The following is a 461,373-nucleotide window of genomic DNA, read 5'->3' on the forward strand; positions in this document are numbered from 1 at the left end:
TTGAAGGAAATTGGTCAGCACAATGCTTTGATTGTCAATGTGGTTGATATTTTTGACTTTAATGGCTCTTTGATTCCTAACCTTCATAAATTGACTGGTGGAAATGATTTGCTCATGGTTGCCAATAAACGTGATGTTTTACCAAAATCACTAAAAGTTGGGAAATTAACTGCTTGGTTGAGAGAACAAGCAGGCGCGCGGGGGCTTAAACCTAAAGATATTTTAGTGACCTCAGCTCAAAATAAAGATGATGTGGCCGAGTTGATGGAAGCTATTGAACATTATCGACATGGGCGAGATGTCTATGTGGTTGGGGTCACGAATGTTGGGAAATCAACTTTGATTAATGCGATTATTAAATTAGCCTCAGGTTCTGAGGATGTGATTACAACTTCACGTTTCCCTGGGACAACCCTTGATAAGATTGAAATTCCGCTTGATGAAGATTCGGCATTGATTGACACACCGGGGATTATCCACCGTGGGCAAATGGCTCATTATTTGGAACCAGAAGATTTGAAATATGTGTCACCGCGTAAAGAAATTAAGCCGAAAACTTATCAGCTCAATCCTGAACAAACCTTGTTCTTTGGTGGTTTGGCACGTTTTGATTTTATAAGTGGCGAACGTCAAGGAATGACGGCTTATTTTGACAATGAAATCAATGTTCATCGGACGAAACTTGAAGGTGCGACTGAATTTTATGAGAAGCATAAAGGAGAACTCTTGGCTCCTGCTTTAGTTGGTACTAAATTGGTTCGTCGTGAGTTTAAAATTACTGACAAATCGGATATTGTCTTTTCTGGTCTCGGCTGGGTTCGTGTGCCACAAAAAGCAGTTGTGGCAGCTTGGGTGCCAGAAGGTGTGGATATAGTTGTTCGTAAGGCTTTGATTGGGTAAAAAGGTTATCTGGCTAAGAAGAAAAGGGTGGAAGTTTGGTGAAAATTGCAGTAATTCAAGCCAGTACTCAAATTGGTCGAAATGAAGTTTTGTTTGAAGAAACAAAGCGTGCAACGGCACATCTGAATGCAGAAGTTCTTAATTTTGGTGTAAGTGAAAATGAAGAAAAATTTTCTTATGTTCAAATTGCACTTTGTGTTGGGCTTTTGCTTAACTCTGGTGCGGTTGATTTCGTTGTAACGGGCTGTTCGTCGGGAAATGGGATGAACATTGCAGCCAACGCTTTGCCTAATGTGATTTCTGGCTATTTACCAACGCCTACAGATGCTTACCTTTTCGGACGAATTAATCAGGGGAATTGTGCTTCTTTGCCACTTGGTTTGAATTTTGGTTGGGCGGGCGAAGTGAATCTGAGATTTACTTTAGAGAAATTGTTTGAAGAACCTATGAATGTTGGTTATCCAAAAGAATCGGCAGAACGCAAACAAGCGGATGCTCTGAAACTAAAAGAAATCAAAGAATTAGCTCAAACAGATATGATAAGCGTGTTGACAGGCTTGTCATTAGAATTTATTCAACCGATTTTAGAAAAAAGTGATTTGCTAGACTATATTTTCAAATATGGAACCAACCCTGAATTGATAGCACTTCTAAAAGCTTTTAAAAATTACTGACAGCTCTGTCAGTAAATTCTCAAATCAAAAGAATTGTGACAGCTGAATAAATAAATGAGCAGAGTTTGACTCCATAACAATTTTAGTCTAAACTCAGCTGACAAAAATAAAAAAGGAAAATTTTACTAAAAATTTGATAGATTTAGAAGAAAAACAAGAAAGAGTTCTCCTTGCTGGAGTGGAAACAGCTGAAAATTTTCAGGCTTTTGAGTCATCAATGATTGAACTTGCTGAACTGACAAAAACAGCTGGCGGCTTGGTTATTGACCAATTCACTCAAAAAAGAGAACGTCCAGATAGTCGGACAATGATTGGTTCTGGAAAATTAGAACAAATGCGTTGGGCGATTGAAGTGGGTGAAATTGATACGGTTATTTTCAATGATCGCTTATCACCAAGGCAAAATGTCAATTTAGAAGAAGCTTTGGGTGTCAAAGTCATTGATAGAATGCAATTGATTTTGGATATTTTTGCGATGCGTGCGCGCTCGCATGAAGGAATGCTTCAAGTTGAAGAAGCCCAGCTCAATTATCTTTTGCCTCGTTTGGTGGGACAAGGGATTATGCTCAGCCGTCAAGGTGGGGGAATTGGTTCTAAAGGGCCAGGTGAAACCAAGCTTGAAACAGATCGACGTTATATTCGCACTCGAATTGAAAACATTGATAAAGCCCTCAAAAAAGTTGAAAAAACAAGGGAAAATATCCGCCAAAAACGCTCGAAATCAGGAATTTTTCGGATTGGTCTAATTGGTTACACCAATGCCGGAAAATCCAGCATTATGAATGCTTTAGTTGGGCTTGATAAAGAACAATATGAGCAAAATGAACTTTTTGCGACTTTGGATGCCACAACAAAAGCAGTTAAATTGGTTGAAGACTTTACGGTGTCACTGACCGATACGGTCGGTTTTATCCAAAACCTGCCAACAGAGCTGATTAAAGCATTCAAATCAACACTAGAAGAATCAGCTAATGTTGATTTACTGATTCATGTTGTGGATGCTAGCAACCCTCACCATGAAATTCATGAACAAACAGTTTTAAAAATCATGGAAGATTTGAAATTGACAAATATTCCTGTGCTGAATGTTTATAATAAGATGGATTTGGTTAAGGAGGATTTTGTGCCTACCTTAGCCCCTGCTGTCCAACTTTCTATCAAATCTGAGGGTGGCGTGCAATGGCTGAAAACAGCTATTTTGGAAAAAATTCATGACCTTTTTGAACCCTTTGAAATAGAAATGGCTTATGAGAAAGCCTATCAATTACCTGAACTAAGAAAAATTGCCTTGGTCCAATCCGTAGTTGAAGGGGAAGAAGGGTATCAGATTAAAGGCTTGATTGCACCAGAATTGAGTTGGAAATTGAATGAGTATTAAAATTAAAATATAGAACGGAAAACACAAATGGAATTAAATGGAAAACAAAAACGTTACCTTCGTAGCTTAGCAGTTAATATCAAACCAATTGTCCAAATTGGTAAAGGGGGCTTGTCCAATGAGATTTTGACGAGCATTCGCTCTGCTTGCGATGCACGTGAGTTAATCAAAGTTAATATTTTACAAAACTCTGATGAAACAGCAGCAGATGTTGCAGAAGCAATTGAAGAAATGGGACTTGATGTGGTGCAGATTATCGGACGTAACGTCATTGTCTTTAAAGTGTCTGAACGCAAAGAAAATCGCAAAATCTCAATGGATGTAAAAAACTTGATCAAATAACATAAAAGATAAAATAATCATAAATGGTGTAGGTGAATGAATGGCAATAGATCTTTTGACGCCTTTTACGAAGGTTAAATTAAAAACAGAAGAAGCGAAAAAACGACGCGCAATCGGTCTTTTTTGGGGGAACTTTAACCCCGTCCATATTGGACACTTGACCATAGCAGACCAGGTTCGTCAAGCGCTCCACCTTGAAAAAGTCGTTTTTTTGCCAGAGCATAATACAGACGGTCATGTAGCAGCCATGTTAACGGCAGCTCTTGAAGGTCACCCAGGACTTGAAGTAGATGCTTGTCGCCTCAAAGCAAAAAATAGCGAAGGGATTTATCAGACTGTCCGTGAGCTTCATGAGGAAAACCCTGATTGTGATTTTTATTTCATTATTGGGGGGGACATGATTTCAGGCTTGGCGCATTGGGCGCATATAGATGAACTCTTGGAGTTGGTTCAGCTGGTTGGGGTACGTCGCCCTCGCTATCGTGCGGGGACATCTTATCCTATTCTCTGGGTGGATGTGCCGATAATGGATATTTCGGGTAATTTAATTCGGGAGCAATTGCATCAGGGTTATGTCCCCAATTTTTTACTGGCACCAAAAGTTTTAGATTATATTTTGAAAGAAGGCTTGTATGTTTGAGTTTTATCCGGAAGTGAATTTGTCACGTGAAGAGTTGTTAAAGCAAATAGCTACTGCTGTGAAACCTTCGCGTTTTCAGCACATGCTTGGTGTGGAAAAGGCTGCGATTGCTTTAGCTAAAAAATACGGGGTTGATCCACATAAGGCAAGTTTGGCTGGGCTTTTACATGATTACTGCAAAGAGGTGGACGATGAAACATTTCTTGCTTTGATTGATAAGTACGACTTAGATACAGATCTGAAAAACTGGGATAATAATATCTGGCATGGAAAAGTTGGCATTTACAAAATGATGGAAGACTTTGGTCTAAAAGATCCTGAAATTTTGCGAGCAATCGAGATTCACACGGTCGGAGATCGTGTCATGTCGCCACTTGCTAAAGTCTTATATGTGGCTGATTACATTGAAGAAGGTCGTGTTTTTCCAGGGGTGATCGAAGCTCGGGCTGTTGCTAAGCAAGATTTGAATCAAGCGGTGGCTTTTGAAACGATGCGGCTTGTTAACTATCTGGCGGAGCAACGTTTGACAATCTATCCGCAAACGTTGGAAGCTTACAATACTTTTATTGGTTATTTGCGGTAATTTTTGCTGATCGCTTGGTCAGTAAGAAGGAGATATCAGGATGATTAGACGAGCAAAGCAATCTGATAGTGCGGCAATTACCGCTTTGTCAGCCGTATTAGGTTATGTTATCAGTGAAGCAGATGTGATCAAAAATCTTACCCGACTGTTGCCAGATCGCTCCCATGAATTTTTCGTGTATGAAAAGGAAAATCAAGTTTTAGGATTTATCGAAGCGGAAACCTATGAGGCGGTGTACTCACCGGAAGTGATGTTAAATGTTTTAGGACTTGTGGTGAGCGAAGCCGTGCAAGGACAAGGGATTGGCGGGCATTTGTTGCAAGCACTTGAAGAACGGGCGCGCGAGCGAAACATTCAGGCAATCCGCTTAAACTCAGGTGTACAACGCCATGCGGCCCACCATTTTTACGAGCAGCACGGTTACACCAGCAATCATTCACAAAAGCGTTTCATAAAGATGCTCTAAAAAAGTGCAGGCTATTTTTGGTTGCTTGGTTTTTTTATGTTAAAATAAGAGGTCTAGGTCTGACACACCCTTGCGAGGTGGGTGGATTTAGTGGAAAAGAAAAGCAAGTCGCTTCGGGCGACAGTGTAGAAATAAAATGAGGCTCGTAAAGGGCTTGGAGGAAAATTTGGATTCAAAAAAATTATTAGAAGTGGTTGTTAAAGCAGCCGATGACAAAAAAGCTTTAGATATTGTGGCACTTGATATGAATGAAGTTTCAGGTATCGCGGATTATTTTGTAATCATGGAAGCAATGAATAGCCGTCAACTCGATGCTATCGCAGATAACATTGCAGAACAAGTTGAATTAGCTGGCGTGCAAGTTGCTGGACATATTGAAGGTGATGCTCGAACAGGTTGGGTCTTACTCGATCTTGGTGACATTGTGGTCAGTGTCTTTGGTCATGATGAACGTGCTCATTATAACTTAGAAAAACTCTGGTCAGATGCGCCATTGGTAGATGTTTCACAATATATCGCAGACTAATTGTCCTGATGACCTTGTCAGTGTGTTTAAAACTAATTTTTTTACTGACAGGTTCGTCAGTAATTTTTTAAAAGGGGAAATGAGGAGAAATGGCCTTTTACGAAGATTTTTCACGGGTCTATGATCAGGTCATGGATCAGGAATTGTATGATGACTGGTTAGCTTTTACAAAACGGCATTTGCCAGCTTCAACTCAATCGATTTTTGAGTTAGCTTGTGGCTCAGGAGCTCTATCGGTCCGTCTGGCTCAAGAGGGTTATCAGGTGACAGGACTTGATATTTCACAAGAGATGCTCACTTTAGCTAGTCAGAAAGCTCGCCAAGCGGGAGTTAAGATTGCCTTTAAAGCGGGAGATATGCGTGAATTGTCAGGGCTTGGTAAATTTGATGCCGTAACTTGTTATTCTGACTCGCTTTGTTACCTTGAAAACCTCGAAGAATTGCAAGCTACTTTTGATGGTGTCTCCGATTTGCTAGCTGATGGGGGAACTTTTATCTTTGATGTGCATTCACTGCATCAAATCGATGAAGTTTTCCCCAATTATTCTTATCATGAAAATGCGGAAGACTTTGCTTTTTTATGGGACTCTTTTGAGGGGGATGTGCCCCATTCAATCGTGCATGAGTTGAGCTTTTTCATTCAAGGTGAGGACGGTCGTTTCACACGCAAAGACGAGGTGCATGAGGAGCGGACTTATCCGTTAGAAGACTATTTAAGTCGCTTGGCGGCAGCTGGTTTTACTCAGGCTGTAGTTTGTGCTGATTTTACGGACGAAGCGCCCCAAGAAGATGCGAAGCGTTGGTTTTTTGTCTGTAAAAAATAACAAAATTACTGACAAGTGCATCAGTCGGACCACGGGTGCTGTCCTTAATAAAAATATTTCTGTCAGCTCTGACAGATTTTTTTAGAGGTAAAAAATGACTAAAATCACGGGAATTATCGCAGAATTTAACCCTTTTCACAAAGGGCATGAATACTTACTAAAGCAAACAACAGGTCTTAAAATTGTGGCCATGTCAGGTAATTGGATGCAGCGTGGTGAACCCGCTATTTTTGACAAATGGACACGTGCAGAAATGGCCCTGCAATGTGGAGCAGATTTGGTGGTGGAACTGCCCGTTACCGTTTCCGTACAGGCAGCCGATTTTTTTGCCGCCGGTGCGGTGGAAATCCTTTCCCAATTGGGGATTAATCGGCTTAGCTTTGGCTCAGAGACTTTAGTAGATTACAATGAAATTGCGCAAAGTTATGCTCACCATCAAAAAGAGATGGAGGCTTATCTACAGTCCTTACCAGAGGAGCTCTCCTACCCTGAAAAAACTCAGCAAATGTGGGGAAAGTTTACCTCCTTAAGTTTCAGTGGGCAAACGCCTAATCATGTGCTGGCACTCGCTTATGCGAAAGCTGTGGCAGGAAGAGGAATAGAACTAGTGGCCGTTCAAAGAGAAGGAAATTTCCATTCTTTAGATTTAGATGAAGGATTTGCTAGCGCCACTGCATTACGTCAGCAAATTTTGGGACTGACGGAGCTGTCAGCTCTCAAAAAATACGTGCCGGCTCAAATTCTTCACAACTATAACAAGCCCGCGACTTCATGGGAACATTATTTTGCTTTTTTGCAATATAAAATCATTTCCAATCCAGCTTATCTTGAGGAGATTTTCCAACTTAACCAAGAACTTGCGGTCCGCCTTCAAAGAGCTGTCAAAAAAGCGCATAACTTTACAGAATTGGTTGAGCTTGTCCACACTAAACGTTATACTAAAGCGCGTGTGCGTCGTCTTCTTACCTACATTTTGTTGGATATTCCACGCGATTTTGAAACACCACAAGGCATTCATGTCTTGGGATTCAGTGCGGCTGGTCAAAAACTCTTAGGACAACATAAAGCGCAGATGATTAGTAAGATTGGTCAAAAACCTTGGGATCCTCTTACTCAAAAAGCAGATGAAATTTATCAGCTGGGAAATCCAGAAGCCGGCGAACAAAATTATGGACGCAGACCCATCATTTTTCCTTCGCCAGTGAAATAAAACCAGTTTAAAAGACTTGGTCTCTTTAGTCAGATCCCGTAACTTGATAGACTTTCGGCGGGAAAACTTTACCGAAGTTAGGCTTTTTGTGTTATAATATTATAGAAAAAATCACGACAGGAAACTCCTGCCTTACTCATAAAAAAATTTTCGAAAGGAACACCACATCATATCGTGGTGGGTCATGTTAGTCATGACTAAAGGTATCATCCAATGGGACGTAAATGGGCCAATATTGTTGCCAAAAAAACAGCTAAAGATGGCGCTACATCTAAAGTTTATGCAAAGTTTGGGGTAGAAATCTATGCAGCTGCCAAACAAGGCGAACCAGATCCAGAGTCAAACTCTGCTTTAAAATTCGTTATTGAACGTGCAAAACAAGCGCAAGTGCCAAAACACGTTATTGATAAAGCAATCGATAAAGCTAAAGGTGGCGGTGACGAAACATTCGTTCAAGGACGCTATGAAGGATTTGGGCCAAATGGTTCAATGATTATTGCGGAAACATTGACTTCAAACGTTAACCGGACGATTGCCAATGTGCGCACAACTTTCCACAAAAATGGGGGAAATATTGGTGCTGCTGGTTCTGTCAGCTACATGTTTGACAATACAGGAGTAATCGTTTTTGCTGGTACGGATCCTGATGCAATTTTTGAAATTTTACTTGATGCCGAAGTTGATGTTCGTGATGTCACAGAAGAAGAAGGAAACATTGTTGTCTATACAGAACCAACAGACCTTCACAAAGGGATTGAAGCACTCAAAGCTGCAGGAATTACAGAATTTTCAACGACTGAATTAGAATTAATCCCTCAATCAGAAGTTGAACTTTCTGACGAAGATCTTGAAGTTTTCGAAGGGCTCGTTGATGCGCTCGAAGACGATGATGATGTGCAAAAAGTTTACCACAATGTGGCTAATCTCTGATTTTAAAGAACTGCCCTTTTTAAGGCAGTTTTTTTGTTAGAAATACTTAGCAAACATTTTAAACAAAAAAGACTTTTGCTATAATAAAAGCATGATAATGAAGAAACTGGATTTAAAAAAATTAGAAAAATCATATTATTATCCAAAAGACTTTGAAGTGATTAAGTTTTCAAGTAGGAACTACATCCTAGTAGCCGGGAAAGGAGCACCTAGTGAGCCAGCTTTTCAACAAGCGATAGGCGCGCTCTATTGCGTTGCTTATATGATTTCGATGTCCTACCGAAATCCTGAGTTTACTATTTCACATTTTGAACCATTTGTTGTGCCCCGCTTGAAGGCTTATGGACTAGTCAGAATGCACCAATAGAAGGTCGGGTGAAAAAAGAGGAGCTGATTTGGCAACTGATGATACGTATGCCAGATTTTGTGACAGCAGAAGTTGTCCAAACTGCTAAAAAGCTTGTTTTTGAAAAGAAAAAGCAGGAGGTTTCTGGCGTTCGATTTGTGGCAATGGCAGATGGTTTGTGCCTCCAAACCATACATCAGGGGACTTATGATAATGAAGGCAAGACTTTTGCTAAAATGGAAGCATTCGCCAAACAAAATGGCTTGACCCCTGTTCATAAAGCCTTTCACCATCGCGAGATTTACTTGAGTGATTTTAGAAAAACAGCACCAGAGCGATTAAAAACAGTTCTGCGTTTATTTGTGAATGAAGAGAGAGAAGATGAAAAAAACTGATTGGTCGAAACCTTTACGTGAGCGATTACCTGAAGATTATTTTCCTAAGATGCTCCAATTTATTAATGAAACTTATCAACAGGGAAAAATCTATCCCGCTGAGGATCAGATTTTTCGCGCCATTGAGCTGACAGCTCTGTCAGACACAAAGGTAATCATTGTGGGACAAGATCCTTATCCACAGCCAGGCAAAGCGCAAGGTTTGGCTTTTTCTTATCCTACTTCTTTTAAGGTTAATCGACCAGACTCGATTGTCAATATCCAAAAAGAGTTGTTAAGTGAAGGCTTTGAGAAAAAAGAGAGTGATTTGACTGCTTGGGCTCAACAAGGCGTCCTGCTGTTAAACGCCGTATTGACGGTTCCCGAGTTTGCTTCGAATGCTCATGCAGGTAAAATATGGGAACCATTGACAGACGAAATTATCAAGATTGCCTCCGATGATGAGCGACCAAAAGTTTTCATTCTTTGGGGCGGTTTTGCTAGAAAGAAAGCCAAACTCATTGACGGAAGCAAGCATCTTATCCTAGAAGCTGCTCATCCCTCACCGCTTTCAGCTAATCGAGGATTCTTTGGCTCGCAGCCTTTTTCAAAGGCAAATGAATTTTTGATTAAAAGTGGGCAAACTCCAATTGATTGGAGTAAGTAAAAGCACTTATCAGCTGATCAGCAGGCACCACGAGTTGACAAAAGTGGTCTAAATTTGCTATACTTGGAAAGTCGTGTGAAAGACCACGAAATCAGAAACGGAAATGGGGTGAAATCTATGTCTAAAACTGTTGTACGTAAAAATGAATCGCTTGACGACGCACTCCGCCGCTTCAAACGTTCAGTAACAAAAGCCGGAACACTTCAAGAACTCCGCAAACGCGAACACTACGAAAAACCTTCTGTAAAACGCAAACGCAAATCAGAAGCTGCTCGTAAACGTAAAAAATACTAATAAGCATTTTAATCACTGACCCAACCGTCAGTGATTTTTTTATTGTCATCAGAGACAAAGTAGCCGAGGCTTTTGCTTTTATTCGCTATTATTTTTGTTAAAATAAAGAAAAGGGGGTTAAGATGGAGAGCATTGAACATGTATTTACAGATTTAGATGGGACGTTACTGAATGATGCAGGAGAAATCACAGCCTATACACAAGCAGTACTCAAAAACTGTCCTCTTCCTATTAGTTTGGTTTCGGCTCGTAGTCCCCAGGCCATGCAACCACTTATCGCTCAGCTATATTTAAAAGCAGAGCAAGTGGCTTTTAATGGTGCCTTGATTTTTGATGAGAAGGGCCTTTTAAAAAAATTTTCCCTCCCTCTCCCTCTTACTGACCGTCTGGTCAGAGAAATTAAAAATCGCTACCCACAGGTTAATCTCAGCTATTTTACGGCGCAAGACTGGTATATTGAGCAGATGGATGAGCGCATTGTACAAGAAATGCAATTTACGCCTCAGATTCCTAAGAAGGTAGACCTCTTAGCGCATTTACAAGACTTGACTAAAAATGAGACTGAAGAAATTTTTAAGCTCTTGCTTATTCTCCCCGATGACTCTCATTTAGAGAAAGTAAAACAAGACCTTGAAGCGTTGAATCTCACAGAAATAGTCATTCAAAAAACTTGGACTTCTTATCTGGAGATCACGCTTAAATCCGCCCAAAAATCTAAGGCAATAGCTTGGATTGCACAGCAAAAGGGATTAAAAAATACAGCCTTAGCCGCTTTTGGCGATAATGAAAATGATTTGTCCATGTTAAGAAGCGTTGGACTGCCTATTGCTGTCGCGAATGCCAGCCTTGCCGTGAAAAAAGTGAGCCATTATATGACGAGCAGTAATAATGAGGAGGGGGTCGCAAAAGGCCTTCAAAAATATATTTTGCGTGAAACTTAACCTAAAAAAGTTACTGATGGGTCTGTCAGTAACTTTTCCTTTGCTCTAGTGGATCATCAACATGCCTGTTATAAGTAACCCTTTACAAAAAGAAAGTAAAATTCTTAAAACCAAAATGCCTGAATTTGTGATATAATTAACCTATCAATTTGAAGTGGAGAAAGGTGATGCTTTCTTCATCTCATCAAAAATATCTTAAAGGAGAATTTTTCCAAATGGCAAAATTGACTGTAAAAGACGTTGAACTTAAAGGTAAAAAAGTCCTCGTACGTGTGGACTTCAATGTCCCTCTTAAAGACGGCGTGATTACTAATGATAACCGGATCACTGCTGCGCTTCCAACAATTAAATACATCCTTGAACAAGGTGGACGTGCTGTCCTCTTCTCTCACTTGGGACGTGTTAAAGAAGAAGCTGACAAAGCTGGTAAATCACTTGCACCAGTAGCTAAAGCTCTTTCTGAAAAATTGGGTCAAGATGTTGTTTTCCCAGGAACTACTCGTGGAGCAGAACTTGAAGCAGCAATCAACGAACTTAAAGATGGAGAAATCTTGCTCGTTGAAAACACTCGTTTTGAAGACGTTGATGGTAAGAAAGAATCTAAAAACGATCCAGAACTTGGTAAATACTGGGCTTCACTTGGTGACGGCATCTTCGTTAATGATGCATTTGGTACAGCTCACCGTGCTCACGCATCAAACGTTGGTATCTCAGCAAACGTTGATAAAGCCGTTGCAGGTTTCCTTCTTGAAAACGAAATTGCTTATATCCAAGAAGCAGTTGAAGCTCCAGAACGTCCATTCGTAGCCATCCTTGGTGGTTCAAAAGTTTCAGATAAAATCGGTGTTATCGAAAACCTTCTTTCAAAAGCTGATAAAGTTATCATCGGTGGGGGAATGGCTTACACATTCTTGAAAGCTCAAGGTTACGAAATCGGAACTTCACTTGTTGAAGATGACAAACTTGATCTTGCTAAAGAATTGCTTGAAAAAGCAGCAGGCAAACTCATCTTGCCAGTAGACCACAAAGTGGCTAACGCCTTTGCTGGTTACACAGAAGTTAAAGAAACTGCTGACCAAAATATTCCTGCAGGCTTCATGGGACTTGACGTAGCAAGCAAAACAATTGCAGACTACAACACACAACTTGAAGGTGCTAAAACAGTTGTTTGGAATGGTCCAGTGGGTGTATTTGAAAACCCAGACTTCCAAGCAGGTACTGTTGGATTGATGGAAGCTATCGTTAAACAACCAGGTGTTAAATCAATCATCGGTGGTGGTGACTCAGCAGCAGCAGCAATCAACCTTGGCTATGCAGATAAATTCTCATGGATTTCAACTGGTGGTGGAGCTTCAATGGAACTCCTCGAAGGTAAAGTTCTTCCAGGGCTTGCAGCTTTGACTGAAAAATAAGAAATTTGGAAAAAAGTCCTTTAAGGGCTTTTTTTTAATTATTTTTTGCAACTCATTTTACTCGAGCTATTAAATCAACAACATAGAGGATGGGCAATGTAAAAAATATGAAAATTTAGTGAGTGAAACTCAAGGGAAACATCTTATTGTTAAATGTAAATATGCATAAAAAGTCATGAGTTGAACGACCCATTCAGCAATGGATTGGTCCGATATTTTTTGAATAAATTCATCTGATTTCCTATCTGGAATTTTCTCTCTCAAGTAATTAACTAGAAATATGATAGCCACCCAACGGATGAAAAGGAAATGCTCTTCGAGCATTTATAAAAAGACCCAGAAGGGTCTTTTTATGTTACCTAAAAATATTTCTACTTAAACCGTACAATTCAATCACTATCAGAAAATATGCTATTGTCCATATCCACAACAGTTTCGGACCTTTTTCAATTAATATTCTCAAAGGGATCATCGTTATGAATACAGGGATAAGGATTCTGAGTAATTCTTTTTTCATGAGTTTACTTTTTCTCTTTCTTAAAAACATAAGCAATCATAATAACAGTTACTAAAAGATATAAAATCCCCCACACCCAAAACAGTTCTGGAATTCCCTCTCTCAAGTAATTAAATACGAACATGATAGCCACCCAAAGGATGAAAAGGAACAGATATTTTTTTTGCATTAGAAGCACCTCCTCTATACCGTCTTCCATTGAGCTGGCGCTAAACAAACAATGGTCAGAAAAATATAGCTAGCATACCCTGTCTTAGGCGGAATTTCGTTATTCATGACTTCCCTCCTTTTTTTACAAAATCCGATACTAACCCCCAAACTGCAGTAACAAAGACTATGACTAACAGTACCTTTATAAGTAAGACGCCCAACTTTGAATAATCTGTAAATAAAGTTAGGATGACTGCCAACATTAAGCCAACTGTCATTAACAATCTATAAACCTCTATTGTCATTTTCTATCCCGAACTGAATTGCTCGCTATACCAACGCCTATTATGATTACAAGAATTCCCATAACAGAACTAAAATAAATATTCCTCATAAAATCCTGAATAATCATAATCATTCCAAAAAGAGCAACAAGACTGCCACTAATCAGATAGCCATATTTTTTTTGATCCATTTTCAATTTTTCACCTAATTTCTACGGTGTAGCAACTGTATATGAAAGAGCTACAAATGGGATATTCACTCCAACATCAATACGCTTAATCCCATGAGTAATAGCATATTTAACAGATGCACCAACCCCGGCTGAAATTAAAGCTACTGCTCCAGCTGTTGCTGGCGTTGTTGCAAATACTTTTAAGTACCATCCAACATACCCTGTAACATAAGCTGCGGCAGCCCAACTACTCATATTACGAGTCTTTGTGCCCAAATTAATATGCAATCCAACAAAGCCACGAGTACGAATAGGACTTGTTACAGCTGATGATGCATTATCAAGAATTGCTTGTGCATCAGCCTGTGATAACCCCAAATTCATTAAGTCACTAAGAGAAGCAGTAAAAGTTACATTTCCAGAACTATCTTTAGCATAGTAGTTTGCAATAGCATTAGCAACATCTTGTTGCTCTGAGGTTAATGTTGTAGTCGTTCCATCATCTGAGATTAATGTAGATAAAGAATCGTTTGATACAACAAAGTCTAATGGGAGAGATTCAACTGTCAAATTTGTTGGCGAATTAGTGTCAGTAATGTCATCCGCATTTGTAATAACTGGTGCAACTGTTGTAAGTAAAGTTGCTGAAGCCATAAGGCCTGCGATAATTAGTTTGGTTTTCATAAGAGATTTCCTCCTTTTTTATTTTGTTTTTATTTGATAAGCCTATTATAATTTATTTGTCAGGGCAATCATCAAAAAAGTCGTTGCGATAGCGCAACGACTTTGTAACATAAGACTATTTCAAAAAATGTTCATTTCTAATCCTATAAAATTTTTTTAAGCGCTCCTGTCCTAAAAATTCAAAGACATTTAAACCTTTTTGTATCAGCGCTAATCCGTATTTCTTATCTCCAAAATAATAATCATAGAATCCTAGAGCCATCTGCCGAACATTATCAAGATAGAGGTCAATTCCAGCTCGATTACGCTTTTCTGTCAAATCCAAAATATCCTTAGCTAAGTCTTGCTCGCCTCTTGAACAAAGCAAGACTATGGCTCGATAAGCAATTTGTAAGATTCGACGGCGATACCGAAAAATTCCATAATAATTTTTATTCTTTTGCTCAAAATCGACCATCAAATCTCGAATCGTTTCTGTATCAAGATTATCCAGAACAAAAAAAGCAACGGACAATTCAAAATAGCCCCATACTTTAACCTTTTTCAAAAACTGCACAACTACCATAATCTCCGTTTGACTCAACTGCTCAAATCTGGCTTTAGCAGCTAAAGATAAATAACCGTAACCTGATTCTTTAGCCTCCTGATATAAACTTCGAAGCTTCTTTTCATCTTGTGAAAAATCAGCTTCATCAATTTCAAATAAAAATTCTTCTTGAAAATCTGGAACAAAATTATTAATAACGAGTTCATACTCTGCTAAACTTACGTTCATTGTCTGAAGCATTACATCTACTTTTTCAAAACTCATCATTGACTGGCCACGCTCAAAACGACTTAAATCAGCTTTATCTACGTTACACTTTGCAAAGAAAGAAAGTGGGAGTCCCTTTTGCTCTCTAATTAACCTAAATTTTTCACCATATCCTCTAAAATTCATATTGTCATCCTCGAAATATTATTAACATTATTATACATTAAAATATCGCAAGAAAAACTATTTTAACTTTACGGAAATACTTATTGACTTTTTTAATCATTAAAATCAAAGCGAAGTTTCATGTGATTGGAACCAGAAATAACCATTTTACCAAGAAGTTCAGTTTGAGCAGTCAGAGCAATCTGTGCAAGTTTTTCGTTCACTGCTTCAAGTGATTGGTCACTTCCTTTGTCGGTTTCGTTTTGTAAGGCTCTTAATTTTGCCATTGTGTTGAGGTCAAAATTGTCTCTTTTATCGACATAGCCTTGGAAATTACTGTCTCCTAGAACAGCGGTCATCGTAGTCAACCAATACATTTTGGTTGGCTCAAAGTCGGCTTTTGTATCGCGATAACAAGGAGGGGTGTCTGCCACATGAGCATAAAATGGAACAAGGCTATTGAAACTGTTAGGTCCAAAAGCAAGCCAATGAATGCCAGCAAGCTCTTTGTCTACATTATCTCGAATTTGTAAAACATGGAGTTCCAAATTACGATTGAGTCCAATTGGTCGAATCAATTTTTGTTCTGCGGCGCTTGATGTTGTGCTGTATGGGTCATAAGCTGTATTTTCATAATGACTTGACATGACAAACTTAATTTCTTCAATGGAAATTTTGCGATTGGCATGGCAGATGAAAGGTAAATCCTGGTTAAATGGATCGTCATTTCCTGTGGTTTCGGGAGAAAAATAGTTTTGCACATACCAAGCGCGTGGATTATTGTAGCGCGTGTCTTTAATGGTACTTGAACCAAAAATATGACGAAGGTTATAACCATCAAAGTCTGGATTAAGCTTATTCTTATCAATGAAGGCTTTCAAACCGCTAGAACAAAGAGTTTCTGAACTTTCAAAATCATACCAATCGATATTAAGACGATTAGGGGCAATGACATAAGCGTCGTCGGGGATACGCATAGCTGCCCATTGATGTCCACCCAGAGTTTCTAGCCACCAAATTTCATCTTTGTCAGAAAAAGCCATTCCGTTTGATTCATAGGTTCCATATTTTTCTAAGAGTTGTCCCATCCGTTCAACGCCTTCACGCGCACTCTGGATATAAGGGAGAGTAATTGTTGTGAAATCTTCTTCACCTAGTCCAGTTTCAACATACGGGTCCAATCCCAAGATACGACTATTTGTCGTTGAAGTTTCTGTCGCAGTCATGGCAACATTTGCACTATTGATGCCAGCCGCTGCCCAAATCCCATAGGTTGAATCCGCATCAGGTGTAGAAGTATAGGATAGGGGATTTTCTGGTAAGTCAAATTCACAAGCTGTGGTGATAGAGCGATAGTGCTTGGGTTGATTTTCAGGATTGATGACAACGAAGCGTTGGGGATTAGGTTTATCTCCACCATCTTCGTTTCGTGCAATTAGAGTGGTGCCATCTAATGAGGCTTTTTTACCGACGAGAAGTGTTGTACAGGCCATGATCTAGTTCCTCCGAATGTTGTTTTTCTCATTATACTATACCTAAAGTTATTTTCAAGCTGGAAAGTCTAAGCATTAGGGGGAGAGGTGACTCCTTGACGATATCGGAAACAACTTGCTATAATAAGACCATGAAAAAAATTACCGTGCGCCAGAAAGCGGCGAAAAAAATGAGAGCGGGCTATCCACTTTTAGTAACTGAAGATTTACTGACAGCTCCATCAGATGATGCCTTCGTCCAGTTTTTTGATGAAAAAGGGCAAGCGCTTGGAACAGGTTATCTTTCAAAACAAAATAAAGGAGTGGGTTGGCTTTTAGCTACTTCATCGGTAAAAATTGACCATCATTTTTATGTGGAAAAATTTGTCAATGCACGCGCTTTACGGGCGAACTTCTATCAGGATGAATTGACGAACGCCTTTCGTCTTTTTAATGGTGAAGGAGATGGGTTAGGTGGCTTAACCATTGATTTTTATAATGGTTTTGCTGTCTTTTCTTGGTATAATCCATTTATATATAGTCAAAAAAAAGCGATTGTTAAGGCTTTTCAAGTCGTCTTCCCAGATATTAAAGGGGCTTATGAAAAACTTCGTTTTTCTGAGGCTACTTTAGAAAGTCAGCATATTTTTGGTGAGGAAGCATCTGAACCTTTGTTAGTCAGGGAAAATGGCGTGACTTATGCGACTTATCTCAATGAAGGATTAATGACAGGAATTTTCCTTGACCAAAAAAATGTTCGCGGGGCACTTGTGAATGGTTTAGCGATGGGGAAAACGTTACTCAATATGTTTAGTTATACAGGGGCTTTCTCAGTCGCAGCAGCTTTTGGAGGGAGCAGTCAAACCACATCTGTTGATTTGGCGAAACGCTCACTTGATAAAACGAGAGAACAATTTTTGGTCAATGGCATTGAACCGGAAAGTCAAAAAATCTATGTGATGGATGTTTTTGGTTATTTTAATTATGCCAAGAAAAAGAAATTGGCTTATGACATGATTGTCCTTGACCCTCCTTCATTTGCCAGAAATGGTAAAAAAACATTCTCAGTAGCTAAAAATTATGGCGAGCTTGTTAAAGAAGCTGTTGAAATTTTAGAAAATAATGGGACATTAATTGCATCAACCAATGCAGCGAATGTTTCGGATAAAAAGTTCCGTCAAATGATTGAAGAAGCGCTCAAAAATAAAGGCGTAAAATTTACCGTTTTCCAAGAAGAAAAATTACCGGCTGATTTTCATATTGCTGACAGCTTTCCAGAAGGAAATTATCTTAAAGTATTATTTATTAAAATCAAAAAATAATCTGTCAGTTACTGACAGATTTTTTATTACGCCAGTAAGTTACTGACCGCGCTGTCAGTAATTTTTTACGGATGATAGCGCTTTACTATCGCTTCGGACTATGATAAAATAGCAAAGATAGTCTAATAATTCTCATTTTTTTAGATGGAAAGTAGAGGGTAAGCTAGGTTAATAACTTATTTTACGGTATTTATGGATAAAAAATATTATCAATTACTGAAAGCACAATTTACTTCAAAAGAAGCTGTTTTAACTGAAATCATTAATTTAAGTGCGATTTGTGAATTACCAAAAGCAACAGAGCACTTTATGAGTGATGTGCATGGTGAATATGATGCTTTTAATCATGTTTTGAGAAATGGTTCTGGCAGTATTAAAGAAAAACTTCGAGAATGCTTTCCAGAAATTTCTGCGACAGAGCTTTCCTCTCTCGCAACCTTGATTTATTATCCACAAGAAAAACTAGATTTAGAATTCAACCGCCAAACTAAAGCGACATTTGAAAACGATTGTCGACAAAAGCTTATTCAGCTCTTAGCAACGGTTCAATTTGTTGGACGAAAATATACACGTTCAAAAGTACGCAAAGCTTTTCCTGAAAAATTTCGTTATATTTTAGAAGAATTAATCAATGAAGCTCAAGCTACCAAAGACAAACAGGATTATTTTGACGCAATTCTTCAAAAACTTCAAGACCTAGGCGAGCTTCCTAGCTTAATCATTGCCTTAGCTGATACTATTCGTAGATTGACAGTTGATCATCTTCATATTGTTGGTGATATTTATGACCGTGGCCCTCATCCGGATAAGATTATTGACCGACTGATGAAAATGCCTTCGGTTGATGTACAATGGGGCAATCATGACATTGTATGGATGGCTGCTTTTAGTGGCTCTTCTGTAGCTATGATGAATGTCATTAGAATTTGTTCCCGCTATGGCAATTTGGATATTCTCGAAGAAACTTATGGGATTAATCTGAGGAGCCTGTTAGCTTATGCAGCAGAATACTATCAACCTAGTCCCGCATTTGAGCCACGTCTCACAGAAGAGGGCTCCCTTTCTCTATCAGAAAAGGAATTGCTTAATCAACTCCAACAAGCTGCAGCGATTTTACAATTTAAATTGGAAAGTCAACTTATCATACGACGCCCAGATTTTCAATTAGCTCATCGTGATGTGTTACATAAGATTAATTTTGATAAGCAGACCATTGAGGTGGAGGGAAAAACTTACCCTTTAGAAAATTTTTCTGCGCCGACGATTGATCCAAAGCAACCTGAGCGACTCACTACAGAAGAGGAAACTATCGTTCATCATCTACTAAAAAACTTTAGATGCTCAAATAAATTACGAGATCATGTACAGTTTTTACAAGAAAAAGGAGCCATGTACCTGCGTTACAATGGAAATTTATTAATTCATGGTTGCTTGCCTTTGCATGAAAATGGTGATTTTAAATCTTTTAGACTGGCTGATAAGGCATACTCTGGAAGAGTCCTTCTCGACTTCTTTGACCAAGAGGTGCGAACATGTCTGGCCCATCCAGAAGAATCTACAGATTTGGCTACAGATATAATGTGGTATTTGTGGGTAGGGGAATGTTCTTCTCTTTTTGGAAAGACGGCGATGACCACATTTGAGCGCTATTATATTAAGGATAAAACAACTCATATAGAGAAGAAAAATCCTTATTATCAGCTTCGTGAACATCCAGAGGTTATCGTTCGTATTTTGGAAAATTTTGATTTACCGCAAGATGGACATTTAGTTAACGGCCATACTCCAATTAAAGAAAAAAATGGAGAAAACCCAATAAAAGCTGAAGGTAAGCTGATTGTGATTGACGGGGGTTTTTCAAAAGCTTATCAAAAAGAAACAGGTATAGCGGGCTATACCTTACTTTATAATAGTTATGGAATTCAACTTGTTGCCCATCAACCCTTCTCTACAGTAAAAGAAGCAGTTGAAAAAGGGAGCGACATCATTAGCGTAAAACGTCTTGTTCAAGAAGTTAAAGAACGTAAACGAGTGAAAAATACCAATATCGGTCAAAAACTCATAGAAAATATTCAAGATTTAGAATACCTTTTTGAACATTATGAAAGTTATTAAAAAAGTACCTAGACGGTACTTTTTATTATTTTACAAATTGAATCACAAGATTTAAGAGGATAGCACCAAGGGCTCCGCCAATAAGGGGTCCAATCACAGGAATCCAAGCATAACTCCAATCGGAGTCACCTTTTCCTTTAATTGGAAGGAGGGCATGCATTAGACGAGGTCCTAAATCACGTGCGGGGTTAAGCGAGTAACCTGTCGTAGCTCCGAGAGAAAGACCAATAGCGGTAATGATAGCACCCACGAGCAAGGCTGAAGTTCCGGATGATTTCATGATATCATATTGTCCGAAAGCTAAAATCCCTGCTGTTAAAATCATGGTCCCAACAATTTCACTGATTAAATTGGAAGGGGTGTGACGGATAGCTGGACCTGTAGAGAAAGTTCCAAGGATATCAGCTGGATTTTTAGTTTCTTCATAGTGGGGGTAATACATCAGGTAGAGGATAATACTTGCAACCATTGCACCAAGAAACTGGGCAATGATATAAGGAATAACAAGACTCCAGCTGAAGTTGCCAATCAAGGCCATCGCCAGTGTAACTGCGGGGTTGAGGTGTGCTGGAGACATGAAACCAGCGATAAATACACCCATCATGACTGCAAAGCCCCAGCCGAGCGTAATAGCTACCCATCCTGCTCCTGTAGCTTTAGTTTTATGAAGCACGACGCCGGATACGACCCCATTCCCTAATAAAATTAGAACGAAGGTTCCGAGAAATTCTCCTAACAATTGAACGATTTCTGAGTGCATTTTATCTCCTTTGAATTATAAATTTAGTGGGCGTTTGTTCCATGTTAACTCTTATAAGCCTTTCAGTTCTGACAAAGCAGACTCGCGCAATGCCTTCTCTAACAGTTCTTGTTGGCGAATTTTTTCGGCTGGGGACCAACCTAAGAAATGGTTCATTACATTGATAACAGGGCCTTTGATTTTATCCACCCCTTCAATCATGAAGAGGATATGGTTGGTCCGTCGGAGTAAATAATCCACTGGAGTTAGAACCATCTCGTCTTCTAAGGCATAACGCAACTTCGCTGATTCAGCAAGTGTTAATCCTTCGTAAGGTTCCATTTCTTTAGCATATTCAAAGATTTTTAAGGAGTTCATGCCATAGAAATCAGCAATATAAGTCGCTTCCGCTTCGCTTAATCCAGCTTGGACTCCAATTTTCATATTTTGAGTAACCGTTTCTGCTACTTTTGTAGGATCGAATTCTCCGCCGGAAATTTGACATTTTTTGGAGTCTATAGGTGTAAATTTTAAACCGTAATCTTCATCTAGCAATTGACAGATTAATTCCATTGCACCTGCTGCCATCTTCCGGTAGTCTGTTATTTTGCCCCCTGCAAGTGTAATTAAACCATCAGTTTCACGCTCTAAGGAACTCCCTCGAGAGACAGAAGAAGGGGCATCCCCTTTTTCAGACAGACTGGCTTCTAAGTGATTAAGGATATGTTCCACTTCAGCCTTTGTCGCTGTCTTATTTTGATAACGCATAACAGCATCAACGACCAAATCAAAACTTTTTTCAGAAACGGCTCCATTATCACCCCCATTGTAATCCGAGCCAGCATTCCCTCCAAGTAAGGGTCTTAAGCCAGCCCAAGAGGCCTCAATATCATCCAGTGTCAGCTTAGCATCCGGATAACGGAAATTGATTACATCAAGTAAGTAGTCAACATCTTCTTGAGTCACCTTAGGGTCAGTGAAGTCGCCATGATAGTCGGTATCTGTTGTCCCAAAATAAGTTTTATTTTCACGAGGAATCGCAAATACCATACGTTTGTCATGTTTTCCTGTATCGAAATATGTCGGTTGTGGGATTGGCAGTTTTTTGGAGTCGACAACAAGATGAACGCCTTTAGTGGGACGCATTTTAGGAACAATAGCGCGCGTAAAGTTCAAATATCGAATCTTATCTACCCATGGGCCACTTGTATTGATAACGAGGCGAGCCTTTACTTCCACGACCTGGTTAGTTAGAAGATCGCGCGCACGCACACCAGCTATCTGACCATCTTCATAGAGGAAATCGATCACTTTCATCTTACTGATGGCATAGGCACCAAGTTCTACGGCTTTTTTGACATTATCAATAACCAGCCGTGCATCGTTGTTACGATAATCCAAATAAATACCGGCACCTTGAAGGCCTTCTTTTTTTATCATCGGTTCTCGGCGTAACACTTCCTCAGGTGAGATGGTGTAATTGGCATAGGTAGAATGCTCAATACCAGCTAGCCTGTCATACAAATCCATAGCAATCTTTACTGAGAACATATCAAAGGTCGTAGGACCTTCGTCGTTATAAATTGGTAGTAGCATAGGATCTGGTTTAGGAATATGTGGAGCAATCCCTTGCACAATTGCACGTTCTGATACGGTGTCGGAGACCACCTCAACGTCGAAATTTTTTAAATACCGAATCCCTCCGTGGACTAATTTGGTAGAGCGTGATGAAGTACCTTCAGCAAAGTCTTGCATCTCAAGCATTGCAACTTTCATACCTGATCCTGCTGCTTGCAATGTTAAGCCGGCACCCGTAATACCCCCACCAATAACCAATAGATCAAGCTCATCATCTTGAATTGCTCGAATTGCTTCTTGTCTTGTTTTCTTTGAAAATGCCATTTTATTTCTCCTCCATATATCATTTCATATTATTTAAAAGCTTGTGTCGCGTTAACTGCTTTTTTCCAGCCTTCATAAAGTTTTTCGCGACGGTTGGAAGACATTTGTACTTGGAAGATTTTACCAGCTTCATAAGACTCACGAAGTTCATCCATGTCTTTCCAAAAGCCAACGGCGAGTCCTGCGAGGAATGCAGCCCCAAGTGCAGTGGTTTCTAAATCGCTGGCACGTTGAATAGGGATGTCTAAAATGTCGGCTTGGAACTGCATTAAATATTCATTGTTAGCAGCACCGCCATCTACTTTGAGTACTGGAATCTCGATACCAGTATCTTCTTTCATCGTACTGATGACATCTCTGACTTGATAAGCGATGCCTTGAAGAGTTGCTTTAATAATGTCTTCTTTTGTGGTTCCGCGGCTTAAACCGAAAATAGCGCCCCGAGCTTCTTGATCCCAGTAAGGTGCGCCCAACCCAACAAAAGCGGGGACAACATAGACTTCATCTTGATTGGAAGATTGCCTTGCTGCCGCTTCTGAATCACTTGCGCGTTGGAGCATTTTTAAACCATCCCGCAGCCACTGAATTGATGAGCCAGCTACAAAGATACTCCCTTCAAGCGCGTAGTACACTTTACCATTGATCCCATATCCAATAGTGGTCAAGAGATTATTTTTAGAAATTTGTGGCTTTTCGCCGGTGTTCATAACAATAAAGGAACCCGTTCCATAGGTGTTTTTGACCATACCAGGTTCAAATGCCATTTGACCAAACAGAGCGGCTTGTTGGTCACCAGCCATTCCGGAGATAGGAACTTCTGCACCAAAGAAGTGGAACCCTTTGGTCACCCCATAAATTTCAGAGTTAGACACAACTTTAGGTAGGAGTGCTTGAGGAATATCTAAGAGGTTTAGTATTTCTTGATCCCACTCTAAGTCGTGAATATTATAGAGCATTGTTCGACTTGCATTGGAGTAGTCAGTGGCATGAACTTCTCCATCAGTTAATTTCCAAAGTAGCCAAGTGTCAATGGTGCCAAAGAGGAGTTCTCCTTTTTCTGCACGCTCTTGAGCACCTTCCACATGGTCTAAAATCCAACGAATTTTAGTTGCGGAGAAGTAAGAATCGATAATAAGACCCGTCTTCTCATGGAAAATTGTCTCGTGGCCAGCTTCTTTTAAACCATTGGCAATACTTGAAGATTGTCGGGATTGCCAAACGATGGCGTGATAGATCGGTCTACCTGTCGCCTTTTCCCAAACGATGGTGGTTTCTCGTTGATTGGTGATTCCGATTCCCGCTACTTGACTCGGTTTAATTCCAGATTCAATGAATGCACCAGCAATAACCGATTGGACTGAATTCCATATTTCATTGGCATCATGTTCTACCCAACCGTCTTCGGGAAAATATTGGGTGAATTCTTTTTGAGAACTTCCGATGTGCTTTCCCTGTTTGTCAAAGATAATTGCACGTGAGCTTGTCGTTCCTTGGTCGATTGCCATGATGTAGTTTTCTTGCATAGATTGTTTCCTCCATTTTTTGAAATCGCTTTCTATATTTATATTGTAGCATGAGTATTCTAAAAAAAACTTTCAAAAACTAACTTTTTTTAAAAGTTTTTGAAAGCGGTAATAAAAAAGAAAAATCCTTTCTAAAGCGAAAGAATTTAATGAGAAAGTCTGTTTTGTTTGAGGAGTTCAATTTTTTGAGTCAATAAGTGGAGGTTTTGTTCAAGGTTAAAATCATCTAGAAGATAGACATTTTCACGTGGCTCATCTCGTTGATTTGAAACTAACAAGTCATAACTTTTGTCAGGATTGAAAGGTTCGATGCTGATATTTTCAATACTCCGAAGCTGTGATTTGAGGAGTTGTTCTAAAGGGATGTGGAAAGAAGGGTCTTCGGAGAGGTCATAAGCAATCGTGACTTGACGTGTAAAAAGTACCTCTAAGAGGAGTAACATATTCGTGTAACCGAATTCGAGGTCATTAAAGCCATTCTGTTGCGGAAAATAAGACTGCGCTATTTCCAATAGCTTTTTGAGGAGGTGCTGTAGGCTCTGATCCATCATGTTTTTTTCATAGTCCATGAGTTGAACTTTTTGGTATCTAGAAAGTGTTCCCTTAAAAAAGTAGAAGCGATTGTTCACTTGAGAAAGTTGATAGCTGAAACTTTTTTCTTCTTCTATAGCGAGACGATGTGTTTGATAATGTTTGAGGGCGCGTTCCCGTATAGCAATATCCAGCAAGACGACCGGAATCTTTTGACTTTGGCTGACGTAAAAACGATAGTAATCTTCTCGAGACAAAATATAAAAAGAAATTAAAAACTCAAAGAAAATAATGGTTTCATAATTTTCTTTGCTGACTTTATCTTCATAAATAGACTGATAAAAAACAGAGTCTAGAAGTTGATAGAGATGATTATCCTGATAAAAACTTTTCTGTTTTTGGGCCAGCTGATTTTTTCGGCTTTCAACCATTTTTCGTTTATCAGCGATACGTAGCCAACAGTTTATTTTGGCCTGACTACTTGGTGAAAAACGAACACGAAGAGTCTCTTCTAATAAGTTCACAACTTGTTGACTTTGCTTGCTCGGAGATAGAAAGGAAGGACGGAAATTGGGATGGAGGGTTTGCCAAAGAAGGTAGTAGAAGTAACGTATTTGACTTTCTTCGCCGTTCATCTGATTATTTTTTATTACTAAATCAAAGGGTTTTAAGAGGATGTTTAGTTCTTTGATTTTGCGAAAAAGGGTGGATTCACTAATCATGAGATGTGCTGACAGGCTGGTAATTGTAAGAGCCTGTTTTTCAAGCAAAGCGCAAAGTAAGTTGTATTTGATGCTTTCTTTAACAAAAGCGCCCAATATTTTATCAAAAGTTTTGCCAGTTGAGAGGCGGGCGTAAATATGGTTCGCATTTCTAATCATTTGAAAACATTGATGCACTTTGCCCCAATCCTGTAAATCTTCTAAATAGAGCTCGAGAGAAGGACGTGAGAGTCTGATTTGCTCACCTAGCTGAGAAAGTGTAGGCGGATTTTTTTCTGAAATTAGTTGTTTGAGCAGTTCAAGTTGAAGTTGCTCTTTTTTTTCTAGTAATATTTCGAGATTCACTAGAATCCTCACTTTTTAAATAACTTTTTATTTTGTAAACGCTCTTATATTTTAACATATTTCTTTTTTGGGAGAAGAAAAAGCGTTCAAAAAAAAGACGAAGCAGGTTATGCTTCGTCTTTCTTTGAATGATGCGGTGGGAGGGACTTGAACCCTCACGACCTAAAGCGGTCACAGGATCCTTAATCCTGCGCGTCTGCCAATTCCGCCACCACCGCAAAACAGTACTTTAATATAGTACCATTTCTTATAAAATTGTGCAAGTATGAACTGATTTTTAGACGGAGAGTCCTCTTAGTTCACTAATTTGATCTGTTGCATGAAGGCCTGCAACATAACCTGTTACAAAAGCACAAGTAATATTGTAGCCTCCTGTATAGCCGTTAATATCTAAAAGTTCCCCTGTCATAAATAAGCCCGCCGTTTTTTTACTTTCAAGTGTTTTAGGGTTAATCTCCTTGAGAGTAACACCTCCACCCGTTACGAAGGATTTTTCTATCGGAAAAGTATGTTGGATATTAATTGGAAAGGCTTTGAAGCTTTCTGCTAAATGTTGAAGTTGCTGAGGTGAAAGACTTTTGGCAGGGAGGTTGCTCTCAATTTTATTGAATGCTAAGAGAAAAAGGAGGATCCGTTCCTGAGTGAGAGGGGCTAGAGCATTTTTGACAGACTTGTCAGTAGCTGATAGCTTGGTCAGCTTATCCGTTAATTGGGCAAGGGATTGGTCAGGGAACTGATCGAGATGCACGGTGACAGAGGCTTGGCCTTTAGAGAGTAATTGATTGATAAAACTAGAACAACGCAAAGCAGCTGGTCCAGAAAGTCCAAAATGTGTAAAGAGCAAATCGTGTTGATGAGCAATGACCGTCTTTCCCTTGCCGTTCAGAACAGAGAGCTGGACTTCGCGCAGAGAGATTCCCTGTAAACTTTTATTTTGGATAAAAGAATCATCAGACAGAAGGGCTGACTCCGTTGCATAGAGGGGGCTGATTGTGTGACCCGCTGTGCGTGCGAGACGATAACCATCCCCTGTGGATCCTGTCGAGGGATAGGCGCGTCCCCCTGTTGAGAGCACCACTGACGGTGCGTGAAATGTTTCTTGATCAGTTACAACACCCTGGACTTTTCCGTCTTCAAGAAGGAGATCGGTGACAGCTTGATTGGGGAAGTAGCTGACATGGAGACTTAATAATTTGTTAAATAATGCATCAACAATTGTTTTTGATTTATTAGTCACAGGGAACATGCGCCCATGATCTTCCTCTTTCAAGGGGACACCATTGCGTTCAAAAAAATCGATAATATCAAGATTAGAAAATTGAGAGAATGCGGAATAAAGAAAGCGCCCGTTGCCAGGAACATTGGACAATATTTCGTCAACAGAACGTGCATTGGTGACATTACAGCGACCACCACCGGTCATCAGTAATTTTTTACCTACTTTTTTATTTTTATCAATTAAAGCCACTCGTGCGCCTTGTTGTGCAGCTGAAATAGCTGCCATCATGCCGGATGGTCCTCCACCTACGACAAGGACATCGAAATTTTTTTCTGTTTTAGTCATGGTTTAATTTTACCATGAAATGCGGTAAAATAGCAGTATGATTGAACTGACAGATGATATTTTATTTAAAACAATAACAAAAAGACCAGCGCATTCTCATAAGGGAACATTCGGCCGTTTGCTCATCATTGGAGGCAATGAAACCTATGGGGGCGCAGCTATTTTAGCAGCTTCAAGTGCTGTTTATTCTGGTGCAGGATTAGTGAGTGTGGCGACCGCGCCTTGCAATCATGCTGCTTTGCATGCCCGGTTACCAGAAGCCATGGTGGCAGACTATGGGGATAGAACACAAGTAAAATCACTTCTTGCAAGTGCTGATGTGATTGTTATTGGTCCAGGTCTTGGTTTAAACAGGGGGGATTTGGTTGAGTTAGTAATGGAGGAGGTGCGTGAGGAGCAGTGGGTAGTTGCTGATGGTTCTGCCCTTACGCTTATTGCGCAGAAACAGCTTGCTTTACCTTTTCCACATAAGACAGTCCTCACTCCGCATGAGAAGGAACTGGAGCGTCTTTCTGGACTAAAAATTGGGGGGCAAACTGTGCCGAAAGTTCAGGAATTTGTGGAGGAGTTGGGCGCTGTTGTCGTAGCTAAATCTTCGGAAACAAAAATTTTTGCACCCGGACAAGAAGTTTATGGTTTAACGATAGGTACTCCTGCACAAGCAACAGGTGGCATGGGTGATACGCTTGCAGGCATCATTGGAAGTTTTCTTGGGCAGTTTACTACAGAAAATTTACAAGCCATCACGGCGGCGACTTATCTTCATAGTAAGATTGCAAAGGAGCTTGCAAAGACAGCTTACGTTGTCTTACCTACTCATTTGATTGAAGAGTTGCCCCGAATGATGAAGAAATATGAAGTATAAAAGTTACTGACAGAGCTGTCAGTAACTTTTTCTGCTATTTTTATTCAAAAATGCTATAATATGAGTCATGAAACTAATGGCATTAAATATAAACTACAAATAATAGTTTGAAATTTTTGATGGGGAAGAAAAAGGAGATGCGATGTTAAACATAGGCCGCCGCTATTTAAATTTTTGGCCCGTCTTTTGGGCGCTTTTTTTATTAATCATCCAAGTTGTGACCAACCTCTGGTTACCAACGATTACCGCAGATATCATCAATAAAGGGATTGCCCAATCCGATATGACCTATATTTGGACGATGGGTGCTGTAATGCTCGCTGTTGCCCTTATCAGCTGGCTTTCTGCAATAGGAAATGTTTATTTTGCGTCGAAGCAATCCCAAGGGTTGGGGAAAAAATTGCGAGGGGATTTATTTAAGAAAATCCTTTTTATGGATGAGCGAAATTTTCAGGATTTTGGTGACGCTACACTGATCACACGCACAACGAATGATGTGACACAGTTGCAAAATGTGTTTCAGACCATGTTGCGCATGATGTTGATGGCGCCTATGATGTTGATTGGTTCTATCTTTATGGCATGGCATTTGTCGCATGACTTGATGTTGGTTTTTGTGGTTGCTCTGCCTGTATTGGCCTTAGCAGTCGTGATTAACATTGCGATTGCCATGCCTCGTTTTCGTAGCATGCAAACGAAGATCGATAAGATTAACCTTATTTTTCAGCAGGGTTTAACAGGGGTACGAGTGATTCGGGCCTTTAACCGGGATGATTATGAGATAGAAAAGTTTGATGAAGCTAACCGGGATTTGACCCATACAAGCCGAGTTGTTCTGACGACGATTGCCTTATTAATGCCAATCATGACTGTGATTCTAAGTTTCACAAATATTGGAATCGTCTGGTTTGGCGCACGTTTAATTAGTCAAAAAATGATGGAGGTGGGAGCGCTTGTCGCCTTTTTGACTTATGCGACTCAGATACTGATGAGCTTTATGCAGCTTTCGGCAGTTGCGGTGATGGTCCCACGTGCTCAGGTTTCAGCTCAGCGTGTTCGTGAGGTTTTGGAAAAGGAAGATAAAATCAAAGATCCAAACCCTACTGTTGCGAAGGAACGATTGTCAGAGCTATCACGGCATGCTTTGCAATTGGAGCAGGTCAGCTTTAAATTTGATGCAGCGGCACGAGAGGTGCTGACGGATCTGTCAGTGACTGTTGAGCAAGGCGAAACACTTGCCATTATTGGTGGAACAGGGGCTGGCAAGACGACACTTTTGCATTTAATTGCCCGCCTGATGGATCCAACTTCGGGAAACATCAAGCTGGGTGGCGATGACATTCGTCTACTTTCTCAACATGTGCTCCGTGAAAAGGTGGCATTGACACAACAAAAGGCGGTCCTGTTTTCAGGAACAGTACGCTCTAATTTATTGTTGGGAAAAGCAGATGCTACTGATGAGGAGATGTGGGAAGCGCTTTCTCTTGCACAAGCGGCGAATTTTGTTAAAGAACAGGGCGGATTAGATTTGGTTGTCGAGCAAAATGGGGCCAATTTTAGTGGGGGTCAACGACAACGCCTGGCGATTGCACGGACACTCATTAAACCCGCTGAGCTCTATTTATTTGATGATTCTTTTTCTGCATTAGATTTTGCGACAGACCGTAAGCTTCGCCAAGCTATTGCGCATTCTCAAAAGCACCAAGATAAGATAAAACTCATTGTTGCACAACGTATCGCAACGGTGATGACTGCTGATCAAATCATGGTATTGGAGAATGGCCATATTGCAGGGTTGGGGACACATGAAAAGCTGGCCCAGACTTGTCCAGCTTATCAGGAAATTATGCGCTCACAACTTTCGGACCAAGATTTACAAAAGTTGGGTGTCAATTGGAGGCAGTGGGAAAATGAAACTTCAACTGCTCTCTTGAAAGGAGGACAACACTTATGATGCGAGGCAGTCAATTGAATCGTGGAGGCAAGGGAGCGGGGCGTTTTAGTAAAGCTGCGCGCCCACAAAATTTTTGGCCAACACTGATACGCTTATTTAAGTACATGAGAAGAGATTTTTGGGGTGTCCTTTTTTCTCTTTTGATTGCTGCTGTATCAGTCCTCCTCTCTGTACAAGCTCCAAAGATTCTGGGAGAGGCGACCACGGTTATCTTTAATGGGATTACCCAAGGGTTTCAGAAAAATACGGCGCCCGACATAAATATGACCAAAGTGACCATGATTTTAAGTGAAGTTGCTGTGATATATCTAATCAGTTTTGTGTCCGGTGTCGTACAGCAAAGCATTATGACTCGAATTTCTCAGCGGACGGTTTATGCTTTGCGCCGTGCTTTTAAAGCTAAAATGCAAAAGTTACCTGTGGCTTACTATGACACGCACAATAACGGTGATATCATGAGTCGGATGATTAACGATATGGATAATATTTCAGGAACACTCAATCAAACCCTCATACAATTGGTAACCTCCGTTTTACAGTTTGTTGGAACAATCTACTTTATGCTTACAATTTCTTGGCAGTTAGCACTTGTAGCTTTTGTTACAGTACCGCTTGCGATGCTGACAGTGAGGATTGTAGCGCCTTTATCCCAAAAATTTTTTTCAGAGCAACAAAAAAATCTTGGCTTACTCAATAATCAAATCGAAGAAAACTATGCTGGACATACCGTAATTAAGAGCTTCAATCATGAAAAAAAAGCTCAGGAAGCCTTTGATCAGCAAAATGAAGCCTTTTATCAAGTCGCGTGGAAAGCTCAGGTTGTCTCTACTTTGATTTATCCTACCATGCGTTTTATTAATAATTTAGACTATTTAGCGATGGCTGTGATCGGTGGACTTAAGGTCATCTCAGGGACGGTCAATCTGGGCGATGTACAAGCGATGCTGCAATATACCAATCAATTTGCTCAACCTATTACCAATATTTCAAACATGATGAACACCATCCAAGCTACAGTTGCTTCAGCTGAACGGATATTTGAAGTTTTAGATGAAGAAGAACTTGTCGAGCTACCTCTTGCATCGGTAAAAGTTACTGACAGCATGGTCAGTGCTCCACCTTTTATCCGTTTTGATCAAGTGGGCTTTAGCTATAATGATGAGCAACCTTTGATGACGCAGGTAAATTTTGAGGTTGAAAAAGGGGAAATGATCGCGATTGTAGGTCCTACTGGTGCTGGGAAAACAACATTGATTAATTTATTGGAGCGATTTTATGAGGTCACTTCGGGCAAAATCTCACGCAATGGAGTAGACATTCGGGCAATCAATCGTCAAGTGCTTCGTCAAAGCATGGCCATGGTCCTTCAAGAAACCTGGCTCTTTAGCGGCACCATCTGGGATAATCTACGCTACGGTCGGCTTGAAGCTACAGATGAAGAAGTACTCGCTGCAGCTAAAATGGCGCATGCTGATGAATTTATTACCACACTTCCTCAGGGCTATCAGACTGTTCTCAATGAAGAAGCAACAAATATTTCACAGGGACAACGCCAGCTTTTAACGATTGCCCGTGCTTTTTTGGCCAATCCCGAAATCTTGATTTTAGATGAGGCGACTTCAAGTGTAGACACGCGCACAGAGCGGTTAATTCAAAGTGCCATGAACCGTCTGCTTGTGGGGCGTACCAGCTTTGTCGTTGCACACCGCCTTTCAACCATTCGTGAAGCGGATCAGATCTTGGTAATGAATAAAGGAAATATCGTAGAAACGGGGACCCATGAGGAACTCCTCGCCCAAGAAGGGATGTATGCCGACCTCTATAATTCACAATTTGCTGGCTGACCAGCTCGTCAGTAAACTTTTTAACATAAATAATAAAAAAATAAGAATTTGCAGCAGGCAAATTCTTTTTTGCATCTTGCTTTATTTAATTTTTTAAAAATAGTATAATAAAATTATAAGAAAAAGATGAAAAACGTAACTCGCAGAAAGGAGTCTCATATGTTTGCAGGATCGTATAAAACAAAAGCTCATCGTCTCTATCTCTCTCGGCTTGGAATGGTCGGTTCCGTCATCAGCTTTTTGATGCTAACACTGATGATTCAATGGCCGCTGCTTCAATCAGAACGTGAATTTTCTAATTTTAGTTTAGTAATGCTTTGGGTAGCGCCCGTTCTCATCTCGTTTGGCTTTGCGGGTATTTACTACGGTATCGCTCGTTGGCGTGCTACCAAAAATAACCTCAGCTATAGTTTTGGGGTGACCCACCACTGGACATTAGCTAGCCTGCTGCCCGTTGCGGCGTTGGTTTCGCTCGCAGAGTATTTTATGTTACAACCTGTCCCGACCGCTTTCATTCACTCGGCTGGTTTAATTACTGCTTTGGGTGTGTATCTGATGCTTCTAGTGAGCCATCGGACTATTGAGCGGCACAACCAAATCCTTCTCTTCTCCTATGGCTTTTATGCTCTTGCAGCGACACTCCAAGTTGTCTTGATGCTGCTCTAACTCACGTATTCTCGTCTACTTGAAACGACCAATCCTGTTTAGTGGGATTGGTTGTTTTTTGCGTCGTTTTTTTACTTCAAGCTGAGAGTTTTTGTTATAATGAAGACAAGATTAGCTGAAAGGAGTCTCATGTTTAATAAAGGAAAAGATAAAAGTAATTATTCAGAAAAAGATGCAAACAGGTCTCAGGAAAAATCAGAAGGTTTTGATGAATTTTTCAATCAAGTATTGCTTAAAATGCCAGCCAAATCCGCAACACTTATCCGGAACTCACTTGGACAAACTAAAGTGAAAGCCGAAGCCTTTTTAGCCAAAAATGGAGAAAAGTTGGATCATCTTTTTGATGAATATTTAAAAAATGTTGATGAAGTTACACGTCGTAAGTGTCATGAGACCATTCATTTTGCGACATTAGCAGCTGCTATCGTCGGCTTTTCTCCCATTCCTTTTTCTGATGCCTTTTTGCTGGTACCTATCCAATTGACAATGATGATGCGCCTTCATAAATTATTTGGTGCCTCTTGGTCTGAAGGGCTTGCCAAAGGCTTTACAAAAGAACTTGTCGTGGTTGGTTTGGGACGAAGTGTCGTAGGAAACGTTATTAAGTTTGTGCCTGCAGTAGGAACGGTTACAGGCGGCATAATCAATGCCACTGTTGCTACGACGATCACAGAAACATTGGGTTGGGTAACCGTCAAAATGCTTAATGATGGTGAAGATATTTTTAATGATGTCTTAACGTTTCAAGGGCAATTTAAAGGATTGCTCAAAAAAATTCAAAAATCAAGAAACACCAAATAAAAAAAGAAGGCTTAGCCTTCTTTTTTATTTTTTAAAACCATTTTCCAAAATTTCAATGACTGTCAGCATTTGTTCATCACTGACCAGCTTGTCAGCACCATTGATAATTGAAGCATAAGCAGCATCATAAACGCGTGCATAATCACCAGCGACTGTTGGAATTGTTTTAACAATACGATCTCCGTTTTGGTTGTAGTAGGTCAGATTTCCAAAGTCTGCTGGACTATCTTGGCCAAAGCCTGTAGAACCTGGCATCATACCTAATTTCAGATCATTTTCTTGTTGATCAACATCCTGTTTAATGAAAGTGCCCCGTGTTCCGTAGACTACCCATTTTGGATGAGGAAGGGCAGCAACTTCAGTCGCTGCTACAGTCGCACGTAAGTTAGGATAGAGCAGGTTGACCGAAAAATAATCATCTACGCTGTCTTTATCGCGTGTAGAACGAATATCATATTGCACTTGCTGTGGTTGACCAAAGAGCGAAACCATTTGATCGACCATGTGAACCCCGTGACCATACCAAGCCCCATCAAAATTTTTACCTGGTTGTGCATCATTAGGGCGAAAATGATCCATATTGACAGTGATATCAATAAGTTCACCTAAATAGCCTTTTTCAATGACAGATTGAACAGTTAAGAAATCACTGTCAAAACGGCGATTTTGGAAAGGCATAAAGAATAAGTCCTTAGAGCGAGCAATTTCAACTAACTCCTTAGCCTGTGCTAAAGTCTCAACCAAAGGCTTATCACACAACACGTTTTTACCGCCTAAAAGTAACTGTTTCGCGAAATCATAATGAGCGAAGGCTGGAGTTACGATGACTGCTAAATCAATGCTGTCATCGTTGATGATATCATTGATATCTGTTGAAAAAAGCGTTCCTTCAGCCTCAAGCAGAGCTTGCTCGGGACGCTTTCCTAAAGTACGGTTAACCACCCGCTTGATGACGATGTTTTCACGAGTTTTAACAAAGGGAATATGATAGCGATTGGTGGATTTACCAAAGCCTACATAGGCGATATTAAGCTTTTTTGTCATTCTTTTTGTTCTCCATTTTTTCGCGTAGGGCAGCGATTTTAGCTTGCGTCGCATTTTTAGTATTGATACCTTTTCCGCCTACCGTTGAGTTTTTTTCATGAAATTTTCCGACAGCTTGCTGTCCTTTGTGATCGAGTTGATATTTTCCCATTAGAAAATGTTTCCTATCGTTTTTTCTAGCAGATGCTGACAGGTCTGTCAGCGTTTTTTTAATAAAAAATTTACTGACAGGTCGGTCAGTAAATTCCAGAGTGCTCCAGCAGTCCCCAACGTAAAAATTTTAAATAACTTTACGTTCGTAAGGGTCAGTGGAGATTCCTTCAGCAAGAATTTTTTTAGCCCATTCTTTTGCTCCAAAAAGGGAGTGATTACGGTAATTTCCGCATTCTTTTTCAGCAACACCAGGGACATTATCCCAGCCAAAAGTATCGCCAGCCAATTCTTCAAGAGAAGACTTGATTACTTTAGCGATTTCTTCTGAACTATGTTCACCCCACATAATCATGTGGAAACCAGTTTGACATCCAAAAGGTGAAAAGTCAATCATGCCGTCAATTCGGTCACGAATCAAACTTGCCATAGAGTGTTCAATAGTATGTAAAGCTGCCATTCCGATTGCATTAGCGTTAGGCTGTACAAAACGAACATCAAAATTTGTTATTACATCGCCGCTTGGTCCTGATTCAGCACCGATTAAACGCACATAAGGTGCGAGAACTTTTGTGTGATCCAGTTGGAAAGATTCTACTTCTGCCATAATTATATCTCCTTTAATGCTTTCTCTAAGCTTCATTCTAGCAATTTAAAGTTTAAAAATCAAATGGGGAGGATGTAGTAACAGATTAAAGGGGAGTGCTTACATTCATTTTTAAGCGAAATCTTTTTTTATTTTTATTATAAAGTGGTAAAATAACGTTATAACGTTTACAAAAGTAGTTGGAAAACAACCTGTGCGACGCATGCACAGCAGTTTATCCTCATTCTACTTGGCGCTTGGCTTACTATAAAAGGAGAATACATATGACTTTAACAGATACTTATACCTTAAATAACGGCGTAAAAATTCCTAAAGTTGGTTTTGGAACATGGCAATCTAAAAGTGGGGAAGAAGCCTACAATGCTGTGAAAGTGGCCCTCGAGTCAGGTTACCGTCATATTGATACTGCGGCAGTCTATGGCAATGAGGAATCCGTCGGAAAAGCAATTGCTGACTCTGGTATTGCGCGCGATGAACTTTTTGTGACCACAAAACTTTGGGGCGTAGGAACAACAGAGGACGCTGCGAAAGCTTTGGATGAATCCTTGAAAAAATTGGGACTGGATTATGTTGATTTGTACCTCATTCATTGGCCAAATCCTAAAGCATTCCGCCCTGATTTTGAAACACGTAATCTTGCAGTTTGGAAAGCCATGGAAGCAGGCGTAAAAGCTGGTAAAATCCGTGCAATTGGTGTTTCAAACTTCCACCCACGTCACCTAAAACCATTGTTGAAATTTGCTGAAATTAAACCAGCAGTTAACCAAATTATGGTCAACCCAAGTGATCAACAAGAAGAAATTGTAAGTTTTAATGTGGACAACAATATCTTGACTGAGGCTTACAGCCCACTTGGAACAGGTAAAATCTTTGAAGTTCCCGAACTTGCAGACTTGGCAAGTAAATACAACAAGAGTATTGCTCAAGTGGTATTGCGTTGGTCTCTTCACAAAGGATATTTACCACTTCCTAAATCAGTAACCCCTGCAAGAATTAAAGAAAATGCAGAAATCTTTGATTTTGATTTAAGTATTGAAGATATTGCTTTTATTGACAGCCTTCATGGAAAAGCTGGTTTGGCTAAAAACCCTGATGAAGTTGATTTCTAAGTTAATACTTCTCAAAATGACAAAAGAACTGTGTGTTAGCGCAGTTCTTTTGTCTTAGAAAAATAAATGATATAATAAATAAAAATCACAGCGCATAAAGGAGAAAACCAATGAAAAAAGCCTTGATATTAGTGGATTTTCAGAATGATTTTATTGATGGAAGTTTAGGAACACCCGAAGCACAAAAAATCGTCCCTACTGTTTTAGAAAAACTAAAAACCTATCCTGAAGCTTGTCGTTTTGCAACAAAGGACACACATTTTGAAGATTACCTCTCTACGCAAGAAGGGAAAAACTTACCTGTTTTGCATTGCCAAAAAGGAACACTGGGATGGGAAATACGCAAGGAAGCACAAGTTGGTTACGCTAAAGTCTTTGAAAAGACAACATTTGGCTCGCTTGAACTGGCCCAATATATCAAGGAGGAGGCATTTGATGCAGTAGAACTCATCGGGATTTGTACAGATATTTGCGTGGTATCTAATGCCTTACTGATTAAAGCCTATGCGCCCGAAGTCAAAGTAAGTGTTGATGCTTCTTGTTGTGCAGGAGTCTCTCCTGAAAAACATCAAGCAGCACTAGAAACACTACGATCTTGCCAAGTAGAGGTTACCAATGCTTAAACGAGGATGTAGGGGGGAGTTGTGGATTCTTATTCACTTCATTGATCAGCTTTCTTGATGAAATAGGAAGAATGGCAATACAAACATTCTAAAAAGCCCTTTTGGGGCTTTTTAATTCGTTATTTTTTCAAAAGAGGAAATAAAAAAACTACGCTAAGCGTAGCTTTTTGTGGTTTATTTAATTCGTAAGTATTGTCCAATCAGGATGGTATCACTAGAAAGGTGATTCCATGCCTTGATAGAAGCAACTGGCACACCTGTCTTTTGCGATAAGGCCCAAAGCGTGTCACCTTTGACTACTTTATGAATGGTAGAATTCGTAGCAGTGCTGGATGGCTTAGAAGTATTTGAAGGCTTTGAAGAAGCCGATGAAGAAGTTGTGCTTCCTCCGCTTTGTGAGACAATCAAACTTTGTCCAATATAAATTGTATCGCTAGTGAGGTGATTCCAACTTTTCAATTGGGTTACGCTCGTTTTATAGCGAACAGCGAGTGCCCAGAGGGTATCGCCCGATTTGACGGAAACTTTCGTTTGGCTTGCTGGTTTTGCTGGTGTGACAGAAGTTGTGGGTGTGGTAGTACTGGACGAAGAGGATGAACTATTTGTAGCACTACGGATTGTCAGCTTTTGCCCAATATAGATTGTCGTACTCTTAAGTTTATTGAGACTTTGGATTTGAGCAACACTGACGCCATATTTTTGTGAAATGCCCCAAAGGGTGTCGCCCGATTTTACAGTGTAGCTAGTGGTTGTTGCGTTGCCAGTGGAGGAGTTCCCGCTAGTTGTATGCGTTGGCGTGGTTGTGTTAGTTCCTGAAGTGGTGGAACCATCAAAACGGGTAAGATTATATTGGGAGATAATTCGATTGAGTGAGGCACCATAGTTTGGATCTGTAGCATATTTACCAGTAAGGGCTGCTGTAGCTTGTTGATAAGTTGCTGCATTAGCACGCCAGGCTTTTGCGTAATAAGGACCATTCCCAAAATTAGTGGTTTTTAGGACATGGGCATTATCTTGAAAACTCTCATTGAAAGAAGGGTAAACACGAAACGGCATGTCTTTAGTTACCCATTTACCATTCAAGTATTCTTGGGTCTTGAAAACGACACTTTTTCCTTGATAAGTTCCTTGAATTCCAAATAAGTTATAGTAAGGTGCACGGGAAAGCTGGCTTGTTCCCCAGTTACTTTCTAAAATAGCCTGCGCTATCATGACGGATGGATAAAGTCCATTGGCATCAGCGACGGGTTTAGCAGAGGCTGCAATACTCTCGATAAATGCTTCCGTCGAATTGGTAGCTGCTTGAACGATAGGCTGGGCCTGTTGCACTAAAAGATCGTGTGTTGTAGTCAGCGTACCAGCAATTAGGACCGCCCCAGCGAATTTAGAGGCAGGTTTATGAAAAGTTAAAGGCTTTTTCGCCTTCTTTTTTAGATGTCTATTTTTTACTTTAACACGTGAAGCGGGCATAAATCGTTTCCTTTCCGTAGAGAAATTTTAAAATTACAAAATGAATACTTCTATTCTACCATGTAAGAAGCAATTTGTTATAACAAAATGACAAAAACATTAAAATAAAAGATTTCAATTGTATGGCGAATTGTAAACGATTTTTTTTGAAAGGTAACTATGATGTTTTTTAAAGTTGAAAAAATTTTCTTTAGCAATTGCCTGCAGTGGTCAACTTATCAGGCTGTCAGTAACTTCCTTTACTTTCTGCCAATTTTAAGCTTTAGAAATTCAGTTTTTAAACAAAACTATTACATTTTTTAAACAAAACGCAGACATTTTTTCTGAGAGAGCTTGCAAAGTGCCGTAAGCCTTAAGCCACAAGATGTTGTATTCTTTTACATAATTACCCACTATATATTGTGTTAAGTGTGAGAATTTGATAAAATAGTGAGGAAAGAATTTAGAGTGCACGAGGATAAAAAATGAGAACAGAAGTATTAAATCAGGAAATTGAAGTTAAAGAAATAAATGTGATTAAGCGTGATGGGCGCTCTGTAAAATTTAACAGCCAAAAGATTTTTGATGCACTGACGAAAGCGGCTGAAAAAGTAGAAATGACCGATCAAACGATGCTGTCAGAACTTACTGACAGAGTGGTCAGTGAAATTTTCGCGCGCTTTTCTGAGAATGTCAAAATTTATGAGATTCAAAGTATTGTCGAACAAGAGTTACTGGAATCGGGTGAAGCAGCGCTCGCTGAAGAATACATCAGCTATCGTGCCAAACGAGATATTGAACGCTCTAAAGCTACTGATATTAATTTTACCATTGAAAAACTTATCAATCGCGATCAAACGGTGGTGAATGAGAATGCGAATAAAGACAGCAATGTTTTTAACACCCAACGTGATTTGACAGCTGGCGCTGTTTCCAAGGCCATCGGCCTTAAAATGCTTCCACCTCACGTCGCCAATGCTCACCAAAAAGGTGATATTCATTATCATGATTTAGATTATAGCCCATTTACAACCATGTCTAACTGTTGTTTGATTGACTTTAAAAATATGTTTGAAAATGGCTTTAAACTTGGCAATGCGCAAGTCGATTCGCCAAAATCAATTCAAACAGCAACTGCTCAAGCCAGTCAAATCATCGCTAACGTGGCTAGTTCACAATATGGTGGTTGTTCATTTGACCGTGCCGATGAAGTATTGGCGCCTTACGCGAAATTAAATTATAAAAAACATTTAAAAGATGCACAAAAATGGATTGATGGTGCTGAAAAACAAGAAGCTTATGCTCGTGAAAAAACAGCCAAAGATATCTATGATGCAATGCAATCTTTAGAATATGAGATTAATACTTTGTTTACCTCAAATGGTCAAACGCCATTTGTAACAGTTGGTTTTGGTCTTGGGGAGGATTGGTATGCGCGTGAAATACAAAAAGCAATTCTTCAAGTCCGGATTGGTGGACTTGGCGCAGAACACCGCACCGCGATTTTCCCAAAATTAATTTTCACACTCAAACGTGGGCTTAACCTTGAAGTAGGGACACCCAACTATGACATCAAAGAACTTGCGCTTGAATGTTCAACAAAACGGATGTACCCTGATATTTTGAGCTATGATAAAATTGTTGAATTAACAGGTTCATTTAAAGCTTCAATGGGGTGTCGTTCATTCTTACAAGGCTGGAAAGATGCCCAAGGTAATGACGTGACAGCAGGACGGAATAATCTTGGAGTTGTCACAGTCAACCTTCCACGTATTGCTCTTGAAGCCGCTGGAAATAAAGAAAAATTTTGGGAAATCTTCAATGAAAGAATTGAAATTGCTCATGATGCGCTTGCCTTTCGTGTGGAACGTGCTAAAGAAGCACAACCTAAAAATGCACCTATTCTCTTTATGAATGGCGCCTTGGGCCGCCTTGACGCCGATGGAGCTGTTGATGATCTCTACAATAATGAACGCGCAACTGTAAGTTTAGGATATATTGGGCTTTATGAAGTGGCAACAACCTTCTACGGGCCAACTTGGGAAAATAACCCCGAAGCTAAAGCTTTTACCATTGAAATTGTGAAACGGATGCATGAAGATTGTGAAGCATGGTCTAAAGCATCTGGATATCATTATTCAGTCTACTCAACACCATCAGAAAGCCTAACTGACCGGTTCTGCCGGATGGACAAAGAAAAATTTGGCTCAGTTGCAGATATTACTGACAAAGATTACTATACTAATTCTTTCCATTATGATGTGCGTAAAAATCCAACTCCATTTGAAAAATTAGAGTTTGAAAAAGACTATCCTGTTTATGCCAATGGTGGATTCATTCATTACTGTGAATATCCTGTCCTTCAACAAAATCCGAAAGCTCTTGAAGCAGTCTGGGACTTTGCCTACGATCGTATTGGCTATCTTGGAACAAATGCACCAATTGACCACTGCTATGCTTGTGGCTTTGAAGGTGATTTTGCGGCAACGGAACGTGGATTTAAATGTCCACAATGTGGCAATGATGATCCTAAAACCTGTGACGTTGTCAAAAGAACTTGTGGATATCTTGGAAATCCGCAAGCACGTCCGATGGTTCACGGACGCCATAAAGAAATTTCATCACGTGTAAAACATATGAATGGTTCTGTCGGAGCCTTGAACGATGGAAATTTGATTGATTCAGTCGAAGTTGACGAAGCAAAATCAAAATATTTTGCGGAGAAATAAGTATAATGTTAAATTTAATTAGATAGGCATAGCTATGGATGTAATAGTGACTGTACTTGTTTCTCTTCTTAGTTCTTCTGTTATAGCTGGACTAATAACAAGTTTTTTTCAAGGGAGGCAAGACACACAGAGTTTTTCTAGAGATATTTCCAAGAAGTTATTAGAGAATGTGTTTTCTAAATTTCATTTTGAATTTTTTGCTAAAATTGATGATAGTGAAAAAATGGAAAACATTAAAGTAAAATTAAAAGAATTTATAAAGTATATTGATAAAAATGGATATTCTGGATATATAATTGAATTATATAATGATGCTTTCTATGCTGAAAAAGCAGTTACTTTATTGGATTTCTCTAAACAGTACAATCAGTTCAGAAGAAGATATTATAACGCTAATTTGGATTACAGAAAGCGTTCAGGAATTAGAAGTGTTTCAAAAGTCGATGATATGAGGATAGCTATTTTTCCAATTGTTACGGGAACGGTATTAGTAAGTATATTTTATCCTATGCTACTAGCATCTCTGCTAAATAAGCTAGTATGGTTAGAAAAAATTTCAATAATAATGTCTATTACTGGAACAGCAGTGATGTTTCTTGGATTACTTATCATGATATTCGTTTTAATTTCAGAAATAATGAGCTTAGTAAGAATTGGCAAAGAAAAAAAGAAATATAATAATATAAATTAATAAAGATATAAAGAATACCAAAAGCAGAAGAACTTTGCTTTTTGTATAAAGAAAAGGCAAGTTTTTAATGAACAATCCAAAACCAGGCGAATGGAGAGCTGAAGAGCTCTCACAAAATTATATTGCCGATTATAAACCCTTCAATTTCGTGGATGGTGAAGGGGTGCGCTGCTCACTTTATGTGAGTGGCTGTATGTTTCATTGCGCAGGCTGCTATAATCAAGCGACCTGGTCATTTCGCTATGGCACGCCCTACACTCAAGAGTTGGAAGAGCGCATCATGGAAGATTTGGCTCAACCCTATGTACAAGGGTTAACGCTACTTGGTGGCGAACCATTTCTTAATACAACTTTTCTCCTCCCATTACTTAAGCGAATACGTAAAGAACTACCGGATAAAGACATTTGGTCATGGACGGGTTATACCTGGGAAGAAATGATGCTGGAAACGGAAGATAAACTAGAAATGCTTGATTTACTTGACATTTTAGTGGATGGACGATTTGAACTGTCAAAGAAAAATCTTATGCTTCAATTTCGTGGCTCTTCCAATCAACGAATTATTGATGTTCCAAAGTCTCGAGCGACAGGTAAAGTCGTCATTTGGGAGAAACTGAATGATGGAGATCAGAACTTTGAGCAAATTCATAAAGAAAAATTAATATAAAATAAAAAGCACTGTTTGGTCAGTGCTTTTTTTTAAACATTTTTTCAAAATCAGGTTCATCACTTATTTGGACATCTTTTAATATGTTTTTTAAAGGAAGATGCTTATGCTTTTGACTAAGAGATTTAGTGATTAGCTGTGCTTCAGCTTTATCTTTCGTAGTTTTTGAATGGATGGTTTTGCGTGGCGGCTTAGTGTTTTTAGCTTGACTGGTTTTACGAGCTAAATGAACACTTTCTTCCGGGAAAGTTTCATTAAAGTGGTTGATAATTGATTCTACACCAAAATTATGACTAATCCAGAAAGGAGTATTTGTTGCTTTACAAGCTTCTTTAGCAAAGCGCACAGAGTGGTGAGCGACATTCACATTTCTCATGACCACAAAATCAGCCTTAGCAACCAGCTGTTCAATTTCAAAACGATTGGGTTTTTTCTTGTCAAAACCTAGAAAAGATATGCCAACTTGATTTAAACCAGAGCGCAAATCATGCCAGTAGCCAGATTCACATAAAACGAGTATCGTTTTCATAGTTATCCCCTTCCCTATAATATCAGTATGATTATATCATACCATATCATATCGTTTAGGACTTGGAGGTGAGAGCCTATTATTTTGGGGGAAGTTTCGGAGTAAGAGGGAGCGCCTTTACATTTAAAAGATCGAGGGCGAAGTTGAACAGAGGAATACCGGTTAGTAACCCCCATACTCCAAAGAAATGTTCTCCTAAAAAGAGAATAATAAAGGTATAGAAGATAGGAACTTTGGTTTTTTGAGACATTAGCCGTGGATTGAGAACATAAGATTCCAAGGCATGAATCAAGAGAATCATGCTCAAAATGATCAGCACATCTTTTAATCCTCCAACAGAGTAGGCAATGACAGTGAGGGGGATACAAGAAATTAACACGCCCGCTACCGGTATGAGACTTAAAACGAAAATCATTACTCCCAAACTAAACAGTTCGGGAAATTTAAGAGCGCTCAAGACGAGGACAGTTAAGCCCGTATTAACCAGAGCAATAATAAACTGTGTTTCAATGACTACACCGAAACTTCTTACGAATTTTTTGGCAAGATAATGGATATCTTCAAAGAACCAAGCAAGGTCACTTTCTAAAAAGAGGTTAGAAAACCGATTAGTTTCCTTACGATCAATTGTAAAAAAGAAACTCATCAAAAAAGCAAAGGCGAAAATCATCAACCCCTTCCCAAAGCTCGTCACATAACTCATAATTGTTAGCATGCCTGTTTGGAGTTTCCCCATAAGATTATATTCTTTTAAAAATTGATAGATCATGGACATAAACTCGCTGTCAGTCTGATTATTAACCTGATAAAACTTGGCAACAGCATTTACGAGATGGGTGATCTCTTTAATCAGAACAGGGAGATACTGTGTGATTCCTAGATAAATTAGAACGAGAATGGAGCCATAAAGTAATGGCGCAATAAGTTTTTCAGAGAGTTTTGTTTTCACTTTAACAAAATTGACAAAACGATAGGCAAGGTAGCTGAAAATGAAGGTAAGCAAAACTAAAGGTAGAATACTTCTTAAGAAATAAATCAAGGCAATCATTAAGAGAAGAACGATCCATCGCCTTAATTTTTCATTTTCAATAAATTTTTGATAGAATTTCATGATTTCCAATCTAGAGCTAAATTATAAAGAAAACAAATAATTTAAAACGAATGATGTTGTTTCATTTCCGCGTTAATTCATCTGTTATCTATTGATTATATTTCATTATAACAAAACATTAGCCCTTTATCATAAGTTGCTGGATTTATTTTAAAAAGGAGAAAAAAACCGAAGTTTAAAAGAACTTCGGCTATATTTCTAGCGTTTTCTGATAAACTCTGAACGAGTTGCAAGTTGCTTTATTTCTTTGGAAATAGCCAGTTCAAAAGCGGAACGACCAACGTCAAGATAATGATTATCCACGGTAGGTAAGTTTAGCAAATGCCCCGAAAGGAGGCAATCTTGTCCAACGATAAGAGGTTTGGGTAATTTTTGCTCATCAAACCAGCGCCATACATTTGCAGCTATATCATCAGAATTGGCAAAAATACTATCAAACTCTGTTAATTGAGGTGCAAGTTGATAGCCATCATCTGGAACGACTGAACCTGTTTTTACTTGTCGAGCTTTGATTTTCATCCCATAAACTTCTTCATAGGCTTGTAGGGTAACTGAAGTTGTAGGGCTAACATCCCTTGATAACAGAAAACCAACTTTTGAGCATTGTTGCTCCTTGAGCCACTGAAAAACCTTGTGATATCCAGGTTTGCGCTCGACATAACTTGCAGGAATAAGCTCGCTGTGTGGTTTGTGACATAGAATGATAGGTCCATACTTTTGGTAGTCCAAAATTGTCGCTTCAGAGACTTGAAGCGAAGTAAAAATCAAGGCTTCGAAAGCTTTTTTTCTAAATTGTTCCAGATAATGAATTTCTAATTTTGGATTATAGTTTGAGGGGAGGATGACGATTTTATAGCCTGTTTCAAAGTTCTTTTCCAAAATCCCTTCAAGCACCTGTCTAAAAAAAGGAGCTTTGACATAAGGAAGGACAACACCAATATTTCTGGAACGACCGCTAGCTAAATCTTGTGCGATGGCATTTGTTGCATAGTCTAAATCTTGAGCGACTTTTAAGATAAGCGCGCGAGCTTCTTTTGAAACGTACCCATTACCTGAGATGGCTCGTGATACTGTTGCTTTAGAGTAACCTGTAAGTTGAGAGAGATCAGAGAGTGAAGTCATGAAGTCACCTATTCATTAAAATCATGGATGGCAGAGAGTGCCTCAGCGACACCATGTTCTGTATTTTTTGCTACTACCATTTTAACATGCGCTTTGATGGAAGGGCTAGCATTTTCTACGGCAATTCCGAATCCCACCGCTTGCAAAAGAGAAAGGTCATTGATGCTATCGCCGATAGCCGCACTTTCTTCAAAAGTAAGCTTTTCGTTTAGCAGGATTTGTTGTGCGGCAACCACCTTAGATCCTACATTTGACGTGATTTCGAGAGTATATGCATCGGCTCTACGAATGGTGACATTCTCTAAATTTAACTGGTCAAGTGCTTCCTGCAGCTTTTCTAAATCTGCAGGATTAAAGGACATCATCATAATCTTATATATTTCAGATTGCCCCTCAAAATGCTTGAGCTTTGGTTCCATCCCTGTCAAAGCTTTCTTATAAAATACGGCCTTATCTTGTTTTTTGATATACCAGTGAGTCATGCTATACCAGCTCAAGCTTATTTGAGGGTATTCTTTTTCAATAAAGTCTAAAAGTTGTGTCACTAAAGTCGGTGAGAGGATATGTTTATCTAAAATTTCTATCCCAAAACGATTTTTGATAAATGTGAGATTTCCGTTAAATGCAACCTGTGGTGCAGAGAGCTGCAGTTGTTCAATCACAGGCTGCATCTCGATCGGGCTTCGAGATGAAACAAGGGTAATGGGGAGGTTGCTATAATAAATCGCCCAGCGATCAGTTTCGGCCAACGCGCCACGAGCATTCAGCAAAGTACCATCCATGTCGGTAAAAATGTGTTTGATTTCCATAGTTAAAATCTCCTTACTTTTGTTGTTAAATCTATTGTAAGGTGTGGAACGCGTTCCATGTCAAGAGAAATGTTTTATGTTGTTAATTAGAGAGTCAGGGAGAAAATAATCTCTTCTTTTAGTCCAAATAGTTTAGCTTGGAAAGAAGTTACAGTGAAGAAACTAAAAAGAAGTTTTAATATGATGAGAAAGCTCAGAATTTATCTCTAAATCAAGATTAAATCTTGTACTGAGTTAGTTACGAAATTGAAATAATAGACACGGTGTAGTTTTTCGAATTGGAAGTTTATATGTTACGGTTTCTCATTTATTCAAATAGTTTAGAGGAGCAAAGTAGATATTACAAGTTTTATCCTTGTATTAAATGTTCAGATAATTCGATGTGTAACACATGAGCGAGATGGAAAGCGCTTACTAGAAATAATCGGCAGAATTTTCAGACTAAACAACTTGGTTGAAAAGACGATAGTGCTACTATAAAATAAAGCACTGTAAAAGCTTTTGCGTCACTTAACCTCCACCTCTCGCTTAAACTCAACAGCAAGTTATTAATTAACTGAAACTATTAATGGGTTCCAACGCATATGCTTAAAAACTAAAAAAGGAGATTACACGACGAGTTCATATATAACGGAAAATTACTTTTTTATTAACCACAATTCGCCACGTAACAAAACATTTTATAAAATAGGAGACATATAAATTGAGAAAAATTAATAAACAGCATATCGCCGGAGCATTGATAATACCAGGTTTACTCGGATCTCTGGTATATGGAGCTACATTTGTGTCAAGTGATGAGGATACTACTGCGAGTTCTTCCCAAGCCTTAAAGAAAAAAGCTATCGCAAAAGGTAATAATGTTAGTCTCAAGACGCTCAGTTTGGATGCAGCTAATTCAACTGCTAAAGGGGTAGCTGTTACTGCCCCTGTATGGAATGCTCCAACTTTTAAAACTGCGATTATACCGACGAGTAATACGTCTGTGTCAATGTTAAGTAATGAAACTTCTAATGACACTAGCGAGGACGGCTATTCTGGTATTGCTCCCGCAATCGGTTTGACTACTTTCAAAGATAGTTATAGTGAACTAGAGGCAGATGAAGATGTTCTTCATATTCACACTAAAGCTCACGGAAACGGTACAGCTGCTTTACAGGCTTACCGCCAAGAAATTACTATTGATCCAGATATTGCAGGTGAATTTTTCAGTACAAATAATTACCAAAAATATATCCGTGGGACTGTGTATCGTTCAAAAGATTCTGCTTTAGGGGGGACTACCAGTTATGATATTGCTTCGAAGCTTTGGGGTAATAGCAGCTGGCTAGGTAATCCTGATACAATGAATTACGATAGCAAAACAGGTAGCATCTATTATAAGACATCTCAATATACACTTCAATTATTATCAGGTATAGACATTGAAGTTGATATGTATATTGACTTGGGACAATGGTCTAAGGATACTGGTAAACTTATCGAACGCAAGGATAACTACAGTGTACAAACCAAGACAGATGCAAACTCGGCTTCCTTAGGATTAACAAACAAAATTGTCGGGAGTATCGCGAGTGATGGAATCGAAAATTCTTGGATTGAAAATCCCGTTGAACCTACCACACTCTATTATTTAACAGAAAAAAACTCTTATTACTACGGGAATGGTCTCCAGGATGAAGTCAATGAACATGAAACAGACTATGATATTGAGCTCTCTGTTAATGGTACTCCGTTTAAATATATTCAAATGGCTACCGAAGATGGGGGAACAAATTCTCGTGGAGAAACAATCAAAAAAGGTGATTGGGATTTTGATTTTGGAAGCTATCTGAATAAAGGGGATGTTGTAACTGCTCGTGTCAGAGGGAAAGAAAAATACGATAATCTCAACGGTGAAAAACCAATTAAATATTCTACTGTTGCGCATGCAAGTGATGCTACAAATATTGTAGCTTGGGAGGACTGGAAAGTTGAAGATCCATCAGTGCCTATTTTGTATGATGGTGACTTGATTATCCCATTCCATGCTCCAGTTCAAAATCAACAGCTCAACCGCACATATAAGTTAATCGTTACGGTTAACGGGGAAGAAATTTATAATAAAGCTGTCAAAGATGAAACAGATACAAATGTCCCATATTTAAGCGGCTTAGAGAAAGGAGACATAGTAAAAGCTAAAATTGTTGGTTCCCAACCAGGTGAAACAGATAAAGAGAGTTCTGAAATTACGGCTGAAGTCATTACGCAGGACGATGAAGGATATGATGATTGGGAAGTTCAAGATCCAATCATTAACGGGCCGCTATATGAAGGTGGGACAGTCATTACGGGTCAAGTTCCAATTCAAAACCGTGCCGCTGGTAGAACGTATGATTTGAAAGTGTATCTTGGCGACGAGCTTATAATTGATGAAGAAAACATAGATGTTGCCTTAAAATCTTATCCATTCAGCTATGCGTTAACAGATTTGGATGAGGAAGAACAACGTGCTTTGGCTTACGGTGATGAAATAAAGGCAGTTGTAACAGGACATCAACCTGATGCTACTGATGATAGTGGTAAAGTTACAGCAACTTATCCTGATAAGACAAGCCAAACAACATTGAAGGTGAGCGATAATACTGGTTATGAAGCGTGGGAGGTCAATCAACCAACTTTAGATTCAATGCTGGATACGGATACCACAATAACTGGGAATATTGGAGAACAAAATACAGAAGCTGGTAGAACTTATAAAGTAGCTATCTGGACGGATGATGAAGATCCGATCTATGTAACCCCAGCAGAAGATGGGACATTTAAGCTAGAAGATGTCGTATTACAAGAGGGCGAAAAAATTTCGGCAACAGTTATTGGCTCTCAAGAAAAGCGTGAAGATAAATCAAGTCAAACTACTACAGTCACAGTCACAGATGCAACTGATTACTCAGGCTGGAAAATTGAAAAACCAGTAGTCGATGAGTTGAAAGATACAGATACTAAAATATCAGGGCATATAGGTAATCAAAATGAAGAGTTTGACCGTTCTTACACAGTAGAAATTTTTGTTAATGGAGTTTCTAAAGGTCAGGCACAAGTTGCTGAAGATGGTACCTTTGCAGCTGATAAAATTATCTTGTCTGAAGGCGACAAAGTTAAAGCAGTTGTTACTGGACATCAGGAAGGAAAAGCAGATAAGACGGCTACCTCAGATGAAGTCATTGTCAGCGATGCATCAAACTATGAGGGTTGGACAGTAGCCAAACCGAAGGTATCTGATCTTTCAGATGGGACAGTAGCCATTAGTGGTAATATTGGTGATCAAAATAAAGATTTTGGGCGTACATATACAGTAGATATCTTTGTTAATAACGAAACCGTGGGGGAAGCCTCTGTATCAGACGATGGAAACTTTACAACGAAAGAAATGACATTGAAAGAAGGCGATAAAGTCAAGGCGGTCGTCACTGGTCATCAGGAAGGAAAAGCAGATAAGTCGGCTGCTTCAGATGAAGTCATTGTTAGCGATGGATCAAACTATGCAAATTGGACAGTAGCACCTGCGACTTTGGATGATGTGTATGCTCATGCTGATGGGTTAACGGGTAAAATACCTGCTCAAGATAATATGAATGGTCGTACTTATCAAATCTTAGTCACAGTGGACGGCAGTGAGGTGACTCGTGAGGATATTGAAGCAGATCAAGGAAGCTACAATATTACCTTACCTGATTCAGTAGACTTACAAGAAGGACAAATTGTCGCTGTTCAAATCATTGGACATCAAGAAGGTAAGGAAGACAAGCTAAGTACAGAGACCAAAGTTCAAGTGAAGGAAAAAGTTTATACTACTACGTCAAGCTTTAAAAATGGCTACTGGCAGTACTATGGCTTAGTATATGAAGGACAAGTGGACAATGAAGGCTGGGATTTATCCACAGCTTCCCGTATTACTAAAACGGCCAAACTGGTAAACCATACAACTGGTGAAGTAGTTACAGAAGGCATTAAGGCTGCGAACACTAATTGGTATGATTCGTCACGTTATAATGGTTACCAAATCATTATTAGTAACGAAGTCTTAGGAGGTTTGTCAGAAGGAGATTATACGATTCAATTGTCTGTAGCAATTGATGGCGTGGAAAAAGATACGATTGATTTAAACCTAGAACAAGTCGTATCGTATATGGGTCCTATGCACGACAACTATGCTGATATGGAACAAGTTGTGATTAAACAAAATACGGTTAAGCCACAAGTTATTGATAATAAGCCAGGGATTGTAATAACAAGAGATGCTGAAGCATCAGTTCAAGTATTTAATAAATATTGGAACAACTCCAATGAATTAGTCTTCGAAGGCTATGTTAATACAACAGCAGATTTTAGTGGAGCAACGAAAAAGCTTGTTATTAAAGATGCCTCTGGAGAAGTTGTTGCGACTCGTAATAATATCTACACTTTCTCTAGTTCATGGGGGATTCCAGTAGACGTTGATCCAACAAAATCTTTCCAAGCGATTGTACCAGCAGCTTACACTAACCAAGCAAACTATACTTATGAGCTAGTCATCACAGATGCTCAAGGAACAACATTCACTGAAGTACTTAATTAAGCACTTCTTGAGTGCAGTAGGTGTATCATATCACACATGATACACCATTTTTTGTGAAATTTAAGGAGTAGTAATGTTTACATTACCAGAATATGTATTTTTACCACTAAAATGGGTGAGTCTCATTTTAGTTGCAATTGTTTTTTTGAATTTAATTTATTTTACTTGCCTTTCCTTGTTTGGTCTCAGAAGACCAAAAAGGGATTATGATTTGAAACCTGATGAAAAAAAGTTTGTGTTTGTTGTGCCCGCACACAATGAAGAAAATGTTATCGCAGAAACCCTTGAAAGCTTACTTCATCAAAACTATGACAACATGTTGTTTGATATTGTTGTTATCGCAGATAACTGCACTGATGAGACAGTGAATATAGTGAAGGGTTATAGTGAGGTCATTTTACTAGAAAATATCTCTAAACCAGAAGAGCCAAGGGGTAAGCCTCACGCAATTGACAAGTATGTGGAGACGAAGCACTGGGAACAGTATGATTTTGTAGCTTTCATTGATGCGGACAACATTGTAGACACCAATTATTTAAGAGAAATGAACTCACAGGTTATTGCTCATCCTGAGTTTACAGCTGTACAAGGGTATCTGGGTATGAAAAATGTTGTTTCTTCTATGACCGCTTCAGGTTATGCTGCTGTTTACTTTATTACGAACCGTGCTTTGCAATATGCTAACTATCGTTTAGGGTGGAATGCCGCTATTGGAGGAACGGGTTTCATTCTTGATACAGGCTATCTGGCGGAGTACGGGTGGAACCCTCGAAGTTACACAGAAGATTTTGAACTGCAAGTAGAATTATCTATGGCTGGAAAACATAGTGGATGGAATCACTTTGCAATAGTGCATGATGAAAAACCTAATTCATTGGTGGCAAGTCATAATCAGAGAAAACGGTGGGCTCAAGGGCATTGGTTAGTGGCCTTTACTACAACGGTTAAGCAAGTAAAAACTCTATTTAAATCAGAGACATTAAGTGATTTTTTGAATAAAATAGAAACGCTATTTTATTCCTACTCGATGGTTCGGCCAATTGCGTTCTTATTTATATTATTATTTATGTGCATAGATGCGCGATTAGGGGCCTATTTACCAGATCTCTTTTCGTTATTAAGATTCTGGGTGGCAGTAGAATTTCTTAATTTTTTAATTATTCCTACAGTATACTTTGTACAAGAGGCCAGACCTTACTTTCATAAGCAAACAAATTTTTTAGCAAAAATCTTACTTTTTTTGCGTTTGATCGTGGCATTTATATGGAATTCTTTAACCTATATGGTAGCTCAAATAGTTGGGTTTTTCACATGGTTCAAACCACAAAATAAATGGATAAAAACGGTGCATAATGCATCTTACGAAGAATAAGGAGAGAAAAATGGAGACACAAAAAAAACAACAAAATAATTTAAACTTAGTATTTACTGCTGTTATCATCGTGATTTTAGTTCTTTTCTTTTTGAGTGTTTAGACAAAAAGAAAACTAGAGAGTGTTGGATAGTATTATTAAAAAATTTAGAGAATAGAGTGTGATAAAATTTTGGATAAAATCAAGGTTATAATTGCTTTTGGTACGCGACCTGAAGCGATTAAAATGCTACCAATTGTAAAAAAAATGGATGAGAGTGAGGCTTTTCATCCTATTACAGTAGTAACTGCACAACATAGAGAAATGTTAGATCAAGTGTTGGATTACTTTAAAGTGAAACCCGACTATGATTTAAATATTATGCGTAAGCAACAAACACTGACACAAATTACCTCACGAATTTTAGAGGAAATGGAGGAGGTTCTAATTAGTGAGCGTCCAGATGTGATACTTGTCCATGGAGATACTACGACGACCGCAGCAGTAAGTCTCGCTGCCTTTTATCAACAAATTACTATTGGGCATGTGGAAGCAGGACTACGAACTTGGAATAAGTATAGTCCTTTTCCTGAAGAGATGAATCGTCAATTGACAGATGTGCTTTCTGATTTATATTTTGTTCCGACAAGGAGTGGGAAAAAAAATCTTTTATTAGAAAATCATAAAGAAAATAAAATTTTTATCACGGGTAATACTGTAATTGACGCTTTGCAATATACTTTAAAAGAAAATTATCACCATCCTATACTTGATGAAGTAAATCCAAAGCATAAAAAAATGATCCTTTTAACAATGCACCGAAGAGAAAATCAGGGACAACCAATGTTGGAGGTTTTTGAAGCGGTTAGAAATATTGCTATAGAATATAAAGATGAAGTTGAAATTATTTTTCCAGTACACCTGAATCCACTCGTACAACGTGCGGCTATGGAGAAATTTGCACAGGTAACTAATGTCCATTTGATTACTCCGCTGGAGGTGGCTGATTTTCACAATATCGCCTCAAAAAGTTACTTGATTTTAACTGATTCAGGAGGGATTCAAGAGGAAGCGCCTTCTCTGGGAGTCCCGGTTCTAGTCTTGCGTAATGAGACGGAACGTCCTGAAGGAGTGACAGCAGGGACATTAAAGCTTGTAGGAACAAAAAAAGAAGTTATAGAGAAGGCTATGAAGAAACTTCTTGATAATGAGGAGGCTTACAAAGCGATGTCACAAGCTAGCAACCCTTATGGAGATGGGAAATCCTCAGAAAGAATTATGAAGATTTTGATTCAGCAATTTGCTGAGGGTAAGTTGAGAGCAACTGATAATTTGTTCAGAACAACTGAGTAGAAAAGAGAAGGAAAGAATTTTGTTTTTAGTTTTAGTTATCTTGGCGATGGTGTTAGAGATTTTCTATTTGTTAGGATTTTATAAGAAGTACCATTTGCCTCGCCTTCGTTATATAAACGAAGGAATTATGATATTTGTTTTTTCAATCTGTTACGTGCAATTTGCTTTTGAGCATACTTTTAGACTGAGTAGCGCAATATTCATTTTGGTAACGATTTTACTTTTGACCAGTCTATCTTTTGCACTGATTGGGATATTTGAGTATCAATTTGGGATGCTTATTTTTACACTGGTTAATGCGTTAACGTATATAGGGTCATCGATAAAGATGAATACCACAGGGGTTCCTGTTATGTGGATGGACTTTCATAGTGGTTTATTCTGGGATGTTGTTTGGAATATGTATCTGAAGCAGGACTATCCTTACGTTATCATGGTTGTTATCGTGTTAGCTGGAATATTATATCTTTTGTATAAAAGAAGTGCTTTTGTATTGAATTTTCAAGTCCGGCTTCGACGGACTTTGTTAGGCGTTATCGGTTTTTCTGTCATCCTTTTATTGCTTGGTAAAGTATTCATTAATAAGGTTCATTCAACAACCTTTAATGAGCAAGGAAGCTTGGTATATTTTATCAGTAGTAAGAAAGTGGATGCTATGTCTTCATCTGGTATCTCGGGACAGTACTCTAAGACCAAAATGGAAGAAATTATCCAGAAATATCAAAAGGAATTTGCGGTTAAGAAAACGAGCGATAATGATAATGAGACTGTGATTACGATATTGAGTGAGTCTTTAGCTGATCCCGAGAGTTTCTCAGGAGTGAAGTGGAAAGAAGACCCAATGCCTAATTTTAGAAAACTTCAAACTGAGTCGGGTGGGCACATGCAGTCCACGATGTTTGGAGGCGGGACTACGAACGTAGAGTTCAGTGTACTAACTGGTTTTAGCTATACTTTCTTTAATCAGCAAATTAATGCCTTTGATTATTTATCACAAAACCCAAGCCGTACTCAGAGTATTGCCCAATACAAAGAAGAGAGTATAGCTGTTCATACCCATTTGAAGTCGGGATACCACCGCTCTACTGTTCTTCCTAATCTTGGTTTTTCTAAGTTTATAGGACGGGAAGATATTATAAAATCAGAAAACAGTAATAAAAATGTTTATTATACAGAAGGTTATTTGAGTGATTATACATTATTCAGTCAAATTCTTGATGAGATTGAGGGGACTTCACAAACGAATTTACTAGTGCATGGGTTAAGCATGCAAAACCATTATCCGTACACTGTGGAAGCAAAGGGGAGTTTAGCAAGTAAGGATATCCTTATTGAAGGTGCTCATTTGAATGATGAGCAAAAGCAATTGGCCCTTTATGCGAGAGGAGTGAAGAAAACAGATGAAGCGTTGGGGATGTTGATCGAAAACTTAGAGAAAATGGATAGAAACGTAACGGTTATTATGTATGGGGATCATTACCCTGCCTTAAATGGTTCAGTTTATGAAAAATATCCAATCAAAGATGCAAATAATAAGTTAATCAATGACCATTCTACCCCTTATTTTGTTTGGAAGAATCATAATCGTAAAAGTGAGAATGTAACAGATTCAGTTACACCAGAAGGCTTATCCGTTTTGGCTATGGAAGAAGGTAATTCTGAGCTCCCTATCTTTTATCAATTTGTTAAAAAGGTGGAAAATAGCGTGGATATTAAAAATTATGCTGATACGAAAAAATTAACCAAACAACAACAGGAGATGGTTAAGGACTATGAGCTTATTCAGTACGATATGCTCGTAGGCAACCAATACAGTAAAGTCTTGTTTAAAAAATAGAATAATTAAAAAAGACCTTCTGTTGCCAAACAACAGAAGGTCTTTTGAGTTTAGATAAAGGAGAGGAGGGGATTCGAACCCCCGATACGCTTTTGACGTATACACACTTTCCAGGCGTGCTCCTTCGGCCTCTCGGACACCTCTCCAAGCTTGTTCTATTATATCAAATTTTTGGTTATTTGGGAAAATAAAAGAATAAAGGAATTTTATTAATTTTTCATTAAATTTACCTAGAAATATCAAACAAAGCGATGAAAAGTGGTTAAATTTTGATATAATAGGGGCTATGAATAAAATTCTCGAAGTGGAAAATTTAGTTTTTAAATATGAAAAAGAAAGTGAAGTTAATCAGCTTAATGGTGTTTCATTTTCTGTGACGCGTGGTGAATGGGTTTCGATTATTGGTCAAAACGGATCAGGAAAATCAACAACTGCCCGTCTGATTGATGGGCTTTTCGAGGAATTTAAAGGGACAGTGAAAATTGACGGTGAAGTGCTGACTGCTGATAACGTCTGGCAACTACGCCAAAAAATTGGAATGGTTTTTCAAAATCCAGATAACCAATTTGTTGGTGCTACTGTGGAAGATGATGTCGCTTTTGGGATGGAGAATCAGGGGATTCCACGCGAAGAGATGATTCAACGGGTGGACGAGGCACTCGCAGCAGTCAATATGCTTGATTTTAAAACGCGAGAACCAGCACGGCTTTCTGGTGGACAAAAGCAACGTGTAGCTGTGGCGGGAATCATTGCTTTACGTCCTGAAATCATTATCCTAGATGAATCGACCTCAATGCTAGATCCAACGGGACGTGCGGAAATTATGCGCGTGATTCATGAAATCAAAGATAGATATCACTTGACCGTCTTATCAATTACTCATGATTTGGATGAAGCGGCAGGTTCTGATCGGATACTGGTCATGCGTGCCGGTGAGATTATTAAGGAAGCTGCTCCAAGTGACCTTTTTGCTACTCGGGAAAATATGGTTGAAATGGGACTAGACATGCCTTTCACATCAAATTTGATGAATGATTTACGTGCGTCAGGATTTGTCTTACCGGAGCGTTACCTGACAGAAGATGAATTAGTCGATTTCCTAGCTAAAAACTTGAATAAATAATACTGATGGAGCTGTCAGTAAAGGAACATATGGTCAAACAGTATCAAAAAATTCATTGGATTTGAGAAGAAATTAGAAACATGATTACATTTGAAAAAGTAAATTACACTTATCAACCAAATACACCCTTTGCGAGCCGGGCTTTGTTTGACATTGATTTGGAAGTCAAGACAGGAAGCTATACTGCGATTATTGGACATACGGGTTCTGGAAAATCTACCCTTTTGCAACATCTCAATGGACTTTTACAGCCGACAGATGGTGTTGTGGTGGTGGGTGATATCACCATTAAAAATGGCAGTAAAACAAAAGAAATTAAGCCTGTACGAAAAAAAGTGGGCGTCGTTTTTCAATTTCCAGAAAGTCAGCTTTTTGAAGAAACGGTGCTAAAAGATGTCGCTTTTGGTCCCCAAAACTTTGGAATATCTAAAGAAGAAGCTGAAAAAATTGCTGCTCAAAAGTTGGCTATGGTAGGTCTCCCTGAAAAATTTTGGGAAAAATCTCCTTTTGAACTTTCGGGTGGACAAATGCGACGTGTCGCAATTGCTGGGATTCTTGCGATGGAACCAGAGGTTCTGGTGCTTGATGAACCGACAGCGGGGCTTGATCCTAAGGCGCGTATAGAGATGATGCAGCTTTTTGAAAGTATTCATAAAGCAGGTCAGACCGTTGTTTTAGTGACCCATTTGATGGACGATGTGGCGGACTATGCTGATGCGGTTTATCTTCTTGAAAAAGGACGAATCATTAGCTGTGGTGCCCCCTCTGAGGTTTTCCAACAAGTAGAATTTCTCAAAGCACATGAGCTGGGGGTTCCAAAAGCTACAGAATTTGCCAATGATTTGCAAAAAAGAAGTCATTTAAAATTTGAGCGTTTACCGATTACGCGTGCTGAGTTGGTCAGCGCATTGACGGAGCTAAAAAATCAACTGACCGCTCCATCAGCTGATGCAGGAGGGACAAACTGATGCAAAATATGCTTATGGGACGCTACATCCCAGGAAATTCGCTCATTCATCGCATGGATCCACGTTCAAAGCTTTTGGTAATGATTGCTTTTGTAGTCGTGATTTTTCTAGCGCATGATTGGCTAGGCTATCTCCTCTTATTGCTCTATACGTTATCTGGGGTCTTACTTTCGAAAATTTCGATTCGTTATTTTCTAAAAGGACTTCGTCCAATGCTAGGCTTGATTTTGTTTACCGTCATTTTTCAAATGCTGTTTACTTCTGGACCCCACGTGATTTTTAGTTTTTGGTTCATTAAAATTTCAACAGAGTCTTTGATAAATGCCGTCTATATTTTCTTCCGGTTTGTGTTAATCATTTTTATGTCCACGATTTTAACGCTGACAACACCACCTTTGACTTTAGCAGATGGGATTGAAACCGGACTAGCGCCACTCAAAAAAATAAAGGTACCTGTCCATGAGCTGGGCCTGATGTTGTCCATTTCCCTGCGCTTTATACCGACATTGATGGATGATACAACCATGATCATGAATGCACAAAAAGCCCGAGGGATGGACTTTGGAGAAGGAAATCTCTTGCAAAAAGTAAAATCTGTGATTCCCATTTTGATTCCTCTTTTTGTCAGCTCTTTTCGACGAGCTGATGATTTGGCAATCGCCATGGAGAGTCGGGGTTACCAAGGAGGCGATGGTCGGACTAAGTATCGTCAACTTAAATGGCGAAATCGAGATAATTTATTAGTTTTAAGTATTATCGTGGTGGCAGCCTTACTCATTTTGTGGACGAAGTTTTCATAAGAGCACAAATGGGCTAAAAGCCTGAAGGAGAGAAAATGATTACATTAAATGTCAATAGCCTAGTTAATGCCGAAATTTTTTGGAAGACGTTAGGACTTGAAGATGAAATTGCCCTCAATGAGGCGCCTGAATCTGTTCCACAGAATTTGGCAGTAGAAGTAAAGCACCTAAAGGAAATCTATGATAAAGTTGTCGATCTTGGGCTTGCTTTGAGTCCTATTACGGCCACGGCAGATCATCGCCAGCTTTTTAGCTTTGTGGGGCCAGAGGGCAATTTATTTATCTTGATCGAACAGGAACAAAAATAAGTGAAAATTTACTGACCGAGCGGTCAGTAATATTTTTAGGTATAATTATCAGAAAAAGGAGAAAATTCAAAATGGATGCACAAAAATTAACAGCTCAAGAAATTATTCAATTTATCGGCTCTGCTCCGAAACAAACCAAAGTAAAGGTCACACTCGCCCAGCCCTTGAGTGAGCTTCCCTCAGAAGTTTTACAATTGGGTAATATACTTTTCGGAGACTGGCAAAACATTAAGCCATTACTGACAGGACTGTCAGAGCATAAAGACTATGTCGTGGAATTTGACGGACGTAATTCTGCTGTTCCACTACTGGATACGCGAGCTATTAATGCCCGTATTGAGCCAGGAGCTATTATTCGAGACCAAGTAAGTATTGGGGATAATGCGGTTATTATGATGGGAGCGATTATTAACATTGGGGCTGAAATTGGGACAGGGACGATGATTGATATGGGAGCAGTTTTGGGTGGACGTGCGATTGTCGGAAACCATGCTCATATTGGTGCAGGTGCAGTGCTTGCTGGTGTTATTGAACCGGCCAGTGCCCAACCCGTTCGAATTGGAGACAATGTGCTTGTTGGAGCAAATGCGGTCGTCATTGAGGGTGTACAAGTCGGTAAAGGTGCGGTAGTTGCAGCTGGCGCGATTGTGACTGAGGATGTTCCAGAAAATGTGGTCGTAGCAGGTGTACCTGCTCGAATTATTAAAAAAATTGATGCAAAAACACAGCAAAAGACAGCACTGGAAGATGCGCTAAGAAATTTGTAATATCAAAAAGAATTATCAGCTAGTAAAAGGAGAAGCCATGCTTGATCTCATTTCAATTCGTCGTCACCTCCATCAAATTCCTGAAATTGGACTTCAAGAGTTTGAGACACAAAAGTATTTGCTTGAAATAATTAAGGAGCTCAGTCAAAATAAGTCCTTTTTTCATGTGAAAACTTGGCAGACGGGAATTCTCGTATTCCTGAAAGGAAGCGCACCGACAAAAACGGTGGGCTGGCGTACTGATATAGATGGGCTTCCTATTGAAGAGCACACGGGGCTTTCTTTTGCTAGTAAAAATGGCTGTATGCATGCCTGTGGGCACGACATCCATATGACAGTCGCATTGGGGCTGTTAGAACAATTGAGTAGTAAGCAACCCAAAGAAAACCTCCTCTTTCTTTTTCAACCTGCTGAGGAAAATGAGGCAGGTGGAAAGCTCATGTATGATGCTCAAGCCTTTGGGGAATGGACACCCGATGAGTTTTATGGCCTCCACGTACGCCCGGATTTAAATGTTGGAGACATTGCAACGAACGCCCAAACCCTTTTTGCGGGAACTTGTGAGGTCGAACTCACTTTTTGGGGGACAGGAGGACATGCAGCTTTTCCACATGAAGCAAACGATGCGCTCGTTGCTGCAAGTTACTTTATTACGCAAGTCCAGACGATTGTGAGTCGTAATATTGATCCGCTCGCCTCAGCTGTTGTAACCTTTGGAAAATTGGAGGCAGGCACCACGAATAATGTCATTGCCGAAAGTGCCTTTTTGCACGGTACAATTCGAAGTTTGACCCAAGAAGTTAATCAAATTACACAACGTCGTCTCCGTGAATTAGCCGAAGGAATTGCTAAATCTTTTAATTTAAAACTGGACCTTCACTTGAAACAAGGAGGCTATCTTCCGGTTCAAAATAATCCCAAATTGGCTCAACAAGCCATGCGATTTTTTGAGGAACAATCTGAAGTCAAGCTCATTGACATTGCTCCTGCGATGACAGGGGAAGATTTTGGCTACCTCCTCAATAAGATCCCTGGTGTAATGTTTTGGTTAGGAATTGATAGCCCAGCAGCCTTACACTCACAAAAGATGATGCCCAACGAAGCAGCAATTCCATTTGCTGTTAAGGAAATAGGGAAATTTTTAGAACAAAAGGTTGGCAATATTAAAAAGTAAGAAAGAGAACGTACGTGCGCTCTTTTTTTAACGGGTTAGATTACTAGAAAAATTACGAAAATGTAAGTTGATTTAATGATGTAAAATGTTATGATAGAGGAAGAAAAAGAGTGAAAGCAGTCTCCATTAGTGAGACTTTTAAACTTTTTAAATGTTTAGGAGGAGTAGGAAAAGAAAAGGAGATGGCTAGGAAACTTAGCAGAAGATTAAAACACACTCAACATTTAATATGGGGGATTCCTGTAGGACTTGTAATTATTTTAGCACTTGCCATGAGTGTTGGGCATTATGTTCATACTCAAAAAATAAAAGAACGTGAACGCCTTACGTATCATAGACAAGTACAAACAGCTGAGCAAGCTAAAAATCTTGCCTATCATTCACACAAAAAAGAGGATATTCAATCTGCCAAAAAACTGATTAACAAGTTACAACCCAAGGAAAGACATGCGCTTAATCGCGGGATGGCTCAGCTAGTAACTTGCATTGCAGATATTGACAAAGCCAAAGCGCTGATCAATCAAGAACAACAAACTGTGACAGAAGAAGGAATAAAGCAAGCTGAGCGCCAACTTAAATTTTTAGATAAGCCTGAAGAACGAGATGAACGATTGGCTTTAAGTCATCAAATCAAGATTGCCCAAAAACGACTTGCTCTTCAAAAAAAATTAAAAGATAAAAAATTGATTGCGTTGACCTTTGATGACGGCCCAAGCCCTCTTACGACACCGCAACTTTTGAAAACTTTACGTCAAGAAGCTGTTCCAGCGACATTTTTTGCTTTGGGAAGCCAAGCCCAGTGTTATCCGAAGTTAATCAAAGAGGAAAATGATTTGGGAAATGAAGTAGCCTCTCACACGTGGGATCATAAAAATTTAGTAACCTTATCACCACAGGATGAAAAGCAAGAAATCGAGAGTGCCAATCGTTTAATTAACAAACTCACAGGGAAACAAGTCTCCTTATTTAGACCGCCTTATGGCAGTTACAATGATACAGTACTAGCGCAAACGAATTTAAGCGCTGTGAATTGGACAGTGGACACGAACGATTGGCGTTATCGTACCAGTGAGCCTGTGGTAGCAAACGCTCTAACCTATGCACATGATGGTGCGATTATTTTGATGCATGATATCCACCAGTGGTCAGTAGAGGCGGTGCCACAAATTATTCAAAAGTTGAAAGCTCAAGGCTATACTTTTGTTACAGTTAGTACGTTATTGGACGTACAAGACGGTGGAGCAAAAGCTCACCAAGTATATTTTGGAAGATAGAATTAAAAAAGGATGTGAAAGAGCCATCCTTTTTGTGATGAGTCTTATTTTCGAAAAAGAAAAAGGGAAATGAGTTTATTCTTGACAAGATTTAATAAACTTGATATACTAATATAGTCGTTTGAGAGAAACGCAGGCGTGGCTCAACTGGATAGAGTACCTGACTACGAATCAGGCGGTTGTAGGTTCGAATCCTACCGCTTGCATAAACAGAATATGGCGGAAGTCATTTTTTTGTTGGAATAGCTTATTAAATATTTGCTACGGGAAGTAGCTCAGCTTGGTAGAGTACTTGGTTTGGGACCAAGGTGTCGCAGGTTCGAATCCTGTCTTCCCGATTACCGACTAACCCTAACACCTCTTTTGTGGAGGTGTTTTTTGATAGGGAATACTTTGTCCTCCTCTCTAATTCTTGAAAGTGGTACTGAGATATGATAGAATTCAAATGAATAGAGTGTGTAGAGAAATTTTAAAGGAACACACCTGGAGAAAGGAGCCCACATGGCATATAAATCACATAAATTTGGTAAACGTAACGGCAAAAAACATTTTAACGCTGTAGGCGTAAGAACTGTAGCAAAACCAGAAACTAAAGAAGCTAAAAAAGAAGAAAAATAATTTTTTAGACTGAACTTAGTAGATCCTATTGGATAATCTGCCCAACTCATCTCTTAGAGGTGAGTTTTTTTTGAAAGTCAATTTACTTAATCCCAGTAAAGAGAGCTCTAAGTTGTTGACAAATAAAGGATTTTTGATATAATTATAAAGTTGAATATAGCAGTCAGCTAGAAAGCTCGTCAACATTTTGCTAAGTTCCATCTGGAATTTCCTAAAGTAACTGAAGCTATAAGCGAAAGTAAAATGAACGAATTCGAGGCTGTCGATATTCTTCAAATAAAATATTTGGAGGACATAAAATATGTCACGTTATACTGGTCCATCATGGAAACAATCACGCCGTTACGGTATCTCACTTACTGGTTCTGGTAAAGAAATCGCTCGTCGTAACTACGTACCTGGACAACACGGCCCAAACAACCGTTCAAAACTTTCAGAATACGGTTTGCAACTTGCTGAAAAACAAAAACTTCGTTTTTCTTACGGTGTTTCTGAACGTCAATTCCGTAACTTGTATGTTGCTGCAACTAAAATCAAAGAAGGAACTGTCGGTTTCAACTTCATGACTCTTTTGGAACAACGTCTTGATAACGTTGTTTACCGTCTTGGTCTTGCAACGACTCGTCGTCAAGCACGTCAATTCGTAAATCACGGTCACATTCTTGTTGACGGAAAACGCGTTGATATCCCTTCATACCGCGTACAACCTGGTCAAGTCATCTCAGTTCGCGAAAAATCTATGAAAGTTCCTGCAATCCTTGAAGCTGTTGAAGCTACTAAAGGTCGCGCTAACTTCGTATCATTCGATGCTGACAAACTTGAAGGAACGCTTGTTCGTCTTCCAGAACGTGATGAAATCAACCCAGAAATCAATGAAGCATTGATCGTTGAATTCTACAACAAAATGTTGTAATACCAGAATTTATCTCATTAAAAAACTTCTCGAACGAGAAGTTTTTTTGTTTATCTTTTTTGACGTCGTGCTAGTTCGGTAAAACTAAATTTATCAACTTGATGTCGACTCTCTGTGTACTGGAAAAGGGTATTATCCGATAAGAAAACATGACTTTTGACAGAAACGATGTGTCGGTCTCCCGTTGCAAGCTCAAGCCATTGACGATCATGTTCGTTAATGAAATCAATCGTAATTTCCTTTTGAGCGTAAGCAATTTCAAGGTGACGCTCGTTTTCTAAATAGTCATAGATAGAATCTGCAGCTTGGCTTTTTGATAAGCCTTCTGCATACGCGTAGAGGAGGTAGTCACGGTCAAGCACTATAAACTCACCATCTATTTTGCGACGCCGTAAAATATGAAGAACAGGTACACCTTGAGGAAAGTGTGTAAGCTCGGCTAAGGAGGAATCAACGATGCGTTTTTCAAAGGTGACAACCTCAGTCAAACTATCAAATCCAAGGTAATGTTGCAGTTCTTTGTAACTGGTTAAGCCCGTAATAGGAAAATTAAGACGGTCTCTGGCAATAACGATACTTCCTAAGCCATGTTTGCGCTGTATCCAACCATTTTCCTCTAGTGTTTTTAGAGCTTGTCTCACAGTTGAACGACTGACCTTATAGCGTGTAACCAATTCGTTCTCACTAGGTAAAAGTTCATCCTCTTGGTAAACCCCATCCATAATCATTTTTTCTAAATCTTGAGCGATCATCTCGTATTTATTCATAATCCCATTATATCAAAAGTCGAAGGTTTGAACGTTGGAAAAAACGTAATATTATTGAAACAAAAAAACGCTTGCAGAAAACGGTTTTATAAGCTATAATGAACTTGTACGAACAAGTTGCAGATAAAATAAATATAAGGAGTCCTTATGTTCGGATTTAAAAAAAATAAAGCGACACTAGCAGATGAAGCTCTCTATGCACCAGTTTCTGGGCAGTTAATCCCACTTGAGGAGGTCAGTGATCCTGTTTTTTCAGGAAAAATTATGGGGGATGGCTTTGCAGTAGAACCGTCCTCTGACCAAGTGGTAAGCCCAGCCACGGGAAGAATTTCCATGGGACAAGGTCATGCGATTGGAATCACGCGAGAAGATGGTCTTGAAATATTACTTCATTTAGGGATTGATACAGTCAGTCTTAATGGAGTCCCTTTTGAACTTGATGTTAAAGTGGGCACAACTGTTAAAGGAGGAGACCGCTTGGGGAAAGTGGATTGGCATCAAGTTCAAGCTGCGGGTCTTGAAAAAACGACAATGGTTTTAATCACAAATACGGCAGATAGACTCGAAAAAATTGAGATCAACTATGGAGACGTAGCACTTGGCGAACGTGTGGGTCAAGCTTTATCAAAATAAAATGAGAGAGCGCTAGGTAAAACTAGCTTCAGGAGAAAATTATGTCAAAATATACACAGTTGGCGTCAGACATTATTAAAAATGTAGGGGGGCCAGAAAATATCACAAAGGTTATCCACTGCATCACACGCCTGCGTTTTACCTTGAAGGATAAGGATAAAGCAAATCAAGCAGAATTACAGAAGTTAAAAGCTCCAGGCGTTCCAGCCGTAACGGCACTTTATAATGCTAATCTTGATCAATATCAAGTGGTAATTGGACAGGCTATCGAAGATGTTTACGATGAAGTAGTGGCGCAATTGGGAAATAGCGTGGCTACAGCTAAGGAAACTTCAGAAATGACTGCTGAAAAGAAGGGATCAAAAAATCCAATTATACGAGCCTTTCAAGTTGTCATAGGAACGATTACTGGCTCGATGATTCCAATCATTGGTCTCTTAGCAGCAGGAGGGATGATTAATGGGCTTCTTGCGATTTTTGTTAAGGGAAATCGCTTGATTGAGGTCATTGACCCAGCAAGTTCAACATATATCATTGTTTCCACGCTTGCAATGACTCCCTTTTATTTTCTTCCAGTTCTTGTAGGGTTTTCTGCAGCAAAACAGTTAGCTCCAAAAGATGGCTCTCTTCAGTTTATAGGAGCGGCTGTTGGTGGCTTTATGATTAATCCAGGATTGATGAATCTCGTCAATCCTACAATTTCGGGTGATAAGGTCGTTCCTGCACCAGAAGCTGTTGCACATTTCCTAGGTGTGACTTTCAATACTTCTTATTTTGGAATCCCCGTTGCTTTGCCGAACTATGCCTATACGATTTTCCCAATCATTGTGGCCGTAGCGATTGCTAAGCCTTTGAATGCTTGGTTGAAACAGGCTCTCCCTCTAGCTCTACGACCAATATTTCAGCCAATGATTACTTTCTTTATCACGGCTTCAATCGTTTTACTCTTGGTAGGTCCTGTCATTTCAACGATTTCTTCTGGCCTATCCTTTGTGATTGATCACATCTTGTCGCTTAATCTAGGAATTGCTAGTATCATCGTGGGCGGCCTCTATCAATGCTTGGTAATTTTTGGTTTGCATTGGTTAGTTGTTCCCCTTATTTCCCAAGAATTGGCAGCTACTGGAGCGAGTTCGTTGAATATGATTGTTTCTTTCACGATGCTTGCTCAAGGTGTAGGGGCATTGACTGTCTTTTTCAAAACTAAAAAAGCAGATCTTAAAGGATTAGCTGCACCAGCAGCAATCTCAGCTTTCTGTGGTGTTACTGAGCCTGCTATGTACGGAATTAATTTAAAATATATTCGAGTTTTCATTATGAGCTCGATTGGAGCGGCAATTGGGGCTGGGGTCGCTGGATTTGGCAATCTAAAAATGTTTGGTTTTTCAGGCTCTTTGATTGGCTTTCCAAATTTTATCTCTAATCCGCTGACGCATCAAGCGCCGGCTGGTAATTTGATGCTCTTTTGGATTGCAACGGTTGTCTGTATGGTGGCAACTTTCCTCCTTGTCTGGTTCTTTGGCTACAAGGATACTGATGTGATGGGCACTGGAGTTGAAAAGAAAAATGCTTTTAAAGATGCGGTTAATAAATAAAGAGAGTTAGTCAGACTACGGTTACTAATTTGAATTTGAAATGAAGGGAAACGTAATGTCTTTTCACAATAAAGTGATTTATCAAATCTATCCAAAATCGTTTTTGGATACAACAGGGACTGGGATTGGTGATTTGCGAGGAGTGAGTCAAAAATTGCCCTATTTGGCAGACCTTGGTGTCGATATGGTTTGGCTCAATCCATTTTATCCAAGTCCTCAAAAGGACAGTGGGTATGATATTTCGGATTATAAAGGGATAGATCCCCGATTTGGCACGTGGGCAGATTTTGATGAGATGGTGTCCAAAGGGAAAAGTCATGGTATTGAATTTATGTTAGACATGGTTTTAAACCATGTGTCTATCGAGCATGAGTGGTTTCAAAAAGCTCTTGCTGGTGATAAGTACTATCAAGACTATTTCATTATTCGGGATGAGCCAACGGATTGGCAATCTAAGTTTGGTGGAAATGCGTGGGCACCTTTTGGCAATACGGGCAAATATTATCTTCATCTTTATGATGTGAGTCAAGCTGACCTTAATTGGCGAAATGAAAATGTGCAGCGTGAATTAATTGATGTTGTGAATTTCTGGCGAAATAAAGGCATTTCTGGATTCCGTTTTGATGTCATTAATGTCATCGGAAAAGATGAAGAGTTAAAAAATAATTCACAAAATGAAGGAAAACCTGAGTACACAGATAAGCCAATTGTTCATGATTATTTGCAAATGTTAAATGCAGCAAGTTTTGGAAAAGATGGGGAAAACTCGGTTACAGTAGGAGAGATGAGCTCTACTACGATTGAAAATAGCGTGCTTTATACCCAACCAGAACGGCATGAACTTTCGATGGTCTTTAATTTTCATCATTTGAAGGTGGATTATGAAGAGGGACAAAAGTGGACAAAAGTACCTTTTGATTTTGAAAAATTGAAAAATCTTTTTCATGAATGGGGAGAGAAGATGTCAGAAGCTGACGGCTGGAATGCTCTTTTCTGGAACAATCATGATCAACCAAGAGCGCTTAATCGCTTTGTCGATGTGGAAAATTACAGAGTTAAAGGGGCGACGATGTTGGCAGCAAGTATTCACTTGAGTCGTGGTACGCCTTTTATCTACATGGGAGAAGAAATTGGGATGGTGGATCCAGATTTCGTTTCTATTGAAGATTATGTGGATGTGGAGGCAACAAATGCGTATGAACGCCTCTTACAAAGTGGCAAAACAAAAGCAGAAGCGTTTGATATTGTAAAAGCTAAGGCGCGAGATAATTCGCGTACGCCTATGCAGTGGGATGATTCAGCACAGGCTGGTTTTACGAGTGGAGTCCCTTGGTTGAAGCTTGGCTCACATCGAGCTATCAATGTTAAAGCAGAAAAAAATGGAGAAATTTTCAACTTTTATAAGAAGTTAATCCGCTTAAGAAAAACAGAGAAAATTATTTCTGAGGGAACTTATCATGCAGCCTTAATAGATTCTCCTGAAATTTATGCCTTTGAAAGATCTTATGGCGAGCAGCGTCTTTTGGTCTTGAATAATTTTACTGACAAGGCTGTAAGTTTGGAGCTATCCTCTGATTATGCGAATGGGAAAGTTCTTATTAGTAATTATAAGGACTTTGATGGGACAAAATTGCAAGCTTATCAAACGGTTGCGATTTTACGATAAAAAGGAAGGCTCAAAGGAGCCTTTTTTTGATTTTTACAGGAGGTTCTGCTTATAAAAATGTTAAAATAGAGAGATGGATAATGTTAAAAAAATTGCTGAAATGTTGAAAATCAAACATTCGCAAGTTGAAAAAGTATTAGAATTAACTGCAGAGGGAAACACTGTCCCTTTCATTGCACGCTACCGTAAGGAAGCAACGGGATCGCTAGATGAGGTGGAAATCAAACGCATCATCGATGAAAATAGCCAGCTGACCAAGCTGTCAGAACGTAAAACGGCGGTCCTGTCTAAAATCGAGGCTTCTGGTAAACTGACAGAGGCGCTCAAAAGTCAAATCTTAGCTGCTGAAAAGTTAGCAGAGGTGGAAGATTTGTACTTACCTTATAAGGAAAAACGGCGTACAAAAGCTACAATTGCCAAGGAAAATGGTCTTTTCCCCTTGGCTCAATTGATTGTTAAAAATACAGCCCATCTTGAAAAAGAGGCAGAAGCATTTGTTACTGACCAGGTGGTCAGCGTGGACAAAGCTATTGAAGGGGCTATTGATATTTTAGCGGAAGCAATCTCTGAGGATGCACGTTTACGCAGTTGGTTGACAGGTGAGATTAAACAAAATAGTTTACTGACGAGTCACCTGAAAAAAGAGGCGGTGGATGAGAAACAAGTTTTCCAAATGTACTATGATTTTTCTGAAAAAGTTTCAGAACTTCCTAACTATCGGGTGCTTGCGCTTAATCGGGGAGAAAAGCTAGGAATTCTTACGGTAAAATTTGAACATAATGAAGACAAAATCTTGCGTTATTTTGCGGCTCGTTTTGCCGCTCAAAACAACCAAGCGATGCAACAAGCTATAAAAGAAGCAGTCAAGAAAAAACTGATTCCTGCCATGGAGCGGACGGTGCGTAACGAATTGTCTGAAAAGGCGGAGCTTGCGGCCATCGAAGTTTTTGGCGAAAATTTGAAAAATCTGTTGTTGGTGGCTCCACTTAAAGGCCGTGTAGTCATGGGATTTGACCCTGCTTACCGTACTGGAGCGAAACTTGCTATTGTTGATGAAACGGGTAAATTATTGATGACAACGGTCATTTATCCTGTGAAGCCAGCAAATGCAGGTCAAATTGCTCAAGCGAAAAAAGATTTAGCAAAATTCATTCGAGAATATGGTGTGAATATGATTGCGATTGGGAATGGAACGGCCAGTCGCGAATCTGAAAGTTTTGTTGCAGAAGTGCTCAAGGAAAATAATTTTTCTGATGTTTATTATGTGATTGTCAGTGAATCGGGAGCCTCTGTTTATTCAGCGAGTGAGTTGGCACGTGAAGAATTTCCAGAATTGACTGTTGAAAAACGTTCAGCAATTTCGATTGCGCGCCGTTTGCAAGATCCACTGGCTGAACTTGTAAAAATCGAACCAAAAGCTATTGGTGTTGGTCAATATCAACATGACGTTTCTGAGAAAAAATTAACAGAAAATCTCGATTTTGTCGTGGAAACCGTCGTTAACCAAGTTGGTGTGAATGTCAATACAGCCAGTCCTAGTTTGCTTTCACATGTAGCCGGCCTTAATAAGACTTTGGCACAGAATGTAGTCAAATATCGTGAAGAAAATGGCGCACTCAAAACAAGAGCGGAACTAAAAAAAGTCCCACGTTTGGGAGCCAAAGCATTTGAACAAGCGGCAGGTTTCTTAAGAATTCCAGAAGGTAAAAATTTCCTTGACAACACTGGGGTTCACCCAGAATCTTACGCTGTTGCCAAACAGCTTTTAGTCGAGATCGGAGCTGATAAAACAGATGAAGATTTACTGACGGCGCTGTCAGCTGTCAATGTGTCTGAAATGGCCCCTAAACTTGGTGTCGGAAAGGAAACGCTCCAAGATATCATCAGTGATTTACAAAAGCCTGGTCGCGATTTGCGGGATAGTTTTGATGCACCGATTTTGCGTCAAGATGTCTTGTCTGCAGGTGACTTACGCATTGGTCAGCAACTAGAAGGTGTGGTCCGTAATGTGGTTGATTTTGGTGCTTTTATTGATATCGGTATCAAAAATGATGGTTTAGCTCATGTTTCTGATTTAAGCAAACAATTCGTAAAAAATCCGAGTGATGTAGTAGCAGTTGGGCAAATCGTAACGGTTTGGGTTAAATCGCTTGATTTACAACGTGGTAAAATTAATTTGACTTTAGTCAATCCTCGGGAAAAGGAAGCATAAAAATTTCGACCAGAGCATCAGCCGGTCATGGAAAAGGAGAGAAATGCTTAGCAATCAGGAATTAACAGAAAAAGTACGGCAACTTTCGCTTCTTTATTTTAAGCAGCCTTTCATCCATGAAGCATTTTGGAATCAACGTCTACGAACGACAGGAGGACGTTTTTTCCCAAAAGATTTACATCTTGATTTTAATCCAAAAATGGCAGCACTAACCGAATTCGATGGAGTAATTTTGCATGAGCTTACCCACTATCATCTTTATCGAGCAAAAAAAGGTTATCAACACCGGGATGCCGATTTTAAGAAACTTTTGGCAGAAGTAGGCGGTTTGCGTTATGCTCCCTCTGTTGCTAAAAGGTCAACCCGTTATATTTATTGCTGTCAGAGTTGTCAGCAACTCTATCAGCGTCAAAGGAAAATTGATATTAAAAAATATCGCTGTGGAAAATGCCGAGGAATTTTATGCTTGAAAAAGTCTATTTCATAAAAAAATAGTCTTTTTTATTACGACTTAGACGTATCTTATCCACATTTACCTCTACTTTTCCCCAAAACCTGTGTATAAAGCACACTATTTTGGGGATAATTGAGAAAAAAAGGCTCAACTCAGCAAAAGATTTTGTTATCCACAAGGGAATAAAAAAATATCGCAGAATCGTTGCATTTTAGATAAAAAAGTCGTAGAATAGTAAAAATACATTTTGAAGGAAATTCGAGTCTCTGGCTCGAAATCTTTTATAATGTGAAGAAATACTGGGAAAACATAGAAAAGGGGAAAATCGTGCTCAATTCAAAAATTATTGCTCAAATGCCAAAGGTTGAACTTCATTGCCATTTAGACGGCTCATTAAGTCTTGCTTGTATTAAGGACTTGGCGAAAAATGCTGGGATAAACCTAGAACTGACTGATGAGGAAATTTTGAAAAAAGCACAGGCACCAGAAAATACTCGAAATTTATTAGAATATCTCGCTCGCTTTGACTTTGTCCTGCCACTGTTACAAACCTATAAGAACCTAGAGCTAGCAGCTTACGATGTCGTTCAAGAGGCAGCTAAAGATAATGTAAAGTATATTGAAATACGTTTTGCGCCAAGTCAACACCTCCAAGAGAACCTGACGCTAGAAGAAGCTGTCGAAGCCGTGATTGCGGGTTTGGCACGGGCAGAAAATGATTTTGATATTAGGGCAAATGCACTGGTCTGCGGGCTCAAACAAGAACCTATTGAGAAACTTTCCAAACTTCCCCTCTTATTTGATAAAATTACTGATGAACATTTAGTTGGTTTTGATATGGCTGGTGATGAGCTTAATTATCCACAAGAAAAGTTTGCTACTCTACTTGGTGAAATCACCATGAGAGGAGTTCATGTCACTTTGCATGCAGGTGAATGCCCGAACTGTGAGCAAAATGTACTGGATGCTGTGGAGATGGGAGCCACACGGATTGGTCATGGAATCATGACGAAGAATCTATCGCAGAATCAACAAACCATGATGGTTGAACGCCGTATTGTGCTAGAAATGGCTCCGACCAGCAATTTTCAAACCAAGGCAGTAGAAACTGTTGCTGCATATCCTTTTAAAGATTTTTATGATAAAGGACTACATGTCACGCTCAACACCGACAATCGGACGGTTTCAGCCACAACATTGCAAAAGGAATATGAAAAGATTTCTAAATGGTACCCTGACTTTGGACTTGCTGATTTTGAAAAAATCAATCATTATGCGATTGATGGGGCCTTCATTGGTCAAGCAGAAAAGGAAAACCTGCACAAACAGTTTTCCAAAGCTTACCAAGCGCTTTCTGAATAATTGATGAAATTGAAAACACCAGCTCAAAGCTGGTGTTTTTTAGTCTTGTAGAAGAGGGTAAGGATAGGCTTTCCACGCGACACCTTCGTAGTGCCAGCCCAGCTTAACTAAGTTATCACGCTCAAAAGCGCTCATGGTGTAATGATGGCTACCCACTGTCGCATTGGGATTGTAGAGCCGATAAACGGGTGATCCGCCTTTAGTAACGGTTGGGAACCAAAAGAAATCTCCATCATCAAGCCAACCAGAATGTTTTAACACAGAATTTTTTTCATAGAGGGAGGAGGTGTAGAAATGCTCGCCAGCGATAGAGTTGTAGATACGGTAAACAGTACGATATTTTTCGGGATTTGGATACCAATCAGCACTTGGAGGTTTTGGGACTTCCCAAGCAGAACCCTCGTACCTCCAACCAATATGACATAATACTTCGACTTCAGCTCCGCGCATTGTGAAGAGATGTTCGCCTGAATTCGGATTGTAGAGACGCAAAATTGGTACTCTTGTTGTTGAGGGACTAGTTTGGGCTACTGTTGTCTGGATATTAAATGAAAGTGTCACACAAAAGATAACTAGAAAAACTAGTATAACTGATTTTTTCATTGTTAAACCTCCTAAAAAGTTCTAACCGCATACCAACCAATATTTTCATAGTTCCATCCTACTTTTACCAAGTTGTTTTTTTCGGCAGCACTCGTTGTGTAGTGATGTTCGCCAGAGTTTGGATTGTAAAGTCGATAGTCTGCTACGCTTCCGCCAGACATCCATGCTGTTCCTTCGTTTTTCCAGCCAGCTTTGACTAAGCTATCTCGTTCATAGGTACTTGTGGTATAGTGGTGTAAACCATTGTTTGGATTGTAGAGGCGATAGACAGCTGTTCCTGTTGTTGGAGCAACCCAACCAACTCGCTCATAGGTCCATCCTGCAATTTTCAGTTGAGTCGCTTCATATACTGAGGAAGTGTAGTGATGAAGTCCAGAGTTTGGATTATACAGTCTAAAGATGTACCTTTCGTTACTAGCTTGACCTACAGTTGAAGGTGGTTCCTCGTCCTTGAGATCCGCAGCACTGAGTACGCGACGAGCAAATTGCGGGTTGTACATTGTTCTTGAGCCAATAACTACTTTTCCATAACCAGATGAGGCGTGGATATATTGTCCGTTACCAATATAGATACCAACGTGTTGGCTATTGCCCTTTGTGCCCCAAAACAATAAATCTCCAACTTTTAAACTACCTAATGATACTTCCGTTCCTTGTTTTTCTTGTTCTGTTGTTGTTCGAGGTAAGCTCATGTTAATTGCATTTTTATAGACATATTGAACTAAACTAGAACAATCAAATCTATCGCTTCCAGTTGCCCCATAATAATAGGGCTTTCCTAGTTGTGCGTATGCCAATGTGACAAGCGCCGTTTGCTTAGCTGAAGCTTTGGTGTCAGTAGCATTAGTTGAAGATTCAGAGCCTTTTGTTGAGCCGTAGATAATATTTGCATTACTAAGAGGTTCGGACTCTAAATTTGGGGTTACAAAACCACGAGTATCTTCTTCAGTGACAGGCAACTCTTTTTCGTCATCTGTTGCAGCAGAAACAGGTGGTGGTGAAAAAGGTTTTTTTAAGTTGAAATTTTTAGGACTGAAGATTAGTGTGACGCTTAAAAGTGAGAGGATTCCGACAATAAATTTGAATTTTTTCTTCATAATGGTTCCTCCGAATTAAATATTTTAGTTTTACTGTTTGCTATTTGTTTCAATTATAGCGTAAAATTAATAAAATAATCAGAAAAATGCAAAAATACTCAAAATGGTGGTATAAAAAACTCCTAGCTTTGGCTAGGAGTATCGACTATTAGTTCTTTTTCAGCGTTGGTGGGTTTTCGAACAGCAGCTTTCCGCCGACAGCAATGTTAGAAAAACCTAGATTGTGGCTTCTGGCAGTCCTGTGATTCCAACGGCATATTCTGTAGTTTTTTGAGCAAAGGGGCTTTTTGACTGGTCGTCATTGCATCGCTTTCGTATATGATAGCTAGTATACGCTTTTATTACTTCTTATCAGGTGTCATAATCATTGGGACAACCAATGGTGAGCGTTCTGTTTGTTTGTAAAGGAATGGTGACAAGGCTTCGCGCATGGCACGAGCTACGGAGGCTTCGTTGGCATTTTCCTCTAACATGGCTTCACGAATCGCATTGAAGAGGACACGTTGGCCAGAGCGTATTAAATCACCAGACTCACGCATGTAGATGAATCCACGTGAAAGCATATCAGGACCAGCAAGAACAGTTTTATTTTCAAAATCGACTGTGGCTACGGCCAGAACGATACCATCTTCGGAAAGTTCATGACGATCGTGCAAGACCGCGTTACCGACGTCACCAATTCCTGAACCGTCAACGTAAGTATCAGCCGCTGGGAAATGATCAGCATATCTAGCACTGTCGGCGGTCAAAGCAAGGACGTCACCATTTTCTTGAATGAAACAATTTTCTTTAGGAACACCAGTATCTTGAGCAAGTCCAGCGTGAATTTTGAGCATTCGATATTCACCGTGAACAGGCATAAAGTATTTTGGTTTAATCAAGCGGAGCATAAGTTTTTGTTCTTGTTGTCCACCGTGACCAGAGGTGTGGATATTGTTCATCTTACCATAGATAACTTCTACGCCAGCTTCAGCAATTTTGTTAATCAATTGGTTAACACCATGGGTATTACCTGGAATAGCATTTGATGAGAAGACCACTGTATCGCCCATTTGCAGGGTAATGTGGCGGTGCATCCCGTTGGCAATTCTTGAAAGTGCAGCCATTGGTTCACCTTGCGAACCGGTACACATGATCAAAAGTTCATGTGAAGCGTATTGATTGACTTCGTTTGGCTCGATAAAGGTTCCTTTAGGAGCTTTAATATAACCGAGCTCTAAACCATTCACGATTGCTTTTTCCATTGAACGACCGAACACGACGATTTTACGTCCTGTTTTTACGGCACCATCAACGGCTTGTTGGAGACGGAAAATATTTGAGGCGAAAGAAGCGAAAATAATTCGACCTTCAATGCGTTCAAAGATTTTCATGATGCTTGCGCCGACGACTTTTTCAGAATGTGAAAAAGTTGGGATTTCAGCGTTAGTAGAGTCAGACAGCAATAGCAGAACCCCTTCTGAGCCAAGTTGTGCCATGCGGTGCAAGTCTGCTGGAACCCCAACTGGTGTGAAGTCAAATTTAAAGTCACCTGTTGCCACAATTTTCCCCTGTGGAGTGTCGACAACAACAGCGATAGGTTCTGGAATCGAGTGTGTTGTGCTAAAGAAACTGAGGCTTAAATGGTTAAATTTAATTTCGCTATCGGGATGAATTTCAAAAAGTTTAGCATCTCGTAAAAGCCCATGTTCTTCGAGTTTTCCGCGAATCAATGCTAAGGAAAGTGGACCCGCATAGATAGGAATATTGGCTTGTTTTAAAAGGAAAGGAATCCCACCGATGTGGTCTTCGTGTCCGTGCGTGATGAAAAGTCCCTTGATGCGGTCAATGTTTTCAACGATATAAGAGTAATCGGGTATAACATAATCGACACCAAGTAAGTCATCTTCTGGGAATTTGATTCCGGCATCGATGATGACAATTTCATCTTTGTATTCTACACCATAGGTGTTTTTACCGATCTCGCCGAGCCCGCCAATAGCGTACACGGCAACTTCATCGGCCTTTATTTTAAGTTGTTTAGGCATGTTTCTCCTGTTCTAAGCGATGAAGAAAAACTGAAAGTTCAGAGTTTTTCAGGCTTCTTCAACATATATTTTAGTATTTATAATTTTTTTGTTAAGTTAAAGTCACTGACAGCTCTGTCAGTTATATTAGGGTACAACAAAATCACTTTAGACCTTTATCAGTTCTGACAAAAATCTAAAGTGCTTCTCTTTGTGATTAAATCAGTATTAGAAGCTTGTAATTTCAAATACGCCAGTTTCTTTTTCATATTCGACGGCTTCATCCGAGAGGGAATCGATAAATTCCACGTGATAAGGGGTTTTGGTTGCAAGGAGTTCGCGCGCAGCGATGATTCCTTCTTCCTTAGTAGCGACATCAAGGTCAAGGTAGAGTGTCTCAGTTGTTTCACGGCGTGGTGAACGGCTTTTATCTTTTTGATAGAAAACTTTAAAAATCATTTCTGTATTGACGAGCCAAGGCTCGTTCCTTTCATAGTAGTTCGTGTTTGCTTTGCAATTAGTATTATTTTAGCATAAATGGCTGAAAATAGGAAGTTGTGTCTTTATTTTTGGTGGGTAACGCTTACATGTGACATGTGGGTGGAAGTTGCTGCTCAAGCGTGGTAAAATAAAAGGAAAGACTCTAGAGAAAATAAATAGGTAAAGTATGAATATATTAGCATTGGACAGTTCATCAAAAGCATTGTCAGTCGCTTTAGTAGCTGATGGAAATGTCCTCGGTGAGCTCACATTAAATTCAAAGAAAAATCATAGCACGACTTTAATGACTTCTATTGATTTTTTACTCGCTCAAGCTGGTATTGAACCGACCGCTTTAGATCGTATTGTCGTAGCAAAAGGTCCAGGTTCTTACACAGGTTTGCGACTTGCGGCAACCGTAGGGAAAACCTTGGCTTTTAGTTTAGACAAAGAGTTGGTAGGAGTATCAAGCTTATTGGCGATTGCTAAACGGAGGCAAGATCCTCAGGCGTTTGTGGTACCCCTTTTGGATGCCCGCAGAGGTAATGCCTATGCAGCTGTCTACAAAAACGGTGAGCAAATAGTGGCAGATCAACATTGTGTCTTTAGTGAGTTTTTGGTAGACTTAGCAGCGAAGGTCAATGATTTTAGTCGCGTCATTTTTACGGGTGAAACTGAGAATTTTATTAAAGATATTGAACGAGCAGGATTTGATCAGTCGCAAATTGTGACAGATAGCCTGACCAAGTTACCATCAGCTTACCAAATCGCCCGCATTGGCGAAAGGTTAGAAGCCGAGAACGTACACAGTTTTGTACCGAATTACCTCAAAAAAGTAGAGGCAGAAGAGAAATGGTTGGAAACGCATGAAAAAGATGAAAACGCTCCTGACGACTACGTTCAGAGGGTTTAGTGGAAAAAAATTTAACCCACGTCGCTATTTAGAAATGACCGATGTGGAGTTGGAATTGGATAAGAATGGTGTTCATTATCGTTTGGCAGAACGCTCAGACATTGTGGCTTTACTTGCGATAGAGCGAGATGTTTATAATGGGGATATTCCTTGGACTTTTTCACATTTTGAGCATGAAATTGTCAAAAATGAAGAAGCATTCTTTATCGTGGCTGAGATTGCTGGAAGTGTGGTAGGTTTTATCGGGACACGTATTAATCATCACGGACAAGATGCGCACATTACTAATTTGGCGGTATTTAAAGCCTTTCAAGGACAACAAATTGCTTCAAATTTGATTGGTCAACTGGTCCAACTGATGCAAGCTCTAGGCAAAAATGAGATGACACTAGAAGTGCGGCGAGATAACACAAAAGCACAAGGCCTCTATCGCCGTCAAGGTTTTTCGACAGATAAGTTACTTCCTGCCTATTATGAAGATGGAAGTGATGCCATCTGGATGGTTAAAAAGCTAAAAAATGGAAATTAAATCGGCAGAATGCTCCAAGTATTCACTGACAGAGCTGTCAGACCTACTTTTTGAGCTTCTTGAAGCGACATATGTGCAGTCACCCTGGTCAGAGAAATACCTTATGACCGATTTAGAGGCCACAACTTCCCATTATTTATTAGCCTTCGAGCGCGGACGGCTTATTGGGATGCTGGCCTTTAGTCGTTTGATGGATGAGCTAGAAATTACCAATCTGGCCGTACATCCAGAATTTCAAGGTCAAGGCATTGCCACAAAGTTACTGACAGAGCTGTCAGCATTTCCAGGGCAGTTATTTTTAGAAGTGAGAGCCTCTAACCATGCAGCTCGCCACTGTTATGAAAAATTTGGTTTTAAGATTTATCATACAAGAAAAAATTATTATGACAAACCTCTTGAAGATGCTTTGTTAATGAGAAAAGAGCAATTTTAAAAATGAAAGATAATTATATATTAGCCTTTGAAACTTCATGTGATGAGACTTCAGTGGCAATTTTAAAGAATGGAAATGAATTATTATGTAATATCATTGCCAGTCAAATCAATAGTCATAAACGTTTTGGTGGAGTTGTGCCAGAAATTGCCAGCCGTCATCACGTCGAACAAATTACTGTATGTATTGAAGCAGCTCTTGAAGAAGCGGAAATTTCGGCTGATCAACTGACGGCCGTTGCGGTGACTGAAGGTCCAGGCTTAAACGGCGCCTTGTTAGTTGGAATTATGGCCGCGAAAGCGTTTGCATGGGCAAATCATCTGCCTTTGATTCCAGTCAATCACATGGCCGGTCATTTGATGGCTGCAAGTTTAGTGGATACCATTGAGTATCCAGCTATGGCCCTTTTGGTTTCAGGGGGACATTCTGAACTTGTTTACGTCGAAAAAGAAGGAAGCTATAAAAAAGTTGGTGAAACGCGTGACGATGCTGCCGGAGAAGCTTATGACAAAGTGGGTCGAGTGATGGGCTTGACTTATCCGAGTGGAAAAGTCATTGATGAATTAGCACATAAAGGAGCTGATACTTACAATTTCCCACGCGCAATGATGAACACCCACGAAGTAGAATTTAGCTTTTCTGGCTTAAAATCAGCCTTTATCAATCTTGTGCATAACGAAAATCAAAAAGGTAATGATGTTGTAGCCAATGATTTAGAAAATTTAGCGGCTTCCTTTCAAGCTGCGGTCGTTGATGTCTTGATGGCCAAAACCAAATTAGCCATGGAAAAATATCCAGTAAAAACGCTCATAATTGGCGGTGGAGTATCAGCAAATCAAGGCTTACGCGAACGTTTGTCAGCAGAAATTACTGACGAAAAGTTAATTATTCCTCCTTTAAGACTTTGTGGTGACAACGCTGGAATGATTGCAGCAGCGGCATATATTGAATGGAAAAAGGGTTTGGAAAATGTTCAAGCAGGATTAGATTTAAATGCAAAACCGAGTCTCGTTTTTGAAGAGCTTTAAACCAAGGAGAGAACAAATGATGAAATTAACCGGGAAATTACTCAACGGTATGACCTTTACTGAAACGTTTGATGGTGTTAATGATTTTCTAGCGCTTCAGCAGAGCGATTTTAATGCGATGGCAGATGAAATCGAAGTTGCGGAAGTTTGGATTGGTGAGGAGCAGTTAGACTTCACTGGTAATCTCGGACAACTCTACGACGAATTAATGAAATAAGTAAAAAAAGTTACTGACCAGTTGGTCAGTAACTTTTTTTGAATGAAGAGAGAAGATGTAACTTCTCTTTTTTACACAGCAGCCCATTCGTGGAGAGTTCGCCCTTTATTATCGATGAGCTCCAGCCAACTATTCGTTCCAGCAAAGTAAAGAAAATGCCCGACTTCATTGACTGAGCGCAGGATGATATCTTCTGTAGTGATAAAAAGGTTGGGGTCCCAGCTTGCTTGTTGTTCTTCGCGCAAGGTTTGGGTGAAACGATAGGCAAGCCCTGGTGTTCCATCTGCTTTAAGTCCGCCGGTGGGGGCCAGTTTTGCCCCAGCTTTGATCACAAGCTGATTAGATTTCTGCCAAACAACCGTTGCTTGGCTATCGGTGCGCTTGACGAAAAATTCTATATTAGCTAAGGACTTATTCCAACGGTGTTGTGCTTTTGCTGAGCTGAATTTTTTCTTTTCCAGCTTAATCCCAAATGTATTTAAGACTTCTAAAAGCTCATCAGTGGCTTTGTTACAGCTGCTCACGAGATTTTTAGGAATTTTGACTGGTTCTGGTTTAGCGCGTAAGCTAAGCCCAGCCTCTTCAGCAAGATTAACCAAGTGCTGCGTGAGCACGGCAAGGGGTAAATCATAGGCCGTGGTATTCCATCTGACCACTCGGTCAAATTCTAATTGAGGAAGAAGGGTCAAGTCAGCTGCAATGACTCTGATCTGACCCATTTTAACGAGTAAAAACAGCTCATTATCCTCTAAATCAAAGCGCGTGTGTTTTTGATCAAGAAGACTTAGAGTAGCGCCGCTTGGCAGTTCAATTTTTATACTGTGCTCCATCAAAGTCACAGTAAACGTAAAATTTTTCATAGGTTCATTATAGCAAAATAAGCCAAAGTAAATGTACTGACCGCTCCGTCAGTGGATGGCTGATGAACATTTTAGGAGGTACTTGTTAAGCTTAAGTTGAGTATCTGCTAAGTTTTTGTAAAGCTTTCCTTGTTATACTTTTTTTAGAAAAAAGAAACGAGGTACGTTCGATGAAAAATACAATTAAAATTAAAAATATAGAATATCGTTTTGTTAAAACAGGTAAAATTCCCGCACTCTCTTCTCGTGCTTCTTATGGTTTTCAAGAAAATAAAGCATGAAGTAAGGCCAGCTGTCTGTGACTGTGTTAAAATTAAATTATCTCAATAACTAAGGAGCTAAAGAATGGATTTTGAAATTTTTGTACATGGTGAAAAGGCAGCAGAATTAAAGCCAGTGACGAGCGGAGCTGCTCCTGATTTTACACTTCTTGACCTCAAAGGAAATGAAATTCGCCTGTCTGAGCTGAAAAAAACAGTCCTGATAAGTGTTTTCCCTAACATTAACACAAGAGTATGTTCCTTACAAACAAAACATTTTAATCAAGAAGCAGCCCACCACCCAGAATTTGATTTTTTGAGTATTTCAAATAATAGTGCGCAAGAGCAACGTCAATGGTGTGCCGCTGAAGGTGTAGATATGACGATTTTATCCGATGATGGGTCGTTCGGCCGAGCTTACGGTCTACTGATGGAAACAGGTCCCCTCAAAGGACGCCTAGCTCGAGCTGTCTTTGTGATTAAAGCGGGTGAGATTGTTTATCATGAAATCTTGAAAGAAACCTCAGAGGAGCCTAATTATCAAGCTGCGCTCGATGCGGCCCAATAAGTTAATGACAGAGCTGTCAGAAGACAGTTCTTTTTGTGTTTTCATAAAAAATCTATAATATTTGCTAGTACTCGAAATTTTCTAATCAATTTGCTATAATTATATTAATAATGAAAAATTAGGACCACTGTTCAGGATAAAAAGTGAAAAATCATGATTGGCCTTGCCTGACATCATTTTTGCAATTTTGAAAAGGACAGTGGTATAGGAGAAGATATGGCTGTAAAACGTTTAATAGAAGCTTTTGTACCAGAAAATTATAAAATTTTCCTCGATATTGACCGTAAAACCAAGAAAATAAAGGGTCAAGTGGCAATTACTGGGGAAGCAAAAGATAGTGTTATTGCCTTTCATGCCAAAGGGTTACACTTTAATAAAGTTCGTGCTTTTAGTGTCGATACAAACTTCATTGAAAATGAAGAAGATGAAGAAATCGTTGTTAAAATTGGTGAAACAGGGCGCGTGACGGTTTCATTTGAATATGAAGCTGAATTGACTGACAACATGATGGGAATTTACCCTTCATACTATGAAGTCAATGGTGAAAAGAAAATGCTCATTGGTACACAATTTGAAAGCCACTTTGCTCGTCAAGCCTTTCCTTCTATTGATGAACCAGAAGCAAAAGCAACCTTTGATTTGTCAGTAAAATTTGATGAAGAAGAAGGCGACATCATTGTTTCAAACATGCCAGAACTCTTGAATATTAATGGAATTCACGTTTTTGAACGTACTGTCAAAATGAGTTCTTACCTTTTGGCTTTTGTATTTGGTGAACTTCAATTTAAAAAAGGAAAAACAAAATCTGGTGTTGAAGTAGGTGCTTTTGCAACGAAAGCTCATAGTGAAGCTGCGCTTGATTTCCCGCTTGATATTGCTATTCGTTCCATTGAATTTTATGAAGATTACTATAAAACGCCGTATCCACTCCCACACAGTTGGCACATTGCCTTACCTGACTTTTCGGCAGGAGCAATGGAAAACTGGGGCTGTATCACTTATCGTGAAGTTTGTATGTTGGTTGACCCTGAAAATGCAACCATTCAAAGCAAACAATATGTCGCAACCGTTATTGCACACGAATTGGCACACCAATGGTTCGGTGACTTAGTCACGATGCAATGGTGGGATGACCTCTGGCTTAATGAATCATTTGCTAACAACATGGAATATGTCTGTATAGATGCTTTGGAACCAAGTTGGAACGTTTGGGAATCCTTCTCAATCTCAGAAGCCAATATGGCACTGAATCGTGATGCAACTGATGGCGTCCAATCTGTCCACGTTGAAGTGACTCACCCAGATGAAATTGGAACACTCTTTGACCCAGCAATCGTTTATGCCAAAGGTTCACGTTTGATGGTGATGCTTCGTAAATGGCTTGGCGATGAAGATTTTGCTGCTGGTTTGGCCCTTTACTTCAAACGCCACCAATACGGCAATACAGTCGGAGATAATCTTTGGGATGCCTTGGCTGAAGTCTCTGGAAAAGATGTGGCAGCATTTATGCATTCATGGGTTAACCAACCAGGCTACCCTGTCGTTACTGCCGAAGTCATTGATGATACTTTAGTTTTGAGTCAAAAACAATTCTTCGTTGGTGAGGGTGCTGATAAAGGACGTTTGTGGAATGTTCCTTTGAATACAAATTGGTCAGGATTGCCAGACTTACTTTCTTCTGAAAAAGTTGAAATTCCAGGTTTTGCTGCTTTGAAAGCAAAAAATAATGGTAAAGCCCTCTTTTTGAATGATGCAAATATGGCTCATTACATTATTGATTACAAAGGACAATTGTTGACAGACCTCCTCTCAGAAGTTGAGACTTTGGAGAATGTCACTAAATTCCAACTCTTGCAAGATCGTAAATTATTGGCTAAAGCAGGTGTCATTTCTTATGCGGACGTCGTAAATATCTTGCCAGCATTTACCAATGAAGAATCTTACCTTGTCAATACTGGTTTGAGTCAACTCATTAGCGAATTGGAACTTTTTGTTGATGAAGATTCAGAAACTGAAAAAGCTTTCCAAAGCTTGGTAGGAAAACTTTTCGCTAAAAACTATGCTCGCTTAGGCTGGGATAAAGTTGCTGGTGAATCTGCTGGTGATGAGAGTCTTCGTGGAATTGTTTTGAGTAAAACTTTGTATGCTGAGAATGCAGATGCCAAAGCAAAAGCCAGTCAAATCTTTGCAGCACATAAAGAAAATCTGGCAGGAATTCCGGCTGACATTCGTCCAATTGTTTTAAATAATGAAATTAAGACGACAAATTCTGCTGAATTGGTTAAGACTTATCGTGAAACTTATGTTAAAACGAGCTTGCAAGAATTTAAACGTGAGCTTGAAGGGGCTGTCGCATTAATCAAAGACGAAAAAGTCATTGCTGAATTGCTTGAAAGCTTCAAAGATGCGGATATTGTGAAGCCACAAGATATTGCTTTCTCTTGGTTCTACCTTTTGCGCAATGATTTTTCACAAGATGCTGCTTGGGCTTGGGAAAAAGCAAACTGGGCTTTCCTTGAAGAAAAATTGGGTGGAGATATGAGTTATGATAAATTTGTTATCTATCCAGGAAATACTTTTAAAACTGCTGATAAATTAGCAGAATATAAAGCCTTCTTTGAGCCTAAATTAGAAAATCAAGGCTTGAAACGTTCAATCGAAATGGCAATCAAGCAAATCACAGCACGTGTTGCTTTGATTGATAGCCAAAAGACTGATGTCGAACAAGCTATTGCCAAAATTTCTGAAGAATTATAATGAATAAAAAATCACCTTTTAAAGGTGATTTTTTTATTCATTTTTAATCTGACTTTGGTTTTGATAGCACAAGTAGAGCGATCATTAGAAAGATAAATCCCATGAGTGCTGGAGCAAAATGACCAAGGCTGATGTAGATTTGTCCACCAATTAAAGGGCCTATCACGCGAGTAAGTGCTTGAAGTGCTTGACTTCCACCTTGAAGTTTACCTTGTTCGGAAGAAGTCGCTGATTTTGAAAGTTTACCGTTAAAGGCAGTTCCAAAAATACTATCTCCAAAAGCAAAGATAAACATTGCCAGAATGAAGAAGGGCCACATTTTAGAAAAAGCAGAAAGCGCGAAAAGGAAGTAACCAATTATTTCGCAGACTAGTGCCAAACGGATGAGTTTATCTTCATTAGCTAATTTTAGAAGTCTTGGCATGATAAAGATTTGAGTCAAGATATCCATTAAACCCATAATGGAGATGGCTAGGCCAATTAATACAGGCGTCCAAGCAAAAGAATCTAATGAAAATTGACTAATAATTGCTTGGAGTGCACCATTTGGCAGCCAAAGTAAGAGTCCGGCAAAGAGCAGACGGTTGAGATTTTTCATGCGTAAGAGCTGAAAAAGTTGTGTGAAAGGATTGAGTTGTTTAAGTGAAAAATTACGTGTACGATGAGTTTCAGGCAAGCTCTCGTTCATTACGAATGCACCGTAAAGAAGATTGGCGATTGAGATGAGGGCACCGAAGTAAAAGGGCACTGAATTGCCAAAATGAGCCAAAAGTCCTCCAACTGTTGGGCCAGAAATTGTTCCAACACCAACGGCGGCGGCTGTCCAACCAAAAACTTTCGTGCGATTTTCTTCATCAGTAATATCAGCGAAGTAAGCAAAGAGAGTCACGATATTTCCACCAGTTAAACCATCAATGATTCGTCCGAGAAAAAGCATCCAGAGACTACCCGCTAAGCCAAAGATAAGATAACCAAGAGCAGAGCCAGCTAAGGAAAAGAGTAAGACTTGTTTACGACCAAAGCGGTCTGATAAAGAACCAAGAGCAGGAGCGGCAAAGAAAGTACAGAGAGCATAGATTGCCATTAAACTAGTAACAATGAGAGCTTGGTCATGAGCATTAGCAAAAGGTGCGACCATAAAAGGAACGACTGGTGAGATGATTGTAAAACCAAGTCCTGTCAGGAAAGTGGTGATAAGCCCAAAAGTGAGGGCGTGTTTATTAATTTTCATAGGCAAAACCTCCATAAGATATGAGCCCGACTGTGTTGAAGTGATGAAATTTAGAAAAATTGGTGGTTCTGCCCAACAGGCAGGTTCAAAATTTTGTCTTTTTCATAAACTTCTAGCGGTCTGAACTCAATTACAATGATTGATGATGATTTCTTAGGAAGTTTTTTGCGCAGACTTGCGTCTGCTAAAGTGAAATCTATAGACTTTGTGATTTCACTTTTGTACACAGTTTCCTCGGAAACAAAAATAGTATATCATAACATTGTTTCCGTGTCAACAAAAAATAAATAAAAAAAAGCAGTCAGTAAAAATTAATTTACTGACCGGCTTATTTTTCGATGTTTTTTCGGATAGAAGAATCAAGATGCTTATTATATTTATTGAGAAATTCTAAAATGTTACTGACCGCTTCGTCAGTAAGTTCGTCAAAGATCACTTGATCATTTTCTGCAAATTTTTGGTGGAGTGCCTCGTGACGAGCGTTAATGCTTTTACCTTTTGACGTCAGTTGAAAATAAATTTCTTTTTTATTATCTGGAAGTTGGTAACGCGCGATGTAGCCTTTATCCAATAATTTTTTGGTAATTTTGCTGGCCGCGCCCCGTGTCATATAAAGATGGTCGGCAAGACGGGTCACATTCGGCTGCGCATTATTAGCAATATATTCTATTGCTTCAATTTCTGAAAGAGAAATGTCAGTAAATTCAGCCTCCATTTGCGGGCGATAATGGGCTTCGATTTTATTGAAGAGGTTGGTTAAGCTACTCATGATGCGTTCTTGCTTAGTCATCGGCTCCCCCCGTAACTTTTTTTGTAGTCTGACGATAGAGGCAGCGCCAATAGTCATTACGACGCCAAATACTTGTGACCACAAAGTCTTGCTCATTTTGCCAATAATCGTAAGTTAATATGAAGGTTTTTTTACTGACTTGATAACTTTTATAGTTACTGATGGATAAAGGGGTTACTGACCGCTCTGTCAGTAAGTCCTGCGGATTTTTTTCGGATTGAAGCACTTGCTCAGCGGATAAGTCCAGACCGTTTAACTTTTCCAAAGCTTCCAAGTGTTGACCATCAGCTAGTATTTCTTGAAAATTCTTGGCCGTTAATCGGTCAAGATTGCGATGATTAAGCAGCTGTTCTTCTTTTGCCAGTAATTCTAAAGCGCGGCTGGCGTAATGCTCTTCTTCGGGTAAGGCAGCTGGTTCGACGTGGACATCAACGTCATAGACTCCAAAACCATCAATTAACATATTTTCAATGAATTCGGTGGCTTCATGGCTTTCATATACGCTCAAGTCTGGTGACATTTCAACCACAACATCAAGAAAAACATTGCTGCCATAAGTACGTCCGCGGACCATTTTTACGCCCTTGACTTTCGGGACGAGATTAATGGCTTCTTTATATTCTTCTACGAGGGTTTCGTCAAAGCCATCAGACAAACTAAACACAGACTCATGAAAAATGTCATAGGCAGTCTTGAGAATAAAACCGCAAATGATAACGGCCATCAGTGTATCCAACCATTCCCAGCCGATGCTGCTTGCCACGATTGCAATCGCCGTTCCAATCGAAGTGACTGCATCCGATAGATTATCCTTGCTTGCCGCAGAAAGAGCTTGTGAATTTGTTTTTTTAGCAAGCTCACGATTGTAGAGGTAAACCGCAAGCATAATCACTGCTGAAATAAGTCCCACAATCGCGCCAAGCGGATCGATGGGGTGATTTTCACCAGAGAGAATAGTCATTACCGTCTCGCGCAACACTTCAAAGCCTACAAAGAACATGATAAAACTAGAGATTAAGCTAGCGATAGATTCAATTTTCCAGTGGCCATATACATGATCACTATCTGCTGGAATACGAGCGATACGTAAACCAATCAGAATAGCGATATTGCCGAGAATATCGGTCAAATTATTGAAACCGTTGGCTTGTAAAGCACTTGAATGAACAATTGTTGCAAAGGCAATCTGCCCAACAGAGAGGATAATATAAGCAATAATAGAGACCCAAACTCCCTTCTCAGCGAGTTTTAGGTTCTGTGTACTTGAAGCAGTCATCGTATTCCTCCAGAATTTTTCATCCCTATATTATAACATTTTTAAAAGCTAAAAAATTATAAAAAAAAAGAATATACATAAATAAAACCAGTACCTTGACTTACACAGTAATATGAAGTAAAATGTAAACTGTGAAAAAAGAAGAAAGGAGAGCGGATGGCAGAAATACCGAAAGAAATGTTACGGGCTCAAACCAATGTCATTTTGCTAAATGTTTTAAAGCAAGGTGATAATTATGTATATGGCATTATTAAACAAGTGCGCGAAGCTTCAAACGGTGAGTTAGAACTTAATGAAGCTACTTTGTATACGATTTTTAAACGTCTTGAAAAAGAGGGGATTATCAGTTCCTATTGGGGAGATGAAAGTCAAGGCGGTCGGAGAAAGTATTATCGCTTGACGGAAATAGGTCATGAAAATATGCAACGTGCTTTCGAATCTTGGGCAAGAGTAGATCAAATTATTGAAAACATTGAGAAATCTAATAAGCTCAAATAAAGAATAAAGGATTGCCCACGCCTAGGCATTAAATCGGATAAAAATAACGCTAATAATCGTTGACAATCGGTTCAAAAAGCGCTAAACTAACCTTTGTTAGTTTGAACTTTGAAAAACTAATCATATTAATTAACAGGGTTAACATCTAGCGCTTGTTTACTAAAAAAAATAATGTTATAATGATTTGCTTTAAAAATTTCCACGGTCTACTTCAGGACCTGAAATTTAAATCATTTCAAGTAAATGTATTGTTGCATTTCCAAAAGAAAGGAATTTTATGATCTTCAAATCAATCATGAAGCATAAGTGGGTTGCACTTTTTTCAATTCTTTCAACCTTCATTTATGCTGGAGTACAGCTGTATCAGCCCCAAATCATGAAACATATCATGACCGTAATGTCCTCTACCACTTCGACACGCCACCAAATGGCAGATAAAGTCCAAGGGTACGGCATTGAACTTCTTATCGTCGCTGGAATCGGAATTATTTTTGCGATTGCAAGTACTTTGAGTGCCGCACGTATCGCTCAAGAAATTGGTGCCGATGTCCGGGAAGCGACCTACAAAAAAATTAATACTTTTTCATACGAAAATATCGAACAATTCAATGCCGGGAATCTTGTTGTTCGGATGACCAACGACGTGACACAAGTTCAAAACTTGATGATGATGGTTTTCCAAATCTTGATGCGTATCCCTGTTTTACTTATTGGGGCAGTGGTACTTTCTATTACGACGATGCCGAAATTATGGTGGATTACTGTTCTTTTAATTGTATTGATTGTTTTGGTTACAGCCGTTTTGATGGGACGCATGGGCCCTCACTTTATGGCTTTCCAAAAGTTGATGGACCGTATCAATGCCATTGCTAAACAAAACTTGCGCGGTGCTCGTGTGGTTAAATCTTTCGTGCAAGAGAAAAATCAAATGGAAGATTTTGATAAGACCTCAGATGAGCTTTATGGTCATAACTGGGCCGTTGGGAAACTTTTCTCAGCGATGATTCCTCTTTTTACCGTTATCGCACAAGGTGCTATTTGGTTAGCCATCTATTTCGTTTCTACCTATGTAACAGATTCTCCAACAGTTGCGCAAGATAGTATTGGTGGGATTGCGACATTCATGACTTACATGGGAATGATCATGTTTGCTATTATCATGGGTGGTATGATTTCAATGTTTGCTTCACGTGGTATGGTCTCTATTGGACGTATTAATGAAGTATTAAATACTGACCCTGCTATGAAATTTGACGAAAACGCCAAAGATGAAGTACTCACAGGCTCTGTCAAGTTTGAACATGTATCGTTTGCTTACCCACATGATGAAGAAGCTACTTTGAAAGACATTAGCTTTGAAATTGAACCAGGTCAAATGGTTGGGATTGTTGGAGCGACTGGTGCTGGTAAATCTACATTGGCACAATTGATTCCAAGACTCTTTGACCCCACAGAAGGTACTGTTTCAGTTGGTGGAAAAGATCTTAAAACAGTTAGTCGTGGCACATTGAAGAAAAATATTTCTATCGTTCTTCAAAAAGCCATCCTTTTCTCAGGAACAATTGCTGGAAATATCAAACAAGGGAAAGCCGATGCTACTGATGAAGAAATGAATCGCGCTGCACGCATCGCCCAAGCCGCAGAATTTATTACAACTAAAGATGGTCAATATGATTCTGAAGTTGAAGAACGCGGAAATAACTTCTCAGGTGGTCAAAAGCAAAGACTTTCAATCACACGTGGAGTTGTTAAAAATCCAAATGTCTTAATTTTAGATGACTCAACATCAGCTTTGGATGCCAAATCTGAAAAATTGGTCCAAGAGGCTTTGGATAAAGAACTTAAAGATACAACAACAATTATTATTGCTCAAAAGATTTCATCAGTTGTCCATGCGGATAACATCCTCGTGCTTGACCAAGGAAAATTGGTAGGGCAAGGAACTCACCAAGAATTGGTTGAAAATAACACGGTCTACCAAGAAATCTACGCCACACAGAAAGCACAGGAGGACTAAGACATGGAGAATACTAAAACCACAAAGAAAATGTCTGACACCACACGTGCCATTCGCTTTTTCTACCTCTATCTCAGAAAATACAAACTCCAATTCCTTGTCATTATGATTTTTATCATTTTGGCAACTTGGTTACAAGTTGTAGCCCCTTCCCTTTTGGGAGATGCCATCACTAATTTGACTAAATATGTGACTGATTTCTTTACACATCAGCATGCTGGTCAATCCCAAGATGCACTACAACAAATTGCTCAACAACTAAGCCAACAAATGCACCAAACAGTAGATTGGCACAATGTTCCTGAAGTTGTGAAATCTTTGCCACAAGCAGCACAAGATCAAATCACAGCGAACCTTCCTAAAGGAACAACTTTAGAAACACTCAAAACAGTGGCAACTTCACATGCAGCCAGCACTTCTACATTCATGAAAGGAATGTGGCAATTGCTTGCAGTCTATGTAGCAACAGGTGTATCAATGTTGATTTATACCTTGCTCTTTAGCCGTATCGTTGCTCATTCAACAAATCGCATGCGTAAAGGTTTGTTTGGTAAACTTGAACGTTTGACAATTTCATATTTTGACCGTCATCAAGATGGTGATATCCTTGCTCGTTTCACATCTGACTTGGATAACATTCAAAATACTTTAAACCAAGCACTCGTTTCAGTTATTTCAAATGCTGCGGTCTTTGTGGGTGTCATTATCCAAATCTTCAATAAAGATGTGACATTCGCTTGGTTGACAGTTGCCGCTTCTCCAGTTGCCATTTTATCTGCTGTTATTATCATTCGTCAATCGAAAAAAGCAACAGACAAACAACAAGAAGAAGTTTCACAACTTAACGCCTATATGGATGAAAAAATATCTGGGCAAAAAGCGATTATCGTCGAAGGATTGCAAGAAGATTCTATCAACGGCTTCTTGAGTCATAACGAAAATGTTAAAAAACGTACCTTTGCTGCCCAAGCATGGTCTGGTATGATTTTCCCATTGATGAATGGTTTCCAACTTTTGTCAATCGCGATTGTTATTTTTGGTGGTACAGCTTATGTCCTTAATGATGACAAAATGTCTATTGCAACAGGTTTAGGACTTTTGGTTGCCTTTGTTCAATATGTTCAAAGTTATTATAACCCAATCATGCAAGTTTCTTCAAACTTTGGTCAACTTCAGTTGGCCATCACAGGGGCTACTCGCTTGAATGTCATGTTTGATGAGCCCGAAGAAGTGCGCCCTGAAAATGGTGTGAAATTTGAAGCCATTAAAGAAGGGGTTCAAATTGAAAATCTAGACTTTGAATATTTACCAGGCAAACCTGTCTTGCGCAATGTTAATATTGATGTTAAACAAGGACAAATGGTGGCACTTGTAGGTCCAACCGGATCAGGTAAGACAACCGTGATGAACTTAATGAACCGCTTCTACGATGTTAATGGCGGAGCAATCAAGTTTGATGGAACTGATATTCGCGCGTTCGATTTGGATAGCCTTCGCTCAAACGTCGGGATTGTTTTGCAAGAATCTGTTCTCTTTGATGGAACGATTGCGGATAATATCAAGTTTGGTAAGCCAGATGCTACCCAAGAAGAGATTGAAACAGTAGCGAAGACCACACACATTCATGAATTCATCGAAAGCTTGCCAGACGGCTATAATACGCATGTCTCAGATGATGAATCAGTCTTCTCAGTTGGTCAAAAGCAACAAATTTCTATCGCACGGACGATTTTGACAAATCCAGAACTTTTGATTTTGGATGAAGCAACTTCAAATGTTGATACGGTTACTGAGCAACAAATTCAGTGGGCGATGGAAGCTGCTATCGCAGGCCGGACTTCATTTGTTATTGCTCACCGCTTGAAAACAATTCTTAATGCCGATAAGATTGTTGTCCTTAAAGATGGTGAAGTGATTGAAGAAGGAAATCACCATGAACTTGTCGCACAAGGTGGCTTCTACTCTGAGCTCTATCATAATCAATTTGTTTTTGAATAAATAGGATCATCTATATAATAAAGATTTAATAACCCGCAACTAAAATTTTTGGTTGTGGGTTTTCTTTGGGTAAAAAAGTCTAGGAAAAACACATATAAAATGTTAAAATAGATGTCGGTTCTTAAAATGTAACTTTTTTAAGATTAAGAAAAGATGAAAAGCGATTTAATATACGATGAAAAAAATAGTCATAAATGGTGGCAAGCGGATTTCGGGGACTATCTCAATCTCCGGGGCAAAAAATTCAGTGGTTGCATTAATTCCTGCGACCATCTTAGCTAATGATATTGTGACACTAGAGGGTGTACCAGACATTTCTGATGTTGCAAGTTTAGTTGAAATTATGGAAATCATGGGAGCCAAAATTGAACGTAATTTTGAAGAAGGACGACTTGTGATTGACACACGTAGCGTGGTATCTCGTCCACTTCCTTACGGGAAAATTAACTCTTTACGTGCTTCTTATTATTTCAATGGGGCTCTTTTAGGACGCTTTGGACAAGCAACGGTTGGTCTTCCAGGCGGCTGTGACTTAGGACCACGTCCTACAGACTTACATGATAAAGCCTTTAAAGCTTTGGGGGCTAGGAAGATTCAAGAAGAAGAAGCAGAGCATTTGGAAGTAATCGGAGACTCACTGATTGGGACGACAATCTACATGGATGTCGTATCAGTAGGGGCGACAATTAATACCATGCTTGCTGCGAGTCGTGCTAAAGGAGTGACTATCATTGAGAATGCTGCTCGTGAACCTGAAATTATTGATGTTGCGACTTTGCTCAATAATATGGGTGCTCAAGTCCGTGGAGCGGGTACAGATATTATCCGAATTACAGGGACAGAGGAAATGCATGGTGCTCGGCATACAGTCATTCCAGATCGGATTGAAGCGGGGACTTATTTGGCTTTAGCGGCTGCAATAGGTGATGGTGTAGTTATTGAAAATGTGATTTACGAACATTTGGAATCTTTTATTGCAAAACTTGAAGAAATGGGTGTTCGCTTGACTATTCGTCAAGATAGTATTGAAGTGCACAAATCTGAAAACTTAAAAGCTGTAAATATCACGTCGGTTCCTTATCCTGGTTTTGCAACTGACTTGCAACAACCAATCACCCCTCTTTTATTGCAAACAAAAGGCCGGGGCTGGATTGTTGATACAATATATGAAAAACGAGTAAATCATGTCCCTGAACTTGCACGAATGGGTGCAGATATTTCCGTGCTAGATGATCGAATTCTCTATGAAGCACCTAATGAGTTAACTGGTGCGTGCGTTAAAGCAACTGATTTACGTGCCGGGGCTGCTTTGGTTACAGCAGGCGCAATTGCTAAAGGAACGACACAAATTTCTAACATTGAATTTATCTTGCGGGGTTATGATCATATCATCGAAAAATTGACTGCTGTTGGGGTAGATATTCAATTGATTGAAGCGTGACAAAAGCGAATAAAAATCGTATAACTTAAAGAGAGAGGAAAGTAGATGGCCGATAAGTTAAAATTTGAAATCATTGAAGAACTGATTGTTCTTTCTGAAAATGCAAAAGGTTGGCGTAAAGAATTAAATCGAGTTTCTTGGAATGATGCCGAACCAAAATACGATATTCGAACTTGGTCACCTGATCATGAGAAAATGGGTAAAGGAATTACTTTATCTGAAGAAGAATTTGCTGTTCTCTTAAAAGAATTAGGAAATAAATAAAGAAAAAAACCCTGAGATTTCAGGGCTTTTTTCTTTATTAATGCTCAGACTCAAGAGTGTTGAAAAGTTTAAAGACCTCGGCATAAGAATTTAAAAGAGAAGAAGCCTCATGATTTTCAGGGTTTATTTTTAAATCATATAATGCTTTCAAATAGACCATAGTTACTTTCTCATAAAAAAATAAATCACTCTTAGTATGTGACTCAAGATATGTAAAAAGCAGAGGGAGAGAATCTAAAAAATTATTTTCTATAAATATGGGGATAAGGCGAAGAATTATCTTAAGAATTTTAGGATTTAGATAGTATCCATTTTCGCTAGATATAATTTTTCGAATTAATTGATCTAATGTTTTATTATCAAGTAGATGAAGACAAGAGTTATAAAGACTAAGTTCATAGGCACAGAATTTATTAATTGAAAGCAGATATTCTTTTAGATAGAGAATGTCTTTTTTATTTACTTGCATATTAGGGTCAATCAGATGAAGTTGGGATTTGATTTGGATAATATTGAGTTTGTAACGTTTTATACTAGGGTGAAGCGTAAGCAAGTCAGCCTCTATTTTTAGGAGTTGTTGAAGTTTTTCTTTATCTTTAATCTCAAATTTTTGACAAAAGTCATAATTAAAAAGAGAACCTTTAGGTAAGTTAGAAAAATAGGCTTCATGATAAAATTCCTCAAGGGTGACATTGATTGCCTCAAGACTACTAAGAAACTTTGTAAGCGTCATGTCTGTCTGGCCTCTTTCAAATTTGGAAATTTGGGCATAAGAAATATCTTCCCTAGCCACTTCTTTAATTTCCATATTTTTTAACTTTCTCAGCCTTCTAAATGTTCTTCCTAAGTTAGTATCCATAATCTTCTCCATATGTTCATATATGATTATTTTTTTTTGGTTAAAGCATTGACTTTAATATTAATAATATTATATAATAATTTCATAATTTTCAGTAAATTAAAGTTTTTTAGTTTTATATATTGAAAGAAGGTGAGTCCAATGCAGGTAAGAATAAATAGTTTTTAATATTAAAGGAAAGGAGAAGAAAGATGGAAGAAAAAATTATTGAAGATATTATGTCAGATATTATTATCGTCAACGCAGAAGGAACAGAAGTTAATATTTGTGTTATTGCAAAATAGATTTCCAATATAAATGAGGAGAATAAGTAGCCATAAGATTAAACCTTTTGGCTATTTTTAAAATAATGATAGTAATAAATCGGTCAAAATTCATTGAAATCTCAGATGAGGGGCTTTCATTTTATGATGGAAATCATAAAAAGATTGTTCGATATAATAAGCAGATATGGTTAAAAATAATAGAATGGTATCAGATACCACGGGAACTGGAAGAAATACCACAAGATATTTTGCCTATGAACGAAATGATAGCATTAAAAAAAGTTCTTTTAAAATTAAATGTTCTCAAAGAGGATAAAGCAATTTTAAAATCTTTTGAGAGGCTTAATAACTTTTATGATTGTTATGGGGGAAAAAGTTTAGAAGAGATTAGCAAAATAAAGGTAATGATATGGGGATGTGGTACAGTTGGAACGGCAATTGTCGATAACTTGGCAAAAATGGGAGTTAAAAATTTTTTGCTTATTGATTCGGATATTGTAGAGGAGAAGAATATCATTGCACAATCGATTTATCAGAAAGAAGATATCGGGTTAAAAAAGGTTAGGGTAGTAAAAAACTATTTAGAAATGCTTAATATTGGAGAATTTAATATTGAAATTAGTGATAATTTTATAAAAAATGAAAAAGAATTTAAAGATAATTATCAATATTATCGCTCTGATTTTATGGTTGATTGTGCAGATGTCAAAAATGAAGAATTAGATATTCAATTTATTAAATTTGCTCGACAATATGATGGAGTTTATCTTTCTACAGGATATGCGGATGATAACGATTATATTTTTAAAGTATCGAATGACTTTGGTAAATTTGAAAATTTTATGAGAAGTAATTGGGGAAGTTCCAAAAAGAAATATCAGTTATCAAGTAACAGAGGAGTCATTATAGATTCTCAACTTTTGGGTAGTTTAAGTGCTCGTAGTATTATTAATCATATACTTGGTCTAGACAAAGAAGACCGGTTGCTTGAAATAAATTTATTTAATCTAACAATGAGAAATATTCCTCTTGAATAAAATTAATTGAGTCAAATGAAAACTAGGAAAAATTATGAAAACTTTTTTTGTAAAAAATAAACTGCCAACTATTTTTTTGATGTTCCTTTTTGGAAATTTAGCGAGTGGAACTTTAACTTTTATGATCTCGTGGACAGTTTTAAGACAAACACATCAGGCTGCACAATTTGCTTTGCTATCTACAACATCTTCTTTGGTGATGCTTATTAGCATGCCTTTAATTGGAATAATTGTTGATAAGTATAATCACAAATACTTACTTTTGGTTGCTCAGGGATTTAGTATCTTCGTTTTGTTAATTTTCATTTTGCAACCTTTTCATAGTTTAATTGTTTACATTATTTTTTCTATTGGTCTTGATTTGGGAGATTTATTGTTTTCAATTACGATGTACGCTTCTGTAAAAGCAATATCTACTGATAAGACTGAAATGTCAAAGATAAATGGAATTGAGCAAGGGATTGGCGCTTTGTTTGCCATTATATCTCCAGCAGTTGCTGGATTTATTCTTACTTTTATTTCGGTTAAAAAATTTTCTTGGGTCGAATTAATTTGTGAAGGTATTGTCATTTTTTTGGTCGTTCAACTCAGCTTCAAAAATGCTCATACTAAGAACGAAGAAAACTCTGGAGGAAAAGAATCTAAAGCTGTAGGCCCTTCTTATAAAAAAGTTTTACAAGTTTTGAGAAATAAGTATCTGGTATTGATAATTGTTTCTATTATGATTGTTCTCAATTTTTTATTGGGAGCTATCAATGTTGGAATTCCTTTTGTTTTAAATAAAAATTATCAAGGAAATACAATGATTCTTGGTATAGTTCAGCTTTGTTTCCCTTTGGGAATTATTTTGAGCAGTTTTTTAGTACAAAAATTACCCCAAATTAAACTTTTTAAATTATTGAAAATTTCCTATTTTTCCTGTGCTTGTGTTTTGTTTTCTTTTGGGATTGTGTTGAGTTTTTTGATGAAACAGATGATTTTTGCGGTTGGTGCTCTTGCTCTTCTCATGTTATTGATAGGCTTGGGACTGGGTTTTTCAAGGATACCAATGATGACCTTCGCACAAAATAATATTCCAGAAAATATTCAAGGGAGAGCATTTTCAATTATTGATACTTCGGCACAAATTCTTTCCCCGCTTGGTTTAATGTTTTATGGTTTTTTGTTTGACAGACTTTCTGGTAATTGGATTTATTTATGCTCTGCTTTTTTGATGTTTATTGTATTATTGGTTGGATTTTATTTTGTGGATAGAGCGGATAAGGGAAATTACATTTATTAAATTTTTAGATGAAACTGGAGATGATATGAGAAAATTTAAATCGTATTTTTTGTTGCTTTTTGAGGGATTGAAAACTTTTTCTAATGCGAGTAGGTGGGGGACTTTTGTGCTTGTTATTTTGGTTCCGATTGAAGCACTTGTTCCGACAGGGATTATTTTTTCTATTCAAAAAGTAACAACCGAACTGGCTAAAGGTTCGGTTTTTTCGATGAGTTGGGGAATTTTTTGGGCAGTTTTGCTTTTGATCTCAAATATTATTCCGCCAGCGACAACGGCTATTTCAGGTTATTTGACGGACGTCTTGATTGCAAACATTAATCAAAAATTAATAGATAAAGCAAGTGAAATCAAGTCATTGGAAGTTTTTGAAAATGATGAATTCTATAATGATGTGGAAACAGTTAGGAGTGAACTTTCTTGGCGACCAGTAAATTTAATTGTTTTCACGCTTTCCAATGTTCGTTATATTATTTCTTTACTTTCTTTGCTTGTTTTACTTTTTAACTATACTTGGTGGTTACCTTTAGCAATCGTGATTGTTTTAGTACCTCAAAGTTTAATTCATTATCGAATTCAACAGGAGGCTTTTGAAACTTTGGTAACAAGGCGACCAGAAGCACGTAAGATGAATTATCTACTAGAAATTGCCTTAAATCGTGATTATGCTAAAGAGAGTCGTCTTTTCAATGTTTTTTATTTTTTGAAGAAACGGTATTGGAAACTCTTTTACACGGTACATAAGGAAGAAAATCGGATACGTATGCGACAATTTGGAATTGCTTTGATTTTTATTATTATAAGTTCACTTGTATCAATGTTCGCTTTTATTTATCTTGTATTTCAAGTTCGTTCAGGTAAATTATCTCTTGGAATTGTCGTTGGTTTTGCTTCAAGTTTGGTTGCAGCAATTTCGGCCTCGAATGGCCTAGTAGAGGAATCTGACCTGCTTTATGATACTTTGATGTGGTTGGAGAAATATCTTAAATTGATGAGAAAGTCATTCACTGAATCCGGCTATAAAAGTATTACTGAAATCAATCAAATTAGTTTAGATAATGTATCCTTTGCCTATCCAAAAGAAAATCAAAAAGTTCTTAAAAGTATTTCTCTTGGGATTAAAAAGGGGGAAAAAATCGCTATTGTAGGTCAGAATGGTTCCGGGAAATCAACCTTATTGAAATTATTAGCTGATTTATTTACTCCGACAAGTGGTCAGATTTTAATTAATAATGAAGATTTAAGAGAAATAAAGCATGAAGACTACTGGGCAAAAATTTCTCCTGTATTTCAGGATTTTTCAAGATTTAAATTTTCTGTCGGAGATTCTATTAGTTTTGAAGAGAAAACAGGAGTTGATGAAGCTTTACAATTTTCAGGATTGCCTGATTTGAATTCAGAACTTCAATTGGGCAAGGAGTTTGGTGGAACTGATTTGTCAGGAGGACAATGGCAGAAGTTAGCAATTGCTAGAGCTTTTTATAAAAATAATGTGGAACTGTATCTTTTTGATGAGGCTAATAGTGCACTTGATGTGCACAGTGAAAAACAACTCTATCAAAAATTGATGGAGCTGTCTGCTGGAGCAACAGTAATTTGGATTACTCATCGAATGACTTCAGTCAAATTATCTGATAAAGTTATCTACTTAGATAAAGGCAAGGTTTTAGGGTTTGATTCTCATGAAAATCTGTTAAAAAATGAAAACTATGCGTCTTTGTATCGAGAACAATTTGAATAAAAAAACTGCTCATTACAATCGGGCAGTTTTTTAATGGGTAAATGTTATCACAATAAGGATAAGATAAATAATCAAAGTAATAAAGAAGGTCAAGCGCCACCAGAGTTTTAAAAAGCGACGATAACTGAAACGTTTATAATAGAATAAATCAAGTAGTAGAAGGACTAAAGCTAAGCCAGATATAATGAGGAGGTAATAGGGAAGGATGCTAATACTTGTGATATTTTTGGAAAAAATTTGCATACCAAAAATCAAAAAAAGGGTGAAGACATCGGGGATTTTTAGTTTGCGATTGGTCAGATGACGAAGTCTAAAAAATTTAAAAATAAAGACTAAAGCGATGAAAACAAGAAGGGGGTAAAGCGCAATCAGGACTTTTATAAACATAGCTTAATTGTAGCGGTTTTGCCTTAGTTTGTAAAGTATTTGTTTGTGTGAGAGAGGGCGTTAACAAGGGCTAAACCAAAGCTCGTCACTAGAATGGCTTTGAGGATTTCTACAGGTAAAAAGGCGATGAAACCAGTTTGAAAAGCGACAGGCCAAGAGAGTTGCGCAGCTACCTTTAACCAAATTGCTCCAAGGATGAGCATAAGGCTATGGCCGAGAATATTTATCGTAAACGAGAGTAAAGGTCGATAGTTCACTTTGTGAAGCGCCCAAGAAATAAGGGTGCCAACTAAGAGGAAGGCAACCAAGAAACCTCCTGTAGGGCCAAAGAGCACACCGATACCAGAGCTTCCTCCGGTAAAAACAGGAATACCAATGCAACCCATAATAAGATAAAGTAAAACGGCGAGGAAAGTTTCGCGAGCTTTAAGAACAGTAGCCACTAGTCCAATTGCAAGGGTTTGAAGAGTGACGGGCACGATTCCGATAGGAATGGAGAGAGGAGAGAGTGCAGCAATGATAGCAGCCCCAATTGCGATCATTGTGAGTGATGAGAGATTAGAATTTTTCATTTCAGTATCCTTTGTTTTATAGATAAAATAAAATATACTAAAAAAGTGAGTATTTTGCAAATTGAAAGGCGTAAAAAAAAGCCTAGGGCTTTTTTATTAGAATTATTCACGGAGTTCAGCAAACTGGGCATGGACAAAATCTGCGAGGACTTGAGGCGCTATCTTGATGCTACGTCCAAGTTCTCCAGCAGAACAGATAATATAGTCCTGCTCCAAGGCGATCGTGTCAAGATAGATGGGGAATTTTTTATTTTGCCAAATTCCAACGGGATTGTTGGCACCATGAATGTAACCCGTTGTTTTTTGTAAATCTTTTTGGGGAATCATGCTTACTTTTTTATTTCCAGAAATTTTGGCTAATTTTTTTTCTGAAAGATGTTCAGTTAAGGGTAAAACCCCGATGATTGGGCCTGTCTTGTCTCCTATGAGCGCTAATGTTTTGTAAATGTCGCTCCGTGTCACACCCTCTGGTAGAGTTTTTGACTCTAAAGCATTAATCGCTAGTCCTGTGTGTTCGATTTTTGCTTTATCCAGTATTTGTTCAACTAAAGTTTTTTTTAATTTTTGCTTTTTTGCCATAACTGTATTATAGCGCATGTCTAAAAAAACAACAATTTTTAGTGTGGCAGCTGATAAGGAAAAAAGTAAGTGAAAGGTTACTGACCCGTCTGTCAGTAATTATCTGATGGACAATAATTGGGGGAATTTTTTGACGAAAAGAGTGAGAATAATGCAGGCTGCTATTGCTGTCAAAATGCCACTGATTCCATTAACTGCAAGCGAATAGGCGATAGCACCCCAACCTTTCCACGCGTATTGACTCCAAAAGATAATTCCAGCAAGAAAATGAAAGAAGTATTTGGCAAGAACGGCTATAAATACCCCACTAAGAAGAGGAAAAAGCTGAAGGGATTGCGCTTTTGGCCGAAAAAGTCCAGCTAAGCCTAGGGAAAGAGGCGCTACAAGGTATTCTAGACCAGCTTGACTGAGAGTGAGGATGTAAGCATGACCGGTAATCATTGCTAAAATCCCCCAGACTAGCCCGCCGATAACCCCAGCGAGAAAACCACGACGTAAGCTCAAGATGAGTATAGGGATACAGGCAATCTCGATAATGATCCAGCCGTAAACGGTATTTGGAATAAGGCTGATGATGAAGGCGAGTGCCGCCATGAAGGCAATTTCCGTTAATAAACGGACATTGAACTTAGAATTAGACATAAAAAAAGCTCCTTTTTGATGCGCACAAAAGGAGGGTTAGAAATTAGACGTTTGTCTTAACACATTCCTACGCTGGCATTACCCAGATCAGGTCAGATGGTATTTCTCGCTACTGACAGCTCTGTCAGTAGACCCATTGTGCAAATATTTATTTTTTACAATTACTAGTTTAGCATAAATACTTAGGAAAAGCAGTCAATTAATTTGTAAGAAAAAATTGAACCTTAAAAAATATTTAAGGAGACATAAAAAAATGGTAATTCGAATGCGGTCAACTTTTTGTTAAAATTACTTCATAGACAAATTCAGACAGCAAAACGCGGTCAAGTAAGTAATGGTGGAAGTTAGCACAGAGAGCTTGTGGAGGTGGGAGCAAGCCTAACGGAAACCAGGAAAATGGCTTGATAGACGCAGTGAAAGTAAGGTTATACTGAGCTTTCAACGGAGTGGTTCACGTTATTGAACTTGAAAGTAGCCTTTGGTTGAGGCGCTTCTTTTTGAACAATTGTCAAGAAGCAGACTTTGCCAAAGCGCTTGAATCAAGAATGGTACCACGATTTAGCTCGTTTCTTATTAAAGAACGGGCTATTTTTGTTTTACTGAGTTGTCGAGTCCAGCCTGAGTGTGCACGCTTAGGCTGGATGAGTTATTATTGTTATCAAATAAAAGGGAAAAGAAGAATAAGGGAGAACCAAATGAATCCAAGAAATCGAAATATTTTAATCGCTGTCGTTGTCGTTGTTATCGTTGCTGTTGCTGCATTCTTTGGACTGACACACAAATCAGGACAAACAGCCGCAGCTGATAAAACGGTCAATATCGGGATTATGACAGGAACTAAAGAAGATGATACCATCTGGAATACGGTGGCTAAAACGGCGAAAGATAAGTACAATATTACTCTCAAATTTACGCATTTCACTGACTACACACAGCCTAACACTGCTCTAAAAAATGGTGATGTAGACTTAAATGCTTTCCAACATTACGCTTTCTTAAATGCTTGGAATAAAGCAAATAAAGGGAATTTACAAGCCATCGGAAATACCGTTATCTCTCCAATTCGCATTTATTCTAAAAAAATAACTTCTTTAAATGAGATTAAGGATGGCGACACTATTGCGGTACCCAATGATGCTTCTAATGAAAGTCGTGCGCTGTACGTTTTAAAAAATGCAGGATTGATTGGGCTTGATGTTTCAGGAGACAGTTTAGCAACTGTAAAAGACATTAATTCTAATCCTAAAAATCTTGCGATTAAAGAATTGGATGCTGCGCAAACACCACGTGCGCTTGATTCAGTAGCAGCAGCAGTCATTAATGATGATTTTGCTACGACAGGGAAATTGACGTCAAAACAAGCCATTTTCACTGAGCCTGTGAATAAAGATAGTAAGCAATGGATTAATATCATTGTGGCAAATAAAAAAGATGTGGATAACAAACTTTACAAGGATGTAGTGAAAGCTTATCAAACTGAAGCAACTAAAAAAGCGATTGAAAAAGCTTACCCAGATAAAAGTAAAATTGCAGCTTGGGGTCTCGATCTCGACTAAACACAAGCGCTCCTCACTGACAAGAGTCCCTTTGAAAAAGGGGCTCTTGCTCCTAATGAAAGGCTGACGGACGCTAAGAAAGTTACTGACAGAGCTGTCAGTTCAAAAAAATCCATATCAGGAGAAAAATATGAATCCAAAAAAACGTAATCTTATTATCGGTCTGGTTGCCTTAGTGATTATTGTGGTCGTGGCTGGTGTGACACTTTGGCATCCCGCAAAAAAATCTGCTGCTTCCGGTCAAACGGTTAAAGTTGGCATTATGAGTGGGGACAAACAAGATCAAGCGGTCTGGAAATCCGTTGCTAAAACAGCACAGGATACTTACGGCTTGACCCTTAAATTTGTATATTTTACTGACTACAATCAACCCAATGAAGCGCTGCTCTCTGGCGATATAGATGTTAATGCTTTCCAATCTTACAACTATGTGAAAACATGGAATAAAGCACATAAAAGTGACATTGTTGCTGTTGGAAATACCTACATTACTCCGATGCACATTTACTCTAAGCAGGTCAAAAAACTTGCTGAGGTTGAAAATGGAGCGACAGTAGCCATTCCTAATGATCCTTCTAATGAAAGTCGAGCGCTCTTTGTATTACAAAGTGCGGGGTTGATTAAGTTGAACACCACAGACTCTAGTAAATTAGTCAGTTTGCCCGACATTACAGAAAATGAGCACAACTTGAAACTTAAAGAAGTAGATGCGAGCCAGACACCACGTGCTTTAGATTCTGTAGCCCTGTCCGTAGTAAATTATAACTATGCTTCAGCAGCGAGTCTTCCGAAGTCTGAGTCAGTTTACATGGAGCCTCTTAATAAAACCTCAGCCCAATACATCAATTTTATTGCGGCGACGAGCAAAGAAAAAAATAATAAAATTTACAAAGAAGTTGCCAAAGCTTATGCTTCAAAGGCGACAGAAAAAGCAATCAAAGAACAATATCCAGATGGCGGAGAATTGCCTGCCTGGAATTTGAAACTCTAAAGAGCTGACGGAGCGGTCAGTAATTGATGAAGGGGAAAAATGAACCGTCCAAGAAATCGTAAACTAGTTCTTAGCTTTGCCATTGTAGTTGTACTCATCCTGCTGATCAGCTTTTTCGCTTTGAGGCAAAGAATAAGGACAAACCAAGCTACGGATAAAGTTGTAAAAATTGGCTTGATGCCAGGCGGCAAGCAAGAAGATATTATTTGGAAACAAGTGCAAAAAAATGCCAAAGAACAGGAAGGCATTACACTAAAGTTTGTTAATTTTACGGATGGTGACCAACCCAATAAAGCGTTGGCGAGTCATGAAGTAGATCTGAACGCTTTTCAACATTATGCTTACTTGAAATCCTGGAATAAAGCTAACAATGGAAATATCGTATCAATTGGTGATACAATTGTAACGCCGATTCATTTGTATTCGACAAAGTATAAAAATGTAGCTGAGCTTCCTGATCAAAGTACAATCGCTATTCCAAACGATGTGACAAATGAGAGTCGTGCGCTCTATGTCTTGAAAAATGCGGGGCTTATCGGCTTAGATACCTCAAAGGGAGCCTTAGCCACTGTCAAATCCATTCAATCTAATCCAAAACATCTTATCATCAAAGAGATTGATGCTGCGCAAACAGCGAGAGCATTAGATTCGGTAGCGGCTTCGGTCATCAACTATAATTTTGCTATTTCCGCAAAGATTTCTGAGAAATATTCTATTTTTACTGAACCTCTCAATGCGGACTCTGCTCAGTGGATTAACTTTATTGCAGCTAATAAGGCGGATAAAAATAATAAAGTTTACAAGGCAGTTGTTAAAGCTTATCAACAAGAAAATATCGCCAAGTTGATTAAAAAAGAATATCCCGATGGCGGTGAAGTCCCTGCTTGGAATTTGAACTTGTAGTTAGGAAAATTCTCGTTAAAACAACGAGATTTTCTGTCAGTACTGACACAGCATTACTGATGCTTTTGTCAGTAGGGCCAGAGAATAAAAAATAAAGGAATGAAGAAATGACAGCAATAATTGAACTTAACAAGCTTTCTGTGCAATTTCATCAGAAAGGCCGGTTGATTACAGCGGTTAAAGATGCCACTTTGCATGTGGAAAAAGGAGATATTTATGGTGTGATTGGTTATTCTGGTGCGGGTAAATCGACCTTGGTTCGTACCATTAACCTCTTGCAAAAGCCGACCACTGGACAAATTGTCGTGAATGGAGAAACTATTTTTGATAGTGAACATCCCGTTAAATTTACAGGGCAGCGCCTCCGCGAATTTCGGCAAAAAATTGGGATGATTTTCCAACATTTTAATCTATTGAGTGAAAAAACAGTCTTTGATAATGTTGGCTTCGCGCTCCAACATACGCAAATCGAAGATAAAAATGGAAAAAAACGTTATCTGACCAAAGCAGAAAAGAAGGAAAAAGTAGCTCATTTGCTAGAACTTGTTGATTTAGCAGAGCTCTCGGACAAATATCCTGCTCAACTTTCAGGTGGTCAAAAACAGCGTGTGGCTATTGCGCGTGCGCTTGCTAATGATCCTGAAATTCTGATTTCAGATGAAGGGACCTCAGCGCTTGACCCCAAAACAACAAATCAAATTCTCGATTTACTCAAATCATTGCATGAAAAATTAGGTATTACGATTATTTTAATCACCCATGAAATGCAGGTAGTCAAAGAGATTGCAAACAAAGTTGCAGTGATGCAAAATGGGGTAATCATTGAACAAAATTCACTAATTGATATTTTTGCTCAACCTCAAGAAGCCTTGACAAAACAATTTATAGAAACGACAAGTTCGGTCAATCGCTTCATCGCCGGGCTCTCAAAAACAGAGTTGTTGGCGCAACTTGCTGAGGATGAAGAACTCATTCATTTGGACTATTCGGGTTCAGAACTAGCCGACCCTGTGATTTCTGACATCACCAAAAAATTTGATGTCACGACAAATATTTTTTATGGGAATGTTGAGTTATTACAAGGCCAACCTTTTGGTTCATTAGTTTTAACAATCAAAGGGACCGTGACACAGCGCAATGAAGCCAAAGCCTATTTGGCTGAACGTCAATTGAAATTTACAGTTTTAGGACCTATCGGAAAGGCGGTACAATAATGGCAGCATGGTTTGCACATACATTTCCTAATGTCGTTTATCTTGGATGGACGGGAGAAACGGGCTGGTGGACAGCGATTGTTCAAACGCTCTATATGACATTTATCTCGGCAATTATTGGTGGTTTGTTAGGATTGATTTTTGGGATTGGCGTAGTGGTCACTGCTGAAGATGGAATAACGCCTAATCGTCCCATATTTTGGATTTTGGATAAGATTGTGTCAATTGGACGCGCCTTTCCTTTCATTATCTTGCTTGCGGCAATTGCCCCCCTCACAAAACTATTAATTGGCACACAAATTGGGGCTACGGCGGCTTTAGTCCCTTTGGCACTGGGTGTTGCTCCCTTTTATGCCCGTCAAGTTCAAGCCTCACTAGAATCAGTAGATCATGGAAAAGTTGAAGCAGCTCAAACTGTTGGTGCTGATTTTCTTGATATTGTCTTTACGGTTTATCTTCGTGAAGAGTTGGCTAGTTTGATTCGTGTTTCAACTGTTACACTAATCTCTTTGATAGGATTGACCGCGATGGCTGGGGCAATCGGTGCTGGGGGTCTTGGTAATACAGCTATTGCCTACGGGTATAATCGTTTTGCCAATGATGTGACATGGGTAGCCACAATTTTAATCTTAGTGTTTGTGTTGATCGTTCAGTTGATTGGTGATTTGCTGGCGAAGAAGGCTTCACACCGCTAAAGTAAAGATAGATTTCACTCTTAAATGAAGAGTAAAAGGAGAAACAATGAAAAATAACTCTGTAAAAATTGTTGTTGCCACTGGGATTGGGGCTGCTTTGTTTGTGATTATTGGTTGGCTGATTAATATTCCTACACCCATTCCCAATACAAGTATTCAATTGCAATATGGGGTCCTTGCCCTATTTTCAGCCTTATTTGGCCCTTTAGCTGGTTTCTTGATTGGATTTATTGGTCATGCCCTTAAAGATTCATTTCTCTATGGTGCGCCTTGGTGGACTTGGGTTTTAGGCTCAGGTTTAATGGGCTTATTTCTAGCTTTTGGAGTTAAAAGAGAAACTTTGACTCAAGGAATTTTTGGAAATAAAGAAATCATTCGTTTTAATATTGTTCAATTTTTAGCCAATGTCGTAGTTTGGGGAATTATTGCGCCAATTGGAGATGTTTTAGTTTATAGTGAACCGGCAAATAAGGTCTTCACACAAGGAATTGTTGCTGGTTTAGTAAATGCATTGACTATTGCCGTAGCAGGGACTTTACTACTCAAACTCTATGCTGCTACCAGAACCAAATCTGGCTCACTCGATAAAGAATAAAAAGCACCGCCTATGCTAAAATAAAAGCAGCAAATATTTGCTGCTTTTGCGCTTGTATGAGTGCGAGGTGCATGGATAAAGAAAAGGATAAAAATGGAACCCTTAATTTCCTTCAAAGATTTTACATTTAAATATGATTTACAAAAAAATCCAACTTTAAAAAAGATAAATTTGGAAATATTTCCTGGGGAAAAAGTCCTGATTGTCGGTCCTTCTGGTTCAGGTAAATCAACGATTGGATCTTGTCTTAATGGGATTTTGCCTCATTTACATAAAGGAGAAACAAGTGGGGAACTCTCCATTGCTGGTTTACCTTTTGGGACTTCAATTGCTGAATTATCTGAAAAGGTGTCGACGATTTTACAAGATACTGATGGCCAGTTTATTGGGTTGAGCGTTGCTGAGGACATTGCTTTTGCTTTGGAAAATGATGGTCTGAATCATGATGAACTGGTCAGTAAAGTGGTCTATTGGTCAGACAAAACAGAAACAAATAAACTCTTGAATCATCGCCCCCAAGATTTGTCGGGCGGACAAAAGCAGCGGGTTTCTTTAGCTGGTGTTTTGATTGATGAATCGCCAATTTTACTTTTTGATGAACCTTTAGCCAATTTGGACCCGCAAACTTGCTTAGAAACAATGGCTTTGATTAAGGATATTCATGAAAATAATGAAGTCACGACGCTTATCATCGAACACCGAATCGAAGAAGTTTTACCGCTTGGCATTGATAAAATTGTCGTGGTCAACGACGGCGAAATTGTTGCAACTGGAAGTCCTGCTGAATTATTAAAAACAGAAATTTTTAATGAAAATTCATTACGCGAGCCCCTCTATCTCTCAGCATTAAAAGCTGCAAATGCTACAAAATTACTGACAGATTTTTCTGACCTAAAAAGTTTGGAAGTTCGGTCAGCAAAAAATTTACTGACAGATTTTTTAGACACTTATAAATTTACTGACAAGGCTGTCAGCAAAAATAATATTCTGTCAGTAAAAAATTTATCAGTAAATTTTGCTCAACATGAAGTTCTAAAAGGTATTAATTTAGAAGTTCAAGAAGGAGAAAAAATTTCAATTGTCGGGAAAAATGGAGTTGGTAAGTCGACCTTTGCCAATGCACTCTGTCATTTTGTTGAAGCGAGTGGCGAAATTTTATACCGAGGGCAATCGATTATGGCTGATTCTATTTCTGAACGCGCAGCAAAAATTGGTTATATTATGCAAAATCCAAATCTGATGATTTCGCAAAATATTGTCAGTGATGAGGTGGCAGCTGGTTTACGACTCCGTCATGTTGATGAAAAAATGATTCAAGATAAAGTTGAAGAAATTTTGAAAGTTTGTGGGCTTTATCCTTTTAGAAATTGGCCAATTTCTTCCTTGAGTTATGGTCAGAAAAAAAGAGTAACGATTGCTAGTATTTTAATACTAGAACCTGAAATTTTAGTCCTTGACGAGCCAACAGCTGCTCAGGATTTACAATCTTATCGGGAAATCATGGATTTTCTTGACGAACTTAACCGCCGTCTTCATTTAACAATGATTATGATTACACACGATATGTATTTAATTACAGAATATAGTGACCGGACCCTTGTTTTTGCTGACGGGAAAATTATTGCTGACAGCAGTCCTTATCAAATTTTAGAAAATGAAGCTTTTGTAAAAATGGGCAATTTAAGTCAACCCAGCCTTTATCAACTTGCCAGACAAACGGATACCAATCCCGTTTTACTGACAAAAGCGTTCATCAATTTTCAGAATCAGGAGCGATTAAAGCATGAATAATCAACTTAGTGTTCTAGGCTATCAAGCTGGAAATTCTTTTATTTACCAACTGAATGCAACAGCAAAACTCCTTTTCTTTCTATTAATTTCTATCAGTAGTATGGTGACTTATGATACGAGATATCTGGCTTTTGTTGCTTTATTTTCGGTAGTTTTATTTTATTTTTCTAAAATTCCTTTTTCATCAGTAAAAAGGGTTGCCCAATTTGCGGCAATTTTTGCGCTTTTAAATCTGGTTTTTGTATTTATTTTTGACCCTGGATATGGCGCGCGACTTTATGATTCAAAAACATTCCTTTGGGGACCTCTTAGTTTAGAAGAACTTTTTTACCTTTTTAATCTCGTCTTGAAGTATTTTTCAACCATTCCGCTCGCTTTACTCTTTATCTTAACTACTAATCCGAGCCAATTTGCCAGTAGTTTAAATAAAATTGGTCTGCCTTATCGTTCCTCCTATTCGGTTTCTTTAGCGCTGCGCTATATTCCTGATATGCAAGAAAAATTTTTAGCCATCCGTAATGCTGGACAGGCCAGAGGGATGGATTTATCAAAAAAAGTAGGCCTTTTTTCGCGAATAAAATTAAATGTTCAATTGTTACTCCCTTTAATTTTTTCCAGCTTAGAACAAATTGATACCATTTCTACAGCTATGGAGTTGAGACGATTTGGTAAAAAGAAGAAAAGAAGTTGGTATTCTTATCAACCTTTAAATGTTAGAGATTACTTGGTTCTCTTGCTTGCGCTTTTAGGAGTGGCGATGATTATTCTTCTCTTCTTTGTCAATCAGGGCCGATTTTTTAATCCATTTCATTAAGAAAAGCAGGTTTTCTGCTTTTTTTGATTACCTTGCAAAAATGAGTGGAAAATGGCATAATAGTCTTGTAAAAAACTTTTGACAAGCCAATTATTTGCAAAAGTAAATGAAATTTGAAACTGCTTTATAACGACTGAAAATAAAAAACTTAGATGAGAAGGGATAACATGGAAAATAAAATCCGCGAATTACGCCGTCAACTTCATCTTTCACAAGAGGATGTCGCTCATATCGCTCACGTCTCGCGGCAGACGATTAATGCGATTGAAAATGATAAATACGACCCCGAATTAACCCTAGCTTTTAAGCTAGCGCATACTTTGGGGACTACGGTGGATCAGCTCTTTAGCTATAAACCAACCGTTGTGAAGAGGAAAGAAAACGATGTATTTTGGTGCGAAAAATATCAATGTGTGCTATGGAAAAGAGCAGGTATTGAAAAACGTAACGCTGTCGATTGAAAAAGGTAAAACGACAGCTATACTGGGCATCAATGGCTCAGGGAAGTCTACACTATTAAAGGTGTTGGGGCGACTGATTAAAGGAGCAGGTGAGGTGGTTTTTAACGATCAACCTCTGACAAAACTCTCGCATCGCGAGATTGCGCGTGTTTTAGCCCTCCTACCACAGTCCGTAACAGCCCCAGCAGATATTACCGTCCAAGAACTTGTAAGCTTAGGACGCTTTCCCCATCAAAAGTTAATGCAACAACACTTATCAAAAGAAGATGAAGCTTTTGTTGAACTTTTGATGCGTGAAACGAATATCTGGGAAGTACGAGATCAAAAAGTAGCAACTCTATCAGGTGGTCAGCGTCAGCGCGTGTTTATCACGATGATTTTAGCACAAGATAGTGAGATTATTTTGTTGGATGAGCCAACGACTTATCTGGATCTAGTTCACCAACTTGATATTTTATGTCTACTCAAAGAGCTGGCAACCAAGCATCATAAGACTGTGGTGTATGTGATACATGATCTGAATCATGCTGCGCGGTTTGCGGACAACTTAATTCTTCTTAAAGCGGGGCGCGTTGTCGCTCAAGGGACCGTTGAGGCACTCTTTACAGAACAGACCCTCAAGGAATGCTTTGGCTTGGATGTGACTTTAGGATGTGATACGTTTACAAAAAGTTTGATGATTACTGGGGTGAGAGATGCCTAGAAAACGTTTTATGCTCATCTTTTTAGCCCTAGTTTTTTCTTTACTTTTTTTATCAGTCCTCTATTTGATGCTAGGAAATAAAAACGTTCCACTGACCGAGCTGTCAGCCAATGAAATGGTTTTACAGCTACGTGTCCCTAGGTTACTTAGCCTGTATTTGACAGGGTTTTTGCTGGCTATCAGTGGTTTTCTCGTTCAGATTATGACACGTAATCCTATTGCTGAGATGGCGACACTAGGGATTTCGGGTGGCTCAAGTCTTGCGCTATCGGTCTTGTTAACCTTTGGCTTATCAACAAATGATAGTGTTTCCACTCTTGTCTCCGCTCTAGGTGCTTTTTTAGCGCTATGCATCGTTATGCTCTTAACTGCACGGACGCACTTTCAGCCACTCAAAGTTGTCTTAGTCGGAACCTCAGTAGGTCTTTTTGCTACTAGTTTAGCTAGTTCACTTACGTTTGCCACGCATCATACCCAGTCTTATTTTTTGTGGATTGTGGGCTCGTTTTCAGGAGTGACACAAATGAAGGTAGAACTGATGGCGGTTGTCAGTGTGATTTTTTTGCTGTTACTTTTTCTATTTTCAAATCAAATCAAATTGCTCACATTTGGAGATGAAATGGCGACTTCACTTGGTGTTTCCGTCAATCGTGTCCGTTTGATTATTATGCTTTTGGTCGCTCTTGCATCAGGGGTGACTGTGGCAGCGGTAGGTGTCATCAGTTTTGTCGGGCTAATCGCTCCGCATATTGCTAAGCGCTTTGTACGAAATAACTTTTGGCAAACCATTGTTTTATCTGTTTTGGCAGGATGTTTACTCCTTGTAATGGCAGACCTTGCAGCGCGAAATTTGTTTAAACCTTACGAATTTCCTGCAGGAAGCCTGACAATGCTTCTGGGCGCTCCTTTCTTTTTGTGGATCATCACGAAGGAGGCCAAATGAAAAAACGATTTTTAGCCCTTATTGGTGTGTTGGTGCTGCTTATAGTCATCAATCTCACCCAGTTTTCAACAAATGGTCAAATTTTAGCGCTTTTAATTCCAAATTTTCGCTTACCACGTTTACTGACAGTGCTGTCAGCTGGGATTGCCTTATCTATCGCGGGTTTTATCATTCAATCCATCACGGAAAATCCCTTAGCGGATAGTGGAACAATTGGGATTACTTCCGGTGCTTCAGCAGGTAGTGTGGCATTTTTGCTCATTGCGGATCATTTTAAACTCACCGGGACATGGAATTTTTCTTATCCGATATTTGCCCTCCTTGGGGCCCTCCTTGCTTTTGCCTTAATCTACTTTTTTGCGCTTCGTAAAAATGTCAGCTCTGTGCGAGTTTTATTGACGGGGATTGCCATTACGGCTTTTTTCCAAGCATTGATAACCCTAGGACAATTATCAGTCAATGCCTTTGATTTTCAAAAGGTGGCGGTATGGTTATCGGGTGATATATGGCAAACAGGCAGTACTTATTTGCTAATTTGCTTCATTTTATTGCTGATAGGCCTGTCAGTACTCCCCTTTTATTTCAAAAAAATGGAAATTCTTGCGCTTGGCGAAGAAATGGCAGTTGTTTTGGGAATAGAAGTAAAGAAGACAAAGATTCAGCTTTATTTTCTGGCCCTCCTTTTTGCTTCTGTAGGGGTACTTTTAGTGGGTGGTCTTGCTTTTGTAGGTCTAATTGCACCTCATATTGCACGCGAAATTGTAGGCTTTCGGCCGCGACGTAGATTGGTGGCTACCGCTTTATCAGGTATGATTATTCTTTGTTTTGCCGATGTGGTCTCACAGATGATCATTGCGCCTTCAAGCCTTCCTTTAGGCTTTGTTGTTGCCTTTATAGGTGCCCCGTACTATATTTATCTCATCCAAAAAGTTTAAGAAATCAATTTGTTAAGGACAAATTGTTTATAAAAATAAAAAGCTTGCTTTCATCAAGCTCATTATATATAGAGGAGAAACTCTTGAAGAAAATACTTACAACACTTATCGCTGCTGGAGCTCTAGTTACCTTAGCTGCTTGTTCCACAAATTCTTCATCAGAAAAATCAGCTTCATCGGAGAAAACCGTCACCTTCCATGCGTTAAATGGAGATGTTAAGGTTCCTGCTCATCCTAAGCGAATTGCAGTGCAAAATTATCCTGATGAAGTAGCTTCTTTGGGAGCAAATGTTGTCGGAACCGACTCATGGGCTTACCCAAATACCTTTCTCTCTTCGAGCCAGAAGAAAAATATGGTGGATCTCGGTGCTCCAAAGTTCAATTTGGAGAAATTAATTGCGCAAGATCCTGACCTTATCATTACCGTAGATAAAGATCAAGTTGCTGATTACGAAAAGATTGCTCCTACTGTCCTTGTCAATTATCAAAAACTTTCTGGTATGAATGCCTCCCTTGATTATTTTGCTAAATTGTTAAATCGTGAAGACGAAAAAGCTAGTTTTTTAGCTGATTTCAAGAAAGAAGCCAAGATGCAGAAAGAAAAATTGGCCAAGCAGGCTATTGTGCCTTCGAAAAACACCATTTCGCTTCTGGAGCTACAAGGCGATAAAATTTATGCCTTTGGCGATAATTTTGCTCGGGGTGGACAGGCGCTGACAACAGGTCTCGGCTTCAAGCAATCTACTAAAATGGCAGAACTCTCAAAAGGGGTTGGCTATGCTGAAGTCAATGCAGAAAGTTTAGCAGCCTTTGATGCGGACTACCTTTTTGTGGATTTTGCAGATAAAGATAAAGCTCAATATACGGCGCTTGAAAATAATCCTGCTTGGAAAAACTTAAAAGCCGTAAAAGAGGGGCATGTCGTTACAATGGACTATGATAAAGTCTATTTCTTTGGAGGGCCAACAGCGGCTAAAAAGGAAATGGCACTCTATACAGACGCTATCATCAAAGCTACAAAATAAGTTGAAAAAGTGTATAATCATCCTATACACTTTTTTTGTAAAAAACTAAGGATTTATGATATGAATATTAAACAACTTCGTTACGTCGTGGCGATTGCTAACAGTGGGACTTTTCGTGAAGCTTCTGAACAACTTTTTGTCAGTCAGCCTTCTATGTCAATTGCTGTAAAGGATTTGGAACAAGAATTAGGCTTTCAAATTTTCGAACGGACTAATACTGGTGCAACCTTGACCATCGAGGGAGAACGGTTTTATGAACAAGCACAAACCGTTTTGCGAAACTTTGAATCATTTGAATCAAAGTATTCCAAACCTAAAGAATCTGACAAAACATTCTCTGTAGCTAGTCAGCACTATGATTTTTTGGCACCTGTAGCAGTAGAATTCGCAAAGAAAAATCCTGAAATTAAAAACTTTCGTATTTTTGAATCTACCACCTACAATATTTTACAAGAAGTTGCCCAAGGGCATAGTGAGTTGGGCGTGGTTTACCTTAATAAGCAAAATCGCTCGGGGATTTTACGGATGTTAAATAAGCTGGAGCTTGACTATGAGGAGATTTTTCTCTCCCAAACGCATATTTATATCCGCAAGGATCACCCTTTGGCCAATCGGACAGCTATTTCAGCCCAAGATTTAAAACCACTAGACCGTGTGCGTTTTACTCAAGAAAATGAACAATTCTTGTATTATTCGGAAGACTTGGTCGAGACCTTTGAAAATACTTTAATTTACAATGTGACGGACCGCGCGAGTCTAAATGGGATTTTGGAACGGACAGATGCCTATGCGACAGGTTTGGGATTTATTGATAAAGCCAGTGTACACAATGTTACCGTGGTGCCAATGGCAGGAGATAACGGCAATAGCCTAATTCTTGTGAAACATCGGGGTCATCTTTTATCAAACGCTGCTGTTTCTTATAAGCGCAGTCTTGAAGTCTATTTTGAAAATTATAAGTTTTAAATAGGAAAAAATTTACTGACAGCTTCGTCAGTAAATTTTTTAAACAAAAACCTAGTAATAAAAAGGCTTACATAAAATTAGAGCTAGAAAAAAAGCAAATTTTATAGTAAAATTAACTTTGTAAATGAACGAACTTGTTTTCGTTCAAGTAAATAAAACAAACGGAGATACATATAATGCCAAAATTAGTATTTGCACGTCATGGTGAATCTGAATGGAATCTTGCTAACCTTTTCACAGGTTGGGCTGACGTAGATCTTTCAGAAAACGGAACAAAACAAGCGATTGAAGCTGGTAAATTGATTAAAGAAGCAGGCATCGAATTTGATATTGCTTACACATCTGTTTTGAAACGTGCGATCAAAACAACAAACCTTGCGCTTGAATACTCAGACCAACTTTGGGTACCAGTTGTTAAATCATGGCGCTTGAACGAACGTCACTACGGTGGTTTGACAGGTTTGAATAAAGCGGATGCTGCAGCGAAACATGGCGATGAACAAGTTCATATCTGGCGTCGTTCATATGATGTATTGCCACCTGCAATGGATCATGACGACCAATATTCAGCACATGGCGATCGTCGTTATGCTGGACTTGAAGATTCATTGATTCCTGATGCTGAAAACCTTAAAGTTACCTTGGAACGCGCTCTTCCTTTCTGGGAAGACCAAATCGCTCCAGCATTGAAAGAAGGCAAAAACGTCTTCGTTGGTGCGCATGGTAATTCAATCCGTGCCCTTGTTAAACAAATCAAAAAATTGTCTGATGACGAAATTATGGATGTTGAAATCCCTAACTTCCCACCACTTGTGTTTGAATTTGATGATAATTTGAATGTTACTGACGAATACTACTTGGCACCAAAACAAGCTTAATAAATAAGTATTAAACCTGCTCAAAAAGCAGGTTTTTTTATTTTAATTCCCTTCTTGTTAGTCATTTTGCTTGCGAAAACATCAAGACTTGATTAAACTGGAAGTAATCAGAAATTATAAGGAAAAGTTTTCATAAATGTGGTAAAATGTTTAAGTATAAAATTTGTGGGTGAATTACTCGCAAAAAATCATCCATGGAGTTGAAATGGCAAATATAAAAAGAAACACTGAGAAGAAAACACCAAGTAAAAAGGCCACACCTAAAGAAAAAAAAGTCATGAGACATCCTGCAAAATCTATTCCAGCACGAGTAAATATCCTATTTTTCGTCATTTTTGTCTTGTTCATGGTTTTGATTGGGAAACTTTTTCATATGCAAGTCTTAAATGCAGATTACTATGCAGAGAAATCTGTGAGTTCAGGTGGAAATGTCCAGATTGTTCAAGGAGCACCTCGCGGAAATATTTATGATGCGAATGGTAAACCACTAGCAACGACGACGCCTGTTCAGGCTGTAGAATTTACCCGTAGCCAAAATGCCACTGCGAGTGAAATGCGTCAAGTTGCAGACAAGCTTGCTACAATTTTACCAAACACAATTGATGTCGGTACTTTGACAACAAGAGATAAAAAAGACTATTACTTAGCGGATGCTAAAAATCTTGAAAAAATTTCAGAGAGTCTGACTAAAAAAGAAAAGACTGATGATCAAGGTAATGATCTATCTGGGACAGATATTTATAATGTTGAGTTAAGTAAAGTCAAAGAAAGTGATTTAAACTTCACAGAAGAACAAACCTTTGCAGCTAAGTTGTTTAAGGAAATGAATAGTACAACGACCTTTAATACCACGATGATTGCAACAGGAAGTATTACTGCGGAACAACAGGCGACGATTGCTGAGCATGAGAGTGATCTCCCTGGCATTACCATTGGAACATCGTGGGATCGTAGCTATGCGGAAAACTCATTGACACCGATCATGGGGACGATAACTTCTCAAAAAGCGGGGGTGCCAGCCGAAGAATTGGATGCCTATCTCAAAAAAGGCTACCAACGTAATGACCGCGTAGGTACTGGCTTTATCGAAAAAGGCTACGAAAGTGAACTTCAAGGGACACACAGTATCAGTAAAGTACAGTTTGATAAGAACGGTGACGTTTCTGGAACTAAAACTATTCAAGAAGGAAAACGTGGCAACGACCTCAAGTTAACGGTTGATCTGGATTTCCAAAACGATGTTAATAATCTTGTAAAATCTCAATTGGATGAACTCATCGCGGGTGGGTATGGAGCCTATAATAGAGGTGCTTATGCTGTTGTATTAGATGTGAAAACGGGAGGAATCTTAGCACTGTCTGGCTACAGTCGAGATCCGGATACTGGTGCAATCAGCGAGTACACTAACGGGACCTTCCAGAGTGTCTTTACGCCAGGTTCTGTCGTTAAAATGGGGACATTGACTGCAGCTTGGGATGCGGGTGTGATTTCAGGAAACGACACACTTAACGCTCAATCCATCAAATTTAAAGGGACACCAGCGATTAACGACTGGTGGGGAGATGCTGGTGCTATGCCACTGACAGCTGTGCAAGCATTGCAGTACTCATCAAATACTTACATGATGCAGTTGGCAATGCGTATGATGGGTGCACCTTATACGCAAGCTGGTCAAGCTTTAGATGATAGTAATCGAGTTAAAGCTTACGAAGAATTGCGTAAGGCATATGCTTCTTATGGTCTAGGAGCAGCGACAGGGCTTGATATTCCAGGAGAATCAACAGGTTACCTGCCTTCAGCCACTTCGGATGCAGCTGCTGGGGTAAATGTCTTGTTTGAATCTTTTGGTCAGTATGATAACTATACTCCTCTTCAATTAGCAGTTTATGCGGCTACAATAGCGAATAATGGAACTCGGATTTCTCCTCATATTGTGGAAGGTGTTTATGATAGTAATTCTGACGGTACAATGGGTAAATTGGTAAAAAATATTACACCTAAAATCATGGATAAAGTCAATATCACCCCAGATAATATGGATGTTCTTCACCAAGGGATGTATCAAGTTGTCCATGGTACAGATGGTTACACCACAGGTCGCTCCATGAATAACGGTGTTGATGTTGAAGTCTCTGGGAAGACGGGTACATCAGAACGTGAAGTGACCTTAGCTGATGGTTCAACAGCAATCCTAACAGCAAATAATGCTGTGGCTTATGCGCCATCAAGCAACCCGCAAATTGCAATAAGTGTGGTCATCCCTGACAATACTGAAGCCAACGCTTCTAGCGGAACTAAAGCAAATCAAAATATCGTAGCTGGTATCACGAAGTTATACCAAGATCGCTACCACTTTAAATAAGTGTAAATAATAAGATCATCCGAACAATTTTGTATTGTTCGGATATCGTTTCCTTTGCGAGTAATCACGAGGGGAGGTTCCCCATTTGTGAAGCTCATAACTTAATCCATAAAAGGAGAAGCATGTATTATCCAGAACCTATAGCGAAGTTGATCGAATCTTTTTCAAAATTACCAGGTATTGGGCAGAAAACAGCCACTCGGTTGGCTTTTTATACAATTGGCATGGAAGATCAAGAGGTCAATGAATTTGCTAAAAATCTTCTGTCAGCAAAACGTGATCTGCGCTTTTGTTCGATATGTGGAAATTTGACTGAAAAAGATCCCTGTGCAATCTGTACTGATCCGATGCGGGATAAAACGACCATTTTAGTTGTGGAAGAATCCAAAGATGTTTTGGCTATGGAAAAAATCCGTGAATACCGTGGCCTGTATCACGTTTTACACGGAACGATTAGTCCAATGAATGGAATCTCACCAGATGAAATTAATGTCAAAAGCTTGATAACACGACTAATGGATTCGGAGGTTTCTGAAATTATCATCGCCACAAATGCCACCTCAGATGGTGAGGCAACCGCGATGTATCTAGCACGGATGATTAAACCCGCAGGCATAAAAGTGACACGATTAGCGCGAGGTCTAGCGGTAGGCTCTGATATCGAATACGCTGATGAAATCACTCTATCCAAAGCTGTAGAAAATAGAATGGAAATTTAATATTTACTGTGGTAAAATGGAAAAATAAGTAAGGGTCTTTTAAAAGTGATGATTGGCCAAGCAAATGGTTCATCAACCCTTGAGAAAGGCTTCAGATTTACTGACAGAGCTGTCAGTTATATAAAAAGGAAAAATTATGTCAAAAGAAACGTTGATTTTGTTGTATGGTGGTCGTTCAGCTGAACGCGAAGTGTCAGTCTTATCTGCCGAATCTGTAATGCGTGCGGTAAATTATGAGCGCTTTGTAGTTAAGACTTACTTTATTACTCAAGCAGGTGACTTCGTTAAAACGCAAGAATTTACTGAAACGCCAGCCGCCGATGAAAAATTAATGACCAATGACAGCCTTAAAGATGAAGCAGTCATTTCGCCTGCGGCAATCTATGAAAAAGGGGCCATCGTCTTTCCTGTTTTACATGGACCAATGGGTGAGGACGGCTCAATTCAAGGCTTCTTGGAAATTTTGCGTTTGGCATATGTTGGACCGAATATTTTATCTGCAGCTAGTACAATGGATAAACTCTTGGCTAAGCATGTGTTCGAAGCTGTTGGTGTGCCTCAGGTCCCTTATGTGGCAGCTTTTGCTGACGAAAATCAAGCAATGATTTGTGAAGAAGTAGTAAAAAAATTACAATTTCCTGTTTTTGTAAAACCAGCCAACATGGGGTCAAGTGTGGGCATTTCAAAAGTTGACGACCTCGTAAGTTTACAACCCGCTTTGATGGAAGCCTACAAATATGACAACCGAGTAGTGATTGAACAAGGTGTAGAAGCACGTGAAATCGAGTGTGCCGTATTGGGAAATGGTGGAGAAGTTTCTGCGACGCAACCAGGTGAAGTAGTCAAAGATGTTGCGTTTTATGACTATAATTCTAAGTATATTGATAATAAAATTCAAATGGACATCCCAGCAAAAATCTCTGCCGAATTGTCAGAAAAAATGCAAGCTTATGCTGTAAAGGCATATAAAGCTGTCAATGGTACAGGCTTATCACGCTGTGATTTCTTTGTCACCAAAGAAGAAAATATTTATCTCAATGAAATTAATGCTATCCCTGGATTCACCCAGTGGTCAATGTATCCGTTACTTTGGGAAAATATGGGGCTGACTTATTCTGAGCTGATTGAAAAATTAGTGGATTTGGCCAAATCAGCCTTTGAGATTCGTGAGCAACACTTAGTTTAATAAAAAGGTTTAAAAGGCTGCTGACCGAGCGGTCAGTAATGATTGATGTAAGTTTGTCAACGAGTGTTGGCGGGCTTTTTTTGTCTCAAACGTGTTATAATGGAGACACTATGAAACTGACTACTCACGAAATTGCCCAAGTAATTAACGCGCAAAATGACTACACCCAACTGCCAGATGTGCCTCTTCACAAAATAGAGTTTGATAGCCGTCTTATTGAGGCGGGTGATCTCTTTTTGCCTCTACAAGGTGCCAGAGATGGCCATGATTTTATCTCCACTGCTTTTGAAAAGGGGGCGCAGCTGACTTTTTCAGAAAAAACGGTGCCTGAGCCTCATCTTTTGGTTGAGGATAATTTGAAAGCTTTTCAAAAATTAGCCAAATATTATCTGGAAAAAACAAAAGTTCCAGTTATTGCAGTGACCGGTTCAAATGGAAAAACAACAACAAAAGATATGATTGCCTCTGTTTTAGCTCAAGACTTCATGACCTACAAAACTCAAGGAAATCACAATAATGAGATAGGTTTGCCCTACACTATTTTGCACATGCCTGAAGCAACTGAAAAGCTTGTTTTAGAGATGGGGATGGATCATCCAGGTGACATTGATTTTCTGTCTCAACTTGCCCAACCAGAACTTGCAGTGATTACCTTAATTGGTGAAGCTCACCTCGAATTTATGGGAAGTAGAGAAAACATTGCAAAAGGGAAGATGGGAATCACGGCTGGTTTGCATGGTGAATTAATTGCGCCAGCAGATCCAATCATTAACGCTTATATCCCGGAAAACCAAAAAATTACACGTTTTGGTGTTTCAGGGGAGGAGCTTTATCTTACGAAATTAATTGAACATAAAGATCGTCTGACCTTTGAAACAAATTTCCTCAACACCGAAATCACTATCCCAGTGCCTGGAAAATACAATGCTACCAATGCGATGCTAGCTGCTTACGTTGGTCAGCATTATGGGATTAGTGAGGCAAAGATTAAAAGTGCACTGGAGAACGTTAATCTCACAAGAAATCGTACCGAATGGAAGAAAGCGAAAAATGGCGCTGACTTACTTAGTGACGTCTATAACGCTAACCCTACAGCCATGCGACTTATTCTAGAAACCTTTCAAAGTATTCCTAAAAATGAAAAAGGGCGTAAAATTGCAGTTTTAGCAGATATGTTAGAGCTTGGACCAACTGCTCCAGAGCTTCATAAAGGCCTTCTGGACACTTTAGATTTTACAAAACTGGATCGGGTTTATTTGTATGGTCCGCTGATGAAAAATCTTGCAGACAGCGCTACTGACCAACCTGTCAGCTACTTCTCGTCGTTGCCAGACTTAGAAAAAGCCTTACTTGAGGAAATTGAACCTCAGGATCAAGTCCTTTTTAAAGGGTCTAATAGCATGAAGCTGTCAGCGATTGTTGATAAACTTGTTTAAAAGTATAAAAAACTACTGACCGACCTGTCAGTAGTTTTTTTTACGCGAAATTATCAGAAAATACAGTATAATTATTGACAATTGAAAAAGAAGAGGGTATAATATTCCCACAGTTAAATTTTCAGAAAAATGAGAAAACTACTGTGAGAAATTTGAGGAGAAACGATATGAAAAAAGGACAAACTATTGGATTAACCACGGTTGCTTTGCTCACCACACTTGTGCTTGTGGCTTGCGGAAGTTCAAAAGAGAGCCAAGATAAAACGATTAAATTCTCGATTCCAACCGATGTGGCTTCACTTGATTCAACGATCCTGACAGATCAATATTCTTACACCATTGCTGGAAATGTAGAAGAAGGTTTGACCCGCGTAGATGCTAAAGGAGATGCTGCATTAGCACTGGCTAAAGCTATTGATGTCTCTAAAGACGGCTTGACCTATAAGATTACATTGCGTGATCATCTGAAGTGGTCAAACGGTGATAAGCTAACTGCTAAAGATTTTGTTTACGCTTGGCAGCGTGCTGTTAATCCAAAAACAGGTTCAGAATATGCCTACCTGCTAGGTGCTCTTTCAAATGCAAATGAGATTATCGCAGGAAAAGCCACAGTAGATAAACTTGGTGTAAAAGCAGATAGTGAAACAAGCCTTACGGTCACGTTAGCCCAACCCACCCCATATTTTAAATTCTTGCTCTCACAAGCAGTTTATTATCCTTTAGATGAAAAAGTTGTCGAAAAATATGGCAAACAATACGGAACTTCTTCGGATAAAACGGTTTACAATGGTCCCTATATGTTTAAATCTGACAAAGGATGGACGGGGACAAACAAAACTTTTTCAATTTATGCCAATCCCAATTATTATGACAAAGGTTCCGTAAAGTCTAAACAAATTGACTTCCAAGTTATCAGTAATGCTAATACGGGAGCACAACTTTACAAACAAGGTAAATTGGACTTCACTTTCCTTCCTACCACGGATTTGATTGATGCGAATGAAAAGACCAAGGGCTATACTGTCTTTAAACAAGCCCGTACCGATTATATTGAATACAATCAATCAGGAAAAAATGCATCAAGTCCCGAAGCTCAAAAAGCGCTTGCTAATCAAAATATTCGAGAAGCGCTTAATTTAGCCACAAATCGCGAAGGGGTAATCAAAACAGCACTGCCTGGCTCTACTGTTGCCAAAAGCTTTACACCGGCAGGAATGAGTAAGACTTCAACAGGTGAAGATTTTGCGACTTACGCAAAGCAAGCGTATACCTATGATCCAGCCAAAGCAAAAACCTTATGGGAAAAAGGTCTCAAAGCAGTTGGTTTAACCAAGCTCACACTGAACTTTGAAGCGGCTGGGGATTTAGCACCTTCACAAGCTACTGCCAATTATCTGCAAACTGCCTACGAGCAAACCCTACCAGGACTAAAAGTGAATTTGAAGTTAGTGCCTTTTAAACAACGTTTAAATGATGCGCAAAATGGTAACTTTGATTTAGTTCTATCGGGTTGGGGAGGAGATTATGCTGAACCCTCGACTTTCTTGCAACTCTTTACGACAGGGCAATCTTACAATGATGGTAAATTCTCAAGTAAAGATTATGATGCTGCATTTAAGGCAGCTACAACGACACCAGATGTTTTAAGTCCAGCTAAAGTTGATGAGCATTATAAAGCAGCAGAAGCGGCACTTTATCAAGGCTCATATGTTAACCCAGTAGATTTTCAGGCTAATCCTGCACTGATGAATCCCAAGATTAAAGGTTTAGAATTCCACTCCACAGGATTATCTTACGATCTAAAAACGGCCTATCTCAAATAGAAACTCAAAAAGATAAGTTTTCAGAAAATTTATCTTTTTTATTGACAATTAAGTTAAGAATAAGTATAATACTTTTATAAAGAATTTTCAGAAAATAATGTTCAGCGATGAAAATTCAATATACATTTCAAAAAGTAAACGGTTGATATTTAAGTTTGTGAAATATTTCCGCTATAAAATATTTAAATGTTAAATTTTTGGAATATATATTCATTATACTTTACATTTTAGTTTGAATTAAGTATAATACCAATATAATAAATTTTCTGACAATAATAAAAATTACAAACGTCAGAGATCATTCATGAAAGAGGGAAATGACATGAAGACTTGGAAAAAGGTTACCTTAGGTACAGTAGCATTCGGCTCTGCCGCAGTGCTTGCAGCTTGTGGCAGTAATAACGCTAGTTCATCATCATCTTCTAAAGATATTCAATGGAACTTGACATCACCAATCCAAACACTGGATTCATCGTTGGCTACCGATACATATTCAAATATTATCATCGGTAATACAAATGCCGGTTTGACACGTACAGATAAAGATGGTAAGGCGCAACCAGAACTTGCAAAATCAGTTGATGTATCTGACGATGGCCTCACCTATACTTTCCATCTTCGTGACGGTTTGAAATGGTCAAATGGGGATGCACTTACTGCAAAAGATTTTGTTTACTCATGGCAACGTGCAGTTGATCCTGCAACAGCATCTGAGTATGGTTATCTTCTTGGAGCAGTGAAAAATGCTAATGAGATTAACACAGGTAAAGCTGATAAATCAACTTTGGGTGTTAAAGCAACTGATGACAAAACACTTGTTGTTACATTGGCACAACCAACCCCTTACTTTGAATACCTGACAGCCAATTCTGTTTATTACCCACTCAACCAAAAAGTTGTTGAAAAATATGGTAAACAATATGGAACATCTTCAGAAAAGATGGTTTACTCAGGTCCTTACAAGTTTGAAAAATCAAAAGGTTGGAACGGTTCAAACCAAACTTTCTCAATTGTGAAAAATGATGATTATTGGGACAAGAGTGCTGTGAAGACGAAAGAAATTGACTTCCAAGTGGTTCAAGATCCTAAAACCTCTTATAATTTATATAAACAAGGCAAAATTGCTCAAACGGGTATTGGTGATCCAGACCTCTACAAAGCAAATAAAGATAACAAAGATGTTGTTTCTTTGAAAGAAGCGACGACAGCTTACGTACAATACAACCAATCGGGTAAAAATAAAGCACTTGCAAATAAAAATATCCGTGAAGCCTTCAATTTAGCGACAGACCGTCAACAATATGTCGATACTGTAACGCCAGCTTCGAACCCAGCAACAGGTTTGACTCCAGCTGGAATGGCTCAAACAAATACAGGTGAAGACTTCGCAGAATATGCCGCACAACCATATAAATATGATGCAGCAGCAGCTAAAGAAGCATGGGAAAAAGGTCTAAAAGAAATCGGTGCAACTAAAGTAACATTGACATTGACAACTGATGATACTTCAGCATCTAAAGATTCAGCAACTTTCCTTAAACAAGCGTGGGAAAAACAACTTCCTGGTTTGACACTCAATATCAAGTCAGTACCGTTCAAACAACGTTTGAATGATTCTACGACAGGAAACTTTGACATGGTTATCTCACTTTGGGGTGGCGACTATGCTGAACCTTCAACATTCCTTGATTTGTTTGTTAAAGATGGGCCAAATAATAATGGTAAGATTAATAATGTAACATATGATAATGCCATTAAAGCAGCTGAAACTACAGATGCCCTTGACCCTGCAAAACACTATGCAGACTACAAAGCGGCTGAAGAAGCGCTCTACAATGAATCAAATCTCAATCCACTTTACTTCCGTACAACACCAGTTCTGCGTGATGCTAATCTTAAAGGACTCGTATACGGATCAACTGGTTTGAACTATGATTTCAAAGCAGCTTATCTCAAATAATAGCAAAGATTTAGAGCAAGAAAGTTAGGATTGGCAGATTGCCAACCCTATCTTTTCGCTTAGATTAGGAAATTTTTTTATGGTTAAATATATTCTTAAACGTTTGGGACTCTTGCTTCTCACATTGTTCTTGATTGTGACGTTAACGTTCTTTATGATGCAGGTCATGCCGGGTACTCCGTTCTCCAATCCAAAGCTGACTCCGGATCAGTTAGAAATTTTGAAACATGCTTATGGCTTAGATAAGCCATTATGGCAACAATACTTCATTTATATTGGTCATATGTTTACTGGAAATTTTGGTACTTCATTTGTGTATACCAATCAACCAGTTCTTACTATGATTGCTCAACGCCTCCCTGTTTCTATGCAGCTTGGTGTCCAGGCTTTAATTGTTGGTACAATCTTGGGAGCTTTCATGGGGAAAGCTTCTGCCCGTCGTAAAAATGGTGTTTTAGATGGTATCTTCGGGTTCGTTTCTGTGCTTGGTATCTCTGTTCCTTCTTTTGTAATTGGTACATTAATTTTGCTTTACTTTGGCTTTAATATGAATTTATTTCCAATTTCAGGATGGGGAAGTTTTTCACAGACGATCATGCCTACTTTGGCACTTTCCTTTGCCCCAATGGCCGTTGTAACGCGTTTTGTACGCTCAGAAATGATTGAATCACTCTCCTCAGATTACATTTTGTTGGCGCGTGCCAAAGGACTATCTGAGAAAGAGGTAGTTAACAAACACGCTTTACGTAATTCTTTAATCCCTATGTTGACTTTGATTGGCCCTATGGCAGCGAACCTATTGACAGGTTCAGTTTTGATTGAAAAAATCTTTTCAATCCCTGGAATTGGTTCTCAGTTTGTAGATTCAATCCCAGCCAAAGATTTCCCAGTCATCATGGCAACTACTATTGTTTATGCGGTTATCTTAATGGTGTTTATCTTAGTTACGGATATTCTCACAGCCATTGTAGATCCACGAGTACGTCTCTAGAAAGGGTTTGAAGAAAATGGAAAATGTAAATAAAGACTTCACCCTTGTTGGTTCAAAGGGTTCAGATTCAACAGAAAAAATTGCAAAACCAGCTCTGAGTTTCTTTCAAGATGCTTGGCGTCGTTTTAAGAAAAATAAAGTTGCTTTAGTGGCAATGTGGATTATTGCTATCACTCTTGTATTTTCGGTCATTTCAGCTGTGGTTGTGCCTCAATCTAAAGCGAACTATTTTGATCCAAATAAATCGCAAGTTTATGGAAATCTACCACCCAAACTTTCTGGCGATTTGCCTTTTTGGAATGGTGAATTTAAAGCTCCAGGTTCAACCACCCGTTCTGATGTTTATCAAGAACAAGGGGTAGAAAAAGGTAAGAGTTATGTCTTTGGGACTGACAAATATGGGCGTTCCTTAGCTAAACGGACAATTGTTGGTTTGCGCATATCGTTGATTATTGCTCTTGCTGCAGCACTGATTGACCTAGTAATTGGGGTGACCTATGGGATTATTTCCGGCTGGATGGGCGGAAAAGTCGATATGGTCATGCAACGGATCATTGAAATCATCCAATCTGTACCTAACTTAGTTGTGGTAACAATGCTTGCCCTACTCTTAGGACAAGGGATTTCATCAATTATTATTGCGATTGGTCTATTTGCATGGACCGGGATGGCCAGGCAGGTACGGAACATGGTTCTCTCCTATAAGGAGCGTGACTTCGTCTTGGCCTCAAAAACTTTAGGACAATCTACTTGGAAAATCGCTACAAAACATTTGTTGCCAAATGTTTCTGGAGTCATTGTGGTTCAAATCATGTTTGATATTCCAAGTATGATCATGTATGAAGCAGTTTTATCTGCAATTAATCTAGGGGTTAAACCTCCGACATCTTCTCTTGGTACATTGATTAATGATGGGATTGCAAGTTTACAATTTTATCCCTTCCAGCTGATTATCCCAGCCATAGTATTGTCTGTATTATCGTTAACTTTCATTTTCTTCGGTGACGGTTTACGTGATGCCTTTGACCCTAGAGCAAGTGAGGACTAAAAATGACAGAAGAAAAAGTATTAGAAGTAAAAAATTTGCATGTCAATTTCCACACTTACGCTGGAGATGTAAAAGCAATTCGAAATGTTTCTTTTGATTTAGAAAAAGGGCAGACGCTAGCAATTGTTGGCGAATCAGGCTCTGGAAAATCAGTAACGACAAAAACATTGATGGGGCTAAATGCAAAGAATGCAGAAATTCCAGAGGGAGAGTTGCTCTTCAAGGGGCGGAACTTGCTGGATTTAAAAGAAGAAGAATGGCAAAAAATTCGTGGAAATGAAATTTCAATGATTTTTCAGGATCCGATGACTTCATTGGACCCTACCATGCGTATTGGCAAACAAATTGCTGAGCCAATGTTAAAACATAATAAAGGCATGAGTAAAGCTGCAGCAATGAAGCGTGCCTTAGAATTGATGCAACAAGTAGGTATCCCTGATGCTGAGCAACATATTAATGATTACCCTCACCAATGGTCAGGGGGGATGCGCCAGCGTGCGGTAATTGCAATCGCTCTTGCGGCTGACCCTGAAGTTTTAATTGCAGATGAACCAACAACAGCCTTAGATGTAACCATTCAAGCGCAAATTATGCATATGATGGCCGAATTGCAAGAAAGAATTAATTCATCAATTGTCTTCATTACCCACGACCTTGGTGTAGTTGCTGGATTTGCACACAAAGTAGCCGTGATGTACGCAGGAGAAATTGTAGAATATGGGACAGTTGAAGAAATTTTCTATAATCCCCAACATCCATATACTTGGGGACTTCTGGATTCTATGCCGACGGTTGATTCTTCGGTAGATCGCTTGGTTTCTATTCCAGGTACTCCACCAGATTTGTTAAATCCGCCCAAAGGCGATGCTTTTGCAGCACGCAATAAATTTGCCTTAGCGGTAGACTTTGAGGAAGAACCTCCTTATTTTGAAGTTTCTCCCACTCATTTTGCCAAAACTTGGCTTTTAGACCCACGAGCACCGAAGGTGACGCCTTCTGATAATATCTTAGCACGCTGGAAACGCTGGGAAGAATTGAAAGGGGAAAGTGATGCCTGAACGTAAAAAAGTAATTGAATTGAAGAACCTTGATTTGACTTTTAATAAAGGCAAAAAAGGTGCAAACAAGGCCATTAACAACGTTTCTCTGGATATTTATGAGGGAGAAACTTTTGGATTGGTTGGTGAATCGGGTTCGGGTAAGACAACAATTGGTCGAGCAATTCTTAAACTTTATGATAATTTCATTACTGGTGGAGAAATTCTCTTTGAAGGTAAAGATGTTCGTAATTTAAAAGGATCAGATTTGCGTGATTACCGTTCAGAAGCACAAATGATTTTCCAAGATCCTCAGGCTTCGCTTAATGGACGAATGCGCGTCAAAGATATCGTCGCTGAAGGACTTGATGCCAATGGTTTGGTAAAAACTAAGGCTGAACGTGATGCTCGTGTATTGGAACTCTTACGTTTAGTTGGGTTGAATGATGACCATTTGACGCGTTATCCTCATGAGTTTTCTGGCGGACAACGTCAACGGATTGGGATTGCGCGTGCACTTGCCGTAAAACCTAAATTTGTCGTAGCTGATGAACCTATTTCTGCGCTTGATGTTTCAATTCAAGCTCAGGTTGTTAATTTGATGAGAGATATTCAAGCAAAAGAAAATTTGACTTACTTGTTTATTGCTCATGATTTATCGATGGTTAAATATATTTCTGACCGAATTGGAGTCATGCACTGGGGTAAAATTTTGGAAGTTGGAACTTCTGAGCAAGTTTACAATCATCCAATTCATCCTTATACTAAGAGTTTGTTGAGTTCAATTCCGTCACCAGATCCCATTTCTGAGCGGGAACGTACTCCAATTGTTTATGACCCAACGGCTGAATTGGATGGACAAGAACGGGAAATGCGGGAAATTACCCCAGGACATTTTGTCTTTTCAACAGAGGCAGAGGCAGAAATTTACAAGAAAAACGCTACTGTATAAATAAAAAATTTAATGATAAAACAATTAGGTTTGCTGATTGTTTTTTCTTTTGTTTAATTACCCATCGGATGAATTTTTTAACGCTTTAGTTTGTTGCTAAAATTTATAAAAATCAACTATAAAATCAGAGCAAATTTTGATATAATTAAAAGAACTATTTTTTTGAGGCTTAACCAATGTAAAATAAATTAAAAATATAAATGAATAATTAAAGAAAAAGAGAGTATAAATGACTTTACAAGAAGAAATAAAAAAACGTCGGACTTTTGCTATCATCAGTCACCCGGATGCTGGTAAGACGACGATTACAGAACAATTATTGAAATTTGGGGGAGCCATTCGGGAAGCGGGGACTGTAAAAGCTCGGAAAACGGGTAATTTTGCTAAGTCAGACTGGATGGATATTGAAAAAGAACGTGGAATTTCTGTAACAAGTTCTGTCATGCAATTTGATTATGCAGGCAAACGTGTTAATATTTTGGACACGCCCGGGCACGAAGATTTCTCAGAAGATACTTATCGGACATTGATGGCGGTTGATGCTGCGGTCATGGTTATCGATAGTGCTAAAGGGATTGAAGCACAAACGAAAAAACTTTTCCAAGTTGTAAAACGCAGAGGGATTCCAGTTTTCACATTCATTAATAAACTTGACCGTGATGGGCGTGAACCGCTTGATTTGCTTTCTGAATTGGAAGAAATTCTTGGCATTGCTAGTGTACCAATGAATTGGCCAATCGGAATGGGGAAAAATTTCCAAGGGCTTTATGATTTTACGCATGGTCGTGTGGAAGTTTATCAACCTGAGGATGGCAAACGTTTTGTTGAATTTGATGAAAATGGGGAAGTGCCGACTAGTCATCCTTTGACAAAAAATCCATTCTTTACTCAAGCTTTAGAAGATGCTGAATTACTTTTGGATGCTGGAAATCAATTTTCTGAGGAAGAAGTTGTTGCAGGGCAATTGACTCCTGTTTTCTTCGGTTCGGCTTTAACGAGTTTTGGGGTAGAAACTTTCCTTGAAACCTTTTTAGAATACGCACCAGAACCTCATTCACATAAAACGGTAGATGAGGAAGAAATTGAACCGTTAAATCCTGATTTTTCTGGTTTCATTTTCAAAATCCAAGCCAATATGGACCCACGTCACCGTGACCGAATTGCGTTTGTTCGGATTGTATCTGGTGAATTTGAACGAGGAATGGATGTTAATCTTGTTCGGATGGGTAAGAAAGTGAAACTCTCAAATGTCACACAATTTATGGCTGAATCGCGAGAAAATGTTGAGAATGCTGTAGCTGGTGATATTATTGGGGTTTATGATACTGGAACTTATCAGGTTGGGGATACCTTAACCACAGGTAAATTGAAAAAAGCTTTTGAGCCATTGCCAACATTTACTCCTGAATTGTTCATGCGTGTTCAAGCCAAAAATGTGATGAAACAAAAATCTTTTCAAAAAGGCATTGACCAATTGGTACAAGAAGGAGCCATTCAGCTTTACAAATCTTATACAACTGGTGATATCATGCTTGGCGCGGTTGGGCAACTTCAATTTGAAGTCTTTAAAGACCGAATGGAACGCGAATATAATTCTGAAACTATCATGACACCAATGGGGTCAAAAACAGTACGTTGGATTAAAGAAGAAGATTTGGACGAAAAGATGTCTAGTTCACGTAATATTTTGGCACGAGATCGTTTTGACCACCCTTTATTCTTGTTTGAAAATGAGTTTGCCATGCGCTGGTTCCAAGATAAATATCCTGATGTGGAATTGCTAGAACAGTTTTCGGTGTAAGATTTAAAGAGCGTTTAAGACTGCTTTTAACTTTTAAAATACATGTTAAGAAGTTACTGACAGAGCTGTCAGTAACTTTTTAATGAAAAATAATTTAAAAAAATAAATGGCGTAAGCATTTTCAGCGAAAAAAGTGTGCTATAATAGGTAAGTTACGTCAGGCGAGTCACATAAATTTCGCCTGTAGCAAGGGTTTCGTACCCTGTAATAAAAATTTTGGCGTGGGAACACGCAGTAGAAATATAGGTAAAAAATGAAATTTAGTGAACTCGGCCTGTCAGAAGGAATCGTAAATACACTTACAGAGATTGGTTATGAGCAACCAACACCAATCCAAGAACAAACAATAAAACTTGCACTTGAAGGGCGTGACGTTCTAGGTCAAGCGCAAACAGGAACTGGTAAAACAGCGGCATTTGGTCTTCCAACAATTGAAAAAATTGATGCTTCTAATCCAGCGATTCAAGCACTTGTTATTGCGCCAACCCGTGAACTTGCGGTTCAAGGACAAGAAGAACTTTTCCGTTTTGGTAAATCAAAAGGACTTAAAGTTCGTACTGTCTTTGGTGGTTCAAGTATTGAAAAACAAATTAAAGGCCTTAAAGCTGGTGCACATATTGTTGTGGGAACACCAGGACGTTTGGTTGACTTGATTAAACGTAAAGCAATTAAATTGGATCAACTTGAAACTTTAATTCTTGATGAAGCAGATGAAATGTTGAACATGGGATTTTTGGAAGACATCCATTTCATCATTGAAAAAACACCAGAAAATCGTCAAACATTGCTCTTTTCTGCAACAATGCCTGCCGACATCAAAAAAATTGGTGTGAAATTCATGAAAAATCCTGAACACATCAAAATTGCAGCCAAAGAAATGACGGCTGACCGTATTGATCAATATTATGTGAAAACAAAAGAATTTGAAAAATTTGATGTTTTGACTCGTTTGCTTGATGTGGAACGTCCAGAACTTGCAATTGTTTTCGGTCGTACAAAACGCCGTGTTGACGAATTGATTCGTGGGCTTAAATTGCGCGGTTACCGTGCTGAAGGAATGCACGGTGATTTAGACCAAAATAAACGTTTGGCCGTATTGCGTGATTTCAAAGCAGGACACATTGACGTTTTGGTGGCAACTGACGTTGCCGCTCGTGGACTCGACGTGTCAGGAGTGACTCACGTTTATAACTACGACATTACTCAAGACCAAGAAAGCTATGTTCACCGGATTGGTCGTACCGGTCGTGCTGGTAAATCAGGACGTTCAGTAACATTTGTTTCATACAACGAAATGGGTTACCTTCGTGCCATTGAAAAGTTGACAAACAAACCAATGAAAGGCTTGAAACCACCTACAAAAGAAGAAGCTTATGAAGCTTCACTCTCAGTAGCTATGGATGATGTGCTTCGTGATTTGTCTGATGACTCAGCTAAAGCAAAATTGGCTAAATTTGACAAACAAGCAGCGAGCCTACTTGAAAAATTTGATGCTAAAGAATTGGTTGCTTTACTTCTTCAAGGTCGCGTAAAAGACCCTGATAATCAAGAAGAAGTTAAGATTACAGCTGAACGTCCATTGCCATTTAATGGTGAAGGAAAAGGCTTCAAGAAAAAAGGTAAAGGTGGCGGCGGACGCTATAAAGGTCGTGGAAATGGTGACCGTGATGGAAACCGTGGCGGCTACCGTGGCAATCGTGATGGTAAAGATGGCGAACGCGGTGGAGATCGTAAACGCAACTGGAAAGACCGTGATGATAACCGTGGCGGTTACCGTGGAAAACGTGATGACCGTCGTTTTGACGATCGTAAACAAGGAGAAAAAACTCCTCGTAAACGTACCACTGGTACAGAAAAATCAGCTGGCTTCGTAATGCGTAGCCGTGGCGATAAATAAGACTAATAAAAATTCACTGACCGAGCTGTCAGTGAATTTTTTAACTTCAGATTGCTGACCGGTCCATCAGTAAACCTTCCTCGCTCTTCTTTGAGAATGTTGCTTTAAAATAACTGATTTTATGCTATAATAGCGCTATGACAAATAACAAATTTAAATCAGGATTTGTGGCGATTTTAGGTCGTCCAAATGTTGGAAAATCAACATTTATGAACCACGTGATGGGACAAAAAATTGCCATCATGTCAGATAAACCTCAAACAACAAGAAATAAAATTCAAGGCATTTATACTACAGAAAATGAACAAATTGTTTTCATTGATACGCCAGGTATTCACAAACCACACAATGCTTTAGGCGATTTCATGGTTCAATCTGCTTATTCGACTTTACGTGAATGTGATGTCGTTTTGTTCATGGTTGCGGCTGATGAACCACGTTCAACCGGTGAAAATATGATTATTGAGCGCTTGAAAAAGGCAGAAGTTCCTGTCATTTTGGTCGTCAATAAAATTGATAAAATTCATCCTGACCGTCTTTTTGAAATTGTAGCCGATTATACTTCACAAATGGAGTTTTCTGAAGTGGTCCCCATCTCAGCTAAACAAGGGAATAATACAGAAAGATTAATTGATACGCTCTCTGAAAAATTGGACGAGGGTCCTCAATATTTCCCAGAAGATCAAATCACTGACCATCCTGAGCGTTTTCTTGTTTCAGAAATGATTCGTGAAAAAATCTTATTATTAACTCGGGAAGAAGTTCCACATTCAATCGCGGTCACTACTGATCAAATGACGCGTGATGAAGAAACGGGTAAGATTCATATCATGGCAACAATTATTGTTGAACGCAAGAGCCAAAAAGGAATCATTCTTGGTAAAGGCGGCGATATGATTCGTAAAATCGGGAAAATGGCGCGTCGAGATATTGAAATTATGCTTGGGGATAAAGTTTATCTTGAAACTTGGGTTAAAATCAAAAATGATTGGCGCGACCGAAAAATGGATTTAGCGGACTTTGGCTACAATCGTGATGATTATATGTAATGAAAATAGCGAAGCTTCGCTATTTTTTTATTTTATTATGAAATTTACAGATAATTGTGATATAATGTTGAAAATTATAATTATTTGGGGGATATTATGTGCGGATTTTTATTTATGGAGTTGTCTGATTTAACAGAGGAAGACTTTAAAAGGAATTTGGAATTGATTGAGCATCGAGGACCGGATGACCAACAGCATGTTCGTGATACTTTGGGAAATGATTTTGGGTTTTGCCGGCTTTCAATCATGGATTTATCAGACTTGGGACGTCAGCCTTTTGGTTTAAATGGCAAAAGAGTGATGTGTAATGGTGAAATCTATAACTTTTTAAGTCTCCGTAAGTTCTTGGAAACAAAAGGTTATAAATTTATTGGTGATTCTGACTGTGAGGTTCTTTTACCACTTTTTGAAACTGCTGGAATCGAAACAATGGTAAAAATGCTCGATGCTGAATTTGCTTTTGTCTTGGTTGATGAAAACACTGCTGAAATTTTTGCTGCTCGTGACCCCTTTGGAATTCGTCCACTTTTTTATGGTTATAATAAAGTAACTGGAAAAATTTGTTTTTCTTCTGAAGCCAAAGCACTAATTTCAACATGTAATGATGTGACACCATTTCCTCCAGGTTACTACTATGCCAATGGTGAATTTCATGTTTTTAATGACATTGCTGAGGTTTCAACAATTGTTGAAGAACCTTTGGCTGAAATTTCAGGACATATTCGTCGCAAATTGGAACGTGCAGTCAAAAAACGTCTTCATGCAGATGCTCCAATGGGCTATCTCTTGTCAGGGGGGTTAGATTCATCATTGGTTTGTGCGATTGCAGCTAAGGAATTAGAAAGTCCAATCAAAACCTTTGCTATTGGAATGGAAACCGATCCGATTGATTTGAAATATGCTCGTGAAGTGGCAGATTTCTTACGAACTGACCATACCGAAATTCTGATGACAAAAGAAGATGTCCTTTCATCAGTCCGTGAAGTGATTTGGCACTTAGAAACATGGGATATCACAACGATTCGGGCTTCTATTGGCATGTATTTAATCTGTAAATATATTCACGAGAATACAGAACTGAAAGTTTTGATGACTGGTGAAGTTTCTGATGAAATGTTTGGTTATAAATATACTGACTTTGCTCCATCAGCTGGTGCCTTTCAAAAAGAAGCTCAAAAACGAGTGCATGAACTTTATATGTATGACGTCCTGCGGGCTGACCGCTGTTTAGCGGCTCATTCTCTTGAAGCGCGTGTTCCTTTTGCTGATTTGGATTTTGCGGCCTATGTCATGTCTATTAATCCCAGCAGAAAATTGAATACTTATGGCAAAGGGAAATATCTCTTGCGTCATGCTTTTGAAGGGACTGAACTATTACCAGATGAGATTTTATTCAGAGAAAAAGCTGCTTTTTCTGACGCTGTTGGTCATTCAATGGTTGACTATTTAAAAGAATTTGCTGACGAAAAATATTCTGATGATGACTTGGCAAAGGCCAGTGAAAAGTATCCAAAACATACACCATTTACCAAAGAATCATTGATGTATCGTGAGATTTTTGAAGAATTTTATCCAGGATATGAAGATTGGATTCTTGATTTTTGGATGCCTAATCGCGATTGGGTTGGGGCAGAAGTTACTGACCCATCAGCTCGCGTTTTATCAAATTATGGTGATTCTGGAAAGTAATTTTCAAAAGTCAAAAGACAAAAAATTGTATAAGAAATGGTAAAATAGTCACTGGCCCCTAAAAAAGGGGACCTTTAAAATAGAGGTATTATCGTTCTCAATTCATAGAGAGAAAAAGAAGGATAAGAGATGTTTTAAAGGAGGAGCGGTGCTGGTTTTGCCGTTTTTTTACTGACAGACTAGTCAGTAGTTTTCGAGGAGGGAGGTGACTATGCCAGAATTACCAGAAGTTGAAACAGTCAGACGAGGACTGGAGAAAGAAGTAGTTGGTCTACCTATTCGAGGGATTGAGGCGACGTATCCCCGGATGGTTTTAACGGGATTTGAACAACTTCAAAAAACCTTGCAAGGGCAAACAATTACAGGAATTTCACGACGTGGCAAGTATTTAATCTTTGAAATCGGAGAGCACTGGCGCTTAATTTCACATCTGAGAATGGAGGGGAAATATCGTCTTGCGGTGCTTGATGAGCCCTTGAGAAAACATGACCATTTGTCAATTAAATTTGATGATAAGCAGTTGATCTACTCTGACGTTCGTAAGTTTGGAACTTGGGAGCTTATACTTACTGACCAATTGGTCAGCTACTTTCTTCAAAAGAAAATTGGTCCAGAGCCTACTTATGAAGCATTCGATGAAGAGATATTCAGAGAAAAATTAAAAAAATCGACGAAAAAGATAAAACCTTATCTATTGGAACAAAGCCTTGTCACAGGTTTGGGAAATATTTATGTTGATGAGGCCCTTTGGTATTCTAAAATCCATCCCGAAACACGAGCAAATCTACTTGATGACAGATCCGTGCATGAGTTACACGACGCAATCATAGAGCTATTACAAAAAGCTGTTCGCTTAGGTGGATCGAGCATTCGAACTTATAGTGCCCTAGGCACAACTGGGAAAATGCAAGATGAATTGCAAGTCTACGGAAAAGCAGAAACTCCTTGTTCTCGGTGCGGAACAAAAATTCAAAAAATTAAAGTTGGAGGTCGGGGTACCCATTTTTGCCCAACTTGTCAAATAAAAATTGGCTGACAGCTTGATCAGTTCGTCTAACTTTTGAACGCGAATTACCCTTGAATCAAGAATTTTAAAAATTAAATTAAAAGTGACAAATGTAAGATAAAAACGTATAGATAAAGTATAGAGGGCTTATAAAAAGTCTCGAAAAATGCTATAATTAAACCATAATAAAGAATAACGGAGATAAAATTTGGCAACAAAGAAAAAAACAAATTTTGATGATATTACCAAAAAATATGGCGCTGAGCGTGACAAAGCTTTGGCAGATGCACTTGCTCTGATTGAAAAAGACTTTGGGAAAGGTTCACTTATGCGTCTTGGCGAAGCAGCCAACCAAAAAGTGTCAGTAGTAAGTTCAGGCTCACTTGCACTTGATATTGCGCTTGGTGCAGGTGGTTATCCTAAAGGACGTATCGTTGAAATCTATGGACCAGAATCTTCTGGTAAAACAACAGTTGCGCTTCATGCCGTTGCAGCGGTTCAAAAAGAAGGTGGCATTGCAGCCTTTATCGATGCTGAAAATGCGCTTGACCCAGAATATGCAAAAGCGCTCGGTGTCAATATCGATGAACTTTTACTTTCACAACCAGACTATGGTGAACAAGGGCTTCAGATTGCTGAAAAATTGATTACATCTGGTGCAGTTGACTTGGTTGTTATTGACTCAGTTGCAGCTTTGGTACCTAAAGCCGAAATTGACGGTGAAATTGGTGACAGTTCAGTTGGGCTTCAAGCTCGTATGATGTCACAAGCCATGCGTAAACTTGCAGGACATATTAATAAAACAAAAACAACAGCAATTTTCATCAACCAATTGCGTGAAAAAGTTGGGGTTATGTTTGGTTCGCCAGAAACAACACCTGGTGGTCGTGCGTTGAAATTCTATGCATCTGTACGTCTTGATGTTCGTGGATCAACAAAGATTGAAGAAGGGTCTGGCGATAATAAGACTCAAGTGGGTAAAGAAACAAAAATCAAAGTTGTAAAAAATAAAGTCGCTCCACCATTCAAAGTCGCATTAGTTGATATTATGTTTGGTGAAGGAATCTCAAAAACAGGTGAATTACTAAAAATTGCTGTCGATGAGGGGATTATCAAGAAATCAGGGGCTTGGTTTGCTTACAACGATGAGAAAATTGGTCAAGGAGCTGAAAAAGCTAAAGCATTCCTCAAGGAACATCAAGAAATTTTTGATGAAATCGACCACAAAATTCGTTCTACACATGGTCTCTTAGGCGACACAGAGGGTGTAGAGGAGACGAACGATGGGACAACTGCTAAAACGAAAACCTCTAAAGCTAAAAAGACTGATTCAGCAGAATCAGAAGAAATTGAACTAGAACTTGAAGACTAAAAAAACAGCTGTTTATTCAGCTGTTTTTGTTTTTCTAAAGAAGGTTATTAAGCCAAAAATTACAATCCAAATAACTGAACCAATTGCTGGAACAACAGTATCTTTGAAGAAAAAGAGAGAGATGAAAATTAAAATAAAACCTCCTATTGCTATAGGTACAAAGAAAGATGCACCCGGAAGAACGAATCCTTCTGGATCGAAATCATTCGATTTCCGATATTTCAAATAAGCAAGTAGGGTCATTAAATAAACAACTAAGAAGAGATTTGTGGCTACACTTGTGATAAAAACAAAAGCATTAGAAATTGCAGGTATCATCGAAATGAACGGCGTTAATAAAATCAATATAGCGGTGCAAAGCAGTGCATTGAGAGGAATGCCAGATTTTGAAAACTTAGTAAAAGGCTTTAAAATTTTATCGCCATTTATTTTAGATAAAGAATATAAATTTCGTGTTGTAGAAAAGAGAGCTGAATTTAAAGCTGATGCTGCGGAGGTGAGCACCACAAAATTAATTAGAGCTGCTGCCCATTTAATCCCTATTAATTGGAAAATCATAACAAAGGGTGACTGGTCCGCTGGGATTTCTTGCCACCGATAGATACTCATAATTGCTAACAAAGCCCCTATATAAAATAAAACAATCCGAATTGGGATTTGATTAATCGCCTTCTTTAAAGTAGTTCTAGGATTTTCAGTTTCTGCAGCAGTCATTCCGATAAATTCCATTGCTACGAAAGCAAACATGACCATTTGAAAGCTTTCAAAAAATTTAGATAGACCATTCGGAAAAAACTGGAAGCCATCTGAAATATTTCGCAAACTTACAGTGTCTGCTCCAGAGTGGTAATGGCTGAACATTAAAATGATGGCGGTTAATATCAAACCAATAATCGCTACGATTTTGATCATCCCAAACCAAAATTCTGCCTCCCCAAAAAATCTTGAGTTGAGGGTGTTCAAACCAGTCAATAAGGCTAATACTACCACTTCGGTAATCCAGACGGGGATACCGGGGAGCCAAAAATGCATATAAGTACCGATCGCAGTAAGTTCAGCCATTGCTACAAAGACAACAACGAGGAGGTACGACCATTGGATAAAGTAACCAGGTTTGGTCCCTAAATAACGGGAAACGAAATTTAAAAAAGAATGTTGATTCGGGTCTTGATATAACATCTCACCAATAGCACGTAGAAGCACAAACATCAATGCGCCGATGACTAGATAAACAAAAATAATAGAAGGTCCAGTAAGATGGATGGATTTTCCCGCTCCAAGGAACAGACCTGTTCCTATTGTTCCCGCAATTGCAATGAGTTGTATATGACGATTTTTAAGCCCACGTGTGGGTGTTTTGTTTTCTTTTGTAGTCATTTATAAGATACTCCTTAAGAAATATTATACTCCACTTTAAGGAGATTTTCATGCACGATCTTGTAAGTCAGCTGGAAGAGTTTTATATTCTTTTAAAGTAGGAGAAGAGTCCGAAGAAAATCGTCCATACTACGGCGCCAACAGCAGGGTAGAGCGTATCCTTGCTAAAGAAAAGCGAGATGAAGATGAGCATGAAAATAAGAAAAACTAAGGGAACAAAATATTTAGCTTTGGGAGTCAGAAAACCTTGCGGATCAAAATCTTGTGATTTACGATACTTATAAAAAGTATAAAGTTGTATGAAATAAACGACTAAAAATAAGTTTGTTGTACATGATGCTGCAAAATCAAAGGCATTTTGTATTTGAGGGATTAAAGTTAGTACGGGCCCAAAAAGAGCGAGAGCAGTGACTAAATAGAGGGAATTGAGTGGAATACCATTTTTGGAGAGTGTCGTGAAAATACCCAGTCTTCCTTTGTTATGTTGCTGTGCGAGGGAATACATATTACGAGTAGCTGAAAAAAGGGAACTGTTTAGAGCAGAGGCAGCAGAAGTAAGGACAACAAAATTCACTAGAGCAGCTGCCCACTTAATACCAATAAGTTGGAAAACCATGACAAAAGGAGAGCGATCAGCGGGAAGAACATGCCAGTCAAAAATTGCCATGATTGAAAGGAGCGCTCCCACATAAAAAATCAGAATTCTAATAGGAATTTGATTAATCGCTTTAGGAAGAGTCTGTTGTGGGTTTGAGGTCTCAGCAGCAGTCATACCAATGAATTCCATAGAAGTAAAAGCGAACATAACCATTTGCAGTGCACCAATAAAATTCCATACCCCTTTAGGAAAAAACTGGAAGTGATAAGTGATATTGGAGAGAGAAACAGAACCATTGAAGTGCTGTCCATGTAGGACAGTTGTATAACTAAAATGATTGAGCAGTAAGATAAGAGCTGTTAAAATCATTCCTAAAATAGCAGCTACTTTGATAATCGCAAACCAAAATTCAGTTTCACCGAAAAATCGAGCATTCAGAGTATTTAAGCTAAATAAAAGAAGTAATGCAACAATTTCAATGAGCCAGAGAGGAACGTGTGGTAACCAAAACTGAATATAGGTGCCAATTGCAGTCAGTTCGGAGATGCAAACAAAAACGAGGACCAGCCAGTAGGACCATTGGGAAAAGTAACCTAATCGAGGACCAGAATATTTGGTAACAAAGTTGAGAAAGCTATGTTGTGTTGGATCTTGATAGAGCATTTCTCCAATAGTTCTCAGGAAGATGAACATGGCTACCCCAATAACCAGATACGCAAAGAGTATGGAAGGACCGGTCATACTTATGGTTTTTCCCGCTCCAAGAAATAATCCAGTACCAATCGTTCCCGCAATTGCAATAAGTTGTATATGACGATTTTGCAGACCTCTTTGTGGAGCTTTATTTTTTTCCATGATAATTCCTTTTAATTTTTCTGATAATTTTTGAATAATATGAATAATATTATATCAAAATTGGTTCTCTTGTTTCAAGTCTGATTTTATTTGTTAGGAATTGGGTATGGCCAATGTTCGCTTTTCACATTTATGTTATAATAAAAGTATGTTAATCATTGATGAAGATCTCATAGAAATAGATGATTTAGTTGAAAATATCGTCCAAGCTTTTAGCTGCTTTCCCGAAGTTGAGGCTTATCGTCATGCTAAAACTAAGTTTACTGAAGATGAAATCTTACAAAAAAAAATCACTCAGCTCAATGAAAATCAGAAATATATCGCTTTTCGCCCAGAATTGAGAGCCTTACAAAAGGAAATCAATACTAACGATAAAGTTTATGCTTTACGCCTTGCTGAAAACGACGTTCAAGCTATTTTATCAGATTTAACCAAGGCAATCACTCAAAGTATTTCTGACAATATTTATGTAGACGAAAATTTACCACTGAAAGGAGGACGGCATGAGCGACATCATGGACATCATGGATAAGAAAACAACACGTCCCTTAATCGTGCCGGAGCGGGTAGCAGTATATGTTTACTGCTATTCATATAAAGGAACACGCCAGTTAGCTAAATATGGTGATGTAGTTTATACGAGCCAAAAATCTAATTATAGTCTATTATATACTGACAAAGAGGATTTACCTGATCTTTTAAAAAAACTTAAGACTTTAAAATTTGTAAAACGTGTGCGTGTGGGTCACTTGAAAGAATTGGACAAAAATTTTTCGGAGGCATTTGCCCAAACGAATCTTGAAGTTAAAGAAGCATTAGAGAGTTTGTAAGAATAGATAAAAAGGCATTTTGTATATTATTTGAGTGACTGTCTTTTTTTTGTTAAGATGGTTTGAGGGGAAGAACTTCAATGGGAAGTATCCTTAGATTTAATCTTGAAAGATAGGTAAAAGTGAGCGCGAGATGTATTCTTTAGAATTATAGTAAATTCGCACTTAAATAAATTAGTTTAGTCAAGGAAATAATTATATGTTGGAGATTCATTATTACTTTACACCAATATTGGATCGGATGGAGACTTTCGATCAAAATGATTGGTATCTTAATCCTATTGTTACTTTAGCAACGGCCAAAGCTCTCAGAGATGCTCAAGATTTGCCAAAGGACGTACGCTCACTGAATGCTTGTTATGATCGGCTAGAAAAGATTTCACTGGACTTTTTAACCGTTAATCTCTACGGCAGAAAGCAAGGACGACTTTACTTACTGCTACTCCAGGAATTATTGGAAGAATCAACAATTTTAGATTATACTGGACAACTGCGTCAGAAAATATTGAGTAAGATTGGAGTTTCCACTGCTGACTTCTTAGAATATCGTTCTTTTGCAAAAAAACATCTGTCTTTGATGCTCCAACAGTTTCGTAAATACGAATTTGAAGGCGCACCAGCGGCTCTGATAATGACGGAAGAAGAGTGCTTACAGGTAGAAAATTGTTCACATAACGTTTTGCAAAATTATTTACATCACATTGAAAAAACCGCCTGATACAGTGCGGTTTTTTGTGTAGAAGTTGTCAATTTGAAGATTTGATATTGATTTTGAGGGTTATTTTTTTAAGTGACGCAAGCAATCCAAAAAGCGGACTACTTTTGACTTAGAAAAGCGATATTCCACACGATTTTTTTCCAAGAATTCGAAGAAATCTTTTTTTCCTTGTTTATTATCATCTACTTCCAATTCTAGCTCATAATCAGTATGTCCTAAATAGTCATTTTTATCTAAAGCGGCAAGACCTATTGGTAAATGTTGCTCATAACGAATGGTTGTGAGACTTCCGATAAGTGTAATTTCATCAAGATTGATATCTCGTGCAGTTAAAATTTCACAAATTTCGCTTAAATCAGTATGACCACAGACAATGTTGCGTTCTCCAAGGAGCTGTTGTGCTTCCTCAAGGGTAAGATCAATGTTATATTCGATATTCCCAACTTCTTGAGGCACTTTTAAGGTCATTTCAGCAGATTTGTCGAAAGTTCGGATCCGTAAAGCAAGTTTTTTCTTACGTAATTTAAAGTCTTTAGAATCTAAGTAGTGGTTTGTCTGTCTGACGGGGGTGACATGAGTGAAAAGTTTTTTTAACTGGTCATACTCTGCGAGGGATAGTAGCGACTTATACTCAATCTCCAAATTCGTGCTCATTTTTTAATAATATTAGGATTATTTCGGTTCGAAATAATCATTCCTTTCAGATTTGATAAACAATATATTAATTAAAAGTATAGCAGAACCCACGATAGAAGTAAAGATAATAAAAAATAACGGCTTAAAGAATAGATCTGATGAGCTTTTCTATAAGATAGTAACAGATGTCAAGAATCGTAAGTTGTGTTAAAATATTATAAGTGGCATTATAGAAGTACTGATGAATTTAGAATCTAGATTCTCAGAAAGGAGAATGTAAAGTAATAGCTTTGCAGCGTGAAATAGATGTTTAACTGGGAAGAATTTCTTGATCCTTATATCCAAACTGTTGGTGAATTAAAAATAAAATTACGAGGAGTACGGAAACAATATTTAAAAAAGGGACTTTATTCTCCAATTGAATTTGTAACTGGTCGAGTGAAACGACGTGATTCAATTATAAAAAAAGCGAAGTTACGTGGCTATACACGGGATAATCTCTATGAGATGGAAGATTTAGCCGGGATACGAGTAATGGTTCAATTCGTTGACGACGTGTGGGATGTTCTAGAACTTTTACGTAAGCGCAAAGACTTCAAAATTATTGAGGAACGCGATTACATTAACAATCAAAAAGCCTCTGGTTACCGTTCTTATCATGTAATCATCGAGTATCCGATTGATACTATTGATGGCTTCCAGATTGTGAATGCTGAGATACAGATACGTACCTTAGCAATGAATTTTTGGGCGACTATTGAGCACTCTCTAAATTACAAATACGGTGGTTTGATTCCTGAAGATGTTAAAGAGCGACTGACTAATGCAGCAAGAGAAGCAGCACAGCTTGATGCAGAAATGGGTGAAATACGTGAAGATATTCAAGAAGCTCAACTGCTCTTTGATCGTCCACAACAGAAACAAGATATAAAGAAAGAAAACGGAGAAGAAGATGAACTTTGGTAAAAAAATCTGGCTCATCGGTAATACGAGTGAAAAATCGAAGAAAACGATGGAAAAATTGAGTAAGATTTTAAAAGCCGAGCACTTCCTTTTCGATGATATTAATCCAGATATTGTCATATCTGTGGGCGGCGATGGGACACTTTTGCGTGCCATGCATATGTATGAATATCAGCTTAATCGTGTGAGATTTTTGGGTGTACATACGGGGCATTTGGGGTTCTATACAGATTTTACTGATGAGGATCTTTTTGAAGTAGTAGATGCGCTATATGAAGAAAATCCAGCTAAAGCTATCCATTATCCCTTGATAAAAGTTCAAGTTAATTTTGCAGATGGTTACCAAATTGTTCGTCATGTTCTTAACGAATCAACTATTCGTCGAGCTAGCAAAACAATGGTGGGCGACGTACGGATTTCTGATTATCTTTTTGAACGTTTTCGGGGAGATGGTCTTTCTATTTCGACTCCCACGGGATCAACTGCCTATAATAAGTCGATTGGTGGTGCTGTCGTTCACCCTCGTGTGAAGGCGATGCAAGTAGCCGAGATTGCGAGTCTTAACAATGTGGTTTACCGTACACTGGGCTCGCCTATGATTGTCGCTGAGAAGGATATTATCACGGTCTGCCCCGCCCCAGAAGATGACTACAGTTTAACTTTTGATCAATTAACTTTTGAGTACAAAAACATTAAATCTATCGAATACAGTTTAGATGGCACGACAATTTCTTTTGCCAACTGTGCACATACTTCATTTTGGGAACGTGTAAGTAAGGCTTTTATTGGGGAGGTCGAATAAATGGAATTCTCCTTTACAAACGATATTGACGGGAATATGGTTAAGTCAATGCTCGGACGTCATGGAATTTCCAAACGCTTGCTCGCAAAGGTAAAGTTTGATGGAGGTAGAATTTCAGTAAATGGTATAGAAAGAAATGCGATTTATCGTCTTAGAAAAGATGATGTCGTGACCCTTACCGTACCAGATGAACCTAACAATGAGAAATTACTCCCTGAGGAGGTGCCCTTAAACATCCTTTTTGAAGATGAACATTATCTGGTTGTAGAAAAGCCAGCGGGAAAACCTTCTATCACAGGATCTCTTCACCCGGTAGGGGCCATGTCCAACGCGATAAAAGGATACATTACTCAGAAAAATTATCCAAATCAAACGGTCCATATCATTACGCGGTTAGATCGTGATACGAGTGGCTTAATGTTTTTTGCTAAACATCGTTATGCTCATGCTTTGATGGTTCAGCATCGTTACCGAGATACATTGGAAAAACGTTATTTTGCGCTCGTTTCCTCTGAAGGTTTGCCTGATAAAGGAAAGATGGATTGGCCGATTGGTCGACGCGATGATTCAATTATTCAGCGGCAAGTTCGATTTGATGGTCAAGCAAAATCTGCACTGACGACTTTTGAAGTTGCTGATAGAAAAAACGGTTTAGCTTTAGTTGATGTGACGCTCCATACAGGGCGCACCCATCAAATCCGGGTACATTTTTCGCATCTTGGTTACCCCTTAATAGGAGATGATCTTTATGGGGGCAATCATGAGCTGATAAAGCGGCAAGCACTGCATTGCCATCATTTACAATTTCTGCATCCCTTTACCGAGCAAATGGTTCAGGTTGAATTAGAGCTTCCTGATGACATAAAAAATTTACTGAGCGTATGAAAAAAGTTACTGACGAAGCTGTCAGTAACTTTTTATGTTAAAATTTCCAATCTTTGATTACTTTAATTCCTGTAATTTTTTCAGGTTTTACTGGGGAAGAACTTTCTCCAGATGAATTGGTTTCAACTTCAGCAGAAGCGATCTTGTCAACAACATCCATGCCCGAAATAACTTGTCCAAACACGGTATAACTGCCATCAAGGCTAGGGTATCCCCCTTTTTTATAAGCATCCTCAATCTTTGAAGGACGTAAAAAATTAGAAAGTTGACTGCTCATATCTTCAGCATTTTGAACGATGAAGAATTGGGAGCTACTTGAATTGGCTTGACCAGTGTTCGCCAATGATAAAGCGCCACGGATGTTGTAAAGTTGGTTTGAAATCTCTGTTGCAAAAGGCTGATTGTCATTCACGACCGATTTACTACCAGTTCCTTGATTTGAAGGATCACCTGTCTGAATCATGAAATTTTTAATAACGCGGAAGAACTCATTATTTTTATAATAGTCTTCTTTAGCTAAAGTGAGAAAATTTTCAACTGCGAGTGGGGCAAGTTTAGGAAAGAGTTTAATCTTGATATTTCCAGCACTTGTTTGAATTTCGACTTCAGCTTCATCTTTACCGACAGTATCATTCAATTGAGGAAGCTTGAGTTTATCAAGACTTGTCTGACTAGTCTTTTTTCCATCGATTCCGGTAGGTTCACTGGATTGTGTACTTGTCTGTGTAGTTTGCTGAGTAGAGGTTTCATCATTTTTGGGTTGATTGGCTAGAAAAATTAATAAGCCAACAACTACAATGAGAACGACCCCTAATCCCACATAAAGGAGAGGTGATTGTTTCTTATTCATAGCAATATTTTAACATAAAAATGGACAATTATAAATTTCTATCACAAACTTCTTGCAATTTTTATGAAAAAGGTATAGAATAGAAAAAAATCAAGAAAGGAGAATCACAAATGTATAACTATAATTTATCTTCACTCCATCATCATGTGCATAGATAAAAGTTGTGTCATACAGTAGGTATAGATACAGCTTTAGAGTACGCTCAAGTATCTATGCCGGTGATTCTCAAGAAGACCGGTTGTAAAAGACAGCCGGTCTTTTTATTTGTTCGTACTTGCCTTTGTAAATTTTATTTTCAAAAAAATAAATATAGACAAAGGTTATTTGTTTACTTATATCAGTCTGAAAATTCTGATAATTAAAGATTTAGAAAGGAAAAAAATGTCTTATCTTTTTGAGATTTTCCCACAACTCGCTCAGGGATTTATTGTTACCCTTCAAGTTTTTATCATTACACTCATTCTAGCTATTCCACTAGGGGGCTTATGCGCTTTCCTTATGCGTTTACCAGTAATTAAGTGGTTGTTAAATTTTTATGTGTGGATCATGCGAGGGACCCCCCTACTTTTGCAAATTATCACGGTCTACTATGGCTTACCTCTTGTAGGTCTAAATATTCAAAGTCGGTTGTTTGCTTGTCTTATCGCCTTCGTTCTAAATTATGCTGCTTATTTTGCCGAGATTTTCCGAGGGGGAATTGCTGCTATTCCACAGGGACAATATGAAGCAGCAAAAGTCCTTAAATTTACTCCTTGGCAAACAGCACGACTGATTATCCTTCCCCAAGTTGCTAAGATTGTTTTACCTAGTGCAATGAATGAAGTGATTAATCTTGTTAAAGATAGCTCTTTGGTTTATATTGTTGGTTTATTTGATATTGTGTTGGCTGCTCAAACCGCGATGAATCGCGATGTGACTCTTGTACCAATGTTTATGGCTGGCTTGTTTTACTTAGTGTTTATTGGTATTTTGACTCTTTTAGCCAAACAACTTGAAAAAAAATTCAATTTTTATAAGTGAGGAAAATATGTTAGAAATAAAAAATTTAAGTAAGAAGTTTCAAGAGAAAATTATTTTTGAAAAGTTTAATTTACTAGTGAGTAAAAATGAAATTCTTGCAATTGTGGGTCCTTCTGGCGGAGGAAAAACAACACTTTTACGAATGCTTGCAGGTTTGGAACCTATTGATCAAGCCACTATTAGTTTAAACGAAGAAGTTTACCAACTTGAAAATCAGTTATTTGATCAGGCACGTTTTGGTTTTGTTTTTCAAGATTTTCAACTATTTCCGCACTTGAGTGTATTAGAAAATTTAATTCTTAGTCCAATCAAGACACAAAAAACTACTAAAAAAGCAGCGATAGAAAAAGCCAAGCAAATTTTAGAAGGGCTAGAATTACAGGAACTAGCCTCACTTTATCCCTATGCGCTCTCGGGAGGGCAAAAACAAAGGGTTGCGTTGGCTCGGGCAATGATGATTGATCCAGAAATTATTTGTTACGATGAACCAACGAGTGCGCTAGATCCAGCGCTTAGAGATCAAGTTGCAGAGCTACTCCTTGCTAATAAAAAGCGAGGGGCGACACAGATTGTTGTGACCCATGATCTTTCTTTTGCTGAAAAAGTAGCAGATAAGATTTTACAAGTTAATCCGCGAATTTCTGCTGACTGACCGTTCTGTCAGTTGAAAATAAAACAGTAACCAATAATTGAAGAGATAAAAATGGAGAAAATAAAATGAATATGATGAAAAAAATAGCACTCACAAGTTTGACGGTCGGCGCAGGTTTCCTTTTGGTTGCTTGTTCAAGCTCCACAGCGAGCCAAAAGAAAAATGATACATGGAAAACAGCCGAAAAAACTAAAACAATTACCATTGGTTTTGATAATACTTTTGTACCGATGGGCTTTAAAGCTAAAGATAATACAAACCAAGGATTTGATATAGATTTAGCAAATGCTGTATTTAAAGAATATGACATTAAAGTAAAATGGCAACCAATTAATTGGTCAATGAAAGAAGCCGAACTTAAAAAGGGTGACATAGATCTTATCTGGAATGGCTATACAGTAACTAAAGCACGTGAAAAACAAGTTCTCTTTTCTAAACCGTATATGGCGGGTCAACAAGAACTAATTACCAAAGCTGAAGCTAAAATTACCAAAACTGCTGATATGAAAGGTAAGACAGTTGGTGTGCAATCAGGTTCATCAGGTTATTCAGATTTCAATGCCCAACCTGAGGTCTTAAAAAATGTCGTATCTGGTAAGACAATCACTCAGTATAGTAATTTTGATCAAGGGTTCCTTGATCTTCAAAACGGTCGAATAGATGGCTTACTTGTTGACCAAGTTTATGGTGATTATTATTTAAAACAAAATAAACTAGGAAGTGATTATAATACGCTCTTGATGAATTATACTAGTGAACCTACCGCAGTTGGTGCGCGTAAAACCGATAAAGAATTGATCACGAAAATTAACCAAGGAATTGATCGACTTGTCAAAAATGGACAATTTGCTAAGATTTCACAAAAATGGTTTGGTAGAGATGTCTATCCTGGTAAATAAAATGGATTACTCTTATAAAATTTATTATCCTGGGGGTAATAAGACAGCCCTCGTTCTGGGTTTAGTTGAAGAAAATACGATCCGAAAAGAAATTAATGACGACATCTTAACGCGACACCCTGATGTTGAACAAGTGGGATTTATTTCAACAACTGGCTCCCCACAATTGCTAATGGCAGGAGGCGAATTCTGTGGAAACGCTAGTCGTTGCGCAGCTTACGAATATCTACATGGAGAAGAAGGAGTACTTTCTCTGAAAGTTTACGATGGATCTTGGACAATTCGTGTTGGGATCGAAAACAATAGAACTTGGGCAGAAATACCTCGTTTTTCAAAGTTAGTGGATAATGTGACGCTACTAGCCCAAGGGATCTACAAAGTACGCTTGCCAGGAATTACCCATCTGGTTTGTGTGGGTTTGAAAAAGGCGCCTCAACAAGAGGCACAAAAAATTATGGATTGTTATCAGGAACAAGCCGAGTGCCTAGGTGTCATTTTTACTGATTTTATAAGGATTCAGCCTATTGTTTCAGTTAAAAGTCTTCAAACGCTTTATTATGAAACGGCTTGTGGATCAGGATCTGTGGCAGTCGCACTGGTCAAAGCGCACCAATCATCAGATTTCAAGAATCTTCCGCTTTTACAACCTTCCGGTGAGCAACTTATAGTAGAACTTGATGGAGAGCGACCAGTTATCAGCGGAAGGATAAGCGAACTGTCGTATTTTTCAGCGAAAATTGATTTGTAAGAGCACTTTAGCTCACAAAGTGATAAAATAGAAAGGTCGTAGTTTTCATTTAAAAAAAGTAAATATAATAGGTAAAAATTTTGGAAAAGCAAAATCAGGTAAAGCGCAACCTTAAACAGCGCCATATAACAATGATTGCTCTTGGGGGTACGATTGGGACGGGTTTATTTTTAACTTCAGGTGCCACCATTAGTCAAGCAGGACCTTGGGGTTCTGTGTTGGCCTACTGTTTTATCGGAATTATGGTTTATTTCGTAATGACCTCACTTGGCGAGATGGCAACTTACTTACCAACATCGGGTTCGTTTTCAGACTATGGTGGACGTTACGTTGACCCTGCCTTTGGTTTTGCCCTTGGGTGGAATTATTGGATTAATGGCGCCATTACAATAGCAGTAGACCTAACAACAGCTGGTCTTATTACGCAATTCTGGTTTCCGCATGTCCCTTCTTGGATATTTTCGGGAATAGCTACAATCTTAATTTTCATAATTAATGTATTAGCAGTTGGTGCTTTTGGTGAAACAGAGTATTGGCTTTCTACAATCAAAGTTATTACTATTGTACTTTTTTTGATCATAGGCATTTTAACGATCGTTGGTGTGTTAGGACAAGGCAATGTGGATGTGATGGCTAATCTATCAGCAGGGAACCACGGTTTTGTTGGAGGAATCTCGGGCTTTGTAGGCGTACTTTTAATTGCTGGCTTTTCATTTCAAGGAACAGAGTTACTAGGTGTCACTGCAGGTGAGTCTGAAAATCCGGGGAAATCTATTCCTAAAGCTATGAATTCAATCTTTTGGCGTATTTTGCTCTTTTACATTTTTTCTATTGTAATCATTGCTGCGATCATTAATTCCAATGATCCACGCCTACTCAATCCAAATTCTACTGCTGTGATGAGTCCCTTCACAATTGTTTTCAAAAATATTGGTTTTGCTGTCGCAGCTTCAGTAATGAACGCGGTCATTTTAACGTCAGTTATTTCCTCTGCAAACTCTGTTATGTATGCCTCTACGCGGATTCTTTATTCACTAGGACAGGAAAAAGGTGCACCAAGATTTTTCGGACGTACTGCTAAAAACGGAATTCCTTTTTACGCTTTGTTGGCGACTACAATCATTTGTCTTATTGCTTTTTTGACGGGAATATTTGGGACACAAATTTACCTGTTTCTAGTTGATTTATCCTCACTGACGGGATTTCTGGCTTGGCTTGGGATATCTGTAAGTCATATTCGCTTTCGGCGAGCATATATTACTCAAGGTAAAAATCTTGATGATCTACCTTACAAGGCAAAATGGTTTCCTTTCGGTCCTATTGTGGCCTTATTAATGACTGCAGCGATTGCGATTAACCTTGATCCATCTTTACTTTTCAGTGACCATTGGGGAGAAGGGTTAGCTATGTATGCAGCAATTCCGATTTTCATTGTGCTCTATTTTGGTTATAAGTGGAAATATAATACTAAAATTATTCCACTTGAAGAAGTCGATTTAAGCCGAGAAAAATAAAAAAGCGATGTCTTAAAAGGCGTCGCTTTTTAGCGTGTAAAATGCGGTCATGTGATAGAATAGAAGTTAAAAGGATTTTAATAGACTGATGTCATGGTAAGCTACTTATCATTTGATAAGTAAAGAAAAGTAATACAATCAGACATCAGATACTTTCAAAAAAGAGAGAGATAATGAAATATATAGCAATTGTAGGAACAAACGCAAGTTTTTCTTATAACCGAAAACTGCTGTGGTATATGAAAAAACACTTTAGTGATCAAGCAAACATTGAAGTTATGGAACTAGCAGGTTTGCCACTTTTTTGTGAAGATGAAGCGACAGTGCCTAAGGATGTAAAAAGAATTGCGGACGCAATCGAAACTGCCGACGGTATCATTTTTTCTACCCCAGAATATGATCACGCAATCACTGCTGCCCTTAAATCAATCATCGAATGGCTTTCCTGGGGGCCAGTTAAAGTACTTGCTCAGAAGCCAGTGATGATTGTTGGAACTTCTCTCGGAAGTTTGGGAACTGTATTTGCTCAAGAAAATTTACGGCAAGTTTTAAGTTCTCCAGGAGTGGAGGCTTTTGTTCTTCCCACACACCAATTCTTGTTAGGACATGCGAAGGCAGCTTTCAATGAGCAAGATGATTTGAGAGAGGCTCAAACGATAGAGTGGTTAGAGCAGTGTTTTAAAGCATTTGTCTCTTATTGTCGAATTTTAAAACCGTTGCATCAAAGTGAGGAAACAAAAGAATCAGATGATCATCTCTTACACGAGCTAGAATTATCAAATGGTTTAGATCCAAACATGGATGGACAGTGGCAAGAAGAGGTTCAATTTGAATTTTCTGCAGTATCAGATGCTGATACGGGTGCTTCAGAATATGAAATTCCCGATCAAAGTGAACCCTCCGTCTATCAACAGTTGCTTGATGATTCAGACGACTGGCTTGCTCCTCTAAAGGACTCCAAATAGTATGAGTTGAGAAAGCTATTCAGTCATTAACAGGCCACATAGGAAAAAATCATGAAAAAAAAAGAGCCGTTCGCACTTCATAAGATTTCAAAAAAATACCGTGCCCTTGGGACAGTTATAGAACTGACCCTTTTTGGCACTCAGTCAAAAGAGTTATTAGATGAAGCGTTTGCGTTAATTCAGTACTATGAGGAACTTTTAACAGTTAATAGAGAAACGTCTGAACTTATGGCTATTAACCTTTCAGCGGGGCTAGAGGCAGTTCAAGTTTCAGCTCCAGTCTATCAGTTAACCAAACTTGCCATACAAAAAAGCCAGGAACATTTTGGTTTTAATGCGGCAATTGGGCCTTTAGTAAAACTTTGGCATATTGGTTTTTTAGACGCTAAACTTCCAGCTGAAAAGGAAATTCAAAAACAACTTGTGTTAAGTAACCCTGATCATATTTTACTGAAAGATGAGACTTTTTCTGTTTTTCTTCCCCAGAAAGGCATGGAATTAGATTTAGGAGGGATTGCTAAGGGTTATATCGCTGATCGGATACAGGATTTATGGCATGCCAAAGGTTACGAGAGAGGCATTATTAATCTGGGAGGTAATCTCATCTTGATGGGTGATTCTCCGCACCATTCAGATGGGCAATGGCGAGTAGGCATTAGAAACCCACTCGATAACAGTAGGCAATCCATTGTACAAATTATTACGTGCGAAGGCTCCGTTGTGACTTCAGGTATTTCTGAGCGCTACCTCGACATAGGTGGAAAAAAATATCACCATATAATTGATCCTGAAACAGGATATCCCCATGATAACCGGATTGCGAGCGTCACCGTCTTTTCTAAAAAATCAATTGATGGTGAGATTGAAACGACACGTCTCTTCTTTGCTGACAAACCTCAAGAAAAAAGGTTACTAGAGGGTCGTGGGGTTTATGGTGCTCTTTATGTCACTCGTGATAGAAAGATTATCGCTGTTGGAATACCTAGAAATCAGATTAAAATTCTAGATGAGCGGTTCACTTTAATTTGATAGAAAAAAACCTTTACTCTAAAGTAAAGGTCTTTTATTTATTTCATGGTTGGGAAAAGTAAAACGTCACGGATTGAAGTTGTGCCAGTAAAGAGCATTACTAAACGGTCAATCCCGATACCAAGTCCACCTGTTGGTGGCATACCGTGTTCGAGCGCCTCGATATAATCATAATCGACACCAGTTGCTTCATCATCCCCAAGTTCTTTGGCTTTAGCCTGCGCTTCGAAACGTTCCAATTGATCAATTGGGTCATTCAATTCGCTGAAAGCATTGGCGTATTCTTTACCGTTGATGAACAATTCAAAGCGATCAGTAAAACGTGGGTCTTTCTCGTTCATTTTAGCAAGTGGGGAAATTTCTTTTGGATGACCAAAAACGAAAGTAGGTTGAATCAAAGTTTCTTCAACATATTTTTCAAAGAATTCGTTAATGATATGACCAACAGAAGTGAAATGTTTTTCAACATGAATATCATGTTCTTTTGCAAGAGCTGTTGCTTCTTCAAAAGTCATTTCAGGCCAGAAATCAACTCCAGCAACTTCCTTGATGGCATCAACCATGTGAACACGTTTGAATTTTCCACCAACATTGATTTCTTTACCATCGTATTCAAGAACATCTTGACCGACCACTGTTTTAGCAACGTGTTGGAAGATTCCTTCTGTCAAATCCATGATGTCTTCAAAATCAGCATAAGCTTCATAAGATTCCATTGTTGTGAATTCTGGATTATGAGTCATATCCATTCCTTCGTTACGGAAGACACGGCCAAGTTCATAAACTTTTTCCATTCCACCAACAATCAAACGTTTCAAATGCAATTCCGTCGCAATCCGAAGCGCCATATCAATATCAAGTGTATTGTGATGAGTATAGAATGGACGAGCAGCAGCACCACCGGCTTCATTGTTAAGCACTGGTGTTTCAACTTCAAGATATCCACGACCATCCATATAACGACGGATTTCACTGATAATTTTAGAACGCATCACAAAACGATTGAAGCTTTCTTTATTTGAAATCAAATCCAAATAACGTTTACGATAACGTGTTTCAGTATCAGTCAAACCATGGAATTTTTCAGGCAAAGGACGAAGCGCTTTTGAGAGAAAAGTCAATTTTTTGGCTTTAATTGACAATTCACCCATATCAGTTTTCATGATTTCGCCTTCAACGCCAAGGAAATCTCCGAGGTCAGATTTTTTGAAAATTTGATAATTTTCTTCGCCGACTTCATCCTTGCGGACATAGAGTTGAATTTGACCTTCACGGTCTTGAATATGTGCAAAGCCGACTTTTCCTTTACCACGCTTTGTCATTAAACGACCAGCTACGATACCTTGAAGTGCAAGTTCATGCAACTCTTCTTTTGATTTTTCATCATAGGCTTCGTGCAACTGTTGAGAGTTGTGTGTGCGGGTAAATTTATGTCCAAATGGGTCAATTCCTGCCTCACGCAGATTTTCCATTTTTTCACGGCGGACTTTCATTTGGTCATTAAGTTCTTCAATTTCAGCCAAAATAGTACTCCTTGTAAATTTTATTCTCTCTATTTTAACATATTTTTAAAAAATTGACAGTTATTTTTTTGATGGTAACCGCTTTAAGTCGCGCTTTTTCGGTTATTTTATTTATCCATTTATTTATTTGTCTTCTCATAAGTAATAATTAAAAAAAGTAATTAAAGCAATAAGAATAATTTATTTTACAAAAATAGTTTGAGTGTGTAAACTAGAGAAAGTAGTTTTTAAAAAGAGTAGGAGAAGAGAGATGGATTTATTGAAAAGAAAAACACAGGACTTATCTAAAATTGGACCTGGTTTTTCAATGGCTTTGATAATAGCTATAGTAAGCTATTTACTCAATCGTTTTGTCTTGCAGGGTTTAGGCGCAGCCACCATTGCAATATTACTAGGAATTATTTTAGGGAACGTATATTTTAAGCAGCCAATACTCTTTTTGGGGACGGCCTGGTCAGAGAAAAAGTTGTTAGAATTCTCAGTGATGTTTTTAGGAGCTACGGTTACTTTTCAAACGATTGGAAAGCTGGGTTGGTCAGGGGTAGGCTTTATTATTTTGCAGATGATTGCCACAATCATATTTGTTTTATTTATAGGTAAAAAAATAGGCTTCTCGCATAATATCACGGTACTTATGGCCTCCGGTAATGCAGTTTGTGGATCTTCAGCGATTGCTGCAGTCGAGCCAGTTATAGGAGCAGATACAGGCGAGAAGCGCACCTCAATTGCAATGGTTAATCTGATGGGGACTATTTTGATGCTCACTCTTCCTCTTATTGGGACGTGGCTATTTGGTTCTAATGATTTATTGAGAGGAGCTCTGATTGGTGGAACAGAGCAGTCTGTCGGACAGGTAGTAGCCTCAGCGACAATGGTCAATTCGGAAACGACAACCCTAGCAACTCTGTTTAAAATCATGCGCATCATTCTCCTTGTCTTTGTTGTCCTTTATTTTGGGACTAGACACCAAAAAGAACGGAAAATTGAGACTTCTCCTTCGGACATTAAGCTGAAACGGCAATCTTTTCTTCCTTGGTATGTGATGGGTTTTCTCCTGCTTTGTACCCTCGATACTTTTGTGCATTTTGCCCCTGAGCTTTCGGCTACTGCTAAATTCATTTCAGGTTGGTGCGAAACTATTGCACTTGCGGCAATTGGGTTGCGTCTTAATCTTGTAGAATTTGTTAAAGCAGGAAAAAAATTACTCATTTATGGGATTTCTACCCTCTTATTCCAAGTGATTTTGGCCTTTATTTTGATTAGTTTACTTCTTAAATAAAGAAAAAAGATATATTTTTCTTTATTTTTCTAATGAGCCAGAACTTTTTTAGAAATTTTGTTATAATAATTGAGCAAAGTCTGGTGTAAATCAAGGAATCAGGCAAAATTTATAGAAATAAATGGGTTAATATGGTAGTTTACGATGAAATTATGGTTCGCTATGGCGAACTTTCTACGAAAGGTAAGAACCGAGGTTTTTTCATTAATCGTCTAGCAAAAAATCTTCATGAGGTCTTATCTGATCTTACAGAATTAAAGATTACAGCAGTACGTGATCGAGCACATATTTTACTAAATGGCGCAGATTATCAAGAAGTCTCTCGTCGCCTGTCAAAGGTGTTTGGTATCCAAAATTTTTCACCTTCAATTAAAGTTGAAAAATCAGTACCGATACTTAAAGAGGCAGTTATTACTTTATTTAAGGAAATTTATAGGGAAGGGATGACCTTCAAAATTGCAGCACGTAGGGCAGATCACCAATTTGAGTTAGATTCTACGGAATTAAATATGACTTTAGGGGATGTAGTTTTTGATAATTTTGACTATGCGAAGGTACAAATGAAACAACCTGATATTACCTTGCGTGTCGAAATACGACCAGATGCAGCTTATTTAAGTTATGAAACTCTAAAAGGAGCTGGCGGGATGCCCGTCGGAACTGCTGGGCGTGGGCATTTAATGCTCTCAGGAGGAATTGATTCACCTGTTGCAGGTTATTTAGCTTTGAAACGGGGGGTCGAAATCGAGGCCGTTCATTTTGCGAGTCCTCCTTATACGTCACCTGGCGCGTTAAAGAAAGCGAAAGATCTTGCTGCAAAATTGACAGCTTTTGGGGGTTCTATTACATTTATCGAAGTGCCTTTTACTGAAATTCAAGAAGAAATAAAAGCAAAAGCCCCCCAAGCCTATTTGATGACCTTAACTCGGCGTTTCATGATGCGCGTGGTTGACCGTATCCGTGAAGCTCGTGGTGGAAAAGTTATTATTAATGGTGAGTCTTTAGGTCAAGTAGCTAGTCAAACTTTGGGTTCTATGTCTGTTATTAATGAAGTAACCACAACGCCAGTGATTCGTCCTGTTGTGACAATGGATAAAATAGAAATTATTGAAATTGCTGAAAAAATAGATACTTTTGATCTATCCATCTTACCTTTTGAAGATTGTTGCACTGTGTTTGCTCCTCCTGCACCCAAAACAAATCCGAAATTAGAGAATTGTTTACAATATGAGAAACGTCTCGATGTTGAGGGGATGGTGGAACGGGCAGTTAATGGCATTATGCTCACGACAATCAGCGGTGAAAATTGGGATCAGGAAGAAAAAGTGGAAGAAGCAACTTTTGCGGATCTCTTATAGAAAAAGCTACTTCTTTGGAAGTAGCTTTTTGACAGACTATGATTCGTAGTTTACTCTTGACAAAGAAAAGAAACAAGACTATAATAACTAATGGTATTTATTAACTAGAAAAGTTAATTAAAAGGAGCGCTTATCATGCATAAGCGCTCCTCTTATCTCTAAAAATTTGTTAGGTTTAAGTATAGAAAAACAGGAAAGTAAGATATTTTATTTTTGCTCTAAAGTACGAACATACTTAACTTTGACTGTGTCATAGAAAGGAAAAAAATGTCTGATCGGATTAAAGCGCTAATTGCGCTTGGTATTTTTACGTTTATGTCGACATTGGATGGCTCAATTGTAAATATTGCTTTGCCAACAATGTCGAGAGAGCTTCATGTTTCTACGGCTCAAATTACATGGGTAGTGACGATTTATTTAATTGTGATTTCAGCTATCGTGCTGATTTTTGGTCGCTTGGGCGACTTAATTGGTAAATCAAAAATTGCTCGCATTGGTTGGGGAATTTTTATTTTAGGTTCATTTCTTGCTGGGGTAAATTTCGGCGGTGGCCTTGGTTTTCTGCTCTTTGCAAGGATTGTTCAGGCTATAGGGGCCGCAATGTTCATGGCTACTGGTTTTGGTATCATTTCAGAAATTTTCCCACCTGAGCGCCGGGCGCGTGCCTTGGCAATCTCTGCCATGTTTGTTTCGGTAGGATCAATAGCTGGTCCTGCTCTTGGGGGATTAATTTTACAAGTAGCAAGTTGGAATTACATTTTTTGGATTAATGTGCCGATAGGTATCATTGCTTGGATTTTTGGGAGTCGTGCACTTCCTAAAGAGAGCCCCGAAGGAAAATGGTCAGATATGGACGTCACTGGGGGAACATTGATGACCTTGGTTATTGTGTTACTCTTTTTGGCTTTGAACTTTGGTCAAACTTTGGGATGGACAAATCCTATGATCATTATTGCGGTGATAGTTGGTTTGATATTATTGGTTGCTTTCATTGCAACGGAGAAAAAAGTAGCAAAACCTCTATTGGATTTAGGAATTTTTAAATCTAAATTGTTCACCATGAGTATCATTATGGCACTTTTTAACTTTACAGTAGCAATGTTTTCAAGCATTTTACTGCCGTTTTACCTGCAAGACTTTAGAGCTTATGCACCAGGTTTGGCTGGTCTATTTATGATGGCTTATCCTGTTGCAATGCTCATTGCTAGCCCTTTAGCAGGCTCAATTGCTGATAAGATGGATAAGGAAATTGTAACTTTTGTAGGTATCTCAGGAATTGTTTTATCTCAACTGGGTTACTTACTAATTAACCCACATTCAGCACCATGGTTTGTGGTAGTTATTATTGCTTTTCAAGGAATGTCAATGGGAATCTTCCAGAGTCCAAATAATGCTTTAATCATGGAAAGTGTTGAGCGGCAATATCTTGGGATTGCAGGATCCGTTAATTCATTAGCGCGGAATATGGCATTTGTTTTGGGAACGTCGTTGGCTACGCTTATCCTATTTACTGCAATGTCAAGTACGCTGGGTTATCGGGTTAATACTTATCTTCCTAACCAACCCACTGCATTTTTACATGGTTTTCATGTGGCCTTTTATTTCTCTACTTTTTTAGTACTGATTACCTGGATTTTAGGGCTGATTCGCTTATTAGGTCGTAAAAAAAGCGCATAAGACAACCTGAAAAGGTTGTTTTTTTACTGATGAGGCTGTCAGAGCTTTCGATGAGTTTACATGTGTAAATGTTCACGTACTTTTTTGTTCAGGTTTACGAAAAAGTTTGATATAATGATTCTCATATCATTATAAAAAAGGAAATGAATTATGACTAAACTTCTCGTTGTTAAAGGACATCCCCTGACTGCTGACTACTCTATGTCACTTAAGGGACTTGACGCATTTGTTGCTGCTTACAAAGCTGCTCATCCTACAGATGAAATCGAAGTCCTCGATGTTTTTGATGGTACAATCCCTTCACTCAATACGGAGCTAGTAAGTGCGATGTTTGCTGGCGAAGGTGCCCAATTGACAGCTTCACAGCAAGAAAAGTTGGCCCGTTTCGGTGAACTCACAGAACAGTTTTTGGCAGCAGATAAAGTGGTTATCGCCAATCCAATGTATAATCTGATGATTCCTGCAGAATTGAAATCTTGGGTTGATACTGTGAATGTGGCTGGTAAAACCTTTAAGTATACGGCTGAAGGTCCTGTTGGACTTGCAGGTGGAAAAAAAGTATTGCATCTTCAAGCTAACGGGGGAGTTTATGGCGCACAAGATCCAGCGACCGTTTATATGTCTGCGATCTTTAACTTCATCGGAGCTGATTTCAAACAAATTGCTGTTGAAGGGCATGCTTATGATCCTGATAAAGCAGACGCCTTGCTTGCTGAATTTATCGCTAAAGTTGAAGCAGCAGCTCAAACTTTCTAATAAAAAAAGCTCTTCTAAGAGAGCTTTTTTATTTTTATCTAAAAAAAGTTACTGACGGATTGGTCAGCAACTTTTGATGTGCATACCAATGAAAATAAGGTTAAGAAAAAGAACTGATCAGACGGTCAGTTCTTATTTGCTTTTTTACGACGTTCAAGAAACTCAAAAAGTAAAGTATGATGATTGCTAGCCAATGAATAATCTTCCAGTACGTTTACATTGATACGCATTTCCCTAGCTTCACGTGCCGTAATATCACCTGCCGCTTCGTATTCAAAAATTACTTTGCGCTCGAGGTAATAAGCGCGCATCATCTCAGTCAGATTGTTAGGCTGAGCTTTGTTCATGACACGAGAAATGTGTCCACCAGCTGCAACAATCTCAGATGTTCTCAGACGTTCTGCTTGCAGAAAGTTGAGCAATTGTTCATCAAAAACGCCATTCAAATTATCCAAAGCTTGCAAAATAAGTTCAGTGTTATTAAAGTAAAGCTCAGTAATTTCATCACGCGTCGTTAACATCACAGCCTTTGTTTTTTTGAAATAAAAGTCCACATGTAGAAGCTTAGACATAAGCAGATGGAAAGTTCGCATCATAATGACATAAGCGAATTGGAAACTCGAAACAAGAGAATGGACAATACTTGTTTCTAATGAACGAATATAACGTTGGTAGGTTCGATACGTGTACAGTGAAATTTTATTTTCGCGTAGTGCAGCCTCTAAACCTTCTGATTCAATCCGAATAATAAGCAGTTGCAGATCATTGTAATCCACGGCCATATCTGTTGACTCTTGTTCAATAATAAGTTGTTGAATCCGCTCTTGATAGGCATCAATAGCGATATTATAACCTTGCTTATTTTTAGCTTTTTTCATGTCATTGCGCAATTCGTCAACAACATCTGACAAGATTGAAATCTTGGCAAGATTATCCACCTTGACCACTTTTTTAACGGCAAAGAAGGGCAAAATGAACATCCCGACTAAAAAGCTTAGTCCAGTCACAGCCGCAGCTAAGAAGACCAGAACAGGTTGCACATCACTTACATCACGTGGAATCAAGAGGATGGTCGCAATACTTACTGTGCCTTTAGAGCCTGCAAATGTTAAAAGTAAAATATCATTCCAGTAAGCAGAAAAAAGTTGTTTACGCCGAAGCGATTGGATCCAATAATAAAAACTGATAACCAAAAAACGTAAGACGAAAAGTCCAAGGGTTAAAATAACTGTGAGGAGGAGAAGGTGAGTCGATGAGTAGACCGGATTCACCAAAAGTGGGACCACCAGTTGATAAAGTTCAATTCCAAGGAAGAAGAAGACGATTGAGTTCAGAATAAAAGTCAGAGTATCCCAGATTGTACTCTTTAACTTGGCAACTTGTGCATCAAATAAAGTGGTTCTCTTTAAACCATTGGCGGACATAACCCCAGCTACTACAGCAGCAATAATACCCGAAACACCTAATTCTTCAGCGATCAAAAAGGCAGATAAAGGCACGGCTAATTCTAAGAGTAAATATCCTGAGACATCCCGTGCATCAACATCTTCAAGTAACCGTAAGACCAGGCCCTTAAAATAAATGAGGACAAAACCAATAGCTGCACCACCAATGGCAGCGATAACTAGCTTCATCGTTGCATCAGGCAAAGAGAAATAACCAGTTACCAAAGCCACTAGGGCAATCTGAAAGGCGATGATTCCGGAAGCATCATTGAGCAGACCTTCCCCTTGTAGAATACTCATGACCCGTTTTGGAAAACTAAAGTTTTTGGACAACGCACCGACAGCCACAGCATCGGTGGGAGCTAAGCTGGCGCCTAAAGCAAAGCAAGCCGCTAGAGGAATTCCAACGTATACCCAGTGTGATAACAATCCAAGCCCCAGTGTAGTGATAAAAACCAGTGGAAATATCAGTACAAGAATAATCTTACTGTGTTTTAAAATATGCTTAACATCGGCCTCTTCGCTTTCACGAAAAAGCAAGGGAGCAATAATAAAACCAAGGAAAAATTCAGGAGCAACATGAAGAATATCATCTGCACCAAAAAAACCCAAAATCAACCCAAAAACCACTTGAATGAGGGGGAGGGCAAGTTTTGGGAAGACTTTATTAAGAACATTGGAAAGAACAAGGGTTAGAAGGAAAACGATGACATAGAAAATAGTATGGAGCATAGATTCCTTTCATTCAATTAATAATCAAGCACAAAAGCTTTATAAGTTAGGCTCATCTAAAATCCTCAGTTAATCTGAGGAGTATAAAAGTGTGAATGATTTATTTATTTTAAACGTTTCATTGCTTCTTTTTTAAGAGCAATTTTTTCATCAATCTTTGAGCAATCTTTTTTGCTCAATAAGGCACGGCAACGTTTTAATTCAAGGTCGGTCAGTTGACGTTTAACCTTTTCACGACGTGCCGCATCAAATTCGCCGCCTTCAATGAGCTCAAGTTTTTGCTCGAGTATCATCTTTTTATTTTTGACAGCATCAATATAGTATTTAAGTTCGGAAATATCAGCCTTGCTGGCTTTTTCTGCGCGAAGTTCGCCTAACTTTTCATCAAGTTTAACAAGTTTCTCAGAAAGCATCTCGAGTTGATGACGAAGTTTAGTAGCCTTTTCTTCGTCTGTCAGCTTTGTGTATGCTTCTAGTGCTTGGGCTTGTTCTTCAGCAGATTTTTCTGGCCGTTTATCAAGGTATAATTCGCGAAGGTTTTTTAACTTTTCTTCAAATTTTTTATCTATCATTTCCATCACCTAAAAACATAATCAGTATTGACATTATAACACAAAGAAATAAAAATGAAAGAGGAAGCTTTACTTTTTTTTGCACTTATTAAGTCCCATTTGTAGCATCTTTAGGATTAAAAAAACTGACCATCCGGTCAGCTCAGTTAGTAAGAAAGAACAAAATTTCTCTTTTTACCACGACGGATAACCGTCAGTTGGTTTTCGATTTTATCAGCATCAGATAAGATGTAGTCTAAATCTTGAATCCGTTCGCCATTGATATAAATCGCACCATTTGTAATATCCTCACGGGCTTGACGTTTAGAATTAACAATACCAGCAGAAATCAAAAGTTCCAGCAAGGCCAAGTTTTCATCCGCCTCGACATGATGATGAGGTGCACCTTTAAGCCCAGCCAAGATTGATTTGGCATCCAGTTGGCGTAAATCACCACCACCAAACAAAATTTCAGTAGTTTTCACAGCTTGCTCATAAGCTTCTTTACCATGGACTAAAGTCACTACTTCGCGCGCCAGCACTTTTTGTGCTAAGCGTTCATGACGAGCTGCATCAAATTCTTTTTCGATTTCAGCAATCTCTTCTAATGAAAGAAAAGTGAAAATTTTGAGCATTTTTACAGCATCAGCATCATCAACATTCAGCCAAAATTGGTACATTTCATACGGTGAAGTTTTGTCAGCATCGAGCCAAATAGCATTTCCTTCAGATTTACCAAATTTCTTCCCAGTAGAATCTGTAATCAAAGGAATTGTGATGACGTGCCCTTGTTTATCAGCCTTTCGGCGTAAAAGTTCAGTACCAGCAGTCATGTTACCCCATTGGTCAGAACCACCAAGTTGTAAAGTCACATTGTGCAGTTGATTGAGTTCGTAAAAATCATAGCCTTGCATAATTTGGTAAGCGAACTCTGTATAAGAAATTCCTGTTTCCATACGAGACTTGACAGAATCCTTCGAAATCATGTAATTGACAGTAAAATGTTTACCAACATCACGTAAGAAGTCGATAAATGTCAGATTTTCGAACCAATTGTAGTTGTTTGTCATCTCAGCCTTGTTTTCACCATTGTCAAAATCAAGAAAACGTTCAAGTTGGGCACGGATTTTTTCAGACCAAGCGGTAACTGTGTCTTTTGTTTGAAGCGAGCGCTCAGAATCTTTAAATGAAGGGTCACCAATCAAGCCAGTTGCACCACCAACAAGAGCATATGGTTTATGTCCCGCCAACTGTAAGCGACGCATTGTCAAGATTTGTACTAAATTTCCAAGATGAAGAGAATCAGCTGTGGGATCATAGCCTACATAATAGGAAACCATTCCCTCCGTGAGCGCCTTACGTAGCGCATCTTCGTCGGTTGTTTGGAAAATTAAACCACGTGCTTTAAGTTCGTCAAAAATGTTCATAAAAAAATCCTTTCTATATGATTGAGTCGTTCTGCTCCAACAAAAATGTAAAAACAACAACGTTGCTTTATATTATATCAAATTCCAAAAATTATTTCCGAAAATGGCGAAAAATCGCTTTAAATTTGATATAATAAGGGCATGAAAAAAGAGCCAATCGATTCGCAAAAAGAAGTGCGTAGTCGTCTTAATGAAAAGATGGAAAATAAAAGACGAAAAACAAAGAAAAATGCGAAGAAAAATTTTCAACCTAAAAATAAAAAGAATCAATCAAATCAACCTAAGCAAGATGAAAAAACGGTCTGGTCGACTACCTTTACTGTGGTACGCGGAATTAGTATTATTTTCGGTATTATATTTGTGGTAATTGGCGTTTTTGCTGCATCTGCAGGTGTTGGCTATTTTGCACGCTTGGTGGAGAAAACAAAGTTACCAGACAAACAAGAGATGCTTGCTAAAATCAATGATATCCACGGTGTATCAGTTATTAATTACAGTAATGGACAGTCTATTTCTGATATTTCAAGCGATCTCGTGCGTGTCACTGTATCGAGCGACCAGATTTCTGAGAATGTCAAAAACGCTCTAATCGCAACGGAAGACGATAGTTTTAGGACAAACAAAGGGGTTGTTCCAAAGGCAGTTGTCCGTGGGATACTTGGTTCTGTGGGGGGCGGTACAAGCTCCGGTGGTTCCACGCTTACCCAACAGCTTATTAAGCAACAAGTTTTGGGAGATAGTGTGACTTTCCAACGTAAAGCCAGTGAAATTGTCTATGCCCTCAATCTAAATAATTATTTGAGCAAGGATCAAATTTTGACCGATTATCTTAATGTCTCACCTTTTGGTCGGAATAACAAGGGACAAAATATTGCTGGGGTTCAAGAAGCGGCCAAAGGAATTTTTGGCAAGTCTGCGAAAGATTTAACGGTTCCCGAAGCAGCTTTCATCGCAGGTCTTCCGCAAAGCCCAATCGTTTATTCGCCTTATGCTTCTGATGGTTCTCTGAAATCTAAAGAAAATATGGCGTACGGGATTGCTCGACAAAAAGAGGTTTTATTTAACCTTTATCGTGGAGGGTATATTAATAAAGCTGATTATGAGAAATATAAAGCTGAAGACATTTCTAAAGAGTTCTTGCAACCAGCGCAAGTGCAATCCCAAGAACATGGTTACCTTTATAATGTAGTGTACAATGAGGCAGTTACAGAGGTTTATAACTATCTCATCAAGCGTGACAAAGTTTCAGCTACGGAGCTCGGTAATGATAGTACAAAACAGCACTATAAAGATTTAGCTGAACAATCCTTACAAAATAAAGGCTATACAGTTACTACTACGATTAATCAGTCAGTCTATAATGCGATGCAAAATGCTGTTGCGACCTACGGTAGCCTCATGCAAGATGGAACAGGGCTTATTCAGACAGGGAATGTACTTATGGATAATAAGACTGGAGCAGTTTATGGTTTCATTGGTGGGCTCGATTATTCTCAAAGTCAAGTCAATCATGCCTTTGATACTGAACGTTCCCCAGGTTCTTCGATTAAACCGATTTTAGCTTATGGTCCAGCTATCGATATGGGGCTAATGGGTTCAGCGAGTGTTTTATCTAACTATCCTGCCAAGTATTCCAGTGGTCAAGATATAGAACACGTGGGTTCCAAAGGGACTGCGATGATGCCATTTTCTGAAGCTCTAAATGTCTCTTACAATATTCCAGCCTATTGGACTTACAAAATGATTCAAGATAAGGGAAAATCTGTTGAACCTTATATGACTAAAATGGGTTACCAAGTTTCGGATTACTCTGTTGAATCTTTACCTTTAGGAGGGGGAATTGACCCGACTGTTGTTCAGCATACAAACGGTTATCAAACCTTAGCAAATGGTGGAAAGTACGAGCCGTGGTACGTTGTCGAAAGTATCAAAGATGATGCGGGAAATGTGATTTACCAACATAAAGATACTGGAGGAACTCAGGTTTATTCTGAGGCTACCTCTACAATCATGGAGTACATGTTGCAAGATGTTGTGAAATCTCAAAAAACAAGTAAGTTTTATGAGAATTTGCAAACGATCAACCCTACCCTGGCAACAGATGTTGCTTGGGCGGGTAAAACTGGGACAACCGATAATTATACGGACGTCTGGATGATGCTTTCAACTCCAACGGTAACCTTAGGGGGTTGGGCTGGTCACGATGATAACTCAGGGATGTCAAAAAATTCTGGGTATATCAATAATGCGGCTTTCACTGCTCAGTTGGTTAACGCAATCAATGCTGCTGATCCCAATATTTTTGGACCAGGTAAGAAGTTTACAGATCCCAACAAAGATTCTAATGTAACCAAGAGTAAGGTCTTAGTCTCCACTGGACAAAAACCGGGTAAAGTTTCTGTGAAACTTGCAAGTGGTAAGACCCAAACGGTTAATCTGGGTGGGGCTACGACGACAAGCTTTTGGGCAACCAAATCTGGTGCACCTACTACAACGTACGACTACGCTATAGGCGGTACAGCGGCTGATAGAGCAGCAGGTTGGAAAACGATATTACCTAATTTTAACTTTAACTAGCCTTCTGCAAGTTCAAAAACGATAAAAAAATACATCAGAAAAGTTTCTGATGTATTTTTTTATATCCTCTCATAGAATAAGGTCACTGACAAAGCTGTCAGTAACCTTTTTCAGCGAAATTATTAGTAATTTTTGATTTGGGCTACTTGATCAGCGTTTAGATGTGTGACAATGGCGCGTAAAAAGTTTTGAGCCTGACTAAAGTCGTCTAAGTTAAAAATAGTTTGATGACTATGGATATAACGAGCCACTACACCGATGGTAGTTGAAGGAATGCCTTCGTTTGCTAAGTGGGCTGCTCCAGCATCTGTCCCGCCTTTGGCCATATAAACTTGTGTTTTGACCTTTGCGGTTTCAGCTGTGTTGAGGAGGAAATTCTTTAAGCCGGGGAGCATGATGTGACCTGGATCAAAGAAGCGTAAAGTCGTTCCTTGACCTAGTTGACCGTTATCATCACCGAAGGTATCGCTAGCTGGTGAACAATCGACTGCAAAGAAAAGCTCAGGTTTGAACTTCGTGGTGGAAACTTTTGCACCACGTAAGCCAACTTCTTCTTGGACGTTCGCACCTACAATCAGTGTCACGGGAAGTTCTTTATCAGCTAAAAATTCGAGGAGTTCAAGAATCATCAAACAACCGTAGCGATTATCCCAAGCTTTTGACATGACGTTTTTACCATTTGCTGTCAAGATAGTTTCTGTTTCAGGGATGATGACGTCGCCTTGAGCCACGCCGTATTGTACAGCTTCAGCAGCGTCTTCAAAAGCCGCATCAAAAACGATATCCGAGAGCGCTGGCATTTGTGGAGTTGCACCAGTCCCTCTTAAAAGGTGAGGAGGAAGTCCACCTGTGACGACAGGGATTTTTTGGCCCGTGCGCGTAAAGAGTGTAAAGCGTTGACCTGAGACCACTAATGGATTCCAGCCACCAAGTGGCACAACACGGAGTGTTCCATCCGATTTGATGGCACTAACCATAAAGCCTACTTCGTCCATGTGAGCGGCAACCATAATTCGTGGGGCATTTTCCACTTTTGAGGTTTTCGTTACAAAAATACCACCCAAACCGTCAAATTCGGGGGTGTAGCCCAACTCCACCATACGTTTTTTTAAATAATCACGGACAGGTCCTTCGAAACCAGATGTGGCTTGGATTTCCGTCAGAGCTTTTACTTTGTCAAAGAGTTCCATTTTTTCCTCCAAAAATTGTTAAAGTTGGCTGATGGCGCGGTCAGTCAATGTAAAATTAAGGCTGGGTACCAGCTCCTCTACAAAGGAGCGTCACATTTTCTGATGATTCGGTCAACTTTTGATGATTTACACTATAATTATAACAGGAAATATGTTAAAATTTCCATATGAAAAAAATACTAAAGTTTGGTTTGGGCGTTGTAGCGAGTGCAGCAGCTGCTCATGTAGTTTATCATGGCTATAAAACCATGGAAGAAAATCTACTACGAGAGCTTACTGACACAGCACGTCAGCACTTTTCAGCTCGTCAAATTGATGCCGTTTGGATTTTTGAAGAACCCAAGCAAGGCGCTTACTTTGAGGGAGGTGTTGTTAGTGGGGATCACGCCGTTATGTTTCAAATAAACGCTCAAACTTTAGAACTTTTAGAAATAAAAGAAGTAGCTTTATGATTAATAAAGTTTTATACTTCTTGTAGAAGTTAATTAAGAAAGGAAAGAAAATGATTATTCCAGAAAATATGGAAAGCTTAGCGGAACTTGTGAAGGCTCCAGGTAGAAGAGTCTTCTTCTTCACTGCTGGTTGGTGTGGAGATTGTAACTTTATTAAACCTAAGATGCCTGAAATCGAAGCTGAAAATCCAGAATTTGAATTTGTAGAAGTTGATCGAGATCAGTTTATGGATGTGGCTATCGAATGGGGAATCATGGGGATTCCTAGTTTTGTTGTATTAGAGAATGGTAAAGAAAAAGCCCGTCTTGTCAATAAACTACGTAAGACTAAAGAAGAAGTTAACACCTTCTTGGCGAGCGCTAAATAATTTACTGACAGACCTGTCAGCAGGGTTAACCAAGGGAACACAAAATACACAGAAAAGCGTAAGCCTGACTTACGCTTCTCTTATTGAATAATGGGAAATTTAAAGGAAATTTAAGAAAATGATTGCAACTTACAATACACATGTTGGCGATGTTTTAATGTTGATCGTAGCAAATGATAAGGGTCAAAAAGTGAACTTTGAACGCAAGGGAAAAGTGGCACGTGTCTTTTTGCAAGAGACAGGAGAAACCGTAGCATGGAATATTTTTGGGGCTAAAAAATTACTGACCAATCTGTCAGCCAATGGTCAAATCAAGCTTTCAGCAAGTGATGTTCAAGTTTTGAATAAAGAACTTAAAAAAGCTGGTTTTAGCGATGTACTGGTCCATGACGCTCAACCTAAATTTGTAGTTGCCGAAATTGTTGAAATGAAAGACCATGCAGATTCTGATCATCTGCACATTTGTAAAGTTAATATTGGATGTGCGGACCCAGTACAAATCGTATGTGGCGCACCTAATGCAGCGGTTGGACTCAAAACAGTCGCCGCTCTACCAGGTGCGATGATGCCAAATGGGGCACTGATTTTTCCTGGTGCTTTGAGAGGTGTTCCTTCTTATGGAATGCTCTGCTCGGCGCGTGAATTGGAATTACCCAATGCCCCTGAAGTAAGAGGGATTATTGAACTTTCAGAACAATTACCTGTAGGAGCAGCTTTTGATGGTAAAACCATGTGGCAAGCCTAACTAAAAGGATAACAAGATGAGAAGGTCCCTAATCAGGGGCTTTTTTAATGCTCAAAATTTTAGGATAATTTACTAAAAATTTACAAAGTATAAAATTCACAAAGTTCACAAGCGCTTACACGAAGGAAATAAGTCAGTTGTGTTAAACTATTAAATGTAAAAACATTTTAACAAAGGAGATTTTCCTCATGAAAATCGTTGTAATAGGAACAAATCACGCGGGGATTGCCGCTGCAAATACATTACTTGATCATTATCCAGGCCACGAAATCGTGATGATCGATCGAAATAGTAACATGAGTTATCTTGGTTGTGGAACAGCTATCTGGGTGGGACGCCAAATTGAAAAGCCCGATGAATTATTTTATGCGAAACCAGAAGATTTTGAAGCAAAAGGCGCCAAAATCTTGACAGAAACTGAAGTGACTGAAATTGACTTTAAACAAAAAGTCATTCATGCAAAAACGAAATCTGGCGAAACATTCGTTGAAACCTACGACAAACTAATTTTAGCTACAGGATCTCGCCCAATCATTCCCAAATTACCAGGTCATGACCTTGAAGGAATTCATTTCTTGAAACTTTTTCAAGAGGGACAGGCAGTAGATGCTGAATTTGCAAAACCAGAAGTGCAACGTATTGCTGTAATTGGAGCAGGTTATATAGGTACAGAAATTGCTGAAGCAGCCAAACGACGTGGCAAAGAAGTTCTATTGTTTGATGCTGAGTCTACTTCACTTGCTTCCTATTATGATGAGACTTTTGCTAAAGAGATGGATCAAAATTTAGCGCACCATGGTATCGAATTACACTTTGGGGAGTTGGCCACAGAATTTAAAGGAAGCGATGGTCGTGTCACTCAAATTGTAACCAACAAAGGGGCTTATGATGTTGATCTGGTGATTAACTGTATTGGCTTCACCGCAAATAGTGCTCTAGCCAAAGATAACCTAGCTACTTTTAAAAATGGAGCGATTAAAGTTGATAAACATCAACAAACGAGCAATCCCGACGTTTATGCTGTCGGTGATGTAGCTACTATTTATTCGAATGCATTGCAAGATTTTACTTATATTGCTTTGGCATCGAATGCTGTACGCTCAGGTATTGTAGCCGGTCATAATATTGGGGGAACACCTCTAGAAGCACCAGGGGTACAAGGATCCAACGGCATCTCTATTTTTGGTTTTCACATGACTTCGACTGGTTTTTCTGTCAAAGCTGCTCAAAAGGCTGGCCTAGAAGTTGCTTATTCTGATTTTGAAGATAAACAAAAAGCTTGGTTTTTACATGAAGACAATGATACGGTCAAAATCCGAATTGTCTATGAAAAAGAAAGTCGTCGTGTGGTTGGAGCTCAATTAGCTAGCTATAGCGAAATCATTGCTGGTAACATTAACATGTTTAGTTTAGCGATACAGGACCAAAAAACAATTGATGAACTGGCCCTGCTTGATCTTTTCTTTTTACCTCACTTTAACAGCCCGTATAACTATATGACTGTTGCGGCACTTAATGCAAAATAATCATACACAACCTGTCAGTAAATGCTGAGAGGTTTTTTATTATCGAAGGTGACAAGTATTCATTTTTTCCGTATAGAGGGTTAGGAGGAAAATAAATGAATAAAACAATGTTAATTGGTCGCCTTACTCAAAATCCAGAAGTTACCAAAACAACTAATGATAAAACTTATGTGAGAACCACACTTGCAGTGAACCGACGCTTTAAAAATGAAGACGGGGGACGTGATGCTGATTTTATCGGGATCATTTTATGGGGGAAGACGGCAGAAACGCTGGCTTCGTACGCTAAAAAAGGGGCTCTCATTTCAGTTGAAGGGGAGATTCGTACACATAGCTACATGGACAAGCAAAATCAAAAACGTTATATGACAGAGGTGCTCGCTTTAAATTATGATTTGCTAGAAAGTCGAGCAACAATCGCCTTGCGGGAAAAGTCAGCACATACTGAAAAGTTGATGCTAGAAGGAGAAGAACTTCCTTTTTAAGCAGACGATAATTTTAGAGGAAGGAGTTATGCGTATTCGTTAGTGATTGGAGGTCTTCATGACCCAATTATTGAAAACGGCTTCATTTAATTAGAATAAAAATAAAAAAATCTGGTGTTTTTTCTTGACTAAATCTGACCATTGAGATAAAATAAGAATTGGGTTAGCACTTAACCTAATAGAGTGCTAAAAAAATAAAATGGAGGAAAAACAAAAATGTTGAAACCTTTAGAGAATCGCGTGGTTTTGCGCGTTAAAGAAGAAGAGGAAAAATCAGTTGGTGGTATCGTTTTAACGAGTGCCTCACAAGAAAAACCTCAAACAGCGGAAGTTGTTGCTGTCGGCGAAGGGAAAACTACCAATCATGGAACGCTGATTTCTCCAGTTGTAAAAGTTGGAGATACTGTAATTTTTGAAAAATTTGCAGGGACGACGGTAAAAATGGACGGTGAAGAATTCTTGATTCTCAAAGATTCAGACCTTCTTGCCATTGTAGAATAATAAGTAGGGAGCGATCTTTTTTGATTGCTGTCATGACAGTTTAAAATAATAACACGATAATTCTTATTTAAAAGGAGCAGATATGTCAAAAGAAATTAAATTTTCAAGTGATGCAAGAACTTCAATGATGCGAGGAATTGATATCCTTGCCGATACTGTAAAGACAACACTTGGACCAAAAGGACGTAATGTTGTTCTTGAAAAATCTTATGGGTCACCTTTGATTACAAATGATGGGGTTACAATTGCCAAAGAAATTGAACTGGAAGATCATTTCGAAAATATGGGAGCTAAACTTGTCTCAGAAGTAGCTTCCAAAACAAATGATATTGCAGGAGATGGAACAACAACAGCTACTGTTTTGACACAAGCTATTGTACGTGAAGGATTGAAAAATGTGACAGCTGGAGCTAATCCAGTGGGTATCCGTCGTGGGATTGAATTAGCTGCCCAAACTGCAGTTGATGCGATTAAAGAAATGGCTATTCCTGTCCATGATAAATCAGCAATTGCTCAGGTTGCTACCGTTTCTTCTCGTAGCGAAAAAGTGGGAGAATATATCTCAGATGCGATGGAGCGTGTAGGTTCTGATGGTGTCATTACTATAGAAGAATCTAAAGGAATGCAAACAGAACTTGATGTGGTTGAAGGGATGCAATTTGACCGTGGTTATTTGAGCCAGTATATGGTTTCAGATACCGAAAAAATGGTTGCAGAGCTTGATAATCCTTATCTTTTAATTACTGATAAGAAAATTTCAAATATTCAAGAAATTTTACCTCTTCTTGAACAAGTCTTGAAGACAAACCGCCCATTGCTTATCGTTGCAGATGATGTGGATGGTGAAGCTTTACCAACGCTCGTTCTAAACAAAATCAAAGGGGTATTCAATGTCGTAGCTGTGAAGGCGCCAGGTTTTGGTGATCGTCGTAAAGCCCAATTGGAAGATTTGGCTATTTTAACTGGTGGTACGGTTATTACGGAAGAACTTGGACTTGATCTTAAAGATGCAACAATTGAAGCACTTGGTCAAGCAGCGAAGGTAACTGTAGACAAGGATCATACCACTATTGTGGAAGGTGCTGGCGCTGCGGATGCTATCGCTGATCGAGTTGCTATTATCAAAGCCCAAATTGAAAAAACAACTTCTGATTTTGATCGCGAAAAATTACAAGAACGCTTGGCGAAATTGGCAGGCGGAGTGGCGGTGATTAAAGTTGGTGCTGCTACGGAAACAGAGCTTAAAGCAATGAAACTTCTTATCGAAGATGCTCTCAATGCGACACGTGCTGCTGTAGAAGAAGGTATTGTTTCAGGTGGGGGGACAGCTCTCGTCAATGCGATGAGTGCACTTGATCAACTCTCAGAAGAAGGGGATGTTCAAACAGGAATTAATATTGTTCGTCGTGCTTTGGAAGAACCTGTTCGCCAAATCGCAGCGAATGCAGGCTATGAAGGATCTGTTATTATAGATAAACTTCGCTCTGAAAAAGTAGGCACAGGATTTAATGCTGCTACGGGACAATGGGTAAACATGATTGAAACAGGAATCGTTGACCCAGCGAAAGTTACTCGTTCAGCCCTGCAAAATGCAGCTTCAGTAGCTGGTTTAATTTTAACAACTGAAGCAGTAGTTGCGGATAAACCAGAACCAGCTGCACCAGCTATGCCTCCAATGGATCCAGGCATGGGAATGGGCGGCATGATGTAAAGTAAAAATGAATTAAAAATAAAAAGTTACTGACAGTTCTGTCAGTAACTTTTTATTTATTTTTTAAATATCATAAAGCTGACTCGCATGCTCATGGCTAGTATCAATAATATGGAGTTCTTTTTTGGTATCCACATCATGCTGTTGTAAATAGCCATCCATTGTCAGATGTGCTAATTCTTTGATATTATTATTGAGGCTTAAGTGACCCAGAAAAATCTTTTTTGTTTTGTTTCCTAAAACATTAAAAGCAGCTTCTGCCCCGTCTTCATTTGACAAATGCCCTTGATCACTTAGAATACGTTGCTTAGTTCTCCAAGGATAAGCACCCATGCGTAGTATCTCAATATCATGATTAGATTCCATCAGATAACCATCTGCATTTTCAATAGTACCACGCATGCGGTCAGAAACGTATCCTGTATCAGTCAGCATGACAAAACTTTTATTATCTTTCATGAAGCGATAAAATTGAGGGGCAACAGCATCGTGGCTTACGCCAAACGACTCAATATCAATGTCGCCAAAAGTCATTGTTTTTCCCATCTCAAACAAATGTTTTTGTTCTGTTGGGATTTTCCCTAAGGCATTCTTCCCATCAAGTTCGGTCCAAGTGTCCTCGTTGGCATAAAGATCTATTCCATATTTACGTGCCAGCACGCCGATTCCCTTGATATGATCACTATGCTCATGCGTAATCAACAGCGCATCAATATCGTGAATATCGCGATCAATCTCTGAGAGTAAACTTTCTATTTTTTTTCCCGAAAGACCAGCATCAACAAGGATTTTCTTTTTTTGTGTTTCTAGATAAAAAGAATTTCCAGTAGAACCAGATGCCAGAATTGAATATTTAAAACCATTTTGTTCAGTCATAAGAACCATTGTAGCAAAAAAGCGTGGGGATTGCCATGTGGGCTGATGACTTTAAAAATAAAAAGAACGAGAATCCGTTCTTTTTATTTTTACTGACAGACTGATCAGTAAAAAAATCAGAAGCTATCATCAAAATCATCCCACTCCTCCGTGTTCTCGGAAGAATAAGGAAGTGTAAAACTAAAGGTCGTCCCTTTTCCTTCTCCCTCAGAGTTTGCAAAGATGTTTCCACCATGCATTTTGACAATATCATGGACGATTGAAAGTCCAAGTCCTGTCCCTCCAACTTTGGAATTGCGTGAAGCATTATCTACACGGTAAAATCGGTCAAAGATTTTGACGAGATCAGCACGCGGGATACCCATCCCTTGGTCGCTGATTGAGATAAGGACATCTTTCTCACGGGTTTCTACCGAGATGGTAATTACCCCACCTTTAGGAGAATATTTAAAAGCATTGCTGATAATGTTATCCACTACTTGGGCAATCTTGTCCGTGTCAATTTCAACCCAGATGGGGCGATTACTATAATTTCGTACTAAAGTAAAATCAGAGGTGAGTAAGCCGCTAGAGTCAGTTTCCAAAATTTGATCTAGTCGATTAAGTTGGTGGTCTAAAAAAGCAGTGAGATTAATAATTTCTTTATCTAAAACGATTCGGTCTTGGTCCATCCTTGAGAGGGTTAAAAGGTCCGAAATCATACGAATCATGCGGTTAGTTTCTGTTAAAGAAACATTGATGAACGAAGCAGCAGTTTCTTTGTCATCAAGAGCCCCATCCTCTAAAGCTTCAAGATAAGCTTTCACTGACGTCAGAGGAGTCCGTAATTCATGTGATACGTTGGATACAAAAAGACGACGTTCCCGTTCAGATTTATCTTGCTCTGTCATATCATGAAGTACGGCAATAATACCTGAAATAAAACCAGATTCACGACGAAAAAGTGCAAATTTAATATGAAGTGAGACGGCTTCATTGTCAGCATCATGAGTTTCAATCACCACTTCGGGTTCCTTCTCGAGCAGATCATAGAAGTTGTATTGCTCACTGATCTGAAGGGTTTCCACGATGTTTTTTTGCATCAACTCAGCTTCAGTTGTGTTGAGGTAATGGAGGGCAGACTTATTTGCCATAATAATTTTTCCGCGGCGATCAGTAGCGATAACTCCATCAATCATATAAGCTAGAATGCTATCAAGTTGATTTCGTTGATTTTCTAAGTTGTTTTGGGTTCTGACAATATCTTCGCCAAGTTTTAAGATTTCGCCATATAACTCGTTAATTTCACTGGTGCCTTTAGGAAGTTTATCTTTAGTTAAATAACCATTTTTGATCTGATTCATTTGGCGTGAAACATTTACAATCATCCGGTGTTGATGAATTAAAAAAACGAGTACAAAGAGTAGTGAAAAAAAGTAATTGGCTAAAACAGAATTAAAATGGGCGACATTATAGTCAAAACTACTCATAAAAAGGATGACAAAAAGAAGTAGATGGGCCACTACTCCTTTAAAAATCATTGAATTAAAAAATTTAATCATGAGGGTTACTCATATAGTAGCCCACTCCACGACGTGTTGAAACATATTGCGGGCGACTTGGTGTATCTTCAACTTTTTCGCGCAAGCGACGTACAGTCACGTCCACAGTGCGGACATCACCAAAATAATCATAGCCCCAAACTGTTTCGAGGAGGTTTTCGCGGGTAATGACTTCACCTAAGTGTTGTGCCAAGTAATAAAGCAATTCAAACTCACGATGCGTCAAATCAAGCTGTTTATCATTTTTATAAGCGGCATAGTGTGTTGGATTGATGCGGAGATTTCCAATAACCAATTCTTTTTTGACATTATCATTAGTTTCTGCTGGAGTAGCATTTACACGACGTAAATTGGCTTTGATACGAGCCAACAATTCGCGGTTGGAAAAGGGTTTAGTGACGTAGTCGTCAGCACCCAACTCAAGACCAATGACTTTGTCAAATTCACTATCTTTAGCTGACACCATTATAATAGGTGTTTCAGAAGTTTTACGAATTTCACGAGCAACATCAAGACCATCAAGTTTAGGCAACATTAAGTCAAGTAAAATAAGATCGGGTTGCACTTCTTTAAAAGATTCAAGTGCTTCTTCGCCATCAAAAGCGGTAAAAACCTCGAAGCCTTCTTTGGTCAAATTAAATTTTACAATATCTGAGATTGGTTTTTCATCGTCAACAACGAGAATCTTTTTCATATGTTGTCCTTTCAGGTGGTGAGTTTTAAATATTTAAAATTTCTTACATTTATGAGTTTTGACAAATAAAGTAAGCTGTTTCAGATATATTATACAATTTTTAGTAAAATTACGCAAAAAGTGATGTTATTATTTTAAGAAAAAAGCTAAAAAGTTTGTTTTTTGGTATAATAGAGGCTATGAATGGAATTTTAATTTCCCTTGAGGGACCTGATGGCGCAGGAAAAACGACAGTTTTAAAAGAAATTTTGCCGGAAATCAAAAAAATGAAACGCGACATTATTTCGACACGTGAACCCGGTGGGGTCCGTTTGGCCGAAGAAATTCGTCAATTAATTTTGGACCCTAAGAACACGGAGATTGATTCTAAGACAGAAATGCTCCTTTTTGCTGCAGCACGCCGCTTGCATATGCAAGAGAAGATGCTTCCAGCTCTGAAAGCTGGTAAAGTTGTAATTGTCGATCGTTTTATAGATTCATCAGTGGCTTATCAAGGTTATGGGCGTGAATTGGGTGTTGAAGTTGTAGACTGGCTCAACAATTTTGCGACGGATGGTTTGGAGCCTGATTTGACACTTTATTTTGATATTGATACAGATGTTGCCCTTGATCGCATCATGAGTAATCGGGCAGATGAAGTAAATCGTTTGGATTTGGAACGTGCCGAAATGCATCGAAAAGTTCGACAAGGTTATCTTAAAATGGTAGAGAAAGAACCGCAACGCTATGTTACAATTGATGCGAGCCAATCAGTCGAAAAAGTGGTGTCCGATACAATTGAAGCAATCAAGGAGCGATTTGCGAGTATATTTTAATTACTGACGGCGGGGTCAGTGATTTTGAGAGAGGTTTTGTGTGAAAGTATCAGAAATTCAGCCCCAGCTTTATCAGCAATTTTCAAATATTTTGCAACGTAAGCACTTGAGTCATGCTTACTTATTTTCAGGTGGCTTTGGATCATTTGAGTTCGCGATTTGGTTAAGTCAGGCTTTGTTTTGTGAAAACTTGCAAGAAGGTCTTCCTTGTGGTATCTGTCGAGCTTGTCGCTTAGTTGCTACAGAAGATTTTGCTGATTTACATGTGGTTTCGCCAGAGGGACAAACGATTAAAACCGCACAAATACGCACGCTCACTCAAGTCTTTAGTGAGTCAGGGTACGAAGGAAAACAGCAAGCAGTTATTATAGAAGCTGCTGAAAAGATGCACCCAAATGCCGCAAATGCGCTTTTGAAATCTATTGAAGAACCTGAGAGTGAAGTAGTTATCTTTTTGTTAACTACTAATGAAAATATGATTTTACCTACCATAAAATCACGTACACAAGTCGTCCATTTCACAAAGAATAGCCATCATTTTCAACATCTCCTAGAAAAAAGCGGACTTTTGAAAACACAAGCAGAGTGGCTCGCACAAATTTGTGATTCGCCCGAAAAAGCGATGGACTTAAGCCAACAGGTATGGTTTAGCGATGGCGTACAACGGCTTCAACAGTTTGTTAAATTATGCGCCACTAGCCCATCGGAAGCTTTTTTGTACCTCAAGGAACTTGTTGAAATTTTTGATGATAAAGAGAAGCAGAATATGGCCTTTGAACTTTTATTACAAATGTTTCGTCAGGAAAAGATGCGCGATGAGTTGCTCAAAACATTTCGTGCCATCGAGATGTGGAAAAGTAATGTTAGATTTGAGTCCTGTTTAACTTTTATGGTACTCTAGCGTGACACAACCTTAAGAAGAAGGGTGAAGGAAAGATGATTTATGAAGTAAAATTTGGCCATGGTGAAACAAATGCTTTTGCCGATTCGGAAACTGCTTTGGAGCTCCAAGAAGGTGTCATTGTTCGTTCTGATAAAGGAATGAATTATGGACGAATTATTCGAGAAATTCCAACAGATACGGCGCTTGAGGTGAAACATACGGTTCTTCGCAAAGCCAACGAAGAAGATGAGTTACGAGTTAAAACACTTAATGACTTAGCTTTGGAAGCTAAAACGCGTGTCCGTCAGTTGGTCTTAGATCAAAAACTCGAAATGAAAATTATCGAGGTGGCATATAACTATGATCAAACTCAACTTTTTATCTCCTTTACAGCAGAAAACCGAGTTGATTTCCGAGTGCTTTTGCGAGAGTTAGCTGCTTATTTTCGCATTCGGATTGAATTACGGCAGATTGGACCACGTGATGCTGCAAAAATCTATGGGGGATTAGGACCGTGTGGACGTCCACTGTGTTGTTCTGAATTTGTCTATGAATTTCCTAATGTATCAATCAAAATGGCTAAAAATCAAAATCTTTCTTTGAAGCAAAGTAAATTGAACGGTTTATGCGGACGTTTGATGTGTTGTCTGACTTATGAAGAGGATTTTTACAAAGAAGCGCAAGAAATTTTCCCAGATTTTGGTGAAAAAGTTGTGACTGCTGAAGGAACAGGAAAAGTTATCGGATTAAACGTTTTAAAAAATAGTGTGAAAATTAGGTTTGGAGAATATAGCAAGGAATTTGAACTTGCAGAAGTTGAGGTGAATCGTGGCTGACAAATATGAAGTTTTTGAACAATTAGGTGATTTAGAGAAGACACTGACAATGACTTTGGCGCAAGTGGCTCACATTCGGCAAGTTCTTGAAACTTCCATTACGGAAAATGCGACTTTACGGATGGAACTCGAAAAGCTCCGTGAGCGCTTAGCAGAATTTGAAAAGAAAGAAGTAAAAAAAGAAACACCCAAAGATCAACCTAATCCGAATCTGATTCAGATTTTTAATGAAGGTTTCCATGTCTGCCACTTACATTATGCAGAACGCTTGGCTGAAGGTGAGTCTTGCTTAGATTGTTTGGAGCTATTGTATCGCTAATGGATAAAACATTTACTATTCAACAGTCCTTTAAAGGCGCAAAGACGATGGGAACCTTATATCTTGTCCCCACTCCGATTGGCAATATGCAGGATATGACATTACGTGCTTTAGAAACCTTAAAGCGTGTTGACCTAATATGCTCAGAAGATACGCGAAATACCTTGCGACTTTTGAATCACTTTGAGATTAAGGTTCCACAAGAATCTTTTCATGAGCATAACTCGCAAGAGAAAATACCCAAGCTCCTTGACTTCTTAAAAGCAGGACAATCCATTGCTCAAGTCTCAGATGCAGGCATGCCCTCTATTTCTGATCCTGGTCATGATTTAGTTCGAGCGTGCATTGAACGGGAGATTGAAGTAGTGGCTCTTCCTGGTCCTTCTGCCGGCATCACAGCCTTGATTGCCTCAGGATTGGCTCCACAACCACATGTTTTTTATGGCTTTTTGCCCCGTAAGCGAGGGGAACAACAGAAATTTCTTAGCAGTAAGGTCAATTATCCTGAAACACAGATTTTTTATGAGAGCCCTTTTCGTGTTGCTGATACGCTTGAGAATATACTTAAAGTTTACGGTGATCGTCCAGTTGTTTTAGTACGTGAGTTGACAAAGATTTACGAGGAATATCGACGCGGGACTATTTCTGAGGTGTTAGATTCTCTGACCCAACATCCGCTCAAAGGGGAGTGTTTAATTATTGTGTCAGGAGCAAAAGAGCAAGTCCTTGAAACCATTGCGCCAGAGCTGTCCCCGATAGAAGCTGTCAAGATGCTGATTGAAGAAGGCTCAAAGCCAAACGCGGCGATTAAGCAAGTTGCTAAAGAACGTTCGCTCAACCGACAAGCCTTATATGCAGAATTTCATGACTTATGAACAAAAAAGTTACTGACCAGTTGGTCAGTAACTTTTTAGCAATGCCCATCTACATTTTCATTGATCCAATGATGTTGGAGATCATCAAAAATTCTTAGCTTTTCATGAGCTTTAACAAAGTTAATAATTTCTTCTCTGGAAAGTTGTGTTTCTTGTATTGCCGCACTCACGGTAACAAGTTTCATTTTTTCTAGGCCTTCTTGAAGTGCTTTGTATTGTTTCTCCATGCGTTTATTATACTTCAAATTGAGTAAAAAGTTGAGCAATAACGGTAAAAGCTTGATTTTCAGAGAGAATTTTTATAAAATTGTCAGGTACGTTTTGATAACGAATCTTGTTATCTAAAAATAACTACCGTACGACGGTGCTTCGCACCAGCTCTTGGATAGAACATCTAGGAGATGCTAATGATGGGTTCAGAGCAAGCTGAAATGCAGATGCTCAAAGAACTTATGTAGCGGGAGAACTGTTAAAAAATGACTATAAACAAAATGGGTGTCGGAATCGCCCATTCCAAGTTAATTTTGATTGGAGAGCATTCCGTCGTATACGGTCAACCAGCAATTGCCTTACCTGTCACTATTCTCAAGACAACTGCGACATTGACCTCGTCAAAATACGGGCAATATATTGAAAATAATGAGTTCCGTAGAAGAATTGATTTGATGGGAGATGAGTTTGAAGGGATTCGCCAGTTAATTATGCGTTTGCTTAGTAAATTTCATTCTTCAAAGATGCCTTTCTCATTAGAAATTGATTCAAATATTCCACAAGGGCGTGGTTTAGGCGCATCAGCTTCTTTGGCTACGGCAATCACGCGAGCTTTTTATGACTTTTTCGAAACTGAGTTACCCCAAAGTGATCTGATGTTTTATGCCAATTTTTCTGAGAATATTACACATGGTAAATCCTCGGGGATAGATGTAGCGACCGTAAACTCAGAACAGCCGCTCTGGTTTATCAAGGATACCGCTATTGAGCCTTTTGAGCTGAATTTGCATGGCTTTATTGTTATCGGAGATACAGGTGTTCATGGCTTTACAAGCCAAGCGATCAATATTGTACGTGAAAAGTTAGTCGAAGAAAAGAAAAAAACGCAGGCACATATTAACCAATTAGGGGAATTAGCGACAGCCTCAAAAAATTTCTTGATGACTAACCAACTAAGTGCCTTTGGTAAAGTGATGAATAAAGCCCATGGCATTCTTTCTGAGCTTGGCGTTTCACACCCTCGTCTTGAGACGTTGGTGGATACAGCTCTTAAAAACGGGGCACTCGGAGCTAAATTAACGGGTTCTGGTTTAGGGGGGGTCATGGTAGCATTGGCTGAGAATGAAAAAGATGCGATTCGTATCAGTCAGCGTTTGCTAAAAAATGGCGCGAAGAACACGTGGATTTATTCATTCTGAGGTCTGTTTTAATCCTAAAAGATAGAAATTAAACTATTAAAAGACAACCTAGGTTGTCTTTTTTTGCTGCTAGTTTACAAGTAGCTCTATTGGCTTTTATGATATAATAGTTTCATGAAAAATATTGTCACAGCGCGGGCGCACACAAACATCGCCTTGATCAAATACTGGGGGAAAGCAGACTCAACCCTAAATATTCCTACGACAAGTTCTTTGTCTATGACACTGGATCAATTTTATACCACCACGGCAGTCGAATTTACGGAATCGCCAGCAGACCGATTGATTCTAAATCAGCAAGAAACAGATGCGACACGCGTGAGCCAATTTTTGATGATGATGCGCGCAAAATACGGACAATTTCCAAATGTAAAGATTACTTCCGAAAACCATGTGCCAACAGCAGCGGGACTTGCATCAAGTGCTTCGAGCTTTGCAGCATTGACGGCCGCCATGTTTGGATTGCTCGAGTTAGAAAAAGATGATGCGGAACTTTCTAGGATTGCACGACGCGGATCAGGATCGGCTTCGCGTTCTCTTTTTGGTAATTTTGCAATCTGGAATAAAGGGTCAGACGATCGTTCATCTTTTGCAGAGTCTTTTTATAATCAAGACATTGGACTTTCAATGATTGTGGCGGAAATCTCCTCAGAAAAGAAAAAAATGTCCTCTACTAAAGGAATGCAACTAGCTCAAACCGCCCCGACCTATGGGGCCTGGGTGGAAAAGTCTGCTTATCAATTGGAAGAGATGAAGTCCGCTATTCTCAAAAAAGACATTGAAAAAATTGGCTTAATCGCTCAAGACAATGCTTTGGGGATGCATGAGCAAAATCGTCGGTGTGAAGCGCCCTTTGATTATTTTACAAAAGAGACGCAGCGCGTGGTGGATTTTACTGCGCAGTGCTACCGAGCAGGTCTACTTGCTTTTGTCACAATTGATGCAGGGCCAAATGTAAAAATTATTACTGATCATGCGACTGAGAAAAAACTGCTTGCTAAATTTCGAGCAGAATTTCCCGAACTAACTTTTGATGTCGCACATGCAGGAGGGGCTTATGAGTACCTTTGATCAAGCAGTCATTGTCAATGTACCGGGAAAGTTGTTTTTTGCAGGGGAATATGCAGTAACACGACCAGAAGGCTTAGCATTGGTGACAACCATTGCGACGGATTTTACAGTCAAAATCTCAGCAGGAGACAGATCATCACATCTCCAAACCAATGTTGCAATGGCAGATTATGATTTTTCAATAAATAAAATTAGTGTAACATCAGATAACCCTTGGAATTTTGCTCTGACCGCTTTGAAAAAAACCTTGGAATTTACTGACGGTTCTATCAGTAAGGTCAAAAATATCTGGCCTGAGGTGACTATTGAAATTACAAGTGATATGGGCTTTGGCGATCGAAAAAAAGGTTACGGATCTAGCGCCTCTGTGGTCTGTGGTGTGGTAAATGCTACTAATACCTACTTTAAGCTAGGACTGACTTTAGCAGAGCGCTTTGTGATTGCCGCAGAAGCCCATTACGAAGTGCAAGGCTCAGGTTCTATGGGGGATATTGCAGCCATAATGTATGGGGGAAGTGTATTCTATAAAAACCGTACTCAAGTGCTCCCCCTTGATATGCCTTGGGCAACTTATGTGGTGCAAACGCAAAAAGCTGCAAAAACATCAGAAAAATTAAAAATTGAACTGTCTGATGATTTTTATCAGACTTCTGATCACTTGGTCAGAGCGCTGACAGCAGCGATTGCTCAACAAGATTTTCCATGTTTTAAAGAAAAACTTTTAGAAAATCAAAAGCTTCTTTTACATCACATTCCTGAAGGCTACATGACGGATAAGTTGTCACTGGCTTTAAAAATGATTAATGCCTACCCTGAGTTTGCAGGTAAAATTTCCGGAGCAGGTTTCGGAGAAAATGTGATTTTATTTGCAGAAAATGAGGCACCTATCAAAGTACTGCAAAAAAAATTAGAGGATCATGGTATACACTTGTTTAAAGCAGAAATTTCGGAAAAGAACACATGATAAAAAACGAAAAAGCAATTCATCAACATCGCAAAGACGAGCACCTCTCATTAGCGATTAAATACTGGCGTGAACAACGAAACAAGACAGCAGGCTTAACGTTTTCTGATTTACGCCTTATCCCCAACACGCTCCCAGAGATTGCTCTTGAGGACATTAAGCTGTCCAGCAATTTTTTGGGGACGTCCTTTGAATTTCCTTTTTACATTGAGGCGATGACGGGAGGGACACCACGCGCTGACAAGCTTAATGCACAACTGGCCCAAATTGCAAAAAGTCAAGGTCTGGCTATGGCTGTTGGTTCACAATCAATTGCCCTAAAATACCCTGAACTGGCTGCAGGCTTTAAAAATGTCCGAGCACTCCATCCCTCTGGCTTTCTTTTTGCCAATCTAGGGGCTGGGCATTCTTTGGAAAATGCTAAGCGTGCTGTAGAGATGATTGAGGCTAATGCCTTAGAAATACATGTTAATACAGCGCAAGAGTTACCTATGGATGAAGGGGATCGGGCCTTTCGCTGGTTAGACAATATTAATGAAATTTCAGAAAAGCTAGAAGTACCAGTCATTGTAAAAGAAGTTGGCTTTGGCATGTCTCAGCAAACCTTTAAACAACTCTCAGAAACTGCGGTGTCGGCTATTAACATCGGTGGAAACGGGGGAACAAATTTTGCGTGGATTGAGCGCAAACGCAGTCAAAATGGTTTTGATATTGATGATTTTGGACTTTCCACAGTAGAGAGTTTGTTGGAAGCCCAACTCTCCCCACCTACCAAGCCCCTCATAGCTACAGGTGGGATTACTTCGGCGCAAGATATAGTCAAAAGTTTAATCTTGGGAGCAGATCTTGCTAGTTCTGCAGGCTTTTTACTCTCCACTTTGAATGAGTCCGGCGTAGAAGCAGTGGAAGCTCTACTTGAACAATGGAAAGCGGATTTAGCAAAATGGATGACACTCTTGGGTGTCGTAAATATAATAGACTTAAAACAAGTTGACACACTCCTTTCACCACGTGCTTTAAGCTTTATTGAGCAACGTTCTGGGAAGATTTGGTAAACAAATTATTTGGCAATGTAATCGAAATCATCTATAATGAGAATAGAATTAAAATGAAAACAAAGGAGAAATAACGATGGCATTTACATTACCAGAACTTCCCTACGCTTATGATGCGCTTGAACCTTTCTTTGATGAAGCAACGATGCATTTGCACCATGAAAAACATCATCAAACTTACGTTAACAACCTCAATGCAGCGATTAAAAAACATAATGAGTTGGATGATAAAAGTCTTGAAGAATTACTGACAGACTTGTCAGCAATCCCAGAAGACATTCGTACAGCTGTCCGCAATAATGGTGGTGGACATTTGAACCACAGCCAATTTTGGCTTTGGCTCCGTCCTAACACAGAAGGCTCTGAAAACCATCCCGATGGTGAAATTGGTGATGCAATCGCCAAAGAATTCGGTAGCTTTGAAACATTCAAAGCAGAGTTTAAAGCAGCCGCAACTGGACGTTTTGGCTCAGGCTGGGCTTGGCTTGTCGTTGATGGGGATGGCAAATTGAAAGTCACTTCTACAGCTAACCAAGATAACCCAATCTCTGAAGGATTAGTTCCTGTTTTGGGACTTGATGTTTGGGAACATGCTTATTACCTCAAATACCATAATGTACGTCCAGACTACATTGAAGCTTTCTTCAATCTTGTCAACTGGGATAAAGTGAACGAACTTTATGCAAAAACAAAATAAACGTATAAAATATTAATGAAAAGTTACTGACCGTCTCGTCAGTAACTTTTTTTGTAAGTAAGCCACACCTGTTGACAAAAAGGGAGAAGCCTACTTCTCCAACCATTAAATAATCAGCGTTACAAAAAAAGACAGGTTTCTTAAATGTTCATTTTCTGATATAATAGAAAAAAGTCCCTTCCATGGATAAATCAACATTTAAAAGGAACAAACGCATTACGAAAATGCATCTGTTTCAAGCTTGACAATGAAAGAAAAACATGAAATTTACAGATTTTAACTTTAAAGACTATATTAATACAACACTAGAAAATATCAAATTTGAAAACCCAACTGAAGTACAGGAAAAATTAATTCCTATCGTTCTTTCTGGACGAGACTTAGTGGGTGAATCTAAGACTGGCTCCGGAAAAACACACACTTTTTTGCTTCCTATTTTCCAAAATTTGGACACAGATTTGGACGAAGTGCAAGCCGTCATCACTGCCCCTTCACGGGAGCTCGCAACCCAAATCTACAAAGCTGCTCAAGAGTTTGTCAAAGTCAATGATAAAATCCGTCTGTCTAATTTTGTGGGTGGAACGGACAAAGCGCGCCAAATTAAAAAATTGGAAAGTGCTCAGCCTCATATCGTTATTGGGACACCTGGTCGGATTCATGATTTAGTAAAATCTAACGCACTCATTGTCCACACAGCCAAAACTTTTGTCGTGGATGAAGCGGACATGACCCTCGATATGGGCTTTTTGGCAGATGTTGACCAAATTGCTAGTTCATTTGGTAAACGTGTGCAAATGTTGGTCTTTTCAGCAACGATTCCGCAAAAGTTGCAACCCTTCTTAAAAAAATACCTTCATAATCCAGTCATGCAAAAAATTGCTAACAAAACGGTCATCTCAGATACGATCGAAAACTGGTTGGTTTCGACAAAAGGGAGTTCACATAATCAGCTCTTGCTGCAGTTAACAAAAGCGCTCAACCCTTATATGGCGATGATTTTCGCCAATACGAAAGGGCGCGTGGATGATATTCACCATTTCTTAACAAGTAATGGACTTAAAGTGGCTAAAATTCATGGAGATGTCCCTCCGCGTGAACGCAAACGCATCATGAACGCCATCAAAAATCTGGATTATCAATATGTGGTTGCAACAGATATTGCAGCTCGTGGGATTGATATCGAAGGAGTTTCGCATATTATCAATGATGAAATTCCAAAAGATTTGACATTCTTTGTGCACCGCGTAGGACGTTCTGGTCGCAATGGCTTGCGGGGAACAGCTATCACCTTATATAGCCCTTCCGATGACTCAAGCATCCGTGAAATCGAAAAAATGGGTGTCACTTTCCAGCCTAAAGCAGTAAAAAATGGCGAGATTGTTGACTCGTACGACCGTGATCGTCGTGAAAAACGGACCAAAAAACAAGAAGAATTATCTACCAAAACTATTGGTGCCCTCAAAAAAGGGAAAAAACACGTTAAGCCAGGCTACAAACGTGCCATTAAATGGCAAATTGAAGAAGATAATAAGAAAAAACGTCGTGCTGAACGTAACAAAAATGCGCGCAAACAGCGTGAATCACGTAAACAAAGTTTTTAAGTTTAAAGTAGCAAAACATGCGCAAACTGCTTAAATTTTCAGGAGGGATTTTAGCAAGTTTTCTCTTACTTTGCTTGATTTGTCTTGGCTTAATACTGAGTAAAGTGAATACTTCGGTAGCTAAAGACCACAAGATTGATACAATTCTTGTCCTAGGAGCAAAGGTTAAAGCTAATAAAAAACCTTCGCATATCATGCAAGAAAGCCTGGAAGCTGCACGGCTACTGACCCAAAAAAATCCTCAAGTGTCAATTATTGTCTCGGGAGCAAAAAGGACTGACGAACCAATCAGTGAGGCGGCTAGCATGAAAAATTACCTAGTCAGTCACGGGATAGCTAGGGAGCGGATTATCGCTGAAACAAAAGCCCAAAATACTGCAGAAAATATTTATTATTCTAAAAAATATTTTTGCGGTAAAACGGTAGTGGTCACCAGTGATTTTCATCTCTACCGAGCGCTTTATTTGGCAAAGCGTCAAGGATTAAAGCTGATGGGTCAAGCAGCAGTAACCTCAGTAGACGTTCCGCTGGCTTACGTAAGTTATTATAGCCATGAAGTCTTTGGGTTGATGGATGCTTTTGTCTTTGGCTCTATTTCCTAGGCGAAGTACTGATAGCTTTGTCAGTAATAAAGTTGTACTAATCAATTTATTTTAAATTGAAGCGAGGAATTATGTTTTTACCAGAACAAATCAGTAAGCTCAATGAGCTTGAAAGTTTAGTTTTTGATTTTATCGTCAAATCACCCGAACAAGTTCAGCAAATGACGATTCGAGATTTGGCCAGCAAAGTGCATGTTTCAACCTCAACTATTGTCCGACTTTGCACAAAACTTGGTTTTGAGGGATGGGCTGATCTCAAGTTTTATTTGAAAAGTCAAGAGCGAGAAAAAACTCCTGAAGAACAGCATTATGATAATATGTTGGAGTTCAATATGTTTTTGCGTCGAATGAATACAGAAGCTTATCAAGCCCGGCTCAATCAAGCCGCCAAGATGATTGCTCAAGCCGATTACACTGTCTTTCTTGGTTTGGGAACCTCTGGTTCTCTCAGTGAGTATGCCACGAAATATTTTGTCAATACGGGCCTACGGAGCTTTGTTATTTCAGACCCCTTTCAAGCTGTTCAAGTTCGAGGAATGGGAACAGTTGTCGCAGTAATTTTATCTGTCTCTGGGGAAACAGAGCAAGTAGTAAAAAAAGAATTAGAGTTTAAAGCAGGTGGGGCCAAAATTATCTCTATCACAAACCATGAAGACTGTACCGTAGCTAAACTCTCAGACCTGAATCTTTCGTATCACTTGATTAATGAGTGGTCTAAACAGTATCCTCTTGGAAATTTGACCACTCAACTTCCTGTTCTTGCTATTCTGGAGATTTTGTCTCATAAATCAATTGATTTACTGACTGAGAAAAGTTGAACTTGTTTCAAAATAAGAAACAAATTATTAAAACGCTTGGCGATGGCTAAGCGTTTTTACTGTTGTTTGCTAAAAACTACGATTAATCCTATAGTTACAAGGGATTAGAGAGAAATTCGTCTAAAAAATGAAGCCTTTTCAAAAAATAGATAACGCTTGCATTCTTGAAATGAAAACGTTATAATTATCCATATAGAAACGTTGAAAATTAAAAAACGTTAAGAAAAAGGAGAAAATAATTATGGCAGATAAAGTAATCGCACTTGCATGTGCAGCAGGAATGTCAACATCACTTTTGGTTTCAAAAATGCAAAAAGCAGCAGCAGACAATGGTAAAGATTATGAGATTTTTGCAAAATCAACAGCTGATATTGATAACATGCTTGCAGGATCAGGATCTCCAAAACCAGATGTTTTACTTTTAGGCCCTCAAGTTGCCTTTATGAAAGGTGAAGTATCGAAAAAAGCTGAAGCTGCAGGTGTTCCAATGGACGTTATTAAAATGCAAGACTATGGAATGATGCGTGGGGATAAAGTACTTGCTGCTGCAGAAAATTTGATGAACTAATAACCAATCAAGATATTGAGGTTACTAGAGCTCGGAGGTTTTCCTCCAGGATGTTGTATTTCTAAAAAGGGAGAGATAAATTGAACGAAGAACGTATGGAAATTGTAATGGGCATTATTATGCATGGTGGAAATGCTAAAGGGCTTGCTTTTCAAGCAATCCAACAAGCAAAATCAGGAGACTTTGAAGAAGCAGAAAAATCTTTGCAAGAATCAAATAGTGAACTCCGTGAAGCACATGATGTCCAAACCGATATGCTTACTAAAGAAGCACAAGGTATCCACACTGAAATCGATCTCTATATGGTACATGCCCAAGACCATTTGATGAATGCAATCACTTTTAAAGATCTTGCTGTCGAAATTGTTAATCAAGAAAAACGCATTCAGGCTTTAGAAAATAAATAAGCTTTATAAGATTGACGGAAAAGTTGCGGATACCGCAACTTTTTTCTAGCAAAAATTTAGAAGAAAAGGAGTAAAAGATGAGTTTTTTTGGTAAAGTTGATTTTCAAAAACTGACCTATACGGAGCGGACAATTTATACTTATCTTAAAGATAATGTAGAGAAAATTCCCTATTTGCATGTTCGTGATATTGCTTTACAAGCACATGTGGGCTCTTCAAGCGTTATGCGGCTGATTCATAAAATTGGCTATGACTCTTACACAGATTTCAAAGCTGATGTTACGAGAAAAGTAAAACTTGAAAAAGAAAAACCCACTAGTCCGACCTCTTTTTCTCTCGACATCTTTCCGGCTGATGTTAACCAGCAGCTTGAAGAACTCGCCCGCTTGATCCTTGAAAGCGATAATGTCATCTTTACAGGTGTAGGCTCTAGTGGGCTCATTTGTGATTATGCAGCACGACGTTTAGCTGGTGTAGGAATCAATACTTTTTCTTTTAGTGATGTGACCTACCCCATATCTTCTAAATTACGTAATACCACCAATAATCTTGTGATAGCCCTATCCATATCTGGCGAAACCAATGAGATTGTGGAAGTCCTTAGTAGCCTTCGTACAAATAAAGATGTACAAATCATGAGTATTACACCCAAACGCCATTCAACGATTGCAGAATTGAGCGACTCGGTAATTTCATATCGGATTATAGAACGGCGTGTTGCGACTCACTTTGATTTGACGAGTCAACTTCCTACAGTATATTTGACGGAGCAACTTGCGGACTTAGTGTATGAGATGTCACATTAATTATTAAAAGCCCTAAGGCTTTTTTTATTTATTTTAATACAACAATAACGCTTGATGTATGCCGAATACTTTTAAAGTACAAACGAAAAAAGATGTCAAAAAGATTTCAATATTAATATAAAAAAGAAAAAGCCTGTAAAATCAGGCTTTTTAAATGACAATAATGGTACATTCTGTACCAAAAGAGGTACTGTACCTATTTTAAAGAACAGCTCTAAATATAAAAGATAGCGCTTTCTTATTTGGGGGTGAGGTGCTATAATGAGAGTGTAAAAATAAGGGGGCGCCTTAAGTAACAAGTGTTTGATGTCGAGGAGCGCCTAAATAGAAAAGGAGACTGTTCAGATATGAACAATTTTATTCAAAACAAAATCATGCCTCCAATGATGAAATTTTTGAATACCCGTGCAGTTACGGCAATCAAAAATGGTATGATTTATCCCATCCCATTCATTATTATTGGATCAGTGTTCTTGATTCTTGGCCAGCTGCCATTCCAAGCAGGGCAAGATTTCATGAACAAAATCAAATTGGGACCACTCTTCTTACAAATTAACAATGCGTCATTTGGGATCATGGCTTTGCTTGCTGTTTTCGGTATTGCTTATGCGTGGGTTCGTGATGCAGGTTATGAAGGTGTTCCTGCAGGTTTAACTGGTATTATTGTCCATATTTTGTTACAACCTGACACTGTTCATCAAGTAACTAGTGTTACTGACCCCACAAAAGTTTCTACAGCCTATCAAGTTGGTGGGGTCATCGACCGTGCATGGCTCGGTGGTAAAGGGATGGTGCTCTCCATCATCGTTGGGCTTCTAGTCGGTTGGATTTACACAGGCTTTATGCGTCGTAATATTACCATCAAGATGCCTGAACAAGTGCCAGCAAACGTTGCCGCATCATTCACAGCCCTTGTTCCTGCAGGTGTCATCATCACATTAGCTGGTGTGGTGCACGGGATTACAACCATTGGTTTCAACACCACTTTCGTCGAACTCGTTTATAAATGGATTCAAACCCCATTGCAACACGTTACAGACGGCCCTGTCGGTGTCTTCGTTATTGCCTTTATGCCCGTATTCATCTGGTGGTTCGGTGTACACGGTGCAACAATCATCGGTGGTATCATGGGACCTTTGCTTCAAGCCAATGCAGCTGACAATGCCGCTTTGAACAAAGCTGGACATCTTGACCTGGCTCATGGAGCTCACATCGTTACACAATCCTTCATGGACCAATACTTGACAGTTACTGGTTCTGGTTTGACTATTGGTTTGGTTATCTTCCTCTTGATCGGTGCTAAATCCGTTCAAGGTAAAACTTTGGGTCGTATGGAAATTGGTCCTGCAATCTTTAACATCAATGAACCTATCCTCTTTGGTTTACCTATTGTATTGAACCCAGTGCTTGGTATTCCATTCATTCTTGCACCATTGATTTCTGGTATCTTGACTTACTTAGTCATTTGGCTCGGTATCATTCCACCGTTTAACGGTGCGGTTATTCCGTGGACAACGCCAGCAATTCTATCCGGTCTCTTGGTCGGTGGCTGGCAAGGGATGGTTTGGCAAATTCTCATGTTGTTAATGACGGTCGTTCTCTACTGGCCATTCGCTCGTGCCTACGATAAAATCTTGCTTAAAGAAGAAGCTGAAACAGAAGCCGAAATCGAAGCTACTAAATAAGAAAATACTAAATTTAAGCGTGATAAGCTCAAGGATGACTTGAGCTTATCTTATTAAAATGTTGAAAATTAAAAATTCTAAAAATTACAAGGAGATTATATGACTTTACGAAAAGACTTTCTATGGGGTGGCGCTGTAGCTGCACATCAACTTGAAGGAGGATGGAATGCTGGAGGAAAAGGGCCCTCAGTTGCAGATGTAATGACTGCCGGCCGTAACGGTGTAGAGCGCCGAATTACAGACGGCGTACTACCAGGAGAAAACTATCCTAACCATGAAGCTATCGATTTTTATCACCGCTACAAAGAAGATGTCGCGTTATTTGCCGAACTGGGCTTGAATTGCTTTCGTACTTCGATTGCTTGGACACGGATTTTCCCCAATGGAGATGAAGCAGAACCTAATGAAGAAGGGTTGCAATTTTATGATGATTTATTTGATGAATGTTTAAAACATGGGATTGAACCTGTAATTACCCTTTCTCACTTTGAGCTTCCCTATCACTTAGTGACTGAATATGGGGGCTTTCGAAATCGTAAGTTGATTGATTTTTTTGTTCATTTCGCCGAAGTAGTCATGGAACGTTATAAAAATAAGGTCAAATACTGGATGACTTTCAATGAAATTAATAACCAAGCAAACTTTATGCGCGATTTTGCGCCCTTTACCAACTCAGGATTGAAATTTCCAGAAGGAGCTAGTGATGAAGAACGGGAAGTCATCATGTATCAAGCGGCTCACTATGAGTTGGTTGCCTCAGCTAAAGTCGTCGAAATTGGGCATAAAATTAATCCAGATTTCCAAATTGGTTGTATGATTGCCATGTGTCCGATTTATCCAGCTACTTGTAAACCAGAAGATATGATGGCATCTACTGTGGCAATGCAACGTCGCTATTGGTTTGCGGATGTGCATGTTCGTGGTCACTATCCAAGCTATCTGACAGCCTACTTTGAGCGTAAAGGCTTTGACCTTGATATCACGAAAGAAGATAAGGAGCTGTTGTCGAAAGGTAAAGTGGATTATATTGGATTTTCTTACTACATGAGTTTTGCCATTAAAGACCATGGAAAAGTACCTACCTTTGATTATGATGAAGATAAAGACCTCGTGAAAAATGAGTTTGTCAAGGCTTCTGAATGGGGTTGGCAGATTGATCCCTTGGGGTTACGGTATGCTTTAAACTGGTTTAATGAACGTTATGAAAAACCACTCTTTATCGTGGAAAATGGTTTTGGAGCAGTCGATAAAGTAGAGGAAGACGGGCGTATTCACGATCCCTACCGTGTGGACTATCTTAAGGCGCATATCCAAGCGATGAAGGAAGCTGTCGAATACGATGGGGTGGATCTTATGGGCTACACGCCTTGGGGTTTCATTGATTTAGTGTCAGCAGGGACTGGCGAGATGAAAAAACGTTATGGCTTTATTTATGTGGATAAAGATAATGAGGGAAAAGGGAGCTTAGACCGTTCGAAAAAAGACTCCTTTGAATGGTATCAAAAAGTGATTAATTCTAATGGAGAAGAGCTCTAAACAAAGACACGAAAGTGTCTTTTTATTTTTGCTGAAGTGTAATATATTGAGAGTGTTTACAGTGAGTGTATTTTATTAGCTTTTTAATTGTATTATAAAGATATAAAGAGGCTTTTGAGATAAGTTATAGACTACAAAATACTTGATTTTTCGATATTTATTTGTAACTAAAGTTACAGATATGATAATTTTATTTGATGCGAGGTAACAAAGATTTTGAAAAAACATTTCAATTTGCTAAAATAAGTTTACTGAAGATGCTATGTGTGAGAAAGGGGCTCTATGCTGGCAAAATACAAAGGGCAGATTGTTGAGGTTTGGGAAATTACGCACCGCCCTGTGCAGGAAGTGTGGGTAAAAGAAGCATTTCAATCCAATGTTATTTCGTGGAACGAATGGAATAAAAATGTTTTAGATTTTGGAGGAGAAAGTGGAGATCTGGCGCTAGTGGGAGATTTTTTAATCCTTGATGCACGCCAAGAAATGGGGTACAGTATCTTAAGTAAAGAAAAAGCTCAAAGTGCTTTAGAGTTAATAAAGGAAGGTTCTCCTACTGACTCAGAAAAAACTCTTGCAGAACAAAAGCAGATCAGTAGTGTCTTGAAACGAAGAAGAAAGTCTAATGGGCAATAAATTGCCTCAAAAGTGAGATAGGCGTAAGTTCTGAGAGGATGAGTTTGTGCTTGCTATAAATTTATTTTTCCGCTATAATAGTTAATGTTGTGGCGGCGTAGTGAAGTGGTAACACATGGCTCTGCAAAAGCTTAATCGTCGGTTCAAATCCGATCGCCGCCTTAATATTTTTCGAATAGAACGTTCCTAGGAGCGTTTTTTATTTTGTTTTTAAGTAGTATAACTTTCAAAAAAGTTTTAAAACTAACTTCTATAAAGGATAAATTTACTATTTTGGATAGCTCCGTAGACCCTTGGGGTCTTCTTTTTATGTTAAAATAGTACTATGAATATCGAGTCAAAAATTAATGAGCTAACTGAGTTACTGAACCAATATGCTTATGAATATTATACGCTAGATACACCTTCCGTTGAGGACAGCGAGTATGATCGGCTCTATCAGGAGCTTGTGAAGTTAGAGGAGGAGAATCCTCAGTTTGTAAGAACAGATTCTCCAACCCACCGAACTGGTGGAGTAGTCCTATCAGGTTTTGAGAAATTTCGTCATCCTTACAACTTATACAGTTTAGGAGATGTTTTTTCGCGGGAAGAGTTGGCGGTTTGGGAAGCACGAGTGCGTAAGGAACTTGACCATCCTGAATACATCTGTGAGCTCAAAATAGATGGTTTATCTCTTTCTTTATATTATGAGAATGGTATTTTAGTTACAGCGGCGACACGAGGTGACGGAACGATTGGCGAAAATATCACAGAAAACGTCAAACGAATCAAAGATGTTCCTTTAAAGTTGACTGAACCTATTGATATCGTGGTGCGTGGTGAAGCGTATTTACCGCGCCAAAATTTTGCCAAACTTAATGCAGAGCGTGAACTTGAAGGGGCAGCTCCTTTTGCTAATCCACGAAATGCGGCTGCTGGAACTCTGCGTCAGCTTGATACAAAAGTTGTAGCCAAGCGTGGTTTAGCTACCTTTCTTTATCAAGAAGCAAGCCCTGCAACTAATGATACTCAAGAAGAAGTCTTAGAGTATTTTGAAGCACTCGGTTTTCAGGTTAATCCAGAGCGCCAATTTGCTCGAAATATGGAAGAGATTTGGCAGTTTATTGAAGAGGCAACACGCTTGCGTGAAACCTTGCCTTATGACATTGATGGGGTAGTCATTAAAGTTAATGATCTTGCGGCTCAAGAAGAACTTGGTTTTACTGTGAAAGCTCCGCGGTGGGCGATTGCTTATAAATTTCCAGCCGAAGAGGCAGAGACAGAACTCTTATCGGTAGATTGGACTGTTGGCCGGACGGGGGTCGTTACTCCAACGGCGAATATGACACCTGTTTTATTAGCTCAAACTACGGTATCGCGTGCGACTTTACACAATGTGGATTACATTCGAGAAAAAGACATACGGATTGGGGATCACGTGTTGATTTATAAAGCAGGTGACATTATACCAAAGGTCGGCAAAGTCCTCTTGGATCAGCGACCAAAGGGGCTAAAACCCTTAGAAATCCCAACGAATTGTCCTGAATGTGGCTCAGATTTATTGCATTTTGAAGATGAGGTTGCCCTCCGCTGTGTCAACCCACTATGCCCTGCACAAATGCGTGAAAAATTGATACATTTTGCTAGTCGTGAAGCCATGAATATACTAGGCTTAGGACCATCAGTTATTGCACAACTTTTTGATAAAAAATTAGTAGCGGATGTGGCGGATTTGTACCATCTTACAGTAGAGGATTTACTTACACTGGATAAAGTGAAGGAAACCTTAGCGCAAAAAATTGTATCTGCAATTTCTGATAGTCGTCAAAACTCTGCTGAAAAGCTATTGTTTGGTTTGGGTATTCGACATGTGGGTAGCAAAGCAGCCAAACTCTTACTAGAACGTTTTGGTGATTTGCGAACATTATCCCACGCTTCACAGGAAGAAATTTCTGAGATTCCATCTCTTGGTGGCGTCATTGCAATGGCGCTGGTAACTTATTTTGAGACAGATGGAGCAAAGATTTTACTGGATGAACTGGAAGAAGCGGGGGTCAATTTTGCTTATTTGGGTACAGTTAATACTGACGGCATCTTATCTGGGAAAACCGTTGTCCTTACCGGAAAATTGACAAGTCTGAAACGAACTGAAGCAAAAGAAAAATTGGAACGCCTTGGTGCTAATGTATCGGGTTCTGTTTCTAAAAAAACAGATCTTGTTGTAGCTGGTGAAGAAGCAGGCAGTAAATTAACGAAGGCTCAAGAATTGGGTATCGAAATCTGGTCAGAGCAGGATTTGCTTGACTTATAGAAGTTGTAAGTTGCTGACAGACTGAATAAAAGGCTTAAAATTACTGACAATGCTGTCAGTAATTTATTTGATGGAATTTTTGGAGGAAATGATGAAAGCTAGATTGATTTATAATCCAACTTCAGGTCAAGAAATTATTAAAAAGCACATTGCGGATATTTTGGATAAACTAGAAGAATATGGGTATGAAGCAAGTGCTTATCGTACGACGCCAGAGGAAAACTCGGCTGAAAAAGAAGCTGCGCGTGCAACACGAGCAGGATTTGATTTAATTATCGCAGCAGGCGGTGACGGGACAATAAACGAAGTGGTGGCAGGAATTTCACCTTATAAAAAACGCCCACGTCTTGCCATCGTTCCAACAGGAACAACTAATGATTTTGCACGTGCTTTAAAAATTCCACGAGGCAAACCACTTGAAGCTATTGAAATTATTGGTAAAAACCAAATTTTAAATATTGATGTAGGCCATGCCGTGACTGAAGAAGACGGACATGAAAAATATTTCATCAATATCGCAGCAGGTGGAGGATTAACTGAACTCACTTATAGTGTACCTAGCAAATTAAAAACAGCTTTTGGTTATTTGGCCTATTTAGCCAAAGGTGCTGAACTTCTCCCACGTGTTCGTAAGGCACCTGTTCGGGTGACTTATGATGACGGGGTGTTCGAGGGGGATATTTCAATGTTTTTTGCAGCACTCACTAATTCAGTAGGGGGCTTTGAAAAAATTGCACCAGATGCTAAGCTAGATGATGGGCTATTTACTCTGATTCTAGTGAAAACGGACAATTTATTTGAGTTAATGGCATTACTCGCCATTGTTGCCAACGGCAAACACCTTGACGATATTAATCTGGAGTATATCAAGACAAATAAAATTGAAATCGAACCACTCGGTGGTCAAAATATTTTACTCAACCTTGATGGGGAATATGGCGGAGTTGCTCCTGTAAAATTTGATAACCTCAAGGGTCACTTAGATATGTATGTCAATCTTGATGAAATCAATGACGAGCATTACATTGGAGATGCAGAAGATTTGGCTTTAGAAGCAGTGGCACAAAAATTTGCGGAAGCGACAAAAAAACTAAATGAAGAATAATATAAAGTTACTGACGATGCTCTCTAAAAGAGACAGTGTTGGTAACTTTTTTTGTGCAGGTTGTACAAAAAAACTAGGCAGCTTGGTCATTGCGAAAAGAAAACGTTTGCAATACAATGGATTTAACGATAAAGAACAAGGAGCTAGTAATGACAACACTAAGTTTAGAGAAAATTTATAAAAAATATCCCAATGCGACTCAATACGCTGTGGAGGATTTTAATATTGACATCAAGGATAAAGAATTTATCGTTTTTGTCGGTCCATCTGGTTGCGGAAAATCAACGACTTTACGCATGGTTGCAGGGCTCGAAGATATTACCGACGGTGAACTCAAAATTGACGATAAGGTAATGAATGATGTAGCACCAAAAGATCGTGATATTGCAATGGTATTTCAAAACTATGCCCTTTATCCCCATATGACGGTTTTTGATAATATGGCTTTTGGCCTCAAACTACGTAAGTTTAAAAAAGATGATATCAAGCGTCGTGTCAATGAGGCAGCAGCAATTCTGGGACTGACCGATATGCTCGACCGTAAACCTGCGGATCTTTCTGGGGGACAACGCCAACGTGTTGCAATGGGACGGGCGATTGTACGTGACGCAAAGGTTTTCTTGATGGATGAACCTTTGTCAAACTTGGATGCTAAATTACGGGTTTCAATGCGTACAGAAATTGCCAAGATTCACCGTCGTATTGGGGCAACTACAATTTATGTGACACATGACCAAACTGAAGCAATGACGCTTGCGGATCGTATTGTTATTATGTCTTCTACACCCAATGCTGACAAGACAGGAACTGTGGGACGTGTCGAACAAATCGGGACACCACAAGAACTTTACAATGAACCAGTGAATAAATTTGTGGCGGGCTTCATCGGTAGCCCTGCGATGAACTTCTTTGATGTCAAAATGACAAATGGCAAATTGACAAGTAAAGATGGGCTTAATATTGATCTTCCAGAAGGAAAAGTTAAGTTACTGAAAGATCAAGGTTATGAAGGAAAGGAAGTGATCTTAGGAATTCGCCCTGAGGACATCCAATCAAGTAATTTGGCTCAACAAGCTTATCCTAATCAAAATGTGGAAGCCGAAGTGGTGGTTTCAGAAATGTTAGGTTCTGAAACGATGCTTTATTTGAAAATTGGTCGTACTGAATTCGTTTCACGCGTTGAAGCGCGTGATTTCCGAGCGCCTGGAGAAAAAATCACCGTGGCATTGAATTTAAATAAGGCACATTTCTTTGATGCAGTAACTGAGCAAAGAATCACTGAATAATTGTATGATTTTCCTCTTATTAAATCCTGTCATTTTGACAGGATTTTTTGAATTAAAAAAATTTCTTGAAAAAAGAGAAGGCTAAGGGCTGATAGATAAGTATAACACCTAGCATGTCAAAGATAATTGACACTGAAACTGTGCAACATTTTAGAGTGAAAATGCTAAAATGAAAGAAGTCAAAATATATATGATAGGAAAGCTCTCACTTTTTTTGACCCTAAAAGGTCACGGAAAAGAACACCGACACCGCTCTTTACTGATAAAAAAAGGGAATAAATGCTCTCCTGAAAAAGGTTTTAAAAATGAAAAAAACAATGGATGGAAACATGGCGGCAGCACATATTGCTTACGCTTTTTCGGAAATTGCCGCAATTTATCCCATTACTCCAAGTTCACCGATGGCTGATTATACAGATGCTTGGTCGGTGGCGGGGCGTAAAAATATCTGGGGACAGCCTGTCAAAATAACAGAGCTGCAATCAGAAGCCGGTGCAGCGGGTGCCATGCACGGTATTCTTAAAACGGGAAGTCTCGCTACGACTTATACAGCCTCACAAGGGCTTCTTTTAATGCTCCCTAACATGTATAAGATGGCGGGAGAGTTACTTCCTGCAGTAATTCACGTTGCTGCTCGAGCAGTTGCTACAGGTGCGCTCAACATTTTTGGAGATCAATCTGATGTGATGTCAGCACGCTCAACTGGTTTTGCGATGCTTGCTGAGTCATCTGTCCAAGAAGTGATGGATTTATCAGCAGTGGCTCATTTAGCAACAATAGAAGGTTCCGTGCCATTTTTGAATTTCTTTGATGGTTTTCGCACGTCACATGAAATTCAAAAAATTGACGTGATTGATTATCAAGATTTAGCACCCTTGGTTAATGAAGAAAAATTAGCTGAATTTCGTTTAAGAGGTATGAATCCTGATCACCCTACGGTATCAGGAACTAACCAAAATGCGGACCTCTACTTCCAACAACGTGAGACTGTCAATGCTTATTACGAAAAATTGCCAGCTATCGTCCAAAGCTATATGCGTAAGATTAATGAGCTACGAGGGACAGCTTATGATTTGGTCAATTATTACGGTGCAGCTGACGCAACAGAGGTTATTGTTGCAATGGGGTCAGTTGCTGGTACAGCTGAGCAAACTGTGGATTATCTCAACGCTCAAGGACGTAAAGTTGGGTTTTTGAATATCCATCTCTACCGTCCTTTTCCAGTTGAAAATTTTCTTGAAAAATTACCAAAAACGGTCCAATCCATAGCCGTTTTAGATCGGACAAAAGAGGCCGGTTCAAATGGAGAACCGCTGTTTTTGGATGTCCAATCGGCACTATTAAGTGATTCACGTTCCCAAATCAAAGTCATCGGTGGCCGTTATGGAATTGGTGGAAAAGATACACGACCAGAACATCTTATTGCGGTCTACAATGAATTGCGTCAGGCAGAACCCAAAAGAATTTTCACTCTTGGAATTACGGATGACGTGACCCAATTATCACTGACGGCATCGTCAGTGATTGATTTGACCCCAGCGGATACTTTTCAAGCAAAATTTTGGGGCTTTGGTTCTGATGGGACTGTTGGTGCTAATAAATCAGCGATAAAGATCATTGGAGATCATACGGATAAATATGTTCAGGCTGCTTTTGAATATGACTCAAAAAAATCAGGGGGGTTGACAATCTCCCATTTAAGATTTGGCGATAGTCCAATCAAATCCGAGTACATGACTGCCACCCTTGATTTTGTAGCTTGCCATAATCCAACTTATGTTCGTAAGTATAATCTGACAAAGGGGTTAAAACCTGGGGGTACCTTTTTACTCAATACCTCTTGGGATGATGAACGGCTTGCTAAAAACCTACCAAGTGAGCTCAAAAGATTTATTGCTGAAAATCAAATTAAATTTTACACAATTGATGCTGTTAAGATTGCCCGTAATACTGGAATGGGACAACGGATTAACACAATCATGCAGGTCGCTTTTTTCAAACTTGCGGCAGTGATGCCTTTTGATGAAGCTTATGAGATTTTGAAAAAAGATGCGCAAAAATATGCTAAGAAATCTCCGACAATCGTAGAAAAAAATCTGATGGCAATGCAAGAAGCTTTGACAGGTTTACATGAAGTGGTCATCCCTGATGACTGGTCCCAAAGTCAATCAGTAGCTCCAAAAAATATTGGGACTGAAACCGCACGTAAAAAATATGTATTTGAGATCGTCAATAAAACAAATGCCTTTGAGGGAGACGAACTTACTGTTCAGGATCTGGTAGCCAATGGAATGACTTTTGGTGATAGCCCACTTGGAACCTCTGCAGTAGAAAAACGAGGAGTTGCTCTTGAAGTACCACTCTGGAATGCTTCAGCTTGTATCCAGTGTAATGAATGTTCCTTTGTTTGCCCACATGCAGCTATTCGTCCTTTTCTTGCAGATGAAGACGAATGGAATGTAGCTCCAGAGGGCTTCCATGTCATGGATTATAAAGGAAAAGATGGACTCAAATATAGAATTCAAGTTTCCGTAGAAGATTGTACAGGTTGTGGGCTTTGCGTAGAAGCTTGTCCTAAAAAGGGTGAAGCACTTAAGATGGTCCCTTACGAAACACAACAAGAGCAGTCTGTCAATTGGGCTTTTGCACAAACGCTTAAAACTAAAGAAAATCCTGCGCGAAAAGGGACAATAGCTGCGACTCAATTTGAAAAGCCACTATTTGAATTTTCTGGGGCATGTTCAGGTTGTGGTGAAACACCCTACATTAAATTGTTGACCCAAATGTTTGGGGATCGGATGATGATTGCTAACGCAACAGGATGTTCGGCTATTTATGGGGGAACCCAAGCAACTCCTTATACTACAAATGAGTTAGAACAAGGGCCAGCATGGTCGAACTCACTTTTTGAAGACAATGCCGAGTATGGTTATGGAATGTGGCTTGCTTCGCAAACACGTCGTCAAAAATTAGCGCGTGAGGTGATAAATGCCTATTCAGAGATGTCACCAGCCTTGCAAGAATTAGCCAAGGATTGGGTCGCACATTTAGACGACTCAGAAGGAACACGGGCACGTGCTGAAAAAATGAAGGCAATGTTAGCTTCTGAACACTTCAATTCACCAAAATTAGCAGCAATTTACCAACAAAAAGACCAATTTGTTAAGCCAACTCAATGGATTTTTGGTGGTGATGGTTGGGCTTATGATATTGGCTTTGGTGGTTTGGATCATGTGGTTGCTTCTGGAGCGGACATCAATATCCTAGTGATGGACAATGAAGTTTATGCTAACACAGGTGGTCAAGTTTCCAAAGCAACTCCAGCTTCTGCTATTGCTCAATTTGCCGCTGGTGGTAAAGGCGGGGCGAAGAAGGATCTTGGAGCGATGCTCATGACTTATGGAAATGTCTATGTGGCTCAAATCGCTTCTGGAGCAAATATGATGCAAACCATCCGAGCCTTCGATGAAGCGGAAAAACACCAAGGCCCTTCAGTCATTATTGCATATACACCATGTATTTCACATGGTTTATATGGCGGGATGCAGCTCGCACTCGAAGAAGCAAAAGCAGCAGTCAACTCAGGCTACTGGCAACTTTACCGCTATAACCCCGCATTGGAAGAGGCTGGAAAAAATCCGATGACGCTTGATTTTAAAAAACCAGATTTTGATGAAGTTCGTCCCTTCTTATTAGGCCAAGCGCGCTTTGCCAATTTATTGAAAGTTGATGCAGCACATGCAGAAAGTTTGTATGCTAAAGCGGCCGCAGATGCCCGCAAACGCTTTATGCGCTATGCGCGGTGGTCAGGAGATTTGGAAAAATTCTTAGCTCGTGAAGCGAAAGCTCAGGCCAAAAAGAGCGGTACAGTAGAAATCGCTTCTGAACCAAAAGTTCGTGAACGTAAAGCACGTGCGATAGACCCTGAGCGCGAAGCACGTCGGGCTGCACGTAAAGCTGAGCGAGAAAGCAAGAAAAATGCTGGAAAAGACTGACAAACGCCTTATCTTTACTGACCATGCCGTCAGTAGGGATAATAAGGTTGTCATAGAAAAACCTCATCTTTTTAGGTGAGGTTTTTTAGGCCATAAAGCTACTGACAGTCCTGTCAGTAAAGTGAATTTGCGGGAACAAAGCAGTTCACTTAAAATTTTGGTATAATTAATGTAATCATACGAAAAGGAGGGGGAATTTTTTGAACGATTTCAATCAATTTTTTAACCCCGAATTTTGGCAAAAGATTTTTGAATTGAATGAATCTCCTTTACGAATTGTCATTGCAATATTGGATATTTTGATTGTCAGCTATTTCCTTTATCATGCGATTCGGTTTGTGCAAGGGACAAAGTTAGTGACGCTCGTTCGTGGTGTAATTATCTTCATTTTTATTCGGATCATTGCTGGACTTATCGGGCTTACTACCGTCGAATGGCTCCTTAATCAAGTGATTACTTATGGGGTAATCGCTGGAGTCATTATTTTCCAACCCGAAATTAGGCGTGCGTTGGAAGGTTTAGGACGAACAACTACTTTATTTACACCAACGAAAAAGGGAAGTATTGACGGACACATTGCTGCCTATGAAAAATCTTTTGCATACATGTCCGAGCGAAAGATCGGGGCTTTGATTGCCATTGAACAGGCACAAAACCTTAATGAATTTGTCAGTACAGGTATTCCCTTGGATGCAGATATCTCAAGTGAACTGATTATCAATATTTTCATTCCCAACACGCCATTGCATGATGGCGCAGTCATCGTACAAGGGAATAAAATTGCGGTAACTAGTGCTTATCTGCCCCTTACTGAAAAATCGGGAATCTCCAAACAATTTGGGACAAGGCACCGTGCCGCGATTGGATTATCGGAAGTTTCTGATGCGTTAATATTAGTCGTCTCTGAAGAAACAGGCGGCATTTCGATTGCACACAATGGAGAGTTTTTCGCGGACATCTCGAAAGATAAATTCCATGACATTTTGACAGCACTTTTGACACCAAAAGTGCAAAAAGTTACAAAACCTTCGAAATGGCACAAGCGGAAAAAAGCAGAGGAGGAGAAAAATGGCAAATAAATTTTTTAACTCAAAAGTATTTTATATTTTAGCGTCTGTCTTTTTTGCCATTGTCCTGTTTTTCAATGCCAATGCTACTTCCATTCGTAACCAAGGGACGAATCAATCAGGCGAGGTCTATACTGCAACGATTAATAATGCTCCCATTGAAATTAAATATAACTCTGACAAGTACTTTGTAAGTGGTTATAGCAGTACTGCTACGGTGCATTTGTCGGGTTACAATCGTTTAACAATCAATAATGAAGAAAATACGGACACCCGTAATTTCTTCTTAACGATCGATTTGACCAAATATAAAACAGGGAAGTTCGATGTTCCTGTGCGGATTGAACAACTCCCTGGTGGTGTTAGTGCTACGATTTCCCCCAAAACAATGAATATTACGGTGGAAAAAAGAGTTTCGGATGAATTCGAAGTAAAACCTAAGGTTGAAGCCACACAACTTCCTACTGGATTTAGCATTGACAACCTTGAAGTGACAGATACGAAAGTGAAAGTGATCGCTGGCGAAGAAAGCATCAAAAATATTGCCGCTATCGAAGCTGCTCTTCCTAGTGATGTCAACTTGACAGAAAATTATGCGGGTACAGTAACATTGCATGCTGTGGATAGTGAAGGTAAGATTGTTCCTGCGCAGATTGAACCAGCCACAACCCACCTCAAAGCAACAGTAAAAAAACCAAGTAAAAAAGTTCCTGTTAAACTCACAACAACAGGAACGCTTGATAGCTCGCTTTCTGAAATGAAGACAAAACTTGCTGATAAAGAAGTCACTATCTATGGCGAGCAAAGTAGTCTTGAAGCAATTGATAGTGTAACTGCTAGTGTTAGCCTGACAGGAATTACAAAACAAACAAAAATTAAGGTTCCTTTGACTGCCTCAGGGGTAAGCATTGATCCTGACGAAGTTCAAGTTACACTGACACCAGTAAAAAAATCGGACAGTAAATAACACTGCACTGACAGCTCTGTCAGTAAGTACTAAATAAAACAAAACAAAATTGGAGATAATAATGGGTAAATATTTTGGAACAGATGGTGTTCGCGGTGAAGCAAACGTTGAATTAACGCCAGAGATGGCCTTTAAATTGGGACGTTTTGGTGGATATGTTTTAAGCCAGCATGAAGCAGAAACGCCTAAAGTTTATGTTGGACGCGACACTCGGATTTCAGGACAGATGCTAGCAACAAGCCTGATCTCAGGTCTTCTTTCTGTAGGGATTGAAGTGTATGATTTGGGGGTAATTGCAACTCCAGGTGTAGCTTATTTGGTGAAAAAAGATGGAGCCTCAGCTGGGGTTATGATTTCAGCAAGTCATAATCCTGCATTAGATAACGGTATTAAGTTCTTTGGTGGTGATGGTTATAAATTAGAAGATGAAAAAGAGCTTGAAATTGAAGCTTTGATTGATGCTAAAGAAGATACTTTGCCTCGCCCTTCAGCTGCAGGATTAGGAATGCTGCATGATTATATTGAAGGAGTTCGTAAATATCAGGCCTTCCTTAAAACTACTGCTGATGGTGATTTTCAAGGTTATAAGGTGGTACTAGATACAGCCAATGGAGCAGCTTGTACCTCTGCACGAGCAGTTTTTGCAGATCTCAATGCAGAATTAACGGTGATTGGTGAAATGCCTGATGGTTTGAATATCAACGTTAAAGTTGGTTCAACTCATCCAGAACAAATGGCTCAAACGGTAGTGGAAACTGGAAGTGATTTGGGGCTTGCCTTTGATGGCGATGCTGACCGTTTGATAGCAGTAGATGAAAAGGGAGAGATTGTTGACGGCGATAAGATTATGTACATTGTCGGAAAATATCTTCTGTCTCAAGGAAAATTGGCTCAAGATACACTAGTAACAACTGTCATGTCTAATCTTGGTTTCCATTTAGCGCTTGAAGAAGCAGGAATTAATTCAGTGATTACAGCGGTTGGTGACCGTTATGTTGTTGAAGAAATGAAGAAAAATGATTACAACTTCGGTGGTGAACAATCGGGTCATATGATTTTCCTTGATTACAATACAACAGGAGATGGGCAACTCTCAGCCATTCAATTGTTGAAAGTAATGCGTGAAACGGGCAAGACGTTATCTGAATTAGCAAGCGAAGTTACGATTTATCCACAAAAATTAGTTAATGTTCGAGTAAAAGATAATGCAGCTAAAAAATCAGCAATGGATGTGCCAGCGATTCAAAAAGTCATTTCAGAAATGGAAACTTCGATGAACGGGAAAGGTCGTATTTTAGTTCGTCCTTCAGGAACTGAACCACTCTTGCGTGTCATGGCTGAAGCACCTACTCATGAAGAGGTAGATCATGTAGTAGATACAATCGTCGCCGTCGTCGAAGAAGAGATTGGTATATAAAAAAAAGACCGCAAGGTCTTTTTTTTTTATTGTTTTGTTTGTTCGGTAAGTGCTTCTAAAGAATCAAGCGCGACGAGAATTTTTTCTCCTGTTACATGGGGATCAATGAGATTATAAGTTTCAGAAGATGAAGCAGCAAAATCAGCCACGGGTTTCAGGAGGTGATGCGAAACATGAGATAGGCCAAGCTCTGACAAATGAATAGGGAGATCACAAGCTTTATAAAAAGGCAAAAGATGGGTTATTTCATCATAATCTTTAGTATAAGCGAGTTGAACTAACACCCCATAAGCAACTTTTGCACCGTGTAAGATGCAGTGTGTCTCAGTGAGCAGAGAAAGACCATTGTGTAAAGCATGTGCTCCGGCCATACGCCCATACGCCCCTGCAAATCCACCAACTGTACCCGAAAGTTCAATGATGGTATCGGCAATGCGCTCAAAAGCGGGAGTAACTTTCTTTTGTGACAGGGCTTCTAGCGCGTTCGGTGCATCGTCAAACAAAATCTTGTAAATCTCCTTAGCGGCAACATAACCAAGACGGGCAGAAGCAGGTAAACTACTCCAATCTAAACGACGGACAATACCTTCTATTTCATACCATTTGGCAAGCGTATCGCCAATACCCGCCACAAGATATGGTCTAGGTGTGGAGAGTAAGAATTCAAAGTCGACTAATGTCAAAAGGCTGGCCTTAGGGAAGTAAGCGACTTTATCAAAGGTAAGATCCTTATAATAGAGCGCGCCAACTGGAGTATAAGGGGCGCAATTAGAAATGAGTGTTGGCACTAAGATGAGATCTGCTGATAGTGCTTGAGCGGTGACTTTAGAAGTATCCATTACGCGTCCCCCACCAATAGCAAGGACAGCTTGCGCTTTCTGTATATTTTGCGCAATATTTAGTCCATTTTCAGTTGAAGCAGAACCATCATAGAAGTGCACAGGAAAGGGGAGTTCACTCCCATAGTAATCACAAAAAACCTGATAAGCGGTTTTCCCTGTAACAATAACAACTTCTTCATAGTTAGATCAATATTGTAATATTTCTTTTAAGATTCCCTTCCCTGAGACATAACGATTTGCTCCAGGGCGTACTTCAGTAGTTAAATCCATAAATCACCTCACAATTTTCTGAATAATTAGATTATAAAAAACATTGTACGCTTATTGAAATGAAAAAGCAACAAAAAAGTGAAATAGTGTAAAAAAATTAGGAAAAAGATAAAATAGCGCAAACGCTTGCATTAGTGGATAAGGTTTGCTAAAATGATTAAAACGAAGGCGTTTTCAAAAAAAGAATCAAGCGCCTACTGAGAGGTGAAAAGATGTTTAAAGCTGTTTTATTTGATTTGGATGGGGTAATTACCGATACTGCCGAATACCACTATCGTGCGTGGCGGGCACTAGCCGAAGAAATCGGGATTAAAGGGGTCAATCGAGCTTTCAATGAGAAGCTAAAAGGGGTATCGCGTGAAGATTCCCTTAAAAAAATCTTGGCTCTAGGAAATAAAGATGTTTCTGCGACAGAGTTTAAAGCATTAGCTGCTCGAAAAAATGAGAACTATGTGCAAATGATTCAAGAAGTGACGCCAGATGATATTTACCCTGGGATAAGCAATTTGTTGACTGATCTGAGAGAAGAGGGTATAAAAATTGCTCTGGCATCTGCTTCTAAGAATGGGCCTTTTCTCCTAGAAAAAATGGGATTGACCTCAGCTTTTGATGCAATTGCAGATCCAGCTGCAGTAGCTGCTTCAAAGCCAGCGCCTGATATTTTTATAGCGGCTGCTGAAGCGGTCGGAGTTAATCCCGTTGATACAATTGGACTTGAAGATTCGCTAGCAGGCATCCAGGCAATTAAGGCGGCAGGAGCTCTACCTATTGGGGTGGGGCGAGTGGAAGACCTAGGAGATGATATTGTAGTTGTTCCTGATACATCTGCGTATACTTTGGATTTTTTAAAGACAGTTTGGGAAAAGACACGTGCTTGAAAGCTATAAAAAACACCATGGGTTGATGGTGTTTTTTATTTTTTTAAACGACGTTCTAGCCAGTTAAGTGCCCAAGGAAACCACCGTTGCACATCAGGAACGAAGTGACGTTCAGTTGGAGCCGTTGCGCGATTGGCAAGCCCCAATCCATGAGGACCTTTTTCAAAGAAATGTGCTTCAAATGGAACTTGAACTTTAGCTAAATGTTCACAGAAAACTAAACTATTAGCAATAGGGACGGTTAAATCACTACCCGTGTGCCAGATAAAGGTAGGAGGCGTGTGTGCGCTGATTGCTAGGTTGCTATCATAGATTGAGCAATCCTCTAGGGAAAAATTGAAATGTGCATGTTCTTTGGGCCAGCCCAAGGAAAATGATGTCACAGGATAGCAAAGTAAGAGGCCCTTGGCTTGATAAAAAGGGTGACTCGTACAGTATGAGGCGGCTAAATGTCCACCTGCAGAGCAGCCAAGTAAAAAAACCTTTTGTGGATCAATGTTCCATGTACGATGATGTTTGTTGATGAGTTCAAAAACAGCACGCACTTCTTGTAAATTTTGGTTGAGGAAGTTATGATGAGTTCCTTTATTCATCACGGTATAGTTGAGAATAAATACTTGGTAGCCTTGAGCAAGGAAGGCAAAAGCTAAAGGCTCTGATTCGCGCTCAGAAATGTGTTCATAACTTCCACCAGGACAGATGATTAGAGCGGGGAGAGGATTATCTTGAGAAAGAGCGGGGGAGTTTTGATGATAGAGTTCCACCCAGGCAGTCTCATTGATGACGTGTTTTTGGATTTCCATGATTTCATTGTACCAAAAATTAATATTGGAAGCAGGCTTAGCTTTCTTTCAGGAAAGTTTTAAGTTAGGTTAAGGAAACTATCATAAAATTTTAGACATGAAGAAAATTATTTATAGTGTTGGAGCAGTTTTATTGCTTGGCTTTAGTGGACCTGCTTATGCCGAGACAGCGACAGGAACTTCAGCAGCAGTAGCAGATACGACAGCTCAAAGTTCGTCGCAGACTGCTGCATCAAGTTCTTCGTCAGCCGAGTCTAGCTCATCAAATACAAGTGAGAGTAGTGCAACGCAAACCTCAGAGTCATCACAAGATACAGCTGCTACCAATCAAACGGATAGTCAAACTGAAACAAAAAGTAGCACGACCACACAAAACGATACGAATAATGTTGAACAAAATCAAACCCAGACTGCCCCTGCTGTAGGAAATACTGAAACTTCACATACGAAAGCTTCTTCAAGCGAAAGTGGCACAAAAAATTCAACAACAATCATTAATGAAACAGTCAATAACAACTCTAAAGGAACCAATGCTCTTTTAATGACACTGACAGGGACGTCAGCAACCTTTACTATCATTGGAGGGGTTACTGCCTTTGTGCGCCACCTTAGAAAAAAGGGTAAAGGTAAAGGGGCAACAAAAGGAAAACAAAAAAACCGTTCAAATCCAGCAAAAGCTTCTACAGCGGTCAAAAACCGTTCGGAGGATTCGCTGACGGCGTCGTCAGTAACTTCCGGTCAATCAGAGCCATCTACTACAGGGGCCACACAGCCGCTTTCTGAAACTTCTCAGCTTAACATGCAAGCGGATGCAGTGCTTAAGAAGTATAAAAAAGAAAAAAGTTTCAGTCGTAGAAGAAGATAAAACCGTGATTTTACGGTTTTTTTCATTATGGTTTTTCTCTTTAGAGTAAAATGCTTGGAGCAGTAAATGAAGCTGTAGGCAAGAAAGAACTTGTGCTATAATAAAAGCATGAAATATAACGAAGAAGAAATGTTACAGTTTGCAGAAAAATTGGGGCGTTTGTTGCAAGCTCAGGATGTCATTGTACTGACAGGAGAGCTCGGTGCGGGAAAAACGACTTTTACAAAAGGATTGGCATTGGGCTTAGATATTCACCAAATGGTAAAAAGTCCTACTTACACGATTGTCAGAAGTCTAGAAGGGCGACTGACTTTACATCATATGGATGTCTACAGAGTAGGTGATGATCCAGATAGTTTTGATTTGGATGATTATCTTTTTGGAGATGGCGTGTCAGTGATTGAATGGGGAGAGCTTTTAGGAGCTGACTTGCCAGAGCATTATTTAGAGGTCGTTTTTGATAAGTATGCGCCTGAGCTGGTTAATGAGGAAACGCGAGCTATACGGTTGATCCCGCATGGCAAAAGGTATGAGGAGTTGATCAGTCAATTATGAGCAAGATAGAGGTTGGCATTGCACGTCCTTTAGATAGTCGTGCTTTAATCACGTTTTTAAATCAGGTCGGAAAAGAGAGTCATTTTTTGACGATGGATGAAGCAGGAATTTTGATGACAGAGTCAGAAATGGCTCACTTTTTGGTGCAGCAAGCTCAAACATTAAATACAGTTTATTTTATAGCTCGAATTAATGATGAGATTGCTGGAGTGATTCAGGTTAGTGCTGATTTTCATTACCGCATTCGACATATTGGAGAGCTTTTTGTGGCAGTTGGGGGAAACTTTCAAGGGCAAGGTGTGGCTTCGGTGCTCTTTGAACATGTACTGGCCTGGCTCAAGAAAAATGGAATCATTAAACGTTTAGAATTGACTGTGCAGGCACGCAATGCGGGCGCAAGGCACCTTTATGAAAAATTTGGTTTTCAATTAGAAAGCATCCGCAAATGGGGTGCTCGTGATGAACAGGGCGAATTGATAGATGTCTGTGAATACGTGCTTTTTATTTAATAATGCTGTTTTGAGCTCGAAATAACTGACCGCTCTGTCAGTTATTTTTTGATAAAAAAGGAAGCACTTTTTTGTTTTTTTGTTGAGAAAAATCAGAATTTTGATATAATGCTAATATGAAGCTATGGATAAAAACACTCCTTATGTTAGGGAGTATCATTTTGGTAACGGCGATTGCTGCGGGAGGTTATACAATGACTGTCCTTAACAGCACGACGAAGGCCTTCAAAACAACCTATACTCAAGTTGGTGATAAGAACACCCAGCAAGCCATACAGGCAACAGAACCGCTGACTATCCTCTTGATGGGTGTAGATACCGGGGGTGCTGGACGAGGCACCTCAGACTCATGGAACGGAAATTCAGATTCTCAAATTTTGATGACGCTGAACCCTAAAACTCATACGACCACGATGGTCTCGCTTGAGCGAGATACCATGACCAATATTTTAGATAGCAATGGAAAAGTTGTCTCGACCGAAAAAATGAATGCGGCCTATCCGCTTGGCTATAACTCAGGATCTGACAGCGATGGCCTAAAGAATGCAGTAAGTTATGCGATGACCACGATTGGGGAGCAGACTGGGATTAAAATTGATAATTTTGCGACAGTCAATTTTGATGGATTGGTCAATATGGTGGATAATGTTGGTGGGATTGATATCAATAACACGACAGGACAAACCCTCTACATCTCTGATACGGAGCCAGAATACACCGCTACTGTGGAACCAGGTAAGCAACATATCAATGGAGACCAAGCGCTAGTTTATACCCGGGATCGTCATCATCTTCCGAACGGCGACTATGGACGGGCGGCTCATCAACGTGAAGTCATTGCTGCTCTGATGAAAAAAATTCTTGCGCTTGACAACATTACGCGTTATGAACAGTTTTTGAATGAAGTTTCGAAAGACTTTCGGACAAATATACCTATCAATACAGCAACCATTACTTCATTGCTAGGTTATAAGAGCTGTTTTGATAAGATTGTCTCTATCCAATACGAGGGTGTTGGAGAGATGGTCAATGGTGGTTCCTACCAATTTATGCCAACAAATATCTATCTGGCGATGCAAAATGCAATGAAAAAATCGCTTGGTGAAGATACGGTTACCTCTCTACCAAGTAATTTGATTACTTACGAGACCATGTTTGGCTCTAGTTCAACACCTTTTTATTACATGCCTTCTGCTACCGTGACTGAAAAAGGAAAAGATGCAGTGGTTTATGGGATTGATACCAAAGGAGCTTTGGTGAAACTTGATTCTAGCAACTCTGGGAAGTATGTTTCAACAAGTGGGGGTTCTGTCCAATCTTCAAATGACACATCAGAGAGCTCAGAAACTTCTAACACAGCTAATGATACGACCCAAAGTGATTCTACCACCCAGAGCACTTCGGATACGACGACCAATCAACAAGGAACCTATAATGAAGGGTCAACTGATTATTCGACTTATCAGGACCAAAGTCAAAATGGTGGTGCAACGTCAACTTATGGCAACACAAGTGATAATGGTGCATCTACGTATAATAATGGTTACAGTACTTACACCGGTCAATAATTGAAAAAAAAGTAAGAATATGATAAACTTGTTTCTGTCGGTGCTGACCATTTGGTCAGTAACTTACGGATACAAGATTTGGTCCGATAGCTCAGCTGGATAGAGCATTCGCCTTCTAAGCGAACGGTCGAGGGTTCGAATCCCCCTCGGATCATGGTGCCAAACCTCGCCCCACCTTCGTAGTGGGGTATTTTTTTATCCTCTTATCTTGTATTAAATAAATTATAACTTTCTTATCAAAAAGGAACAGCCGACTTAAAAAAACAACATAAAGTCCTAATAAAAATTGTGCTATAATAGAAAAATGACAAGATACAAAGCCACAATAGCCTATGATGGCACAGATTTTGCAGGTTTTCAAAGCCAAACAAATCAAAGAACCGTTCAGGAAGAAATTGAAAAAGTACTGACGAAGTTAAATTCTTTTGAGCCAGTTATTTTACAAGGCTCAGGCCGAACGGATTCTGGAGTTCATGCTTTTGGCCAAGTCATTCATTTTGATTTAAAGGGTAAAGTTCGTGATTTGGAACGTTTGCGATTTGGTTTAGACACGCAAACCCCAGCAGATATTGCAGTAAAAAAAGTGGAACTTGTCCCAGATGATTGGCATGCAAGGTATCAAAAGCATGAAAAAACCTATGAGTATTATCTCGAAAATTCAATTACACGAAGTCCATTTCAAAGGCATTCTAAAGCCTATTTTCGCTATCCACTTAATTTTGAGCGGATGCAAGAAGCCATATCAAAGTTGGTTGGAGAACATGATTTTACAGGTTTTACAGCATCGGGTTCATCAGTTGATGACAAAGTAAGAACGATTTATCAGGCAGAAATTATCCGTCTTGACGAAGAAAATTTCAAATTTATTTTTCGTGGCAATGGCTTTTTGTATAAACAAGTGCGAAACATGGTTGGAACACTCATTAAAATTGGTAATGACCGAATGCCTGTCAGCCAAATAGATAAAATATTGACCTCTAAAAATAGAGTTTTTGCAGGACCAACAGCAGCACCTGAAGGTTTATATTTGAAAGAAGTCAAATATGCGGAAAATACTGACATCTAAAAGTTACTGTCAGTAAAATTAATGGAGAGAAGATGCCAAAGAATTTAAATGAAAGCAAAAAAATTCTAACAATTGCAGGTTCAGATATCCTATCCGGAGGCGGAATGCAAGCTGATTTAGCGACTTTTGCAGCCAATGGACTTTATGGCTTTTGCGCCTTAACGAGCATTGTAACTGTCAAAGAAGATAAATTTTTTGTTCATCCAGTAGAAAAAGAACTCTTTCAAGAAGAGTTGGAAAGCTTAAGCGATGTGGACTTTTCAGCCATAAAAATAGGTCTATTACCCAATAAAGAACTACTTGAACTGACAAAAAACTGGCTGACAGCTCTGTCAGTGAAAGCTGATATTCCAATTATATTAGACCCCGTCATTGTTTTTAAAGAAAATGCTGACTATTCGGTCAATGAAATGCGTGACCTTTTCATCAGCCAACTTTTTCCTTTGGCGACTGTAATTACCCCGAATCTCAAAGAAGCAGAAATACTGACAGGGCTGTCAGTAAAAAGTAAATCAGAGCTGAAAGAAGCAGCCAAACTTTTGCATGATTTTGGAGCAAAAAATGTCGTCATCAAAGGAGGAAATCGCTTTGACCAAAAACAAGCCATTGACCTTGCTTATGATGGAAAAGCTTTTTATGAATTATCAAGCCCGATTATAGAAAATAATAACAACGGAGCAGGTTGTACCTTTGCCTCATCAATTGCGGCTAATATGGCTGATAATCACCCCTTTAAAGATTCAGTCAAGAATGCAAAAGACTTCGTTTATCAAGCCATTCAAAATGCAAATGAATATGGTGTTTTTCAAAATAAAAATTAAATTTCCAAAAGTAAACCAAACTTCTAGGAAAAGTAGGAGATGAAACTCATGGACAACAGCAATATCAAAAAATTAACTTTACTTGCGATTTGGACAGCAGTCACTTTTGTTCTAGGTCGCCTATTTACCTTCCCTATTCCAGGTTCAGCCGGTAATATCTTAACCCTTTTGGATGTCGGTATTTATACAGCAGTCTTTCTGTTTGGTAAACGAGAGGCGGCAATAATTGGGGGCTTTGCAGCCTTTCTACTTGATTTGACTGCAGGCTACAGTAACTACATGTTTTTCAGCTTAATTATTCATGGCGGGCAAGGTTATCTCGCAGGATTGACAAGATACAAATGGCTTAACTTTTTGGTCAGTCTCGTCTTTATGGTTGGAGGATATTTTATTGTTGGTGGATTAATGTATGGCTGGGGTTCAGCCATTGCGGGACTTTGGGTAAATATTATTCAAGTTGTGGTTGGCTTTGCTTTAGCAAAAGTCTTAAGCCCGCTCATTGAAAGGACAGGTATTTTAAATGGATTTAGAAAAGCTTAAAAAAGACACACAAGTCATTATCGATGATGTCATCAAACAAACAGAAATTAAAGCTGGTCAAGTCTTTGTTCTTGGTTTATCTTCATCAGAAGTAAATGGTGGTTTAATTGGCCATGCCAGTTCTAGCGAAATCGGACAGGTCATTGTTTCTGTCATACACAAGACCTTGTCAGACAAAGGAATTTATCTGGCGGTCCAAGCCTGTGAACATCTTAATCGTGCCTTACTCATTGAAGAAGAATTAGCCGAAAAAAAAGACTGGGAAATCGTTTCTGTGATTCCGCAACTCCACGCTGGTGGAAGTGGTCAAGTTGCCGCCTACCAACTCTTTAAATCTCCAGTTGAGGTAGAACATATTGTTGCCCAAGCCGGTTTAGATATTGGTGATACTAGTATTGGAATGCACGTAAAACACGTCCAAATTCCCGTTCGTCCAATTTTAAGAGAACTTGGTGGCGCTCATGTAACAGCTCTTAAATCACGTCCTAAACTCATTGGTGGAGAACGTGCGAGGTACAAATAAATGAAAGAGATGTTAATCATGACCCCAGGTCCGACTGAGGTGGCTGAAAATGTTCGATTAGCAAGAGCAAAGGCAACAACGAATCCAGATATTGATTTAGACTTTTATGACTTTTACAAAAAAACTTGTAGTAAACTTGCCCAATTTTTAAAAACTAAAAACGATGTCAGAGTCTTAGCTGGTGAGGGAATTTTAGGATTAGAAGCGGCTTGTGCTTCGTTAACCGAAAAAGGTGACCGCGTACTTGTGCTTGATAATGGTATTTTTGGTCATGGCTTTAGTGATTTCATTGAGCTTTACGGAGGTGAAGCAATTCTACTGGAGAGTTCAGAAAAAGAAGCATTTTCCTTAGAAATTCTAGAAAAATTTTTAGAAAAAGATCATGACTTTAAATATGCAACAGTCGTTCATTGTGATACACCCTCAGGCGTCTTAAATGACCTCTCAAGGATTTGTCCGCTATTAAAAAAATATGGCATTCTAACCGTTGTTGATTCGGTTGCGGCAATGGGTGGTGAAGAGTTACAAGTTGATAAGTGGCAAATTGACATCGCTCTTGGTGGCTCTCAAAAAGTGATTTCAGCTCCACCAGGCTTAACAATTGCATCGATTTCAACAGCGGCTTACCAAGCGATGACAGAGAGAAAAAGCCCCATCGCAAGTTTTTATTGTAATCTCCTTACTTTTAAAGATTATTATGAAAAAAAGTGGTTTCCTTATACCATGCCAATTTCTGATCTCTATGGATTAGATCAAGCGATCGATAATCTTCTTGCCGACCAAGAAATTTTGAAACGTCATGCGATGATTGGTCATGCGACAAGACAAGCCATTGAAAATTCTCCTTTGGAACTTTATTTGCAGAATGGCTATTCAAACACCGTTTCTGTTATTAAAGTGCCAGAAGGTCTGAATGACCAAGAAATCTTAAGAAAAATGCGTGAGAATTACCGCGTGATGATCACAGGATCATTTGATTATTTGGCAGGTAAAGTTTTAAGAATTGGGCACATGGGAGAAAATGCGAGACCCAATAAAGTAGCTTACAGTCTATATGCGCTTCAAAAAGTTTTAGAAGATTTTGGTATTGCATTTAAAAATAACTTACAAGAAACATTTTTAGAGGCCTATCATGCCCAAGGGTGAAGTAAGGAGTGACTTGTTGGCCTCTAAAAGGCAGGTTTCCAAAAAAGATAAAAACTGCCTTTTGACAAAAAACAAAAATTCAGATATAATTATTTTCGGGCACTGGTTTTTTATTATAAAAAATCAGTAACGGTAGGCTCCCCTCTGGGGAGCTGTTTTTGTTTTTCCCAGTTATTTCTGTTGTGTATAAAGATAAGAGGAGATTTAGATGTCAACAAAGTATATTTTCGTCACTGGTGGTGGGACTTCGTCAATGGGTAAAGGTATTGTCGCTGCTTCACTTGGTCGCTTACTCAAAAATCGTGGACTTAAAATTGCAGTCCAAAAATTTGACCCTTACCTTAATATTGACCCAGGGACTATGAGCCCTTACCAACATGGAGAAGTTTTTGTTACAAATGACGGAGCTGAAACAGACCTTGATTTAGGACATTATGAACGCTTTATCGATATTAATTTGAACAAGTATTCTTCTGTATCTTCTGGTAAAGTTTATAATGAAATCCTTCAAAAAGAACGCCGCGGTGAATATCTTGGTGCAACAGTTCAAATGGTTCCACACGTTACCGATATGATTAAAGATAAAATCATGCGCGCTGCAACCACGAGTGATGCAGACGTAATTATCACAGAAGTAGGCGGGACTGTTGGAGATATGGAAGGAATGCCAATGATTGAGGCGATTCGCCAGATGAAAAATGATATGGGTGCTGATAATGTGATGTACATTCATACCGTTCCTATCCTCAATTTGCGCGCAGCAGGAGAGTTGAAGACTAAAGTCGCTCAAAATGCTACTAAAACTTTACGAGAAATGGGAATTCAAGCTAACATGCTTGTTTTGCGTACCGAAGTTCCAATAACAACTGAGATGAAAAATAAAGTTGCCATGTTCTGTGATGTTGCACCTGAAGCGATTATTGAATCATTAGATGTGGAACATCTTTACCAAATCCCACTTAATCTACAAGAGCAAAATATGGATCAAGTCGTTTGTGATCACTTAAACCTTACTGCACCAGCTGCCGATATGACAGAATGGTCAGCAATGGTCGATAAAGTTATGAACTTGAAGAAAAAAGTTAATATTGCGATGGTTGGTAAATACATTGAGGTGCCAGATGCGTATATCTCTGTGGTTGAAGCCTTAAAACACAGTGGCTTTCCACTTGACACAGAAGTGCATGTAGACTGGGTTAACGCGAATGAGTTGACCGATGAAAACGTGGCAATGCGGTTGAAAGATGCCTCAGGTGTGATTGTGCCAGGAGGTTTTGGTCATCGCGGTACGGAAGGTAAGATTGCGGCTATCAAATTTGCTCGTGAAAATGATGTGCCATTTTTGGGGGTTTGTCTTGGTATGCAAATGGCCTGCGTGGAGTTTGGGCGTCACGTGCTCGGGCTAGAAAAGGCTAATTCTTTTGAGTTAGACCCTGAAACACCATACCCTGTTATTGATATTATGCGTGATCAAGTGGATGTGGAAGAGATGGGTGGAACCCTTCGTTTAGGTCTGTATCCTGCAAAACTCAAAAAAGGTTCTAAAGCACAAGAAGCATACAATGGTGCGGAAGTAATTCAACGCCGCCATCGTCATCGCTATGAATTTAACAATAAATATCGTGAACAATACGAAGCAGCCGGTTTTGTATTCTCAGGAGTTTCGCCTGATAACCGTTTGGTTGAAATCGTCGAAATCCCAGAAAATAAATTCTTTGTGGCTGCTCAGTATCATCCAGAGCTTCAATCTCGTCCTAATCATGCAGAAGAACTGTATGCAGCATTTGTAAAAGCTGCTGTTGAGAATTAGAAGAAATTAAAACCTGACGGTAAGTCAGGTTTTTTTATTAGAGAGTAATAAAAAATACTGCCTTTGCAGTATTTTTAATTCGTATTGAGGTTTTCTTCTTCCTCATCATCAGTGTTTTCCTCAATGTTGTCAAGCGTTTCTTCAAAATCATCAAGTTGATCTTCGACGTCATCTAGACGCTCACGAATATCTTGATTTTGTTGATAAACTTCATTAAGCAAAATCTGGATATCCCCAAGCATTTCAGTTTGGATTTTTTGGATTTGCATATTAGAGGCTTGGTCATCCATCATTAAGTGATCTAGCTTTTCATGAAGTGCTGCGACTCCTTTTTCAGATTTGACATTGACTTGGAAGTCATTCTTAGCTGAAAGACGGTCGTGGTGAGCAGCACGATTTTGACTCATCATAATGAGTGGGGCTTGCATGGCTGCAGTGATTGATAGGAAAAGATTGAGTAAGATAAAAGGGTATTTATCCCATTCTACTCCAAAAAGTCCTGTAACATTCACGAACATCCATACAACGAGGATGGCGAGATAAGTGATAATGAAAGCCCAAGAGCCAACGAATTCAGTAACTTTATCAGCGACACGTTCACCGATGGTTTCTTGGGTCTGAAGTTGTTCTTCAACGTCATGAATCTCAAAATTAGCCTTCATGAGTTCTTCATTAAGTTGATCGTTTACCGTGAAATTCTTTTGAAGATCAAGGTGAAATAGGGTGTCTAAGACCTCCAGACGAAATTTAACCTGGTGTTCATTACAGATAAAATCATGAGGTGTTGCTTCGGGATAATCCCGCATGATAACTGTTTGTAGACTTGGATCGAGGTTCTCGAGAAAGTCACCACCTGATACACGGTGAATCCGTCCGTTAACGAGACAAACAACTTTGTTTTTATTTATTGGAGTTGGAGCCATTTAATAGCATGGTTCAAGCTTCAGTTGAACGATAAAATCTTGTTTTGTAAAATAGATCAAGTGTTTAACTGTTTTTAGAGAAAGTTGGCGCAAGAAGAGCGCCAGACTTGGTCAATTTGACAAAATAAGCAATTATTAATGCGGGTTTGGGTCGACCTTTCAAAGCTTGAGCGCTCTCCTTTCGTTAAGTTTATTTTAAGCGGAATTTTGTTCCACATTAAATTATAAAGCTTTTTCTCAGATTTGCAAGCCATAATGTAAAAAAAGAAAGTTCCTTCTATGGGAAGAAACTTTCTTTTCTGTTTTTAATACGTATGAATGTCGTATTTTTAGTTGGCTTTAGCTTCTTTTTCGATAGCTACTGCTTGGAAAAGGTAGACAAAAAGACCGAAGACAAGTGAAACGATGGTTGTCCAAAGTTCAGGGTCTGGAACGCCAGCAAGGGCAGTTGCCACATAACCAACGACTTGCCCCAGTGCAAGAGACCAGAAAAGTGTCACAATAAGTTTCATATTTACGCTTCTTTCCATTATTTTTATATCCGAGTCCAGTATAATACAAATTAACTTAAATTTCAAATTTAAGACGATTTAATAAAGGGAATAAAGACTTGGGTGAAACCGGTCTATAAAAAATAAATGGTTATTGATATTTTCCGTCATAAGGGATAGATGGAGAAGTGAGAAAATCATAACGTTCGACTTGCTCGGGATGGGTGAAGAAAGCTGTATTGCGTTCGGTAAGCATGATGTTGGTAGGAAGATCCTCAATATAGCGGAGCAAATAAGTTGGTTTACCTGTACCAATCGCATAGCCGAGTTCCCAAGCTGTTCCTGAATCTGTATCTTGACCATCAAAATCTGTGATAGCGACAATAACATCTGCTTTATCGACTTCTTTGACATCATTTTCCATGGTTGCTTTTGCCCATGCAGGAGTATATTGTGCAACATCAGGAGCTAAGCCTTCTGGATGTTGGCACCGCATGGGGCTAAAAAAGCTTTCAACGGTTTGGTTTTTTTCTAATGCTTGTTCTAGTTGCTCTACTTTTTGGATTTGTTGAGCACTGAAAAAGGGAGCGGCAAGGTAAACTTTGACAGGTTGGCTAAATTGCTTGTTCAAGATGATTTTCTCCTAATAGATTTATAGTTTCTTCAATATTATCTACGAAGTGCATGGCTGAGGCTACCTCTGAAGAAAGCATCCCCTCCTTAAGTTGAAGTTGAATAAAATGAGAGAGGGAAGAATAAAAAGTTTTTCCGACGAAGATGACAGGGCGTATGCGTGTTTGGTTGATAGCCATTTCGGTAAGAAGTTGAAAAGCTTCTTCCATTGTTCCAAAACCGCCGGGCATTACTACGAACGCATCGCCAAGATCGATCAACTTGCGTTTGCGCTCATCCATACTTTTAGTCAGATAAAGCTGACTAGCATTTTGACGGGGCGGTTCAAGAGGGAGAAAGCCATCAGGGTAAACGGCAATCACGCGTCCATGATGTAAGAGGGCTGCATCAGAAATAGCGCCCATACAACCTTCTTTAGATCCTCCATACACTAAAGTATGCCCGCTTTGGGCAAGGCGTGCACCTAAGTGGGTGCTTGCTTTTTTGTAGAGGGGATTTTTTCCATCGCGGGACGATAAAAATACTGTGACATTCATTAAGCTCTTTCTCCTTCTATTTCTTTTAATTTTTCCTTGATTTGGCGTAAAACTTCTGTTCGGGCGGTAGGATCTTCAACAAAATCATACCGATCGCCATCTATCTGGATTTTGGGACAAATATTAAATGTTTCAAACCATTTGTCGTATCTGTTGTTGAGTTCTTTATAATAGTCATAGAGACTGGGGTCATAGTCCAGTTGTTCGTAGACACGGCCACGTTTTTGTATGCGCTCAAGCATTTTATCAAAGGAAACTTTGACGTGGATTAAGAGATCAGGTCTTTTTTTGAAAGAAAGACTATCGATTTCTTCGAGCATGTTTTGGAGGAGATCATCGTAAACTTCAACCTCAGTTTCATCGGCTCGACCTAAGTCCGCATTCAGATGAAAAAGAAGGCTGTCTTCGTAGATGGAACGATCCAAGACATTGTTATTATGGGATAACGCTTTTTTGATAGAATCAAAGCGTTTGTTAAGAAAATATATTTGTAATAAGAAGGCATATTTTTGAGGATTCTCGTAGAATAAGGGCAAGACTTTATTGTCATCGACACTTTCATAAAAAGCTTGCGTGTTTAATTCTTCCGCCAACATTTCCGTAAGCGAGCTTTTGCCCGCTCCAATTGTTCCAGCTAAAACTAGCACTGTCATTATACCTTTCCTGTTCTATAAATTTTTTTATTGCTGTATTGGTCTAAAAAAAGACATTCGGAAACAACAGCTCGTCAATTATAATGTAAAAAACTTTTGACGTCAAATGGGTTTTTGGTTTCAAATTTTTGAAAAAATTAAGGGGAAAAAGCAAGGTTTTTACTGGCACGAAGTCGTTTTACTGGCTTAAAAATTAGAAATATGTTACACCTATAATTCTTCCTCAGAAAGTGTTTTAAAATAGAGTAGAAAAAACCTATTTTTTAGAGCTATTTGGCGAAAATTTTTTTAAAATGTCTGGCGTTTTCATTTTGAAAAAATTATTTTTAATTATCATTAAGTTTTTTTAGCGTAACAAAATGACAGAAAAACATATTCAACTTTTTCTTTCTAAAAAGAAAGGTCATGAAAGCTTGTTACATGGTTTTTTGCTGACATAAGTAAAAAACTTAACACTAAGTTAAGTAAAGGATTAGAGCGCTATCAAAAAAGATGTTATGAAAATGTAATGTTTCTCACTCGAAATAAGGCAATCAGCTTTTTTTATTTAATGATAAAATAAGCGGAATTTTACTAGAAATCAAGTATAATAGAAGTAAAGGACTTAGTAATGTGTTCAAAAGCTTACTGACAGCTTGGTCAGTAGCAAATTAGACCCATCAACGAAAGGAGAAGCATGTTCACACCACTTAATACAAAAACAGAATACAGCTTTTTAGATAGTATGGTCAAAATTGATGATTATCTGGAAACTGCTGTGCGTTTAGGTTATGAAAGCATTGGTATCTGCGATGTTGGGAATCTCCATGCTGCTTTTCGTTTTGTGAAAAAATCAGAAGCGCTAGGTTTGCAGCCTGTGATAGGTTCAGAGTTAACGTTTGAATGGCAAGGCATCCCTATTGCTTTTTCTTTTATCGCTAAGGACACACAAGGTTACAAAAATTTATTACGGATTTCCACTCTTTATAATTATGGGAGGAGGCAGTTTACAGAGATAGAAGCTTTCTTGGCGGGAGTGGCTGTGGTTATTCCTGAAGCTTACGGTCAGCTCAATGAACTGACCAGACTGTCAGTAATAGCTGAGGGTGCTTACGTGGGTATAGATCAAACGACGCCTATCGGGACCTCTTTTGTTCTTCCCGTCCTTGCTTTTCCAACCGTCCGCTATCTCAATTTTTCGGATCATGAGCTCTTGTCTATACTTCATGCGGTGAGAGATGGGGTACGCTTTGATGAAACACTAACCACAAGCCATCGGGAACTTTTACAAAGACCCGAGGGATATGAGCAGTATTTTCGACAACATTTTCCTGAAGCACTGACAAATCTGTCAGCCCTGACAAGGGGAATTAACTATGATTTTACAGAACAATTAGAATTACCACGTTTTGATAAAAAGCGAGCAGCTGATGAATTACTCCGTGAAACGGCCCTGACAGGTCTGTCAGCTAGAGTAGCATCAGGGGTTGATGAAGCAGCCCTTCCGAACTACCAAAAACGGTTAGAATCAGAACTAACAGTGATTCATCAGATGGGGTTTGATGATTACTTTTTGATTGTAGCTGATTTATTGCGCTACGCAAAAAAACAAGGGATTTATTGCGGAATGGGGCGAGGCTCTGCGGCTGGCTCACTTGTAGCCTATGTTTTGGGAATCACGCAAGTAGATCCAGTAAAAAATAATCTGTTCTTTGAGCGTTTTCTCAATCCAGAACGGGTTGCGATGCCAGATATTGATATAGACATGCCAGATGACCGCCGCGCGGATCTTTTGGCTTATATGAAAAATCGTTATGGCTCCGAACACGTGGCACAGATTGTTACTTTTTCAACCTTAGGAAAACGTCAGGCACTACGTGACGTAGGGAAGGCGTTTGGGATGAGTGAGGCAGAGTTGAGTAACATTACTCGTATGCTTATGCGACGTTATGATCATCTTGCTGATGAATATGCGAATAATCAAAGATTTAAGGCAGAAGTGTTAAAAAATGCAAAACTCAAACGTATTTATGAGGTAGCGCAGCGCATTGAAGGAATGCCACGTCAGACTTCTACTCATGCTTCGGGTGTCGTCTTATCAGAAGAACCTCTAGTCAACTACGTGGCTTTGAAACCTTCGGAAGATCTCGCCCTAACTCAATACGAAGCACCCGATGTTGAAGCAATTGGGCTTTTGAAAATTGACTTTCTTGGTTTAAGAAATCTCACTTTGATTACTCGGATAAGAGAGTTAGTAAAGTCACGCCAAAAGTTAGATATTGATCCGCTCGAAATAGATCTGGAAGATGAAAAAACGTTGGCTCTATTTCGTGCAGGAAACACCTTGGGAATTTTTCAGTTTGAAAACCCACAAATGCGTCGCTTTTTACGCCAGTTAGCCCCTAGCAAGTTTGATGACATTGTGGATGCCACGTCTATTTTTAGGCCAGGACCTTCACAGTTCATTCCCCAATTTGTAGCACGTCGGCATGGAAAAGAGAGAGTACCAGTGGTCGATGATGCCCTTTCTGATATCTTGGCTCCTACCTATGGTATCATGATTTATCAAGAGCAAATCATGCAGGTAGCGCAATCTTTTGCGGGATTTTCTTTAGGAAAAGCTGATTTGTTACGCCGGGCCATTTCCAAAAAAAAGGGAAATGAGTTAGAGGAACTACGTGTAGAATTCTTGAACTCTGCCATAAGCAACGGACATAGTCAAGAACAGGCAGAAACCATTTATGACTTGATTGAACGTTTTGCCAATTACGGTTTTAATCGATCACATGCTTATGCCTATGCTGCTCTGGCTTTTCAGATTGCTTATTTCAAGGCTAATTTTCCTGATGAATTTTATGAAATACAGCTTCGAGACCGTAAACGAGAGCTACTTTTAGGGGATGCGCTAGAACAAAACTACCGTATTGTTCCCGTTTCAATTAATACGATGAAAATGGGTGATTTTGTTAAACAGGGGAAGATTCGTTTAGGTTTTGCACATCTTCAAGGATTTTCTCGTGAGTTCTCACGTTGGATAGTTGAACATCAGCCGTTCGAGGATTTGAGCGCTTTAATCAAGCAGGCGCCACAAAATTTCCAAAAAGTTGAAATGATTTTACCCTTGGTACGCATCGGCGCTTTCGATGAGACTGATGGCCCTAATCGTGGCCAGCTTGCAGCGAATTTAGAAGCTTTGATTAACTATCATCAAACATTTCAGATGGATTTATTTGAAAACAGTCTTTTAAAATTTAGTTATCAAGCTGCACCCGACTATACGCAAGCTGAAAAATACGAATATGAAAAAAGTCTCCTAGGGATAGGAATTACTCCTCATCCTTTGCAAAGCTTGGCAGCAAAACTGGAGGGGAATTTTACCCCCCTTACTAGTTTAGAGAAAAATAGGCGAGCGACGCTCTTAGTCGAAGTAAGCACAATTCGGACCCATCGTACAAAAAATGGTCAAACAATGGCTTTTTTGACAGTAACAGATAGTCGTGAGAAATTAGATGTAACCCTATTCCCTGAAAACTATCGTCAAGTTATGGCTGTGCTTGAAACGGGGAACTTTTACTTTATTATTGGAAAAATTACTGAACGCAATGATGCACTACAAATGGTAGCTGAGCGTTTAGTACCTGTTTTTGAAACAGACCGAAAACTTTGGTTGAATGTGTCCAATGGACAGCATAATCAGAAAATTTCGCAGCTTTTAAAAGAATATCCAGGACCCCATCAAGTTATCCTTCATTTTGCAGATACCAAAACCACTCGACAAACGACATTGTACGTCGAGGAGTCTCAGCAACTCCTTAAACGCCTTGAGGGGTATGTTTTAGCGTCTGTCTACAAATAAAAAAAGCCTTCACTAAGAGGGCTTTTTTATTTAAGATGAACTATCCCACGTAGCCATACACCGAGATAAACATAAGTGCAGCTGCCAATAAGACAAACAAATGCCAGACCACATGAGCAAAGGGAAATCGAAAATGATAGATAGCAGCACCAACAGAATAAACCACTCCACCAAGAACCAGAAGCCAAAAACCAATAGGATCAATTGCCTGCCAAAGGGGATAAATCACAATCAAAATCATCCAACCAAGTACAACGTATAAAATAGTTGATAATTTAGGAGTTCTTCCCCACTTCGGTAAGTAAATTGAAGTCAACACAATTCCCAAAATGGCGCAAATCCAAATAATAGCTAATACAATCCAACCGAGCCAATTGTTGAGAGCAACTAAGCAATAGGGAGTATAAGTTCCTGCGATTAGAAGGTAAATACCATTATGATCAAAAACACGAAAAACTTTTACGGCGCGAGTGAAGTGAAGACTGTGAGCTAAGGTAGAGAAGAGAAAAAGCATGACCAGTGAAGCACCATAAATGGCAAAAGCTGTTACAGCAAGGGCAGAACCAGAAGCCACTCCTTTTAAGATGAGTAAGACTAACGCAGCAATAGATAAGCCTACACCAATGCCATGCGTAATTGCATTAAATATTTCATTAAGAATCTGATAAGTTCTTGAACTTTGTGTTTCCATCTTTTTTCTCCGATTATTGTCGTTTATCCCTTGGTCAAGCAAATTTAAGTGAAGTTATGAAGTCAAAAAAATATGTTTTTCAACCTTTTTTGCTCTTTCCAACTGAAAATTTGTTATAATATATGATAGCACAAATTGTATAGAAAAGGAATTGAACCTGCGAGTTTCTATTCAGGAAATAAGTGAGTTCAAATAGTAAATATGCCAGTAAAAATTGTGACAGATTCATCCATTACGATTGAACCAGAGCTTGTTCGTGAACTTGACATTACTATCGTTCCGTTATCCGTAACCATTGATGGGGTCATGTATTCAGATGAAGATTTGAAGTTTGAAGATTTCATGGTCAAGATGGCTGAAACGAAAAATCTTCCAAAAACAAGTCAACCTCCGGTAGGTGTCTTTGCAGAAGTTTATGAAAATATTGCAGCGCAAGGAGATGAGGTTATCTCGATTCATATGACGGAGACCTTGTCAGGAACAGTTGAAGCCGCACGGCAGGGAGCGATGCTTTCTGGACATGATGTGACGGTCCTTGATAGTGATTTTACCGACCAAGCGCAAAAATTTCAGGTGGTTGAAGCTGCTCGTATGGCAAAAGCGGGCGCAACTAAGGCTGAAATTTTGAAAAAGGTCGACCATATTCGTCAATCTACCGAGCTTTATATTGGTTTTTCAACCTTAGAAAATCTCGTAAAAGGTGGTCGTGTCAGCCGAATGACGGGACTTTTTGGTAGCCTTTTAAATGTACGGGTAATTGGCGATTTGAAAAATCGCGAGCTCAACACTCTTTTGCGTGGACGGGGTAATAAGACCTTTTATAAATGGTTAGATGAATTGGCAAATCATATCAGCTCTTCAGGACGTAAAATTCGAGAAATTGGCATCTCTCATGCTCAAGGGCTTGAATTTTCTCAAAAAGCAAGAGACGTTCTGCAAAAATTTGTAGAGAAACCAATCGCTATAATGGATACGAATACAACCATTGCAACACATACTGGTCCTGGCGCTTGGGCGATTATGATTGATTATGAATGAGAGGAATAAATTGTAATTTTCATTCTGACTGAAAGGAAGATTACAAGAAAAAATAATGAAAAACTTCTTACGTACATTTGCCGGCTTTTTGCTGGCAATTTTGCTCATTTTTTGTGTATTTTGGCTAGTGTTTCCAAAGGCGGGAAATCGCTTTTCAGGTGAAAAACGAACGGTCATTACACAGAAGAAAATTAAATATGCTGCTCTTGGGGATTCTTTGACCGAAGGGGTAGGCGATGCTACAACGCAAGGTGGATTTGTCCCTTTATTTGCTAAGGCGATTGAAAACGGCACAGGAAGTTCGGTCACTAGCCAGAATTTTGGCAAGGCGGGAGATACAAGCACGCAGATTTATAACCGTATGTTAAAGCAAAAGAAGATAACTAAAGGTTTAAAGAAGGCGGATGTGATCACTTTGACGGTTGGTGGCAACGATTTGATGAAGGTTTTACGTGATAATGTGACAAAATTATCAACAATGAGTGAAAAAGATTTCGTCAAACCCGAAGCGGCTTACCAAAAGCGGGTTAAAAAATTATTAGATACAATAAGACAAGACAATCCGAAAGCACAGATCTATGTGTTAGGAATCTATAATCCCTTTTATATTAACTTTCCAGAGATGACAGTGATGCAAAATGTGGTGGATAGTTGGAACAAATCGACTGAAAGTACGGTCAGTAAAGAAAAAAATACTTATTTTGTCCCAATTAATGATCTGCTTTATAAGGGAACAGGAACACAAGCTGTTGAGTCGGATAGTACATCCTCAGAATCTGTGGCAAATAATCTTTTATATACTGGGGATCATTTCCATCCAAATAATACGGGTTATCAAATTATGGCAGATGCAGTGTATGCCAGTTATAAGGAGGTCAATCGTTAAATGAAAAAAAGGCCAAGAAAACAAATAAATAAGCTTGGTCTCTTTGGATTAGGTTTTGCATTGATCATTGTTGCACTTGCTGCTGTAGGGCTTAACTTAAAGACGAAGTCTCACCCCGAACAGGTGAAAAAAACCAGTTCGTCTAGCATCAAAAATGCTGACTCATCTGTCAAAAGAGAAAAGGTACCCTCAGAAAAACTCTCACTGGCCCAAGAAGTGGGTCAGCTCTTTATGGTGGGAATGCCTGCTGCTGATTACAATGAAGCCACAGCATATGCGCTAAGAGATTTACAGGTGGGAAACGTCATCCTGACAGGACGTTCAACACTTGGCGTACAAATGACAAAAAAATTGACCACTCGCCTACAAGATTTGGCGCCTGAGCACCGCAAACTTCTGATTGCCTGTGATCAAGAAGGGGGCGCTGTTCAAGTACTACAAGGAGAAGGATTTACGGCAATTCCTGATGGCATCACACAAGGAACTTGGCAACCGCAAACCTTGAAAAGTAAAGCGAGCGAATGGGGCAGTGCATTAGCAGCGGCTGGTGTGAACTTTAATTTAGCGCCTGTAGCGGATCTTGTGGCTTCTGCTGAGTTTGCGCCATCCAATGCTCCAATTGGTTATTGGGGACGTCAGTACGCTTATACTCCTGATGAAGTTGTGAGCCACGCCAAAGCTTTTTCGGATGGAATGAAAGAAGCACAGGTTTTAACTACGGCGAAGCATTTTCCAGGTTTGGGAGCTGTCAGGGGCAATACCGATACTACGGCAAACGTGCAGGATACTAAGACATCACTGACCAGCCCGTCAGTAAAAGTCTTTGAGCAGCTGATTGAGAAAAATATTTCCTCAATCATGACCGCTACTGCTATCTATACGCAACTTGATGACAAGATGCCTGCAGCTTTTTCAAGTCAAGTTGTTCAGGGCCTTTTACGTGAAAAATTAAAGTTTAAAGGCTTGGTTATTACAGACGACTTGTCGAATGCTGCACAGGTTCAAGCATGGACACCTGCTCAACGCGCCAGCCTTGCTATAGAGGCGGGGAATGATATGGTTTTGGCCAATGATCCCGCTCAGCTTCCAGAGATGGTCACTCATGTCATAGCTAAAGCGGAGTCGGAGCCCGAATTTGCTACTAAAATTCATCAGGCTGCAACTAGAGTTTTAAAAATTAAACAACAAATGAATCTTCTAGAATAGGGAAAAAATGGAAAATCAAGAAACACAAGCACGAAAAACAAGAAAAATGAATCCCAAACCAAGCAAAGAGAAAAAAGAGCCAACTTCTAAATCCAAAAACCCTATTTGGAAATGGTTATTTCTCATCTTGCTTGCAATCAATCTGGCAGGGGTGTTATTTGTAGCTGTTAGGGTAATGATGCCACGTGACCAAGCAGTGCTTACTCAGAAACAAACGAGTACGTCAGATCAAAAAGTAGCCCAGATCACGAGTACAACAGAACAGTTGAATGAGCTAATCAATAGTTATTTAGAACCTTATCAGACTGATGAAATGTCCTATAAGTTTTATATCTCTGAACAAGAAGCAGTGCTTGAAGCTTCCTATCAGCTCTTTGGTACTAAAATCCCGCTTTATATCTATTTTGAACCCTTAGCTTTGGCTGATGGCTCTGTCAGTTTGTCAGTGAAGAGTATCTCCGCTGGAAACTTGAGTTTACCAACCTCAGATATCCTTGCGATGCTTAAATCTTACAACTTACCTAACTTTGTACAAGTAGATAGTAAGAACAGTCAGCTCATTATTAATCTGCCAAAAGTCAAATTAGCATCGGATCTTTATTTGAAGGCAAATCAAATTGATTTGGTCAAAGGAAATTTCGTCTTTGATTTCATGAAAAAAGCCTGAAAAACGGCTTAAAACGGCATTTTGACTTGCAATGTGGGGCAAGATTTGCTAAAATGAAAACTGCCTAAGGTTTAAGGTAAAAAACAAATGGAGGACATTTTTATAATGGCTAACAAACAAGATCTTATCGCTGAAGTTGCAGCAAAAACAGGATTGACTAAAAAAGACTCAGAAAAAGCAGTAAACGCTTTTGGTGAAGTTGTCACTGAATTCCTTGCAAAAGGTGAAAAAGTTCAATTGATCGGTTTCGGTACTTTCGAAACTCGTGAACGTGCAGCTCGCGAAGGTCGTAACCCACAAACTGGTGAAGCAATTAAAATCGCTGCAACAGTTGTCCCTGCATTCAAAGCTGGTAAAGCATTGAAAGACGCTGTTAAATAATTAACGCAATAAAACATCAAGAACCATGAATTTTCATGGTTCTTTTTGTTTGAAAAATGAAAGGAGTGCTTTTCAATTCCAAACCAAAAGAACCATCTCACTGGATTTTATTGTGGTGTTAGTGCAAGCTGCACTGATACTTGCAATGATTTTTTTATTTCTCTCGTTCATTTGCCTTGTTTTGTGATAAAATAGTACTTGATTTTGAAAATGAGGAATGAAAAAATGATTTATTTTGATAATAGTGCGACGACAGCAATTGATCCACAAGTGTTACGGACATTTACTGAAGTCTCAACTAAAATTATGGGGAATCCGTCTAGTTTGCATAGTTTAGGCACTACGGCAACCCGCTTATTAGAAGCATCTCGGCGACAAATTGCTGAATTGCTGGGCATAAAAGCAGAAGAGGTATATTTTACGAGTGGTGGAACAGAAGGGGATAATTGGGTTTTAAAAGGAGTGGCCTTTGAAAAGCGGCCTTATGGAAATCATATTATTGTTTCGAGTGTAGAGCATCCTGCCGTCAAGAATACTGCTGAATGGCTCAAAACTCAAGGGTTTGAGGTAGATTATGCTCCCGTAGATGCACAAGGTGCAGTGGATCTAGAAGCTCTAAAAAAATTGATTCGAGCAGAAACGATTTTAATTTCTGTAATGGCAGTAAACAATGAAGTGGGGACAATTCAACCTATTGCAGCTTTGTCAGAATTACTGAAAGATAAACCAACGATTTCTTTTCATGTCGATGCTGTACAAGCCATTGGGAAAATCCCCGTTGCAGATTGGCTTACGTCACGGGTTGACTTTGCTACCTTATCCGCGCATAAATTTCATGGTCCGCGCGGCGTGGGGATAGTCATTGCTAAGTCAGGTAAGCGTTTAGTTCCTCTTCTTCATGGCGGAGGACAAGAGCACAATCGGCGTTCAACCACAGAAAATTTAGCGGGAATTGCTGCGACGGCTAAAGCGTTGCGCTTAGCGCTGACAGATGAAGCTTTCAAGCGTGAGAAAGTTGCTGCGATGAAAGAAGTGATTCAAAATGAGCTAAAAAAACACGATAAAGTTGTTCTCTTTAGCCAAAAAGAAGGATTTGCCCCTAATATTTTAACTTTTGGTATTCGCGGGGTCAGAGGTGAGGTTGTGGTGCATGCATTTGAGCAACATGATATTTTTATCTCAACTACCTCAGCATGCTCTTCAAAGAAGAATGCAGCAGCTGGAACGCTTGTGGCGATGAATGTTGCCAATAAACTCGCGACGAGCGCAGTACGTCTCTCCTTAGATAGCACAAACAATATGGCTGAAGTTGAGCAATTTCTTACTGTTTTTAGACAAATTTATCAAGAATTAGAAAAAGTGAGCGGCTGACCAGCCTGTCAGTAAAAAAAAAGACATCTCAAGGGTGGCTTTTTTGTTTCTTCGCTTATTAAGCTGTCATTAAACAAGAGATGGTATAAAGTAAAGATGAGAAAACGAAGAAATGCACACCAAAAAAATTCATTGCAAAAAAATGGGATAAAGAAAAAAGCAGGCTTGTTGGTCACAATTGCCTGCTTACTCGTTATACTCGTGTTTTGGGGAAAAACGACCCTGAGTAAGTCCACATCAAAAACGAGTTCAAGTGATTCGGTTACCCTTGTAAAAAATGAAGGGCAGACCTATGCTTATTTGAAGCAGACCAAGCTAACGGGTTTGCAAAAAATAAAAGGAAGCACCTACTATTTTGACCCCTCTACAGGTAAAATGAAGACAGGACTGCTCACGCTTGATAAGGGGACTGTTTATTTTAGTCCTGAGACTGGGAAAATGCAGTATGGTTTAAAGAAAATTGATGGCTATTATTACTACTTTACAAAGAAAGACGGGACTGACGATGTGGTCAAAGCTTATCAAGCTGTTGCTAGTAAGTTGAAAACAAAGAATCAGGTTATTGAAGGAACCATTGCGGCCGGTCTTAAATTAGTCGGAAAAAGTCCTTATGTTTACGGTGGGGGACGGACGGATGACTCGGTAGCTAATAATGAATTTGACTGCTCAAGTTTTATTGCGCAAATGTATCGCTTGGGTGGTCAATCACTTGTTTATCAATTTGCTGCATCCACCACACTGCTCGCACAAACAGGAACGTCACAAAGTTGGACAGATAAAACGCGTGGTGATTTACTCATCACTCCTGATGATGCAACAGAAGAAGAACAGCATGCAGCAATTTACCTTGGGGGAGGCTTTATTTTACATGACTCGACCAGTACAAATGGCGTTAACATTAGCCGACTTAATCAGGTGATTAATAGCGATGTCTTAGGAACGATGACGTGGGGACAATTATTTGAACAAGGTCATGTCCGTCGGGAAGTATAAAAAAAGTTACTGACAGCTTGGTCAGTAACTTTTTAAAGACGCGCAACTTAGTTTTCATCTTCGAAATCATACAGTGTGGTAGAAAGGTAGCGTTCTCCATTATCCGGAGCAAGCGCTAATACTTTTTTACCTTGTCCCAATTCTTTAGCAACTTTCAACGCAGCATAGATAGCAGCCCCGGAAGAGATTCCGACTAAGAAGCCTTCCTTAGCACCTAAGTTTCGGGCGGTTAAAATCGCATCGTCACCTTTGACACGAATGATTTCATCATAAGCATGTGTATCCAAATTTCCTGGGATGAACCCAGCCGAAATACCCTGGATTTTATGTGGACCTGCAGTCTCTCCTGAGAGAATGGCTGATTCATCAGCTTCAACCACGTATGTCTTTACGTCAGGATTCGCTTTTTTGAGTGCATGAGAGACTCCGGTAATGGTTCCTCCTGTCCCTGCACCAGCGACAAAGGCGTCAAGACCGGTGGGACCAAAAGCATCAATGATTTCTGCTCCTGTCGTTTTCTCGTGAATCTCAGGATTGGCGGGGTTCTCAAATTGCATTGCAAGAAAGTAGCCCTCGTTTTTTGCTAATTCTTCGGCTTTAGCAATCGCGCCCTTCATCCCACCAGACGCAGGGGTTAAAACAAGTTGGGCACCATAGGCTTGAATGAGTTTGCGACGTTCAAGTGAAAAACTTTCTGGCATGACAATGACGACCTTGTAACTGAGCGCTGAACCCACAAATGCAAGACCAATTCCTGTATTACCAGAAGTAGGCTCAACAATAGTTCCACCAGGTTTCAAACGACCATCAGCTTCCGCTGCTCGTATCATAGCTAGTGCAATCCGGTCTTTGACTGAACCACCAGGATTGAAAGCTTCCAGTTTCACATAGACGTCTGCACTCTCTTTTGGAACATTGTGCAGTTTTACAATAGGCGTTTGTCCGATTAATTCGGTAATGTTTTTATAAATGTGTGTCATTTTTTTCACCTCATTTTTTATCTCTTTCTATTATAAAACGAATTGTAAAAATTTGCTCACGTTATCCTTTATCACGACCTTAATAAAAATTTATGAGAGAAACACTTTACAAATGGCTAGAAAATTTTTATACTAGAAGTAAGTATATTTATAAACGGTGCAGAGGCACCACATTTATTTTGTAATTATTATGAGGAAAACAAATGAAACGAAAACATAAACTCGCTTTAGGTGCATCAATAGTCGCACTTGCAGGTCTCGGAGGAGTTAAGGCCCAAGCCTCATCTGTCCAAGAAATTATCAATGCTGCTGTCCCTGTCGCTAATGACTACGGGCTTTACCCATCAGTAATGATTGCACAAGGTATTTTAGAGTCCAGTAGTGGTCAAAGTGGCTTAGCTAGCAATTATAATAATATTTTTGGGGTCAAATATACTTCTGGAAATCCTGTATACCTTCCTACCCAAGAATACGTAGACGGTGCTATGGTCAATGTGGTTGAACCTTTCCAAGCTTATGCTTCGCTATATGACGCCTGTGTGGCCCAAGCACAACTCTTAAGAAGTTCTTCTTATTATTCAGGGGCTTGGCGTGAAAATACCAGCTCTTATTTGGATGCAACAGCTTGGCTCGAAGGACGTTATGCTACTGATCCTACTTACGCTTCTAAGCTTAACAGCATCATTGCAGAGCTTGGTCTAAGTGCTTATGACGAGGGAGGACAAATCTCTGCTGGTGTGACTTCAGTCACAACCACATCAGTTACAACGACTTCTTCAGCATCAACAAACGCAGCAGGTACCTACAAAGTTCAAGAAGGAGATTCGCTTTCAGCTATTGCTGCTCAATATGGCACCACAGTAAAAGCGTTAGTATCAGCTAATAGTTTAGAAAATGCTAATGACATCCATGTGGGAGAAGTTTTACAGGTGAGTGGAACAGCCAGTACAGCGAGTGCCACTCGTGTGACATCCACTTCAACATCAAGTGCTCAAGCAGGAAGTTATACTGTCCAATCTGGCGATAGTCTTTACTCAATCGCCGAACAAAATGGCCTTTCTGTTTCGGCACTGATGGCAATAAATGGAATCAGCGATGTGAATTCAATGTTACAAGTCGGACAAAGTTTACAAATTTCAAGCACAAGCAGCACGACTTCCACAAGTACTGTAAGTACCTCTTCATATACTATCCAAAACGGCGATAGCCTTTACTCGATAGCTACGGCGCATGGAATGACTGCAGACCAGTTGGCAGCCATTAATGGTTTTAGTCTTAACCAAATGATTCACCCTGGCCAAACCATTCAAGTCTAAGCCCTTCTCTTTTGACCAAAGGCACGATAAATGAAAAAAGTTACTGACTATGCGGTCAGTAACTTTTTTATTTGAAAAAGGGATTAAAAGTTTTTTCTGTACCAATCGTGGTCTGAGGGCCATGTCCAGGTAAGACGATATAATGCTCTGGCAAGGTGAAAAGCTGTTTTTCTATTGCATCAATCAGTTGATTGTGATTGCCAGTTGGTAAGTCCCAGCGTCCGATTGCATTTTTAAGTAAAGCATCCCCAGTAAAAACAAGCCCCTCCTCATCAAAAACTAAACTTACTCCTCCTATTGAATGTCCCGGTGTTTCTAAAATGCGGAACTTAAAGCCCGATAGCTCATAGGAAGTATTAAATTTATAAAAATGATCAGCTTTGGGAGCTGTCACCTCGCGTCCAAGGAGGAGTGCTGAAGCGTTAAAATAAGGATCTTTAGGCCAATCTTTTTCGGCCTCATGAAGAAAGATAGGAGCCGCTGGAAAAGCATTTTTGAGTGCTTCTAAGCCCATGATGTGATCAAAATGGGCATGGGTCAGTAAAATTCCACTGACCGGGCTGTCAGTAAGGTTAATGTGCTCCATCAGTGCCGAAAGGTCACTTCCTGGATCGATAATGAGTTTAAAAGAAGAATTGCTCAGGAGGTAAGTATTTTCCTGAGCAATTGGATTAATTATTTTTTCAATTTTCATGTGCTGAATTTTTAGTTAGAGCTTGAAGCACTCTCACTTGTTCCTGAAGCATCTGTCTTGACTAAGGCAGTGCCTTGTTGAGCGACATCATCTGGCATTGTCCAAGGTGTAACACTAGAAGGATCAGGATAGAATTTTGACATCATAGCCGAGAATACTTTAGTGGCGATCTGTGTGCTGGTGCCATAGATTGGAGTCATCCGATTCGAATAACCCGTCCACACAGACATTGAATATTGTGGCGTGTAGCCAACAAAGTTTTCATCAGGAGAGATCATTCCAGAGAGTGCGCCATATTTTTCTTTGATTTGAGCCAATTCATCATCTGTATAATTAGAGGTTCCTGTTTTACCAGCGGCAGGAAGTCCTGGTACAGCTGCATAAGAACCAACAGATTGTGAGAGTGGAAGTGTAAGGACACTTTGAAGAATATCCGTCATGATGTAAGCAGTGGAGGCTTCCATTGCACGTGAACGTTCGGGTTTGTATTCTACTGTCCGTCCATCAGGGAAGACTACTTTAGTCACGTAATAGGGTTTGGTGTAAATTCCACCACTAGAAAATGCAGCATAAGCAGCAGCCATTTTTTCAGCGCTGGCACCATATTTATTCCCTGTGTCTTTTTCGTCTGTAGGTACAGTCGCATAGCTTGAAATCGCATTGGAATATTGCATATTACCAAGATTAATTCCTAAACCATTGACGAATTTACTGGATTTATCTAAACCAACATTAATCAAAGTTTTTACTGCTGGAATATTCCGGGAGAGGGCGAGCGCATTTTTTACGGTCATCGCTCCCATGTAATTACTGTCCCAGTTCTTTAGCGCCGTACCATCAGGATAAGTCGTTGCGGCGTCGGTGACAATATCATTTGTTGAAGTATAGACGTTGTTTTCAAAGGCTGGACCATAATCCACGATAGGTTTCATTGTGGAACCCCAGTCACGATCTGTTTGGACAGCTTGATTCAATCCAAAGGTGACATCAGTAGGCTGTTTACGTCCTCCTATTTCTGCGACAACAGCTCCCGTTTGGACATTGATAACTGTTGAAGCCACCTGAAGGTTGTCATCAGGGAATGCCACACTATCATTCGTATTGACGATATTATAAAGATTTTGCTGAGCATTGGTATCTAAGGTCGTATAAATTTTGACCCCTTTGGTCAAGATGTCATCACCAGCAAGGGTTTTAGCTTGGGCAATGGCCTGCTTGAGAAAATTATCAGCATAACTTGGAATAGTGGCACTAGGTTGTAAAGGTTGAAGCCCATCATCTATTGGTGTTGCTAACGCAGTTTTGCGCTCACTTGCCGTAATTTTGTCATAACGATACATAGCGTTGATGACTAAATCTCGCCGATATTTGGCTGCAGTAGGATTAGTATAAGGGTTATATGTTGAAGGGGCTTGAGGCATTCCTGCCAGCAGTGCCAATTGAGCAATTGAAAGATCAGTTAGGCTTTTACCATAGTAAGCTTCGGCTGCTGTGCCCATTCCATAATAACCATTTGCCATGTTGACTTTGTTGACATAAGCCGTAAAAATTTGCTCTTTTGTCCACTTTTGATCCAGTTTCAAAGCCATCCAAGCCTCTTGAATTTTTACACTCAAGGTCTGGTCTGATTTCTCGGTAGAGAAAAAAGAAAGCTTGATCAGCTGCATGTCAAGCGTGGATCCCCCATTGAGTGAGCCACCTTTAACGTTATTAACAAATGCTCCTGCAATCCGGATGGGGTCAATACCACGTGTATTGAAGAAGCGGTGGTCTTCTATAGAAGTTACCGCATTAACTAACATCACGGGTATATTATCTGTTTGAACCAAATTACGTTGTTCAGAACCCAAGGTGGCAACCAATTTTTCATCTGTAGAATATACTTTTGGTGAAGGCATGGATTCTAATTGGTTGAGATCAAGTTTTGGGGCATCTTTAGCATAGTAGACAAACACAGCCCCGCCAGCTGCAAGCCCAAGGATAATAGCTGAAAAGAAGACGATTAAAAATAATTTGAGGGCTGTCCACCATCTTGTCTTACTTTTACTATGTTTCTTACGCTGCTTATGGTCGTGTTTCTTTTGTTTCTTAGAAATTTTAATTTACCTCACAAAGTTTATTCACAATCTCTAGGTATGGAATTCTAGGGATTTGATGGGTTTCAATTTTATAACCTTTTTCCCGAATATAATCAATCGGAATCGATTTTAAGCCTTGCTTTTCTCGATAAAATTTAATCAAATAGGAAGAAGGCAGAAGATAAGTTTCATCAAGAGTAGCAAAATGTAATAAAACAAAAGCAATTCCTGCCTGCGCAAGAACGTTACTCATATGAACAATCTGATGCTCATGAAAATTTTTCAAAGGAAATACCGTTTTTTGATGGGTTTCCTTTGCTTCAAAGTCAATGTAACGTCCCTTGTAAACACCAGAATAGTCGGTAGTTGAAGCTTGTCGGAAATAAGCCTCGGTAATTTTAGCCCGACTCCGTCGTGGATAATCGACCTTTACAATTTGAATAGGGGTAGGTTTTTTGTGGATAACAGCCATGCCATGAGAAAGGTAGTATTCATTTGTCGCATTAATTTCTGCTTCAAAATTCATCCCACGTTTTCCAAAAGCAACGGAACTTTTCAGCTTATCCGCCCGCTTTTTGGTTACTGACAGCTCTGTCAGTGATTTTTCTTTCTTTGGGGCGTGCTGATAAGGCCGTGACCTACCATTAGGATAATTGACCATTTTTTTGTTGCACCTTTATAAACTTTTCAGTTAGTTATATAATGTCATTATAGCATATTTTTGACAAGGGGAAAATATTTATGAATTCACTGCTCATCATGGGTTATACAAGTTTTGATTTAGGAATTTTTAATGAAAAAGATATCAAAGTGTCAATCATTAAAAAAGCCGTAAAAAATAGGCTTATTCGCTATTTGGAAGAAGGTTTAAATTGGCTGATTTTTACGGGTAATCTTGGCTTTGAATATTGGGCATTAGATGTAGCCAAAGAATTACAAAAAGATTATAATTTTCAAATTGGTACGATTTTTTCTTTTGAAACACATGGGCAAAATTGGAATGAAAATAATCAAGTAAAACTCGCTCATTTTAAAGAGGTGGATTTTGTAAAATACGCTTATCAGACTTACGAAAACCCCAGCCAGTTCCGTCAGTACAATGATTTTCTACTGGAGAATACTGAAGGGGCACTTGTTTTTTATGATGAAGAAAATGAAACCAAGCTCAAGTATATGGTCGAACGAATGAAACAAATGGCAGAATATCAGCTTGAAATATTGGACTTTGAAACCCTACAAGAAACATTTGAGGACATGAATGAGTAATTTTTGTCATCCAAAAAATGCAGGATGTCACTGACGGCTTTTTTTGCTAGATTAATTTTGGTATAATACTGTCAGACGTAAAATAAGTATTGTCAGATGATGGCAATCAATGAAATGTTTTGCTGATAAATTGATAAGAAGAGGAAGTAAGACTGTGATTGATTTATATTTGTCGCCTTCATGTACAAGTTGTCGTAAAGCGCGCGCTTGGCTCCAAAGCCATAAGGTTCCCTTTGTGGAACATAATATCTTGACCCAACCCATGACAGTTGACGACTTACGTCAAATTTTGACGAAAACTGAAAATGGAACTGAAGACATCATCTCAACACGGTCAAAAGTCTTCCAAAAGTTGGCAGTCGATGTGGATAACCTCACAATTAATGAACTTTTAGATCTTGTGACAGAGTTTCCTAACTTGCTACGTCGTCCCATTATTACAGACACAAAACATTTGCAGATTGGATTTAATGAAGATGAAATCCGAGCTTTTCTGCCGCGTGAATATCGTCGTGTTGAAATGTTAAGCACAATGGAATAGCCCCTTAAATAATTACTGACCAGGCTGTCAGTAATTATTTTGCCTCACGCTCTAAGTTATCTATTGATAATTCTATGAAAGATAGAGAGAATGAAAGAAAATTATACTTACCCTCTTGATTTAAGTTGGAGTACTGCTGAGATGACAGAAGTGCTCTCTTTTTTCAATCAAGTGGAAAAATATTATGAAAGTAAAGTTGAAAAAGAAGCATTTTTGAACGCTTATGCACAATTTAAAAAAATTGTTCCTTCCAAAATGCAAGAAAAGCAGCTGGGCCGTGAATTTGAAGCGAGCAGTGGTTACTCACTGTACCGTGCGGTCAAGGAGGTTACGGCGAGTGGAAAAAAATTTGTCAGTGCTGACCAGGCTTGAATTAGCGAAAGACTGGGTGCGTGATTCAGGAAACTTTCTAAAAGAGAATATCACAGCACCCCTCGAAATTACCGAGAAAACGAGATATGATGATTTAGTGACTAATTTTGACCAAGAAGTTCAAGAACAACTTGTTCAGAAAATTCACCACCACTTTCCAAATGATGCAATTTTAGCCGAGGAAGACCAAGAAAAACAGAGCTATGACGATAAAACACCTCACCTTTGGGTGATTGATCCGATTGACGGGACAACAAATTTCATTGTACAAAAGGATAATTTTGCCATTATGGTGGCTTATTATGAATTTGGAGTCGGGAAATTCGGCTTGATTCTGGATGTAATGCAAGATAAATTATACTGGTGTGATAGTCATAAAGCTTTTTGCAATCAAAGGGAATTAGTAATGAAGGAAGCATCGCTAGCCCACAGTTTGCTTGGTGTAAATAGCTATATGTACCGTACCAACTATAGTGGGCTACTTGATCTGAGCCAACATACACTAGGGGTAAGAATTATTGGAAGTGCTGGGATTAGCTATGGACAGCTTTTAGACGGAAAAATTGTGGCTTATTTTAGCAATTTACAGCCCTGGGATTATGCCGCAGGAAGTATCATCGCTGATAGAATCGGTTATGTTACAATGACACTTGCTGGTGAAATGCCCCAGCTTAACTGTCGGGAAAAGGTTTTCACGGCTCCTGCAAAACTAATTTCCGAAATTCAAAAATACATCAGAAATTAATTAAACCGAAAACTTTTTGAAAACCAGCCCAAGCATTTGTGCTATAATTTAGAAATACAAAAAGAAATAGGAAATAAATAAATGGATAAAATTATCGTAAAAGGTGGACATACTAAACTGCAAGGTGAAGTTGAAATCGAAGGCGCAAAAAACGCAGTCTTGCCACTGCTTGCTGCCACACTCCTTGCAAGTGAAGGCGAAGTAGCTTTACGCAATGTCCCTATTTTAAGTGATGTGTTCATGATGAACAACTTGGTTGATCATCTTGGCGTAGATATCACTTTTGACCAAGAAGAAAAGCAAATCATTGCAAAAGCGGGCGCTGAAATCAAAACGACAGCACCTTATGAATATGTAAGTAAAATGAGAGCTTCAATTGTTGTTATGGGTCCAATTCTAGCGCGCAATGGTCAGGCACGGGTTTCAATGCCAGGAGGATGCTCAATTGGTTCTCGTCCAATAGACTTGCATTTGCGCGGTTTTGAACAAATGGGTGCAGTAATTACGCAAAACGCAGGCTACATTGAAGCTAAAGCGGATAAATTAAAAGGTGCTCACATTTATTTGGACTTCCCTTCGGTAGGTGCGACTCAAAATCTAATCTTAGCGGCCACCTTAGCTGAAGGCACTACAACCCTTGAAAATGCTGCGCGTGAACCCGAAATAGTAGACTTAGCCAATTTGCTCAATAAAATGGGAGCAAATGTTAAAGGTGCCGGCACAGATACAGTGATTATCAAAGGGGTGGATAAGATGCACGGTGCGCACCACGCCGTGGTTCAAGACCGTATTGAAGCAGGAACTTTTATGGTAGCAGCAGCTATGACTCAAGGGAATGTATTAATTAAGGATGCTATAGCTGAGCATAATCGCCCCTTAATCTCAAAACTTAGTGAGATGGGCGTGAGTTTCGTCGTAGAGGAAAGAGGCTTACGTGTCATCGGACCTGATCAACTCAAACCAACTAGCGTAAAAACATTACCACATCCAGGATTTCCAACAGATATGCAATCACAAATGACTGCAGCTCAAGCAGTAGCAAAGGGTGAGTCGGTAATGGTGGAAACCGTATTTGAAAACCGTTTCCAACATTTAGAAGAAATGCGCCGGATGGGGCTTGAAGTTGATATCACGCGTAATACTGCGCTAATTCAAGGGAATTCAAATCTACAAGGTGCCGCTGTGAAATCAACAGATTTGCGTGCAAGTGCTGCTCTGATTTTACTTGGGCTTGTTGCAAAAGGACAAACGACAGTGAGAAAACTCAGCCATTTGGACCGCGGTTACTATAAATTTCATGAAAAACTTAGTGCACTAGGAGCAACAATCGAGCGTGTGCATGACGAAGATGGAGAAGATGCTTAATGTTTAAAAAGGCCGTAAAATTTTTAGGATTGAGAGTGTCTTTAATTATCCTTGTCGTGATTTTATTGGTTGTAGCAGCAATTCTAGGACTTATGGTTGGTTACGGTTTTCTTGGTGGAGGGAACCCATCCAATATTTTTAACCATGATCTTTGGAGAGGGGTCATTAATAAACTGAACCCCTCATAATGTTTAATAAGAAGCACTGGCTTTTCCAGTGCTTCTTTTTTTAAAAAAATTAGATAAAATGGGTATTTTTAGGCGGTTAAAAGCAAGTAATGCTTGAAATATAGCGTTTTTTATGCTAATCTTGAAAGGTATGAATTTATGAGCACATGCTCAAAATAAGGAGAAAAAAATGACTGTAAGTTTCGAAAAAACTAGTGATACTAAAGGTACACTCTCATTTTCAATCGATCAAGAAACAATCAAAACTGGGCTTGACAAAGCCTTTAATAAAGTAAAAGCAAACATTAGTGTCCCTGGTTTCCGTAAAGGTAAAATCAATCGTCAAATGTTCAATAAAATGTACGGTGAAGAAGCCCTTTATGAAGAAGCTTTAAATGCTGTTCTTCCAACTGCTTATGATGCTGCAGTTAAAGAAGCTGGGATTGAACCTGTCGCTCAACCAAAAGTTGATGTCGCAAAAATGGAAAAAGGTTCAGATTGGGAATTAACAGCGGAAGTTGTTGTAAAACCAACAGTAACACTTGGTGACTACAAAGACCTTACAGTTGAAGTAGAAGCATCTAAAGAAGTTTCAGACGAAGAAGTAGAAACTCGTTTGACTAACGCTCAAAATAATTTGGCCGAACTCGTGGTAAAAGAAAGTGCTGCGGAAAATGGTGATACAGTTGTTATTGACTTTGTTGGTTCAATCGATGGCGTTGAATTTGAGGGAGGAAAAGGCTCTAACCACAGCCTTGAGCTCGGTTCAGGTCAATTTATCCCTGGTTTTGAAGAACAACTTGTTGGCACAAAAGCTGGTGATGAAGTAGAAGTTAAAGTGACTTTCCCAGAAAACTACCAAGCTGAAGACCTTGCAGGTAAAGAAGCTATTTTTGCTACTAAAGTTAACGAAGTTAAAGCGAAAGAATTGCCAGAACTTGACGATGAACTCGCTAAAGACATCGATGAAGAAGTTGAAACTTTGGATGAATTGAAAGCTAAATTCCGTAAGGAATTGGAAGAATCAAAAGCAGAAGCTTATGATGATGCAGTTGAAACAGCAGCGATTGAAGCAGCTGTAGCGAACGCAGAAATCAAAGAAATTCCAGAAGAAATGATTCATGAAGAAGTACACCGTGCAATGAACGAATTCCTTGGTGGGATGCAACAACAAGGGATTTCTCCAGAAATGTACTTCCAAATCACTGGAACAACTGAAGACGACCTTCATAAACAATACGAAGCAGATGCTGACAAACGTGTTCGTACAAACCTTGTTGTTGAAGCAATCGCTGCTGCTGAAAACTTCACAACTTCAGATGAAGAAGTGAAAGCAGAAATTGAAGACCTTGCTGGTCAATACAACATGCCTGTTGAACAAGTTGAAAAACTTCTCCCAGTTGATATGCTTAAACATGATATCGCAATGAAAAAAGCTGTAGAAATTATTGCAACAACCGCTAAAGTAAAATAAGTTAAATAAAAAAACACCATATTACGGTGTTTTTTTTATTTAAAAATACTTCCACATAGTTCCTTAGTATTTTTACAATTTACTCATTGATATTTTCAAGTAAAAAATGTATCACCAAAATTTAAACTTTATATTTAAAATCAAATTAACAAACGTGACAACAGAGGGTTTTGAGAGGTTTACTGAATAAAAAGGGGAAAAAGTCACAGTTTATTCTTGACAAGGGGAGTTAGGTTTGATAGAATATAATAGTTGTCGCGAGAGACGAGGGTCTTGAAGCGAGCTAGACCATTGAAAACTGAATAAAGAAGAATGACTCATGTGATGTAGAAATACATCAAAAATCTGTCAATCAATAATGAAAGACAAGCCAGTCACTTCGGTGACTTAAATACTTTATTTGAGAGTTTGATCCTGGCTCAGGACGAACGCTGGCGGCGTGCCTAATACATGCAAGTTGAGCGCTGAAGATTGGTACTTGTACCGATTGGATGAGCAGCGAACGGGTGAGTAACGCGTGGGGAATCTGCCTTTGAGCGGGGGACAACATTTGGAAACGAATGCTAATACCGCATAATAGCTTTAAACATAAGTTTTAAGTTTGAAAGATGCAATTGCATCACTCAAAGATGATCCCGCGTTGTATTAGCTAGTTGGTGAGGTAAAGGCTCACCAAGGCGATGATACATAGCCGACCTGAGAGGGTGATCGGCCACATTGGGACTGAGACACGGCCCAAACTCCTACGGGAGGCAGCAGTAGGGAATCTTCGGCAATGGACGAAAGTCTGACCGAGCAACGCCGCGTGAGTGAAGAAGGTTTTCGGATCGTAAAACTCTGTTGTTAGAGAAGAACGACGAGGAGAGTGGAAAGCTCCTCGTGTGACGGTATCTAACCAGAAAGGGACGGCTAACTACGTGCCAGCAGCCGCGGTAATACGTAGGTCCCGAGCGTTGTCCGGATTTATTGGGCGTAAAGCGAGCGCAGGTGGTTTATTAAGTCTGGTGTAAAAGGCAGTGGCTCAACCATTGTATGCATTGGAAACTGGTAGACTTGAGTGCAGGAGAGGAGAGTGGAATTCCATGTGTAGCGGTGAAATGCGTAGATATATGGAGGAACACCGGTGGCGAAAGCGGCTCTCTGGCCTGTAACTGACACTGAGGCTCGAAAGCGTGGGGAGCAAACAGGATTAGATACCCTGGTAGTCCACGCCGTAAACGATGAGTGCTAGATGTAGGGAGCTATAAGTTCTCTGTATCGCAGCTAACGCAATAAGCACTCCGCCTGGGGAGTACGACCGCAAGGTTGAAACTCAAAGGAATTGACGGGGGCCCGCACAAGCGGTGGAGCATGTGGTTTAATTCGAAGCAACGCGAAGAACCTTACCAGGTCTTGACATACTCGTGCTATTCCTAGAGATAGGAAGTTCCTTCGGGACACGGGATACAGGTGGTGCATGGTTGTCGTCAGCTCGTGTCGTGAGATGTTGGGTTAAGTCCCGCAACGAGCGCAACCCCTATTGTTAGTTGCCATCATTAAGTTGGGCACTCTAACGAGACTGCCGGTGATAAACCGGAGGAAGGTGGGGATGACGTCAAATCATCATGCCCCTTATGACCTGGGCTACACACGTGCTACAATGGATGGTACAACGAGTCGCGAGACAGTGATGTTTAGCTAATCTCTTAAAACCATTCTCAGTTCGGATTGTAGGCTGCAACTCGCCTACATGAAGTCGGAATCGCTAGTAATCGCGGATCAGCACGCCGCGGTGAATACGTTCCCGGGCCTTGTACACACCGCCCGTCACACCACGGGAGTTGGGAGTACCCGAAGTTGGTTGCCTAACCGCAAGGAGGGCGCTACCTAAGGTAAGACCGATGACTGGGGTGAAGTCGTAACAAGGTAGCCGTATCGGAAGGTGCGGCTGGATCACCTCCTTTCTAAGGAATATATACAAGAGTGAGCATTCAACTTTATTCAGTTTTGAGGGGTTTAGTAAAAAACCTACACAAGAATCAACTTCTTGATTGTGGGGCCTTAGCTCAGCTGGGAGAGCGCCTGCTTTGCACGCAGGAGGTCAGCGGTTCGATCCCGCTAGGCTCCATTGAAACGAAAGTTTCAAACTTGAACATTGAAAACTAAATAACAATATCTAATAACGATAAATAAACCGAAAAGCTGTGAATTTTAAAGAATTTACAAACTTATACTTGAAAAACGATGATTTAAATCATCATGGCAAAGTTAATAAGGGCGCACGGTGGATGCCTTGGCACTAAGAGCCGATGAAGGACGTGACTAACGACGATATTCTAGGGGGAGCAGTAAGTACGCATTGATCCCTAGGTCTCCGAATGGGGAAACCCAGCTGCTACTAGCAGTTATCCGTAAGTGAATACATAGCTTACGTGAAGGTAACGCAGAGAACTGAAACATCTAAGTACCTGCAGGAAGAGAAAGTAAAAACGATTTCGTAAGTAGCGGCGAGCGAACGCGAAGAAGGGCAAACCAAGAAGCTTGCTTCTTGGGGTTGTAGGACTGCAACGTGGACTTAAGCATTATAGTCGAATAACCTGGGAAGGTTAATCAAAGAGGGTAATAATCCCGTAGACGAAATAGCGCTTATACCTAGCAGTATCCTGAGTAGGGCTGGACACGCGAAATCCAGTTTGAATCCGGGAGGACCATCTCCCAACCCTAAATACTCCTTAGTGACCGATAGTGAACCAGTACCGTGAGGGAAAGGTGAAAAGAACCCCGAGAGGGGAGTGAAATAGCACCTGAAACCGTGTGCCTACAAGAAGTTCGAGCCCGTTAATGGGTGAGAGCGTGCCTTTTGTAGAATGAACCGGCGAGTTACGTTATGATGCGAGGTTAAGTTGAAGAGACGGAGCCGTAGGGAAACCGAGTCTGAATAGGGCGACTTAGTATCATGATGTAGACCCGAAACCTAGTGACCTATCCATGAGCAGGGTGAAGGTGTGGTAAGACGCACTGGAGGCCCGAACCAGGACACGTTGAAAAGTGTTTGGATGACTTGTGGATAGCGGAGAAATTCCAAACGAACTGGGAGATAGCTGGTTCTCTCCGAAATAGCTTTAGGGCTAGCGTCGAAATGTAAGTGTATTGGAGGTAGAGCACTGTTTGGGTGAGGGGTCCATCTCGGATTACCAATCTCAGATAAACTCCGAATGCTAATACACATGTTCGGCAGTCAGACTGCGAGTGCTAAGATCCGTAGTCGAAAGGGAAACAGCCCAGACCAACAGCTAAGGTCCCAAAATATATGTTAAGTGGAAAAGGATGTGGGGTTGCACAGACAACTAGGATGTTAGCTCAGAAGCAGCTATCATTCAAAGAGTGCGTAATAGCTCACTAGTCGAGTGACCCTGCGCCGAAAATGTACCGGGGCTAAACATATTACCGAAGCTTTGGATTGATATTTTATCAATGGTAGGAGAGCGTTCTTAACCGCGATGAAGGTATACCGTGAGGAGTGCTGGAGCGTTAAGAAGTGAGAATGCCGGTATGAGTAGCGCAAGATAAGTGAGAATCTTATCCACCGTAAGACTAAGGTTTCCAGGGGAAGGCTCGTCCGCCCTGGGTTAGTCGGGACCTAAGGCGAGGCCGAAAGGCGTAGTCGATGGACAACTGGTTGATATTCCAGTACTAGATATGATCGTGATGGAGGGACGCAGTAGGCTAACGGATGCCAGTTAATGGATTCTGGTCTAAGCAGTGAGGTGTGAGATGTGTCAAATGCATTTCTCTTTAACATTGAGCTGTGATGGGGAAGCAACTACGGTTGCGAACTCCGTGATGTCACACTGCCAAGAAAAGCTTCTAGCGTAAAGTCATATCTACCCGTACCGCAAACCGACACAGGTAGTCGAGGCGAGTAGCCTCAGGTGATCGAGAGAACTCTCGTTAAGGAACTCGGCAAAATAGCCCCGTAACTTCGGGAGAAGGGGTGCTGGTGTAAAAGCCAGCCGCAGTGAATAGGCCCAAGCAACTGTTTATCAAAAACACAGCTCTCTGCTAAACCGCAAGGTGATGTATAGGGGGTGACGCCTGCCCGGTGCTGGAAGGTTAAGAGGAGTGCTTAGACGTAAGTCGAAGGTATGAATTGAAGCCCCAGTAAACGGCGGCCGTAACTATAACGGTCCTAAGGTAGCGAAATTCCTTGTCGGGTAAGTTCCGACCCGCACGAAAGGCGTAATGATTTGGGCACTGTCTCAACGAGAGACTCGGTGAAATTTTAGTACCTGTGAAGATGCAGGTTACCCGCGACAGGACGGAAAGACCCCATGGAGCTTTACTGTAGTTTGATATTGAGTACCTGTAAGTCATGTACAGGATAGGTAGGAGCCATTGAAATAGGGACGCTAGTTTCTATTGAGGCGTTGTTGGGATACTACCCTTGACTTATGGTTACTCTAACCCGCTGGCATAATCGGCCAGGGAGACAGTGTCTGACGGACAGTTTGACTGGGGCGGTCGCCTCCTAAAGAGTAACGGAGGCGCTCAAAGGTTGGCTCAGATTGGTTGGAAATCAATCGTAGAGTGTAAAGGTAAAAGCCAGCTTGACTGCGAGAGCTACAACTCGAGCAGGTAGGAAACTAGGACTTAGTGATCCGGTGGTACCGCATGGAAGGGCCATCGCTCAACGGATAAAAGCTACCCTGGGGATAACAGGCTTATCTCCCCCAAGAGTTCACATCGACGGGGAGGTTTGGCACCTCGATGTCGGCTCGTCGCATCCTGGGGCTGTAGTCGGTCCCAAGGGTTGGGCTGTTCGCCCATTAAAGCGGCACGCGAGCTGGGTTCAGAACGTCGTGAGACAGTTCGGTCCCTATCCGTCGCGGGCGTAGGTAATTTGAGAGGATCTGTCCTTAGTACGAGAGGACCGGGATGGACTTACCGCTGGTGTACCAGTTGTTCCGCCAGGAGCACGGCTGGATAGCTATGTAGGGAAGGGATAAGCGCTGAAAGCATCTAAGTGCGAAGCCCACCTCAAGATGAGATTACCCATTCGTAAGAATTAAGAGCCCAGAGAGATGATCTGGTAGATAGGCTGGAAGTGGGAGCGTTGCGAGACGTGGAGCGGACCAGTACTAATCGCTCGAGGACTTTACCAAAGAGTCAAATATAAAATGCTTAAGGTTTATGAGTTAGAAGAATTGTTATTTAGTTTTGAATGTTCAAGGTAACATTTAATGATTTGGTCATCATTGCGATGGAGATACACCTGTTCCCATGTCGAACACAGAAGTTAAGTCCATCTACGGCGGAAGTACTTGGGGGTTGCCCCCTGGGAGATAGGCGAGTGGCCAAGTTTGGGAGTTTAGCTCAGCTGGGAGAGCATCTGCCTTACAAGCAGAGGGTCAGCGGTTCGATCCCGTTAACTCCCATAGGTTGGTTCAGCCTTAATTGAATAGGTTCCGTAGTGTAGCGGTTATCACGTCGCCCTGTCACGGCGAAGATCGCGGGTTCGATTCCCGTCGGAACCGTTAGTAGAAATACTAATGACTCGTTAGCTCAGTTGGTAGAGCATTTGACTTTTAATCAAAGGGTCGCTGGTTCGAGCCCAGCACGGGTCATAATCCTAGCGGATGTGGCGGAATTGGCAGACGCACTAGATTTAGGATCTAGCGCTTAACGGCGTGGGGGTTCAAGTCCCTTCATCCGCATCTTAGGTATTAGCCGACTTAGCTCAGTTGGTAGAGCATCTGATTTGTAATCAGAGGGTCGCGTGTTCGAATCATGTAGTCGGCATTGTCGAAAGGCAGAAAAGGTATTGCGAACGTAGTTCAGGGGTAGAACACAACCTTGCCATGGTTGGGGTCGCGAGTTCGAATCTCGTCGTTCGCTTAACTAGGAATTCTAGTTTAAATTTATTGTTATATTGCAGGCGTGGCTCAACTGGATAGAGTACCTGACTACGAATCAGGCGGTTGTAGGTTCGAATCCTACCGCTTGCATATAACGGGAAGTAGCTCAGCTTGGTAGAGTACTTGGTTTGGGACCAAGGTGTCGCAGGTTCGAATCCTGTCTTCCCGATTAGTAAGATTTTCTTACTTTGACTTAATTGTCAAAATGGCGGTGTAGCTCAGCTGGCTAGAGCGTTCGGTTCATACCCGAGAGGTCGGGGGTTCGATCCCCTTCGCCGCTATATTTATCAGCTGGATCTTTAGCTCAGTTGGTTAGAGCTATCGGCTCATAACCGATCGGTCGCTGGTTCGAGTCCAGCAAGATCCATATTTTTGGCTCGGTAGCTCAGTTGGTAGAGCAATGGATTGAAGCTCCATGTGTCGGCGGTTCGATTCCGTCTCGCGCCACTTTAGCTTAGAGCTATTTTATGCGGATGTAGTTTAATGGTAGAACCCCAGCCTTCCAAGCTGGCTACGCGAGTTCGATTCTCGTCATCCGCTTTATATTTGGGAGTTTAGCTCAGTTGGTTAGAGCACTGTGTTGATAACGCAGGGGTCCCAGGTTCGAATCCTGGAATTCCCATAATGGGTATGTTATGTATCTATTCATTGTTAATAAGCCTGTGGGGGGTTACTCAAGAGGCTGAAGAGGACGGTTTGCTAAATCGTTAGGTCGGGAAACCGGCGCGAGGGTTCGAATCCCTTACCCCCCTTTGTTTGACGTCTATTGGTGAATAGGCGTCTTTTGGACGTTAAAGTATTATTTTTATAATTTTGAGTTTTAAAGTTTAAAGATAATAGGGTTTAGAAAGGAGGGGGAATGGCTTTTCTAACGACTGACGAAGTGAACGAGCTTAAAACTTCGGTTAATATTGCGGATTTAATTTCACAATATGTAGCTTTATCTCGCAATGGGAAGAACTACTTGGGACTCTGCCCTTTTCATAGCGAAAAAACACCATCGTTCAATGTGAATGCTGAAAAAGGATTTTACCATTGCTTTGGCTGTGGTAAGTCGGGAGATGTAATTGAATTTTTGAAGGAATATAAGCAGATTGGCTTTGTAGACGCGGTTAAGGAACTGGCTGATTTTGCAGGGATTCAGATTGATTTCGGTGAAAAAAGTGAGGACAAGCAAAATCCCAATGCTCCTCTCTATGAGATTAACAATCAGGCTGCCCGTTTGTACAATACATTACTGATGTCAACGACTTTGGGAGAGCAGGCGCGACATTACTTAGAAGAACGGGGAATTGATGCCGATACTATAAAATATTTCAATATTGGATTGGCTCCTGAGGAAGAGGATTTTATTTATCAAAATCTATCCTCTAAGTTTGAAGAAGATGTTTTAGTAAATTCTGGTCTGTTTCATTATTCTAATCGAAAAGTATTTGATGCATTTACAAATAGAATCATGTTTCCTATTACGAATGAATATGGACAAACGATTGGCTTTTCTGGACGAAAGTGGCAGGAGAATGATTCTGCTAAGGCGAAATATATAAATACTTCGGTGACGGCAATTTTTGATAAGTCTTTCGAATTGTGGAATTTAGATCGGGCAAAGCCAAGCATCACCAAGCAGCGTGAAGTTTATCTTATGGAAGGATTCATGGATGTTATCGCTGCCTACAAAGCGGGGATAACCAATGTTGTCGCTTCTATGGGAACGGCCTTAACGGAAAAGCATGTGCGGCGTCTAAAGACATTTGCTAAAAATTTCGTATTAGTTTATGATGGAGATTCAGCAGGGCAAAATGCAATTTATAAAGCGCTCGAGTTAATTGGGGAAGTACAAGTTCAAATTGTAAAAGTACCTGAGGGGCTAGATCCTGATGAATATTCTAAGACTTATGGGCTGACAGGGTTGTCAGCACTGATGGAGACTGGTCGAATTCAGCCCGTCGAATTTCTGATTGATTTTTTACGGCCTGCCAACCTAACAAATCTGCAAGTACAACTTGATTTTATTGAGCAAATAGCGCCGATGATCGCACGAATTCCATCGATTACGGCACAAGACGCATATATAAGAAAATTAGTTGAGATTTTACCTGATTTCGAGTATAATCAAGTGGAGCGTGCTGTCAATATGCGGCGGGAAAATATGCAGCTTACTGACAGCTCCATCAGTAATTCAGAACGATCAAGTTTGGCTGAACAATTACCTGAGGATTGGTTAGTACCTCCACCTATGGATGATGAGCCAATCAGAGGAGGGGCGAGTAGCTCTGCTTTACGCAATAATTGGACGCATCAGTCTTCTAAAACTGTGGTGCCTAAGCTGTCACGTTCTGAGCGGGCTGAGGAGCAGTTATTGCACCGGATGATCTATCACTCTGCTGTTTTGAAAAAATTTGCTCAGGATGAAAACTTTAGATTTGTCCATAAACGTTATCAAGAGTTATTTGATAAAATTTTACTGGAGGCGATGGTGTATGAGGAAATTGATGAAACCCATCTGGCAAGTGAATTAAGCGGTGAGCTGCGTAGTTTGTTTTACCAGATCATCAGCTTAGATTTACCAGAAGCTGCATCAAGTCAAGAAATAAATGATTTGGTTGCTGCTTTTTCTAAGGAGATGGAGCGAATGAAATTTGAAGAACTCATTCAGCAATTAGAGGCAGCCAAAAAGGCTGGAAATCATGAGCGCGAGTTAGAGTTAACCCTTCAAATTATTAATCAAAAGAAAAAATTATAATAATTTTTTAGTACTGATAAGTTACTGATCAGGCTGTAAGTTGTCAAATAGTCCTGACAGGTTTGTCAAAGGGCTTTAGCCATTGAGGAGGATTGCATTGGCAGGAAATAAAAAAAGAATTAGTCAAATCGCTAAAGAAACAGGCGTTCAAAACCGTGTTTTGGTTGAAAAAGCGCAAGAGATTGGCTTACTTGTAAAATCACATTCAAGCTCTGTTGGTCCTGGGGAAGAACGTCGTCTTCTTGATGCCCTAGGCGTGAAACCAGTTGTTGTGGAAAAGAGGGCAGTGCCAGAATCCATCGCCAAGGTTGAAATCAAAGCAAACGGGGAAACCTTTGATGTGAAAGCTTTTGAAAAAGCTGTGAAAGACTACATTGCAAAGCGTAAACCGCTCGGTGAAGCATTGGATGTGGAAATCATGGACGAACTTTCAGTCAAATATGGAATCGTTGATGACGCGTTGGAAGATTTGTTTAAACAAATTCAAGATGCAGGCATTTCGATTGTGGATAAGGACGGTAATCCTAGCCCGCTTGCTCTTGTGACAGATGAGGTAGAACAAGAAGAAGTTTCAGATACAGCCATGGACGAAATCGTCACGAATGTTCGAATTGATGATCCAGTGCGGATGTATTTGAAAGAAATTGGTCGTTATCCACTGATTTCGCTGGAAGAAGAAACAAAGCTTGCTGAAGCAATCATTGCTGGTGGCGAGGAAGCCGAATTTGCTAAGCAAATGTTAGCTGAAGCTAACTTGCGTCTTGTTGTTTCAATTGCAAAACGTTATTCTGGACGCGGTATGCAATTTTTGGACTTGATTCAAGAAGGAAATATGGGCTTGATGAAAGCTGTGGATAAATTTGACCACACGAAAGGTTTCAAATTCTCTACTTATGCGACATGGTGGATTCGCCAAGCCATTACACGTGCCATTGCTGACCAAGCGCGTACAATTCGTATTCCAGTGCATATGGTTGAAACAATCAATAAATTGATTCGTGTGCAACGTAATCTTTTGCAAGATCTGGGACGTGACCCTTCACCAGAAGAAATTGGTAAAGAGTTGAATATGGCTCCGGATAAAGTACGCGAAGTCCTTAAAATAGCACAAGAACCTGTATCTCTTGAAACACCTATTGGTGAGGAAGATGATTCACATTTGGGAGACTTTATCGAAGATGATGTGATTGAATCTCCTGTAGATTACACGAACCGCGTGCTTTTGCGTGAGCAATTGGATGAAGTGATGGATACCCTCACTGACCGTGAAGAAAATGTTTTGCGGATGCGTTTTGGCCTTGATGATGGACGCATGCACACTTTGGAAGATGTCGGTAAACAATTCAAAGTGACTCGTGAGCGGATTCGTCAAATTGAAGCTAAAGCTATTAAAAAATTGCGTCATCCTCGTCGTTCAAAACCTTTGCGCGACTTTATGTAAAAAAAACTTACTGACAGAGCTGTCAGTAAGTTTTTTAGACGAAAAAAGCAAAAGACTTGCTAAATTTTTATAAAATGATTATAATAAAACTATCAATGGTCAAAATTGGTCAAACTTTTTATCTAAAGAGGGAGATATGATGCATTGATTTTTTCCTTTTGATGTAAAATAAAAATAAATGCTCACTTTTATGGCGTTGTACTTAGCAAAAAGTTGCACATCAAAAGAATCGAACACTGCGTGTGCCCTTTGCACACAAAGAATGGATAAGGAATCAAAGGAGGAAAGCGATGCTTTGTCAAAATTGTAATATTAATGAGGCGACGATTCACCTTTATACAAGTTTGAATGGTCAGAAAAAACAAATTGATCTTTGTCAAAATTGCTATCAAATTATGAAATCTGGTGGGCAAGAAGCGTTGTTTGGTGCAGGAAATGCTTCAAACGGTAATACTGACGAACCTTTCAACCCATTTAATGATATTTTCAGCGCCTTACATGGGCAAGATTTCAATGGAAATGCCAATCAAACGCCACCAACACAAACAGGTGGACGTGGTCCGCGCGGTCCGCAAAATCCTCGGGCAAAACAACCTAAAGGAATGTTAGAAGAATTTGGAATTAACATCACAGAGTCAGCTCGTCGTGGTGAAATTGACCCGGTGATTGGTCGTGATGAAGAAATCAAACGGGTCATTGAGATTTTAAATCGTAGGACTAAGAATAATCCTGTGTTAATTGGTGAACCTGGTGTTGGTAAAACAGCAGTTGTTGAAGGTTTAGCGCAAAAAATTGTGGACGGAGATGTGCCACAAAAACTACAAAATAAAGAAGTGATTCGTCTTGATGTTGTTTCTCTTGTTCAAGGAACAGGAATTCGGGGTCAATTTGAAGAACGAATGCAAAAATTAATGGATGAAATCAGAAAACGTAATGATGTGATTATGTTTATTGATGAAATCCATGAAATTGTTGGTGCTGGTTCTGCCGGTGATGGCAATATGGATGCGGGAAATATCCTAAAACCTGCGCTTGCGCGTGGTGAGCTTCAATTGGTCGGAGCAACAACGCTCAATGAATATCGTATCATTGAAAAAGATGCTGCGCTTGAACGTCGGATGCAACCTGTCAAAGTTGATGAACCATCAGTTGAAGAAACGATTACGATTCTTCGAGGGATTCAACCACGCTATGAAGATTATCATCACGTGAAATACACTGATGAGGCGATTGAAGCAGCCGCTCATTTGTCAAATCGTTACATTCAAGACCGTTTCTTACCAGATAAAGCCATTGACCTTTTGGATGAGTCGGGTTCTAAGAAAAATCTAACACTTAAATTTGTTGATCCTGAAGATATCAATCGTCGAATTGCAGAAGCAGAAAAGAAGAAAAATGAAGCGACTCAAGCTGAAGATTTTGAAAAAGCCGCTCATTTCCGTGACCAAATCAGCAAACTTCGTGAATTGCAAAATCATGAGGTTTCAGATGAAGAAAGTCCAGTCATCACTGAGAAAGATATTGAGCAAATTGTGGAGCAAAAAACTCAAATTCCAGTTGGTGATTTGAAAGAAAAAGAACAAACCCAATTGATTAATTTGGCTGATGATTTGAAAGCTCATGTGATTGGACAGGATGAAGCAGTGGATAAGATTGCTAAAGCCATCCGTCGTTCTCGTGTGGGACTTGGTAAACCTAATCGTCCAATTGGTTCTTTCCTCTTTGTCGGACCTACTGGTGTTGGTAAAACTGAACTTGCTAAACAATTGGCGATGGAACTTTTTGGTTCAAGTGAAAGTATGATTCGTTTTGACATGTCGGAATACATGGAAAAACATTCGGTGGCCAAATTGATTGGAGCCCCTCCAGGATATGTAGGTTATGAAGAAGCGGGTCAACTGACTGAACGTGTTCGTCGTAACCCTTACAGTTTGATTTTATTAGATGAAATCGAAAAAGCACATCCAGATGTGATGCACATGTTCTTGCAAATTCTTGAAGATGGACGTCTGACAGACGCACAAGGACGGACCGTATCCTTTAAAGATAGTTTGATTATTATGACTTCTAATGCCGGAACGGGTAAAGTTGAAGCCTCTGTCGGTTTTGGTGCTGCGCGTGAAGGACGAACTAAATCAGTGCTTGGTCAACTTGGCGATTTCTTTAGTCCTGAATTCATGAACCGTTTTGACGGAATTATTGAATTCTCTGCATTGAGTAAAGAAAACTTACTTAAAATTGTTGATCTCATGCTGGGTGATGTCAACCAACAAATTGGACGTAATGAAATCCACTTGCAAGTCACTCAAGCTGCAAAAGAAAAATTAGTTGATTTAGGATATGACCCTTCAATGGGTGCGCGTCCACTGCGTCGTACAATTCAAGAACATATTGAAGATCCAATTGCTGATTTTTATATTGAACATCCAGAATATAAAGAATTGGTCGCTGATGTGATTGATGATAAAATCGTCATCTCCAACCAAGCGCAAGAAACGACAGAAACAACTGATGAAGCAGTCCCTGCCGAGTAAGATGATTCTGTTGAGAAATCAGACTTACAGTGAAATAAAATAATAAAAAAACTTACTGACAACTCCGTCAGTAAGTTTTTTAATCCATTCCATCAATCCATTCATCAAGATAGCCGAGATTGTAGTTATACTGGGTTTCCTCGGCAACTTGGGCGAGTGACACATTTGATAAAGTGCGTACAAGTGTATTTTCGATTTCATCAAGGGCTGTAGTAATGGCACAACGCTGAGCTTTCCCTGACTCTGTTCCGATAAAATTTTGTAAAAGCCCTTGACTTTGAAAAATTCGTCCCCGCCCTTCAATGGCTAAAAAAACATCATAAAAACTAATGTCGTGAAGGTCTTTATTGAGGGAGAAGCCGCCATTTTTTCCTGGGGTAGAACGCAAAAGGCCTTCATCGACTAAAGATTTAATAATTTTTTTGAGATAAGAGGGAGAAACTTTGAGGCGATTGGCAAGTGCAATTGATGACATGGTCCGATTCTCAGGAAGTCTTGCCAAAATCAGCAAGACGTAAACCGATTGTTCCCAACCAGAAGATAATTTCATAATAAAACTCCTTAAATATTTTTGGTGAAAATAATTGACAGGTGCTACAAAAAGTAGTATCATTTATATTAGAGATAAGAGATATCTCTAATAACTATAATTATTTATTTCTATTATAGCAAAAAAAGAGAGAAAACTCATCTAAATAAAAAAACGGAGGACTACATCATGGTAGTTAAAGTTGGAATTAACGGGTTTGGTCGGATTGGGCGTTTGGCATTACGTCGCATTCAAGAAGTCGATGGCGTGGAAGTTGCCCATATCAACGATTTAACAGACCCAGCAATGCTTGCCCATTTGCTGAAATACGATACCACACAAGGGCGCTTCAATGGTACCGTTGAAGTGAAAGAAGATGGTTTTGAAGTAAACGGAAAATTCATCAAAGTTACGGCTGAACGTAATCCAGAAGACATTCAATGGGCTGATTCTGGGGTTGAAATCGTGCTTGAAGCCACAGGTTTCTTTGCGACAAAAGAAAAAGCAGAAAAACATTTGCATCCTGGTGGAGCGAAGAAAGTCGTTATTACAGCACCTGGTGGAAATGATGTTAAAACGATTGTCTTCAATACCAATCACACGATTCTTGACGGCACTGAAACAGTCATTTCTGCAGGTTCTTGTACGACAAACAGCTTAGCACCAATGGCGGATGCCTTAAATAAAAACTTTGGCGTTAAAGGGGGAACAATGACTACTGTTCACTCTTATACGGGTGACCAAATGACACTTGATGGCCCACACCGTGGTGGAGATTTCCGTCGTGCGCGTGCAGCAGCTGAAAACATTGTTCCGGCATCAAGCGGAGCGGCTAAAGCAATCGGTCTTGTTTTGCCTGAACTTTCTGGTTTGATGAAAGGTCATGCGCAACGTGTTTCAACGCCAACAGGATCAATTACGGAACTTGTCACAGTGCTTGAAAAACATGTCACTGTCGATGAAGTCAACGCAGCCATGAAGGCGGCAGCAAATGAAAGCTTTGGCTATAATGTTGATGAAATTGTCTCATCAGATATTATCGGTATGGCTTATGGTTCCCTTTTTGATGCCACTCAAACTGAAGTGACAGATTTGAAAGACGGTGGACAATTGGTTAAAACTGCTGCATGGTATGACAATGAAATGAGTTTCACTGCTCAATTAATTCGTACGCTTGAATACTTTGCAAAAATCGCTAAATAATTTTTACTGACCTGCTCGTCAGTAAACTTTAAGAAATAGAAATAAAAAAATTACTGACCGCTTACTGATCAGTAATTTTTCTGTCTAAATCGCTCTATGCAGCAGTAAAAAAAGTTACTGACAGAGCTGTCAGTAACTTTTCCTTGTTTTTTATTTTACAATAATCATGCCATCTTTAATTTCCCAAGGGTCATTCATGTTGATGTGGTCATAGAACATCACACCGTTCGTGTGGTCAATCTCATGTTGAACACAAATTGCTGGGAAATCTTTTAAGCGAATTTTTTTCTTTTCGCCTTCTTTGTTGTAGTATTCCACAGTCACACGGGCATGACGAACGACATAACCTGGTACTTCGCGGTCAACAGAAAGACAGCCCTCACCACCTTCAACAGCCGCATCTTGGACAGAGTGGCTCACCACTTTTGCATTATACATGATTTCACGCATTTTGTAAGCTTCTTTAGGGGCAATTTCATTTCCATCTTCATCAACTTCAGGTTCATTGGGAATCAAAACGGCGATGACTTTTTTGAGCAAGCCAAGTTGGTTTGCTGCAAGTCCAACTCCACCACGGAGCCCCATTTTTTCAGCCATGACAGGATCTTGAGAATTTTGCAAGAATTGCATCATTTTCTCACCCAAGATAATGTCTTCATCTGATAAAGGTAAAGCTACTTCCTGTGCTACTTCGCGCAAAGTAGGGTAGCCTTCACGGATAATATCTTCCATATTAATCATATGGCTTGGTTTAATTAATTTGGCTTGAATTTCATCACGGTTCATTATTAAAAAACACTTCCTTCTCTTTTTGTAAATATAGTTCAATTATAGCATATTTTTTCGTCTTAAAATGGTAAAATTGAATTAAAGATTTACTGACGGAGCTGTCAGTAAAAAAATTTGATCAAATCCAGAAGTAGAAAGGATTTAAGTAAAAATTAAATGAAAGAATACAGACAAAACGTCGCAGCCATTATTCTTAATAATGAAAATAAAATTTGGTTAGGAAAACGAGCGGATGGCGCTAGTTGGGGCTTTCCACAAGGCGGTATTGAAGCTGGTGAAAAACCAGAGGCAGCGATTATTCGAGAACTCTCAGAAGAAATTGGGACCAAAGATTTTGAAATCATTGGACAATATCCAGGAACTTTAAAATATGATTTTCCTAAAGAGATGAAATTTCCAACTTGGACTTATGCTGGCCAAGAACAACATTATTTTCTTGTCCGATTGCATGAAAAAGCAAAAATTAATCTTGAAAGCCATCCCGAAGAAATTGAATTTTCAACTTATCAATTTTTAGCTCTTTCTGACCTTATGAAAATGGATTTCGGCTTTAAAAATGAGGTTTATCATCAAGCATTAGCTTATTTTTCAAACCTAATAGAAAAGAATTAAAGGAAAAAGTATGCCAATAGAAAGAATAACAGATAATAAATTTGAACTTGTTTCAAAATATGAGCCAGCCGGTGACCAAGGTGAGGCGATTGCTGAGTTAGTAGAAAATATCGAAAATGGAGAAAAAGCGCAGATTTTACGTGGTGCAACAGGAACGGGGAAAACCTATACCATGAGTCAAGTCATTGCTCAAACGGGCAAACCCACTTTGGTCATGGCGCATAATAAAACACTGGCTGGTCAATTATACAGTGAATTTAAAGAATTTTTCCCAAATAATGCAGTGGAGTATTTCGTATCCTACTATGATTATTATCAACCCGAAGCCTATGTGCCAAGTTCTGATACCTATATTGAAAAAGACAGTTCGGTCAATGATGAAATTGATAAGTTACGCCACAGTGCAACCTCGGCTTTACTTGAGCGAAACGATGTGATTGTTGTGGCCTCAGTTTCTTGTATTTATGGTTTGGGTTCACCCAAAGAGTATCAAGATTCGGTGGTTTCATTGCGTCCGGGGCAAGAAATTTCTCGTGACCAACTCTTAAACGATTTGGTAGGAATTCAATTTGAGCGAAATGATATTGACTTTCAACGGGGCTGTTTCCGCGTTCGTGGGGATGTTGTAGAAGTTTTTCCAGCCTCTCGTGATGAGCATGCCTTTCGTGTTGAATTTTTCGGTGATGAAATTGACCGCATCCGTGAAATTGAAGTTTTGACCGGACAAGTTTTAGGTGAAGTGGACCATTTGGCCATTTTCCCAGCGACACATTTCATGACAAATGATGACCGTATGGAAGAATCAATTGCCAAGATAGAAGCAGAATTAGAAGAACAATTAAAAGTTTTCCGCTCAGAAGGAAAACTTCTTGAGGCTCAACGTTTAGAACAAAGAACCAACTACGATATCGAAATGCTCCGTGAAATGGGTTATTGTAATGGGGTCGAAAACTATTCACGTCATATGGACGGGCGTGAGGAAGGCGAACCTCCTTATACTTTGCTTGATTTCTTTCCTGATGATTTCATGATTATGATTGACGAATCTCACATGACCATGGGGCAAGTAAAAGGAATGTATAATGGGGACAGAGCGCGTAAAGAAATGCTTTGTAATTATGGCTTTCGTCTGCCTTCAGCCCTCGATAACCGTCCGTTAAAAAGAGAAGAATTTGAAAGTCATGTGCATCAAATTGTTTATGTTTCAGCAACCCCTGGCGACTATGAGATGGAGCAGACCGATACTATTGTTGAACAAATCATTCGTCCAACAGGTCTGTTAGATCCTGTCGTAGAGGTTCGACCAATGATGGGACAAATCGATGATTTAGTTGGTGAAATTCATAAACGAGCTGAGAAAAATGAACGAGTATTCGTCACGACTTTGACTAAAAAGATGTCCGAAGATTTGACGGCCTATTTCAAGGAAATGGGGATAAAAGTTAAATATATGCACTCGGATATCAAAACATTAGAACGAACCGAAATTATTCGGGATTTGCGTTTAGGAGTCTTTGATGTTCTGGTGGGAATTAATTTGCTGCGTGAAGGGATAGATGTGCCAGAAGTTTCTTTAGTGGCGATTTTGGATGCTGATAAAGAAGGATTTTTACGTAATGAACGTGGTTTGATTCAGACCATCGGCCGTGCGGCACGTAATAGTGAAGGGCACGTTATTCTTTATTCTGATATGGCTAAACCACTCGACGAAAATGATCCTGCCGATAAGGAAATATTAGATAGTGGCTATTATACAGAATACGAAGGCGAAAAATACAAGATTACACGCTCAATGAAGCACGCCATTGATGAAACGGCACGTCGTCGTAAAATTCAAATGGCTTATAATGAGAAACATGGAATCACGCCTCAAACCATCAAAAAAGAAATTCGTGACTTGATTGCCATCACTAAGAAAACAGATTCTGGTGAGCTTGAGGAAGTTGATGCAAGTGCGATGACTAAGAAAGAACGTAAAGCATTAGTCAAAAAACTTGAAAAAGAAATGCAACAAGCGGCTAGCGCCCTCGACTTTGAAGGAGCTGCTCAACTCCGTGATATGGTTTTGGAACTCCGTGCAATGGACTAGGAAGAATAAGAAGAATAAATTAATAAAAATTCACTTTTAAAGTGAATTTTTATTTTGCTTTTTATAATAAAAAGACTTACAAAAGCCTTTTTATCACGAAATAAAGATTGATTATACAAAAATAGTTGACTTTGTTTTAATTAAGTGTATAATTATGCTTATCGTCGTATAAAAAGGAGAAACAAATGAATACAAAAAAATGGATGGTTGGAATAGTAAGCCTAATGGCGCTTACGGCCCTAACGGCTTGTGGGAATAAAACGCAAACCTCAAAAAGTAGTTTAGAGCGAGTTAAAAGCGCTAAAGTTTTGAAGGTAGCAGTTTCACCAGATTATCCACCCTTTGAATTTCAAATGTTAAAAAATGGAAAAAACCAAGTGGTTGGTTCTGATATTGATCTGGCAAAAGCAATTGCTAAAAAGTTGGGAGTAAAAGTCCAGATTGAACCCATGGATTTTAATAATGTTCTGGCTAGTCTGAGTACAGGAAAGGCTGATATAGCAATTTCTGGCATTTCTAAGACACCTGAGCGTGCTAAAAGTGTAGCTTTTTCTGATATTTATTACGAAGCCGATAACGCGCTTGTAGTAAAAAAATCAGAGCTTGAGCGTTATACAAGTGCTGCAGATTTCAAAGGTAAGAAAGTAGCGGCGCAAAAAGGCGCTATTCAAGAAGAAATCGTCCAAAAGCAACTTAAGGGAGCCAGCGAAATTGCCCTTCCTGCGATCACAGATGAAATTAACGAGGTCAAAGCTGGTCAGGTGCAAGGAGCAGTGATTGAAGGTTTGATTGCCAAAAGTTATGTAGCTGCTAATCCAGACTTAGCGATTGCAAAGCTTAAGCTTAAAACCCCTACTGATAGTTATGGTTCTGCTGTTGCCTTACCAAAAGGTGAAACAGAATTGACAAAAGTGATTAATGATGTCATTAAGTCACAAAAAGCAAATGGACAAATTGAGCAATCAATCCAGAGCAATTATAAACTTTCTCAATCAGCCAATAAATAAGGGGGAACAATGACAACAGCAATAGAACTTCTCAAGAACCTTGTTGAAATTCCCTCTCCATCAGGTAAAGAAGAAAAAATCTTAAGTTATATTGAAAAACTCCTAGAGGAAAAAAAGTTTGACTTTGTACTTCGTCAGAAAAATTTTGTGGCTGGGCAGTTAAAAGCCTCACCCAAAGCGAGACAAGCTATTATTTTAAGTGGACATGTAGACACGGTTGTTCCAGGAGCACAGGCGGATTGGACGTATGAACCTACTCGTGCTGTGGTACAAGGAGGCAAAATCTATGGCCTTGGGGTGAGCGATATGAAAGCAGGAGTAGCTGGCAATCTACTTACAGCCTTTTCTTTAGTAGAAAAAGAAGTCAGCCCTGACATTTGGGTGGTCGGCACAGCGCGTGAAGAACTAGATGGACAAGGCTCAGAAGATTTTGCGCAGTGGTTTGTAAACAACACACATTATGAATCCGCCTTCTGTATTATTGCTGAGCCGACAGATTTGGAAAAAATTTACATCGGTCAGCGAGGCAATCATTTTATGAGATTGACCTTTCAAGGAAAAGCAGCACATGCTTCCGATCAAATACATTTTAGTGAGAGTGGATTGGGCAAAGCCAGTAAGTTTTTAGCTGCTATAGATAAAATTGCGGAAAGCTTAGCCATCTACAAAAATGATCGTTTAGGGCTTCCTTCTTTTGTTGCAACAGCTGTCACTGCAGGTGATGCTACTTCACCGAATAAGACAGCAGCTCAAGCACAAGTGATAGTGGATTGCCGGCTAACTCCAGAGTTAGAAGCTGATTTTCAAAATGTTATGACGGCTTTAGCACGGCAATATCATTTTACCTACGAAGATGTGGTTAAACCGGTCTTATCAACACTGACCGATGAGGAAATTCCTATTATAAAGTTACTGACCGAGCTGTCAGCAGCAAAATTAACAGCTGCTGTGGGTTCCAATGATCAGGGATTTTTTGAAGCGGTCGGAATACCCACGGTTGTGTTTGGTCCCGGGCAACATGCCCAAGCTCATGTGGTTAATGAAAGTTTTGTGCTCAAAAACTTGGAGCAACATGTGAGCCTACTTTGTGACTTCATCGAAAAACTATAAAAAAATACTGACAGCTATTTTTTGTGTTCTGTCAGTATTTTTCTTATATTATTTTGTTTGGTCAGCGGCTTCATCAACGATGAAAGTAAATTGACACGTGGTCACTTTTTTTCCATCGACATAAGCAGCAGCATCAGCTGTTCCAACTTTACCACGGAATTTAGTGATTTCAAATTCAAGTTTCATCACGTCACCTGGAGTCACTTTTTGACGGAATTTCGCTTTATCAATTCCACCAATATAGGCCATCTTACCTTGAAATTCTTCTTTTTTAAGAATCAAAATTGACCCAGCTTGAGCAAGCGACTCAAGGATTAAGACACCGGGGAAGGTTGGATTTCCAGGAAAATGACCGTTGAAGACTTCTTCATTTATCGTCACATTTTTAGTGGCAACAATTTTATTCTCAGAAAGCTCGTCAACATAGTCAATAAACATGATAGGATAGCGATTTGGAATCACCTCCATCACCTCAGTGGCCGTCATTGCATATTTTTTAGTCATTTTATCTTCCTTTTCTTTTGGAAATACTTAAAGGGCGAAACGGACAGAGCGGTCAGTAAATTTCCAGCTTGACAGTTCCAGTTTTTTAAGTTAAAATTTTATGTATCAAGTATTTTGATATACAAAACCTTTTACAATTAATCTTAGCAATTTTTTGTAGGAGTGTCAACTTTTTTATTAGGCGTGTTCGGAGTTTTCTCCTCACAACACGTAAATTAATGAGAGAAAAGGACTTATTTTATTTATGTTTTTAGAAGGTAAAAAAATCGTCATCATGGGCGTTGCCAACAATAAATCAATTGCTTGGGGATGCGCGAAGGCGATGAAAGATCAAGGTGCGACACTCATTTACACCTATCAAAATGAGCGCATGGAAAAACAATTAGCAAAACTATCTGAACCAGAAGATTTGTTAGTAGAGTGTGATGTAGCTTCTGATGAGTCAATTCGCCGAGCTTTTGCTACAATCGAAGCCCGTGTAGGTAAAATTGATGGATTGGTGCATGCCGTAGCTTATTCCAAAAAAGAAGAGCTGGGCGGGAATGTCACAGACATCTCTCGTGATGGATACGCTCTTGCACAAGATATTTCTGCATATAGCTTACTTGCAGTCTCAAAAGCAGCAAAACCTTTACTCGTTAAGGGTGCTGGGATTGTAACCTTGACTTATATGGGTTCAGAACGTGCGATTCCAAACTATAACGTCATGGGAATTGCCAAAGCTGCTCTTGAATCAACAGTTCGGTATTTGGCTGCTGAGATGGCACATGTTGGTGTTCACGTTAATGGGATCTCTGCTGGAGCCATCAAAACTCTTGCAGTTTCAGGCGTAACAGGTTATAAAGATTTGATTAAAGAATCAGATAGCCGTACTGCTGATGGTGTTGGTGTGACGATTGAAGAAGTAGGTCATACTGCAGCATTCCTTGTCAGCCCTCTTGCTTCAGGAATGATTGGAGACATCGTTTACGTTGACAAAGGTGTTCATTTGACTTAAGGATAAATAAAAACTGACCAACTGGTCAGTTTTTTTATAGCCAAAAGTATAAAAAAGTTACTGACCAATCTGTCAGTAACTTTTTATTTGTTAAAGGTGTATATTATTTACGATTTTGCTTTCCAGCATTTCGTCCACCAGTTTTGTTTTGTTTTTCCTTATCATTGCGTTCACTAGTGATGGCTTTAAAATTTTCTTGAACACTGCTAGGAGTGACATCTTTAAGGCCTTCATTATTGATTTTTGGAGGATTTTTTGTAAATTCTTCATCAATTTTTCGGCGCATCCGAGGTTTCATGATAAAGCTGATGATGATTTGTTGAATGACCATTACAAGACCACCTACGGCCCAATAGAGGGCAACACCAGCTGGAGACATGAAACTAAAGATAACAATCATCGCTGGGCTCATGATTAACATGGCCATCCCTGTTTTCTTCTGTTCAGGGGTCATCGATAAGGTTGAAATCCACGTTTGGATAAAGTAAAGCGCACCGGAAATAATCGTTAAGACAATGCTAGAATGCCCCAAGTTAATTCCGTAAAATGTAGCGCTAGAAATTCCTGTGGTATAAGCAGCAGCATTATAAAGGGCGATAAAGAAAGGCCATTGAATCAGCATAGGCAAGCAGCCCAAAGAGGCAAACATGTTGATTCCATTATCTTTTTGAGCCGCCATTAACGCTTGTTGGGCTGCCATGCGTTCCTCAGGAGTTTGTGCATTTTTAACCCGCTCTTGTAAAGGGGCAAATACTGGGGTAAGATAAGCCATTTTTTCTTGCATATAAGTTGATTTGTAAGCTTGGTTTAAACCTAAAGGCAAGATGAGAAAACGGATAATCAAGGTAACTAAAATGATGGCCCAACCATAGCCCATGCTTAGATTATGTGCAAATAAGTCAACAAAAGCAGACATTGGACGCACGAGCAAATTATAAGTTATCCCATGTGTAGCAGCTTCTGTTGGCACGCGCACACCATCAACAATATGTGTTTGGACACAGCCAGACAAAAGCAGAAGACCTGCTGCAGTCAGTCCCGCCAGAGTTAATTTTTTCTTCATTTTTTTCAAATAAGTTCACTTTCTATAAATTAAACATACTTACCTATTTTACCTAAATTTTGACTTAATTTCAATAGGACTAAAGGATGAAAAGTCACTGACAGCTCGGTCAGTACGTTCCTAAAAATCAAAATAAAAACCTGTAAACTTTGTTAAAAAAAAACCTGCTGATAAGCAGGTTTTAATCGCTTTATAAACGAAAGGCTATGCTTTTTCCATAGCAATGATTGCTTTCAAAATTGCTGCAGTCTCTTTCCAATCGCGGACGGTAATGGTTTCAATTCCCATTTGTACAACAGGATAATCATTACCACCTGGTTGAGTCATATCTCCGAAGTAAAGAATTTCATCTTTCGTCACATTAAGTTCTTCCATCAAATGATTCATACCAAACTCTTTGTTTTGACCAGGAACAAAACCATTGATCGTAGTTGTTCCAGCCACTTCAAATTCGAACTTAGGAGCATACTGACTAGCAAGTTCAGCAATCGCATTCCGTTTGGTCATATCTGGATCCCAAGCTTGTTTAGCTTCGACGCCTGCTTTTTGACCGATTGCTGAGTAAGCAATCATGGATTCACGATTTTCATTGATTTCATCCCCAGGAGCAAGAACAGATTCATCCCAGTAGCCCAATTCGCGCGCTGCTTTTTCAAGGGCGCCCATTATGGCATTGGCTTGCTCATCAGTCAGGGCATAATTGAACACTTGTTTCCATTCGCCATCTTTATAGGCATAATATTGAGTTCCTTGGGCAACAAATAAATGGAAATTTTCCAATTTTGCGTGTTCAGGCAAATTGTTAATGATTTGAATCAAAAATTGATCATATTTTTGTCCAGAGATCGGCGCAATTATATATTTTTGAGACAATTCGGCAAGTAATTCGGCCATTTCAGGGAAAATCGGCATTTTTGGTTCATTGAGTGTGTTGTCAATGTCGAAACTTAATATTTTTTTCATAAGTCTTCTCCTATATATTCTATATCAACGCTTACATTATAACATTTTTCTAACAAAAAAAACAATCTCACCTGTAGATTGTTCATTTTAGTTAAGCATGTTGGCGCGCCTTAGTTAAGGCAGGAACAATTGCCATCGTCAAGATGACAGCGATAATCACCTCAGCAATAGAATTACCAGTGATAATAGAAGCAAGCAATGCTCCGAAAGTTTGATGAGTGACCGTCCTAAAGAATAGGAAAATAAAACTTAAAACAAGGACTGTATTTGTTGCTGTCCCCACAAAAGCTGCTAAGCCAGCGCCAAAGCGACGAGGCATCAGTTTATAGATATAAGCTGGTAGAAGGCCAACCAGAACCCTTGGCACAATAGCAACTACCAGAGCCCACATTGAGCCGTGATTTGTTCCTGGTAGTGGTTGTAACGGACTAAAAAGAAAGCTCGAAGGGAGAGTGACAATTGTAGCATTGACCAGACTAATTATTCCCATTACTAATCCAAGGAACGCGCCCTTACGGGCTCCCAATACGATCGAACCAATGATAACAGGAATGTGTAACAGGGTAGGCACGATTGGTAAGGGCCAAACACTATAGATAATTTGACTCAAAATTTGGATGACAACCATGATTGCAATAAAGATGGCTAAAATTGCCACATCAGACGCTTTTGATTTTTTCATAAATACCTCATGAGATGTGCCTATGATAAGGTTAACATTAACACTAATTTAAAAACACATCAATTTATAATGATGGCTGGAGCGCAGAAACAATATCAGCTAGCTCAGCAAGGGCGCCTTCACCAAAATCTCCACAAGCCAGAAGAGATTTTTTAGGCTGAATCATATTATAATCTATTTTTTTAAGAATCTCAATATTTCTTTGGGTGAGAGGATGTTGATACATTTTAGTATTCATCGCAGGTGCCAAATACTTAGGTGTACCAGGTTCCAGGGCCAGAGCGACAGAAGTGACAATATCATCAGCACGTCCTTGTGCCAGGCGGCTGATGGTATCTGCTGTTGCCGGCGCTACGAGAAAAAGCTCTGTTTGTTTTGCCAATTCGATATGATTGACCACAGCAGGTTGTTCCTCGTCCATAATATCCAAGTGGACTTTATTTTTCGAGAGGACTTGTAAAGTTAAGGGCGTGATAAATTGAGTAGCAGCTCGGGTCATCAAGACGGTGAGCTCATGACCCTGCTTCGTTAATAAGGAGACAAGATCAGCGGCTTTGTAGGCAGCGATAGAGCCAGTAACAGCCAAAGTAATTTTAGTCATGACGAAGTTCCTCCGATTTTTTAAGAATTGTTGCAGCAATTTCCGACTTATTTTTCATACTGATGACTCGGTCAGCATCTTTTTCTGACACAAGATAAGCCTGATGCGCCTGTCCCTGAATATTTTCCAAATCATTAGCTATAATAAAATCAGCTTTTGTTTGACTTAATTTTTCGTGTGCAATTTTCAAGAGTCGTTCGGGAGTTACACCTGAAAGGAGTTTAAAGCCAAAAAGGAGCACATCAGGGTTCCACTGCTTGACCGCATTGATAATTTTAGGGGTCTTTTCGAGGAGCATAATTTGGAAATCAGCCTTTGATGAAATTTTCTTTTCTCTTTTTGGCCGAAAAGTGGTTAATGATGCTTCTGTCAGCTCATCAGGTAAATGCTCAAAGTCTGTCATATAAACAGGGCGATAATCGCTCACTGCCATACTGTGTACCACAACATCAACTTGGGGTACAACATCTTGCATCGCTTCATAAAGCGACTGAGTACCCATGATAGGTACTAGGGTCAATCGTTCTTGGGGTTCAGGGCGGAGTGCCTTATCACCTGAGAGCAAGATGACCTCGTGGCCTGCGCGTAAGAAATACTCAGCCGTCAATTTACCAAGTGCACCTGTGGCAAAGTTACTAATTCCACGTACATCATCTATCGGCTCGGTCGTTCCACCAGAAGTAATCAATACTTTCATAATTTATCCATCTTTCCTATTTGCCTTCATTTTAGCCTAATCGAAAAACTTTTTCAAGAAAAGCTTATCTTCTTTCATTTTGGGGAACTGACCGTTCTGTCAGTAAGGATAGAACCGTCACTAACAATAAAGGGGGAACACCTTATTTTTTTCTCATTTCTCCAGCTTGAAAGAGGGTTCCTTCAGGCAAGTCAGTAAAAATAACATTAATTGCTGAAGCAGGCGCACCTGCATGTTTAGAAATGGAAGCAGTAATCTCTTTTGCAATGGCAGCTTTTTGCTCCACAGTACGTCCTTCAAATAACTCTACATGAACAAACGGCATAATATAAACCTTTAAAATATAGCCTAACTATATTTTTCTTTCTATTAATAAACTCTCTCTATTTTATCATAAAAGAAGACAAAAACTTGCAATTTTTTATAATTATAGTATAATGGTCGAGTTATAACTTTCGTACAGATAACATAAGAAATTATGTCGATAGAGAGGCGAAATTATTATTCCTTAAAGAATAATAATTTCGCCTCTTTTTGTTTAAAAATAGGAGGACACTTATTGCATGAAAAAAACACAAAATTTTCACCTTTTAGGTGCAGTGATTGCCGCAGGGCTCTTATCATTTTCAGGAGTACTTATCGAAACAGCGATGAATGTTACTTTTCCAAAATTGATCCAGGAGTTTGGTCTGAATACCTCAAAAATTCAATGGGTAACAACGATTTATTTATTGGTAATTGCAGTTATTATTCCCCTTTCTTCATACTTTAATCAGCGCTTTTCAGCACGCCAACTTTTTATAGTTGCCAACCTCTTTTTTATGGCGGGCGTCCTGATAAATTGCTTTTCTCCTAACTTTACGTTGCTGTTATTAGGACGGCTTTTCCAAGGGATAGGAACAGGAATTGGGCTTCCTCTGATGTTCCATTTGATTTTAACGAAAGCACCTCTAGAAAAAAGAGGAGCTATGATGGGACTGGGTACGCTCACAACCTCGATTGCACCAGCTATTGGTCCAACTTATGGGGGAATTATCGCCAATATTCTTGATTGGCGATACATCTATGTTTTTCTCTTTCCACTCATCATTATTTCGCTGATTCTTGGTTTATTTTCCCTTCCACAAGAAGTACCAAAAGAAAAGAAACCTTTGGCTTGGCGACCTGTACTTACCCTTTCCTTCATGTTTGTTGCCTTTATTTGGGCCTTGAGTGCTGACATTCTTATCTTATTCTTTAGCTTATTGTTTATTGGAGTAGTGAGCGCCTTACTTTTCGTTCATTACAATCGCCAAGAAACCCTTATTCAATTATCTATTTTAAAGCATCGGCGCTTTGTGGCACTTTTATTTAGCCTTTTAGTGTATCAAGCTTTACTTTTGGGCCTATCATTTTTAATCCCTAACTATTTACAAGTCTCAGGAGGACATAATTCCTCTATTGCGGGATTATTCATGTTCCCTGGAGCACTGATTGGTGCAATATTAGCCCCTATTTCAGGGAAATTACTGGATCAGATTGGAGCAAAAAAACCCATTATTACAGGTTTAATTTTGGCAAGTGTGGGACTTGTTCTTCTCTTTGTTCTTCTACCTACAAAATCACTCTTTCTTCTTTTAGGAGCGCACATGATTATGATGCTAGGCCTTGGAATTTCTTACAGTAATCTCATGACTTCTAGTTTAAGTACTCTCAAAGCACAAGAGCTCTCGGATGGTAATGCTTTAGTCAATACGACCCAACAGTTTATTGGTGCGGTAGCAACAGCACTCGTGGCTAGTATTCTCACACTTTTTCAAAGGATTAACGGATTTACGCAGGGGACCAGTAGAGGTACTTCTCTTATTTTAGTGTTATTCTTTATTCTTATTTTGATTAGCCTTAGCTCAGCTTTATATGGTTTGAAAAAAAAGATTTAAGTTCATAAAAAAACCTCGACAGAAACGAGGTTTTTTTATGGTTTAAATTATTTTCTATCTTTTTCTTTTTCCAAAATAATTTTACGGCATTCTGCCAAGATATACTTTGCATCCTTTTCAGAAAGCTCCGCATTAATGAAAAGTTGAGGTGTTTTTGAAAATCTGTCGTTAAAATCAAGGGTGCTTAAGACTAAATCAATTTTATCCTCATTTGAAGCTGTAGTTAGCTTACAATTATATAGAGGATTAAGTACAGAACGTATACTACACATGAGGATTCTTTCTACATAAACAGGCACGTCTGTATCAAGGTAAATATTAATCTCTGGTTCAAAATCTTGAGGAGGAAAAACCATAACATAGGCTTGCGCATAACGTACAGCTAAAGTTTTTCTAGCATTCAGCTCGAGGTGAGGACTCGCCTTGCAGATAAAATCATAAATTGTTGGAATGAGGTGAGGAAATTTATCCATTGCATAAGCTGTTAAATTGATATCAGAGATATTAAAGTAACAATTTGTAAAAGTATCAATAAAGATATGAGAAGCAATCAGAAGACCTACAAATGTATTTCCTTGACTAGTCTCTAATCCGAACTCAGGATGTTGCTTTCTCACAAAATTTATAAATTGACTGATACTACTATAAACGGGATGCGAAAGTCCTTTAATACTATGTAAAAATTCTTGATTATTTTTTCTCGCCATTGAGAAATCAGGAAAGGTCTGTAGAAAATTAAAAATGAATTTTATTTCGGAACTACCAAGAGAAAAATTCTCCTCCAGATAACCCTTAAATGGCTTATAAAAAGGACTTAGTTCAATTAAGATACTTGAGTAACTTGGGATATTGTTCTCAATCGGTTCGAGTTTGATATTTGCTCTGGCAATATTAACAGCAAAAATATAAGCCAATTGTTGACGTTTTCCTGTACTGATTGAGATACCCGTGCGAGATGATATAAAGTTCACAAGACCATCAATTTTTTCTTGGGGAATTAAATCAAAAGGCCAATCTAATCCGCGATAAGTCCGCCATAAAAAAGTAATAAAGCAGTAACGAATGGTAGCCTCGTCTCCTAAAATCACTAGCTCGCCTTTTCGTATAGAAATAGAAGCTTTTACATATTTTAAGAGCTGGTTTACTTTGCGAATTTGACGTTTAAAAGTACTTTCACCAATATAATTTTCCACGCAGAAGGTATGGAGGTTAACGGTTTTATTTGAAAGAAAAAGTTTGACCAATGCATAAATTGGAGTTGATTCAATGATGGCTACCTTCAAATTTTGAAGATCTAACTTATTCCCAAGAAAACGATAATTGTTATTCGGAGAATAAACAATCGCCTCCTTATTATAAACCTTAAGTGAAAAATCATTTAATTGATTAATGTATTTGTAAATAGTCCTCCGATCTAAGCCAGTAGCAGCAATCAACTGTTCAATATTGACACCATCTATTTTATTGTAAAGTAACTTTAAAATGACAACCTTATGTGTAATATCACGATTAAAAAGTGGCTCATAATAGGCTTCTTTATCTTTCTCAAACATTCTTTATCTCCAATGAATATCGTATTCTATCTAATACTAGTATAGCCGAAAGCCTGTCACTGAGCAATACCCTCTTTAAAAAGTAAAGAAATGAATCATTTATTAATAAAAAGTCTTAAAACAAAAGGAAGAAAGCGGTTAATCATCTCCCTTTAAAAATATAAATCCCACTATTTGGACTTTTAGAGTCCAAAAAACGAACAAAAAGCTCTCTTTAGGTTTGTTATAATAAAAGAGCAATGTCCTTCTGGTTGACGGAGGACTCATAATTCTTTGAAATGAATGAGAAGGTGGACTAAAAGTGATGACTAAACGAAAAAATCCTATTTTCAAAAAACAGATTAAAAGAAAGAAAAAAATGAAGATCAAGAACTTGAAGTATAAAAATATCGTAGTAAAGATTTAAGACGATATAATGTTTTAGCCAGAGCTTGCCAAAATTGATAATTTAGTGAGCTTTTTAATTTTAAAATAAAGGTAAGATTAGAAAATATAGAGAAACTATGAGTACAGATAATATATTTTATACGCGCTTAAGAACGCTGAGTCATAAACTTGGAAAATCCCTTAATCAAGTTGAAAAAGAATTGGGCTATCCTAGAAATTCGTTAAATAACTATAAAAACCACCAAATGCCTTCCGGTGTGAGGTTGATGGAAATCGCAGATTACTTCAAGGTAACGCCCGATTATCTGCTTGGTAAGTCCAATAGCATGCAAATTGAATCCGTCAATGAAATATTTGAAGAACTTTCTCCTAAACAAAAAATAGAAATGTACGATCTCTGTAAAGATTGGTTAAATGAAGTGGTTGCAAGTTAATCTCGTAATTAAAAAACGTCCAGAACAGGACGTTTTTTATTAGTTTAGTGAAAGAATATCCTCTTCATTATTAACAGGAAATTCTTTATAGTCTAATTGATTTTTTAATGCTGGAGTTAAGGAAATTTTACGAATCCGTTGGTTATTGTAGGTCGAATAGTAATAGCTCCCAGATTCTGAGCACATAGATGCAGTATAACAAGTATAGTCAATCGAGTTGGAAGCAGTAATTACAATACCTTTAGGAAGACTTACAGATTCTAAAATATGATGAGAAAGGGTAACACCTTCAATCTCATTTGCAGCAACAGTTGTATAATTTTTTAAAAAAGCCGTTCGAACAAAACGAGAAGGTGGGGTAAAATCTCCAGGTAAACCAAATGTTCCTGAACCTTGCCCAAAAGGATCCAGCCTTCCTCCCAAAAAATCAACGGATTCACGTTGATGGGGCGTAAAAGATAAATAATTTCTTAGGTTGGTTTCGTGCCAATGGTAGTCAGGACTATTTGTCATGACTCCCATAGAGTCCTCAATAATCACCATTCCACCAGCTCTAGGCTCAATAATCAAGGATTGACCAGACTTATCAGAAAAGATGTAATGAAGTGGTGGAGTAACATTCAAAGTAGGGTTACTCTCATCAACAATAGTAATCTCTTGCTCGAAAAGTTGTCGGACTTCTTGGAGGTTTTGAGCCCTTGTGAGGACAGTGGGAACTACTTTGTCTGGTGCAATCGCTTGTTTGTCTAATGCTTCTTTACTATATTCGGCAAACCTTGGGAAATAGAGCGTTGCTGCGGTGACCCCCATCTCATTAATACCATCAAAAAGAATAGGCCCACTTTCAGAAAGTTCACCCATCCCGAGGCAACAATATTCGGAAGTTATCGTTGTTTGTGAACGATAAGAGGTTTGGAAAGTTTTATCTCTTGGAATGAAAACAACTTGCTCTGCCATTTCTATTTGGAAATCCATAGTACGTGACAAGAGATGCTTTTTATCTTCTGTTTCTAGTGTGAAACTACTACAACCTATCATATCTTTCTCCAGTATTCATTAAGATTCTTTCTCTTATCCTAATACAAAAGTGGAGGCACTTCAAGTTCTAAAAGCGAACTGAAGAAGCGAAAAAAATGGTTTTATTAATGTTTGAATATGAACGCTACATTTGTTAGGAGAAAGATGAGGTAACGTACCAAGACATAAGTTACCATCATAAGAGCAATAAGGAGTTCAAGATAAGAAAGAAGTGTGAAAAAAGGATGAGAGAGAAGACCATTTTGGAGCACAAGGTGTACAGCTGTAGCTGAAATGACTAAGGGAAAAGTAAAAGCAGCATAGCTAGGATAGAAGTTAGCATGTGATATTTTTCTAATCGTAAAAAGGGTAAGAAAGTAGATCGATTGAGATAATATGAAGAGAAAAATTATAAAATTTTTGCCTTGCGTTCCAAAAACAGAGAGATAACCAACTAAACAAAGGGAACCTGGGGCTGTAAGAATTGTGATAAGAGGCAGAGCAGATTCATGTAACTGTTTAAAAATAAATATACGCTTAATAATTAGAGGAAGGAGTAAAAAATAGAAGAAAAGAGCAAAGTAAATGACAATCTGACCTGTCTTTAAATGAAAAGCAGGACAAGTACTGGCAATTACACCGATGCCTACAAAGGTAATAAACCAGCTTGGGTAGATATTTTCCATTTTTAGTTTGGGAACTTTAATAATATGTAAGAGGAAAAAATAAATCATCAATATAAAATGAAGTACTACCGCGAACCACCAAAGACCGTCGATGAACTTAGTATCTGGGAAAGCACGACAGAGAACGCTACTAATAACCATCAAACTCATTGTAAAAGTTGGCGACACTGAAGCAATGATGGGATCTCTTAAACTCCTTATCGCATGTTTTGGAGTTAACACTATCTTGGCAAAGACTAGACACATTAAAAGTAAACCAGCAAGAATATAGAAAATTCCTAGCGTTTTATGTCCAACTGTTAAGAGAAGGTTTCCTAAAGAGATAAGGGCTAAGATTAGACCACAAATAGGGAGGGGGATTTTTTCTAAAAAATAGATAAATTTTTCTTTCATAAAGACACGTAGCCTCCTAATATATATTTGTACTTTATTACTTCTTACAGTATAAATGACTTGTTTTAATTTGTAAAATGAATTATTATAATAGAATAAATTAAAAAAGATAATTAAACGAGTCCACTTGATAATCTAGTAAAGGAGAAGCCATGTTTCCATTATTTGAAACTTTCATTGCTGTTTATGAAACCAAAAGCTTTACACGCGCGAGTAAATACTTATTTATCTCCCAACCCACTGTTACTGTTCGAATCCGAAAATTAGAAGAAGAATTAGGGACATTCTTATTTTCTAGAGGGCAAAATCAAGAAGTAATCCCGACTGAAGCTGCTATGCATCTCTATGCGCCAGCGCTCAAATATATAAAAAATTGGGAAAAATTACAAGCTGAGATTCAAGAGAAACAATTAAAAAAACACCCCTTTAAGATTGGTGTTTCACACAGTGCTGCAATTAGCCTCATGCCAAATATCTTTAAGAGTTTTGAAAAGGATCTAGAGCATCTGGATGTAGAAATCTCAATGTATGATTCAGAAACAGTGTTTGATCTTGTTTCAAATCATGATTTGCACTTCGGAGTGGTTGAAAAACCACTTGCAAATGAACAAACGGAAACTTTTCCTTTGGGACAGGATGAATTGGTTTTAGCAGGGAGTACGGAAACAGGGACTTTCTTTATACGCGAAGTAGGCTCAGGCGTAGGCCATTACGTCAAAAAATTTCTGAAAGAGGAGAAGGTCTTGCCTAAGAATATTGTGAGAATGAGTAGCAATGAAATGATCATTGCTCACATCCGTGCAGGGTTAGGAGCCTCTTTAATTTCCAAGCAATTTATCACCAAAGAAATTCCTTATCAGGAACTTGGTGAAAAATATCAGAGAGAATTTCTAGGTGTGACTTTTGCTGATGAGCGTGATCCTCTTATTCAAACATTAGTTCAAAAGATAAAACAAACGGTTACTCGCTAACCCAACCAAAAAATAGACTCTAGAAGTCGTTTTTTCGGTTTTCGCTAAAAATATCCAATAACTTTTCATTTTAAAAGAGGAGAAAATGCCTTAAACCAAGCTTTAATGCTTACTTGTTAAAAAAAGATTCTTTACTCTCTTTTTATAATAGGTACGCTGCTCTTAAATTCTTCCTTGAAATCTCTTAAAAGTTAAGTTATTCTAAAGATGACCTTTTATGTGAAAGACTGAAAGTTTAATAAACTTCAGTTGTTCATTTGGGAGAAGGATAACATTTAAAAAGGAGGCAGTTTTAAAAGTGAGATTTTTTAATGAGAATAGGATAGTAAAATGTGGACTAACTATTATTTTAGCCCTATTTTTTATTTCTTTTTTTAACATCAAATCGCCAGCTCATGCTGATACCGCGTCATTTAAGTATAATAATGACAGTAATGGGGTATATATTGAGAACGGAATACCAAATGGGGATACTTACAATTACAATTATGGGGCAGTCAATGGTGTGGCTTTTGATGACGAGGGCTATGTCAACTATTCTGATAAGGCTTACCTCAAAAAAAGTGTTCAGGCGAATGCAAGTAAACAGGGGCTGTTCGATGTGACATTAGATGTAAAGGGCAATCAAGTTGACCATCCAGTCGACATTGTCCTTGTCATCGACTTTTCTTCTTCGATGAAGGGGGAAAAACTTACTAATGCCTTAAAAGGTTTGGATGAATTTGGTGCTGAGCTAAAAAATTCTCTTCAAAGTGGCAATATAAGAGTCGGTATTGTCGCTTATAATCGATATGTTTACGCTACGGATGGCTTAACTGGTGATATTTCAACTTTAGAAAACTTCTTAAAAAATACTGCTGAAAGTCATGCGGGCACTTTCGTTCAGAAGGGGATGATAGAGGGGAAAAAATTATTAGACCAAGGTGGACGAGCTAATGCTGAACATATGTTAATCCATATCGGTGATGGGAGTGCTAATCGAAGCTATTTGCCGGTAGAGGGAGCACCGGAATACACCAATCAGGGTGAAATCACTGATTATAATAATTATCATACCGATAAGTACAACAAGGATTTTCAAGTCAGTTCTGATGCCTATAATACAAGTGATAAATCAGGGACTACTGATGCACAAGGAACTTTAGTTGATAAGAGTATAGTTACCGATGCAACACTAGGTACAGTTGTTCAAATTAAAGAAAGTAATATTAACTGCTATTCAATTGGTGTGGCTCCAAGTGATCGAGGGGTATATATTGCTAAAAATATTGCTTCTACGCCAAATAACTATTTTACTATTGATGAAAATTTAGCTGGACTTGGCGAAGCTCTAGGAAATATTGCAGATAATATTGATAAGACTATCCCAAAGGGGACGATTACGGATCCAATGGGGAAGGATATTCTCTTGCAAGGTGCAGGTAATTTTACATCCGAAAATTATGTGCTCCAAGGTTGGCGTAAAAATGAAGACGGAGCATGGGAAAAAGCAGACGATGTAACGAAAGACATTCAAGTTAGTGAAGAGAACAATATTTTGACACTAGAAAATGTTAGCCTCGGTCAGGATGAACGTATTACCATGACCTACCACGTTCGTATAAATACCGAGAGCGCTGATTTTAAAGGAGAAACATGGTATCAATGTAATGGTGAAACAACATTAGACCCAGAAAGTGATACGGAACAATATTTAGAATTCCCAGTACCGTCTATCAAAGCACCGAAAGTCATTTTAAATGTTGAAAAACAATGGATAAATGTTGCAACACCGTTAATACCTGATTCTATAAACTTTATGGTCACTCGAAAAAATTCTACCTCTGACACATGGACTAAAAGCGATAAGATAACGCTTAGTAAGGATGAGGGGTTCAACAAAACTTATGAAACGTTACCTGTGAATGGTGTTGCTATGAATCTGCCAGTGTATAATAATAATGGGGATAATTTTGAATATCAAGTTACAGAATTAGATATACCTGAACAATTTGAAAGTTCGGTGACAAAAGATGGTAACAGCTTTACTATTGTCAATAAATTATCGCAAGGTGAAGAAGAACACAATTCTACCACGGAAACAGGTTCAAGTAGTTCTACATCAACCATAGATTCAAGTACAAGTAGTTCTACATCAACCATAGATTCAAGTACAAGTACTTCAGCTACTTCAGGCTCAAAAACACCAGTAATACCGCAGGCAAGTTCTAATGATGACGGAACTAACAGTACTGAAAGTTCTATCTCCTCATCTCGTAGTGGTTTGAACACAAAGACATCTGCTAGCAAAAAAGCAAAAAAAGCTTTGCCGAAAACGGGGGAAAAAATGGATAATATGATTGTAGGAGGAATATGTCTTCTACTTATTGGAGGAATTTTTTATCTTTATAAAAAGCCTTTAAATGAAGAGGCATAAAAGCATTAATATAGAAAAAACTGCTGTGAAGCAGTTTTTTTTAGTTAATTTAACAGTGCAACCCCGATACTCAGATAAGTAGCAAAGAGAATCCAGATCAAATAGGGAATCAAGCAAATTCCAGACACTTTATCTAATTTTAGGAATTTAATAAGACAGATAAAGACGATGAGATCAAGAAGTAGAATTGTTATGACTCCGCTCCAATAATAACCTTTGAAGAAGATAATACTCCAAATAAAATTGATGAAGAGTTGAAGTACAAAGTAAGTGAGTGCTAGTCTTGCCTCTGTTTTGTATGTACCGAGCAAACGAAAAATAAGAAAACCGGAAATTGCTATAAGAGCATACAACAAAGGCCAAACGATACCAAAGAGATAGTCAGGAGGTGCTAGGGGAGGGAGCTTCAGGTTATTATATATTGACTTTATATCTCCTGCAAAAAGACTTGATAAAGCGCCAATCCCCTCAACAATTAGGATAAAAGCAATAAAGTATAAAAATGTTTTTAAGTGAGATGTTTTTGACATATTTTCTCCTTTTTGAATAGGTAATAAGAGTTCGGACAAACTTTTTGGAATAAAATTGTTGGTATCGTTTTAAAAGTTTTTTGGAATGTTTAAAGAAGAGGGCCTCAGATACAAAAGACCTCTGTTGAGAGGTCGTTTGTATCTAAGAAAAATTTAATCCACACGGCGCTTATCTGGTGTCATGTCATCCACTTTACCTTTTACTTTGCCTACTTGTTTAGAGGTAAATTCACCAGTACTTTGGGCGGCATCAACTACACGATCTTGTACCGTTACTTCATCCTCCTCTTGCTCAGCTTTAGTTTTGATATCTGTCACGGTCACATTGACTTCCACAACATCAAGTGCTGTAATATCTGCCACTTTTTTAGTAATGACGTTCTTAATTTCTTCATAAATATCGGGCACATTTTTGCCATATTCTGTGATGATTTTTAAGTCAACGGCAACTTGAGTTTTGCCCACTTCTACATCAACACCAGAAGTAACATTGTTTGTGTTGACTAACTTGCCTGTCAAGTTGGAGAAGAAGCCACCTTCAACAGAAAGAAGTCCATCCACGTGCTCGAGCGCATAACCTACAATCTTTTGAACGACTTTGTCTTCATAAGTAAGTTCACCTCTGATATCAGAGGAATCACTAGAGAGGTGAGAGGATTGATTAAAATGTTCTTCCATTTTTTCGAAATTTTGCATGTTTTTTTCCATCTTGTTTTCTCCTATTCTCTTTCTTTTTACGCTTTACTTACTCTACCTATGTCAGCTGATGCAATATAATTTCCTCGCAGCAAAAGTTTTTAGGTTAGGATAGTATTTCTTTTATCTTTCTTTTGATTAATTGTTCAATCGCGATAGAATAAACGATACGACAGCAACAACAATTACTGCTCCAATAATTGATGGGATTAATGCCATCCCCGCTAGAGATGGTCCCCAAGTTCCAAGAAGCGACTGACCTACAAAGGATCCCACTAGACCTGCCAAGATATTAGCTATCCAGCCCATTGAGCTTCCTTTATTTGTGATTGCCCCTGCAATCAATCCAATTAGAGCGCCAACAATTAACGACCAAATCATAAAATACCTCTTTCTAGTATGCAATAGCATACATCTTTAATATTAATCTAACACATTAAGAAAACGTCTTCAAGAAATCTGATTCGTTTTTAAATTAAATTCTTATTTTATGCTAAAGATTCTAACCATTGTTTAAGAAAAACAGAATAGGCTCCGCTGCGCTGAATTTCACGAAATTCGCGTGGGAGAAATTTGCGGATATCATCTTCATTGAAACCCACTTGTATATTGTTCTCATCAATAATAATGGGGCGTTTTAATAAGAGGGGGTATGCTTCGATAGTTTTGAGGAATTGTTCCAGTCTCATTTTTGAAAAATCTAGATTAAGCTCTTTATAAAGATCACTTTGTACGGAAAGAATATCTCCTGTTCCTCCCTCAGTTAGTGAGAGAATCTCGATGAGCGATGCGCGGTTTAATCCGGTCGCTAGATTAATCTCTTGGTATTCTAATTGGTTATCAATTAACCATTTTCGGGCTTTTCGGCAAGAGCCACAAGAAGAGGTTAGATAAAGTTTAATCATAGATTTCCTCACTTCCAAATTATTCTAGACCTAATCATTTTTAGTATTTTTTAAACGACTAGGTTGTATGATATAAAATTCGTTCTGATAGTATAATTATACTGATTAATTCAGACTAATGGAAATAATATTATCTATTCAAAAAATATTTTTTGATAAAGTGTCAACAGGAAAAGGAATAGTTTTTTTAAGAACTAGCTAGTGTCACTTCTCGTTGGTGATGATAAAAAGTACAAGATGAACATTAAAAAGAAAATGAAATATGATATAATTTAAATTGAGTTTTATGTTACTGGCTAATATGGTAGTAAGAAGCTGGATTAGTTTTACTAAGTGGAGGGCAATGAGACTTTTACTTAGTAAAAATTTTTTTGAATAAATAGTAAAGGGAAAAGGGATGGCGCAATTATATTTTAAATATGGGACGATGAATTCGGGAAAGTCAATTGAAATATTAAAAGTTGCTCATAATTATGAAGAACAGGGAAAGCCAGTATTACTAATGACATCGAGCCTCGACACGCGGGCTGGCGTTGGGACAGTAGCAAGTCGAATTGGTATGAAGGCTGAGGCAGTCGCTATTGATGCTGAAACGGCTGTTTTTGATTATGTAGATGCTTTGCCTCAGAAGCCATTTTGTGTTTTGGTTGACGAAGCTCAGTTTTTAAGTAAAAAACATGTCTATGATTTTGCGCGAGTTGTTGATGAGTTGAAGGTGCCCGTAATGGCTTTTGGCTTAAAGAACGATTTTCGTAATGAGCTCTTTGAAGGCTCAAAATATTTGCTTTTATTAGCAGATAAGATTGAGGAAATCAAGACCATATGCTGGTTTTGCAGTAAAAAAGCAACTATGGTCATTCGTACAATTGACGGTCAACCGGTTTACGAAGGCAAACAGTTACAAATCGGTGGCAATGAAACCTACATCCCTGTATGTAGAAAGCACTATTTTAAACCAGAACTGTAGGGGGGAAAAGAAATGTTTTATCATTTTAAAGGAACAATTACTGCCCAGGATTACTCACGGATTTTGTCAGTGATGACGAAGCGTTTAATGCTCGTTTTTTCAGGTATCATGGTTATCGTTATGGTAATTAATCTAGTAAGAAGTCAAGGGCAATGGTTATGGCCTCTTTTATCCGGAATCTTAATCGTAGTTTTGGGTAATTTATTTCTGAGCTGGCAACTAAAAAGTCGCTTTTTAAAAAATTTTAAACCTCAGACACTTGATATTTATCTCACCGAGGAGCAAATCAAAGCGCAAATGAATGTGAGAAATGTAGAGATTTTTTCTGATCGAGTCCATTTTTTTGAAGGAAAAAATAAAGTGTTGATATTGAAAAAAGAAATGTTGCAGGATGTGACACAGTGGGAATCCTTTGTTAAAATGGCACAAAATTTACCTCTGAAAAAAACTAAAAAATAAAAGGAAAAAAATATGTTTGATCAATTAGAGTCAATAATCGGTAGATATGAAGAATTAGGAGAACTTTTGTCTGACCCGGAAGTGGTCTCCAACACGAAACGTTTCATGGAACTCTCACGTGAAGAAGCTGATTTACGCGATAAAGTTGCGACTTACAAAGAATATAAGAAAGTACTCGATACTATTCAAGATAGTGAAGAGATGCTTGGAGAGAGTGGCCTTGATGATGAGATGAAAGAAATGCTCAAGGAGGAACTTTCCAATGCTAAAACTCAAAAGGAAGAATTAGAAGAACAAATCAAAATTTTACTTCTTCCCAAAGATCCTAATGATGGGAAAAATATTATTTTAGAAATTCGCGGCGCTGCTGGTGGTGATGAAGCTGCACTGTTTGCTGGTGATTTATTGAACATGTATCAGCACTACGCTGAAGCTCAAGGGTGGAAGTTCGAAATCATGGAAGCAAATATCACGGGAATTGGGGGGTATAAAGAGGTTTCAGCTTTAATTTCTGGTCCATCTGTTTATTCTAAATTGAAATATGAATCAGGTGCTCACCGAGTACAACGTGTCCCTGTAACCGAAACACAAGGGCGGGTCCATACATCAACGGCTACTGTGCTTGTTATGCCTGAAGTTGAAGAATTTGAGATGACAATCGACCAAAAAGATTTACGTGTGGATATTTACCATGCCTCTGGTGCTGGTGGACAGAACGTCAATAAGGTTGCTACTGCGGTCCGCATGGTCCATTTGCCAACTGGGATTAAAGTGGAAATGCAAGAAGAACGGACGCAACAAAAAAATCGGGATAAAGCTATTAAATTGTTGAATACAAAAGTCTTTGATTACTATCAACAAATTGAATTGGATAAGCAAAATGCAGAACGTAAATCAACTGTCGGAACTGGGGATCGTTCTGAGCGGATTAGAACTTACAATTTCCCACAAAACCGTGTGACTGATCACCGAATTGGTTTGACTTTGCAAAAGTTGGATAGTATTTTATCTGGGAAAATGGATGAAGTGATTGATGCTTTGATTGTTTATGATCAAACTCAGAAATTAGAAGAATTAAATAAATAATGAAATTTGAGTTTGAAGGTTTCAACATTTGTGAAGTTGGACAGGAACAAAGGCGTATGCAGACTTCTAAGAAAGTGAACAATATCTTAACAGAAGTCAGGGTTTTTGGAGCAACACGCGGGAGTATTTCTTTTGAGCTACTGCATTGTACTGGAAGCAACGGGGATACTTGGGTTGTTGCCGAAAATGTCGTATCAGAATCGGAGCATCTTCATCGGGCTCAACGGACGCGTATGTCCATTGAAAAGTTTGAAAATCAGCAGTATTGTCGTTTGTGGCAAGAAGTGAAGAAGGATAAAGATTGGAGTCAAACAAAAAAACGACTCCCTTTATCTGAAATCGGAAAATACAGCCAGACTCCTGTCCGCTCATTTTTTATAGCATTGGGAGCTAAGCTTGGTACCTTAGAAGAGTTGGTGTGTGAGACAAATATGAATCGTAAGCAGTTTGGCGTGCTTTTTTCTTCAGAAAATTTGCAAGTTCCTTTATGTGCTTACCTTTTAACACGTGTCCTACCGCTCATTTAAAATTAGTACATTCTTACTCCATCTTTAAAATAGGTTAAAAATAGAAAAACGTTGTAAAATAAATTCTGTCAGTACTGACAGAATTTATTTTACGGACAAGGAGAAAAAATGTATCCAACAATCGAAAAAATGTTACAACATGCCTCTGTTAGAAATTTCAAACCCGAAGCGCTGCCGTTGGAAACCAAAAATCTGCTAATAACGGCGGCCCAGTCTGGCTCTTCTTCAAATTTCGTTCAGGCGTATACAATTATCGAAATTGCAGATGAATCTGTAAGACGTGAGATAGCTGAAATCTCAGGATCGGCGGCATACGTCAATCAAACTGGTGCTTTTTATCTTTTTGTGGCAGATTGGTATCGCCAAGCGGAAATTTTACGTGATCATGAACAAGAATTGGCAGCGTTACGAAATATGGAAGCTTTAACCGTGGCAGTTGTTGATACTACCATTGCAGCACAGAATATGGCTATCGCTGCTGAGTCTATGGACCTAGGAGTCTGTTATATTGGCGGCATCCGCAATAACTTAGCAAAAGTCGCTCAAATTCTTGATCTGCCAGAGCTGACGGTACCTTTATTTGGCCTGTCAGTTGGTTATCCGAACTTTCGCAATGAAGTTAAACCTCGTTTGCCTCAGCATAATATATTTTCAGTCGATGGCTACGATCGTCAGAAACTGACGGATCTGTCAGTATATAAAGCGACGAGCGCTAATTATTATAAGCAACGCACTAGCCATCAAAAAGATACCGATTGGACGCAAGAAATGAGTCAATTTCTTAGCGAGCCCCGTCGGAAAGATGTTGCTAATTTTTTGAAACAACAAGGCTTTACTTTATCCTGAGAGGGGCATAAAACCTGATTTTATCAGGCTTTTTTGCTATACTTGTAGAGATAAAATCGAAATAAACAAGGATGGGAAAAAGAGAGAAATGCTGTGGATTGAAGCGGTACGCACTCTATCAGCGGAGTTAAATGAACCTTTTGCGCTAGAATTTGTCTGGCGTCACAAATATAATTTGGATAAGTTGGCTTGGTTGAATTTAATGCGCGAAAAAATTGGTGAAAATGATTTAAAGTTACTGACAGAGCTGTCAGCACGTTTAAAAGAAGATGAACCCCCTCAATATCTTGTCGGCTGGGTTGAATTTTGTGATTTACGTTTAAAAGTGGATCAGCGAGTGCTTATTCCGCGTCCAGAGACAGAAGAGCTAGTGGCTCTCATTCTGAAAGAAAATAAAAAAGAGAAGTTGCACGTGTTAGATATCGGGACCGGTTCTGGTGCCATTGCACTCGCTTTAGCCAAAGCCCATAAAGAGTGGCAGGTAACAGCTTCTGATTTGTCAGAGTCCGCCTTAGAACTTGCCTCAGAAAATGCGAAGGAACATGGTCTCTTAGTAGAGTTCGTAGAGTCTGACGTCATGGACCAGTTTACTGATGAAAAATTTGATTTGATTGTCTCAAATCCCCCCTATATTGCATTTGATGAAACATATGAAATGGACAAGTCGGTCATCAAATATGAACCGGAGTCAGCGTTATTTGCAGCTCACCAAGGCTACGCCATCTATGAAAAGATAGCACGTCAGGCAGGGGCTCATCTTAATCCCGGCGGAAAACTCTACTTTGAAATTGGATATAAGCAGGGCCCTTTTTTACAGCAACTTTTTCAAGCACACTTTACTGACCAAACTGTCAGTATCCATCAGGATGTTTTTGGTAAAGATCGCATGATTAGTGTGAGTTGAGGTTAGAGTATGCAAAAGATAAAGTTGGATAAAATCACGCAACAAAAAGAAGACTTCTTGCCTTTGCTCCTTTTAGCTGATGACGGACCGCACTTGAGAAACTATTTGAAAAAGGGCGAGCTTTTTATCCTGTCAGTTACTGATGGGGCTGTCATTGGTGCTGTTGTTGTGACAGAAAAATACCCCAGACAATATGAAATTGAAAATTTTGCGGTTGCTACTGAATATCAAAGGCAAGGTTATGGCAAAGTAATGATGGAACACTTAATCAAGCAGTATCAGAATCGCGCAGATGTCCTGATGGTTGGTACAGATGATGTATCCGGAAACGTTCAGTTTTATAAAAAATGTGGTTTTGAAGAAACGCAGATTTTGAAGAATTATTTTGTTGAGCATTATGAACATGCTCTCTTTGACAGAGGGCGTCAGCTAAAAGATAAAGTATATTTAAGAAAGAATTTAAAATGAAAATTGAAAATGATTTACGCACAATGGCTTCCTTTCTCCAAGCTCAATTGAAAGATGTTGAGACTTTGATTGCTCAAGAAAAAGAGGATAAGGCTCAGGAAGCATTAAACTTTACTCAGGGTGGTTTGAAGAATTTTGCCAATGAAATTGAAAAAGTTGATGGTGGATTTTACGGTCTCGTCGGTATCTTATTCCGTCGGGCTTATCATGTTCCAGATGACATAAAGAAACTTCGTGAAGCACTGTTTCAAGAAGCGGAAAGACTTCAAAAACTTTTGGCTAAAAATTCTGAAAAAAATCGGAATAAACTTGATCGCAATGTAGCTAAAGCAGCCAAAGCCCTTCAAACAAGCGAACTTGCAATCTTACCTACCGAAACCGTCTATGGACTCTTTGCGAATGCACTGGATGAAAAAGCAGTCAAGAAACTCTATGCGGTCAAAGGTCGTCCAACAGAAAAAGCTTTGAATATGAATGTTGCTAGTTACGCGGATATCTTGAAATATAGCAAACATCAACCAGTTTACCTTGAAAAATTGGTAGGAGCTTTTTTACCTGGACCCTTAACAATTATTCTTGAAGCCTCAAATGCTGTTCCTGAGTGGATTCATATCGGGAAGACGACCGTTGGTTTTAGAATGCCAAGTATTAAAATCACCCAAAAAGTGATTGAAAAGGTAGGGGTTCTAGTGGGACCTTCCGCTAATTTAACAGGAGACCCAAGCCCGCAATTTTTTGCTGATTTGAGTCCGCAGATTTTAGAAAATGCGCAAGTGGCGATTCAAGACGACAGTATTTATGGGCTGGACACGACAATTATTGATTTAACTGGCAAGACCCCTCGTTTACTGCGCCAGGGAGCGATTACGCGTGAGCAATTGTTGAGAGAAGTTCCTGAGTTGGCAGATATCCAATAGACTGTCTGGGAGTTAGGGCTGTATTTCCGAACGTTTCTAATTAGATTCCTGATTAGAAAACAAGTTATTTTAATATCTCGTGTAGAGTAAGATATAATAAAAATAGCGATAAATAAGGAGAGATTATGATTTTTGATAAAGTAGATTTTGAAAGTTTTGACCCTGAGCTTTGGGCAGCAATTCACGCAGAAGAAAAGCGCCAACAGCAAAATATAGAACTTATTGCTTCAGAAAATATAGTATCTAAGGCTGTACTTGCCGCACAAGGCTCTGTCTTGACAAATAAATATGCAGAAGGTTATCCTGGAAAGCGGTATTATGGAGGGACAGAAGCTGTTGATGTAGTGGAAAATCTAGCAATTGAGCGGGCTAAAGAGCTTTTCGGTGTCCAATTTGCTAATGTGCAACCTCATTCAGGATCACAAGCGAATGCAGCAGCTTATATGGCACTTATTGAGCCTGGGGACACGGTCTTGGGAATGGATCTTAATGCGGGGGGACATTTAACGCATGGTGCTGCAGTGAATTTTTCTGGTAAGATGTACCATTTTGTTCCCTATGGTGTAAATGCAGAGACAGAACGATTGGATTATGAAGAAATTCTTCAGCTTGCACAAAAGGTAAAACCAAAACTTATTGTTGCAGGAGCTTCCGCCTATTCTCGCACCATTGATTTTAAAAAATTTCGAGAAATAGCTGATGAAGTAGGGGCTAAATTGATGGTGGATATGGCCCACATCGCTGGTCTAGTAGCGACAGGAGTCCACCCAAGTCCTATTCCCTATGCTGATGTAGTAACCACCACCACACATAAAACCTTAAGAGGACCTCGCGGCGGGATGATTTTAACCAATGATGAGCTTTTGGCGAAAAAAATCAATTCCGCAATTTTTCCAGGGACACAAGGCGGCCCCTTGGAACACGTTATCGCGGCCAAGGCAGTTGCTTTTAAAGAAGCCCTTGACCCTGCATTCACCACTTATATTAATCAGGTTGTAAAAAATACTCAAGTTATGGCTGAAGAATTTGCAAATGTAAAAGGGCTCCGCCTGATTGCTGGAGGCTCCGATAATCATTTACTTAACTTGAAAGTTTTAGATCTTGGAATCAACGGAAAAGAAGCTCAAGATTTATTGGATACGGTCCATATCACCTTGAATAAAGAAGCAATCCCCGATGAAACACTCTCTCCTTTTAAAACCTCAGGTGTACGAATTGGTGCAGCAGCGATTACCTCGCGTGGCTTTAAAGAAGAACATGCACGTCAAGTTGCCCAACTCGTTTCAAAAGCATTGGTCAATCATGATAATAAAGAAAAATTAGAAGAAGTTCGTCAGGCTGTTTTAGACTTAACCGATGAATTTCCTTTATATTAATAGTAGAGCAAGCTTGCAGGGCTTGCTTTTTTCTTACGTCCAAAATTAAGCTCTATTTAAATTAAAAATGGTATAATAAAAGAGTTTTAGAAATAGTCGCGACAAAATATGACATGAAATAGAGAATATAGAAACTGAAATGTAAAAGAAGAACATAGCGACTAAAATTAGGTAAGTAAAATGTTGAAAAAAATAGTTGGAATTGTAGTGCTGCTCCTGATAATGTGCGGTGGTTTTTATGTTTATCGGGCACATCAGAACGTTAAACATGTTATGTCGTATGAAGCAGCCGTTAAAAAAAGTTTGAAGGCGCAAGGTTTGAGCGGAGATACTCAACTTGCTTTAGCCATCATCTATACAGAAACAAAAGGTAAAGAAGCAGATATCATGCAGTCCAGCGAAAGTTTAAATGGGAAGGCAAATGAAATTTCTAATGAAGAGGACAGTATTCAACAAGGAATTTTAAACCTTTCAAAGGTACTTGAATACGCTGAAGAAAAAAATGTGGATGTTTGGACTGGCGTACAAGCCTATAATTATGGGAAATCGTATGTAGATTATATTGCTAAACATGGAGGAAAGAACACAATCAAACTCTCAAAAGCGTATTCCCGAGATGTTGTAGCACCCAGTTTGGGAAATACGTCAGGCCAAACCTACTATCATGTGACACTAGACTCCCTCCTTTACAATAAAGGCAAACTTTATTCCAACGGAGGAAATATTTTCTATGCTAAAGAAGTCGCTTGGAACATGTACTTACTAGACTTATTGAATTGGTAAGAAATGTTTTACTAATTCTAAAATAATAAAAATAAGTAAATTCTACGGATGCAGTGAATTTACTTATTTTTTTAATTTGAATTATCAGAAAATTATATTATAATAAAGAAAACCTAAAAAAGATGGAGTGATGAAGATGGCTGACTACAATTTTGGCGCAGGACCGAGTGTTGTTCCCCAGGAAGTTTTGGAAGTAATTAAGCGTGAAATAATGAATTTTAATCATACTGGGTTATCAATATTAGAAATTTCTCATCGCTCCTTGGATTTTCAAGCACTTATATCAGAGGCAAAGAATGATTTACGAGCGTTGATGGGCATACCTGCAGATTATGAGATTTTATTTTTGCAAGGAGGAGCCTCTACACAGTTTATGATGCTCCCTCTTAATTTAGCTCAGAACAAAACCGCCTATTATGCGATTTCTGGGATATTTGGCAAAAAAGCTTACGAAGAAGCGATTAAGGCCAGCCAATTGGAAAACATAGATGTTGTTAGCATAGGCTCAACAGCACATCATCACTATGATCGTCTCCTTAAAATTGATTTAGAGAAAATAGATTTCCAAAAAGCCGCATATTTGCATTTGACCACCAATAATACGGTTGAAGGAACAGCTATTTTTCCTGAGAATTTACCTGAAAGCCACGAAGTTCCCCTTATTGCAGACATGAGTTCTAATATTATGGCTGTGGATTATGATATTTCTAAGTTTGGTATGGTTTATGCTGGTGCACAAAAGAACTTAGGTATAGCCGGGTTGACAGTAGTAATTATAAAAAAAGATTTACTCTCTAAGGATCAAGTGCTCCCCTCTATGCTTGATTATCAGGTTTTAGCTGAGCATCAATCGATGTATAATACTCCACCTACTTTTGCTATTTATGTAGCAGGCTTAATTTTTAAATGGGTTAAAGCGCAAGGGGGAGTAAAAGAGCTTGAAAGGCAAAATCGAAAAAAAGCGAAATTACTTTATGATTATATTGATCAATCAGATTTTTATGATAATCCTGTCTATAACATAAATGAACGCTCTATTTGTAATGTCATTTTTAGGTGTCCACATCAAAACCTTGATGTGGAGTTTGCTAATGAGGCTGAAAAAAGAGGGTTGCTATCATTAAAAGGTCATCGTTCTGTAGGAGGCTTACGTGCAAGTCTTTATAATGCCTTTCCTGTCGAAGGAGTTAGGAAGCTAATCGAATTTATGAAGGATTTTGAGGAGGAGAATAAATGACTTTTCATATTAAAACAATTGGTAATAATATTGATCAAATTGCTTTAGCAGAAGTTGAAGCACCTTTTATGGTCAATGAAGTTGAGGAGGAACAAGCCGATGCATTTATTTGCCGAGCACAGCCTTTTCACAATTATACTTTTTCTAAAAAACTCCTCGCTATAGGGCGTGCAGGGGCTGGTTTTAATAATATTCCAATAGAAAGATGTGCCCAAGAGGGGATAGTGGTTTTTAATGCGCCCGGTGGAAATGCTAATGCGGTAAAAGAGTTAGTCTTAGGTATGATGATCTTTGGAACCCGCAATCTAGAACAAGCCAATCAATGGCTCCGCGCTCAAACTGGTACAGATGAAGAAATAGATCAGAGGGTAGAGGAAGCGAAAAAAGTTTTTTCAGGCTCAGAGCTTGCTGGAAAAACATTAGGCGTGATTGGACTGGGAAATATTGGTTCACGTGTTGCTAATGATGCACGCCGTCTAGGAATGAAAGTATTGGGGTATGACCCTTACCTTTCTATCGAACATGCTTGGAATTTATCTCATCATGTTAAACGTGTTCATCAACTTACAGAGCTACTTCAAAAATCGGATTATATCACCGTTCATATGCCAGCCACGCCAGAAACGCAAGGGTTATTGAATTGGGCAAATCTTTCTCAATGTAAAAAAGGTGTTATCTTACTTAATTATGCTCGGGATGAAATTAGTAACAAAAAGGATATTTTAAGAGCGATTGATGCAGGAATTGTCAAGTTTTTTGGAACAGATTTTGGTTCTGAATGCTTTAACAATTGTGCTCAAGTATTTTTAACACCTCACTTAGGCGGATCAACAAAAGAAGCTGGTTTGAACTGCACGAGAATGGCTTTAGATTCTGTACAGACATATCTACAAACTGGTGAGATTATTAACGCTGTTAATTTTCCAAGAGTTACTCAAGAATTACTCTCGCCTTATCGGATTACTTTAATTAATAAAAATGTCCCCAATGTCGTGGCCCAAATATCAATGGCGGTGGCAAAAGAAAATATCAATATTGCCAATATTGTCAATCGTGGGCAGGGAGATTATGCTTATACGCTGCTTGATCTGGATGAGCAAGATGAGGAGAAAATCAAAGCGCTCATTGAACGTTTCTCTAAAGCAGATAATGTAGTACGAGTTCGCTTAATAAAAAATAAGAGGGGAATGTGATGAAAGCAAAACGTCTTCTTGTCATGGATGTTGATGGAACGTTGATTGAGGAAGAGGTCATTGATTTATTGGGGCAAAAGGTCGGGAAGGGTCAGCAGATGGCGAAGATTACCGCTGCTGCAATGCGCGGGGACTTAGAGTTTAAAGCGGCTCTTGAAGAACGCGTGGCTTACTTGAAAGGTTTGGATATAGAAGAAGTTAAAAAAATTTATAAGCAGCTTCATCTGACAAAGGGAGCTCAGGAACTTATTCAGTATGCTCATGCTCATCAGTGGAAGGTTGGGCTTGTTTCAGGTGGTTTTTGTGAAGTCCTGCATCCCCTTGTCAAAAAGCTAAAAATTGATTATGTATGTGCTAATCATTTAGCTATTGAAAAAAATATTCTGACGGGTAAAACTGCTGGGGTCATAGTGGATAAAACAGCTAAGCTTGAACAAGTTAAGCGATGGGCAAAGGAGAATGAACTCGGTCTTGATGAGGTCATTGCTCTTGGGGATGGAGCAAATGATATTCCTATGCTACAGAGCGTTGGTACTGGCGTGGCTTTTAATGCTAAACCGCTGGTTAAAGCGGCTGTTTCGTACGTTCTTGATGAGCGAGATCTCATGCGCGTCCTTGAATTTTTGGACAATTAAAAAATGACTGCTTCTTGATGAAAGCTTTCATCAGGAGGCGTCATTGATTTAGTAGGCCACATCAAAAGTAGTAAAATCGGGGAATTGTGCAGGGGTACTCTCAACATAAGTCACTTTTGCAAAGGGTGGAAGTTTCCTTTTTGCACTAGCTTCACCGCGTATAGTAGCAGTAAATTTAGTCAGTGCTTCGGGATGATCTGTTTGAGCATAGATACCCACTGTTCCGTCATCATTATTCCATACCCGTCCCAAAATACCGAGTTCACGAGCGGTAATAATCACAAAGTATCGAAAGCCTACTCCTTGGACTTTACCTGAAACAAGCATTTTTACTTTTTGCATAGCAGCCTCCTTATTGTAATGTTAGCGTAGAAAGTAGAGTGTTAAAAGAACAAATAGAATACAAAATAGAAAAGAGGAACGTCTTCGTAAACGATAAGTTTGTTCTCGTGCACCCGAATCCTTGTGATGAACTGGAATTTCTGAGTTAGTGGGCTTGTTTTTCTGTTTGAAAAGAACCATCCTATTTCCTCCTTTGTAAACGGTTTATTCAATTATACCATAAGCCTCAGCAAGATTCGCAAAATTCTGTTAAAATGAGGGTATGGAAATTATCAGTTCAAAAGAAAATAAAAAAATTAAAGAAGCTCGTAAGTTACTGACGAAAAAGTATCGGAAGATCTCTTATTTAGTCGAAGGCTTTCACCTCTTAGAAGAAGCGCTCAAGGCTGATCACCCTGTGCTACAGATCTTTGTTGAAGCCTCCAAAGAAGAAAAATTAGAAAAGCTTTTAGCAAAAGTCGGCCGCCCAATCACAGCCGTAAAACAATCATCCGAACTGACAGGTTTGTCAGTAAACTTTGTGACACCAGAAGTGCTGAAAAGTTTGGCTGAGAGCGAGCATCCTCAAGGCGTAATAGCGGAGGTTGGTTTTATCAATCGAAAAGTTGACTTTTCAGGCGATAAGTATCTTGTACTTGAGCATGTGCAAGACCCCGGCAATGTCGGCACAATGATACGTACAGCAGATGCTGCAGGGTTCGATGGGGTATTACTCCTAGGAGAAACTGCCGATCCTTACAGTCCAAAAGTTATCCGCGCCATGCAAGGCTCTCATTTTCATTTGCCTGTGATTAAAAGCAGTGTGACTGAAGGGTTCAAAGACTTGCAAAAGGCTGAGTTGCCTATCTTAACAACCACGCTATCAGCAGACTCTGTAGCTTACCAAACCATCCACAAGGAGCGTTTTGCTCTTGTCATGGGAAATGAAGGCGCAGGCGTATCAGAAGAAGCAGTTAAAGCTGCGGATATTTTGGTACATATTGAAATGCCAGGTCAAGCTGAGTCTCTAAATGTCGCAGTTGCCGCAGGAATTTTGATGTTTTCAATGTAGTGCCTATTCGAACAACTTTTCGCTAACAAGTTTGAAAACTACTGACCAGCTGGTCAGAGTTGAGAGGGATATAAAGATGGAAATTTTTAAAGCGATCATAGATCGTCCTGTTGGCTATGTCCACCATGGTACGGTTTATCCTATAAACTATGGTTACATTGAGCATATCATAGCGGGAGACGGTGAAGAACAAGATGTTTATATTCTTTCACGATTGCCCGAGTACAACAAACCCCTTCAAACGTTCACTGACAAGTTAATCGCTATAATCACTAGAAAAGATGATGTCGAGAACAAATGGGTTTTGACTACAGAAAAAGAGACTTTCACTCAAACTGAAATCCTACAGGCAGTCCACTTTCAAGAACAGTATTTTGATGCTCAAGTTGACTTGGTAGAAGATTAAATAAAAAAACGCGTATTAACTAGCGCGTTTTTTGTTTAGAATTGATTAGCTAACGTTTCGGCGAAGTTTTCAAGAGCCGCTTCATCTTCGTCTTCGGGTGATAGATCGACTTTGACAGATTCCGCACCTTTAGTAGCGCCTGTCATTGCCAAGGTTTCATCGAACATATCAACGCACAAGCAGAAATCATCATAAAAAGTGTCACCAGAACCAAAGACTCCGTAAGTTTTTCCAGTCAAATCAACATCTTTTAATTCTTCATAGAAATCTACGATTTCATCAGGCAACTCTCCATCGCCGTAAGTGTAGGTCCCTACAATACATAGATCCGCATCCATCATATCTTCGGCATCAACCGACGTACACTCATCGAGTTCTACCTCCCAACCTAATTCTTCAAGTTTATCGGCAACAATATCCGCACAGGCTTCGGTGTTTCCTGTCATGCTGGCATATACAATTTTTGCTAAAGGCATTTTCCTATCTCCTTCTGGGTAAAATAATAATATTACAATGAAAAGCATTCACTCACATTATATCAAAATTCATAACAAATCAATACTTAAAACTATAAGAAGAGCATGGACAAAAGGGCTAGCTCTGCTATTAGTGGAAAAAAGATGAAAGAAAAAGAGAATTTATGTTAAAATAGAGTGTATTTAACATCAAGCAGATTTTGAAAAGGTTCATGATTGTCGGAGGAAATCTCTGGAAATAAAGCGATAAATACTATCTTCGAGAGATTCAGTGGCTGGGGTAAATCTTAATTTATCCTCTGGCGAAGTATGAAACACTTCAAATAAATAATTTAAGTATAAAGGAAAGAAAAAATTGATTACTCTAAAATCGCAACGTGAAATCGAACAAATGGAACGCTCTAGTAAAATCCTTGCGGATATCCACATTGGACTGCGAGAACTGATTAAACCAGGGATTGACATGTGGGAAATTGAAGAATATGTTCGCAAAGTTTGTAAAGAAAAAAATGTTTTACCTTTACAAATTGGAGTGGATGAAGGAAATTATAATCCATTCCCTTATGCGACTTGCTGCTGTTTGAATGATGAAGTGGCTCACGCATTTCCACGTCATCAAATTCTTAAAGAGGGTGATTTGATTAAGGTGGACATGGTTCTTGGTTTGGTTGAAGATGGTTCTGTTGATGTTTCAAAACTTAATTTTGACGATGCCAAATCAATGGTTAAATATCAAGAAGAATTCCGCGGTGGCGTTGCTGACTCTTGCTGGGCTTATGCTGTAGGTGAAGTTTCTGATGAAGTAAAAAACTTGATGGATGTGACCCGCGAATGTCTCTATCTTGGGATTGAACAAGCCAAAGTAGGTAACCGTATTGGTGATATTGGGGCCGCTATTCAAGAATATGCTGAAAGTCGTGGCTATGGTGTTGTTCGTGACCTTGTAGGACATGGCGTTGGACCAACCATGCATGAAGAACCAATGGTGCCCCACTACGGACGTGCTGGACGTGGCCTTCGTTTACGTGAAGGAATGGTCTTAACCATTGAACCAATGATTAACACTGGGGGTTGGGAAATTGACCATGATGGAGAAAGAGGATATGTCACTTTTGATGGTAGTCTCTCTTGCCAATATGAGCATCAGTTTGTGATAACAAAAGATGGGCCAGTAATTTTGACTTCTCAAGGTGAAGAACGAACTTACTGAGTCCTTAAGAAAAAGGTCAGAGTAAGGATGTAGTTTCTAGATGACTACTGCTTGTGGCTAGGAGGAGAAGTGAGGAAAGTGCAGAATTGAAAGAAAAAATGAAGAAAATTATCCAAACTGCTGGTGAGTTAACCAGGACTTTCATGACTTTTTTCAAGAGCTCGGAAATGAGTCTTTCATCCATCGCTGTTGCTTACTACCTATTGTTGGCAATCTTTCCTCTGGTGTTGATTGTGGGAAATATTTTACCTTTCTTACAGATTGACACTTCAGGCTTGCTCGTTTTTCTGTCGAATAACTTACCTAATGATATTTATAAAGGTGTAGAGCCAGTGGTTAATAACTTACTGAGCCAACGCAATACTGGTTTACTTTCCGTTTCTGTACTTGCTGGTTTTTGGACTTTTTCTCGTGCCTTATCCGCTTTGCAGATGTCAATGAATAAAGCCTATGAAGTGTTTAACCACCGTGATTTTATTATCAGTCGGATTATTGGTTTGGCTTCGGGGTTTGCTATTTTACTCTTCTTATATTTTTCGATTGTCCTTTCAACCTTTGGACAATTGATACTAGAGCAAGTTTACCGAGTCTTCCCTTTTGATCGTAGTCTCTACCGAACGCTACACAACATGACCCTACCTGCTGTTGCTGTTGCTGTCTTTCTATCTTTGATGCTGCTTTATTTCATCTTGCCAAATGTTAAAATCAGGAAGTTAAGATACACGATGCCAGGAACAATTTTTTCTACGTTCGTCTTAGTGTTTTTAACAAACTTTATTGCAAAATATGTTAGTTTTGCTTTAAATCAGCTTGATGACCTAAAGCTGATTGGGTCTTTGGTTGTGTTTGCTCTTATGATCTGGTTTATCTTTATTGCTCGAGTCTTGATTATTGGGGCAATCTTAAATGCGGTTTACCAAAAAACTCAGCTAGGTAAAATTGAAACTCGTCGAGGAGAAATCGTGGAATTTATTAAAGAAATTAGAAATAATGACTGACAGACTGGTCAGTAAAAAAATTCAGCTTACGAAGCTGAATTTTTTTTATTTTTAAAGACAAAAAATTTCGAATAAAGATAATTAAGGACAATTGTGAGGACTTGAATGAAGACGTTCAATTCAGCAACCATACGATTCTTAGAGAGACCAAAGAGGTTCATGAGAAGCTGCGGATGTTGGTCGACAAACCACCAGTTAATAACAATTGCCAGCAACAGCAATACGATACGACCCGATACAAAACTAATAAAATCGCGCAGAAGTTGGTCAGACTTATGATGAAAGACAAAAATTTTATTGGTAACAAAGGCAAAAAGGATACTACAAGATTGAGCGACAGTTTCTGAGGCCCAACCAGAATGCCAAGCTTGCCAACTCAGCCATTTGACTAGGGCATAGACAGCTGTAGCGAGTACTCCGAAGATGATGTAGCGTAGCGTTTCAGATTGAAGAAAATATTTAAGCTTTTTCATAAAGTCATTATATCAAAAAAGAAGAAAGAGCGGGAACTTGAATAAAACAAGGAAAAGTGGGTAACCCTTTTTGCACCTCAAAAAGGCGCGTTATGCGTTGACATCCTTTACTTAAAAATGTCATAATAGAGGCATGCCTAAACAACGATTTTATTCTTTTATGATTGGGACAGTCATTGAAGCTTGGATTTTCAGCTGGACGTTCCTTTCAGGTGACTGGTTTTTTGCTAGCTTCTTTGGAGTGCTGCTTGTACGACGCATTTGGCTAGCTTATAGACTTGATAAACTGATCCGAGAAATGAAAATCTAATTTTTCTGCTCGGTTTTATAATAGATAACTAAAAAACTGACAGCTTACAGGTGGGAAAATTCTATTTTTTTACTGACAGCGCTATCAGTAAGTAAGAGTAACAGGAGAAAGAAAAATGGGAGTTTCAGTCCAAGAGCTTATTGACAAAATTCATTTTCACGTAATTTATTCTACAGAGACCGCGCTAAAAAAGGAGATTACCACTTCCGAGATTATGCGCCCTGGGCTTGAAATGGCAGGATATTTTGATTACTTTACCCCCGAACGCATTCAGCTTTTTGGGATGAAAGAGTGGTCTTATATGATGACTGTTGTGGGTGATAATCGTTACGACTTGCTTAAAAAAGTCATGGCACCTGAAACACCAGTTGTCATTGTCGCGCGTAATTTAGAGATACCGAGTGAAATGGTTGCAGCAGCCAAAAAGTCTGATATCGTGCTTTTGCAATCCCGTGAAGCGACAAGCCGCCTCAACTCCGTTTTGACCTCCTTCTTAGATGAAAAATTAGCAGAACGAACAACTGTTCATGGGGTACTGATGGATATTTTTGGTGTAGGGGTTCTGATCCAAGGCGCTAGCGGCATTGGTAAGTCGGAAACCGGTCTTGAATTAGTCAAGCGTGGACACCGTCTTGTGGCTGATGATCGGGTGGACGTTTTTCAACGTGACGCCTTTACCTTAGCGGGTGAACCAGCCGAAATTTTGCGAAATATGATTGAAATTCGCGGAGTTGGGATTATTGATGTAATGAGCCTTTTTGGTGCTGGGGCTGTCAAAGATGCAACTGATATCGATATGGCCATTTATCTTGAATATTACGACACCAGTAAAGATTTTGATCGTTTAGGAAATGCGCCAGCCATTGTTTCTTTTTCTGACGTTGAACTTCCTCAAACACGTATTCCTGTAAAAACAGGACGGAATGTATCTGTCATTGTTGAAGCGGCGGTCATGAATTTTAGGGCCAAACAAATGGGCTTTGATGCTACCAAAACTTTTGAAGATCGCCTCACCAATCTCATTAGTCAAAATAAAGAAGAAGACTAAGCTCAACACTTACTGACAAGCCTGTCAGTCAACTAAAAAGTACTGACAGACTTGTCAGTCAAGAAAATAAAATAAACTATGAATAATCTTTTTCCTTTTTTAGCCATTGATAAAATAGCGCTCCATCTAGGTCCGCTAGCTATTCACTGGTATGCCATTTTTATTGTAACTGGCGCAGCAATTGCCGTATGGTTGGCTTGTAAAGAAGCTCCCCGACGTCAAATTACAAGTGATGATGTCATTGATTTTGTTCTTTTTGCCTTTCCGATAGGTATAGTTGGTGCGCGTGCCTATTATGTTATTTTTGAGTGGTCCTACTATAGTCAGCATCCAGAGCAGATTATTGCAATGTGGGATGGCGGCGGAGCAATTTACGGTAGTCTTATTGCGGGTGCCATTGTACTTTTCATCTTTTGTTATTATCGCATGATTAATCCCTTGGACCTCTTAGATATTACGATTCCAGGTGTCTTTCTTGCTCAAGCGCTAGGGCGCTGGGGAAACTTTGTTAATCAAGAGGCCTACGGTAAAGTCGTCTCAAACCTAAACGGTCTTCCTTTATTCATCAGAAATCAGATGTTTATTGATGGGCACTATCGAATGCCGACCTTTCTTTTTGAAAGTATTGGAACATTGACAGGTTTCCTTCTGGTTATTCTCTTACGACACCGCCTAAAAGGTTTAAAACGTGGGGATATCTTCAGTTTTTACTTAGTATGGTATGGCCTAGTGAGATTTACTGTCGAAGGGATGCGCACTGACAGCCTTATGTTAGGTCCCGTTAGAGTGTCGCAGTGGCTTTCTGTTCTACTCGTAATTGTAGGTGGTGCATTATTTATCCAGCGGCGGTTAAAAAAGCAAGAAAATATCAATTAAACTGCCCTAGGCAGTTTTTTAGTTGTTTAAATTTTTCAGCAAGTTATATTAGAAATAAAATGAATAATTTGTTATAATAAGTTAAAAAAGAATCGCTTTCATTAAAATGAAATGTGATTGAAGGGGTAAAGTTTAACTACCCTAAAAAGGAGGAAACGTGGGAAATATTGCATTACTCATCATCGCGATTGCTTTCGCTATACTAGTTATCTTTTTAGTCATTGTCTTGCACAAAGTCTCAAAAGTAGTGGAGGAAGCAAACCGTACGGTTAAGCTCGTTTCAAGTGACGTAGATGTTTTACTTCATCAGGCAGATGATATTATGGCAAAAGCTAACACTTTGCTTGAAGATGTAAACGGAAAAGTAGCCACAATCGATCCCTTATTTACCGCTGTGGCTGATTTATCTGTCAGTGTTTCAGATATCAATACCTCAAGCCGTAATCTTGTTGGGCGTCTCAATAGAACCTCAACGGGGCGGAAAACCAGTGCAGCTTCAGCTGTTGTTCTTGCTAAAACAGCCAAAAAATTCTTTGTTAAAAAGGATAAGAAAGCGGCGAAACAACCCAGTCAATAATGTCCAAAACAGAAAGGAACTATGCTATGTCTAAGAAAACAGGATTTCTCGTTGGAGCCCTCGTCGGGGCCGCTGCAGCACTTTTTCTCGCTCCTAAAAAAGGAAGCGAGCTTCGTGAAGAAGCAGGAAAAATCTATGATGATTTCAAAGAAAACCCCCAAGAGACGCTCAATGTCCTAAAAGATAATGCAGTAGATTTTTCAGCCGATAAATTCAATGAAATCAAAGAAAAGTTTGATTCAGGTGAAATTTCAGCCGAAAAAGCGAAAGAATATTTGGTGGCTAAGCGTGACATGATCAAAGACAAAGTAGATTCAGGTGAGCTTTCAAAAGATACTGTAGTTGACTTTTTCAATGAAACACGCGAAGCAATTATGGATAAACTCAACGCTATGAAAGAAAGTGGCGAAGAGCTTTTTGATGAAGATGAATCAGAAATGGCTGATGAAGTGGCTCAAGTTGTTGCTCAGTTTAAAGACAAAGAAGATGAAGCAAGTGATACAATTAAAGAAAAGCTCAATGATAGTGCACAAGCGCTTGACACTGAGCCTTTAGCAAAAGAAGCCAATAAAATTGCTGAAAAAGCGAAAGAATTGACGAACCATCCGAGTGAAAAGTGGTAAAAATTAGAAAGCTGCCTCTGGTAGCTTTTTTAATGTAAATAATTTACATACATAAATGTGGCAATTGGAAAAAAATTGCGTTATACTAGAGTAGTCTATAAATAAAAGAATAATCCGGAGGATTTTTAAATGGCACAAGCAAACTTTGGTGTTGTTGGTATGGCAGTAATGGGGAAAAACCTAGCCCTTAATGTTGAATCACGCGGCTACACCGTTGCCCTTTTCAATCGTACAACCTCAAAAACAGAAGAAGTTGTTGCAGAGCACCCAGACAAAAAATTTGTCTTGACAAAAACAGTTGAAGAATTTGTTGCAGCAATTGAAAAACCACGTCGTATCATGCTGATGGTTCAAGCTGGAGCAGCAACAGATGCCACAATCAAATCTCTCCTTCCCCACTTGGATAAAGGAGATATCCTCATTGATGGTGGGAACACTCATTTCCCTGATACAATGCGTCGTAATGCAGAACTTGCAGATTCTGGCATTAACTTCATTGGTACGGGCGTTTCAGGTGGAGAAAAAGGTGCACTTGAAGGCCCATCTATCATGCCTGGTGGACAAAAAGAAGCTTATGATCTTATTGCACCCATTTTTGAACAAATCGCAGGGAAAGCACCACAAGATGGTAAACCTTGTGTCGCTTATATGGGCCCTAATGGTGCTGGTCATTATGTAAAAATGGTACATAATGGAATTGAATATGGCGACATGCAATTGATTGCGGAATCCTACGACCTCTTGAAACGTGTGCTTGGTTTGGATAACGCTGAAATTCAAGCGATTTTTGAAGAATGGAACGAAGGCGAACTTGATAGTTACCTCATCGAAATTACTAAAGAAGTCTTGAAACGTAAAGATGATGAAGGCGAAGGCTACATCGTAGATAAAATTCTTGATAAAGCAGGAAATAAAGGAACTGGTAAATGGACTTCTCAAAGTTCCCTTGATCTCGGAGTTCCTCTTCCACTGATTACTGAATCAGTCTTTGCACGCTTCATCTCAACTTATAAAGACGAACGCGTCAAAGCAAGTCAAGTCTTGTCAGGTCCAGCAGCAAACTTCACAGGCGATAAGGCTGAAATCGTAGAAAAAATTCGCAAAGCGCTTTATTTCTCTAAAATCATGTCATATGCGCAAGGCTTTGCTCAACTTCGCCAAGCTTCTAAAGAATACGATTGGGATCTTCCTTACGCAACTATCGCACAAATCTGGCGTGCAGGATGTATCATTCGTGCAGAATTCCTCCAAAACATTACAGATGCATTCAACAAAAATAAGAACCTTGAGAATCTTTTGCTTGATGACTACTTTGTAGACATCACAAAGCGTTATCAAGAATCAGTTCGTGACGTTGTAACACTCGCTGTTCAAGCAGGAATTCCTGTACCAACCTTCACTTCAGCAATTAGCTACTACGATAGTTATCGTTCAGCAAACCTGCCAGCGAACCTCATCCAAGCTCAACGTGACTATTTCGGTGCGCATACTTACGAGCGTAATGACAAGGCAGGAACCTTCCACTACGACTGGTATACGGAGGATTAGTTTACAAATAAATTACGGGTAGGTTTTATTTATAGCCTTTTTAAGGTTTGGAGAATATCAGAAAATACTTATTGGCACCTATTTTATCGCCAAAAATCTGCCAAAAATCAGCAAATTTTGCTGATTTTTTGTTGAATAAATAAAGATAAACCAAAATATTTTAGCGGTATTTTTATTAATAAATGATTGTAATATAATTATAGCTTGTTAAGTGGTAACATTTCCTACAAAATATGATAGACTATATTTATTACAAAAATGGAAGGACTTATAACTTGAATTACGTAGACCTTTTTTCTGGGGCAGGAGGCTTAAGTCTTGGATTTGAAAAAGCTGGCTTTAAGAATATTTTTGCTGTTGAACATGATAAACAAATTTCTAAAACATATAAAAAAAATTTTCCTGACAATAACTTATTAGTCACAGATATAAAAAAAATAACTGAAAGTGAAATTAATGATTTAGTAGGTAATAATAAAGTTGATGTTGTAGTTGGTGGACCTCCTTGTCAAGGTTTTAGTCTTGCAGGTAAAAATGGAAGAACTTTTGTTGATGATGAACGAAACTATTTATTCAAAGAGTTTATAAGATTTGTCTCAGTTATAAAACCTAAGATGTTTGTCATGGAAAATGTTGCTAGAATGGCAAGCCATAACAAAGGGGAAACTATCAAAGAAATAAAAAGCTCTTTTGAAGAATTAGGGTATATTGTGCAACATAAGGTACTACAAGCTGCAGATTATGGAATACCACAAAAAAGACAACGAGTATTTGTTGTTGGTAGTAAATTAGAGGGGTTCGAGTATCCTGAAGTATTTGAAAAACAAATTAGTGTAAAAGAAGCTATTGGAGATTTACCAAGACTAGCGAGCGGTCAAAAATCCAGTATTCCTAACCATAATGCAATGAATCATTCAGAGCAAATGCTAAAAAAAATGTCTTATATAAAAGATGGTGGGGACAGGAAAGATATCCCTGAAAATTTACGTCCAGTAACGGGAGATATCAGAAAATATATTAGGTATAATAGCAAACTTCCCTCTGTCACTGTTACGGGTGACATGAGAAAAATTTTTCATTATGAGCAAAATAGGGCATTAACTTGCCGCGAATTAGCTAGGTTACAAAGTTTTCCTGATGACTTTATTTTTGAAGGGAACAGTATATCTGTGCAACAGCAAATAGGAAATGCGGTCCCCCCAAAATTGGGCTTTGTGGTTGCTAATGAAGTAAAAAAAGTATTGAGGTAATAATGCAAAATTATATTCTAAAATCCAAATATAATGCTAAATATCCAAAAGTAAATTATATTGGGAATAAAGAAAAATTATCTGAATGGATTGTTCAAAATTTACCAGTTGAAGACGGAAAAGTACTTGATGTTTTTTCGGGCGGAAATTCAGTATCTTTTGAGTTAAAAAAGCAAGGATTTCAAGTTTATAGTAATGATATTTTATATGCTTCATTTGTCGTAGGGAAGGCAATAATAGAAAATAATAGTGTTCAATTAAAAGAAGATGTTATAGATAAAGCATTAAACTATAAAATAACTGAAGAGCAGCGTCAAAAATTTGTATGGCTGGAAAATAAATTATATTTTCCAGAAGAAGTTGATGAATTGGCACAGTTAGTTTCGTACTCTGAAACTCTTGATGACTATAATAAATATCTTTTTCAAGCTCTTATTCGGCGCTCAATGATTAGAAAATTACCTTATTCCAGAATGAATGTTCCATGGAATAATATAGTAAAACTTAGAGATGAGGAGTACTCGTACACAAAATATGGAAGGAAAAGAGCATATCATAATGCAAAATTTTCTGATCATATTCGAACTAATTTATATGAGTATAATGCAGCAGTATTTGATAATGGGTTAAGAAATAAAGCATTCCAATTAGATGCACTGGATGCTATTGAAGAGGTAGAAAAGGTTGATGTAATCTATTTAGATCCACCTTATCCAAGCACAATGAATAAATATGATGATTTTTATGGAGCATTTGATAAAGTTTTTGGTCATAGTAAAAATCATATCAATTTGACAGATAAAGCAGTTTTTCTTGAAAATTTAGAACAGGTTATAGAGGTAGCTGTTCTAAAAACAAAATATATAGTTTTGAGCTTAAATTCACGCTCAAAACCAGGTATTGACGAAATATGTGAAGTTTTTTCAAAGTATGGAGAAGTTACTGTATTGAAGCATAAACATAATTATCAAGTTAGTGGCAAAGAAAATAAAAATGATAATTTTGAACTTCTTGCGACTTTAAAAGTATTCTGAATTAAAAACCCAGGAAGTAACTGTTTTCTTTGCTTTTTTAGTGTATAATTTACTATGAATGTCTGTTTTTTTTAAAGGAGAATCAAAGATGGATACAGGATTAAATAAACCTAAAAAAGTAATTGAGAATCAAAAATATGAAGAGTATTGGAAAAGTACTTTAGCTTTTACGAGCTTTTTTGAAGACCAGTTTATCCGAACAATGGAAATGATGGTAAAGCATATTGATAAGTATAATTTAGCAGATTACAGCGATGAAGAATTGATTTTAGATTTGACTAAAAAGAAAAAAGAATTTAATCAAGAAGTTACTCATGCTAAAGAATTGGAAAATCAAGTGTTCAGTATTTTCGAGAACCGTAGCTTAGATGGGTCCTCAACAAGAAAACAGTTAAATACACTTGTAAAATTAGGATTTATAAAACCATATCTAAAGGGCTATGTACCAGCAGCCAAAGAATATATAAAACCTAATGTTACTAAGGAGGAAAGAGCACGACTTTTTTCAGATACTGTTTATCAATACGCTTCATTTAACTCATCCCAGACAAACGATGATACAAAAAATAATCAAGTTAAGTTTTTGGTAAATACTCTACTGAATAAATCGGATAAAAAATTAACAATGGATGAATTCATAGGTATAATGCAAATGGATGTTCAAAAAACTCATTACGCAACAGATAAACAAATTTCTCAAAACAAAAATTGGGCTGCGCACATTGGGTTTTACGATAGAAAATACAATCAAGTTAACCATTTAAAATTAGTTCTAAAAAGCATGAATTTATTTGAAGTAATAACTACAAAAAATAAAGTAGGTACTAAAAATCGAAGAGAATTTTTTATATGTTTGGCTGAAAATGCTTCTGAATTTATCCCAGAAGTAGGAAGCACTAAGCGTGATACTTATCGCTTCGCTATTATGAGAAAAGCAGTCATTGAAGAAGGAGTCAGGATTTACGGTAGAAAAGTTAGCTGGTTATCGAAACAAGAATCTGAGGGAATGGTTGTTTCACATATCTATGAATCAGCTGAAGCATTAAAACTTTTCGATCTTGAAGCTGCTTATGACCCTAATAATGCTTTATATCTGAAACCAGGAAATGAAGACCAGTATTTTGATAAGCATAAGATGACTTTTGATAGAAATGGTTTACCAATATTTTCTGATGAAGTTAGTAAAGAATTTATTGCTGAATGTGTTAGAAATCAATATCATCTGGATCCAGAAATTTTAAATCCCCAACGTTTGGGGTATATTTTGAAATATCATCATGATAAATTCAGAGGGATTATCAAATAATTCAGAAGGAATTATGAAAATCAACCTTAAAATAGTTAATTTGTTTTATTTAAATTAACTTTTTTTACTCATTTTTCGGAATAACACTGTTTTAAATCAATTGTAATTTACTGTTTAACAATTACGCAAATGTAGAATTTTTAAAAGCCCAAGTTTTCAAAATTTATACTAATCTTTTTTGGGTATGGCGTGCTCCACCTAATGACCAGTAAGCTGGATTTTATGAGCGACTTAAAAATAGCAGAGAAAATTTTTATATTAGCTTATAGATCGCTTAAATATAAAAGATGTAAAGTCAAGCATCTACCCTTAAATGTGAGCTTAATTGGAGAAAGTTGGAAAAAATATTTTATTACAAAAAATGTTCAGGGGGGTTCCGAAGTAAAAGTAATAAATTTTATTATAGTTGAGAGAAGATATATTTCGCTAAAATTTTGGAAGAAGCTTTAGTGGATCAGAGCAAGAGAATGTAAATATGATCGATTTATCTGAGGGGTTAGGAGGTTCTCAACTGACTTAAGTCGAGTCATAGTGTATTATGAAGGAGTATCTTCCACGACTGGTATACAGAAGAATAAGATTTTAACAGGCAGATAGCTTGGGAAATCATATCAAAATTTACACTAAAAAATACAGTAGCTTTGCTGTATTTTTTAGTGTAAGGAGCAGAAGTCCTCTTTCATTATTTAGAAAATTTTAGGAGTTTCTTTAAAAACGTAGTATAATGTTAAAGCAATAATACATATTTCGGAGGGCTGAATAAAATGTTATATGGGAAGTGCCTTAATAAAAGGCTTTGGACTAGAGAGATCAATCTCTTCATATTGACTGGTGTAAGGATGACGAAGAGATGAATAAACGACGCTATCCTATTTTTCTTGCATTAGCCAGTACCGTTGTTCTCTTTATTACTTTTATGTTTATGTTGAATTTAAATCAATTTTCGGGATACACGGGAGATGATTTTCTTTACCATTTTGTCTATGCTGGAGCTTGGCCGACTGAACATTTGAGACCTTATCATAATTTATGGGATTTTGTTTCGGCAGTTTATACTCACATGTCCATATGGAATGCACGCATGACTTCAATCATTTTTGAAATTTTTGCCATGCAACTTCCAAAAGGAATTTTTAATATTTTCAATGCGGCGATTTATGCTTTAGTAGGTTTGCTACTAAATATTCTTGTTAGCGGGAGGAGTGCGATATTCAAGCCTCTTCATTTGCTATTAACCTTTTTATTAATGTGGTTCTTTATACCTGGCATGGGCACGACAGTTCTCTGGGCAAGTGGCACAGCCAATTATCTTTGGCCCACAGTGATTATTATCGCTTTTTTCCTCCCCTTTCGCTTCAATAAAGATATTAAAAAGCGCTCCCTGAGCTTTGGACTTTTTCTATTAGGGATTTTAGCAGGATTTACTAACGAAGTTGGTGGAGCCACAGCGATCTTAGTTGCTGTTTTATTTATGATTTACAATTTCAGAAAATCGCCGAGTGAAGGAATCCTCACACAAGCATATGGTGTGCTTGGGGCAATCATCGGTTTTGTACTTCAAGTTTCCCTCTCGGCAGGTTCAGCTGAAACACAAAATTATGGTAAATCGGCAGGTTTTTGGCAACAAATACAAGTTGTTTTTTCAGAAACAATCCATTATTCGGGATATCTGATTTTGATTTTACTTATCCTGAGCGTCTTACTTTTTATAAGACGTAGGCAGTGGGAAGATACCGTAGAAAACTTAGTTGTCTCCAGTTTATTCTTTTTTGGCTCTGGTTTAGCAGGATGTGTCGCTATTATAGCATCACCGATCACCCCAGCACGACTTTGGTTTGTTAGCAATATTTTATTTATTACTGCTTTATTATTAATGCTTGAAGCTTGGCAAGAGTTACGGCTACAAAAAATATGGACAAAGCTTCCTCTTTTTCTTGTTATTTTGGTGATGGCGTTTGTAGCTATTCCAAGTTACGCCTATAATCTTAAAGAGGTTAAATCATCTTATCAGTATTTTTATACAGCACAAAGTATTGCTCAAAAAGCTCAAAAGACTGGCGAGTCAGTGGCACGCGTACCTGGGATGCCTATCACGTCTAATTCTTTTAATCCCTATTATGGGACACCATATTTAGTTGCAAGTGAGCATCCTGAAAAGGAGTGGGCAAATGTGTGGTTTGCTCAATACTATGGTTTAAAACAGGTGTATTTAGATAATCAGGTGCCTTTACAGAAGGTACCTAATCAAGACTTTGTCCTGGTAAGGGGAATTATTTCACTTTATAAACGTTATCTAGGGCGTTTGCAGACCTCGCTTTTTCCTATCGGGCCTCAAACAGTACTCAAGGCAGAAACAGATCCCTCCCTGATTTCTAAAAATAAGAAAATGGGAAAAAATCCTAAACCAAATAATGATAATTTGTCTTCAAGCAAGCCTTGGCTTCGTAATGCGCTGATTCGCTATATTGATGTTCAATCAAAGCAAATAGTAGGAACAGAAAGAATCACTTCACCTTATAATGAATCCTATGATATTTCTCATGCCTCCGTACAAGGTTATCGTACGCTTGCTTCAAATCCAAAAGTCTATAGATTCAATCAAAGCACTGAACAAACGATTGATATTAAAGTGAAAGCTGACTTGCATAACATTACTATATTCTTTAATGACAACAAGGGCAAAACGGTAAGCACTGCAAATATTGAAGCGTTGACGAACCAAATCGTCACCATTCAATTACCGCGTGGCTATCAAAAAAATAGCTCAAAAATAACAACTTTGTCTATTCAAGCAGATAGCTCATGGGATCAGACGCTCATTTTGACTAAGATTCCTTTTTGGAAAGATTGGAGTCGACTGACACTCCTATCTATCATAGGAAGTGGTCTCGTGCTCTTACTTGTTTATGATTTCTTTTTAGAAAGAAGCATGAAGTAAAATGTATAATTGATAATTAAAAGAGCAGAGTGATAAGCGCTATGAAGGAAATCAAAAACACTAAAAAAAATCGAACTCATTGTTCGATTTTTTTATGTTATGTCCTATTAAAGAAAAAGTAGTACTATGTGATAATCTTGACAGTTTTTTCATCTTAAATCTTTTAATTTCTGCTATAATGTAGTTATCAAAAATAAGCCTGAGTTGAGGTTTGTTTTTTATAAAGTCACTCATTGTGGCGGAAGAAAGTTGAGGAAATTCAAATTGAGTCATGCAAACAATAAGTCGTTTAATAAAGCGACATCTGCGGGCTTCCTTATTGCGTTAGGTATTGTCTATGGTGACATTGGGACGAGCCCTTTGTATGCTATGCAAGCCATTGTTCGAGGGCAAGGTGGTCTAGAAAACCTCTCTGTCAATTTCGTATTAGGCGCAGTTTCTCTTGTCATTTGGACATTGACACTCATTACTACGGTCAAATATGTGCTCATCGCTTTGAAGGCGGATAATCATCATGAGGGTGGGATTTTCTCTCTATTCACGCTTGTTCGTCGGATGAGAAAGTGGCTCGTTGTTCCAGCGATGATTGGTGGCGCAACATTATTAGCTGACGGAGCATTGACTCCAGCTGTTACGGTAACCTCAGCAATTGAAGGGCTGAGGGGGGTCCCTAATCTTGCGAATGTTTACTCCAACCAAACGGCTGTAATCATTACTACCATGATTATCCTCGCCTTTTTGTTTCTTATTCAACGTTTTGGGACAAGTTTAGTAGGAAAGCTCTTTGGACCGATAATGTTTGTATGGTTCAGTTTCCTCGGTATTAGTGGCTTATTAAACTCTTTTTTAGACTTGTCTATTTTAAAAGCAATCAATCCTTACTATGCAGTTCAGCTCTTGTTTAGTCCTGAAAACAAAGCAGGTTTCTTTATTTTAGGTTCAGTTTTCCTAGTTACAACGGGGGCAGAAGCACTATACTCGGACTTAGGACACGTCGGTCGAGGAAACATTTATGTCAGTTGGCCGTTTGTAAAAATCTGTATTATCCTGTCCTACTGTGGGCAAGGAGCATGGTTATTGTCACACCGTGGCGAAAGTTTATCACTCAACCCCTTCTTTGCTGTTTTGCCACAACCCTTGGTAGTTTATGCGGTTATCCTCTCAACACTAGCCGCAATTGTAGCTTCTCAAGCTTTAATATCTGGTTCTTTCACACTTGTTTCAGAAGCTATTCGACTCAAATTATTACCTTTGTTAAGAATTTACTATCCTGGTCAAAGTTTAGGACAGCTTTATATTCCTGCTATTAACTTTGCGCTTTGGGCAACTACTTCATTCTTTGTTCTTTATTTTAAAACCTCAGAACATATGGAAGCAGCTTACAGTCTTGCCATTACTATCACAATGTTAATGACAACGACTTTATTGACATATTTCCTTATTCAAAAGGGCATACCTAAAATTGGGGTGGCCGTGATTTCACTGGCCCTGTTTATGATAGAAGGTTCCTTCTTTGCAGCATCATTGGTGCAATTCTTACGAGGTGCTTATATCGTAGTACTGATAGCTTTGATGATCATCTTTGTAATGTTCATTTGGAGCAAATCGCATAAAATTGTTTTAAAATATATCAAATCACTCAATATTAATGACTATAAGAATCAACTCAATGCGTTGCGTCATGATGAATCCTATGATTTATATCAAACAAACGTTGTTTATTTGACAAGCAAAATGGACCATGAGTGGATTGATCGCTCTATTTTGTATTCTATTCTTGACAAGCGTCCTAAACGTGCAGAGTGTTACTGGTTTGTGAATGTTAAGGTCACTGATGAGCCCTACACGTCAGAGTATAAGGTAGATATGATGGGAACAGATTTTATTGTTCGTGTCAATCTCTATTTAGGTTTCCGGATGCGCCAAGAGGTTCCTCGTTACCTACGGACGATTGTCACAGACTTGATGGAGTCAGGACGTTTACCTCGTCAGCACCAGCATTATAGTATTACGCCAGGTAGAAAAGTGGGAGATTTCCGCTTTGTAGTCGTTGAAGAAAAATTGATGAATGCACGTCAAATGCCGGGATTTGAACGTTTTGTACTTCAAACCAAGGCACAAATCAAGAGAATTACGGCCTCACCAATCCGCTGGTTTGGACTTCAGTTCTCTGAGGTCACCGTAGAAACCGTTCCTCTGGTGCTTTCAGACGTTCGTAATTTGGAAATTCATGAGCGTTTAGATCGGGCAGATGAAAAAGAAATTTTCACTACTAATGAAATATAAAAAAAGAAGAGTTCGTAGGAACTCTCTTTTTTATATTATGATAAGATTATTTAATTTTTAGGTTATTTATTAATGTTTAGATTTGAAAAAAATTAGAAAAAGGTGTAGTATTATTATGTTAACGCTTTAATTATTATATTTGGGAGGTTTCTTATGGAAGCGAAAAAGAAAAAGTTTCAGATGCCATCAGCATATACGATACTTTTTATCATTATTGCAATTATAGCGGTGCTGACTTGGTTTATTCCCGCAGGACACTATAAAGTGGATGATGCGGGAAACATCATCGCAGGATCTTTTACACAGGTGGCTTCCAATCCTCAAGGGCTTTGGGATGTTTTTATGGCACCCGTTAATGGAATGTTGGGAATAGATGCTAATGGCAATATTCCTGCAACTCCTGCCGCAATTCCTATCTCTTTCTTTATTCTCATGGTAGGAGGCTTTTTAGGTGTTGTGAATAAGACTGGTGCCTTGGATGCCGGAGTAGCATCAATTGTTAAGCGTTTTAAAGGACGCGAGAAATTACTGATTCCTGTCTTGATGTCACTGTTTGCTTTGGGAGGCTCAACTTATGGAATGGCAGAAGAAACACTACCCTTTTATGTTTTGATTATTCCAGTAATGATTGCGGTTGGTTTCGATACTGTAACAGCCGTGGCCATTGTTTTAGTCGGTTCTCAAGTAGGATGTTTGGCTTCCACAGTAAATCCATTTGCCACGGGTGTGGCTTCCAATGCTGTTGGGATTTCGATGGGGCAAGGAATTGGTCTTCGCTTTATTATGTTAATTGTTTTGACCGCAATTTCCATTATATATGTTATGCGTTATGCCTCAAAAATTGAAAAGGATCCGACCAAATCATTAGTTTATAAAACCCGCGAAGCAGATCGTAAACACTTTGATATCGAATCCATCGAAAGTCAGGCAGAGATTACTACACGACAAAAGTGGGTCAATGGCATTTTCTTTGCAACTTTTGCGATTATGATTATTTCGCTTATCCCTTGGGATATGTTGAATAAACACTTTACGTTTTTCAATACAGCTACTGATTGGTTATCAGGTTTGCCAGTGGTCGGGGTTCTTTTAGGTAAAAATATGGCACCGCTCGGTACGTGGTATTTTCCTGAAATCACGATGTTATTTATTGTGATGTCGCTCATTGTAGCGGTGGTTTATCGCATGAAAGAATCAGAATTTATTGCGTCATTTCTTGCTGGTGCTTCTGATATGATTGGCGTAGCCATTGTAGTAGCAGTTGCACGGGGAATACAAGTTGTGATGAATAATGGAATGATTACGGATACGATTCTTCACTGGGGTGAGCAGGGATTGAGCGGGCTTTCTTCAAGTCTCTTCATTATTTTAACTTTCCTCTTTTATTTACCGATGAGTTTCTTAATCCCTTCCACTTCTGGTTTAGCGGCTGCAACTATGGGTATCATGGGTCCTATGGGAGAGTTTGCTAATGTTTCTAAAGATTTGGTAATTACTGCTTATCAATCTGCGTCGGGTATTTTGAATTTGATTACACCAACATCGGCGGTGGTCATGGGAGCTTTAGCAATTGCTCGTTTTAATATCGGAACGTGGTGGAAATTTATGGCAAAATTAATTGTGATTCAACTTGTGGTCATTATGGTTATTCTTGGTATTGCTGCGGTGTTATAATTTGAAGTTATTAACTTAACAAAAGGAGTAGAAGATGAAAACATTTGTTACTGATGAACATCAAAAACAGGCGGTCCTTGCTTTAAAAACTTTGGTAAGTCATGAGTCGGTCCTTAATGAAAATGAGGCAGGCCCTGGTCAGCCTTTTGGACCAAAAGTAGTGGCAGCTCTGGATGAGGTTTTGAAACTTTGCGCGTCACTTGGTTTTAAAACCTTTAAAGATGATGAGGGTTACTATGGTTACGCAGAAGTAGGTGAAGGAGAACAGCTGTTTGGCTTATTATGTCATATGGATGTTGTCCCAGCGGCTGATCAAGCAGGGTGGCAGACAGATCCTTTTGAACTGATTGAACGTGATGGCTTACTCATTGGACGAGGGACCCAGGATGATAAAGGGCCTACGATGGCTGCTTTATTTGCAGTAAAGGCTTTGATGGATGCAGGTGTTGCCTTTGAAGGGCGTATCCGTTTCATTTTTGGTACGGATGAAGAAACGCTTTGGCGCTGCTTAGAAAAATATAATGAAAAAGAAGAAAGTATCACGATGGGCTTTGCCCCAGATGCGGAGTTCCCTTTGATTTATGCTGAGAAAGGCTTGTTGCAGGCTCATCTTATCGGCCCAGGGACAACAGAATTTTCTTTAAGAGCCGGTGGTGCATTAAATGTAGTGCCTGACCGAGCGTCTTATGCTTCCAATCAACTTTCAAAAGTCCAACAGGCTTTGGATGCGCATGGCTTTAGTTATGAAAAATTAGAAAATGGCTTGCTGGTTCATGGGAAAAGTGTGCATGCTAAGGATGCTCCGGAGGGGATTAATGCGGTCAGCCGTCTGGCAATAGCTTTGAGTGATGTCTTTGATTTTCCTCCTCTTTCCTTTCTTGGAAAACTGGTTGGAGAAAATGCAACGGGAGAAAATGTTGTTGGAAAAACTGAAGATGAAGCTTCTGGTGAGTTGTCAATGAATTTTGCTGAACTTGTGATTACAGAAGAAGCAACGAAAATTGGTTTAGACATGCGTATCCCAGTGACTGTGAATAAAGACGAGTTAGTCAAGAAATTAAGTCATAAGGCTGCGCAATATCAACTTGAGTATAAAGAATTTGATTGGCTAGCACCATTATATGTTCCTTTAGAAAGTGAGTTAGTAAGTACACTTTTAAGTACTTATCGAGATTGCACGAATGACATGACGGAACCAATGGTTTCCGGTGGAGCTACTTTTGCGCGTACAATGAAAAATTGTGTGGCTTTTGGGGCAATGTTCCCTGACAGTCCTGACTACATGCATCAAGCTAATGAACAGTGGTCTGTGGCAGAGCTTCGTAAAACAATGGAAATCTATGCGGAAGCAATTTATCGCTTATGGGGTAAGTAATAAAGAAATAAAAAACTTACGGATTAACCCGTAAGTTTTTTTTATTTCTACTAAGGAGCAATACGTTTGCGCGCCGCACGCTTACGTCCACTGTCAACTTTTAATGCTTTATTCTTGAGCGGATTTATGACTTTATAATGTACACCAAGTGCGACGAGACCAAGTGCTAGGTAAGTCGTTGCTTTTCCTGTTAAAACGCCAGCGATAAATGTTTTTTTATCCATAGAGTGACTCCTTTTCTTTACATAATCGAGAGAAGTGGATTCGTTTAAAAACGGGCGATCCTTTTGCGTGCTGCCTCTTTTTTCTTTTGGGCAATAAAATCTGCTTTGGAAGGTGTTTCTGAATGTTCAGGCATCCACCCTTTTTTCTTTGCGAGGAGGACAGTGGCTCCTGCGATAGTCATCTCGATAGCTTTACCTACGAGGTAACCTTTAATCAGTTTGTGCTTCATGTGTAGTCTCCTTTATCTATAAATTGAAATCGTTCTAATATTATTATAATTCAATTTTTAGAGTAACGCTAATGAAACGGTTGCAAAATGTGATTTTCTAAATGCTTAACTGGTTAAGGTAAGATAGAGGTTCATGTGATATCATATAACAAGTTACAACAATTTAAGTTAAGATAGAAAGAAGGTAGCAATAGATATGAAACTAATGGGCGTAAAAATAGATCAAAAGTTTATGAGAGACCTCGCCATTTTGACTGTAGGTGTCGGGCTTTACGTGCTCTCTGTCCAACTTTTTGTCATTCCAAACCGTTTAGCAAGTAATGGGGTGGCCGGATTTTCTGTACTTATGGATTTTGTTTTCGGGATTAACCCAGCTTTAACTTTCTTTTTAGTCAATATTCCACTCTTTGCTTTTGGGGGACGTTTGTTGCCGAGGCGAATCTTATTGTTAAGTGTTCCTGGAGCCCTTTCGATGAGTGTGTGGTTGATGATTTACGAAGCATTAGGAGTGACTGGCTTTCAGTTTTCACATGTCATTTTTGCGGGAATATTGGATGGCATTCTCTCTGGGATTGGTGCGGGACTTGTGATTATTTCAGAAGGGACATTTGGAGGTTCGATTTTACTTGGTCGAATTTTGGAAGAACAGTGGGATTTCAAAATAGATAAAGTCTTATTTATAGTCGATGTGGTGGTCTTGAGTGTCTCCTTATTGACTTTCCTTTCCTTACCAAATTTTGCGGTAACTCTGCTTTCGTGCTATATCTTTAGTAAGATGACTCTGATTGTCGGTCGAGCAGAATATCGTCAGCTTCTGATGCATCGGGGGAAACGAATTTATCGTAAGGTTTTCGCTAGTTAAGGCATAAGAAAAGTACAAAAGTTGCTGACAGAGCTGTCAGTAACTTTTTTATTCTTTCAAAGCTTGAATTTGTGTCTTAAATCTGAAATAATAGAGAAAAGTATTGATAGAAATGAATAAGCGGATAACTTCATGAGAGATAATAAAGTTTTAGTAATTGTCGGACCCACTGCAGTCGGAAAAACAGCTCTAGGAATAGAACTTGCTCAGCGTTTTAATGGCGAAATCATTTCGGGTGATTCGCAACAAGTGTACCAGGGATTAGATATTGGTACAGCTAAAGTGACTAAAGAAGAACAGTTGCTTGCACCTCATCACTTGATCGATGTAAGATCTTGGGAGGAAAATTTTTCGGTACATGACTTTGTTTCACTTGCTAATGAAACAATTGCAGCAATTATTGAGCGAGGAAAAGTTCCAATCGTTGTGGGCGGAACGGGGCTGTATATTCAAGCATTGGTGGAAGGGTATCACTTGGGTGGCGAAGAAAATCACGAGGCAATGCTGGCTCTGCGTGAACAATTAGAGACCCTTTCCGATGCGCAACTCTTTGAAAAGGTGACGAACTTAGGACTCAATATTCCCGAAATGAATCGTCGACGAGCAGTACGGGCTTTGGAGCGAGCAGAGTTTGGCGTTAAAGATGAAAATAAAGGCTCTGCTTATGAGTTTCATTTGATTGGTCTTAACGCAAAACGAGAAATCCTCTATGATCGGATTAACCGTCGTGTTGATCAAATGCTTAGTGAAGGCTTGTTAAATGAAGTCCGTCGTCTTTTTGAGAAAGCCCCTCAAGCCCAAGCCGCAAAAGGAATTGGCTATAAGGAATTTTTCCCTTATTTTCAAGGAGAAGCAACCTTAGACGAAGCTGTTGAGTTGGTTAAACGTAATTCAAGACGGTATGCTAAGCGTCAGCTGACGTGGTTTAAAAACCGGATGGCTGTTGAATTTTTTGATGTTTTTGAAGCGGGCTATCCAGCGAATATTCTTGATCAGGTAGATGCTTTTTTGAACTGACGCCCGTCCCGAAAAATGTTATAATGAAACAGAATGAAAATGAGAAATTAATAAGTTACTGACAGGGCTGTCAGTAATATTTTTAGGAAAAAGAGGAAAATGTAAAGATGAATGATAAAAAGTGGTTGGATTTAGCGATGAAATACGGAGGATTCATGGCGCAAGATCGTGTTTTTCTGGAAAATCGGTTGGCTAGTTTGACGACACTTTCAGACAAACGTTTGTTGGTCACTCCACCAGCCTCTGTACTGAACGCCTATTTCGCTGAACTTTATCAAAAACGTTCTCCAAAAGATGCGACAGATTACTTTTTTGAGCTGTCTTGTGCACTTGATATTTTTGAGGAAAAGCCTGATTTTCACTTGGAGGGAAAAGCTGGCACGGAAAATTTCCGTTTTATCCGCTTGAATCTTTCAGGAAAATCATTTGGTTTTTGCTACAAAAACAAAGAGGAAGAAGCCGTCATTTTTAGTGAATTTCCTGTAAAAATTACCGACGAACTTCTTTTTGAACTGGCTCAAATTTTTCCTCACTACCTTCTTGAAAAAAATGGGGAGCGCATCACGATGAGACCAGCAAAGTTTGAGAGTGAATTTATCGATTTTAAAGAAGCCTCTCCACTGACAGACTTGTCAGAAAATGATGAATACATCCGCTTATCCGGCTATAATGTGGAAGATTTACTAGAGCAGGCACAACAAATTGGCTTTTTAAGCCCCTTACGCTTTGGTCGAGATGGACGCAAGCACTTTGTATATATTACAAAGGGAATGTAAAAGAACCCTTTTAAACAGCGGTAAACATTGCTTTTATGGCTGAGAAATGGTACACTTGTGAAAACGATTACTGATGGAGTTGTCAGTAATTTATGAAGAGAAAAAGGAGGAGTTCTCATGTCTATCTTATTATTTCCTGTGGTTATTCTAGCCATTATTTTACTCATTCTCATCTTTAGCCTAAGTACAATTGTGTTTGTGGTCAAACAGCAAACGGTTGCTTTGGTGGAACGTTTTGGTAAATATCAATCCACAGCTGGGCCAGGTTTTCATTTGAAAATGCCTTGGGGGATTGATCGAATTGCAGCGCGCATTCAATTGCGTTTGTTACAAACTGAAATGACAGTAGAAACAAAGACCAGTGACAATGTTTTTGTAACAATGAACATTGCAACGCAGTACCGTGTGAACGAAAACAGTATTAAAGATGCTTACTATAAACTCATGAACCCTGGCGAACAAATTAAATCTTATATTGAAGATGCATTGCGTTCTGCAGTACCCAAGCTAACACTTGATGAAGTTTTTGAGAAAAAAGATGAAATTGCATTAGAGGTACAACACCAAGTCGCAGAAGAAATGGAAACTTATGGGTACATCATTGTTAAAACTTTGATTACACGAGTGGAACCAGATCAAGAAGTCAAACAGTCTATGAATGAGATTAACGCTGCTCAACGGAAACGTGACGCTGCACAAATGTTAGCCAATGCAGATAAGATTAAAATTGTCACAGCAGCTGAAGCTGAAGCTGAAAAAGATCGATTGCATGGGGTAGGTATTGCTGAACAACGTAAAGCAATCGTAGATGGTTTGGCCCAACAAATCACTGAAATTAAAAACTTAGGTGTTGCTTTGGATGAAGAACAAATCATGTCCATCCTCCTCACTAACCAATATTTAGACACGCTCAACCAATTTGCGGATCGGGGGAATTCCACAATTTTCCTACCGGGTGGCGCAGAAGGTGCCGAAGATTTGCGCACTAAAATTATGTCTTCTATCAAAGCTACCAAAAATTAAACAAAAGACTATCCAAATGGATAGCCTTTTTATTTTTTAGCTGAGTTTACTCTTGCATTTTTTTTAGAATTTCGGTAAAATAAGATGGTTGGGTAATCAACATCCGCGTCCGTAGTGTAATGGATATCACGCAAGATTCCGGTTCTTGCGATGGGGGTTCGATTCCCTCCGGACGCATATTTGTCAGTTGACAAATTGGTGTTCGGTCAACACTTTTGAAAATGACTCGTTAGCTCAGTTGGTAGAGCATTTGACTTTTAATCAAAGGGTCGCTGGTTCGAGCCCAGCACGGGTCACTAAATTATAGGATAAGGATTGTGGGGGAACTCACAATTTTTTCTTGCTTTCCTTAAAACTCTTTTTTATTAGAGATTAACAAAAAAGTACGATAGCTAAGAAAGCATAGAAGACATGGAGGTCTCATGGAAATTCAATTTTTGGGAACAGGTGCGGGGCAACCTTCAAAATCCCGTCAAACTCAAGCGATCGCCCTAAAAATGCTTGATGAACGCAATGAAATCTGGCTTTTTGACTGTGGTGAAGCAACGCAACATCAGATATTGAATACGCCGATTAAACCGCGTAAAATTACGAAAATTTTTATTACTCACCTGCACGGCGATCACATTTTTGGTTTAGCAGGCTTTCTATCCAGTCGAAGCTTTCAAAGTAGTGACGAGCAAACAGATCTTGATCTCTTTGGCCCAGTAGGCATTAAAGAGTATGTTTTAATGAGTTTGAAACTATCTGGTTCACGCTTAGGTTATAAAATACATTTTCATGAAATTTCACAAGCAGGCAAGGTTTTTGAGGATGATAGTTTTGAAGTCTATACCGATCTGCTAGATCATACAATCTTTTGCCTTGGCTATCGTGTCGTTGAAAAAGATCGTGTAGGAGAACTTGATGCTCAAGCCTTAAAGGATGCAGGGCTTCCTTTTGGACCACTTTTTGGCAAGATTAAAAAAGGTCAAGCTGTGGAGTACGACGGGACTGTTTTTAATCCGCAAGATTTTATCGGACCTGATAAAAAAGGAAAAATTGTCACGATTTTAGGGGATACGCGAAAGACCAATGCAGCAACGCGCTTAGCGTGGCAAGCAGATCTTTTAGTTCATGAGGCAACTTATGGTGCGGTTGAAAGTAAGATGGCACGTGCCCACGGTCACTCGACTTCAAAACAGGCGGCTGAAGTTGCTGTAGAAGCACAGGTCAAACGTTTATTATTGACCCATATCAGTGCACGTTATGTGGGGCCGTTAGTAGGGCAGTTGGCAAGAGAAGCCCAAGCTGTACATGGCAATGCTTTTGTGGTAAAAGATTTATATGAGGAAAAAATTGACTAGGACAATTGTAATTACCGGTGCGACAGGAGACATTGCTCAGGAAATAGTCAAACAGTTACCTGATGACCATCTGATATTAGTTTCCCGGCGCAAAGAGGCCCTTTCGGAGCTTTATGGTCATTTGACGCACGTTACCTTGTTTACAACCGATGAGTTACTAAATAAAGAAGAAGTCGGACCTGTAGATATTTTGATTAATAATGCTGGATTTGGGATATTTAAACCTTTGATGTCACAGACAGATGCTGAGGTGACAGAACAATTTGTAATTAATACCCTCTTACCTATTCAGCTGACGCGACAATTAACCCCCCAAAGACAATTGGTTAATATCGCATCAATTTCAGGGAAACTTCCGACTGCCAAATCAAGTATTTATGCAGCCTCTAAAGCTGCATTGTTAACTTTTTCTGATGCCCTTCGGATGGAAAATCCAGCCTTGATTGTAACTACTGTAAATACTGGACCGGTGCGGACTAAGTTTCATAAGGAGAACCAGGCCTATTTGGCTAAAGTGGGGAGAACCGCTCTTTCTGCAGAGAAAGTGGCCACTAAAATTGTGCAAAATTTGGGGAAAAAGAGACGAGAAATTAATTTGCCCTGGACTTTATCCACAGCTTCGAGACTAAGAGCGCTAATGCCCGGCCTATTTGACTATTTATCCACACGTTTTTTTAATTTTAAGTAAGCAAGTTTTTTAGTTTAGGCTAAGAATAGCTTAAGTTCCTGTTGATAGAAGCCAACTATAATTGGGTTTATCTTAAAGGAAATGAGGGCGGGTGCTATGTTTGAAAAATTTAAAGCGTTTATTAAAGAGATGGTTGATTTTGATAGCGAAAATATCTTTGAGGAGAAACAATTTCTCCGTCCGTCCGATGAATCGGAAAATGTATTCTAAGTAACAATACATCGGAGAAAGTCTGGCATTATAAGAAAAGAGATTTCCCAACTCTGGGATTTTTCTTTTGGACAAAATATGATAAAATAAGCATAAAACCTAGGTGAGGAATTTAATGATTCAAACGAAATATGAATGGATGCTCTCCGAGGGGACGCTTCCAGATGAGTTTTTAAAATTAATTAAAAAAGAAAAATTAGACACACTGACAGGAAAAATTCTCTATGATCGAGGCATTCGGGATGCTGAGAAAATAGAGCATTTTTTACGTCCAAATCTGGAGGATTTATATGATCCTTTCTTGCTCCATGATATGGAAAAAGCAATCACACGTATCTTAAAAGCGATTGAAACTAATCAAAAGATCTTGGTTTATGGTGACTATGATGCAGATGGGATGACCGCTGCATCAGTCATGAAAACAGCTTTAGATGAACTTGGAGCTGAAGTTGAAGTTTATCTTCCCAACAGATTCACTGATGGTTATGGACCAAATCTCGAAGTTTATCAATATTTCATCAATAACGAAGCCATTGATCTCATTATCACTGTGGATAATGGGGTGGCGGGAAATGAAGCCATCGCTTGGGCACAAAATCAAGGTGTTGATGTAATTATTACGGATCATCATGCGATGCCTGATCAGTTACCTGAGGCTTACGCCATTGTTCATCCTGAGCATCCAGAGAGCGCTTATCCGTTTAAATTTTTGGCAGGAGTAGGTGTTGCCTTTAAAGTCGCTTGTGCGCTTTTAGAATATGTGCCGCGTGAAATGTTAGATCTTGTCGCTATTGGGACGATTGCTGATATGGTAAGTTTAACGGATGAAAACCGTATTTTAGTTGCACACGGACTGAAAATTTTAGCACAAACAGAGCGTGCTGGTTTGCAAGAGTTGATGCAATACGCAGGTGTCGATTTTGATAAAGTGACTGAGGAGACGGTAGGTTTTCAAATTGCCCCACGATTAAATGCTTTAGGACGGCTAGATGATCCCAACCCAGCAATTGAATTATTAACAGGGTGGGATGAAGATGAAGCGCATGAGATTGCTAAGATGATTGATCAAAAAAATAGTGAGCGCAAGGAAATCGTTGAAGAAATTTATCAACAGGCTGTCACGATGTTAACTGGAGATCCTGTCGAAGTGCTCTATCACGAAGATTGGCATAAAGGGGTATTAGGGATTGTCGCTGGCCGTCTTTTGGAGCAGACGCATAAGCCAGTCGTCATGCTTGCTAAAGAGGGTGAAATTTTAAAAGGCTCCGCTCGTTCCATTGAGGCTTTCAACATTTTTGATGCTTTAAATTCTCATCGTGAACTTTTTATTGCGTTTGGGGGGCATAAACAGGCAGCTGGGATGACCCTAACTCTAGATCATGTCACTGCCCTTAAACAAGCTATGTTAGATTATATCGAGCATGAAAATCTTGATATGTCGCTTAAAAGCTCGCTTGAACTTTCTGGACGCTGTGATTTGGAGACGCTCTCTGTAGAACAAATTCGTAGCCTACAAAAGTTGGCTCCTTATGGGATGGATCACCCTAAACCATACTTTTTAGTCGAAAATTATAAGGTAGTGCAAAGCCGGAGCATGGGGAAAGACAATAGTCATCTCAAGCTTCGCTTGACTCAAGGAAAGCAACAGGTAGAGGCTGTTTATTTCAACCATGGTGCTGAAGCTTTAGAATTTGAACAAGTCGATACAAAGCTTGCGGTTAACTTATCAACTAATAGTTGGAATGGAAATACTACTGTTCAACTTATGGTACAAGATGCTAAAGCCGTCGGTATAGAACTCATTGATGCACGCAGCCAGGGAATAAATTTCCCAGAAAAAGCAGGTGTATTTGTTCAAAATGAACTAAAACATGATATAATGGAAGATGTGCTTGTTGTTTTGGAGGCACCTACAAATTTAGCAGGTTTTTCTTCGTTAAAGCAAGCCCTTCAAGCGAAGGTGGCCCAAAATTTGAAAATGATTTATTTTAAAAATCAGATTGAAGACACCTATTATTTAACAGGTGGCGGCAATCGTGAACAGTTTGCTAAATTGTATAAAGCAATCTATCAATTTCCCGAATTTGATGTCCGTTACAAATTGAAGTCACTTGCCGATTATTTAAATATTCCCCATCTTTTATTAATTAAAATGATTAAAATATTTGAAGAACTTGACTTTGTAACCATTGAAAATGGCCTTATGTCAGTGAATAAGACGGCAGAAAAACGTGAAATTTCAGAAAGTAAGATTTACCAAGAACTACAAGAAATTGTGAAAATGCAAGAACTTTTTGCACTGGCACCTGTTAAAGAAATCTATCAAAAATTAATTGAAAAGTGACTGTAAAAAAATTACTGACAGGCTTGTCAGTAACTTTCAAATTTAAAAATTACGTCTTACAGTTACAATTTACAAAAGGAGCACTGACAACTCTGTCAGTAATACAAAAACTATGGAATTAAAAGATTATATTGCAACCATTGAAAACTATCCAAAAGAAGGGGTAGTCTTTCGTGATATTAGCCCTTTAATGGCTGACGGTAATGCCTACAATTATGCAGCTACTGAAATTGTCCAATATGCCAGAGATAAAGAAATCGATATGGTTGTCGGACCTGAAGCGCGTGGTTTTATTATTGGTTGTCCAGTAGCGTTTGCCTTAGGTGTTGGCTTTGCACCTGTGCGTAAACCAGGCAAACTTCCTCGTGAAGTCATCGAAGCAACCTATGAAAAAGAATATGGTACAGATACGCTAACGATGCACGCTGATAGCATTAAACCAGGTCAACGTGTGCTTATTGTTGATGATTTGTTGGCTACAGGTGGGACTATTGCAGCAACTATTGAGCTTGTCGAAAAGATGGGTGGGATTGTTGTTGGATGCGCTTTTCTCATCGAATTGGACGAGCTTAAAGGTCGTGAGAAAATTGGCAATTACGACTATAAAGTGCTCATGCATTACTAATTTTATTCTATAATAATACGAATATTTCTGTCAGAACTTCCTTTTTGAAATGCTTTTAAAGAAGGAGTAAAAAAGTTCATGTAAGTTGACAGAAGTTTTTTGGCGTAAGCGATATAAAATATTGACAGCTAGCCAAATTTGATATAAACTATAAAAAGAAAATTCTGCAAACGAAGTTCGCTAAAGAGAGTTAGAAAGAGGTGTCAGCGATGCCATAATTTCCCGACTCGATGGAACGAACTTACATTTTATATGAAAAGAGAGCAAGAACTTGAAAATTACAGCCTTAGAAGGACAACAAACCTCAGAACTTTCAATGATTGAAGTCGCTCATGCATTGCTAGAGCAAAATGGTAAAGAAATGCCATTTGCTGAAATTGTCAAAGCAATCCAGACTTACCTGAATAAATCAGACGACGAAATCAAAGCTAGTATTTCACGTTTTTACACCGAAATCAATACTGATGGAAGTTTCATTCCACTGGGTGGGAATGTTTGGGCCTTACGTTCATGGTATGCAATCGACGAAATCGACGAGGAAGTCATTGCCCTCGATGAAATCGAAGAAGACGAAGAAGAAAAACCAGCTAAAAAACGTAGCAAAGTTAATGTCTTCGGGATCGAAGATGAGATTGATCCAGAAGATGAAGAAAATGGCAAAGAGACAGAAGAAGATATGTCCTATGATGCTGAAGCTGAAGATGAAGACAAAGATGACGTCGCAGCTTATGATGCTGAACTTGCTGAAGTAGAACTTGAAAATGTAGATGAAGATGTTGAAATCGACGTTGAAGACGATGATGACGAAGATTCTGACGACTCAGACGAAGACTAAAAGTATAAAAGTGAGGTGAGGGGCCTCACTTTTATGAATATTTGCTTATTATTTGTAAAATTTCATAAGAACGGTTACAATAAATAAAAGTGAAATGCTAATCCTTGAACGTCAGTTCAAACATCATAAGGAGAACAGATTTGGTGGATAAAGACACAGCTGAATTTTCCCGCGAAAGTTTTAAAGAAAAGATTTTACGTCAGCTGGAAGAAAATGCTGTACAACAGGCGAAAGAAGAGACAGAGGCACCACGCGTCAGTCAATTTGAACGCCCAAAATCAGAAGATAAGCCTACAGAGACGCGCCCTCGTGCGACCCGAAGGAAAGTGGAGCTTGAACCCTTTGAGCTTCCTGTTTTTGATTTTCCTGAAGAAGAAGATGAACCGCTAGAGGAGGAAGTTAAGGCGTCAAAAGTCTCGCAAGAAACAGGTTCTTTACGGCAAAAACTAGAAGCTTTAGCTCTGGAAGAAAAAGAAAACGAAGCTTCAGCGACGACTTTTTCAAGAAGTGAGCATCGCCGGCCAAGTGAACCGCTTGAAAAAGAAACATTTACTACTGCGGAAACAAGAGAGCGTACACCTCAGCGAAAAAAAGCAGCCTCCAGTGCGAAAAGTCGAGGTTCCAAAAAAACAAAACCGTCGAAAAAGACAAAGAAAAAGAAACAAAAGCGTGTTACAGCAGGAAAAATTATTGCTGTGATTGTTCTTTTATTGATCTTGGTTATAGGGGGAACAGGATGGTATGGTTATAATTTTGTAAAATCTGGTGTGCAACCCTTAGACACCAAAAACCATACGATGAAGTCAGTCAATATCCCTTCTGGCTCTAGCAGTAAACAAATCGGTGAAATTTTACAAAATCAGTCCATTATCAAAAATGGGATGATTTTCCAATACTACACAAAGTTTAAGAATTATACGGAATTTAAGAGTGGCTATTATAACCTTTCTCCTGATATGGATTTATCCACGATCGCTTCTAAATTAGAAGAAGGAGGGACGGAGAAACCTGTTGCGCCAACACTTGGCAAGGTGCTCATTCCAGAAGGTTATACCTTAACGCAAATTTCCAAAGCGATTGCTGTAAATTCACAAGAGAAAAATGCAAAGACGCCTTTCACAACTGCGGCTTTCATGAAAACCGTACAGGATGAAACTTTTATCAACAAAATGGTTAAAGCCTATCCGAAACTGTTTGCTAGTCTTCCTGCAAAGGATTCAGGCGTGAAGTATCAGCTTGAAGGTTATCTTTATCCTGCAACTTATGACTATACAAAATCTTCGACAGTTGAATCGATGATTGAAAGTATGATAGCAGCGATGAACGCCCAACTGACTCCTTATTATGATACCATCACTTCGCAAGGATTGAGTGTTAATGAAGTCTTGAGTTTGGCTGCATTAGTTGAAAAAGAAGCGAATAATGATGATGATCGGCGTCAAGTGGCAGCTACCTTCTTCAATCGTATGAATCAAGGAATGGTACTAGGTTCAAACCTCTCTGTTCTTTATGCTGAGGATAAACTGGGTGAAAAGACTTCACTTGAGCAAGATGCGAATATTGACACTACGATTGATTCACCATATAATTTGTACACCAATACTGGCTTTGGTCCTGGTCCGGTAGATAGTCCAAGTCTATCTTCAATCAAGGCAGTGCTAAATCCAGCTCAAAATGATTATCTTTATTTCGTTGCTGATGTAACGACAGGTAAGGTTTACTTTGCTAAAACATTGGAAGAACAAAATAAAAATGTTCAAACTTATGTTAATGATAAAATTAAAAACTAGGAAATCACTTCAAACTTGTTTGTAGGATAAGACAAGGAGGAACGTTGATGCATAATCAGCGTCCTCTTGTTTTGTGAAGATGACAATTCCTAAAAGTTCGACCGTAGGGAACAAAAGAAGTTGCTTTCAGTTGAGCTGGTCAAAAAGTTTATAGAAAAAGGAAGAAAAAATGGAAAAAACATACCCAATGACCCAAGAGGGTCTTGATAAATTAAAAGATGAACTTGAGAATCTTAAACTCGTTAAACGTCCAGAAGTAATTGATCGGATTAAAGTGGCACGCAGCTATGGCGACCTTTCTGAAAACTCTGAGTATGAAGCAGCTAAAGATGAGCAAGCTTTCATTGAAGGGCGTATTTCAACTGTAGAAACAATGATTCGCTATGCTGAAATTGTAGATAACGCTAAAATTGCTAAGGATGAAGTGGCTCTTGGTAAAAAAGTTACTTTTGTAGAAGTAGGGGATACAGAAGAAGAGTCTTATCAAATCGTCGGTACAGCCGAAGCGGATCCTTTCTCTGGGAAAATTTCGAATGAATCACCGATTGCACGGGTGCTGATTGGTAAAAAAGTAGGAGATACAGTCAACGTACCTTTACCTGTTGGTGAAATGACTGTTAAGATTGTGAATGTTGATTGATTAAATTAAAAAAGCCACCAAAAGGGGCTTTTTTTTGTTACTGACAGCTTCATCAGTAGCCTTTTCTTACAGGTTTCGCAGGGAAAATACTGCTCTATTACTGATAGTCCTATCCGCACTTTTAATGGCTATTCTTGGTAAAAATTATTATTTTTAGGTATAATAGTCAGTAATAGTCAAAGATTATTTTAGGAAAATGGATCAAAGGAAAGGAAAAGGAAATGTCTACTCAAAAAAATACATCAGATATTATTGAAGCTTATTTGAGACACTTGCTTGAAGAAGCTCAGGAGATAGAGATTAAACGCGTGGACTTGGCCAATCAATTTGATGTGGTGCCTAGTCAGATTAATTATGTGATTAAAACACGTTTTACAGCCTCAAAAGGGTATGATGTGGAATCAAAACGCGGTGGCGGCGGCTACATTAAAATCGTTAAATATCAGTATTCCGCACGTCATGAATTTTTGACGGCATTGTATCAAAAGGTTCCGGCCAATCTATCAAGCAAGGCGGCACATGATATTATCCAACTTCTTTTTGATGAAAAGGTCCTAACAGAGCGTGAAGGTAATCTGCTCCTTCTTATCCTTACTGACGGAGCCATCAGTCCTTTTACACGCGGGACAATGATGAAAAGCATAATAAATAGATTGGATCGTGATGATGAAATTTGAAAATATCGAGTATACCCCAACGATTGAAAGAATATTAGAAAAGGCAGCAGAATATGCCTATCAATATGAGTATGGCGCGATTGAAAGTGCGCATCTTTTAGCTGCAATGGCCTCCATTCCAGGCTCAATTGCTTACAGTGTCTTAGGGGCTATGAAGGTGGATGCCTCTGATTTATTAATTGACTTGGAAGACTTATCGAGTCATGTGTCCAGTGAGCGCGACGAACTTGTTTTCTCGCCCCGTGCTGAAGAGGTAATGACTCTTGCTCAGCTCTTAGCTAAGCATAATGGCTCGCAGCTTGTTGGAACGGAGCATGTCCTTTACGCTCTTTTACAAGTCGAAGATGGCTTCGCACTTCAACTATTGAAATTACAAAAGATTAACATCGTCTCTGTGCGAAAAGAACTTGAAAAACGCACAGGACTTAAAACACCAGAAGTTAAAAAGGCTGTAACTCCAATGTCTAAGCGAAATTTAGCTAAACGTGTTTCAGCAACAACGAATACTCCTACTTTAGACTCCGTTTCATCTGATTTGACAGAAGAAGCCCGAGCGGGAAAGTTGGATCCGATGATTGGTCGGGAGGCTGAAATTGAACGTTTAGTTCACATTTTAAGTCGTCGTACGAAAAATAACCCTGTCTTAGTTGGAGAACCTGGGGTAGGGAAGTCAGCGATCATTGAAGGGTTAGCCCAAAGAATTGTAAACGGTGAAGTGCCAGTCGGTTTGATGAATAGTCGTATCATGGCACTTAATATGGCAACAGTTGTTGCAGGGACAAAATTCCGTGGAGAGTTTGAAGACCGGTTGACAGCGATTGTCGAAGAGGTCAGCAATGATCCAGAGGTAATTATTTTTATTGATGAGCTACATACCATTATTGGAGCAGGCGGAGGAATGGATTCGGTCAACGATGCAGCGAATATTCTCAAGCCCGCCTTGGCTCGTGGTAACTTCCAAATGATTGGTGCGACAACTTATAATGAATATCAAAAATACATTGAAAAAGATGAAGCATTAGAACGCCGTCTAGCTCGAGTGAATGTTGAGGAGCCTACGCCAGATGAGGCAATCGCTATCTTGGAAGGCTTACGGGAAAAATTTGAAACTTATCATCATGTTCAATTTACTGACGAAGCCATCAGAAGCGCCGTCATGCTCAGTGTGCGTTATATGACCAGCCGTAAGTTGCCAGATAAAGCCATTGACCTTTTAGATGAAGCAGCAGCTTCGGTAAAAATATCAATCAAAAATCAACAAGCTAAACGTTTAGAGTTAGAAAAAGCAGTACAAGAAGCTCAAAAAGACTTGTCAGAGGCAGTTGTTCATTTAGATATTACGGCTTCTCGAGAAAAAGAAGCGCTTGTTCAGAAAGCAACAAAGGCTCTCAATCGTTTCTCAGTGCGCTCAGAAAAGCCACAAAAAGTTACTGACCAAGCGGTCATTAACGTCGCCTCTACTCTTACAGGGGTACCAATCAGCCAAATGACTAAAACTGAGAGCGAACGCCTTATTAATCTTGAAAAAGAATTGCATAAGCGTGTAGTGGGACAAGATGAAGCGATATCAGCGGTTGCTCGTGCTATTAGACGAGCGCGTTCAGGCGTGGCTGATAGCCGCCGTCCAATGGGTTCATTCATGTTTTTAGGTCCTACTGGGGTAGGTAAGACAGAACTTGCCAAAGCACTAGCTGATAGTGTTTTTGGAAGTGAGGACAATATGATCCGGGTCGATATGAGTGAGTTCATGGAAAAACACTCGACATCACGACTTATTGGAGCTCCTCCAGGGTATGTGGGTTACGATGAAGGAGGCCAGCTAACTGAGCGCGTGCGTAATAAGCCTTATTCTGTTGTGCTTCTTGATGAAGTTGAAAAAGCCCATCCAGACGTCTTTAATATTATGTTGCAAATCCTAGATGATGGCTTTGTGACCGATACAAAAGGCCGCAAAGTGGACTTCAGAAATACCATCATTATCATGACTTCAAATTTAGGAGCAACGGCGCTTCGTGACGATAAAACAGTCGGTTTTGGTGCAAAAAACATAAGTGGTGATTATGCAGCAATGAAGGCACGGATTTTGGAGGAGCTAAAAAGGCATTACCGTCCCGAGTTTTTAAACCGAATTGATGAAACTATTGTCTTCCATCCGCTTACTGCTGAAGAAATCGAGCAAATTGTGAAGATTATGAGTAAGTCTCTTATTAATCGACTTGCAGAACAAAATATTCACATTAAACTCACACCTGCGGCTGTTAAACTCCTTGCCGAAGTAGGATTTGATCCAGAATATGGGGCACGTCCTCTAAGAAAAGCGCTTCAAAGGGAAGTAGAAGACCTGTTAAGTGAACAACTCCTTTCCAATGAAATTAAAGCGGGTGACCAACTCTCCATTGGCACCTCTAACAAAAAAATTAAAATCACTCAAATCATTTGAGATGAAAGCTGTTTCATGTTATAATTAGATTAGAAATAAAGGAAAGGACAGTTTGAAGAATTCAAATGCTCTGATAGTTATGAAGAGTGAATTATAAAACTGTTGAGAGGTACTCTTATGATCAAATTTAATATTCGTGGCGAAAACGTCGAAGTTACCGATGCAATCCGCGCTTATGTTGAAGATAAAGTTGGCAAACTTGACAAATACTTCAACGATGGTCATGAAGTGACAGCCTATGTTAATCTTAAAGTTTACTCTGATAAACGTGCTAAAGTCGAAGTGACTGTCCCAGCTAAGAATGTAACCTTGCGTGCTGAAGATACTTCACAAGACATGTATTCTTCAGTTGACCTTGTTGAAGAAAAACTGGAACGTCAAATTCGTAAATATAAAACGCGAATGAACCGTAAACCACGTAATGCAGTGCCTACTGGTCAAGCTTTCGGTGATGAATTTGCTCCTCTTGATCAAGCAGATGAAGTGACGGAAGAAAGCAGTGAAATCGTACGTACTAAACATGTGGCCTTAAAACCTATGGATGCGCAAGAAGCAGTGCTTCAAATGGATATGCTTGGACATGACTTCTACGTTTTCACTGATGCAGATACTAATGCTACACATGTGGTGTACCGTCGAGATGATGGACGTTATGGTTTGATTGAAACAGAATAAAATTAAAAGGGATTGGTTTTGCCAATCTCTTTTTTTATCAAAAAGAAAAGGAGAAGAAAAATGTAAGCGCAAACCCTTGTGAAATTCGAGTTTGCAAAGATTTTCACTTGAAAAAAACTTTAAAAAATAGTAAAATCAGAGATGTATTAAGAGTGCAGACGCACTTAAAAATAATAAGGAGACTAAAATGTCAATTATTACTGATATTTATGCTCGCGAAGTCCTTGACTCACGCGGTAACCCAACACTTGAAGTTGAAGTTTACACTGAAGACGGTGCATTCGGTCGCGGTATGGTACCTTCAGGTGCTTCTACTGGTGAACATGAAGCGGTTGAACTTCGTGATGGCGACAAATCTCGCTACAACGGACTTGGTACTCAAAAAGCTGTTGACAACGTAAACAACATCATCGCTGAAGCTATCATCGGTTATGAAGTTACTGACCAACAAGCTATTGACCGTGCAATGATCGCTCTTGACGGTACTGAAAACAAAGGTAAATTGGGAGCTAACGCTATCCTTGGTGTTTCTATCGCTGCTGCGCGTGCTGCTGCTGATGAACTTGGTGTTCCACTTTACAACTACCTTGGCGGATTCAATGCTAAAGTATTGCCAACTCCAATGATGAACATCGTTAACGGTGGTTCTCACTCAGACGCTCCTATCGCTTTCCAAGAATTTATGATCGTACCAGTTGGTGCTCCTACATTCAAAGAAGCACTTCGTTGGGGTGCTGAAATCTTCCACACACTTAAGAAAATTCTTAAAGAACGTGGACTTGAAACAGCTGTCGGTGACGAAGGTGGATTCGCTCCTAAATTCGAAGGTACTGAAGACGGTGTAGAAACTATCCTTAAAGCAATCGAAGCAGCTGGTTACAAAGCTGGTGAAGATGGCGTTATGATCGGTTTCGACTGTGCATCATCAGAATTCTACGAAAACGGTGTTTACGACTATACTAAATTCGAAGGTGAAGGCGGTAAAAAACTTTCAGCTGCTGAACAAGTTGACTACCTTGAAGAACTCGTTTCTAAATACCCAATCATCACTATTGAAGATGGTATGGACGAAAACGACTGGGATGGATGGAAACTCCTCACAGAACGTCTTGGTAAAAAAGTTCAACTCGTTGGTGACGACTTCTTCGTTACAAACACTAAATACCTTGAACGTGGTATCCGTGAAAATGCTTCAAACGCTATCTTGATCAAAGTTAACCAAATTGGTACTTTGACAGAAACTTTCGAAGCTATTGAAATGGCTAAAGAAGCTGGTTTCACAGCAATCGTTTCTCACCGTTCTGGTGAAACTGAAGATTCAACAATCTCAGACATCGCTGTTGCAACTAACGCTGGTCAAATCAAAACTGGTTCACTTTCACGTACAGACCGTATGGCTAAATACAACCAATTGCTTCGTATCGAAGACCAATTGGCTGAAGTGGCTCAATACAAAGGTCTTAAAGCATTCTACAACCTTAAAAAATAAGGTTTATCAACGAATGATTTAGAGATAATCCTTCTCTTTCTTTAGAGAAGGGTTATTTTTTATAAAAAATATTCTATGAAAAAACTACTAGTAAGCTAGTAGTTTTTATTTTATTTAGATTTTTGATAAGAGTCCATCTTCAATCTTATAAACACTGTCGCTATTTTCAATCATCCTTTGGTCATGTGTGACCATGATTGTTGCCTTGTTCTTTAAATGAGCTTCTTGTCTTAATAATTCAACAACCTGATAAGCATGTTCAGTGTCTAAACTTGCGGTTGGTTCATCGGCCAAAATTAAATTTGGTTCATTAAAGAGGGCACGAGCAATGGCTGCCCTTTGACGTTCCCCTCCCGAAAGCTCACTTGGATATTTATTATTAAGGTCTAAAATATCAAGTGATTTAAGAAGTTCACTCCCTTTTTTAGAAGTTAGTTTTTCGTGATTGATTTTATCAATTAATAGAAATTGCTCTTCAAGGGTTAAATAAGGAATCAAATTAGAACTTTGGAGGATGAAACCTATTTCTTTAAATCTAAGTTTGGAACGCTCTTTTTCAGAAAGTGGAGTAAAGTCTAACCCATTAATGGACATTTTTCCAGAAGATGGACTTTGCAATCCACCTGCAATTGTGAGAAATGTACTTTTGCCTGATCCGGATGGACCAATAATTGAAACAAATTCTCCTTGATTGACTGCTAAATCAATTCCTTTGAGTGCCTGAATCTCATTATGACCACTCCCAAAAGATTTTTTTACATTTTCCATTTTAAGAATTGTTGTCATTTTTAACCTCCAATTGCTTTTGTTGGGTCAATTTTACGGATAGTAATGAGTGAAAAAAGCGACCCAATCATTGATACGATGATGAGAATTAAAGTATAGAGCAACCAGTTTGTAAGACTAATTTCAAATGGCATTGCATCGGGTAAGATAAAGCTAGTTCCATAACTTGCTATAAAAGCAACGAAGACGCCAACTAAACTAATGATAAAGCTTTGACCAAGTAAAGAGTTCATTATTATGCGATTTGAAATTCCTTGGGCTTTCATTATGCCAAAAATCGGAACTTTTTGAAGAGTTATGACATACATAAAGACTCCAATAATCAACAGTACAATCAGAAATAAGAAGTAAATCATTGCGCTGAGTGTCATATTTTGAGCAGAATAACCTGGAATATCGTTAATTAAATCAGAAATAGAGATGACTTTATATTGATTTGAAATAGAAGAATCAATCTTAACTTTCCCAGATTTTACAACGACAGCATTAACAGAAGAAGTTGAAGTACTTTTTTCACCAAACTTTATCTGATTCAAAGCGGAAAATGAGGTATAGATAACAGGCGAGGCAGAATAAGAAGAGGCTTTTGAAATTCCGACAATTTTTATTTTAATATTATTATTTCCCACGGAAACTTCTTGACCGATTTTATATCCTTGATTTGCCAGTTTTTTCGAGATAATCATTTCTAAATGATTGTCAGTAAATTTTTTCCCCTCAAGAACTTCTGGCATGATTTTAGAGCTATCAGGCAGGGCAATGATAGCGATATTATCTCGCTCGCTTTTTGATTGACGCATAGAAGTAGAAAACAAAGATAATTCTGAACCATTTTCTACATGAATATTACTTAAATCATCAGAAGTAATTTGTGAAGCAGAAATAATATTATTTGAACTTGTTGATAAAACAACTTTTTCGGCTTGCCAATCAAGGACGGCTTGTTTAAATTGACTGGCAAGTCCTACAGATAGACCAGATAGTATAAAGACTACATAAGCGATTAAAAAAATAATGGCTCCGATTAAGGTGTAGCGAGCCTTGTTATAACGTATTTCTCTCAATGCTAAAAACATCAAATCTCCTTTCAGCTTTTTCTATCAGTAATATAATTAAGTAAACCTGCGGTGACTAATTTGATTTCTTTATCATAATTTTCAATAAAAGTTTTCTTAGTCCAATTTTCACTGAATAATCTGTAAATGAGGTTATGAACAACTGATTTTAAGACTTGTGAAACTGGATTATTATTTTCACTAGCTGGGACAGTTGCTGAACTTTTGGGTTTCCAATCTCTTTCAAGTTCATAAGTCCAATCTAAAAATCGATATTTATAAAGTTGATATTGAGGAGAATCAATTAAATTTTCAAGAAGGAGATATTTGTATTTATCTAGCGCCTCTTCAATGGAATTATCTTTTAATAAATTAAAAAATAAATCATGAATTTCAAGGGTTTCTTGCGAGAGGACATAGAAATAGGCATCTTTTAAATCTTCAAAATACTGATAAAAACTCCCTCTCGGAATATCAAGCGCTTTTACGATGTGCATGATTTTTGCCTCGTGAAAAGAATGTGTTTGAAATTCATTTAAACAGGCATTATATACGCGATTGCGTTTTTCATCAGATAGACTAAAATAGGTTGATTTAGGCATTTTTTCTCCAATTCATTCAATTTATGACACTGTGTCATTTATTAAATTCTAACAAATAAATTGATTAACATCAATTATTTAAATTTTTTAAGCAAAAAAACTACTGACAGTTTTGTCAGTAGTTTTGTTAATAAATTTACTGTGAATAAGTGGCTGACAGTTCTGTCAGTAAAGTTATGAACACTTATTTAGCTAACTCTTTTTCAAGAGCTAATCGTTGAACTTTCATTGTTGCTGTACGAGGAATTTCATCGTAAGCCATAAGAATAGGTTCATTTAAAAATGGCAAATCAACAATTGAAGCCCACCAAGCTGACCAATCCATTTCCGCATTTTCAGCTAGAGCCAAAATAGGTTGTGGTTTACCAGATTTATCACGAATAATCACCACTTCATCTAAGAAGTCATGTTGGTCTAACAGAAGATCTTCAATTGCCAAATTAGATTCTATTTTATCGATTAAATCAACTTGCCGGTCATGTAAAAAGAGAATTCCGTCTTCATTCATGAGGCCCCAATCGCCAGTATCCCACCAGTCACCATAGACTTCTTTATCAAAACGTTCTTCTTCTTTATAGTAAGTCAAAGCTCTCCCCTTTGAGAGGAAGTGGATTCTTCCAGGCGTACCTGCAGGACATTCATTTCCATTTTCATCGGCAATACGTGCTTTAGATAATCCAGGCATACCAATCCCCATTTCACGGGCATTCGTGTCTGCTAAAGTTGATAAACGATGCTTTTTCCAAATCATTGGGCCACATTCTGATTGTCCATAAATTTGTAGGAAGACTGGCTTTTTTTGCTTAGAGGCAGAAAGAAAAGTGTGCATTGTCTCTTTATTAATTGCATCAAAAGTTGAGTGAAGGTAACGAATTGAAGCAAATATGTCAGGGTCTTGCTTTGCAAGATTTGCTAAACGAACAAAATCGTTTGGATGAGTTTCAAAGGCATAAGGCTGATGTTTAGCAAAAAGATTGACAAGATTATCTTTTGCTAAATCATTGAGGGGCATAAGGCCAAACCCAAAGGTCATTGCTGATGAAACCCCTATATTGAAACGAGAATGAACAGGAGAAATATGGAAAGCTAAAATCTCTTCCTTATCAGGCATCCAATCCATTACAGTTCTTTGAAGCACCCAACGCCAACCCATTGAATTAGCAGAGTGAGCGATTAATTTTGGTACACCAGTTGTTCCAGAAGTATGAGTGAGATAAGCAATCTCATCACTGGCCAATTGCTGACTGTCAGCAATTTGAGTGGGTTTTTCCAAAGCAAATTTACTGACAGCAAGTTTTTTAGAATCTTCAATATTTTTCATTTCATTGACAGTTCTGTCAGTAACTTGGTCATAAATGAGCCAAGGCTCATCTAGACGTCCAGCTAAAATGTCCATTGTTTCGGCAGGAAGATGATAAGAAATCATTGCTGGAACAGCGCCTAAATAAGAAATAGCAACCGCTAAAAGATAGGTATCAAAGGCACTAGATTTAAAAATAATGACTTTATCCGATTTTTTGATTCCCAGCTCAGCTAGGAGACTTGCCTTATCAACAATGGCTTGATGAGTCTTTTGATAAGTCGTTTCAAGAGCTAGTTCAGGGAAAGCTCCAACAGCCTCATCAAAGATAATTGGGCTATCCGGAAACTGTTCAGCTGATTTTTTAAAGTTTAGATAGAGATTCAATGGTTCATGTTTAAAGTTCAAAATCATACTCCTCAAGGTTAGTATGTTTATTGTATCACAAACTATAGGAGACACCAATACATTTATTAATGACAATTTGATTAAACACTTTACAGAAAAAGAAGCGAAAAACCCTACATCGGACACAAATGAATGATTTTCTGCTACAATTGAATATGATAAGAGCTGATGGGTTCTTTTAAAAGCTGTAAGCGAGTATGAATGAATGATAAAAAACTATGAATTATCTCCTGATAAAAAACTAATCTCTACATCTGAAATGAAAAATTTTACTTATGTGTTAAACCCAACACGTGAGGAAATCGGCACTGTTTCTGAGTATTATGACTTTCCCTTTGACTATTTGTCAGGTATTCTTGATGATTACGAAAATGCCCGTTTTGAAACGGATGATAATGATAATAATCTGATCTTGTTACAATATCCAGCTGTTTCTAATTATGGAGAAGTCGCTACTTTTCCTTATTCTCTAGTCTGGACTAAAAATGAATCTGTTATTCTAGCCCTCAACCATGATATTGATAACGAAGCGCTTTTTAGCCGAGAATATGATACGAAACGTTACAAGCACCAACTTATTTTTCAAGTAATGTATCAGATGACCCATACTTATCATGATTATTTACGTGATTTTCGTATTCGACGGAGGAAACTTGAAGTGGGGATCAAAAATTCGACAAAAAACGACCAAATTGTTGATATGATTGCTATTCAGGCTAGTCTAATTTACTTTGAAGATGCACTACACAATAATCGTGAAGTACTTCAAAATTTTATAGATTACTTGCGTGAAGATGATGAAGACGGTTTTGCTGAAAAAATCTATGATATTTTTGTCGAAACAGATCAAGCTTATACAGAAACGAAAATTCAGTTGAAATTATTAGAAAATCTCAGAGATTTGTTCTCAAATATTGTAAGTAACAATCTGAATATCGTTATGAAAATTATGACTTCAGCTACCTTTGTTTTGGGGATACCAGCAGTTATTGTTGGATTTTACGGGATGAACGTCCCAATTCCTGGGCAGGATTTGAGATGGATGGTCTGGGCAATTTTCTTTGTTGGAATTTTGGTCTGTGGCTGGGTGACCTGGCTGTTACACCGCAAAGATATGTTATAAAGAGCTAGGAGCTCTTTTTTTCTTTGTGAAAAATTTCATTAGAAATGAAAGGGTTTGATTTCCAGTGTCTTGACTCTACTTTCTTTGTGAAATTAACGCGAATTATTCTTTAAAATACTGATACAGTTTTTAAGATAACGCTTACTGTATTAGTAAAGAATCTCAAATTTCTTATTGTTTGCGCTTGCTATTGCGTAACTGTATGATATAATGAAAGAGTAATTTGAAACAGAAAGAACGAAGGAGATTTCTAAAATGAAAACCGAAGTTACTGAAAATATTTTTGAGCAAGCCTGGGAAGGTTTTAAAGGAACGGACTGGCGTGATAAAGCCAGTGTAACACGTTTTGTGCAAGATAACTACAATCCTTATGACGGAGATGAAAGTTTCCTTGCTGGTCCTACTGAGCGCACGCTTAAAGTAAAAAAAATTATTGAAGATACAAAAGCACACTACGAAGAAGTAGGTTTCCCGTTTGATACGGATGTAGTGACTTCTATCGATAAAATTCCTGCTGGCTATATTGATCCAAATGATAAAGATCTTGAATTGATTTATGGTATGCAAAATAAAGAGTTGTTCCGTTTGAACTTTATGCCTAAAGGGGGACTTCGTGTTGCTGAAAAGATTTTGACAGAACATGGTCTTTCAGTAGATCCTCAATTGCACGAAGTTTTGTCTCAAACTATGACTTCCGTAAATGATGGAATCTTCCGCGCTTACACTTCAGCAATCCGTAAAGCACGTCATGCGCATACCGTAACAGGATTGCCAGATGCCTACTCTCGTGGACGTATCATTGGTGTTTATGCTCGTCTTGCACTTTATGGTGCTGATTACCTTATGAAAGAAAAAGCACGTGAATGGGACGCAATCACTGAAATTAACGATGAAAATATTCGTCTTAAAGAAGAAATTAACATGCAGTACCAAGCGTTGCAACAAGTTGTAAACTTTGGTGCTTTGTATGGTCTTGATGTTTCACGTCCAGCGATGAATGTGAAAGAAGCTATCCAATGGGTTAACATCGCTTATATGGCTGTATGTCGTGTTATCAACGGTGCTGCAACTTCACTTGGACGTGTGCCAATCGTTCTTGATATCTTTGCAGAACGTGACCTTGCTCGTGGAACATTCACTGAACAAGAAATCCAAGAATTTGTTGACGATTTCGTATTGAAACTTCGTACAATGAAATTTGCTCGTGCTGCTGCTTACGATGAACTTTACTCTGGTGACCCAACATTCATCACAACATCTATGGCTGGTATGGGTAATGACGGACGTCACCGTGTTACTAAAATGGACTACCGTTTCTTGAATACCCTTGATACAATCGGTAATGCTCCAGAACCAAACTTGACGGTCCTTTGGGATTCTAAACTCCCATATGCTTTCAAACGTTATGCAATGTCTATGAGCCACAAACACTCATCTATCCAATATGAAGGTGTTGAAACAATGGCTAAGGATGGATATGGTGAAATGTCATGTATCTCATGTTGTGTCTCACCACTTGATCCAGAAAATGAAGATGGACGTCACAACCTCCAATACTTTGGTGCGCGTGTCAATGTCTTGAAAGCAATGTTGACTGGTTTGAATGGTGGTTATGATGACGTTCATAAAGATTATAAAGTATTCGACATCGAACCAGTACGTGATGAAATCCTCGATTATGATACTGTAATGGATAATTTTGATAAATCATTGGATTGGTTGACTGATACTTATGTTGATGCGATGAATATCATCCACTACATGACTGATAAATACAACTATGAAGCAGTTCAAATGGCCTTCTTGCCAACTAAAGTTCGTGCTAACATGGGATTTGGTATCTGTGGATTCGCAAATACAGTTGATTCACTTTCAGCAATTAAATATGCTAAAGTTAAAACTTTGCGTGATGAAAATGGCTATATCTACGATTATGAAGTAGAAGGTGATTTCCCTCGTTATGGTGAAGATGATGACCGTGCCGATGATATTGCTAAACTTGTCATGAAAATGTACCATCAAAAATTGTCTTCTCATAAACTTTACAAGAATGCTGAAGCAACTGTATCACTCTTGACAATTACTTCAAATGTGGCTTACTCTAAACAAACTGGTAATTCTCCAGTGCATAAAGGGGTATTCCTCAATGAAGATGGTACAGTCAACAAATCTAAACTTGAATTCTTCTCACCAGGTGCTAACCCATCTAACAAGGCTAAAGGTGGATGGTTGCAAAACCTTCGCTCATTAGCTAAATTGGAATTCAAAGACGCTAATGACGGTATCTCATTGACTACCCAAGTTTCTCCACGTGCCCTTGGTAAAACACGTGATGAACAAGTGGATAACTTGGTTCAAATTCTTGACGGTTACTTCACACCAGGTGCTTTGATTAATGGTACTGAATTTGCTGGTCAACACGTTAACTTGAACGTTATGGACCTTAAAGATGTTTACGATAAAATCATGCGTGGTGAAGATGTCATCGTTCGTATCTCTGGTTACTGTGTCAATACGAAATACCTCACACCAGAACAAAAACAAGAATTGACTGAACGTGTCTTCCACGAAGTGCTTTCAAATGATGATGAAGAAGTAATGCACACTTCAAACATCTAATGACTTATGATAATTTAATGAAAAACCTGTCAGCTTTGATGACAGGTTTTTCTGATTCTAACAACTTAAAATAAATAGTTTTTTAACTATTAATTCTAGTTTCGTAAACCTAAAAAATATGCTAAAATAGATGAATGAAAAAAGTTATCGGATTGACTGGTGGGATTGCGAGTGGAAAATCAACGGTGGTTGATTTTTTGATTTCTAAAGGTTACCAAGTGATTGATGCAGACCAAGTGGTTCGCCAATTGCAGCTTCCAGGTGGGAAATTATATGAGGCCATTGTTTCACATTTTGGGCGTGATTTTATTGATAGTAGTGGCCAACTTGATCGAGCGAAACTAGGAAAGTTGGTTTTTGCGGATCCTAATAAACGACAAGAGTTATCAACAATTCAAGATGACATTATTCGTCAAGAACTTTATGCTCAAAGGGCGCGCTTATTAGAAAAAACGGAGATAGCAACAGCTTCTGGGGATAAGAAATTTGCTGATCATTTACTGATGGCGCCGTCAGTAGATGAAGTATTTTTCATGGATATTCCACTGCTTCTTGAATATAACTATACTGGCTTTGATGAAATTTGGTTGGTCTATATTGATGAAACTACGCAATTAGAACGCTTAATGGCTCGTAATCATTTCACAAAAGAAGAAGCCAAGCAACGCATCGCGGCACAAATGCCTTTGTGGAAAAAACGAGAAGTAGCCGATCGTATTCTGGATAATTCAGGAAGCATCGCAGAGCTAGAAAAACAAGTGGAGGATGCATTAATGCAGTTAAATAGAAAAAAGAGAGGTAAATCAAACGAAAACTGTTAATTGGAAAAGAAACTTATTCATCACGTGGATTGGCTGTTTCTTTGTAGGCTCTTCTTTTTCGTTGGTGATGCCTTTTTTACCCTTATACATCCAAGGTCTAGGTGTCAAAGGAGGAAATGTTGAGCTTTATTCTGGCTTGGCTTTTTCTTTGACTGCTCTAGCTTCCGGACTGGTGGCACCCATCTGGGGAAGATTAGCCGATGAACATGGCCGTAAAGTAATGATGGTGCGCGCAAGTATTGTAATGACCCTGACGATGGGTGGGCTTGCTTTTGTCCCCAATGTTTGGTGGTTGCTGGGTTTGCGTTTGTTGATGGGCTTTTTTTCAGGTTATATTCCTAATTCGACTGCAATGATTGCTTCGCAGGCCCCCAAAGATAAATCGGGTTATGCTCTAGGTACTTTGTCAACGGCGATGGTTTCTGGAACACTAATTGGTCCTTCACTAGGAGGTTTATTAGCGCAGTGGTTCGGGATGTCCAACGTCTTTTTAATCGTTGGCGGGCTGCTCGCTTTGGCGACTTTTTTGACCATTTTCTTTGTACATGAAAACTTTGAACCTGTGCCAAAAGGAGAAATGCTCTCTAGTAAGGAAATTATCAATAAAGTGAGCAATAAACAAATTCTTTTTGGCTTATTGGTGACTACTTTTATCATTCAGATTACTTCTCAGTCTATCGAACCATTTGTTACTTTGTATATCAAGACTTTAACAACAAACACGAATAATTTGATGTTTATATCGGGTTTGATCGTTTCAGCGGTGGGGCTTTCTGCCATGCTTTCCTCTAGTTTTCTGGGGCGTTTGGGAGATAAATATGGTTCGCATCGCTTGATACTGATTGGCCTTGTCTTCACTTTCGTGATTTATTTACCAATGGCTCTTGTTCAAAATCCTTGGCAACTGGGGATATTACGCTTTCTTCTTGGTTTTGGAACTGGAGCTTTGATGCCTTCAGTCAACTCTTTGTTATCTAAGATTACGCCAAAAGAGGGGGTTAGTCGGATTTTTGCTTATGCTCAAATGTGTTCGAACCTCGGCATGGTAACAGGCCCGCTAGTCGGATCAGCCATCGCGGGTTATATTAGCTATCGTGCAGCTATAGTAGGAACAAGTCTATTTGTGGTAGTAAATATCATTTGGTCTTTCATCAATTTTCGAAAGTATCTGGGGAGACGGAGTATTTTATAAATGAGAATAAAAATCACATTACGCTGCACTTCATGTGGCAATAAGAATTATATCAGTAGTAAAAACAAAGCAACGCATCCAGAAAAAGTTGAGACCATGAAATTTTGTCCTAAGGAAAGGCTGGTAACCCTTCACCGCGAGGAATAACATGAATAAAAGTTACTGACAGCTCTGTCAGTAACAAAAAACATCTGTCAGTAGTCCTTGAGAGATGTTTTTTTAATTTATCGGATTAAGGGGTGAAAATTATTCATTTAACTGAAAATCCTTTCAAAAAAATGATATAATAAAAAAGATAAAATGAAGACGAAGATATATGAGATGATTTAAATAATGAGAAATGGATTAAAAAAAGCAAACTTCTTAAACTATTCTATTCTGATACCCTACCTGATGCTGTCAGCTATTGGAATTGTTATGGTTTTTTCAGCGACAGTACCTTATCAACTTACCAGGGGGCTTTCACCCTATCGACTAGTTATTACACAATCTGCTTTCATGATGCTAAGTTTCGTAGTGATTGCCATTATTTATCGGATGAAGCTTAAAGCTCTGAAAAGTAAAGGAATGCTCCTTTTTATTTGGATTATGCTGGTTTTATCTATGATTGCTGCACGCCTGTTTTTCCCTCCGGTAAATGGAGCACATGGCTGGATTCCAATCCCGGGTGTGGGAACAATCCAGCCAGCAGAATATGCCAAAGTATTTGTGATTTGGTATCTTGCTTCAGTGTTTTCTAGAAAACAAGAGGCTATTTCCACTGGTGATGTCCAGGAACTCTTTAAAGGGAAAAGCCTTTTTCAGCGCCTCTTTGGCGATTGGCGCTTACCAGTAATCAGTCTCTTGCTTCTTGATATCATCATGCCTGATATGGGGAATGCAGTCATACTCGCTGCCTTAGTCATGGTAATGGTGGGAGCTAGTGGGATTTCTTGGCGTTGGTTCAGCGGCTATGGCAAAATTATTTTGACAGTAGCGGTAGCTTTCTTAGGGCTTTTATTCGCGACAGGAGGACATCTGATTCCCTCGTTCCTACCGATTTCATATATTAACGCTCGTTTTAAAGCTTTTGTTAATCCTTTTAGTGATTTAGCCAACTCGGGTCACCAGCTTGCAAACTCTTACTATGCCATTGTTAATGGGGGTTGGGTTGGTCGTGGTTTAGGAAATTCTATCGAAAAAAATGGCTATTTACCTGAAGCACACACTGACTTTATTTTTGCGATTGTGGTGGAAGAATTAGGTGTGATCGGAGGGATTCTGATTCTTGGGATTTTATTTTTCTTGATTGTACGAATACTTTTGGTAGGAATAAGAGCGCGGAATCCTTTCAATTCCCTTATGACTATTGGGATAAGTGCCATGTTTTTGATTCAGGTCTTCATTAACGTGGGGGGAGCAATTGGCTTGATTCCTGAAACGGGGGTTACTTTTCCTTTCTTGTCCCAAGGGGGATCATCTTTTCTAGTGCTCTCGCTAGGGATTGCCTTTGCTTTAAATATCTCAGCTGATGAAAAGCGGCGGGAAGTCTCTGAACTTTCAAACCGCTATGGTTCTTTGAGTAATGAGAGCAACTGACCAACTGGTCAGTTGTTCAAAAGTATTCAAAAATACTATCATTAAAGATTTCAGTGCAGCCAATGCATGCTTTAGGTAAGAAAAGTGTGTCAATCAGGGCTGATTTTCTTTAAAACCAAAAATAAGGAGTTCAATGTGAAAAAACTGCTCGTGGCCAATCGTGGCGAAATAGCTGTTCGTGTCTTCCGTGCTTGTAATGAGCTCGGCCTTTCAACAGTAGCCGTTTATGCAAGAGAAGACGAATATTCTGTTCATCGCTTTAAAGCGGATGAATCTTATTTAATTGGTCAAGGAAAAAAACCAATTGATGCTTATTTAGACATGGATGATATCATTCGTGTAGCACTTGATGCCGGAGCGGATGCCATCCACCCTGGTTATGGGCTCTTATCAGAGAACCTCGAATTTGCTACAAAAGTGCGTGCAGCAGGGCTTATTTTTGTTGGACCAGACCTTCATCATTTAGATATTTTTGGAGATAAGATTAAAGCAAAAGCAGCAGCAGACGCTGCCAAGGTTCCTGGTATTCCAGGGACGAATGGTGCGGTCGACATCGAAGGCGCATTAGAGTTTGCAGCTACCTATGGCTATCCTGTTATGATTAAGGCTGCACTTGGCGGTGGTGGCCGCGGGATGCGTGTTGCGCGGAATGAATCTGAGATGCGCGACGGCTACGCACGTGCAAAATCAGAGGCTATCGGTGCGTTTGGTTCTGGGGAAATTTATGTTGAAAAATATATTGAAAATCCTAAACATATTGAAGTACAAATCCTTGGCGACAGTCATGGGAATATTGTTCATTTGTACGAAAGAGACTGCTCCGTTCAACGGCGTAACCAAAAAGTGATTGAGATTGCGCCAGCGGTAGGCTTGTCTGAAGCATTTCGTAAAGAGATATGCGAAGCAGCAGTCAAACTTTGTAAGAATGTTGGATATATCAATGCGGGTACGGTTGAATTCTTAGTAAAAGACGACCAATTTTACTTCATCGAGGTCAATCCCCGTGTACAAGTGGAACATACAATTACAGAATTGGTAACCGGAGTTGATATTGTCCAAGCACAAATTTTGATTGCTCAAGGAAAAGATCTCCATAAAGAGATTGGTCTTCCTCAACAGGACCAAATCCCTCTTTTAGGCTCTGCTATACAGTGCCGCATTACGACGGAAGACCCTGAAAATGGCTTTTTACCAGATACAGGAAAGATTGATACTTATCGTTCACCAGGTGGCTTTGGGATTCGTTTAGATGTTGGCAATGCTTATGCGGGTTACGAAGTGACGCCTTATTTTGACTCTTTGTTGGTAAAAGTTTGTACGTTTGCTAATGATTTTAAGGATAGTGTTCGAAAAATGCAACGTGTTCTTCGTGAATTCCGTATTCGTGGAGTTAAAACCAACATTCCATTTTTAATGAATGTTATTGAGAATGAAAACTTCACAAGTGGACAAGCTACAACAACATTCATTGATAACACACCAAGCCTCTTTAACTTTCCACGTCTACGAGATCGTGGGACAAAGACCTTGCATTATCTTTCGACCATCACTGTAAATGGTTTCCCAGGTATTGAAAATACTGAAAAACGGCATTTTGATACCCCACGTCAACCAGAGTTATTGATTGAAAAGAAAAAGACAGCTAAAAATATTTTAGATGAGCAAGGTGCAGATGCGGTTGTGGATTTTGTCAAAAATACTAAAGAAGTTCTTTTGACTGATACTACCTTACGTGATGCACATCAATCACTTTTAGCTACCCGTTTGCGTCTGCAAGATATGAAGGGAATAGCTTCCGCTATTGATCAAGGTTTACCTGAGCTTTTCTCTGCTGAAATGTGGGGTGGTGCAACCTTTGATGTTGCCTATCGCTTCCTCAATGAATCTCCATGGTACCGTCTTCGTAAGCTTCGTAAACTGATGCCAAACACGATGTTCCAAATGCTTTTCCGCGGCTCAAATGCCGTAGGTTATCAAAATTATCCGGATAATGTTATTGAAGAATTTATTCGTGTAGCTGCCAAAGAAGGCATTGATGTTTTTCGAATTTTTGACAGTTTAAACTGGTTACCACAAATGGAAAAATCAATCCAAGCAGTACGTGATGCAGGGAAAATTGCAGAAGCTACGATTTGTTACACAGGGGATATCCTTGACCCAACTCGCCCTAAATATAGCATTCAATACTACAAAGATTTAGCTAAAGAATTGGAAGCAACTGGGGCTCATATTTTAGCTGTCAAAGATATGGCCGGAGTTTTGAAACCACAAGCAGCTTATCGCTTGATTTCTGAGTTGAAAGAGACAGTTGACTTACCTATCCACTTACATACGCATGATACATCTGGAAATGGAATTATCACTTATTCGGGTGCGACACAAGCGGGTGTTGATATTATTGATGTTGCAACAGCCAGTCTTGCTGGGGGAACTTCTCAGCCATCAATGCAGTCCATCTACTATGCTCTTGAGCATGGTCCACGTCATGCAGCGATTAATGTCAAAAATGCAGAGCAAATCGACCATTATTGGGAAGATGTACGTAAGTACTATGCTCCCTTTGAAGCTGGCATTACGAGCCCTCAAACAGAAGTCTATATGCACGAGATGCCTGGTGGACAATATACTAACCTCAAATCACAGGCTAAAGCTGTCGGACTTGGGCACCGTTTTGATGAAATTAAAGCCATGTATCGCACTGTCAATATGATGTTTGGTGATATTATTAAAGTGACACCATCTTCCAAAGTAGTGGGCGATATGGCGCTCTTTATGATTCAAAACGAGTTAAATGAAGAAGACGTTTATGCACGTGGTAGCGAACTAAACTTCCCAGAATCAGTTGTTTCATTCTTCCGAGGTGATTTGGGACAACCTGTCGGAGGTTTTCCAGAGAAACTTCAACACATTATTGTGAAGGATAAAGCAGTTCTGGCTGATCGACCTGGTCTGCATGCAGAAAAAGTTGATTTTGCTGCTGTTAAAGCCGAACTCGCAGAAAAAATTGGCTACCAACCTGGTGATCATGAAGTTATTTCTTACATTATGTACCCACAAGTTTTCTTGGATTACCAAAAAATGCAACGGGAATTTGGTGCGGTGACACTGCTAGATACGCCTACCTTCCTTCATGGAATGCGTTTAGGAGAAAGTATCGAAGTCCAAATTGAAAAGGGGAAAACACTCAGTATTCGCCTTGATGAAATTGGTGAGCCAGATTTGGCAGGGAATCGTGTTCTCTTCTTTAATCTGAATGGACAACGTCGTGAAGTCGTTATTAATGACCAATCTGTACAAACGCAAGTTGTTGCTAAACGCAAGGCTGAAACAGGAAATCCAAACCAAATCGGAGCAACGATGCCTGGTTCAGTTTTAGAAATTCTTGTACAAGCTGGTGATAAAGTTTCAAAAGGTCAAGCACTGATGGTCACTGAGGCGATGAAGATGGAAACAACGATTGAAGCGCCATTCGATGCTGAAATTAAAGAAATTTTTGTCATTAAAGGTGAAGCCATTCAAACACAAGACCTGTTGATTGAATTACTCTAAAAAAAAACTTACTGACAGAGCTGTCAGTAAGTTTTTATACTAAAAAAGACAACTTTAAGTTGTCTTTTTAAATGCTTTATTTTAAAGAATTATTTTCCATGATTTCATCAATAAAACCATATTCTAAAGTTTCTTTAGCGTCCATCCAGTGATCACGTTCAGCATCCTTATGAATTTGTTCCAAAGATTTACCAGAATTATCAGCTAGGATTTGTTCCAGACGTTTACGTGTTTTTAAAAGTTGTTCCGCAACGATGGCCATATCTGTTTGTTGAGTACCTTGTCCTGCACCACCCATTGGTTGGTGGATGAGGTACTCAGCGTTTGGTAACATGAAACGTTTACCTTTAGTACCACTAGAGGCGATGATTGTTCCCATAGAAGCAGCCATTCCCATTACAATCGTTTGTACGTCAGATTTGATAAAATTCATTGTGTCGACAATGGCAAGCCCAGCTGACACAGACCCCCCAGGCGTATTGACATAGAGGTAGATGTCTTTCGTATTATCTTGCGCATCAAGAAATAGTAGTTGTGCAATAATACTGTTGGCCATACCGTCTTCGACTGGACCTGTTAACATGATGATACGGTCTTTCAAAAGACGTGAGTAGATATCATAAGCGCGTTCACCACGGCTTGATTGTTCAATAACAGTAGGGACTAAGTAACCCATAAATTGAATCTCCTTTTAAATAAGATCTGAATATTTCTCTTTCAAGAAACGATTCAGTGTTTTTATTAGTTACTATTATAACGCATTGGTCAAAAAAGGTCAAAGAAAATACTTTTAAGGTTTTTTTGAATAAAAGTGCAATAAAAAAGAGCTTTGACTTTCTTAACGCTTTCAAATTTGTTATAATATTCTCATGAATACAGAACTTATTATTGCAATGATCTTTGGTTTAATTATTGGTGCATGGCTGATGGTAGCAGGGATTTACATCTACAAGATTTATGATGAAAACCGCTATAAAAAGCGTCTAACAATTGAAAAATTACTTCGGGAAATTGAAGTCCGTAATACGCTCAATCAAAAAATAATCGAAATTTTGAATCGCCCAATTACAGGTGATGATAAGGCCTTGATTAACCCGCAGAGTGACGTAAAAGTCCCTTTTTATGATTATAATTTTTTGAAAAATTATACTTCCATGTATAATTTATACATTCCAACTTACTTTTTGAATACCTTCTTTAAAAAATTATCACATCATTTGGCTGTTTTTGACGATGAGCAAGACTTGAAAAATGGAGGGTATATTTTTAAAGAATCACGCTCAATTTTTGAAAATTTCTCAGTAGAAATTACAGACGACATTGAAGCTAAAAAGAGAGAGCTCCAAAAGGCGAAAAACGTTTATCCTGCAATGCTTAAAAAGCAACATTATAACATTTAATAACCATAAAAAAAGCACTTATTTTAGGGTGTTTTTTTCTTTTTTAATTTTTGAAAATAATTATGAAAAAACTTTGAAAAGGTCTTTTTTTAAGTTTATAAATGTGGTATAATTGTACAATCATTGATGTTTAATAGTATTAATTAATTAAATAAATATAGACGAAGGAGAGACGATGATCACAATTTATACAGCACCCTCTTGTACAAGCTGTAAAAAAGCTAAAACTTGGCTTTCATATCACCATATCCCATTTAACGAAAGAAATCTCATTGCAGATCCATTATCAACAACAGAGATTAGCCAAATTTTGCAAAAGTGTGATGATGGTGTTGAAGGATTGATTTCAAGTCGAAATCGTTTTGTCAAGACTTTAGGCGTTGATTTTGAAGATATTTCACTTTCACAAGCAATCAAAATTATTTCTGAAAATCCTCAAATTATGCGCCGCCCCATCATCATGGATGAAAAACGTCTCCATGTAGGTTATAACGAAGAAGAAATTCGTGCCTTCTTGCCCCGTACAGTCCGTATTTTGGAAAATGGCGGAGCGCGTTTGCGTTCAGCAATTTAAAAAACATTCATTATTATTGGAATTTTTATAGACGCAATAGCGTCTTTTTTTTGTAAGTTTACTGACCATTTTGTCAGTAAGCTTACAAAATCAATAATTCCATCAATAGAGAAGCTTTTTAAACGTCTGATTATAAAAAATAGCTTTTTACTCACTTTTACAATAAAATAGAATTATAAGACAAATTTGTATTAGACAAAATAAAAATCATAGAAAGTTTGCATATGGCGACTCAACCAACCAAAGATAAAATTATTAGTAGCAGCTGGGAACTTTTAGAAGAACTTCCTCTCACAGAATTTTCAATGCGTAAGTTAGCTAGTCGGCTAGGAATGACAGTGTCTTCTCTTTACTACCATTTTTCAAGTAAAGAAGCACTTTTTGCAGAACTTATTGATAAAGCAAGTCTTGAAATTATTTTTCCAGCAAATGAAAAAACATGGCAAGACCGCCTTTTCGTCTACGGTAAAAATATTTATGCTGTTTTAGAAGCTTATCCAAATCTCGCACAATTGATGATGGATTATCCACCAGAATCTGAGAACTATCTTCGGCTCTTTGATAAACTTTTAATGATTGTAGATGATCTCAAGCTTTCTGATGATCATAAATTTTACACCATTAACCTTTTTCTAAATTTTATTTACACCAGTAAAATAGATCGTGATCGTTTAGTAGAGCAACCCGAAAAACCCGTTTCTACTGTCAAAACTCCTCTGGTACAACTGGCCCCTTTTCTTGATAAATATTGGCGAACAGAAAGCCTTACTAGTCTTGGTTCTTCTGAAAGTTTTGAGTTTGGTTTACAGCTTATTATTTCAGGAATTGAAAAAATGCTTAAAATTAATTAATTTATAAAAAACTTCCTGAGGAAGTTTTTTTCTTGACTTTGTTTTAGAACAATGGTATTATTTTTATCGAACAGTGTTCTAAAATACAAAAGAAGGTTCTTTATGAATAATGCTAATGATTTTAATTTAAAAAAAGTCTTACCTGCGGTTTTAACAATTGCAATTGGAATGCTTTTAGTAATGATGGATACAACCATTATGAATGTCACTCTTCCGCATATCCAGTCTGCTTTCCATCAAAATCTCTCAAATAGTCAATGGGTCATTACGGCTTATACTTTAGCTATGGCCACAGTTATTCCATTTGCTGGATTTTTGGGAGACCGCTTTTCAGATAAAAAAGTTTTTGCTTTAGCAATCATTTTTTTCACTATCGCTTCATTTCTTGCAGCTAATGCTCACTCCCTGCAAAGTCTTATTATTTGGCGAATTGCTCAAGGCTTAACCGGCGGCATTGTTGCTCCAATCGGAATTGGGATGTCCTTTAAAATTATCCCAATGGAAAAACGAGGCTCAATGATGGGTCTTCTAGGGTTACCCATGCTGCTCGCTCCAACAATAGGTCCTGCACTTTCAGGTTTCTTAGTTAAATACTTTAATTGGTCAACTGTCTTTTTGATCAATCTTCCGGTTGGCATTCTCGCCTTAATCTTTGTTCTCCTCTTTCTCCCAAATTTTCCTGCAAATAAAGCAAGCAAAATTGACTTAAAAGGGGCTCTTCTTTCTCCATTCGCCTTTCCAATTTTAATTTATGGTGTCCACGTTGGGGCAGATAAAGGCTGGTCAAACCCTACTGCACTCTTTTTTGTAGGGCTTGGTTTAATCATGTTGCTTTTATTCATTATTGTTGAACTACGTGTTGAAAATCCTCTCTTACACCTTCGAGCTTTTACAATTCCTGAATTTACAAAAGGAATTTCCCTCATGTGGCTCAATCAAATCGTTATTTTTGGTGCCATGCTTCTTGTCCCGCTTTACTTACAAAATGTCGTCGGACTTTCTTCTGAAAAAACTGGCTTAATCATGGTTCCACAGGCTATTGCGAGTTTTTTAGGTATGACAATCGGTGGACGTATTTTTGATAAATTTGGGACGAAAGCCGCAGTTCTGCCGGGATTTCTGCTTGGTGCTTTCAGCTTGACCCTTTTTACTCAAATTAAGCCTAGTTCATCTTTAACTTTCACTATCGGTGCCATCGTTCTACTTGGTTTAAGTCAAGGTCTGGTTAATATGCAAGTTAATAACCACGCCCTTCAGTCTGTTCCCATGAAAAATATCAGTCGAGTTACTCCACTAACAAATGAAATGATGCAAGTGGTTAACTCTTTTGCAATCGCCTTTTTAACGGCTTTTTTAAGTGGTCAAATCAAAAATCAGAATGGGCTTTCACCTATAAATAGTCATTTGATCGCTTACCACCATACTTTTGCACTTTTACTCGGCTTTGTATGCATAGGATTTGTATTAGGTTTATTTTTAAAGGAAAAAAGAGACAAAGCAAACCGGAGTTGATAATGGAAATATTATCTCCCATTCTGATTTATTTTCAAAAAAACTATTGACTGTTAATTAAAATAATGTTAGAATTAAATTAATTTAATAAATGACTAGGTTGGGCGCAAGCTTTCAAGACATATCTCCAAGGGTGAGGAGATAGTTTTGAAGGTTTGCGCTTTTTTTGTTGTTTATAAGAAGAAAGGAAGTTGAATGAAATTTTATCAGCAAACTACAAATAATCTACTGGAATATTATGACCTCCAAATCGAACGGGGTCTTTCACGCGATCAAGTAAATAGGAACCGATCCGCTTACGGCGAAAACAAGCTTCCTGAAGAGAAAGAAGAGAGCTACCTCAAGGTATTTTTAAAAAGTTTTAAAGAGCCGATTGTTATTGTTTTATTAGGTGCAGTTGCTCTATCTTTTTTTAGCGCTATTTACTCTTTCCAAGTAGTGCATGATTCGCAACATGGTAAGGAAGCTCTTTATGAAGCTATCGCTATTGCGATTCTTATTTTAATTAATGCTTTCTTAGGTTTTTGGCAGGAAATTAGTGCACGAAAAAATTTAAATGCATTAAAAGAAATGAATAATCGTTTCGTATCTGTTATTAGAGAGGGAAGTATAGAGAAAATACCCGCGAATGAACTTGTCGTAGGCGACCTTGTCAAAGTTGGAGCAGGCGATTTTGTTGAAGCTGACGTGCGGTGGCTAGAAGCTGATGAGCTTCAACTTATAGAAGCGCATTTGACAGGAGAAGCTGATGCTATTATAAAAATTACGGCTGCTATCAATGAAGAGGTTGAGATTGGTGATCAAAAAAATATGGGATTTTCGGGATCAGTAGTTTCAAGCGGTCAAGGCATAGGATTAGTTGTGGCAACAGGAGTACACACTGAGTTAGGAAAAATTTCTCAGCTGATGAAAAATGTGTCAGTAAAACAATCACCACTTCAAGAAACTGTAAAAAAATTGACTAAAACCCTAATGAAAATATCTGCAGGAATTGTCGTGCTTACTTTTATTTTCGGATTAATTAGTTCGGGTGAGCTTTCTGTGGCTTCAGTGACTACAGTATTTTCAACTTCGATTGCTCTAGCAGTAGCTTCTATACCAGATGCTCTTCCAGTTGTTTTATCCATTGTATTGACGATTGGTGCAGTAAAGATGTCCAAAAATAAGGGCTTGATTAAAACGCTAAGTAGCGTAGAGACGCTCGGAAGTACCTCTTATATTTGTTCAGATAAGACTGGTACTCTGACTCAAAATGAAATGACAGTAACAAAATTCCATGCGAATGGGCAAAGTTATAAGGTAGAAGGATTAGGGTATCATACTACAGGAGATATAGCTCCTGAAACAAAAGTGACCCAGCAAAAAAATTATGACTCCTTTATGAGAGGAATCGTCTTATGTAATGATTCGCAAGTAAGAGAAGAGAACAAAGTAACAAAAGCTTTCGGTAATCCGACTGAAATCGCCCTAACCGTGCTTGGTAAGAAGGCAAATTACGATAAGGTAAATATATTACGCGATGAACAACTCATTAGAACCCTTCCTTTTACGAGTACTAGAAAAATGATGAGTGTGGTAGTTAAGCAGGATGGGAAGTATTATCTCTATACGAAGGGAGCCCCAGATGTATTGATTGATAAGTGTTCAGGAGTATTAATAGAGGACAAAGTAGAACAAACGGAGAAAGCCAAAACAGATTTCCTAGCCGTGGTGGATGCCTATGCTGAAGAAGCGCTAAGGACATTAGCAGTAGCTCAGAGAGAGTTAAGTGAAGAACAGGCTTTAAGCGGCTCAACAGATGAATTAGAGAAAGACTTTATACTTACTGGTGTTGCGGGAATTATTGACCCTCCTCGCCAAGAAGTTAAAGAATCAGTTAGGCAGCTCCATGAAGCTAATATAAATGTAGTGATGATTACAGGGGATCATGAAAAGACTGCTCGAGCTATCGCCTATGATTTAGGAATAGTAGATTCAAAAAATGCCAAAGTTTTAAAAGGAATTGACCTTGAGAAGATGTCTAATGAAGAGCTTTTTGAAATAGTAACTAAGGTGAGGGTTTACGCTCGGGTAACACCTGAACACAAACAACGAATTGTAAAACAACTTCAAGCGCACGAACAGGTAGTCGCAATGACTGGAGATGGAGTAAATGACGCACCTGCTTTACGAGCAGCTGATATTGGTGTTGCGATGGGGATTACGGGAACCGAGGTTACTAAAGATTCGGCAGATCTAATCTTATTGGATGATAAGTTTACTACTATCGAAAAATCTGTTTACAGTGGACGAACCATATATGCAAATATTAAAAATTTTATGAGGCATGAGTTGACAACGAATGTCGCTGAAGTCCTCGCGCTCATCTTGGGACTGCTCCTATTTAGAAAAACAGTAGGTAATGTAGCAGCTATGACCCCTACGCTTACTGCCTTAATGGTGCTTTGGGTCAACATGGTAAGTGATGCTATCCCTTCTTTTACATTAGGTTATGATGTTGCAGAAACTGACTTGATGAAAGAAAAACCAAGAGATCCGAGGCAATCAATTCTTGCTAATTATACATGGTCACGTGTACTAATCCGGGGCGGTATCATGGGAGCAATGGTATACCTAAGCTTTTTATTAGCTGCCCGTAGTGGAATGGAGACTAGTGAAGCTCAGACTGTGGCTTTTCTTACACTAGTTTATGGTCAATTGTGGCATGTTTTTGATGCTAGAAGTTCAAGGACACTTTTTAGAAGAAATCCATTTGAAAATAAACGCTTAGTAGTTGCAGTATTATTTGCTGGTCTTGCCTCCTTTTTAGTTACAATACTTCCTTTCTTTAATAATATAATGGGAACTGCACAACTTACACTACCCATTTACCTTCTGGTTCTTTTTATACCAGCTCTACCTACTTTAATTTTATCCGGTATCAAGGAAATCTTTAAAATTAAGATCTGGTAGTGAGTATTAGTGACTTTAGAAATAGGACAAGGAGTTATTTCTGTGATTGGGAATCTCGTCTACAAAAGCTAAAAATTTGCAAATATGAATAAAATGTCTTATTATATGATTTATCAATTATTGATTAATCAACAATTGAAGAGACTTAATTGCAATAATTGAAAATAGACTAAAAAAAGGAAAATAACCGATGATTGTTGTTAATGCAAAGTTTTATATCGCTGATGATAAGAAAGAACAATTCCGAGGAGAAATAGAAGCGTTGATTACATCCTCAAAAAAGGAAGAGGGGTGTCTTGACTATTCATTATATGAATCAGTAAGTAACCAGAACGAGTTTGTAATGATAGAGAATTGGGAAACAAAAGCATCAATTGATCAACATAATTCAAACCCACTTTTAAAAGCTTTTGCTCAAAATCTGGCGAATTATAGTTTAAAACAACCCGTATTGCATATTATGGAAATAAAAGAATAATAGGATATTCAATTAAAAAATGAATGTCTAAAAAAATAAAGCTAGCGTTATAGTAAGGATACGCTAGCTTTTTGTTATGTGTTAAGAACTTTCCTGAAATGGAGTAAATCAATACAGTGAATTCAAGTTTTACCACAGAGTTAGAAAATTTATTAAGAGTTACACATGGCTTTGAGTTTAACTAAAAAGACAAGGAAACTTATTTAAAAATTTTTTAAGCACGGACCTAAAAGTGCTTAATCATGATTGATTAGAAATTAATTAAAAATAAAAAAGAAAACTGTTGGAAAAGTAATAAAAAGATGATAGTATATGATTGTGTAACATGTTGGAATTTCAGGAGGAAAAATTTATGACGAGTCTATTAAAAAAAAACACCATTGCTTGCGGAGCACTAGTAATCTTTACTAGTGGTTTGGTTTGGAACATGCCCTATCAGGCATTAGCAGAAATGGTTGTTTTATCACAAGGTACAGAGATTATGGGTGAAACTGATGGTGTAATCAAAAATGGTCAATCTCAGAAAGTAATAGCGGGTAATGGACAACCCTATGAAATTTGTAAAGGAGTGAGCGTTTCTGGAGAAAAGGGAAATTCACTGTGGATTTTCACCTCAACTGAGGATGCAGAGCCTGGTACTATTATTACTGTACAGGTATGTGGTACAGGAAATACTTATATGACTTTTATCATAAAAGTAAATGGTGCAGGATCTTATATTTTGAACACTAGTAGCTATGGTAACTTAAATCAAGGTCTAGCTTTAGAATCACTAAGTGTTCCATCTAAAGCAATAGGAAAAGTTCTCGTTCACTATGTCGATGAGGAGGGGATTGCTATCGCTGATGATAATTTACTCCCCATCGAAAAATGGCTGTACGGTACTACTCCACCTCTTTATGATACAACTGTAGCTCCCTATTATCAAAAGAGAATTGAATTTAAAAATGAAATTTACGAAGTAGATGAAAATAAGCAACCTTATAATGTTAAAGGCAGCTATAAAGCAGATCAAACTGTAGAAATAACATATATTTATAAGAAGAGTAAAGTAGAAATTTCTTCCGTACAGAATTCTGGTGGTGTTATTATTCATTACGTTGATGAACAAGGCAATACAATAGCTGATGATATCCAATTGCCAATGGTCATGTGGGAAAAAGGGGAGGCTGCTCCACAATATGACACAACGATTGAGCCCTATTTCAAGTACGAAATAAATTATAATGGGGAACAGTATTATCTTGACAGAAAACGACTAGCAACAAATGTGAAGGGAGAATACCAAGATACTCAGACTATAGATGTAACTTATTTCTATAAGAAAAAAACTTTAATGCCAACAAGTGATAGAGTATTTGGCAAAGTTGTTGTACGCTATTTAGATAATCTTGGTAGATCTATTGCTCCGGATATAATGCTTCCACAACTAAGTTGGAAGAAAGAACAAGTCGCTCCCTCTTATGATACATCGGTAAGTCCTTACTACATTGAAAGAATTAATTTTCAGGGAAAAATGTATGAAATTGACAAAGAAAATTTACCATCAAATATAATAAGTAATTATAAATCTGGTCAGTTAACAGAAGTCCTATATGTATATAAGCTCTTAAATAAGGAGAAATATGTAGAGAAAACGCTGAAGCAAACAAATACACTCAATAATTTTAAAAACACTACAAATAAAATAGAAAAGAATGAAAGTAAAGCAATCGCAAAAGTGGAACAAGTTAAAACGGAACACCCGAACACTATAATTTTAACGCACCATGAAATGATATTACCGGACCTAAACGAAAAGCGAAATGTTTTGTTTTTAAGTTTTGTTGGATTATTTATGTCGGGTGTCGCTCTACTTATGAAATCGAGAAAGTAAAGTGGTAATACTTATCAAAGATACTTATAGTTCTGTCAAAAAGCTATACCAGATGAGTGGTATAGCTTTTTGTGGTTTTATAACAGAAAAATTGAAGCTTAAGCAATACAGTCTAACAATTTCGATGACGTATAATAACAACTAGAATCATAGAAAACAGCGCTGCTTTATGACCTTTTTATTGTTGGGCATACACTTTTTAAATTGTTCCATGTTCAAAACAAGGATATAATAAAGGTACATCAGAAATCCCAAGAATAGGAGAATCAAGGTGGAGATAATAAACTATAATAGAGTGCTGGAGAACCTAAGTTTTAAAGAAGCATTATTGGTAATGAAAAAATGTTTTTTAGACTATAGTAATAAAGCAATAACTCAAACGGCTCGAACTGTAATGGAGTTACCAGATGGAAAGAATAAAAATATATTTGCTTTAATGCCTGCTTACTTGGGAGAGAAGCGTTTTTTTGGAGCCAAAATTTTGACGGCTTTTCCTGATAATCATAATAAAAACATTCCTTCCCACGTTGGTGAGATTATATTATTTGATTCCGAAAATGGTCAGCCCGTTGCAATTGTTGATGCGAATGCTATTACCTGGATTAGGACTGCCGCGGTAACCGCTCTAGCTACAAATTATTTAGCAAGAAAAGATGCTCATAATTTAACGCTTATTGGTAGCGGTCAGCAAGCCGCTTCGCATTTAGAAGCAATACTAGGTATAAGACCAATTCAAACAGTAAAAGTTTTTGATTTAAAACAAGAATCAGGAAGAACTTTTATTAATAAAATGAAAAATTTACATCCAGATTTGTCATTCATTAATTGTCAAACTCTTGAAGAAGCTACTAATAATACTGATATCATTTGCACATTAACTTCTAGTAAAGAGGCATTTCTAGGGAAAGATATAGTTGAGGAAGGAACACATATTAATGCGATTGGTACATTCACACCAGATACCAGGGAAATAAAAAGTGATTTAATGGCTCAAAGTAAAATATATGTTGATGACTATGAGATGGCATTTAAAGAGAGCGGCGATATTATTATTCCAATTTCTGAAGGAAATTTATATCCTGATAGTATAGTAGGTTCTTTGAGTGAGTTAGTATTACATGATGAGTACATAAGAAGAAATGAGAAGGATATTACCCTCTTTGATGCAGTGGGACTAGCTATTGAAGATCTGTGTTGTGCTGAGTATTTATATAACAAGTTAACAAAAGGAAAAGATATACAATGAAATTAAAATATTTCGTAGTAGATGCATTTGCTAATAAAATTTTTGAGGGTAACCCCGCTGCTGTGTACATTCTAGATCAATGGCTATCCGATGAACTTATGCAGAATATAGCTATCGAAAATAATCTGTCTGAAACTGCTTTTGCTGTAAGTCATGATGATTTTTATGAACTGAGATGGTTTACTCCTGATAGAGAAATAGATCTGTGTGGTCATGCTACGCTAGCTACTGCTTTTGTACTGTTTAATTACTATTCAATTGATGGTGACACTGTAAACTTTAAAAGCCAGAGCGGTGATTTGATTGTCAAAAGAGATAAGGACTATTATTCCATGGATTTCCCGAGTATTATGCCAAGGAGAGTGGAAATTCGTCCAGAATACGAAAAAGCAATCGAAGCACCCATTCACCAAGCATTTTTATCCAGAGATTTATTCTTTGTACTTGAGAATGAAGAGACAGTAAAAAATCTAAAACCAAATTTCTCTAAAATTCAAAAATTCGAAGAAGGGGTGGGGGTGATAGTGACTGCAAATAGTTCTGAGTTTGACTTTGTATCGCGAACATTTTTTCCTAAACTGACTATCAATGAAGATCCAGTCTGTGGTTCTGCGCACTCTAATTTAATTCCCTATTGGGCTCAAAGGCTTGGAAAAAATCAACTTTTAGCCTATCAATGCTCGCCCAGAGGAGGATATTTAAAATGTGAATTTAAAGGAGAACGCGTGGTGATTAGTGGCAGAGCGGTATTATATTCAGAAGGTTTTTGCTTTGTTTGAAAAATCGGTATAAACGAATAGATAGAACTTAAGGAAGCAAACTCATGATTAGGGTGTACTATAATGGACATTTAGATGCCTCTACTAAAAAAATTTACGACTGGCTACATCTGTACAAAATAAAATTTGAAATCATTAATGAAAAGAATATAACAAAGAACATTGTAAAAAAAATGTTAAGCCTTTCCGATTATGGCTTTAGTGAGATATTAGTAAATAAAAAAGCAAGTACTGGACTAAATAAAACAATTTATTCGAAATATAAAATTGATAATCTATCAACAGAGGAATTAATACAACTCATACTTGTTTATCCCTCTTTATTAAGGTCCCCTATTATATATGATGATAAAAAAATTCTTGTTGGTTGTGATCGCTATGAATTAAGAAGGTTTTTAGCGGACTAGAAAAAAACATATAAGTGGATTAAATACTTGATTTTCTAAATGTTGTTTTTCTTTGCAATGGTCTTCGAGAGAGTAAAAAGTACTAACGAATGTTAGTACTTTTTACTCTCCCTTTTAAGTTGTGTTGACGCTCACAAAACTTTCTTAGAGAAGTACATAGAAATTTTTAGGCGTATAAACAAAAACTTTTTAACTCTACTTAACTGGTTGGCAACCCTTGCTAAATTTATTTTTATATAAAGTTAATCCCAGACTAAGAAATATGAACTATTCGCTCTTTTTCGATAATTTCTAGTCCTCTTTTCAAATCTTCAAGGCTATTCGAAGATAAGGAGATTCTTATAAAAGAATCGGGTTGAGTTTGAGTAGAAAATCTCTTAGAGTGATAAACCCTAATTCCTCTTTTTAAAAGATAACCTTCGATTTTATTTTGTTTATCCTTTATTAAATTTTTCTTTAAGGGGAGGGTTCTAAAAAGAGGATAGTAGTTACTCGGTCGAGTAGGGTTTATTTCTTTAAAAACCTCATCAAATATTTCATTTGCTCTTTTTGTAAATTTAAATTTTTCTTCTAATAATCTCTGTGCAGTTGAACTTTGCAATACTTGATTGACGATTTCGGCGTCAAGTCCTGAGGTTTTTACATTTATATTAAAAATTGCTTTTTCTAAACTTTTTGCTAATTTTGGTGGATAAGATAAGAATGCGACACGTAGGCCTGAACCAATGTATTTAGTCACCCCCGCTAGATATATCGTCTGCTCGGGGATAAGTTGTTGAAAAGGCGGGATAACATCTTTTTGAAAATAAGTCGTCAAAAAAGAGAAACTATCATCTTCAATAACGATTAATCCTTCTTTTTTAATAATTTTTGAAAGTTGGATCCTCCTTTCAAATGAAACTTGAAAGCCCATAGGATTATTGCATGAAGGCATTAAAAATATTCCATGAATTTTCTTTTTTAAGCATTCTAGTTCAAGCTTGTCAGTACACATTCCTTGATCATCATAATCTATAGGTACAATTTCTAAGTGGTATAAATGAGCAAGTTCGATGAAGTTTGAATATGTAAATCTATCGACAGCGATACGATCTCCAGGAGAGAATAATGCTGCGAGGGCAATGGCTAATCCATTTTGCACACCAGAGACAATGGCTATATTTTGCGTAGAAGCAATAACTCCCTGTGTATCAAGCCATCTTGCGGCAGTTTTAAGCTGTTCAGGAGTACCTTTAGGATTTCGATAGTTCAGCAAATCAATTAAATCTATTTTTTTAGCGACAGATTGAATAAAGGGGATAATGAGAGAATTACATTGATCGAATGAACTTACTAAACCGAAATCAATAATTTCCTCTCCAATATCATTTGTAGATATCGTCGAAGCTTCATAAGCATTGGGCGAGGTGTAGGTCCCTCGCCCAATATTAGTGTATAAAAGTCCTTTTTTTATTGCATAGCGATAAGCTTGCCCAACTGTAGTAAAATTTAAATCTAAGAAATCGGCCAGCTCTCTTTGTGAAGGGAGTTTGGTGTCTTTTGGAAGATTACCTGATGAAATATCTTCTTTTAGTAATTTTACAAGTGACTTATATATTGGACGTGTTAGACGGGTTTTGTCAGGATGCCAAGTTAAGGAATCCTCAGAATATTTATTAATTGGCATGTTTACTCTCTTTCACTATTTTTAACTAATAAAATTATAGCATTTAGGAATATTTATCTTTTGAAATTATTATATGCCATACAATCCAAATTTATTATAACTTAAAATGCGAGTAATTACTTTTGAATGAATAAAATCAAAAGTTTAATCCTGCAAGATTGTATGAGATACAAAATAATGGCTTTAAAGTCTGCTTAAATGAGGTAAAATATAATTCTATTAAATGTTTTGCATAAGTTATATAAGGAGTAACAATGTATAGATTTAGATTGTTTAGCCAAAAGATTGAAAATATGAGCGATAACTTAGAAAAATCATATGAATTATTATTGAGGCACGAAAGTAGAGACGTATTTCCCGTTAAGGAATTTGGTAACATAGTTTCTGACCATAGTAAGCACGAAAACTTTATTATTTGGTTTACAGATTCTATATTATCTATTTTGGAAGCTTATCCAGATATTAACATTAGTTTTAATTTAGATCATCAAGAATTAGAATATGATGAGACATATGTACGGTTACGAAAACTTCTTAAGTTCAAAAGTAGGATAACAATTGAAATTACTGAAACACTGCCTATATCACGTAAAACAGACTATTTCAGTGATATTAATATTTTAGCTTTTAAAAAGCTAAAAAGTATGGGTTTTAAAATAGCTTTAGATGATGTTGGACAAGGGATAAATTCCCTAGGCAACATGCTCCGCTTATTGGATATTGTGGATAGAGTGAAGTTTTCTACACTAAATTTTCGTTATATAGGATATCTCAATGTCCAAGTTTTTTTATCCATGATTGCTAAAATTACTTCAAAAGCAGGTAAAGAATTAGTTGTAGAGGGGATAGAAGAAGCCCAATTTTCTAGCTGGGTAGGTGAAAATATAACACAACTTCAACAAGGATTTTTATACTCCGTTCCTAAAATAATTTGGCCACGAGAACATGAAGGAGTGCTGGTTAAAAAATAATGGAAAATTATGTAGAACTCCTCTTCTTAATTGTTATAACATTAACGAGTTTTTTAGCACAAAATTTTTGGTTTAGTTATATTATTCTCGAGAGCTATTTTGATGATGAAGAAAAAACTTCTAGAGATCAATATAACTTTTATAAAAATATTCTCATTATTGTTTTTTGTGGATTTCAACTCTTATGTTGTAGTGTTGTTTTTTATCCCAATTTATTTCTATATCATGAAACCTTCCTCAGTATATTAGCAGGTACTGTCATGCAAGGCGCACTTGTCTATTTATATATGTTCTTTTACGATGAAAAATTAGTAACACTACTACTGGTATTTTGGAGTTTAGGCTACAGCCTGATTAGTATTGTTAAGCACCATATGCATTCCCTCGTATCAATGATGCTCGTTTTCCTATTCACTTTCGTTTTGATCATATTAAATTGGTACTTCAAGCATACGCGAGTTAAGTGGTTATATAGAAGATATAATGTCATCTACTCGTTTATATACAGTTTCGCTTGGTCTATGTTTCCACTAATTGCTGTAAATGACTTATTTTTAAATAAAAAATATCTCTGCTTTTTAGTAATTTGGATAAGTGTATGGTTTTTTTCTTGTCTTATTTTCCTGATTAATAGAAATATAAAAGGAAGAGTTTTAGAATATAATATGCGCTTAAGAGAGGCTTCAATAGACTATTTGACCAAGATAGGGAATAGGGCTAGTTTTGAAAAAAATCTAGAAAAGTCATTTCAGTTTTACAAAAAGGTAAACTCTTCTTACTCCTTTGCTTTATTTGACATTGATAAATTTAAAGAAATTAATGACACTTTTGGTCATATAGCTGGTGACAAGGTTCTAGTGGAAGTAGCTAAAAATTCAGAAAAAATTCTTTTTACCCATTTTAAAAATTCTAAGCTATATAGAGTGGGGGGAGATGAATTTGCGATTGCCTTTAGGGGGAGAAGTGGGGACGAGGTGCTCCCTATTTTAATAGAAATATCAAAAAAGATAAACAGCCACCCTATTAATTACAAAGGTAAAGTTATCAGTGTATCAATATCTGCAGGGTTAGCAGAGATGTCAACTAAAAATTTAGTCGCAAGGGACCTTTATGAAGAAGCGGATAATTATCTTTACTATTCAAAAAAGAATGGGAGAAATAAAGTTACTTTTAATGGTAAATTATATTAGTTTAAAAGTTTTAAATTAGCATATGTTAACAAATTGATGAGTAAGTTATGTGGATTTGTAGAGTTCAAAGAACTTATTTTATATAAAAAACCCTCTATCTTCTAGATAGAAGGCTTTGCTCTGCAATGGATTAATCAAGGTATATGAACTTATATCGTTATGAAGATTTGTCAGTAGAGAAAAAAATCATAAAAACTTCATCCTCCTCATCCAAAACCATACAACGCCACTAATTATTAAGGAAACTGCTAACACTAAGAGAAAACCGAAAGCCATTCCCTCAAAGGGTAGCTTCACATTGACGCCCCAAAAACCATAAATGATGGTCGGAATTGTAAGGACAATAGAAATTTCTGTCAAAGTTTTCATGATCGCATTCAATTGGAATGAGCTAAGGTTAGTGATCATAACATCAAGATGGCCAAGGTAGCTATCATAAGATTTAACAAGTTTTTTCAGAGTATCTAGGTTTTCTTCTAATTGGATCGTTCCGTTTTCGCCTTTGGTTTCAAGATGAAGTAAGTCTTTCTCACGTTTGAAAAATTCGATTAATTTATCATCACTATCATAAGTTAAGGTAAGGGTAATCAAGTGTTTCTTTAATTGAAGAAGGTCATTAAAAATAGGACGAATAGGGCCAGAGGTACTAATTGAAGTTTCTATAGCTGTAATTTCATCCCGTATCTTGCGCGCATCATCCGACATCTTTTCTAGTGCCGCATTCACTAACCCAACTAAACCTTCCCTATCTGTCATTTCTTTGTTTTCATGATTCTCTAGAAAATGTAAAATGAATTCTTCTTTTTCCTCGGTGATGATAAAAGTAGTGTTCTGAAATTTTAAAATAATAAGAGCATTGACCATTCGTTCAATATGTTCTTCCGTTCTTGCTTTGGGGTAAAGTAGAAGAAGCGTTACAATATTTTCTGCTCCTGATTTATTTTTCACCTGATACTTTGCTTCCTTTTCATCATAAAATAAGGATTGAATATCGATTTTGTAGAGCTGGCGCAAGTGCTCAAAAAAGGTTTTCGTAGGGTGATAGAAATAGATGATATTATCATCCTTTGTATCCTTCAAAGTTTGTATGGCACTTTCGTCAAGTCCCTCAGTTTTTAATATCTTATATAGAAACATCCAATATCCTCCTCAGGCTAGCCCATAATTTTAGGATTAAATGATTATCAGTGATAAAGCGCGCATGGTTAAAAAAGAAGACCTCTAGAAGAGGTCTTTTAGTGTCTATAAGCTAGACAACTAGTTGACCCGTCCTTTTTCAGGGGTCATATCATCAACTTTGTCTTTCACTTTATCTACTTGTTTAGAAGTGAATTTACCAGTGCTTTGTGCAGCACCTACCACACGGTCTTGCACTGTAACTTCATCCTCTTCTTGTTCAGCTTTAGTTTTGATATCCGTCACAGTCACATTGACTTCCACAACATCTAAATCTGTCATATTTGCCACTTCTTTAAGAATAACGGCTTTGATTTTTTCATAAATATCCGGTACGTTTTTGCCATACTCGGTGATGACTTTCAAGTCCACTGCGACTTGAGTTTTACCCACTTCCACATCAACGCCAGAAGTGACATTATCCGTATTGACTAACTTGCCCGTCAAATTAGAGAAGAACCCTCCTTCAACCGCAAGTAAGCCATCAACGTTTTCCAAAGCATACCCTACGATTTTTTGAACCACTTTATCTTCATAAGTCAGTTCGCCATTAATTTCATGAGCAGGTGTTGTCTTATCAGAAGGGTTAGTTTGTGTTTCAGCCATTGTGCCAAAAGGTTTCATATTTTCTTGTACCATATTATTTCTCCTCGTCTATCTTTATTTACGGTTTTTAAATTGTTCGATTAATCCTGTCCTTTGTAAATACAGAGCTACAAAGATGCCTATCACGATAAAAATAAGGAGCAGAATTGTTTTCCAAAATCCAAGGGTGAAGAAGGCAATAGCAACTACGCCACCAATTACCCCTCCGATGATTGGATAACGATATTTTTCCAGTTCTTCCATCGTTTCCTCCTTTTATACGACTCGCAAACTTTTTGAGCTCGTTTTTTTATGAATATTATTGACTGCCACATCAATTTTAACCTGTTGCTCTAAGCCAAAGAAGTTTTTAAGTGCTTCAACGATTTCCTGTTCCAAAAGTTGAGCTTTCTGGGCCACTTCGACCCGTGGGATAATCTCACCCTTCACCTCTACCTCTACTTTATGCTTGTGTAGGGTAACAATGATGTTGGGGGATTTGAGATAGTCGTTCTCAATAACTTTTTCTCTTACCAACCCTTCAATCGCAGAACGTTTCAAATTTAATGTTCCACCTTCATCAGAGAGGTTGATTTCGAGATAAGTTCTTGGATAGAACAAAATGATAAGTAAGCCTAAGATAAGAAGAAGACTTAAAGCCGTAAAGCCCCAAAAGAGATAGGTGGGCAGGTATTGCCCCACATAAGGGAGCTGGCTTGAATCATTGACCATCCACTGATAATCCATCGTTTGGTAATAATCCCAAGCTGCTGGAATCACTAAAGTCAGCAAAAGGAGATCAAGAATGAAGAGTATAATTTTCTTTCCAGTAGACATAAGGCCTCCTTTCTGGAGTGTTACTCTTAATGGTTCATTCTAGCTAAGATAAAGGATACCACGGCCACAACGATTACCGCTCCAATGATGGAAGGAATCAAGGCCATCCCCGCAAGGGAAGGTCCCCACGTCCCAAGGAGGGATTGTCCGACAAAGGATCCGACAAGTCCGGCTAGGATATTAGCGATCCAGCCCATCGATCCCCCTTTATTTGTGATTGCCCCGGCAATCAAACCAATAATAGCTCCTACTATTAACGACCAAATCATAAAATACCTCTTTCTAGTATGCACTGTCTTTTTAGGTAATTTATTGCATACATCTATGGTTATACTCTACCATAACGAGAAAGGAGACTCAAGAAAATTGTTTTGTTTTTAAGAACAATTTTATTTTAGTAGCGTTTTCTCTAATTTACGTTTAATGTATATAACAGTTTTCTTTTAGATACTAAGATCATTTAGCTTTTTAAATAGCATAGTATTAAAACTAGGATTTAGTAGTTTTTTATGCTTATTTAGTTATATCTAATTATTTGAATCAAAATATAAGCCGTTCTCTTCTAGTCTTTCTTCACAGAAAAAACGCTGAAGCCATGACTGAGGCTCGAAAAATCGAATCATATCAGCGTTGAGCTGTTTATGTGGCTTATTCATGAATGCTGGCAAATCTTCTAAAGAATCATGTCCTAAAATAAAAATATTATCTGGATGATAAAAATAGTAACGTTTAATTTCCAGATTTGTAGTGACGAGCTTTTTTTGGAAAAATAATGACTCCATCGTACGAAGTGTTAGTCCATGTTGCTCTTCTTGCATTATTTCTAATATCCCATTGGAGGGGGATAGAAATTCTAAAAACTCTTGATAAGGGAGGTATCCTCTATTTTTATGACCCTCATTGCCTTCAATGATGAAAAGATTCAAAGAAATTCCCAAATTTCCAAATTTGTTTTCTAGTACATGGGCCATATTCCGTCTTCCTTTGTTATTGCCTCCAAAAAACAAATCGTATTGAGGTGTTTGTTTTGAGAGCTCTACACATGATTTATAGAAGGTGGAGTTATGATAGAGGCCGAATTTTTTTGCTTCAATGGGATCGAAACTATAGTAATCATCGATGCTACCGTCCTTTTTCGTATCCAATAATAACTCAAGTCTTTTGTCCGCTATCTTATTCCAAAAAAAGAGGACTAAACGTGCGGAAGTATATTTTTTTACTTGCTTTGCATACTCTGGATGGAAGCCACTATCCATAAAAATAATAAGTTGGTAACGAGCTAACTTTTCTGCTTCTTTAGAATCAAGCTTTGTTATTTCTTTTAATTCATTCCCCGACATTACGTCTATTTCTGTTAGAGCATCAAAGAAATAAAGGTGATTATCTTTTGCAACGAGCAACACTTCCACAGTATCTGTCATATATCTTCCTCCATATCTTGTATTACTGTAATCATATAATAAAAAAATTAAGTAATCAAAAGAATAGGTTCGAAAATTTTAAATTATTTATACAATACATGAAATGAATAAGCTACTTTCTTGTGAGAAAGGAAATAATTTCTTTGAGTTTTTCATTCAAAGTAGTTGCAATTGTGGATAAAAGGTAAAGTAGGATTCTTGTAACATAGACGATCTAGTAATATTATTTACATCTGATTTATTTTATGGAGCAATTTATTGCCCACTTAGCCCTTTTTCTAGGCCACAAAAGTCACTCCTTGAGCATATTGGTATATACTTTTTTGTATTCTATGATATACTTTTATAAATAAATTTGAGAGGAAGACGAACGTGATAAGAGCGAATAAAAGTTGGTATTACATAGCGATTTTAGGAATATTCCTAAGCGTTGGAAGCATTTATGTTTTCCATGGCGTTGCAGCAGAAGTATTAAGATTTCTGGGATTAGTTTTAGTCATTGGAGCAGTAACTTGTGCAAATTTGGGTCTTCTGATTAGATATTTAAGAAAAAGAAGAGGGCTTTTTTACTAACTTTATGCCAATAAATAACAAGAGAGGGCACAACTTATCTCTTGGAGGCATTAGTGGATTTGACAAGGGTAGGGATTAGTGTTATACTTGCGAAGCGGGATGGAGCAGCTCGGTAGCTCGTCGGGCTCATAACCCGAAGGTCATAGGTTCAAATCCTATTCCCGCAATACATAGGATGAGTGAGTAAGGACGATAGGTCCTTATTTTTCATATAAAACTGTGCGGAGAATGAAACTTTAAAGAAGATTTAGAGAGGTTGGAAATTAAATGGAAACTGGCGACTGTATTACATTGGCAAATGGTGAGAAGGCACGAATAATCTCTGGGGATGTTACGATTTATAAAAATGCCTTGGTAGTAGAACTTGAAAATAAAGATGTTAGAGTTGTTGATAGAGAAACCTTAAATCTTGCTAAAGCAAATCCTCATGACAATCTAGGCAATCATAAAAGAATACGCGAACTCTGATTTGGAAACATTGACTTTCGGACTTATAGATGATACTATGAGGGTGTAGGTTTTGTCTCGAGTTTAAATGTTTTAGGAATGCACTTTTTCGCAAAATAGGATTTACAATTTAGCGAAAGGAGTTTCTAATGATAAGAGGAACAATAAACTGGTTTAATATTGATAAAGGTTATGGATTTATCTTGACTGAAGATAGTCAAGATGTATTTGCCTATCTTTCAGATATCCAAGGGAGTGGTTTTAAGAAGTACATTGACGGACAAAAAGTTACATTTGAGGTTGCAATGACTTCACGAGGACGTTTTGCTTCGAATGTGCATAAAATTTGAATCTAAGTGAAATAAAAGCAAGGCGTTGACCTTGCTTTTTTTATTTGATATAAGGTTAGAAAGACTAATATAACTAGCTATTCCTAAAGTTAAATTGTTTGACTTTAATGTGTTGCTTTTGATGAAATAAATGAGAAGTGTATGATATTTTGGTACTGCAATGGGAAATTTTAGTACTCATAATCAGTCAATTTTATGCATATATAAAATGGGATAATTGTTTCCTTGTTCATCGAATTCGCTTCGTTTATAGGTTTGAAAGCCCATATGTTCATAAAATCCTCTAGCGAGTGGATTTTGTTCATTGACAGTCAATTTTTGCACAGCGTAATGCTCAATGCCATAGGTTAAAAGCTGTTTTCCTAATCCTTTACCTCGATTTTTGTCTGCTATAAAGAGCATTTCGAGTGTTTGATTGCTAATTCCCATAAATCCTAGAGGCTGTTTAGAGGTGTCTTCTAGGATAATCAAATGTTCGATGTTTTTCAGGGCTTCTGGGACATATTTTTTGATGTTATTGATTTCTTCATTTGATAAGAAGTTATGTGTTGCTCTGACAGAACTTTCCCAAATAATCAATAAGCGTTCAATTAGATCTGTTGTTAGTGTCTTAATTTCTATCTTTTTCATCTTTATCTCCTTGTTATTTTCATTATTCTATCATAGTATGCTGCATAAATTAAAGTTTCAAGTGGATTAGTGACTCTTGTTATAGAGCCTGATTCCATTATTTTTGCTATAATAAACAGTGTAAAAAGCAAGGCTTTTTTATTATAGGGAAGATGTTTTAAGGCGAGAGAATGGCGGATTATGTTTGTTCTCTCAGTTAGTCTTGTAGGTTCTTTATGAAGAGTAAAAAAGGTGAAAATTTGAATAATAGTACTCGTAAAAGCGGTCTAAGAGGATAAGAAAGGTGAGAAAACATAATTTTTCAATAAGACTAAAAGCACAAAAGAGGCATGAGGAATGATGAGGAATTATGATGAATAACATGATAGAAATTTTTGATACACATACACATCTCAATACTCGTGAATTTGAAGGTCGAATTCAAGATGAATTAGTCCAAGCTCAAACATTTGGAGTGACAAGAATTAATAATGTTGGAAGTAATTATGAATTAAATGATGCAGCACTTTTGTTGGCTGAGAAATTTGAAGAATGCTACGCAACAATTGGCTGGCATCCTGATGATGCTGCTGAATTTGATGACCAAGCTGAAAATTATTTACTGACCAAGCTGTCAGCAAAAAAAGTTATTGCTCTTGGAGAAATTGGTTTGGATTATCACTGGATGGTCCGTCCGAAAGAAGAACAAGAACGAGTTTTTAGAAGACAAATTCAGATTTCTAAGGAAATGGGTCTGCCTTTTCAAGTACATACACGTGATGCTCTTGATGATACTTATGAAATTATTAAATCAGAAGGCGTTGGTTCTGCTGGTGCGATTATGCATTCGTTTTCTGGGACAGCCGATGAGGCACTCAAATTTGTAGAGCTTGGAATGATGATTTCTTTTTCAGGTGTAGTCACTTTTAAGAAGGCTCTTGATGTTCAGGAGGCTGCGGCTACAGTTCCTTTGGATAAAATTTTAGTGGAAACTGATGCGCCTTATTTAACACCAACGCCATATCGTGGAAAAGAAAATAGACCAGCTTACACAAAATTTATTGTTGAGAAAATTGCTGAATTACGTGAAATTTCTGCTGATGAAATGGCTAAAGCGACAACAGAAAATGCTTTGAGAATTTTTGGTTTGAAAAAATAAATTTGTATTTATTTTGATTTGGATAGGAGCTATTTTTATGAAAATTATGATTATTGGTAGTTCAGGAAGTGGTAAATCAACTTTTGCAAGAGAACTAGGAAAAATTACAAGTTATCCTATTTTGCATTTAGATAAGGTTTTTCATAAATATCCAAGTGAAATTGCCAGAGAAAAGTTACGTGAGGCCACAAGAATTTTTATTTTCCAAAATGAAAATGTGATTATTGATGGAAATTACGGTTCAACTTTAGATGAGCGATTACCTTTTGCTGATGAAGTAATCTGGTTGAAGACGCCCCGTTTAAAAACAACGTTTCGGGTGATTAAGCGCTCGATTAAGAGTCGTGTTTTTGGTAAAAATCGTCCAGATATTGCTGAAGAGTTTAAAGAAAAATGGGACAAAGAATATCTGGAATTTTTAAAATTTGTTTGGACCTTTCCTGAAAAAGAGTTTCCACAGATTGAGCAAAAAATAAAAGAATTTAATGTTGAAAATAAAGTGATTATCCTTAAAAATCGAAAAGATAAAGAGAAATATTTAGCAAATTATGGTAGAAAAGCAAAAAATTAATGAAGTAATTGTGGTAGAGGGACGAGATGACACAGCGAATCTTAAGCGTTATTTTGACTGTGAGACCTATGAAACAGGAGGTTCATCTATTGATGACAGAGATTTAGAACGACTAAAGAGGTTAGAAGATAAGCGAGGAATTATTGTTTTTACTGATCCAGATTTCCAAGGAGAACGCATTCGTAAAATCATAATGCAAGCCGTTCCAAATGCTAAACATGCGTTTTTAAATCGTGATGAGGCAAGACCTAAAGGAAAAGGTTCTTTAGGAGTTGAGCATGCGAAGTATGAAGACCTAAAGCGTGCCCTTAATTCTGTTTTGGGCGGAGATGCGGTACTGACAGAGCAGTCAGTAAAGTTGGAGCAAGCGGATTTGATGGCTCTTGGCTTAATTATGAGAGCAGATAGTCGAAAACGACGTGAATATGTATGTGAGCAGCTCCGAATTGGTTATGCGAACGGAAAACAAATTGAAAAAAGGCTCAATATGTTTGGCATTTCCAAGACACAGTTGGAAACAATCATGGCGTCTTATAAAGGAGTTTGAAAATTTGGGTGAGCACTCAGATGGTTATCGAGTCGAAGTAGAGTAGCTTTTAGTTCAAATTTCCGTTATAATAACACTATGACAAAAACAGATATTGATCGGATTTCAAATATCATTCGGACTCAGGACATCTTGCGTCGACATGATTTTAACTTCAAGAAAAAATTTGGCCAGAATTTTTTAACTGACCATAATATTTTAACTAAAATAACACAAACAGCGGGGCTATCTAAACAGGTAAATGTTATAGAAATTGGTCCAGGGATCGGATCACTAACTCAGTATCTCTTAGAAGAAGCTGCTGAAGTGATGGCTTTTGAAATTGATAAAACATTAATCCCAATCTTAGATGAAACTTTGGAAAACTATGATAATTTTACTTTGGTTAATGCGGATATCTTGAAAGTGGACTTAGCGACTCAAATTCAGCAATTTAAAGATCCAAGTTTGCCAATTAAGGTCGTTGCAAATCTGCCTTACTATATCACCACTCCGATTTTGATGCATCTGATTGAAAGTAAGATTCCTTTTGCGGAGTTTGTAGTGATGATGCAAAAAGAGGTAGCGGATCGAATCGCTGCAAAGCCAAATAGTAAAGCATATGGCTCGTTATCCATTGCGGTGCAATATTATATGGAAGCGAGTGTTGCTTTTGTTGTGCCTCGAACCGTCTTTATTCCCGCACCAAATGTGGACTCAGCCATTTTAAAAATGGTGCGACGTGAACAGCCATTGGTTGAGGTGCAAGATGAAGCATGGTTCTTTAAAACAATGCACAGTGCTTTTGTCCATCGCCGTAAAACACTGATGAATAATATGCAGGCTGCTTTTGGTAAGGAAAACAAACCTGAAATTGAAAGACTACTTGCCCAAGCTGAAATAGCACCGACGATACGAGCTGAAGCTTTATCTATCGCAGAGTTTGGCAAGTTGGCTGATGCCCTTTTACCCTTGAAAAAATAAATTTGGAAAAACGTTAGGAGGACCTAGCGTTTTTGTGTTATGATGGAGAAAAAGGTTCGTGGTCTAACGTAAAAGGTCACTAGAGTTGTGAGGAAATGATGAGACTGGAAAAATTAAGAGCAAAGCTGACGGCGGAACAGATAGATAGTTTCTTGGTTACGGATAAGCAAAATATTTATTATCTAACTGGATTTTCAGGGACAGCAGCAACCGTACTTTTGACCAAAACGCGGAATATTTTTATGACTGATAGTCGTTATACAGAAATGGCGCGCAGTCTCATCAAGGACTTTGAAATTATTGAAACGCGGGATCCTATAAGTCTACTGACAGAGCTGTCAGTAAGTGAACAATTTAAAAATATGGCATTTGAAGAGACTGTAGATTATGCCTTTTTCAAAAGATTATCAAGAAGTATGACGAAAATTGACCTTTTTTCAACCAGCAATTTTTTATTGGAATTACGTCAAGTAAAAGATTCAGATGAAATCCAAAAGATTCGTCAGGCTTGTGCGATTGCTGATCAGGCTTTTCGAGAAGTTCTCAAGTTCATTGAGCCGGGTCGCAGCGAAATTGATGTGGCTAATTTTCTAGATTTCAAAATGAGAGCATTGGGTGCGAGCGGGATTTCTTTTGAAACGATTGTGGCAAGTGGCAAACGTAGTGCCCTGCCACATGGCGTCGCCACTCACAAGTTGATTGAGTTTGGAGATCCCGTTACGATTGATTTTGGCTGTTATTATCATCATTATGCCAGTGATATGACCCGAACAATTTTTGTTGGTGAAGTGAGTGATCCTTTAGCTGAAATTTATAACATTGTGCATCAAGCAAATACGACGCTGATCAAGCAAGCAAAAGCAGGCATGACTTATGCCACTTTCGATGAGTTACCTCGAGCGGTGATTCGTGAAGCGGGTTATGCAGCACAGTTTACACATGGAATTGGGCATGGCTTGGGGCTGGAGGTGCATGAAATCCCTTATTTTAGTGCTGCCATGACCCAGCCTCTCTTAAAGGCAGGAATGGTCGTGACCGATGAGCCAGGGATTTATTTACCCAATCAAGGAGGGGTTAGGATTGAAGATGACCTTTTGATTACTGAAAAGGGATGTGAAGTCCTGACAAATGCCCCAAAAGAGCTTATCGTTATTTGAAAAAGCCCCAAGATTATGATAAAATAAGTTGTTAAATCCTGTCATTTCACATTTTTCGTGCACAAAAAATGCTGACCAAGCGGTCAGTAAGCTGATAAGCTGTTTTACAGACAGCAACCGAACTTGTACTGAAAGAAACTTACTGACAGAGCTGTCAGTAGCCACGAAAGTGACAGAATATCTAAATTTATACATACTAGGAGAAACATAAACAATGGTTTTAGCAAAAGATCTTAAATCAGGCATGACATTTTTGAACGGAGACAAACTCCTGCGCGTGATGGAAGCAAGCCACCACAAACCAGGTAAAGGGAATACCATCATGCGTATGAAACTTAAAGACGTGCGCTCTGGATCAACTTTCGACGATACATACCGTCCTGAAGATAAATTTGAACAAGCTGTTATCGAAACAGTAACTGCTCAATACCTTTACTCAATGGATGATACAGCTAACTTCATGAATAATGAAACGTATGAACAATACGAAATTCCAGTGGAACAAGTCAAAGACGAACTCCTTTATGTCCTTGAAAACACTGACGTAAAAATCCAATTTTACGGTACAGAAGTGATTGGGATCCAATTGCCAACAACAGTTGTGCTTGAAGTAACTGAAACACAACCTTCAATCAAAGGGGCTACTGTAACTGGTTCAGGTAAACCAGCAACTATGGAAACTGGTTTGGTAGTTAACGTCCCTGACTTTGTTGAAGTTGGGACAAAACTTGAAATCAATACCCAAACAGGTGAATACTTGAAACGTGCTTAAGTCCTAAGTACTTTGACAGATTTACTGACGGCTCTGTCAGTAAATCTGTCGTCTTTGAACGTTGGATTCTTTACCTTTTTTAAGAAGGAAGAATTTAAAACAGTAAAAAAATGTGGGCATAAAAGAAGACTTTTTCTGATTTTACCCACATTTATCGCTTAAAGAGGAAATCAATATGGCAGAAAAAACTGTACATTCTGAAGAACTTGGTGATATTGTTATCGCACCAGAAGTTCTAGAAGTCATTATCGGCATTACAACCGCCAAAATCGATGGCGTTTATGCACTGCGCAACAAACGTTTTTCTGATCGCCTTGGAAAACAAAATGAAGGACGCGGTGTTTACATTGAATCAACAGATGATAAAGTCGCTGTAGATATCTATGTTTACCTGACTTACGGCGTAAGCGTTCCGGCAGTTGCCGCTAAAATCCAAAAAGAAGTGAAAGAAGCAGTTGCTCAAGCTACTGAGATTGTAATTGATGAAGTCAATATCCATATCGTGGGTGTCATGACTGAAAAACAAACCAAACCAGCACTTGAAGATTTGTTTGACGAGGGGTTCTTTGATGCCTAGAACGCTCACACAACACCAAATTCGCCAACGTGCTGTTCAAACGCTTTTTAGCTATGCTGTTCAAAATGAAATGGCAACAACTGTTGTCAAAGCTTTCCGAGAAAATGTTGAAAAACTTGAAGCAGTGCTTGCCCAAACCATCCGCTTTGACGTTGATTTTCGTGATGAGCGAATCACGGTCCGTAAATTTCCCAAATCCCTCTCAGAACCACTTGAGAAGATTTACGAAATCTATGAGATTCTCGGTGTGGAAAATATCGAAAAAACAACGGTAGCTAAAGCGCTTGCTTTTATGCGCGACTTTGGTGGTTACGCTAAGAAAATGAATGAATACGAAGCCACTAACTTGTTTAGTGGCATTATGGCCAATCTTAATCTGATTCGTCTTTTTCAGATTGAACTCGATGAAGAGCCAGTCGCTCCAAAAGTACTAGAGTTTTTGAAAAATTTGCCTGAAAAGGCTACAAGCGATGAAGCTTATGCCACTTTCAAAAAAACCTTTGCTTTTCTTCATGAAAATATTCTTGAGCGCTATTCAGAGGAACTTTTTGTACCAGCCAAATTAGCAACAGAGCTTGACGAAAAACTAGCGAAAGCAGAACAAGAAGCCCATGCTCAGACTCAGGCTTTGCTCGGACGTACTAAAACTTTCGTGCTCAATTATGATAATGAACAAGCTGGAAATTTGGACGAACCAAGCTATTTCACTACACTAGTAGATGGGGTTCTTCAGCAAAAAGAAACCCTCGATGAAAAGCTTTCTGCTTATCTCGCTAAAAATTGGAGTTTTGCTCGACTTACGTTGATTGAACAAGTTATCTTAGAAGTATCAGCTTACGAAATTTTATTTACAGATACCCCAGATGTCGTAGCGGTCAATGAAGCCGTAGAGCTTTCTAAAGACTTTAGTGACGACAAATCAAGCCGCTTCATTAACGGAGTCTTGACTAATTTTATTAAAAAAGATTAATAACTCGAACCTTATTAGTTCTACTAATGAGGTTTTTTTATTCTCTAAAATATGTTTTGTAATCCAATCATAATGTTTGGATTTTACTGTAAAATAATTTATTTTTTCTGAAAAGTCGCAATTGATAGTGGTATATCAATGAGAAATAGGTTATAATGAGAAAAGAAATACTAGAAACCGTTTTCTTGTAGTAAAAATAATAATTGGAGGTATAAAATGTCAGCTGATTTTACTCTAACCGGAGGTGAACACAATGCCTTTCATACGGGATTAGCCATACCCGTTTTTTCGCTAAGAACAGAGCAATCTAGCGGAGTCGGACAGTTCTCAGATTTAAAAAAATTAGCCGATTTTGCTAAAAAGACCCAAATGGATGTCATCCAGTTGTTACCTATCAACGACACGACGACCTTTATGGATTGGCGAGATTCTTATCCTTATCGCGCCATCTCTGTTTTTGCTCTTCATCCAATTTATCTTGATATCCATAACTTCCAACCTTACTATACAAAATTACAAAAACAAAGATTGGCAGAAGCGGAAGCAGAATTAAACGAGCTGGAGCAACTTGATTACGAGCGGGTCTTGGCACTAAAATGGCAATATGCAAAGTTTATTTATCGCAAATGTGCTGTAAAAGTGAAAGATACAGCCGCCTATTTAGAATTTTATGAAAAAAATAAAAATTGGTTAGAACCCTATGCGGTCTTTTCTTATCTGCGCGATAAATATAAAACGGCTGATTTTACTAAATGGAAAACTTATGCTAGCTATTCAAGTGACTACTATAAGCAATTACAAGAAAATAAAGATGCAGCCAAAAAATTAGATCTTCTTATTTTTGTACAATACTTACTTCATCAACAGTTAACAGATGCGGTGCACTATTGTCACAGCTTAGGGATTGCTCTGAAGGGGGACATTGCGATTGGCATTGCTCATGATTCCGTTGATGCTTGGACGAATCCTAACCTCTTTCATCTTGAAATGCAAACCGGAGCACCACCTGACGCCTTTTCAATGACGGGTCAAAATTGGGGTTTTCCAACCTACAATTGGGCGGAAATGGCAAAAGAAAATTATGACTGGTGGAAAAAGCGGTTATTAGCCATGGCTGAATATTTTGATGCTTACCGTCTAGACCATATTCTTGGTTTTTTTCGGATTTGGGAGATTCCAGCGGAGGCCATACGCGGACTTTTGGGGCAATTTTCTCCTGCTCTTGCTCTGAGCCCTGAAGAAATTGAGCAAAATTATGGGATTCCGTTCAGAGAATGGGGAATAGAACGTTTCACAGAGCCATTTATAAAAGATTGGGTCATTGACGAAATCTTCGGTAGAGATAACCGTGACACGGTCATACAAAACTTTTTAAACTACAAAGGGCACGGTAATTATGAGTTTAACACCTCCTATGATTCTCAGAAAAAAATAGAGCGTGCTCCCCTCGCTGATTGGTTGAAAGAAGGACTTTATATCCTTCATGAGAATGTCATTTTCTTAAAGGATCATACCAACGATCACCTCTATCATCCTCGAATTACGTTTACCTCAACAATTAGTTTTCGAGAATTTGGTGAAGATTATAAAAAACGGTTAGAAAAACTTTATAATGATTATTTCTATGGAAGAAATGATTTAATTTGGCAAGAAGAGGCCTACAAAAAATTACCAATTCTAAAAGAAGCTACGGCTATGGTAGCTTGTGGTGAAGATCTTGGCATGGTCCCAGAAAATGTTCCGGATGTGATGTATCGGCTAGGCATACTACGATTAATTATCGAACGCATGCCATCAGATAATAGTTTCGTCAATCCTCTACAGTATGCCCCCTACCTGTCAGTTGTTACGACTTCAAGTCATGATACAAGCCCTTTAAGGGCCTGGTGGGAAGAAGATTATTTTCGGACACAACGTTATTATAATGAGATTATGGGTTGGCAGGGAGCCGCACCAAAACAGGCGACCGTAGAAATTGTTAAAGAAATTATTGGCCGACATTTAAGCTCTAATGCAATGATGGTGATCTTGCCGCTTCAGGATTGGTTAGCGCTGGATGAACAGCTTCGAAAAGAAAATCCACAGAGTGAACAAATTAATATTCCTTCTGAACCCTTTCATTATTGGCGCTATCGTCTTCACTGCACCATTGAGTCACTCCTTGAAAATGAGGAGTGGACAGATTTCTTAGCTCGATTTGTTTCAGCACATCGAAAATAAAGGATAAGCGTATTATTTTGTTTTATAAGAAAAAAATTATAAAATATTAAGAAATATGATAAAGTTTATAAAAATGGAGGTTTAATTCATATGGCAACAGAAATGCTCGGACTTATCCTTGCTGGTGGGCAAGGAACACGCCTTGGGAAGCTTACAAAAGATGTAGCTAAACCAGCTGTACCTTTCGGCGGACGTTACCGCATCATAGATTTTGCGCTTTCTAATTGTGCAAATTCTAATGTGAAAAATGTGGGGGTTATCACTCAGTATCAGCCGCTCACATTAAATGCCCATATTGGAAATGGCTCACCTTGGGGATTAAATGGAATTAATAGTGGTGTGACCATCCTTCAACCTTACTCATCTCAAGAAGGTTCAAAGTGGTTTGAGGGGACTTCGCATGCGGTTTATCAGAACATTGCTTATATTGACCAACAAAATCCAGAATATGTCTTGATTTTATCTGGAGACCATATCTATAAAATGGATTACGAGGCAATGCTCGAGAGTCATAAAGAACGTGGCGCAAGTCTTACTGTATCCGTCATGGAAGTGCCACTTGAAGAAGCAAGCCGTTTTGGAATTATGAATACCGATGATAATGATCGGATTATTGAATTTGAAGAAAAACCTAAAAATCCAAAATCGAACCTTGCCTCAATGGGAATTTACATTTTTAACTGGAAGAGACTGCGTGAAGTCTTAGTAAATGGTTATTCTAAAGGAAATCCAATGGAGGATTTCGGAGGAGATGTGATTCCTGCTTATATTGAAGCGGGTGAAAATGTCTTTGCCTACCGTTTTAAAGGCTATTGGAAAGATGTCGGAACAATTGATTCGCTACACCAATCCAGCATGGAATTTTTAAGTTTGGACAATGAATTAAACATTACGGATAAATCCTGGCGAATTTATTCACGCAATGATATTTCCGCTCCACAATTTATTACAGAAAAGGCCGAAATCCAAGATGCTTTAATCGGGGATGGTTGCTATATTGATGGCTCAGTTAAACATTCTATCTTGTCACAAAATGTTCATGTTCAAGAGGGGACATTAATTGAAAATAGCTTTATCATGTCAGGTACTTTTATTGGGTCCAATGTGGTTATAAAGAATGCTATCGTGGGAGAGAACGCGAAAATTGGGGATAACGTGCAAGTGATTGGTGAGGGAGAAATCGCCGTCATCGGACACGGAGAAATAAAGGGGGAAGATAAAAATGAACAATAGCAACAAAATGGCAGCCATTTTATCCAATGTTTCATCAAGTAATGCACTTTATCCACTGACGAGTGAACGACCAATTGCGACGCTTCCCTTTGATTGTAAGTATCGCATGATTGATTTTCCACTGTCTTCACTTTCGAATGCGCATGTGGATAATATTTTAATGACTTTTAATCAAGGCGAGACACAATCCGTTTTTGATCACCTTGGCTCTGGTGGGGAGTGGGGCTTAGATGGGTTTAAAAGTCGTTATTTTGTCTACCTCCAAGAAGACTTCCAGCGGTTGAAAGATCAAGGCAAAGAGTATTTTGCTCAACAATTGAGCTTTTTGAAAAAATCAAAAGCCCCTTATACAGTGCTCTTGGGAAGTAAATTCATTTGCAATGTTGATTTGAATGCGGTCTTGAAGATTCATAAGTTGGCTGGAAAAGAAATTACCGCCGTTTATAAAAAAGTCAGTCCTGATTTAGCAGGAGCTTATGATACGATTCTTCGCTTTGATGAGTCGGGTAAAATGACCAACTGTTATAAAAATCAACTGGAAGACCCTCAAGAAAAAGAAGCATTATGTCTTAATATTTTTATCGTGAATACTGCTTGCCTGATTGATTTCTTGGAAAAAATGCAGAAAGCCGGAGAACTCGCTTCAGTTTCCCACCTTTTGAGAGTACACATGAAAGAGTACGATGTGAATACGTATGAGTATACAGGCTATATGAGCAATATTACAGATATCAAATCTTATTATGATGCAAATATGGTGATGTTAGATTCGGCTAATTTTACTTCCCTTTTGTATGGCAGTCAGCCAATTTATACTAAGATAAAAAACGAAGTCCCCACTTACTTTTCTAAAGAAAGCAAGGTTGTGAAAAGTCAGCTCGGCTCAGGAGGAATTATTGAGGGAGAAATCAGAAGCTCGCTTATCTCACGCGGGGCAAAAGTACAAAAGGATGCCTTGATTGAGCACACCTTAATTTTTACTAACAGTCTTGTAAAATCTGGAGCTAAAATTCAGTATGCGATTATTGATAAAAATGTTGTCGTAGAAAATAATGTAAAAATTATTGGAACACCAGATAAGCCAGTAGTAATCCCTAAAGGAACAGTTGTTTCAGAAGATGTTCTTGAATAAATAAAAAGGGTGGAACTGCCTATTTTTCTACTTCATAAAGAAGGAGAACGAAAACAAAGAGAATGGAAAACAAAATGAAAATTTTATTTGCTTCTAGTGAGTGCGCACCCTTCTTTAAAACCGGGGGATTAGGGGATGTAACAGGAGCACTGCCAAAAGAATTGGCAAAGAAAAAAGAAATCTCAGAGATCGCAGTCATCCTGCCTTATTTTAAAAATGAAATGAAGAGCGAATATATCGAACTTTTACAAGATGAATTTTACGATTTTGTAGACGTTGGATGGCGTCGTGAATACGTAGGAGTAAAAAGCCTAGTAAAAGATGGAGTAAAATATTACTTTTTAGATAATGAACACTACTTTGGACGAGGGCAGCTTTATGGCTACTATGATGACGGAGAGCGTTTTGCTTTCTTTGATCTTGCTGTCTGTACACTTTTAGAGCGTTTGGATTTTATTCCTGATATTTTACACGTTAATGATTGGCAAACCGCCATGATTCCCTTCTTGTTGAAAGAGAAATTTTCTTGGATCAAAGCTTATCATAAAATCAAGTCCATCCTAACAATCCATAATATTGAGTTTCAAGGAATTATGCAAGGTACCGCATTAACAGAGCTTTTTGGTATGGGGATGGAGCGTTATTTTGAAGGAGTGGTCCGCCATAATGGCATGTTGAATATGCTGAAGACGGGTATTTTATACGCTGACCGAGTAAATACGGTATCTCCTAGTTATGCAAAAGAAATCCAAACCTCTGCTTTTGGCTGTGGTTTAGATCCTATTCTCCAATATGTTAAAGGAAAGGTATCTGGCATTCTCAATGGGATTGATTATGAAATCTACAATCCTGAAACAGATATCCACCTTGCTCATCATTTTACAGTGGATGACCGCATTGGAAAAGCTAAAATGAAAGAAAGTTTGCAAAAGCGGGTAGGGCTTCCCGTCAAAGCAGAAACACCGCTTTTAGGAATAGTGTCACGCCTTACGAATCAGAAAGGTTTTGATCTTGTCTTAACCCAACTTGAGACATTATTACAGGAAGACCTTCAAATTGTCTTATTGGGGACGGGTTTTCTAGAAATCGAAACGGCTTTTAAGCACTTTGCTCAACAATATCCTGATAAAATTTCAGCCAATATTGCATTTGATCTTCAGTTTGCACAGGAAATATATGCTGGTTCAGATTTCTTCTTAATGCCTTCAGCTTTCGAACCTTGTGGTCTTTCACAAATGATTGCAATGCGATATGGGACTTTGCCGATTATTCATGAAATTGGAGGACTGAAAGATACTGTTGTACCATTTAATCCCAATACCAAAAAGGGGACGGGCTTTGGCTTTGTTAATTTTGATGGGAATGTGTTAAAGGACACCATTATGAGGGCGCTTCTTCTTTACAGGAACTCACCTCAGGTGATGAATCAACTGATAAAGGCAGCTATGCTGGAAGATTTTTCTTGGGAAAATAAATCGCAACGTTATGTTGAGCTTTATCAATCCGTGGAAAATGAGAGATAAGTTCAATTCAATCAAGAGCTTGTAAAAAGGAGGGGTGCATGAAGCTTTCTACAGAACAATTTAAACATGATTTTGAAGAACGTTTAACTTCAAAATTTGCAATCGAGCTCGCTAAGGCTGGTGCACAAGAAAAGTACGGCGCCTTATCTTCGGTGGTAAAGAATTATTACTCAAGTATCTGGGCAGCTGACAACCACTATAAAGATGAGAGTAATAAAAAGCAAGCTTATTATTTCTCTATTGAGTTTTTGCCCGGAAAAATGCTTAAGTCTAATCTCCTTAACCTAGGAATTTTAGATACTGTACGAGAAGGACTGAGTGATTTAGGAATAGATCTTGATGAGATTGCCCTTGAAGAACCTGACATGGCAATTGGTAATGGTGGTTTAGGACGATTAGCCAGCTGTTTTATGGATTCTGCAGCTTCAACGGGTCTACCACTTAATGGAAATGGGATCCGTTATCGCTATGGACTGTTTAAGCAAAAAATCGTTGACGGTTTTCAGGTCGAGCTGCCTGATTCATGGTTAGATAATGGGAATCCATGGGAGGTTAGGCGTTATGATAAAGCAGTAGAAGTTTGCTTTGGAGGAGAAGTCTGGCTTGAGGATGATGGCGAAGGGCATTTTATTCCCCATTATCAAAACCAAGAGCGTGTGCTGGCGGTTCCTTATGATACTCCAATGGTGGGTTTTGAAAATACCACGGTCAATAATATGTGTCTTTGGCGTTCTGAAGTTCCCAAAGATTTAGACCTCCGGTTCCAAAATCTCGAGTACATGAATCAAACTGCAATGCTTTCCTCTGAGTTGTATCCTAATGATTCAGATTATAATGGTCAACTCCTTCGCTTAAAACAAGAATATTTCTTTGTTTCAGCAGGTCTTCAACGAATTTTGCATCACTATAAAGCTACAAAGCAAGCGCCAATCACGCATATCAGCGATTTTATTTCAGTCCATATTAATGATACACATCCCGCTTTATGTGTGGCTGAGTTTATGCGTCTTCTTATTGATGAGTATCGGATAACGTGGGAAAGGGCTTGGAATATTACGGTTAAAGTAATGTCTTACACTAACCATACGATCTTGTCAGAAGCTTTGGAAAAATGGCCTGAAGAAATGGTGAAGTCACTCTTACCTCGGCTGTATCAAATTATCATCGAAATCGATCGGCGACGGACGGCGGAGCTTTTACCAAAAGTTGGTGCTAAATTGGTTCATAGCACTAGGATTGTAAAAGATGGACAAATCCATATGGCCCATCTTGCAATAATTGGTTCGCACTCGACAAATGGTGTGGCAAAATTACATTCTGATTTGTTGAAAGATGTTGAATTGCATGATTTTTATCTGATTTATCCAGAGCGATTCAATAATAAAACGAACGGAATCGCTGACCGTCGTTGGAGTCAAATTGCAAACGAGCCACTCTCAAAGGTGCTCGATGAAACAATTGGGAAGAAGTGGCGATCTGATTTAAAAGAGCTCAAACTTTTAGAATCTTATAAAGAAGATGATGCCACATTGCAACGTCTACAAGAAGCGAAGTATGAGGACAAGGTAAAGCTTGCGAAATTAATTGAGGAACGCAATGGGATAGTGGTCAATCCAACTGCACTTTTTGACGTACAGGTCAAAAGGCTTCATGCTTATAAAAGACAACTTTTGAATGTTTTTCATATCATGAAGTTGTATTTTGAAATTAAAGAGAATCCAACAGCTGACCGTACAGCGCGGGTGCATATTTTTGGGGCTAAAGCAGCTCCAGGTTATCATTATGCGAAGGCCATTATCAAATGTATCAATGAAATTGCTCGTTTAATAAATAACGATCCTGATATTGGTGACCAACTTAAAGTCGTGTTCTTAGAAAATTATAATGTCTCCTTAGCTGAAGTTATCATTCCTGCGGCTAATGTAGGCGAACAAATTTCTCTGGCTTCAAAGGAAGCATCTGGAACATCAAACATGAAATTTATGTTGAATGGTGCTCTAACTATTGGAACGCTGGATGGGGCGAACATTGAAATTTTTGAAGCAGCGGGTTATGAGAATGGTTTTGTTTTTGGTTTAACTAAAGATGAGGTTTATGATTATTATAAAAATAGTAATTACAACTCTCGTGATATCTATGAACAAAATCCACTGGTTCATCGGATTTTAGATGCCTTTGTAGATGGAACAATTCCAAATATTTCAGCTGAAGGACAACAGATCTTCGATTCTTTGACAACTTATAATGATGAGTATTTTGTTTTGCGAGATTTTAATGATTATGTGCGGGCACAAGAAGCACTTGAAAAATGCTATCAGGATCAAAAAGCATGGACTCAAGCTGCTTTAATGAACATTGCTAATGCCGGTCATTTTAGCTCTGATCGGACCATTCGAGAATATGCAGATGATATCTGGCACATTAAAGCTAAAAAATAATTACTGACAGACTGGTCAGTAAAAAAAAGCTCCTGTCAGTCAGTACAGGAGCTTTTAGATATTAAAAATAGTTTTGATACTGTTCTAACATTAGATAAGTTTATGATAGAATGAAAGAAGAAGCATCATAAAGTAAGAAATTAATGAGAAATGAAATGAGAGAAGATGTATTATTACAATTCTTGGAGCACAGCGCATAAAAAACCTTTTGGCGCTATCAGGGTTGGCCAAATGATGGAAGTACTTTTTGATAGCGATAAGCCTCATGTAGAAGTTAAATTCATTATTCGGCGTGATTTTGGTAAACGCTATGAGTTTAGTATGGAAAGAACGCCAATAGGTAAATTTCGCGTCTTAGTACCATTTGATGTGGGAAGAGGACTTTACTTTTATTATTTCGAGATTTCTGAGCCGTCAGATTGGGGAAAGATTCGTCATTATTATGGCAGTACGGGAATCGGAGGTGAGGGCATCTTATATGGCAATGAACATGATGTGAAGCCCTATCAGTTGACAGTTTATGATGGAGAGGATGTAAGTCCCAAGTGGTATCGTGAAGCTATCTTTTATCAAATTTTTCCTGATCGTTTTCACAATGGAAACGACGATGGGCATATTAATCATCCAAAGCCTAATTCTTTTATCTATGGAACGAAGGCAGATACACCTTTTTATGTCAAAGAAGAAAATGGGGATTTGGCACGGTGGGATTTTTTTGGGGGCAATCTCCAAGGGATTATCAAAAAAATACCCTATCTTAAAGAACTTGGTGTGACTGCGCTTTATCTCAATCCAATCTTTTCTGCGATAAGTAATCATCGTTACGATACTAGTGATTATTTAGAGATAGATTCAATGCTGGGAACGCTAGACGATTTTAAAGAGTTGCTCAAGAAAGTCCATGAGTCAGATATGCATGTAATATTGGATGGTGTTTTTTCACATGTGGGCAAAAACTCACGCTATTTTAATATCAACGGCGATTATGGTGATAGGGAAGGAGCAGCCAAAAATCCTGATTCTCCTTATTTCCAGTGGTTTAAATTTGAAAAATACCCCTTAGAGTATAAATCGTGGTGGGGCATAAAAGATTTGCCTGAGATTGACAAGGAAAATACTTCCTTCCAAAACTTTATCTATGGGCAGGAGGATTCTGTGCTAGCAAAGTGGAATAAGCTTGGCATAGACGGCTGGCGGCTGGATGTTGCTGATGAGCTTCCAGACCATTTTATTCGTGGGATTCGAGAGAATTTAGCACATTACCCTGAAAAAGTTTTGATTGGTGAGATTTGGGAAGATGCTTCTAACAAGATTTCGTACGGGGCGCGTCGCAACTATATTCTTGGAGAAGGCCTTCAGGGCTGTATGAATTATCCTTTTCGAGATTTGATTATCAACTTTTTGATAGGAAAGCGATCAAGTCAAGAGACTGCTCAACGTTTTATGAGTTTATATGAAAATTACCCCCACAGCATCTTTTATGGAAATTTAAATAATCTGGGGACGCATGATACTGAGCGTATCTTAACAATGGTTGGATCACGCAATAATCTACTCGCTATTGCGATGTTGTTTAGCTTACCTGGCGTACCTTGTATTTACTATGGAGATGAGGTTGCACTTACAGGTGGTAAAGACCCTGATAATCGCAAATATTTTCCATGGGAAAAACCTAGAGATGAAGTTTTTCAAACTTATCAAGTTTGGTCGAAAAAACGAGTGAAAGAACAAGTACTGATTCAGGGGGACTTTTCGATGTTTTTCACTCCCACTTTATTGGGGATTCTACGCTACACAGAGCAAGAGGTATATGTTCAATTGATTAATTCGAATGAAGAAAATTTCACACTCAATTTTAAAGAAATTATCTTTTTACAGCCGTTCGACTTTCTTTCATTATTGGAACAATCTTTAGAGGATATTGAAATCCCAGGTAAGTCCCAAATCAATTTGATTCTATCACGCTAAAAAATTACTGACAGCCTGGTCAGTAATTTTTTTTATGAGAAAAGTTATTTTGATAAATAACCTTCAAAAAATAGAAGAAACTTAGAAAGTTTCTTATTGTATCTGTTTGTCCCGCGTTTTCAAAGAAATCTGTATAGATAAAATTGTTTGACAACTTGACAAGTTGTATAGAAAACTTTATAATATATTTTATGGAAAATTTAAATAAAAAAGAAAAAACATTCTTCGGGCAACCGCGTGGGTTGCTGACGCTTTTCCAAACAGAGTTTTGGGAGCGATTTTCTTACTATGGGATGCGCGCCATCCTGGTTTACTACTTGTATGCTTTAACGACAGCTGATAATGCTGGTTTGGGACTTCCTAAAACGCAAGCGATGGCTATCGTAAGTATCTATGGTGCGTTAGTTTATTTATCAACAATTGTTGGTGGATGGATTGCAGACCGCTTGCTCGGGGCTTCGCAAACGATTCTTGTCGGAGGGATTCTCATCACCTTAGGACACGTTGCGTTAGCTACTCCATTTGGTTTAACTTCATTGTTCGTGGCATTATTCTTAATTATTTTGGGAACAGGGATGCTTAAACCAAATATCTCAAACATGGTGGGGCATTTGTATTCTAAAGAAGACCCTCGCCGTGATACAGGATTTAACATCTTCGTTGTCGGTATCAACATGGGATCATTGATTGCTCCTCTGATTGTAGGGACAGTTGGTCAAGGAATAAATTATCACCTTGGTTTCTCACTGGCTGCTATCGGGATGATTGTAGCACTCTTTGTATATTGGTACGGCCGCATTCGTCATTTCCCAGAAATTGGACGTAAACCGTCTAATCCTATGGATGCGAAAGCAAAACGTAATTTCTTGATTAGCTTAGTCGTTGTGATTATCGTTGCCTTTGCGGCTTTCTTTGCGCTTTATAAAGCGAGTCCTGAGCATTTTATTGATAACTTTATCAATGTTTTGTCAATCGTTGGGATTGTGGTACCCATCATCTATTTTGTAATGATGTTTACGTCTAAAAAAGTAGAGACTGATGAACGTCGTAAGTTAACAGCTTATATCCCCCTCTTTTTATCTGCTATTGTTTTTTGGGCTATTGAAGAACAAAGCTCAACAATCATTGCAGTATGGGGTGAATCTCGTTCTAATTTAAATCCAACTTGGTTTGGCATCACTTTCCACATTGACCCCTCATGGTATCAATTGCTTAATCCCCTCTTTATCGTTGTGCTCTCTCCTCTCTTTGTTCGTCTTTGGAACAAATTAGGTGATCGCCAACCTTCAACCATCGTGAAATTTGGTTTTGGTTTGTTGTTAACAGGGGCTTCTTACCTCATCATGACATTGCCAGGTTTACTTAACGGGACAGCTGGTCGTGCGAGTGCTTTGTGGCTTGTACTTATGTTTGCGGTTCAAATGGCTGGTGAACTTCTCGTTTCGCCGGTTGGGCTTTCTGTATCAACAAAACTGGCACCTGTCGCCTTCCAATCTCAAATGATGGCTATGTGGTTCTTGGCTGACTCAACATCACAAGCAATTAATGCACAGATTGCACCTTTCTTTAATGCTTCCACAGAAGTTCACTTCTTTGGTATTGTTGGGATCATCGGTATCGCTGTCGGCATCATCTTGTTGTTAGTCAAACGTCCAATTCTAAAATTAATGGGTGACGTACGTTAATGAAATAAAAGGGAGAATAAAGATCTATCAGAAGTGGTAGGTCTTTTTTATTTGTACATAACAGTGTGTTGATTATGTTAAAAGAAATTGACAGTTAAATAATTTTTATCTCCGCTTACATCATGTTAAAATAAAGTGTAAAGAAATTTAAATAATAGGCAAATGGTGCCCATTTACTAGAAATTAGGGTGAAAAAAGAAAAATCAAGGAATTTATTTATCTCATCGACATTATTATTTTTCTTTGAGAAAAAATTTCTTTTTTTGTTCTGTCTTGGGGTATCTTTGTGGAAAAAAATTGGAGGTTGGTTAAATGTTAACCATTGAAAATCTCGCGCGCTTTCAGTTCGCGATGACAACAATTTTCCACTTTTTCTTCGTTCCACTTTCTGTAGGTACAGTCTTTATGACTGTTCTTATGGAAACAATTTATGTTAAAACGGGCGATGAAAAGTGGAAAAAACGCACAAAGTTCTTTGGCTCAATAATGCTTTTGTCCTTTGCAGTTGGTGTGGTAACAGGAATTATTCAAGAATTTCAGTTTGGTATGAACTGGTCAGATTATTCCCGTTATGTCGGAGATATTTTTGGGGCCCCCCTTGCTGTTGAAGCGCTCCTTGCGTTCTTTTTAGAATCAACCTTCCTGGGAGTTTGGATGTTTGGTTGGGATAAACTGGGTAAGAAACTTCACTGTGCGACATTATGGATTGTATTTATAGGAACTTTTCTTTCCTCACTCTGGATTTTAGCAGCCAACTCTTGGATGCAAAATCCTGTTGGTTACGAAGTGAAAGACGGTCGTGCAACTTTAACAAGCTTTTCGGCCTTACTTACAAATCCCCAAACCATTTTAGAGTTTAGTCACGTAGCGACAGGGTTTTTAGTTACTGGGGGCTTTGTTATTGCAGGAGTTTCTGCATACCAGATCCTTAAAAAGCGTGAAATTGACATGTTCAAACCAGTTTTACGCCTGGGACTTCTAGTTGCTCTTATTGGAGCGCTAGGAAACTTTGTAGCTGGTGACCAACAAATGCTCGAAGTTCAACGTACACAGCCTATGAAATTTGCTGCTACCGAAGGGGTTTATGAAACAACACCTGACCCAGCAGCATGGGATATGGTTGCCTTCTTTAACGAGGCAGAACACCGAGAAGTCTTTGGTATTCAAATCCCTTATATGCTCTCTATTCTGACCTACCACCGTCCTAGCGGTTCGGTCGAAGGAATGAACGAGATTAATGCCAAACTTCAAAAACAATTCCCTGAGGTGGCTAAGGAAATCGGTGGAAATTTCTTCCCACCTGTTACAGCACTCTTCTGGACATTCCGGGTTATGGCAGGGTTGTCGATGGCAATGATTTTACTCTCAGCTGTCGGTCTGTTTTTAACACGTAAGAAAAAACCAAGCTTATATGAAAATAATTTTGGCTTGCAAGTTTATCGGTGGTTCTTATTTGCTCCGTTTTTGGCCATCACATCAGGATGGTTAGTGACAGAACTCGGACGGTATCCATGGACTGTCTATGGCCTGTTTACAATCCGCGATTCTGTTTCTCCTAATGTTTCCGTTGGTTCTTTGATTTTCTCCAATGTAGTTTATTTCCTTTTGTTCTGTTTCCTTGGAGGAGTAATGATTTATTTCACTATTCAACATATGAAAAAAGGAGTGGAAGGTGCGGAAACAGCCTATGTTTCACTCGATGCCTTTACGCAAGATGCCTTTAGTGGCCTTTCGGAAGAGGAGCAACAAGAACAGACATCAGATAAAAATGAAGAAGAGGAGGCTGATAAATAATGACAGGTTTACAACTTTTTTGGTTCATCATTGTTGGTGTGCTATTTAGTGGCTTTTTCTTCCTTGAAGGATTTGACTATGGGGTGGGAATGAGTACAATTACCATAGCCAAAGATAAGCGAGAAATCGAACAAACGATTGGCTCTATCGGGCCCGTTTGGGATTTAAATGAAGTTTGGCTTTTAACAGCTGGTGGTGCAATGTTTGCCTCTTTCCCTTATTGGTATGCTTCTTTATTTTCTGGCTTCTATCTGGTTTTGTTTTTGATTTTGGTCGGTTTAATTTTCCGAGGAGTAACGTTCGAGTTTCGTCATCATTCACATACAGAGAAGGGCAAAATGATTTGGACACGTATCTTAGGTGTTGCAAGTTTTGCCATTCCTTTCCTTTTTGGTCTCATGTTTACGGCGATGATCCAAGGGGTACCGATGGATGAAAAAGGAAATGTTATGGCTACCTTTACCACTTATGTGAATTTCCTTTCAGTCGTAGGAGGAGTAGCAGTGATGCTTCTTTCATGGCTGCATGGACTGAATTACTTGGCCCTTAAAACGGAAGGCGATTTACGAGAACGCGCGGCACGTGTAGCAAATAAATTATACTTTGTGCTTTATGCAGGAGAAGTCGTTTTCGCTATTTTAGTGGCGCTTTATACAGATTTCTTTGATAAACATTTCCTAGGAACGCTCATATTGCTTGCTGTTATTGTGGTGTTAACACTTATCGCTCATTTGTCAGTACGTGCTAAAAAAGAAATGACTGCTTTTCTGGCTTCTGGATTGACTTTCATCGCCTTGGTCGCTTTAATTTTCCAAGGTATGTTCCCTCGTGTAATGATCGCGACTAACGCAGCGCACAGCATCTTGATTAAAAATGCGAGCTCCACAGCCTATACTTTGAAGACGATGACCCTTATCACTTTGGTGATTTTACCCTTTGTCTTGATTTATATGGGTTGGACTTACTTCATTTTTAGAAAACGTATAGAAAAATAAACTTAAAGGAAATAACTGGTTAGGCCAGTTATTTTCAGATTGTACAAAAAATTGTTATAATGAGTGGATAAAGACTCACCACTACTAAGATCAGTATGATTTTACTGATCAATTTTTTAAGAAGGAGACTAATGCCCTATTAAAATTTACTGACAGCGTGGTCAGTAAATTTTAATGTGTGTTGAACTTAATTATGATCGATAAATCTCTTTTTGAGCTGCCAGGAGTACGGAAAATGTTTCCTTTACTAGGAATATTAGCTGTATTTCAAGCAGCAGTGATTGCTTGCCAAGCTTTATTCATGGCAACGGCAATCACAAAATTCTGGAAAGGGGAATCCTTTTCAGGTGCTTTACCTTGGGTATTAGGCTTTGCCGTCTGTTTTATGGGACGTGAAGTGATTAATTTCTTCCGTTCTAAAAGTTTAGATAAGTTGGCTTATCGTTTGGCCTCCAAACTACGTGGGGATATGTTGGATAAATTTTTCCGGTTGGGACCCTCGAGTGTCGCTGAACTGGGTTCGGGGTCGGCAGCAACTACTGTGATTACGGGGATAGATCAAGTTGAGGATTATATCAAGCTTGTTTTATCAAAAGTACTTAATATGATGATTGTCCCCCTACTTATTTTGGTTCCGGTCTATCTTTTAGATTGGCAAAGTGGAATCGTTTTGACTTTAACTTTTCCTTTTGCAATCATCTTCATGATCTTATTGGGTTATGCAGCACAAGGAAGAGCAGAACGTCAATATAAAACTTTTCAATATTTATCTAATCACTTTTTGGATTCATTACGCGGTATTGCCACCTTACGTTATTTTGGTCTGTCAAAAGATTATGCTAACTCTATTTACCGAACGTCAGAAGATTTTCGTAAGGAAACCATGGGTGCTTTGCGGATTGCGATGCTTTCTACCTTTGCACTAGACTTTTTTGCTAGCTTATCTGTAGCGATTGTTGCTCTATTTTTAGGTTTACGCCTCATGAATGGAGAAATTTTACTTTTTCCTGCTTTAGCAGCTTTGATTATGGCTCCAGAATATTTCCTTCCGCTGCGTGACTTTGCCAGTGATTATCATGCAACACTAAATGGTAAGAACGCCTTAGCGGCTGTTAACGAAGTTTTAGCCCAGCCTGAAGTAACACAACAAGTCTTGGATGAACCCTTACGTTGGGATGAAAAGGCTCAGCTACAGCTGACAAATCTGTCAAAAATTTACGAGACAGGACGGGGAATTTCAGAGGTCAATTTGGAGCTGCAAGGTTTTCAAAAAGTTGCCTTGGTAGGGAGCTCAGGATCCGGAAAATCGACGTTACTCGCTATGCTCGCTGGTTTTATGGTGCCCTCTTCTGGCGAAATTAAGATCAATCAGCAAAAATTAGAAACCTTAACGGATGAAAAATACCGGCAGTCTGTCCAATTTATTCCGCAAAAAACATATATTTTCTCAGGAACTTTCCGTGAAAATTTAGCCTTTTATGAGCCAACAGCTACTGATGAAGCAATTATTCAAGCTGTTGAACTTGCAGGCTTAACCTCATTGTTAGAAGAAATAGGATTGGATGGCCAGATTGGGGCGAGTGGACGGACCATTTCAGGGGGGCAAGCTCAACGTGTCGCATTAGCTCGTGCTTTTTTGAGTCGTTCGAGAAATATTTTATTATTGGATGAACCGACGGCTCATCTCGATATCGAAACAGAACTTGAAATCAAAGCCAACATCTTGCCTTTATTAGAAAATAAATTGGTTTTTATTGCTACGCACCGTCTGCACTGGCTGTCTAGCATGGATAAGGTCATCGTTTTAAATGAAGGCAAAGTTGAAGGAGTTGGCTCGCATGAGGAACTTCTTCAAACAAATGTCTATTATCAAACCTTATTAACCCAAATGCGTGGTGTTGACGACGAAAAAAATCAGCTGACAGAGCTGTCAGCAACTGACCAGCCCGTATCAGAAGCAAAAGGAGGGCAGGATAAATGAAATTAAAAACGATTTTATTTGGAAATGACTGGATTACACCATTTTTGAAGAAATATCGTAAGGGATTTGTCTTAGCTATTTTTCTTGGAACAATTACGATGGCCATGGCCGGTCTTTTGATGTTTAGTTCAGGTTATGTGATTTCAAAATCAGCAACTAAACCAGAAAATATTTTGATGATTTATGTCCCTGTCTTGTTTGTGCGGATTTTCGGGATTGGTCGTCCTGTGATGCGCTATGTTGAGCGTCTCACGTCTCATAACTGGATTTTGCGGATTACCAGCCTTTTACGAAAAAAGCTTTATTTGCGCTTAGAAAAATCTGCAGTTAACTTATCTGAACGCTACAAATTGGGTGAGTTATTAGGCGTGCTTAACGAAGATATTGGAAATTTGCAAGACTTATTTTTACGGACGCTCTTTCCAGTACTTATTGCAGGAACCTTAGCTATTGCTTTAGTCATTGCTAGTGGATTTTTCTCCCTATGGTTAGCATTAGGTGTGGCTCTGTTTTTAGGATTCTTAATTGTTGTCTTACCATTGATTTCCTTGAAATTTACGATGAAGCTTGATGAAGAATTAAAAGCTTACCGTAACGACCTATTTTCACATTTGACTGACGATATTTTAGGACTACAAGACTGGGTACTTTCTGGCCGTAAGGAAGATTTCCTCACAGCTTATCGAGGAGCAGAAGTTTCCGCTAGAAAACGTCAGGCTAAACTGCTATCCTTTGGCAGAAAGAGAAATCTCTTTTTACAAGTTGTTTATACTTTACTAGTAATTTACCTGATGGCTTGGTCATCAGGTGCCTTGAATACAGGTGATGCTCCCAACTATATCGCAGCTGTTAGTTTAATGGCTTTCCCACTCTTTGACGCTTTTTCACCTTTGTCTGATGCGGTTGTTGAAACCAATCGCTATGGAGATTCCGTGCGAAGATTAAATGATCTGCCCGATCCTAATGAAACCCTTCGTGATCAAGTTATTACTGACGTGGACTTGAGGATTGAGCATCTTGACTTTGCGTTTGAAGAGGAGAAAAAACTTTTCCATGACTTCAGTTTGCAAGTAAAAAGAGGCGAACATCTTGCCATCCTTGGCCGTTCAGGCGTTGGTAAATCCACACTTGCAGGCCTTATTCGAGGGGATTTAATTCCTCATAAAGGTAATATCTCCTTTGGTGGTATAGCACCTTCCAAAGCTAAAAATGTTGAAGACAAGATTGGAGTTATTAATCAATCCCCCTATCTTTTTGCAGCAAGTCTGCGTTCTAATCTCACACTTGCAAATTTACATGCTACAGATGAAGAAATTTGGGAGGCTTTAGAACTAGTCGGCTTGCGAGAAATGGTGGAAAAATTGCCTAAAGGTCTTTCTGAAGAAGTCGATGAAGCTGGAGAACGCTTTTCTGGTGGTGAACGTCAGCGATTGGCTTTAGCAAGAATTTTACTTTCGGATGTAGAAGTAGTAATTTTAGATGAACCTACGGTATCACTTGATCCTATCACTGAAAACCAACTTCTTCGTCTATTTTTTGAACGTTTACGACACAAAACTATTATTTTTATTACCCATCATCTTTTAGGGGTTCATCAAATGGACCGTGTTCTTTTTCTCGAAGAGGGCAAGATAAAGTTTGATGGATCTCCCGCCAATCTTATGGCTTCAAACGCTACGTTCCAACAGCTCTATAAGCTGGATCTAGGAGAAGAAAAGACAGATTGAAGTCATCTAAAAACAGTCTTATGACTGTTTTTTTTCTTTTTTATTTAGTTTATTGTTGACAAAACTAAATAAAAGTTCTATAATTTTTTTAGTTAGTTAATTAGAAAATAAACTAACTAAAATCAAAGGAAAGAGGAAACAAGTTGGTAAAAGTTTTATATAGCTTACTTAAACAGCTGATTGAACATTATAACCGCTCGGTAGATTGTCTAGCCTATGTATACGATGATGAACTGGATACAATTTCCTCACGAACGATGACTCAAAAAAGAACTTAAGGAGGACAGCACTATGTCTGAACAAACTAATCACCTTTTACACCTTTTCTCAAAATTACTTCGCAATCCTAGTGTTTTATTTGCCTTGCGTACAGATAAATTCTCTAGTCAAATGAGAAATAGAGGGAATCGTACAGGGGCCCAAGGCTTATTAGTAGAGCTTTGGAAAAAAGATGGTTTAACCAATGCAGAAATTGCAGAACTACTTGATATTAAGCCTTCCAGTGTAACGGCGCAAGTGAAACAATTAGAGGAAGCACAAATGGTTATACGAAAACAAGATGAAAAAGATAAACGTGTAAATCGTGTTTTCTTAACAGAAAAAGGACGAGCAGCGCAAGAAACTCGTGATACGTTCCAAAATGATGTCTCTGAAAATATTTTTGGTGCACTTAATGAAGAAGAACAGGAACAACTGCTTCGTTTAATGGAAAAACTTGTAGCTGAGAATGATCCTCATGATGAAAAAGAATTTCAAAGAATGGCTCAATTTTTTGGAGGGCCAATGATGGAAAATATGATGAATGCTCATAATCGGCATGCTTTTGGAAATCATATGCGTCGTGAAATGCAAAATTGGCAACGAGAAATGCGTCGCTCTGCTCAAGAAATGAAAAAATCTCAAAATCATATGCGTAAACAAGCAAGAGATAATGCACCTTTTGGAGAAGATTGGAAAATTTTTGGTCAACAAATGAAAGAAAATTTTCAGCAACATTTTGATCCGCGCAATCAAACGGGCTTCAACGCTCCCTGGGAAAATTTTGATAATGAAATGGATGAACGCTTCAAAAATTTCTCAGATACAACAACCAAAGAAAAGAAGAATAAAGATTCCGTTCAAGATCGAAAAGAACCTGATAATTGGGACGACTTTTAAATGATATAGTGTTTGGACCCAAAGATGAAGATGAAAGAAAGTTATTAAAAACATGATCTAATGGTGCCTTTCAATCTGCCAGCAATAAAATAGCTTTGCTCGCCAAACGCCAGGGTGTAAATTTTATTGATGCCAATAAAGGGTTAGCAGATGAACAAGGCAATCTAAAAAAAGAAATTACGTTTGATGTTTTGCATATGCTGCCAAAAGGATATGAGATTGTTTAAAAAAATCTGATGACTTATCTAGAAAATGAATAAAGGAAGTAAAAAAATGGAAAGAGGTTCACAACCTTATCAACACATTGAAAAAAAAGCTGTCGATAAAACATCTATGAAACATTTTATCGCGTTAATCCGTGCGGCTAAACCACGCTATCTATTTTTTGTGATAGGAATCCTTGCTGGGATTATTGGAACATTTATTCAGTTACAAGTCCCCAAGATGGTTCAACCACTTGTGAATAGTTTTTCACAAGGTGTAGATGGAAGTAAAGTAGCAGTAGTTATAGCACTTTATATTATCTCTGCATTGGTTTCTGCAGGAGCTGCTATCGTATTAGGATTTTTTGGAGAGTCCGTCGTTAAAAATCTCCGCACACGTGTCTGGGATAAAATGATTCATCTCCCTGTTAAATATTTTGATGAAGTCAAAACCGGAGAGATGTCTTCTCGGTTAGCTAATGATACAACGCAGGTAAAAAATTTAATTGCTAATGCCATTCCACAAGCCTTTACTTCTATCTTGCTTTTGATTGGTTCAGTAATCTTTATGATTCAAATGCAGTGGCGCTTAACCCTAGCGATGATTATTGCGGTACCTGTCGTGATGCTGATCATGTTTCCCATCATGACTTTTGGACAAAAAATTGGTCGTACGCGTCAAGATTCACTCGCAAATTTCCAGGGGATTGCTAATGAATCCCTTTCAGAAATTCGCTTGGTTAAGGCTTCAAATGCAGAGAAAGAAGCATCAAATAAAGCAGAATCTGATGTTAACGCCTTATATAAAATTGGGATACGTGAAGCCGTATTTGATGGTCTAATGTCTCCTATTATGATGCTTTCCATGATGCTTATGATCTTTGGATTACTTGCCTATGGGATTTATCTCATCTCAACGGGTGTAATGAGTCTAGGAACGCTACTTGGGATGATGATGTATTTGATGAACTTGATTGGTGCAGTTCCTACTGTGGCCACGTTCTTTACAGAATTAGCCAAAGCTTCGGGTTCAACTGCACGCCTGACGGAATTATTAGAAGAAGACCAAGAAGTGCTTCATCAAGGCAAGACTGTTGATTTAGAAGGAAAAGTTTTAACAGCTCATGCGGTTGATTTCGCCTATGATGAATCTGAAAAGATCCTTCAAGGAATTAGCTTTGAAGCTAAACCCAATTCCATTATTGCCTTTGCAGGTCCTTCGGGTGGTGGTAAATCAACTATTTTCTCTCTTTTGGAACGTTTTTATCAACCAACAGCTGGAGAGATTACGATAGGGGAACAACCTGTTGAGGAACTTTCTCTAGAAAGTTGGCGGAGCCAAATTGGTTTTGTCTCGCAAGATTCGGCGATTATGGCAGGGACGATTCGAGAAAATTTGACTTATGGGCTAACTGGACATTATAGTGATGAACAACTTTGGCAAGTGCTAGATTTAGCTTATGCGCGGGCTTTTGTGGAAAATATGCCTGAACAGCTTGATACTCAAGTGGGAGAGAGAGGTGTTAAGATATCAGGCGGACAACGACAACGTTTAGCCATTGCGCGAGCTTTCTTACGCGACCCTAAAATATTAATGCTCGATGAAGCGACAGCAAGTCTAGACAGTGAATCAGAAGCAATGGTACAACGTGCTTTGGATAGTCTAATGAAAGGACGGACAACGTTAGTAATAGCTCATCGTCTTTCTACAATTGTAGATGCAGATTGTATATACTTCATTGAAAAAGGAAAAGTAACTGGTTCAGGAAAGCATCAAGAACTCGTGGAAGACCATCCACTCTATGCATCCTATGTTGCTGAGCAGTTGACAACTGCATAATAAAAGATAAGAACCGCGTCTCGTAACCTGATGTTATTAGACCGGTTTTTTTATAAGCCTTACGCTATAAAAAAAGAGGTAAAATAAAAAACGCTACTTAGCGTTTTTTTACTTTGGTTGTTGGGGAAGGATAAAAGCGTTTTTTGATAAAAATGAGAAGCCCTGCAAGGAAAACGACACCCAAGATAACCACAGTTACTGTAGAGTAGGTATCAATTATCGTTGCTAAATTCTCCCAATTATCTCCTAAAACAGCTCCAAGTGAGACTAGAACGATATTCCAAATCAATGTTCCCAAAGTAGTTAAAAAGAGGAAAATAGGGAGTTTCATTTTAGCACTACCAGCGGGAACTGAGATTAAACTGCGAATTAAGGGAATGAAGCGGCAAAAGAAGATAGTGGCATTCCCTCTTTTCAGAAACCATTGCTCAGCCTTTTGGATATCCCCTGCTTTTAAGCGAAGGATTCTTCCTAACTTACCTGAAACAAGTGTTTCTAAGCGTTCAACACTCAAGAGGCGGCCAACAAAGTAGAGAATTAAAGCTCCGAGTACTGAGCCAATGGTTGCAGCGATGATCATTCCGATGATCCCAAGTTCACTATAAGTCGTCATGAAGCCACCAAAAGTCAAAATTACTTCTGAGGGAATTGGTGGAAAGATATTTTCAACCATGATGAGAAAAGCGACACCGAAGTAGCCAAATTGGTTCATGACTTGGATAATTATTTCTTGCATTCTTGCTCCTTTTTGATCGTCTGTTATTTTTATTGTAACATAAGCTGAAAGAGGGACAAAGTAATATAAAAAATAGGCTTTGTCAGCGGGCAAGGTCTATTTTTTACTGATGAGTGAACTCATCGGGTGTTAAATTGAACTGACCAAATGATCAGTAGTTGGATTGAATTTACTCAGCAGAGAGTGCTTCAATAGTATTTAAGCGAGCAGCACGTCCACTAGGAGCAAGGCTTGCAAGTAACGCAATCAAGATGGCAACAATGATGGCAAAAATTACATTTCCTGTCGAGATTTGGACAATATTTGCACCATCAAGGAAACTTTCAAGGGCTTTATTGATAAGCGCTTGGCCTGCATAAGCGAGGACAATGGCAATTGCTGCTGAGGATACGCCAAGAATCAGGCTCTCAGAAGTAAAAAGACGAGAAATATCTTTCTTACGACCACCAAGTGCACGGATAACCCCGATTTCTTTGGTACGTTCAGCAACGCTCATGTAAGTTGTGACAACAATCATGAAAATAGAGACAATCAAGCTAATCCCTGCGATAGCAGCAAGAACATAGCTGACGATGTTAGTAATATTGGTTACCAAATCGAGAATTGAAGTTGTACTAAAAGTGACAAATGCTTTGTTTCCATCCACTTTAAGCGCTTGGATATCAGAGATAACGCCTTTAACATTGTCAACTTTATCTGCTGTAACAACGGCATAAGTAGCATTTGTGTCAGCATCTACGGCAGACAAGGAAGCTTTAATCGTATTGTAAGTTGCAATTACACTGCTAGAAGAACTTGAGCCAGCAGCATTTTCAGGGTCTTTTAAAATACCAGAAATTTTAAAGTCTTTGCTGACTTGAACTGCTGTACCATTACTTGTTTTAGCTTGGAATGTGAAATTAACTGTTTTCCCAACCAGGGATTTATAATCCGCATTGAGGGCTTTTGCATCGGCAGTATGGAGAGCAATTTCACCATCTTTAGGCTTAGCCCCAGCGGCATATTCGTCGTTGATATTCGACTCAGTCCAAGTATCAAGTGTGAATAAACCAGCTTTTGTTTTATCATTGTATTTGAGACTACTCATTCCTGAAAGTGAATAAGTAGGTTCTACTTTTTTGACATGATCAATGTTCTTGAGTTTATTGAGGTGATCATTATCAAGGTTTCCAGTAGAAGTCCCAAGTTCTTGTTGACTTTGCTGGAGCGCCTGTTCGTTACTGAGTTTATTATCCGTAGTGGTACGCTTGAATACGGTCACGACATTAGGGTTAACATTTGAACTGATCGTGTCATTCATATATTTGGTTGCACCATTCCCTAAACCTAAGAAGAAAATGACGGAGAAGAGTCCAATCGCTGTGCCTAGTGCAATTAACAAGTTAATTTTCCAAGAGTGCGTAAAGTGTTTGAAGGCGGTGCGGAAAGTATCACGATAAGTCAATGCTTTAGATTGGACACGTTCGTGACTTTCGACTGGATAAGCTGGTTTTAGCCGCTCATCCCCTGTAATTTGTCCATCTGCTAGGCGAATGATACGTGTCCCATAGTCAGCAACTTCTTGAGAGTGAGTGACAACGATTACCGTTTTACCCGATTGAGCAATTTCACGGAGTAAAGCGAGGACTTCTTTAGTATTCTGTGAGTCTAAGGCACCTGTAGGTTCGTCGGCTAAAATAATCTCAGGGTCAGAGGCTAAAGCTCGCGCAATAGCGACCCGTTGTTTTTGCCCACCAGAGAGTTGCGAAGGATTTTTCTTACGATGCTCATAAAGCCCAACTTGTTTGGTCAACTCAATAGCGCGTGCATGACGTTCTTTATCTGAAAGATTTGTCATTTTCAGGCTGATTAAGATGTTGTCTAAAACGCTCAAATAACTCACTAAGTTAAACGATTGGAAGATGAAACCAATCGTATCACGCCGATAGGCATCCATATCTTTTTCTTTTTTTGTTTTTTGAGCAATGCCATCAACGATAACATCCCCTTCGTATTTACGATCCAGACCACCGATGATGTTCATGAGGGTTGATTTCCCGCCCCCGGATTCTCCAAGAAGGCTAACGAAATCTCCCCGCTCAAACTCCAGGTCAATTCCTTTTAAGACGGGAAACTCTTCTTTTCCGAGGAAATAAGATTTTCGGATATTTTTTAGCTCCAAAACTGCCATAAATAATTCTCTTTTCTAAAATGTGTGTATTTTAATTATACCTTAAATTCCTTAAATAAAAATAAGACCAAGGTCTTATTTTTTTGAAATCAGCCATTTAATAGAAAATCTAGAATATTCATTCCTGTGCTGGTTTGGGCTTTATAAAGCTCCGTATAACCACACTGGGCACAAGAAATAGTAATGTATTTCTTATTTTGAACATTAAAAAACTTAGAAAAGTCCCCACCTGTAGCTTGAAATTGGTCCTGTTCAAAAGTGTGGTTAGCACACTTTAAACAAGTATATTGCTGTTTATAACCATTCATTGAAAAATCCTCCGTCTCCTCTAGTTGCTCCACTTTTCTCTCTTTTATTATAGCGTAAAAGCTTTGGATTATTTAATGATTTGAGAAAGCTCGAGAACTGAACATGTACGCGTTTACTTAACATTATTATAAACTATGGCCACTATATTGCAAAGAAAATGGCTTAGCTAGGCTTTAGATGGAATAAAAGACTAAAAAATAAGCGCTGACAGCCTGTGTAAGAACCCTCTTCATGGAAAAGTAGCGTTAAATTTACTGACAGCTCTGTCAGTAAATGGTCTGTCAAAAAGTGATGAAAACGGATAAAATTCGTCAGACGGCGTTTTTTTGTTATAATTTTAGCTATGGATAAACAAGTTAAGGAAAAAATGCGCATCGCATTGCTCTTTGCATTAAATGCAGGTTTTATGGATGGTTTCTCATTTTTCCATTTTGATGATCGTTTTATAGGAGCGCAGTCAGGAAATTTAATACAAGCGGGAATTAACATTGCTCAAGGAAATTTTCCTCGTTTTTGGAATTTTGTAATTCCAATGATTTTCTTTGTTTTAGGGGTTATGACTCGAGGCTTTTACTCCCATTATTTGATGAAACGTCACCGTTTTGATGCCACCTATCTCTTACTCATTCAATGGTTAGGAGTGACTACTTTTGCTATTGCTTATGGGTTAGGATTGCAACTTCCTGTGTCCGTCTATGTAGGACTTTTTAGTTTCTTTATGGCAATTCAATATGATGCCTTTACAAAAGTACATGGTCGCGCCTACGGGAGTATCTTCATGACGGGAAATATGAAATCAATGTCGGCTAATCTTGCTCAGTATTTTTTAACCAAGGATCAAGAAAAACTACGCTCTGCAGGAATTTATGTGTTGTTGATTGGAATTTTCTTTTTGGGGGCCATTATCGCCACCTTAGCGGGAAATTGGTTTGGTAGCTGGACAATGCTTGGCTCGACCATCTTGATTGGTGCGGCTTATCTGATTATGCGATTTGAAGTATGATAATTTAAAAACTTGATAATCATCAAGTTTTTAACCCAATAAATGATTTATAATAAGGTAAAAGTTACTGACCAGCCTGTCAGTAATGACAAAAAGGATGGGAGATGAATAAAAAGTGCAAGAACATCATTGTATCACACAGGTTCCTCTTTTCAGTCAACTCGCACCAGAGGAACTTGCGAAAGTAGAGCAAGTGGTTCAGCACCAGCGCTTTCAGAAGGGAGAGCTTGTCTTATCGCCAGTCCAAGCACCCCGTTTGGTCATTGTAGCCAAAGGCGCTTTAAAAATCTATCGGCTTTCCGCAAGCGGTAAAGAGCAACTTCTGCGAGTGATAGAGCCTGGCGGTTACGAAGGAGAAGCTGCGCTTTTTGGTGTTGTCAATGAAAATATGTTTGGTGAGGTGATAAAAGATAGCGTGGTTTGTTTTGTAAAAAGCGAAGCTTTTAAAGAATTGCTTATGAATAACCCCGCACTGAGCTTAAAACTTTTAGAAATCAATGCTCAAAAAGCTGAACAAACAGAGCAACAAGCTGCGTATTTGGTCATGGAAAGTATCGAAAACCGCCTTGCTCACTACCTTTTACAACTTGCAAAAGCTACTGAAAGTTTAAATTTTGTTCTCCCGATGAAGATGAAGGACTTAGCTAATCTCCTTGGGACTACACCAGAAACACTTTCACGCAAATTCAAAGGGCTTGAGATGGCCCAGTGTATTGAACGGCAGGGGAAAAAAATCCACCTCCTTGATCCAATGGCTTTAGAAGCACACTATACTTAGTTAAAAAAACTTAGTTAAAAAAGTCCATAAGCTGGACTTTTTTGCATAAAATATTTGCATTGCATCATTAAAAAATATGAAGACCAACCTTGAGGAGAGTTTGATAGAATAATAAGAAAGAAATAATATAGAATCTAGGTAGAGTTTATGACAAAAAATCGTTCACATTTTGATCACGTGGGAAGCTTTCTTCGTCCTCAAGAACTTAAGACTGCGCGTAATCAATACGAAGCGAATCAACTTTCACTTGCTGACTACAAGACGGTACAACATGAAGCCATTGAAAAACTTGTAAAAAAAGAAGTGGCAGTTGGACTAACTTCAGTAACAGATGGTGAATTTAACCGTTCATGGTGGCATTTAGACTTTCTCTGGGGGCTTAACGGAGTGGGCAAATATGAGCAAACTGATTCTTACAAGTTTCACGGGGCAAAAACCCGCACTACAAATATTGAATTGACTTCAAAAGTTGCTTATAATCCGAACCATCCCTTTTTTGAGGATTTTGAATTTCTTAAATCTATCCTCCCACCAGGTGTTGAACCTAAAGTAACTATTCCTTCCCCTTCGTTAATTCCAAATCGTGATGGTCGTTCAGACCGTTGGCCAGAATTTTATGGAAGTTGGGAAGAATTCTTAGATGATCTGGCTCAAGCTTATCATGAAACTTTGCTCCATTTTTATGAATTGGGTGCGCGTTATATTCAACTGGACGATACGACTTGGGCTTATCTTATTGCCAGATTATTAGATGATCCAGAAAATCATGAAAAATATGTGAAGATGTGTGAAGACATTGTCTATCTTGTTAATCAACTCTTGAAGGATTTACCTGAGGACTTGAGAGTTTCAACTCATATTTGTCGAGGGAATTTCAAATCAACTTATTTATTTGAGGGTTCTTATGAGCCTGTGGCAAAATACTTGGGTCAGCTTAATTATGATACTTTCTTTTTAGAATACGATGATGCTCGCTCAGGTTCTTTTGCTCCCTTAGCAGAAATTTGGAATCAAAGAAAAGATGTCTTGCTTGTGTTAGGACTTTTCACTTCTAAACATCCAGAACTTGAAAAGTATGAAGACATTAAAGCTCGCTTAGACGAGGCGCTTGAATCGATTCCACTTGAAAATCTGGCACTTTCAACACAATGTGGTTTTGCTTCTACAGAAGAAGGAAACGATTTGACTGAAGAAGAAGAATGGGCTAAATTAGCACATATTAAAAAGATTGTGGATGAAATTTGGAAATAAGAGAAAAGTGGTGGATGCTACCACTTTTTTTGTTTGTCAGTAAAGATTAAATGGCGCATAAGCGAAATGAGCTTTGCTTTGTTATAATAGACTTAAGCAAAAATAAAGAAAGCGAGAAAAAATATGAAATTAACAGCACTAGGTGTTTGGGGCGGCTATCCTACGCGTGATGCCGGAACAACCTCTTATCTTTTACAATCAGAATCAGGTTTTAACCTGCTTTTAGATTGTGGCTCACGCGCGGTGACAGAACTTGAACATGAATTGCAACCAACTCAACTTGATGCAGTTATTTTGAGTCATTATCATGAAGACCATATTGCAGATTTGGGGGCTCTTCGCCAATATCGTCAGCTTTATCCATTGGGTCAAGATGGTTGGGATGGAATGATGTTGCCTATTTATGGCCATGGGGAAAATGAATATGAATTTTCTAAATTAACTTTGGATAAGGTTTCTGAAGGTCATCTTTATGATGTCGAAAATGGAACAAAAGTTGGTCCTTTTGATATTACTTTTCTAAAAACAGTTCATCCTGTGGTGAATTATGCCATGCGCATTGTTGAACGCAGAACGGGACAAGTTTTGATTTATACTGGAGATACGGGTTATTTTGATGAATTGACTGACTTTGCCAAAGAGGCTGACCTTCTTCTTGCTGATGTTTATTTCTTTAAAGATAAAGCAAAAATGCCTAATCACTTATCATCCATTGAAGCCGGTCAAATTGCTAAGGATGCAAAGGTTAAAAAATTAATTTTGACTCATCTGCCACAATTTGGTGATTTGGATATTTTACTGACAGAAGCAAAAGAAGCAGCGGGGGATGCTGTCATTACTGATTTAGCAGTTCCGCATAAAAAATGGCAGCTCTAATGATGCAAGTTTTTACAGAAGAAGAAAAAGAATTTTTTATGAAGGAAGCACTCAAAGAAGCGCAGAAAGCAGCTGAAAATGAGGAGGTTCCTATTGGAGTTGTCATTGTTAAAGACGGCGAAATTATTGCGCGTGATTTCAATAGGCGAGAGCTTGATGGCCGGGCGACCCATCATGCTGAAGTTTGTGCGATTGAAGCAGCAAATCAGGCAGTGGGAAATTGGCGACTCCTTGATTGCGCCCTCTTTGTCACCATTGAACCTTGTGTCATGTGTGCCGGAGCAATTGGGTTAGCGCGGATTCCACAAGTCTACTTTGGGGCGACAAATCCTAAATTTGGAGGAACAGTCAGTCTCTATCAGATTTTAGAAGACAAGCGACTGAACCATCGCGTCCAAGTAGAATCGGGGATTTTAGAAGACGAGTGTGCAAAAATCATGCAAGATTTCTTTAAAAATAGACGAAAAAAATAAATTGTGTTATAATAGTTTTCGGAGCAATAAGTTTCTTACGAAGCGTGTCAGGACCTGACGGTAGCAGCACTAAGTATGGGGCTTATGTGCTCTTTTTTTTTGAAATTTTTTGTCCAAGGACTGTTATTAAAAAGCGTAGGCAATTATATTAAATTAAAATGTAGTTTAACATTAGAAATCTTTATAAAATCAAAATGTGATTGTTTTGATTTTATTGTTTTCTTATATTCAATTTTGGAGAGCTTTATTTTGCTATAATAAGATTATCATTAGAAAAAAAGGAGATAACATGAAAAAAATCACACTTGTTACCATCTTAACTCTCACTGCCACTGCGCTTAGCTTCTCAACCGTAAAGGCGAACACGATTGAACCCACGAGCACAGATGTTGCTGTGACCGCTATAGAAGGAGAGGCGACATTTAATTTTGGTGCTGTCAGTCCTCTCAATCTGAATTTTTCTGATATTACATTTGATCAGGCAGGTAGTGCCAATACTTTGACAGAAGAACTCCCACTGCCTACTGGAAGTCTTGAAAATCGAAGCTTTGGAGAAACGACTGTAGAAGTAAGTGTTACTGCGAGTGGGGCTGGTCTTACTATCAGTGAGGAGAATGCAGGCTACACCTTAACTGCGCAACAAGGGACGAGTGCAACTCAAACGGATGCCAAAGTAACTGTAAATTTAGATCCCTTGCTCTACGATAATGAAGCAAAAGATGATTATAAGGTGACAGTAACGGCAACAGAGGTAACTCCTCAGACACCGGAGTCTTGATGTTATGGCTGCGGTTAGAGAAAAACGTTTTCTTAATCTGCTCACAACACACTCTTTTTGGAGAGTGTGTTTATTATTCGTCTGTGCTGGAATGTGTTGGGGAAAGCCACTAGCGGTAAATGCTCAGAGTAGTTCATCTCTCAGCGTTACTTTGCAGGATAATAAAGTCTCAAGTTCCAAGAAGGACATTATTTTTGCTCCAAAGCCTGGTCAAACGTATGAATTTGAAGCAAAAGTAGTCAACCATAGGGATGAAGTAGTAGAAATGCAGGCTTTCACCTCGCAGGCCATTTCTAAAGATAAAACAATCAGCTATGAAGAAGGGGAGAGTGATCAACTTATTAACAAGAGCTATCAGTTAGCACAATATGTTGAACTCTCCATGGATCAAAAAAAACTGAGTGACTCTGTAGTGCTAAAAGCGCACGAGGAAAAGAAACTTCAAGTTAAAATTAAAATCCCCCAGTCTTTTCAAGGAGAAATGCTCGGGGGAATCAACGTTGTACAAAGTTTTAAAACAGCGCAACAAAAGGAAGCGGTAAAGACAGAGCAAGTCTATCAGCAAGTCATCGTTGTACGCTTAAAAGGCGATGAAATAAGTGAGCTTGAGCCACAGACATACAGTAATTTTCAATTCATAACTCGTGGTGAAAAATTAAGATTTAACTATGAAAATACAAATCCTAATGGGAAACTAATCTATGCAGATGAAGGAACTTATCAACTTCAAAATCCAAAGCAAGAGGTAATTGCACAGGGAAGCTTAGATCATCAGGTTGTTTTAACACCATATACAAAAACACCTTTTTATCTTCCACTCAAAAACCAAGAATTGATCTCTGGGAAGTATACTTTTACCACAACTATTCATGGTGAAAAAAAGACCTATACCTTCTCTTACAGTGAAGCAGAACTTAAAGCACTCGCACGAACTAATGAGACAATGCGGCAAAAACAAGCTGCCTCTGATCAAAAATTATTGATTCTCTGTTTAAGTATTGTCGTTGCACTACTCATTATAGTTTTGGGAGTTGTTCTGATCAAGAATCGAAAGAAACAGCATAATTCATAAGCGTTACTTATTGCTATAAAAAAGCTCTGACAGATCTGTCAGAGTTTTTTTATAGGCACAAGGGCATTGACCACTGTGATTTGAGAGATGAGCTTTTCATTTTCGTCAGTGATTTTGATTTCCCAGACATGGTTGCGTTTGCCGTTTTTGAGGAGAAGACCGCGGGCATTTACGAAACCTTCGCATTTTTTGGGGTTGAGATGATTGGCGTTAATGCTTTGACCAAGGGCAAAATATTGACCAGAGCCGATGGTATTACTGGCCATACCAGCTGTGATTTCAGCGAGGGCAAGACTTGCACCTCCATTTAAAAAGCCGTGCGGTTGAGCATGAAAAGCACTGAGGATCATTTTACTTGAGAACTTATAGCTGTTACTGACAGAACTGTCAGCATTCTCGTCAGTAAAAAGTTGAAAATCTGTGATATTGAGTTGGTCAATCATGTTCATTGGAAAATCTCCTTAATAAGATGTGAGACCGACTGTCATGAAATGATGAAAAAATAGGAAAAATGTGGTTCTGCACTTGTGCAGGTTCCAGCTTTTATTTTTTTCGTTCATTTCAAAGAGGTCAAGCTCAATTTATTTACAGTGTAGCGATCTAGCGCGACGTCATTAACGGACAGACCAATGCCAACGCCAGTCGGGACGGTCATCCAACCGTTTGGAAAGGCAATTTCTGGTTGAATGAGGTCTTGGTCAAAATAATGCTTAGAATCGGATAAATCACCGGCCATCGCATTTCCAGAAAGCGCGGCGAGTTGGACATGGAGTATCTTTGAGATACCAGACTCAACCATACTGCCAATCCAAAAGCCAATCTGATGCTGTCTGCAAAATTCGATGGCTTTTTGCGTTTGATAAAGTCCACCTAAACGACCTATTTTTACATTGAGCATCGTTTGAAAAGGAAGTTCTGTCAGTATTTTTAGACTTTCCAAATCTTGAACGGATTCGTCAAAGCAAAGGGGTGTTGAAAAGTTCACTGACAGCTCTGTCAGTAATTTTAATTCGGATAAATCTTTGATATAAAAAGGTTCTTCGATACAAGCTAGGCCAAGTTCGTCTAGCGCTTTGATGACTGGCCAGTCTGTCAGTTGAAAACTTCGATTGGCATCAAGAGCAAATGTAATTTGTGGATATCTTTTTACCAGCTTTTTAATCAAATCAGTCCCAATTTGTGGACTAATTTTTAATTTAATTCTTTTGACGCCACTGTTAATAAGTTGGTCAATTTCCTTAATGGTTTGCTCGTCAGACATTTGTCCAAGCACCGCACCACGTGGGATTTTATCAGCTAATTTTTCTTGAAAAAGTCCAGCAATCAAATTTTTATTTCTTTCTTTAAAATACAAATCTAGAAGGGCATTTTCTAGTCCGGCCAGTGCCATTGGTAAGGGATTTCTAAAAAATTCATGTATTTCAAAAGGGTGTGAGAATTCTTTTTGCAAAATTTCTGGCAGGTAAGTTTCTTCCAAGATTTTCCAAGAATCAGCAAAAGTTTCTGAAGTATAAAAAGGAGTCGTGAAAGCAACAACTTCACCAAATCCCGAAAGTCCGTTAGGGCTTTCAACTTTTATAATAATGGTATCGCGGAGATTTAAGGCACCTTTTGCGGTCTTAAAATTAAATTTCATAGGGAGTTGAACGTGAAACATTGTAATTTTTTCAATTCTCATCCTTTAAGCTCTTTTCTTAAGATTTTTCCAGACGCATTTTTGGGCAATTCATCCATGAAAGTGATGGTTTGGGGGCGTTTGTATTTTGCCAGTTTTTCAGTGAGAAAGTTTTCTAATTTTTCTTGGTAAATATTGCCCGAAACAAAGAGAATTGGCACTTGTCCCCACTTGGCATCTGGCTTAGCAACAAGTGCACATTCCTTGATTTCAGGAAGAGAATAAACTAAATCTTCGATTTCTTTGGGGTAAATATTTTCACCGCCAGAAATAATGATATCTTTTCTGCGATTGAGCAGATAGAGAAAACCGTCCGCATCAAGGTAACCGATATCGCCAGTTTCAAAAGCAGTGCCGTAAGGCTTTTGGCCGAGGTAAGCTTTCATCAACATCGGAGATTTTAACCAAATTTCACCAACGCCAGCAAGGTCAGCTTGACGAATCTCAATTTCAACACCTGGTAAAGGTCGCCCGACAGAGCTTGTTTTATCAGGGAAATCTAAAATATTAAAAGTGACAGATTGTGAAAAACTTTCAGTCATGCCATAAGTTTTGTAGATAGGAAGCCCTAATTCTTGGCATTTTTTGATTAAAGGTTGGGGAATAAATTCACCACCAAGTAGAATTAAACGTAAGTTATTGCTATGCAATTTTTCAGCAATTCTTGTAAGGAGGGTTGGGACGAGTGAAACCATGTTGATTTTCCCAGAATTGACCATTTCAAGAAGTTGGTTTTCATCAAATTTATCAATGATGGTCGCTGATGTTGCATTATATAAAGTACGCATGATAATGGAAAGTCCAGAGACATGAAACATGGGTAAGATGACCAGCCAATTATCATTGTCATAAGCCCCAAGTGTTTCCTTTGAGGCTTTGACGTGATTTGAAATCATGCCCCAAGTAATAGGGACAGATTTAAATTTTCCGGTAGTGGCGGAAGTGTTCATGATGACGGCAATTTTTTCATCAGGAAAATCTGCTGACAGACTTACAGGGCAAGGGTTACTAGTCCAAATTTCCGAAAAAGAAATGCTGTCAGCAACTTTTTCTGTCAGTGAATCCGATGTGAAGACTGTCTCAATCTCGAGTTCCTTGACTTGCTCAGCCAGTTCGTATGTGGTTAGATGTGTATTCAAAAGAAGAACTTCTTTTGACAAACCGAGCAAGGCAAACAAAACGACTGCCATTTCAACAGAGTTTTCTGAAAGGAGGGCAACCCGTGATTGATTGTCAATAAGAGGAGCCAAATGTTCCGCCATCTTGTTGACTTCCTGATTGATTTGGGCAAAGGTATAGTCATTTAAAAAGTGTTTTTGGGGATAAAGTTCCGCCTGTTTTTTTAACCATTTCATTATTTAAGCTGTGAGCGAACTCAATTTTCTCCTTTCTGGCTCTTTTTTTACTGACAGAAATCCTGTCAGTAACTTTTAAATCACAAAAAGCGTCAAAAAGACGCTTTGTCAGCAATTTGGGAAATTTTTATGGGAATTTTGGAAATTGATCAAAATCAGGTTTGCGTTTTTCTTTGAACGCATCGCGTCCTTCTTTGGCTTCATCCGTCGTATAGAACATGAGTGTTGCGTCTCCTGCAAATTGTTGCAGTCCAGCAAGTCCATCAGTTGCAGCATTCATTGACCCTTTGAGCATACGAAGCGCCATTGGTGAGAGGGCAAGCATTTCTTGGGCCCATTGAACCGTTTCTTCTTCAAGACGGTCAAATGGAACAACAGTATTAACCATTCCCATGTCCATTGCTTCTTGGGCAGTATATTGACGGCAGAGGAACCAGATTTCACGGGCTTTCTTTTGACCAACCATAGCGGCAAGTAAACCAGCACCATAACCCGCATCAAAAGAACCAACACGTGGACCAGTTTGCCCAAATTTTGCATTTTCAGAAGCGATCGTCAAATCACAAACAATATGTAACACGTGACCTCCACCAATGGCAAAACCATTTACCATAGCAATGACAGGTTTTGGTGTAATCCGAATCAAATGTTGCAAATCTAAAACGTTCAAACGAGGAATTTGGTCTTCACCAACATAGCCACCATTTCCACGTACCTTTTGGTCTCCACCAGAACAAAAGGCTTCTTTATCTTCACCTTTTCCATGATTTGCACCGGTCAAAATAATCACGCCGATGTTAGTATCATCACGAGCGACACTAAAAGCGTCAATCATTTCAACGACGGTTTTAGGGCGGAAGGCATTGCGGACTTCAGGACGATTGATGGTAATTTTAGCAATGCCATCATAAGTTTCATAAATAATATCTTCGTAGTTACGGTTGAGAGCAACCCAGTTAAATTTTGACATGATTCTCCTTTAAACAGAGCTTGAAATAAAACAGGCTCATCAATAGTTAATTAGTGAAACAAGACAGAAAGAAAGGCTTGTTTCAAAGTAGAACTGACCGAGCTGTCAGTGCTAAAGAGGGCTTATTGGCGGGATAAATTAATTATTGCCAGCACTAAGATTTTGTCCTCAATAGGTCACACCCCTCAATCAATCGTATTTTTTCATTATATCATAAAGGCTCAGTGGCCCGTTAAAAATTCCCTTACAATGTGGTTATAAAGGGCAATGTTTTCTAAATGGATGTTATGACCACAATCCGGTACCGTGATGACTTGAACATTTTGATAAGGGGCGAAAACTTCTGCACCTAATTGTGTATATTTTTTATCCAAATCACCTGAGAGATAGAGAAGCTTGTACGGGAGGATATCGATTTGGTCTGCCACTGAAGTGAGTTCACCTTGCCCTGTACCGGCTAAGGTATTTGCTAAAGCGTGAGGTGAGTTCGACGCACGTCGTTGCCATATTTGAGCTTGGAGGGACTCAGAAAGGTGCTTCTGTGAGCTGAAAAGTCCAAGATTTCCCCAAAAATCAGCGAACCAGATTGGTCCTTTTTCCATGATATTTTCAGCTAATTTTTCATCAGCTTTGCGACGATCGTCACGTTCTTTGGCACTATTTAGGCCAGGACCTGTCGATTCCAAGATTAAACTGCTTACCGAAGCTTGTGGATAAGTAAGACAATAGCGTAAGGCGAGCCTTCCTCCCATCGAATAACCGAGTAAAACAAAGGATTGATCACCAATAAGTGCTTTAATCAGCAAATCGAGCGCGTGAAGGAGGGGGAGAATCCGATAGGGCTCACGTGCTCTGGGCTTATCTGTTTGACCATGCCCCAAAAGATCGATTGCGAATATCTGATAGCCCGGTAAGTCCAATAAATCCCACGTTTCTGAGGATTCGGAGAAACCATGCAAAGCGATAAGAGGCTTGCCTTTTCCGTGAATACGCACAGCATAGTTGATCCCTTCTATATTAAGGTTACGTCTTTCAAATTTCATATTCAGTATATTTTTGATGAAGCGCAAGGCTTAACGCTTTATTAGTTTTGATCTCAAGGACGTGCATACCTGGTGTATTCACCGCTTGAATCAAACATTTCTCAAAGTCTAAATCGCCTTTAATTTCGTGGTAATCAAGACCAGTTAAAGGGGCTAAACCAGCAAAGTCAAGTCCATGAGGAGTAGAGAAGAGATAGTCAAAATGAGGAACGCCTTTTTGGGCCAAATGATGAAAAATTCCTCCTCCATCATTGTTAAATAAAACAATGGTTAAATTGAGCTTATGGGTTTTCCCAATAATCAGACCATTCAGGTCATGGAGCATGGATAAATCCCCTGTAAGAAGAACGGTAGGACGCCCAGTAGTTGATAAACCAAGTGCTGTTGATTCGGTCCCATCAATCCCATTGACCCCACGATTGCCATAAAGGGTTACCTCAGAATCCTCTTTTTTCCACCAATAATCCACATCACGAATTTCCATACTATTAGCAACGAGCAATTGACCGTTTTCAGGCATTAAGGTTTGCAACTTCTGTACAAAATGACCTTCAAATGGTTGGTTTTCTGCTGCCACCAAATCAAGTTGTTGTCGCATCTTGTGTTGGGCGGCTTGCCATCTGTCTAGATAATCAGTCTGAGCATTTGTAACAGTTAAAGAGGTTACAAAATTTTTAATGTCACTTTGAACCATATAAGAAGTGGTCTGCGAAGGGTTACGATAATCAAGTGCAGGATCTACTTGGATAAAAGGAACATCTTCATGGAGGGCAATGAACTGTTGGAGTCGCTTTGAAACATTCATCTGACCAAATAAAAAGATAAGATCAGGTTTCAATTCTTTTTTCAGTTGAACATTACTCAAAAAAGCATCATAGCTATCCATAATATGAGGGTGGCCGTAATTTCTCATGTTGGATAGTGGATCCGCCAATAAAGGAGCGTTAAGCTTTTCAGAAAGCTGGAGCAGTGCTTCATGAGCAGAGGTCTCAATATTTGGACCAGCCAAAATAAGTGTGCGCTCCCCGATAAGCGCAGGATTAATGCTAGCACTCATCCTTCCTCGAGCTATCTGAAAAGGATGGCTGCTACGTCCATAAGTATAATTTTCAGGAAGTAAGGCAGGAACTAAAGGATCCCGTAAGGGGATATTGATCTGGACAGGCCCTGCAAGATGGTCAATCGCTGCTAGTACTGCCCGTTGTGCAACTTTTCGTGGATAGGTCCAGTAGTGGGTTTCTTGGGGAGCCTCCAACATCTCGAAATGGTTGACGAAGGTACCAAAAAAACGCGTTTGATCAACGGTCTGTGGCGCACCCACGAATTGTAATTCGCTAGGACGATCAGCGGTTAAAATAATCAGAGGAATCCGACTCATTTTTGCTTCAGTCACAGCTGGGAAATGGTGTGCTGCGGCAGAACCCGAGGTACAAACGAGTACGACAGGGCGTTGTTGAGCTTTAGCAATACCTAGAGCAAAAAACGCGGCGGATCGCTCGTCAATATTGACATAGGTGTCGTATTTTTTGTACTCTTCAAAAAGCATAGCTAAAGCTGTAGAGCGTGAACCAGGACTAAACACTGCTTCTCGGACCCCTAGTCTGAACAACTCATCAACAAAAGGGGCTAAATATTCATTGGTCATGAAGGACATCCTTTTCTAATCTATTATAAAGCTTCTAAAATTGTTTTTAACTTGACTTTGGTTTCATTAAACTCGTCACGAACATCAGAGTAAGGAACAATTCCACATCCAACATACGCACGTAAAGTTTTTCCCTCAATCAACGCTGAACGGATCCCCACTACGAGGGTTCCGTTGCCCTGGCCGTCAATAATCCCTAACGGGGCGGCATACAGACCACGTTCGTGATGCTCATGGTGGCGTAAGAAATTGAGCGCATAGTCACTTGGCTCTCCGCCCAATGCTGGCGTAGGATGAAGGTGCACTCCCCATTCAGTAAGTGAGGTGCTATGATCCTTAGCATGCAGGAGGGTTCTCAGGTGATAAACATTTTTTAGTTCCATGAGTCCTGTCTCCTCAACTGTTACTTGTGATGTCTTTTTGAGAAGTTGAGCTTTTATTTTATCAATCACAATATGATGTTCAAATTGGTTTTTCGGGTCATTAAGTAAACGCTCAGCGGCATTGATTTCCGTTTTGGAGATGGTACCAGCTAAGGCATAGCTTAAAATCTCATCATCGGCTTTTTGAACCAAGACCTCTGGTGAGGCACCTAGAAAGGTCTTTTCTCCTTTTTGGTAGGCAAAAATAAAGCAATTTGGATTATTCTTACTAAGTTTGTGAAGGATGCTTTCTATGCAAAAATCTTGTGAAGAGGTGAAGTCAATTTCCCGTGAAGCTACGATTTTTTGACTTTCTCCCGCTTTAAAACTTTCTTGAATCTGATTAAAGAGTCTGGCCCAATCTTCAAAATCATCTTCCTTTTGTGTGAGGGAATGAGTCACTTCTAATACTTTTTTAGGTTCAATAGTGACCGGCTCAGTACAGGTGAGATAAAGGGATTCATGACTTGTTTTAACGTAATAATGCTTGAAAGCAAGAGTTTCGCCTCCCATGTTTTGCCAAGGTGCTCTCATTTCTCCTTCAAAAAAGGACTGTGTGTGAAAGAGATAGGGATATTCGTTGGTTTGATTTTTAACGGCGCATAAGCGTTCTGCACCAATAATGAGTTGTTCTTTCTGACGATCATACCAATAGAAACGCTCCTCACCTGAGAAGTGAGACCAAAAAGACAACGGATTTTCTAAGTTTAATTTTATTTTCTTATAGTTCATTTTTATAATACCACTAAGAATTATAACACAGGCAAGAGCTTGTCAGATAAAAGAGACTCTTTTCTTTTAACTTGTGGTAGTGGTTTTAGGCAAGAATTTGGTATAATGAGACACAGATGAGTAGAAAGATAGATTCGATGAATATTATTGTCAAACTTGCAGCTTTTACAGAACTCGAGACGTCAAGGCTTCTTTTACGTCCTTTCAGGTTTGAGGATGCAAAAGCAATGTATGAGTATACGAGTCAACCAGAAAATCTCCAATACGTCTTTGCTCCCCATTTTTCTTTAGAAGAGACGCAGTATATCCTTGCAACTGAACTCATGAAGGCCCCATTAGGAAAATGGGCAATTCAGTTGAAAAAAGAAAATAAACTAATAGGAGACATTCACTTTGTCTCCCTTTCTGAGAAAAAACAATGTGCAGAGATAGGTTATGTTCTTAATCAAGCTTACTGGAATCAAGGTTATTTAACGGAAGCTTTAGCCACGCTCACAGCATTTAGTTTAGAAGAATTTGGTTTAAAAAACGTGACACTGAAAATTGATCAAACCAACGCTCCCTCTAAAAGAGTGGCGCAAAAAGTTGGTTACCAGTTGATGGGGAATTTTAAAGCAGCAAGCCCTTATACAGGGAAGATTCGGGACTTTGAAAAATATGAAGCCTCATCTGCGAACTGGTCTCAAGAAAAGTTAGTGAAAAGAGCGCATTAGAACGATGTCAAAACATGAGGAAATATTAAATTATATTGAAGGATTGGAAATCGGACGGCAGGTCAGTGTCCGTGGAATCGCCAATCGCATGAAAGTAGCTGATGGTACCGCTTATCGAGCGATAAAAGAAGCAGAAAATCAAGGTTTAGTTGCCGTAAATGATCGTTCTGGAACTGTTCGTGTTGCAGCTAAAGGGCAAAAAATCGCCCATCGGCTGACCTTTGGCAAGATTACCGAGGTGGCGAACGCGGAGGTGTTAGGAGGGTTAGAAGGATTAGAGGTTGAGTTTAGTCGTTTTATCATTAGTGCCATGGAACGTGCTTCTTTCAAACGTTATCTCTCTCCCAATGGTTTAGTTATCGTCGGTGATCGAAAAGAAATCCAAAGCTTGGCTTTGCGAGAACGGAATGCTGTCCTGGTCACTGGTGGTTTTGAGGTCAATCAGGAGGTGATTGACTATGCGAATGAGTTGGGCATACCACTCATGCGCACAAGTTACGACACCTTTACAGTCGCCAACCGGATTAGTCACGCCCTTTCAAATGAGCTCATCAAAAAAGATGTGATTACAGTGGGCGATGTGTTCCATCAAAAACGAGCAACGTTACGTGAGGAAAATACGGTTAAAGATTTCTTAGATCTTGTGAAAAAAACAAATGATAGCCGTTTTGCGGTCGTTAATCGTTACAATGTCGTAGTCGGTGTGGTTGCGATGCGTGATGTGACAAATAGAAAAAATGATACCTTGTTAAATAAGGTGATGACGCGAGCAAATGTCGCTAAAGCAAATATGACTGTGGCAAGCGTTTCTCAAAAGATGATTTATGAAGGGTATGATATGATGCCCGTGGTCTATGAAAATCATACTTATGCTGGGATTATTACCAAGTCAGATGTCTTACAAAGTCTTCAAAAAGCTCAAGAAGAGAGTCAAGTGGCGCACACGTTCAGTGACAATATCGCAGATGGATTGGCTGAAAAGGGAACGGCTTATACAATAACTATCGAACCCTTTATGATTAATAGCGTGGGGACTGTGGCTACTGGCGTTTTTTCTGAGTTGATTAGCCATGTGGTCCATCGCGTCTTTAGTAAGCGACGCAAACGAAATATTATTATTGAATCAATTGATATGCATATGCTGGGGGCAGCTGGTATTGATAATGTACTTGAAATTTATCCAAAAGTAATCGGGGAGACCCGTATTGGTGCGATGATAGACTGTGAGATTTATCATGTTAACCTTATTATCGCTAAAGTTTTAGTAAATGTTCAGCTGACGTGAGCAAAATTGATGTGCAAGTTACTGACAGGCGCATCAGTAACAATAAATATGAAAAGTGAAAGTGAAAAATGAACGAAATTTTAAAAAAAATTGAAGCTTATGATTTAATCCTTATCCATCGTCATAAAAATCCAGATCCCGATGCTTTAGGTTCGCAAGCCGGTCTACGAGCTATTCTCCGGGAAAATTTCCCTAACAAGCGAATTTATGCAGTAGGCTATGATGAACCAACTTTGACTTACTTGACAAAAATGGATCAAGTAGAACTTGAAAAAAATGAAAAATACCTCAGTATTGTTTGCGATACGGCAAATACTCCACGAATTGACGACGAGCGTTACCAACAAGCTGATTTCGTCATTAAAATTGATCATCACCCTAATGATGATGCTTATGGGGACTTACTTTTGGTAGAGCCTGACAGAAGTTCAGCTTCCGAAATCATTGCTGAATTTGCATTCAGTACGGGGCTTTTGCTTAACGCTGAAGCGGCACGCCTACTTTATGCGGGAATCATTGGAGACACGGGCCGCTTTCTTTATCCAGCAACCTCACCTAACACATTGAAGATAGCAGCCCAATTGGCCACTTATGACTTTGATCGGTCAGCTTTGGGACGGGAAATGTCATCTTTTGACATGAAGGTGGCCCGTTTACAAGGTTATGTTTATGAACAGATGGAAGTTTCTCCCACAGGTGCTGCGCGTGTCCTTTTGACTCAAGAAATCTTAAGAAAATTTGACTTACGTGATGCAGAAACATCAAGTATCGTTGGAGTTCCAGGAAATATTCGTGGCATTGAATCTTGGGCAATTTTTGTTGAACAAGCAGATGGGCATTTCCGAGTACGGATGCGCTCAAAAGTTGTTCCAATCAATGAAATTGCGAAGCGACATGATGGCGGAGGACATGCCCTTGCCTCAGGGGCTAACTCATACTCCCTTGAAGAAAATGAGCAAATCTGGCAGGAGCTGCAACAAAATCTAGGTGCTCAGAATTAAACCGCATAATAGCGCACAATAAACAAAAATTTACTGACAGCTTGGTCAGTAAATTTTTTAGTTTTCCATGAAATTACGTAATTGTGAAGGGGTCTCTAACCCTGCGTTCAAGCCAATAATCAATTTCAAACGGGCTTTTTGAGAATTTACTTCATCAGCAAACATTACGCCAGCATCATAAAGTTGAGAACCCCCGCCTTGATAAGCGTAGACAGGCTCAGCAATTCCATTAAAGCAACGCGAAACGAGGACGACAGGAACCCCCGCATCTAAGAGCCGTTGTAAGGATTGACTGGCGATAGGAGGTAAATTACCTGCGCCAAGCGCCTCAATGACGATACCATCCAATTTATCTAAATCGAGTAAATCTAAAATTTGCCCGGACATGCCTGCAAAGGCCTTGACAATAGGGACATTGCCATGTACAGAGTGAACATCAAGATGTTGATTTTCACTGTCATTATGAAAGTAGATGATTTTATTTTTCGTAAGTAGGCCAAGTGGTCCGTGGGTAGGTGTTTGGAAGGTTGACACATTTGTTGTATGGGTCTTTGTGACATACCGTGCTGAGTGAATCTCATCATTCATTACAACAAGGACTCCTCGGTCATGGGAGTGCTCATCAGCTGCGACACGGATTGCTGACAAAAAATTATAAATACCATCAGTACCTAATTCATTGCTTGAGCGCATCGCACCAGTCATCACAATGGGTTTCCCCCGTTCAAGGGTGGTGTCAAGAAAGAAAGCAGTTTCTTCAAGAGTGTCTGTACCATGCGTGATAACGGCACCGTCAAAGCTCTCTGTGAGAAAAGCTTTTTTGAGTCGATTTTTTAGAACTAACATATCACTTAAAGTAATATGTGGACTTGGAAGATTAAAGATATCTTCTGTAACCAATTCGACTTCATCAAGCTGCATATTTACAGCACTCATTGGATTGCTCTCATTTGGGGAAACATGACCTTGTGCATCTTCGGCCATAGAAATTGTACCACCGGTGTGGAGAATTAATATTTTTTTCATTTCTCCCTCCTTTTTATAATAATTTTACATAGAATATTGATTCTGTGTGGGTAAAACGTGCATAAAAATTATAACAAAAATTTGTCCAGAAAAGAACTCGTGAACCATGAAATAGACGGAAAATTAGGGTATAATTTAACTAAACTAAGAAAAAAACTTCACAAAGAATTAAGAAAAGATGGATTATGGATATTAAAGCAGTATTTTTTGATTTAGATGGCACTTTATTTACCTCGACACGCGGAGTAGCTAGCAGTACAAGAAAGGCAATCCAAGAACTCCGCAAAAAAGGAATTTTTATTGGAATTGCAACTGGACGTGGTCCAGCCTTTGCAATGCCGTTATTAGAAGATTTAGACCTTGATTTTGCGGTAACGTATAATGGTCAGTATATTTTTACACCCAAGGAGGTCATTTTTGATAATCCGCTTGAGCGCAAAACATTAAAAAAATTAATGACTTATGCAACGCAGAACCATTCGGATATTTCGCTTGGAACAGCACATGGCGTTAATGGTTCGGGACTGTTGAAATTTGGAGAAACGCGCATAGCAGGCTTTCTATCAGGGCTTTTACCTTCGAGCACTTCTGGTGTAGCTCGTAATAGTTTTAAGCACATTGTCCGACGTGTGCTCCCTCAAAATGAAGATTTGGCTGATGATGAAGAAGAAGCAGTTTATCAAGCCATGATGGTTGCCACCAAAGATGAAACTTCTCGGATTCAAAAAGCTTTTCCTGAACTTTTAGTGACCCGTAGCAATCCCTACTCAGTCGACTTGATCCCCCAAGGGATCGGAAAATTACCAGGCATCCGTCGTTTAGGTGAAAAATTTAATTTTGAGCTGAATCAGGTGATGTGTTTTGGTGATTCAGAAAACGATGTGAGTATGCTCACTGGTGTAGGATATGGGATTGCCATGGGAAATGCTGATTCTGAAATCCAAAAAATTGCCACCTATATCACAGATACTAACAATCAGGACGGAATAGCTAAAGCATTGGCCTATTACGGTTTGATCAGCTACTCTGCAGAGAAAGATTTTACCTCTAAAGACCCAAACTTTAATAAAGTTAAAGAATTCCATCGCTTGATGGACGGAAAAACGCAAGAAATACCTCGTGCCTTTCCTCCTTTGGAAGCCAGTTTCCGTGCAGGTTTCAAAGTAGAAGAGATTGTCGAGTTTCTCTATGCTAGCGCGCAAGGTGACAAAGAAAGATTTTCTAAACAAGTGGAAAGCTTGCATTTGGATATAGAAAAAGCAGTAAAAAAAGTAGAGCGCAAAGCACATAAAGAAGACATGTTGACGGGAGAAGTAGACGCTCTGGTCGACTTGCTTTATTTCACTTATGGTTCGCTGGTGCTCGCTGGAGTAGACCCCTATGAAATCTTTAACACTGTACATCGAGCAAACATGGGAAAAATATTCCCTGATGGACGCCCCCATTTTGACCCCGTGACACATAAAGTCCTCAAACCTGATGATTGGGAAGAAAAATATGCACCAGAGGAACGAATTAAAAAAGAACTCGAACGTCAACAACGTGTTGCATTGAAAAAACAAACGAAATAAAAGAAATCTCCAAAAAATAGTCGTAAACATATTTACATTTTAAGGCGAAAGTGCTATATTAATAAAAAAGCATGAAAGCGCTTTTTGAGATTGGAGTGAAAATGATTTTTATTGTTATCATGCTGGTATTTATCTTTTTATTTATCCTACTGACCATCCTATCATTACCGGGAATGGCGCTTTTCAATAAGTTCTCAGATCAGCGTTATCAAGCTGATGAAAAAGAGTTGCTAACAGGGATACTTACGACAGCCATCCTCTCAACAGAGGCGACAGGTGAGGTAGTAACCAATTTTGTCAATGAATCTAGAAAAACAATGCCAGCCAAAATCTTTCATTCCTCTCAAGGAAGTGTTCATTCTATAGCAAAAGGAACGGAGGTACTTATTATTGAAACTAAATTAGGAATTGCCTATGTGATTCCTTATCAACAGACGCTCATTTCATAGCTATCTCATTAAGGGAAAGCAAAATCGGTCAAAAAGGAGTCACGATGCCCATACTCTATATACTTATTATTGCAATAATAGTTGTTATTGTTTTGCTGTTAGGAATTATAGCGGCAAATTATAAAAAATCAGGACCACAAGATGCATTAATCGTTTACGGCTCAGGTTTAGGGAAAAAAGGAGTCAATAAAGATTCGCAAGGGAATAAATTAAAAGTAGTACGGGGTTCTGGAACGTTTGTTTTACCTATTTTTCAGAATGCCCGTTACCTGAGTCTGCAGTCTGCTGCGATTGATATCAAAACTGAAAAAGTTCTCTCTAAAGATAAGATTCCAGTTACAGTCGAAGCTACTGCGATGATAAAAGTGGGTTCAACGCTTCAAGATATTGCGACAGCTGCAGAACAATTTCTGGGTAAAAAAGATGAACAACGTGATGGTATGGCCGATCAAGTTTTACGAGGTCATCTTCGAGCAATCGTCGGGACAATGACGGTCTCGGAATTGATTGAAGACCGTAACAAATTCTCGTCAGAGGTCCAAGACCAAGCGGGAACAGATTTGTCAAAAATGGGCTTATCAATTGTTTCTTTTGTAATTAATGATATACGTGATGATCAAAATTATATCAAGGCCCTCGGAGCAAAAGAAGTAGCACGAGTGCAACAAGAAGCAGCTATAGCAGTAGCGAATGCGGATAAAGAAACACGTATTCAAAAAGCTGCAGCTGATCAAGATGCCCAAAAAGCAGAAGCTCTAGCAGCAACCCAAGTGGCAAATGCTCAAAAAGAAAAAGCAATTAATCTGGCGCAATATGAACAAGAACAAGCCATTGCGACAGCCGAATCTAAAGCGAAGGCTGATCAGGCTCAAGCCTCTGCTGACCAAGCTTATGCGATTCAAGAAGCAATTTCTAAAAAAGAAACCACTGAAGCAGAGATGCAAGTTGAGTTAATTAAGAAACAACGGGAAACAGATCTTGAAACCCAAGAAGTTTTACGCCAAGCGCAAGAAAATGAAGCTAATATTGTAAAAGCCGCAGAAGCCGCAAAAGCCGCCCAAATCGCTAAAGCAGAAGCGGACGCACGTGAACGTGAAGTCAAAGCACAAGCCGAGGCCTCAGCTATTGAAGCAACTGGTAAGGCTGAAGCAGAAGCGATCCGACTAAAAGGATTAGCCGAGGCCGAAGCGATTGAGAAGAAAGCAGAAGCCATGCAAAAAATGAATGACGCAGCAAAATTAAACATGGCACTCGAAGTATTACCTCAAGTTGTTGCCAGTGTGTCTAGCAATCTTCAAGCTGTTGATTCCATTAACATCTATGGTGGAGAGGGTTCCTCTAAAATTCTTGGCATGTCACAAGAAAGTCTCAAACAAGGACTTGATGTGCTAGGTACAATGGGGATTGATGTTCCAGACCTGCTAAATAATTTTGCGGGTCAAAAAGTGCAAGCTCAGTCTGAACAACGCGTTTAGTTGGAGTTTAGGTGCAAATAAAAAAAGCCCTTAAGGGCTTTTTTTTATTCTAGTCAAAGAAAGCAGAATAAATAGCACGTAAAGCTTCTCTTTCATCTTTTTCTTTAACAATAAACATAACTGAAACTTCGCTAGAACCTTGGGATAACATGGCAATATTGATGCCTTTTTTTGAAAGCGCAGCTGTGGCTTTGGCGGTCACCCCAATGTGTTCTTTCATGTCTTCTCCTACAAGTGTGATAATAGAAAAATCACGATTTATATAAGCTTCATCAGGGTGGAGTGACTCTGTCAAGTTAGCGATTAAGGCTTTAGAAACAGGTGGGGTGAGATAACGGCTTCGTATGATAATAGACATATCATCAATTCCCGTCGGCATATGTTCAAACCGAATAGCCAGTTTTTCCAACACCGAGAGGACTTTGCGACCAAAACCTATCTCACGGTTCATCAAATATTTGCTAATGTATAGCGATGAAAAGCCACTTGAAGAAGCAATTCCAACGACCGGGGCACCTTTGGTTTCTCTTGAAATAACAATCTTTGTACCAGGGTGTGTCGGATTATTAGTATTCTTTATTACCAGTGGGACATGTGCACGGAAAACAGGGAGTAAGGCTTCATCGTGTAAAACTGAAAAACCAGAATAGGCAAGCTCACGCATTTCGCGATAAGTTAATTCTTTGACATGAACGGGAGCTTTGACTATGCCAGGGTGAGCAGCAAATATACCATCTACATCTGTAAAATTTTCATAGAGTTCGGCTTTAACTCCAGCGGCAATGATGGAACCAGTAATATCAGAGCCTCCACGCGAGAAAGTGCAGACTTCGTTTTCGTTTGTGACGCCAAAGAAACCCGGAATGATTAAGACCTCATCAAGCTCATTAAGATATTTAATATGTTCGTTGGCTTCAGGTAAGAGGCGAGCATTTCCCGGATCAGAAGAGACAAAAATCCCAGCATCAGAAGGATGGATATAGCGACTGTGGATCCCTTCAGAAGAGAAATAATCAGCGATGAGAAGAGCGTTATTATTTTCACCAGCGGCAAGAAAAGTATCATAAGTGAAAGGGTTAGATTGTGAAAGCGTGGCAAGCCCGATGATATTTTGGGTAATGGTTGACAGAATGTCGCTGGTAAGTCCAAGCTCATCGTAAATTGTCTTAAAGCGTTGGATAATCCATTGTTGAGAGCTTTTAATACTCTGTTCATCATGAGCTTTACAAGATTTATAGTAAGCAATAAGGGCATCAGTAACTTTGGTGTCCGCACTTGTACGTTTTCCAGGAGCAGAAACAATGATAAATTTTCGGCGCTTGTCAGCGCGTACGATTTCTAAAACACGACGAATTTGAGCAGCGGAGGCGAGTGAAGAACCCCCAAATTTAGCAACTTTCACTTTAATTACCTTCCTTCATGAGAGTCTATAATTTGACTTATTATAGCTAATTTTCAGATAATTTTCAATAATAAACCCATTATGACTAATTATGGAAAGCACTAGAAATGTAGTCCCTTACAAATAAATTAAACCTTAGAACTCGCATTATGTTATAATGGTTCTATGAAATTTAAAGCAGTAATATTTGATATGGATGGTGTTTTAGTTGATACTGAACGCTACTATTTACAACGTCGAGAAGAATTCTTTGGGAGCCACGATATTTCCATAGCCCATTTGACTCCAAGTGATTTTATTGGCGGAAATATGCGTGAGATATGGCCAAGAATTTTAGGAGAAAAATTTAATCCTCGTGAGGCGGTACAACTTCAAAAAGAGTATGAATTTTATAAAGCGACACATCCGATGCCTTATGCTGATTTACTTTATCCAGATGTGACAGAGATATTGGACTATTTAAAAGAACAACAGACTAAGATTGCTTTGGCCTCTAGTTCGTCCATGAATGATATCCAACAAGTCTTAAGTATTCATCGCCTGCAACCCTACTTTGAAGTTGTTTTATCAGGCAATGATTTAAAGGAAACGAAGCCTAATCCTGAAATTTACCTGTCTGCAATGCAAAAATTACAAGTAAAGGCAACTGACAGTCTCGTCATTGAAGATTCAGAAAAAGGAATAAGTGCAGGTAAGGCAGCAGGGGCTACAGTGTGGGCAATCAAAGATTACCGTTTCGGTATGAATCAAGAAAAAGCTGACCAATTTGTGGACTCACTGACCAGTGCTAAAAATTTATTGACAACTTATTGACCACAGATGGGAAAATAATTAAGCCTTTAAACTAGAATTAGGAAAATCAGCGATCCTTTAAGTTTTTGCTGCCCTATGATAAAATAGAAGGCGTATAGGAGTGATATTTATGAATTTTGTCCGACGGTTTTCACCGCTTGTTATTATTATCATCATGATTATCGTACAAGTTATTGAAGGGGTAGTCGTTATATGTTCGGCGACACGCTGGTCCATCTTGATTTATCTCTTTATCTTGAATGTGGCAATAACACTTATTTTGTTGTCACAAACCCGTAATTATCAATTGCGCCGTCAAGATTTTATAAGAAAAATTAACGATGAGGCCGAGAATTCACTCAATGCTACTTTGGATAACATGCCCATTGGGGTGATAAGATTTAACAATCAAACGCTTGAGCCTGAATGGTTTAACCCCTTTGTTGATATGATATTTAAGGGAAATGATCAAGTACTTGATCGTGAAGATATCAAAAGAATTTTAAAAAATGCAAGTGAAGATCAATATATTGAAATTGGCAAACAAAAATATGTTGCAGAATTAGATGTAGATAAAAATCTTATCTATCTCATTGATGCGACAAAAGAAGTAGCTTTCAAATCTGAATTTAATGACAGTCGTGCCGTCATTGGTGCGATTTCTGTTGATAATTATGATGATGCAACCGATTTGATTACTGACAGTGGGCGTACAGCAATTAACAGTTTCATTTCATCTTTTCTTGAAGAATTTGCGGATAAGTATGGCGTTTATTTACGTCGAATTAACAGTAGTCGCCATTATTTTTTCTGTGACTATCGTATCTTAGAAAAAATGATTAACGATAAGTTTGAAGTGCTTAAACAATTCCGTGAAAACTCAGCTCAAAAAGATATTCCGTTAACCCTTTCTGTAGGTGTAGCTTATGGCTGGAATGATTTTCCGACTATTGGTCAAGTGGCATTAAATAACTTAGAGTTGGCTCAGGTAAGAGGCGGGGACCAAGTAGTACTCCGTGAGAACACTCCTCAAGCCCGTCCGACTTACTTTGGCGGAAATTCGGAAAGTCGTACTCAAAAAAGTAGGACGCGTGCGCGAGCAATTTCAACCGCCCTGCGGACCATCATTGCTGAAGCAGAAGACGTTTTTATTGTTGGTCACCGCTTTACGGATATGGATGCTTTAGGAGCTGCAGTAGCTATGAAGGCTTTTGCAAACATGTCTGGAAAAGAAGCTTTTGTCGTTTATGATCCAGAGCAACTTTTACCAGATGTTCAGCGTGCGATTGAAAAAATGAATGAGTCGTCAGATGGATTTACTCATATTGTTCGACTAGAAACTGCTCAGAAATTGAAGAAAAAAGATTCATTACTTATTATGGTTGACCATTCCAAAACGAGTCAAACCTTGAATCTTGATTTTTATAAATCCTTTGAAAAATTAGTGGTCATTGACCACCACAGAAGAGATGACGATTTCCCAGAGCACGCATTACTGTCATATATTGAGTCTTCGGCAAGCTCAGCAAGTGAGTTAACCATTGAGCTCTTGCAGTTTCATGATAATAATCAACGGAAAATGTCAACGATTGAAGCGAGTATTGTACTTGCCGGAATTGAGATGGATACCAAAAACTTCACGAAAGCAACAACGGCAAGGACTTTTGAGGCGGCAGCTTATTTACGTTCTCGAGGAGCAGATAATGATTTGATTAAGATGATCATGGCTACCGATTTTGAGAAATATAAAAAAGCTAATGAAATTGTATTAAATTCGAAATTGATAATGCCAGGCATTGCTGTAGGGCTTGGCCTAAGCGAACATAAGTATGATAATATCGCAACTGCTAAAGCAGCAGATACTCTGCTTGACATGGCGGGGATTTCTGCGTCATTTGCTATCACACAGCATAATAATGGTTACATCGCCATCTCGGCACGTTCTCGAAATGGGTTTAATGTGCAATCTATTATGGAACAGATGGGTGGTGGCGGACATTTTAACAATGCCGCAACCCAAATTTATGAAAAAAATATGAATGAAGTTGAAGCTGATTTGATTCAACTGCTTGAAGAAAGAGAGAATGAAAAATGAAAGTTGTATTTTTAGAAGATGTTAAAGGGCGTGGAAAAAAGGGAGAAGTAAAAGAGGTTCCGACTGGTTTTGCTAATTTCTTGATTAAACAAAAACAAGCCAAAGCTGCGACAAGTGCGTCTCTAGCAGCCGTAGAAGCACAAAAGAAAGCGCAAAAGCGTCAAGCAGAAGAAGATTTAGCAGAAGCTAAAATGCTTAAGAATGCTTTAGAAAAAGAAGATGTTGTTGTTGAAATTAAGATGAAAACGGGAGAAACAGGACGTACTTTTGGCGCTGTGGATAAATCAGATATCGCAAAAGCTCTCAAAGCTCAATACAATGTTCCTGTGGATAAACGTAAAATTCAATTGATCAATAAAATCCAAGCTTTGGGGACAAAAGAAGTACCTGTTAAACTGCACCATGACGTGACAGCAGTTATCAAAGTGAAAATAAGCGAGGCCTAAAATGCCCGAAATTGATCTAATAAAAGCGCCGCCTCAAGACTTAGCAGCTGAACAGGCTGTTCTTGGGGCTGTTTTTTTGGATAGCGATAGACTTGTTGAAATCAAGGAATTTATTACGCCTGATGATTTTTATAAGAATGCCCATAAGATAATTTTTCGTGCAATGGAAAAATTATCGGATGCACGTGAAGCGATTGATGTCTTAACCATCCGCTCCCAATTGGAAAATCAGGGTGATTTAGAAGCAATTGGTGGAATTGCCTATATTGCTGAATTAGCAACAGCTACACCAACCGCTGCTAACGCTGCTTATTATGCAAAAATTGTTGCAGAAAAATCATTACTTCGTCAGTTGATTCATCGCTTGACTGAATCTGTTGAAAAAGCTTATGAACAGGATTCGCCAGCTGATGATATTCTTGCACAAGCAGAAAAAAGTTTAATTGATGTTCAACAAGGCCGTAATACCAATGGCTTTAAAAAAATATCCGAAGTCCTAGCGGTTCATATGGATGATTTAGAGCAAAGAGCTCAACAAAAATCAAACATTACTGGAGTGGCGACAGGCTACCCTGCCTTAGATAATATGACGACAGGATTACATGAAGAAGAATTGATTATTCTTGCAGCTCGTCCTGCCGTCGGTAAAACCGCTTTTGCTCTAAATATTGCACAAAATATTGGGACAAAACAAGATAAAACAGTGGCTATTTTTTCTTTAGAGATGGGGGCTGAAAGTTTAGTAAGTCGGATGATTGCTGCAGAGGGATCCATTGATTCTCATAGCTTACGTACTGGTCAGCTGAACGATCAAGAGTGGAATGATTATTTCATGGCGACAGGTACTTTGTCGCGCGCTAGCATTTATATTGATGATACACCAGGTATTAAAATCTCAGAAATCCGAGCCCGTTCTAGAAAATTAGCACAGGAAACTCAAAATCTGGGACTGATTGTGATTGATTATTTGCAGTTGATCTCAGGTACTGGACGTGAAAATCGTCAACAAGAAGTCTCCGAAATTTCAAGACAGCTAAAGATTTTAGCTAAAGAATTAAAAGTTCCAGTTATTGCGCTTTCTCAGCTCTCGCGGGGGGTTGAGCAACGGCAAGATAAACGTCCAGTCCTCTCCGATATTCGGGAGTCAGGCTCCATTGAACAAGATGCGGATATTGTAGCCTTTTTATACCGAGATGATTATTACGACCGTGGAACCGGGGATGAAGAGGATGATGAAGAAATTTTACAAGATAATAAAGTGGAAGTCATCATTGAAAAAAACCGTTCGGGTAGCCGAGGAACAGTAGAACTGCTCTTTATCAAAGAGCATAATAAATTTGCAAGCATTGACAGTCGATATGGTGAGTAGATTTTTTCTAGTCATTCGTGGTATAATACAAGTAATTGTCTAATTCTGTCCTTGGTTAAGCTAAAGTTTGACTGAATGGAGCGCTACCCGAAGGGGAGCTCATCCTCAAACTGAACGCGAACAAGGATAAGCTCGAAGATAAAAATCAATGTTATAATGTAATTGTTCGGAGAAATCCGACTTTTACGTCTTATTTGGAGGAAAAAATGGATAACCAAAGTCAAGAAGTTGGGAAAATCGTTGATATTCGTGACAAAGTAAAAGCACACTTGGGAGAAACAATCGAAATTACTTCCCAATTTGGTCGTAAACGTGAGAACCGTCATAAAGTAAATTTGATTGAAGCTTATGCGACTCATTTTGTAATTGAAAACATTCCTGCACGTGGTCCAAAAACAACAGAATCATATCAATATGCAGATATTTTGACACAAACGATTTTAATACACTATCCAAACGCATAAACTTAAAGCAGATTAATGATTCACAATAAAGGAAGGAGGAGACAAGGTTGATGACGGCAAACTGGGATATGACCCCTGTTAAGGGTGGTTCAGGGAATGCTTTTTCAGGAAAGAGCGATCAAGAACGCGTTTTTATTAAAAAAAACGGCAGTCCTTTTTTGCCGAGCATTTATCTGGAAGGAATTACGCCAAAAGTTCTATGGACTAAGCGTACTGCCGAAGGAGATACCTTGTCTGCCCAACCTTGGATTGATGGGCATACCCTTAATCCAGAAGATATGGATGATCGGCAGATTAATCACATCTTGGCCCATCTTCATGATTCAAAAAAATTAGTGGAGTCCTATAAAAAATTAGGAAGCCAAGTTATTTTTCCAAAACAACTTTTGGAAGAGTGCGTAAAAAGTACGGAAGCTTTGCAGACCAATCACTTTTTGACGCAAATCATCGAAGAAATGAGGGGCGAAATCCCTGAATTACATGAGGATGAAGTTGTTGTGGTTCACGGAGACGTCAATCATAAAAACTGGTTAGTCGATGATACTTCAGGTAAAATCTACCTGGTAGATTGGGACACCGTCTTTTTATCAGATTCCATGGTGGATATGGCTCATGTCCTTTCACACTATATCAAACCTACGAACTGGAGTTTGTGGTTAATGACATCAGGTGTACGTCCTCGTTCAGATATTATGGACAAAGTAGCTTGGTATGGGAAATTATCTTTTCTGCGCCAAATCTCTGAATACCTCTCGCGAGGAAAGATGAAAGAGGTCAATCAGGAAATTTTAGGGCTCCGGAATTTTTGTGAATTATTTTAGAAAAATAGGCTAGGGAGTGGACCTTCCTATTTTTTGGCTTATAGAAGAAACTTAAAAATGATAAAATTTTTCTAAAAGCCATTCCCATAAGTTTGCAGAATGAACTGACTGATTGGTCAGCCAACTCGAAGTGCAATAAGCTACTGACAGCTTCGTCAGTAAAAATAAATTAAATAGAGGTAAAAATGCGCGTCAGAAATCGAAAAGGGGCAGGCGAAATGCTTGCCGAAAACGCACATATTGTTGTTGAGAATCCAGCCGACTTTAAAGGACGTTGGTCTGAACGTTTTGGAAATAATCACCCGATTCATATTGAGGTGGGATGTGGCAAAGGAGCCTTCATCACAGGAATGGCAGCTTTGCATCCAGAGATTAACTACATAGCAATAGACATGCAGTTGTCTGTTTTATCCTATGCACTGGATAAAGCGATTGAAGCTGGTTTACCAAATGTTCAGATGATGTTAGTCGATGGGGCCGCTTTAAGTGAGTATTTTGAAGAAGGAGAGATTGATCAAGTCTACTTGAACTTTTCTGATCCTTGGCCTAAAGCGCGACATGAAAAACGTCGCTTGACTTACAAGTCTTTCTTAGAAACTTATGAAAAGATTTTACGTTCCGAAGGGGAGATTCATTTTAAAACAGATAACCGAGGACTCTTTGAATATTCTCTAGTTTCTCTCGCAAACTATGGCATGGAACTCAAAAAAGTCTGGTTAGATTTGCATCAAGATGAAGAATTTGCTCCGCTGAATGTAATGACTGAATATGAAAAGAAATTTTCACAAAAAGGACAAGTGATTTATCGTCTAGAAGCAAAATTTAAAAAGAAAAATGATTAAATGACAGCTTGATCAGTAAAATATGGTAAGTTTAAAACTCATAGTTGAGTTGAAGAGATTAAAGGAGAATAGATATGAGATGTCCGAAGTGTTCTTCTGAGGATTCAAAAGTAGTGGATTCTAGACAGGCTGAAGAAGCAATCCGTCGTCGCCGGGTCTGTGAATCTTGCGGTTTTCGCTTTACGACTTTTGAGCGAATTGAAGAAATGCCCCTTTTAGTCATTAAAAAAGATGATAAGCGTGAACCTTTTAACCGTGATAAAATCGTGCGTGGCTTGGTTCGTTCAGCTTATAAGCGTCCTGTTTCGAGTGAAGATATTGAACAGGTCGTCGCTAATGTAGAACGCAAAATCCGCCAACTTGACAGTAATGAAGTTCAATCTGACACCATTGGTGAATTTGTAATGGAGGAATTAGCAAAACTTGATGACATCACCTATATCCGCTTTGCAAGTGTTTACCGTTCTTTCAAAGACGTCAGTGAATTAGAAGAACTTTTAAAAAATATTACCAACAAATAAGTTACTGACCAGGCTGTAAGTAGCCTAAAATTTTTAAAAATGAAAAAATGAGGTAGAAATGAGAGCAGGAGATTCATTTACGATGGTCAATCGTGGCAAAACAAGCTTTGATGCGGAGACTTTTCGACTGCTCTATTTACCCATTATTGGTACTGATGCCTTTGCCCTTTATCAATTGATGTTGAGTTTCTCCACAGGACGTATTTCTCATTTTCTAGAATATCTTAATATTGGTTTGAACCCCTTTGTTGAGGCCTTAAATAAATTAACGGGACTTAGCTTGGTTCATGTCTACGATGACCACACGCGGCTTTACTTTAAGGTAGAAAGCCCTCTTAATTTTGAAGAGTTTTTAGCTGATGAGTTTTATCGTCAACTTTTGATTTCTAAAATTGGTGAAAATCGCGTTTCTGGCCTTTCTAAAACAATAGAGCCCAAAGGGAAAGAGATTTCTAAGAAATTTCATGAAATCTACAAAGTTTCATTCAACCAACCTGATGAACCTCAAGGACAAGGTGCTCATGCCAATAATAACTTTGATATGGGTGCTTTTCAGAGTTTAATGACGCGCCAAGGTTTGCATTTTAATGATGAAAATAAAGAAGTGCTAGCCCTTTATGCTCTCGCCGAAAAATTTGAACTTAATTGGTATGAGTTGTTCAAATTAGCAGAGCAGACCGCCAATGCTGATAAGTCTTTAAATGTTAGTCAACTAACACATCGCCTCTCGGCAACACATGAGCCTCAACGTCCCCTTTCAGAATTTCCAAAAGCTTTTGCTGACTTGATTGTGACCAGTAAAGCTCATGAGCCAGAAGCTTTCCTTAAACAAATTAAAGCCCAGGCTGGTGGCTTTGTAAGTAATGATGAACGGAAGATTCTTGCTCATCTTTCACGGCAAAATCTTGTGCCTGAGGTGCAAAATATCCTGATTCATTATGTATTGGTGCAACAAAAAAATGCCACCTTATCGTCAAGTTTTGTGAATACATTAGCTAATGACTGGATGCGCAACAAAGTCTTTACTGCAGAAAAAGCGGTGGAGCGTATTATGGAACGCAATGAAGGGGCAAAAGCAAAAGCTGCGCAAGCAGCAGCAGCTCAGGCGGCCAAACGCCCAGCAAAACTTAAAAAAGAAGCTCCCAAATGGTCTAATCCCAACTATGAAAACAAAACAAGCCAAGAACAATTGGCAAAACTTGAAAAAATTCGACTGGAATCACTCAAAAAATTAAAAGGTGAGACAGAGTAAGTCAGCAAAATAGCTGATGCGTAAGGATTTTCTCAGGCTATGATGCCTGATCACTCGGAGCAATAAACAGTAAAAAAGGAGCACAAGACGATGGAATCTATCGGTGATATTTTGGGTAAGCGCCACGATATTCGTGAAAACTTTGAAAAATTAGTAGCAGAAGTCCTGAAGAATTCTGATGTGCAAGCCTTCATTGCTGAGCACCACATGAGTTCAGATGAGATCCAACGCTCTTATTCAAAATTTTATGAGTACGTTCGGGAAAAAGAAAAGTTTGAGTTGGGAGAAAAACGAGCTGCAGATGGCTACGAGCCTGTGCTCATCATGAATCACGGCTATGCCGATGTTTCTTATCAAACCACAGCTGAGCTTGCTCAACAACAAGCGGCTCAAAATTTGTTGCGACGTGTCAATGTAATTGGCCTTCCTAAAGAACTTAAACAAGTGACCTTAGCTGATATCGCCTTGGACGATGTTCAACGCATTGAGCCTTATCAGACTTTGGTGGATTTTATTACCAACTATCCTGAACGAAAAGGTCTTTACCTCTACGGTGATTTTGGTGTAGGTAAATCCTTTATGTTAGGGGCGATGGCCAATGAACTTGCAAAAAAAGGCATTTCGACTACTTTACTTCATTATCCAACGTTCATCTCAGACCTAGATTTTGACAATGCGAAGGTTTGGGTTAATGAAATTAAAGTCAGTCCTGTCTTGGTTTTGGATGATATTGGGGCAGAGCAAAATAATGCCTGGGTTCGAGATAGTATACTACAAGTCATCTTACAACATCGGATGCAAGAAAATCTCCCTACCTTTTTCACCTCCAATTTGAAAATGGATGAACTGGAGCAGCACTTGGCCGAAACAAGAAAGGCTGAAGAGGTTTGGCCTGCCAAGCGAGTTATGGAACGGATAAAATATTTAGCTCAAGAAATGCGACTAGAAGGAGAAAATAGACGCCATGACTGAAATAAATGAAACCATTGATTTAATGATGAACCATACATCAGTCAGAAACTTTACTGACGAAGCCATCAGTAAAGAAGAGTTACAAACCATCCTAAAAGCTGGTCAAATGGCCTCCACTTGGAAAAATTTTCAATCGTATTCGATTATAGTGGTGCAGTCCCAAGCACAAAAAGACGCGATTTATCAGTACCAGCCCCAAAAAGCAATTAAAAATTGTGCAGCCTATCTGGTTTTTGTTGGCGACCTCAATCGCGCAGAAAAAGCAGTGCAACTCCACGGAGCAACCTTTCAACCCGCAGGGATCGAAAGTTTGCTCATCTCTTCTGTTGACGCAGCAACTGCGGGGCAAAATGTTCTTTTGGCAGCGGAATCTCTGGGCTATAATGGGGTGATGGTTGGCTTGATTCGTGACCAATCGGCACAAATTTCAGAAGTACTTGACTTACCTGACTACACTTATCCAATTTTTGGAATTGCGATAGGCAAGGCTGCACGGTTAAATAAAGTGAAACCACGTTTTCCATTAGAAAGCATCGCTTTTCCTGAGCGGTACATAGAGCAGGATGAACAAGCGATAAAACAATTTGACCAAATACAAGAAGAATACGCGGGTACGCGTCGGCTTAACAAATGGTCAGAACGTGTAGTGGAACAGTGGGGCAAACCCGAAATTCCTTCATCTACTGAAAATCTAAAGGCAAAAAAATTATTGTGAAACCCATGAAAATCAACGCGCCAAAACTTCCCCTCGCTTATCAACCCGTCAGTCAGCAAGACTTTGCGGATGGTGAGATTTATCAAGCTCAATTTAGCGGGGAAAATTTAAAGCTATCGACACGGACTCTCTTTTCAGCTTGTCATTTCAAAAATACAACCTTTGAATTTACTGACGGAGCGGTCAGTGAGTTTACAGATTGCCTTTTTGAAAAATGTGACCTGTCCAACCTTTCTCTGGCAAAAGTTGGCTTCTACCGCTGTCATTTTCAGTCCTCCAAATTGTTGGGTACAGACTTTACAGGGGCGCATTTTCAAGAGGTTCAGTTTACTGAGAATCTGTTGCGTTATGCTAATTTTTCAGGAAGCACTTTAAAAAATGTACGTTTTCTAGAGAACGAAGCCACCGAAACCTTCTTCACTGCCTGTACGTTCAAAAGAGTTGACATGCTGCATAATCAACTAAATGCAGCTAATTTTTGGGAAACCGACTTGTCGGGAATAGATTTTTCATCCAATCACTTTGAAACCTTAGAACTTACGCCACACTTAGCTAAAAATATCAAAATTAATCTGAGCCAATCTCCCTTTTTTACCAGTTTGTTTGGCATCGAGATTGTTTAAATGATCCTAAAAAGAAGCCCGCAATCAAGCGAGGACTTCCATTCCCCTTCTGTCTTTGCTACTGAAGGGAGCATTGAAAGAGAGAAATAAAAATGAGTTTACCAACTGTAGCCATCGTTGGCCGTCCAAATGTCGGCAAATCAACGATTTTCAACCGTATTGCCGGAGAGCGTATCTCAATTGTTGAAGATATTCCCGGAGTAACCCGTGACCGGATCTATGCCACTGGTGAATGGTTAACCCGTAAATTTAACATCATTGACACAGGAGGGATTGAACTCTCTGATGAACCCTTCATGACTGAAATCAGAGCTCAAGCTGAAATCGCTATGAACGAAGCCGATGTCATCATCGCTGTTGTTGATGGGGAAACGGGTATTACAGATGCGGATGAAGCCGTAGCAAACATTCTTTACCGGACAGATAAACCCGTCATCCTTGTTGTCAATAAGGTGGATAATCCTGAGCGTCGCATGGAAATTTTCGAATTTTATTCGTTAGGTTTGGGCGATCCTTACCCCGTTTCCGCAGTTCACGGGATTGGGACAGGGGATGTATTGGATGCTATTGTCCAAAGCCTGCCACAAGAAGTGGAAGAAGAAAATGAAGATGTCATCAAATTCAGTCTGATCGGTCGACCAAATGTCGGAAAATCCTCCCTTATCAATGCTATTCTTGGTGAAGATCGTGTTATTGCCAGTCCTATAGCTGGAACAACCCGTGATGCGATTGACACCCACTTTACCGACAGTGAAGGCCAAGAATTTGTCATGATTGACACAGCAGGAATGCGTAAATCAGGGAAGATTTACGAGAATACTGAAAAGTATTCAGTCATGCGTGCCATGCGTGCTATTGACCGCTCTGATATTGTCTTAATGGTCATTAATGCTGAAGAAGGTATCCGTGAATATGATATGCGGATTGCTGGATTTGCCCATGAAGCCGGTAAAGGGATCCTTATTGTTGTCAACAAATGGGATACTTTAGAGAAAGATAACGATACTATGAAAAACTTTGAGCTTGAAATTCGTACCAAGTTCAAATTCTTAGATTATGCACCGATTGTCTACGTCTCAGCAAAAACTGGTCAACGACTTAACAAATTACCAGATATGATTAAAGAAATCCATCATGCTCAAAACCTGCGCATTTCAAGTTCTGTTTTGAATGACGTCATTATGGATGCCGTAGCGATCAACCCTACACCGACTGATAAAGGAAAACGATTGAAGATTTTCTATGCGACTCAAGTAGCGATTAAACCGCCAACTTTTGTTGTCTTCGTTAACGAAGAAGAGCTGATGCACTTCTCTTACCTTCGATTTTTAGAAAATCAAATTCGTAAGGCCTTCGTCTTTGAAGGGACACCAATTCATTTAATCGCACGTAAGCGTAAATAAGAAAGCACCTTCGGGTGTCTTTTTTTATACAAAAGGATATCATGAGAGTTGCTTTTCATTACAAACTGAAATATAATAGGACTAAATTCAAATGATAGAAAGTGTGATGCTATGGTTTACGCTAGATATGGAAAAACCTTTCATAATCTCCGCATTCAACATGCCCTCTCCCTCTCAGATTTTAAAGACTTAGGCATTTCTAAAGCTGCTCTCTCCAACTTTGAAAATGGTAAAAGCATGATTGGCTTTGACCGCTTAGATTTTGCGCTGCAAAAAATGAACACTTCCTTATACGATTATAGTCTTATTATTAATGACGGGCAGCAAGATGATTATATCAGCCTTTTTACTGATATTGAGCATGCTTATTATGCCAATAATACAAAAGTATTGCAAAACATCTATGAGAACTATGTCTCACAAGAAGAGTACCAACTCATCGCCTACGCAGCAAAAGGACTCTACGCTCAACTGTGCAAAGAAGAAATATCACATTTGGAACGTTACCTCAAAGGCATTCAGTACTGGGGACTCTACGAACTTTCTTTACTAGCCAACATTGGTCATCGGCTCAGTCCAGAATTCATTGAGTATCTGATTACCACGCTCTTCTCAAATCCTACAGCTTATGCCAAAACACTTTACTACCGAGTCTTACTCCAACGCTTTCTCTACAAAATGGTGCTCGCTTATTGCGACCGAGGTCAATCTTTAGCAGCACAAATGCTCCTTGAAAAGTCTGAACAACTTTTCATGCCAGGTGACATCTTAGATCGAGTCAAACGGAGTTTCGCAAAATCCTATTATACCCACACCTTTGTTGATCCCCAAAAAGGAAAAAAAGAAATGCTTGAACTCTTGCGTTGCCTTTTAAAGATTGGTGCGACTGAAGTTCATGCCACCCTAAAGCGTGAATACACAAGAAAAATGGCTCAAAAAAATCGTTCAGAAAAATGAACGAATTTTTTTTTTTTTTGAATTCTAAATATTACGATAAAAAAGAAAGCGCATAAGAGAGCACCTCTAAAAAAGACTCAACTTTTAAGGCAAACTTTATCATGTTACAAAATGAGAAAAATTTCTTCTTTGACATAATTTTATTTAAAGAAATACTAGATAAACCTAATCGTAATTGGTATAATTGTTTTGCAAAATATTAAAAATATAGATATATTTTAAAAATGCTTATGTAATTTGAGTTTACTTATCTATATTTAGTAAAAGAGGACTCCAATGACCCATTCCAATCTATCACTTTCCTTCAAGACGCTCTCCTTACTGTCAGTTGCAGTACTTGGTACAAGTCTTGCAACAGGGATAACAGGCCATGCTGCCACTACTTTACCAGATAGCTCGACACCTCGAGCTGTGACAATCCATGCCTTACAAGGCGATCCTAGCACTAACCAGACAGGTACGGTCAACGATGGTACTGAGCAGACAGTGACAGGTACGCCCTTACAAAATGTGACTTATACTGCAACCCTAATCACCCCAACAGGTTCAGCAGCTGATATGGCTGTCAGTGATTCTTCAACCTATACTGTAGGAAGTACTGTGGTCACAGGGAAAACAGGGAGCGATGGGACAGTTGAGTTACCCATCACCACAGATGGCTATTACCTTCTTCATCAGGTCTCAACGGTCAATGGCGTAGCTTCTATGCAAGATGCTATCGTTCAGGTGCCTCTCAATTCTACTGCAACTCAAGCAGTAGATGGTTGGCTATATGATATCAATGTTTATCCTAAAACAGACCTCTCGCAAGACAATGCGGTCAATAAAACGGTTGAAGTTGGCGATAATATTTTAGATGACCAGACAGGGACAGCTAAACAAGCGACTGTTTTTGCAGGGAGCGATGTTACCTGGAACTTAAGCTCAGCTTTTTCTGACTCACTCGTGACAGATGATGGAGTTGTCGGTTCCTTTGAAGTGTCTGATACACTCAATAGTAACTTGATCTATAAAGCCATTCATTTCATGGTAGGTAACGCCCCCATTAATCTGTCTGAAGGAGCGGACTATAGTTTGTCTACTGCTGATGGAAAAATTGATTTACAACTCACAAAAACAGGAATCCAAAAAGTTAAGGCTGCAAAGACGAGTGCCTCAGATCCTTTCGTTATCAATCTCACGACGAGTGTAGCCAATGATTATAAATATGGGCAAATCGGGAATAGTTATTCCACAAGTATCAAAAATGCTTATGGCGTGGATTTAAGTAACAAAACTGTAGCTGATGCACCTAGCCAACTCCCTGGTGACTCTAATAAAACTACCGATGTACCAGAAGTCTATCTAGGGGCATTGAAAATTAAAAAGATTGACTCTGTTTCTAAAACGCCTCTTGCTGGTGCTACTTTCAAGTTGATCAAGGCAGAATCAGCTTCTGCTGCACAAGCGCTGGCTGATTCTGGTGAGGTTACAGCAACTTCAACTGCAAGTTACGTACAGAATCCCACTACTGGTAGTGATTATAGTCTGACAACGGGAGCTGATGGGGAGATTGAGTTCGATGGTCTGGCCTTGACTGATAGCAATAGTGTATCTGGTGCAACTTCGAGTGCTAATACGCATTATTATGCGATTGAAACACAGGCTCCAAAAGGCTACAATCGACCAACTGCAGTGGTTGATGTGACGGCTTCAATTGATCCCACTACTACAAAGGTTGAGGTATCTAACAACTTGGATGGTTCAAATATAAAATTACCATTTACGGGTGGGCAAGGTCTGGTAGGCATTTTGGTGATTGCTGCAGTAGCTGGGACTTCCTCTATCGTGATTCGTCGGCGCAAAGGTTCAAAAAAAGCTTAAAAATGTATCAAATGAGAGATAAAAAGGAACGAGGGACTGGACTTTGAAGATGAAAAAGGAGTCGTCGACAAAGAAAGGGAAGCGTTCCTTTCGTGATGTTTTGAGCTTATTTTTTGCCTTGGTTGCAATTGGTGCTCTTTTTTATCCTCTCCTTGCAAACACACTTGTTGCACATAAGACTACAGCGATTATCACTAAATATCATCAAGTAGCCGCAAAATTAGATAGAGAAAAGATGAATGAAATGCTCACGAATGCTCGAGCTTATAACGAATATATTTATGATATGAGTCAGCATTTGCCCTATCGGGGCACTAAGTTGTCTTATGAGACGTTATTAAAGCTTGATCAATCCGGATTAATGGCAGATATTTCAATCCCACAGATCAAGGTGAGCAACGTTCCAATCTATCATGGGGACGCCGAAAGCACATTAGCTCTTGGGGTGGGGCATCTTGAAAACACCAGCCTTCCGATTGGTGGTGTCAATACACATACGGTACTGACTGCCCACTCTGGTCGTGTAAATAACACACTGTTTACCAATTTGGATAAGTTAAAAATTGGCGATGTTTTTTACATTGATAGTCTCAACCTAAAGTTGAAATATAAAATTAAAACAATCAAGATTGTGGAACCTAATGATGTCTCCACACTAAGTGTTCAAAAGGGGAAAGACTTAGCCACCTTGATGACTTGTTACCCCACAGGTATCAACAGTCAGCGGTTATTGGTCACTGGTCAGCGGGTTTCCTTAAAAGAGAAAGATGTCCAAGAAGAAATTCAACGCAATCCGTATGGTTATGACTTTTGGGTATTACTAGGCTCCGCTGTTTTTGCTGGCCTAGGAGTTGTATATCTTATTATCAAAATAATAAAGAGAAGAAAAAAGGGGGAAAATTGAATAAAGTAGGAAAGATTATCATTCGATTTTTTCTTATTGGTTTTATTATGAGTAGTACGGTGTCTGCTATTCAGGTAGAGGCCAACGCTCAACTGGGAGAAAGTCATCAGCAAGAGGTGATAATTACTAAATATGCTTTGAATCGAACATCAGTCTCCACTTTAAAAGCGGCTGGTTTAAAGCTTAACAATATCAGCTTATCGTCTGATGAAGAAGCGTTATCTCCTGTGCCGAATATTATCTACCAGTTTCAGCAAATTGTCCCAGCTCACGTCGGGGCGGCTATCAGTTTGAAGGATGAGTCAACCTACAAAAAAGTAGGGAAAGAGCTGACTCTTGTTACTAATAGTGATGGGATAGCAACGTGTATGCTAAGGGATGGTGTTTATATTATTTCGGAAGTTGCAAATCCAAGAGAAAACTTAAGACGACCAGCAGTACCTGTATTAATCCGTCTTCCTGTGGAAAATTTATCCAAAAAGGGATATTTGGACAAGGTCTATCTTTACCCAAAGTCAAGTGTGGATCCAGTCTCATCTCAAAAAGCAGTAGCGGTAAAAACAAGAACGAATCATACTTTACCAGAGACTGGTGATACCACTTCAAAGTTAAGTAACGTGTTCATGGGGTGCATCTGTTTTGTATTTGCAATAATAGTTTTGAAGGAAAAAAGAGGAGGGAGAAATTAAGATGAAAAAAAGAAGGTCACAACGATCTGAAGGGTTTTTGTTGATACTCTCTCTTTTTACTTTAATGCTTATTTCGGCTTGTAGTGCAAGGATAAACGTTTTCGCCTCTACCATCAACAATGTTACGGTAAATGCAAGTAATTTCCAAAATTATTTTTCGTGGAATGCCAATCATGGGACATGGAGTAATGCCGTGACGGCTAATGGTACGGCAAAAACGGGGGCTTATGACTACAATGCAACGACTGGTATTGGTACGGCTACCTTAACAACTGCCAACGTCAATCAAAGTGGTATTGTTGCTTTGACCGCTCTCCAGATGGATATGACCCAACCAATAAAACTGAGTTTAAAACTTAACATGGGAAACTTAGGCGGTGCTGATGGTGTATCCTTTGGGTTTTATCCCGGTAATGCGGGGCAAACTGGTGCAGGTGGAGCAGACTCAGGGATTGGTGGTTTGCGCGGTGCCTTTGGTTGGACAGTGGATCCTTGGAAAAATACCTATACCATCCCAACCACGCTTCCAGCGACAGGTGTAACGAGTACAACAGCTGATCCCTCTTATACTTTGGGAGATGGGGTAAGTGCTAGTAATGATAACAAACTCTATGGAGGAGACCCTGCAAGCTTAAACACGGGGAGTAGTGCCATAGGAGGCTGGTCTTATGCCAATGCCAATCCAATGTATGATGCACCGAACAGTACGATGTCTGGGAATAATGGCATTATTGCCCCTAAAACATCTTATAATCGAACAGATAGTCCCCAACAATTGATTTCTGATTTGGCAGATGGGACTTTTCGTCCTCTGACGCTGATTTATACTCCGGGTACGGGGAATGTTCCTGCAAATGAGGGGACATTAGAGGTTCAGTATGGGGGTGCCACAACAGCTAGTACAACAACAGCAATTTCTTATTCATCAACAGATCCAAGTGTGAGCGGAATCACTGCTATTTCTCCTACTAGTGGTGTTACTAACTTTAAACAAAGCACAGCGACCAAAAATTTTACTTATACCTTAGGAAATACAACTACCACAGGGACTTACACCCCTGGCACGGCCACAGTTAATAAAAAAACAGTAACGGTTTATCGAATAGAAAAAGGGACGAGTACCACAACGACTAAAGCACCTTATGATTGGTCAATCCCTATTACGACGTTGGAAGATTTGGCTGGAGTATCGACCACGGATAGTTCTGGAAAGAAAAGTTACCCAAGTTCTCTTTCGTTTTTTATGACTGGAAGTACTGGTGGAGCTATAAATTTACAGCAAGTTCAAATTCCACAGGATAGTTTTGTGAATTTTAATGCGGTACAAAATACGGTAACTACAAACTATATCGATACTAATGGTAATCCGATTGCACCTAAGGTGACAACAACAGGTGTAGTTGGATCAGACACATATCTCACAAGCCCCCTATCCCCCGTTCCTACGGGTTATGATTATGTAGGACTTGCTAATGCGACAAATAATAGCGCTAAAATCGTCAGTGATGCTGCCACTGGATTATATTCTCAAAATAATTTAAATATCTATTACGTTTATAAAGTCAAGCAGGAAAAAGCAACCGTGACTTATGTGGATGATTCGATTGATGCTACAGGAAAGGATCCTAAAAGTATCATTCAGCAAGATACTATCACTGGAGATTTCTCTTCACAAGCGAGCTACACAACTTCTAGTGTGATTAGTAGCCTCAAGGCGAAAGGTTATTGGACAGATAGTGTCTATGATGAGTTTGATGGGTTTACAGTGGCGAATACAACAAATGGTGTATTTAATCAAGATAACGTTGTGCAGAATTTTATCGTGCATATGACAAAAGTGACTTATACGACAAGTCTGAGTCTATCCACAGAAAAGGTGAATTTTGTTGATGCACTTGGAAATGCTTTACCCTGGTATGCTGGCTCAGATGGTTTGCCTTTACATAGTACAGATACAGCGGGTGCGACTTTGAAAACTACTCCTTGGGTTTGGCAGGTTGCTTTTTTAAAGGTTTCTAATAATCAAACTGGTCAAGTGAGTTATTATTATTCGACAACATATAATTCGCAAACTATTCCAGATTTGGTGGGAGGTGTTCCAACAGGAGCAGGCTGGACCATGCAAGAAAGCTTACCGAGTCCAAGCTTTCAAGCGCCTTATATTGCAGGTTATAACTGGACAAGTTCTGATTCACCGGGAAATGTTGATTTTGATCAACCTATTCAGCCTTATCAATTTCATGGAAAAGATAGTCCAGAAAATGTGACTTACACCCTTGTTTATAATGGAGTGTTTAGCTTTTCAAACCGTCAAGAAAAAACAATCACAGAAACTATAAACTATCTAGATCAGACCAGTAAGAAACCTTTGGTCGATGCTGTTATACAAAACAAAGTGATCACTTTTGAAACGGTGAAAGATGCGACTGGAAGTTCAAAAGTTTATTATTATAAGGGAGTAGGGCAGCCAGCAGTAGACAACCATCCTTATCATACGGATGGTTCAGTTAATACTGATTGGGCGTTATGGACTTCGGGTGTGGCTTCTTTTGAGGCACAAAGTCATCCTAGTTCATTGACTTATGAGGTGATTGGTGCTGATGGAGTAGATGCAACAGCGCCTTATCTTACGGAGGATAAAACAGCAGTAACCACACAAGCGATTGATGAAAATTGTGATGACGTGGTGGTTAATGTTTATTTTGCTTATCATGGAGCAAATATTCAAATGCCACATGCTGGTGGTCCTGGCTTGTTCTATGTGATAGGCATTGCTTTGTTTAGTCTAGTGATGAGCCTTACGTTGCGCCATCTGAAAAAGAAGAGATGACAAGAAAAAAATACCAAAACTGTTTTTGGTATTTTTTTATGATTGATTATAAACATGAATGTTGCTAGTAGCCTAAAATGAGATGGGCAATCAGTGGCGCAAAGATAACATACATAATCCCTGTCACACCGATACTGAGCGCTGCCATAGCACCTTGGGTTTTGCCGAGCTCAATAGCTGTTCCTGTGCCAACAGCGTGACCTGTGCCACCTAGGGCAATCCCCTGTGCAACGGGGTCTTTGATGTGGAACAATTTGAGAAGAGGCCCTCCAAGGACACTAGTAAGAATCCCCGTAGCCACAACAACGACGACGGTGATTTGTTCTACACCGTGCATTTTATCTGAGATTCCCATTGCCATTGCAGTGGTGACTGACTTAGGAAAAATTGAGAGACTCGCTAATTTTGAAAGGCCAAAAAACTTGGCACAAAGGGCAGTGAAAATAGTATTGATGAGCGCTGCCGCCGCAATGGAGATAATAATTGAGCGGGCATGATGCTTCATCAGGTGGAAGGTTTTATAAAGGGGAATACCCAAGGCAACGGTACTTGGGCCGATGAGGTCATTGATGATAGAACCTCCTACATAGTAATTTTTGTAGGGAATATGCGCGAGACTGAGGATTAAAATAATGACGACGGTCGCAAAGAGAAGAGGATTGGTCCAAGGTTTTTGAATATTTTCGTTGATACGTACGCCAATCATAAAGACAAGGACAGTAAGGACAAACCCAAACAGGGGGTCAGAAGTAATGGTGTTCATTTTTTCTCCGTGTAAAAGGGGGTAATTAAAAGTAAAGTGTTAAGTTCAAGCTATTTAGTCAGGATCGCTAGAAGAAGCTTCGGGTTTGAGAGCGACATAATCTCCTTCAAATTTAACCTTGATCCATTCCACTAGTTTTCCAAGAATGAGGATATTGATAATAAGTGCACCAATAACAATCAATAAAATTTGAGCCCAAAAGTGACTAATGAGGTTCCATTTGGCCATAATTCCCACACCTGCAGGAAGAAAAAGGATGGTCATGTTGTTGATGAGGAAACTTCCGGCCTCGTCCACATGTCGAAATTCGAGGAGTTTAAACTGAAGGGCAAGAAAAAGTAAAATCATGCCAATGATTGATCCTGGAATTGGGAGATGAAAAAGGGTGGAGATCACATTTCCGATAAAACTAAAACCGAAAATGATTAATAATTGCATGTAAATTTTCATAGTAGTTAACTCCCTGAAATTAATAAGAACTGATTTTCATAACAGTTTTTATTGTACTCCTTGATTCAGCGTTTTTCAAGGCTGAGCTGATAGAATCTTTTGTTTTCAAAATCCATTGAATGCTAAAAAAATTTGCCTAAAGCAAGGGAGAAAAAAGCTCAAAAGTTTTCTTGACTTTTTTCCAAATCGTGGTATAATGAATATAAATAAACTATTAGAAAGGAGCGTTCAAAAGAACGCTCCTTCTCTTGTGTGTTTTTGAAGGTAGAGCTTGCTTGAGCTTTTATCTTTTAAGAAAGGAGATCGTAAATGAATGATGTCGTAGAAATCGTTGAAGATTTCATTGCGCCTCATATTCCTGAACCTTTTAAGCTTTTTGCGGTAGAGTGGGAAAAATTTGGGGGCGATATGATGCTTTCAATCTTGGTAGACAAAGAAGGGGGGATTGAAATTGATGAAACAGCAGAGTTGAGTGAATTGATTTCCCCGCTATTGGATACGATCAGTCCAGATCCTTTTCCAACAGAAGGCTATATGTTGGAAGTAGCAAGTCCTGGGGCAGAACGTCCTTTACGGAAAGCAGAACATTATCAAGACGCTGTGGGAGAGTATGTCTTTGTAAAACTTTATCAAAAGATTGACAACGCTAAAGAGTATGCTGGGGATTTGATTAGCTTTGATGGCACAACCTTGGTTTTGGATGTTTTGGATAAAACTCGGCATAAGAAGGTAGAAATTCCGTTATCTGCTGTTGCCAAAGCCCAAACAATGGTTAAATTTTAGAATTTAGCTTGAAAAAGTTACTGACAGAGCTGTCAGTAATGCCATTTACCTTTTATTGAAATAAAATTAAATTTTCTTAAGAAAGAAAGAGAGAAAAAATGAGCAAAGAAATGCTGAACGCCTTTGCAATGTTGGAAGAGCAAAAAGGAATCAAATCTGAGATTGTGATTGAAGCGATTGAGCAGGCGATTACGGCCGCTTACAAACGTCAATATGGGCAAGCTCAAAATGTTAAGGTCATCTTTGATGAAAAGAAGGGCAATTTCAATGTTTACTCTACACGTGAAGTTGTTGATGAAGTCTTTGATAGCCGTCTGGAAATATCCCTTGAAGATGCGTTGGAATTGAATCCACATTATGAAATTGGCGATAAAATTATGTTTGAAGAAAAGCCAAAAGATTTCGCTCGTACGGCTGCTGGTGCTGCTAAACAAGTCATCATGCAAAAGATGCGTGAAGAAGAACGGACGATTATTTATAACGAATATAGCCGTTATAAAGATGAAATCATCCAAGGAACTGTGGAAAAAGTAGATGCACGTGCCGTTTACATTAACCTTGGTCGTGTGGATGCTTTATTGACAAAGAAAGATCAAATCCCTCAAGAAACTTATCACGTCGGTGACCGTGTGAAAGTTTATGTGACAGATGTTGTTTTGACACCAAAAGGGACCCGGGTCTTTATCTCACGTACAGCTCCAGATATGCTCAAACGGATGTTCGAAAAAGAAATTCCAGAAGTATTTGATGGTACGGTTGAAATCAAGTCTATTGCCCGCGATGCTGGTGATCGTGCGAAAGTCATTGTTCAAAGCCATGATGAAAATGTTGACGCAATCGGAACAATGGTCGGCTCAAAAGGTTCACGTATTCAAGGGATTATCCGTGAATTGGCTGGCGAAAAGATGGACATTATCGAATGGTCTGATGATAAAGCAATTCTTATTGCAAATGCTTTGAAACCTGCACGTATCGAACAAGTGCTCATCACAGAAGATGGTTCTAGCTTGGCTGTTGTTGCCCGTGATCAATTATCGCTTGCTATTGGGAAACGTGGCCAAAATGTTCGTCTTGCCGCGCATGTGACCAACAGCAAGATTGATATCAAAGCTGCTGACGAGTTTAACATCGATGACTATGAGTTTGTAGGAGAAGATGGCGAATCTTTGGATGAAACCCAAGCTACTGAAGGGGTTGAACTTGATGAAAGTGCAGAAGTAGCTCCAGAAGTCACTTCAAATGAAGCGACTGAGGCTTTGGAAAACGAAGAATAAATCTTTGACAAGGTTGTAAACTACTGACAGCTCTGTCAGTAACCTAAATGTTAATAGAAAAATTTTGAGGAGTTTCAATGAAACAAAAAAAGATTCCGATGAGAAAATCTTTAGTCTCAAATGAACAATTTCCCAAACGAGATTTGTTACGCATCGCCTTTAACAAGGAAGGTGAAATTTCGATTGATCCAACGGGAAAGGCGCATGGACGTGGCGCTTATATTGCTTTACTTAATCAAGAAGCGCAAGAAGCCAAGAAACGTCGTGTCTTTGACCGTGCATTCCAAACGAAGGTTTCCGAAGCATTTTATGACGAATTGATCACCTATGTTGAACATCAGGTGGCCCGTCGTGAATTGGAATCGGCAACTTATTCCGCTGACTTAGCACCTGATTACGACTAAAGAATAGGGAGCAAGAAGAACGACTTTACTGCAAAATTTTGCTGAAAAATTCTTTGTCCCTTATTGACAAAGCGGTAAAATAGAGCAGTAAAGCGAGAAGAACTTGCAAACTGGAATAAAAATGGATAAAAAACAACAACTTTCAAATTTGATAGGACTTGCAAAACGAGCCGGTAAAGTGATTTCTGGCGAAGAACTGGTCATCAAAGCCATTCAAAATGGCAAAGCACGTCTTGTTATACTTGCATCAGATGCTGCTTCAAATTTGAATAAAAGAATTACTGATAAATCAACTTATTATGAGATTCCCGTCTCACAACTCTTTACAGAAATAGAATTATCGCATGCCATAGGACAAAACCGTAAGGTTATTGCTCTTGTGGACGATGGATTTGCAAAGAAAATGGAGAGCCTCATGAAGAACTGATGATATAAGGAGGACAAAGATTGTCTGAGAAAAAAAGAATTAACCAAATTGCTAAAGAAACTGGATTATCAAATGCTGAACTTGTGGCAACAGCACAAGCCTTAGGGTTTGAAGTAAAAGCCCACTCTAGCTCAGTAACAACAGAACAGGCTGAACAAATCGTTGCTCGCGCTAAAGCGGGTGGTGCAGCACCTGCTACTAATACTGACAAAGCTGTCAGTGCTGATAAAGCAAAAAAAGGAACTGCAAAAGCGGATAAAAAATCAAGCGCTAGCCCACGGACCTTCGCAGGTAAAGCTATCGTGGAAGATCCAGCTATCTTAGCTCGCATCAAAGCTAAAGAAGAAGCCGAAAAAGCGTCTAAAGCAAAAGAGCATGTGGTCGCCGCTGACAAAGCTGAGCGTGTTACTGAAAAAGCAACCCTTGCACCAAAAGCTGAGGTAAAAGTTGAAAAACCTCAAACTGAAGTGAAATCAGTAGCTCCAAAAGCTGAAGTGAAGACAGAAACAGTTACTGAGAAAAAGGAGCCTGTCATTACAGACGAAAAGAAAAAACCATTGAATCAAAAACCAAGAATTCAGATTAAAGTCGTTAAACGTGCCGAAGACATCAAAAAAGAACAAGCAGCTGCACGACCTGAAAAGAAAAAATTCGACAAAAATCGGAATGATCGTAATAATCGCAATGATAATCGTCGTCCTAACCAAGGCGGTCAAGGCGGTAATCGTTTTGATAAAAATCGCCCAGCGGGACAATCACAAGGTCAAGGACCAAAACGTGATAAATTTGGTGCAACAAGCGCACCATCAACGGATAGCTTTACACCTGCTTCAGGAAAAAATAACCGCCGTGATCGTGATCGTAAAAAATCTGATAACAACCGGGATAACACTAAAGATGGTAACCGTAAGGGTGGACCACTTCGCGTCAATGATAATCGTAATCAAGTACGTAATGCACGTAATTCAAACTGGAACCAAAAAGGTGGACGTGGTCGCTATCAAAACAACCAGTCTTCACAAGTTCCTGCAACTCAACGTAAATTCCATGAATTACCAGAAAGCCTTGAGTATGAAGTAGGCATGAACGTGCAAGATATTGCAAAATCAATCAAACGTGAACCAGCTGAAATTATCAAAAAACTCTTCATGATGGGCACAATGGTTAACCAAAACCAATCACTTGATGAAGATACCATCGAATTAATCCTGATGGATTATGGGGTAACACCAGTCAAAAAGGTTGAAGAAGACAAGTCTGACATTGAACGACTCTTTGTCGAAGAAGGTTACCTCAACGAAGATGAAATGGTAGAACGTCCAGCGGTTGTAACCATCATGGGACACGTTGACCACGGTAAAACGACCTTGCTTGATCGTTTCCGTGAATCTCGCGTGACTGAGGGTGAAGCCGGTGGTATTACACAACATATCGGGGCTTACCAAATCACCTCAAATGGTAAAAAGATCACCTTCTTGGACACACCAGGTCACGAAGCCTTTACATCTATGCGTGCTCGCGGTGCTTCTGTCACAGATATTACCATCCTTGTAGTTGCTGCTGACGATGGTGTAATGCCACAAACAATCGAAGCCATTAACCACTCTAAAGCTGCTGGGGTACCTATCATCGTTGCCATCAACAAAATTGATAAACCAGGTGCTAACCCCCAACGTGTTACTCAAGAATTGACTGAACATGGTGTTTTCCCAGTCGCTTGGGATCCAGAAAATGGTTCAGAATTCGTTGAAATTTCAGCTAAATTTAATCAAAATCTTGATGAATTGCTAGATACAGTGCTTCTTGTGGCTGAGGTCCAAGAGCTCAAAGCTGACCCAACTGTTCGTGCCATTGGTACTGTTGTTGAAGCACGTCTTGACCAAGGTAAAGGGGCGATTGCAACCCTCTTGGTACAACAAGGGACACTTCACGTTCAAGATCCTATCGTTGTCGGAAACACTTATGGACGCGTCCGGACTATGACAAATGACCTTGGACGTCGGATTAAAGAAGCTGGCCCATCAACACCAATCGAATTAACTGGTCTTTCTGACGTGCCACAAGCTGGGGATCATTTTGCGGTCTTTGAAGATGAAAAATCAGCGCGTGCCGCAGGTGAAGAACGTGCGCAACGTGCACAATTGATCAAACGTCAAAATACACGTCGGGTGAACTTGGATAATCTCTTTGACACCCTCAAAGAAGGACAAACTAAATCTGTTAATATTATCATTAAAGCAGATGTACAAGGTTCAGCCGAAGCGCTTGCCGCTTCTCTTCAAAAAATTGAAGTTGAAGGGGTTAAAGTGGATATCGTCCATTCAGCTGTTGGGGCAATTTCAGAGTCTGATATTTCACTTGCAGCAGCATCCAATGCGATTATCATTGGTTTCAATGTTCGACCAACTGGCCTTGCACGTGAACAAGCGGCTCAAGAAGAAGTCGATATTCGCTTGCACAGCATCATTTATAAAGTGATTGAAGAAGTTGAAACAGCAATGCGCGGAATGCTCGATCCTGAATTCAAAGAAGAAATCATTGGTGAGGCAGTCGTTCGTGAAACCTTCGAAGTTTCTAAAGTTGGAACAATCGCTGGATTTATGGTTACGCGTGGTAAAGTTGCCCGTGATGCTTCTGTCCGTGTCATTCGTGATGGTGTTGTGATTCATGATGGTGCAATTGCCAGCCTGAAACATTTCAAAGATGATGTTAAAGAAGTTGGAAACGCTCAAGAAGGTGGTTTGATGGTTGAAAACTTCAATGATATTGCTATTGACGATACATTTGAAGTTTACAAAATGGTTGAAATCGAACGTAAATAATAAGAGGTGAGGAAGAGCTGCTAAGAAGTTGTGAAAAATGCCATTTTTCATCATAAACTTCTGGCCTTCCGAACTCATTTTAAATGTGGGTGTGGAAAAGTGATTTAAAAATCATTTATCTGCATTTTTAAACGAAAAAATAGGAGGAGAAAATGGGAAATTCTTTTCGTAGCGACCGTGTTGCCGTAGAAATTCAACGCGAAATCAATGATATTTTACGAAATAAAGTACGTGATCCACGGGTTCAAGATGTAAATATCACTGATGTTCAATTGACTGGTGATTTGAGTCAAGCGACTGTTTATTATAGCCTCTTGTCTAATTTGGCTTCTGATAATGAAAAAGCAGCCACAGCTTTGAAAAAAGCAACCGGACTTTTCAAGAGTGAGTTGGCAAAACGTATGACAATTTTCAAAATTCCAGATTTAACCTTTGCAAAAGATGAATCTGTTGAATACGGCTCAAAAATTGATGAACTTTTACGAGGACTCAATGATAAAGCTGAGTATTAAATGAAAGTACTGATATAAAAATTACTGACAGCTCTGTCAGTAATTTTTTGATGTCAAAAAAGTTGAGAGAATTACTCCAGTTAGATTTTGTGATATAATGGACATTGTGAAATGAAAGCGAATAACTATTTGCTGATTTTAAGTCCTGCAAGGAGCGATCGGAAAACTGAAAAGAGTGGCTCCTTTATCTGTCTAAAAAAATTTTAGAATAAGAAATGAGCAATTAAGATTTTCAGTTCATCATCAAGGCTTGTGCAGAACAGGTGTAACTAAGGAGGAAATTATGAAAGAACCATTGTTTTTGAACTCAGTTTTGCAAGAAAAAATCTGGGGCGGCGACCATTTGAAAGAATTTGGCTACGATTTGCCATCAGACAAAGTTGGTGAATATTGGGCTATTTCTGCTCATCCACATGGTGTGTCAACAATTGCTAATGGCGAATTTAAAGGTCAAAAACTTGACCAATTATACGCAAGTCACCGCGAATTGTTTGGTGATAGTCAAAAAGAAGTTTTTCCCTTATTAACTAAAATTTTAGATGCCAATGACTGGCTTTCTGTGCAAGTTCATCCAGATGATGAATATGGTCAAAAACATGAAGGTGAACTTGGAAAAACTGAATGTTGGTACATTATCTCAGCTGAACCAGGCGCTGAAATTATCTATGGACATAATGCTAAATCACGTGAAGAATTAGCAGAAATGATTAAATCTGGTGATTGGGATCATTTGTTACGTAAGGTAAAAGTGAAAACAGGAGATTTCTTCCATGTTCCGTCAGGAACAATGCACGCAATCGGTGCTGGAATTGTTATTCTTGAAACACAACAATCTTCTGATACAACTTACCGTGTTTATGATTTCGACCGTAAAGATGACCAAGGAAATCTGCGTGAATTACATATTCAACAATCAATTGATGTATTGAATATTCCGGGCGACAAAGTTCCTGAAAATCAAGTTAAAACTGAAAAATTTGCTGATGCAGAAATTACAACTCTTGTGAAATCAGATTTCTTTGATGTTTATAAATGGCAAATTCATGGTGACCATGAATTTACCAAAACTGCTGACTACACTTTAGTTTCTGTCTTAGAGGGAGAAGGTGTTCTGAGTATTGCGGGAGCAGATTATCCACTGAAAAAAGGAGATCACTTTATTTTGCCAAGTTCTGTAGAAGCTTGGAAATTAACGGGACAGCTTGAATTAATCGCAAGTAATCCTGAATAAATTTTATAAGTTACTGACCAGCTGGTCAGTAACTTTTTTTTATAAATATAAGAAAAGAGCCAGATTAGACAGCTGTAAAATAACGGTTACACATTTTTTTCACTTGCAAAAGTTTCTGAAAAATAATATAATTTGATACAGTAAATGGTTTGCAATATAAAAATAAAATTGAGTTCATCTTACTGGAAACTGTAATGGAAACCCACCAAATGCAGGGGAGAGGCAATTGCGTCAGCAAAAAGCTTGTCCCCTCTCTAGCTGTCAAAGGAAATTGCTGAAAACTGGATTGTGAGCTTAGCCTCACCTATTTGCTTTCCCAGATTCTGGATAAGCCGAACTCACTCTCAAAGGACACGCCTCGCTTGCTCCCGACAATACAGCAAGGTGGACGAGCAGGACAAGCCACACCCTCAATAAAAAGGATGACAGATGAAAACGGATTTCGATAAAGTAAACGAGTGGTTGATCCAACTGTTTCATGACTTTATGATATTAGAAGAGCAATTTTTAAAAGACTCAGCTTATTCTGACGTCACCGTCAAAGAGCTGCAAATTTTGACTTTGGTGCATACTTTAGGTACAGCAAGAGCGACTGATATTGCAAAAAACCAAAAATTGGCCTTATCGACCATTACCATTACCCTCAATCGCCTTGAAGATAAAGGCTACATTGAGCGTAAACGTTCCACTGCTGATCGCCGAGTGACGCATATTGCGCTCACAGAAAAAGGAGATGAGCTCTGTGCGACACACCGTGAGTTTTTCCACACTATCACTGACAATTTGTTTGATAGCGTGTATGGAACAACGGAAAATAAGTTGGCGGGCGAACTTGCCGCTTTGCACAATTCTTTGGAGAATATGAAATAATGACTTTTGCGAAAATAACCCAAGTGGCACATTATGTGCCAGAAAAAGTGGTAACCAATGATGATTTATCAAAAATTATGGATACCAATGATGAGTGGATTTATAGCCGTACGGGTATTAAAAATCGCCACATCTCAACAGGAGAAAACACTTCAGACTTAGCGAGTGAAGTAGCCAAACAACTTCTTACTCAAGCTGATCTTGCAGCTGAAAAAATTGATTTTATCATTGTAGCAACGATTACCCCCGACTCGCTCATGCCTTCAACAGCTGCACGAGTGCAGGCAGCAATTGGTGCGACAAATGCCTTTGCATACGATCTCACAGCTGCATGTTCGGGTTTTGTTTTTGCTTTATCCACAGCAGACAAGCTTATTAGTTCAGGAAGCTACCAACGGGGCTTAGTAATTGGGGCGGAGGTCTTTTCAAAGGTTATTGATTGGTCAGATCGTTCGACAGCTGTTCTTTTTGGAGATGGGGCTGCAGGTGTGCTTCTAGAAAATACCGGTGAGCAACCCTTAATTATTGCTGAGAAGCTGCAAACTGACGGTAACCGTGGGGATAGTCTTCGCTCTGGCATTACAGATCTCGAGACGCCTTTTGCTTCAAAAAGTTATGAGCAGCCTGCACTAAGTATGAATGGTCGCGCTGTTTTTGATTTTGCGGTACGTGATGTTACTAAAAATATTGAAGCAACCATTGAATCTGCTCAGATTTCACGAGAGGCAGTAGATTTTTATTTATTGCATCAAGCGAACTCTAGAATCCTAGATAAAATGGCTAAAAAACTAGATGTTCCAAGGGATAAGTTCCTCCAAAATATGCAAGAATATGGCAATACTTCTGCAGCAAGTATTCCTATATTGTTGTCAGAATCCGTAAAAAATGGTATATTTAGTTTGGACGGTCAAACTAAAGTCGTCTTGACAGGATTTGGTGGTGGACTCACTTGGGGGACAACACTCATTAATCTCTAAAAGGAATAGGCAATGGTTAAGTTAAGCTCCACCAACAAAATCAGCCTATCCTCTTGAAGCACTACATGGATGCTACAAGGCATTCACTTTCTAACTAAAGGTTATAATCCGCAAAAGCGGCTATAATATAAATATTTTCACTCATTAAAGGAGAAAAAATCATGGCAGTATTTGAAAAAGTACAAGACATCATCGTAGACGAACTCGGTAAAGATAAAGAAGAAGTAACACTCGAAACTTCATTTGAAGAGCTCGATGCTGATTCACTTGACCTTTTCCAAATCATCAACGACATCGAAGACGAATTCGACGTTGAAGTTGATACAGAAGCAGATATGAAAACAGTTGCTGACCTCGTTAAATACGTAGAAGACAACAAATAATTCGGATGGGGGTGATTAGGCAAAGAAAGATTTTCTCTTGCGCTTTTCACCCTCCTTTTCGTTACCTCACTCTTTGAAAACTTGACTTTAAGTAGATAAAGAGATTATCAGGACAAGGGAGCCTAGTGAGTGATACTAGGCCTACTCTCTTGATTTTCATATTACAAAATGTCATTTTTTTTATCATAAAAAACATTTTATAATACTAATAATTAACTCCACGAGAGAAAAAAATAAAGGATAAACACATTTTTTAAAGAAGAAAAAATGTGCAATAATAGATGACTAAAACAGCATTTCTCTTCTCGGGCCAGGGCGCACAAAAACTCGGTATGGCTCGTGATTTATATGATCGATATGATATTGTTAAAGCAACTTTTGACAGCGCGCAAGCTGCGTTAGGTTATGATCTTCGTGCTTTGATTGACAATGATGAAGAAAAACTTAATGAAACAATCTATACACAGCCTGCAATTTTGACGACTTCAGTGGCTATTATGCGACTGTTAGCTGAACAAGGCATCACGCCTGATTTAGTAGCAGGGCTTAGTCTTGGAGAATATTCAGCTTTAGTGGCTGCTGGTGCCCTCTCCTTTGAAGAAGCAGTTAAACTTGTAGCTAAACGTGGCCAATATATGACTGAAGCAGCACCGACTGGTTCAGGCAAGATGGTTGCTGTCATGAATACTGATGCTAAAGTTATTGAAGAGATTTGTCAAAAGGCGAGCGGGCTTGGAGTTGTTAGTCCGGCAAACTATAACACCCCAGGTCAAATTGTGATTGGTGGCGAGGTTGCTGCTGTTGATCAAGCAGTAGTACTTCTTAAAGAAGCTGGTGTACGCAAAATGATCGAATTAAAGGTATCAGGTCCCTTCCATACAGCACTTTTAAAATCTGCCTCTGCGAAGTTAGCTCAAGAATTGGAGAATGTAAAATTTGACAATTTTAAACTTCCCTTGATTTCAAACACCACAGCGCAAGTCATGGAAAATGAGCAAATCAAGCCCTTATTGACTCGGCAAGTGATGGAGCCTGTCCGCTTTTATGAATCCGTCGCTACCATGCAAGAACTTGGTGCGACTCGCTTTATCGAAGTAGGACCAGGTAAAGTTTTGTCTGGTTTCATCCGAAAAATTGACAAGACGGCTGATTACATGAATGTTGAAGATTTGGCTTCTTTTGAAGCAATGCTTAAGCAATAAAATTAATTTTAAAAGGTCTGTTTTTTAAAACGCCTTCTTGGTTTGCTTATCCAAGTCAGCACAGCAAAAGCTAAATAAGCTATTAAAGATTATTTCTTAGAAAAATATTTTCTGAGAACATTTCGATTTATAAACACATGGAGAAAACATGGAAATCAAAAATAAAAACATCTTTGTCACAGGATCAACGCGCGGAATTGGTAAAGCGATTGCCTTGCAATTTGCGAAAGCTGGTAGTAATTTGATCATCAATGGTCGCTCTGAAATCTCAGAAGACTTACTTGCAGAATTTACTGCCTTTGGAGTAAAAGCAGTTGGAATTTCTGGTGATATTTCTAAATCAGAAGATGCGAAACGAATGGTTGCAGAAGCTGTTGAAGCTTTGGGCTCAGTTGATATCTTAGTCAATAATGCAGGAATCACACGTGATGGCTTATCTTTAAAAATGAGCGAAGAAGATTTTGATGCGGTTCTCAAGATTAACTTGACAGGCGCTTTTAATATGACGCAAGCAGTCTTGAAGCCTATGACACGTGCTCGTCAAGGAGCCATCATCAACATTTCTTCTGTAGTTGGTTTAGTAGGTAATGCTGGACAAGCAAATTATGCAGCCTCCAAAGCTGGTTTGATTGGTTTGACTAAATCAATTGCCCGTGAAGTCGCTGCACGCAATGTACGCGTGAATGCAGTTGCGCCAGGCTTTATCGAGTCGGACATGACAGAAGTACTTTCTGACAAAGTTAAGGACATGATGAAAGGACAAATTCCAATGAAGCGTTTTGGAAATCCTGAAGAAGTGGCTACAGTTGTCCAATTTTTGGCTGAGCAAGAATATATGACCGGTCAGGTGCTTTCCATTGATGGTGGAATGGCTATGTAAGGTCTTTTATGACTAACGAATCTATTTATTTATAAACAAAGAAAGGAATGAGCTGATAGTTTTCATACAGGGGCAGTGAAGAGCGCTTTTAATTAAGTGATTGTTACTTGCGACTCTGTATGCTTAAAGGCTATAAGCTCTCAACTAATCAATATGACAAATCGAGTTGTAATTACAGGTTATGGCGTGGTCAGTGCCATTGGGAACAGCCCTGAAGAATTCTGGGACAACCTTAAGGCAGGAAAGACAGGAATCGGACCAATCACTCACTTTGACGCAGAAGCAACTGGGATTTCTGTGGCGGCTGAAGTGAAGGACTTTCCTTTTGACAAATATTTCCAGAAAAAAGATGCCCGTCGTATGGATACTTTTTCACTTTATGCGGTCTACGCTGCATTGGATGCTATGGCGATGTCTGGGATCACTGAAGAAAACACCGATTATGACCGCTTAGGCTGTATCATGGCTTCTGGGATTGGTGGTTTGGAACAATCACAAAAAAATTCACAAGCCTTGCTTAAGGGACCACGTAAGGTGACACCTTTGTATGTTCCTTTGGCTATTGCCAATATGGCAACAGGGAATGTCGCATTGCGCACAGGAGCTCGTGGAGTTTCACGTGCTGAAGTTACGGCTTGTGCGGCTGGGGCAAACTCTATTGGTTCAGCTTTCCGTGAAATTAAACATGGTTACGCTGATGCCATGATTGCTGGTGGTGCCGAGGCGGCTATTTGTGAATTAGGGATTGCTGGTTTTGCTAACTTGACTGCTTTGACCAAAGAATCAGATCCTACTATTGCGTGTCGTCCTTTCGATAAGGAACGCTCAGGATTTGTTATGGGTGAAGGTGCAGGGGTCTTAATCATGGAAAGCCTTGAGCATGCGAAAGCACGTGGGGCTAATATCTTGGCTGAGATTGTTGGTTATGGGAATACGAATGATGCTTATCACATGACAACACCATCAGGAATCGGTGCTGAAAATGCGATGAAATTGGCCTTGCAAGAAGCGGGTGTTGATGCTTCTGAAGTGGATTACATTAATGCACATGGTACTTCTACACATGCTAATGAAGAAACCGAAGCTAAAGCAATCCATAATGTAGTGGGCGACAAAGCTTATGTTTCATCTACGAAAGCGTTACACGGCCATGCCCTTGGTGCAACAGGTGCGATTGAAGCTGTTGCAACCGTGCAAGCAATTTTGAATCAATATGCACCAGTGAATGCAGGAACCAAAGAATTGGACGAAGGCATGACAATTAACGTTGTTCTTGGAGAAGGTCAACCTGCTGAAATTAACCTTGCATTGTCACAAGACTTTGGTTTTGGTGGCCACAACGCAGTATTGGCATTTAAGAAATGGACGGGAGAATAAGCAAAATGAACATCTCAGAAGTAAAAGATTTGATGAACCAATTTGATGGTTCATCTTTACGTGAATTCTCTTGGAAAAATGCTGAAGGAACGCTCTCATTTTCAAAAAATGAAGGACATCATTCTGAAAGCCTTGGGGTTGCCCAACCTGCTGTAAATGTTCCAGCTGCTCCTGTAGCCGCTCCTGCCGTTTCTCCAAAAACTGAAACGGTTTCTGAAACAGCAGCAGGAGAAACGCGCCCAGTAGCTGCTGAAGGTGAGGCTGTGACTTCGCCATTAGTTGGGGTGGCTTACCTTAAACCAACGCCTGATAAAGCAGAATTTGTCAAAGTTGGCGACGCTGTGAAAAAAGGTCAAACCTTATTAATTATTGAAGCAATGAAAGTCATGAATGAAATTCCAGCACCTACGGATGGTATCGTAACTGAAATCATGGTTTCACCTGAAGAAGTGGTTGAGTTCGGTCAAGAGCTGATTAGAATCAAATAAGTTTACTGACCACATGGTCAGTAAATGAGAAGGTGAAAAAACCACTGACCAGTCCGTCAGTGTGCTTTAAGAAAAGAGTGAGAGCAAATGACTGAAGTAAATATTAATGTAACTGAAATCATGGAGGCTTTGCCTCATCGTTATCCATTTTTATTGGTGGATCGCGTCATTGATATCGCTGATGACGAGATTACTGCCATCAAAAATGTAACGATTAATGAAGAATTTTTCCAAGGGCATTTTCCACAATATCCAGTGATGCCAGGTGTTTTAATCATGGAAGCCTTGGCACAAGCGGCTGGTGTTTTGGAGTTATCAAAACCTGAGAACAAAGGTAAATTGGTCTTTTACGCCGGCATGGATAATGTCAAATACAAAAAACAAGTCACACCCGGTGACCAATTAGTCTTACACGCGAAGTTCATCAAACGCCGTGGTCCTATTGCCGTTGTTGAAGCAGAGGCAACCGTAGATGGCAAACTTGCAGCAAAAGGGACATTGACCTTTGCCTTGGGTGCTTAAACCGCTTACTGTTAAGTTAATACTAAAAAAACTGACCATTCTGTCAGTAAAAAGAAAGCCGTGACTTATTAAGCTCACGGTCATCTTTCGGACTTATTTTATTTTATACCGCGTGTATTTTCAGTAGAAATTTACACGCTCATCTCTTTTACTGACAGCTCTGTCAGTAAAAAAGCGCTGAGCCAAGCGCTAAGGACAATTTTCCGCAAAGGAGAAAGGAGTGGAGCTTCAAAACTTGAACCCAAATAATCAAGTGCTGGACTCACATCTTAACTATGTTTAATAAAATTTTAATTGCCAATCGTGGCGAAATTGCGGTGCGAATCATTCGCGCAGCACGTGAATTGGGGGTAGGCACGGTAGCGATTTACTCAACTGCTGATCATGATGCCTTACATGTCCACTTGGCAGATGAAGCCATTTGTGTAGGACCAGCTAGAAGTACTGAGTCTTATCTTAATATGAATAATATTCTGTCAGCTGCTGTGGCAACTGGCGCACAAGCGATTCACCCAGGTTTTGGATTCCTATCAGAGAATTCAAAATTTGCTCGTCTTTGTGAGGAAATGAATATTAAATTTATCGGTCCGTCAGCAAAAGTGATGGATATGATGGGTGATAAAATCAATGCGCGTGCAGAAATGATTAAAGCTGGTGTTCCTGTAACACCAGGTTCTGAGGGCGAAGTTCATACCACTGATGAAGCAGTAAAAATTGCTGAAGAAATTGGCTACCCCATCATGCTAAAAGCTTCAGCTGGTGGTGGTGGTAAAGGAATTCGTAAGGTTAATAATGTTGAGGAACTTGTTCCAGCATTTGAGGCAGCCCAAGCGGAAGCCCAAGCAGCTTTTGGTAATGGAGCCATGTTCATCGAACGAATGATTTTCCCAGCGCGTCATATTGAGGTTCAAATCTTAGGAGATAGCCATGGCAATGTGATTCATCTTGGTGAACGTGATTGTTCCTTGCAAAGAAATAACCAAAAAGTGCTTGAAGAATCTCCGTCAGTTGCAATTGGACACACTTTGCGCGAAGCAATTACATCAGCTGCAGTAAAAGCAGCAGCCCACGTGGGATATGAAAATGCGGGAACCATTGAGTTCTTACTTGATGAGTCTTCTGGTAATTTTTATTTCATGGAAATGAACACACGTGTGCAAGTTGAACATCCAGTCACAGAGTTTGTCTCTGGTGTTGATATTGTCAAAGAACAAATTCGTGTAGCCAATGGCAATGAATTGTCTGTCAAGCAAGAAGATGTGACTTTTAGTGGACATGCGATTGAATGTCGAATTAATGCGGAAAATCCTAAATTTAATTTTGCACCAAGTCCAGGAAAAATTACTAATCTTTTCTTGCCAAGTGGTGGAGTTGGTTTGCGGGTTGATAGCGCTATGTACAGTGGTTACAGCATTCCGCCCTATTATGATAGTATGATTGCTAAAGTCATTGTTCATGGTGAAAACCGTTTTGAAGCACTGATGAAAATGCAACGGGCTTTGATGGAATTTGACGTAGAAGGTGTTATCACCAATGTAGATTTCCAGCTTGAGCTTATCTCTGACCCACACGTGGTAGCTGGTGACTATGATACAAGTTTCTTAGGAAATGTTTTTTTACCAGAATACCAAAAAGAAATCTAATGCGAAAATTTTCGCTGCTTTAATTTTAAAAATGAAGCTCCAATAAAAAAATGAGAAAAGGATGCAAAAATGGCTCTTTTCCAAAAGAAAAAATACATTAAAATTAATCCAAATCGATCAATTATCGAAAAACAGGCCGATCAGCCCGAAGTTCCAGATGAACTTTTTGCTAAATGTCCTGCTTGTAAACACACGATTTACCAAAAAGACTTAGGAAAGAACAAAGTCTGTCCTAATTGCGACTACAATTTCCGGATTACAGCTAAAGAACGTCTTGCGCTTATAGCCGACCAAGATTCCTTTGAGGAAATGTTTGTAGGGATTGAATGTGACAATCCGCTAGATTTTCCAGGTTATCCTGAAAAACTAGCAGCAACAAAAGCTAGAACTGGCCTTGACGAAGCAATCATGACAGGGGTAGCGAGTATTAAAGGTCAAAAGACAGCTCTTGCTATTATGGACTCAACCTTCATTATGGCTTCAATGGGGACTGTGGTTGGAGAAAAATTAACACGACTTTTTGAGTATGCGACAGCTCAAAAACTTCCTGTCATCGTCTTTACGGCCTCAGGTGGAGCTAGAATGCAAGAAGGAATCTTGTCTTTAATGCAGATGGCCAAAACATCGGCCGCAGTAAAGCGTCATTCCAACGCGGGTTTGCTTTATATTACAGTGCTAACTGATCCGACAACTGGCGGAGTGACAGCGTCCTTTGCAAGTTTAGGGGATATTATTCTTGCTGAACCTCAATCTTTGATTGGATTTGCAGGAAGACGGGTTATCGAGCAAACGGTTCGCCAAACGTTACCAGATGATTTCCAAAAAGCCGAGTTCTTGTTACAACATGGTTTTGTTGATGCGATCGTCAAACGGACAGATTTGCGCAAAAAGCTGAGTTTACTTTTAGCACTTCATTCAGATTTGGAGGGAAACAATGCCTGAAATTAAGAAGACGAAAAAAGAAACGCAGGAAAACATTGCGGAGATTATCAATAAAGCGCGTGCAGCTGATCGGATTTCAGCCCGAGATATCATTGCGCAAGTTTTTACTGACTTTTTTGAACTGCATGGTGACCGCCAATTAACAGATGATGAAGCAATTGTGGGCGGTATCGCACGTTTTGCTGGCCAACCCGTTACGGTTATTGGGATTCAAAAAGGACACAACCTAGCAGAAAATTTAGCGACTAATTTTGGT

428 protein-coding genes, 24 tRNA genes, 3 rRNA genes, 1 other RNA gene, 1 pseudogene, 1 riboswitch and 1 other annotated feature (2 of these 459 only partly in view) are annotated in these 461,373 nt (G+C 38.9%); of the genes and pseudogenes, 349 read left to right on the forward strand and 108 right to left on the reverse strand.

The window, feature by feature from the left end:
* The 17 genes from yqeH to JW886_RS02145 form a co-directional block, all read left to right on the forward strand.
* Nucleotides 1–900: the 3' portion of a ribosome biogenesis GTPase YqeH gene (yqeH, locus tag JW886_RS02070; protein WP_205872474.1), read on the forward strand. Its footprint begins 198 nt before the window's first position; 900 of the gene's 1,098 nt are visible here — the last part of the coding sequence; the start codon falls outside the window, past its left edge; its stop codon occupies nucleotides 898–900.
* Nucleotides 901–938: 38 nt separating this feature from the next.
* A complete protein-coding gene (locus JW886_RS02075; protein WP_205872179.1) occupies nucleotides 939–1,574 on the forward strand; it encodes an RpiB/LacA/LacB family sugar-phosphate isomerase in 636 nt (211 codons plus the stop codon).
* 133 nt (nucleotides 1,575–1,707) lie between these two features.
* On the forward strand, nucleotides 1,708–2,952 hold the full coding sequence (gene hflX, locus JW886_RS02080) for a GTPase HflX (RefSeq protein WP_075525206.1): 1,245 nt from the start codon (nucleotides 1,708–1,710) through the stop codon (nucleotides 2,950–2,952).
* 27 nt (nucleotides 2,953–2,979) lie between these two features.
* Nucleotides 2,980–3,294 carry a ribosome assembly RNA-binding protein YhbY gene (gene yhbY / locus JW886_RS02085; RefSeq protein WP_075525207.1) on the forward strand — a complete coding sequence of 105 codons (315 nt, stop codon included), beginning with the start codon at nucleotides 2,980–2,982 and terminating at the stop codon, nucleotides 3,292–3,294.
* A gap of 40 nt (nucleotides 3,295–3,334) precedes the next feature.
* Nucleotides 3,335–3,934: a nicotinate-nucleotide adenylyltransferase gene (locus JW886_RS02090; RefSeq protein ID WP_075525208.1), complete on the forward strand. Its 600-nt coding sequence runs from the start codon at nucleotides 3,335–3,337 to the stop codon at nucleotides 3,932–3,934.
* Nucleotides 3,927–4,517 carry a bis(5'-nucleosyl)-tetraphosphatase (symmetrical) YqeK gene (gene yqeK / locus JW886_RS02095; RefSeq protein ID WP_205872180.1) on the forward strand — a complete coding sequence of 197 codons (591 nt, stop codon included), beginning with the start codon at nucleotides 3,927–3,929 and terminating at the stop codon, nucleotides 4,515–4,517. The genes JW886_RS02090 and yqeK overlap by 8 nt, the downstream gene beginning before the upstream one ends.
* A 40-nt stretch (nucleotides 4,518–4,557) precedes the next feature.
* Complete coding sequence (locus tag JW886_RS02100) at nucleotides 4,558–4,983, forward strand: GNAT family N-acetyltransferase (RefSeq protein ID WP_200406986.1); 426 nt, start codon at nucleotides 4,558–4,560, stop codon at nucleotides 4,981–4,983.
* 166 nt (nucleotides 4,984–5,149) lie between these two features.
* On the forward strand, nucleotides 5,150–5,509 hold the full coding sequence (rsfS, locus tag JW886_RS02105) for a ribosome silencing factor (RefSeq protein ID WP_205872181.1): 360 nt from the start codon (nucleotides 5,150–5,152) through the stop codon (nucleotides 5,507–5,509).
* 89 nt (nucleotides 5,510–5,598) lie between these two features.
* Nucleotides 5,599–6,333: a class I SAM-dependent DNA methyltransferase gene (locus JW886_RS02110; RefSeq protein WP_075525212.1), complete on the forward strand. Its 735-nt coding sequence runs from the start codon at nucleotides 5,599–5,601 to the stop codon at nucleotides 6,331–6,333.
* Nucleotides 6,334–6,427: 94 nt separating this feature from the next.
* Nucleotides 6,428–7,543, forward strand: coding sequence for a nucleotidyltransferase (locus JW886_RS02115; RefSeq protein ID WP_205872182.1), 1,116 nt, complete (start codon nucleotides 6,428–6,430; stop codon nucleotides 7,541–7,543).
* A 213-nt stretch (nucleotides 7,544–7,756) separates the two neighbouring features.
* A complete protein-coding gene (locus JW886_RS02120; RefSeq protein ID WP_075525214.1) occupies nucleotides 7,757–8,473 on the forward strand; it encodes a YebC/PmpR family DNA-binding transcriptional regulator in 717 nt (238 codons plus the stop codon).
* A 91-nt stretch (nucleotides 8,474–8,564) separates the two neighbouring features.
* Nucleotides 8,565–8,840, forward strand: coding sequence for a hypothetical protein (locus tag JW886_RS09840; RefSeq protein WP_241003786.1), 276 nt, complete (start codon nucleotides 8,565–8,567; stop codon nucleotides 8,838–8,840).
* 8 nt (nucleotides 8,841–8,848) lie between these two features.
* On the forward strand, nucleotides 8,849–9,214 hold the full coding sequence (locus tag JW886_RS09845) for a GyrI-like domain-containing protein (RefSeq protein WP_241003787.1): 366 nt from the start codon (nucleotides 8,849–8,851) through the stop codon (nucleotides 9,212–9,214).
* Nucleotides 9,201–9,860 (forward strand): uracil-DNA glycosylase, encoded by a 660-nt coding sequence (locus JW886_RS02130; protein ID WP_200406990.1) that lies wholly within the window; start codon nucleotides 9,201–9,203, stop codon nucleotides 9,858–9,860. The genes JW886_RS09845 and JW886_RS02130 overlap by 14 nt, the downstream gene beginning before the upstream one ends.
* 117 nt (nucleotides 9,861–9,977) lie before the next feature.
* A complete protein-coding gene (gene rpsU / locus JW886_RS02135; RefSeq protein WP_075525234.1) occupies nucleotides 9,978–10,154 on the forward strand; it encodes a 30S ribosomal protein S21 in 177 nt (58 codons plus the stop codon).
* Nucleotides 10,155–10,276: 122 nt separating this feature from the next.
* Nucleotides 10,277–11,095 carry an HAD family hydrolase gene (locus JW886_RS02140; protein ID WP_205872183.1) on the forward strand — a complete coding sequence of 273 codons (819 nt, stop codon included), beginning with the start codon at nucleotides 10,277–10,279 and terminating at the stop codon, nucleotides 11,093–11,095.
* A gap of 215 nt (nucleotides 11,096–11,310) precedes the next feature.
* Nucleotides 11,311–12,507, forward strand: a complete 1,197-nt coding sequence (locus tag JW886_RS02145) for a phosphoglycerate kinase (protein WP_200406992.1) — start codon at nucleotides 11,311–11,313, stop codon at nucleotides 12,505–12,507.
* 521 nt (nucleotides 12,508–13,028) lie between these two features.
* Here JW886_RS02145 and JW886_RS02150 read toward each other — a convergent pair.
* From JW886_RS02150 to JW886_RS02170, 5 genes are all read right to left on the reverse strand, one after another.
* On the reverse strand, nucleotides 13,029–13,193 hold the full coding sequence (locus tag JW886_RS02150) for a hypothetical protein (protein WP_205872184.1): 165 nt from the start codon (nucleotides 13,191–13,193) through the stop codon (nucleotides 13,029–13,031).
* Nucleotides 13,194–13,475: 282 nt separating this feature from the next.
* The gene (locus tag JW886_RS02155) at nucleotides 13,476–13,649 is read right to left on the reverse strand and encodes a hypothetical protein (RefSeq protein ID WP_155724359.1); all 174 of its coding nucleotides are present in this window, start codon (nucleotides 13,647–13,649) and stop codon (nucleotides 13,476–13,478) included.
* Nucleotides 13,650–13,670: 21 nt separating this feature from the next.
* Nucleotides 13,671–14,315: a hypothetical protein gene (locus JW886_RS02160; RefSeq protein ID WP_241003788.1), complete on the reverse strand. Its 645-nt coding sequence runs from the start codon at nucleotides 14,313–14,315 to the stop codon at nucleotides 13,671–13,673.
* Nucleotides 14,316–14,430: 115 nt separating this feature from the next.
* The gene (locus JW886_RS02165; protein ID WP_205872185.1) at nucleotides 14,431–15,255 is read right to left on the reverse strand and encodes an Rgg/GadR/MutR family transcriptional regulator; all 825 of its coding nucleotides are present in this window, start codon (nucleotides 15,253–15,255) and stop codon (nucleotides 14,431–14,433) included.
* Nucleotides 15,256–15,347: 92 nt separating this feature from the next.
* The gene (locus JW886_RS02170) at nucleotides 15,348–16,727 is read right to left on the reverse strand and encodes a C69 family dipeptidase (RefSeq protein WP_205872186.1); all 1,380 of its coding nucleotides are present in this window, start codon (nucleotides 16,725–16,727) and stop codon (nucleotides 15,348–15,350) included.
* Between the two features lie 131 nt (nucleotides 16,728–16,858).
* On the opposite strand from JW886_RS02170, the gene JW886_RS02175 reads away from it, so the two are divergent.
* Complete coding sequence (locus JW886_RS02175; RefSeq protein ID WP_205872187.1) at nucleotides 16,859–18,028, forward strand: class I SAM-dependent rRNA methyltransferase; 1,170 nt, start codon at nucleotides 16,859–16,861, stop codon at nucleotides 18,026–18,028.
* Nucleotides 18,029–18,220: 192 nt separating this feature from the next.
* Nucleotides 18,221–20,143: a fructose-1,6-bisphosphatase gene (locus JW886_RS02180; RefSeq protein ID WP_205872188.1), complete on the forward strand. Its 1,923-nt coding sequence runs from the start codon at nucleotides 18,221–18,223 to the stop codon at nucleotides 20,141–20,143.
* A gap of 25 nt (nucleotides 20,144–20,168) precedes the next feature.
* Here JW886_RS02180 and JW886_RS02185 read toward each other — a convergent pair whose 3' ends face one another.
* The 6 genes from JW886_RS02185 to JW886_RS02210 all read right to left on the reverse strand — a co-directional run bounded on the left by JW886_RS02185 (nucleotide 20,169) and on the right by JW886_RS02210 (nucleotide 27,469).
* Nucleotides 20,169–20,903 carry an MIP/aquaporin family protein gene (locus JW886_RS02185; RefSeq protein ID WP_205872189.1) on the reverse strand — a complete coding sequence of 245 codons (735 nt, stop codon included), beginning with the start codon at nucleotides 20,901–20,903 and terminating at the stop codon, nucleotides 20,169–20,171.
* Nucleotides 20,904–20,954: 51 nt separating this feature from the next.
* Entirely contained in the window at nucleotides 20,955–22,784 is a 1,830-nt protein-coding gene (gene glpO / locus JW886_RS02190; RefSeq protein ID WP_205872190.1) for a type 1 glycerol-3-phosphate oxidase, read from the reverse strand.
* Nucleotides 22,785–22,813: 29 nt separating this feature from the next.
* Nucleotides 22,814–24,307, reverse strand: coding sequence for a glycerol kinase GlpK (gene glpK / locus JW886_RS02195; RefSeq protein ID WP_205872191.1), 1,494 nt, complete (start codon nucleotides 24,305–24,307; stop codon nucleotides 22,814–22,816).
* A gap of 146 nt (nucleotides 24,308–24,453) precedes the next feature.
* Nucleotides 24,454–25,905 carry an AcpB/EbpR/MafR family transcriptional regulator gene (locus tag JW886_RS02200; protein ID WP_205872192.1) on the reverse strand — a complete coding sequence of 484 codons (1,452 nt, stop codon included), beginning with the start codon at nucleotides 25,903–25,905 and terminating at the stop codon, nucleotides 24,454–24,456.
* Between the two features lie 132 nt (nucleotides 25,906–26,037).
* A tRNA-Leu gene (locus JW886_RS02205) sits at nucleotides 26,038–26,123 on the reverse strand.
* Nucleotides 26,124–26,182: 59 nt separating this feature from the next.
* Entirely contained in the window at nucleotides 26,183–27,469 is a 1,287-nt protein-coding gene (locus JW886_RS02210; protein WP_205872193.1) for a BaiN/RdsA family NAD(P)/FAD-dependent oxidoreductase, read from the reverse strand.
* A 37-nt stretch (nucleotides 27,470–27,506) separates the two neighbouring features.
* On the opposite strand from JW886_RS02210, the gene JW886_RS02215 reads away from it, so the two are divergent.
* From JW886_RS02215 to JW886_RS02235, 5 genes are all read left to right on the forward strand, one after another.
* Complete coding sequence (locus JW886_RS02215) at nucleotides 27,507–28,334, forward strand: NAD(P)H-hydrate dehydratase (protein WP_205872194.1); 828 nt, start codon at nucleotides 27,507–27,509, stop codon at nucleotides 28,332–28,334.
* Nucleotides 28,335–28,476: 142 nt separating this feature from the next.
* Nucleotides 28,477–30,288 carry an ABC transporter ATP-binding protein gene (locus JW886_RS02220; RefSeq protein ID WP_205872195.1) on the forward strand — a complete coding sequence of 604 codons (1,812 nt, stop codon included), beginning with the start codon at nucleotides 28,477–28,479 and terminating at the stop codon, nucleotides 30,286–30,288.
* On the forward strand, nucleotides 30,285–32,132 hold the full coding sequence (locus JW886_RS02225; RefSeq protein ID WP_205872196.1) for an ABC transporter ATP-binding protein: 1,848 nt from the start codon (nucleotides 30,285–30,287) through the stop codon (nucleotides 32,130–32,132). The genes JW886_RS02220 and JW886_RS02225 overlap by 4 nt, the downstream gene beginning before the upstream one ends.
* A 159-nt stretch (nucleotides 32,133–32,291) precedes the next feature.
* Nucleotides 32,292–32,798 carry a hypothetical protein gene (locus tag JW886_RS02230; protein WP_205872197.1) on the forward strand — a complete coding sequence of 169 codons (507 nt, stop codon included), beginning with the start codon at nucleotides 32,292–32,294 and terminating at the stop codon, nucleotides 32,796–32,798.
* Nucleotides 32,799–32,927: 129 nt separating this feature from the next.
* Nucleotides 32,928–33,599: a YcjF family protein gene (locus JW886_RS02235; protein WP_205872198.1), complete on the forward strand. Its 672-nt coding sequence runs from the start codon at nucleotides 32,928–32,930 to the stop codon at nucleotides 33,597–33,599.
* Nucleotides 33,600–33,623: 24 nt separating this feature from the next.
* Here the strand turns inward: JW886_RS02235 and JW886_RS02240 are convergent, their stop codons facing one another.
* The 3 genes from JW886_RS02240 to JW886_RS02250 form a co-directional block, all read right to left on the reverse strand.
* Complete coding sequence (locus tag JW886_RS02240; protein ID WP_205872199.1) at nucleotides 33,624–34,643, reverse strand: Gfo/Idh/MocA family oxidoreductase; 1,020 nt, start codon at nucleotides 34,641–34,643, stop codon at nucleotides 33,624–33,626.
* Nucleotides 34,627–34,794 (reverse strand): hypothetical protein, encoded by a 168-nt coding sequence (locus JW886_RS02245; RefSeq protein WP_196756708.1) that lies wholly within the window; start codon nucleotides 34,792–34,794, stop codon nucleotides 34,627–34,629. Before JW886_RS02245 ends, JW886_RS02240 begins: the two co-directional genes overlap by 17 nt.
* A gap of 129 nt (nucleotides 34,795–34,923) precedes the next feature.
* Entirely contained in the window at nucleotides 34,924–35,400 is a 477-nt protein-coding gene (locus JW886_RS02250) for an S-ribosylhomocysteine lyase (RefSeq protein WP_075524906.1), read from the reverse strand.
* 263 nt (nucleotides 35,401–35,663) lie between these two features.
* Between JW886_RS02250 and JW886_RS02255 the strand changes: the two genes are divergently transcribed.
* Nucleotides 35,664–36,509, forward strand: coding sequence for an aldo/keto reductase (locus JW886_RS02255; RefSeq protein WP_075524905.1), 846 nt, complete (start codon nucleotides 35,664–35,666; stop codon nucleotides 36,507–36,509).
* Between the two features lie 110 nt (nucleotides 36,510–36,619).
* Nucleotides 36,620–37,132 carry a cysteine hydrolase family protein gene (locus JW886_RS02260; protein WP_205872200.1) on the forward strand — a complete coding sequence of 171 codons (513 nt, stop codon included), beginning with the start codon at nucleotides 36,620–36,622 and terminating at the stop codon, nucleotides 37,130–37,132.
* Between the two features lie 174 nt (nucleotides 37,133–37,306).
* Here the strand turns inward: JW886_RS02260 and JW886_RS02265 are convergent, their stop codons facing one another.
* A complete protein-coding gene (locus tag JW886_RS02265) occupies nucleotides 37,307–38,602 on the reverse strand; it encodes a LysM peptidoglycan-binding domain-containing protein (RefSeq protein ID WP_205872201.1) in 1,296 nt (431 codons plus the stop codon).
* 464 nt (nucleotides 38,603–39,066) lie between these two features.
* Between JW886_RS02265 and nrdD the strand changes: the two genes are divergently transcribed.
* From nrdD to nrdG, 3 genes are all read left to right on the forward strand, one after another.
* Nucleotides 39,067–41,310 carry an anaerobic ribonucleoside-triphosphate reductase gene (gene nrdD, locus JW886_RS02270; RefSeq protein WP_205872202.1) on the forward strand — a complete coding sequence of 748 codons (2,244 nt, stop codon included), beginning with the start codon at nucleotides 39,067–39,069 and terminating at the stop codon, nucleotides 41,308–41,310.
* A 34-nt stretch (nucleotides 41,311–41,344) separates the two neighbouring features.
* Nucleotides 41,345–42,001 carry a hypothetical protein gene (locus JW886_RS02275; RefSeq protein WP_205872203.1) on the forward strand — a complete coding sequence of 219 codons (657 nt, stop codon included), beginning with the start codon at nucleotides 41,345–41,347 and terminating at the stop codon, nucleotides 41,999–42,001.
* 67 nt (nucleotides 42,002–42,068) lie between these two features.
* Complete coding sequence (nrdG, locus tag JW886_RS02280; protein WP_075524901.1) at nucleotides 42,069–42,668, forward strand: anaerobic ribonucleoside-triphosphate reductase activating protein; 600 nt, start codon at nucleotides 42,069–42,071, stop codon at nucleotides 42,666–42,668.
* Nucleotides 42,669–42,687: 19 nt separating this feature from the next.
* Here nrdG and JW886_RS02285 read toward each other — a convergent pair whose 3' ends face one another.
* The 4 genes from JW886_RS02285 to JW886_RS02300 all read right to left on the reverse strand — a co-directional run bounded on the left by JW886_RS02285 (nucleotide 42,688) and on the right by JW886_RS02300 (nucleotide 46,239).
* Nucleotides 42,688–43,197, reverse strand: a complete 510-nt coding sequence (locus tag JW886_RS02285; protein WP_205872204.1) for a DUF2325 domain-containing protein — start codon at nucleotides 43,195–43,197, stop codon at nucleotides 42,688–42,690.
* Nucleotides 43,198–43,276: 79 nt separating this feature from the next.
* A complete protein-coding gene (locus tag JW886_RS02290; protein ID WP_075524899.1) occupies nucleotides 43,277–44,308 on the reverse strand; it encodes an AI-2E family transporter in 1,032 nt (343 codons plus the stop codon).
* A gap of 198 nt (nucleotides 44,309–44,506) precedes the next feature.
* Entirely contained in the window at nucleotides 44,507–45,430 is a 924-nt protein-coding gene (locus JW886_RS02295; RefSeq protein WP_205872205.1) for a LacI family DNA-binding transcriptional regulator, read from the reverse strand.
* An 8-nt stretch (nucleotides 45,431–45,438) separates the two neighbouring features.
* Nucleotides 45,439–46,239: an HAD family hydrolase gene (locus JW886_RS02300; protein ID WP_205872206.1), complete on the reverse strand. Its 801-nt coding sequence runs from the start codon at nucleotides 46,237–46,239 to the stop codon at nucleotides 45,439–45,441.
* Nucleotides 46,240–46,942: 703 nt separating this feature from the next.
* Between JW886_RS02300 and JW886_RS02305 the strand changes: the two genes are divergently transcribed.
* From JW886_RS02305 to JW886_RS02320, 4 genes are all read left to right on the forward strand, one after another.
* A complete protein-coding gene (locus tag JW886_RS02305) occupies nucleotides 46,943–50,836 on the forward strand; it encodes a hypothetical protein (RefSeq protein ID WP_205872207.1) in 3,894 nt (1,297 codons plus the stop codon).
* Between the two features lie 73 nt (nucleotides 50,837–50,909).
* On the forward strand, nucleotides 50,910–52,208 hold the full coding sequence (locus JW886_RS02310; protein ID WP_205872208.1) for a glycosyltransferase family 2 protein: 1,299 nt from the start codon (nucleotides 50,910–50,912) through the stop codon (nucleotides 52,206–52,208).
* 172 nt (nucleotides 52,209–52,380) lie between these two features.
* Nucleotides 52,381–53,541, forward strand: coding sequence for a non-hydrolyzing UDP-N-acetylglucosamine 2-epimerase (wecB, locus tag JW886_RS02315; protein ID WP_205872209.1), 1,161 nt, complete (start codon nucleotides 52,381–52,383; stop codon nucleotides 53,539–53,541).
* Nucleotides 53,542–53,560: 19 nt separating this feature from the next.
* A complete protein-coding gene (locus JW886_RS02320; protein WP_205872210.1) occupies nucleotides 53,561–55,378 on the forward strand; it encodes an LTA synthase family protein in 1,818 nt (605 codons plus the stop codon).
* A gap of 58 nt (nucleotides 55,379–55,436) precedes the next feature.
* On the opposite strand, the gene JW886_RS02325 is transcribed toward JW886_RS02320, so the two are convergent.
* Nucleotides 55,437–55,524 (reverse strand) — tRNA-Ser (locus JW886_RS02325).
* A gap of 140 nt (nucleotides 55,525–55,664) precedes the next feature.
* Between JW886_RS02325 and JW886_RS02330 the strand changes: the two genes are divergently transcribed.
* From JW886_RS02330 to rpsD, 10 genes are all read left to right on the forward strand, one after another.
* Entirely contained in the window at nucleotides 55,665–56,501 is an 837-nt protein-coding gene (locus JW886_RS02330) for an energy-coupling factor ABC transporter ATP-binding protein (protein WP_205872211.1), read from the forward strand.
* A gap of 80 nt (nucleotides 56,502–56,581) precedes the next feature.
* Complete coding sequence (locus JW886_RS02335) at nucleotides 56,582–57,469, forward strand: energy-coupling factor ABC transporter ATP-binding protein (RefSeq protein WP_200407015.1); 888 nt, start codon at nucleotides 56,582–56,584, stop codon at nucleotides 57,467–57,469.
* The gene (locus tag JW886_RS02340; protein ID WP_075524890.1) at nucleotides 57,469–58,269 is read left to right on the forward strand and encodes an energy-coupling factor transporter transmembrane component T family protein; all 801 of its coding nucleotides are present in this window, start codon (nucleotides 57,469–57,471) and stop codon (nucleotides 58,267–58,269) included. The genes JW886_RS02335 and JW886_RS02340 overlap by 1 nt, the downstream gene beginning before the upstream one ends.
* 35 nt (nucleotides 58,270–58,304) lie before the next feature.
* Nucleotides 58,305–58,577 carry a hypothetical protein gene (locus JW886_RS02345; RefSeq protein WP_200407016.1) on the forward strand — a complete coding sequence of 91 codons (273 nt, stop codon included), beginning with the start codon at nucleotides 58,305–58,307 and terminating at the stop codon, nucleotides 58,575–58,577.
* A gap of 71 nt (nucleotides 58,578–58,648) precedes the next feature.
* Entirely contained in the window at nucleotides 58,649–59,344 is a 696-nt protein-coding gene (dapD, locus tag JW886_RS02350) for a 2,3,4,5-tetrahydropyridine-2,6-dicarboxylate N-acetyltransferase (protein WP_205872212.1), read from the forward strand.
* A gap of 37 nt (nucleotides 59,345–59,381) precedes the next feature.
* Nucleotides 59,382–60,518: an N-acetyldiaminopimelate deacetylase gene (locus tag JW886_RS02355; RefSeq protein ID WP_205872213.1), complete on the forward strand. Its 1,137-nt coding sequence runs from the start codon at nucleotides 59,382–59,384 to the stop codon at nucleotides 60,516–60,518.
* Between the two features lie 182 nt (nucleotides 60,519–60,700).
* A complete protein-coding gene (locus JW886_RS02360; protein WP_205872214.1) occupies nucleotides 60,701–61,792 on the forward strand; it encodes a polysaccharide deacetylase family protein in 1,092 nt (363 codons plus the stop codon).
* Between the two features lie 132 nt (nucleotides 61,793–61,924).
* A tRNA-Arg gene (locus JW886_RS02365) sits at nucleotides 61,925–61,998 on the forward strand.
* Between the two features lie 58 nt (nucleotides 61,999–62,056).
* Nucleotides 62,057–62,130: transfer RNA gene (locus JW886_RS02370), tRNA-Pro, on the forward strand.
* Between the two features lie 581 nt (nucleotides 62,131–62,711).
* Nucleotides 62,712–63,323 (forward strand): 30S ribosomal protein S4, encoded by a 612-nt coding sequence (gene rpsD, locus JW886_RS02375; RefSeq protein WP_075524886.1) that lies wholly within the window; start codon nucleotides 62,712–62,714, stop codon nucleotides 63,321–63,323.
* 50 nt (nucleotides 63,324–63,373) lie between these two features.
* Here the strand turns inward: rpsD and treR are convergent, their stop codons facing one another.
* Nucleotides 63,374–64,090 (reverse strand): trehalose operon repressor, encoded by a 717-nt coding sequence (gene treR, locus JW886_RS02380; protein WP_075524885.1) that lies wholly within the window; start codon nucleotides 64,088–64,090, stop codon nucleotides 63,374–63,376.
* A 147-nt stretch (nucleotides 64,091–64,237) separates the two neighbouring features.
* On the opposite strand from treR, the gene JW886_RS02385 reads away from it, so the two are divergent.
* From JW886_RS02385 to add, 6 genes are all read left to right on the forward strand, one after another.
* Entirely contained in the window at nucleotides 64,238–64,723 is a 486-nt protein-coding gene (locus tag JW886_RS02385) for a PTS sugar transporter subunit IIA (protein WP_205872215.1), read from the forward strand.
* 41 nt (nucleotides 64,724–64,764) lie between these two features.
* Nucleotides 64,765–66,318, forward strand: coding sequence for a PTS transporter subunit EIIC (locus tag JW886_RS02390; RefSeq protein ID WP_205872216.1), 1,554 nt, complete (start codon nucleotides 64,765–64,767; stop codon nucleotides 66,316–66,318).
* A gap of 55 nt (nucleotides 66,319–66,373) precedes the next feature.
* On the forward strand, nucleotides 66,374–67,984 hold the full coding sequence (gene treC / locus JW886_RS02395) for an alpha,alpha-phosphotrehalase (RefSeq protein WP_205872217.1): 1,611 nt from the start codon (nucleotides 66,374–66,376) through the stop codon (nucleotides 67,982–67,984).
* A 73-nt stretch (nucleotides 67,985–68,057) separates the two neighbouring features.
* Nucleotides 68,058–70,196 carry a Tex family protein gene (locus tag JW886_RS02400; RefSeq protein ID WP_205872218.1) on the forward strand — a complete coding sequence of 713 codons (2,139 nt, stop codon included), beginning with the start codon at nucleotides 68,058–68,060 and terminating at the stop codon, nucleotides 70,194–70,196.
* Between the two features lie 43 nt (nucleotides 70,197–70,239).
* Nucleotides 70,240–70,683 carry a SprT family protein gene (locus tag JW886_RS02405; protein WP_205872219.1) on the forward strand — a complete coding sequence of 148 codons (444 nt, stop codon included), beginning with the start codon at nucleotides 70,240–70,242 and terminating at the stop codon, nucleotides 70,681–70,683.
* Nucleotides 70,684–70,977: 294 nt separating this feature from the next.
* Nucleotides 70,978–72,012: an adenosine deaminase gene (add, locus tag JW886_RS02410; protein ID WP_205872220.1), complete on the forward strand. Its 1,035-nt coding sequence runs from the start codon at nucleotides 70,978–70,980 to the stop codon at nucleotides 72,010–72,012.
* Between the two features lie 39 nt (nucleotides 72,013–72,051).
* Here add and JW886_RS02415 read toward each other — a convergent pair whose 3' ends face one another.
* From JW886_RS02415 to JW886_RS02430, 4 genes are all read right to left on the reverse strand, one after another.
* Nucleotides 72,052–72,615: a hypothetical protein gene (locus JW886_RS02415; protein WP_205872221.1), complete on the reverse strand. Its 564-nt coding sequence runs from the start codon at nucleotides 72,613–72,615 to the stop codon at nucleotides 72,052–72,054.
* A gap of 11 nt (nucleotides 72,616–72,626) precedes the next feature.
* Nucleotides 72,627–73,712: an NlpC/P60 family protein gene (locus JW886_RS02420; protein ID WP_205872222.1), complete on the reverse strand. Its 1,086-nt coding sequence runs from the start codon at nucleotides 73,710–73,712 to the stop codon at nucleotides 72,627–72,629.
* 341 nt (nucleotides 73,713–74,053) lie between these two features.
* Complete coding sequence (rnjA, locus tag JW886_RS02425) at nucleotides 74,054–75,739, reverse strand: ribonuclease J1 (protein ID WP_205872223.1); 1,686 nt, start codon at nucleotides 75,737–75,739, stop codon at nucleotides 74,054–74,056.
* A gap of 207 nt (nucleotides 75,740–75,946) precedes the next feature.
* Nucleotides 75,947–76,177: an RNA polymerase epsilon subunit gene (locus JW886_RS02430; protein WP_075524875.1), complete on the reverse strand. Its 231-nt coding sequence runs from the start codon at nucleotides 76,175–76,177 to the stop codon at nucleotides 75,947–75,949.
* Nucleotides 76,178–76,385: 208 nt separating this feature from the next.
* Between JW886_RS02430 and tsaB the strand changes: the two genes are divergently transcribed.
* The 5 genes from tsaB to JW886_RS02455 are packed head-to-tail and all read left to right on the forward strand — an operon-like array spanning nucleotide 76,386 to nucleotide 79,318.
* Nucleotides 76,386–77,111, forward strand: coding sequence for a tRNA (adenosine(37)-N6)-threonylcarbamoyltransferase complex dimerization subunit type 1 TsaB (tsaB, locus tag JW886_RS02435; RefSeq protein ID WP_205872224.1), 726 nt, complete (start codon nucleotides 76,386–76,388; stop codon nucleotides 77,109–77,111).
* Nucleotides 77,065–77,640: a ribosomal protein S18-alanine N-acetyltransferase gene (gene rimI / locus JW886_RS02440; RefSeq protein ID WP_075524873.1), complete on the forward strand. Its 576-nt coding sequence runs from the start codon at nucleotides 77,065–77,067 to the stop codon at nucleotides 77,638–77,640. Before tsaB ends, rimI (JW886_RS02440) begins: the two co-directional genes overlap by 47 nt.
* Entirely contained in the window at nucleotides 77,630–78,073 is a 444-nt protein-coding gene (rimI, locus tag JW886_RS02445) for a ribosomal protein S18-alanine N-acetyltransferase (protein ID WP_205872225.1), read from the forward strand. The genes rimI (JW886_RS02440) and rimI (JW886_RS02445) overlap by 11 nt, the downstream gene beginning before the upstream one ends.
* 2 nt (nucleotides 78,074–78,075) lie before the next feature.
* On the forward strand, nucleotides 78,076–79,101 hold the full coding sequence (tsaD, locus tag JW886_RS02450; RefSeq protein ID WP_205872226.1) for a tRNA (adenosine(37)-N6)-threonylcarbamoyltransferase complex transferase subunit TsaD: 1,026 nt from the start codon (nucleotides 78,076–78,078) through the stop codon (nucleotides 79,099–79,101).
* Nucleotides 79,102–79,117: 16 nt separating this feature from the next.
* Nucleotides 79,118–79,318: a DUF4649 domain-containing protein gene (locus JW886_RS02455; RefSeq protein ID WP_075524870.1), complete on the forward strand. Its 201-nt coding sequence runs from the start codon at nucleotides 79,118–79,120 to the stop codon at nucleotides 79,316–79,318.
* A gap of 71 nt (nucleotides 79,319–79,389) precedes the next feature.
* Here JW886_RS02455 and JW886_RS02460 read toward each other — a convergent pair whose 3' ends face one another.
* Nucleotides 79,390–80,178, reverse strand: coding sequence for a hypothetical protein (locus JW886_RS02460; protein WP_205872227.1), 789 nt, complete (start codon nucleotides 80,176–80,178; stop codon nucleotides 79,390–79,392).
* Between the two features lie 345 nt (nucleotides 80,179–80,523).
* Here JW886_RS02460 and JW886_RS02465 point away from each other — a divergent pair, with 345 nt between their 5' ends.
* The gene (locus tag JW886_RS02465; protein ID WP_205872228.1) at nucleotides 80,524–81,006 is read left to right on the forward strand and encodes a thiol peroxidase; all 483 of its coding nucleotides are present in this window, start codon (nucleotides 80,524–80,526) and stop codon (nucleotides 81,004–81,006) included.
* 216 nt (nucleotides 81,007–81,222) lie between these two features.
* On the forward strand, nucleotides 81,223–83,763 hold the full coding sequence (locus JW886_RS02470; RefSeq protein ID WP_205872229.1) for a M1 family metallopeptidase: 2,541 nt from the start codon (nucleotides 81,223–81,225) through the stop codon (nucleotides 83,761–83,763).
* Nucleotides 83,764–83,806: 43 nt separating this feature from the next.
* On the opposite strand, the gene JW886_RS02475 is transcribed toward JW886_RS02470, so the two are convergent.
* The 3 genes from JW886_RS02475 to JW886_RS02485 form a co-directional block, all read right to left on the reverse strand.
* Nucleotides 83,807–84,994 (reverse strand): MFS transporter, encoded by a 1,188-nt coding sequence (locus JW886_RS02475; protein WP_205872230.1) that lies wholly within the window; start codon nucleotides 84,992–84,994, stop codon nucleotides 83,807–83,809.
* A 328-nt stretch (nucleotides 84,995–85,322) separates the two neighbouring features.
* Nucleotides 85,323–85,784, reverse strand: coding sequence for a MarR family transcriptional regulator (locus JW886_RS02480; protein WP_205872231.1), 462 nt, complete (start codon nucleotides 85,782–85,784; stop codon nucleotides 85,323–85,325).
* Nucleotides 85,777–87,060, reverse strand: a complete 1,284-nt coding sequence (locus JW886_RS02485) for a cation diffusion facilitator family transporter (RefSeq protein ID WP_205872232.1) — start codon at nucleotides 87,058–87,060, stop codon at nucleotides 85,777–85,779. Before JW886_RS02485 ends, JW886_RS02480 begins: the two co-directional genes overlap by 8 nt.
* Before the next feature lie 156 nt (nucleotides 87,061–87,216).
* Here JW886_RS02485 and JW886_RS02490 point away from each other — a divergent pair, with 156 nt between their 5' ends.
* From JW886_RS02490 to JW886_RS02510, 5 genes are all read left to right on the forward strand, one after another.
* On the forward strand, nucleotides 87,217–87,558 hold the full coding sequence (locus JW886_RS02490; RefSeq protein ID WP_075524863.1) for a PadR family transcriptional regulator: 342 nt from the start codon (nucleotides 87,217–87,219) through the stop codon (nucleotides 87,556–87,558).
* Between the two features lie 295 nt (nucleotides 87,559–87,853).
* The gene (lmrC, locus tag JW886_RS02495; RefSeq protein WP_205872233.1) at nucleotides 87,854–89,575 is read left to right on the forward strand and encodes a multidrug efflux ABC transporter LmrCD subunit C; all 1,722 of its coding nucleotides are present in this window, start codon (nucleotides 87,854–87,856) and stop codon (nucleotides 89,573–89,575) included.
* A 3-nt stretch (nucleotides 89,576–89,578) separates the two neighbouring features.
* On the forward strand, nucleotides 89,579–91,573 hold the full coding sequence (gene lmrD, locus JW886_RS02500) for a multidrug efflux ABC transporter LmrCD subunit D (protein ID WP_205872234.1): 1,995 nt from the start codon (nucleotides 89,579–89,581) through the stop codon (nucleotides 91,571–91,573).
* A 175-nt stretch (nucleotides 91,574–91,748) separates the two neighbouring features.
* On the forward strand, nucleotides 91,749–93,014 hold the full coding sequence (locus tag JW886_RS02505) for a UDP-N-acetylglucosamine 1-carboxyvinyltransferase (protein WP_205872235.1): 1,266 nt from the start codon (nucleotides 91,749–91,751) through the stop codon (nucleotides 93,012–93,014).
* Nucleotides 93,015–93,059: 45 nt separating this feature from the next.
* On the forward strand, nucleotides 93,060–93,278 hold the full coding sequence (locus JW886_RS02510; RefSeq protein ID WP_075524860.1) for a YdbC family protein: 219 nt from the start codon (nucleotides 93,060–93,062) through the stop codon (nucleotides 93,276–93,278).
* 37 nt (nucleotides 93,279–93,315) lie between these two features.
* Here the strand turns inward: JW886_RS02510 and JW886_RS02515 are convergent, their stop codons facing one another.
* A complete protein-coding gene (locus JW886_RS02515; protein WP_205872236.1) occupies nucleotides 93,316–94,137 on the reverse strand; it encodes a helix-turn-helix domain-containing protein in 822 nt (273 codons plus the stop codon).
* A gap of 349 nt (nucleotides 94,138–94,486) precedes the next feature.
* Between JW886_RS02515 and JW886_RS02520 the strand changes: the two genes are divergently transcribed.
* The 3 genes from JW886_RS02520 to JW886_RS02530 are packed head-to-tail and all read left to right on the forward strand — an operon-like array spanning nucleotide 94,487 to nucleotide 98,460.
* Nucleotides 94,487–95,440 carry a ThiF family adenylyltransferase gene (locus JW886_RS02520; protein ID WP_205872237.1) on the forward strand — a complete coding sequence of 318 codons (954 nt, stop codon included), beginning with the start codon at nucleotides 94,487–94,489 and terminating at the stop codon, nucleotides 95,438–95,440.
* 34 nt (nucleotides 95,441–95,474) lie between these two features.
* Complete coding sequence (locus tag JW886_RS02525; RefSeq protein ID WP_075524858.1) at nucleotides 95,475–96,722, forward strand: MFS transporter; 1,248 nt, start codon at nucleotides 95,475–95,477, stop codon at nucleotides 96,720–96,722.
* A 25-nt stretch (nucleotides 96,723–96,747) separates the two neighbouring features.
* Entirely contained in the window at nucleotides 96,748–98,460 is a 1,713-nt protein-coding gene (locus JW886_RS02530; protein WP_205872238.1) for an ATP-binding cassette domain-containing protein, read from the forward strand.
* A gap of 30 nt (nucleotides 98,461–98,490) precedes the next feature.
* Here JW886_RS02530 and JW886_RS02535 read toward each other — a convergent pair whose 3' ends face one another.
* The 4 genes from JW886_RS02535 to thiT form a co-directional block, all read right to left on the reverse strand.
* Nucleotides 98,491–98,847 carry a DUF3397 domain-containing protein gene (locus JW886_RS02535; RefSeq protein WP_205872239.1) on the reverse strand — a complete coding sequence of 119 codons (357 nt, stop codon included), beginning with the start codon at nucleotides 98,845–98,847 and terminating at the stop codon, nucleotides 98,491–98,493.
* Between the two features lie 23 nt (nucleotides 98,848–98,870).
* The gene (locus tag JW886_RS02540; protein WP_075524855.1) at nucleotides 98,871–99,419 is read right to left on the reverse strand and encodes a biotin transporter BioY; all 549 of its coding nucleotides are present in this window, start codon (nucleotides 99,417–99,419) and stop codon (nucleotides 98,871–98,873) included.
* 102 nt (nucleotides 99,420–99,521) lie between these two features.
* Nucleotides 99,522–99,998, reverse strand: a complete 477-nt coding sequence (locus JW886_RS02545) for an aminoacyl-tRNA deacylase (protein ID WP_200407039.1) — start codon at nucleotides 99,996–99,998, stop codon at nucleotides 99,522–99,524.
* A gap of 99 nt (nucleotides 99,999–100,097) precedes the next feature.
* Nucleotides 100,098–100,640, reverse strand: a complete 543-nt coding sequence (thiT, locus tag JW886_RS02550) for an energy-coupled thiamine transporter ThiT (protein ID WP_205872240.1) — start codon at nucleotides 100,638–100,640, stop codon at nucleotides 100,098–100,100.
* Nucleotides 100,641–100,687: 47 nt separating this feature from the next.
* A riboswitch (TPP riboswitch) is annotated at nucleotides 100,688–100,787 on the reverse strand.
* A 548-nt stretch (nucleotides 100,788–101,335) separates the two neighbouring features.
* Here thiT and JW886_RS02555 point away from each other — a divergent pair.
* The 31 genes from JW886_RS02555 to recA all read left to right on the forward strand — a co-directional run bounded on the left by JW886_RS02555 (nucleotide 101,336) and on the right by recA (nucleotide 137,438).
* Complete coding sequence (locus JW886_RS02555; RefSeq protein WP_205872241.1) at nucleotides 101,336–102,196, forward strand: MetQ/NlpA family ABC transporter substrate-binding protein; 861 nt, start codon at nucleotides 101,336–101,338, stop codon at nucleotides 102,194–102,196.
* A 130-nt stretch (nucleotides 102,197–102,326) separates the two neighbouring features.
* Nucleotides 102,327–103,187 carry a MetQ/NlpA family ABC transporter substrate-binding protein gene (locus JW886_RS02560; protein ID WP_205872242.1) on the forward strand — a complete coding sequence of 287 codons (861 nt, stop codon included), beginning with the start codon at nucleotides 102,327–102,329 and terminating at the stop codon, nucleotides 103,185–103,187.
* Between the two features lie 39 nt (nucleotides 103,188–103,226).
* Nucleotides 103,227–104,090 carry a MetQ/NlpA family ABC transporter substrate-binding protein gene (locus JW886_RS02565; RefSeq protein ID WP_205872243.1) on the forward strand — a complete coding sequence of 288 codons (864 nt, stop codon included), beginning with the start codon at nucleotides 103,227–103,229 and terminating at the stop codon, nucleotides 104,088–104,090.
* Between the two features lie 107 nt (nucleotides 104,091–104,197).
* Nucleotides 104,198–105,304, forward strand: coding sequence for a methionine ABC transporter ATP-binding protein (locus tag JW886_RS02570; RefSeq protein ID WP_205872244.1), 1,107 nt, complete (start codon nucleotides 104,198–104,200; stop codon nucleotides 105,302–105,304).
* Nucleotides 105,304–105,999 (forward strand): methionine ABC transporter permease, encoded by a 696-nt coding sequence (locus tag JW886_RS02575; protein ID WP_075524849.1) that lies wholly within the window; start codon nucleotides 105,304–105,306, stop codon nucleotides 105,997–105,999. Before JW886_RS02570 ends, JW886_RS02575 begins: the two co-directional genes overlap by 1 nt.
* 46 nt (nucleotides 106,000–106,045) lie before the next feature.
* Complete coding sequence (locus tag JW886_RS02580) at nucleotides 106,046–106,594, forward strand: ECF-type riboflavin transporter substrate-binding protein (protein ID WP_205872245.1); 549 nt, start codon at nucleotides 106,046–106,048, stop codon at nucleotides 106,592–106,594.
* Nucleotides 106,595–106,687: 93 nt separating this feature from the next.
* Nucleotides 106,688–108,385 (forward strand): ABC transporter ATP-binding protein, encoded by a 1,698-nt coding sequence (locus JW886_RS02585; protein WP_205872246.1) that lies wholly within the window; start codon nucleotides 106,688–106,690, stop codon nucleotides 108,383–108,385.
* Nucleotides 108,378–109,199: an energy-coupling factor transporter transmembrane component T family protein gene (locus tag JW886_RS02590; protein ID WP_205872247.1), complete on the forward strand. Its 822-nt coding sequence runs from the start codon at nucleotides 108,378–108,380 to the stop codon at nucleotides 109,197–109,199. The genes JW886_RS02585 and JW886_RS02590 overlap by 8 nt, the downstream gene beginning before the upstream one ends.
* 167 nt (nucleotides 109,200–109,366) lie before the next feature.
* Entirely contained in the window at nucleotides 109,367–109,660 is a 294-nt protein-coding gene (locus tag JW886_RS02595; RefSeq protein WP_075524846.1) for a helix-turn-helix transcriptional regulator, read from the forward strand.
* A complete protein-coding gene (locus tag JW886_RS02600; protein ID WP_205872248.1) occupies nucleotides 109,584–110,363 on the forward strand; it encodes an ABC transporter ATP-binding protein in 780 nt (259 codons plus the stop codon). The genes JW886_RS02595 and JW886_RS02600 overlap by 77 nt, the downstream gene beginning before the upstream one ends.
* Nucleotides 110,356–111,306: an iron ABC transporter permease gene (locus JW886_RS02605; protein WP_075524844.1), complete on the forward strand. Its 951-nt coding sequence runs from the start codon at nucleotides 110,356–110,358 to the stop codon at nucleotides 111,304–111,306. The genes JW886_RS02600 and JW886_RS02605 overlap by 8 nt, the downstream gene beginning before the upstream one ends.
* The gene (locus JW886_RS02610; RefSeq protein WP_205872249.1) at nucleotides 111,303–112,241 is read left to right on the forward strand and encodes a FecCD family ABC transporter permease; all 939 of its coding nucleotides are present in this window, start codon (nucleotides 111,303–111,305) and stop codon (nucleotides 112,239–112,241) included. Before JW886_RS02605 ends, JW886_RS02610 begins: the two co-directional genes overlap by 4 nt.
* An 83-nt stretch (nucleotides 112,242–112,324) precedes the next feature.
* Nucleotides 112,325–113,266: an iron-hydroxamate ABC transporter substrate-binding protein gene (locus tag JW886_RS02615; protein WP_205872250.1), complete on the forward strand. Its 942-nt coding sequence runs from the start codon at nucleotides 112,325–112,327 to the stop codon at nucleotides 113,264–113,266.
* A 60-nt stretch (nucleotides 113,267–113,326) separates the two neighbouring features.
* A complete protein-coding gene (locus JW886_RS02620) occupies nucleotides 113,327–114,232 on the forward strand; it encodes a LysR family transcriptional regulator (RefSeq protein WP_075524841.1) in 906 nt (301 codons plus the stop codon).
* Nucleotides 114,233–114,408: 176 nt separating this feature from the next.
* Complete coding sequence (locus JW886_RS02625; protein WP_075524840.1) at nucleotides 114,409–115,110, forward strand: phosphoglycerate mutase; 702 nt, start codon at nucleotides 114,409–114,411, stop codon at nucleotides 115,108–115,110.
* A 205-nt stretch (nucleotides 115,111–115,315) separates the two neighbouring features.
* On the forward strand, nucleotides 115,316–117,472 hold the full coding sequence (locus JW886_RS02630; RefSeq protein ID WP_205872251.1) for a penicillin-binding transpeptidase domain-containing protein: 2,157 nt from the start codon (nucleotides 115,316–115,318) through the stop codon (nucleotides 117,470–117,472).
* Between the two features lie 122 nt (nucleotides 117,473–117,594).
* Nucleotides 117,595–118,191 (forward strand): recombination mediator RecR, encoded by a 597-nt coding sequence (gene recR / locus JW886_RS02635; protein WP_075524838.1) that lies wholly within the window; start codon nucleotides 117,595–117,597, stop codon nucleotides 118,189–118,191.
* Between the two features lie 136 nt (nucleotides 118,192–118,327).
* Nucleotides 118,328–119,377, forward strand: a complete 1,050-nt coding sequence (locus JW886_RS02640; protein ID WP_200407047.1) for a D-alanine--D-alanine ligase — start codon at nucleotides 118,328–118,330, stop codon at nucleotides 119,375–119,377.
* Nucleotides 119,378–119,487: 110 nt separating this feature from the next.
* Nucleotides 119,488–120,813, forward strand: coding sequence for a UDP-N-acetylmuramoyl-tripeptide--D-alanyl-D-alanine ligase (locus tag JW886_RS02645; RefSeq protein WP_205872252.1), 1,326 nt, complete (start codon nucleotides 119,488–119,490; stop codon nucleotides 120,811–120,813).
* A 167-nt stretch (nucleotides 120,814–120,980) separates the two neighbouring features.
* On the forward strand, nucleotides 120,981–122,636 hold the full coding sequence (locus tag JW886_RS02650; protein ID WP_205872253.1) for a peptide ABC transporter substrate-binding protein: 1,656 nt from the start codon (nucleotides 120,981–120,983) through the stop codon (nucleotides 122,634–122,636).
* A 322-nt stretch (nucleotides 122,637–122,958) separates the two neighbouring features.
* On the forward strand, nucleotides 122,959–124,596 hold the full coding sequence (locus JW886_RS02655; RefSeq protein WP_075524923.1) for a peptide ABC transporter substrate-binding protein: 1,638 nt from the start codon (nucleotides 122,959–122,961) through the stop codon (nucleotides 124,594–124,596).
* Between the two features lie 79 nt (nucleotides 124,597–124,675).
* A complete protein-coding gene (locus JW886_RS02660; RefSeq protein ID WP_075524834.1) occupies nucleotides 124,676–125,587 on the forward strand; it encodes an ABC transporter permease in 912 nt (303 codons plus the stop codon).
* A gap of 16 nt (nucleotides 125,588–125,603) precedes the next feature.
* Complete coding sequence (locus tag JW886_RS02665) at nucleotides 125,604–126,635, forward strand: ABC transporter permease (RefSeq protein ID WP_075524833.1); 1,032 nt, start codon at nucleotides 125,604–125,606, stop codon at nucleotides 126,633–126,635.
* A 2-nt stretch (nucleotides 126,636–126,637) separates the two neighbouring features.
* Nucleotides 126,638–127,693, forward strand: a complete 1,056-nt coding sequence (locus JW886_RS02670) for an ABC transporter ATP-binding protein (RefSeq protein ID WP_205872254.1) — start codon at nucleotides 126,638–126,640, stop codon at nucleotides 127,691–127,693.
* Complete coding sequence (locus tag JW886_RS02675; RefSeq protein ID WP_275888377.1) at nucleotides 127,683–128,624, forward strand: ABC transporter ATP-binding protein; 942 nt, start codon at nucleotides 127,683–127,685, stop codon at nucleotides 128,622–128,624. The genes JW886_RS02670 and JW886_RS02675 overlap by 11 nt, the downstream gene beginning before the upstream one ends.
* Before the next feature lie 229 nt (nucleotides 128,625–128,853).
* A complete protein-coding gene (locus JW886_RS02680) occupies nucleotides 128,854–130,425 on the forward strand; it encodes a peptide chain release factor 3 (protein ID WP_205872255.1) in 1,572 nt (523 codons plus the stop codon).
* Between the two features lie 253 nt (nucleotides 130,426–130,678).
* A complete protein-coding gene (gene cshA, locus JW886_RS02685) occupies nucleotides 130,679–132,322 on the forward strand; it encodes a degradosome RNA helicase CshA (RefSeq protein WP_075524829.1) in 1,644 nt (547 codons plus the stop codon).
* A 137-nt stretch (nucleotides 132,323–132,459) separates the two neighbouring features.
* Nucleotides 132,460–133,371 carry a GTPase Era gene (gene era, locus JW886_RS02690; RefSeq protein ID WP_003131632.1) on the forward strand — a complete coding sequence of 304 codons (912 nt, stop codon included), beginning with the start codon at nucleotides 132,460–132,462 and terminating at the stop codon, nucleotides 133,369–133,371.
* 96 nt (nucleotides 133,372–133,467) lie between these two features.
* A complete protein-coding gene (gene asnB, locus JW886_RS02695; RefSeq protein WP_205872256.1) occupies nucleotides 133,468–135,060 on the forward strand; it encodes an asparagine synthase B in 1,593 nt (530 codons plus the stop codon).
* A gap of 211 nt (nucleotides 135,061–135,271) precedes the next feature.
* Entirely contained in the window at nucleotides 135,272–136,096 is an 825-nt protein-coding gene (mutM, locus tag JW886_RS02700) for a DNA-formamidopyrimidine glycosylase (RefSeq protein ID WP_205872257.1), read from the forward strand.
* Nucleotides 136,097–136,274: 178 nt separating this feature from the next.
* Nucleotides 136,275–137,438: a recombinase RecA gene (recA, locus tag JW886_RS02705; RefSeq protein ID WP_200407054.1), complete on the forward strand. Its 1,164-nt coding sequence runs from the start codon at nucleotides 136,275–136,277 to the stop codon at nucleotides 137,436–137,438.
* 12 nt (nucleotides 137,439–137,450) lie between these two features.
* Here the strand turns inward: recA and JW886_RS02710 are convergent, their stop codons facing one another.
* Both JW886_RS02710 and JW886_RS02715 read right to left on the reverse strand, forming a co-directional pair.
* Complete coding sequence (locus JW886_RS02710) at nucleotides 137,451–138,815, reverse strand: amino acid permease (protein WP_205872258.1); 1,365 nt, start codon at nucleotides 138,813–138,815, stop codon at nucleotides 137,451–137,453.
* An 82-nt stretch (nucleotides 138,816–138,897) separates the two neighbouring features.
* Nucleotides 138,898–140,268, reverse strand: a complete 1,371-nt coding sequence (locus JW886_RS02715; RefSeq protein WP_075524823.1) for an amino acid permease — start codon at nucleotides 140,266–140,268, stop codon at nucleotides 138,898–138,900.
* A gap of 148 nt (nucleotides 140,269–140,416) precedes the next feature.
* Between JW886_RS02715 and JW886_RS02720 the strand changes: the two genes are divergently transcribed.
* From JW886_RS02720 to JW886_RS02730, 3 genes are all read left to right on the forward strand, one after another.
* Nucleotides 140,417–140,800 (forward strand): YlbF/YmcA family competence regulator, encoded by a 384-nt coding sequence (locus JW886_RS02720; protein WP_200407055.1) that lies wholly within the window; start codon nucleotides 140,417–140,419, stop codon nucleotides 140,798–140,800.
* Nucleotides 140,784–141,098, forward strand: coding sequence for a DUF2129 domain-containing protein (locus JW886_RS02725; RefSeq protein WP_196756710.1), 315 nt, complete (start codon nucleotides 140,784–140,786; stop codon nucleotides 141,096–141,098). Before JW886_RS02720 ends, JW886_RS02725 begins: the two co-directional genes overlap by 17 nt.
* A gap of 199 nt (nucleotides 141,099–141,297) precedes the next feature.
* Nucleotides 141,298–141,816 (forward strand): dithiol-disulfide isomerase, encoded by a 519-nt coding sequence (locus JW886_RS02730; protein ID WP_205271707.1) that lies wholly within the window; start codon nucleotides 141,298–141,300, stop codon nucleotides 141,814–141,816.
* A 60-nt stretch (nucleotides 141,817–141,876) separates the two neighbouring features.
* On the opposite strand, the gene JW886_RS02735 is transcribed toward JW886_RS02730, so the two are convergent.
* Nucleotides 141,877–142,470 (reverse strand): CYTH domain-containing protein, encoded by a 594-nt coding sequence (locus JW886_RS02735; protein ID WP_075524820.1) that lies wholly within the window; start codon nucleotides 142,468–142,470, stop codon nucleotides 141,877–141,879.
* 288 nt (nucleotides 142,471–142,758) lie between these two features.
* Between JW886_RS02735 and JW886_RS02740 the strand changes: the two genes are divergently transcribed.
* The 3 genes from JW886_RS02740 to JW886_RS02750 are packed head-to-tail and all read left to right on the forward strand — an operon-like array spanning nucleotide 142,759 to nucleotide 145,102.
* Complete coding sequence (locus tag JW886_RS02740; RefSeq protein WP_075524819.1) at nucleotides 142,759–143,418, forward strand: GTP pyrophosphokinase; 660 nt, start codon at nucleotides 142,759–142,761, stop codon at nucleotides 143,416–143,418.
* The gene (locus tag JW886_RS02745; RefSeq protein ID WP_075524818.1) at nucleotides 143,405–144,217 is read left to right on the forward strand and encodes an NAD kinase; all 813 of its coding nucleotides are present in this window, start codon (nucleotides 143,405–143,407) and stop codon (nucleotides 144,215–144,217) included. Before JW886_RS02740 ends, JW886_RS02745 begins: the two co-directional genes overlap by 14 nt.
* Complete coding sequence (locus JW886_RS02750) at nucleotides 144,218–145,102, forward strand: RluA family pseudouridine synthase (RefSeq protein WP_205872259.1); 885 nt, start codon at nucleotides 144,218–144,220, stop codon at nucleotides 145,100–145,102.
* Between the two features lie 37 nt (nucleotides 145,103–145,139).
* Here JW886_RS02750 and JW886_RS02755 read toward each other — a convergent pair whose 3' ends face one another.
* Nucleotides 145,140–145,952: a peptidylprolyl isomerase gene (locus tag JW886_RS02755; RefSeq protein ID WP_205872260.1), complete on the reverse strand. Its 813-nt coding sequence runs from the start codon at nucleotides 145,950–145,952 to the stop codon at nucleotides 145,140–145,142.
* A 381-nt stretch (nucleotides 145,953–146,333) separates the two neighbouring features.
* Between JW886_RS02755 and JW886_RS02760 the strand changes: the two genes are divergently transcribed.
* The 7 genes from JW886_RS02760 (at nucleotide 146,334) to JW886_RS02790 (ending at nucleotide 152,779) form a co-directional block, all read left to right on the forward strand.
* Complete coding sequence (locus tag JW886_RS02760; protein WP_075524815.1) at nucleotides 146,334–146,972, forward strand: amino acid ABC transporter permease; 639 nt, start codon at nucleotides 146,334–146,336, stop codon at nucleotides 146,970–146,972.
* 7 nt (nucleotides 146,973–146,979) lie between these two features.
* Nucleotides 146,980–147,624 carry an amino acid ABC transporter ATP-binding protein gene (locus JW886_RS02765; protein WP_205872261.1) on the forward strand — a complete coding sequence of 215 codons (645 nt, stop codon included), beginning with the start codon at nucleotides 146,980–146,982 and terminating at the stop codon, nucleotides 147,622–147,624.
* A 71-nt stretch (nucleotides 147,625–147,695) separates the two neighbouring features.
* Nucleotides 147,696–148,523, forward strand: a complete 828-nt coding sequence (locus tag JW886_RS02770; protein WP_205872262.1) for an amino acid ABC transporter substrate-binding protein — start codon at nucleotides 147,696–147,698, stop codon at nucleotides 148,521–148,523.
* 1 nt (nucleotide 148,524) lies between these two features.
* A complete protein-coding gene (locus JW886_RS02775; protein ID WP_205872263.1) occupies nucleotides 148,525–149,271 on the forward strand; it encodes a histidine racemase CntK family protein in 747 nt (248 codons plus the stop codon).
* Between the two features lie 80 nt (nucleotides 149,272–149,351).
* Nucleotides 149,352–150,785 (forward strand): amino acid permease, encoded by a 1,434-nt coding sequence (locus JW886_RS02780; RefSeq protein ID WP_082272288.1) that lies wholly within the window; start codon nucleotides 149,352–149,354, stop codon nucleotides 150,783–150,785.
* 173 nt (nucleotides 150,786–150,958) lie between these two features.
* Nucleotides 150,959–151,750 (forward strand): NADPH-dependent FMN reductase, encoded by a 792-nt coding sequence (locus tag JW886_RS02785; RefSeq protein WP_205872264.1) that lies wholly within the window; start codon nucleotides 150,959–150,961, stop codon nucleotides 151,748–151,750.
* 51 nt (nucleotides 151,751–151,801) lie between these two features.
* Nucleotides 151,802–152,779, forward strand: a complete 978-nt coding sequence (locus JW886_RS02790; RefSeq protein ID WP_205872265.1) for an FAD:protein FMN transferase — start codon at nucleotides 151,802–151,804, stop codon at nucleotides 152,777–152,779.
* Nucleotides 152,780–152,817: 38 nt separating this feature from the next.
* On the opposite strand, the gene lysS is transcribed toward JW886_RS02790, so the two are convergent.
* A complete protein-coding gene (lysS, locus tag JW886_RS02795) occupies nucleotides 152,818–154,272 on the reverse strand; it encodes a lysine--tRNA ligase (RefSeq protein ID WP_205872476.1) in 1,455 nt (484 codons plus the stop codon).
* 337 nt (nucleotides 154,273–154,609) lie between these two features.
* Between lysS and JW886_RS02800 the strand changes: the two genes are divergently transcribed.
* The 4 genes from JW886_RS02800 to JW886_RS02815 all read left to right on the forward strand — a co-directional run bounded on the left by JW886_RS02800 (nucleotide 154,610) and on the right by JW886_RS02815 (nucleotide 159,372).
* Nucleotides 154,610–155,581, forward strand: a complete 972-nt coding sequence (locus JW886_RS02800; RefSeq protein WP_420844224.1) for a YeiH family protein — start codon at nucleotides 154,610–154,612, stop codon at nucleotides 155,579–155,581.
* Between the two features lie 131 nt (nucleotides 155,582–155,712).
* Nucleotides 155,713–156,939: a tRNA uracil 4-sulfurtransferase ThiI gene (thiI, locus tag JW886_RS02805; protein ID WP_200407065.1), complete on the forward strand. Its 1,227-nt coding sequence runs from the start codon at nucleotides 155,713–155,715 to the stop codon at nucleotides 156,937–156,939.
* A 267-nt stretch (nucleotides 156,940–157,206) separates the two neighbouring features.
* Nucleotides 157,207–158,616 carry an MFS transporter gene (locus tag JW886_RS02810; RefSeq protein WP_205872267.1) on the forward strand — a complete coding sequence of 470 codons (1,410 nt, stop codon included), beginning with the start codon at nucleotides 157,207–157,209 and terminating at the stop codon, nucleotides 158,614–158,616.
* Nucleotides 158,617–158,766: 150 nt separating this feature from the next.
* Nucleotides 158,767–159,372, forward strand: a complete 606-nt coding sequence (locus tag JW886_RS02815) for an FMN-dependent NADH-azoreductase (protein ID WP_075524807.1) — start codon at nucleotides 158,767–158,769, stop codon at nucleotides 159,370–159,372.
* Between the two features lie 125 nt (nucleotides 159,373–159,497).
* Here JW886_RS02815 and JW886_RS02820 read toward each other — a convergent pair whose 3' ends face one another.
* From JW886_RS02820 to tyrS, 3 genes are all read right to left on the reverse strand, one after another.
* Complete coding sequence (locus JW886_RS02820; RefSeq protein ID WP_075524806.1) at nucleotides 159,498–161,549, reverse strand: cation:proton antiporter; 2,052 nt, start codon at nucleotides 161,547–161,549, stop codon at nucleotides 159,498–159,500.
* Between the two features lie 104 nt (nucleotides 161,550–161,653).
* Nucleotides 161,654–162,121 (reverse strand): hypothetical protein, encoded by a 468-nt coding sequence (locus JW886_RS02825; protein WP_075524805.1) that lies wholly within the window; start codon nucleotides 162,119–162,121, stop codon nucleotides 161,654–161,656.
* A 146-nt stretch (nucleotides 162,122–162,267) separates the two neighbouring features.
* Complete coding sequence (gene tyrS, locus JW886_RS02830; RefSeq protein ID WP_205872268.1) at nucleotides 162,268–163,527, reverse strand: tyrosine--tRNA ligase; 1,260 nt, start codon at nucleotides 163,525–163,527, stop codon at nucleotides 162,268–162,270.
* A 141-nt stretch (nucleotides 163,528–163,668) separates the two neighbouring features.
* Here tyrS and JW886_RS02835 point away from each other — a divergent pair, with 141 nt between their 5' ends.
* Nucleotides 163,669–166,104: a transglycosylase domain-containing protein gene (locus JW886_RS02835; RefSeq protein ID WP_205872269.1), complete on the forward strand. Its 2,436-nt coding sequence runs from the start codon at nucleotides 163,669–163,671 to the stop codon at nucleotides 166,102–166,104.
* A 122-nt stretch (nucleotides 166,105–166,226) separates the two neighbouring features.
* On the opposite strand, the gene pepA is transcribed toward JW886_RS02835, so the two are convergent.
* Nucleotides 166,227–167,294: a glutamyl aminopeptidase gene (gene pepA / locus JW886_RS02840; protein ID WP_205271693.1), complete on the reverse strand. Its 1,068-nt coding sequence runs from the start codon at nucleotides 167,292–167,294 to the stop codon at nucleotides 166,227–166,229.
* 167 nt (nucleotides 167,295–167,461) lie between these two features.
* On the opposite strand from pepA, the gene JW886_RS02845 reads away from it, so the two are divergent.
* The 7 genes from JW886_RS02845 (at nucleotide 167,462) to groL (ending at nucleotide 173,082) form a co-directional block, all read left to right on the forward strand.
* Complete coding sequence (locus JW886_RS02845; protein WP_075524801.1) at nucleotides 167,462–167,746, forward strand: hypothetical protein; 285 nt, start codon at nucleotides 167,462–167,464, stop codon at nucleotides 167,744–167,746.
* Nucleotides 167,747–167,796: 50 nt separating this feature from the next.
* Entirely contained in the window at nucleotides 167,797–168,114 is a 318-nt protein-coding gene (locus tag JW886_RS02850) for a thioredoxin family protein (protein ID WP_075524800.1), read from the forward strand.
* Between the two features lie 118 nt (nucleotides 168,115–168,232).
* Nucleotides 168,233–168,859 (forward strand): YtpR family tRNA-binding protein, encoded by a 627-nt coding sequence (ytpR, locus tag JW886_RS02855; RefSeq protein ID WP_075524799.1) that lies wholly within the window; start codon nucleotides 168,233–168,235, stop codon nucleotides 168,857–168,859.
* A 188-nt stretch (nucleotides 168,860–169,047) separates the two neighbouring features.
* Nucleotides 169,048–170,385, forward strand: coding sequence for a H2O-forming NADH oxidase (gene nox, locus JW886_RS02860; RefSeq protein ID WP_205872270.1), 1,338 nt, complete (start codon nucleotides 169,048–169,050; stop codon nucleotides 170,383–170,385).
* 95 nt (nucleotides 170,386–170,480) lie between these two features.
* Nucleotides 170,481–170,870 carry a single-stranded DNA-binding protein gene (locus JW886_RS02865; protein ID WP_205872271.1) on the forward strand — a complete coding sequence of 130 codons (390 nt, stop codon included), beginning with the start codon at nucleotides 170,481–170,483 and terminating at the stop codon, nucleotides 170,868–170,870.
* A gap of 216 nt (nucleotides 170,871–171,086) precedes the next feature.
* Nucleotides 171,087–171,371 (forward strand): co-chaperone GroES, encoded by a 285-nt coding sequence (gene groES / locus JW886_RS02870; protein ID WP_075524796.1) that lies wholly within the window; start codon nucleotides 171,087–171,089, stop codon nucleotides 171,369–171,371.
* 82 nt (nucleotides 171,372–171,453) lie between these two features.
* The gene (groL, locus tag JW886_RS02875) at nucleotides 171,454–173,082 is read left to right on the forward strand and encodes a chaperonin GroEL (RefSeq protein WP_075524795.1); all 1,629 of its coding nucleotides are present in this window, start codon (nucleotides 171,454–171,456) and stop codon (nucleotides 173,080–173,082) included.
* 63 nt (nucleotides 173,083–173,145) lie between these two features.
* Here the strand turns inward: groL and JW886_RS02880 are convergent, their stop codons facing one another.
* From JW886_RS02880 to yycF, 3 genes are all read right to left on the reverse strand, one after another.
* Nucleotides 173,146–173,958: an MBL fold metallo-hydrolase gene (locus tag JW886_RS02880; protein WP_075524794.1), complete on the reverse strand. Its 813-nt coding sequence runs from the start codon at nucleotides 173,956–173,958 to the stop codon at nucleotides 173,146–173,148.
* Nucleotides 173,959–174,074: 116 nt separating this feature from the next.
* A complete protein-coding gene (locus JW886_RS02885) occupies nucleotides 174,075–175,499 on the reverse strand; it encodes an ATP-binding protein (protein ID WP_205271686.1) in 1,425 nt (474 codons plus the stop codon).
* Nucleotides 175,492–176,193 (reverse strand): response regulator YycF, encoded by a 702-nt coding sequence (yycF, locus tag JW886_RS02890; protein ID WP_075524792.1) that lies wholly within the window; start codon nucleotides 176,191–176,193, stop codon nucleotides 175,492–175,494. Before yycF ends, JW886_RS02885 begins: the two co-directional genes overlap by 8 nt.
* Before the next feature lie 179 nt (nucleotides 176,194–176,372).
* Here yycF and tmk point away from each other — a divergent pair, with 179 nt between their 5' ends.
* From tmk to rsmI, 5 genes are read left to right on the forward strand one after another with little or no spacing between them, the layout of a single operon-like run.
* Nucleotides 176,373–177,008 carry a dTMP kinase gene (tmk, locus tag JW886_RS02895; protein WP_205872272.1) on the forward strand — a complete coding sequence of 212 codons (636 nt, stop codon included), beginning with the start codon at nucleotides 176,373–176,375 and terminating at the stop codon, nucleotides 177,006–177,008.
* Nucleotides 177,009–177,048: 40 nt separating this feature from the next.
* Nucleotides 177,049–177,909, forward strand: coding sequence for a DNA polymerase III subunit delta' (locus tag JW886_RS02900; RefSeq protein ID WP_075524790.1), 861 nt, complete (start codon nucleotides 177,049–177,051; stop codon nucleotides 177,907–177,909).
* 35 nt (nucleotides 177,910–177,944) lie between these two features.
* Entirely contained in the window at nucleotides 177,945–178,727 is a 783-nt protein-coding gene (ricT, locus tag JW886_RS02905) for a PSP1 domain-containing protein (RefSeq protein ID WP_205872273.1), read from the forward strand.
* Entirely contained in the window at nucleotides 178,720–179,046 is a 327-nt protein-coding gene (gene yabA / locus JW886_RS02910) for a DNA replication initiation control protein YabA (RefSeq protein ID WP_200407076.1), read from the forward strand. The genes ricT and yabA overlap by 8 nt, the downstream gene beginning before the upstream one ends.
* Nucleotides 179,046–179,921, forward strand: coding sequence for a 16S rRNA (cytidine(1402)-2'-O)-methyltransferase (rsmI, locus tag JW886_RS02915; protein WP_200407077.1), 876 nt, complete (start codon nucleotides 179,046–179,048; stop codon nucleotides 179,919–179,921). Before yabA ends, rsmI begins: the two co-directional genes overlap by 1 nt.
* A 35-nt stretch (nucleotides 179,922–179,956) precedes the next feature.
* Here rsmI and JW886_RS02920 read toward each other — a convergent pair whose 3' ends face one another.
* Nucleotides 179,957–180,148 (reverse strand): hypothetical protein, encoded by a 192-nt coding sequence (locus JW886_RS02920; RefSeq protein ID WP_205271682.1) that lies wholly within the window; start codon nucleotides 180,146–180,148, stop codon nucleotides 179,957–179,959.
* 249 nt (nucleotides 180,149–180,397) lie between these two features.
* Between JW886_RS02920 and mvk the strand changes: the two genes are divergently transcribed.
* The 23 genes from mvk to glmM all read left to right on the forward strand — a co-directional run bounded on the left by mvk (nucleotide 180,398) and on the right by glmM (nucleotide 205,900).
* Entirely contained in the window at nucleotides 180,398–181,330 is a 933-nt protein-coding gene (gene mvk / locus JW886_RS02925; RefSeq protein ID WP_075524785.1) for a mevalonate kinase, read from the forward strand.
* 114 nt (nucleotides 181,331–181,444) lie between these two features.
* Nucleotides 181,445–182,401, forward strand: a complete 957-nt coding sequence (gene mvaD, locus JW886_RS02930) for a diphosphomevalonate decarboxylase (protein WP_205872274.1) — start codon at nucleotides 181,445–181,447, stop codon at nucleotides 182,399–182,401.
* On the forward strand, nucleotides 182,388–183,365 hold the full coding sequence (locus tag JW886_RS02935; RefSeq protein WP_205872275.1) for a mevalonate kinase family protein: 978 nt from the start codon (nucleotides 182,388–182,390) through the stop codon (nucleotides 183,363–183,365). The genes mvaD and JW886_RS02935 overlap by 14 nt, the downstream gene beginning before the upstream one ends.
* Nucleotides 183,362–184,420: a type 2 isopentenyl-diphosphate Delta-isomerase gene (fni, locus tag JW886_RS02940; protein WP_205872276.1), complete on the forward strand. Its 1,059-nt coding sequence runs from the start codon at nucleotides 183,362–183,364 to the stop codon at nucleotides 184,418–184,420. Before JW886_RS02935 ends, fni begins: the two co-directional genes overlap by 4 nt.
* A 76-nt stretch (nucleotides 184,421–184,496) precedes the next feature.
* Nucleotides 184,497–185,117 carry a superoxide dismutase gene (locus tag JW886_RS02945; protein WP_075524781.1) on the forward strand — a complete coding sequence of 207 codons (621 nt, stop codon included), beginning with the start codon at nucleotides 184,497–184,499 and terminating at the stop codon, nucleotides 185,115–185,117.
* Nucleotides 185,118–185,377: 260 nt separating this feature from the next.
* On the forward strand, nucleotides 185,378–186,718 hold the full coding sequence (locus tag JW886_RS02950; protein WP_075524780.1) for a DEAD/DEAH box helicase: 1,341 nt from the start codon (nucleotides 185,378–185,380) through the stop codon (nucleotides 186,716–186,718).
* A 17-nt stretch (nucleotides 186,719–186,735) separates the two neighbouring features.
* The gene (locus JW886_RS02955) at nucleotides 186,736–187,320 is read left to right on the forward strand and encodes a YdcF family protein (protein ID WP_205872277.1); all 585 of its coding nucleotides are present in this window, start codon (nucleotides 186,736–186,738) and stop codon (nucleotides 187,318–187,320) included.
* Nucleotides 187,321–187,391: 71 nt separating this feature from the next.
* A complete protein-coding gene (locus tag JW886_RS02960) occupies nucleotides 187,392–188,138 on the forward strand; it encodes a MurR/RpiR family transcriptional regulator (RefSeq protein ID WP_200407083.1) in 747 nt (248 codons plus the stop codon).
* Between the two features lie 241 nt (nucleotides 188,139–188,379).
* Nucleotides 188,380–188,706 (forward strand): PTS sugar transporter subunit IIB, encoded by a 327-nt coding sequence (locus JW886_RS02965; RefSeq protein ID WP_075524778.1) that lies wholly within the window; start codon nucleotides 188,380–188,382, stop codon nucleotides 188,704–188,706.
* An 80-nt stretch (nucleotides 188,707–188,786) separates the two neighbouring features.
* Entirely contained in the window at nucleotides 188,787–189,113 is a 327-nt protein-coding gene (locus JW886_RS02970) for a PTS lactose/cellobiose transporter subunit IIA (protein ID WP_075524777.1), read from the forward strand.
* A gap of 77 nt (nucleotides 189,114–189,190) precedes the next feature.
* Nucleotides 189,191–189,919 (forward strand): MurR/RpiR family transcriptional regulator, encoded by a 729-nt coding sequence (locus tag JW886_RS02975; RefSeq protein ID WP_075524776.1) that lies wholly within the window; start codon nucleotides 189,191–189,193, stop codon nucleotides 189,917–189,919.
* 347 nt (nucleotides 189,920–190,266) lie between these two features.
* Nucleotides 190,267–191,604, forward strand: a complete 1,338-nt coding sequence (locus tag JW886_RS02980) for a PTS sugar transporter subunit IIC (protein ID WP_075524775.1) — start codon at nucleotides 190,267–190,269, stop codon at nucleotides 191,602–191,604.
* 99 nt (nucleotides 191,605–191,703) lie between these two features.
* On the forward strand, nucleotides 191,704–193,140 hold the full coding sequence (locus tag JW886_RS02985) for a 6-phospho-beta-glucosidase (RefSeq protein WP_205872278.1): 1,437 nt from the start codon (nucleotides 191,704–191,706) through the stop codon (nucleotides 193,138–193,140).
* Between the two features lie 282 nt (nucleotides 193,141–193,422).
* Nucleotides 193,423–193,773 carry a hypothetical protein gene (locus JW886_RS09850; RefSeq protein ID WP_241003791.1) on the forward strand — a complete coding sequence of 117 codons (351 nt, stop codon included), beginning with the start codon at nucleotides 193,423–193,425 and terminating at the stop codon, nucleotides 193,771–193,773.
* Nucleotides 193,774–193,864: 91 nt separating this feature from the next.
* Nucleotides 193,865–193,935: transfer RNA gene (locus tag JW886_RS02995), tRNA-Cys, on the forward strand.
* A 163-nt stretch (nucleotides 193,936–194,098) separates the two neighbouring features.
* Nucleotides 194,099–196,063 (forward strand): NAD-dependent DNA ligase LigA, encoded by a 1,965-nt coding sequence (gene ligA / locus JW886_RS03000; RefSeq protein WP_205872279.1) that lies wholly within the window; start codon nucleotides 194,099–194,101, stop codon nucleotides 196,061–196,063.
* An 88-nt stretch (nucleotides 196,064–196,151) separates the two neighbouring features.
* Nucleotides 196,152–197,168 (forward strand): diacylglycerol kinase family lipid kinase, encoded by a 1,017-nt coding sequence (locus tag JW886_RS03005; protein WP_205872280.1) that lies wholly within the window; start codon nucleotides 196,152–196,154, stop codon nucleotides 197,166–197,168.
* The gene (locus JW886_RS03010) at nucleotides 197,158–197,349 is read left to right on the forward strand and encodes a hypothetical protein (protein ID WP_205872281.1); all 192 of its coding nucleotides are present in this window, start codon (nucleotides 197,158–197,160) and stop codon (nucleotides 197,347–197,349) included. The genes JW886_RS03005 and JW886_RS03010 overlap by 11 nt, the downstream gene beginning before the upstream one ends.
* Complete coding sequence (locus tag JW886_RS03015) at nucleotides 197,318–198,454, forward strand: ABC transporter ATP-binding protein (RefSeq protein WP_075524770.1); 1,137 nt, start codon at nucleotides 197,318–197,320, stop codon at nucleotides 198,452–198,454. Before JW886_RS03010 ends, JW886_RS03015 begins: the two co-directional genes overlap by 32 nt.
* A gap of 305 nt (nucleotides 198,455–198,759) precedes the next feature.
* On the forward strand, nucleotides 198,760–202,449 hold the full coding sequence (gene nifJ, locus JW886_RS03020; protein ID WP_205872282.1) for a pyruvate:ferredoxin (flavodoxin) oxidoreductase: 3,690 nt from the start codon (nucleotides 198,760–198,762) through the stop codon (nucleotides 202,447–202,449).
* A 200-nt stretch (nucleotides 202,450–202,649) separates the two neighbouring features.
* Nucleotides 202,650–203,528, forward strand: coding sequence for a diadenylate cyclase CdaA (gene cdaA, locus JW886_RS03025; RefSeq protein ID WP_075524768.1), 879 nt, complete (start codon nucleotides 202,650–202,652; stop codon nucleotides 203,526–203,528).
* Nucleotides 203,518–204,483, forward strand: coding sequence for a CdaR family protein (locus JW886_RS03030; protein WP_205872283.1), 966 nt, complete (start codon nucleotides 203,518–203,520; stop codon nucleotides 204,481–204,483). The genes cdaA and JW886_RS03030 overlap by 11 nt, the downstream gene beginning before the upstream one ends.
* Nucleotides 204,484–204,544: 61 nt before the next feature.
* The gene (gene glmM, locus JW886_RS03035) at nucleotides 204,545–205,900 is read left to right on the forward strand and encodes a phosphoglucosamine mutase (RefSeq protein ID WP_205872284.1); all 1,356 of its coding nucleotides are present in this window, start codon (nucleotides 204,545–204,547) and stop codon (nucleotides 205,898–205,900) included.
* A gap of 26 nt (nucleotides 205,901–205,926) precedes the next feature.
* Here the strand turns inward: glmM and JW886_RS03040 are convergent.
* Nucleotides 205,927–207,012 (reverse strand): annotated as a pseudogene (locus JW886_RS03040) (iron-containing alcohol dehydrogenase family protein).
* Nucleotides 207,013–207,224: 212 nt separating this feature from the next.
* Here JW886_RS03040 and pgmB point away from each other — a divergent pair.
* Nucleotides 207,225–207,890, forward strand: coding sequence for a beta-phosphoglucomutase (gene pgmB / locus JW886_RS03045; RefSeq protein ID WP_205872285.1), 666 nt, complete (start codon nucleotides 207,225–207,227; stop codon nucleotides 207,888–207,890).
* A 35-nt stretch (nucleotides 207,891–207,925) separates the two neighbouring features.
* Here pgmB and JW886_RS03050 read toward each other — a convergent pair whose 3' ends face one another.
* Complete coding sequence (locus tag JW886_RS03050; RefSeq protein WP_205872286.1) at nucleotides 207,926–208,693, reverse strand: alpha/beta hydrolase; 768 nt, start codon at nucleotides 208,691–208,693, stop codon at nucleotides 207,926–207,928.
* Between the two features lie 97 nt (nucleotides 208,694–208,790).
* On the opposite strand from JW886_RS03050, the gene JW886_RS03055 reads away from it, so the two are divergent.
* The 11 genes from JW886_RS03055 (at nucleotide 208,791) to JW886_RS03105 (ending at nucleotide 218,096) form a co-directional block, all read left to right on the forward strand.
* Nucleotides 208,791–209,558, forward strand: coding sequence for a hypothetical protein (locus JW886_RS03055; protein WP_075524762.1), 768 nt, complete (start codon nucleotides 208,791–208,793; stop codon nucleotides 209,556–209,558).
* 108 nt (nucleotides 209,559–209,666) lie between these two features.
* The gene (gene tsaE, locus JW886_RS03060; protein ID WP_200407095.1) at nucleotides 209,667–210,113 is read left to right on the forward strand and encodes a tRNA (adenosine(37)-N6)-threonylcarbamoyltransferase complex ATPase subunit type 1 TsaE; all 447 of its coding nucleotides are present in this window, start codon (nucleotides 209,667–209,669) and stop codon (nucleotides 210,111–210,113) included.
* A complete protein-coding gene (locus tag JW886_RS03065) occupies nucleotides 210,107–210,622 on the forward strand; it encodes a GNAT family N-acetyltransferase (RefSeq protein ID WP_205872477.1) in 516 nt (171 codons plus the stop codon). The genes tsaE and JW886_RS03065 overlap by 7 nt, the downstream gene beginning before the upstream one ends.
* Nucleotides 210,623–210,738: 116 nt before the next feature.
* Nucleotides 210,739–212,190: an LCP family protein gene (locus JW886_RS03070; RefSeq protein WP_200407096.1), complete on the forward strand. Its 1,452-nt coding sequence runs from the start codon at nucleotides 210,739–210,741 to the stop codon at nucleotides 212,188–212,190.
* 80 nt (nucleotides 212,191–212,270) lie between these two features.
* Nucleotides 212,271–212,344 (forward strand) — tRNA-Arg (locus tag JW886_RS03075).
* Nucleotides 212,345–212,494: 150 nt separating this feature from the next.
* On the forward strand, nucleotides 212,495–213,256 hold the full coding sequence (truA, locus tag JW886_RS03080; RefSeq protein WP_205872287.1) for a tRNA pseudouridine(38-40) synthase TruA: 762 nt from the start codon (nucleotides 212,495–212,497) through the stop codon (nucleotides 213,254–213,256).
* A gap of 32 nt (nucleotides 213,257–213,288) precedes the next feature.
* Nucleotides 213,289–214,077, forward strand: coding sequence for a bifunctional hydroxymethylpyrimidine kinase/phosphomethylpyrimidine kinase (locus JW886_RS03085; RefSeq protein ID WP_205872288.1), 789 nt, complete (start codon nucleotides 213,289–213,291; stop codon nucleotides 214,075–214,077).
* 39 nt (nucleotides 214,078–214,116) lie between these two features.
* A complete protein-coding gene (locus tag JW886_RS03090; RefSeq protein WP_205872289.1) occupies nucleotides 214,117–214,617 on the forward strand; it encodes an ECF transporter S component in 501 nt (166 codons plus the stop codon).
* A complete protein-coding gene (locus JW886_RS03095; protein WP_015425875.1) occupies nucleotides 214,598–215,140 on the forward strand; it encodes a TIGR01440 family protein in 543 nt (180 codons plus the stop codon). The genes JW886_RS03090 and JW886_RS03095 overlap by 20 nt, the downstream gene beginning before the upstream one ends.
* Complete coding sequence (locus tag JW886_RS03100) at nucleotides 215,141–216,286, forward strand: pyridoxal-phosphate-dependent aminotransferase family protein (protein ID WP_205872290.1); 1,146 nt, start codon at nucleotides 215,141–215,143, stop codon at nucleotides 216,284–216,286. It begins immediately after the preceding gene.
* Between the two features lie 208 nt (nucleotides 216,287–216,494).
* Nucleotides 216,495–218,096, forward strand: a complete 1,602-nt coding sequence (locus JW886_RS03105) for a CTP synthase (RefSeq protein ID WP_075524701.1) — start codon at nucleotides 216,495–216,497, stop codon at nucleotides 218,094–218,096.
* Nucleotides 218,097–218,170: 74 nt separating this feature from the next.
* Here the strand turns inward: JW886_RS03105 and JW886_RS03110 are convergent, their stop codons facing one another.
* The 5 genes from JW886_RS03110 to JW886_RS03130 form a co-directional block, all read right to left on the reverse strand.
* Complete coding sequence (locus JW886_RS03110) at nucleotides 218,171–219,019, reverse strand: DUF1003 domain-containing protein (RefSeq protein WP_075524700.1); 849 nt, start codon at nucleotides 219,017–219,019, stop codon at nucleotides 218,171–218,173.
* 329 nt (nucleotides 219,020–219,348) lie between these two features.
* Nucleotides 219,349–219,549: a YjzD family protein gene (locus JW886_RS03115; protein ID WP_082272282.1), complete on the reverse strand. Its 201-nt coding sequence runs from the start codon at nucleotides 219,547–219,549 to the stop codon at nucleotides 219,349–219,351.
* A 112-nt stretch (nucleotides 219,550–219,661) separates the two neighbouring features.
* Nucleotides 219,662–220,141, reverse strand: coding sequence for a nucleoside 2-deoxyribosyltransferase (locus JW886_RS03120; protein ID WP_200407101.1), 480 nt, complete (start codon nucleotides 220,139–220,141; stop codon nucleotides 219,662–219,664).
* Entirely contained in the window at nucleotides 220,125–220,679 is a 555-nt protein-coding gene (locus tag JW886_RS03125) for an LOG family protein (RefSeq protein WP_075524697.1), read from the reverse strand. The genes JW886_RS03120 and JW886_RS03125 overlap by 17 nt, the downstream gene beginning before the upstream one ends.
* Entirely contained in the window at nucleotides 220,679–221,332 is a 654-nt protein-coding gene (locus tag JW886_RS03130) for a deoxynucleoside kinase (protein WP_205872291.1), read from the reverse strand. The genes JW886_RS03125 and JW886_RS03130 overlap by 1 nt, the downstream gene beginning before the upstream one ends.
* A gap of 676 nt (nucleotides 221,333–222,008) precedes the next feature.
* Between JW886_RS03130 and JW886_RS03135 the strand changes: the two genes are divergently transcribed.
* Nucleotides 222,009–225,167, forward strand: a complete 3,159-nt coding sequence (locus JW886_RS03135; RefSeq protein ID WP_205872292.1) for a DNA polymerase III subunit alpha — start codon at nucleotides 222,009–222,011, stop codon at nucleotides 225,165–225,167.
* Between the two features lie 40 nt (nucleotides 225,168–225,207).
* Here the strand turns inward: JW886_RS03135 and trhA are convergent, their stop codons facing one another.
* Nucleotides 225,208–225,858, reverse strand: coding sequence for a PAQR family membrane homeostasis protein TrhA (gene trhA, locus JW886_RS03140; RefSeq protein WP_200407104.1), 651 nt, complete (start codon nucleotides 225,856–225,858; stop codon nucleotides 225,208–225,210).
* Nucleotides 225,859–226,059: 201 nt separating this feature from the next.
* Between trhA and JW886_RS03145 the strand changes: the two genes are divergently transcribed.
* From JW886_RS03145 to JW886_RS03175, 7 genes are all read left to right on the forward strand, one after another.
* Nucleotides 226,060–226,896, forward strand: a complete 837-nt coding sequence (locus JW886_RS03145) for a DegV family protein (RefSeq protein ID WP_205872293.1) — start codon at nucleotides 226,060–226,062, stop codon at nucleotides 226,894–226,896.
* 55 nt (nucleotides 226,897–226,951) lie between these two features.
* Complete coding sequence (locus tag JW886_RS03150) at nucleotides 226,952–227,782, forward strand: SGNH/GDSL hydrolase family protein (protein ID WP_075524692.1); 831 nt, start codon at nucleotides 226,952–226,954, stop codon at nucleotides 227,780–227,782.
* Nucleotides 227,783–228,988 (forward strand): glycoside hydrolase family 3 protein, encoded by a 1,206-nt coding sequence (locus JW886_RS03155; protein WP_205872294.1) that lies wholly within the window; start codon nucleotides 227,783–227,785, stop codon nucleotides 228,986–228,988.
* 7 nt (nucleotides 228,989–228,995) lie between these two features.
* Nucleotides 228,996–229,655 carry a YpmS family protein gene (locus JW886_RS03160; RefSeq protein WP_082272281.1) on the forward strand — a complete coding sequence of 220 codons (660 nt, stop codon included), beginning with the start codon at nucleotides 228,996–228,998 and terminating at the stop codon, nucleotides 229,653–229,655.
* Between the two features lie 105 nt (nucleotides 229,656–229,760).
* Nucleotides 229,761–230,036: an HU family DNA-binding protein gene (locus JW886_RS03165; RefSeq protein ID WP_010905402.1), complete on the forward strand. Its 276-nt coding sequence runs from the start codon at nucleotides 229,761–229,763 to the stop codon at nucleotides 230,034–230,036.
* 225 nt (nucleotides 230,037–230,261) lie between these two features.
* Nucleotides 230,262–231,407, forward strand: a complete 1,146-nt coding sequence (locus JW886_RS03170) for a cysteine desulfurase family protein (protein ID WP_205872295.1) — start codon at nucleotides 230,262–230,264, stop codon at nucleotides 231,405–231,407.
* 96 nt (nucleotides 231,408–231,503) lie between these two features.
* Complete coding sequence (locus JW886_RS03175) at nucleotides 231,504–232,400, forward strand: C40 family peptidase (protein WP_205872296.1); 897 nt, start codon at nucleotides 231,504–231,506, stop codon at nucleotides 232,398–232,400.
* Between the two features lie 47 nt (nucleotides 232,401–232,447).
* On the opposite strand, the gene cysK is transcribed toward JW886_RS03175, so the two are convergent.
* Nucleotides 232,448–233,380, reverse strand: a complete 933-nt coding sequence (gene cysK / locus JW886_RS03180; protein WP_205872297.1) for a cysteine synthase A — start codon at nucleotides 233,378–233,380, stop codon at nucleotides 232,448–232,450.
* A 203-nt stretch (nucleotides 233,381–233,583) separates the two neighbouring features.
* On the opposite strand from cysK, the gene JW886_RS03185 reads away from it, so the two are divergent.
* The gene (locus JW886_RS03185) at nucleotides 233,584–234,696 is read left to right on the forward strand and encodes a LysM peptidoglycan-binding domain-containing protein (protein ID WP_205872298.1); all 1,113 of its coding nucleotides are present in this window, start codon (nucleotides 233,584–233,586) and stop codon (nucleotides 234,694–234,696) included.
* A 67-nt stretch (nucleotides 234,697–234,763) separates the two neighbouring features.
* On the opposite strand, the gene JW886_RS03190 is transcribed toward JW886_RS03185, so the two are convergent.
* From JW886_RS03190 to recU, 3 genes are read right to left on the reverse strand one after another with little or no spacing between them, the layout of a single operon-like run.
* Nucleotides 234,764–235,390 carry an MBL fold metallo-hydrolase gene (locus JW886_RS03190; RefSeq protein WP_205872299.1) on the reverse strand — a complete coding sequence of 209 codons (627 nt, stop codon included), beginning with the start codon at nucleotides 235,388–235,390 and terminating at the stop codon, nucleotides 234,764–234,766.
* 11 nt (nucleotides 235,391–235,401) lie between these two features.
* Nucleotides 235,402–237,492 carry a transglycosylase domain-containing protein gene (locus JW886_RS03195; RefSeq protein ID WP_075524685.1) on the reverse strand — a complete coding sequence of 697 codons (2,091 nt, stop codon included), beginning with the start codon at nucleotides 237,490–237,492 and terminating at the stop codon, nucleotides 235,402–235,404.
* Nucleotides 237,488–238,129 (reverse strand): Holliday junction resolvase RecU, encoded by a 642-nt coding sequence (gene recU, locus JW886_RS03200; RefSeq protein ID WP_075524684.1) that lies wholly within the window; start codon nucleotides 238,127–238,129, stop codon nucleotides 237,488–237,490. Before recU ends, JW886_RS03195 begins: the two co-directional genes overlap by 5 nt.
* An 80-nt stretch (nucleotides 238,130–238,209) precedes the next feature.
* Here recU and JW886_RS03205 point away from each other — a divergent pair, with 80 nt between their 5' ends.
* The 28 genes from JW886_RS03205 (at nucleotide 238,210) to JW886_RS03340 (ending at nucleotide 256,010) form a co-directional block, all read left to right on the forward strand.
* The gene (locus JW886_RS03205; RefSeq protein WP_200407113.1) at nucleotides 238,210–238,734 is read left to right on the forward strand and encodes an SLOG family protein; all 525 of its coding nucleotides are present in this window, start codon (nucleotides 238,210–238,212) and stop codon (nucleotides 238,732–238,734) included.
* 154 nt (nucleotides 238,735–238,888) lie between these two features.
* Nucleotides 238,889–239,275 (forward strand): transcriptional regulator Spx, encoded by a 387-nt coding sequence (spx, locus tag JW886_RS03210; protein ID WP_075524682.1) that lies wholly within the window; start codon nucleotides 238,889–238,891, stop codon nucleotides 239,273–239,275.
* A gap of 90 nt (nucleotides 239,276–239,365) precedes the next feature.
* Nucleotides 239,366–239,647 carry a UPF0223 family protein gene (locus JW886_RS03215; RefSeq protein WP_075524681.1) on the forward strand — a complete coding sequence of 94 codons (282 nt, stop codon included), beginning with the start codon at nucleotides 239,366–239,368 and terminating at the stop codon, nucleotides 239,645–239,647.
* Nucleotides 239,613–240,392 carry an inositol monophosphatase family protein gene (locus JW886_RS03220; protein ID WP_075524680.1) on the forward strand — a complete coding sequence of 260 codons (780 nt, stop codon included), beginning with the start codon at nucleotides 239,613–239,615 and terminating at the stop codon, nucleotides 240,390–240,392. The genes JW886_RS03215 and JW886_RS03220 overlap by 35 nt, the downstream gene beginning before the upstream one ends.
* Before the next feature lie 81 nt (nucleotides 240,393–240,473).
* Nucleotides 240,474–241,757, forward strand: a complete 1,284-nt coding sequence (murA, locus tag JW886_RS03225) for a UDP-N-acetylglucosamine 1-carboxyvinyltransferase (RefSeq protein ID WP_200407114.1) — start codon at nucleotides 240,474–240,476, stop codon at nucleotides 241,755–241,757.
* A 35-nt stretch (nucleotides 241,758–241,792) separates the two neighbouring features.
* Nucleotides 241,793–241,945, forward strand: a complete 153-nt coding sequence (locus JW886_RS03230; RefSeq protein ID WP_241003792.1) for a DNA-directed RNA polymerase subunit beta — start codon at nucleotides 241,793–241,795, stop codon at nucleotides 241,943–241,945.
* A 169-nt stretch (nucleotides 241,946–242,114) separates the two neighbouring features.
* The gene (gene tig / locus JW886_RS03235; protein WP_075524677.1) at nucleotides 242,115–243,398 is read left to right on the forward strand and encodes a trigger factor; all 1,284 of its coding nucleotides are present in this window, start codon (nucleotides 242,115–242,117) and stop codon (nucleotides 243,396–243,398) included.
* A 396-nt stretch (nucleotides 243,399–243,794) separates the two neighbouring features.
* A 16S ribosomal RNA gene (locus JW886_RS03240) occupies nucleotides 243,795–245,341 on the forward strand.
* A gap of 91 nt (nucleotides 245,342–245,432) precedes the next feature.
* A tRNA-Ala gene (locus JW886_RS03245) sits at nucleotides 245,433–245,505 on the forward strand.
* A gap of 133 nt (nucleotides 245,506–245,638) precedes the next feature.
* Nucleotides 245,639–248,539, forward strand: a 23S ribosomal RNA gene (locus tag JW886_RS03250).
* An 82-nt stretch (nucleotides 248,540–248,621) separates the two neighbouring features.
* Nucleotides 248,622–248,737: ribosomal RNA gene (rrf, locus tag JW886_RS03255) — 5S ribosomal RNA — on the forward strand.
* Together the 16S, 23S and 5S rRNA genes with 15 tRNA genes alongside form the textbook arrangement of a ribosomal RNA operon.
* Before the next feature lie 2 nt (nucleotides 248,738–248,739).
* A tRNA-Val gene (locus tag JW886_RS03260) sits at nucleotides 248,740–248,812 on the forward strand.
* Nucleotides 248,813–248,838: 26 nt separating this feature from the next.
* A tRNA-Asp gene (locus tag JW886_RS03265) sits at nucleotides 248,839–248,911 on the forward strand.
* Between the two features lie 17 nt (nucleotides 248,912–248,928).
* Nucleotides 248,929–249,001 (forward strand) — tRNA-Lys (locus JW886_RS03270).
* Between the two features lie 8 nt (nucleotides 249,002–249,009).
* A tRNA-Leu gene (locus JW886_RS03275) sits at nucleotides 249,010–249,091 on the forward strand.
* 12 nt (nucleotides 249,092–249,103) lie between these two features.
* Nucleotides 249,104–249,176 (forward strand) — tRNA-Thr (locus JW886_RS03280).
* 24 nt (nucleotides 249,177–249,200) lie between these two features.
* Nucleotides 249,201–249,272 (forward strand) — tRNA-Gly (locus JW886_RS03285).
* Between the two features lie 36 nt (nucleotides 249,273–249,308).
* Nucleotides 249,309–249,382: transfer RNA gene (locus JW886_RS03290), tRNA-Arg, on the forward strand.
* A gap of 5 nt (nucleotides 249,383–249,387) precedes the next feature.
* Nucleotides 249,388–249,461 (forward strand) — tRNA-Pro (locus JW886_RS03295).
* Between the two features lie 38 nt (nucleotides 249,462–249,499).
* Nucleotides 249,500–249,573: transfer RNA gene (locus JW886_RS03300), tRNA-Met, on the forward strand.
* 12 nt (nucleotides 249,574–249,585) lie between these two features.
* Nucleotides 249,586–249,659 (forward strand) — tRNA-Ile (locus JW886_RS03305).
* Between the two features lie 7 nt (nucleotides 249,660–249,666).
* Nucleotides 249,667–249,739, forward strand: a tRNA-Phe gene (locus tag JW886_RS03310).
* Nucleotides 249,740–249,761: 22 nt separating this feature from the next.
* A tRNA-Gly gene (locus JW886_RS03315) sits at nucleotides 249,762–249,832 on the forward strand.
* 8 nt (nucleotides 249,833–249,840) lie between these two features.
* Nucleotides 249,841–249,914 (forward strand) — tRNA-Ile (locus JW886_RS03320).
* 42 nt (nucleotides 249,915–249,956) lie between these two features.
* Nucleotides 249,957–250,044: transfer RNA gene (locus JW886_RS03325), tRNA-Ser, on the forward strand.
* Between the two features lie 107 nt (nucleotides 250,045–250,151).
* Nucleotides 250,152–252,035: a DNA primase gene (gene dnaG, locus JW886_RS03330; protein ID WP_205872300.1), complete on the forward strand. Its 1,884-nt coding sequence runs from the start codon at nucleotides 250,152–250,154 to the stop codon at nucleotides 252,033–252,035.
* A 97-nt stretch (nucleotides 252,036–252,132) separates the two neighbouring features.
* Nucleotides 252,133–253,476, forward strand: a complete 1,344-nt coding sequence (rpoD, locus tag JW886_RS03335; protein WP_082272265.1) for an RNA polymerase sigma factor RpoD — start codon at nucleotides 252,133–252,135, stop codon at nucleotides 253,474–253,476.
* Between the two features lie 290 nt (nucleotides 253,477–253,766).
* The gene (locus JW886_RS03340; protein ID WP_200407734.1) at nucleotides 253,767–256,010 is read left to right on the forward strand and encodes an ATP-dependent Clp protease ATP-binding subunit; all 2,244 of its coding nucleotides are present in this window, start codon (nucleotides 253,767–253,769) and stop codon (nucleotides 256,008–256,010) included.
* Nucleotides 256,011–256,089: 79 nt separating this feature from the next.
* Here JW886_RS03340 and JW886_RS03345 read toward each other — a convergent pair whose 3' ends face one another.
* On the reverse strand, nucleotides 256,090–256,560 hold the full coding sequence (locus JW886_RS03345) for an Rrf2 family transcriptional regulator (RefSeq protein WP_075524416.1): 471 nt from the start codon (nucleotides 256,558–256,560) through the stop codon (nucleotides 256,090–256,092).
* Between the two features lie 168 nt (nucleotides 256,561–256,728).
* Here JW886_RS03345 and gap point away from each other — a divergent pair, with 168 nt between their 5' ends.
* On the forward strand, nucleotides 256,729–257,742 hold the full coding sequence (gap, locus tag JW886_RS03350) for a type I glyceraldehyde-3-phosphate dehydrogenase (RefSeq protein ID WP_075524417.1): 1,014 nt from the start codon (nucleotides 256,729–256,731) through the stop codon (nucleotides 257,740–257,742).
* 150 nt (nucleotides 257,743–257,892) lie between these two features.
* On the opposite strand, the gene def is transcribed toward gap, so the two are convergent.
* Nucleotides 257,893–258,528: a peptide deformylase gene (gene def, locus JW886_RS03355; RefSeq protein ID WP_075524418.1), complete on the reverse strand. Its 636-nt coding sequence runs from the start codon at nucleotides 258,526–258,528 to the stop codon at nucleotides 257,893–257,895.
* A 159-nt stretch (nucleotides 258,529–258,687) separates the two neighbouring features.
* Between def and JW886_RS03360 the strand changes: the two genes are divergently transcribed.
* The 4 genes from JW886_RS03360 (at nucleotide 258,688) to JW886_RS03375 (ending at nucleotide 263,349) form a co-directional block, all read left to right on the forward strand.
* A complete protein-coding gene (locus tag JW886_RS03360; protein ID WP_205872301.1) occupies nucleotides 258,688–259,143 on the forward strand; it encodes an RNA pyrophosphohydrolase in 456 nt (151 codons plus the stop codon).
* Nucleotides 259,144–259,153: 10 nt separating this feature from the next.
* Nucleotides 259,154–261,232 (forward strand): excinuclease ABC subunit UvrB, encoded by a 2,079-nt coding sequence (gene uvrB / locus JW886_RS03365; protein WP_205872302.1) that lies wholly within the window; start codon nucleotides 259,154–259,156, stop codon nucleotides 261,230–261,232.
* Nucleotides 261,233–261,417: 185 nt separating this feature from the next.
* Complete coding sequence (locus JW886_RS03370) at nucleotides 261,418–262,239, forward strand: ABC transporter substrate-binding protein (RefSeq protein WP_205872303.1); 822 nt, start codon at nucleotides 261,418–261,420, stop codon at nucleotides 262,237–262,239.
* Nucleotides 262,240–262,248: 9 nt separating this feature from the next.
* Entirely contained in the window at nucleotides 262,249–263,349 is a 1,101-nt protein-coding gene (locus tag JW886_RS03375) for a M20 family metallopeptidase (protein ID WP_205872304.1), read from the forward strand.
* Between the two features lie 48 nt (nucleotides 263,350–263,397).
* Here JW886_RS03375 and fabZ (JW886_RS03380) read toward each other — a convergent pair whose 3' ends face one another.
* On the reverse strand, nucleotides 263,398–263,853 hold the full coding sequence (gene fabZ / locus JW886_RS03380; RefSeq protein ID WP_075524423.1) for a 3-hydroxyacyl-ACP dehydratase FabZ: 456 nt from the start codon (nucleotides 263,851–263,853) through the stop codon (nucleotides 263,398–263,400).
* A 244-nt stretch (nucleotides 263,854–264,097) separates the two neighbouring features.
* Here fabZ (JW886_RS03380) and fabI point away from each other — a divergent pair, with 244 nt between their 5' ends.
* On the forward strand, nucleotides 264,098–264,850 hold the full coding sequence (fabI, locus tag JW886_RS03385) for an enoyl-ACP reductase FabI (RefSeq protein ID WP_075524424.1): 753 nt from the start codon (nucleotides 264,098–264,100) through the stop codon (nucleotides 264,848–264,850).
* A 103-nt stretch (nucleotides 264,851–264,953) separates the two neighbouring features.
* On the opposite strand, the gene yidC is transcribed toward fabI, so the two are convergent.
* The 6 genes from yidC to JW886_RS03415 all read right to left on the reverse strand — a co-directional run bounded on the left by yidC (nucleotide 264,954) and on the right by JW886_RS03415 (nucleotide 269,181).
* Nucleotides 264,954–265,922 (reverse strand): membrane protein insertase YidC, encoded by a 969-nt coding sequence (yidC, locus tag JW886_RS03390; protein ID WP_075524425.1) that lies wholly within the window; start codon nucleotides 265,920–265,922, stop codon nucleotides 264,954–264,956.
* A 195-nt stretch (nucleotides 265,923–266,117) separates the two neighbouring features.
* A complete protein-coding gene (locus JW886_RS03395) occupies nucleotides 266,118–266,876 on the reverse strand; it encodes an HAD-IIB family hydrolase (protein ID WP_205872305.1) in 759 nt (252 codons plus the stop codon).
* Between the two features lie 91 nt (nucleotides 266,877–266,967).
* Nucleotides 266,968–267,558 (reverse strand): ECF transporter S component, encoded by a 591-nt coding sequence (locus JW886_RS03400; RefSeq protein WP_205271644.1) that lies wholly within the window; start codon nucleotides 267,556–267,558, stop codon nucleotides 266,968–266,970.
* Nucleotides 267,559–267,622: 64 nt separating this feature from the next.
* Nucleotides 267,623–268,159, reverse strand: a complete 537-nt coding sequence (coaC, locus tag JW886_RS03405; RefSeq protein WP_075524428.1) for a phosphopantothenoylcysteine decarboxylase — start codon at nucleotides 268,157–268,159, stop codon at nucleotides 267,623–267,625.
* Nucleotides 268,152–268,856, reverse strand: coding sequence for a phosphopantothenate--cysteine ligase (locus JW886_RS03410; RefSeq protein WP_075524429.1), 705 nt, complete (start codon nucleotides 268,854–268,856; stop codon nucleotides 268,152–268,154). Before JW886_RS03410 ends, coaC begins: the two co-directional genes overlap by 8 nt.
* Before the next feature lie 142 nt (nucleotides 268,857–268,998).
* A complete protein-coding gene (locus tag JW886_RS03415; protein WP_075524509.1) occupies nucleotides 268,999–269,181 on the reverse strand; it encodes a 2-hydroxymuconate tautomerase in 183 nt (60 codons plus the stop codon).
* A gap of 238 nt (nucleotides 269,182–269,419) precedes the next feature.
* On the opposite strand from JW886_RS03415, the gene JW886_RS03420 reads away from it, so the two are divergent.
* Nucleotides 269,420–270,775 carry an MDR family MFS transporter gene (locus JW886_RS03420; protein WP_205872306.1) on the forward strand — a complete coding sequence of 452 codons (1,356 nt, stop codon included), beginning with the start codon at nucleotides 269,420–269,422 and terminating at the stop codon, nucleotides 270,773–270,775.
* A 47-nt stretch (nucleotides 270,776–270,822) separates the two neighbouring features.
* On the opposite strand, the gene JW886_RS03425 is transcribed toward JW886_RS03420, so the two are convergent.
* Complete coding sequence (locus tag JW886_RS03425; RefSeq protein WP_205872307.1) at nucleotides 270,823–272,328, reverse strand: helix-turn-helix domain-containing protein; 1,506 nt, start codon at nucleotides 272,326–272,328, stop codon at nucleotides 270,823–270,825.
* 503 nt (nucleotides 272,329–272,831) lie between these two features.
* On the opposite strand from JW886_RS03425, the gene JW886_RS03430 reads away from it, so the two are divergent.
* A complete protein-coding gene (locus JW886_RS03430; RefSeq protein WP_075524432.1) occupies nucleotides 272,832–273,149 on the forward strand; it encodes a helix-turn-helix domain-containing protein in 318 nt (105 codons plus the stop codon).
* Nucleotides 273,150–273,188: 39 nt separating this feature from the next.
* Here JW886_RS03430 and JW886_RS03435 read toward each other — a convergent pair whose 3' ends face one another.
* Both JW886_RS03435 and JW886_RS03440 read right to left on the reverse strand, forming a co-directional pair.
* On the reverse strand, nucleotides 273,189–274,187 hold the full coding sequence (locus JW886_RS03435) for a choloylglycine hydrolase family protein (RefSeq protein WP_205872308.1): 999 nt from the start codon (nucleotides 274,185–274,187) through the stop codon (nucleotides 273,189–273,191).
* Nucleotides 274,188–274,291: 104 nt separating this feature from the next.
* Nucleotides 274,292–275,245: a TDT family transporter gene (locus JW886_RS03440; protein WP_205872309.1), complete on the reverse strand. Its 954-nt coding sequence runs from the start codon at nucleotides 275,243–275,245 to the stop codon at nucleotides 274,292–274,294.
* A 152-nt stretch (nucleotides 275,246–275,397) separates the two neighbouring features.
* On the opposite strand from JW886_RS03440, the gene JW886_RS03445 reads away from it, so the two are divergent.
* Both JW886_RS03445 and JW886_RS03450 read left to right on the forward strand, forming a co-directional pair.
* Nucleotides 275,398–276,216, forward strand: a complete 819-nt coding sequence (locus JW886_RS03445; protein ID WP_205872310.1) for a LysR family transcriptional regulator — start codon at nucleotides 275,398–275,400, stop codon at nucleotides 276,214–276,216.
* A gap of 298 nt (nucleotides 276,217–276,514) precedes the next feature.
* A complete protein-coding gene (locus JW886_RS03450; RefSeq protein WP_205872311.1) occupies nucleotides 276,515–278,632 on the forward strand; it encodes a VWA domain-containing protein in 2,118 nt (705 codons plus the stop codon).
* A 44-nt stretch (nucleotides 278,633–278,676) separates the two neighbouring features.
* Here JW886_RS03450 and JW886_RS03455 read toward each other — a convergent pair whose 3' ends face one another.
* The 4 genes from JW886_RS03455 to JW886_RS03470 form a co-directional block, all read right to left on the reverse strand.
* Nucleotides 278,677–279,162, reverse strand: coding sequence for a TspO/MBR family protein (locus tag JW886_RS03455; RefSeq protein ID WP_205872312.1), 486 nt, complete (start codon nucleotides 279,160–279,162; stop codon nucleotides 278,677–278,679).
* A 153-nt stretch (nucleotides 279,163–279,315) separates the two neighbouring features.
* The gene (locus JW886_RS03460; protein WP_241003796.1) at nucleotides 279,316–279,840 is read right to left on the reverse strand and encodes an Asp23/Gls24 family envelope stress response protein; all 525 of its coding nucleotides are present in this window, start codon (nucleotides 279,838–279,840) and stop codon (nucleotides 279,316–279,318) included.
* Between the two features lie 156 nt (nucleotides 279,841–279,996).
* Complete coding sequence (locus tag JW886_RS03465) at nucleotides 279,997–280,239, reverse strand: GlsB/YeaQ/YmgE family stress response membrane protein (RefSeq protein WP_075524437.1); 243 nt, start codon at nucleotides 280,237–280,239, stop codon at nucleotides 279,997–279,999.
* Nucleotides 280,240–280,346: 107 nt separating this feature from the next.
* On the reverse strand, nucleotides 280,347–280,763 hold the full coding sequence (locus JW886_RS03470; protein ID WP_075524438.1) for a Spx/MgsR family RNA polymerase-binding regulatory protein: 417 nt from the start codon (nucleotides 280,761–280,763) through the stop codon (nucleotides 280,347–280,349).
* A gap of 397 nt (nucleotides 280,764–281,160) precedes the next feature.
* Between JW886_RS03470 and JW886_RS03475 the strand changes: the two genes are divergently transcribed.
* From JW886_RS03475 to serB, 13 genes are all read left to right on the forward strand, one after another.
* Nucleotides 281,161–281,730 carry a thymidine kinase gene (locus JW886_RS03475; RefSeq protein ID WP_075524439.1) on the forward strand — a complete coding sequence of 190 codons (570 nt, stop codon included), beginning with the start codon at nucleotides 281,161–281,163 and terminating at the stop codon, nucleotides 281,728–281,730.
* Nucleotides 281,731–281,850: 120 nt separating this feature from the next.
* Nucleotides 281,851–282,189 carry a hypothetical protein gene (locus tag JW886_RS03480; protein WP_240188570.1) on the forward strand — a complete coding sequence of 113 codons (339 nt, stop codon included), beginning with the start codon at nucleotides 281,851–281,853 and terminating at the stop codon, nucleotides 282,187–282,189.
* A 12-nt stretch (nucleotides 282,190–282,201) separates the two neighbouring features.
* Nucleotides 282,202–283,275 (forward strand): peptide chain release factor 1, encoded by a 1,074-nt coding sequence (prfA, locus tag JW886_RS03485; protein ID WP_075524441.1) that lies wholly within the window; start codon nucleotides 282,202–282,204, stop codon nucleotides 283,273–283,275.
* Complete coding sequence (locus JW886_RS03490) at nucleotides 283,275–283,802, forward strand: hypothetical protein (protein WP_205872314.1); 528 nt, start codon at nucleotides 283,275–283,277, stop codon at nucleotides 283,800–283,802. Before prfA ends, JW886_RS03490 begins: the two co-directional genes overlap by 1 nt.
* A gap of 108 nt (nucleotides 283,803–283,910) precedes the next feature.
* On the forward strand, nucleotides 283,911–284,648 hold the full coding sequence (gene nfsA / locus JW886_RS03495; protein WP_205872315.1) for an oxygen-insensitive NADPH nitroreductase: 738 nt from the start codon (nucleotides 283,911–283,913) through the stop codon (nucleotides 284,646–284,648).
* Nucleotides 284,649–284,736: 88 nt separating this feature from the next.
* On the forward strand, nucleotides 284,737–285,552 hold the full coding sequence (gene prmC / locus JW886_RS03500) for a peptide chain release factor N(5)-glutamine methyltransferase (RefSeq protein WP_205872316.1): 816 nt from the start codon (nucleotides 284,737–284,739) through the stop codon (nucleotides 285,550–285,552).
* A gap of 9 nt (nucleotides 285,553–285,561) precedes the next feature.
* Nucleotides 285,562–286,020, forward strand: coding sequence for a GNAT family N-acetyltransferase (locus JW886_RS03505; RefSeq protein ID WP_075524445.1), 459 nt, complete (start codon nucleotides 285,562–285,564; stop codon nucleotides 286,018–286,020).
* A 23-nt stretch (nucleotides 286,021–286,043) separates the two neighbouring features.
* Entirely contained in the window at nucleotides 286,044–286,937 is an 894-nt protein-coding gene (locus JW886_RS09905; protein WP_277395112.1) for an L-threonylcarbamoyladenylate synthase, read from the forward strand.
* Between the two features lie 125 nt (nucleotides 286,938–287,062).
* On the forward strand, nucleotides 287,063–288,313 hold the full coding sequence (glyA, locus tag JW886_RS03515; RefSeq protein WP_075524446.1) for a serine hydroxymethyltransferase: 1,251 nt from the start codon (nucleotides 287,063–287,065) through the stop codon (nucleotides 288,311–288,313).
* Between the two features lie 180 nt (nucleotides 288,314–288,493).
* Entirely contained in the window at nucleotides 288,494–289,096 is a 603-nt protein-coding gene (locus tag JW886_RS03520; RefSeq protein WP_075524447.1) for a lysozyme family protein, read from the forward strand.
* A 136-nt stretch (nucleotides 289,097–289,232) separates the two neighbouring features.
* Nucleotides 289,233–290,333 carry a 3-phosphoserine/phosphohydroxythreonine transaminase gene (gene serC / locus JW886_RS03525; RefSeq protein WP_205872318.1) on the forward strand — a complete coding sequence of 367 codons (1,101 nt, stop codon included), beginning with the start codon at nucleotides 289,233–289,235 and terminating at the stop codon, nucleotides 290,331–290,333.
* Complete coding sequence (locus JW886_RS03530; RefSeq protein WP_205872319.1) at nucleotides 290,330–291,526, forward strand: phosphoglycerate dehydrogenase; 1,197 nt, start codon at nucleotides 290,330–290,332, stop codon at nucleotides 291,524–291,526. Before serC ends, JW886_RS03530 begins: the two co-directional genes overlap by 4 nt.
* Nucleotides 291,526–292,161, forward strand: a complete 636-nt coding sequence (gene serB / locus JW886_RS03535) for a phosphoserine phosphatase SerB (RefSeq protein ID WP_205872320.1) — start codon at nucleotides 291,526–291,528, stop codon at nucleotides 292,159–292,161. Before JW886_RS03530 ends, serB begins: the two co-directional genes overlap by 1 nt.
* Nucleotides 292,162–292,209: 48 nt before the next feature.
* Here serB and JW886_RS03540 read toward each other — a convergent pair whose 3' ends face one another.
* Complete coding sequence (locus JW886_RS03540; RefSeq protein ID WP_205872321.1) at nucleotides 292,210–292,503, reverse strand: acylphosphatase; 294 nt, start codon at nucleotides 292,501–292,503, stop codon at nucleotides 292,210–292,212.
* A gap of 262 nt (nucleotides 292,504–292,765) precedes the next feature.
* Here JW886_RS03540 and JW886_RS03545 point away from each other — a divergent pair, with 262 nt between their 5' ends.
* Both JW886_RS03545 and JW886_RS03550 read left to right on the forward strand, forming a co-directional pair.
* Nucleotides 292,766–293,554, forward strand: a complete 789-nt coding sequence (locus tag JW886_RS03545; protein WP_205872322.1) for a TrmH family RNA methyltransferase — start codon at nucleotides 292,766–292,768, stop codon at nucleotides 293,552–293,554.
* Nucleotides 293,555–293,630: 76 nt separating this feature from the next.
* Nucleotides 293,631–293,960 carry an inorganic diphosphatase gene (locus JW886_RS03550; protein WP_205872323.1) on the forward strand — a complete coding sequence of 110 codons (330 nt, stop codon included), beginning with the start codon at nucleotides 293,631–293,633 and terminating at the stop codon, nucleotides 293,958–293,960.
* Nucleotides 293,961–293,995: 35 nt separating this feature from the next.
* On the opposite strand, the gene JW886_RS03555 is transcribed toward JW886_RS03550, so the two are convergent.
* The gene (locus JW886_RS03555) at nucleotides 293,996–294,436 is read right to left on the reverse strand and encodes a flavodoxin (RefSeq protein ID WP_075524454.1); all 441 of its coding nucleotides are present in this window, start codon (nucleotides 294,434–294,436) and stop codon (nucleotides 293,996–293,998) included.
* A 355-nt stretch (nucleotides 294,437–294,791) separates the two neighbouring features.
* On the opposite strand from JW886_RS03555, the gene JW886_RS03560 reads away from it, so the two are divergent.
* Nucleotides 294,792–295,646 (forward strand): methionyl aminopeptidase, encoded by an 855-nt coding sequence (locus JW886_RS03560; protein ID WP_075524455.1) that lies wholly within the window; start codon nucleotides 294,792–294,794, stop codon nucleotides 295,644–295,646.
* A gap of 98 nt (nucleotides 295,647–295,744) precedes the next feature.
* Nucleotides 295,745–296,644: a YihY/virulence factor BrkB family protein gene (locus JW886_RS03565; protein ID WP_075524456.1), complete on the forward strand. Its 900-nt coding sequence runs from the start codon at nucleotides 295,745–295,747 to the stop codon at nucleotides 296,642–296,644.
* Nucleotides 296,645–296,670: 26 nt separating this feature from the next.
* Here JW886_RS03565 and JW886_RS03570 read toward each other — a convergent pair whose 3' ends face one another.
* Nucleotides 296,671–297,117, reverse strand: coding sequence for a GtrA family protein (locus JW886_RS03570; protein WP_200407706.1), 447 nt, complete (start codon nucleotides 297,115–297,117; stop codon nucleotides 296,671–296,673).
* A gap of 133 nt (nucleotides 297,118–297,250) precedes the next feature.
* On the opposite strand from JW886_RS03570, the gene JW886_RS03575 reads away from it, so the two are divergent.
* The 14 genes from JW886_RS03575 to JW886_RS03640 all read left to right on the forward strand — a co-directional run bounded on the left by JW886_RS03575 (nucleotide 297,251) and on the right by JW886_RS03640 (nucleotide 313,962).
* On the forward strand, nucleotides 297,251–297,427 hold the full coding sequence (locus tag JW886_RS03575; protein ID WP_075524458.1) for a DUF3272 family protein: 177 nt from the start codon (nucleotides 297,251–297,253) through the stop codon (nucleotides 297,425–297,427).
* A gap of 115 nt (nucleotides 297,428–297,542) precedes the next feature.
* The gene (gene hprK, locus JW886_RS03580) at nucleotides 297,543–298,475 is read left to right on the forward strand and encodes an HPr(Ser) kinase/phosphatase (protein ID WP_075524459.1); all 933 of its coding nucleotides are present in this window, start codon (nucleotides 297,543–297,545) and stop codon (nucleotides 298,473–298,475) included.
* A 78-nt stretch (nucleotides 298,476–298,553) separates the two neighbouring features.
* On the forward strand, nucleotides 298,554–299,351 hold the full coding sequence (gene lgt / locus JW886_RS03585; protein WP_205872324.1) for a prolipoprotein diacylglyceryl transferase: 798 nt from the start codon (nucleotides 298,554–298,556) through the stop codon (nucleotides 299,349–299,351).
* A 157-nt stretch (nucleotides 299,352–299,508) separates the two neighbouring features.
* Entirely contained in the window at nucleotides 299,509–299,928 is a 420-nt protein-coding gene (locus JW886_RS03590; RefSeq protein ID WP_200407704.1) for a DUF948 domain-containing protein, read from the forward strand.
* Nucleotides 299,929–299,954: 26 nt separating this feature from the next.
* Nucleotides 299,955–300,551, forward strand: a complete 597-nt coding sequence (locus JW886_RS03595; RefSeq protein WP_205872325.1) for a YtxH domain-containing protein — start codon at nucleotides 299,955–299,957, stop codon at nucleotides 300,549–300,551.
* A 129-nt stretch (nucleotides 300,552–300,680) separates the two neighbouring features.
* Complete coding sequence (gene gndA, locus JW886_RS03600; RefSeq protein ID WP_205872326.1) at nucleotides 300,681–302,099, forward strand: NADP-dependent phosphogluconate dehydrogenase; 1,419 nt, start codon at nucleotides 300,681–300,683, stop codon at nucleotides 302,097–302,099.
* 275 nt (nucleotides 302,100–302,374) lie between these two features.
* On the forward strand, nucleotides 302,375–303,349 hold the full coding sequence (locus JW886_RS03605) for a DNA cytosine methyltransferase (RefSeq protein WP_241003793.1): 975 nt from the start codon (nucleotides 302,375–302,377) through the stop codon (nucleotides 303,347–303,349).
* Between the two features lie 2 nt (nucleotides 303,350–303,351).
* On the forward strand, nucleotides 303,352–304,383 hold the full coding sequence (locus tag JW886_RS03610) for a DNA adenine methylase (protein ID WP_205872328.1): 1,032 nt from the start codon (nucleotides 303,352–303,354) through the stop codon (nucleotides 304,381–304,383).
* Nucleotides 304,384–304,471: 88 nt separating this feature from the next.
* Complete coding sequence (locus JW886_RS03615; RefSeq protein ID WP_205872329.1) at nucleotides 304,472–305,689, forward strand: hypothetical protein; 1,218 nt, start codon at nucleotides 304,472–304,474, stop codon at nucleotides 305,687–305,689.
* Between the two features lie 222 nt (nucleotides 305,690–305,911).
* The gene (locus JW886_RS03620; RefSeq protein ID WP_205872330.1) at nucleotides 305,912–306,139 is read left to right on the forward strand and encodes a hypothetical protein; all 228 of its coding nucleotides are present in this window, start codon (nucleotides 305,912–305,914) and stop codon (nucleotides 306,137–306,139) included.
* Nucleotides 306,140–306,539: 400 nt separating this feature from the next.
* Entirely contained in the window at nucleotides 306,540–308,627 is a 2,088-nt protein-coding gene (locus JW886_RS03625) for a DUF3329 domain-containing protein (protein WP_205872331.1), read from the forward strand.
* A 264-nt stretch (nucleotides 308,628–308,891) separates the two neighbouring features.
* On the forward strand, nucleotides 308,892–310,913 hold the full coding sequence (locus tag JW886_RS03630) for a KUP/HAK/KT family potassium transporter (protein WP_075524465.1): 2,022 nt from the start codon (nucleotides 308,892–308,894) through the stop codon (nucleotides 310,911–310,913).
* 153 nt (nucleotides 310,914–311,066) lie between these two features.
* Complete coding sequence (locus JW886_RS03635) at nucleotides 311,067–312,587, forward strand: YfcC family protein (protein WP_075524466.1); 1,521 nt, start codon at nucleotides 311,067–311,069, stop codon at nucleotides 312,585–312,587.
* Nucleotides 312,588–312,621: 34 nt separating this feature from the next.
* On the forward strand, nucleotides 312,622–313,962 hold the full coding sequence (locus JW886_RS03640) for a M20 family metallopeptidase (protein WP_205872332.1): 1,341 nt from the start codon (nucleotides 312,622–312,624) through the stop codon (nucleotides 313,960–313,962).
* A gap of 50 nt (nucleotides 313,963–314,012) precedes the next feature.
* On the opposite strand, the gene JW886_RS03645 is transcribed toward JW886_RS03640, so the two are convergent.
* Both JW886_RS03645 and JW886_RS03650 read right to left on the reverse strand, forming a co-directional pair.
* Nucleotides 314,013–314,186, reverse strand: a complete 174-nt coding sequence (locus JW886_RS03645) for a DUF3042 family protein (RefSeq protein WP_075524468.1) — start codon at nucleotides 314,184–314,186, stop codon at nucleotides 314,013–314,015.
* A 44-nt stretch (nucleotides 314,187–314,230) separates the two neighbouring features.
* On the reverse strand, nucleotides 314,231–314,416 hold the full coding sequence (locus tag JW886_RS03650; RefSeq protein WP_075524469.1) for a DUF3042 family protein: 186 nt from the start codon (nucleotides 314,414–314,416) through the stop codon (nucleotides 314,231–314,233).
* A gap of 196 nt (nucleotides 314,417–314,612) precedes the next feature.
* Between JW886_RS03650 and JW886_RS03655 the strand changes: the two genes are divergently transcribed.
* From JW886_RS03655 to eno, 17 genes are all read left to right on the forward strand, one after another.
* Entirely contained in the window at nucleotides 314,613–315,278 is a 666-nt protein-coding gene (locus JW886_RS03655) for a YitT family protein (protein WP_205872333.1), read from the forward strand.
* A 132-nt stretch (nucleotides 315,279–315,410) separates the two neighbouring features.
* Complete coding sequence (gene miaA, locus JW886_RS03660) at nucleotides 315,411–316,295, forward strand: tRNA (adenosine(37)-N6)-dimethylallyltransferase MiaA (protein WP_205872334.1); 885 nt, start codon at nucleotides 315,411–315,413, stop codon at nucleotides 316,293–316,295.
* A 107-nt stretch (nucleotides 316,296–316,402) separates the two neighbouring features.
* Entirely contained in the window at nucleotides 316,403–317,071 is a 669-nt protein-coding gene (locus JW886_RS03665) for a hypothetical protein (protein ID WP_205872335.1), read from the forward strand.
* A gap of 117 nt (nucleotides 317,072–317,188) precedes the next feature.
* Nucleotides 317,189–318,094 (forward strand): SPFH domain-containing protein, encoded by a 906-nt coding sequence (locus tag JW886_RS03670; RefSeq protein ID WP_196756702.1) that lies wholly within the window; start codon nucleotides 317,189–317,191, stop codon nucleotides 318,092–318,094.
* A 105-nt stretch (nucleotides 318,095–318,199) separates the two neighbouring features.
* A tRNA-Arg gene (locus JW886_RS03675) sits at nucleotides 318,200–318,271 on the forward strand.
* A 46-nt stretch (nucleotides 318,272–318,317) separates the two neighbouring features.
* Nucleotides 318,318–318,390, forward strand: a tRNA-Lys gene (locus tag JW886_RS03680).
* A 126-nt stretch (nucleotides 318,391–318,516) separates the two neighbouring features.
* The gene (gene rnz, locus JW886_RS03685) at nucleotides 318,517–319,440 is read left to right on the forward strand and encodes a ribonuclease Z (protein WP_205872336.1); all 924 of its coding nucleotides are present in this window, start codon (nucleotides 318,517–318,519) and stop codon (nucleotides 319,438–319,440) included.
* The gene (locus tag JW886_RS03690) at nucleotides 319,433–320,128 is read left to right on the forward strand and encodes an SDR family NAD(P)-dependent oxidoreductase (RefSeq protein ID WP_205872478.1); all 696 of its coding nucleotides are present in this window, start codon (nucleotides 319,433–319,435) and stop codon (nucleotides 320,126–320,128) included. The genes rnz and JW886_RS03690 overlap by 8 nt, the downstream gene beginning before the upstream one ends.
* A gap of 325 nt (nucleotides 320,129–320,453) precedes the next feature.
* Nucleotides 320,454–322,682: a single-stranded-DNA-specific exonuclease RecJ gene (gene recJ / locus JW886_RS03695; protein ID WP_205872337.1), complete on the forward strand. Its 2,229-nt coding sequence runs from the start codon at nucleotides 320,454–320,456 to the stop codon at nucleotides 322,680–322,682.
* Nucleotides 322,683–322,794: 112 nt separating this feature from the next.
* Nucleotides 322,795–323,307 carry an adenine phosphoribosyltransferase gene (locus JW886_RS03700; protein WP_075524476.1) on the forward strand — a complete coding sequence of 171 codons (513 nt, stop codon included), beginning with the start codon at nucleotides 322,795–322,797 and terminating at the stop codon, nucleotides 323,305–323,307.
* Between the two features lie 271 nt (nucleotides 323,308–323,578).
* Complete coding sequence (gene rpoE / locus JW886_RS03705; RefSeq protein WP_205872338.1) at nucleotides 323,579–324,142, forward strand: DNA-directed RNA polymerase subunit delta; 564 nt, start codon at nucleotides 323,579–323,581, stop codon at nucleotides 324,140–324,142.
* A 140-nt stretch (nucleotides 324,143–324,282) separates the two neighbouring features.
* The gene (gene mltG / locus JW886_RS03710; RefSeq protein WP_205872339.1) at nucleotides 324,283–325,932 is read left to right on the forward strand and encodes an endolytic transglycosylase MltG; all 1,650 of its coding nucleotides are present in this window, start codon (nucleotides 324,283–324,285) and stop codon (nucleotides 325,930–325,932) included.
* Between the two features lie 169 nt (nucleotides 325,933–326,101).
* Complete coding sequence (gene greA, locus JW886_RS03715; protein WP_075524479.1) at nucleotides 326,102–326,572, forward strand: transcription elongation factor GreA; 471 nt, start codon at nucleotides 326,102–326,104, stop codon at nucleotides 326,570–326,572.
* Nucleotides 326,573–326,793: 221 nt separating this feature from the next.
* Complete coding sequence (locus tag JW886_RS03720) at nucleotides 326,794–327,249, forward strand: CtsR family transcriptional regulator (protein ID WP_075524480.1); 456 nt, start codon at nucleotides 326,794–326,796, stop codon at nucleotides 327,247–327,249.
* Entirely contained in the window at nucleotides 327,239–329,689 is a 2,451-nt protein-coding gene (locus JW886_RS03725) for an ATP-dependent Clp protease ATP-binding subunit (protein ID WP_075524513.1), read from the forward strand. Before JW886_RS03720 ends, JW886_RS03725 begins: the two co-directional genes overlap by 11 nt.
* A gap of 117 nt (nucleotides 329,690–329,806) precedes the next feature.
* Nucleotides 329,807–330,364, forward strand: a complete 558-nt coding sequence (gene hpf, locus JW886_RS03730) for a ribosome hibernation-promoting factor, HPF/YfiA family (protein ID WP_075524481.1) — start codon at nucleotides 329,807–329,809, stop codon at nucleotides 330,362–330,364.
* A 187-nt stretch (nucleotides 330,365–330,551) separates the two neighbouring features.
* Entirely contained in the window at nucleotides 330,552–331,853 is a 1,302-nt protein-coding gene (gene eno / locus JW886_RS03735) for a surface-displayed alpha-enolase (RefSeq protein ID WP_075524482.1), read from the forward strand.
* Between the two features lie 114 nt (nucleotides 331,854–331,967).
* On the opposite strand, the gene JW886_RS03740 is transcribed toward eno, so the two are convergent.
* From JW886_RS03740 to JW886_RS03755, 4 genes are all read right to left on the reverse strand, one after another.
* On the reverse strand, nucleotides 331,968–332,639 hold the full coding sequence (locus JW886_RS03740; protein WP_205872340.1) for an ABC transporter ATP-binding protein: 672 nt from the start codon (nucleotides 332,637–332,639) through the stop codon (nucleotides 331,968–331,970).
* Between the two features lie 2 nt (nucleotides 332,640–332,641).
* Nucleotides 332,642–333,715 (reverse strand): ABC transporter permease, encoded by a 1,074-nt coding sequence (locus tag JW886_RS03745; RefSeq protein WP_205872341.1) that lies wholly within the window; start codon nucleotides 333,713–333,715, stop codon nucleotides 332,642–332,644.
* Between the two features lie 11 nt (nucleotides 333,716–333,726).
* Nucleotides 333,727–334,296: a TetR/AcrR family transcriptional regulator gene (locus tag JW886_RS03750; protein WP_205872342.1), complete on the reverse strand. Its 570-nt coding sequence runs from the start codon at nucleotides 334,294–334,296 to the stop codon at nucleotides 333,727–333,729.
* A gap of 184 nt (nucleotides 334,297–334,480) precedes the next feature.
* A complete protein-coding gene (locus tag JW886_RS03755) occupies nucleotides 334,481–336,004 on the reverse strand; it encodes a class I adenylate-forming enzyme family protein (RefSeq protein ID WP_205872343.1) in 1,524 nt (507 codons plus the stop codon).
* A gap of 205 nt (nucleotides 336,005–336,209) precedes the next feature.
* Here JW886_RS03755 and JW886_RS03760 point away from each other — a divergent pair, with 205 nt between their 5' ends.
* The 7 genes from JW886_RS03760 (at nucleotide 336,210) to JW886_RS03790 (ending at nucleotide 346,886) form a co-directional block, all read left to right on the forward strand.
* Nucleotides 336,210–337,127, forward strand: coding sequence for a magnesium transporter CorA family protein (locus JW886_RS03760; protein ID WP_075524487.1), 918 nt, complete (start codon nucleotides 336,210–336,212; stop codon nucleotides 337,125–337,127).
* A gap of 255 nt (nucleotides 337,128–337,382) precedes the next feature.
* Complete coding sequence (pflB, locus tag JW886_RS03765) at nucleotides 337,383–339,746, forward strand: formate C-acetyltransferase (protein WP_082272271.1); 2,364 nt, start codon at nucleotides 337,383–337,385, stop codon at nucleotides 339,744–339,746.
* Between the two features lie 134 nt (nucleotides 339,747–339,880).
* Nucleotides 339,881–340,567: a dephospho-CoA kinase gene (coaE, locus tag JW886_RS03770; RefSeq protein ID WP_205872344.1), complete on the forward strand. Its 687-nt coding sequence runs from the start codon at nucleotides 339,881–339,883 to the stop codon at nucleotides 340,565–340,567.
* Complete coding sequence (locus tag JW886_RS03775; protein WP_205872479.1) at nucleotides 340,530–341,759, forward strand: multidrug efflux MFS transporter; 1,230 nt, start codon at nucleotides 340,530–340,532, stop codon at nucleotides 341,757–341,759. The genes coaE and JW886_RS03775 overlap by 38 nt, the downstream gene beginning before the upstream one ends.
* The gene (gene rpmG / locus JW886_RS03780; protein ID WP_075524491.1) at nucleotides 341,760–341,906 is read left to right on the forward strand and encodes a 50S ribosomal protein L33; all 147 of its coding nucleotides are present in this window, start codon (nucleotides 341,760–341,762) and stop codon (nucleotides 341,904–341,906) included. It begins immediately after the preceding gene.
* Between the two features lie 186 nt (nucleotides 341,907–342,092).
* On the forward strand, nucleotides 342,093–343,337 hold the full coding sequence (locus JW886_RS03785) for an FtsW/RodA/SpoVE family cell cycle protein (RefSeq protein WP_075524492.1): 1,245 nt from the start codon (nucleotides 342,093–342,095) through the stop codon (nucleotides 343,335–343,337).
* A 135-nt stretch (nucleotides 343,338–343,472) separates the two neighbouring features.
* Nucleotides 343,473–346,886, forward strand: a complete 3,414-nt coding sequence (locus tag JW886_RS03790) for a pyruvate carboxylase (protein ID WP_205271607.1) — start codon at nucleotides 343,473–343,475, stop codon at nucleotides 346,884–346,886.
* Between the two features lie 76 nt (nucleotides 346,887–346,962).
* Here JW886_RS03790 and JW886_RS03795 read toward each other — a convergent pair whose 3' ends face one another.
* Nucleotides 346,963–347,562, reverse strand: coding sequence for an ATP-dependent Clp protease proteolytic subunit (locus JW886_RS03795; RefSeq protein WP_075524494.1), 600 nt, complete (start codon nucleotides 347,560–347,562; stop codon nucleotides 346,963–346,965).
* Nucleotides 347,563–347,755: 193 nt separating this feature from the next.
* Here JW886_RS03795 and JW886_RS03800 point away from each other — a divergent pair, with 193 nt between their 5' ends.
* The 10 genes from JW886_RS03800 (at nucleotide 347,756) to JW886_RS03845 (ending at nucleotide 358,961) form a co-directional block, all read left to right on the forward strand.
* Complete coding sequence (locus tag JW886_RS03800; protein WP_205872345.1) at nucleotides 347,756–348,286, forward strand: hypothetical protein; 531 nt, start codon at nucleotides 347,756–347,758, stop codon at nucleotides 348,284–348,286.
* A 175-nt stretch (nucleotides 348,287–348,461) separates the two neighbouring features.
* Complete coding sequence (gene spx, locus JW886_RS03805; protein ID WP_058213129.1) at nucleotides 348,462–348,860, forward strand: transcriptional regulator Spx; 399 nt, start codon at nucleotides 348,462–348,464, stop codon at nucleotides 348,858–348,860.
* A 224-nt stretch (nucleotides 348,861–349,084) separates the two neighbouring features.
* A complete protein-coding gene (locus JW886_RS03810; RefSeq protein WP_205872346.1) occupies nucleotides 349,085–349,711 on the forward strand; it encodes a TetR/AcrR family transcriptional regulator in 627 nt (208 codons plus the stop codon).
* 102 nt (nucleotides 349,712–349,813) lie between these two features.
* Complete coding sequence (locus JW886_RS03815) at nucleotides 349,814–351,223, forward strand: MDR family MFS transporter (protein WP_205872347.1); 1,410 nt, start codon at nucleotides 349,814–349,816, stop codon at nucleotides 351,221–351,223.
* 98 nt (nucleotides 351,224–351,321) lie between these two features.
* Nucleotides 351,322–351,366 (forward strand) — a sequence feature (sodium ion sensor (DUF1646 type); this cis-regulatory element may regulate processes involved in with the transportation of sodium ions).
* A 52-nt stretch (nucleotides 351,367–351,418) separates the two neighbouring features.
* A complete protein-coding gene (locus JW886_RS03820; protein WP_205872348.1) occupies nucleotides 351,419–354,175 on the forward strand; it encodes a cation-translocating P-type ATPase in 2,757 nt (918 codons plus the stop codon).
* A 190-nt stretch (nucleotides 354,176–354,365) separates the two neighbouring features.
* On the forward strand, nucleotides 354,366–354,653 hold the full coding sequence (locus tag JW886_RS03825) for a putative quinol monooxygenase (protein ID WP_205872349.1): 288 nt from the start codon (nucleotides 354,366–354,368) through the stop codon (nucleotides 354,651–354,653).
* A 352-nt stretch (nucleotides 354,654–355,005) separates the two neighbouring features.
* The gene (locus JW886_RS03830) at nucleotides 355,006–356,529 is read left to right on the forward strand and encodes a MucBP domain-containing protein (RefSeq protein WP_205872350.1); all 1,524 of its coding nucleotides are present in this window, start codon (nucleotides 355,006–355,008) and stop codon (nucleotides 356,527–356,529) included.
* A gap of 271 nt (nucleotides 356,530–356,800) precedes the next feature.
* Nucleotides 356,801–357,775 (forward strand): ornithine cyclodeaminase family protein, encoded by a 975-nt coding sequence (locus JW886_RS03835; protein WP_205872351.1) that lies wholly within the window; start codon nucleotides 356,801–356,803, stop codon nucleotides 357,773–357,775.
* Entirely contained in the window at nucleotides 357,772–358,554 is a 783-nt protein-coding gene (locus tag JW886_RS03840) for a PhzF family phenazine biosynthesis protein (RefSeq protein ID WP_205872352.1), read from the forward strand. Before JW886_RS03835 ends, JW886_RS03840 begins: the two co-directional genes overlap by 4 nt.
* 44 nt (nucleotides 358,555–358,598) lie before the next feature.
* Entirely contained in the window at nucleotides 358,599–358,961 is a 363-nt protein-coding gene (locus JW886_RS03845; RefSeq protein WP_205872353.1) for an ArsC/Spx/MgsR family protein, read from the forward strand.
* A gap of 253 nt (nucleotides 358,962–359,214) precedes the next feature.
* Here JW886_RS03845 and JW886_RS03850 read toward each other — a convergent pair whose 3' ends face one another.
* Nucleotides 359,215–360,627, reverse strand: a complete 1,413-nt coding sequence (locus JW886_RS03850; RefSeq protein WP_205872354.1) for an aminotransferase-like domain-containing protein — start codon at nucleotides 360,625–360,627, stop codon at nucleotides 359,215–359,217.
* Nucleotides 360,628–360,881: 254 nt separating this feature from the next.
* Here JW886_RS03850 and JW886_RS03855 point away from each other — a divergent pair, with 254 nt between their 5' ends.
* Together JW886_RS03855 and JW886_RS03860 are read left to right on the forward strand one after the other, a co-directional pair.
* Entirely contained in the window at nucleotides 360,882–361,598 is a 717-nt protein-coding gene (locus tag JW886_RS03855; RefSeq protein WP_200407679.1) for an EAL domain-containing protein, read from the forward strand.
* Entirely contained in the window at nucleotides 361,598–362,788 is a 1,191-nt protein-coding gene (locus JW886_RS03860) for a GGDEF domain-containing protein (protein ID WP_205872355.1), read from the forward strand. Before JW886_RS03855 ends, JW886_RS03860 begins: the two co-directional genes overlap by 1 nt.
* Before the next feature lie 186 nt (nucleotides 362,789–362,974).
* Here the strand turns inward: JW886_RS03860 and JW886_RS03865 are convergent, their stop codons facing one another.
* The 6 genes from JW886_RS03865 to JW886_RS03890 all read right to left on the reverse strand — a co-directional run bounded on the left by JW886_RS03865 (nucleotide 362,975) and on the right by JW886_RS03890 (nucleotide 366,807).
* Nucleotides 362,975–363,925 carry a CorA family divalent cation transporter gene (locus tag JW886_RS03865; RefSeq protein ID WP_205872356.1) on the reverse strand — a complete coding sequence of 317 codons (951 nt, stop codon included), beginning with the start codon at nucleotides 363,923–363,925 and terminating at the stop codon, nucleotides 362,975–362,977.
* 120 nt (nucleotides 363,926–364,045) lie between these two features.
* On the reverse strand, nucleotides 364,046–364,603 hold the full coding sequence (locus JW886_RS03870; RefSeq protein WP_205871794.1) for an Asp23/Gls24 family envelope stress response protein: 558 nt from the start codon (nucleotides 364,601–364,603) through the stop codon (nucleotides 364,046–364,048).
* Between the two features lie 21 nt (nucleotides 364,604–364,624).
* Nucleotides 364,625–364,813, reverse strand: coding sequence for a DUF2273 domain-containing protein (locus tag JW886_RS03875; RefSeq protein ID WP_200407810.1), 189 nt, complete (start codon nucleotides 364,811–364,813; stop codon nucleotides 364,625–364,627).
* Between the two features lie 12 nt (nucleotides 364,814–364,825).
* Complete coding sequence (gene amaP / locus JW886_RS03880; RefSeq protein WP_205871795.1) at nucleotides 364,826–365,386, reverse strand: alkaline shock response membrane anchor protein AmaP; 561 nt, start codon at nucleotides 365,384–365,386, stop codon at nucleotides 364,826–364,828.
* Between the two features lie 26 nt (nucleotides 365,387–365,412).
* Nucleotides 365,413–365,655 (reverse strand): GlsB/YeaQ/YmgE family stress response membrane protein, encoded by a 243-nt coding sequence (locus JW886_RS03885; protein WP_200407808.1) that lies wholly within the window; start codon nucleotides 365,653–365,655, stop codon nucleotides 365,413–365,415.
* A gap of 258 nt (nucleotides 365,656–365,913) precedes the next feature.
* Nucleotides 365,914–366,807, reverse strand: a complete 894-nt coding sequence (locus JW886_RS03890) for a WaaS/CpsH family glycosyltransferase (protein ID WP_205872357.1) — start codon at nucleotides 366,805–366,807, stop codon at nucleotides 365,914–365,916.
* Between the two features lie 666 nt (nucleotides 366,808–367,473).
* Here JW886_RS03890 and JW886_RS03895 point away from each other — a divergent pair.
* From JW886_RS03895 to JW886_RS03905, 3 genes are all read left to right on the forward strand, one after another.
* Nucleotides 367,474–367,547: transfer RNA gene (locus tag JW886_RS03895), tRNA-Met, on the forward strand.
* 100 nt (nucleotides 367,548–367,647) lie between these two features.
* A complete protein-coding gene (locus JW886_RS03900; RefSeq protein ID WP_200406572.1) occupies nucleotides 367,648–367,848 on the forward strand; it encodes a bacteriocin in 201 nt (66 codons plus the stop codon).
* A gap of 128 nt (nucleotides 367,849–367,976) precedes the next feature.
* Entirely contained in the window at nucleotides 367,977–368,177 is a 201-nt protein-coding gene (locus JW886_RS03905; RefSeq protein ID WP_075525106.1) for a cold-shock protein, read from the forward strand.
* A 183-nt stretch (nucleotides 368,178–368,360) separates the two neighbouring features.
* Here JW886_RS03905 and JW886_RS03910 read toward each other — a convergent pair whose 3' ends face one another.
* Nucleotides 368,361–368,807 carry a GNAT family N-acetyltransferase gene (locus JW886_RS03910; RefSeq protein WP_205872358.1) on the reverse strand — a complete coding sequence of 149 codons (447 nt, stop codon included), beginning with the start codon at nucleotides 368,805–368,807 and terminating at the stop codon, nucleotides 368,361–368,363.
* A 364-nt stretch (nucleotides 368,808–369,171) separates the two neighbouring features.
* On the opposite strand from JW886_RS03910, the gene JW886_RS03915 reads away from it, so the two are divergent.
* The 22 genes from JW886_RS03915 to JW886_RS04015 all read left to right on the forward strand — a co-directional run bounded on the left by JW886_RS03915 (nucleotide 369,172) and on the right by JW886_RS04015 (nucleotide 397,399).
* Nucleotides 369,172–369,945, forward strand: a complete 774-nt coding sequence (locus tag JW886_RS03915) for a TatD family hydrolase (RefSeq protein ID WP_205872480.1) — start codon at nucleotides 369,172–369,174, stop codon at nucleotides 369,943–369,945.
* Between the two features lie 37 nt (nucleotides 369,946–369,982).
* Nucleotides 369,983–370,516 carry a P-loop NTPase family protein gene (locus JW886_RS03920; RefSeq protein WP_057720710.1) on the forward strand — a complete coding sequence of 178 codons (534 nt, stop codon included), beginning with the start codon at nucleotides 369,983–369,985 and terminating at the stop codon, nucleotides 370,514–370,516.
* Nucleotides 370,494–371,063 (forward strand): ribonuclease M5, encoded by a 570-nt coding sequence (gene rnmV, locus JW886_RS03925; RefSeq protein ID WP_205872359.1) that lies wholly within the window; start codon nucleotides 370,494–370,496, stop codon nucleotides 371,061–371,063. The genes JW886_RS03920 and rnmV overlap by 23 nt, the downstream gene beginning before the upstream one ends.
* A gap of 78 nt (nucleotides 371,064–371,141) precedes the next feature.
* Complete coding sequence (gene rsmA, locus JW886_RS03930; RefSeq protein WP_075525103.1) at nucleotides 371,142–372,026, forward strand: 16S rRNA (adenine(1518)-N(6)/adenine(1519)-N(6))-dimethyltransferase RsmA; 885 nt, start codon at nucleotides 371,142–371,144, stop codon at nucleotides 372,024–372,026.
* 98 nt (nucleotides 372,027–372,124) lie between these two features.
* Nucleotides 372,125–373,183, forward strand: coding sequence for a M24 family metallopeptidase (locus JW886_RS03935; RefSeq protein WP_205872481.1), 1,059 nt, complete (start codon nucleotides 372,125–372,127; stop codon nucleotides 373,181–373,183).
* 214 nt (nucleotides 373,184–373,397) lie between these two features.
* Complete coding sequence (gene efp / locus JW886_RS03940; RefSeq protein WP_075525101.1) at nucleotides 373,398–373,955, forward strand: elongation factor P; 558 nt, start codon at nucleotides 373,398–373,400, stop codon at nucleotides 373,953–373,955.
* 175 nt (nucleotides 373,956–374,130) lie between these two features.
* The gene (locus tag JW886_RS03945) at nucleotides 374,131–374,532 is read left to right on the forward strand and encodes an Asp23/Gls24 family envelope stress response protein (RefSeq protein ID WP_075525100.1); all 402 of its coding nucleotides are present in this window, start codon (nucleotides 374,131–374,133) and stop codon (nucleotides 374,530–374,532) included.
* Nucleotides 374,525–375,502, forward strand: a complete 978-nt coding sequence (gene nusB, locus JW886_RS03950; protein ID WP_205872360.1) for a transcription antitermination factor NusB — start codon at nucleotides 374,525–374,527, stop codon at nucleotides 375,500–375,502. Before JW886_RS03945 ends, nusB begins: the two co-directional genes overlap by 8 nt.
* A 216-nt stretch (nucleotides 375,503–375,718) precedes the next feature.
* Nucleotides 375,719–377,722, forward strand: coding sequence for a 4-alpha-glucanotransferase (locus JW886_RS03955; protein ID WP_205872361.1), 2,004 nt, complete (start codon nucleotides 375,719–375,721; stop codon nucleotides 377,720–377,722).
* Nucleotides 377,723–377,812: 90 nt separating this feature from the next.
* Nucleotides 377,813–378,955 (forward strand): glucose-1-phosphate adenylyltransferase, encoded by a 1,143-nt coding sequence (locus JW886_RS03960; protein WP_075525097.1) that lies wholly within the window; start codon nucleotides 377,813–377,815, stop codon nucleotides 378,953–378,955.
* Nucleotides 378,945–380,087, forward strand: a complete 1,143-nt coding sequence (gene glgD, locus JW886_RS03965; protein WP_205872362.1) for a glucose-1-phosphate adenylyltransferase subunit GlgD — start codon at nucleotides 378,945–378,947, stop codon at nucleotides 380,085–380,087. The genes JW886_RS03960 and glgD overlap by 11 nt, the downstream gene beginning before the upstream one ends.
* Before the next feature lie 74 nt (nucleotides 380,088–380,161).
* Entirely contained in the window at nucleotides 380,162–381,610 is a 1,449-nt protein-coding gene (gene glgA, locus JW886_RS03970; RefSeq protein WP_205872363.1) for a glycogen synthase GlgA, read from the forward strand.
* A 38-nt stretch (nucleotides 381,611–381,648) separates the two neighbouring features.
* Nucleotides 381,649–384,048, forward strand: a complete 2,400-nt coding sequence (locus tag JW886_RS03975; RefSeq protein WP_205872364.1) for a glycogen/starch/alpha-glucan phosphorylase — start codon at nucleotides 381,649–381,651, stop codon at nucleotides 384,046–384,048.
* A gap of 165 nt (nucleotides 384,049–384,213) precedes the next feature.
* Nucleotides 384,214–386,016, forward strand: a complete 1,803-nt coding sequence (locus JW886_RS03980; RefSeq protein WP_205872365.1) for a glycoside hydrolase family 13 protein — start codon at nucleotides 384,214–384,216, stop codon at nucleotides 386,014–386,016.
* A 191-nt stretch (nucleotides 386,017–386,207) separates the two neighbouring features.
* On the forward strand, nucleotides 386,208–387,701 hold the full coding sequence (locus JW886_RS03985) for a peptide MFS transporter (protein WP_200406582.1): 1,494 nt from the start codon (nucleotides 386,208–386,210) through the stop codon (nucleotides 387,699–387,701).
* A 312-nt stretch (nucleotides 387,702–388,013) separates the two neighbouring features.
* Complete coding sequence (locus tag JW886_RS03990; protein WP_205872366.1) at nucleotides 388,014–389,495, forward strand: cytochrome ubiquinol oxidase subunit I; 1,482 nt, start codon at nucleotides 388,014–388,016, stop codon at nucleotides 389,493–389,495.
* Entirely contained in the window at nucleotides 389,495–390,490 is a 996-nt protein-coding gene (cydB, locus tag JW886_RS03995; RefSeq protein ID WP_075525091.1) for a cytochrome d ubiquinol oxidase subunit II, read from the forward strand. The genes JW886_RS03990 and cydB overlap by 1 nt, the downstream gene beginning before the upstream one ends.
* A 193-nt stretch (nucleotides 390,491–390,683) precedes the next feature.
* Complete coding sequence (cydD, locus tag JW886_RS04000; RefSeq protein ID WP_075525090.1) at nucleotides 390,684–392,471, forward strand: thiol reductant ABC exporter subunit CydD; 1,788 nt, start codon at nucleotides 390,684–390,686, stop codon at nucleotides 392,469–392,471.
* Nucleotides 392,468–394,198 carry a thiol reductant ABC exporter subunit CydC gene (cydC, locus tag JW886_RS04005; protein WP_205872367.1) on the forward strand — a complete coding sequence of 577 codons (1,731 nt, stop codon included), beginning with the start codon at nucleotides 392,468–392,470 and terminating at the stop codon, nucleotides 394,196–394,198. The genes cydD and cydC overlap by 4 nt, the downstream gene beginning before the upstream one ends.
* Nucleotides 394,199–394,489: 291 nt before the next feature.
* The gene (locus tag JW886_RS04010; RefSeq protein WP_205872368.1) at nucleotides 394,490–395,356 is read left to right on the forward strand and encodes a MarR family winged helix-turn-helix transcriptional regulator; all 867 of its coding nucleotides are present in this window, start codon (nucleotides 394,490–394,492) and stop codon (nucleotides 395,354–395,356) included.
* A 95-nt stretch (nucleotides 395,357–395,451) separates the two neighbouring features.
* On the forward strand, nucleotides 395,452–395,583 hold the full coding sequence (locus JW886_RS09910; RefSeq protein ID WP_277395111.1) for an SGNH/GDSL hydrolase family protein: 132 nt from the start codon (nucleotides 395,452–395,454) through the stop codon (nucleotides 395,581–395,583).
* Between the two features lie 46 nt (nucleotides 395,584–395,629).
* Nucleotides 395,630–397,399 carry an ABC transporter ATP-binding protein gene (locus JW886_RS04015; protein WP_205872369.1) on the forward strand — a complete coding sequence of 590 codons (1,770 nt, stop codon included), beginning with the start codon at nucleotides 395,630–395,632 and terminating at the stop codon, nucleotides 397,397–397,399.
* A 97-nt stretch (nucleotides 397,400–397,496) separates the two neighbouring features.
* Here the strand turns inward: JW886_RS04015 and JW886_RS04020 are convergent, their stop codons facing one another.
* From JW886_RS04020 to JW886_RS04030, 3 genes are all read right to left on the reverse strand, one after another.
* On the reverse strand, nucleotides 397,497–398,135 hold the full coding sequence (locus JW886_RS04020) for a DedA family protein (RefSeq protein WP_205872370.1): 639 nt from the start codon (nucleotides 398,133–398,135) through the stop codon (nucleotides 397,497–397,499).
* Nucleotides 398,136–398,304: 169 nt separating this feature from the next.
* The gene (locus JW886_RS04025; RefSeq protein ID WP_200406589.1) at nucleotides 398,305–400,305 is read right to left on the reverse strand and encodes an ABC transporter ATP-binding protein/permease; all 2,001 of its coding nucleotides are present in this window, start codon (nucleotides 400,303–400,305) and stop codon (nucleotides 398,305–398,307) included.
* Between the two features lie 89 nt (nucleotides 400,306–400,394).
* The gene (locus JW886_RS04030; protein ID WP_075525112.1) at nucleotides 400,395–400,613 is read right to left on the reverse strand and encodes a zinc ribbon domain-containing protein; all 219 of its coding nucleotides are present in this window, start codon (nucleotides 400,611–400,613) and stop codon (nucleotides 400,395–400,397) included.
* Between the two features lie 344 nt (nucleotides 400,614–400,957).
* On the opposite strand from JW886_RS04030, the gene JW886_RS04035 reads away from it, so the two are divergent.
* The 8 genes from JW886_RS04035 to JW886_RS04070 all read left to right on the forward strand — a co-directional run bounded on the left by JW886_RS04035 (nucleotide 400,958) and on the right by JW886_RS04070 (nucleotide 406,845).
* A complete protein-coding gene (locus tag JW886_RS04035) occupies nucleotides 400,958–401,617 on the forward strand; it encodes a YoaK family protein (protein ID WP_075525084.1) in 660 nt (219 codons plus the stop codon).
* Nucleotides 401,618–401,732: 115 nt separating this feature from the next.
* Nucleotides 401,733–402,395: a Crp/Fnr family transcriptional regulator gene (locus JW886_RS04040; protein ID WP_205872371.1), complete on the forward strand. Its 663-nt coding sequence runs from the start codon at nucleotides 401,733–401,735 to the stop codon at nucleotides 402,393–402,395.
* A gap of 147 nt (nucleotides 402,396–402,542) precedes the next feature.
* Complete coding sequence (locus JW886_RS04045) at nucleotides 402,543–403,646, forward strand: vitamin B12 independent methionine synthase (protein ID WP_205872372.1); 1,104 nt, start codon at nucleotides 402,543–402,545, stop codon at nucleotides 403,644–403,646.
* A 123-nt stretch (nucleotides 403,647–403,769) separates the two neighbouring features.
* Complete coding sequence (locus JW886_RS04050) at nucleotides 403,770–404,522, forward strand: MBL fold metallo-hydrolase (protein ID WP_205872373.1); 753 nt, start codon at nucleotides 403,770–403,772, stop codon at nucleotides 404,520–404,522.
* 2 nt (nucleotides 404,523–404,524) lie between these two features.
* Nucleotides 404,525–404,995 (forward strand): tRNA adenosine(34) deaminase TadA, encoded by a 471-nt coding sequence (tadA, locus tag JW886_RS04055; RefSeq protein ID WP_205272726.1) that lies wholly within the window; start codon nucleotides 404,525–404,527, stop codon nucleotides 404,993–404,995.
* A gap of 15 nt (nucleotides 404,996–405,010) precedes the next feature.
* Nucleotides 405,011–405,096: signal recognition particle sRNA small type (gene ffs / locus JW886_RS04060), an RNA gene on the forward strand.
* Nucleotides 405,097–405,284: 188 nt separating this feature from the next.
* Complete coding sequence (locus JW886_RS04065) at nucleotides 405,285–405,773, forward strand: hypothetical protein (RefSeq protein ID WP_205872374.1); 489 nt, start codon at nucleotides 405,285–405,287, stop codon at nucleotides 405,771–405,773.
* A 64-nt stretch (nucleotides 405,774–405,837) separates the two neighbouring features.
* Nucleotides 405,838–406,845, forward strand: a complete 1,008-nt coding sequence (locus JW886_RS04070; protein WP_205872375.1) for a WxL protein peptidoglycan domain-containing protein — start codon at nucleotides 405,838–405,840, stop codon at nucleotides 406,843–406,845.
* Between the two features lie 38 nt (nucleotides 406,846–406,883).
* Here JW886_RS04070 and JW886_RS04075 read toward each other — a convergent pair whose 3' ends face one another.
* From JW886_RS04075 to JW886_RS04105, 7 genes are all read right to left on the reverse strand, one after another.
* Nucleotides 406,884–407,294 (reverse strand): PaaI family thioesterase, encoded by a 411-nt coding sequence (locus tag JW886_RS04075; RefSeq protein WP_205872376.1) that lies wholly within the window; start codon nucleotides 407,292–407,294, stop codon nucleotides 406,884–406,886.
* A 107-nt stretch (nucleotides 407,295–407,401) separates the two neighbouring features.
* Nucleotides 407,402–408,523: an o-succinylbenzoate synthase gene (menC, locus tag JW886_RS04080; RefSeq protein WP_205872377.1), complete on the reverse strand. Its 1,122-nt coding sequence runs from the start codon at nucleotides 408,521–408,523 to the stop codon at nucleotides 407,402–407,404.
* A complete protein-coding gene (gene menE / locus JW886_RS04085) occupies nucleotides 408,520–409,875 on the reverse strand; it encodes an o-succinylbenzoate--CoA ligase (RefSeq protein WP_205872378.1) in 1,356 nt (451 codons plus the stop codon). Before menE ends, menC begins: the two co-directional genes overlap by 4 nt.
* A gap of 127 nt (nucleotides 409,876–410,002) precedes the next feature.
* Nucleotides 410,003–410,845, reverse strand: a complete 843-nt coding sequence (menB, locus tag JW886_RS04090) for a 1,4-dihydroxy-2-naphthoyl-CoA synthase (protein ID WP_075525075.1) — start codon at nucleotides 410,843–410,845, stop codon at nucleotides 410,003–410,005.
* Nucleotides 410,846–411,066: 221 nt separating this feature from the next.
* Nucleotides 411,067–411,888, reverse strand: a complete 822-nt coding sequence (gene menH, locus JW886_RS04095; RefSeq protein WP_205872379.1) for a 2-succinyl-6-hydroxy-2,4-cyclohexadiene-1-carboxylate synthase — start codon at nucleotides 411,886–411,888, stop codon at nucleotides 411,067–411,069.
* On the reverse strand, nucleotides 411,878–413,533 hold the full coding sequence (gene menD, locus JW886_RS04100) for a 2-succinyl-5-enolpyruvyl-6-hydroxy-3-cyclohexene-1-carboxylic-acid synthase (RefSeq protein ID WP_205872380.1): 1,656 nt from the start codon (nucleotides 413,531–413,533) through the stop codon (nucleotides 411,878–411,880). The genes menH and menD overlap by 11 nt, the downstream gene beginning before the upstream one ends.
* A gap of 23 nt (nucleotides 413,534–413,556) precedes the next feature.
* The gene (locus JW886_RS04105; protein WP_205872381.1) at nucleotides 413,557–414,687 is read right to left on the reverse strand and encodes an isochorismate synthase; all 1,131 of its coding nucleotides are present in this window, start codon (nucleotides 414,685–414,687) and stop codon (nucleotides 413,557–413,559) included.
* Between the two features lie 137 nt (nucleotides 414,688–414,824).
* On the opposite strand from JW886_RS04105, the gene JW886_RS04110 reads away from it, so the two are divergent.
* From JW886_RS04110 to JW886_RS04120, 3 genes are all read left to right on the forward strand, one after another.
* Complete coding sequence (locus tag JW886_RS04110; protein ID WP_200406881.1) at nucleotides 414,825–415,400, forward strand: GNAT family N-acetyltransferase; 576 nt, start codon at nucleotides 414,825–414,827, stop codon at nucleotides 415,398–415,400.
* Nucleotides 415,401–415,404: 4 nt separating this feature from the next.
* Nucleotides 415,405–416,685 (forward strand): DRTGG domain-containing protein, encoded by a 1,281-nt coding sequence (locus JW886_RS04115; RefSeq protein ID WP_205872382.1) that lies wholly within the window; start codon nucleotides 415,405–415,407, stop codon nucleotides 416,683–416,685.
* A 68-nt stretch (nucleotides 416,686–416,753) separates the two neighbouring features.
* Nucleotides 416,754–417,686: a DHH family phosphoesterase gene (locus JW886_RS04120; RefSeq protein WP_075525069.1), complete on the forward strand. Its 933-nt coding sequence runs from the start codon at nucleotides 416,754–416,756 to the stop codon at nucleotides 417,684–417,686.
* A 57-nt stretch (nucleotides 417,687–417,743) separates the two neighbouring features.
* Here JW886_RS04120 and JW886_RS04125 read toward each other — a convergent pair whose 3' ends face one another.
* On the reverse strand, nucleotides 417,744–418,712 hold the full coding sequence (locus tag JW886_RS04125) for an asparaginase (protein WP_075525068.1): 969 nt from the start codon (nucleotides 418,710–418,712) through the stop codon (nucleotides 417,744–417,746).
* 185 nt (nucleotides 418,713–418,897) lie between these two features.
* Between JW886_RS04125 and JW886_RS04130 the strand changes: the two genes are divergently transcribed.
* The 3 genes from JW886_RS04130 (at nucleotide 418,898) to JW886_RS04140 (ending at nucleotide 422,207) form a co-directional block, all read left to right on the forward strand.
* Entirely contained in the window at nucleotides 418,898–420,283 is a 1,386-nt protein-coding gene (locus tag JW886_RS04130) for a Cof-type HAD-IIB family hydrolase (protein ID WP_205872383.1), read from the forward strand.
* 101 nt (nucleotides 420,284–420,384) lie between these two features.
* On the forward strand, nucleotides 420,385–420,732 hold the full coding sequence (locus tag JW886_RS04135; RefSeq protein ID WP_075525111.1) for a hypothetical protein: 348 nt from the start codon (nucleotides 420,385–420,387) through the stop codon (nucleotides 420,730–420,732).
* Between the two features lie 44 nt (nucleotides 420,733–420,776).
* Nucleotides 420,777–422,207: a flotillin family protein gene (locus JW886_RS04140; protein WP_205872384.1), complete on the forward strand. Its 1,431-nt coding sequence runs from the start codon at nucleotides 420,777–420,779 to the stop codon at nucleotides 422,205–422,207.
* A 49-nt stretch (nucleotides 422,208–422,256) separates the two neighbouring features.
* Here JW886_RS04140 and JW886_RS04145 read toward each other — a convergent pair whose 3' ends face one another.
* Nucleotides 422,257–423,609 carry an aspartate kinase gene (locus JW886_RS04145; protein ID WP_075525065.1) on the reverse strand — a complete coding sequence of 451 codons (1,353 nt, stop codon included), beginning with the start codon at nucleotides 423,607–423,609 and terminating at the stop codon, nucleotides 422,257–422,259.
* A gap of 165 nt (nucleotides 423,610–423,774) precedes the next feature.
* On the opposite strand from JW886_RS04145, the gene JW886_RS04150 reads away from it, so the two are divergent.
* The 18 genes from JW886_RS04150 (at nucleotide 423,775) to JW886_RS04235 (ending at nucleotide 443,167) form a co-directional block, all read left to right on the forward strand.
* The gene (locus JW886_RS04150) at nucleotides 423,775–424,422 is read left to right on the forward strand and encodes an HAD family hydrolase (RefSeq protein ID WP_205872385.1); all 648 of its coding nucleotides are present in this window, start codon (nucleotides 423,775–423,777) and stop codon (nucleotides 424,420–424,422) included.
* 109 nt (nucleotides 424,423–424,531) lie between these two features.
* On the forward strand, nucleotides 424,532–426,496 hold the full coding sequence (locus tag JW886_RS04155; RefSeq protein ID WP_075525063.1) for a DHH family phosphoesterase: 1,965 nt from the start codon (nucleotides 424,532–424,534) through the stop codon (nucleotides 426,494–426,496).
* Nucleotides 426,493–426,942, forward strand: a complete 450-nt coding sequence (rplI, locus tag JW886_RS04160) for a 50S ribosomal protein L9 (protein WP_075525062.1) — start codon at nucleotides 426,493–426,495, stop codon at nucleotides 426,940–426,942. Before JW886_RS04155 ends, rplI begins: the two co-directional genes overlap by 4 nt.
* Nucleotide 426,943: 1 nt before the next feature.
* Nucleotides 426,944–428,311 (forward strand): replicative DNA helicase, encoded by a 1,368-nt coding sequence (dnaB, locus tag JW886_RS04165; protein ID WP_075525061.1) that lies wholly within the window; start codon nucleotides 426,944–426,946, stop codon nucleotides 428,309–428,311.
* 206 nt (nucleotides 428,312–428,517) lie between these two features.
* Nucleotides 428,518–428,775 (forward strand): Veg family protein, encoded by a 258-nt coding sequence (locus tag JW886_RS04170; RefSeq protein ID WP_075525060.1) that lies wholly within the window; start codon nucleotides 428,518–428,520, stop codon nucleotides 428,773–428,775.
* Between the two features lie 47 nt (nucleotides 428,776–428,822).
* Nucleotides 428,823–429,596, forward strand: coding sequence for a phosphotransferase family protein (locus JW886_RS04175; RefSeq protein ID WP_200406606.1), 774 nt, complete (start codon nucleotides 428,823–428,825; stop codon nucleotides 429,594–429,596).
* 185 nt (nucleotides 429,597–429,781) lie between these two features.
* Nucleotides 429,782–430,438 (forward strand): tRNA (guanosine(46)-N7)-methyltransferase TrmB, encoded by a 657-nt coding sequence (trmB, locus tag JW886_RS04180; protein ID WP_075525058.1) that lies wholly within the window; start codon nucleotides 429,782–429,784, stop codon nucleotides 430,436–430,438.
* 74 nt (nucleotides 430,439–430,512) lie between these two features.
* The gene (nrdR, locus tag JW886_RS04185; protein WP_075525057.1) at nucleotides 430,513–430,959 is read left to right on the forward strand and encodes a transcriptional regulator NrdR; all 447 of its coding nucleotides are present in this window, start codon (nucleotides 430,513–430,515) and stop codon (nucleotides 430,957–430,959) included.
* A gap of 58 nt (nucleotides 430,960–431,017) precedes the next feature.
* Complete coding sequence (locus JW886_RS04190) at nucleotides 431,018–432,211, forward strand: DnaD domain protein (RefSeq protein WP_205872386.1); 1,194 nt, start codon at nucleotides 431,018–431,020, stop codon at nucleotides 432,209–432,211.
* Between the two features lie 90 nt (nucleotides 432,212–432,301).
* Nucleotides 432,302–433,183 carry a primosomal protein DnaI gene (dnaI, locus tag JW886_RS04195; RefSeq protein WP_205872387.1) on the forward strand — a complete coding sequence of 294 codons (882 nt, stop codon included), beginning with the start codon at nucleotides 432,302–432,304 and terminating at the stop codon, nucleotides 433,181–433,183.
* Complete coding sequence (locus JW886_RS04200; RefSeq protein ID WP_205872388.1) at nucleotides 433,176–433,898, forward strand: NADPH-dependent oxidoreductase; 723 nt, start codon at nucleotides 433,176–433,178, stop codon at nucleotides 433,896–433,898. Before dnaI ends, JW886_RS04200 begins: the two co-directional genes overlap by 8 nt.
* Nucleotides 433,895–434,521: a pentapeptide repeat-containing protein gene (locus JW886_RS04205; protein WP_338092712.1), complete on the forward strand. Its 627-nt coding sequence runs from the start codon at nucleotides 433,895–433,897 to the stop codon at nucleotides 434,519–434,521. The genes JW886_RS04200 and JW886_RS04205 overlap by 4 nt, the downstream gene beginning before the upstream one ends.
* 92 nt (nucleotides 434,522–434,613) lie before the next feature.
* Complete coding sequence (der, locus tag JW886_RS04210) at nucleotides 434,614–435,924, forward strand: ribosome biogenesis GTPase Der (RefSeq protein WP_075525053.1); 1,311 nt, start codon at nucleotides 434,614–434,616, stop codon at nucleotides 435,922–435,924.
* A gap of 111 nt (nucleotides 435,925–436,035) precedes the next feature.
* Nucleotides 436,036–436,881, forward strand: a complete 846-nt coding sequence (locus JW886_RS04215) for an Rgg/GadR/MutR family transcriptional regulator (RefSeq protein ID WP_205872390.1) — start codon at nucleotides 436,036–436,038, stop codon at nucleotides 436,879–436,881.
* A 276-nt stretch (nucleotides 436,882–437,157) separates the two neighbouring features.
* Nucleotides 437,158–438,744: a SpaH/EbpB family LPXTG-anchored major pilin gene (locus JW886_RS04220; protein WP_205872391.1), complete on the forward strand. Its 1,587-nt coding sequence runs from the start codon at nucleotides 437,158–437,160 to the stop codon at nucleotides 438,742–438,744.
* 49 nt (nucleotides 438,745–438,793) lie between these two features.
* On the forward strand, nucleotides 438,794–439,648 hold the full coding sequence (locus tag JW886_RS04225) for a class C sortase (protein ID WP_241003798.1): 855 nt from the start codon (nucleotides 438,794–438,796) through the stop codon (nucleotides 439,646–439,648).
* Nucleotides 439,645–440,337: a pilin N-terminal domain-containing protein gene (locus JW886_RS04230; RefSeq protein ID WP_205872393.1), complete on the forward strand. Its 693-nt coding sequence runs from the start codon at nucleotides 439,645–439,647 to the stop codon at nucleotides 440,335–440,337. Before JW886_RS04225 ends, JW886_RS04230 begins: the two co-directional genes overlap by 4 nt.
* 1 nt (nucleotide 440,338) lies before the next feature.
* A complete protein-coding gene (locus tag JW886_RS04235) occupies nucleotides 440,339–443,167 on the forward strand; it encodes a MucBP domain-containing protein (RefSeq protein WP_205872394.1) in 2,829 nt (942 codons plus the stop codon).
* A 64-nt stretch (nucleotides 443,168–443,231) separates the two neighbouring features.
* Here the strand turns inward: JW886_RS04235 and JW886_RS04240 are convergent, their stop codons facing one another.
* Nucleotides 443,232–443,930, reverse strand: coding sequence for an LrgB family protein (locus JW886_RS04240; protein ID WP_075525047.1), 699 nt, complete (start codon nucleotides 443,928–443,930; stop codon nucleotides 443,232–443,234).
* 54 nt (nucleotides 443,931–443,984) lie between these two features.
* Nucleotides 443,985–444,380, reverse strand: a complete 396-nt coding sequence (locus JW886_RS04245) for a CidA/LrgA family protein (RefSeq protein ID WP_205272683.1) — start codon at nucleotides 444,378–444,380, stop codon at nucleotides 443,985–443,987.
* Nucleotides 444,381–444,689: 309 nt separating this feature from the next.
* Here JW886_RS04245 and rimP point away from each other — a divergent pair, with 309 nt between their 5' ends.
* From rimP to fabZ (JW886_RS04320), 15 genes are all read left to right on the forward strand, one after another.
* Nucleotides 444,690–445,163, forward strand: coding sequence for a ribosome maturation factor RimP (gene rimP, locus JW886_RS04250; protein WP_205872395.1), 474 nt, complete (start codon nucleotides 444,690–444,692; stop codon nucleotides 445,161–445,163).
* Between the two features lie 98 nt (nucleotides 445,164–445,261).
* Complete coding sequence (nusA, locus tag JW886_RS04255; RefSeq protein WP_075525044.1) at nucleotides 445,262–446,437, forward strand: transcription termination factor NusA; 1,176 nt, start codon at nucleotides 445,262–445,264, stop codon at nucleotides 446,435–446,437.
* Between the two features lie 77 nt (nucleotides 446,438–446,514).
* Nucleotides 446,515–446,841 (forward strand): RNase P modulator RnpM, encoded by a 327-nt coding sequence (gene rnpM, locus JW886_RS04260; RefSeq protein ID WP_075525043.1) that lies wholly within the window; start codon nucleotides 446,515–446,517, stop codon nucleotides 446,839–446,841.
* Nucleotides 446,842–446,962: 121 nt separating this feature from the next.
* Nucleotides 446,963–447,268: a YlxQ-related RNA-binding protein gene (locus tag JW886_RS04265; RefSeq protein WP_075525042.1), complete on the forward strand. Its 306-nt coding sequence runs from the start codon at nucleotides 446,963–446,965 to the stop codon at nucleotides 447,266–447,268.
* Nucleotides 447,269–447,288: 20 nt separating this feature from the next.
* Nucleotides 447,289–450,090: a translation initiation factor IF-2 gene (infB, locus tag JW886_RS04270; protein WP_205872396.1), complete on the forward strand. Its 2,802-nt coding sequence runs from the start codon at nucleotides 447,289–447,291 to the stop codon at nucleotides 450,088–450,090.
* Between the two features lie 152 nt (nucleotides 450,091–450,242).
* Entirely contained in the window at nucleotides 450,243–450,602 is a 360-nt protein-coding gene (rbfA, locus tag JW886_RS04275; RefSeq protein ID WP_075525040.1) for a 30S ribosome-binding factor RbfA, read from the forward strand.
* A 283-nt stretch (nucleotides 450,603–450,885) separates the two neighbouring features.
* Nucleotides 450,886–451,833, forward strand: coding sequence for a mannose-6-phosphate isomerase, class I (gene manA / locus JW886_RS04280; RefSeq protein ID WP_205872397.1), 948 nt, complete (start codon nucleotides 450,886–450,888; stop codon nucleotides 451,831–451,833).
* Nucleotides 451,834–452,262: 429 nt separating this feature from the next.
* Nucleotides 452,263–452,703 (forward strand): MarR family winged helix-turn-helix transcriptional regulator, encoded by a 441-nt coding sequence (locus JW886_RS04285; protein WP_075525038.1) that lies wholly within the window; start codon nucleotides 452,263–452,265, stop codon nucleotides 452,701–452,703.
* Nucleotides 452,703–453,680: a beta-ketoacyl-ACP synthase III gene (locus tag JW886_RS04290; RefSeq protein WP_205872398.1), complete on the forward strand. Its 978-nt coding sequence runs from the start codon at nucleotides 452,703–452,705 to the stop codon at nucleotides 453,678–453,680. Before JW886_RS04285 ends, JW886_RS04290 begins: the two co-directional genes overlap by 1 nt.
* 161 nt (nucleotides 453,681–453,841) lie before the next feature.
* Nucleotides 453,842–454,063 carry an acyl carrier protein gene (locus JW886_RS04295; RefSeq protein WP_075525036.1) on the forward strand — a complete coding sequence of 74 codons (222 nt, stop codon included), beginning with the start codon at nucleotides 453,842–453,844 and terminating at the stop codon, nucleotides 454,061–454,063.
* Nucleotides 454,064–454,344: 281 nt separating this feature from the next.
* A complete protein-coding gene (gene fabD, locus JW886_RS04300) occupies nucleotides 454,345–455,265 on the forward strand; it encodes an ACP S-malonyltransferase (RefSeq protein ID WP_205872399.1) in 921 nt (306 codons plus the stop codon).
* A 148-nt stretch (nucleotides 455,266–455,413) separates the two neighbouring features.
* A complete protein-coding gene (gene fabG / locus JW886_RS04305) occupies nucleotides 455,414–456,145 on the forward strand; it encodes a 3-oxoacyl-[acyl-carrier-protein] reductase (protein ID WP_075525034.1) in 732 nt (243 codons plus the stop codon).
* A gap of 153 nt (nucleotides 456,146–456,298) precedes the next feature.
* Nucleotides 456,299–457,522 carry a beta-ketoacyl-ACP synthase II gene (gene fabF / locus JW886_RS04310; protein ID WP_075525033.1) on the forward strand — a complete coding sequence of 408 codons (1,224 nt, stop codon included), beginning with the start codon at nucleotides 456,299–456,301 and terminating at the stop codon, nucleotides 457,520–457,522.
* 5 nt (nucleotides 457,523–457,527) lie between these two features.
* Complete coding sequence (accB, locus tag JW886_RS04315) at nucleotides 457,528–458,010, forward strand: acetyl-CoA carboxylase biotin carboxyl carrier protein (protein ID WP_205872400.1); 483 nt, start codon at nucleotides 457,528–457,530, stop codon at nucleotides 458,008–458,010.
* 87 nt (nucleotides 458,011–458,097) lie between these two features.
* Nucleotides 458,098–458,532 (forward strand): 3-hydroxyacyl-ACP dehydratase FabZ, encoded by a 435-nt coding sequence (gene fabZ / locus JW886_RS04320; RefSeq protein ID WP_075525031.1) that lies wholly within the window; start codon nucleotides 458,098–458,100, stop codon nucleotides 458,530–458,532.
* A 131-nt stretch (nucleotides 458,533–458,663) separates the two neighbouring features.
* Here the strand turns inward: fabZ (JW886_RS04320) and JW886_RS09915 are convergent, their stop codons facing one another.
* A complete protein-coding gene (locus tag JW886_RS09915) occupies nucleotides 458,664–458,798 on the reverse strand; it encodes a hypothetical protein (protein ID WP_267905512.1) in 135 nt (44 codons plus the stop codon).
* A gap of 9 nt (nucleotides 458,799–458,807) precedes the next feature.
* On the opposite strand from JW886_RS09915, the gene accC reads away from it, so the two are divergent.
* From accC to accA, 3 genes are all read left to right on the forward strand, one after another.
* Nucleotides 458,808–460,175, forward strand: coding sequence for an acetyl-CoA carboxylase biotin carboxylase subunit (gene accC, locus JW886_RS04325; RefSeq protein ID WP_205872401.1), 1,368 nt, complete (start codon nucleotides 458,808–458,810; stop codon nucleotides 460,173–460,175).
* A 69-nt stretch (nucleotides 460,176–460,244) separates the two neighbouring features.
* The gene (gene accD / locus JW886_RS04330) at nucleotides 460,245–461,117 is read left to right on the forward strand and encodes an acetyl-CoA carboxylase, carboxyltransferase subunit beta (RefSeq protein WP_205872402.1); all 873 of its coding nucleotides are present in this window, start codon (nucleotides 460,245–460,247) and stop codon (nucleotides 461,115–461,117) included.
* A protein-coding gene (gene accA, locus JW886_RS04335; protein WP_205872403.1) for an acetyl-CoA carboxylase carboxyl transferase subunit alpha crosses the window boundary here: on the forward strand, nucleotides 461,110–461,373 show its 5' end (the start). It continues 525 nt past the right edge of the window; the window shows 264 of its 789 coding nt (coding positions 1–264); the start codon lies at nucleotides 461,110–461,112; its stop codon lies beyond the right edge, outside the window. The genes accD and accA overlap by 8 nt, the downstream gene beginning before the upstream one ends.

The sequence above is a fragment of the Lactococcus taiwanensis genome (assembly GCF_017068355.1).
Classification (GTDB): domain Bacteria; phylum Bacillota; class Bacilli; order Lactobacillales; family Streptococcaceae; genus Lactococcus; species Lactococcus taiwanensis.

What these genes read in the sequence shown, in the direction of transcription:
- JW886_RS02535 (WP_205872239.1), bottom strand. Translation starts at nt 98,847, where the DNA reads ATGTTTATAAAAGTCCTGATTGCGCTTTACCCCCTTCTTGTTTTCATC.
- JW886_RS03555 (WP_075524454.1), bottom strand. Translation starts at nt 294,436, where the DNA reads ATGCCTTTAGCAAAAATTGTATATGCCAGCATGACAGGAAACACCGAA.
- JW886_RS03865 (WP_205872356.1), bottom strand. Translation starts at nt 363,925, where the DNA reads ATGTTTCTATATAAGATATTAAAAACTGAGGGACTTGACGAAAGTGCC.
- JW886_RS03135 (WP_205872292.1), top strand. Translation starts at nt 222,009, where the DNA reads ATGTTCACACCACTTAATACAAAAACAGAATACAGCTTTTTAGATAGT.
- JW886_RS03565 (WP_075524456.1), top strand. Translation starts at nt 295,745, where the DNA reads ATGAAGAAAATTATCCAAACTGCTGGTGAGTTAACCAGGACTTTCATG.
- JW886_RS03810 (WP_205872346.1), top strand. Translation starts at nt 349,085, where the DNA reads ATGGCGACTCAACCAACCAAAGATAAAATTATTAGTAGCAGCTGGGAA.
- JW886_RS02345 (WP_200407016.1), top strand. Translation starts at nt 58,305, where the DNA reads ATGATTACATTAAATGTCAATAGCCTAGTTAATGCCGAAATTTTTTGG.
- JW886_RS03150 (WP_075524692.1), top strand. Translation starts at nt 226,952, where the DNA reads ATGAAAAACTTCTTACGTACATTTGCCGGCTTTTTGCTGGCAATTTTG.
- JW886_RS04025 (WP_200406589.1), bottom strand. Translation starts at nt 400,305, where the DNA reads ATGGCAGTTTTGGAGCTAAAAAATATCCGAAAATCTTATTTCCTCGGA.
- JW886_RS04285 (WP_075525038.1), top strand. Translation starts at nt 452,263, where the DNA reads ATGAAAACGGATTTCGATAAAGTAAACGAGTGGTTGATCCAACTGTTT.
- JW886_RS02515 (WP_205872236.1), bottom strand. Translation starts at nt 94,137, where the DNA reads ATGGATACTAACTTAGGAAGAACATTTAGAAGGCTGAGAAAGTTAAAA.
- ricT (WP_205872273.1), top strand. Translation starts at nt 177,945, where the DNA reads ATGATTTATGAAGTAAAATTTGGCCATGGTGAAACAAATGCTTTTGCC.
- JW886_RS02595 (WP_075524846.1), top strand. Translation starts at nt 109,367, where the DNA reads ATGGAAAATAAAATCCGCGAATTACGCCGTCAACTTCATCTTTCACAA.
- gndA (WP_205872326.1), top strand. Translation starts at nt 300,681, where the DNA reads ATGGCACAAGCAAACTTTGGTGTTGTTGGTATGGCAGTAATGGGGAAA.
- JW886_RS02815 (WP_075524807.1), top strand. Translation starts at nt 158,767, where the DNA reads ATGACTAAACTTCTCGTTGTTAAAGGACATCCCCTGACTGCTGACTAC.
- JW886_RS02120 (WP_075525214.1), top strand. Translation starts at nt 7,757, where the DNA reads ATGGGACGTAAATGGGCCAATATTGTTGCCAAAAAAACAGCTAAAGAT.
- efp (WP_075525101.1), top strand. Translation starts at nt 373,398, where the DNA reads ATGGTTTTAGCAAAAGATCTTAAATCAGGCATGACATTTTTGAACGGA.
- JW886_RS02770 (WP_205872262.1), top strand. Translation starts at nt 147,696, where the DNA reads ATGATGAAAAAAATAGCACTCACAAGTTTGACGGTCGGCGCAGGTTTC.
- JW886_RS04075 (WP_205872376.1), bottom strand. Translation starts at nt 407,294, where the DNA reads ATGAACATGATTGACCAACTCAATATCACAGATTTTCAACTTTTTACT.
- JW886_RS03855 (WP_200407679.1), top strand. Translation starts at nt 360,882, where the DNA reads ATGTATAGATTTAGATTGTTTAGCCAAAAGATTGAAAATATGAGCGAT.
- hpf (WP_075524481.1), top strand. Translation starts at nt 329,807, where the DNA reads ATGATCAAATTTAATATTCGTGGCGAAAACGTCGAAGTTACCGATGCA.
- spx (WP_058213129.1), top strand. Translation starts at nt 348,462, where the DNA reads ATGATCACAATTTATACAGCACCCTCTTGTACAAGCTGTAAAAAAGCT.
- recJ (WP_205872337.1), top strand. Translation starts at nt 320,454, where the DNA reads ATGATTCAAACGAAATATGAATGGATGCTCTCCGAGGGGACGCTTCCA.
- JW886_RS02170 (WP_205872186.1), bottom strand. Translation starts at nt 16,727, where the DNA reads ATGGCCTGTACAACACTTCTCGTCGGTAAAAAAGCCTCATTAGATGGC.
- eno (WP_075524482.1), top strand. Translation starts at nt 330,552, where the DNA reads ATGTCAATTATTACTGATATTTATGCTCGCGAAGTCCTTGACTCACGC.
- JW886_RS03595 (WP_205872325.1), top strand. Translation starts at nt 299,955, where the DNA reads ATGTCTAAGAAAACAGGATTTCTCGTTGGAGCCCTCGTCGGGGCCGCT.
- manA (WP_205872397.1), top strand. Translation starts at nt 450,886, where the DNA reads ATGAAAGAACCATTGTTTTTGAACTCAGTTTTGCAAGAAAAAATCTGG.
- JW886_RS03815 (WP_205872347.1), top strand. Translation starts at nt 349,814, where the DNA reads ATGAATAATGCTAATGATTTTAATTTAAAAAAAGTCTTACCTGCGGTT.
- lmrC (WP_205872233.1), top strand. Translation starts at nt 87,854, where the DNA reads ATGAAGCATAAGTGGGTTGCACTTTTTTCAATTCTTTCAACCTTCATT.
- JW886_RS02755 (WP_205872260.1), bottom strand. Translation starts at nt 145,952, where the DNA reads ATGAATAAGAAACAATCACCTCTCCTTTATGTGGGATTAGGGGTCGTT.
- JW886_RS03615 (WP_205872329.1), top strand. Translation starts at nt 304,472, where the DNA reads ATGGATACAGGATTAAATAAACCTAAAAAAGTAATTGAGAATCAAAAA.
- nrdD (WP_205872202.1), top strand. Translation starts at nt 39,067, where the DNA reads ATGAGAACAGAAGTATTAAATCAGGAAATTGAAGTTAAAGAAATAAAT.
- tyrS (WP_205872268.1), bottom strand. Translation starts at nt 163,527, where the DNA reads ATGAACATTTTTGACGAACTTAAAGCACGTGGTTTAATTTTCCAAACA.
- JW886_RS02265 (WP_205872201.1), bottom strand. Translation starts at nt 38,602, where the DNA reads ATGCCCGCTTCACGTGTTAAAGTAAAAAATAGACATCTAAAAAAGAAG.
- rsmA (WP_075525103.1), top strand. Translation starts at nt 371,142, where the DNA reads ATGACAAAAACAGATATTGATCGGATTTCAAATATCATTCGGACTCAG.
- JW886_RS02230 (WP_205872197.1), top strand. Translation starts at nt 32,292, where the DNA reads ATGTTTGCAGGATCGTATAAAACAAAAGCTCATCGTCTCTATCTCTCT.
- rbfA (WP_075525040.1), top strand. Translation starts at nt 450,243, where the DNA reads ATGGGAAATTCTTTTCGTAGCGACCGTGTTGCCGTAGAAATTCAACGC.
- JW886_RS04110 (WP_200406881.1), top strand. Translation starts at nt 414,825, where the DNA reads ATGAATATTATTGTCAAACTTGCAGCTTTTACAGAACTCGAGACGTCA.
- JW886_RS02820 (WP_075524806.1), bottom strand. Translation starts at nt 161,549, where the DNA reads ATGCTCCATACTATTTTCTATGTCATCGTTTTCCTTCTAACCCTTGTT.
- JW886_RS03750 (WP_205872342.1), bottom strand. Translation starts at nt 334,296, where the DNA reads ATGCCTAAATCAACCTATTTTAGTCTATCTGATGAAAAACGCAATCGC.
- JW886_RS03130 (WP_205872291.1), bottom strand. Translation starts at nt 221,332, where the DNA reads ATGACAGTGCTAGTTTTAGCTGGAACAATTGGAGCGGGCAAAAGCTCG.
- JW886_RS02570 (WP_205872244.1), top strand. Translation starts at nt 104,198, where the DNA reads ATGACAGCAATAATTGAACTTAACAAGCTTTCTGTGCAATTTCATCAG.
- JW886_RS03085 (WP_205872288.1), top strand. Translation starts at nt 213,289, where the DNA reads ATGCCAAAGAATTTAAATGAAAGCAAAAAAATTCTAACAATTGCAGGT.
- menB (WP_075525075.1), bottom strand. Translation starts at nt 410,845, where the DNA reads ATGTCAAAATTTAACTGGGTTGCTCTCAACCGTAACTACGAAGATATT.
- JW886_RS02460 (WP_205872227.1), bottom strand. Translation starts at nt 80,178, where the DNA reads ATGAAAAATTTTACGTTTACTGTGACTTTGATGGAGCACAGTATAAAA.
- mutM (WP_205872257.1), top strand. Translation starts at nt 135,272, where the DNA reads ATGCCAGAATTACCAGAAGTTGAAACAGTCAGACGAGGACTGGAGAAA.
- JW886_RS02150 (WP_205872184.1), bottom strand. Translation starts at nt 13,193, where the DNA reads ATGCAAAAAAAATATCTGTTCCTTTTCATCCTTTGGGTGGCTATCATG.
- cydB (WP_075525091.1), top strand. Translation starts at nt 389,495, where the DNA reads ATGACAGGTTTACAACTTTTTTGGTTCATCATTGTTGGTGTGCTATTT.
- JW886_RS02610 (WP_205872249.1), top strand. Translation starts at nt 111,303, where the DNA reads ATGAAAAAACGATTTTTAGCCCTTATTGGTGTGTTGGTGCTGCTTATA.
- ytpR (WP_075524799.1), top strand. Translation starts at nt 168,233, where the DNA reads ATGATTGCAACTTACAATACACATGTTGGCGATGTTTTAATGTTGATC.
- JW886_RS02355 (WP_205872213.1), top strand. Translation starts at nt 59,382, where the DNA reads ATGCTTGATCTCATTTCAATTCGTCGTCACCTCCATCAAATTCCTGAA.
- JW886_RS02960 (WP_200407083.1), top strand. Translation starts at nt 187,392, where the DNA reads ATGTTTTTACCAGAACAAATCAGTAAGCTCAATGAGCTTGAAAGTTTA.
- yqeK (WP_205872180.1), top strand. Translation starts at nt 3,927, where the DNA reads ATGTTTGAGTTTTATCCGGAAGTGAATTTGTCACGTGAAGAGTTGTTA.
- serC (WP_205872318.1), top strand. Translation starts at nt 289,233, where the DNA reads ATGGCTGACTACAATTTTGGCGCAGGACCGAGTGTTGTTCCCCAGGAA.
- nrdG (WP_075524901.1), top strand. Translation starts at nt 42,069, where the DNA reads ATGAACAATCCAAAACCAGGCGAATGGAGAGCTGAAGAGCTCTCACAA.
- JW886_RS02725 (WP_196756710.1), top strand. Translation starts at nt 140,784, where the DNA reads ATGGACATCATGGATAAGAAAACAACACGTCCCTTAATCGTGCCGGAG.
- JW886_RS02650 (WP_205872253.1), top strand. Translation starts at nt 120,981, where the DNA reads ATGAAAAAAGGACAAACTATTGGATTAACCACGGTTGCTTTGCTCACC.
- JW886_RS03095 (WP_015425875.1), top strand. Translation starts at nt 214,598, where the DNA reads ATGGATTTAGAAAAGCTTAAAAAAGACACACAAGTCATTATCGATGAT.
- JW886_RS02525 (WP_075524858.1), top strand. Translation starts at nt 95,475, where the DNA reads ATGAAAACTTTTTTTGTAAAAAATAAACTGCCAACTATTTTTTTGATG.
- JW886_RS02455 (WP_075524870.1), top strand. Translation starts at nt 79,118, where the DNA reads ATGATGAAATTAACCGGGAAATTACTCAACGGTATGACCTTTACTGAA.
- JW886_RS04295 (WP_075525036.1), top strand. Translation starts at nt 453,842, where the DNA reads ATGGCAGTATTTGAAAAAGTACAAGACATCATCGTAGACGAACTCGGT.
- glmM (WP_205872284.1), top strand. Translation starts at nt 204,545, where the DNA reads ATGGGTAAATATTTTGGAACAGATGGTGTTCGCGGTGAAGCAAACGTT.
- JW886_RS03205 (WP_200407113.1), top strand. Translation starts at nt 238,210, where the DNA reads ATGAATTCACTGCTCATCATGGGTTATACAAGTTTTGATTTAGGAATT.
- JW886_RS03785 (WP_075524492.1), top strand. Translation starts at nt 342,093, where the DNA reads ATGAGAAATGGATTAAAAAAAGCAAACTTCTTAAACTATTCTATTCTG.
- fabF (WP_075525033.1), top strand. Translation starts at nt 456,299, where the DNA reads ATGACAAATCGAGTTGTAATTACAGGTTATGGCGTGGTCAGTGCCATT.
- JW886_RS04125 (WP_075525068.1), bottom strand. Translation starts at nt 418,712, where the DNA reads ATGAAAAAAATATTAATTCTCCACACCGGTGGTACAATTTCTATGGCC.
- accC (WP_205872401.1), top strand. Translation starts at nt 458,808, where the DNA reads ATGTTTAATAAAATTTTAATTGCCAATCGTGGCGAAATTGCGGTGCGA.
- JW886_RS03505 (WP_075524445.1), top strand. Translation starts at nt 285,562, where the DNA reads ATGCAAAAGATAAAGTTGGATAAAATCACGCAACAAAAAGAAGACTTC.
- JW886_RS03795 (WP_075524494.1), bottom strand. Translation starts at nt 347,562, where the DNA reads ATGGGTTACTTAGTCCCTACTGTTATTGAACAATCAAGCCGTGGTGAA.
- JW886_RS04155 (WP_075525063.1), top strand. Translation starts at nt 424,532, where the DNA reads ATGAATTTTGTCCGACGGTTTTCACCGCTTGTTATTATTATCATCATG.
- JW886_RS02225 (WP_205872196.1), top strand. Translation starts at nt 30,285, where the DNA reads ATGATGCGAGGCAGTCAATTGAATCGTGGAGGCAAGGGAGCGGGGCGT.
- lmrD (WP_205872234.1), top strand. Translation starts at nt 89,579, where the DNA reads ATGGAGAATACTAAAACCACAAAGAAAATGTCTGACACCACACGTGCC.
- mvaD (WP_205872274.1), top strand. Translation starts at nt 181,445, where the DNA reads ATGAAAAATATTGTCACAGCGCGGGCGCACACAAACATCGCCTTGATC.
- JW886_RS02850 (WP_075524800.1), top strand. Translation starts at nt 167,797, where the DNA reads ATGATTATTCCAGAAAATATGGAAAGCTTAGCGGAACTTGTGAAGGCT.
- JW886_RS02155 (WP_155724359.1), bottom strand. Translation starts at nt 13,649, where the DNA reads ATGGATCAAAAAAAATATGGCTATCTGATTAGTGGCAGTCTTGTTGCT.
- fabD (WP_205872399.1), top strand. Translation starts at nt 454,345, where the DNA reads ATGACTAAAACAGCATTTCTCTTCTCGGGCCAGGGCGCACAAAAACTC.
- hprK (WP_075524459.1), top strand. Translation starts at nt 297,543, where the DNA reads ATGGGAGTTTCAGTCCAAGAGCTTATTGACAAAATTCATTTTCACGTA.
- JW886_RS02680 (WP_205872255.1), top strand. Translation starts at nt 128,854, where the DNA reads ATGACTTTACAAGAAGAAATAAAAAAACGTCGGACTTTTGCTATCATC.
- era (WP_003131632.1), top strand. Translation starts at nt 132,460, where the DNA reads ATGACAAATAACAAATTTAAATCAGGATTTGTGGCGATTTTAGGTCGT.
- JW886_RS03610 (WP_205872328.1), top strand. Translation starts at nt 303,352, where the DNA reads ATGCAAAATTATATTCTAAAATCCAAATATAATGCTAAATATCCAAAA.
- JW886_RS03010 (WP_205872281.1), top strand. Translation starts at nt 197,158, where the DNA reads ATGAAGAATAATATAAAGTTACTGACGATGCTCTCTAAAAGAGACAGT.
- accB (WP_205872400.1), top strand. Translation starts at nt 457,528, where the DNA reads ATGAACATCTCAGAAGTAAAAGATTTGATGAACCAATTTGATGGTTCA.
- JW886_RS02285 (WP_205872204.1), bottom strand. Translation starts at nt 43,197, where the DNA reads ATGAAAACGATACTCGTTTTATGTGAATCTGGCTACTGGCATGATTTG.
- JW886_RS03425 (WP_205872307.1), bottom strand. Translation starts at nt 272,328, where the DNA reads ATGTTTGAGAAAGATAAAGAAGCCTATTATGAGCCACTTTTTAATCGT.
- JW886_RS02240 (WP_205872199.1), bottom strand. Translation starts at nt 34,643, where the DNA reads ATGACAAAAAAGCTTAATATCGCCTATGTAGGCTTTGGTAAATCCACC.
- JW886_RS03860 (WP_205872355.1), top strand. Translation starts at nt 361,598, where the DNA reads ATGGAAAATTATGTAGAACTCCTCTTCTTAATTGTTATAACATTAACG.
- uvrB (WP_205872302.1), top strand. Translation starts at nt 259,154, where the DNA reads ATGCCAATAGAAAGAATAACAGATAATAAATTTGAACTTGTTTCAAAA.
- JW886_RS03845 (WP_205872353.1), top strand. Translation starts at nt 358,599, where the DNA reads ATGATTAGGGTGTACTATAATGGACATTTAGATGCCTCTACTAAAAAA.
- JW886_RS02185 (WP_205872189.1), bottom strand. Translation starts at nt 20,903, where the DNA reads ATGCACTCAGAAATCGTTCAATTGTTAGGAGAATTTCTCGGAACCTTC.
- JW886_RS02420 (WP_205872222.1), bottom strand. Translation starts at nt 73,712, where the DNA reads ATGAAGAAAAAATTCAAATTTATTGTCGGAATCCTCTCACTTTTAAGC.
- JW886_RS03830 (WP_205872350.1), top strand. Translation starts at nt 355,006, where the DNA reads ATGACGAGTCTATTAAAAAAAAACACCATTGCTTGCGGAGCACTAGTA.
- JW886_RS03190 (WP_205872299.1), bottom strand. Translation starts at nt 235,390, where the DNA reads ATGAAAATTGAAAAAATAATTAATCCAATTGCTCAGGAAAATACTTAC.
- JW886_RS03115 (WP_082272282.1), bottom strand. Translation starts at nt 219,549, where the DNA reads ATGGAAAGAAGCGTAAATATGAAACTTATTGTGACACTTTTCTGGTCT.
- recR (WP_075524838.1), top strand. Translation starts at nt 117,595, where the DNA reads ATGTATTATCCAGAACCTATAGCGAAGTTGATCGAATCTTTTTCAAAA.
- JW886_RS03345 (WP_075524416.1), bottom strand. Translation starts at nt 256,560, where the DNA reads ATGAAATTATCTTCTGGTTGGGAACAATCGGTTTACGTCTTGCTGATT.
- JW886_RS02985 (WP_205872278.1), top strand. Translation starts at nt 191,704, where the DNA reads ATGACTTTACGAAAAGACTTTCTATGGGGTGGCGCTGTAGCTGCACAT.
- JW886_RS02965 (WP_075524778.1), top strand. Translation starts at nt 188,380, where the DNA reads ATGGCAGATAAAGTAATCGCACTTGCATGTGCAGCAGGAATGTCAACA.
- JW886_RS02630 (WP_205872251.1), top strand. Translation starts at nt 115,316, where the DNA reads ATGGCAAATATAAAAAGAAACACTGAGAAGAAAACACCAAGTAAAAAG.
- rsmI (WP_200407077.1), top strand. Translation starts at nt 179,046, where the DNA reads ATGGATAAAACATTTACTATTCAACAGTCCTTTAAAGGCGCAAAGACG.
- JW886_RS03650 (WP_075524469.1), bottom strand. Translation starts at nt 314,416, where the DNA reads ATGAAGCACAAACTGATTAAAGGTTACCTCGTAGGTAAAGCTATCGAG.
- JW886_RS03480 (WP_240188570.1), top strand. Translation starts at nt 281,851, where the DNA reads ATGGTAATTAATCTAGTAAGAAGTCAAGGGCAATGGTTATGGCCTCTT.
- JW886_RS02735 (WP_075524820.1), bottom strand. Translation starts at nt 142,470, where the DNA reads ATGAGCACGAATTTGGAGATTGAGTATAAGTCGCTACTATCCCTCGCA.
- JW886_RS02505 (WP_205872235.1), top strand. Translation starts at nt 91,749, where the DNA reads ATGAAAAAAATAGTCATAAATGGTGGCAAGCGGATTTCGGGGACTATC.
- rimI (WP_075524873.1), top strand. Translation starts at nt 77,065, where the DNA reads ATGAAAAAGATGAAAACGCTCCTGACGACTACGTTCAGAGGGTTTAGT.
- JW886_RS02750 (WP_205872259.1), top strand. Translation starts at nt 144,218, where the DNA reads ATGGAATTCTCCTTTACAAACGATATTGACGGGAATATGGTTAAGTCA.
- JW886_RS02660 (WP_075524834.1), top strand. Translation starts at nt 124,676, where the DNA reads ATGGTTAAATATATTCTTAAACGTTTGGGACTCTTGCTTCTCACATTG.
- JW886_RS02945 (WP_075524781.1), top strand. Translation starts at nt 184,497, where the DNA reads ATGGCATTTACATTACCAGAACTTCCCTACGCTTATGATGCGCTTGAA.
- rimP (WP_205872395.1), top strand. Translation starts at nt 444,690, where the DNA reads ATGAATGATGTCGTAGAAATCGTTGAAGATTTCATTGCGCCTCATATT.
- JW886_RS03655 (WP_205872333.1), top strand. Translation starts at nt 314,613, where the DNA reads ATGAAACTAATGGGCGTAAAAATAGATCAAAAGTTTATGAGAGACCTC.
- JW886_RS03530 (WP_205872319.1), top strand. Translation starts at nt 290,330, where the DNA reads ATGACTTTTCATATTAAAACAATTGGTAATAATATTGATCAAATTGCT.
- JW886_RS03005 (WP_205872280.1), top strand. Translation starts at nt 196,152, where the DNA reads ATGATGAAAGCTAGATTGATTTATAATCCAACTTCAGGTCAAGAAATT.
- JW886_RS03400 (WP_205271644.1), bottom strand. Translation starts at nt 267,558, where the DNA reads ATGAAAAAATCAAAAGCGTCTGATGTGGCAATTTTAGCCATCTTTATT.
- JW886_RS03170 (WP_205872295.1), top strand. Translation starts at nt 230,262, where the DNA reads ATGATTTATTTTGATAATAGTGCGACGACAGCAATTGATCCACAAGTG.
- JW886_RS04245 (WP_205272683.1), bottom strand. Translation starts at nt 444,380, where the DNA reads ATGAAAATTTACATGCAATTATTAATCATTTTCGGTTTTAGTTTTATC.
- JW886_RS04120 (WP_075525069.1), top strand. Translation starts at nt 416,754, where the DNA reads ATGAACGAAATTTTAAAAAAAATTGAAGCTTATGATTTAATCCTTATC.
- JW886_RS02175 (WP_205872187.1), top strand. Translation starts at nt 16,859, where the DNA reads ATGAAAAAAATTACCGTGCGCCAGAAAGCGGCGAAAAAAATGAGAGCG.
- JW886_RS04220 (WP_205872391.1), top strand. Translation starts at nt 437,158, where the DNA reads ATGACCCATTCCAATCTATCACTTTCCTTCAAGACGCTCTCCTTACTG.
- groL (WP_075524795.1), top strand. Translation starts at nt 171,454, where the DNA reads ATGTCAAAAGAAATTAAATTTTCAAGTGATGCAAGAACTTCAATGATG.
- JW886_RS03520 (WP_075524447.1), top strand. Translation starts at nt 288,494, where the DNA reads ATGTTGAAAAAAATAGTTGGAATTGTAGTGCTGCTCCTGATAATGTGC.
- JW886_RS03410 (WP_075524429.1), bottom strand. Translation starts at nt 268,856, where the DNA reads ATGAAAGTATTGATTACTTCTGGTGGAACGACCGAGCCGATAGATGAT.
- menH (WP_205872379.1), bottom strand. Translation starts at nt 411,888, where the DNA reads ATGAAATTTGAAAGACGTAACCTTAATATAGAAGGGATCAACTATGCT.
- groES (WP_075524796.1), top strand. Translation starts at nt 171,087, where the DNA reads ATGTTGAAACCTTTAGAGAATCGCGTGGTTTTGCGCGTTAAAGAAGAA.
- JW886_RS02715 (WP_075524823.1), bottom strand. Translation starts at nt 140,268, where the DNA reads ATGGAAAAAAATAAAGCTCCACAAAGAGGTCTGCAAAATCGTCATATA.
- JW886_RS03455 (WP_205872312.1), bottom strand. Translation starts at nt 279,162, where the DNA reads ATGTCAAAAACATCTCACTTAAAAACATTTTTATACTTTATTGCTTTT.
- tadA (WP_205272726.1), top strand. Translation starts at nt 404,525, where the DNA reads ATGCAAGTTTTTACAGAAGAAGAAAAAGAATTTTTTATGAAGGAAGCA.
- JW886_RS02510 (WP_075524860.1), top strand. Translation starts at nt 93,060, where the DNA reads ATGGCCGATAAGTTAAAATTTGAAATCATTGAAGAACTGATTGTTCTT.
- JW886_RS02490 (WP_075524863.1), top strand. Translation starts at nt 87,217, where the DNA reads ATGGCAGAAATACCGAAAGAAATGTTACGGGCTCAAACCAATGTCATT.
- JW886_RS03340 (WP_200407734.1), top strand. Translation starts at nt 253,767, where the DNA reads ATGCTTTGTCAAAATTGTAATATTAATGAGGCGACGATTCACCTTTAT.
- JW886_RS03900 (WP_200406572.1), top strand. Translation starts at nt 367,648, where the DNA reads ATGGAAACTGGCGACTGTATTACATTGGCAAATGGTGAGAAGGCACGA.
- JW886_RS02730 (WP_205271707.1), top strand. Translation starts at nt 141,298, where the DNA reads ATGTTGGAGATTCATTATTACTTTACACCAATATTGGATCGGATGGAG.
- rnz (WP_205872336.1), top strand. Translation starts at nt 318,517, where the DNA reads ATGGAAATTCAATTTTTGGGAACAGGTGCGGGGCAACCTTCAAAATCC.
- JW886_RS03430 (WP_075524432.1), top strand. Translation starts at nt 272,832, where the DNA reads ATGAGTACAGATAATATATTTTATACGCGCTTAAGAACGCTGAGTCAT.
- tig (WP_075524677.1), top strand. Translation starts at nt 242,115, where the DNA reads ATGACTGTAAGTTTCGAAAAAACTAGTGATACTAAAGGTACACTCTCA.
- JW886_RS04150 (WP_205872385.1), top strand. Translation starts at nt 423,775, where the DNA reads ATGAAATTTAAAGCAGTAATATTTGATATGGATGGTGTTTTAGTTGAT.
- JW886_RS02405 (WP_205872219.1), top strand. Translation starts at nt 70,240, where the DNA reads ATGCTTAGCAATCAGGAATTAACAGAAAAAGTACGGCAACTTTCGCTT.
- JW886_RS03415 (WP_075524509.1), bottom strand. Translation starts at nt 269,181, where the DNA reads ATGCCGTTTGTTCATGTAGAGTTATTTGAAGGACGTACTGTGGAGCAA.
- JW886_RS04030 (WP_075525112.1), bottom strand. Translation starts at nt 400,613, where the DNA reads ATGAATGGTTATAAACAGCAATATACTTGTTTAAAGTGTGCTAACCAC.
- JW886_RS03550 (WP_205872323.1), top strand. Translation starts at nt 293,631, where the DNA reads ATGGAAATTTTTAAAGCGATCATAGATCGTCCTGTTGGCTATGTCCAC.
- JW886_RS02335 (WP_200407015.1), top strand. Translation starts at nt 56,582, where the DNA reads ATGATTACATTTGAAAAAGTAAATTACACTTATCAACCAAATACACCC.
- JW886_RS02555 (WP_205872241.1), top strand. Translation starts at nt 101,336, where the DNA reads ATGAATCCAAGAAATCGAAATATTTTAATCGCTGTCGTTGTCGTTGTT.
- JW886_RS03360 (WP_205872301.1), top strand. Translation starts at nt 258,688, where the DNA reads ATGAAAGAATACAGACAAAACGTCGCAGCCATTATTCTTAATAATGAA.
- JW886_RS03475 (WP_075524439.1), top strand. Translation starts at nt 281,161, where the DNA reads ATGGCGCAATTATATTTTAAATATGGGACGATGAATTCGGGAAAGTCA.
- dnaB (WP_075525061.1), top strand. Translation starts at nt 426,944, where the DNA reads ATGCCCGAAATTGATCTAATAAAAGCGCCGCCTCAAGACTTAGCAGCT.
- JW886_RS02935 (WP_205872275.1), top strand. Translation starts at nt 182,388, where the DNA reads ATGAGTACCTTTGATCAAGCAGTCATTGTCAATGTACCGGGAAAGTTG.
- menE (WP_205872378.1), bottom strand. Translation starts at nt 409,875, where the DNA reads ATGAAATGGTTAAAAAAACAGGCGGAACTTTATCCCCAAAAACACTTT.
- JW886_RS03720 (WP_075524480.1), top strand. Translation starts at nt 326,794, where the DNA reads ATGTCTACTCAAAAAAATACATCAGATATTATTGAAGCTTATTTGAGA.
- JW886_RS03050 (WP_205872286.1), bottom strand. Translation starts at nt 208,693, where the DNA reads ATGGAAATCCAAAAACACGTCATCAATGAGACTGCCTGGGTGGAACTC.
- JW886_RS03105 (WP_075524701.1), top strand. Translation starts at nt 216,495, where the DNA reads ATGTCAACAAAGTATATTTTCGTCACTGGTGGTGGGACTTCGTCAATG.
- tsaD (WP_205872226.1), top strand. Translation starts at nt 78,076, where the DNA reads ATGAAAGATAATTATATATTAGCCTTTGAAACTTCATGTGATGAGACT.
- JW886_RS02385 (WP_205872215.1), top strand. Translation starts at nt 64,238, where the DNA reads ATGTTCGGATTTAAAAAAAATAAAGCGACACTAGCAGATGAAGCTCTC.
- JW886_RS02765 (WP_205872261.1), top strand. Translation starts at nt 146,980, where the DNA reads ATGTTAGAAATAAAAAATTTAAGTAAGAAGTTTCAAGAGAAAATTATT.
- asnB (WP_205872256.1), top strand. Translation starts at nt 133,468, where the DNA reads ATGTGCGGATTTTTATTTATGGAGTTGTCTGATTTAACAGAGGAAGAC.
- JW886_RS03870 (WP_205871794.1), bottom strand. Translation starts at nt 364,603, where the DNA reads ATGGTACAAGAAAATATGAAACCTTTTGGCACAATGGCTGAAACACAA.
- JW886_RS03055 (WP_075524762.1), top strand. Translation starts at nt 208,791, where the DNA reads ATGAAGAAAATTATTTATAGTGTTGGAGCAGTTTTATTGCTTGGCTTT.
- JW886_RS03470 (WP_075524438.1), bottom strand. Translation starts at nt 280,763, where the DNA reads ATGATTAAACTTTATCTAACCTCTTCTTGTGGCTCTTGCCGAAAAGCC.
- JW886_RS02810 (WP_205872267.1), top strand. Translation starts at nt 157,207, where the DNA reads ATGTCTGATCGGATTAAAGCGCTAATTGCGCTTGGTATTTTTACGTTT.
- JW886_RS02760 (WP_075524815.1), top strand. Translation starts at nt 146,334, where the DNA reads ATGTCTTATCTTTTTGAGATTTTCCCACAACTCGCTCAGGGATTTATT.
- JW886_RS03175 (WP_205872296.1), top strand. Translation starts at nt 231,504, where the DNA reads ATGAGAAAACGAAGAAATGCACACCAAAAAAATTCATTGCAAAAAAAT.
- JW886_RS03620 (WP_205872330.1), top strand. Translation starts at nt 305,912, where the DNA reads ATGAGCGACTTAAAAATAGCAGAGAAAATTTTTATATTAGCTTATAGA.
- JW886_RS02845 (WP_075524801.1), top strand. Translation starts at nt 167,462, where the DNA reads ATGAAAAAAATACTAAAGTTTGGTTTGGGCGTTGTAGCGAGTGCAGCA.
- JW886_RS02790 (WP_205872265.1), top strand. Translation starts at nt 151,802, where the DNA reads ATGAAAAAAAAAGAGCCGTTCGCACTTCATAAGATTTCAAAAAAATAC.
- JW886_RS03800 (WP_205872345.1), top strand. Translation starts at nt 347,756, where the DNA reads ATGAATACAGAACTTATTATTGCAATGATCTTTGGTTTAATTATTGGT.
- JW886_RS04105 (WP_205872381.1), bottom strand. Translation starts at nt 414,687, where the DNA reads ATGAACTATAAGAAAATAAAATTAAACTTAGAAAATCCGTTGTCTTTT.
- JW886_RS03665 (WP_205872335.1), top strand. Translation starts at nt 316,403, where the DNA reads ATGAATGATAAAAAGTGGTTGGATTTAGCGATGAAATACGGAGGATTC.
- rimI (WP_205872225.1), top strand. Translation starts at nt 77,630, where the DNA reads ATGGAAATTAAATCGGCAGAATGCTCCAAGTATTCACTGACAGAGCTG.
- ligA (WP_205872279.1), top strand. Translation starts at nt 194,099, where the DNA reads ATGAATATCGAGTCAAAAATTAATGAGCTAACTGAGTTACTGAACCAA.
- JW886_RS02275 (WP_205872203.1), top strand. Translation starts at nt 41,345, where the DNA reads ATGGATGTAATAGTGACTGTACTTGTTTCTCTTCTTAGTTCTTCTGTT.
- JW886_RS04065 (WP_205872374.1), top strand. Translation starts at nt 405,285, where the DNA reads ATGAAAAAAATCACACTTGTTACCATCTTAACTCTCACTGCCACTGCG.
- JW886_RS02430 (WP_075524875.1), bottom strand. Translation starts at nt 76,177, where the DNA reads ATGATTTTTAAAGTTTTCTATCAAAAAGATAAAAGCCGTTCACCACGC.
- JW886_RS02620 (WP_075524841.1), top strand. Translation starts at nt 113,327, where the DNA reads ATGAATATTAAACAACTTCGTTACGTCGTGGCGATTGCTAACAGTGGG.
- menD (WP_205872380.1), bottom strand. Translation starts at nt 413,533, where the DNA reads ATGACCAATGAATATTTAGCCCCTTTTGTTGATGAGTTGTTCAGACTA.
- JW886_RS03445 (WP_205872310.1), top strand. Translation starts at nt 275,398, where the DNA reads ATGTTTCCATTATTTGAAACTTTCATTGCTGTTTATGAAACCAAAAGC.
- JW886_RS02110 (WP_075525212.1), top strand. Translation starts at nt 5,599, where the DNA reads ATGGCCTTTTACGAAGATTTTTCACGGGTCTATGATCAGGTCATGGAT.
- JW886_RS02540 (WP_075524855.1), bottom strand. Translation starts at nt 99,419, where the DNA reads ATGAAAAATTCTAATCTCTCATCACTCACAATGATCGCAATTGGGGCT.
- JW886_RS02745 (WP_075524818.1), top strand. Translation starts at nt 143,405, where the DNA reads ATGAACTTTGGTAAAAAAATCTGGCTCATCGGTAATACGAGTGAAAAA.
- JW886_RS02955 (WP_205872277.1), top strand. Translation starts at nt 186,736, where the DNA reads ATGCGCAAACTGCTTAAATTTTCAGGAGGGATTTTAGCAAGTTTTCTC.
- JW886_RS02865 (WP_205872271.1), top strand. Translation starts at nt 170,481, where the DNA reads ATGAATAAAACAATGTTAATTGGTCGCCTTACTCAAAATCCAGAAGTT.
- JW886_RS03030 (WP_205872283.1), top strand. Translation starts at nt 203,518, where the DNA reads ATGGCAAATAAATTTTTTAACTCAAAAGTATTTTATATTTTAGCGTCT.
- JW886_RS03090 (WP_205872289.1), top strand. Translation starts at nt 214,117, where the DNA reads ATGAAACTCATGGACAACAGCAATATCAAAAAATTAACTTTACTTGCG.
- JW886_RS02785 (WP_205872264.1), top strand. Translation starts at nt 150,959, where the DNA reads ATGAAATATATAGCAATTGTAGGAACAAACGCAAGTTTTTCTTATAAC.
- JW886_RS04265 (WP_075525042.1), top strand. Translation starts at nt 446,963, where the DNA reads ATGGATAAAAAACAACAACTTTCAAATTTGATAGGACTTGCAAAACGA.
- JW886_RS03125 (WP_075524697.1), bottom strand. Translation starts at nt 220,679, where the DNA reads ATGAATGTCACAGTATTTTTATCGTCCCGCGATGGAAAAAATCCCCTC.
- nusA (WP_075525044.1), top strand. Translation starts at nt 445,262, where the DNA reads ATGAGCAAAGAAATGCTGAACGCCTTTGCAATGTTGGAAGAGCAAAAA.
- JW886_RS03760 (WP_075524487.1), top strand. Translation starts at nt 336,210, where the DNA reads ATGATAAAAAACTATGAATTATCTCCTGATAAAAAACTAATCTCTACA.
- JW886_RS02565 (WP_205872243.1), top strand. Translation starts at nt 103,227, where the DNA reads ATGAACCGTCCAAGAAATCGTAAACTAGTTCTTAGCTTTGCCATTGTA.
- JW886_RS02255 (WP_075524905.1), top strand. Translation starts at nt 35,664, where the DNA reads ATGACTTTAACAGATACTTATACCTTAAATAACGGCGTAAAAATTCCT.
- JW886_RS04015 (WP_205872369.1), top strand. Translation starts at nt 395,630, where the DNA reads ATGGAAAGAGGTTCACAACCTTATCAACACATTGAAAAAAAAGCTGTC.
- tsaE (WP_200407095.1), top strand. Translation starts at nt 209,667, where the DNA reads ATGAAATATAACGAAGAAGAAATGTTACAGTTTGCAGAAAAATTGGGG.
- lgt (WP_205872324.1), top strand. Translation starts at nt 298,554, where the DNA reads ATGAATAATCTTTTTCCTTTTTTAGCCATTGATAAAATAGCGCTCCAT.
- JW886_RS03725 (WP_075524513.1), top strand. Translation starts at nt 327,239, where the DNA reads ATGAAATTTGAAAATATCGAGTATACCCCAACGATTGAAAGAATATTA.
- JW886_RS03645 (WP_075524468.1), bottom strand. Translation starts at nt 314,186, where the DNA reads ATGGATAAAAAAACATTTATCGCTGGCGTTTTAACAGGAAAAGCAACG.
- dapD (WP_205872212.1), top strand. Translation starts at nt 58,649, where the DNA reads ATGGATGCACAAAAATTAACAGCTCAAGAAATTATTCAATTTATCGGC.
- JW886_RS03490 (WP_205872314.1), top strand. Translation starts at nt 283,275, where the DNA reads ATGAAATTTGAGTTTGAAGGTTTCAACATTTGTGAAGTTGGACAGGAA.
- JW886_RS02300 (WP_205872206.1), bottom strand. Translation starts at nt 46,239, where the DNA reads ATGGAAATCAAACACATTTTTACCGACATGGATGGTACTTTGCTGAAT.
- JW886_RS03420 (WP_205872306.1), top strand. Translation starts at nt 269,420, where the DNA reads ATGAAAAAAACACAAAATTTTCACCTTTTAGGTGCAGTGATTGCCGCA.
- JW886_RS03540 (WP_205872321.1), bottom strand. Translation starts at nt 292,503, where the DNA reads ATGCAAAAAGTAAAAATGCTTGTTTCAGGTAAAGTCCAAGGAGTAGGC.
- JW886_RS02655 (WP_075524923.1), top strand. Translation starts at nt 122,959, where the DNA reads ATGAAGACTTGGAAAAAGGTTACCTTAGGTACAGTAGCATTCGGCTCT.
- amaP (WP_205871795.1), bottom strand. Translation starts at nt 365,386, where the DNA reads ATGTCTACTGGAAAGAAAATTATACTCTTCATTCTTGATCTCCTTTTG.
- JW886_RS04020 (WP_205872370.1), bottom strand. Translation starts at nt 398,135, where the DNA reads ATGCAAGAAATAATTATCCAAGTCATGAACCAATTTGGCTACTTCGGT.
- JW886_RS02670 (WP_205872254.1), top strand. Translation starts at nt 126,638, where the DNA reads ATGACAGAAGAAAAAGTATTAGAAGTAAAAAATTTGCATGTCAATTTC.
- JW886_RS02390 (WP_205872216.1), top strand. Translation starts at nt 64,765, where the DNA reads ATGTCAAAATATACACAGTTGGCGTCAGACATTATTAAAAATGTAGGG.
- JW886_RS03975 (WP_205872364.1), top strand. Translation starts at nt 381,649, where the DNA reads ATGAAGCTTTCTACAGAACAATTTAAACATGATTTTGAAGAACGTTTA.
- truA (WP_205872287.1), top strand. Translation starts at nt 212,495, where the DNA reads ATGACAAGATACAAAGCCACAATAGCCTATGATGGCACAGATTTTGCA.
- JW886_RS02775 (WP_205872263.1), top strand. Translation starts at nt 148,525, where the DNA reads ATGGATTACTCTTATAAAATTTATTATCCTGGGGGTAATAAGACAGCC.
- JW886_RS03145 (WP_205872293.1), top strand. Translation starts at nt 226,060, where the DNA reads ATGCCAGTAAAAATTGTGACAGATTCATCCATTACGATTGAACCAGAG.
- glyA (WP_075524446.1), top strand. Translation starts at nt 287,063, where the DNA reads ATGATTTTTGATAAAGTAGATTTTGAAAGTTTTGACCCTGAGCTTTGG.
- JW886_RS03215 (WP_075524681.1), top strand. Translation starts at nt 239,366, where the DNA reads ATGAAAGAAAATTATACTTACCCTCTTGATTTAAGTTGGAGTACTGCT.
- JW886_RS03015 (WP_075524770.1), top strand. Translation starts at nt 197,318, where the DNA reads ATGACAACACTAAGTTTAGAGAAAATTTATAAAAAATATCCCAATGCG.
- JW886_RS02520 (WP_205872237.1), top strand. Translation starts at nt 94,487, where the DNA reads ATGATAGTAATAAATCGGTCAAAATTCATTGAAATCTCAGATGAGGGG.
- JW886_RS04170 (WP_075525060.1), top strand. Translation starts at nt 428,518, where the DNA reads ATGGATAACCAAAGTCAAGAAGTTGGGAAAATCGTTGATATTCGTGAC.
- nusB (WP_205872360.1), top strand. Translation starts at nt 374,525, where the DNA reads ATGCCTAGAACGCTCACACAACACCAAATTCGCCAACGTGCTGTTCAA.
- JW886_RS03945 (WP_075525100.1), top strand. Translation starts at nt 374,131, where the DNA reads ATGGCAGAAAAAACTGTACATTCTGAAGAACTTGGTGATATTGTTATC.
- JW886_RS03980 (WP_205872365.1), top strand. Translation starts at nt 384,214, where the DNA reads ATGTATTATTACAATTCTTGGAGCACAGCGCATAAAAAACCTTTTGGC.
- rpsU (WP_075525234.1), top strand. Translation starts at nt 9,978, where the DNA reads ATGTCTAAAACTGTTGTACGTAAAAATGAATCGCTTGACGACGCACTC.
- fabG (WP_075525034.1), top strand. Translation starts at nt 455,414, where the DNA reads ATGGAAATCAAAAATAAAAACATCTTTGTCACAGGATCAACGCGCGGA.
- JW886_RS02885 (WP_205271686.1), bottom strand. Translation starts at nt 175,499, where the DNA reads ATGATTAAATTTTTTAATTCAATGATTTTTAAAGGAGTAGTGGCCCAT.
- yycF (WP_075524792.1), bottom strand. Translation starts at nt 176,193, where the DNA reads ATGAAAAAGATTCTCGTTGTTGACGATGAAAAACCAATCTCAGATATT.
- JW886_RS02115 (WP_205872182.1), top strand. Translation starts at nt 6,428, where the DNA reads ATGACTAAAATCACGGGAATTATCGCAGAATTTAACCCTTTTCACAAA.
- JW886_RS02415 (WP_205872221.1), bottom strand. Translation starts at nt 72,615, where the DNA reads ATGAAAAAATCAGTTATACTAGTTTTTCTAGTTATCTTTTGTGTGACA.
- glpO (WP_205872190.1), bottom strand. Translation starts at nt 22,784, where the DNA reads ATGGCATTTTCAAAGAAAACAAGACAAGAAGCAATTCGAGCAATTCAA.
- JW886_RS02585 (WP_205872246.1), top strand. Translation starts at nt 106,688, where the DNA reads ATGGAACCCTTAATTTCCTTCAAAGATTTTACATTTAAATATGATTTA.
- JW886_RS02140 (WP_205872183.1), top strand. Translation starts at nt 10,277, where the DNA reads ATGGAGAGCATTGAACATGTATTTACAGATTTAGATGGGACGTTACTG.
- JW886_RS02645 (WP_205872252.1), top strand. Translation starts at nt 119,488, where the DNA reads ATGAAACTGACTACTCACGAAATTGCCCAAGTAATTAACGCGCAAAAT.
- cysK (WP_205872297.1), bottom strand. Translation starts at nt 233,380, where the DNA reads ATGACACACATTTATAAAAACATTACCGAATTAATCGGACAAACGCCT.
- JW886_RS02130 (WP_200406990.1), top strand. Translation starts at nt 9,201, where the DNA reads ATGAAAAAAACTGATTGGTCGAAACCTTTACGTGAGCGATTACCTGAA.
- JW886_RS02220 (WP_205872195.1), top strand. Translation starts at nt 28,477, where the DNA reads ATGTTAAACATAGGCCGCCGCTATTTAAATTTTTGGCCCGTCTTTTGG.
- JW886_RS02835 (WP_205872269.1), top strand. Translation starts at nt 163,669, where the DNA reads ATGAAAAAAGAGCCAATCGATTCGCAAAAAGAAGTGCGTAGTCGTCTT.
- JW886_RS03375 (WP_205872304.1), top strand. Translation starts at nt 262,249, where the DNA reads ATGACAACAGCAATAGAACTTCTCAAGAACCTTGTTGAAATTCCCTCT.
- rnjA (WP_205872223.1), bottom strand. Translation starts at nt 75,739, where the DNA reads ATGCCTAAACAACTTAAAATAAAGGCCGATGAAGTTGCCGTGTACGCT.
- JW886_RS02530 (WP_205872238.1), top strand. Translation starts at nt 96,748, where the DNA reads ATGAGAAAATTTAAATCGTATTTTTTGTTGCTTTTTGAGGGATTGAAA.
- JW886_RS03395 (WP_205872305.1), bottom strand. Translation starts at nt 266,876, where the DNA reads ATGAAAAAAATATTAAGTTTCGACATTGACAACACACTCAATGAACCA.
- JW886_RS02165 (WP_205872185.1), bottom strand. Translation starts at nt 15,255, where the DNA reads ATGAATTTTAGAGGATATGGTGAAAAATTTAGGTTAATTAGAGAGCAA.
- JW886_RS03825 (WP_205872349.1), top strand. Translation starts at nt 354,366, where the DNA reads ATGATTGTTGTTAATGCAAAGTTTTATATCGCTGATGATAAGAAAGAA.
- JW886_RS02480 (WP_205872231.1), bottom strand. Translation starts at nt 85,784, where the DNA reads ATGACTAAGCAAGAACGCATCATGAGTAGCTTAACCAACCTCTTCAAT.
- menC (WP_205872377.1), bottom strand. Translation starts at nt 408,523, where the DNA reads ATGAGAATTGAAAAAATTACAATGTTTCACGTTCAACTCCCTATGAAA.
- JW886_RS03740 (WP_205872340.1), bottom strand. Translation starts at nt 332,639, where the DNA reads ATGACAACAATTCTTAAAATGGAAAATGTAAAAAAATCTTTTGGGAGT.
- JW886_RS03955 (WP_205872361.1), top strand. Translation starts at nt 375,719, where the DNA reads ATGTCAGCTGATTTTACTCTAACCGGAGGTGAACACAATGCCTTTCAT.
- JW886_RS02470 (WP_205872229.1), top strand. Translation starts at nt 81,223, where the DNA reads ATGGCTGTAAAACGTTTAATAGAAGCTTTTGTACCAGAAAATTATAAA.
- JW886_RS04190 (WP_205872386.1), top strand. Translation starts at nt 431,018, where the DNA reads ATGAGAGCAGGAGATTCATTTACGATGGTCAATCGTGGCAAAACAAGC.
- JW886_RS02340 (WP_075524890.1), top strand. Translation starts at nt 57,469, where the DNA reads ATGCAAAATATGCTTATGGGACGCTACATCCCAGGAAATTCGCTCATT.
- rnpM (WP_075525043.1), top strand. Translation starts at nt 446,515, where the DNA reads ATGAAACAAAAAAAGATTCCGATGAGAAAATCTTTAGTCTCAAATGAA.
- JW886_RS02245 (WP_196756708.1), bottom strand. Translation starts at nt 34,794, where the DNA reads ATGGGAAAATATCAACTCGATCACAAAGGACAGCAAGCTGTCGGAAAA.
- JW886_RS04045 (WP_205872372.1), top strand. Translation starts at nt 402,543, where the DNA reads ATGACAAAAAATCGTTCACATTTTGATCACGTGGGAAGCTTTCTTCGT.
- JW886_RS03570 (WP_200407706.1), bottom strand. Translation starts at nt 297,117, where the DNA reads ATGAAAAAGCTTAAATATTTTCTTCAATCTGAAACGCTACGCTACATC.
- JW886_RS03700 (WP_075524476.1), top strand. Translation starts at nt 322,795, where the DNA reads ATGGAATTAAAAGATTATATTGCAACCATTGAAAACTATCCAAAAGAA.
- JW886_RS02600 (WP_205872248.1), top strand. Translation starts at nt 109,584, where the DNA reads ATGTATTTTGGTGCGAAAAATATCAATGTGTGCTATGGAAAAGAGCAG.
- JW886_RS03840 (WP_205872352.1), top strand. Translation starts at nt 357,772, where the DNA reads ATGAAATTAAAATATTTCGTAGTAGATGCATTTGCTAATAAAATTTTT.
- dnaI (WP_205872387.1), top strand. Translation starts at nt 432,302, where the DNA reads ATGGAATCTATCGGTGATATTTTGGGTAAGCGCCACGATATTCGTGAA.
- JW886_RS04135 (WP_075525111.1), top strand. Translation starts at nt 420,385, where the DNA reads ATGATTTTTATTGTTATCATGCTGGTATTTATCTTTTTATTTATCCTA.
- JW886_RS03890 (WP_205872357.1), bottom strand. Translation starts at nt 366,807, where the DNA reads ATGACAGATACTGTGGAAGTGTTGCTCGTTGCAAAAGATAATCACCTT.
- JW886_RS02710 (WP_205872258.1), bottom strand. Translation starts at nt 138,815, where the DNA reads ATGACTACAAAAGAAAACAAAACACCCACACGTGGGCTTAAAAATCGT.
- trhA (WP_200407104.1), bottom strand. Translation starts at nt 225,858, where the DNA reads ATGGAAACACAAAGTTCAAGAACTTATCAGATTCTTAATGAAATATTT.
- JW886_RS02825 (WP_075524805.1), bottom strand. Translation starts at nt 162,121, where the DNA reads ATGATAGATAAAAAATTTGAAGAAAAGTTAAAAAACCTTCGCGAATTA.
- fni (WP_205872276.1), top strand. Translation starts at nt 183,362, where the DNA reads ATGATAAAAAACGAAAAAGCAATTCATCAACATCGCAAAGACGAGCAC.
- JW886_RS02575 (WP_075524849.1), top strand. Translation starts at nt 105,304, where the DNA reads ATGGCAGCATGGTTTGCACATACATTTCCTAATGTCGTTTATCTTGGA.
- JW886_RS04290 (WP_205872398.1), top strand. Translation starts at nt 452,703, where the DNA reads ATGACTTTTGCGAAAATAACCCAAGTGGCACATTATGTGCCAGAAAAA.
- glpK (WP_205872191.1), bottom strand. Translation starts at nt 24,307, where the DNA reads ATGCAAGAAAACTACATCATGGCAATCGACCAAGGAACGACAAGCTCA.
- JW886_RS03625 (WP_205872331.1), top strand. Translation starts at nt 306,540, where the DNA reads ATGAATAAACGACGCTATCCTATTTTTCTTGCATTAGCCAGTACCGTT.
- glgD (WP_205872362.1), top strand. Translation starts at nt 378,945, where the DNA reads ATGAACAATAGCAACAAAATGGCAGCCATTTTATCCAATGTTTCATCA.
- recU (WP_075524684.1), bottom strand. Translation starts at nt 238,129, where the DNA reads ATGGTCAATTATCCTAATGGTAGGTCACGGCCTTATCAGCACGCCCCA.
- JW886_RS02330 (WP_205872211.1), top strand. Translation starts at nt 55,665, where the DNA reads ATGAATAAAATTCTCGAAGTGGAAAATTTAGTTTTTAAATATGAAAAA.
- JW886_RS02560 (WP_205872242.1), top strand. Translation starts at nt 102,327, where the DNA reads ATGAATCCAAAAAAACGTAATCTTATTATCGGTCTGGTTGCCTTAGTG.
- serB (WP_205872320.1), top strand. Translation starts at nt 291,526, where the DNA reads ATGAAAGCAAAACGTCTTCTTGTCATGGATGTTGATGGAACGTTGATT.
- gap (WP_075524417.1), top strand. Translation starts at nt 256,729, where the DNA reads ATGGTAGTTAAAGTTGGAATTAACGGGTTTGGTCGGATTGGGCGTTTG.
- der (WP_075525053.1), top strand. Translation starts at nt 434,614, where the DNA reads ATGAGTTTACCAACTGTAGCCATCGTTGGCCGTCCAAATGTCGGCAAA.
- JW886_RS02665 (WP_075524833.1), top strand. Translation starts at nt 125,604, where the DNA reads ATGGAAAATGTAAATAAAGACTTCACCCTTGTTGGTTCAAAGGGTTCA.
- accD (WP_205872402.1), top strand. Translation starts at nt 460,245, where the DNA reads ATGGCTCTTTTCCAAAAGAAAAAATACATTAAAATTAATCCAAATCGA.
- JW886_RS02740 (WP_075524819.1), top strand. Translation starts at nt 142,759, where the DNA reads ATGTTTAACTGGGAAGAATTTCTTGATCCTTATATCCAAACTGTTGGT.
- JW886_RS04010 (WP_205872368.1), top strand. Translation starts at nt 394,490, where the DNA reads ATGTCTGAACAAACTAATCACCTTTTACACCTTTTCTCAAAATTACTT.
- JW886_RS03850 (WP_205872354.1), bottom strand. Translation starts at nt 360,627, where the DNA reads ATGCCAATTAATAAATATTCTGAGGATTCCTTAACTTGGCATCCTGAC.
- treR (WP_075524885.1), bottom strand. Translation starts at nt 64,090, where the DNA reads ATGAATAAATACGAGATGATCGCTCAAGATTTAGAAAAAATGATTATG.
- JW886_RS04130 (WP_205872383.1), top strand. Translation starts at nt 418,898, where the DNA reads ATGGATATTAAAGCAGTATTTTTTGATTTAGATGGCACTTTATTTACC.
- JW886_RS03990 (WP_205872366.1), top strand. Translation starts at nt 388,014, where the DNA reads ATGTTAACCATTGAAAATCTCGCGCGCTTTCAGTTCGCGATGACAACA.
- JW886_RS02295 (WP_205872205.1), bottom strand. Translation starts at nt 45,430, where the DNA reads ATGACTTCACTCTCTGATCTCTCTCAACTTACAGGTTACTCTAAAGCA.
- JW886_RS04235 (WP_205872394.1), top strand. Translation starts at nt 440,339, where the DNA reads ATGAAAAAAAGAAGGTCACAACGATCTGAAGGGTTTTTGTTGATACTC.
- JW886_RS03635 (WP_075524466.1), top strand. Translation starts at nt 311,067, where the DNA reads ATGGAAGCGAAAAAGAAAAAGTTTCAGATGCCATCAGCATATACGATA.
- JW886_RS02950 (WP_075524780.1), top strand. Translation starts at nt 185,378, where the DNA reads ATGAAATTTACAGATTTTAACTTTAAAGACTATATTAATACAACACTA.
- rnmV (WP_205872359.1), top strand. Translation starts at nt 370,494, where the DNA reads ATGGTAGAAAAGCAAAAAATTAATGAAGTAATTGTGGTAGAGGGACGA.
- JW886_RS02545 (WP_200407039.1), bottom strand. Translation starts at nt 99,998, where the DNA reads ATGGCAAAAAAGCAAAAATTAAAAAAAACTTTAGTTGAACAAATACTG.
- rplI (WP_075525062.1), top strand. Translation starts at nt 426,493, where the DNA reads ATGAAAGTTGTATTTTTAGAAGATGTTAAAGGGCGTGGAAAAAAGGGA.
- JW886_RS09850 (WP_241003791.1), top strand. Translation starts at nt 193,423, where the DNA reads ATGCTGGCAAAATACAAAGGGCAGATTGTTGAGGTTTGGGAAATTACG.
- rpmG (WP_075524491.1), top strand. Translation starts at nt 341,760, where the DNA reads ATGAGAATAAAAATCACATTACGCTGCACTTCATGTGGCAATAAGAAT.
- JW886_RS02360 (WP_205872214.1), top strand. Translation starts at nt 60,701, where the DNA reads ATGGCTAGGAAACTTAGCAGAAGATTAAAACACACTCAACATTTAATA.
- JW886_RS03910 (WP_205872358.1), bottom strand. Translation starts at nt 368,807, where the DNA reads ATGAAAAAGATAGAAATTAAGACACTAACAACAGATCTAATTGAACGC.
- greA (WP_075524479.1), top strand. Translation starts at nt 326,102, where the DNA reads ATGGAAAAAACATACCCAATGACCCAAGAGGGTCTTGATAAATTAAAA.
- JW886_RS02975 (WP_075524776.1), top strand. Translation starts at nt 189,191, where the DNA reads ATGAGTTTTTTTGGTAAAGTTGATTTTCAAAAACTGACCTATACGGAG.
- cydD (WP_075525090.1), top strand. Translation starts at nt 390,684, where the DNA reads ATGATCGATAAATCTCTTTTTGAGCTGCCAGGAGTACGGAAAATGTTT.
- JW886_RS02720 (WP_200407055.1), top strand. Translation starts at nt 140,417, where the DNA reads ATGTTAATCATTGATGAAGATCTCATAGAAATAGATGATTTAGTTGAA.
- yhbY (WP_075525207.1), top strand. Translation starts at nt 2,980, where the DNA reads ATGGAATTAAATGGAAAACAAAAACGTTACCTTCGTAGCTTAGCAGTT.
- JW886_RS02215 (WP_205872194.1), top strand. Translation starts at nt 27,507, where the DNA reads ATGATTGAACTGACAGATGATATTTTATTTAAAACAATAACAAAAAGA.
- JW886_RS03110 (WP_075524700.1), bottom strand. Translation starts at nt 219,019, where the DNA reads ATGGCTCCAACTCCAATAAATAAAAACAAAGTTGTTTGTCTCGTTAAC.
- JW886_RS03820 (WP_205872348.1), top strand. Translation starts at nt 351,419, where the DNA reads ATGAAATTTTATCAGCAAACTACAAATAATCTACTGGAATATTATGAC.
- JW886_RS02605 (WP_075524844.1), top strand. Translation starts at nt 110,356, where the DNA reads ATGCCTAGAAAACGTTTTATGCTCATCTTTTTAGCCCTAGTTTTTTCT.
- def (WP_075524418.1), bottom strand. Translation starts at nt 258,528, where the DNA reads ATGAACCGTGATGAAATTCAAGCCAAATTAATTAAACCAAGCCATATG.
- JW886_RS09905 (WP_277395112.1), top strand. Translation starts at nt 286,044, where the DNA reads ATGGCTTCCTTTCTCCAAGCTCAATTGAAAGATGTTGAGACTTTGATT.
- JW886_RS09840 (WP_241003786.1), top strand. Translation starts at nt 8,565, where the DNA reads ATGATAATGAAGAAACTGGATTTAAAAAAATTAGAAAAATCATATTAT.
- fabZ (WP_075525031.1), top strand. Translation starts at nt 458,098, where the DNA reads ATGACTGAAGTAAATATTAATGTAACTGAAATCATGGAGGCTTTGCCT.
- nrdR (WP_075525057.1), top strand. Translation starts at nt 430,513, where the DNA reads ATGAGATGTCCGAAGTGTTCTTCTGAGGATTCAAAAGTAGTGGATTCT.
- murA (WP_200407114.1), top strand. Translation starts at nt 240,474, where the DNA reads ATGGATAAAATTATCGTAAAAGGTGGACATACTAAACTGCAAGGTGAA.
- JW886_RS02100 (WP_200406986.1), top strand. Translation starts at nt 4,558, where the DNA reads ATGATTAGACGAGCAAAGCAATCTGATAGTGCGGCAATTACCGCTTTG.
- JW886_RS04050 (WP_205872373.1), top strand. Translation starts at nt 403,770, where the DNA reads ATGAAATTAACAGCACTAGGTGTTTGGGGCGGCTATCCTACGCGTGAT.
- JW886_RS02485 (WP_205872232.1), bottom strand. Translation starts at nt 87,060, where the DNA reads ATGACTGCTTCAAGTACACAGAACCTAAAACTCGCTGAGAAGGGAGTT.
- JW886_RS02625 (WP_075524840.1), top strand. Translation starts at nt 114,409, where the DNA reads ATGCCAAAATTAGTATTTGCACGTCATGGTGAATCTGAATGGAATCTT.
- JW886_RS03905 (WP_075525106.1), top strand. Translation starts at nt 367,977, where the DNA reads ATGATAAGAGGAACAATAAACTGGTTTAATATTGATAAAGGTTATGGA.
- JW886_RS03155 (WP_205872294.1), top strand. Translation starts at nt 227,783, where the DNA reads ATGAAAAAAAGGCCAAGAAAACAAATAAATAAGCTTGGTCTCTTTGGA.
- JW886_RS04215 (WP_205872390.1), top strand. Translation starts at nt 436,036, where the DNA reads ATGGTTTACGCTAGATATGGAAAAACCTTTCATAATCTCCGCATTCAA.
- nifJ (WP_205872282.1), top strand. Translation starts at nt 198,760, where the DNA reads ATGAAAAAAACAATGGATGGAAACATGGCGGCAGCACATATTGCTTAC.
- JW886_RS02145 (WP_200406992.1), top strand. Translation starts at nt 11,311, where the DNA reads ATGGCAAAATTGACTGTAAAAGACGTTGAACTTAAAGGTAAAAAAGTC.
- lysS (WP_205872476.1), bottom strand. Translation starts at nt 154,272, where the DNA reads ATGAAAGTCCGCCGTGAAAAAATGGAAAATCTGCGTGAGGCAGGAATT.
- JW886_RS03545 (WP_205872322.1), top strand. Translation starts at nt 292,766, where the DNA reads ATGGAAATTATCAGTTCAAAAGAAAATAAAAAAATTAAAGAAGCTCGT.
- JW886_RS04225 (WP_241003798.1), top strand. Translation starts at nt 438,794, where the DNA reads ATGAAAAAGGAGTCGTCGACAAAGAAAGGGAAGCGTTCCTTTCGTGAT.
- JW886_RS03885 (WP_200407808.1), bottom strand. Translation starts at nt 365,655, where the DNA reads ATGATTTGGTCGTTAATAGTAGGAGCTATTATTGGTTTGATTGCCGGG.
- JW886_RS02640 (WP_200407047.1), top strand. Translation starts at nt 118,328, where the DNA reads ATGTCAAAAGAAACGTTGATTTTGTTGTATGGTGGTCGTTCAGCTGAA.
- JW886_RS03960 (WP_075525097.1), top strand. Translation starts at nt 377,813, where the DNA reads ATGGCAACAGAAATGCTCGGACTTATCCTTGCTGGTGGGCAAGGAACA.
- nox (WP_205872270.1), top strand. Translation starts at nt 169,048, where the DNA reads ATGAAAATCGTTGTAATAGGAACAAATCACGCGGGGATTGCCGCTGCA.
- JW886_RS04035 (WP_075525084.1), top strand. Translation starts at nt 400,958, where the DNA reads ATGGATAAACAAGTTAAGGAAAAAATGCGCATCGCATTGCTCTTTGCA.
- JW886_RS02465 (WP_205872228.1), top strand. Translation starts at nt 80,524, where the DNA reads ATGGATTTTGAAATTTTTGTACATGGTGAAAAGGCAGCAGAATTAAAG.
- JW886_RS02180 (WP_205872188.1), top strand. Translation starts at nt 18,221, where the DNA reads ATGGATAAAAAATATTATCAATTACTGAAAGCACAATTTACTTCAAAA.
- cshA (WP_075524829.1), top strand. Translation starts at nt 130,679, where the DNA reads ATGAAATTTAGTGAACTCGGCCTGTCAGAAGGAATCGTAAATACACTT.
- trmB (WP_075525058.1), top strand. Translation starts at nt 429,782, where the DNA reads ATGCGCGTCAGAAATCGAAAAGGGGCAGGCGAAATGCTTGCCGAAAAC.
- JW886_RS02980 (WP_075524775.1), top strand. Translation starts at nt 190,267, where the DNA reads ATGAACAATTTTATTCAAAACAAAATCATGCCTCCAATGATGAAATTT.
- dnaG (WP_205872300.1), top strand. Translation starts at nt 250,152, where the DNA reads ATGGCTTTTCTAACGACTGACGAAGTGAACGAGCTTAAAACTTCGGTT.
- JW886_RS03160 (WP_082272281.1), top strand. Translation starts at nt 228,996, where the DNA reads ATGGAAAATCAAGAAACACAAGCACGAAAAACAAGAAAAATGAATCCC.
- JW886_RS03435 (WP_205872308.1), bottom strand. Translation starts at nt 274,187, where the DNA reads ATGATAGGTTGTAGTAGTTTCACACTAGAAACAGAAGATAAAAAGCAT.
- fabZ (WP_075524423.1), bottom strand. Translation starts at nt 263,853, where the DNA reads ATGACTAAAAAATATGCAATGACGGCCACTGAGGTGATGGAGGTGATT.
- JW886_RS03745 (WP_205872341.1), bottom strand. Translation starts at nt 333,715, where the DNA reads ATGTTTTTAGCATTGAGAGAAATACGTTATAACAAGGCTCGCTACACC.
- JW886_RS02210 (WP_205872193.1), bottom strand. Translation starts at nt 27,469, where the DNA reads ATGACTAAAACAGAAAAAAATTTCGATGTCCTTGTCGTAGGTGGAGGA.
- pgmB (WP_205872285.1), top strand. Translation starts at nt 207,225, where the DNA reads ATGTTTAAAGCTGTTTTATTTGATTTGGATGGGGTAATTACCGATACT.
- JW886_RS03185 (WP_205872298.1), top strand. Translation starts at nt 233,584, where the DNA reads ATGAAACGAAAACATAAACTCGCTTTAGGTGCATCAATAGTCGCACTT.
- JW886_RS03875 (WP_200407810.1), bottom strand. Translation starts at nt 364,813, where the DNA reads ATGGAAGAACTGGAAAAATATCGTTATCCAATCATCGGAGGGGTAATT.
- JW886_RS02310 (WP_205872208.1), top strand. Translation starts at nt 50,910, where the DNA reads ATGTTTACATTACCAGAATATGTATTTTTACCACTAAAATGGGTGAGT.
- JW886_RS03920 (WP_057720710.1), top strand. Translation starts at nt 369,983, where the DNA reads ATGAAAATTATGATTATTGGTAGTTCAGGAAGTGGTAAATCAACTTTT.
- JW886_RS03070 (WP_200407096.1), top strand. Translation starts at nt 210,739, where the DNA reads ATGAAGCTATGGATAAAAACACTCCTTATGTTAGGGAGTATCATTTTG.
- JW886_RS03370 (WP_205872303.1), top strand. Translation starts at nt 261,418, where the DNA reads ATGAATACAAAAAAATGGATGGTTGGAATAGTAAGCCTAATGGCGCTT.
- mvk (WP_075524785.1), top strand. Translation starts at nt 180,398, where the DNA reads ATGACTATAAACAAAATGGGTGTCGGAATCGCCCATTCCAAGTTAATT.
- fabI (WP_075524424.1), top strand. Translation starts at nt 264,098, where the DNA reads ATGTTTTTAGAAGGTAAAAAAATCGTCATCATGGGCGTTGCCAACAAT.
- JW886_RS03640 (WP_205872332.1), top strand. Translation starts at nt 312,622, where the DNA reads ATGAAAACATTTGTTACTGATGAACATCAAAAACAGGCGGTCCTTGCT.
- JW886_RS03575 (WP_075524458.1), top strand. Translation starts at nt 297,251, where the DNA reads ATGCCTAAACAACGATTTTATTCTTTTATGATTGGGACAGTCATTGAA.
- thiI (WP_200407065.1), top strand. Translation starts at nt 155,713, where the DNA reads ATGGTAGTTTACGATGAAATTATGGTTCGCTATGGCGAACTTTCTACG.
- JW886_RS02160 (WP_241003788.1), bottom strand. Translation starts at nt 14,315, where the DNA reads ATGAAAACCAAACTAATTATCGCAGGCCTTATGGCTTCAGCAACTTTA.
- JW886_RS02090 (WP_075525208.1), top strand. Translation starts at nt 3,335, where the DNA reads ATGGCAATAGATCTTTTGACGCCTTTTACGAAGGTTAAATTAAAAACA.
- JW886_RS03935 (WP_205872481.1), top strand. Translation starts at nt 372,125, where the DNA reads ATGAGACTGGAAAAATTAAGAGCAAAGCTGACGGCGGAACAGATAGAT.
- prfA (WP_075524441.1), top strand. Translation starts at nt 282,202, where the DNA reads ATGTTTGATCAATTAGAGTCAATAATCGGTAGATATGAAGAATTAGGA.
- JW886_RS02920 (WP_205271682.1), bottom strand. Translation starts at nt 180,148, where the DNA reads ATGGAGAAACAATACAAAGCACTTCAAGAAGGCCTAGAAAAAATGAAA.
- coaE (WP_205872344.1), top strand. Translation starts at nt 339,881, where the DNA reads ATGAAAAAAGTTATCGGATTGACTGGTGGGATTGCGAGTGGAAAATCA.
- JW886_RS03460 (WP_241003796.1), bottom strand. Translation starts at nt 279,840, where the DNA reads ATGGAAGAACATTTTAATCAATCCTCTCACCTCTCTAGTGATTCCTCT.
- JW886_RS02400 (WP_205872218.1), top strand. Translation starts at nt 68,058, where the DNA reads ATGGATAATGTTAAAAAAATTGCTGAAATGTTGAAAATCAAACATTCG.
- prmC (WP_205872316.1), top strand. Translation starts at nt 284,737, where the DNA reads ATGCTGTGGATTGAAGCGGTACGCACTCTATCAGCGGAGTTAAATGAA.
- JW886_RS02250 (WP_075524906.1), bottom strand. Translation starts at nt 35,400, where the DNA reads ATGGCAGAAGTAGAATCTTTCCAACTGGATCACACAAAAGTTCTCGCA.
- JW886_RS02880 (WP_075524794.1), bottom strand. Translation starts at nt 173,958, where the DNA reads ATGACTGAACAAAATGGTTTTAAATATTCAATTCTGGCATCTGGTTCT.
- tmk (WP_205872272.1), top strand. Translation starts at nt 176,373, where the DNA reads ATGAATGGAATTTTAATTTCCCTTGAGGGACCTGATGGCGCAGGAAAA.
- nfsA (WP_205872315.1), top strand. Translation starts at nt 283,911, where the DNA reads ATGTATCCAACAATCGAAAAAATGTTACAACATGCCTCTGTTAGAAAT.
- JW886_RS03465 (WP_075524437.1), bottom strand. Translation starts at nt 280,239, where the DNA reads ATGATTTGGTCGTTAATTGTTGGCGCTCTAATTGGATTGATTGCAGGG.
- pflB (WP_082272271.1), top strand. Translation starts at nt 337,383, where the DNA reads ATGAAAACCGAAGTTACTGAAAATATTTTTGAGCAAGCCTGGGAAGGT.
- thiT (WP_205872240.1), bottom strand. Translation starts at nt 100,640, where the DNA reads ATGTCTAATTCTAAGTTCAATGTCCGTTTATTAACGGAAATTGCCTTC.
- JW886_RS02235 (WP_205872198.1), top strand. Translation starts at nt 32,928, where the DNA reads ATGTTTAATAAAGGAAAAGATAAAAGTAATTATTCAGAAAAAGATGCA.
- JW886_RS03165 (WP_010905402.1), top strand. Translation starts at nt 229,761, where the DNA reads ATGGCTAACAAACAAGATCTTATCGCTGAAGTTGCAGCAAAAACAGGA.
- JW886_RS04115 (WP_205872382.1), top strand. Translation starts at nt 415,405, where the DNA reads ATGTCAAAACATGAGGAAATATTAAATTATATTGAAGGATTGGAAATC.
- JW886_RS03670 (WP_196756702.1), top strand. Translation starts at nt 317,189, where the DNA reads ATGTCTATCTTATTATTTCCTGTGGTTATTCTAGCCATTATTTTACTC.
- cydC (WP_205872367.1), top strand. Translation starts at nt 392,468, where the DNA reads ATGAAATTAAAAACGATTTTATTTGGAAATGACTGGATTACACCATTT.
- JW886_RS04200 (WP_205872388.1), top strand. Translation starts at nt 433,176, where the DNA reads ATGACTGAAATAAATGAAACCATTGATTTAATGATGAACCATACATCA.
- JW886_RS02290 (WP_075524899.1), bottom strand. Translation starts at nt 44,308, where the DNA reads ATGAAATTCTATCAAAAATTTATTGAAAATGAAAAATTAAGGCGATGG.
- rpsD (WP_075524886.1), top strand. Translation starts at nt 62,712, where the DNA reads ATGTCACGTTATACTGGTCCATCATGGAAACAATCACGCCGTTACGGT.
- coaC (WP_075524428.1), bottom strand. Translation starts at nt 268,159, where the DNA reads ATGACTAAAATTACTTTGGCTGTTACTGGCTCTATCGCTGCCTACAAA.
- JW886_RS02800 (WP_420844224.1), top strand. Translation starts at nt 154,610, where the DNA reads ATGGCTTTGATAATAGCTATAGTAAGCTATTTACTCAATCGTTTTGTC.
- JW886_RS04240 (WP_075525047.1), bottom strand. Translation starts at nt 443,930, where the DNA reads ATGAACACCATTACTTCTGACCCCCTGTTTGGGTTTGTCCTTACTGTC.
- JW886_RS02260 (WP_205872200.1), top strand. Translation starts at nt 36,620, where the DNA reads ATGAAAAAAGCCTTGATATTAGTGGATTTTCAGAATGATTTTATTGAT.
- JW886_RS02590 (WP_205872247.1), top strand. Translation starts at nt 108,378, where the DNA reads ATGAATAATCAACTTAGTGTTCTAGGCTATCAAGCTGGAAATTCTTTT.
- JW886_RS03440 (WP_205872309.1), bottom strand. Translation starts at nt 275,245, where the DNA reads ATGAAAGAAAAATTTATCTATTTTTTAGAAAAAATCCCCCTCCCTATT.
- JW886_RS02475 (WP_205872230.1), bottom strand. Translation starts at nt 84,994, where the DNA reads ATGAAAATTAATAAACACGCCCTCACTTTTGGGCTTATCACCACTTTC.
- miaA (WP_205872334.1), top strand. Translation starts at nt 315,411, where the DNA reads ATGAGAGATAATAAAGTTTTAGTAATTGTCGGACCCACTGCAGTCGGA.
- JW886_RS02580 (WP_205872245.1), top strand. Translation starts at nt 106,046, where the DNA reads ATGAAAAATAACTCTGTAAAAATTGTTGTTGCCACTGGGATTGGGGCT.
- pepA (WP_205271693.1), bottom strand. Translation starts at nt 167,294, where the DNA reads ATGGAACTCTTTGACAAAGTAAAAGCTCTGACGGAAATCCAAGCCACA.
- JW886_RS03100 (WP_205872290.1), top strand. Translation starts at nt 215,141, where the DNA reads ATGAAAGAGATGTTAATCATGACCCCAGGTCCGACTGAGGTGGCTGAA.
- tsaB (WP_205872224.1), top strand. Translation starts at nt 76,386, where the DNA reads ATGAATATATTAGCATTGGACAGTTCATCAAAAGCATTGTCAGTCGCT.
- JW886_RS03985 (WP_200406582.1), top strand. Translation starts at nt 386,208, where the DNA reads ATGGAAAATTTAAATAAAAAAGAAAAAACATTCTTCGGGCAACCGCGT.
- glgA (WP_205872363.1), top strand. Translation starts at nt 380,162, where the DNA reads ATGAAAATTTTATTTGCTTCTAGTGAGTGCGCACCCTTCTTTAAAACC.
- JW886_RS04140 (WP_205872384.1), top strand. Translation starts at nt 420,777, where the DNA reads ATGCCCATACTCTATATACTTATTATTGCAATAATAGTTGTTATTGTT.
- treC (WP_205872217.1), top strand. Translation starts at nt 66,374, where the DNA reads ATGTCTTTTCACAATAAAGTGATTTATCAAATCTATCCAAAATCGTTT.